This window comes from Roseobacter sp. YIN89 (assembly GCF_057219365.1).
In genome coordinates, this window is the sequence record NZ_JBXVVD010000002.1 from 513342 (window position 1) to 971399 (window position 458058).

Here is a 458058-nt window from a genome sequence, read left to right on the forward strand (position 1 = left end):
CGAAAAGACACTGGGACAGCTATTCTGTGACGTTTCAGCCAAAGAGATCATTACAATGCTGCGCGACCTGTTACAGCGAAACCAAGTGGATTTGCGTTTGCAAACCACTGCAAGCGACTTTGCAAAGACGCCGGAAGGATTTTCCTTTTCCCTAAACGGGGAGAAAGGTCGCACCGAGGTTCTGGCCCATTCACTGGTTGTTGCCACTGGTGGCAAATCAATCCCGAAAATGGGCGCAACAGGGCTGGCCTATGATATTGCGCAGCGTTTTGACGTACCTGTTACTGAAACCCGCCCGGCCCTCGTACCCTTTACGTTTCCCGGAGGCCACTTTGCCGCACTTTCCGGCGTGTCAGCACAGGCACGGGTAACGACAAAGCGTACCAGCTTTGACGAAGCCGTGCTTTTTACCCATCGGGGCTTGTCTGGCCCTGCCGTTTTGCAGGCGTCTTCTTACTGGCGGGAAGGCGAAGATATCTGTATTAACCTGAATCCTTCGAACACCTTGCGCGACGAATTGCGCGCGCGGCGACAACAGTCGGGGCGTCGTAACCTCACAACAGAACTGGCGCGAGCGCTGCCTGCTCGGCTGGTCGATCACCTCTCTGCCAGCATGGATTTGAGCGGGAATCTCGCGGACCAGTCGGACAAGCGGTTGGGTGCAATTGTTGATCGTCTGGAAAACTGGGTGATGGTGCCGTCAGGCACAGAAGGTTACCGCACCGCCGAAGTTACGCTGGGCGGGATAGAGACTGACGCTTTGTCGTCATCAACAATGGAAGTTAACAATGTACCCGGGCTCTACTTTATCGGCGAAGCGGTTGACGTTACCGGCTGGCTGGGCGGCTACAACTTTCAATGGGCTTGGTCCTCAGGCATTGCCGCGGCGCGCGCCTTATCGGGATAACGGCTACAACTTCTTGCGGACTTGTTTCATAAAGTCTTCGCCGCGTTGTTCGAAGTTGTCATACTGATCAAAGCTTGCAGCCGCAGGAGCGAGCAACACGACCTCACCCGGCTGCGCGTCTTCAGACGCCCGCGCCACGGCGTTTTCCATGGTGGTGCAAACCTCTGCCTCGACCGGAAGCTGGATGGCAAAATTCGCCGCTTCGCGGCCAATCACATAGGCTTTGCGCACATTGCCAGCAGCATTTCGCAACGCGTCCAATCCGCCGTCTTTCTCGAGGCCGCCACAGATCCAACGTATGGCGTCAAAAGCCGCCAACGCCTTTGACGCTGCATCCACATTGGTGGCCTTGCTGTCATTCACAAAGCGGACACCGTCAACCTCTGCGACCAACTGGCTGCGATGCGGCAGCCCTGCAAAGCTATGAAAGCCGGCTTCGATAACCTTTGGCGCGAGGCCCAGCGCGCGCGTTGTTGCATAAGCCGCACAGGCGTTTTGATGATTGTGCGATCCCGGCAACCCGGCAATTGTACGCAAATCGATCGAAGCGACCTGCCGTCCCTTGCGGTACTCGGACAAAAAGCCCTTGCGCGCGAAAACCTGCCAGCCCGGTCCAGTAAGTTTTTGCGTCACCGACATCCGGATCACCCGGTCATCCGCTCGACCTTCAGACAGTTGCCCCGCGAGGAACTTCCCTTCGGGTTCATCCACGCCAATGACGGCACGGTCTGGACCGCCTTCGGCAAAAAGCCGTCGTTTGGCCGCAAAATACCCCCCCATCCCACCATGACGATCAAGGTGATCCGGCGACAGGTTGGTGAACACGGCGATGTCCGGCGTCAGGGCGCGCGCCAGCTCTGTCTGGTAACTGGACAATTCCAGCACAACGACTTCACCATCCTGTGGCGGGTCGATGTCAAGGACTCCGCGGCCGATATTGCCCGCCAACGTGGCCGGTCTGCCCGCGTGACCGAGCAAGTGATGGATCAGCGCGGAAGTAGTGGATTTGCCGTTGGACCCGGTAACCGCAACAACCTGCGGTACGGTATCGAATTTCTGCCAGTCCGATGTCGCGAAGGACTGAAAAAACAGGCCGATGTCATTGTCGACGGCAATCCCGGCATCAAGCGCTGCGGCGACTACGTGGTTGGGCGCGGGATAGAGGTGCGGAATCCCAGGGCTAACGATAAGGCGCGCGATGTCCTGAAAATGGTCCGCTTTCGAGAGGTGTTGGCACACGAACCCCTCGGCTTCGGCCTTTTGACGCGCTTCGCCATTATCGTCCCAGCACGTTACTGCGGCACCGCCGGCGCGCAATGCCCGCGCAGCGCTCAGACCGCTGCGGCCGAGGCCCAATACGGCGATACGGACGCCGCGCACGCCGTTTACCGGGATCATGTTACAACCCGCGAGGGGCTCTGCCCCGCCGCTTCGCGGCCCCCCGGAGTTTTTTGGGCAAAGTGAGAGAGCATATTCGCCACCTGCCTCAGCGCACCTTGAGCGTGGCCAGTCCGATCATGGCCAAGATAAGCGAGATAATCCAGAAGCGGATCACGATGGTACTTTCGGCCCATCCTTTCTTTTCGTAGTGGTGATGGATCGGCGCCATGAGGAAGACCCTTTTCCCGGTTTTCTTGAAGTACAGCACCTGAATGATGACGCTGAGCGCTTCGACCACGAAGAGCCCACCCACAATGGCCAGAACGATTTCGTGCTTGGTCGAGACTGCAATAGCGCCAAGCGCACCACCGAGCGCGAGGCTCCCTGTATCTCCCATGAAAACAGCCGCGGGAGGCGCATTGTACCACAAAAAGCCCAAGCCACCGCCAAAGAGGCCGGCGGTAAAGATCAGTATTTCACCGGTGCCGGGCACGTAATGCACATCAAGATATTCGGTGAAGTCGACGCGACCGACCGCATATGCGATCACACCCAGCGTTCCAGCTGCGATCATCACCGGCATGATTGCCAGCCCGTCAAGCCCGTCTGTCAGGTTGACCGCATTGGCGGCGCCGACAATGACGATCATCGCAAAGGGGATAAAGAAAAACCCCAGATTGATCAGCGTGTCTTTGAATACCGGCAGCGCCAGCCTGTACTGCAGCGCGTCGGGGTGGTACTGGGCCGCCCAGATTGCCGCCGTCGCCGCAATCGCAAATCCGATGGCGAGGCGCACGCGCCCCGGGACACCAGCAGTAGATTGTTTGGAAACCTTTGCGTAGTCATCCAAAAACCCGATCAGGGCAAAGGCCATTGTGACAAAGAGCACGATCCAGATGAAGGGATTGTCGAGCCGTGCCCAAAGCAAGGTTGAAGTCAGCAGGGCCCCCACGATCAGCAAACCGCCCATTGTCGGCGTGCCGGCCTTGATAAAGTGCCCTTCCGGGCCGTCATCACGGATCGGTTGGCCCTTGCCTTGCTTGCGGCGCAAAACATTAATCAGCGGTTTGCCAAAGAGGAAACCGAAAACAAGTGCCGTCAGAAAGGCACCGCCCGCACGAAAGGTGATATAGCGAAAAAGGTTGAAAAAATCCCCCCCGTCCGACAGTAGCGTCAACCAATAGAGCATGGCGTTTCCTTATTCTTCTTGCAGCGGGGGATGTCCCATTTTGCGAATGGCGTCAACGACCACGGCGAGTTTCATGCTAAGCGAGCCTTTGGCCAGTACCACATCGCCACTATCGAGGTGACGCCGAACCTGCCTCGCGGCTTCCTCGGCGCTTTCGAACCAGTTGCCTTTTTGAGAGTCCGGCAGATTGTCGTGCAGGCTGCGCATGAGTGGACCGATACAATAGACCTTGTCTATTTGTGTCATTGCATCGAGGTGGGCCAGCCCTGCATGCAGCGCAATTGCGTCAGGGCCGAGTTCTTTCATGTCGCCCAGATAGGCGATGCGCCGCCCCTTCGAGACCCGGCCAATGTCATTTGTCGTGCGCGCGCCGGCCAGAACCTCCAACGCAGCTGCCATTGAGGTGGGGTTGGCGTTGTAGCTGTCATCCAGCAGATCAAGCGTCAGCCTGGTATCTACGGCGTCGAGGTGAATGCGTTCGCGCTGGCCGCGCCCCTTGAAAGGTTTCCACCGTCCGAGTGAGCCCACGGCGAGCGCGATGTCTGCGTGCAATGCTGCCATAACGGCCAGTGCGCCAAGCGCATTCATGGCAAAGTGCTTGCCCGGAGAGGCGATTTTGTACAGCAGCGGCTGTTCTGCCATTTCAGCCCGCACGACTGTTGTTTCATCTTGAATGTCAGCGCTTAACATTTTGAAATCGTAACCATTTTCACCAAAGGTGATGTCACGCAACTGGCAATCCATCGCCTTGGACATCAGGATCGCCGAGGTGTCGATGTCCGCGTTGAGAACGGCAACACCACCGGGGCATACCCCCTCAAATATGGAGGCCTTTTCCACTGCGATACCCGTGATGTTATCAAAAGCTTCCAGATGTGCGGCTGCGACGGTTGTCACCAGCGCCACGTGGGGAGACGCCATACGCGCCAGCGGCGCAATTTCACCGGGATGGTTCATGCCGATTTCGATAATCGCATATTCGGTGTCACGTGGCATGCGAGCCAGCGTAAGCGGGACACCCCAATGATTGTTATAACTGGCAACCGACCCGTGTGCCCGGCCCTGATCCGACATCATGGCCAGTAACATCTCTTTCGTCGATGTTTTTCCAACGCTGCCCGTAACGGCGGCCACCTTGCCTGTCATGCGCGCGCGCCCTGCACGCCCGAGAGCTTCGAGTGCCGATTGCACATCGTCAACGATCAAAAGCGGTTTGGCCGGATCGACACCATCCGGAATATGCCGAACGAGTGCTGCTGCTGCCCCTTTTTCAAATGCCTTTTCGACGAACTCGTGACCGTCGCGCGCGTCCTTCAGCGCAACGAACAGATCGCCAGGTTGCAAAGTGCGGGTATCGATCGACACGCCACTGGCTGACCATTCCGCGGTATTCTGCCCCCCCGTGGCGGCGGCGGCCTCCTGTGCGCTCCACAAGCTCATGCCATGCGCCCGTCTAAGGCGGAAACTGCAACACTCGCCTGCTCGACATCGTCAAATGGTAAAACATCATCGCCGACAATCTGACCGGTCTCGTGCCCCTTACCCGCTATCAGCAAGGCGTCACCCGGTCCCAGAGCGTCCACCCCACGCAAGATTGCCTCTGCCCGATCCCCCACTTCCATCGCATCCGGCGCACCGAGCAAAACAGATGCACGAATTGCGGCCGGATCTTCCGAACGCGGGTTGTCATCCGTCACAATCACCAAATCTGCATTCTCTGCAGCGGCTTGTCCCATAAGAGGCCTTTTGGTCGCGTCCCGGTCGCCTCCGGCACCGACAATCGCGATCAACCTGCCCAAGACGTGCGGGCGCAGCGCCTTGAGCGCCGTTGCGACTGCATCCGGCGTGTGGGCATAATCCACAAAGATCGCAGCACCATTCTCGCGCGTTGCGGCAAGCTGCATGCGCCCCCGGACAGTCTTGAGGTCTTCCAGCGTGCTAAAGACAGCTTCTGGCTCGTCACCACAGGCAATAACCAAAGCCGCGGCAAGCATCACGTTTTCAGCCTGAAAATCACCAATCAGCTTGAGCCGCCGAACGAACTGCTCGCCCAGATACTTGAAACACACTGTCTGGCCGGTGGCGTCCACCTGTATGTTTCCGAGATGGAGATCGCCGATATCGCGCCCGACGCTGATAACCGGACACCCGCGCGCTTGAGCAATGGCCGCCATGTCCACGCCACGCTCTACATCTATATTGATGACTGCCGTGGACTCTTCGGGCAGCAGGCGCGCAAAAAGCCCGGCCTTGGCATCGAAGTAGTCTTCGAAACTAGCGTGGTAGTCGAGGTGGTCCTGAGTGAAGTTGGTAAACCCGGCAGCTGCAAGCGTCACCCCGTCCAGTCGGCGTTGGTCGAGGCCGTGGCTGGAGGCTTCCATAGCAGCATGGGTCACGCCCTGATTGGTGGCCGCAGCCAAAGCTCTGTGCAAGGTAATCGGCTCGGGGGTTGTATGAGCCAATGGAGCAGACCATGCACCTTCGATACCCGTGGTGCCCACATTGATCGCACTGTGCCCGAGGATCGACCAAATCTGACGCACAAAACTCGTAACCGAGGTTTTGCCGTTCGTGCCTGTGACGGCAACGATTGTGCTGGGCTGAACGCCAAACCAGAGCGCGGCGGCACGCGCGAGCGCCTCGCGTGGCGCTTCCGAGACGATCACGGCAACATCGTTTTGGTTCAGGGCACTGGCGGCAGAGGCCGCCCCTTCTGCATCGGTCAGAATTGCGGATGCGCCCATTTCGATGGCCTTGGGGACAAAATCAGCACCGTGAACGCGGGTACCCGGCAGTGCGAAAAACAAATGACCCGGTGAGACATCGCGACTGTCAACAGATAGACCTGTGATCTCTGCACTGCGACCGCCGCGCGCGGTCAATCCCAGTTCTGTCAGCGATTTTGTCTGCGCGCCCATGGCCCCACCCGGTGCTTCAATTGCTGCTCAGCCTTATATCGGTCACCGCAGCAGGTTCAACGGTTGGTCGGATGCCCAACAGGGGAGCAACACGGCGGATCATCTCAGCCGCCACTGGAACAGCTGTCCAACCGGCGGTACGGCGCGGCTTGTCGCCAGTGGTTTCGACAGGCTCATCCAGTGTCACGATGAGAACGTATTTCGGATCGTGTGCTGGAAAAATCGAGGCAAATGTGGCAATTACCTTGTCCTCGTAATAGCCCCCTTGCGGGCGCGGCTTGTCGGCCGTCCCCGTTTTACCGCCGACCGCATAGCCAACCACCTCGCCAAAGCTGGCGGTTCCTTCAGTGACGACACTGCGCAACATATTGCGCGCCGCGGCGCTGGCGCGCGCACTAAAGACCTGTTCTCCCAACGAGACCTGTTCCTGTTTGAGAATCGTGGGCTGCACCTTGTAACCGCCATTGGCAATGGCCGCGTAGCCTGCGGCCAGATGCATGGGGGACGTCGAGAGCCCATGCCCGTATGAAATCGTCATTGCGCTCAACTCGGACCAGTTTTTTGGCAGCAAAGGTTTGCCACCACCCGCCTCGACGATTTCGAAGGGCGTCGCCTCAAGCATACCCAAGCGTTTCAAAAATGCGCGCTGGCGTTCCACGCCAATGCTTTGAGCCAGCCGGGCTGTCCCGATATTCGAGCTTTTGACTATGACCTGAGTCACTGACATCTCGTCGCCGTAGTTACGGAAGTCGCTGATGCGGTGTTTACCCCAGCGTAACGGCCCCTTGGTGTCGATGATGGTCTCGGGACCAGCCAAGCCAAGATCCATCGCCTGAGCGACAGTAAATATCTTAAAGGTCGAGCCCAATTCGTACACACCTTGCACCGAACGGTTGAACAAAGGGCTGTCCGAGGGGTCACCCGCTACCGCCGGGCGCGGGCGTTTATTCGGATCAAAAGTTGGTAGCGACACGACACTCACGACCTCGCCGGTGTGCACATCCATCAAGATCGATGTCGCCCCTTTTGCATTCATCAAGCGCATGCCGCCGTGAAGCACACGTTCCGCGGCTGCCTGCACGGTAAGATCCAAAGACAATTGCAACGGCTGGGTGCCATTTGCCGGGTCGCGCAGGTAGTCATCGAAATATTTCTCGACGCCGGCCACGCCGATGACTTCGGCCGCAGTCACACCTTCGCGTCCAAAGCTGGCCCCGCCCAACACATGCGCGGCCAGCTGACCATTGGGGTAAAGCCGCATGTCGCGAGAGGCGAACAACAAACCGGGATCGCCGATTTCGTGCACCGCCTGCATCTGTTCAGGACTGATTTTCCGCTTGATCCACAGGAATTTGCGCTTGCCAGTGAAATCCTCGTAGAGGTCTTCGGCTTTCAGATCCGGAAAAATGCGCGCCAGTTCCTGCGACGCATGCAGCGGATCGATCATCTGTGGGGGCTGTGCGTAAAGCGCATGGGTTTCAAAATTGGTTGCCAGCAGGTTTCCGTGGCGGTCCACAATGTCTGCGCGCGCAGCATGAATTTGCGCGCCCGGTACGTCGACGCGCGGCTCCTGCGGCTCTGACGTGGCCAGCATGCCCATCCGCAAACCCACAACCAGGAACGCACCGACAAAAAAAGCGCCCAAGACCAACAAGCGACCCTCGGCCCGTTGTCTCGCCTGATCGCGCATCTGTTCGTGACGGATCCGAATATTTTCGCGCTCGATCGCATCAGGGTTTTCGCCTTTGGAACGTGCATCAAGAATACGTGCCAGCGGACGCAGAGGCGTACGGATCATGGCAGGATTTCCCCGTCAGTTAGGTTTGCAACATCAATGACATTGAAGAGCTCAGGCTCAGGTTTGGGCGGGTATGCCACCTGATCCACGTGGCCAAACTGCTCGGGGCGCAAAGGCAAAAGTCCCAGACGATCAAAATTGATCTCTGCAAGATCGCGCAGCCGGTCGGGTCGGTTGAGATACGCCCATTCTGCGCGCAAAATAGATAGACGCTCGTGCGTCAGCCTGATGTCTTGTCGCAGTTCGCGGGTTTCAGCAAGAGCCGCTTGCGTCAGGTAGTTTTCACGATACGCCCAAAAGGCCAAGGAAATGACGCACCCTATTGTAAATATGTAAAAAAATGCCTTCATGCCACCCTCTTTTTGACCATTGGCATACCAATCTTTTTGGCGTCAACGCGACCGGCGGGCGCACCGGTACGCACCGCCACACGCAGCTTTGCGGATCGCGCACGCGGATTTCGCGCGATTTCTTCCTCGTCGGCGGCAATTGCTTTTCGCTGCGGCAGGACAAATGCCGGCGCCGCCGTCTCGACCTGAGGCGCATAACGGTTGGCGTTGCCCCCGGCGCCGGCACGCTCGGTTAGAAACCGCTTTACCATCCGGTCCTCGATTGAATGGAACGTGACCACAGCCAGCTTGCCGCCCTCTCCCAACGCGCGTTCGGCAGCCATAAGCCCTTCGAACAACTCGTGATACTCGTTGTTGACGGCAATTCTGAGCGCCTGAAAACTCCGTGTTGCGGGGTGAGATTGCCCCGGCTTGGCCCGCGGCAAACACCCTTCGATAATCTGTGCGAGATGCAACGTTTCAGTTATCGGAGCTTCTTCACGGGCGCGCAGGATGGCCCGCGCGATGCGACGGCTGGCACGCTCTTCTCCATAGTGAAAGAGTATGTCGGCGATCTCTTCTTCAGAGGCCTCGTTGACAATATCGGCTGCTGTCGGCCCCGCCTGACTCATCCGCATATCGAGCGGGCCGTCCTTCATAAACGAAAACCCGCGCTCCGCCTGATCAAGCTGCATCGACGACACGCCCAGATCCAGCACAACCCCGCTCAAATCCGTGCCGTACTCATCCATACGAGAGAAGACACCCTGGCATTGCACCAGTCGGTCGCCATAATCACCGGCCCACTCGGCGGCCATTTCAAAAGCAATCGGGTCACGATCAACCGCGATGACCGTTTCTGCACCGGCATCAAGCAATGCACGTGTGTATCCACCTGCGCCAAAGGTACCATCCAGCCAAACCCCTGACAGGGGGCTTACAGCCTTGAGAATTGCGGGCAGCAGAACAGGGATGTGGGGAGAAGACGATTGAGCTGTGGCAGCAGCAGCCATCAATGCACCTCTTTTGGCTTATCGAGGAACTCCAACGGGTCGAAGTCGTCAGGCAACTCATCCAGCCATGCTTCGGTGCGCGCGGCCTCTTCTTCCTGATAGGTCTCTGGCTGCCAAATCTGGAATGTGTCGCCCGCAGCAATAAAAAACGCCTCTTTATCGAGGCCAATTTTCTGGCGCAACTTGGCTGGCAGCACGAGGCGCCCTGTCTCATCTATTGAGGTAGGAAACGACTGACCATGATAGAGACGTTGAAGCATACGACGCTCCATCGATCCGCGCGGCAGCGCATCGATCTTGGCGTCGACCTCATCGATCGCCTCCATCGTGTAGCATTCAAGGTAATTCCTGCGATGGTCGCCGTAAACAATGACCAACTCGGGCGAAGCACCAGAAGACCAGTTCGGGTCGGCCGCCTCAATCACACGCCGAAAAGAGGCCGGGATAGACACCCGCCCCTTCGCATCGACTTTGTGATGGCTTTCGCCTCTAAACCTGCGACCCACTGCCTCTTCCCAATCTTTTGCGCCGCCCGATCAGCGGCGCGCCCCCGCCTGAAATAGAAACGGCGGGTTGATCTGCTGCCACTGATCAACCCGCCGCCCTCGTCCCGCGTTGCGGGGAAGTCCAGCTGCGCGCGCCACCTGGGGGGATGTCTGCTCGCTCGCGCGCCGGATCTCTTGGTTCGGATGAAATCGAGGTGCCTGTATGAAACCTGCTAGAGTTTTTTTGGTTTGGGGTCGTTTGGTGCCCCGGGTCTCGCTCTCATCTGATGTAGAAAGGTATAACGCGGGATTTCATGGTACAGCAAGGGATTTTTACGCACATCAGCACAAAATCTTGCTTTCTCGACACTCCGAAAACAAGATATAGACGGGAAATCTTATAAAATTCGGAATACTTAGTATTCTAGAGCGAGTGAGCCACCAGATATGGTAAAGATGAAAAATTGAGAAAAGTTCCCACATTTTCCCAAGAAATTGTTACGCAGCGTCAAGAAACCACCTTTGTTCACAAATTGTTCTCACGTCAATTCAGAGAAATCAAGCCAGAATAAGCGAATCTGGCGAATGATTCGCCCCCACGCCACCAATTTCGATGGAACGCTCCCACGATTTCCCATGCGCACTCACAGGTCGCCCAGGAAAGCCTATGGCGCAGTACATTCACGTTTGTTGACTTAAAGACCTAGAAGCGCGTGCGCAGTTCGATGCACACAGCGTCCGCGCGGTCTAATCCCGGGTCGATGAAGCCAAATTTATTGGCGCGCCGACCACGATTGCACGTCACCGCATCGTCGCTCGAAAAATCGCATTATCGTTTCGGCAACTGTACGTCCTCGCTTCAGCGCGACAGCCTCGCTAAAAGCTTCCTTGCATTCGTTGTATATAGTGTCGCGCGTAACGGTGCGTTCAACCTGACTAAGCCATCCCGCCTTTGATCAGCCCTTGCGCGATTTGCGCATAGGCCTTGGCCATCGGTCCATCACCTGCTGCAATTGGAGTACCGCCGTCTCCAGCGAGGCGTGTTTCGAGATCGATTGGCAAAGCGCCCAATAATGGAACACCCAACCGCTCAGCTTCGGCAGCAACACCGCCCTGCCCGAAAATCTGATGCTGTGCCCCGCAATCGGGACAAACGAACATCGACATATTTTCTATCAGCCCCAACACCGGCGTTTTTAAAGTGGCAAACATATCCAACGCCTTGCGGGCATCGATCAAAGCGACATCTTGCGGTGTGCTGACAACAATCGCCCCGGTCAGCTCGGACTTGGTGCATAGTGTGAGCTGCACATCCCCCGTCCCCGGCGGCAAGTCGACGAGCAACACATCAAGCTCGCCCCACTCCACCTGCCCCAGCATCTGCTGCAAAGCGCCCATCAACATCGGTCCGCGCCACACAACAGCCTTGCCCTCTTCAAGCATGAACCCAATGGACATCATAGTGACGCCATGGGCATGCAATGGGATGATCGTTTTTCCGTCAGGGCTGGCTGGTCGCTTGTTGATACCCATCATTCGCGGCTGGCTGGGGCCATAAATATCAGCATCCAAAAGACCGACCTTGCGGCCAGCCCGCGCCAGCGCCACCGCCAGGTTCGAAGACACGGTCGATTTGCCAACGCCACCCTTGCCAGACCCTATCGCCAGAATGCGCTTTACACCGGACGGTTTCGTCGGCCCGGACTGCGGTTTGGGATGGCCACCGATCTTCAGACTGGGTGGCTCAGGTTTCTTTTCAGCAGGCCCATGCGCCGTCAGCGCGACAGTTGCAGTTTTCACACCCGGAAGGTCCGCAACCACTTTTTCCGCAGCATCGCGAAGCGGACCCATTTGGCGAGCAACTTCTGGCGAAGGTGCCTCTATGACAAAGCGAACAACACCATCATCGATAACAAGTGCACGAATCAAATCATGTGCCATCAGGCTGCGGCCATCAGGCAGCGTGACCTTTTCCAGTGCGGCCTCAATTTGCGCTCTTGTTATCGACATGCCCATTTTCTCCTCATTGCGCCACTTCATGTAGCACCTGTTAGCGCCAAAACAATTCCCGGGCCTCAACTGCCTAAACCATTAGCACAAAGCATAAATTTACCTAGCGTCGCCCATGCATTTGCTGCATAGCAGCATTGTCGAAGCAGGTATTGTGCAAGCGCAGCATTAGCCTAATTATGGATCACAAGTAACGAACATCCGAAAGTTAGAGATATGGCTTACTACACACAGACACGAACCGACAGCACGATTGAGCGCGCACTTACAGCACTGGCACACGCTTTTGAAACAGCGGCCAACGCGTATGCAAAGAACCGGGTGTACCGCACCACTCTGAGCGAGCTTCACCAGTTGAGCGATCGCGAACTCGCGGATCTGGGCATGAGCCGGTCTATGCTGCGAGGCATCGCACGTGAAGCGGCCGAAGGCCACCTAGCGCGCCAGTAATAAAAGGATTTTCGAGCGTTTCTCTCCTCCTCCCTGAAACGCGCGAATGTCAGCGGTAACGTCCACCTCCTCCCGGATGTTGCCGCTCACCAACAAAGCATGCGGGAAAAACGCATGCACCCGGAACCAAAACACCGGTTCGTGGGTATCACCGGATCAGGCATTCCTCTCCTCCTCCCTGGGGTGTCTGTGACAAGGCGGTGGCATCTATCCTCCTCCCGGATGCCACCGTCCCTTATTACAGGGCCACGCGCCCGAACGATCTTGCGGGGTTTCTCCTCCCTTTATCCCGCAAAAAGAGAAAGCGGCTCTCTCCTCCCGAGAGCCGCTTTTTTCTTTTCCAAGTGCGGGACATTACATCTTGTGTCGTGCTCGATTGCTTATTGCCTAACGAGCGCGATCAAACGCAACCGATCTAAAACGGGATGTCGTCAGCGGCGTTCACGAATTTCGCAACGACTTTCTTTACACCCGCCTTTTCAAAAGAAATTTCGAGTTTGTCACCTTCTATCGCTTGTATTGACCCGTAACCGAATTTTTGGTGAAACACCCGTTCGCCGACGGTAAAGCTCGATACCGCTGCCGCGTCGATTACAGTATTTCGCGCTTCTCTGGGTTGGCTCATCGGACGCTCGAAACTGCGCGACTGCAGACGCCGCCATCCCGGAGAATTATAAACATTCGCTTCTGCTGCCTGCTCGTGCAACGTGCTGCGCGGCGCTGCAGCCCCGTACCCTCCACCATACAGCCCAGGTGGTGTCAGCACATCCACATGTGCTTCGGGCAATTCGTCAATAAAACGAGACGGCAGAGAGTTTTGCCACTGGCCAAAAACCCGCCGGTTGGCAGCGAAGGAAATCGTGCACACCTCTTCGGCCCGTGTGATGCCGACGTAGGCTAGCCGCCGTTCCTCCTCCAGCCCCTTGACCCCGCTTTCATCCATGGAGCGTTGCGACGGGAACAGTCCGTCCTCCCATCCTGGAAGAAATACGACCGGAAACTCCAATCCTTTGGCAGCATGCAAGGTCATGATCGACACTTTCTGCTCCGCCTCATCGGATTCGTTATCCATGATCAAACTTACATGTTCGAGGAAACCCTGCAGGTTCTCAAAGCTTTCAAGCGCCTTGATCAATTCCTTCAGGTTCTCAAGACGTCCGGGCGCTTCTGGCGTTTTGTCATTTTGCCAATGCGCCGTGTAGCCGCTTTCGTCTAAAATGATTTCGGCCAGTTCCATGTGACTGATCTCTGGCGCGCCATCACCGCCATCGTCGACCACCGCTTCTGCATCCACCGGCACCCGCGCGCGCATCAGGCCGCCCCAGCGGTCTATGCCTTCCACCAACTGAGCCAAGGCTGCGCCGCCTTTGCCGCCAATCGCCTTGGCTTGCACGCAAAGCCGCGCGCCTTCAAACAGGCTTACGCCATTGGAACGGGCCATGCGCTGAATGGTTTGCTGAGCCTTGTCGCCGAGGCCCCGCTTGGGTGTATTGACGATCCGTTCAAAGGCAAGATCATCGTCCGTGCTGACCACGATGCGGAAATATGCCATCGCATCACGAATTTCCATGCGCTCGTAAAAACGCGGCCCACCGATAACCCGATAGGGCAGCCCGATGGTCAGAAACCTGTCTTCAAAGGCGCGCATCTGGTGCGAAGCCCGCACAAGAATAGCCATTTGCTCCAACCCGAACTTGGCCATGCCCCGGGTACCGCGTTGTGCGGCCTCTATCTCTTCGCCGATCCAACGCGCTTCCTCTTCGCCGTCCCAATGACCGATCAACCTGACCTTTTCGCCCTCGGTCAGGTCGGTGAAGAGCGTTTTGCCAAGCCGCCCCTTGTTCCCTTCAATGACAGCCGATGCCGCGCCGAGAATGTGCGGTGTGGAGCGGTAATTCTGTTCAAGTCGGACGACATGCGCGCCGGGGAAATCCTTTTCAAAGCGCAGAATGTTCCCAACTTCGGCCCCGCGCCACCCATAGATCGACTGATCATCGTCACCGACGCAGCAGATGTTCTTGTGCCCCCCCGCCAGCAGGCGCAACCACAGATACTGAGCAACGTTAGTGTCCTGATATTCATCGACGAGTATGTAGGCGAACCAGCGCTGATACTGTTTGAGAACGTCTTCGTGATTTTGGAAAATGGTTACCATGTGCAACAGCAGATCGCCAAAATCGCAAGCGTTCAGATCAACGAGCCTTTGTTGATATTGCGCATATAGCTTTACACCCTTGTGGTTATATGCGCCCGCGTCCGCGCTCGGTACTTTGTCCGGCGTCAGGGCCCGGTTCTTCCAGCCGTCGATAATGCTGGCAAGCTGGCGGGCCGGCCACCTCTTGTCGTCGACCCCCTCCGCCTGAACCAACTGTTTCAGCAGCCGCAATTGGTCATCTGTATCCAGAATCGTGAAATTTGACTTTAGACCGGCCAGTTCGGCATGACGGCGCAGCAGCTTGACGCAGATCGCGTGAAATGTACCCAACCAAGGCATGCCTTCGATCTGTTGACCCAGCATTTGGCCGACGCGGTTTTTCATTTCACGCGCGGCCTTGTTCGTGAAAGTAACTGCCAGAATTTCGTTCGGCCGTGCGCGCCCGGTGTTCAGCAGGTGCACGATCCGCGCCGTCAGGGCGCGGGTTTTGCCGGTTCCCGCCCCCGCCAGCATCAGAACGGGCCCGTCCATTTGCTCAACCGCTTCGCGTTGCGCGGCATTCAACCCATCAAGGTATGGTTGCGGCCGCGCAGCCATGGCGCGCACCGACAGCGATGCGCCCTCAAAGGCATCCATGTCATCAAAACTGCTCATGGGCGCAATGTAGCCTGTGAGACGCAAAAGTTAAAGAGAAGTTCACACTCTGTTCCACTGCTTTTCTCCGCTGGACAATTTGCGCGTGCAAGGCACAAATGCCGTAATGGATTTACACAGCCGCTACCCCGCCATCGACGACCTGCGCCGCAAAGCGCGCAAGCGCATCCCGGCCTTCGTCTGGGAATATCTGGATTCTGCAACCGGAATGGAACAGACCAAAGCGCGAAATCGCGCACGGCTGGACGAGATCGGCTTTTGGCCATCAATCCTGCATGGCGAAGTCAAACCCGACCTCTCCACGAAATTTCTCGGGCACACGCGTCCGTTGCCCTTTGGAATTGCACCGGTCGGCATGTCTGGACTGATGTGGCCGGATGCCGAAACCATTCTGGCCCGCGCAGCCCGGCACGCCCAAATTCCCTACACTCTGTCAACAGTGGCCAGTCAGTCCCCCGAAGATCTCGCCCCCAGTATCGGCGAGGATGCATGGTTCCAGATGTACCCCCCACGCGACGAAGACATCCGACGCGACATGTTGGCGCGCGCACGCTCTGCAGGCTTTAGCACACTTGTTCTTACGGTTGACGTTCCGGTGGCCTCACGCAGGGAAAGGCAAACAAGATCAGGCCTGACGCAACCGCCACGCCTGACGCCGCGGCTGCTGTCGCAGGTTGCGCGGTGTCCGGTCTGGGCCGCGGGAATGGCAGTTCGCGGCATGCCCCGCATGCGCGGACTGGCAAAATATACACCGAAAACCACAACGGCGCTGTCTTCAACTCTACACGCAGGCTACTTGCTGCGCACGTCTCCCGACTGGGACTATGTCAGTTGGCTGCGCGACCATTGGACCGGACCGTTTATCGTCAAAGGCGTGCTGCGAGCCGAAGACGCACAACCCCTGAAAGACCGCGGCATTGACGCAATTTGGGTATCCAATCACGCCGGCCGTCAGTTCGACGCAGCCCCCGCAACCATCGATGCACTTCGCAGCCTACGCGCGGCAACGACCTTGCCGCTTATTTTTGACAGCGGCGTCGAAGGCGGGCTCGATATCCTGCGCGCCTTTGCGTGCGGCGCAAACTTCGTCATGCTGGGCCGCGCGTTTCACTACGCGGTTGCCGCACTGGGCCCCAACGGTGTGCCTCACCTCATAGACATCCTTGAAAAAGACTTGCAGGCCAACATGGGACAGTTGGGTGCCAAATCCCTAAGCGAATTGCCACCTCCATTTGATCTGGGCTCATCCCCGCATCTTTGACACCACAAATATTCCGGCCTGAGGCATAACGTTCTGTAAGGTGCCGCACTTCACATTGCGGCGCGCTTATATTTGCATACTTCGCCGCAGCGCGGCAAAATACCCAGTACTACGTGTTTACGCAGGCGTATGTTCCGCTTAAACAATCGCCAAGCTCCGCAAGAAAGAGGCCTCCATGCCAGAATTCAAGAAAATCCTGATCGCCAATCGCGGCGAAATTGCCATCCGCATCATGCGGGCCGCGAACGAAATGGGAAAAAAGACAGTCGCGGTCTACGCGGAAGAAGACAAACTGGGGCTGCACCGGTTCAAGGCAGATGAGGCATACCGCATTGGCGAAGGTCTGGGACCGGTCGCGGCGTATCTCAGCATTGATGAAATGATCCGCGTCGCAAAAGCGTCTGGCGCCGATGCGATCCATCCCGGCTACGGTCTTTTGTCGGAAAATCCGGACTTCGTGGACGCCTGTGACCAGAATGGCATTACCTTCATTGGACCACGCGCCGAAACCATGCGCGCTTTGGGCGACAAGGCGTCCGCCCGTCGGGTGGCAGTTGCCGCAGGTGTGCCTGTCATCCCCGCCACAGAAGTACTTGGCGACGATATGGCCGCGATCAAGGTGGAGGCAAAGGACATCGGCTACCCCTTGATGCTCAAAGCATCTTGGGGCGGCGGTGGTCGCGGCATGCGCCCGATCCTCAAAGAAGCGGAACTAGAAGAAAAGGTCCTTGAGGGCCGCCGCGAAGCCGAAGCTGCCTTTGGCAACGGCGAAGGCTATCTCGAAAAGATGATCCTGCGAGCACGTCACGTCGAGGTTCAGATCCTCGGCGACAAGCATGGCGGAATGTATCACCTTTTCGAACGGGATTGTTCAGTACAGCGCCGCAACCAAAAAGTGGTGGAACGGGCACCGGCGCCGTACCTCACAGAAGACCAGCGCGCTGAAGTTTGCGACCTCGGCTACAAAATTTGCAAACACGTCAACTACGAATGCGCCGGCACAGTCGAGTTCCTGATGGATATGGAAAACGACAAGTTCTATTTCATCGAAGTCAATCCACGCGTGCAGGTCGAACACACCGTGACCGAAGAAGTCACCGGCATTGACATCGTTCAGGCGCAAATCCTGATTGCAGAAGGCAAGACCATCGCCGAGGCCACCAACAAGCCAACGCAGGATGACGTGCGGCTCAATGGCCACGCGCTTCAGACCCGTATTACCACTGAAGACCCACAAAACAACTTCATCCCGGACTATGGCCGCATCACAGCTTTTCGCGAGGCGACCGGCATGGGGATCCGGCTTGACGGCGGCACCGCTTATTCAGGTGGGGTTATCACGCGATACTACGACAGCCTGCTTGTTAAAGTGACAGCCAAAGCGCAGACACCCGAGGCCGCCATAGCGCGAATGGACCGGGCCTTGCGCGAGTTCCGTATTCGCGGCGTGTCGACGAACATCGCTTTTGTCGAGAACCTGCTGAAACACCCGACATTTCTGGACAATACCTACCATACCAAGTTCATCGACCAGACTCCGGAGCTTTTCCAGTTCTCCGGGCGACGCGACCGCGGCACCAAAGTGTTGACATATATTGCCGATATCACCGTCAACGGCCACCCAGAGACCAAAAGCCGCCCCCTGCCCGCCACCCATGTCAAGGATCCACGCCCACCGAAACAGCGCGCAGAGCCACTGATGGGCTCGCGCAACCTTCTGGAGCAAAAAGGCCCGCAGGCCGTGGCAGACTGGATGAAACAGCAGCGCCAGTTGCTGATTACGGACACCACAATGCGAGACGGCCACCAGTCGCTGCTGGCAACCCGTATGCGGTCCATCGATATGATCAAAGTTGCTCCGGCCTATTCGGCCAACCTGCCGCAGCTTTTCTCGGTTGAATGCTGGGGCGGCGCCACCTTCGATGTAGCCTATCGTTTCTTGCAGGAATGCCCGTGGCAGCGGCTGCGTGACATGCGAGCTGCCATGCCCAATCTTATGACCCAGATGTTGCTGCGCGCATCGAACGGCGTCGGCTATACAAACTACCCAGACAACGTCGTACAGGAATTCGTGCGCGTCGCAGCTCAGACAGGTATCGATGTATTCCGCGTATTCGACAGCCTGAACTGGGTCGAAAACATGCGTGTCGCCATGGACGCAGTCATCGAGCAAAACAAGATTTGCGAAGGGACGATCTGCTATACCGGCGACATCAACGACCCCGACCGCGCCAAGTATAATCTTAAGTATTACGTGGATATGGGCAAAGACCTGCGCGACGCGGGCGCCCATGTATTGGGCCTGAAGGATATGGCCGGTCTGCTAAAACCTGCAGCTGCGCGACAACTGGTGCGCGCGCTCAAATCCGAAGTCGGGCTTCCGATACATTTCCACACCCATGATACTGCAGGTGTCGCTTGCGCAACCATCCTCGCAGCCTCGGAAGCTGGCGTTGACGCCGTCGATTGTGCGATGGACGCGCTATCCGGCAATACAAGCCAGGCCACGCTCGGTTCTGTGGTTGAGGCGCTCCGCCACACCGATCGCGATACCGGGCTCGATCCGAAGGCGATCCGCGAAATTTCAGATTACTGGGAAGAGGTCCGGGGGCACTACGCCGCTTTCGAGACCGGTATGCAGGCACCCTCCTCCGAAGTCTACCTGCACGAAATGCCCGGTGGACAGTTCACCAACCTAAAGGCACAGGCCGCAAGCCTCGGATTGGAGGACCGCTGGCACGAGGTCGCGCAGACTTATGCAGATGTGAACCAGATGTTCGGCGACATCGTGAAAGTGACCCCCTCCTCGAAGGTCGTCGGCGACATGGCGTTGATGATGGTCAGCCAGGGTCTGACGCGTGCCGACGTGGAAGACCCCTCAGTCGATGTGTCTTTCCCGGAAAGCGTCGTCGATATGATGCGGGGCAATCTGGGCCAACCACCAGGCGGCTTTCCCGCCAATATTGTGGCCAAAGTGCTGAAAGACGAAAAGCCGAACACTGAACGCCCCGGGGCGCACCTGCCGCCCGCAGAACTGGAAGCGATACGGAAGGAAGTTTCACAAGCGATGGAAGGCCGCAGCGTCGACGATGAAGACCTGTCCGGCTACCTAATGTACCCCAAGGTATTCCTTGACTACATGGGGCGTCACCGTACCTACGGCCCTGTGCGCACTCTGCCGACACGCACCTTTTTCTACGGCATGGAGCCGGGCGAAGAAATCACCGCCGAAATTGATCCTGGCAAGACGCTGGAAATTCGGTTGCAGGCAGTCGGTGAAACCAATGAAGACGGCGAAGTAAAAGTTTTCTTTGAACTGAATGGCCAGCCTCGCGTGATCCGTGTGCCAAATCGACTGGTTAAGGCGACGACGCAAAGCCGGCCAAAAGCAGAAAGCGGTAACGCCAAACATATCGGCGCACCTATGCCAGGCGTGATTGCGTCTGTCGCCGCTGCAGTTGGCGCCAAGGTCAAGGCTGGTGATCTGTTGCTGACTATCGAAGCCATGAAAATGGAAACCGGCATCCACGCCGAAAAGGATGCGGTCATCAAAGCCGTGCACGTAACGCCGGGTGGTCAGATTGACGCGAAAGATCTGCTTATAGAGTTCGAATAAGAACTTCACGGGCCTGCAAAGAAAAACCCCGGCACAGGGTGCCGGGGTTTCGTCTGAATTTTCCGATACGTGTCAGACGTCATCATCCAGTGGAAGATCGCCGCTGTCTTGCTGTGTCGCAGAGGCAGGCACCGAAGCCGCAAGTTCCTGCAGTCCCAGAAGGTTGTTCAACTCTTCCCGGGCCGAACGCGGCAGGTCCTTCGCTCCGGGCATCGCCGCAAAGGCGCGAAACTTTTCAACCTGAGCCTTTTCCAGAGCCACAGCCGCATCAAGTTCGGCACGCTTAGCTTCTTTCAAGGCAAGTGCTGATCTGGACATGTCAGCACGCGCTTTGGTCATTTCTTCAATCGCTTCGGCACGCTCTTGCTGAGACGTTGCATCTTTTTGTGAGCGAAGTGCTGCCAGCATGCCAAGCTCCGCCTCCATCGCGCCCTTGGATGCGACAGACGTCACTGTTGCGGCATTGTCAAAAACGGCCTTGCGTTCAATTTCTATCAAGGCAGCGACGCGGTAGCTGTTCAGCATGCCCGGAAAGCTTTCTGGCGCGGCATCGGTCAAGGCGGCGGTGTTTTCCTGACCGCCAGCAAGCGACTTCAGTGCACTGGCGAGGCTGGCACGGGCACCGGAAAGCAAAGTACCTTTTACTGCCGGGCGCATGGAGACAGAGGCCATCTCGCGCTCTGCAAGCTCGCTTTGCGTTGCGCTGGTCGTTTCTGCAGTCTCAGTGCTGCCACCAGCAGACTGACTTGAAACGGCACGTCCTTGCCCCGCATTTGCAACTTGGCGCGTATCTGGTGCGGCCTGTGCGGTGTCGCTTTCATCGAAAGATGATGCATCAAGACCAACGGTCTGATTGCCCTGCCCCTGATTGGCAGCGGAACCGCCCGAAACGTCATTCACGGGATTCCGGCCAGTTCCTTGCGGAGGAAACGCAGCATCGGTCACAGCGGCCGCGCCGCCTGTTCCGAACGATCCTTCGAGGTCGCCACCTGAAACGGATCCACCGGGGATGATCATAGCGGTTTCGACCGGCTGAGAGGTTACCGCCTTGGATGGACGTGAAGGATTCGCCGCTGGGACTTGGCCCGCGACTTTAGTCTTGGAACTCGGGCGGCGTTTGACTGTTGCTTTCGGCTTGGGCGCTACAGGAGCAACCTCCTGCTCGCGGACCTTTTGGTGACCCGGTACACTGAACAAACGCGCGAGCGTTTTCTCGAACGGCGCTGGCTGGCGCGCGCGTTCGGAATTACCTCGGTCACCGTTAGGGTTGGGCCCCTTGGCTGTTTTTGCACGCGGGTTGCGATCGCGGTCGTCGTAATAAGAATCGTTACTCCCCCCGTCGTCACCGGTACGCGGGCTATTTCCGAAGTTTCCGTTCCCGTTGCCTTGGTTGCCGTTGCCTTGGTTGCCGTTCCCGTTGCCCTGGTTGCCACCACTGTTGGATGACCCGTTGCCATTGCTGTTACCGGAATTGCCGTTTGTGTTTCCAGAATTGCCATTGCCTTGGTTACCGGTGCTGGTTGATGCGCCGTTACCGTTGCTGTTACCTGAGTTGCCATTGGTGTTGCTGGAGTTGCCGTTGCCTGAACCGCCGGTTTGCTGCGCGTAGGCAAAGTCGTACATGACCGCATTCATAGCCAGCCCGGACGTGAGCGAGACCACGAGGGTCATTGCCATAGTGCGTTGTGCAAAGCGGTATTTCATTTCACGTCTCCAGATACGGCTCTGAAAGGTAGTGGCCCCGTATCCAAGAATGGCCATTTCACGTTGCGTCACCGAGATTTGTAGCGGGGAAATAAGGCCAATATGTGCCGCATTTATAGCGAATTGAGGCATAATTTATCCCAAATTGCCTTAAAACGTGGCTCGAACACGGTCGCATTTTACAGGTTCCGTGAGCAAATTTGACGTAACTTTTATGGCCAGTCAGACATCGCACTGGCGAAAAACTGTCACAGTGCGAATTACGTTCTTTTCAAGCCCGAAGCCCAAGTAACCAAGGGGTTTGCTTAAACTAGTGCGGAGGTTAATTGCAGGGTTGCCCTAAAATCGGCCTCCCGATTTTTTTGCACTTTTTTCGCTGACTGCGGGATTTTCCTCTTGCAGCTTTGGCGCGTCGCAGTTATTCCACGGCTCACCCAAGGAAGCGGGCGTAGCTCAGGGGTAGAGCATAACCTTGCCAAGGTTAGGGTCGGGCGTTCGAATCGCCTCGCCCGCTCCAATGGGACCATCCTCGACAAGCGTATTTTTAGCGTACCGGCACGCCATATTGGGCGTGTTGTGTCACGCGATTGATTTAGTCCTTACAGTCATCTCAGGCTGCGCCACCGTCCGAAATCTCGCGTTTTTGCACACACTGGCACATAATGCTGGAAAGTCGTGCTCACACCACAGAAGCACAAACTTCCTGGAAGTTGACATCGACAACGCCGTCAGACGCGTTCACTTAGCCTTGGGTCGGCTCCACGCTGGACTGATCGCTCTCCGGCACATCCAGCGTAGACCATGTCGCGTCACGTGGCGGTTTTGGCGTCGGATCGCAAGCGCGTTTGTGAATGTTCACCTTGGCGATGAAATTCGCTGAGATTGGCGCTGTCACAAACAAAAAGAGCAGGATCAACAACTCGTGCATCGACCCATCCCGGAAGGCATAAGAACCGCAGACGGAGGCTAGAAGAAATGCTCCGATACCGACCGTGCCAGCCTTGGTCGGCGCATGCAGGCGCGTCATGCCATCGTTCAGTTTCAGAAGCCCGATCGCCGCGACAAAGGTAAAGATGGTGCCCACCAGTAAAAAGAATGCAGCGGCGTATTCAAAGAGAACCGTGATCATTCGATGATATCCCCCCGCAGTACAAAGCGTGCCAGCGCGACGGTCGAAACAAAGCCGAGCATGGCGATGATCAAAGTCACCTCGAAATAAATACTGGTACCCTGAGCAATACCGAGAAGAACGATCAGGCCAATGGCATTGATCACCATCGTATCCAGCGCCAGAATGCGGTCGCCCGAATCCGGTCCGATGACCAGACGAACCATCGCCATGATCTGGCTGAGCGCCAGCGCAACAAAGGCAAGGGTGAGAGACCACCCCATCAAATCACTTGCAAGGGTCATTCGAAAATCTCCTTCAGGCGTCTTTCGTAGCGTTCTTTGATCTCGTCACGTACTGCATCAGGATCGTCGGTGTCCAACGCGTGCACCAGCAGGCTGTGCCCTTCGCTTGACAGATCGGCCGATACTGTACCCGGCGTGAGCGTGATTGTGCCGGCGAGTATGGTAATGGCTTCTGGTGTACGCAGCTCTAGCGGTACCACCACCCAAGCCGGCCTCAGGCTTTCATTGGATCGCGTCAGAATAATCCATGCCACCTGAATATTGGCGACAATAATGTCCCAGATCACGAGTAGCGTGTAACTGATCATCTTGAAGGCACGGACTCCTTGCGGACGATCCGGCCACCACTTGGCTGTCATGCGCGGGATCACGATGCCAAGGATGAGGCCAAAGACAGCCATGCCCGGCGTAAAATCGTTTTGAAGCACTACCCAGATGATCGCCATCATCAGCGTCAGCAAAGGGTGCGGAAAGAGCCAGTGTAGAAAACGCGTCATATCAGTGTCCGTCTCCTTTTTTGCCAGCGTCATCGCCTTTCGCCTTTGCGGCTTTTGCCCCGCCATAAGCCCGCGTCGGATCGCCTTCACGCGTCTTGTCGGCCTCTTTCGCTTTTGGCCGCGTTAACTTGCCCGGCGTGCCGACAACAGCCGAGATATAAGGCTGAGGTGTAAAAAGCTGCGCTGCCGTGGTGGTCATGTAGCGGTGCATCGGGCCTGCAAGCGCGGTATGCGCGATCAACAAGCCGACAAGTCCCGCCACAGCCACATAGGACATGATCGCCGGTGGCGACGGTATCGCCGCGTCTGACGCACGCTCAACGGACTTCGCTTTCCAGAACAACACGGAACCGGCGCGCGCAAATCCGACGACATTCACCAGGCTGGAGATAAGGACAAGCGCAAAGACCCACGCCATGGCCTGTGTCGGAAACGCCGCGGCCAACACAAGCAGTTTGCCCAGAAATCCGGACAACGGCGGCAAGCCTGCCATGGCGATTGCGGCAACGAAATAGAGTGCGGACGTCGGCACAGCACCTGCGACACTGGGTTGTGCGGTCAGTGACAGATCATCCCGCCCGGTACGTATCAGGTCACATATCAGGAACAGCGTTGCTGCAGCGAGTGTTGAATGGACGATGTAGTATAGGGCCGCCGCGATACTTTCTGGCGTAAAGAGCGAAATGGTCACCATGACCATGCCCATCGATCCGATTACGGAAAACGTCACCAGTCGGTCGATCTTTTTTGCGGCCAACACACCAAGCGCACCGAGGCTCAGAGACGCGAGTGCCGCAGGCAGCAACCAAGTGGCCTGCAGACCGGCTGTGACCTCCAAATCCGGTGGAAAGATCATCGTGTAGACGCGGATGATCGCATATGCGCCTACCTTGGTCATAATCGCGAACAAGGCTGCGACAGGAGCCGGCGCCTCTGCATAGCTGGACGGCAACCAGAAGTGTAACGGCACCAGCGCAGCTTTGATCGCAAAGACAAGGATCAGCAAAACCGCTGCAATGCGGATGCCGACGCTTTCATCAGGTCCGATAAGCGCGACACGTTGCGCCAGATCAGCCATGTTGAGCGTACCTGTTTCAGCGTAGATCGACCCCAGTGCAAAGAGAAACAGAGTCGATCCGATCAGGTTGAACAATACATACTGTACGCCCGCGCGCAGCCGCTCGCGCCCACCCGAGTGGATCATCAGCCCGTAAGATGCAATCAACAGCACTTCGAAAAAGACAAAGAGGTTGAAGAGGTCACCTGTCAGGAATGCTCCCATTATCCCCATGAGCTGGAACTGGAACAAAGCGTGGAAGTGCCATCCACGCTGGTCCCATCCGGACCCGATGGCATACAGCAGGACCATGAGTGCCAGAACTGCTGTCAACAGGACCATAATGGTCGACAATCTGTCGCCGACCAACACGATCCCGAACGGCGCCGCCCAGTCGCCAAGCTGGTACAGCGTGATCGTTCCGTCCGACGCCTGCCACGCGAGGCCGCCTGCAATAATGATCAGCGCCAGAACACCAACCACAGAGAACACGCGCTGAATGGTCATGTGATACCGGGCGGCCAGCACGATGAACGGTGCCAGCACCGCCGGCAGGATCACCGGAGCGATTATCCAATGGTTCATGTCGCATCCTCCGCCTGATGATCTTCGTCGGACGGGTCATTCACACTGTCATCATCGGCGTGCAGGAACGCTCCCAGAGCGATCATCACTACAACTGCAGTCATCCCGAACGAGATCACGATGGCAGTCAGTACCAATGCTTGCGGAAGGGGATCGGTATATACCAAACCTTCGACACCTTTTTGCAGTATCGGAGGCGCGCCAATCGTCAGGCGCCCGGAGGCAAAGAGAAAAACGTTCACAGCATAAGTCAAAAGCGACATTCCCAGAATAACCGGAAAGGTCCGTAGGCGCAGGACGAGGTAAAGCCCCGCTGCCGTCATCACACCAATGGCAGAGGCAACCAGAAATTCCATGTCAGGCACCTCCCTTCATGGCATCGATGGGGTCTTCTCGTGATGGATCGATATCCATGGGGTGTTCCGTATCCGGAACATGCGCGCGTCGCGCCAGTCGCGAAAAGCTTTCAAGTGACAACATCACCGCGCCAACAACAGCCAGAAATACACCAAGATCAAAAAGCGCTGCGGTCGCGAGTTCGAACTCGTTAAACGGCGGAATGCGCACGTAGGTGAAATCAGAGGTCAGGAACGGTTTGCTGACGAACCAAGACCCGATGCCCGTCAATCCGGCAATTAACACGCCTGCACCGATTATCCCGTGATAGGGATATCGCAGCCGCGCGGACGCCCAGCCAAAGCCTGAGGCCATGTATTGAACAACGACACCGATCGACACGATCAGGCCGGCGATAAAACCGCCTCCCGGTTCGTTGTGGCCCCGCAGAAAGATATAAAAACCCACGAGCATTACGATCGGCATCATGACGCGCGTCATCACCACCATCATGGTTGGATGCACGTCACCTGCCAGCGGCTTGTCCGGTTTACGATTGAGCAAACGCGCCCGAACCGGCCCGTCCAGCAACGCTTCGGTCAGCGCATAGATCAGCAACGCGGCAATGCCCAAGACAATGATTTCGCCGTAGGTATCAAAACCCCGGAAATCCACGAGGATCACATTGACCACGTTCGTGCCGCCGCCGCCCTTATAAGAGTTCGCAAGGTGGAATTGCGAGATGGACGTAGAGACGGCGTCGCGCAGTAAATAGTGATACGCGAGCCCAAAGGTTGCGAGGCCCCCTGCAGCCGCGACCACGGCATCACGTGTGCGTCGCAACACCGAGCTTTCGACGGGCGTGCGGTTCGGCAGAAAATTCAGCGCAAGAAGCAAAAGAATAATCGTGACAACTTCGACTGTGATCTGCGTCATCGCAAGATCCGGAGCGCTGAAGAACACAAAGCCCACCGACACCATGAGGCCGACAATACCGATAAGGATAAGGGACAGAAGCCTGTTGCGGTGCAACAGCATCAGGCCAAACGTCGCCGCCACAAGCATGATCCAGCCAGCGATCGGCACAGGCCCGGCTGCTTGTACGGTCCGCGTTGCCTCCGCAACGGTACCAGTTGAATAGGCGTAGTACCCTGCCCCGGTGATCGCCACAGCAGCCACTGCCGCGTATCGCGAGAAAGATCCATTGTGGAGCGGCAGCATGGCGAGCTGCGCGGCCCGAACGATCGAGTCGACCAGCCCTTCGAAAATGACCTTGGCTTCGGGGCGTGGCGTGTTCTCCCACAGCCGCAGAAGCGGTGAGTAAATCGCGAGCAGGATAAGCCCGCCCACGGTGGCAATCACCGACATATAAAGCGCCGGCACCAGACCATGCCAAATCTTGAAATAGGCCGTGGGCGCCTCAGCCTCGCCGCCCAGCACTGCTGCAGTCACCATTTTCACAAACGGCTCTGCCAGAAACGGCGCAACACCGATCAAAACGACAAGTACCACGAGGATCGCCGGAGGCATCCACATACCCGCACCGGGGTCATGAGGTTTGGCCGGGTAATCATCACGCTTTGCACCAAAAAACGTGTGGCTGATGAATCGGAAGCAATACGCCGCTGAGAAAAGAGAGCCGACGGTGGCCAACACCGGCACCAGCCACGGCGTATTGAACAGTACTGTGTGATTGGCCTCTTCCAGCATCATTTCCTTGGACAAAAACCCGTTCAGAAGCGGGATGCCAGCCATGGAAAGCGCGGCAAGAGTGGCAATGACAAATGTTATCGGCATCAGATGGCGCAGCCCGCCCAAACGCCGGATGTCACGGGTGTGTGCCTCGTGATCGACAATGCCGGCAGACATAAACAGCGCCGCTTTGAAAGTCGCATGGTTTAGGATGTGGAACACCGCTGCCATCGCCCCAAAGGCGGTGCCCGTGCCCAAAAGCATGGTAATCAACCCCAGATGCGAAACCGTGGAGAAGGCTAACAGAGCCTTCAAATCATGCTTGAAGATCGCGATCAGCGCGCCGAGCACCATGGTGATCAGTCCAGCCGTTGTCACGATCACGAACCATTCCGGTGTGCCTGACAAAACCGGCCACATGCGTGCCATAAGGAATATCCCTGCTTTCACCATCGTAGCCGAGTGCAGGTAGGCGGAAACAGGCGTTGGCGCAGCCATCGCGTGTGGCAACCAGAAGTGAAACGGGAACTGTGCGGATTTCGTAAAGCACCCTAGAAGGATCAGAATGAGCGCAGGTGTATAGAGCGGGCTTTCCTGAATGAGCTCTCGGTTTTGAAGGATAACACTCAGGTCATAACTGCCGACAATTTGCCCAAGGATAAGCATGCCGCCGATCATCGCGAGCCCGCCCATTCCCGTCACGGCCAGTGCCATTCTCGCACCTTGCCGCCCCTCCGGCAGGTGTTTCCAATAGCCGATCAGCAGGAACGACGACAACGACGTCAATTCCCAAAAAATCAACAAAAGTAGTATGTTATCACTGAGAACAATGCCGACCATCGCGCCTTGGAACAGCAACAGATAGGTAAAGAATTCGCCCATATTGTCGTCGCGAGACAAATAGAACCGGCCATAGGTAATGATCAGCAACCCGATCCCGAGAATGAGGCTGGCAAAGAAAAAGCCCAGCGCATCGAGCATCAGGTTGAAGTTCAGCCCGAGAATGGGCAGCCAATCGACACCAACTGTCACGATCTGACCGGCAAAAACGGCTGGCGCATTGGTCAACAGTCCGATGAAAGCCGAAAGCGTAACGGTAAACGTGATACCGGCACAGGCCTGCCGGCCCGCGGAATTCATCAACCCGGGCAACAGCGCCCCGAGAAAGGGTAAGGCGACGACAAGGAAGAGAGACACGCGAACTCCTGATCTTTTGGCCCGAACTAGCTAGCGTTAATGTGTCAGATTTAATCGGACCACAAGCAAAACCAACAGAAATTGTCACGATTTAATCGCGAACCACCCGAATTCGGGGGCTTTCGGCGCGTCCTGATTAGCGCGGCCAGCTTGACAGATTGCACCGCACGCATGACACAACCGAGGTGATGAATTCTGCTGATGTCTTTATCCTCACAGACAGCGGCGACCACATTGCGGGGAGAATGCACATGGCAGCGGCGCTTGACGGAATTCTGGTACTGGCCCTAGAGCAGGCGGTTGCAGCCCCTTTGTGCACAGTAAGACTTGCCGACGCGGGGGCCCGAGTAATCAAGGTCGAACGGCCTGTTGGTGAGACGGCACGACATTACGATTACGTCGTGGACGGAACCTGCACCTATTTCGCCTGGTTGAACCGCGGCAAGGAAAGTGCGGTACTGGATCTTAAAGGTGCCGATGACATGGCACTCTTTCGACGTATGTTATCGCGTGCCGATGTACTCGTCCAAAATCTGGTTCCTGGCGCCATGGATCGTATGGGCCTCGATAACGCAACGCTGCGTCGCGACTTTCCCCAGCTGATCTCGGTTGCGGTGCAGGGATACGGGCGGGATACAGACTATGCTGACATGAAGGCCTACGACCTGCTGGTTCAGGCAGAAAGCGGTCTATGCGCGATCACCGGGACGCCACAGGAACCTGCGAAGGCCGGTGTCCCGGTGGCAGACGTGGCCACGGGCGGGTGCGCCCATGCTGCCGTCCTTGAGGCGCTGATAGAACGTGGCCGCACGGGTACCGGACAATGCATTGAAGTCGCCATGTTCGATGCTCTCGCCGACTGGTTGACCGTACCGTTTTTGCATTACGAGCACGCAGGTACGGAAACCGCGCGCCACGGCATGTCGCATGCTACCGTGTACCCCTACCGTCCATACGCCTGTCGGGACGGGTCAGTTATCATCGCAGTTCAGAACAACGACCAGTGGGAACGTTTGTGCCTCAGGGTATTTGATCGGCCTGATCTCCATGCCCACCCGGATTTTGCGTCTAACGCACAGCGGATCGCAAATCGCACTGCGGTCGATAATGCTCTGGCCCCGCTTTTCGCCCGGATGACCGTGGCAGAAACGATCGCCGCCTGTGATGCCGGCGGCATCGCGTGGTCGCGTTACAGGGAAGCACGCGAGCTTGGTGCGCATCCGGCGCTACGCCGCGTAGAGGTCGCCCTCGAAAACGGCAATACAGTAAGCCTTCCGCGACCATCCGGACGCGGCACTGATTTCGCGCCGGGGGCCCTTCCGCGCTTGGGCGAGCACACGCAATCGATCCGGCAGGAATTCCGCGACAAGTCTAGTTGATCGGATACTGCCGCAGGCAGCGCTGCGCCAAGACCTGAAAGTCTTCCAGCGTTTCTCCGACATTTCGTCGGTCGCGCACCACTTCGAGCGCCGCTTTCTTCTGCGCCCAACTGCCCGAGACGTGCCGGTCGAGAATCGCTACCGTAACGCGCAGCAGAACTTCCTTCTCCGCGTCGGTCATCAGCCCCGCATCCGACAGTGCAACCGCCGTCAGCGCCATAGCATTTGCGCAACGCAACGCGCCGGCTTCCTCTCCGGAATACACCTTTGGTTCTGCCGCGACCGCAGTCGCTGCCCAAAAACAGAACGCACCTGAGAGGACCCCGCGTCTCAAAATACTTTGAACGTCATGGTGGTCAGCGATCGTTCGATCCCTTCTATGTCGAGCAGGTTCTCGTTGATGAATTTCCCGACGTCTGCATCTTTCGGAATGTAGATTTTCATCATCAGGTCATAGTCGCCACTGGTGGAATAAAGCTCCGAGTGGATTTCCCTCAAGGCAATCTCTTCGGCCACACGGTAGGTCGTGCCCGGCTTGCAGCGGATCTGAATAAACACACAAGTCGCCATGACATCTCCTGCAGCGCGAACCTAGCCATAAGCTGGCATATCTAGCACAGGGGCCGCAATCCCTGAATGTCGCGTCTTGGCGCGCGCCTCAAGGCTGTTATAAGAGCGCGCGAACTCAAAGTGACCGGAGACGATCCCCATGCGCACCCACAGCCTGACCCGCACCACAGCGGAGACAGACATCTCCGTCAAGATCAACCTTGACGGGACAGGCACGTATGACAATGAGACGGGGATCGGCTTTTTCGATCACATGCTGGATCAACTGGCGCGTCACTCGCTGATCGATATCACGGTGCGCGCCAAGGGCGATCTGCACATCGACGACCACCACACTGTCGAAGACACCGGTATCGCGCTGGGGCAAGCGCTTGCCGCCGCTCTGGCCGACAAAAAAGGCATTCAACGCTACGGGTCCTGTCTGCTCCCGATGGATGATGCATTGGTGCGGTGTGCGCTCGACTTGTCCGCGCGGCCGTTCCTGATTTGGAACGTGCCAATGCCAACTGCCAAAATCGGCACATTCGATACGGAGTTGGTTCGCGAATTCTTTACCGCCTTCGCGACCCACGGCGGGATCACGCTGCATGTCGACATGCTGCACGGGCTTAACAGCCACCACATCGCCGAAGCCGCGTTTAAATCCGTGGCGCGCGCACTGCGCGTCGCTGTGGAAACCGATCCGCGCAAGGCGGACGCGATTCCGTCTACCAAAGGTGCGCTCTGACGTGCTGACCGCCATTATCGATTACGAAAGCGGCAACCTGCATTCGGCGCACAAGGCGTTCGAACGGATGGCACGTGAAACCGATGCAGGTGACGTAGTTGTCACCAGTGATGCCGAAGTTGTGGCACGCGCCGATCGTCTCGTATTACCCGGCGATGGCGCATTTCCCGCCTGCATGACAGCGCTGAAGGGGCACTCCGGGCTCTATGGCGCCATGGTCGAAGCTGTCGAGAACAAAGCGCGCCCCTTCATGGGGATCTGTGTGGGCATGCAGTTGATGGCGAGTTGGGGGCGGGAATACGAAGACACCAGGGGCCTTGACTGGATCTCTGGTGAAGTCATCAAAATCAGCCCGCAGGACACCGCGTTGAAAGTGCCACACATGGGATGGAATGACTTGGTTATTGAAACGCCACACCCTGTATTTAACGGCGTTGGCACAGGTGATCATGCCTACTTTGTTCACAGCTACCACATGCGGTGCGATGATCCCGCACAGCGGCTCGCCCACGTGGACTACGGTGGCGATGTCACCGCGGTGATTGGCCGTGGCACGATGATCGGCCTGCAATTTCACCCCGAAAAGAGCCAGAGCGCGGGGCTGCGGATGATTGCCAATTTTCTCAACTGGCAGCCCTGAACAAATTAGCCCTTCAGCGATAATGCGAAAAGGCGCGACGGGTCAGTCGCGCCTTTGTCAAATTGCTGCGAACCAAAAACTCAAAGGCGCGGCGGATGGTTAAAATTGCAGGATCACTGCACCCGGGCCCAAGTCTGCTTGGAGCACAAGAGCCCACCAGCGACGCAACCGCGCAGGCGCACCCTGTCACCATCCAGCGCGATTTTACCTAGGTAAATCTTGTCGTTGCTCGGCCGCCAGACTTTGCCCTCGTAGGCTCCGTTTCCTTGGGGCGCCATGTCGATCACCAGCGTCTTGCCCTTGTTGGGTGACTGGTATTCGGCACCATCTTTGAATGTACGTGCGATCTTGCCGCAAAAGTTTGCGCCGCACGGTGCGATAACCACATGCGCAAAGGCCCCATCATCAGGCTCGGTTTGCCAGGTGCCTTCCAGCGGGTCCGCCGCAGCCAGTGTGGTTGCGCTCACCAGAGCAGCAAAAGTCGCAAAAATAGTTTTCATCTTGGTTCCTCCCCTCGTTTGTCCGGACCGTGCCGCGCGTTACAGCCCGCAGGCAAGCGTTACGGTACGTCGCCGCGCGAGTTGACCTTACGTCGCGTTGCATTTGGCAGGGTGCTGGTGCAAAAGCCCCGCAAACAACGCAAAGGAAACGTCATGATCCTCTACCCCGCGATTGACCTCAAGGACGGGCAAGCCGTACGCCTCGTGCATGGGGACATGGCGCAATCCACCGTGTTCAATGATGACCCAGCGGCGCAGGCGCGCAGCTTTGTGCAAGCCGGATGCAAATGGCTGCACCTTGTCGATCTCAACGGCGCCTTTGCAGGCACACCTGTAAACGCAGCACCCGTCGAGGCCATTCTGAAATCCTGCAACGTACCAGCGCAATTGGGTGGCGGGATCCGCGATATGGCCACCATCGAAAGCTGGCTCGACAAAGGATTGGCGAGGGTCATCCTCGGCACCGTTGCTGTGGAAAACCCCACATTGGTTCGCGAAGCCGCGCGGGCCTTTCCCGGGCAGGTTGCGGTCGGCATTGATGCGCGCAAAGGAAAGGTCGCAACCAAGGGGTGGGCCGAAGAGACCGATGCTGAGGCGACCGAGCTTGCCAAATCCTTCGAAGATGCAGGTGTTGCAGCCATCATCTACACGGACATTCTGCGCGACGGCGCCATGGGCGGACCGAACATTGATGCCACCGCAGATCTTGCCCGCGCCGTTTCAATTCCCATTATCGCATCAGGTGGCGTGTCATCGCTGACCGACTTGCAAGCGCTGAAGTCCACAGGCGTCATCTCCGGCGCAATATCCGGGCGGGCGCTGTATGACGGTGCAATTGATCTGCGCGAAGCACTGGCAGCTCTTGCAACATGAGCAAGCTCTTTCACTTTGCGCGAAAAACTCCCCCCGGAGGGCCGGTTCGCTATCTTGCCGTGCACCGCTGCATCGCCTAAACCAGCCCCATGCTCAAGACGCGCATCATCCCCTGTCTCGACGTGGCTGACGGCCGCGTGGTGAAAGGCGTGAACTTTGTCGACCTGCGCGACGCGGGTGACCCTGTCGACGCCGCCATTGCCTATGACGCCGCAGGCGCGGACGAGCTTTGCTTTCTGGACATCACTGCCACTCACGAGAACCGCGCAACAATGTTTGACGTGGTCACCCGCACTGCGGAGCATTGCTATATTCCGCTGACAGTTGGTGGCGGCGTTCGTACAGTTGCCGATGTTCGGGCACTTTTACTTGCCGGAGCCGACAAGGTGTCGTTCAATTCGGCGGCGGTTGCCAATCCCGAGGTCGTGGCGCAAGCCGCCGATCAATTTGGCAGCCAGTGCATCGTCGTTGCCATCGATGCAAAGACTGTTGCACCCGGAAAGTGGGAAATCTTCACACACGGCGGGCGGAAACCCACAGGAATTGACGCCATCGAGTTCGCCAAGCTGGTGGTCGCCAAGGGAGCGGGCGAAATACTTTTGACGTCGATGGACCGCGACGGAACCCGCGCTGGGTTTAACTTGCCACTGACACGTGCCATTTCTGACGCCGTGGCCGTGCCGGTCATCGCCTCAGGAGGCGTGGGCACGCTCGATCACCTTGTGGAAGGCGTTACCCAAGGCGGAGCCTCCGCCGTATTGGCCGCGTCCATTTTCCATTTTGGCGACTACACAATTGCCGAAGCCAAACAGCATATGGCCGCCGCAGGTATACCTATGAGGCTGACATGACTCTCGACAAGCTATTTGAGACAATATCCGCGCGCAAAACCGCAGACCCGAAAAGCTCATGGACTGCGCAACTTCTGTCCAAGGGGCCGGAAAAATGTGCTGAAAAATTTGGCGAAGAAGCTGTCGAGGCCATCATCGAAGCCGTCAAGGGCGACCGAGAGGCCCTTACCCGCGAAGCAGCAGACGTGCTTTACCATCTGCTGGTGATGTTGGCTGCCCGGGATGTCAGCCTCGACGCGGTCCTGTCAGAGCTTGAAAGCCGCCGATCGCGTTCCGGCGTCGAGGAAAAGGACGCGCGCTCGGGACAATAAGCAATCATTCTACCTGCGGTGGGAAATGAAGGCGGCTTACAGCCTAGAAGAAATTACCCCTGTCGCGAACCCGCCCATACGCAACTCCCCAAAGAGGCGTTGATATTCAATCTTCGGGCACCGGTTCTGTATCACTGTCACGCCACGTGCTTCTGCCATTTGCGCTGCGTCGGCATTTTCCACACCAATCTGCATCCAGACCGTCTGCAGGTCTTCAAAAGCGTCAAGCGCATCGCTGACAATTTCCGGCACAGCTTCTGAGCGACGAAAAATGTCGACCATATCCACCCCGCCCTCAATATCCGAAAGGGCGCCAAACACCGGCTTGCCAAACAGCCGCTCACCAGAATGGCGCGGATTTACCGGAAAAATCTGATAGCCCTTGAGATCGAGATACCTCGCCACGTAGTAACTTGGCCGCACTGGATTCATCGACACGCCGACAATCGCGATGCGGCGCGTTCGTTTCAGAATGTCTTTCAAGAGTGTATCAGAATAAGTCATACCGCACCCTACCCGCGCTAATCGTGGAAAAAAAGAGCGCCCGGTGCTTATCGCACGGGCGCTGCAAGGTACGGAACGAGGGACAGTCTTACAGATCAAACAGCGTTCCGGGCCGCTTGATACGTCTGAAATAGGTATTGAAACCCATTCTTCCAGAGTTTCTCTCAAAACCGTGAACACAGCCTTAACCCGGCTCGATTTAATGATTCAATCAAAGATGTCTTCGATCACGTCTATCGCTTCTTCCAGCACATACCGCATGAGACTTTTGCGACGTTTACGGGGGCGCTTGCGGGAGTGATACTTTTTGGGCTCCGGTGTGGCATAGGGGCGCTTGTGCTTACCGTGTCCCAGAACTTCTTTTCTGTCAGATCGCGCGGCATCATCCGACTTCAACCGTTTCATATCGTGCAAAGGCGCCCCGCAACGGTCGCAGGCAAGTTCATGCCTGTCTCGACCAAGCACCAATGCGGCGCGTGAACCGCAGTAGCTGCATGTCGCGATTTTAGTGGTGTGCGCCATCGATGGCCTTTCTAACCCTTTGCCTGATCATGTCGACGGGACGCATACAAGGCTATTGCAGCGGCATTCGAGACGTTAAGTGACCCGAAAGCACCTGCTGCATCTATCCGCACAAGTGCGTCCACTGTATCTTTGGTTTTTGGCCGTAGCCCCGGGCCTTCTGCCCCGAGAACAAGCGCCACCGGACTGTCCTGACGCCCCTCGATCGCCGCTTCGACGGTCTTGCTTGCCTCCCCGTCAAGTCCAAGCACGAGATATCCCATGGACTGTAAGTCTTGAATGGCCTCCGCGAGGTTCCGGACCCGAAGATAAGGCTGGCGTTCCAATGCTCCACTTGCAGTTTTTGCAAGCGCGCCGGTTTCCGGCGCAGAGTGATGTCGCGTTCCAATGACCGCCGAGGCACCCAGAACTTCGGCAGATCGGAGGATCGCACCGACATTGTGCGGGTCAGTCACTCGGTCCAACAGGATCACCCGCGGCGCAATATCCCCGATACAGACGTCTTCCAGCGTCCCCCAGTTAAGCGGCTTGACCTCCAAAGCGGCCCCCTGATGCACAGAGCCAGGATCAAGCGGCGCATTGAATTTACGCGGATCAACTACCTCGGGTACGATGTCACTTGTGTCGATGGCCTCTTGCAACTTGGCTTGTGCATTCATTGTCACCACCAAACGCAACTTTTCGCGATGCGGATTGACCAGAGCATCGCGTACCGCGTGCAACCCGAACAGCCAGACCGTCTCGCGTGACCGCGACTTCTTGTCTTGCTCTTTCTGCACGACCCACTTGGGCTTTTTCATATCGCTTTCCCGCTGTTTCCGGATGGCGAAAAATCCCTGCGTTTTCGGGTTGACGCCATTTTGGTCCGCTTGTAATCACGCCTTCACTGCCGATGCAATGCACTCGGCATCGTGGGCGACAGGCCGCAAGGTGTGGCAGGGGACTGTAACTCCCTCGCGGAGACGCACGCCTGGTTCGATTCCAGGGTCGCCCACCACTTCACTCCCGTTGATTTGACCAACTGCATTTCACGCCACTCAGGCCCAGCTCGCGCATCGGCAATGTTGTGTTGGCCTTCACGCGGTTTTGCTCTGCAATCGCCGGAAGAGCCACCACAAGGGAATACAAAGCAAAAGCAGACCGGCAGCAAGGACAATAGGTGCTCCGGCCCAACCTGACGCGTCGCGGACCACCCCGTATATTGCCGGCCCCACGCCCATAACCGCATAATAAATGGCAAAGTAAATTCCCATGGACAAGGAACGCAATTCCGGGCGCGCCGCTTCAACAGGCATGACCATGATCGTCGCAGCCGCCGGGCCAATCGCCAGGCCGACGGCGGCCATTGTCCAGATGGACCCCGCAGTCATACCAACGAATGGCAAGACACCAATGAACACGGCTGACGCCAGAAAACAGATCAGCGCCGGAATATCCCGATGCGGTGACCGCGCGGCAAGCCAGCCGCCCGCCGCCACTGAAAAAATCGCGGTCCAGCCGATGACGCTTGTTGCCGCCGCAGCAGTGACAGTGGTGAAACCATTGTTTTCCAACAGGCCTGGTGTCCATGCGATCGCCCCAATCAGTGCGACATTGTAGATCGCCCATATCAGGCCAGCCAGAATGACCCGCACCCACTCTTGCGAATAAAAACGCGCCTTGACCTGCAGCGCAGGCCCGGTTGTCCGAGGCGGTTCACGCCAGATCATCCAGAGCAATAGCCACCCGGCCACGCATAAGACAGCCGGTAACAGCAAGGCCGCATCAAGCCCAAAAGCCCGTGAAAAAAACTGTAGCGTCAAGGTCGCGATTGCTATTCCAGCCGGCCAGCTAGAGACAAAAACGCCCATAGCTGTTGGCAGATCGACGCGGCCTTCAAACCAATCCGCAACCATTTTCGTCCCCATGACATTCAAGGCCACGGCACCAATGCCTGCGACCGCGCGCCAGATCAGAGCGAATTGATACTCGTTAGACAGCCAGCCAGCCCCGCCTCCGATGGTCATCAACCCCAAGCCGACAAAGGCTACACGCGCGGCCCCCACCCGCTGGGCCAGCCAGCCGCCTATCAAGGCAACAGCAGCACCGGGCAACAGGTACACGCCTGCCAAGACCCCCAGAGCCGTAAAGCTGATCCCGCCAGGTCCGGTCAGATCAGACGCGAGTGCAGCCACCGCCTGAAACTGAAACCCCATGGTCATCCGCGCAAAGGTCATGACCAGCAGAATTTTCCATGCGTCAGACACCGCGATTGTTCCGCATGACATGCGCTTCCAAAGCGGCCAGTCCTTCGTCCAGGCCGTATCGCCCTAGCCCAATGCGAAATCGATCAGACGGTGCCGGCCCCAAATCTGAACTATAGATGGTGCTGGGCAGCACAAGCACGCCTGCCTGTTCGACCAGATCGCGGGCAAAGGTATCAACGCCTTCGGCGCCTTTGTAGCGCGGATACGCCATGCAGGACCCATCCGGTGCCTGCCAGTCGAAAAGCTCTGGATGGCGGGCAAAGAACGCCTCCCATTTTGGCAGGTTCTCGTCCACGATTGCGCAATTACGGGCCAGCAAAGCATCGCGGTTTTTCAAGGCGATCAACGCCAGTCTTTCCGAAGGGCCCGAGTTGCAGATCGACAGGTAGTGTTTCATTCGCTCCATCCGCGCGAGCACTGCGTGATCCTGACAGGCGATCCAACCGATACGCAATCCTGGCAGACCGTAGGATTTGGACATAACGCCCAACGACAACCCGCGTTCGTATTCATCGGCAATGAACGGAAGGTGTTCGGTCCCAGTGGGGCCAAGCCCGTTGAAAATTTCATCATGCAGGATGTAAAGACCGTGATGCCGGCACAATTCAATCAGCGCCTGATAACGATCCAGCGACAGGATGGCCCCCGTCGGGTTGTGTGGAAAATTGATTGTGACCAGTCGCGTATTGGGCTGAATGGCAGCGGCAACCCGATCGATATCAAGAGACCACCCGTCATCAGGATCCAACGGCACCCCTGTGGCCGAACATATTGAAAGTGGAAGGGTTTCATGTGATTGATAATTTGGCGTCACCACGATCGCATGGCTGTCGCGATCAAGGATGACGGCATTTGCCGCAAAGATGCCTTCGCTAGCGCCGGCAAAACACAATATGTCATCGGCCGTGCGCTGTGCATAAGTCTGCGCGATGGCAAAGCGCAGATCCGGCGCCCCAAATGTTTCAGTGTACCCAAGCCACATCCCTTCGAAAGCTTCACGGTCCGCATCGCTGGCCATGCCAAGCAGATCGCGCAACGAGATGCTTTGCGCGTCAGACGCTGTCAGATGGTGCTCGGCCTTGAACTCCCACTTGGCAAAGTGCGTTTCCAGTCGAAAATCGGGCAATGTGGTCATGGGCGTCCTTTGAATAACTTTCCCCAACTGCTACCCCAGACCTGCACCGCTGCGAAGCCCTCATCTATCCTCTTTTTTTCGGCCCTGAAGCACTTTAGTGTCGCCGAAAGGCGGCGAAGCGGCAGAGCAGATCGGGATCAATGGCGCAGAAAGCAGCAACCCAGCAACAATTTAACGTAGTGATCGTCGGCCAACGCGGGCGGCTTGCTTATGAGGCGTTGCTGTTTGCCGCCTCGCTCCGCCACGCCAGCCCGAGCTTTACCGGCAGGTTTCTAGTAGCCGAACCGCAGCCCGGCCCTCTGTGGCCCAAGGATCCCACGATTGCCAATCAGCAAATTCGCGCAGCACTCAAAGAGATGGGCGCGGAGTTTGTACCATTCGAAAACCGGTTTTTTGGGGCGACCTACCCGAATGGCAACAAGATCGAAATGCTGCGTGAGTTGCCCAAAGGCGAACCTTTCGTGTTTTTCGATACAGACACATTGATCACAAGCGATTTGTCAGCGGTGCCGTTTGATTTCGACCGTCCCAGTGCCTCTTTGCGCCGCGAAGGCACATGGCCTCAGCCACAACTCTATGGCCCCGGGTATGAGGGTATTTGGCGTGCGGTCTACGAGGCTTGTGGTGTTGAATTCGACACATCAATGGACCTTGCCCAACCAGACGAATACTGGCGCCGATACCTTTATTTCAACGCGGGTTTTTTCTACTACCGGTGCCCGCATGCGTTCGGTGCCCTGTACGAAAGATTTGCTCTGACAGTTCGGGACAACACCCCAGAAGAGCTCTGCGCTCAATCGCTTGACCCTTGGTTGGATCAGATCGCGCTGCCACCGGTGATCCACACTCTGGGTGGCGGGCGAGATGCTCTGCCCGCAGGTCTGATCGACGGGTCGGTCACCTGCCATTACCGGACACTCCCGCTGCTCTACGCGCGAGAAAGCGATGCGGTCGTCGCGTTGCTCGAAGAGGTCGCAGCGCCAAACCGGATAAAGAAACTGCTCAAGGAATACGCACCCATCAAACGCAATGTATATCACGGGCGTGGCCAGAAGGTGCGCGCACTGTTCGACCAGCAGAACCTGCCCAAGCGGGAGGCAAAAATTCGCAATCGCATCAAGGCCGCCGGCTTCTGGATGCGGTAAACCCTTACGTGGCAGCCCTTGTACCAAGGCTGGCGTTGCCCTAACCATGGCGCAACAAACGTCCCCAGGAGAACTCTCAAAATGACCGCTGATCCTTCCGGCCCAAGCTACGGCTTTGATACGCTTCAGATCCACGCCGGTGCCCGGCCCGACCCCGCCACAGGCGCGCGCCAGACTCCGATCTATCAGACCACTGCCTATGTCTTTCGCGATGCCGACCACGCGGCGGCGCTTTTCAATCTGCAGGAAGTTGGCTTCATCTATTCACGGCTGACCAACCCGACCGTCGCCGTCCTGCAAGAACGCATCGCGACACTGGAAGGAGGCGTCGGGGCCGCATGTTGCTCGTCTGGTCACGCAGCGCAGATCATGGCGCTCTTCCCCTTGATGGGACCGGGTAAAAACATCGTGGCCTCCACACGCCTTTATGGCGGAACGGTCACTCAGTTCAGCCACACGATCAAACGCTTTGGATGGGAATGCACCTTCGTTGATTTTGACGATCTAGACGCGGTCAAGGCCGCAATCAATGATGATACTCGCGCCGTTTTCTGTGAGGCAATCGCAAACCCGGGCGGATATATCACCGATCTCGATGCCATTTCGAAGATCTCGGATGCAGCCGGCATCCCCCTGATTGTGGATAACACATCGGCGACGCCGTACCTGTGCCGCCCGATAGAACATGGCGCAACCCTTGTGGTGCATTCCACCACCAAGTATCTGACAGGCAATGGCACGGTCACCGGCGGATGCGTCGTTGATTCCGGAAAATTTGATTGGTCTGCGAACGACAAGTTTCCATCACTCAGCCAGCCTGAGCCCGCCTACCACGGACTGAAATTCCACGAAACTTTTGGTCCGCTTGCATTCACCTTTCACATGATAGCCATCGGCTTGCGCGATCTGGGCATGACGATGAACCCACAGTCCGCACACTACACCCTGATGGGAACGGAAACCCTTTCACTGCGTATGGATCGCCATGTAGAGAACGCGGAAACAGTCGCGTCTTGGCTGGAACAGGACGACCGCGTCGAATACGTCACCTATGCTGGTCTCAAATCCTCTCCTTACAACAAGCGCGTCAAAAAGATCTGCCCACGAGGCGCAGGTGGTCTTTTCACGTTTGCCATCAAGGGCGGGTATGACGCCTGCGTCAAATTTGTGAACGCGCTGGAAATTTTCAGCCACGTAGCCAACCTTGGCGATACGCGTAGCCTCGTGATTCACTCAGCATCGACAACACACCGCCAATTGACCACCGAACAGCAAGAAGCGGCGGGCGCCGGACCCGGCGTCGTCCGTATTTCAATCGGTACGGAAAATGCCGACGACCTGATCGCCGATCTTGATCAAGCACTTTCCAAAGCCGTGAGTTGACGCGAGCTTCAACACCAAAAAGGGCGGCCATCGGGCCGCCCTTTTCTCATTCAAGGTGTGTATTTCGCTCGTCAGTCCGCGATGGAAAACACCATGCTGACTTGCGCACTTAGCGACACTTCGCCTTCCGCAACGGGAACATCCGACGCCATCCGGGCGTCGGCCATTTCCATCATCCGCGGGCGAACAACACCGCCCTGCTCGGAGATTGACTGCACCGGGCCAAGCTTGACTCCAGCCGCCTCTGCAAGCTGCGTGGCGCGCGCGATCCCATCTTGGACTGCGGCGGCACGCGCTTTTGCAATCGCCGGTTTTTGATCCTGCACGGAAAAGCGCAACCCATTGAAAGTATTGGCTCCATCCTGCACGACGGCATCAAGCGTGCGGCCTAGAGTGTCCAGATCCCGAACCCGAATGCTCAACGTGTTGCGCGCGACAAAACCGACAACCTGCGGGGGCTCGTTATTCGTATTGGATCGGGACCAGACCGGCTGAAGAGACAGATTGTCAGTCTGTACATCCCGCGACTCGATCCCCGCCGCTTCGAGACGTTCAAGAATTGCGGTAACCGCCTCGGACGTGGCCGACATCGCCGCGCGGGCTTCTTCCGCCTGCTCCATGACGCCAAGGCTGATTGTGGCCATGTCCGGAGCCATTTCAACAGAGCCCCTGCCGGTCACGGTAATGACCCTCTCTGCCTCCGAGGCGGCAGCGCCGAACGCGGCCAGCGAAATCGCGAGTGTAAGGAACAGATTTTTCATTAGTACTCTCCAAAATTGCCTGCGCATATGTTGACCCGTAGCTGTCCAGAGGCACAAGCAAGTTCCGCCAATCCCTTTTCATGCGCGACAAGCTGCTCTATTCTGGGGTCAGAGGCGGTTTCCCTTTTTTCGTAAACCTTGTTGGGGCTAAATGGTCGTATGAAACCAAACTTCGCTTTGTCACTGTCACAAGAGACCATCCGGCTTTTGCACCGGGCTGGTTCTGGCTGGCGGCTGGTTGGCGAAATTGAAACGGATGCGCCAGATCTTGCCGATCAACTGGCGCTCTTGCGCTCGACTGCGACCGCACTCGACCCAGAAGGCTTGCGCTGCAAGCTTGTCATCCCCGACGAGATGATAAAATACCTGAGCATCGAAACAGGCGCGTTGGACATGGATGCGCGCAAAGCTGCGGCATGCAAGGCGCTGGAAGGCGCCACGCCCTACCCTGTTGACGATCTGACATTCGATACTTTTGCTGACGGTGCCCAAACACATATTGCTGCCGTGGCAACCGACACCCTGCGTGAAGCAGAAGCGTTTGCGGTCGAACACCGGATGCATCCGGTTAGTTTTGTCGCGGCGCCAACGACCAGTAACTTCGCCGCTGAACCATTCTTCGGTGCAACAAAAGCTGCCGAAACGCTTCTCGACGAGGGCCAGACACCCGTGCCCGACTCGATGCCCATTTCGGCAAAGCCGCTGGCCTATGAAACGAAAGACATCACAGATGCCGGGCCGTCCGATACACACGAAGACCCGCAAGACATGGATGATGTCGATGGCCCATTGCTGCTGGAAGACGACACCGAAGCGGACACCCCAAGCGACGCCGTCGGCTTTGTGTCGCGACGTATGGTACCGACGTTTCGCACCTCTGCGGCTGAAACTCCCCTGACACAAGGGATTGCAGGCGCAACAGACGGTGAAGTGCCGGAGTTTGGCGAAACCCGGGACGAGTTTTCTCCGGCCCCGGTGACGACTTCCAAGGAAAATCGCCCGGCTTTGCACAATGTCGCACGGCGTCCTGCCAGTACACCCGAAGCCGAGAGAATGGCAGTGTTCGGCGCGCGCGACGACACGCGAGATGCCGACGGCAAGCGACGATTGGCGCTGGTGGCGGCGGTCTTGTTGCTGGTCCCGGTCGGCATCGCAGCCTTTGCCAGTGGCGCGGTAACATCAACTTTTACCGCGCTCTTTGACCGAACTTCTTCAATTCCGCCAACCGCTCAATTTGCGGCACCACTTCAACCTCAGAACCCGCCAAAAACCGCGACGACAAAGTCGACCGAAGTGGAACTTGCGTCGCTCACACAAGATCTTTCAGACGAAGACGCGGCCGTACTCGAAGCACTACGCGCCCCACCGCTGGCCGAGGTCTCGCCCTCTGATACAGCGACCGATAATGAGGTGCAGTCCAGCTATGCAGTGACGGGCATCTGGCCCGTGGCACCTGACGTGCCAAGCCCACCCGCGCTCATCGATCTGGATGACCTCTACATCACCAGCATTGATCCGAATAATCCCGACTTTGACGCCGTAGCGCTGCCGGCCATCAAATCCTACCGGCAAGACAAAGCGCTGGGTGAGCAATCGTCGCCGGCTCCGGCGGGAACCCGCTTTACGCTTGATGCGCAAGGTATGGTCGTCGCGACGGAAGATGGCGCAATTAACCCCGATGGTGTCCAAGTATTCGCGGGTCAGCCTCCCGTTCGGCAACCGGACAATCTGTTGCGCGTCGAAACACCCGGCGAAGACCTGTCCTTACGGATCGCCCTGGCTGGCTTTCGACCAAAATTGCGCCCCGATGATCTGATCGAAAACAGTGAACGCGCCAGCTTGAGCGGCAGAACGCGGGCAGAACTGGCGCAGCTAAGGCCGCGATTGCGGCCTCAATCCGCGCAGGAAAGCGCTGCAGCCGCCGCCGCAAGCCTCGTTCAACTTGACGGACGCGGCGCCGAGAATGGCCTGATCCAGCCAAACGACGAAAACAGCTTTGATCGCGACACTTCGCGCGCAGTGGCGGCCTCATTGCGCCCCGGCACGCGCCCAAGCAACTTCAGCGAGATCGTCGCGCGTGCTATCAAACCTCGTGAGGCGGCACCTAAACCAGTGGCAACGGCCAGTGTCGCGCCAAGAGCGGTTGCACCAAGAATTCCGTCCAGTGCATCAGCTTCCCGCGAAGCAACAGTGAAAAACGCCATCAATCTGCGCAAAGTGAACCTGATCGGTGTCTATGGGACGCCATCAAGTCGGCGCGCGCTGGTCCGACTGGGCAATGGACGTTTTCAAAAGGTTGAGGTTGGAGACAAAATTGACGGCGGCCGGGTGTCGGCCATTGGGGACTCGGAGTTGCGGTACCAGAAAAAAGGCCGCGCCTATGTTCTCAAAATGCCTAAGAGCTAGCGCCCGTTGACACTAAAAAGGCGCGCCCGGTGTCGGACGCGCCCTTGATGACCCGAATGCCCCCTCCCGGTTATGACACTCTGATCCGGCCCTCCCCATGGACCATGACGTTCTGCCGTTTATTCGGCAGCGATCTCCCCATTGGCAATCTGTTCCTGCTCAATGCTTTCAAAGAGCGCTTTGAAGTTTCCTTCGCCAAATCCGTCATCACCCTTGCGTTCGATGAACTCAAAGAAAATTGGTCCAATGACCGTCTTTGAAAAGATTTGAAGCAGGATTTTGGTTTCTCCGCCATTTACGACACCCTCGCCGTCGATCAGAATCCCGTACTTCTTCATGCGGTCGACCGGCTCCTCGTGGCCGACAACGCGGTCGTGACTGAGCGCATAATATGTATCAGGCGGGCCTGGCATGAATTTGAGCCCATTCTCTGCAATTGCATCAGTACTATCGTAAATGTCGCGCGCCCCAACTGCGATGTGCTGAATACCCTCGCCGTTGTATTTTTTCAGATAAGAGACGATTTGCCCTGTTTCACCACGATCTTCGTTGATTGGAATACGAATCCGCCCGCAAGGCGAGGTGAGCGCGCGGCTAAGCAGGCCTGTAAATTTACCTTCAATATCAAAAAATCGTATCTCGCGGAAATTGAACAAATCGCCGTAAAACTTGAACCACTTGTCCATATTTCCCTTGTGCACATTGTGCGTCAGGTGATCGAGGTAATAAAAGCCCACGCCCGCTGGCTTGGACATCGCAATCCACTCGTATTCATCGTTGTAAGGGCTTGTGTCGTAGTACTGATCGACAAAGTACAATAGCGAACCACCAATGCCCAAAATGGCGGGCACATCCAGCGCTTTGCCTTCGCCCTCGTAAGGCACGCCGCCGCGTTCGACGGCATGATCGAAAGCCTTTTGCGCATCAACAACACGCCACCCCATCGATGGCGCACAGGGTCCGTGTTCTTCAACGAAGCGCGCGGCAAAGCTGTCAGGGTCTGCGTTCAGAATATAAGTGATGTCGCCCTGCTGCCAGAGCTCAATTTCTTTGGTCTTGTGATTTGCAACGTGGGCGTAACCCATTTGCGCGAACACACGGCGCAACTCTTCTGGTTGCGGATGTGCGAATTCGACAAATTCAAAACCGTCCGTCCCAGCCGGATTCTCGGCCGTGATCGTGGATTTCGGGGCATCATGCGGGAATGGACCCATCTGTCGTTCTCCAGTCGGTTGTGGTGGCGTTCCGCCATTTTTTAACGCATGGCGCAAGATAAGTTTCCGCATTTTTCAGCCCAGAACTCGACATTTGCGCGTACATCTCGCATAATTTTTAAAATACACGCGGAGTATTATCGACATGCTAGACGAAATTGACCAAAGGCTGCTTTCCGCGCTGCAAAAAAACGCCCAGTTGACCGCGCAGGATCTGGGCGAATTACTGCACCTTTCTCCCAGTCAGGCAGGCCGGCGGCGGCAAAAGCTGGAAGCAGATGGGTACATACGAGGATACACAGCCCGGCTCAGCGCTGAACATCTTGGGTTACACGTTCAGGGGTTTGTCCAGGTTCATCTGCATACACACGGCACCGAAACAGCCAAGGCATTTGCACGCCTTGTAACAACAACACCGCAAATCGTCAGCGCATGGACGATGACAGGAGATGCAGATTACCTGCTAAGGGTCTATTGTGCCGACCTAGGAGACCTGCATAGACTGATACACGAAGTCCTTCTGTCACATCCATCTGTGGCAAAGGTTCATAGTCAAATCGTTATGGATCAGCTCAAGGCCGACGGGCCCTTGCCAACCTGACCAAACCGGAGATCACACTACCGTGGAAGGCTTCCTTTATCAGGCTTCAATTTATCTGGCCGCAGCGGTGCTTGCCGTGCCGATCGCGGCGCGGCTGGGTCTGGGGTCTGTCCTGGGCTATCTCGCGGCCGGGATAATCATCGGCCCTGCCCTCGGGCTTGTCGGTTCGGAAACACAAGACCTTCAGCATTTCGCCGAGTTTGGCGTGGTCATGATGTTGTTCCTTATTGGTCTTGAACTGGAGCCTCGTGCGCTGTGGGACATGCGTCACCGACTGCTCGGGCTTGGTGGTTTGCAGATCGTTGTCAGTACGCTGGCACTGATGTTGATCGCCATGGCTTACAATCAGCCATGGGGAGTTGCACTGGCGATTGGTCTGGCATTGTCACTGAGCTCCACTGCGATTGTCTTACAAACCCTGTCCGAAAAAGGGCTGATGCAGACAAACGGCGGCCGCAACATATTTTCCGTCCTGCTGACACAGGACATCGCGGTTATCCCGATTCTTGCCTTCCTGCCCCTACTGGTTGTGACGCTCCCGGCACAAATTTCGCCGGACGGCTCGATCCAACTGGCCAAGGGAGTGGCACACCGCGGCGACGGCCACGACGCACATCACTCTTTGTCGCTTGTCGAAGGATTGCCTGCTTGGGGGGTCACACTTGTGACCCTTGCTGCGATCGCGGCAGTCGTGGTCGCCGGTGTCTTTCTGACACGGCCGCTATTTCGCTTTATCCATACTGCACGCCTGCGCGAGATGTATACTGCCCTCGCCCTGCTTATTGTTGTGGGTATTTCCTTTCTGATGACACTTGTAGGCCTGTCGCCCGCGCTTGGAGCATTCCTAGCGGGTGTTGTACTTGCCAACTCCGAATTCCGTCACGAGTTAGAAACAGACCTTGAACCCTTCAAGGGGCTTCTCCTGGGTCTGTTCTTCATCACTGTGGGCGCGGGCATCAACTTCACCCTGTTGTTCGATGACACGCCAGCGATTATTGCAATGGCCCTGCTGGTGATCATCGTAAAGGGAATGATCCTGCTTGTTCTGGGCCGCTTGTTCGGCCTTCGCGGTCGCGACTTGTGGCTTTTTGGGCTGGGGCTCGCGCAGGCAGGCGAGTTCGGTTTCGTGCTGGTCTCTTTTTCGGTCCAGCGAAGCGTGCTGCCTGTGGACATCGCGGAAACGCTCCTCCTTGTGATTGCACTGTCTATGCTGATCACGCCATTGCTGTTCATTCTTTACGACTACCTGTCGAAACGAATTGAAGACCAAGCGCAAGAAACGCATCAAGCTGATGAAATAGATCACGAAGGTCCCGTAATCATCGCGGGGATCGGGCGTTTCGGCCAGATCGTAAACAGACTGGTGCAGGCCAGTGGATTTAACACAGTTGTCCTTGATCATGATGTTGAAACCATCGCGGTGATGCGCCGCTTTGGCTACAAGGGCTTTCTGGGCGACCCTACACGGCCCGATATCCTGCGCGCCGCAGGCATTCAGGAAGCGCGGGTGCTTGTGGTCGCCCTCGACGATCCTGAAGCAACGATCAAACTGGTGACTTATGCCCGCAGCGTGCGGCAGGACCTGCATATTGTCGCCCGCGCTCATGATCGCACGCATGTTTATCGCTTGTACCAAGCAGGGGCAGACGACATCGTGCGTGAACTTTTTGACAGTTCGCTCCGCGCTGGGCGCTACGTTTTGGAAAACCTCGGCCTGAGCGAATATGAGGCAAGTGAGGTCGAGCGACTGTTCTATCGGCATGACCGAGATACGGTGCGGCAACTGGCAGAATTATGGGATCCCTCCAAACCTGTCAGCCAGAACCCGCAATACGTTGCCCGCGCCAAAGAGCTTCAGAAAGAACTGGAAACAGCCCTTCTTGAACGCGACAACGCAAAAGAAAACAAGGAGGCCAAATCCTGACCTCCCGTGCCATCAGCTGTCTGAGACGCCTGCTTCAGCAAAGGTGGCCATGCCGCTGAGGCAAGCCACTGCTGCTTGCAAGACCGCGATGGCCAGAGTGCCACCCGACGCCTCCCCCAGACGCAGACCCAAAGAGATCAACGGTTCCTTACCCATGGCACTGAGAAGACTGGCATGGGCGCCTTCAGCACTCAGATGGCCTGCAACACAATGATCGAGTGCATTCGGTGCCGTCGCAAAAAGACAGCCCGCCGCAGCCGAGCAAATGAATCCATCCAGAATGACCGGAATACCCGACGCCCGAGCCCCTGCAATCGCCCCAGCCATGGCTGCGAGTTCACGCCCGCCAAGACAACGCAGCATTTCCAGCCCGTCGCCTGCATCAGCATGACGCGACACCCCTTCCGCAACGACCCGCGATTTCAGAGCGAGACCTGCGTCGTCGACGCCGGTACCCCGCCCTGTCCACGCATCCGCATCTCCACCAAAACAAGCCGCTGCCAAAGCCGCGGCCGAGGTCGTGTTGCCGATTCCCATTTCTCCCACCACCAATACATCCGCATTGGTATCCACCGATTGCCAGCCAACACGCAGCGCCTCCACGACCTCCACCTCGGTCATCGCGGCGCCTTTTGTGAAATCCTGTGTCGGCGTGTCGAGGGAGAGCGCATGCACATCAAGCCGCGCACCCACTGACTTTGCCAGTTGGTTGATCGCCGCGCCACCGTGCAGAAAATTCAACACCATCTGTTCGGTGACCTCAGGTGGAAAGGCTGAAACACCCTGGGCAGCAACACCATGATTTCCAGCAAAAACAATAACCTGCGGCGCTTTCACCACAGGTTTTTCCTCACCGCGCCAGCCTGCATACCAGATTGCGAGGTCTTCAAGACGCCCCAAGGCTCCCGGCGGCTTTGTCAATTGACTGTTCCGGTTTCTTGCCGCCGCTATCGCCTCCTGAGAAGGTGCCGACTGCGTTTGCAAGAGCGACCGAAACCCGGCCAAATCGGTGAATTCAATTGTCATCAGGGTCCCTCGATACTTGATCTTTGCACTCTGTTTACCCAAAGCTGCGGCACCATCAAGGACAGCAAAGCCGTATCGCGTATGAAAACCGACAGTTTGCCATTTTTTCTGCGAGACGTGCTCGTTGCGGGCAGTTTGCTGACCCGCCTGCCCCTGCCGCGGCTAAGCGATACAGCGTTTGCCGCAGGCGCGCGGGCAACCTGGGCTTATCCCATTGCAGGCCTTCTGATCGCCGGATGCGCGGCTCTTTGCATGGTGGTGGCGCAAGAGGTGGGTCTGCCAGATCCGATCACCGCAGGACTTGCTCTTGGCGTGATGATCTTGGCAACCGGCGCCATGCACGAGGATGGCCTGTCAGACACCGCAGATGGCTTTTGGGGGGGCTACACCAAGGAGCGCCGCCTCGAAATCATGAAGGACAGTCAGATCGGCACGTATGGCACTTTGGCGCTGATCGTCGTAGGCGGATTGAGATGGGTCTGCTACAGCATGCTGATTTTCGCCGGACCGGCTGTGCTGTTTTCTGTTGCAGCGCTGTCTCGCGCTGCAATGCCCGCGTTGATGCATACGCTCCCGCACGCACGTCAAAACGGTCTGGCACGTAGCGTCGGTCGGCCGGAAACCGCGTCGGTGGTCGCAGGCTGCGCCATAGCGCTTGGCATTGCGGTCCTATGTCTGGGCGACGAGGCCATTGCCCCGATTGTCATGGTGACGGCAACTGCCATGGGCGTTGCGGCGCTTGCGCGCCGCAAGATCGGTGGCCAGACAGGTGATGTTCTCGGAGCCACGCAACAACTCTGCGAAGTGACCGCTCTGCTCACACTGACAGCAACACTTACATGACGAAAAAACCGCGCCCGAGTTGGGCGCGGCTCATGATAGATATTCGTTGAAACGGCTGTTCAGGCTGCGACGCGGCTATCCAGCACATCACCGACTTGCTTTGCCGCTGCCAACTCGTCACCGCCGCCAACTGCCGCAACTTCGCGCGTCAAACGTTCCAGCGCTGCCTCATAAAGCTGACGCTCGGAATAGCTCTGTTCACGCTGATCATCGGTGCGATGCAGATCGCGCACCACCTCGGCGATCGCAATCAGGTCTCCGGAATTGATCTTTTGCTCATATTCCTGAGCCCGACGCGACCACATCGCGCGTTTTACTTTGGCCTTGCCCTTCAGCGTCTTCATCGCATGCGTGATGACATCGGGGCTGCTGAGTGCGCGCATTCCGATCTCAGTCGCTTTGTGGGTTGGTACCCGCAGGGTCATCTTGTCCTTTTCAAAGGAGATGACGAACAATTCGAGCTTGATCCCCGCAACTTCCTGTTCTTCGATGGACAGGATTTGCCCTACACCATGCGCTGGGTAGACGATGAATTCGTTCGGGCGGAAATCAAGTTTCTTAGATTTTGACATTCAGTTTTCCTCGGCTGACACGGCCAACCCGCACACTCGACAGTCAAAAACACACGGAGCGAAGCCCTGAAAGCCGCGCAAGCCAGTGTGTTATTCCTGATAATGAGTGCAAATCGTGCAAAGCACGACGCAGCGAGCCGCCATTCTGTCTTCGTTATAACAACAGTGTATCACAAAAAACAGGCGGGCGAAAGCAGCGCACGGTTTTGAGACTGTTTAGTCATGTAAAATTGGGCCGTTAACAAATTTTTCGCACTATTCCGCAAGCGAATCAGAGACTGAATGGTCAGCCTCCCTCACCTGGTGCCTCGGAAAAGTACTTCTCAAGCTTGCCAGTTTCGCCGTCACGCTCTTCCGCATCCGGCAAAGGGTCTTTCTTGGTTATGATAACGGGCCAAAGCTCCGAATACTTGCGATTGAATTCGACCCACTTTTCCATGTCCGGCTCGGTGTCCGGACGGATCGCATCCGCGGGACACTCCGGCTCACACACGCCACAGTCGATGCACTCATCCGGGTGAATGACCAGCATGTTCTCGCCTTCGTAAAAGCAATCAACCGGGCAAACTTCGACGCAGTCGGTGTATTTGCAGGCGATGCAACTGTCGTTGACGATGTAGGTCATTGGTGAGCCTCTGAAACGTAACTGTAACCGCTAGCTAAATCAGCCGCTTGCATCAATCAAGAGAGCGCGCCCGATAAAGATCAAGGGTGCGACGATCTCGCTTGGTCGGGCGACCTTTTCCTTCGAAACCCGGGTTTTCAGGGGCACTTTCCCGCGAACACGCCTCTGGCGGGGACAAATCAGTGTAAAGTGTTTGCGCCTCGGCGGCCGGGCCCCGACGACCCCCAAGCGCCTCGATGCGTATCACCCGGACACGATCCGCCTGAGAAAAGGTCAGAACGTCGCCAGGGCTGACCATGTGACTGCGCTTTTGCGCGTGTGTCCCATTTACACGCACATGGCCCGATGCGACGACAGATGCGGCCAGCGACCGGGTCTTGAAAAACCGGCCATGCCAAAGCCATTTGTCGATGCGCAGCTTGTCTGCCACCTACTTGTCGCCCTTCAACCCCATAAGCGCGGCCGCAAAGGGATTATCCGGATCAATTTTCTTTTCTGCCTTGGGTGGGCGGGCTGAAAACTTCTGTGCGCCCTTGTTGCCGCCTCGACCCTTGTCGTTTTTCGGGCCGCCGCGACGCCCCTTCTGGCCAGGTTTACCTTTGCCTTGCGGCTTGTCGCCCCCACGATTAGGCCGCTGGTTGGCACGCGGCGCGCGCGCCCAAGTAAACGTGTAGAAAACTTCTGTTTCCGGCACAGCTTCGTCCATTTCACCGTCCGAGTTGACTGACATTGCTGCCTGAGGCACCGAACTGAGTGCGTCAGCGACCTCGACACCCTCCGCGTCTGTTATGGCGTCGTCCGACGTTGTCTCTTCGGCCAGTTGCGGTGCATCAGAAGGCGCAGCCGTTTCTGCATTGTCTTGGAGTTCTGAGACCGCATCAGGCGGCAGTTCGCGCGCGGTATCCATCACAGGATTTTCCTGCGCATCGCCGCTCGTGTCCACGACCTCTGTGGGTTTGACCTTTGCGCGCTCGCCGCGTTCGGCTTTGTAGCCCAACCCTTGCATCAGATCTGCGAACTGTTCCAGCGTCATGCCCGTAATCGACAGCATATCCGCTTTCGCCTCGAACCCACCGCGCGAATCTTCGACGCGCAGCATGTCGGCAAGCCGTTCCAGCATATCGATGCGGATCGCTCTTTCACCCGCCACGCGATACCCTGCCATGGTGTCCGCGCCTTCCGGCATCTCCGGATCGGTTGGGATAGTGACCAATCCAGGGGGCGGCGCTTCGGGGAAAGTATCCAACCCTTTTGTCAGCGACCACAGCACCAACCGCAACCGTGTCGGTGCAGGCTTGAGCAGCAATGGCATGAAAACGGTGAACTGACCAAACCTAATGCCATGCTTGCGCAATGCACCACGAGCATCTTGATCCAGCGCTTTGACGTCTTCCGCAACTTGAGAACGCGGCAGAACACCCATGGCCTCAACCATCTGAAAGGCAAACCCGCGGGCCAGGCCCGTCAATGTCTCATCGCGCGAAAGGTTCATCAAAGGCTCAAACAGTGCCGCAACCTTGCGATCAATAAAGTGCTGTAACCGCCGCTCAACTTTCTGTGCCACATCAGGCCCGGCAACATCATCTACAAAGACCGAAACCAGTGGTTTCAAAGGATCAGCGCCCGGCACCAGCTTGCCCACCGCATCACTGCCCCACATCAGGCCGCCCTGTTCGGTGAAATCAATCTCGGTGTCCGGAGCGTTATAGAACCTGTCAGCCCTCAGGTGAAACTGAGGTGCCAGAGCTTGCAGCGCGGCCGACTTGATTGTCTTGGCCTCGGCACCTGTGGCGCTTTTGTCCTGACTGAAACGGAAGCCTTCCAACTTACCGACATATTCTCCTTCGACGGTCACTTCGCCGGTATTCGATACTTCTGCCACCATGGCTTCCTTCTGGTTGAGCCGCCGCAAGAGCACGGATGTGCGCCGGTCTACAAATCTTTGGGTCAGACGCTCGTGCAGCGCATCCGACAGCCTGTCTTCTACAGAACGTGTTTGCTCACGCCAATGGCTTATCTCATCTGTCCAACCTTTCCGCTGAGCCACGTAGGTCCATGTGCGGATATATGCCAGTCGTTTGGACAAGGCATCAATGTCTCCTTCGGTCCGGTCGATACGCTGGATGTGACGACCGAGCCACGCGTCAGGTAACTGCCCTTTCTCATGGAGATAGCCAAAGATCTGCTCCAGCAAGCTGGCATGTTCCACATAACTGATGCCGCGGAAATCCGGGATGCGACATACATCCCACAAAAGCCTCACCGAAGGGCCGTCCGTACACCGCGCAATAACGTCGGTGACCTGCGACAGCGCTTTCAAGGCTCGCAGGTCGTCCGCTTCGCGTGCGCGGGCGAGTATTTCGTCTTCTGGCGCACGCTCCAAAGACTGTATCAACCGTTCGATGGATCCAAACTGTAAGGCGTGGTTTCGCCAGTTCAGCTTCTTTAGAGGCGTGAAGCGATGATCGCATATCGCCTGCACCACCCCCTCATCGAGAGCGCCCGCCTCGCCAGTGACACCAAAGGTGCCGTTTTTCATGCCACGGCCTGCACGACCGGCGATTTGCGCCAACTCGTTAGGTGCCAGAGGGCGCATCCGGCGACCATCGAATTTGGCCAAGGCCGAGAAAGCGACGTGACCCACGTCCAGATTCAGCCCCATGCCGATCGCATCGGTGGCCACCAGATAGTCGACGTCACCATTTTGGTACATTTCGACCTGCGCATTCCGCGTGCGCGGGCTCAACGCGCCCATGACAACCGCCGCACCGCCCTTCTGGCGTCGGATCAGCTCCGCAATCGCATATACATTTTCAACAGAAAATCCGACTATTGCACTTCTAGGCCGCATTCTGCTTATCTTTTTCTGACCAATATAGGTCAATTGAGACATACGCTCTCGCTGAATAAACTGAGCACCCGGCACAAGCGCGCGGATTGAACCACGCATGGTGTCAGAGCCCATAAACAACGTCTCGTGAAGCCCCCGCGCGCGCAGCAACCGGTCGGTAAAAACGTGCCCTCGCTCTGGATCGGCACAAAGCTGTATCTCATCAACTGCGAGAAAGTCGCACCCCATGCCCTCTGGCATCGCTTCTACCGTGCAGACCCAGTATTGCGTGCGGGGAGGTACAATCCGCTCTTCGCCCGTCACCAATGCCACAACGGACGGCCCGCGCGCCGCGACCACCCTGTCGTACACTTCGCGCGCCAAAAGCCGCAGAGGAAGCCCAATGATGCCGGTACGATGCCCCAGCATGCGATCTATCGCGTAGGTTGTTTTACCCGTATTGGTCGGGCCTAAAACGGCCACAACCCTCTGTTCACCTGCCACGGCAGAAATCCTTGGTTGTTCGGCTTAGAGCGTCTGTGGGCCCCCTCGACCGGCCAGTCGTTCGCGTGCGGATTTAGCGTGTTCATGGTGGGGATTCATTTCAAGAACCTGATCAAAGGCGCGGGCCGCCCTGTCATAATCACCAAAGTCCTGAAACATGATACCAAGCCCGAAGATTGCGTCATATTGATACGGGTTAAGAGAGAGAGCACGTTGCAGGTCATCCAGCGCCGGACCAAAGAGCTCTGCCCGATAGTAGGCCGTCGCGCGGGCATGCCAGCCCTCGGCAAAATCCGGTGCGTGATCTGTCAGGGCAGAAAAGTGTTCGATTGCGAGTATATAATCCTCGGCCTCCATTGCTTCTCGTCCCCGTTTCAACAGCAGGTCCATCGCAGCAGAGCCGGAATTATCCCAAATCAAACTGAGTTCGCGGTCGATCCGCTGCGCTTCTGATTCGGGCGCGTCACGCAGAGCGAGAAGCAGTTCCGCCTCGCGATCCTGAGCCCCAACACCACTGGCAAAAACAGTACTTGCCAAAAGTGCCGTAACGATCAGTTTGAGAATCTGTAAAGAGCTAGCCATAACACTAATGAATGTAACAGCCGCGTCCGGCAAATCCAGAGCCCGGATGCATAACAGGTAAAAAGGGCTTATCCATGAGCGAGACACTCGACACTGCAGTCGCGAAACTGAACGAAAAAATGGCCGGTTCGGATTTTGGCGGAACAGCAAAATTTGACATAGACGGCGAAGGATCGATCATCATGGACAGTTCCGGTGCGCGCATCAGCGACGATCCTGCTGATGTCACCCTGTCGGCGGACGCGGATACATTCCAATCCATCCTCGAAGGTGAAACAGATCCGACGGGCGCATTCATGTCCGGCAAGCTGACAGTAGACGGCGACATGGGTCTTGCCATGCAACTCGCGGGTGCCCTCGCCTGATGCCATTGGTTCCCGCGCCGTTCCTGGACGACATCGCCTATGGACCGGATGGCGGGGCCGCCTATTGGCTTCACACTTCGGATAACGTCAAGATACGCGTCGGGCACTGGCCGCTCGACGCGGCAAAAGGCTCTGTGCTGATCTTTCCCGGGCGCACTGAGTTTATAGAAAAATACGGGCAATCCGCCGCGCACTTCGCTGATCGCGGGTTCGCCAGCCTCGCTGTCGATTGGCGTGGGCAAGGGCTTGCGGAGCGTTTGCTCGACAATCCGTTGATCGGACACGTGAATCAGTTTTCCGATTACCAGAAAGATGTAGCCGCCCTGATACGTGCTGCACGTGAACTCAATTTGCCAAGACCTTTTTATTTGCTGGCGCATTCCATGGGGGGGGCCATCGGTCTGCGCGCCTCCATAGAAGGTCTCGCTGTAAAGGCCGTTGCTTTCAGCGGGCCAATGTGGGGGATCAAGATCGCCCCACACCTAAAGCCGATGGCGTGGACACTCAGTCATCTGATGCCTCGCGTCGGTCAGGGTCACCGTCTTACGCCAAGCACAAGGATAGAGCATCATGTGCTTGCCGACGGTTTTGAGGGCAACCTGCTAACACGCGACCGACGGCAGTTCGAAATCATGCGAGAGCAACTGACAAAACATCCCGAACTGTCCTTGGGGGGCCCAAGCTTGGTCTGGTTGCGCGAGGCGCTTCTTGAGACCAAACACCTTGCCGGGCGCCCCTCGCCGAGCATGCCCTGCGTTACCTTTCTTGGCAGCAACGAACGCATCGTCGATATAGGCCATATTCACCGGCGCATGTCGGATTGGAAGAACGGCGTGCTCGAGCTCGTTCCGGATGGCGAGCACGAAGTGCTGATGGACGCACCTGACGTGTCCGGGCCGGTCTTTGACCGGATGGCACAACTTTTCAACGGGGCCAAGAACGCGTAGCTGCTGGGCTTTTGCCGCGAAGTGCCTAAATTCTATGCTATGGGCACGCAAGACATACTGACATTTACGGAAAGAGGCATCTATTGCGCGGCGGGTGATTTTTATATCGACCCTTGGCGCCCTGTGGAGCGTGCGCTGATCACACATGGGCATGCGGATCATGCACGTTACGGTCACGGGGAATATTTGGCTACACACGCGGCCTTGCCTGTCATGCGGCATCGGCTTGGAATCATAACCGCACAAGGAATAAACTACGGGGAAAAGATCCGTTTGGGCGACGCGACCGTATCGTTTCACCCAGCCGGCCATGTGCCGGGCTCGGCACAGATCAGGGTAGAAGTCGCCGGCGAAGTCTGGGTTGCATCGGGCGATTATAAAGTTGAGGACGATGGCTTGTCAGACGCTTTCGAGCCGCTGCGATGCCACCATTTCATTACTGAATCCACTTTTGGGCTGCCGGTGTTTCGCTGGCGACCGCAGTCCGACGTGGCGCAGGAAATCAACTCTTGGTGGCGTGCCTGTGCCGCCTCGGGCAAGACTGCTTTTTTAGGCGCTTACGCCTTGGGGAAGGCTCAGCGGCTTCTGACAATGCTGGACACCGGCATCGGGCCGATTTTGACCCATGGTGCGGTCGAGGCAACCAACCAGATCCTTCGCCGGCAAGGCATTTCGCTGCCCGACACGATCGCTGCGACAAAGGCCATCGCCCCCAAGTCCCATCCCGGCGCAATCGTTGTCTCGCCCCCGTCTGCTTTGGGCAGCGCGTGGGCGCGCCGGTTTGGTCCGCAGGAGAATGCTTTTGCAAGCGGTTGGATGGCGCTGCGCGGCGTGCGCAGGCGGCGCGCTGGTGACCGCGGCTTTGTGATTTCGGATCATGCTGATTGGCCGGGTTTACTGTCGGCCGTCAAAGAAACGCAGGCGGAAAATATATATGTAACGCATGGTTATACGGATATCTTCACGCGGTATCTGAGTGACAACGGTTGGAATGCGCAGGTCGTTCCCACAGAATTCGGTGGCGAAGATGCCGAAGAGGAAGACGCGTCATGAAAGACTTTGCCGCGCTTTTCAACACCATCGATCAAACTACTAAATCGACAGTCAAAACCCGCGCGCTCGCCGAATACTTCAAAACTGCGTCTGACGATGACAGACTGTGGACAATTGCGTTGTTTTCTGGCCGTCGCCCTCGGCGTGCAGTCACAACAACGCGATTGCGCGAATGGGCCGCTGAACAAGGTGCTATTCCATTATGGCTCTTTGAAGAGTGTTATCCAATCGTCGGTGACCTTGCAGAAACAATCGCCCTCGCGTTGCCACCGAACGAAACGTCAACCAACAAGCCGCTGTCTGTCTGGATCAATGAGCTACGAGACTTGGCCGATGTCGATGAAGCCGAACGCAAAGCTTATGTGTTAGAGGCGTGGTCGCAACTGGGTGGCACCGAACGTTTCGTGTTCAACAAACTGATTACCGGTGGCTTTCGGATGGGTATCAGCCAAAAACTGATGACCCGTGCGCTGTCGCAAGCCACCGGAAAACCGGAAACCGAACTTGCGCACAGGCTAATGGGCAAATGGCAACCAGATACGATCAGTTGGGCGGACCTGATTGAGGCCGACGATCCGCTGGCAGATGCATCGCGCCCCTACCCGTTTTACCTTGCTTATGCCTTGGAGGCTGAGCCTGAAAGCCTTGGTGCGCCGGATGAATGGCGGGCTGAATGGAAATGGGATGGCATCCGCGGACAGCTCATTCTGCGAGACGGCAGCTATTTTGTCTGGTCCCGTGGTGAAGAACTGATGACGGACAGGTTTCCGGAACTTGCGCGTGCTGTAGATTTCATCCCGCCCGGTACGGTGTTGGATGGCGAACTGCTCGTTTGGCGGCCCGGAGCCGAGCACCCTGAGAGCTTCAATGCGCTGCAAGCCCGCATCGGGCGCAAGACAGTCCCCAAAAAATTGCTTGCCGAGGCTCCGGTCGTGTTGCACGCCTACGATCTGTTGGAGTGGCAGGGAAACGACACGCGCAGTAAGGAATTTGCTGAACGTCGTGAATTACTGGAGCAAGCATGTGCCGATTTACCTGCCGATGCGCCGGTCAAGCTGTCACCCCAGCTTGGCTTTGACACCTGGACGGGATTGGCACAGCAGCGGGCTACGGCGCGCGACGCTCAGGCCGAGGGCGTTATGCTCAAGCGTGCGGATAGCCCGTATTTGGTAGGTCGCAAGAAAGGTGACTGGTGGAAATGGAAGCTGGATCCGCTGACTATCGATGCGGTGATGATTTACGCGCAATCTGGCAGCGGGCGCCGCGCGAACCTCTTTACGGATTTCACCTTTGCGGTTTGGAACGGTGACGATCTTGTCCCCTTCACCAAGGCTTATTCAGGTCTGACAGACGCCGAATTCCGCCAGATCACAGCATGGGTGCGCAAAAACACGCAGCAACGCTTTGGCCCGGTGCGGCAGGTCACGCCGTACCATGTCTTTGAGATTGCTTTCGAAGGAATACAAGCCAGCCCCCGACATAAATCAGGCGTTGCTCTGCGGTTTCCACGCATGTCACGGTGGCGCCAAGACAAACCGTTGACTGAAGCCAATACGCTGGACGATTTGAAAGACATGCTGAAAACTTATGGCTGATACTTGCAAACCCACCGCAACAATGCCGCCCACGCCGGCAGAACCCAAAAGACGCGCCCCCGAGGGTGCATGCGACGCGCATGTGCACCTTGTAGGCGGGCCGGAAGACTTCCCGCTTTGGTCCGGGCGCGTCGAAGACCCGGCCCCCGGGCCTGATTATGAGGGGTGGCTGAAGCTGTACCGCGACCACCTACAAACACTGGGCTTTTCGCGTGGCGTAATCGTACACTCAATTTTATACGGTACCGACAACAGCATTACTGTAGAAACCGTCAAGCGGCTCGGGGATGAATTTCGCGGCGTGGGCCTGCTGCCGGATAGTGCAACAGATCGCGATTTGGATGAGTTTGCTGTATGGAACATGGCGGCGGTACGTCTCAACTACGTTCACGGGGGCGTTCTGAGCTGGGACGGTGCACGCGCAATGGCGCCCCGGCTAAGGGACCGGGGTTTGCACATTCAGATGCTTGCCCACGCCGACCAGCATATGGAAGCTCTAGCCAACGATATCCGCGCGATGCCCGTCGATGTTGTCTTTGACCATATCGGCTGGCCTGCAAACGACCGATCACCCGAAAGCGCAGGTTTTGAAAAGATGTGCCAGCTTTTGCAAGAAGGGGTCATTTGGGTGAAGCTATCTGCAGTCTATCGCATGTGTCGCGCGCCTTACTGCGACGTGGACGAACTGGTGGCGAAATTGATTGCAGCCAACCCCGACCGTTGCTTGTGGGGTTCTGACTGGCCGCACCTGATGCTTGCGGATGCCGAGATGCCACATGCCAACGCACTTTTGGATGCCTTTGACCGCGTGGTGCCTGATGATGCAACGCGCCAGCGCATTCTCGTCGACAATCCCGCCAAATTGTTTGGGTTTTAGGCTCGAATTCATCGCGCGTCGCTTGTTCCTGCGCGATGTGCGGCATAGGTAAGTCAAAACTGAACTGCGAGGACGAATATGCTGACCCTGCCCTTTCCTGTAAAAGATGCCAATGCAAACGGTGCAGCGACCCCACTGGGTGATCTGCCGGAATGGAACTTGGACGATCTTTATACCGGAGAAGATGCGCCAGAGCTCAAACGCGATCTGGACTGGCTGGAACAGGCCTGCAGCAGCTTTGCCAGCGATTACGATGGCAAGCTTGCAAGTCTGGATGCGGCAGGTTTTCTCGACTGCGTTCTGCGCAACGAGAAGATAAACCAGGTTGCCGGACGCATCATGTCCTTTGCTGGCTTGCGATATTATCAGCTCACCACCGACGCGGGCCGCGCGAAATTCATGTCCGACCTGCAGGAAAAGATCACCAACTTTACGACACCACTGGTGTTTTTCACGCTCGAGATCAATCGCCTGCCTGATGATCACCTCGATGGCCTCTATGCGCAAAACGCAGATCTTGCGCGCTACAAGCCTGTTTTCGATCGCATCCGTGCGATGAAGCCTTACCAACTGTCTGACGAGTTGGAAAAATTCCTGCACGATCTTGGCGTGGTCGGAGACGCATGGGAGCGGCTGTTTGACGAAACAATCGCGGGCTTGGAATTCGAGGTGGCCGGTGAGGCGCTGAACATCGAAGGCACACTCAACCTCTTGACTGATGTCGACCGGGACAAGCGCGAGGCGGCCGCCCGCGAATTGGCGCAAGTCTTTTCGAGCAACATCAAAACCTTTGCGCGGGTTCACAACACCCAAGCCAAGGAAAAAGAAATCGTTGACCGCTGGCGCGGCATGGAAAGTCCGCAGATGGGCCGTCACCTGAGCAATCAGGTCGAACCCGAGGTTGTTGAGGCCCTGCGCAACGCCGTGGTTGCGGCCTACCCCAAGCTCAGCCACCGGTATTACGAGCTTAAACGCAAGTGGCTTGGCCTCGATCAAATGCAGGTTTGGGATCGCAACGCGCCGCTCCCGCTGGAAGACCCCAGCATCGTCGCTTGGGAAAAGGCGGAAAAAACGGTCATGGAAGCTTACGCGGCCTTTGATCCGCGTATGGCGGATATTGCAGAGCCGTTCTTTAATAAAGGCTGGATTGATGCTGCAGTAAAACCGGGCAAAGCCCCCGGCGCTTTTGCTCATCCGACCGTGACCAATGTGCACCCTTACGTCATGCTAAACTACCTCGGAAAACCGCGGGACGTGATGACGCTCGCGCACGAGCTTGGGCACGGCGTTCATCAAGTGCTTGCCGCCGAACAAGGCGAAATGCTGTCGTCCACCCCCCTCACGCTCGCAGAAACGGCTAGCGTGTTCGGCGAAATGCTGACTTTCCGCAAAATGCTCGACGCTGCCGAAACCGATGCGCAACGAAAAGTGCTTTTGGCAGGCAAGGTGGAAGACATGATCAACACCGTTGTCCGTCAGATCGCTTTTTATGATTTTGAGTGCAAGTTGCATGACGCGCGCCGCGCCGGCGAACTCACGCCAGAAGACATCAATGCGCTGTGGATGTCAGTTCAGGCAGAAAGCCTTGGGCCCGCATTTGAATTAATGGACGGCTACGAGACATTCTGGGCTTATATCCCGCACTTTGTCCATTCGCCGTTCTATGTCTATGCTTATGCTTTCGGCGACGGCCTCGTGAATGCGCTTTACGCGGTTTACGCGGAAGGCGATCCGGGTTTTGAAGACAAATACTTTGAAATGCTCAAAGCTGGCGGCTCCAAACACCACAAAGAGTTGCTCGCCCCATTCGGGCTTGACGCTTCTGACCCGGCCTTCTGGGACAAGGGCCTGAGCATGATATCCGGGTTCATCGACGAATTGGAAGCGATGGAAGGCTGACGATCCGTTACAATCAAAAAAACCCCCGCAGAATTTCTGCGGGGGTTTTTTGTTCCAAAACTTCAATAAATCAGGCGGTCTGATCGTCCAAAGCGGCGTCGGGCGCGTTCTTTGCCACTGACGCGATCCCATTGTCCCGCGCGGACGTGCTTTCATAGGTTTCCGATACGCCGATCACCTGTCCGTTTGTGGCTTTCAGGTTGAACCGAGGCTTACCGCCCTTGGTTTCAGTCCGGTCGAACCGCGCATCGTCTTGTGAATTCTTGCGAACACTTTCAATGCCATTCAAAGCGCTTGCCTTGGCTTTGTAACCTTCGCTGGCAAGGATCACCTGCCCGTTTCCAGCCTTGAGCCGAAAGCGGAATTCCCCCGCTTTATCCGTGTAAAGTTCAAATTTACCTGCCATATCCCTCTCCTGCTAATCCCCGTGTCACATATTGCAGACCTCCCGCGAAATCGATGGGGAGGCTCCACAACATCTGGACTAAAAAAGATCGCTCAGTCAATCTATAGTGTGAGTGCAACTGCGGTTTTTGGCCCACACTTGCTACGAAGCGGATTGCGCTGCGCCAAATGTCATATCCATCATCCGCTGCGTTCCCTTCGAAAATTCGAGGGGACAGGCATAGGGCGCACCTGTCAGGGCCGAATTGCAAAATGCCTCAACCTGCAAAACGTAATGATTGACACCGGGAAAGCGCACTACCGTGCGTGTCTTTCCAGCCGTTTCGAGGACCAGTTCAGCCTGATCATGAACCGCCGCATTGAAGGGGCAAGATACAGTCAGAATCCCCTGATCGCCATGAAAGACCAACTGCTGGCGATTGAACAAGCGCATTGACACTACGGCGCCGTAGGTGAATGACCGAAATTGCGCTGCCATCTGAACGAATACATCGACATCATTTTCCCATTCAATATGCGCAAAAGGAATGCTTTCCGGCTCTTCTCCGGTGACAAAACGCGCAGCACCAAAAGTATAGACTCCAATATCAGGCAAACCGCCGCCGCCAGCACTGGCTTGGTTTCGAATGTTGTTCTTGTCGCTGTTAAAGTATGAAAACACGGCCTCGACGTGTTTCAGCGTGCCAATAGCACCTTGCGCGACCAGTTCTTTCGCGCGCAGGAACTGCGGGTGATGCACAATCATGTAGGCCTCTGCCGCCAGTTTGCCGCTGGCATCGCGCGCAGCAATCAGTTGGTCAAATTCACTGGCGTTTAGCGTCATAGGCTTTTCGCACAACACATGCTTGCCTGCCGCGAGGGCCTTCAGTGACCACTCGACGTGTAAATGATTGGGCAGCGGGATATAGACGGCGTCGATAGAAGCGTCGTTCAGCAAAGCATCGTAACTCTCATGCACAACAATGCCCGGTGCAAATGCTGCAAACCGTTCAACCTTATGCTCTGATGATGTCGCCAATGCTGCCAATTCCGCGCCGCGCGCTGCATGTATCGCGGGGCCCATATGCGTTGCCGCAAAGTTTGCTGCCCCCAAAATACCCCATCTCAGATGTGTCATGCCTGTGTCCCCCGCTGTCCTGTTAGGCTCAAGCGTACTGCATCGGCAATGGCAAGGTGAACTGCAATTGCGCAGGTTCGCTTACTTTAGTTGGCTGTCCTTGGATCCCCGCCGGTTTATCCCGCCGCGTGGTTGAAAGCGAGCATCGCGTTCCTGCATGCAATCGATGCAAAGCTTTACGCCCGGGATTGCTTGCCGACGCGCCTCTGGGATTGCCTCCTCGCATTCAGCGCAATGCGTCAGACTTTCTCCGACGGGCGCGGTGCGGGACTTGAGGCGCGCCAACTCATCGTTGATTGAAGCTTCTATCTGTTCATTCACCGCGCCATCGCGCGCCCAACCACCAGCCATATCACCCTCACACGTCAAAAAAACCCTGCCCAGTCTGTGGGCAGGGCCGTCAATTCGTCAAGTCTGCGGATTTAAGCGCTGGCCAGCATGCCCTTTTCGCGGGCCAGTTCACGCATTTTCTTTTGCAGCTTTTCAAACGCACGTACTTCAATCTGGCGAATACGTTCGCGGCTGACATCATACTCCGTGCTCAGGTCTTCCAGTGTGACAGTCGCGTCCGAAAGGCGGCGCTGCGTAAGGATATCCTTCTCGCGATCGTTCAGTACGCCCATCGCTTCGGCGAGTAGCTCTCTTCGCGCCTCCAACTCGTTGCGTTCTTCGTATTCGCCGGCCTGATCAGCATCTTCATCTTCAAGCCAGTCCTGCCACTGCATGGCACCTTCGCCTTCAGAACCTACCGTCGCATTAAGTGATGCATCGCCGCCAGACATCCTGCGGTTCATTGAAATCACCTCTTCTTCGGTGACTCCAAGATCGGTGGCGATCTGCTTGACATTTTCAGGGCGCAAATCGCCCTCCTCCAAGGCACCGATCTTGTTCTTGGCCTTGCGCAGATTGAAGAAAAGCTTCTTTTGTCCAGACGTCGTGCCAAGTTTAACCAGAGACCACGACCTCAGGATGTACTCCTGAATTGACGCGCGTATCCACCACATGGCGTAGGTCGCCAAGCGAAAGCCTTTTTCGGGGTCAAACCGCTTTACAGCTTGCATCAAACCGACGTTCGCCTCGGAAATCACCTCGGCTTGCGGCAAGCCGTATCCGCGATATCCCATGGCAATCTTGGCCGCGAGACGCAGGTGTGACGTCACCATCTTATGAGCTGCTTCCGTGTCCTGTTCTTCGACCCAGCGTTTGGCAAGCATGTACTCCTCTTCCGGCTCCAGCAGCGGAAATTTGCGAATTTCCTGCATGTAGCGGTTCAGACCACCTTCCGGTGTCGGCGCGGGGAGATTTGCATAATTGGCCATGTTGAGCCTCCGAATGTTTACGCTCTTAACATCATATGGGGACTAAACCGATCGGTTCAAGTCTCCTGACGTGGAAATTGTTAACCAAAACCTGCCAGATATTTCTTAATGAAAGCCTGCCAGACGGCGCTTGATTTGACACTACACAGCGCGGTGACGTCACAAGAAATTGGTTAATGTGTCAGTCAAACCCTTATTTGACGCAATAGTTCCGACATGTCGGGCGGAATATCTGCCTCAAATGTTACAGCTTTACCGGTTACAGGATGCTCAAACCCCAGAACCGCTGCATGCAGCGCTTGTCGGGGAAAGCCATTAACAGCGGAAACCGCCGCCTCTGACAGGGCTTTTGCCGGTATCTTGCGCCGTCCGCCATAGGTTTGATCACCAACCAGCCCATGGCCAGCATGCGCCATATGCACCCGAATCTGGTGGGTGCGGCCGGTTTCCAGCCAGCATTCCATTAACGCCAGAACTTCCGGATTGCCAAAACGCTCTGTCGTACGGGCGCGTGTCACCGCATGGCGCCCCCCTTGAAACAGAACCGCCTGACGCTGTCGATCTGTCTTGTGGCGCGCAAGCTGCGTTGTGAGCTTTAGGATATTGCCGGGCTCAAAACTAGCGCCTTTCACCCCACGCAAACGCGGATCATTTGCGTCAGGGACACCGTACACCAGCGCCTTGTAGTACCTTGTGACGCTGTGCGACTCGAATTGCACTGCCAGCCCGTGATGCGCGGCGTCAGTCTTGGCCACAACGAGCAAGCCGCTGGTGTCCTTGTCGATGCGATGCACGATGCCGGGTCGTTTCATCCCCCCCACCCCGGAAAGATCATTTCCGCAGTGATGCAGCAACGCATTAACAAGGGTCCCGGAAGGCGTGCCGGGCGCAGGATGCACCACCATTCCCGCTGGTTTGTTGACCACGACAAGATCAGCGTCCTCGAAAACCACATCCAGTGGAATGTTCTCTGGCAAGATGTGGCTGTCCTGCGCCTCCTCTATCGTTATCAGGACTGCAGCCCCCTGAGCGATCCGGGCCTTGGGGTCAGTGACAACCGTGCCGTCCACGCGAATACTGCCCGCTTCGATTAATTTGGCCAGTCTGGTGCGCGACAATGCGGCCTCTACTGGCACATCCCGTGCCAGCGCTTTATCAAGGCGCGACGGTGGCGCGTCACCAATGGTAAATTCTATCTGGCGAAATGACATGGAACATCCTGAGCTGCCCCCCGGATCCGAACAGGCCGAGCCTGCGAACCTGAAGTTCCTGCGACGGTTGGTGACGGTCCTGACCGCCACGATGATTGGCGGGGTTCTACTCATCATTGCGCTGATTGTCATCCGCTTCTACGATGTTCCCCCTGCCTTGCCCGAAGCGATCGACCTGCCGCAGGGTGTGAAGGCAACGGCCTTTACACAAGGGCCCGATTGGTACGCAGTTGTCACCTCTGACGATCAAATCCTGATCTTTGACAGGATCACGGGCCAGTTGAAACAGACAATCCGCATCGACTGACAAGCGATTCGCGGCATCACCAGCGCGAAACAGCTGCCGACAATCGCGGCAAATTTTTACGATTGTCGCCCTTTCAAAAACGAGCGCCATTTTCCACAAATCAATCCGGCGCGCGTTTCGCCATTGTTTCGCAAAAACAGTCAGTGGCGTAAAAAAGGTGAAAATGTGGCACGTTTGTGGCATCTATCCTCCCCAAGAGCGTGGTGTGTTGGGACGCTCCAGTAATTTGTTTTCTTGTTTGAGAGGCTGCATTGCTTCTCGGGAGTTAGGTAAATGGTATTGGTAAAACGCACCTTGTTCGTATCGGCGGTCATTTCTGCAGGACTGCTGTCCGCTTGTACGGACGCAACAAACCCCACGATCACCCGCGCCTCGCAAATTGACGATTTGCTGAATGAGCCTCGCCGCGACTGTACGCGTGATGTTCTGAGCAAAACGCTGGAACGCAGCTTGCTGGAAACAGAAGAAGGCACCGAGCTTTTGCGGGAGCTGGACGATGCCTGCCCTGATCTCGTCGGGGCGGACGCAAAACCTGAAACGCTGGTGGTTTCAGCATCTGCGCTTACACCGTCAGAAGAACCCGCCCCCAACCCGACGCCCGACGAAGAGCAGCCCGCGACGACCCCTGACCCCGGCCCGGATACAACAGGAGACGGCGACACCGGGGCGGATACCGGCGCTGACACTGGCAGTGACGACACGGGCGGAAGCGACACCGGCGGCGACGATACAGGCAGTGACGACACTGGTGGCGGCGATACTGGCGGTAACGGCAAAAATGGCAACAACGGCAATGGCAACGGCAGCGAGGGCGCAAGCCCAGGTCGCGGTGGCGGCGCCAATCAGGACGAATAATCCAACCATCTCAATGCTTAAGGCCTCTTGCGCGCGTATTGCGCGCAGGGGCGAGTAAGCTGACCAGCGACGGCGGTATTGTTGTGGAGTCAAGTGGTACCACCTCCTGGGCTCGAACCAGGGACCTCCTGATCCACAATCAGGCGCTCTAACCAACTGAGCTAAGGCGGCACAAACCCGCATTTAGCCTCCGCGCGAACGGATTGCAAGAGGCTTAAAAGTCGTAAGTGTAGGTCTCTACGACGACATCCTGACCAAAATGACGATCCGGTTTCGCGTCAATGCATTGCCATCCGAAATCCTGGTAAAGGCGACAGGCCGCCTCGTGGCTACGGTGTGTCCACAGGCGCATGCCCGAATACCCTTTGTCTTTTGCATACGCCATACAATTGCGCAAAAGCGATTTGCCCAGCCCCTTGCCGCGTGCCTCTGGCACCAAAAGGAACAGTCGGAGTTGGGCGGTTTTTTCATCCAGTTTCACACAGAACACAGAGCCTAGGCGCAGACCGTCTTGCTCGGCAATCCACGCTCTTTCCACAGCAGGATCGTGCGTTGCCAAAAACGTATCGATAATCTCTGCCACGAGTGTTGCGAAGGTATCATCAAAGCCTTCGTCGCGCGCATAAAGAATTCGATGCTGATCAACCAGCCAATCCCGGTCGTCCTGTGTCAAAAGGCGTAATTTCGGATCATCCATACAGGCAACTAACAGGACGACTGCTTGCATTTCAAGACAACGCGCTGTAGCCAAACTGAACCCCTAGGAGAGATACGTCATGGGTATCGATACAGAACGCGACATCGAAGCGAACCTGCAGATCGGACCGACCGACAAAGGCATGGTCCGAATTTACGTTGAGTCAGATGGTATTGAAATTCCTATGGACTTCTCGCCTGACGATGCATTGGAAATTGCAGACGAAATCGTGGCCGCCGCATCTCGTGCCCGCGGCAGCCAACCTTAGCGCAAACGCTAGCTCCAGAAGGCATCGGCGTCCGGGTCACGCAACCCGTGCAAGCGCCGCGCCGCGACCTGTGCAAACCCTTGGACGACCGATTTTCGGCGCGCCGGTGCCAGCTTGTCCTCAGTCGCCATGCGCATGATCTCCCCGCCATATGCGTCGGCAAGAATCAAGCCGCAGTCTTCCGGTAAGAGTTCAGTGGGAAAGTCACTGTCCACCGACCAGAAGAACCGATCACACCATTCAAGATAGCCCTGCCACTTATTGTCGGTCTGGAAATCGGCGCGACTTGATTTGCATTCGATGATCCAGATTTCTCCCTTTGGCCCTAATGCCATCACATCGACCCGCAAGCCACGTGCGGGCACGAGTTCTTCGACCGACACAAAGCCATGGCTCGCCATCAACCGCGCAGTGCCGCGCGCCAAAAGCTGTCCGGGTTGCATGGGGCGTAAATCGTCATGTGCCATAGCGAGAATATGAACATACCATGAACATCAATCAAGAAATTTATTGCCTGCGGCGATCACGCCCCTTGCCCCGAGTGCCGGGTACACATAAGTGCGAGGGGTGGCGGGTGCTGCATCTCTCGTGACTGGTTACGTTCCAGTGGCCTTAAGCAAATCCGAGGGAGCTGGCTCTGTTCAGGCTCTGGTCTGGTTACCTGGCGCCCACCTGTAAATACAGGTCCTCGGGAATAAAGAACCAAACGGTTATTGTGGGCCCGTCACGCCCATCGAAGCAGTAAGAGATTGGGGGCGCTGTCAGCGGCGCTTGATCAGATCGCGTTTTTTCTCAACGCGAACGGGGATCAGTACTTCATCGTGACGTGGCTCCGCAAAGAGCGACCGGAAAAATGCGATGACTGTATCAAACATAACTGCTCTCCTTCACTGTATAGTTTGGCACTCAGAGGCGAAATGTCCAGCACTTTTGCCTAAGAAGTCGAAACTGCGGCAGCATATCGCGCGTATGTTAATAATTTGCTCACTTCAGGTTTCTCAGCTGTCTGGCCCATAGTTCTGGGGGGTGTCACTGCGTACAGCCTGGTTGAGCGCAAGCGCAAACTGAACACCCGAAAAAACAATGCCGTTGAGCACCCAGAAGGCGACCATTGCAATCACCCCGTCATCTGACCCAGAAACAAGCCGCCGCAGGTCAGCCACATTGAAAAACAGGATGAGCACGCAAAACGCCAAGGAAATCGCGAATCCGTTCAACCCACTGACGAGGAACAGGCGAAAAACACGCGGAATTTTAGGCTTTGCGTTCATTTAGGAAGATTTAACGCCGCCACAACTTGTATCAAGTTGTCAAAACGCCTCGGGCCGTACTTCCCGTGCCATATGATCAAGGACAGCATTTACGAATTTGGGCTCTTTGCTTTCAGGAAAGAAGGCACGTGCCACGTCAACATATTCGGTGATAACGACCTTCGGAGGAGTGTCGGCGGCCTGAAGTTCCGCCCCCGCAGCGCGAAAAAGCGCCCGCAGCGTCGGATCAATACGCGCGATCGGCCATTTTGCGACGAGCGCCCTGTCAGTCATCTGGTCAATCGGCGCCTGAAAATTGACGGCGGTATCCAACACAGTTTCAAAGAGCGTCACATCCCCGTCGAGCATCTCCTGTCCCTCGTAGACCTCTCCGAACCGGTAGCTGAGAAACTCTGAACGGACCGCTTCAACGGTTTGCGCGGAATGCTCCATCTGAAACAGTGCCTGCACCGCGTACAGGCGGGCGGCAGATTTCATCTTGCGACGCTGATTACCGGAAAGATTACCGTGGTGCGAGCTCATGCAGTGTTTTTTCCGTCTGGATCACCAGCCATCAGCGTATCCTGCCCAGCTGGTTTAAAACCGACACCTTTCGTGTCGCGGGACCACTTACGGGCCAACGCGACAAGATGCAAGGCCGCTGCCGCAGCGCCGCCGCCTTTGTTCTGCCCGCCCACTTCGGCGCGCACTTCGGCTTGTTCACGATTTTCCACAGTAAGGATTCCGTTGCCAATACAGAGCCCTTGCAAGCCCAGTAACTGAAGCGCGCGGCTGCTGTCGTTGCACACAGTTTCGTAGTGCGTCGTCTCACCGCGAACAACACAACCTAACGCGACAAAGCCGTCAAAATTACTCAGCTGCTCAGCCAGACCAATGGCAGTTGGAACTTCGAGGGCACCGGGCATTTCCACCAATTCCCATGTGGCGCCAGCCGCTTCGATTTCGGCTTTTGCTCCTGCCACCAGATTATCTGCAATGTCCTTGTAGTAAGGGGACACAACGATCAGGATCTTTACCGGTCTGTCAAAATTTGGGCGTGGCAGAACATAGTGTTGGGTTGAGGATGCCATGGCCTATTCCTTTGTAATGGGACGGGTACCAACGATCGACAGGTTATAAGCCTCAAGGCCCAGATACTTGGTTTCGGGGCTGTCGGTCAGCAAGATGATATCGCGCATGCCCATGGTAGACATGATCTGAGCGCCTACTCCGGTGCGCTTGACGGTGCGGGGGCCCTCATCCTCTTCATCCGCAAAGCGCAGCTTTGGATGGGGTTCGCGGAATAGCAGGACGGCTCCCCTGCCCTCATCTGCAATAATCTGCATCGCTTTGGGCAATTCATCCGCAGGGCTGGGGCCGAGACCCAGCACATCTTCCAGCGCATTCAGCGCATGGGTCCGAACCAGTACCGGCTCGGGCGAGGAGATATCCCCTTTAGACAACATGACATGATCCGTGCCCGTAATCTCATCAGCAAAGACCCGCATCTGCCATTCACCGCCATAAGCCGATTGAACAGCCCGCTCGTCGCGCAAGCGCAAAAGGTTGTCGTGTTGCGAACGATAGGCAATCAGGTCGCTGATCGTACCAATTTTCATCCCGTGCTCGGCCGCGAATGTCACCAGATCTGGCAGACGCGCCATCTCACCGTCCGGTTTCATAATCTCGCAGATCACGCCGGACGGATGCAGCCCCGCAAGGCGGCTGATATCAACGGCAGCTTCTGTATGGCCGGCACGCACTAGGACCCCGCCGTTTCGCGCCCGCAGCGGAAAGACATGGCCCGGTGTCGCAATGTCGGCCTGCCCTTTGCTCTCGTCGATCGCGACCGCCACTGTCAAAGCGCGATCTGCAGCAGAGATGCCGGTACTGACGCCTTCGCGGGCCTCGATCGACACCGTAAAGGCTGTTTCATGTCGCGAAGAATTGTTGACTGCCATCATGGGCAAACCCAACTCTTCGATGCGCTGCGCGGTCATCGGCAGACAGATCAGACCGCGGCCATGAGTTGCCATGAAGTTGATCGCTTCGGCATCTGCAAATTGCGCAGGAATGACCAGATCGCCCTCGTTTTCGCGATCTTCGTGGTCCACGAGAATAAACATCTTGCCCTGCCGCGCCGCATCGATCACGTCAGAGATCGGTGAAATGCTGTCGCGCAGGTTGGCCTCAACCGGTCCCGGTGTTACAAAACTCATGCCAAGATTGCCTTTTGTGGTCTTTGGAGGCTCTTACCGCAGGCACGCGAGCTTGACCAGCGTTAGCCCGTGGACATCTCCGCCAGGCGCGCAACGTAACGAGCCAGCGTGTCGATCTCCAGATTGACCTTGTCTCCCACAGCGACATCGCCCCAGGTGGTCACTTCTTTGGTGTGCGGAATAAAATTTATGCCAAAGACATCACTATCGACGTCGTTGACTGTCAGCGATGTACCGTTCAGCGCCACCGATCCTTTGGGCGCAATGAAACGCGCAAGCTCGGCGGGTGCGCGCAGCTGCACGCGCGTGCTGTCGCCCTCGTCGGAGACTGAAACGATCTCGGCGACACCATCCACATGTCCGGAAACGATATGCCCGCCCAACTCGTCCCCGACGCGCAGTGCGCGTTCCAGGTTTACGCGCTTGCCGACAGTCCACTCCCCGAGGTTCGTTTTATCAACGGTTTCCGCGCTGATCTGCACTTCGTACCAGTCATCGCCGAAATCAACCACGGTCAAACACACACCATCAGAGGCGATTGACGCGCCCATGTCGATGCTGTGCGTATCGTAGTTCGTCGAGATCCGCGCCCGCAGGTCTCCTTCTTGCTCCAGCTTGGCTATTACGCCAACGTCGGTAATGATCCCGGTAAACATGCAAGACCCCTTCTGGCTGTGCAAACACTGTTGAGGTAGCGGGCCGGTCGCACAAGAACAAGCCCTGACCTGTCACGGCGAGGGCGGCGTCGCCACATTTCTGCCGCAATTCGCTGGTGTCTTTGCGTCGAGCAGTAATAAAGATGCTGAGATGGCACAAAACACGGAAAAACCGACCCGATCGTTCCTGTTTTTGCAGGGGCCGCATGGGCCGTTCTTTCACCACCTTGCCAAGGCCCTGCAGTACACAGGCGCTCGAACGTACCGTGTCGGGTTCAATGCGGGAGACAGGGCGTTCTGGCCAACCCGCTCCAATTATTTGCGTTTCAATCACGCCATTGACGCGTGGCCCGACCATCTGAGGCAGATCATAGCTCGCCATGACATTACAGACATTGTCCTCTATGGCGACACGCGTCCGGTTCATGCGCAGGCTGTGTCCATTGCAAGCGAACTCAAACTGCAGGTCCACGTGTTCGAGGAAGGCTATCTGCGCCCCTACTGGGTCACTTATGAACGTGGCGGCAGCAACGGCAATTCACCGTTGATCGGTATTTCGCTGCGCCGAATGCAGCGTGCACAAGCTGACAATCTCCTGGACAAGCCGGTTCCCCCCGGTCACTGGGGCGACATGCGCGAGCACATCTTTTACGGCGCGCTTTATCATTGGTTCGTCATGTTCGCGAACAAGGGCTACAACCACTTCAAACCGCATCGCGCCCTCTCGGTTGACGCTGAGTTTCGGCTATATTTCAAACGCTTGACCCTCATGCCGCTACACGCGGCTGCGCGCGCCGTGGCGACCCGACGCATCCGAACCGGGCACTTTCCCTATCATCTGGTCTTGCTCCAACTCGAACATGACAGCTCTTTTCAAATGCATGGGCAATTTGATACGCAAAGCGTCTTTCTACATCACGTCATAGAGGGTTTCGCCCAAGGTGCGCCCAAACACCATCATCTGGTCTTCAAGGCGCACCCACTGGAAAACGGTCGCGCACCGCTACACGCCGACATCCGGCGATTTGGTATGCAGTACGGCGTTTCGGACCGCTTGCATTTTGTCCGCGGCGGCAAGCTCGCGCCGCTTTTGGATCAAGCCAAATCAGCTGTTACCGTGAATTCCACCGCCGGCCAGCAAGTGCTCTGGCGCGGTTTGCCCCTACGCAGCTTTGGGGCCTGCGTTTATGACAAATCATCGCTCGTATCGCGGCAGCCGATTGCTGATTTTTTTGCCGACCCCACGTATCCGGACCCGAAAAGCTATAGCGCATTTCGAGATTTTCTGCTGGCGACCAGCCAGTTGCCGGGCGGGTTTTATTCCGCAGGTGGCAGACGCCAAGTGATGCGGCAAGTAACCGATCTGATGCTACGAGCCGACGATCCTTATGTCCTGCACGCACCACAAACCGAAGCAGATAAGCAACAGTTTCGGATCGTGAAGTGATCGAAACCGCTGGAATAGCTGGCGTTTTAGCCAAAGCCGACCTATGCTCGAAACCAATGACGTCGAAAAATCGGCGCGTCGAGGCAGAGTTAGAATAGGTCGAGGAGACCGAGCAGTGACACCTTTCAGGATCAGGTGGGCGCGTCCCATTGCGTTTTTGGCAGCTATTGCAGTTGTTGCGTCTTGCGGTTTGCCCAGGGTTGGACCGAACAAGGAAGAGATCTTTGCCGGATCAGTTCAAAAAGAGGGTGACGCCTTTATCGTTCAGGTCAACGACCGTGTGACACGTGCCACATCCGTTGTACCCGCACTTGGCTTTTCCGATGAATTGACCCAAGCCGCTCAAGTGGGGTCCGACACCATTCAGGCAGGTGATGTCCTGGGACTGACCATTTGGGAAAACGTTGACGACGGTCTGCTTGCGGGTGAAGCGCAGAACGCCACCATACTTGAAACAGTTCAGGTGGATGGCGCGGGCTTTATCTTTGTTCCCTATGCAGGTCGTATTCGTGCCGCTGGCAATTCACCAGAAACCATCCGCCGCATCATAACGGAACGGTTGCAAGACCAGACGCCGGATCCGCAAGTCGAAGTCCGCCGCGAAGCAGGCGACGGGTCGACCGTTTCACTGGTCGGCGCCGTAGGGGCTCAGGGCGTATATGCCATTGAGCGTCCGACACGCACACTTTCAACTATGCTGGCGCGCGCTGGCGGCGTCACCATTGAACCCGAAATCGCGCAAGTCACCGTCATTCGCAACAATCACCGCAGCCAGATCTGGTTTCAGGACCTATACCACAACCCCAAGCTCGACATCGCCCTGCGCGGCGGTGACCGCATCCTAGTAGAAGAAGACACGCGGGCTTTCACCGCACTGGGTGCAACCGGCGCACAGGCACGTGTCCCCTTCTTCACTCAGGACCTTTCGGCTCTGGAAGCAATCGCACAAGTAGGCGGGCTGGTCTCTAACACCTCCGATGCAACCGGCGTGTTCATTTTCCGCAATGAACCTGCTGAAATTGCAGGGAATGTTCTGGGCCGCCAAGACCTCGTCGGCGCACAACGGATGGTCTACCTGCTCGATTTGACCGAGCCGAACGGTCTGTTTCTCGCCCGTGACTTCGTGATCCGTGAGAACGACACAATCTATGTTACCGAAGCGCCTTTCGTCCAATGGAACAAAGGTGTCTCTGCTATCTTCGGGTCGCTGGTCGGACCGGTAGCCAATATCGACCAACTGGCCAACTGAGGACGATGAACACAGGCGATATTTCGCAGGCCGCCGGTGATCCTGATCCCCGGCGGCTTTTTGTATTCAATGGCGGTTTTCTTACTCAAAGCAGGGTCAAAAGGATACTGGCGCTCAGCGGTTACGCGGTAACCCTAGGTGCTCCCGGTCCCGACGACATTGTGGGCGTTTGGGGAAATAGCCCTACAGCACACCGTGGCGAGGCGGTCGCCGGAAAGAAAGGCGCACAAGTAGTTCGGGTTGAAGACAGCTGGCTGCGGTCGCTACACCCCGGTCGCAGCGGCGATGTTCCTGCCGGCCTCGTGATCGACCACAAGGGGGTCCACTACGACCCTTCCCAGCCCTCTGACCTTGAAGAAATACTCAGTTCGCATCCGCTGGATGATACGGCGCTCCTCAATCGGGCGAGAGGCCTGATTGAACGGGTGAAAGAAGCGCATCTGACGAAATACAGTGCTGTGGACCCCCAAATTGAAGTCCCAGCACCGGGATATGTCCTCGTAATCGACCAGACCGAGGGCGATGCTTCCGTCACAGCCTGCGGTGCCGACCGCAATCGATTTTTGGAAATGCTGTTTGTCGCACAGGAAGAGCATCCCGCTGCGCGAATAATTATCAAAGCGCACCCTGAAACGGTTGCGGGTCACAGAAACGGGTACTTCCGTGACGATGATCTAAACGAGCGGGTCGAGTTCCTTTCCGCCCCGGTAAGCCCGTGGGCGCTGATGGAGGGTGCAATTGCGATTTATACCGTGTCATCGCAACTGGGTTTCGAGGCAATATTCGCAGGCCACAAACCGCGTGTATTCGGCGGGCCATTCTATGCAGGATGGGGGCTTACTTCAGATGAGTTTCCAGTGCAGCGTCGCCAACGTAATCTGACCCGCGCGCAACTCTTTGCCGCAGCAATGATCCTTTACCCCAACTGGTATGATCCGCTGACAGACGAGCTTTGTCAGGTGGACACCGTGATTGAAAACCTCGCGGCCTCTGCCCGCGCTTGGCGTGAGGATCGGCACGGGTGGGTCGCTTCGGGCATGCGGTTATGGAAACGTCCCCACCTTCAAACGATGTTTGGCCGAGAAAAGCCCGTCCTCTTTGAGGATGCTCCTGGGCCCGCCCGTGCGAGCGGACGGCGTTGGATGGTTTGGTCGAGCAAAGCAGCCATCGGTCAGGCCGAAGCTGTACAAGTCGAAGACGGTTTTCTCCGGTCACGTGGTCTGGGCGCAGAATTGGTACCGCCCGTGTCGCTGATCGTCGATGACACGGGCATTTATTATGACCCGCAAAAGCCAAGTAGGCTTGAACAATTGATTGCGGCACGCGCCACCCTGCGACCTGATCAGGAACGACGGGCTGAAGCGTTAATCGACCGACTGCGTAAGCTCGGCGTGAACAAATACAATCTGGGCGGCACACAGTTGGATTTGCCGGCCGGGCGCAAGATCCTCGTTGTAGGTCAGGTCGAAGACGACGCGTCTATCACTCGTGGTGCAGGCGAGGTTAGCACAAATGCCGCGTTGCTCGAAGCAGCACGAGCAGCCTGTCCGGACGCGTGTCTGATCTTTAAACCGCATCCTGACGTCGAGGCGGGCCTTCGTGCCGGTGGTAGCGGTGTTGAGAGTGCCGCTGACATCGTTGCCGAGGGCGCCGATGCAAACTGGCTGGTGTCGCAGGTCGATGCAGTCTGGACGATAACTTCGCTGCTCGGATTCGAGGCATTGTTGCGCGGTGTGCCGGTCACAACTCTGGGCGCCCCCTTTTACGCAGGCTGGCGCCTGACAAACGATCTGGGGCCCGTACCGCCGCGCCGTCGCGCGGAACCGAGCCTTGCCGGTCTGGTACACGCCAGCCTGATCGACTACCCGCGCTACTTTGATCCGAAGACAGGATTGCCCTGCCCTGTCGAGCATGCGGTCAACGTCCTGTCACAACAGATCGCAACCCCGGAACGATCCACCCTCAATCGACTTTTGTCCAAACTACAGGGCATCTTTGCCAGCCACGCACACCGCTGGCGCTAGCCCCCGTCAGCTTCGCGGACGGCGCCAGATGTGCAATACATCCGTGCCAATCCTTTCAGATGACACAAGAGCGTACTGTGGCGCCTCATCAAGGCGCCCTAACCCGAGAGCGCCGATCGACGGCAGCCCTTCAGCGCCGATGGCAAGCCCCGCAGTAAATCCCATCAACTGATCGACCAGGTCAGCTTCGAGCAGTGACGCGGCCAGCGCACTGCCCCCTTCACAAAACACTCGTGTAATGCCTTGCGCGGCAAGCTGTGTCAGGACATCTGCTGGGTCCAACTGCCCTCCAACGGTCTGGCACGACAACAAACTCGCGCCAAGGTCGCTCCACGTTCGTTGCAAGGTCGCATCGGCATCCTGCCCATGACACAGAATTATAGGCACCGCACTGGCACTGCGCGCCAATGCGCCCATCAATGGCACATCGAGTCTTCGGCTGATTACGACCCGTGCAGGCTGCCAATCCACGCCCAGATCACGCACCGTCAACGAGGGGTCATCCTTGCGTGCTGTGCCACCGCCAACCATAACGGCGTCATGCCGGGCACGGGCTGCATGAACGGCCCGGCGCGCCTGTGGCCCGGTAATCCACTTGCTTTCGCCTGTGCCCGTTGCAATCCTGCCGTCAAAGCTGCTGGCGAGTTTGAGTGTCACAAACGGACGGTCCAATTCGACCCGCGCAAAAAAGCCTGCGTTATCTTCGAGCGCCTCTTCCTCCAAAAGACCCTGCGCGACTTTTATGCCGGCCTCTTGCAACATGCGGAGCCCTGCTCCGTCGACGCGCGTGTCCGGGTCACGCGCTGCGACGACAACCCGCGCCACCCCTGCCTCGACCAATGCACGCGCACAGGGTGGCGTCTGACCCTCATGCGCACAGGGTTCAAGTGTGACAAATACTTCAGCTCCACGGGCCGCGGCACCCGCCTGCGCCAGCGCCTGCGTCTCGGCATGCGGACGCCCCCCCTGCTGGGTCCATCCGCGCCCGACGATCAAACCGTCCTTAACAATGATGCACCCCACAGCAGGGTTGGGCCAGGTCCGGCCCAAGCCACGACGCCCCAACGAAAGCGCCAGCTTCATGAATCGTGTATCGGCGCTCACTCTTCTGGTGGAACGTCCGGACGCAATTCGCTGACAAACTTGTCAAAGTCGTCCGCCGCCTGGAAGTTCTTGTAAACGCTCGCAAAACGCACGTAAGCGACAGTATCGATCCGTGCCAAGGCTTCCATGACAATCTCGCCGATCTGCTTTGACTGGATGTCTGTTTCACCCATGCTTTCCAAGCGCCGCACAATACCCGAGATCATCTGATCGATGCGTTCAGGATCGATGGGGCGCTTCTGCATGGAGATGCGGATTGAGCGCTCGAGTTTGTCGCGATCAAAGTCTTCGCGCTTTCCATTCGATTTGATGACAATCAGATCGCGGAGTTGCACACGCTCATAGGTTGTGAAACGTCCACCGCACGCCGGGCAAAAACGCCTGCGCCGGATCGAAACGTGATCCTCCGCCGGTCGGCTGTCCTTTACCTGAGTGTCAATGTTTCCGCAAAACGGGCAGCGCATAGGCCGTCCCCCTTTTTCTCTAGTCTCTGCCTCTGCTTGTGGGATCACCGCCCCACTTGTGCATACTTATAGGATACGCCCCAAGTTTTGGGTAGCCTCAAATTACGGGTCCAGATGTTGTATGGGGAACCGTGGCTTATCAGCCAGTGGCAAAATGCGCGGCGACCCGCCGGTTGTGCGGTCGGTCGCGATGCTCAAAGAGATAAATACCCTGCCATGTCCCCAAAACCATCTGGCCAGATGACACTGGAATCGACAGGCTCACCGGCATCATCGCCGCCTTGATATGTGCCGGCATGTCGTCTGGACCTTCCAGCGTATGCTGAAGGTAGCGCATTGACGGGTCATTTGCGGGCGGCACCAAGCGCTGAAAGAACGCCTGCAAGTCTGTCTGCACATCCGGGTCCGCGTTTTCCTGAATCAACAGAGAAGCTGACGTGTGCTGTATCATCAGGGTAAGCAAACCATCACCCTGCCCTGCGAGCCATCGCGCAGGCAGCCCGGTAAACTCGTAAAGACCTGCACCACGTGTCGCGATATGGAAACTGGTTTGCATCACGGCCACAACGGTAATCGGCTGTCCCTAAAACCGGTCAAAGTAGTCGTCGAAAAAGCGATCGCAGAATTGATGCGCGTGGCTGATCGAAAGGTTTTCGCCCCGACGTTTGACAGTGACCGAATATGAGGTCGGCGAATCTCTCAACTCCTCATCCGGCGAGGTCGTGAATACAACGCCTTTCGCGTTGGGAACTGTACGCGACGGCCCTCGTGGGCTCTCAATGTACATGCGTTTGCGTGGCGCATCCAAGCCAGCGCGTTGCGCATAATCCGCAGCCGCACACCAGATGTCAGCCGCCCCCGCACCGCGGCTTTCGATTACTTCAAACGTTGTAGCGTCAAGCGGGATCACGTTCAGGCGATTGATTGCCAGAAAATTCGCGGTCGAAGTCGTTGCAATGACGCACGTCAGGATCGTCGCACAAACACCTTTAATTTTCATATATTTACTCACTTGAAGATGTGCTCCGCCTGTTCGTCGATGACCTGTTTCGCCTTGCGCACCGACGCTTCCTGCGCAGCTTGCAGGCCTTCAACTGTATCAGCGCGCACCAAGTGGTGCTGGCGTCTTTCCCCATCAATCGTTTTCTCGATCGTGGCGCTGACCCGATACGTGCCCCCTTCCTTTATAGGCGTCGGAATTATCGTGAATTCCTTGTAGGTCTCCGTGACCGCCTCTTCCGCCGCCAAGCCGCCGCCACCAAAAAGTTTTTTCAAAAAAGACATAACCTGCTCCCGGCTCACTGCGAACGAGCCTAGCGCGCAGAAACGGCTGGGAAAAGTGTGAAGACAGAAACGGGGCGATTACTGTTCCCGCCACCCTGTATAAATACAGCCGAGGGCGAGACTATTGATGCCGTTTTGTATGAAGCGATTTTCAGGCAGGGTCGTACTCGATTGACCGCAGACCGACGAATAAACCGGTCAGAATTGCCATGCTCCGACCAGCAAGATACACAATACCTGCGCCAAGCGGATGGAGGTTAATAAGAAGGGCGCCCTCCAGGAAAAGAAAACGCCTCTCTTTTTTGCGAGAATTACTGATCCAGGAAGCTGCGCAGCTTGCGGCTGCGTGAGGGGTGCTTCAGTTTACGCAGCGCTTTCGCCTCAATCTGACGAATACGCTCGCGGGTCACGCTGAACTGTTGCCCCACTTCTTCAAGCGTATGGTCTGTGTTCATCCCGATACCGAAACGCATCCGCAGCACGCGTTCCTCGCGTGGTGTCAGACTGGCCAGTACACGCGTCGTAGTTTCTTTGAGGTTCTCCTGAATAGCGCTGTCCAACGGCAGCACGGCATTCTTATCCTCGATGAAATCACCAAGCTGGCTGTCTTCCTCGTCGCCGATTGGTGTCTCAAGAGAAATAGGCTCCTTGGCAATTTTCATTACCTTGCGCACCTTTTCCAGCGGCATCTGCAGCTTTTCCGCAAGCTCTTCCGGCGTTGGTTCGCGCCCAATTTCGTGCAACATCTGGCGACCCGTACGCACCAGTTTGTTGATTGTTTCGATCATATGCACCGGAATACGGATCGTGCGGGCCTGATCCGCGATGGAACGCGTAATCGCCTGCCTGATCCACCATGTCGCGTAGGTCGAGAATTTGTAACCGCGACGGTATTCGAATTTGTCGACCGCCTTCATCAGGCCAATGTTACCTTCCTGAATAAGATCAAGGAATTGCAGGCCGCGGTTCGTGTACTTTTTAGCGATAGAGATAACCAAACGCAGGTTCGCTTCGACCATCTCTTTCTTGGCCTGACGCGCCTCTTTCTCGCCCTTTTGCACCTGTTGTACGATGCGCCGGAATTCCGAGATATCAAGGCCTACATACTGGCCTACTTGCGCCATATCCGCACGTAAATCTTCGACCTTATCGGTGGAACGCTCAATGAACATTTGCCACCCGCGTCCGGACTTTTCAGCCATCCGGTCCAACCAGTTAGGATCAAGCTCGTAACCGCGGTACTCATCGATGAATTCACGCCGGTTGATACGTGCCTGATCGGCCAGTTTCACCATGGAGCTGTCGATCTGCATGACCCGGCGGTTGATGCCGTAAAGCTGGTCAATCAAAGCTTCGATACGGTTGTTGTGCAGGTGAAGCTCGTTCACCAAAAGAACGATCTCTGCGCGTAGCTTTTGATAGAGCTCTTCATCAGCAACGCCAAAGCTGCCGTCTTCGTTCAGAGTGGCTGAAATCCGGCTGTCCTGCATTTCGCTCAGCTTGACGTAGTCATCGGCGATGGTATCCAGCGCTTCAAGCACCTGCGGCTTCAGCGCAGCTTCCATCGCGGCCAGGCTCATATTTGCCTGATCGTCGTCGTCATCGTCATCTTCCTGAGCGATTGGATTACCATCGGCATCCAGTTCGGGGCTGCTACCCTCCTCTTTCTTTGGGGCAGCACCGTCAGCGGTCACCACTGGCTCTTCCACGCCACCTTCTTCATCCATTTGATTGCCGAAAGTGGCTTCAAGGTCGATGACGTCACGCAGCAAAATCTCTTCGGAAAGCAATTCGTCGCGCCAGATCGTGATCGCCTGAAATGTCAGCGGGCTTTCGCAAAGCCCTGCAATCATCGTATTGCGCCCGGCCTCGATCCGCTTGGCAATCGCGATCTCACCTTCGCGGCTGAGCAACTCAACAGAGCCCATCTCGCGCAGATACATGCGAACCGGGTCATCGGTACGGTCAAGCTTTTCCTGATTACCTGAGCCCAGCGCGACTTCCCGGGTGCCTTCCGTGGTCGTCAGTTCGGTAGACCCTTTGGCTTCTTCTTCCTCAGCGTCCTCATCCTCGATGATGTTGATCCCCATTTCCGAGAGCATGGACATCACGTCTTCGATTTGTTCCGAGCTTACCTGATCCGGCGGCAAAACCGTGTTGAGCTGGTCGTAAGTGATATAACCTTTTTCGCGCGCCTCGCTGATCATCTTCTTGACCGCGGCTTGGCTCATGTCCAGCGAGTGGCCGGCATCCTGATCGTCTGACTTTGCGTCTTCGTTGGTATCTTTCGCGGCCATGTCTGCTCCTCAGAGATCTCGTTGATTCGCCCAGGCGGAACACAGTTCCGAATCAGTGAGAATCATCTCGTGTTTTCACTGATTCGGCCACCCATGTGGCTCTAATTTCTCAGTCTTTACGGTTCAAATATGGTTAACCGTGCGGTTTTTGCGACTTTATAGTCGCCAACAATGCGTCAAATGCGTCGCGCTCGTCACGACTGATTCGCGCTCCATTCTTGCCGACTTCGTATTCGGCTCTGTCTTCCTGCCCACTGCGCCGCGCAAGATCGGCAGCTTTGGCCGCTTCAGACAGGCGCCACGTAATGCCTTCGTCGGGTACGCCGCCCATGTCCTCGGCGGCTTCTGCTATCTCCGCGTCCAGCCCATGTGCGGCATTCAGTTTGGCTAATTCCTCCGAGACAGTCATCTGCACTTTCTCAAAGTCTCCCGGCGCACGGATACAAGGTATGACTGCCACATGGCTTTGAGACAGCAGGTTTTCAAGGGCGCCCTCGCCCAACTGCGAGGATATTTTCGACGCGACCGTTTCAGGGCTATCCCCAAGACACTGCAACAGCAGGTCACGTAGACGCGCGTGAAAGCTGTCGCTGCAGCGCATTCTTTCGATATCACTTTCAAAATCCTCGATAACCTGAGGACATCTGGCCAAAGCCGCAAGGATAACCGCCTCCCGCAAATGCTCAGCAACAGCCGGATCCACAGCCGCGCCCAGCGCGGATGCTTTTGTTGTGGGTTTGACCGCCTTGCCGGATGCGGCCCAGGGCTTGTTGTCGCGGCGGCCTTGCCCCTGCCGGGCGGGGCGGAAGAGCTGCCAGCGCAGGTCCTTGATTTCCTGACCGTAGTGACTGCGGATCGAAGGATCCTTAATCAACATGATCTTGTCGCGCAGGGCCTTGTCCAGCGCCGCTTTGCGTTCAGGGCTGTCAAAAACGCGTCCTTCGGTCTCACGCTGCCACAGCAGACGCACCATCGGCGTCGCGGTGTCCAAAAGCTTTTGCAGTGCCGGCGCGCCCTGTTCGCGCAGCAAATCGTCGGGATCCTTGCCGCTCGGCATGAGAGCAAAGCGCAGCGACTTACCCGCCTCCAGCAAAGGTAACGCCAGATCAATGAGCCGCATCGCCGCGCGAAGCCCAGCCGTATCACCGTCCAGCGCAATGATGGGCTCGGGCGCGACGCGCCACAGCATGGCAAGCTGGTTTTCGGTGATTGCCGTTCCCAAGGGCGCAACCGAAGCTTCGAACCCTGCTCCGGTCAGCGCGATGACATCCATATAGCCTTCGGCAACAATCAACGGCTGGCCTTTCCCGGCAGCCGTACGGGCTGGACCTACGTTGAAAAGACTGCGCCCCTTGTCGAAGAGTTCGGTTTCGGGCGAATTAAGGTATTTCGCATTGTCGTTGGGATCCATCGCGCGCCCGCCAAACGCAATGGCTCGTCCCCGTCCGTCTCGGATCGGAAAGATAATACGACCGCGAAACGTATCATAGGGTTTGCCACCGCGGCTCGACGGCTTTGCAAGCCCCGCGCCGAGGATCAGCGCATCATCGATATTCTTGCTTTTCAGGTGATCCCACAGCCCTTGCCACTGATCAGGCGCAAACCCGATTTCCCACCGTTCAAGCGCAGCCGCATCAAGGCCACGCTGCTCGAGATACGCACGGGCGTCAGCCGCAGCAGACGTATTCAACTGCAGCCTGAAATACTTGACGGCCAGTTCCATGATATCGGCCAGAGCGGTACGCTTGTCTGCCTTTTCCTGAGCCTGAGGATCGCGCGCAGGCATGGGCATACCGGCTTCGCGTGCGAGAATCTCGACAGCCTCCATAAAACCTACGTTCTCGGTTTCGCGCACAAATGAGATGGCATCGCCCTTGGCGTGACAACCAAAGCAGTAGTAGTACCCCTTGCGATCATCGACATGGAACGAAGCGGACTTTTCCTGATGGAAAGGGCATGGCGCCCACATGTCGCCTTTGCCTTGGTTGGACTTGCGGGCATCCCAAACAACCTTTCGCCCCACAACCTGTGCCAGGCTGCTGCGAGAACGCAATTCATCTAAAAATCCGGGCGGCAGGCTCATAACACACTTATGTTAAAGGGCAGGAACAGAGTCCAGTAGCCGAAGCACCATCCGGCGTGCGCAATATGCACATACCGCGCCGGCAGGCAGGTCGTTTGCGATGTGTGATCAGCGACTTAGTTCAAAGACATGCACTGGTCGAAGGTTGATTGGCGAAGATCGCTTTTCTTCAGCTCGCTGCGCTTTTGTTCGTAAATGAACGGCGCAAAAACGGGAATCGCCACGTCGGCGTATTGCTTCGGCCACGTCGCGACTTTCGCCAACTCGGCCGGCAAGTCCCTCTCGCGCACACCGTCGAGGCGCGCCTTAGCAATCGCCGCGGCAAGGTCTGCCTGATGTCCACAGCTGACTTCTTTTTCGCTTTGGGCAAATGCCGGGGCGGCAATAACCGCAAGGGCCAGAACGAGGGTTGGTCGCAACATCGCGCGTCTCCTGTAAAATCGATTTGCGCTTAACTTAGCCTCGTGAGGCCACAGCTTCCATAGCTTCGGTGATTTCTTCGATCAAAGTTTGCGCCATAGAGCGGAAAACAAGGATAAGGAAAGCATCCGCTTCGGTGCGGGTGATCGAAACCGACATGTGACCCACCAGCGTCCGAGCGGTTGCGCCTGCACCAAAAACGGTTGGTCTAAGGTCCGTCGGCACCAGTCGTGCAAGAACATCCACAGCGGACGAACCGCGCAGGACGACACTGGCCCAAGCATCGCTTTGGTCTATTACAGCAGCGCATTTCAAGTCCGGCGCGTGCTCCGCCCCCATCAGCAAGGCCGTTTCCCGACCGAACCAAATCAGGCGCACGTCTCCGTTTTTAGTAGCCCCACCTGCCGCAGGTAATTCGACCCCGAACAGTTTTTTCAGATCATCTGATGCAGCCGCCCATGCGCCGGCGAATGGGGACACCTGGTACATCTGCCCCAGCGACACTTCTTCCAGCGTACATTCGTCCGTCGCCACCGGCAGCAGGCCATCGCAAGCGGTTTGTGCTCTAAGCTCAATCACGAAGCCTGGTTCCTTCTACATCAACGAATACCGGGTCGCACACTTCGCAGAGCATCTCGTGACCCCGAAGGGCTTCTACAAGTCGCACGATCTCACCGTGGCGCGCGCGCCCGCGATCGAGAAAACCCAACCCAATCGCATGACCAAGTGTCGGCGAATACGCAACGGACGTTACATGACCTTGATCATTGACCCGGCGCGCGGGCGCGCCACGTTCGAACAGATGAGATCCTGCGTACATCTCCTGATCCGGCTGTAAGGGTTTGAGGCCAACAAGCTGTCCGCGATTTTCGTCTACCAAACCAGGACGCGCAGCCATTGTCTTGCCGATACAATCCTTCTTTGTACTGACCATGCGCGCAAAACCGATATCAAAGGCAGTTGTCGTCCCATGTATTTCTGCGTGCGTAATGTGCCCCTTTTCAATCCGCAGCACATTGAGCGCTTCCATCCCATAAGCGCCGCCACCCATCGCTTCTGCTTGCGCTAGCAGGCAGTCAAAAAGGCTGGCACCGTAGCGGGCTGGTACTGCAATCTCATAGGCATGCTCACCAGAAAACGAGATCCTGAAAAGCCGCGCGGCAATCCCGCCGACCGAGACGTCGCCGCAGTGCATGAATTTGAAACCATCCGCAGGCAGCGGCTCGTCAAGCACCTCGTTTAGGAGCGCGCGGGATTTCGGGCCGGCGACAGCAAATTGCGCCCACTGTTCCGTCACCGAGGCAAACCGTACATCCAAATCGGGCCGCAGCGCCTGAGACGCAAATTCAAGGTGCCGCATCACCTGCCCTGCCGCCGCGGTCGTTGTTGTCATCAGATAGTGTGTCTCGCCCAATCGCGCCGTCGTCCCGTCATCCATAACGTGCCCGTCTTCGCGCAGCATCAACCCATATCGCACACGTCCAACCGGCAGCGTTGAGAACGTGTTGGTATAGACGAAATCGAGAAACGCACCCGCATCCGGCCCTTGAATATCGATTTTTCCCAGCGTGGAGACGTCGCAAATACCGACTTTTGCGCGTACCATGTTGACCTCGCGATCACATGCTTCGCGCCACGTGCTTTCCCCTTCTCGTGGGAAATAGCTCGGGCGGTACCACAACCCCGCCTCGATCATCGGCGCGCGGCGCGCAATGCTGGCAGCGTGCGATGTGGTAAAACGGCGTGGGGCGAAACCCTCTCCGGCGGCACCCGCGCCCATCGCGGCAATGGACACTGGGATGTACGGTGGTCTGAAGGTTGTGGTACCAGTTTCTGGTATCCCCCGCCCGGTTGCATCGGCAAGAACGGCCAGCGCCGCCACGTTGGAGTTCTTACCCTGATCAGTGGCCATGCCTTGAGTGGTGTAGCGTTTCATATGCTCGACAGAGCGGAAGTTCTCGGATGCCGCTTGCACCACGTCCTTCACCGTCACATCGTTTTGAAAATCCAGCCACGCCCGTCCCGAACCTGGTACGTTCCAGAATGGTGCAATTGCATAGGAACGTTCGTCGGCCTTCGGCAGCTTGGCCCGCTTCGCTGATATTCCCAGCGCTTTGAGTTGCCGACGCGCGGCCGCATCGCCGTCTGCAAGACACCCCGCCGTGTCAAACACGCCGTTGCAGGCACCCGCAGCCTCCAACCCCGGAACGGCATCTGGCGTGGGTACGAAACTTGCAATGTCTTCGCGCCATGTCGGACGACCGTTCATATGGCACGTCAGATGTACCGTGGGGTTCCACCCGCCTGAGACGGCAAGACAATCAACAGTGAGCACCTGCCCGCTGTGCGCGCCGCCCAGTGTAATTTCTTTGAGGCGACCGCGACCCTTGGTGTTTCTGACATGACTTTCCGCAAAAACAGGATACGGCCGATCAGCACCGGCGACATCAGCACGGGTGTCGATCAACCCGACGACCTCCACCCCGGCAGCGATTAGATCATCCGCGGTGCGCCGGGCGCTATCATTGTTGCCAAAGACCGCAACCTGCTGACCTGCGGCCACGCCAAAACGGTTGAGATACGCGCGCACAGCGCCCGCCATCATAATTCCTGGTCTGTCGTTGTTGGCAAAAGCGATTGGCCGTTCCAAGGCACCCGCCGCGAGCACGCAGCGCTTGGCCACAATGCGCCAGAAAGTTTCGCGTGGACGCCCGGGTGCGGCTCCCGGTCCGGCGCGCTCAAGAGCGGCAAAAGTTCCGTGATCATACGCGCCCGTCACGGCGGTGCGGGTCATGATCCTGACGTTCGGCATCTGCGCCAGTTTGGCTGTGACAGACGCCGCCCAAACCGCACCGGCTTCGCCGCCAACTGTCTCTGTTTCGGCGTTCAGCCGCCCACCGGTCAGACTGTCCTCTTCGGCAATGATTACATCTGCGCCAGCTTCTCCGGCTGTCATGGCGGCTTGTAGCCCGGTCGGGCCTGCGCCGATAACCAGCAGGTCACAATGCGCAAAGGCCTTTTCAAATTTTTCAGACGCCGGCGCACCACTTAACGCTCCCAAACCCGCGGCACGTCGGATGAAGGGCTCATAAACCATTTCCCAGAAAAATGCAGGCCACATGAATGTCTTGTAGTAAAATCCCGCCCCCAGAAACGGCCAAGCCAGATCATTCACGGCCAGCACATCAAGGCCAAGCGACGGCCACGCGTTCTGGCTACGCACTTTCAATCCGTGCTCCGCTTCGATCACTGTAGCGCGCGCATTTGGTTCCTGCGCGCCACCTTGTCCGACGGTGACCAATCCGTTCGGCTCTTCGCTGCCCGCCGTCATGATCCCGCGCGGGCGGTGATACTTGAATGACCGCCCGACCAGATGCCTACCCGATGCCAATAGCGCCGAGGCGACTGTGTCTCCGGCAAAGCCGCTGACGCCCTTGCCGTCAAATTCGAAAAGCAGCGGTGCGTTCCGGTCGATCAATCCCTTGTCCTTGATCCTCATCCGGCACCCTCCTGCGAAGGCTTTACCAGCGCCACGTCCTCAACAGCGTGCGTGGTCGTGTCTCGCGTCACGACAAGCCAAGCTCCACAGCCTGCTTCATGCTGCCACAAATCCCGAGTTTGCCCCGCAGGATTGTCACGCAAGTGCAGGTATTCATCCCATGCCTGCTCACCTGCGTCCGGCGCGGGTCGCTCCAGCATGACCGCGGCTCCCTGGTAGTAGAACTCGCGCCGGTCGCGCGCACCGCACAATGGGCATGTCAACTGCATCTGCCCCCCCTCAGTCGATGATCGTCAATTTTCAATGGCTCTGACATTACGCGCCCTCAGTGCAAGTTATGTTGGGAACCGGTGCCCTCTTCATCCATCAAACCCTTGCCGGTGCGAAACCTGTCGAGTCGATAGCGCGCAGCTGTTTCATGCGGTGTGCCGGTCGCCATCAGATGGGCAAACGCATACCCGGACGCAGGCACAGCCTTGAACCCGCCATAGCACCAGCCGCAGTCGATGAATAATCCCTCTGTGTCGGTCCGGTCGATAATCGGAGAACCATCGGGGGTCATATCCATGATCCCGCCCCAACTGCGCAGAACCTTGGCCTTACCAATCATCGGCATCAGCGTCATGGCAGCTTCCATCACGTGCTCGGCCATCGGCAGATTGCCCCGCTGCGCGTAGGACGCGTAAAAATCCAGATCTCCACCAAACACGAGACCGCCCTTGTCGGACTGGCTGATGTAGAAATGGCCCATGCCAAAGCTGACCACGTGATCGATGCAGGGCTTGAGACCTTCTGAAACAAAAGCCTGCAGGATATGGCTTTCGATGGGCAGGCGCATGCCGGCCATCGCGGCAACCTGACCGGATCGCCCGGCAACAACGATCCCGACCTTTTTGGCCCGGATCGGCCCCCGCGAGGTCTGCACCCCGCGTACCACGCCGTTTTCGATATCTATTCCCGTGACTTCGCAGTTTTGGATCAGATCGACCCCACGTTGATCCGCGCCTCGCGCATAACCCCAGGCAACTGCGTCGTGTCGCGCTGATCCTGCCCGCTTTTGCAAGAGGCCACCGTAAATGGGAAAACGGGCGCTGTCGAAATTAAGATACGGCAGAATGTCGCGCACATCATCTCGGCTCAGCAGGATCGCATCATCTCCCTGCGCGTGGATCGCATTACCACGGCGCACGGCAGCGTCCCGCTGGCCGTCTGAGTGGAACAGCGCAATCTGGCCCCGTTGAGAGTGCATGACGTTGTAGTTGAGATCTTTTTCCAACCCCTCCCACAGCTTGAGCGAATGGCTGTAGAACTCGGAGTTGCCCGGCATATAATAATTTGCACGAACGATCGTCGTATTGCGCCCGACATTCCCGCTGCCGATATAGCCCTTTTCCAGGACCGCAACATTCGTAATGCCATGGTTCTTTGCGAGATAATATGCAGTGGACAGACCGTGCCCACCGCCCCCGATGATGACCACATCGTACTCGGGCTTTGGGGCCGGGTCACGCCAATGCCCTTGCCAGCCCTTGTTGCCGCTCAATCCTTCGCGGAAGACCCGCCATCCAGAAAATCGCATAGCCTTTCGACCACTCCCCGCTTACTTCCCGCCAACTTTAGACACGTAACATGTTGTCAGAAAGACCATAGACGACGTTCTACGTCGTTTTTAGCGCGATCTCATTCGGCCAAAAGCCATGCCCCCACCACAGCACCGCATGCAAAACTCGGCTGACGCAATAGCCGCGCGAACCCAGCCTGCACGCCCTGATCCGGCCACCTTTTCGCCATGATCCAAATTCTGAAAACCCGACCTGACCGGCCAGAGAAAACCACTCAAGACACTGTAATATATCCAGAATTCCCTCATTTCTTACATCACACGGTCTTAGAAGGTTCATGCAGCTTCCGCCACATTTGCCACTCAAAGCCATGCCGAGAAAATTCATAATTTCTTAAAGCGCCCCACGAAACGCCGCAATTGGCTCTTAAGGTCTTACCAAAGCAGTAACTGTGCTTGCAGGAAAGAGAATAACAATGCGTAGGTTTACCCCATTACGTCGCCCCGCCGCACTCCTGCGTCGGTTCAGGCGCTCAGAGGACGGAAGTTTCACGCTTGAGGCCGTGATCTGGATGCCCATTTTTGCCGTTTTGCTTGCCATCATCATGAACCTTTCCATGGTGTTCTTCTATGAATCCCAGATGTTGCGCATCACACAGGATGCGACGCGTGCCTATTCCTTGGGACGCCTGACCGAGCAAGAAGCAGAAGCATACATAATCGAGCGCCTCGCGTTCATTGACGCTGAAATATCAGTCGATACCCGAACGGTCGGTCTGGTTGCACAGTCGGTGGTGTCTACCACAGCCGCAGAACTGATGCCCTTCGAACTGATGTCGGGGGCCTTCGACGGCGTGCCGATCGGCGTCTCAACCCAATACATAATCGAGTTTTGATATGAAAAATGTGACCCCCAACATGCCCGTCAAATTCGTCCGCGACGAATCCGGTTCGGCGACCCCGCTGGCGATCGGCTTCAGCGTGATTTTCATTGTGCTCGGAGGCTTGGCCGTTGACTACAACAAGGCCATGGGCGAGCGGACGCAAATGCAAATGACTGTCGATAGTGCCGCCCACGCCGCCGCATATACATGGGAGTTTAAATCCACAGATTTATCGACCGACACCGCCATGGCGACAGTCTCCGGAATGTTGCCGGACATCGCCTTTCGCGACGCGCTGCAAGAAAGTGACATAGATTACGGTTTCTGGGATCCGGCAACTGGTGCTTTCACGATTGACCCATCCTTTGAAGAGGACAAAGACGACCCACGCCGCAGTGCTGTCCGCGCAATCGCCGAATTAGAACCAGAACGCGACAATGAATCACGCAACATCTTCCTGTCGATAGTTGGGCAAGACAACTTCACTATCCGCGTGTCATCCATCTATGCGTCCTATTACCCAGCCTGCCTGAACGAAGGCTTTGTGGCCGAAGGTGTCGTGGATATGCAATCCAACGCCGCTTACTTCGACGGATTTTGCATGCACTCGAATACGTATGTCAGCCTCAACCAGAACAACTTCTTCGAGCCGGGCACTGTTGTGTCGATGCCAAACCTCGCAGATCTCGACATACCGTCAGCTGGGTTTGAAAAGAACGAAGGTCTGCAGGCCGCTCTGCGCACGTCAAAGTACCGACTGCGTATCTTGCGGCAACTTCCGCAGATGTTCACAGCGCTTTATAATGGAGTGACGTCTTACGGTGCTCAAGAATTTGGTACTTTGTCTGGCCTTACCGAGGGCGACGACGTCATTTACCCGCTCGATCTTGAAGGCAAAGGCAATGGCGCCAATGCTGGCGCGACTGAGCAGGACGTCATTGATGCGCTTGCAGCACTGGCAGCGGATCCAACCAGCACCGCGTTGGAAGACTTGCCAAGATACTTTTACTCAGACACCGCGACGAAAACGCTCACTCCCATGAACTTTTACCCGCGCAATCGCATTTACCGTGTCAATTGCTCGGGAAACGCGCGGCTGAACCTGGATCCCGGCACGTATACAGACATCACGATCATTACAAATTGCGAAGTCAACATGAACTCCGGCTCTTCTAACCCCGTTGTTTTGGACGGTACACTTATCGCTGCCGAAGGCGATGTATCCGCATCTCACACAAGAATGGGACTTGACGACAATTGCGATCCCGGCGGCGGATCTGCCATTTGGACATATGGTTCGTTCCAGGCAACCAGTGGCTTGGAAGGCTACGGTGCACAAATTCTTGCACTCGGCGACATTGACTTCACCGCCAACGCGGACGGCATGGAAGGGGTGTCGTTCATTGCTGGAGGCGTGATTGACGGTACAAGTAACGGCGACATGGGCTTCTGTGATGGTGATGGCACTGAGGATTTCGTTGCCGCACCGTATTTCCGAATGGTGAATTAAGCACAAACCAAGACCTGCAAATGCTGACAAAGCCCGCGGCCAGTGCTGCGGGCTTTTTCGTTTGACAACGTCGCCATAACACCGAAGCTCAAGGCATTACCCCGATACGCTTTGAAAACATGTCCAACTTCAAACTTGTCAGCCTCACGACACGGCCTGAACCGCAACAAATCGAGCCGCTGCTCAACGCTTACTACGGCCTGCTGATTGCCCGTATGCGCGAGAAAGGCAGGATGGTGAATGACGCCGCCGATGGCGCTATTCGCGAGTTTTGGACAAACATCACGGATTACCTCCCGCCCAAGGGCCGCCTCTACATTGCCTATGATACCGAAAATACGCCGGTTGGGTGCGGAACGCTGAAATCGCTGCCGAATGGCAAGGGCGAGCTAAAGCGGCTTTACGTCGCCCCGCAGATGCGCGGAAGCGGGCTGGGTCGCGCACTGGTCGCGCGACGGCTTGAAGATGCCCGCGACATGGGCCTGTCAGAAGTATTGATCGACACGCTTGATGTCAGCCATGAGATGCACGCGCTTTATAGCAAGATGGGTTTTGACGAAATTGGCCCGTACCCAGAGAGCACCACTTTGCAAACGGCACCGGAACTTGAAAAAAACATGAAGTTCTTTCGGATGCGTCTCTGACAAGGTCCACCCGCTGTCAAAGCCCCTTGGCCTGATAGCTCATTGCCACCTTGCCAATCGCCACCAGATAGGCTGCCGTGCGCAGGTCCTCCACATCGTCGCGGGCGTGCCAGACATCGGCCATCGATTGATAGGCAATCCGCATCGTGTCGTCCAAACCTGACCGGACAAGCTCAAGCTCGCCTGCGCCTCGCAGGTATTTCTCTTTGAAGTCAGGGCTGAGTTCCCAGTCGAGGTCGCGGTCTTTTGACAACCGCTCCAACTCGTTGATGAGCAGTTGATGCCGGCTTTCTTCCTGACGGCGTTGCATCCGGCCGAAACGTATGTGGCTAAGGTTCTTGACCCACTCAAAGTAGCTGACTGTTACCCCGCCGGCATTTGCGTACATATCCGGGATGATGACTGTACCCTTTTCGCGGAGGATTTCGTCTGCACCCGCCGTCACCGGCCCGTTTGCCGCTTCGATGATCAAAGGTGCTTTTATCTTTTCGGCGTTGTCGAGGTTTATAACCCCCTCCAGCGCCGCAGGGATAAGAATATCACAATCCTCCTCCAACACCTTTGGCCCGTCAGACACGTGGTGGCGGTCTGAATAGCCCGAAATGCCGCCATGCTTGGCAATCCAGCTGCGGATTTTCTCTACATCCAATCCCTCGGGATTAAACAGTGCGCCATCATGCTCGATGATACCGACGATGACGCTGCCATCCTCTTCAGACAGAAATTTCGCAGCGTGGTATCCCACGTTGCCCAACCCCTGAACCACGACCCGCTTGCCGTCAAGATCGCCCTGCATGCCTGCTTTCTTGACCCCCTCCTCATCACGAAAGAACGCGCGCAACGCGTATTGAACACCACGACCTGTCGCTTCAACACGTCCGGAAATGCCGCCGGCGTTTAGCGGCTTGCCCGTCACACAGGCGTTGCCGTTGATGTCAGTTGTATTCATGCGTTTGTACTGGTCGGCAATCCACGCCATTTCGCGCTCGCTGGTGCCCATGTCCGGTGCAGGCACGTTCTGACTTGGATTGATCAGATCGCGCTTGATCAGCTCGTATGCAAAGCGGCGTGTGATCGCCTCCATCTCATGCGCATCCCATTCGCGCGGATCAATGCACAACCCGCCCTTGGAGCCGCCAAAGGGAGCTTCGACCAATGCGCATTTATACGTCATCAACGCAGCCAAGGCTTCGACTTCGTTCTGATCCACACCCATGGCAAAGCGAATGCCTCCTTTAACCGGTTCCATGTGTTCCGAGTGAACCGACCGGTAGCCCGTGAATGTCTTGATCTCACCGCGCAGCCGCACACCAAAGCGCACCGTGTAGGTTGCGTTACACACCCTGATCTTTTCCTCCAGTCCCGGCGACAAATCCATCAGGCTGACGGCACGGTTGAACATCTGGTCAACGCTCTCGCGGAAACTGGGCTCTTTGGAGGATTGAGACACGGGCGGGCACTCCTTGTAACTGGATGTCGTCAGCCACGGACGACTCGGTGCCAGCCTAGGACCGCACCTTCATAATTGCCAGTTTTTTAGGCAGCTTATGAACATTTCGCTAAGAGGCGGCCGTCCGCCTCATAAAGCGTGCTCGGGTAACTACTCGTTGTCCCGCTCTGCGATCATGACGGCGATAATTTCCGACATGAACTTTGTTTGACGCCCCGGAGTCATCCCGCCCACACCAATGCGCGTTCCTGCACGCCACCACAAACCGGGCCGCCACGCGCGGTCATAGGGCTTTGACAGGCGCAACAGGAAACCGTTTGAAGGTTTGAACGCGAAAGCGCCGCGATCGATGCTGGTGACGTCATCTATACGGGCAAGAACGACGCCTGCGCTGTCCCGCAGTTCTTCGCGGGTCAGTTCAAGCGTTTCAGAGGTGGACTTGCGCATGGTGTTTGCAATCATCAGCGCCCCTGCCCCAAGAACGATGAGGAAGATCTGCCAACCAATTGATGGTGGCGTTGTGATCGCGACATAGATGACCATGACCGCAAGTAGGCACAACAACCCAATGCCCAGCAACCGGCGGCCCGCTGATGCCTTGACCGTAGCCAGCACCTCGTCCTTCTCTATAGCTGTCATGTGCGTCACTCCCCTGCGCCCTGACGTGTCCCTACCTTGTGAGCGACAGGGGCCTCAAGGGGCTGTGGCTATTTTATTCACGGCAATTTTTCGGTGCGCTGCAACAATCTGACAAGACCGTGCGGGCGGTAGGTTGCAAGCCGCTCCGCTCTCAGCCGCGCTGTCACGTGTAGATCACCCACATGCGCGGGGCCATCGCGCCAACGCAACAGCCACGGCGCAAGACGGTATATCGCCCGAACTTGTGTCATTTCAGGCGCAGGCTCACCCGCGTCCACCGGAACGTGCGGCACCTGCGCACCAACCATTTTGCGCAATCCGCACTGAAAAGCGCCCTGCCAGACCCACAAAAGCGGTGCCGCCGCGAGCGCCTGTGCTGCCCCGGATCCGCCAACGATGCTGTGGTTACCCGCAAACCACACCTGCTGGTAAGGGCGCTGATCAGAGACATCGCCGCGATTGAGCCCGGCGTCTCCTTCTATAGTTTCAAGGTTTTCCCACAGAGTGGGTTCGTAGAAAACGCGGCGTTCATCCAATGCCACGGCGTGTCGCGCGGCCTCGACAAGGCGCGACAGGGATGTGTCGTGAAACGCGTACCGCGCATTCCACCAGTCTGCGATACGCCCAAGCACGCTGGCCGGAATGCCCAACGCGCCCACCGTGTCCCACACGCCAAGATAGGTTATGCGCACAAGGTAACTATGATCGTTGCGCCAAATTACATCTGCGGGGCTTGTCGCGTAGTCCGGAGACAGTCGCCGCCGTTGGCGCATCACATGTGGTGTATCCGGTGCATTGTGTGCGCCGCGCGCGCGATAAAGCCGGAACGCCCGCGCCAGTTGTGACGGCGACGGGTCGGCAAGGACGCCACATTTACGGACCATCCCCGCCAGAGACCGCGCCGTATAGGCCCCTCGCGAAAACCCGAAGATCATGATCTTGTCACCGGGTTGATAACAGCGGCACAGGGCGCGATATGCCGCACGAATGTTCCGATTGAGACCCCATCCAAACAGCCCACCGCCTGCCTTGCTCAGCCAGCGGCCCAGCCGACTGACCATTCCGGTACCCGTGCCGACGCCAGCAAAGTACAGTACTTTTTGGTTGGGCGTTTGCGCGCAAGACCGCGCCAGTCGCAACACATGTGTCTCCGCGCCGCTTTTTGGGCTGTTCCAAGTGCCGTCACAAAAAATCGCAATAATCGCCATTTGCCTCTCCTGCCGGTGGCTCTAGACCTAGACAGGTACTTCTGGCGATGGACCTAATCGCACGATCTCGGCGTTAACGATCCATCGACATACAAACTGAAAGACCCAGAACATGATGAAAGCCATCGCCTATCTGACCGCCCTCCTGACGCTGAGCTTTGCAGGGTCATCCCTTTGGGTTCCCGATTTTGGCGGTTTCGACGCGGACCAGTTCCCGGTGCCGCAGGAAAATCCCCCCGTGCAGCCTGCCGGATACGCATTTGCCATCTGGGGGTTGGTCTATTTGTGGCTGATCATCGGAATGGCCTATGGCGCCCTCAAGCGCGCGGACAATGCAGATTGGCACAAGATGCGAGTTCCCTTGTGCATTTCACTCGCGATCGGTTCGATATGGCTCGCTGTCGCCGTTGCCAGCCCGGTCTGGGCAGCCATTTTGATCTGGGCCATGCTAATAACGGCGCTTTATGCGCTGTTCCGCGCGCCGGCAACCGACACGGCATGGGCGCTTTTGCCGGTGGGTCTTTATGCCGGGTGGCTCAGCGCGGCAAGCTGCGTATCGCTGGGTTTGCTGGCCGCTGGATACGGCTACACCTCCGCCGAGGTTGCCGCATATATCTTTATCTTTGTGGCGCTTGTACTGGCCTCGGCAGTGCAAAGCCAGCTCAACCGCGCGCCGACCTACGGGCTTGGGGCGATCTGGGCCCTGATCGCAATTGTCGTGCAGAACATGTCGAGCGATCCAACCATTGCGGCACTCGCCGCAGGCGGTGCTGCCGCGCTATGCCTGCCAACATGGCGCGCAGCGCGCAGCTAGTCCTTGCGCCGCCCCTCCATGTGCTTGCGTAGCTTGGAAGGCGCCGCTTTTTTCCGCCCCTTGTAAGGGTTCGCATCGTTTTGACTGCGCATCCAAAGGCGGATGGGCGTTCCCGGCATGTCGAAATCGAGACGCAGCCCATTAACCAGATAGCGGGTATAGCTGTCCGGAACTTTGTCGGGGTGCGAACACATGACGACAAACCCCGGTGGCCGGGTCTTGGCCTGTGTCATGTAACGCAGCTTGATCCGCTTGCCCTGCGGCGCGGGTGGCGGGTGCTGCTCCAACATGCCTGTCAGCCAGCGATTCAACTGAGCTGTGGTAACGCGCGTGTTCCAGACGGTGTACGCGCGCAAAATCGCTGCATGCAACCGGTCCAGTCCGCGACCGGTTTGCGCTGAAACAGTCACCAGCGGCGCCCCCCGCAATTGCGGCAGCAAACGCTCAAAGCTTTCGCGTAACTCTTTGAGTTTGGCCTGTTTGTTCTCTTCAACATCCCATTTGTTGACCGCAACAACCACAGCCCGCCCCTCGCGCTCTGCCAGATCAGCGATCCGCAAATCCTGCTGCTCAAACGGAATGGCAGCATCCAGTAGAACGACCACCACTTCGGCAAACTTGACCGCGCGCAGCCCATCGCTGACAGACAGCTTTTCGAGCTTTTCCTGAACCTTCGCCTTTTTTCGCATCCCAGCGGTGTCAAAGATACGCATCGGCAACGTCGTTCCGTCCGGCCCGACCCAATCGGTACGTAAAGAAATCGCATCACGGGTGATGCCTGCCTCTGGTCCGGTTAGCAACCGATCCTCACCGAGGATCTGGTTAATCAGCGTTGATTTCCCGGCATTTGGGCGCCCTACCACGGCAACCTGCAACGGCTTGGCGGCACTCGGCATGGGAATATCGGCGTCCATATCGCCGTCGTCTTCATCAATGCTGACATCAACGTCGGGCGCGTCTTGCGCGGCGCGTTCAGCGAACCCGTCGGCAATGGGCATCAAATGGGTATAGAGATCGGTAAGCCCTTCGCCATGTTCTGCAGACAGACGTACCGGCTCTCCAAGCCCCAAACTATAAGCCTCGATCACGCCAGCGTCAGCAGCGGCACCTTCTGCCTTGTTCGCTGCCAGAATAACGTGCTTGGCGCGTTTGCGCAGGATATCCGCGAAAACCAAATCAGAAGGCGTGATCCCGACACGGGCATCCACCATGAAAAGGCACACATCCGCCATGTCGACGGCGCGTTCCGTCAGACGACGCATACGCCCCTGCAAACTGTCGTCCGTGACCTCTTCCAGCCCGGCGGTGTCGATCACTGTAAATCGCAGATCGGCCAGCCGTGCGGCACCTTCGCGCAAATCGCGGGTAACCCCGGGCTGGTCGTCCACCAGCGCAAGGCGCTTGCCAACCAGTCGGTTGAATAGCGTAGATTTCCCAACGTTGGGACGCCCAACTATGGCCAGAGTAAAAGACATGACACAGGCTCCGGATGCCAGATTAAGCTGCGGCTTTACCGCAAAGTGCGGTCAACGGAAAGCGTGCAATTTGCCCTTGGTAGAAACGACGTACATTACACCACCTGCAATCACAGGCGCCGACGAGGCACCACCGGGCACCTCAACAGAGCTCCTCAGCGCGCCGCTGGCGGGGTCAAAAGACCGAATAAGACCATCATCTGAGGCGACATGGATCAGTCCTCCCGCCAATGCGGGGCCGTGATGGGCAAACACCGCCGCCCGACGACGAGGCCGTTCGTTGGTAAACCGTGGCAGATCCACCGACCAGATGGTGGAGCCATCAGAGGCATCCAGCCGTACCAGATCGTTCAGGTCGGTAACGATGAAAACGCTCCCCCCCGCCACAAGAATACGGCTCACCGCGCCTTCGTCGGCTGTCCACCGCCGTTCACCCGTATTGAGGTCAAGTGCAACTGTCCGCCCAGTCAGGTTGCCAACGTACACGGTATTCCCAACAATAACTGGCGCGCCAGTCACATCTACAACAGCACCCAACGCGGTACCGGGACGAACCCCGGCCACTGAAGCCTCCCATCGACGCAGACCACCGCGCCGGAAAACAGCCTGAACTTCACCTGATCCAAATGCAAAGATCGCGAGATCACCGCTGACCGCCGGCGCAGGCGCGCCAAAGGCGTTGTTCACATCCGGTGAAGCGGCGAGTTGCCAAAGCTGGCGCCCGTCATCCGCTGAAACGGCCCATCCGCGATCGTCGCTCACGGTCAGATATACAATATCGCCCGACACTGTTGGTGCACCGGACGCCGTGCCTTCAAAGCTTTGTGTCCAGATTTCCTGACCGTTGGTCGCATCAAGAGCGACCAAGACACCAAAGCCCAACGCCACGTACAGCCGACCACCGGCAAAGGCGAGACCACCGCCAGCACCCTGACCACTGCGCCCCCGCACCGGCACGAGGTCAGCGTCCCAGACCCGCGCACCGGACAAAGTGGTCGCCGTGACGCGCGCCTCTGCGTCCAACGTGTAGATCACGCCATTCGCTACGACAGGCGAAGCGTTGATGCGCTGCTTTCGGCTGTCACCCGCGCCGATGTCAGCGCTCCAGATTTGTGTCAGTGGCGCCGCCAAGGCAGGATGTGCAACACGTGTCGCGGGTGTGCCCTGATCCTGCGTCCAGTTAGCGTTTGTGCTTGCGGTCGGCAGCGACACCGGGCGTGTTTCATTCTGCTGCGGTTGCTGATCCGGGCTAAGGATGGACTGCACGCTTTCACGTTTGCCCGGAAGGATGAACTCCGGCTCGGCGCAGGCGGACAGAAGGATACCACATACACATAAGGCCATCGCAACGCGTGGCAACAGCGTTTCGCCAGAGTGGATTAGCTTCTTCATGACGCCCCGCTCGCTCAGTCCCTTCTTGCAGGGCATTCATCGTGCCCGGCTTATAACCGGTTCAGTTCCCGGTGTCAGGGAGGTTTGCCACGTCCAGCTCGCCTCCCAACGACACAATCACCTGTAAGGCGCGTTGTTGCAAGTCCGAGCTTACGCCGGCAGCCTGCGCAATGTTTTGCAACCGCTCAATCGCCGCTTGGGTTTCGCCTTGCGAGATGTCAATCAGCGCGAGTTGTTCTTGCGCCAGAAAGCTGAGCGGCGCGCCCGGTTGCGCCAAAGCTTCGAATTGTTGACGACGGGTATCGACATCTAGGGTGTCACCCTGCGCCACCAGCAACTTGAACGAAGCTATTTGTTGATAGATTGCGGGTACTTCGCCATTAACTGCGACCCCTTCCAAGGAAGCGATTGCAGCCTCGGTATCTCCGGTTGCCTGCGCTTCGCCGGCAATAAGCATTTCTAATACGGCACGTGTCGTCGCATCCTGCGCATCAATCACCGACAAGCGATCAAGCCGTTCCTCAGCACTGCCTTGTGACATCGCTGCCAACACATCGTCGCCAAAGGCTTGCGCTTTGGCCTGCGCCTGCGCTTTGCGATACTCGTTGAAGGCCGCGCCACCCACGATCAGAACAACCAGAACCGCCGCAATCCAGCCATAGCGCCGCAACATGAAATAAAAGCGGTCACGACGCACTTCGTCGTTAACCTCGCTGATGAAACTTTCCGTGTCGCTCATGAAACCCTGCCACGCTTGATCTGGCCCCTCTTAACGCGCCCGAAGGGGCAAGCCAAGACCCGTTGTCCCTGCGACCGCGAGGCCCATTGCAAACCTGGCCAAGAATCTTTAATCTAAACTGGTCAGTTTAGCGTATTTCCGGGTGAACGCAGCACTTTGGCACGCCACCTCCCGGGACGGCAAGCGGCGCTGCATCCTGAGTTGAGGCATCGGTTATGCGTATTTTTCCTATTGTAGCAGCCATTTTAGTGGCCGCCTTGATCTACTATGCGATTGTAGACCGGCAAAGCCTGTTGGCGTTTCTCGGCCAGGATACAGCCGAACTAAGCGCCACTGCAGAGCAGGAACCGGCGCAATCGCCAAGCAGCGAGGCCCCTGCGGTTGATCTTGTAAAAGTGGTCGTTCAGACATCCACGGCACAGGCAATTGATACGGCCGTTAGCCTGCGTGGCGAGACCAATGCGGCGCGTACCGTAGATGTACGCGCGGAAACATCTGCTGTGGTGGTGTCCGATCCGCTGCGCAAAGGTGCCCGCGTGGAAGAAGGTCAGTTATTGTGTCGTCTTGACGAGGGCACTCGAGGGACCGCTCTGGCACAAGCCCGCGCGCAACTTGAAGAAGCACGTTCCCGCGTTCCAGAAGCCGAAGCGCGGCTGCAACAGGCACAGGCACAACTGGAAGAGGCGCGCATCAATCAAAACGCGTCGTCCAAGCTAAGCGAAGGCGGGTTTGCCTCGACGACACGGGTGGCAAATGCGGAGGCAAATGTTGCCACGGCGCTTGCTTCGGTGGAATCAGCTCGCGCTGGTCTGAGCGCCTCTCAGTCTGGTATCCAGTCTGCACAAGCCGCTGTTGCCACGGCAGAAAAGGAGATCGAGCGGTTGAGCATTACCGCCCCGTTCGCAGGCTTGCTGGAAAGCGATACCGCTGAACTCGGCAGTCTTTTGCAACCGGGCAGCCTTTGTGCGTCAATTATTCAACTGGATCCGATCAAATTGGTGGCTTTCGTACCCGAAACCGAGGTCAACCGGGTCAAGGTCGGCGCACAAGCCAGAGCTGCACTGGCCACGGGCGAAGGCGACGTAACAGGCACAGTCACCTTCTTGTCGCGTTCAGCTGATGAAACGACCCGAACCTTCCGCGTCGAGATCGAAGTTGCCAACGCGGATCAGAGCATTTCAGACGGTCAGACTGCCGAAATCATGATCGCCGGCGCAGGGGCAAAAGCGCACTTGCTACCGCAGTCCGCACTTACCCTCAACGACCAGGGCACTTTGGGTATACGCGCCGTTGGTGATGACAACATCGTCTCGTTTCACGAGGTAAGGTTGTTGCGAGACACGCCGCAGGGCATTTGGGCAACGGACCTGCCCGAAACACTTAATGTGATCGTTCTCGGACAGGAATACGTTGTTGCCGGCGTCCAGGTCGCGCCGACCTTTATGGAGCTTAGCCAATGACCGGTATCGTCGAATGGGCCGCCGCCCGGGCGCGCATGGTTCTGGCGTTCATTCTGCTCAGCCTTGTTGTCGGCGGATATGCCTATTCCACCCTTCCCAAGGAGGGTGAACCAGATATCGAAATCCCGGCGTTGTTTGTATCGGTGCCCTTTCCCGGCATCTCTGCGGCGGACAGCGAAACCTTGCTCGTCAAGCCGATGGAAACCGAACTGGCCGACCTAGACGGCCTGAAATCCATGAGCGGAACAGCAGCCGAAAACTACGCGGGCGTGGCGCTGGAGTTTGAGTTTGGCTGGGACAAATCAGCAGTGCTTGCCGATGTGCGCGACGCGATGAGCAAAGCCGAGGCAGAATTTCCGGACGGAGCCGAACAATATACGATCAACGAGATCAATTTTTCGGAATTTCCGATCATCATTGTCAATCTGACAGGCCCAGTCCCGGAACGCACTATGGTGCGTGTTGCCAAAGACTTACAAGACAAACTTGAAGCAGTTGATGCCGTTTTGGAAGCCGGAATTGCCGGCAGTCGCGACGAAATGCTCGAAGTTTTGATCGATCCTTTGCGGCTCGAGGCTTACAACGTCACGGCTGGCGAACTGATCGCAACTGTCCAGAACAACAACCAGTTGATCGCCGCGGGCGAGGTCGAAACGGCACAAGGCACATTCGCCGTCAAAATACCCTCCTCTTTTGATGAACCGCGCGATGTTTACAATCTGCCGGTAAAGACCAATGGAAACCGCGTCGTGACGCTTGGCGACCTCGCCCAGATCAACCTGACATTCGAGGACCGGATCGGAACCGCCCGTTTTAACGGCGAAAACACCGTGGCGCTGCAGGTGGTCAAACGGAAAGGCTTCAATCTGATCGACACAGCCGCTCAAGTCGAAGAAATCGTCGCGGCACAGCGGGCCAACTGGCCAGAAGGCCTTCAAGCCGCTGTCGAGGTGGGAACGTCCAATGACCAGTCGCGTATAGTGAATGGTATGGTGCAGCAGTTGCAGGGCTCCGTATTTACGGCGATCGCACTGGTGATGATCGTCGTCTTGGCGGCACTCGGCATCCGCGCGGCCCTATTGGTCGGCTTTGCTATCCCCACATCTTTCCTGCTGTGCTTTGCCTTTCTGGCGCTCATGGGCATATCGATTTCCAACATCGTTATGTTCGGGCTGATCCTCGCCGTTGGCATGCTTGTCGACGGCGCGATTGTCGTGGTCGAATACGCAGACAAGCGCCAGCAGGAAGGCGTGGGCCCGATGCGCGCCTATGTCGAAGCGGCAAAACGCATGTTCTGGCCGATCATTTCCTCGACAGCGACGACGCTCTGCGCCTTCCTTCCCATGCTGTTCTGGCCCGGTGTTCCCGGTGAATTCATGGGGATGTTGCCAATCACCTTAATTTTCGTTCTCTCCGCCAGCCTGATGGTGGCTTTGATTTACCTGCCTGTGATGGGTGGCGTCACCGGTCGTTTAGAGCGCTGGATGGCGGACAACATGGAATCAGTGGCAAATCTGCCTTGGTATCTGCACTTGCTCCTTTTCCCTATTGCGGCGGCGATGATGGCCGCAGTTGCCCTTCTGGGTCCGGTCTTTGGCGCTATCGGGGCGCAATTTGCGTCAATGGATCAACTCAACCTTATCGGCTCTGTCGTTCCGACCTTTCTGGTCGTTTTCCTGTTCATCGTGGCGGCGGCGGCGACCATTGCCGTGGCGCTTGGCGGCTTCATGCTCATGCTGATCTCGACATTTGCCCTGTTGACGCGCATGGGCCGCGCCGGCCGCTGGTTTGCGGCCCGCCTGTTCCGCAGCGAACCCGACAAGATCAGTGCAGGTTACCGCCGTTCCTTCTTTGGCCACGTGATGGCCGGGATCGCCGGCAACCCGGTCATGCCCTTGGTGATGGCGGGTACTGTCTTTATCTTTGTCGGCTCGGTCTTGATCTATTTCACCAATAACAACAACGGGGTGGAGTTCTTTGTCGAAAGTGAACCGGAGCAAGGCATCGTCTACGTGCTGGCCCGCGGCAACCTCAGCCTCGAAGAAAAAGATACACTGGTCCGGCAAGCAGAGAACATCGTTCTTGATCATCCCGGTATTATCAACGCTTTTTCATTCGCGGGCGAAGGCGGCCTGAACACTGACGCTTCAGGTGCGGGCACACCCAAAGAGATGATCGGACAGGTTCAGTTCGAAACGATCCCGTGGGATGACCGTGCCGACCGCCCTGATCTGGATGGCGATATCGTCATCGCCGAGCTAACTGAACAGCTATCGGCACTGCCGGGCATCAAGATCGAAATCCTTGCGCAAGCGCGAGGCCCCGCGTCTGGCAAACCGGTGCACCTGCGGCTCAAGACCGACAACTTCGCCACGCTGACAGAAGCCGCGGCGCGTGCCCGAGCGCAATTCGACGTAACACCCGGCCTTACGCTGATCGAAGACACACGCCCCCTGCCCGGTATCGACTGGCAGATCGACGTGGACGTCGAAAAAGCAGGCCGCTACGGCGCTGATGTGCAAACAGTCGGCGCGATGGTCCAACTCGTCACACGCGGTCTGCTGCTGGACACCATGCGCGTTGACAGTTCCGACGAGGAAATTGATATCCGCGTGCGGCTTCCATCCGAAGACCGCGTGCTTTCGACACTCGACACGCTTAAAGTGCGCACAAACGACGGGTTGGTCCCGCTGTCCAACTTCATTACCCGCACCCCTGTTCCAAAACTGGCTGAAATCAGCCGCATCGATCAGACACGTTATTTCGACGTGAAAGCCGATGTTGCCCCCGGGCTCATGAAAGTCGTTGAGACGACACGAGAAAACGACGCTGATGTCGACACCACTCTGGCGATCCTGCGCCCTGCCGCCACCGACGCAGACATCACCATGCCTGACGGTTCTGCTTTCAAGATAGCTGACCGCACGACCGGAGCCGAGCGCGATATTGCAGGCGGATTGCGCGACGGTGATCTTCGTCTGGTGCCGGTCAACGCCAATGAACGGATCGGCGTGCTGACGGAATGGCTGGAAACTAGCCCTTTGCCTGATGGGGTCGCGTGGGAGTGGACAGGCGATCAGGAAGAACAGGCGGAAAGCGGGGCGTTTCTGCAGACCGCCTTTTCGGCAGCCCTTGGATTGATGTTCATCATCCTGCTGGCGCAATTCAACAGTTTTTACAACGCGGTACTGGTGTTGGTTGCTGTCGTTCTGTCGACAACCGGTGTGCTGATCGGAATGTTGGTCATGGGCCAGACCTTTTCGATCATCATGACAGGAACGGGCATTGTTGCGCTTGCAGGGATCGTGGTGAACAACAACATCATCCTCATCGACACCTATCAGGAGTACAGCCAGTACATGCCTCGAATAGAGGCTATCATCCGCACTGCGCAGGCCCGCATCAGGCCCGTGCTGCTGACCACCATCACCACTATGGCGGGGCTGGCGCCAATGATGTTCGGGCTTAGCCTGAATTTCGCCGAGGGCGGATATACCGTCAACAGCCCCACAGCGCTGTGGTGGAAACAGCTGGCAACTGCGGTGGTCTTCGGTCTCGGCATCGCCACAGTGCTGACGTTGGTGGTGACCCCTTCAATGCTTGCAATCCGCGTCTGGGCGACGACTTACGTACGCTGGATCGCAACGCTGCTTGCCAAAATGTCCATGGGGCGCGCCAGTCAAGCGGCGCGCGACTGGGCCCTCATGCGTGAAGCGGCACGTATCGGTGGCACCGAACTGATCTGGGACGACGATGAAGGCGTCTCGCCAACACCGGCCGAGTTAAAAGCGGCCGAATAACGCTCTCACGCAAGCGTGACGCGCAATGCCGCGCTTTGGTGTTACCTACTTGGGTGGGTAACCCTTCGGAGGATTTATGCTGCGTACCTTGATAATTTCTACAACAGTCATTGCACTTTCTGCCACTTCCGGCTTTGCCGGTGATCTGCTCAAGAAAACCAGTCCACATTCGGTGTCGGAGACAATGGATCGGCTGGAGGCGGCAGTAAACGGCGCCGGGGCCACAGTCTTTGCGCGCGTGGATCACACCGCCGGCGCCAAGAAAGTGGATATGAATTTGCGACCGACCCAACTGTTGATCTTTGGCAATCCCAAACTCGGCACACCCGCGATGCAGGATGGGCAGACTGCAGGCCTTGATCTGCCGTTGCGCGTCCTTGTCTATGCCGACGAGAAAGGCGTAGTGCATGTTGCATACCACGCCCCCGCAGGACTGGCCGCGACCCATGATCTGCCAAGTGACGCAAAATACCTGCAAATGATGACCGGTGCACTGGACAAGCTTACCGGCAAGGCGGTGGCTGCCGACTAAATCGCCTTTTTGCGGTCCGCCTCGTCCAGGGCGGCCCACCAATCGGCATAGGTGGAATTTTCCGGGTGCTTGCCACCTTCATCATGCGCGCCATCGTCCCACCAGACCGGGCCGCGTTCTCCCAAGGCGCGTTTGGCAACGTCCACACGTTCCCGCGCTGCGCGCTCTGTATCCTCGTCACTGGCTTGCATCACAGCACGACGGGCCTGCATCAACGCCTTGATGTGAGCGCGCCGCGTTGTGTCATCAAGGCGCGGGTCAGTACAACGCCACAGTCGACCCTTGGCCACAAAGTAGCGACCATCCGGCGTGTGTGGATAGTCTTTGCCGCGGCTCACGCGATCTCGTCAGACTGCTGGCGCCGCCATAGCTGTGCGTAGCGGCCCTCCTGCCCGAGCAAAGCTTCATGTGTGCCTTGCTCGACGATCTCGCCCTGTTCCAGCACGATGATCCTGTCAGCCTCGGAAATTGTGCTGAGCCGATGCGCAATGACCAGAACAGTGCGCCCGCGTCCGGCTTGCATCAGCGCATCTTGAATATCGGATTCCGTTTCTGAATCCAGCGCCGATGTCGCCTCATCCAGCAGCAAAATCGGCGGATCTTTCAGCAGTGTGCGCGCAATGCCGACGCGTTGTTTTTCACCACCTGAAAGCTTGAGGCCGCGTTCGCCCACTGTCGTGTCATACCCGTCAGGCAAAGTTTCAATAAAATCATGTATCTGCGCCGATTTTGCGGCTTCTATCACGTCTTCCTGGGTTGCCCCGTCTTTGCCATACGCGATGTTATAGCGGATCGTATCGTTGAACAGCACCGTGTCTTGCGGCACGACACCAATGGCCGCATGCAAGCTGGTTTGAGTAACCTCTCGCACATCCTGCCCGTCAATGCGCAAAGCGCCCGAGCCAACGTCATAGAACCGAAAGAGCAACCGCCCGATTGTGGACTTGCCAGAGCCGGTCGACCCGACAATCGCAACCATCTCACCGGGCTCTGCCGTAACCGAGACGCCTTTCAGGATTGCACGATCCTCGTTGTACCCAAAGCGTATGTCGTCAAGCTCGATGCGCCCGCCGGTAACCTTAAGAGGCTTTGCATCAGGTGCGTCAGTGACCTCAGCGGGTTGTTCCAACAGATTGAACATTTCGCCCATATCGACCAGGGCCTGTCGGATTTCGCGGTAAACCGTACCGAGAAAGTTCAGCGGTACAGTGATCTGTACCATATAGGCATTCACCATCACAAAATCGCCGACGGTCAGCGTGCCTTGCTGCACGCCAATGGCGGCCATTACCATCACGCCGACCAACCCGGCAGTGATCAGGAACGATTGTCCGAAATTAAGAAACGCAAGCGAATAGCTTGTCTTGATGGCTGCGTCTTCGTACCGCGCCATGGCTTTGTCATAGCGCTCCGCCTCACGCTCTTCGGCGCCAAAGTACTTGACGGTCTCGAAATTGAGCAGGCTGTCGATGGCCTTTTGGTTCGCGTCGGTGTCGCTGTCGTTCATCTTGCGGCGCAATTTTACCCGCCATTCGGTCACAGCAAAAGTGAACCAAACGTAGAGACCGATGGTACCCGCCACCACCAGCAGATAGTAAAAATCGAACACAACGGCGAGGATTATCCCCACCATCAGCAGCTCCAGTATCAATGGACCGATCGAAAACAGCAAAAAGCGCAGCAGGAACTCAACACCCTTTACACCACGTTCGATGATGCGGCTCAGCCCACCCGTTTTGCGCGTGATGTGGTAGCGCATCGAGAGGCGGTGGATGTGGTTGAACGTCTCAAGCGCAAGCTGGCGCAGGGCGCGTTGCGCGACACGCGCGAATACAGCGTCGCGCAATTGCTGAAAGCCAACCGTCATTAGCCGGGCAACACCATAGGCCACCGTGAGCCCGACCGCCCCAAGGGCCAGCATGGGCACGCCTTCTTCTGCCAGTGCATCGACTGCGCCCTTGTAAAAGAACGGCGTGGCCACAGAAATGAGCTTGGACAAGATGAGAAAGCCCATCGCCCAGACGACACGCCACCGGACCCAGGGTTTGTCGGATGGCCATAAATACGGCGCAACCCGTCGGATCGTCCGCAAACCTGACCGGCGTTCTTCGTCTTCGATTGACGACAGGGTCTGCGCGTCCTGCTTTGCAGCGGTGGTGTCAGAGGCCATGGGGCATCCTGCGTTGTTCTCAGGAGGTGTTACCTAATCCACGAAAGCGGGATTTGCCAGTTGCGCGGGCCAATATTCCGCTATTCGTCCGAAGGCAGGTCAAATACCTGTCCCGGATAGATCAGGTCCGGGTCACGTATCGACGTCCGGTTCGCCTCGAAAACCCTCACATAGAGTACGCCCTCACCATAGCGGTCACGTGCAATAGCCCACAGCGTATCGCCTGTCTGCACAGTAATGGCGCTGACCGGTCCATCTGACGCAGAAGCTGCCGCTGCAAGTACCTCCGGCGCCTCGCGCTTGAACGGCGTCTCAAGGCGGCTGGTTACGCGGCCACCGTCATCGAGTGCGTCAACGCGCAAAGTATATACACCGGCATCAATCCCCGGCACATCACCGCGCCAGCTGCCGTTGCTGTCCACAGGCAACCGGGCGATAGACCGGTTATTGAGATAGACGCGCACCTCAACCGCCTCGATGCTCGCGCGACCGGCAAGCTGCACGACCCCGCCGTCCGAATACCCAATGGTATCAAGTTGAATCTGGCGTGGCGGCGTTGGGGCCGTGCCCAACAGTTCGACACCTTCAGAAGTTGATTTCAAAAGGGCGATTTGCGGCGCGGCGTCAGGGCTGTCCAGCGGGCCGACCTCTGCCACTTCAGGCACAGCCTGAGGCTGCGGCGCCTCTGCGACCACCGTCTGACCCGCTTCGCCTGTAGTGTTTGGCAAAGAAGCAGCGTCTGGTTCTGCGACAGTGGTTTCATCGGTTGTGGTCGCAACCTCTGCGTCTGAGGTCGCAGAGGCCTCAGGCAAGGATGACCCGGTTTCCAACGAGGCAATAGCCTCAGTCTCAAGCTGTTGCGATGGCGCTTCTTCGGAAATGGCTTCTCCGTCGTCAGCGATCGTCACCGGCGCCTCTGCCACGGCCGCCGCAACCGGCTCTGATGGCACGACCTGTTCCGAAGCGACCGGTTCCTCTTGCGGGTTCTGCGCGCCCGATGCCGTGTTGGTATCTGCCGTTTGCGTTTGACGCGGCGCAATGATGACCTCGTCCGTTGACGGTATGGTCGTATTCTCCCCTGATGCGCTCAAAGAAAGGACACGGGGTTGGTCGCTCGCATCGACGATCCCGATGGCAGCAAAAGACCCGCCGCTATCGGCCTCGGTACTTGCAATGATCTCGCCGTCGACAACCACATCCACCTGTGCTCCGGGTTCGGCGCGCCCCGCGATTACCGCAACGCCGTCTGTGTCAAGACGCACCTCGTCGATACTGGGCGTAGACGCCTCAGTATCCGCAGTATTCTCGGCTACCACGGCGTCATCTTCGGCGTCGGCGACGCTTTGATCCGAAGCCGGCGGCACCGCTTCAGGCGTTGCCGCTTCAGAAGTTGCATCTCCTCCGACGCTTGAAACCGAGGCGTCAGTATCCGCATCCGTTGCAGTCACGGCATCTGTTTCGGTCACGGCTGCAGGAGATGTCTCTGAGACAAGGCTCGACACATCTTCGTCACTCGGCAAGTCGTCTTGCTGAAGCAGCAGCATCGTGCCGGCCGCAATCATCAATACCACCGCGACCCCGCCAATCAGCAGACCGGAGCCTGCGGAGGTGCCAACGCCCGCTTGTTTGCGCATTTTTCTTTTCTTCCCCAGGTTTGCCGCCTGTGTCCCCAAGCGAGCATTGAGCCTTAATAGCAACTGCCCTATCAGTGGTCAAAACCCATCGGCTCACTTTTTCATTATTCTTCAAGAGGAAACACTGCGCCATGTCGATCAAATCACTCTGCGTCTACTGCGGTTCGCGTCACGGCTCGGACCCGGCTTACCTCGAAGAGGCCGAAAATCTTGGGCGTGCCATTGCACAAGAAGGGTGGCGGCTGGTTTACGGTGCCGGGGATGTCGGGCTCATGGGGGCAATTGCGCGCAGCGCTCAGGCGGCCGGCGCTCCGACATTTGGCGTGATCCCGAAACACCTGGTAGATTGGGAGGTTGGAAAAACCGACCTGACCTCTTACGTCGTCACCGAGACAATGCATGAGCGTAAGAAAGTGATGTTTATGAACTGCGACGCTGTGGTCGTAATGCCGGGGGGTGCCGGGTCGCTGGACGAACTGTTCGAAGTCCTGACATGGCGGCAGCTCGGCCTGCACGACAAACCGATTTTCCTGATGAACGTCAATGGATACTGGGACCCGCTATTAGTTTTGCTAAGCCACGTCACAGCAGAAGGGTTTGCGGATAACACGCTGCACGGCTTTTACACTGCGGTACCAGATGCCGAAGCCTGTCGAGATGCGGTGCGACGCGCCTTGTCCTGACGCCACGCGGCACCGGAATAGATCGCAAGCGCAATCCAGATCAGCGTGAACGCGGCAAGATGCCAGCCAGAGAACGGCTCTCCGAACACAAACACGGCGCAGGCAAACTGAAGGGTCGGGTTCACATAAAGTATCAGGCCCACGCTTGCCATCTTCATACGGCGTGTGCCGTACCCGAACAAAACAAGCGGGAACGCCGTCATAGGGCCGGACAACACAAGCAAAGCCAGGCTCGTGGCATCACCGCCAAAAATATCCGCCCCTGCCTGGTAGCGGTAGGCAAGAAAAATCACGGCGAGGGGGACAAGCAACAGCACTTCGATTGTGACAGAAAGCACCGGTCCAAGGTCCAGCTGCTTTTTCACGACACCGTAACAGGCAAAGGACACGGCCAGAACCAGTGCCACCCATGGCAGCACTCCTACGCCCCAAGTCAGCAAAAGCACTGCAAACGTAACAAGCCCGATCGCCCCCCACTGCACGCGCGTCAACGCCTCGCGGAACAGCACAAAGCCCAAGAGGACCGACAGCAGGGGATAAATATAGTACCCAAGAGAGCTTTGTGTCGTCAGCCCCGCCTGCACGGCCCAGATGAAAAGCGCCCAGTTGAGCATGATGATGACGGATGCCGCAACCAGCATGAGCGCCTTGCGTTTGTCGGAAAATGCAGGGCGGATTTCATGCAGCCGACCCTGCATGGCCAAAACACCACCGAAAAATATCAGCGACCAGATCATACGGTGCGCGAGGACATCCAGTGCGGGAACGTGGCTCAGGGCCTTGTAAAATATCGGCGACACGCCCCAGATCACCGCTGATCCAAGAACTGCTGCTACCCCTTTTGACATCTCGCTCATCGCTGGCCCACCTACCTTGGCCATGTGACGGATAACTGCGGAACACGACAAGCGAAAAAGCAACACCGCATTTGGAGTGCCCAACGGCGCGTCTTGATTTCCGCAGCGATGCGGTCGGGTCACATAGGCGATCACAGAGGTGCCTTCACGCAATTCAATTTGGCACGGTCACGGCGATCAAAACATCGGCGGCGTGACCTATACGGTGTCATCGCCAACCGTGACCCAAGCATTCCGTCAAACAGCAAATTGGCCTTCAGGCTGTACCGCCTTATGCGTCGCCCGTCTCCGGACCTGTGAAGGGTATACTGCTAGTGTTCAGAATTCGGCACGAAAACCCACTACCCTGTTGTCTTAAAAGGCTTTTTTAAGGAATTCATGCTTTGCGACCGGCCACGTCATAAAAACAAGAAAGGCCCGCTGAACCAGCGGGCCTTTTACGCATCAAGTCAATTTCAGATTACATCCGCGATGCGACGTTTTCCCAGTTGACCAGATTGTCGAGGAAGTTCGACAGGTAATCAGGGCGCTTGTTCCGGAAATCGATGTAGTAGGAATGCTCCCATACGTCGCAGCCCAGCAAGGCAGTTTGGTCAAAGCAAAGCGGGTTCACACCATTTTCGGTCTTGGTCACGGCCAGCGATCCATCGGAATTTTTGACCAGCCAAGCCCAGCCCGATCCGAATTGCCCTGCACCGGCGGCCTTGAATTCATCCTTGAACTTGTCGACCGAGCCGAAATTCTCTGTCAGTGCGCTTTCCAGCTCACCCGGCATGCCAGTGTCGCCGGGGCCCATCATCTCCCAGAACTGATTGTGGTTCCACAGTTGGCTGATGTTGTTGAAGATGCCGTTTTGGGCCACAGCGCCAGCATCATATGTGCCTTTGATGATCTCTTCGAGGGATTTTCCGGCCCATTCCGTGCCTTCGATCGCCTTGTTGCCGTTAGTGACATACGCGTTGTGGTGCAGGTCGTGGTGATACTCGAGCGTCTCTGCCGACATGCCTTTGGATGCCAGCGCGTCGTGCGCATAAGGAAGATCAGGAAGTTCGAAAGCCATGAGAGGTCCCCTTCGGTTGGTATTTCTCGTCTGTCCATGACAGATTGTGCAAATCTCAGCAAGATCAACCGCGCGAGATGAAATGAGGCAATTAATTTGCCTTTAGAATGCCAGTCTCACAGCGGCCGGTCCCTAGGATGGAATGCGCAACGGCTGACATGGTTCCGTGCATACGCATAGTTTTTTCCATCTTATCAGGATCGATCAACCAAGAGATGCTGACCGGGCGTGGCGGCCCGGCCCGGGAAAACGGCCTTCAAGATCAACCCTAATGCGCAGGCCGGTCCACCCTTGGCCGAATGCGGAAGAATGCAAGCTAAGGTGTCAGACGCGATTTAGCCCATTGCCCCAACTTCACTTCCGGGTTGCGCCGCCGTGCTGAGCAAATCAAAAACGTACCGCGCCTGACTACGAAAGCAGATCACCTGAAAGGCCGCGTCGCTGACGTACCACATAGCAGCCGGCACCTGCGCCATTCGGGTCCGGCGAAAGCTGCCCGGCCCGAAAGCCTGCGCCGAAATGTCAACCGGACACAGTTTGGCCAAGACTTCGCGCGCCTGTGCGCCCTCGACTTTGAACGACGCGCGGGCGGCCGAAACATTCACCGCCAGATGATGGACGCTTTTCAGGTCTGTAGTGATTTGCGCAAGCTTTGCGCCAACGCCAGTATGCGGACACAGGATCAAAAGCTCGTCAGGGCTCATCCACGCTACATCCGCTTCACCGCTGATGTGCGCGGTGCCAGCTTGCGGCACGTCTTGCCCGCAGGCCTTTTTCACCGCCTTTGCCACGGTCGGGTCTGCCAAATCCGCACGCAAGGTAATCATGCCCTGCACACCTACTTCGGATATTTTGGCGATGCCATCTGCGCTATTCGCGCCATTCAGGGCCGTAACAAAGTCAGACATTCTGTTTTTCCCCATCCTTGTCATAGAACACCGGATCGACGATGCGCGCACGGAACGTTGCACCCTCGGTTCCGGGGAACTCGATAATCTCGCCCATGCGCGATGGACCGTGTTCGACCAACCCCATGGCAATGCCACGGTCCAATGTCGCCGAGTAATAGGTCGAGGTGACGCGACCAATGACGTTGCGCTGGCCGTTGGCGTTCTTGCCCTCACCCACCGCATAGGCCCCGTCGGGGATCACACTGCCGGTCACCGTTTCCAACCCGACAAGCTGCCAGCGAGAAGTATCCGCCATATGGCTCCGCTCATGCGCGCGCTTGCCAAGGTAATCGTCCTTTTTCTTGGACAGCGCCCAGTGCAGGCCAAGGTCCTGCGGGATGACCGTACCGTCGGTTTCGTCACCGATCATGATAAAGCCCTTCTCGGCGCGCAGGATGTGCAGACATTCCGTACCGTAGGGCATCACACCGAATTCTTCGCCCGCAGACATCAATGCTTCCCAGAAGGCGAGGCCCTGGCCTGCATCGACTGCGATTTCAAAGCTTAGCTCACCAGAGAACGAGATACGGTAAACGCGGCACTTGAAGCCACCGATTTCCCCGTCTGCCCATTCCATAAAGCCAAGCGCCTCTTTCGACACATCCATACCGCCCAGCTTTTCAAGCACCTTGCGCGCCTTCGGGCCGACGACCGCGACCTGCGCGTAGGCTTCGGTCACATTGGCGACGTACACTTTCCAGTCCCACCATTCGGTCTGCAGCCACTCTTCCATGTGCTGATGAATTCGGTCCGCGCCACCCGTGGTCGTGTGGCACAGCCAAGTGTCCTCATCGATACGGGCGACGACACCGTCATCGATCAGGAACCCGTTTTCCGAACACATCAGACCATAGCGGCATTTACCGGGTTTCAGTGTCGACATCATGTTGGTGTACATCATATCGAGGAAGCGTCCGGCATCCGGCCCCTTCACGAGGATCTTGCCCAAGGTAGAAGCATCAAGCAGCCCGAGGTTTTGTCGCGTATTGAGGACCTCGCGATTGACCGCCTCTTTGACCCGCTCGCCCTCTCGGACATACGCGTAGGGGCGCCGCCAGTGACCGACCGGTTCCCAGTCAGCACCATTTCCGTCATGCCATCCATGCATCGGCGTCCGGCGCAGCGGTTGAAACACGTCGCCGCGCGCTTCGCCACCGATGGCTCCCATCGAGATCGGCGTATAGGGCGGGCGAAAGGTCGTGGTGCCGGTTTGCGGGATGGGTCGGCCCAGCGCATCCGACAGAATTGCCAAACCGTTGATGTTGCTCAGCTTGCCCTGATCCGTCGCCATGCCGAGCGTGGTGTACCTTTTGGCGTGCTCGACGCTTTCAAATCCCTCTTGGGCCGCCAGTTGCACGTCGGAAACCTTTACGTCGTTCTGGAAATCCAGCCACGCCTTGCTGCGCAGTTCCACCGGGGCGCCCTGAGGCATCAACCAGACCGGTTCGATCGGTGCTTCATGCCGCACATCAGCCTGCGGGCTCTTCGTTTTGCGGATTTTGAGCCCCATGCGGGACGCTGCAAGGCGCGCAGCCTCATCTGCATCGACGAGAATATCCCCGAGAGACATCAGGCCGTTAGCGCTGCCAGCGGCCACGACAAATGGCGCGCCGTCATTTCCCGTGGGCGCTTTATCCACATCCGGGCGAAACAGCGCCTGATCGGCATCCCAGTGCAGCTTGCCACCGCAGTGCGACCACAGGTGCACCACCGGAGACCATCCGCCCGACATCGCAACCGCATCGCAGGAAATCTCTCGCACAGACCCGCCGTTGCCGTCCTGACGGCACAGCACGACGCCGGTCACCCGCTTGCCGCCCTTGACCTTGGCGACGGCGTGACCGTTCAGCACCTCTATGCCCCGCGACCGGGCCTGTTCCTGCACATCTCCGGCACCGGCACTGCGCGCATCAACGATCGCAGGCACCGAAAGACCCGCGTCTTTCAAGGCAAATGCCGTCAGATAAGCGTCGTCATTGTTGGTCACGACGACAGTGCTTGCACCGACGGAAACACCGTAATTGACCGCATAATCGCGCATCGCAGCGGCAAGCATGACGCCCGGGATGTCATTCCCCGCAAACGATAAAGGCCGCTCGATCGCGCCGGTCGCGGTGATAATCTGTCCCGCGCGGATGCGCCACAACCGATGCCGCGGCCCGGGTGTTTCCGGATTGTGATCGCCCACGGCCTCATATCCGAGCACATACCCGTGGTCGTAGACGCCTGCGCCCATCAACCGAGTTCGCAGGGTCACGTTGTCCATTGTTTCCAGTTCGGAAACGATTTGTTCCACGAACTTATCCACAGGCGCGCCGGCGACAGTGCCACCATCAACGGGTGCACGCCCGCCCCAATGGGCGGATTGCTCAATCACTGTGACAGAAGCACCCGACTTTGCCGCTGTGCGCGCGGCCTGCAAGCCGGCGATGCCGCCGCCGACGATCAGCACATCGCAGAAATGATAGTAATGCTCGTATGTATCGGCATCGCGGGTTTCGGCGTCCGGCGCCTGCCCGAGGCCGGCAGACTGCCGGATGAAAGGCTCATAGATGTATTTCCAGAACGGGCGCGGATGAATGAACATTTTGTAGTAAAAGCCCGCTGGCAGAAAGCGGCTCAGGTGCGTGTTGATTGCACCAATGTCGAATTCGAGCGTGGGCCAGTGGTTCTGGCTGCGCGCTTGCAACCCGTCAAAAAGCTCGGTCGTGGTGGCGCGCTGGTTCGGCTCGAACCGTGCCCCCTCGCCCATGTTCATGAGCGCGTTGGGCTCCTCGACACCTGATCCGACGATGCCGCGCGGACGGTGATATTTGAACGAGCGCCCCACCATCATCTGATCGCTGGCCAGAAGGGCAGACGCAAGAGTGTCCCCCTGATACCCGTGCAAGGTTTTACCATTGAACGAGAAGCTTAAGGTCTGTGTGCGGTCCAGAAGCCGGCCGCCGGTTGAAAGCCGTGTGCTCATGCGGGAAACCTCATCGCGGTTTGGACCGCCGGATGCCTCCGGCGGGGGTAATTGGGGGTCAAAGACACAGGTGGCTCAGCGCATTGGCGGCAGATCATTTGAAATCCCTCCAAGTCCACCCGGGGCGCTTCTTGCTGATCTTGCGCCGCAACTCTGCCGGAGGCTCGAGGGTTTGTGCGGGATAGGTGCCAAATACCTCGAGTGTCGTGGTATCGCGGGCGGCATGAAACCACTTGCCGCAGCCGTAGGCGTGACGCCACCGTTCAAAATGCACGCCGCGCGGATTTTCCCGCATGAACAAGTAGTTTTCAAACGCCGCGTCATCAGAACCGGGGCCATACCGGGTCAGATGCGCCTCGCCGCCGCCGTGAAATTCGGTTTCTTCGGCAGTGACGCCGCAGACAGGACAGGTCAGAAGAAGCACGGCAAACTCCCCTCTTGCGCAAGGTGAAACGAAAAACAGCCAGCGGCCGCCGACGGGCCACTGGCTGCAAAATGCTGTGTTTTGAATACGTCAGCTGTCAGAGACAGCTTCGGCAGCTTTCTCAAGCGTTGTGTCTTCTCCTTCAACGGAGAAGGCGAAACCGTCGTCACGGGCAAACAGGGCATAAGCGACGCCCAGAACGACGACGCAAAGCGCGCCAAGAGTGAAACCCAAACCGGCGCTGCTGTTGATCTTCGAGGGATGAGCCATTGTGCACCACCTTTCTGATAAGCGTTCACATCAGGAACGCGCGGCTTTGCCGGATTGTTCCGAGTTGCGCTATTCGGACGCAGGTGGCGCTTATGTTGCGCAGCAAAGGCCTTTGTGTCGTTGCAAACGGCATGATTTCTCGCAGTGGCCAAACCCGCGCGGGCGCAAAGGTATTGAAAAAATGCGGAAATCGCTTCTTCAACGGCCGTTTTTTGTATTAGTATCCGGGTATTGTTTGTCTGTGGGAGAGAAAGATGAGCAACACGACTTTGGCTGTCATCGGGTTTGGCGCACTTTGCGCCCTCGCTTTGGTGATGTTTTTTCTGGAACGCAGGGGCGTCGCTGCACGCAAGGCAGCGCGTGGCGGGCGCGAGGTGGACGTGAGCCATCTGATCGCCTTCGGCGCGCCCGGCGAGCAACGCAAGCCGCCGCAAGACGAATAGGCGCGCGCCATGAAAGACATTCTGCAACTGCTGCCGCTTGTTGTACTGATTGCACTCGCCGTTTTTCTTGTGCGGCGCGGCAATCGCACCAAACCGGATGCCGACAAAAACAAGTCGGACATCGGCGGTGGCTCCGGCAGTTCGCATACAGCAGACTGACATTAGTGTGCCACCCCGGCGGCAACGCTTTCGTCGATAAACCGTCCTTCGCTAAAGCGGTCTAGACCAAAATCGTCTGTCAGCGGGCCATGCCCCTTGTGCATCAACTCGGCCATGGCCCAGCCAGACCCGGGCGTTGCCTTGAAACCGCCTGTGCCCCAACCACAGTTGATAAAGACATTTTCAACCGGCGTCTTTGACAAGATCGGCGAGCGGTCTCCGGTGACGTCCACAATGCCGCCCCACTGGCGCAACATCTTCAGACGGCTGACCATCGGAAAGGTCTCGATCAACGCGCGCACGGTTTCTTCAATGTGGTGGAACGATCCCCGCTGCGTGTAATTGTTGTACCCGTCTGTACCGCCTCCGATCACCATTTCGCCCTTGTCAGACTGGCTCATATAGCCATGCACGGTATTTGCCATCACCACCACGTCCATACAGGGCTTGATCGGCTCCGATACCAGCGCCTGCAGCGCCACACTTTCGATAGGCAACCGGAACCCGGCAAGCCCGGCCACATGGCCCGAATTGCCCGCCACGACGATCCCGAGCTTGTCGCAATCGATCTGTCCCTTGGTCGTATCGACGCCCACCACCTTGCCACCGTCACGGCGGATCGCTGTCACTTCACACTGCTGGATCACATCCATGCCCATGTCCGAGCACGCCCGCGCGTAACCCCATGCAACAGCATCATGCCGCGCCGTACCGCCTCGCGCCTGCCACAACCCGCCAAGAACGGGATACCTCGGGCCCTTGAGGTTGATGATCGGCACCAGTTCTTTCACCCGCGTCGGGGTGATGAACTCTGTCTTGACGCCCTGCAATGCATTTGCGTGCACCGTACGCTGATAGCCCCGTACCTCGTGATGGGTCTGGGCCAGCATGATCACACCACGGGGCGAGAACATGACGTTGTAGTTCAGATCCTGGCTCATCGTCTCGTAAAGAGAGCGCGACTTTTCATAAAGCGCAGCCGAAGGGTCCTGCAGGTAGTTCGACCGGATAATCGTCGTATTCCGCCCGGTATTGCCGCCGCCTAACCAGCCCTTCTCGAGGATGGCAACGCGCTTTACGCCAAATCGCTTGCCGAGATAGTATGCCGTGGCCAGCCCGTGCCCGCCCGCACCGATGATGATCACATCATATTTCGACTTCGGCTCTGGCGCACGCCACGCACGCTCCCAGCCGCTGTGATACCGCGCTGCCTCGCGTGCCACTGCAAAAACCGAATATCGTTTCATGGTTCTGTCTCCGCACTGCAAAACCGCGTCGGAATCACTCCGCCGCGCCGTTTCCATACATCTGCGTAAATGAGCAGAAAAGAGGATACTCGTCGCGTCACTTTGAGCCAGTTTTGCGACACCGGGCGGCTTTGCCGCATGTCTTTGGGCCAACGTGATCTTTTGTCTCTTTTGCCGACTGCCAGACAAGGTTACATGGGATGTCAGCAAAGGGTAGAGCGGAAATGACGTTCTGGATCATATCAGCAGGTCTCGCGACCTTGGTGGCAGCGCTTCTGGCGCTGGCCTTGCGCGCGCCCGACAGGGGTGCAGCGCGCCCTGCTGCAGCCTACGACCTCAAGGTCTATCGGGACCAGCTGCGCGAAGTGGATCGCGATCTCGCGCGCGGCGTGGTCGAGCAAGCCGATGCAGAGCGCATTCGGGCCGAGGTGTCTCGTCGCATTCTGGCCGCAGACGCCGCCCTGCAGCAGGGTACTGACGCCGGTGCCGCCAACAAAGGCGCGCCACTTGCGACCGGAGTGCTTCTCGCCGTTGCCCTGATCGGCGGAAGCCTGTCGCTTTACTGGTCCCTCGGCGCACCGGGCTATGGCGACCTCGCCCTCGCCGATCGCATCGAAATCGCCGAAGAGATGCGTGCAAACCGCCCCACACAGGCCGCAGCCGAGGACAGCTTGCCACCCTTCACTGCCCCGCCGAATGTCAGCCCGGACACTCTGGCGCTGATCGACAGGCTGAGAACGGTGGTTGCAGACCGTCCCGATGATTTGCAGGGGCACAGCTTTCTGGTGCGCTACGAGGCCGAGCTTGGCAACTACAGAGCAGCGGTACGCGCGCAGGAACGGGTGCTTGAGATAAAGAGCGAGGAGGCCACCCTTGCCGATCTCGTCTCATACGCGGATCTGATGGTGCTTGCCGCCGGTGGATACGTCTCTCCAGAAGCCGAAGCCGTGCTTGGCCAAATCCTCTCGCAGGATCCGGGCAATGGCATCGCACGGTTCTACGTGGGCCAGATGATGACGCAGAATGGCCGTCCGGATACCGCCTTCCGCGTCTGGGACCAGTTGCTGCGCGAAGGACCGGCCGATGCGCCATGGATCCCGCTGATCATGGCAAACATCGAAGATGTTGCATGGCGTGCAGGCGTGAATTACCAGCTGCCTGAAATCGGCACCGGGCGCGGACCGTCCGCGGACGACATCGAAGCCGCGCAGGAGTTGTCGCCAGCCGAGCGCATGGAGATGATCCAAGGCATGGTGTCCGGCCTGTCTGAACGCCTCGCCACCGAGGGCGGCCCGGTCGAGGATTGGGCGCAACTGATTACAGCGCTTGGCGTTCTGGGCCGTACAGCGGACGCGCGGGCGATCTATGAAAACGCCGTTCAGGTCTTTGATGGCGACACCCGCGCCCTCGACCTGCTGCTGCGCGCCGGACAAAGAGCGCAAGTGGCCGAATGACATACGAGGACACGCAGGCGTTTCTCGCCGCCCTGCCCCCGATGCAGGCGATCATCGGCCTCGATCTGGGCACCCAAACAATCGGAATCGCCGTTAGCGATACGCTGTTATCAGTCGCCTCGCCGCTGGAAACCATCAAGCGGCGCAAGTTTACCGTGGATGCCAAACGCTTGTCGGAAATCATTGCCGAACGCCGGATCGCCGGGCTGGTGCTTGGCCTGCCGCGCAATATGGACGGCACCGAAGGACCACGGTGTCAGGCTACACGCGCATTTGCCCGCAACCTTGAACAAACGGCCGGCATTGCGCTGCCCATCACATTCTGGGACGAACGCCTGTCCACCGTTGCGGCAGAGCGCGCGCTGTTAGAGGCGGATACGTCACGAAAACGTCGCGCAGAGGTCATAGATCACGTCGCGGCTGCGTATATCCTGCAAGGGGCGTTGGACCGGTTGCGCGTCATTCGCAACCAGATGGAGACATGAATGAACGATGAAATCTGGCGCCGCGACGAAGTGGAAAGCCCCTGCATCAAAATCTGCGTCATACATCCGCAAGCCCGCCTGTGCACAGGATGCCTGCGGTCGATTGACGAAATCACCGCTTGGTCCCGCATGTCGCCCGAGGCGCGACGCAAGGTGATGGCAGAATTGCCTCAGCGTCAGGGCCAAATCGCCAAACGCCGTGGCGGTCGGGCCGCGCGTCTGGCGCGTTAAAAGCCTGAGTCGTCGCCTGATCGGCATCAAACCGCCGGACCGGTCCTGTTTAGGCATCGGATGAGCGACAATCCACGCAGTAATGCAACAACAATTAGTTCATGCGCCTTCGTTCGTGGCATCTTGCCATGAATGCGCCTCAAACGCGCCACAAGACCGAATTACCGGTAGGTCTCTGAAATGATTGCGATCTGCTCACGCAAAAGGATACGACACATGCTTAAATACCTGAAAATCAGCGCGTCGGCCCTTGCGCTTTCGGCGCTGGTACTGGCCCCTGCAACCACTGTCATCACTGCTGACTACGCCTACGCCAAAAGCGATAACGCCGGCGGAAAAGGAGGCGGTAAGGGCGCTGGCAAAGGTAAAAGCGGTGACAAAGGCGCCAAAGGCAACAAGGGTAAGAAAAGCGCCAAAGCCAGCGGCAAGAATTGGAAATCCAGCAAAAGCAGCAAAGCCAAGAACACGCGCACCATTCAGGACGATCTGAAAGTCTTTAAAAAGGGCGGTTTCAAAGCGCTGCTGGGTCAAGGCAAAAACAACAAGCCTGCGCGCTCTGTGACAGCCGGCAAAACCGCCACATCCAAAAAGGACGACCCGTTGCATCCCAGCAATCTGGGTAAGATGAACGGCTTTCTGAACTCAAGCCCGAACGCAAAACTCGCACATATCGCCAACGGCCAGTATCTGTCCGGCTCTGGACCGGTCAGCCTCGCAGCAGGTCTTGCCGTTGCAAAATACGAGTTCGAAGAGGTTGAAGTCGCAGTCGACGTGATCACCGCCGCCGACGCATACGAAGCACTCAACGCCTTTGACGAAGACGAGATCAATGCAGCCGATGCGCTCTATGAAGAATATGATGAGAACGGCAACGGCATTTTCGATGACGAAGATCTTGAAGCCATGGAAGAGGACGAGGTGACGCCGGAAGAGATTGCCGACGCAGAGGCCGTCCGCGAAGCGCAAGAGGGTATCATCGACCCCGACACCGGCGAAGCTTACGACGAGCCCACCGAAGAAGAGATCGCCGATGCGGAGGAAACCCTGTCCGACTTTGGCGACGACGAGGATCCCCTAGAAACAGTCGGCGACGCGCTTGATGACGCCGAAGCGGCGGCCCTGGCGACCTACAAGGGTGACTTCGACGCGCTCGACGAGGACGAACAGCAAGAAGTGCTCGACGCAATGCACGACGCCCTGCCCGCAGACGAAGATATCGAAGACGCGCTGGCGAAATACGACACCAAATACGGTGATGAAGAAACGGATGATGGCACAGACCCCGACGATTCCGCCTCGGCCGATGACGAAATCATCGAAACCGACGAGGACGTTTCAGAAGGCTGAGACACGCCGATACGCACAAAAACGAGGGCGCCTTGACAGGCGCCCTTTTTTTTATTGCGCCTGCAGCCTGCGCGCTTCCTCGCCGGCCAGTTTCAGCAACTGCTGCATGTAGGGCTTGACCAGATCGTCTTGTCGTACCGCGGCAAAAAGCCTGCGCGTAATGCCCTGCGGTGTCAGCGGACGGGTCACATAGTCGGAGGAATACTTGACCTCGCGCACCACCCAGTCCGGCAAAACCGCCACCCCGCGGTTGGACGCCACCAGCAACAAAATGACAGCCGTCAACTCGACCTGCCGAATGCTGGCGGGCTCCACTTTGGCGGGGATCAGCAACTGGCTGAAGACATCAAGGCGGCTACGCTCCACCGGGTATGTAATCAGTGTCTGGCCGCGAAAATCGGCAGCCTCGATAAAGTCCTTCTGCGCCAACGGGTGCGCACTCGACGCGACAAACACCGCATTATAATCAAACAGTTCGACGAATTCGACGCCCGGCAAATCCTCCGGATCAGACGAAATCACCAAATCAACCTCTTCCTTCAGCAGCGCCGGCAGCGCATCAAACGCCAGCCCCGGGCGAATATCGACATCCACCTCGCTCCAGTCCTTGCGAAACTGCTCAAGCACAGGAAACAACCATTCGAAACAGGCGTGACACTCGATGGCGATATGCATCCGCCCCAGATTGCCCGCCCGCAACCCGCTGAAATCATCTTGCAGCGCCTCGACCTGCGGCAGCACCTGTTGCGCCAGCTTTAACAGGCGCATACCGGCCGCCGACAGCTTGAGCGGCTTGGACCTGCGGACAAAGAGCTCAACACCCGCCTGATCCTCCAACCCCTTGATCTGATGCGACAAAGCCGACTGCGTAATGTGCAACTTGTCAGCCGCCCGCGCGAGACCGCCCGCCTCGTGTATGGCCTGAATGGTGCGAAGGTGGCGAAATTCGATATGCATGTCGAACTCATATTAAAGATGAAAGTTATGAATTTGTCTCACGTTAAGTTTCATGAAACAAGAGCTTATCCCAGATGGAGTACCTCATGCCTGTGCCTGCCGTTTCCTTTGAAGTCTTCCCGCCCCGGTCGATTGATGCGTCTTTCAAACTGTGGGACACGGCTCAGGCGCTTGCTCCGCTCGAACCACGTTTTTTCTCGGTGACCTACGGCGCCGGGGGCAGCACCCGCGACCTGACGCATGACGCCGCATACACGCTGCGCAAATCCTCGCAGCTTCCAGTCGCGGCGCATCTCACCTGTGTTGGTGCATCACGTAAAGAGACAATGGCCACCGCCCAGCGTTTTGCCGCGGCCGGGGTCACTGATCTGGTGGCGCTGCGCGGAGACCCGCCCGCTGATTGCGACCGTTTCACCCCCCACCCTGACGGCTTTGCAACCTCTGTCGAGTTAATCGAAGCGCTTTCCGCAACCGGACAGTTCACCCTGCGGGTCGGCGCCTACCCTGAAAAGCACCCCGAAGCCGAAAGCCAGCGCGCAAACATCGATTGGTTGAAGGCCAAGGTCGACGCAGGCGCCGCCGAGGCGATCACCCAGTTCTTTTTCGAGGCAGAAACGTTCCTGCGGTTTCGCGATGCCTGTGTCAAAGCAGGCATCAACGCACCGATCACACCCGGCATCCTACCCATCATTAACTGGAAGAACGCCCGTTCGTTTGCCGCGCGCTGCGGTGCCACCGTGCCATCCTGGCTCGATCAGGCGTTTGACGCCGCAATACGGGACGACCGCCACGATTTGCTGGCCAAAGCACTTTGCACCGAGTTGTGTTCAGAGCTCGTGGATGAAGGCGTTGAGACGCTGCATTTCTACACGCTCAACCGCCCCGAACTCACCCGCGAGATCTGCCATGCCTTGGGTGTCAAACAGGCGATAACCGGCGTTCGCGACGTCGCGTAATCCTTGCCGCCCTTCGGCGGTCCGCTAGCATCTCCGCTCAGGATGAGGAGACCGCAATGCCCTACGCCGCGCGCAGCCCCGAAGATCTGACACCCCCCGCAAAAATCCTGACCATGTCAGGGCTGGATTTCATGCTGGGTTTTCTGAATGACCAGATCGCGGGTGCCCCGATTGCCGCAACACTCAACTTCACCCTGACCGAGGTCGAAGAAGGCCGCGTCACCTTTGCGGGCACACCACTGTTCAATGCACTTAACCCCAGCGGCGCGGTGCACGGCGGCTGGTATGGTGCCTTGCTCGACAGCGCGCTTGGCTGCGCAGTTATGACGACGGTGCCGAAAGGGTCTGTTTACACGACCCTTGAATACAAGGTGAATATCGTGCGCGCTGTGCCACTGGAAACCCCTGTGACCTGCACGGCGATTGTCGATCACGCAGGCCGGTCAACCGGGATCGCACATGCAGAAATCCGCGGCAAGGAAGACGGAAAGCTTTACGCCACAGGCTCCACCACCTGCATCATCATGAAACTCGCCTAGTCGGGCATTTCACTCGTTTCAGCATCAATCAGCAAAAATCAGACCTTATTGTTTCTTCAAATGAGACAATTTTGCCAATGCACGCGTCAGTTCAATCGGGACGCGGCATGATGTGCTAACCTTGACCGGATTCTATAGAACGACATTTACAAGGCGAGGGATTTGACATGCCAAAAGGCGGTAAAGGCGGCGGCAATGGCGGCGGAGGATCTGGCGGCGGCGGTGGCGGCTCTGGTGGCGGCGGCGGCGGCAAGGGCAAGGTCAAGAACCTCGACCTGACAGGCACCTCCGGCGACGACTTCCTGTTTGCGGACAACGGCAATGATGTTTTGACCGGACTGGCGGGAAACGACACTCTGTTCGGGCTGAACGGAGACGATCTGCTGGACGGCGGCGCCGATCATGATCGCCTCGAGGCGGGCTGGGGCGGTGACACTTTGGCAGGCGGCAGCGGCGATGACACCCTCAAGGGCGGCCTCGGGTCAGACCAGATCGACGGCGGCAGCATGGTTGGCGAGATCAATACAGCCAGTTTTGTTGATGTGGGTGGCGACGGAGATCCGGACGCCGGCATCGCATTGAGCGCAGGCGCACAAGCCGGCAGCTTCGTTTCAACCAACGAGACAGCCGACGGCTCCGGAGACATCGATACCCTCATCAATATCCACCGCGTGGTCGCGAGTAATTTTGATGATGTGCTGACCGGCGGCGCCCATGCCGTACATTTTGACGGCGCAGAAGGCGACGACCTTATCGTGGGCAGTGCGCAGGGTGATACGATCGTCGGGGGCTTTGACAATGACACAATGACAGGCGACGGCGGCGAAGACACCTTTGTCTTTTTGCGCGTAGCAGACGGGCTGACCGCCTCGCCCGGCACGCCCGAAGACGCAGGCTTTGGCGCAGGCGCGGACGTCATCACCGACTTCACTCTGGGCGAGGATCGTTTGGTGTTTCTCAGCAATGAGGCCTTCGACCTGTCTGCCTTTACTGCGACCTACGACGCGACGAACGACCAGACCGTCCTGACCTATCAGGCTGAACCGGATATTTTCGGGCAGGCACAAATCACGCTTCAGGGAGTGAATGCCACAGTGGCCCAGCTTGTCGATCCGGACACCGATTTGTTGGTCAACGCGGATTTCGTGTTCGAGATCTAGTCGCTCAGCAACCACAGGCGCGCGGATACACCGGCCTCGTGGCCCAGAACGCGACACGCGCGCATCCCTGCATCAAAATGCGCGCTCCCGATATAAAGAGGGCCGCGTTCTGTCAGTGCGTTCCGGCTTTCGCTGTAGCGCGTGGCCACAAAGCGGCGCGGCGCGGTAACACCATCGGCGCGCGCCTGCGCTTCTGCGACCTGCGCGTAAGAGCCCGCGACCGCGTGCAAGCGCGCCGCCCGATCCGCGGTGCTGCCCCATCCCGCCGCAACAGAATAAAGCGCGCTGCAATCGATCATGTGGTCGCGGAACGGTCCTTCGGCGGCAACCGAAGAAGCGCACATCAGGGCGAAAGCAGTAAGGGTCGGGAATTGCATGATAACCTCCAGATACGGGTACAACGTGCGGCACCTGCCGGTGCTGCATGCCCAGACGCTTGGGGTTTTTCAGGTCGTCCGCCCGAACAAGGCCCACGTGCTGCTGCGCTGCTGCGCGCGTTCGCGCAGATCCAGCGAGGTATGGCGTATTTCGGACGGATCTTGAAATGCCACCCGAGCGCGCCGGGTGACAAACCAACGCCCATATCCGCGAAAGGTTCCCGTCGAGGGCGCCAGTGGATCCTGCGGATAGCGCGCAGCCCATCCTTCGGGCAGCGGCAACCCATGCGCCTCCGCGCGGCGCAGCATCCAGACCAGCGGAATATTGGCCAGCGGCCGCGCGGCCTCGAATCCCCCAAGCTGTCCGCCCACATCTCCATGCGTTCCGGGAAACCACATCTGCTCCACCCGCCCACCGAAACCTTCTGACGTGGTCCACATCACCGGCTTGTAAGCCACGCGGGTTTCGTCTCGGGCAAGCGCGTGGTAACCGGCACGCACATTTTCGCTAAGCTCGTGGTTGTGAAACGCATGACGCTTGACACTGAGCCGCCATAGCACGGGCGCGTTGATCCCCAGCGATTTCACCGTATCCCAGACCCCGATCATCTCGATCGGCACCCCCCGCAAACAGTGCGCCTCGGAAAACGCCTGCGCGCAAGGGCTGTCAGGGTCGTTTTCATAAAAGCGGTAGACGTCGCGAATATTGCGCTCGGTCGCGTGTTCGGCCTTCAACAGACCGACCAGATCGATCACCCCGGCAAGGCTGCGCACCGCGTAGGCCCCGCGGGAATATCCCATCAGAAAGATACGGTCGCCCGCACGATAGCGCGACGCCAGATAGCCATAGGCCCGCCGGATCTGCCGGTTGATCCCGCGCCCGACCATCACATCGCGCGCCGAGCGCCAGTCTTGCCACTGCAAACCGGGTTCGTAGTAAATGGAAAGTTGACTGCCCATCTCGCGCATCAACCGATAGCTCAGACCCGCGTTGGTCTCGCATCCCGGTTCCAGCGACGACATGGTGCCGTCCAGTATGATGACATGTGTGACAGGGCCACGACGCGGCCCGAAATCAGCGGCGGGGCGCTTCCACAAGCGCCCGCGGAGCCAGTGGATCCAACTGTTATTCCGCCGCCAAAGCCTCACTGTTCATCAACTCCCAAACTTTAAGCGGGGTAAACGGCATATCGGCCTGCCGCACCCCATGATCCCACAGCGCATCCTGCACCGCATTGGCCACCGCCGCCAAAGCACCGACAGTGCCCGCCTCGCCGCATCCCTTCATCCCCATCAGGTTGTGGGTTGAGGGCACCGGCTCGGAAGTGAAACTGATATAGGGTATCCCGTCCGCTCTTGGCATGGCGTAGTCCATGAAAGTAGCCGTCAACAGCTGCCCGCTTTCGTCAAAGACAACATGTTCCGTGATCGCCTGACCAATGCCTTGCGCCACGCCGCCGTGCACCTGCCCTTCAGCCAGCAACGGATTGATAAGATTACCAAAGTCGTCCACGACAGTGTACCGGTCCACCTCGGTCACACCGGTCTCGGGGTCAATAACCACCTCTGCGACATGGCATCCGTTGGGGAAACTGCGCGCCTCCAGCGTGGTCCGCTCCTCATGGGTCAAAAGATCGTGAAGCTCTTTTTCACGCGCCATTTCCGCCACCTCGAGCATTGTCGGCGTCAAGTTGCTGCCCTCGGCGCGAAAGCGTTCATCGTCAAAACTGATGTCTGACGCAGGCACCCCCATCTCGTCTGCCAGAAACGCGGTGAAGGCGCTTTTGATGGCTTCGACGGTGGCGAGGGTTGCGGTGTTCTGAACGGTCACAGACCGTGAACCGCCGGTACCCCCGCCTTGCGCGATCTGGTCGCTGTCGCCCTGAATGACAAAGATACGATCCGCCGGAATACCCGTCTGGTCACTCAGGAACTGGGCAAAGACAGTTTCATGCCCCTGTCCCGTGCTCTGCGTGCCGACGTAGATATTCACCGTTCCGTCCTCGTTAAACGTCACCTTCGATGTTTCCGAAGGATCGCCCAAAATACTTTCAATATAGTAACACAAGCCAACGCCCCGCAGCAAACCACGCGCCGCATCTGCCGCCTTGCGGTCCGCGAACCCGGGCAAATCGCTCTCCAATTCGGCCCGTTTCAGCACTTTGTTGAAATCCCCCACGTCATAGGTCTCGCCGGTGCTTGTCTTGTAGGGGAACTGCTCGGGCTTGATAAAGTTGATGCGCCGCAGTTCCAGCGGGTCCACACCCAACTCGCGCGCCGCCCGATCCATCAGACGCTCCAGCACGTAAATCGCCTCGGGCCGCCCCGCACCGCGATAGGCATCGACATAGGTGGTGTTGGTATAGATGCCCTGCACCCGCAGCCAAGTTGTCTGCACATCATAGGTGCCCATCAGAACACGGCTGAACAACTGGCTCTGAATGAACTGGCCAAAGTGGCTGTTGTACGCGCCCATGTTGCACTTGCTGTGCACCCGGTAGGCCGTGATCTTGTTGTTGGCGTCAAAGGCAAACTCGGCAAGGCTGGTCAGGTCGCGCCCGGCATTGTCCGTCAGCATCGCCTCGGTGCGCTCTGACATCCACCGCACCGGCTGGCCCACCACACGCGCGGCATGCGCGCACAGGAAATACTCGGGGTAAGGAAACCCTTTCATGCCAAAGCCACCGCCGACATCCGGGTTGGTGACCCGTACCTGCGCAGGCTCAAGACCCAAGGCACGCGCAATCTCTGCCTTGTGGCCCCAAACACCCTGCCCGCCCAGACTTACATGAACCCGGTCGCCATCCCACTCGGCAAAGCAGCCGCGCGGCTCTAGCGAGTTAACGATGATCCGGTTGTCCGGCACCTCAAGGCTGACCGTGCGTGCCGCTGCATCAAAGGCAGCATTGGTTGCCTCCTTGTCGCCCATACCCCAGTCGAACGCGACATTGTCCGGGGCGACGTCATGAATCGCGGGCCCGCCCGCCTCCAGATCCAGCTTGACGTCCAGATCATCGTAATCAAATCCGATCAACTCCGCCGCGTCGCGCGCCGCATCCAGCGTCTCTGCCACGATGAAGGCTACAGGCTCGCCGACAAAGTTGACCTTTTTCTCTGCCAGCAGCGCGCGGCGCGGGCTGGCCCCGCTGCTGCCATCGATGTTCTTGACCGTGGCGCCGGCCATCGCAAAATCAATCCCTGCCGCCAAAAGATCGTCCGCTGTAATCACCGCGCGTACACCCTCGGCACCACGCGCTTGCGCCACATCGAGGTCGGTAATCACCGCATGGGCAACCGACGAGCGAAACACATACCCGTAAAGTGCGTTTTCAGGCGCGATGTCGTCTACGTAGCGTCCCTGTCCGGTGAGAAAGCGAACGTCCTCAACGCGAAGCACCGGTTGTGATTTTCCGAATTTTTCCATGATGCGTGTCCTTCGTAACTTGGAATGGCGAGCCTAACGCGGACACTAGCGGGAGAGCGGGCCGTGTCCAGTGGTCAGGTCATAATGACACAAGCCTCGCCGTAAAACTGTCAGACCGTTCTGGTCAACGCAAAGCGCCACAAGACAAACAGCGGCCCGACAAAACCTGTCCGCAAAGACCTTGTCAGACCGCACGCTTGTTACAGAATTTGCTTGCGCGGCGTCATCTGTGCGGTCAAGGCTTTCGGCAATGCGCAGCCTTACCGAAACCGCCCGGGGCATAACAGCCAGTGCCAATTGGATTGCCGGAATACCATTTGCCAACGCAAAGGTTGCTTACGTCGCCAGTACCAAGACCGAAGGGCGGGCGATTATGGTGCGTCATTGCCAGCGATTTCTCGATACCTGCCGTATCAATGTTGAGGTGCAAGGCGATCTGCCCCTGCCCGGCCACGGATGCGTGCTGTGCCACAACGAATCCTCCTTTCCGGATCTGATGGCCTACATGGTCACGATGTTAGACCACACCGACTGCGCCGCTGCCGCCGACATCTACAGGTTTTTCCCTTTTGCCCGTGGATGTTTCGCACGCATCGATTTCGATATGGTTCAGCGCGGCAATCGGCGCGCAACCGAGGCGTTGATGTTAAAAAACGTGGAACGGCTTCGCCGCGGCGATCGCGTCATCTGGGGCGGTGAAGGTCGGCTTTCTGGCATTGACGGGATACGACGGTTCAAGATCGGCGCCGGTCTGGTCGCCATCCGTGCCCAAGTGCCGGTGATCCCGGTCGCGGTCCACGGCGGCCACCATACCATGCCGCTAAAGTCACTGCGCGCCCGCTGCGGCACCATCCGCATCCGCTTGGGGGCTCCGGTTGCGACCATCGGGTTGCGCGAAGAGGACGCGCGCGATTTTGCAGATCAGCTCCACCAGCGCGTCGCGCAGATGTATGACGAACTCGCCGCAGAGGCGGCCACCGCCTCCGCGGCACCGGAACCGTCCCGCCTACCCTCCTGAGTTGACCGAACAGACAGTCGGTTTACGACCGCCTGATGCGTCGCATTCGGAAAAGCACGCCAACCCCGCTTGCCCCCAACTTGGGGCGAAAAAGGAGGATGCCATGCCGACACCCCTACCGCTTGAAAACGGCCGCCTGAGTTCCGAGCTGCAAAAACAGTACTGGGAAGACGGCTACCTGTTTCCGCTTCAGGTCATGCCCACCCAAGACGCGCTTGCGCTGCGTGCCGAACTGGAGCAACTGGAACAGGACTGGCTTGCCGCCGACCTGCCGCAACCTTTGTCCACTTACAAGCGGATCAACGCGCATTTTGTCATGCCCATGGCCTACCGCATCGGGGCAGATCCACGCATCCTCGACGCGGTCGAAGGCGTGCTCGGCCCCGACATCATGATCTACGCGGTCGAATTCTTCATCAAGGAACCCAACACACGCCAGATTGTCTCGATGCATCAGGACCTGACCTACTGGGGTCTTGGCGCCATCGACGGGCTGGTGACCGCCTGGTTGTCTCTTTCTCCTGCCACCCCCGCCTCGGGCTGCATGAACTTCGTGCGCGGCAGCCACAAAAACCCGATCCTCGAACACGAAGACTCCTTTGACGAGAACAACCTTCTGTCGCGCGGTCAGGAGGTAAAGGTCGACGTGGCCGAAAAAGACAAGGTGCCCATCGAAATCCACCCCGGGCAAATCTCGCTGCACCACGGGCTGACAATCCACGGCTCCGGCCCCAACACCACCGATGACCGGCGCATCGCCGCGGTCATCCGGTATTGCACGCCGGACATCCAGCAGCAGGTCGCCGATGAGGACTATGCAATTCTCGTGCGCGGCCACGACCGCCACGGCCACTTCAAATCCGTCCCCGCCCCCACGGAAAACTTTGCTCCCGAAGCACTGGCGCAATACGATGAAATCCGCCGCGCTCAGGCCAAGGCGATGATGTCCGGCGCGAAAAAACAAGGAGCGCTCTACGCATGACCCGCACCGTCAGCTTTACCGCCATGAAAGACGGCACGCGTGAGGACTACGAGTTCCTCACCGAACACGAAGTCGAATACACCAAAGGCACCGCAGACCGCCTGCTGAACGCCCTCGTCAGCCTCGATGAAAGCCTCTCTGGCTACCAGATCACGCGACTGGGCCATTCGCTGCAATCGGCCACGCGCGCCGAACGCGACGGCGCCGATACCGACTGGGTCGTCGCAGCCCTGTTGCACGACATCGGCGACATCTTTGCGCCCTACAATCACGACGAATACGCCGCCGCCATCCTGCGCCCCTTCGTGCGTGAACAATGCACCTGGGTGGTCGAGAAACACGGCGACTTCCAACTGGTGTACTACGGCCACCACGTTGGCGCGGACCCGCACAAACGCGACGTCTACAAAGGCCACCCCTATTTCGACGATTGCGCGACGTTCTGCGAGCGATGGGACCAGTCCAGCTTTGATCCCGCCTACGATACCCTGCCCATCGACCACTTCGCCGCGCGCGTGCACGAGGTCTTTGCCCGCACACCCTACGATCCGGCGGTGATCCGCGCAGGCGAACGCGAACCTTTGGTCGCCGGCTAGCACAAAACCGGCCCGCCCCCGGCTCGAGCCACTAACGCCATGTCGCCCCGCCCCCTCCGACCCGCCCCGCGGGTGGGGTCTTTAGCCCCACCTTTGGTCGCGCGATGCCCGCGCCACTGTAAAAACCACCTGCCCCACCTTTCCCTTCCCCCATTCCTCCGCTAGATCATCGCCCCAAGAGAACAAAGGACGCGAGATCATGGCGCTCGACAAAACATTCAACGCAAAAGAAGCCGAAGACCGGCTCTATGCCGCTTGGGAAAAGGCCGGCGCCTTCAAAGCCGGGGCCAACGCCAAAGACGGGGCAGAGACCTTCTCAATCATGATCCCCCCGCCCAATGTGACGGGCTCGCTGCACATGGGCCACGCCTTCAACAACACCTTGCAGGACATCCTGATCCGCTGGCACCGCATGCGCGGGCACGACACGCTCTGGCAGCCCGGCACCGATCACGCAGGCATCGCCACGCAGATGGTCACCGAACGCGAGATGGCCGCCAACGGCGAACCGTCGCGTACCGAAATGGGGCGCGAGAAATTCCTCGAACGCGTCTGGCAGCAAAAGGTCAAATCGCGCGGCACCATCATCGGGCAACTCAAACGCCTCGGCGCCTCCTGCGACTGGGACCGCGAAGCCTTCACCATGGGCGGTGCTCCGGGCGACCCGGAAAAGGACAGCGGCGCACCCAACTTCCACGATGCCGTGATCAAGGTCTTTGTCGACATGTACAACAAGGGCCTGATCTATCGCGGCAAGCGGTTGGTCAACTGGGACCCGCATTTCGAAACCGCCATCTCCGATCTCGAAGTCGAAAACCTCGAAGTCGACGGCCACATGTGGCACTTCAAATACCCGCTCGCGGGCGGCGCAACCTATGAATACGTCGAGAAAGACGAAGACGGCAACGAAGTGCTGCGCGAGACGCGCGACTACATCTCCATCGCAACCACCCGGCCTGAAACCATGCTGGGCGATGGCGCGGTCGCGGTCCATCCGTCCGATGCGCGCTACGCCCCCATCGTGGGCCAGCTGTGCGAAATCCCTGTCGGCCCGAAAGAGCATCGCCGCCTGATCCCGATCATCACCGACGACTACCCCGATCCGGATTTCGGCTCGGGCGCGGTCAAGATCACCGGTGCCCATGACTTCAACGACTACGGCGTCGCCAAACGCGGCAATATCCCGCTCTACCGTCTGATGGACACCCGCGCCGCCATGCGCGACGACGGCGCGCCTTATGCCGAGGCTGCGGCAATCGCCATGGCCGTGGCCAAAGGCGAACAGACACTCACCGAAGCCGAAGCCGACACAGTCAACCTTGTGCCCGATGATTTGCGCGGGCTTGACCGTTTCGAGGCGCGGAAAAAAGTGATCGCCCAGATCACCGAAGAGGGCCTCGCGGTCATGGTCCCTGCGCATGACCCGCGCGTCGGCGGCGGCAAACCGCTCGCCCCCGAAGAGGGCGGCGAGGCGCGCGAAGACACGCTCGTGCCGCTTGTAGAAAACAAAAAGATCATGCAGCCCTTCGGTGACCGCTCCAAGGTCGTCATCGAACCGATGCTGACAGACCAGTGGTTCGTGGAAACCTCCAAGATCGTCGGTCCGGCAATTGATGCCGTGCGCAACGGTGACACCGAAATCTTCCCCGAGCAGGACAAGAAGGTCTATTTCAACTGGCTGGAAAACATCGAGCCGTGGTGCATCTCGCGCCAGCTTTGGTGGGGGCACCAGATACCGGTTTGGTATGGGCCAAGCGTCACGCACCTCACATTCGAAGATGGCGGCGAAGGGGACGTATGGAACTGGCAGGAGCCTGTATCCTTCTGCGCGCCAAGCTACGGCGAGGCTCTTGAAAAGGCGGCAGAGTACTATCGTGGTCAGGGCGCATTCGGACATTTTGCGGACCAAGAGATCGAAAGCGCGCAGGCGTCGAACAGCCTGTCGGATGAAGCGGGTCATAACGCCGACAAGGGGCGGATGATCGGGCTTTGGCGCGATCCCGACGTGCTCGACACGTGGTTCTCCTCCGGCCTCTGGCCCATCGGTACACTTGGCTGGACCGGTGACGCCGAGGCGGACGCGGCCAACGAGGCGCTGCAAAAATACTTCCCGACCTCGATCCTGATCACCGGGTTCGACATCATCTTCTTCTGGGTCGCCCGCATGATGATGATGCAATACGCCGTTGTGGGCCAAAAACCGTTCGACACGGTCTATGTCCACGCGCTTGTCCGTGACGAGAAGGGCAAGAAGATGTCCAAATCGCTCGGCAACGTGCTCGACCCGCTCGACATGATCGACGAATACGGCGCGGACGCGGTGCGCTTCACGCTCACGGCGATGGCGGCCATGGGGCGCGACCTGAAACTCTCGACCGCGCGCATTCAGGGATACCGCAATTTCGGCACGAAATTGTGGAACGCCTGCCGCTTTGCAGAGATGAACGATGTCTTTGCCCAGCGCGCGCAAGGCACCGACGTGTTACCGACGTCGTACCGACCCGAAACCGATGCGAAACAGGCCGTGAACAAATGGATCGTCGGAGAGACCGCCAAGGTCCGCGAAGAGATCGACACCGCGCTTGATAACTACCGTTTCAATGACGCGGCGAACGCGGCATATGTCTTTGTCTGGGGCAAGGTGTGTGACTGGTATGTGGAACTGTCCAAACCCCTGTTGCAGGACACACAAGACGCTGAAATTGCAGCAGAAACCCGCGCGACCATGGCATGGGTGCTGGATCAGTGCATGATCCTGCTGCACCCGATCATGCCCTTTATCACCGAAGAGCTCTGGGCCCAGACCGGGACCCGCGACACGATGCTCGTGCACGCGGACTGGCCGGCGTACAGGGCCGCTGATCTGGTAAATAGCGAAGCAGATCAAGAGCTTAACTGGGTCATCACACTGATCGAGGCGATCCGCTCTGCGCGGGCGCAGATGCACGTGCCTGCCGGTCTCTACGTCCCGTTGGTGGTGACGGACATAGACGCAGCAGGTCAGGCAGCGTGGGATCGCAACGAGGCAATGATCAAACGGCTTGCGCGCGTCGATACCTTGTCGTCAGAACCGTCTTTCCCGAAAGGGACGGTATCACTGGCTGTACCGGGTGCTTCATTCGGCCTACCTCTGGCGGATATCATTGATATTGCAGAGGAAAAAGCGCGCCTTGAGAAATCTCTGGGCAAGCTGGCCAAGGAACTGGGCGGCCTGCGCGGGCGTCTCAAAAATCCTAAGTTCGTGGCCTCCGCCCCCGAAGAAGTTGTCGAAGAAACCCGTGCCAACCTTGCCTTGCGTGAGGAAGAAGAGGCCCAGTTGAACGACGCGCTTCAGCGCCTGCAAGAGCTTTAGCCAGCACAGCGCGCGCTGTGGCCTGAACGCGTGGTTAAGCCTTCGGAAACCATGTTCTGCGACAGTGCGCGAGCGGGAGCCATCCATTTGTCGGCGCGTGTCCCCGCGCCTGCGGCATCGCGCGTCATTTAAAAACCGGCGCGCGCTTGGCGAACTGTGCCGCTATGACTTCCATTTGTTCGGGCTGACCCAGCAGGCCGGCTTGTTCTTTCGCTTCCGCCAGCAGCACGTCGCTGGCCGGTTTTTCATAGGCCAGATCGCTCAACCGTTTGGCCGTGCGAATGGCATTGGGGCCTTTGAGCGCAATCTTCTGCGCCAGCGCTCTGGCGGCAGCCACAGGGTCATCTGCCACCGTCGTGACCAGCCCCCAGTCGCGCGCCTGTTTCGCACCGATGGGCTCGGCGGTGTAAATGAGTTGTTTCATCACATCCTCACGCACCAGCCGCGGCAGCAGCACAAAACCGCCCATGTCCGGCACGATGCCCCATTTCATCTCCATAACGGCAAGCTTGGTTTCGGGCGCCGCGATGCGTATGTCAGCGCCCAGCGCAATCTGCATGCCCGCACCGTAGACCACACCATGCAGCGCCGCGATCACGGGGACCGGCAGGCGATGCCAGATCATCGCAACTTCCTGCCACTTGTTGGTCGTGCCCTCGCCATGGGTTCGCGGCAGGATCAGCGCCTCCATCTCCTGCCCGACCATCTTGGTCAGCGCAGAAAGATCGATACCGGCGCAAAAACAGTCCCCCGCGCCAGACAGCACAACCACACGCGCCGTCGACGCCGCAATCTCTTCGCCCGCGGCAATCAACCCGGCGATCATGTCATCGTCCATTGCGTTTTTCTTTTCAGGCCGGGTCAAAGTGACTTCGGCGATGTGGTCTGCGATCTCAACGGTGATGCGTGGCACGCTGTCTCTCCTGACTGTCATGGCGGCAGCAAAACGCAACAGCCCTGAAATGGCCAGCAGAACGTGACGGCATCAGAGGCTTGCTCTGGAAACGCGCTGTCGGTAATCAAATGATCATGACCGTTTACCGCTTTACAGATCTCGCAACGTCCTTGCCTGCAACAGTGCCATTCGTTGGGCCCGAGACACAGGAACGCGCGCGCGCGCAGCGTTTCAATGCCCGTTTGGGGGCAAATGAGAATGTCTTTGGCCCCTCTCCCAGTGCAATCAGGGCCATGGCAGAAACGCCGCTTTGGATGTACGGCGATCCGGAAAACTTTGACCTGCGTGCAGCCCTCGCCCGCCACCACGCCGTGACGCCGGATAACATCACGGTCGGTGAAGGAATCGATGGACTGCTGGGCTATCTGGTGCGCCTCTTTGTGGCGCCCGGCGATGCGGTCGTCACCTCTGACGGCGCCTACCCGACGTTCAACTATCACGTGGCAGGCTATGGCGGTGTTCTGCACAAAGTGCCGTATACCGACGACCACGAGAACCCCGAGGCACTTTTCGCAAAAGCGGCAGAGGTCGGCGCCAAACTCGTCTACCTTGCCAATCCGGACAATCCTATGGGCACTGTCCATTCGGGTGCGTATATCGCGCAGATGCTGGACAAACTGCCCGAGGATGCTCTGCTGGTACTGGATGAGGCCTATATCGAATGCGCGCCTGCGTCCGCGTGCCTGCCGTTGCCCGTCGATGATCCACGCGTGATCCGGCTGCGCACCTTTTCCAAGGCCTACGGGCTGGCAGGGGCACGTGTGGGCTACGGCATGGGCGCACCAGACCTGATTGCCGCGTTCAACAAGGTGCGCAATCATTTTGGCATGAACCGGGCCGCACAAGAAGGCGCATTGGCCGCGCTGGCGGATCAGACGTGGCTGCGGTCTGTTCTGGCCCGCATACAATCCTCGCGCCTGCGTATCGAAAGCATCGCCCGCGCCTGCGGCCTCAATCCGATCAAGTCGGCGACGAACTTCGTGGCAATCGACTGCAAGCAAGACGGCGATTTTGCCCGCAAAGTCCTCGCCGAAATGGTGGAGGCAGGTGTCTTCGTCCGCATGCCCTTCGTGGCACCGCAAGACCGCTGCATCAGGATCAGTTGCGGTACACCTGCGGACCTCGAACTCGTTTCCGACGTGCTGCCACGCGCGCTGCGTGCTGCAGAAAATAGCTGACGCGTCGGGCTGGCGCCCTATAGTATTTTATTAAGGGAGAGACACGCGAGGCAAAAAAGGATGGAGCATCAAAAACTGGGCCGTGCGCCAAACTACACAGGGGCCTGCATCGTTATGTTCGGTGTCAATCTGGGATGGGTTCTGTTGCTCTTGTTTGCCGTCTACGGGCTGGTCGTGGCCGTGTTCATCTGCCTTGTTGTGAATCACTGGCTCAACTGGCTCGACCAAAGGCGCCGCGCGATTCAGGAAGCATCCGCTACCCCGACATCCGGACAGTCCTAGGCCTGCGCGATCACCTCTGCGGCTGCGGCAAGCGCACCCTTCCCGTGATCTATATCAAGCGCAATCAAACCGGCCTCAATCCCGCCCAGCAGGCCCATGATCATATGGCCATTCACATGACCCATGTGCCCCAGCCGGAAAAACCGGTGCCATTCGGGGTCATGCGCCGGCACTATCCCCAAGCCAATGCCAAGCGTCAGGCCGATCTGTGACTGCGTCCACTCGCGCAACGCAGTGGCTTGCGCGGTCTTGAGCTGGAGGGACGTAACAGCCGTGCTGCGAAACGCCGGATCGCTGACATTCATCGCAAACGCCCCACGCTCCGCCCAGATTTCGCAGGCCGTCCACACTGCCCTTGCCAGTACAGCGTGGCGTTGCCAAACCGCTTTGATCCCTTCTGCGTGGATCATATCGAGTGCTGTCCGCAGCCCGTAAAGGTGATGGGTGGGCGCAGTACCGTTCCAGTAGTGGAAAAACACCTCCGGATCGACGCGGGTGGACCAATCCCAATAGCGGCTGACTCGCGGCATGTCTGCACGTGCAAGCGCCGCCTTGTCGTTGAAGAAAACAAAGCACATGCCCGGCGGTACCATCAGCCCCTTCTGGCTGCCCGCCACCATCACATCCACGCCCCATGCGTCCATCTCAAAAACATCGCAGGCCAGTGATGCAATGCAGTCGACCATCAGCAAGGCAGGATGACTGATATCATCAATAACTGCTCGCAGCGCCGCAATATCATTCCGGATAGAGCTTGACGTATCTACATGGACAGCCAGAACTGCCTTGATGCGGCGCTCTTTGTCCGCCGCAAGTGCCTGCGCGATCCGCTCATTATCGAAAGGTGCGGAGGTGCCAAAACTCAGAACTTCCGCCTCGGCGCCCAGCGCGCGCGCCATATCCGCCCAGTCGTCGGCAAAGCTCCCCGACGAGGGCACCAGCACCATGTCACCCGGCGCAATCACATTGGCCAGTGACGCTTCCCACGCGGCGTGCCCGTTGCCGATGTACATCGCGACATTGTGGTCCGTCCGCGCCACGCGGCACAGATCGCGGGCAATGCCCGGCACCATTTCGATCATCTCGCCTGCGTAAATATTGGGTGCGCCGCGGTGCATGGCCTGTAACACGGCTTCTGGCATCACCGACGGGCCGGGGATTGCCAGATAACCTCGCCCTGCGGAAAGATTGGTCTTTTGAGTCATTGATGGGCCGCTTTGTTTTGCGGCAACAGTAGCGGTTTGAACTGGAGGGTCAATTCCGCGCGCACTTGAACACCGGGGCTGCGCAGCTTAGACCCAAGGCCTACGCCCGGCGACGCGCCGACAATCCAAGAAGGGCCGCAATGAGCGAAAGCAATCAATCGTCCAAAGAGCTCTTGGCATGGCTGTGGCGCGGGTATCTGCGCAAGCACACCAGCCTGCTGGCGGTGGCGGTCGTTTTCATGATCATCGAAGGCTCGATGCTTGGGGCACTGGCCTATATGGTCGAGCCGATGTTTGACGACGTATTCGTCGCCGGAGACCGCGGCATGCTGTTTGTCGTGGGCATTGTACTGATTTGCATCTTTGTCGTCCGCGCCTTTTCAGGCGTGCTGCAAAAAGTCCTGCTGGCCCGGATTTCCGAAAGGACAGCCGCCGAGGTGCGGAATGACCTGCTGAGCCACATGATGAAGCAGGACGGTGCTTTCCACCAGTCGCACCCGCCGGGTTACCTTATTCAGCGCGTCCAGACGGACGTGGCGCAAATCAACAATGTCTGGCGCGCGATCATCACCGGTGCCGGGCGAGACGCTATCGGCCTTGTGGTCCTTTTGGGCGTGGCGATCAATGTTGACCCTATCTGGGCGCTGCTGGCCTGTGTCGGCATCCCGATGATGGTATTGCCCGCCGCGCTTGCGCAGCGCTTCGTGCGCGACAGGGCGCGGGAGGCACGTGATCTGGGCGCAAGCCTTGCCACCCGCCTTGACGAAGTGTTCCACGGGATTGTGCAGATCAAGCTGAATGCTGCGGAGGATTATCAGTCTCACCAGTATCGCAGCCTGACCCGACAATATGTCCGCACGCAGGTTCGCACGATCTTTGGTTCCGCCGCGATCCCGGCGATGGTCGACATCATGTCCGGACTGGGGTTCATGGCAGTTATCCTTTACGGCGGCTCCGAGATCATCGCGGGCGAAAAAACCGTGGGCCAGTTCATGAGCTTTTTCACCGCGATGGGGTTTGCCTTTGACCCGATGCGGCGGCTGGGGGCAATCAGCGGGTTGTGGCAGGTGGCCGCGGCCTCGATCGAACGGCTCAAGGAACTGCTGGAAGCGCCAGTGCTGCTGACCTCGCCTGCGAACCCCAAACCGCCACCGAAGGGAACGCCAAGCATCGTGCTGGACAAAGTCTCGCTGAGTTATGGCGAGACCGAAGTGCTGGACCAGTTGAGCCTCACCGCAGAAGCCGGTCAGACGACGGCCCTTGTCGGCGCGTCGGGGGCGGGAAAATCCACAATCTTCAACCTGATCACGCGGCTGATCGACCCGACCGCGGGCAAGGTGCTGATTGGCGGCGTCGGCACTGCCGAAATGGCCCTGCCCGAACTGCGCAAGCTTTGCTCTGTGGTCACGCAGGAATCGCTCTTGTTCGACGAGACGCTGCGCGAAAACATTCTGATGGGCCGTGAAGGTATCAGCGACGAAGACCTCAAGGATGTGCTGGATGCGGCGAATGTCAGCGACTTTCTGGCCAAAATGCCCAAAGGACTGGATACACAGGTCGGGCCGCGCGGCTCTGCCCTGTCAGGCGGCCAGCGGCAGCGGGTGGTCATCGCCCGTGCGCTGCTGCGGGATACGCCCATCCTGCTTTTGGATGAGGCGACATCCGCGCTTGATGCCCAATCCGAACACGTGGTGCAGGAAGCGCTGGACAAGCTGGCAAGCGGCCGCACCACACTGGTCATCGCACACCGGCTATCGACGGTACGCGGCGCAGACAAGATTATCGTGATGGATCGCGGGCGTGTCGTCGATGAGGGCACGCACGATGAATTGCTGGATCGGGGCGGCATCTACGCCGATCTCTACCGGTTGCAATTCGAGGATGGAAAAACCGTCAGCGACAGCCGGTCGATCAAGCCCGCGCAACGCAGCGCACCTGATACTGCAGAACCTTCGGGCCTGATCCAGCGACTGACCAGCCTCTTCAGCCGCTAACCGCGATAGCTGTCGGCCAGTCGCTGCGGCGACGCGCCGCCAAAGTAGCGTGCAAGCGTCCACAGGTTTCGGCTGCCACGACGCAACCATCCCTGGCTCTGGTACCGTTCAGGGCTGGTACGTGCGACCGCGTCAATCCGGGTGAGCTTTCCGGCCAAGGCGCGCACAAGCGCCACGTCTTCCATCAGCGGCTGGTCGGCATAGCCGCCAACACTGTCGTAGAGCACGCGCGGCACCAACAGGCCCTGATCACCATAGGGCAAGCCAAAGCGGCTGCGAAGGTTTGCCCACCCCGCGACGATATCCCCTGCCATGCCGCCACGATCAAACGCCAGTCGGAACCAGCCGGCTCGGTGGGTGTCGAGGTGCGAAATGACAGGACCGACCCATCCGGCATCCAGCACTGTGTCGGCATGCAACACCAGCAACCAGTCCCCGCGCGCCTGCGCGCATCCGCGTTGAAGTTGCCCACCGCGCGACGCGGGGCCCATCACAAGCTCCGCTCCCCACTCCTTCGCCAGTTCGAGCGTTGCATCGGTAGACCCGCCGTCGGTCACGATTAGTTCACGGATCAACCCGGCTTCCAGCCCGGCCATCAGACTGGTCAGGCATGGCCCCAGCACATTCTGCGCATTCAGCGTCGGTATGATCACCGAAATCGGCGCCCGCATGGATTGACCCCTTTCAACTTGTCGCATGACGGTTATATGCGACCTAACATAATTGAGGAGCCTTTCATGACCACCCGTCGCATTTTGCAACTCAAAGGGTCAGACGTGACCGACTTTCTCCAAGGGCTTGTAACAAATGACGTCACCGGCATCGAGAAGGGACTGGTCTATGCCGCGATGCTGACGCCACAAGGCAAATACATCGCGGACTTTTTTCTGTCGAAAAATGCACAAGGCGTATTGCTCGACGTGGCAGAGAGCCACGCCGATATGCTGACAACACGACTGTCGATGTACAAACTTCGTGCTGATGTAACCATCGAACCCACGGCGCTCTTTGTGCATCAAGGCATCGGGACACCACCACCGGATGGTTTTGCAGACCCGCGCCACGCCGAGCTTGGCTGGCGGGCATACCGCGACACACCACCGCAAGAGGACACGGTCGATTGGACCGCATTGCGGGTGAAACTCGGTATTCCGGAAACCGGCATCGAACTGAGGGAAGATACCTTCATCCTTGAGGTCGGCTTTGAAAGACTGTCCGGAGTTGATTTCCGCAAAGGCTGTTACGTCGGTCAGGAAGTGACGGCGCGGATGAAACACAAGACCGAACTGCGCAAGGGGCTGGCCCGCGTCAATGTCGACGGCCCCGCCGAAGAAGGGACCGAAATCTTGTCAGACGGCAAACCGGTGGGCCGCCTGCTGAGTCGGTCTGGATCGCATGCGCTGGCCTATTTGCGCTTTGACCGGGCCAACGGCGAGATGCGCGCAGGCGCTTCTGTGGTGACACGCGCAAAATGACGTGGCGTCACTTGCGGCGGCGCAAATCGCCCCCGCATCACGCCATGCACCCCGCCCGGCGACTGTGAGCAGCAACTAGGCGCGCTCTGAATATTCCATCGTTTCGGTGTTCACGACGATGTCTTCGTCTTGCCCGACAAAGGGCGGCACCATAACTTTTACACCGTTATCCAGTACCGCAGGTTTGAACGAATTGGCCGCTGTCTGGCCTTTGACCACGGGTTCCGTCTCGATCACCTTGCAGATTACCTTTTGCGGCAGAGTCGCGTTCAAGGCTTCGTCTTCGTAAAATTCCACGACGATTGTCATACCGTCCTGAAGGAACGGACGCCGCTCTCCCAGCAGATCTGCAGAGAGCTGTACCTGCTCGTAAGTCTCTGTATCCATGACAATAAGCATTCCGTCGTCTTCGTACAGAAACTGTTGGTCCTTCTGCTCAAGCCGGACGCGCTCAACCTTGTCGGCAGACCGAAAACGTTCGTTAAGTTTGGAACCATTGCGCAGGTTGCGGAGTTCCACCTGAGCGAAGGCGCCGCCTTTGCCTGGTTTTACATGATCGACTTTGACCGCAGCCCAAAGCCCGTCATTGTGTTCCAGAACATTTCCGGGGCGTATTTCGTTACCGTTGATTTTTGGCATGTGTCTGAACCGTGTCAAAAGGTTGATGAAAGATTGAAGACCCCTATATCTGGGAGGATGCTGGGTGACAAGACAACGATATCTCGTGCTAGATACGAGGCTAGTTATGCAAAATTTGCATATAAGCCATGCAATAAGAGGGTATCCGAATCGACCAAACTCCGTCATAAGGAGCGTCACGCCGAAAACACAAGAGCAAGAATAATGGAAAGGACGACGAGATGAGAGATTTCGTTGACGGCACAGCCTTTAACAACGAGCAAGGCAATCGTGCGCGTAAACTCTTTGCTGCCGTGGTACTGGCAGCGCTTGACGACGCTATTGCGGACGACAAGAAATATGGCAATGGACCCGAGCAGATTGCACGCTGGGCACGGTCTCGCGATGGCCGCGAAGTGCTGAGCTGTGCAGGTATCGACCCGAACGAACGGGTGGTCGAGGGTCTCATGGAATTTGTTGGCAAAGGCGTGCGGACATCCGTCGCCCTGTCGCGCGAAGAATCCGAACGTCGCAACGCTGCGCAGCAAGCAGAAGCCGCGTAACGTCAATCACGTATTTCGTTAGAAACGCCTCCGCTTGACGGGGGCGTTTTTTATGTGTCGATGAAGAAAAAAAGCCATTGGCGGACGATCCAGAACTCTGCCACCAGTAACATGGCGGTTACGCCGGCGAGCGCGAAACCCTGCCGTTGCCGCCACAGGATTACTGCGGCCACCAGAGCAAGCGTTGCTTCTACCGGTGCGACCCAGAACGCTCCTTTTCCCTTGTCCCAATAGCTGATCGGGCTTTCGTATACCCATGAACTGACGGGCCAGAAGTGCGCCCGCCCGTCGTCATGGTGCAACGGAAAATCACACAGCACATGAAGCAACGCAGCACCGCACAGCGCAATTGCCCAAGGGCGCTTGACCATCAGCGCTATGGCCATCAGTGCGCCCCAGACAAAAAACGAGTTGTCGATCGCAAAGATCGTCTGCCACAGATAAGAGAAATACAGCTCGTCGAATACGATCCGTGGCGGGATATCCAGCAGAAAAAGAGAGGCTCCAGCCAGTAGGTAAAGCGACAGATCCGGAAGCAACCCGCCCAACATCGCCGCCCAGATCACCGGTTGTGGCTGCCCCCGCCCGCAGGTTGCCGCGCCAAGAAGCAAATGCGCCGGTGTATTCACGCCTGCCGGTCCAGCAGGTTGGGACGATTTTGATAAAACCCGATGGTCATCGGGCCAGCAAGCCTGCCAACCTGGGCTTAGTCAAGCGCGCGTGCGGCCAAAGCGCGTTGAATTTCAACCCGCACCATCTTGCGCACGTTGCGCGTGATGCGCTCGCCCAGATCACCTTGCAATTCGGCGCGCACAATCTGGGAAACCAAGGGGCCTTGCAGTTCTTCGCGAACAATATCAGCAACCAGATCGCGCAGAGCCATTTCGTCGATTACTTGCTCTTCGTCGGAAAGAGTGTCGACAACGACATCTTGTTCCTCTGAAACATCGGGCATCGGCGCGCCTGTCGCATCCAGATCAACCTGATGCACCCACTCTATCGCCCTGCTTTCGGCGACAACCATGTCTTCGTCCTCATCGCCTTCGGGCTCGTAGATTTCACTCGCGCGCTCGATGGCGTTTTCCAACGCAGCAATGCGCTCGGTCAGTTCTGCCGATGACGGTTTTTTTGCCTTCGCAAAGAATGCTTCGATGGACTCGTCATGCACCGTGTTGTGGGTAAACCCAACTTCCAATGCGCTTTCTTCGGCCGTTTCGTCCGATATGTCATCTGCCAACGGCTGAGACGCGTCGGCCGGTTCGTCATCGGCGCTGTCGTGCATTTCGAAAGGCGGCTCTTCGTATTCGAACCATTCCTCTTCGGGGTCTATCGCGCTATCGGGGTTCAACATGAGCACATCGTGATCGGATACACGTAGTTGAGGCGTCAGAACCAACCGGTCAGGCGTTGCGTCGCTTTCAGACATAGACGGCGTTCTTTTGTTCTCTCCCACGAGTTTCCTAATGGAAGAAAGGACGTCCTCTACCTGAGCGTTCGTAACTGGATCTGACATTGTTGCACCACACTAAACCTCCACATAGTGTAGCGTGGTGCTGTCCGTTGCACAATGGGTAGATGGGCCGCTTACTCTTTCGACAGAGACTTGAGAACCTTGTCAAGCTGGCGACCCTGTTCGGACAAGACAGCCGGCGAGTCCTTGACGAGGTTGTAATACGCCGCCGGATCATAGAGTTGAACGCCAAGGTTCAGATTTTGCGCTGTCAGCTGACCGGTAGCCTGCAAAACAGCATAAGCCGCGACATAAAGATTGGCCTGGTCCGAAATGCGCGCGGTCTCAGCGTCGAGCAATTCCTGTTCGGCATCCAACACATCAAGCGTTGTCCGTGCGCCGAGTGTTGCCTCTTCACGGACACCACGAAACGCGATTCGCGCCGCTCGAATACGTTCTTCACTCGCCGCAAGGCTCGCACGCCGCGCCGCGAGCGCCGCATAAGCATTTCCGACATCCTGTATGATCTGCCGCTGCACTGTCAGCAAGTTGCCGCGTTGCGCGTCACGCACAGCGAAGGCCCGTCTTTCGGCAGCCGAAAGCGCGCCACCTTGATAAATCGGACCGCTCAACTCTACGCCCAGCCGGGTCAGGTTCGAAAAGTCGCCACTGCCCAGATCATCAGCATAAGACCATGACCCAACGGCTGAAATTGTTGGGTTATATTCGGCCTTTGCCTGAAGGATATTCAGTTCGGCCGCAGACACCTGATGCTGTGCAGCCAGTAGATCAGGATGCGCCCGTACAGCCTGAGCACGGGCCGCATCGATATTGCTTTCAAGCTGTGGCAACGCGGGAGGTGGTTCCAGATTGCCCGGTGCCCGCCCGACCGCTGCGCGGTATTCTTCATTCGCCTGCTGCAAGTCGCCTTGCGCTGTGGCTAGACCGCTGCGGGCCTCTGCAAGGCTCGACTCGGCCTGCGCAACATCGGTCCGCGTCACCTCGCCCACTTCGAAACGGTCTTGGGCCGCGCGCAATTCCTGCGTTAGCAGGCGCAGGTTGTTCTGGCGCAATTCGACAAATTCAGCTGCGGAGCGGACGCTCAAATAGGCCGCAACTGCGCGCAACAAAACACTTTGCTCTACGCTGACAAGTTGCTGTCGGGTGGCCAGTACCGTTTCTTTCAAGGCCTCAACGGTCAGTTTGCTCGCACCAGAGTCCCACAACAGCAGACTTGCGACCAGACCGACGCTGGAGTCCGTGCTTTCTAATCCGGTTGATACAGGACCCAAAGCGTTGTTTGATTGGGAGCGTCCGAGATCCCGCTGAACCGAGGCAGAATAATTGATAATAGGCTTCAGTGCAGCGCCCGCGGTGGCGACATCTTCGTCTGCGGCGCGCAGCAACGCCCGGTTCTGCTCAAGCAGGCCGCTATTTTCGTAAGCGCCCGCGAGCGCGTCGGCCAGTGTCTCGGCTTGCACTGCACCTGCCCCGAGTACCGCTGCCAACCCAAGCGCCAGACCAGAAGCTTTCCAATGCGGTGTTCGCCTTCTGAAACCAAGTTTACCTGTCATTTCCCTGCTCTCCTCGACCTTTTGCCGGTCAATAAATTATTAAAGCTCGAAAGCTGCCTCTCGCTCAAACCCCGGCAACACGGGCGCCCCTGCATTGAAAGACATGCGCCACGATACCGTGTCACCTCGTTTGCGCCCGATGCGCACTTCACCGAGGGTATCTTCCATGAAGAGGCACGCGATCCGACCACCATCCTTGAGCTGGTCGAGCAGGGTTTGCGGTACCGTACCGATCCCGCCCTGAACCACGATCACATCATAGGGCCCATGCTCGGCTGCGCCGTCAGTCAACGGACCAACATGGCCGATCACATTGTCCACACCGGCGGCAGTCAGGGCCTCCTGCGCTTCATGCGCCAGCGCGTCGTCTTCCTCTACTGACACCACGGCCTCGGCCATATGTGCGATCACCGCCGACGAGTACCCCATGGCTGCGCCAACATCCAAGACGAACTCCTGATTTCCGATGTTCAGGGCGTCGAGCATTTTTGCCAGTGTACGCGGCTCCAGAATGACGCGACCGGACCCGAGCTCCAGATTTTCGCCGACGTAGGCGGCTTCGCGCATGGCAGCCGGGACGAAGTCCTCGCGGGGGATCGTCAACATCGCGTCAATAATGGGAAATTTGGTCACATCGGACGGTCTAATCTGCGTATCGACCATCACGGTGCGGCGGGCGGCAAAGTTTGTCATATAGCTAAACTCATACGTTCAGAACAAGTTGCCACTGATGTTGCACATCTGCAGTGACCCGGCAACGCCAATACAGGAGTTTTTGACGATATGTGGCACTTGCGGCACCCTGCATTATCGTTTAGCAGTGCCGACACACCACGAGGGGCGAGTTGGCGGAGTGGTGACGCAGCGGATTGCAAATCCGTGTACAGGGGTTCGATTCCCCTACTCGCCTCCAAATTTTCACAACATTTTGCGTTACTTACATCACCACACACAAGATGCTGTGAATTGAGTTTCGTACACAATTCGTACACAGTCCGCGTGCAGTTTCTGCTGCTTTTTCTCGCCGATTTGCCGTATAGTGTGTTGCAACAGACACTTAACGAAGACGGCTAGGAATGAGCTACGGCGTAGATACTGTAAATGTGCACAAGAAGCTGAAGCTGGATAAACGCAGCGGCAGCGAAAACTGGTATGCGCGACTGACGCTGGACAACGGAAAACGCATCGTACGTAGCACAAAAACGGACGACTTAGAGCAAGCCAAAGAGCGGGCTTTGAAGCTTTACTTTGAGACTGAAGCACGCATTGCTAACAAGCTCCCAGCCCAAACCCGCAAGTTCAAACACGTTGCTGAATACGCAATTAAGCGAATGCAGAACGAGCTAGATGGCGGCACGGGCAAGCAAGCTTACAAAGATTACATCTCAGCACTGCGCCGTTGGCTCATACCATACTTTGAAGCTACAGATATTGCGAAGATTGACTTGGCCGCTCTGACAGCGTTTGACGCATGGCGCACAGAGCAGAACAAAAAGCCGTTTTCGCAGAGCGGCATCAATAATCACAATGCGGCGCTGAACAGAGTGTTTGATGAAGCAGAACTGCATGGCTGGCTCGTAAAATCTTTGCGCCCTAGCCTCGTCAATGACAAAGCTGGCTTTTGGATTACCTTTCAACGGCGCGGCAAGAATATCTCCTGTTGCCGATCGTACCAAAACAGGTTGTTCGATTTCGGAACCGTCAGCGAGGTCAATTGCTGCACCCACAGGGGCTGCGATGACTAACCCCGGACCTGTCAGCAACAGTGGCGCCGCTTCTTCGCAACTTGACAACATGAAAAGCCCCAAGGCTGCACAAAGAAAAGAAAGAGTGCTGCGCTGACTGATTGTCGCGTTTCTTTTCCCACCGCTTTTTCGAGCCACAGGAGACCTCCCTCTCCAATGGACAAGCATTATATTCTGAGCTTGGTTGAAGCGCATTGACGCAAATCAAGCCCGCTGTCTCATGCGGATCAAAGCAGACCGCCGAGTGAGTACCTCAGTCCGCTCTGCGGCGCTTTCGACCTCTCGCCTTTGATAGGCATCCTTCTCCTCAAGAACGTCGATTTTCGTGTTCTGCTGCGGCACAGCAGATCGATCCAGCGAAAGCAGGGACGGAACGCCGCCAAGTTGACCGATGTCGTAGCAGGTTGTCCGGCGCGCCGTTCACGGGTGTCTGACAAACGGAAAAACCCGCATGATTAAAACCCGAAGTTGACAGCAACACGGGTTCCGCTGCTATCTCGCCCATGAAACCAAAAATGAGATGACGCTTGCGGGTGCCACCTGATATTCAGACGGGTAAACAGACACCTCGAAAGACATGGAGCGCCAGTGCACTGGATCATGAAACTACTCATCGGATTGGTCGCCCTGCTTGTAACGGGTGCTGCTACAGTGTGGCTGATCCTCGCGGTACCCTTCTTCAGCGACATCCGCAGCGCCTTCGCCGAGCGATTCCTGAGCGACCAGATGGGCTTCCCCGTGGTGATAGATGGCGACGTTTCTGTGCGGCTCGGGCGCGTGACGCGCTTGAATGCAAGCGGTCTGTATATTCCGACTGAGGACATGGTACACGTTAACCGCGCCGACCTCGGCACATTTGAGGTTGATGTCGATCTGGTTGACCTCTGGAATGGCCGTTTCAACCTCGACAATCTGCGCATCTGGGACCTGCACGTGAGTGTAGAGGCTGAGCGTCTACTCCCAGTTCGCGAAAACGACGGCGCCGAAGCGGCATCCGAGAAATCCGAGAGTGAGCAGAGTATACTGTCCTTTTTGCGCACTCGCACCGTCGACATCACCAACGTCACGCTAATTGCGGTGAACACGCGCAACGGCTTTGAATTCGACTTCGAACTGGCAGAATTAGACTTCGACCAGGTCGAAGACGGAGAAGCGCTCAATGTCTTCGGTGAAGGCGCTGTCAACGATCAATCGTTCGGGTTAGAGGGCTACTTTCCGAATGATCGACCCTTCGAAGTGACATTCGAATTCGGCGACGCAACAATGAACTATAGCGGAACGCCCGCAGAGAGCGGATATGCAGCCGGCTACGATGCTCAATTCGAGCTCGACGTTCGAGAACTCAGCAGCTTTTTTGAAGCGTTTCGGTTGCAGCCCGCGCTTTCCGGCACCGCGCGAATGTCGTCGCGTGTCGAGGCAACCCCGGAACAGATCGGGCTGGCCGATCTCTCGATAGAGGTGAACCTTGCCGAGGGGCACTTTGTCGGTGTGACCGGCAGCGTCGAGAATTTCGGGCAAAGAGAAGGCGTCGATCTGTCCGCGGTCTTGCGGCTTTACCCTGAAGGCCAACCGCCTGCACCAGCGCGCAGCCTCGAGGAGTTGCGTCTCACTGATATGTCTGCAACGCTACGTGGCGAGGCAGGCGGTTTCGAGTTTGATGAGTTCTTCGTGTCTTCGAACGCCTTCAACCAAGAAATTAGTGAGGTCGGGCCGGTGCGGATCGGGCGCATTGAGCGCAGTACCGAAGGCGCCTTGGTACTAGAGGATATTTCGATCCAAGCAGGCCCAAGGGACGCGCCTTACATCAAGGCGACAGGCGACGTTGGCAACGTGCTGAATTTCACCGACTTCTCCTTTTCTGGCGCGCTGGACGCACCGGCATCGTTGGTTCTCGCCCAGTTGGGTGACGAGGTGGCAGAGGCTTTTGGCGGATTGGAAGCCAGTTTCGTGGTCGACGATGCGGACGGCGTGCTGAGCCTGCGCGAACTTGATGCGCGTGCGACCGACACTGAAATCTGGGAGTTTGATGCGCGCGCACGCAGTAAAACCGTCACTTCCCTCGACGGCCTGGAAGTGGATGCGAAGCTCGGCTTCGTCGATGGTGCTCAGTTTCTCTCGGCGTTGAACCTCAAACCTGTCTTTACAGGTCCGCTCAGTCTTTCGGCTATGGTGCGCGGGCATAACGCTGGGCTTGACGCCGAACTCGGCCTGAAATCAGGAAGCTCGGATTTGTCGAGCGCGCTGTCATTCGACCTTCGCCAAACTCCGCGCCGGATAGACGCCAGCATCGTCAGCGAGGCACTGGATGTTGCCACCGCGAAAAAGGCGTTCGCCGCCATTGCGGAATTGCAGAAAGTAATGGAACGGAGCGAAGCAGATGCCGGGTCGGAAGCATCGGAGTCCGACGAGATCGAAATCCAGCCGCTTGTCCTGCCCGAGGAAGAGCCCAGTCTTGGCGACTTGATTGACAGAACCGCCCTGCTCGCGGAAACCGACGCCAATGTCACAATCGATTTCAAGCGGATTAGCGGGGTGCCGGGGCTGACGTCGGTGTCTAGCGATTTCGAACTGGTCGAAGGCAAGGCACGCCTCGGTCCGCTCGATTTGGCTTTCGCCGGCGGCGCGCTCCGTTTCGGCGCACGCATGGACTTGATCGAAACGCCGCACCTTCTGTCGGTTTCGGGAAGCACCAGCGGATGGGACCTGGCGGACATTTTGCGAACGCTCAATATCGATTTCCAGGCCAATGGTGCACTCGCTGGAAACTTCAGCCTGAGTGGCAACCGCACGTCTGTCGACAGCTTTCTCAACTCCATGTACGGGAGCGCAGAGATTGACATGAAAAACGGCCAGGTGGCCACCAGTCTGCTTGAGCTTGCAGGTCTCGGCATCTTTCCCTGGCTCTTCTCTCAAGAGCGGCGCCAGGGTTATACCGACGTGGTCTGCGTGCAGGCGCCGGTTCGCATTTCAGCGGGACGCATGAGTTTCGATCAGGTGGTGGCGGAAACCCGCAGCGTACAGATGGTGGCGCAGGGGTTTGTCGACTGGAATGCCGACGCGATCGCGCTCCGCGCCGAACCGCGCCCCGTGGGCAGACCGCTTGCTCGTTCGGCCTGGCCCTTCGACGTGACAGGAAAACTCTCCGAGCCTAAATTCAAGCTCGATATCGGTGGATCACGTCAACGCCGTGCGGACGGTGCTGATCAGATGCCCACGCAGCGAGTACCCTGCCAGCGGGACATCCTGCAACTGCAGTGAACTTTTAGGGTGGATCCTCTCCGTCAGGGCGTGGTGCCGCTCTGGCATGCAAGCACTTCGGCGACCGCCTTACGCGTGCCTGTGAGATCCATTTCGAATGTCGTGCCGCGACTGCCTGTAATCCTTACATCGTAACGGCGCGAGAACTCCTCAACGAATGCAGGGTTATTGAAATAAGCGTAACCGCCGGGAACGCCGTCCTCGTAGCGCGCGACCGCCTCGCCCCCGAACCGAGCTACGCCAAAGTCAAACTCAACGCGACCGGTCTCGCCTTCCACAATGTGCGTCCAATCGGGGTTGTAGACTGCAAGGTAGCCACCGTCCAGCGTCGGCGCGACACCGATCTGCACCTCGGTTCCATCGGACGTAACGCGCGAGGCAAAGCAGGCGCGCGCACTTCCGATACGCTCTTTGATGTCCCAACCTGCAACGCTGCGCCAGTCGCGAACCTCATTGGCGACAGCGGGTGTCGACGCCAGCACCAAAATTAACAGAGTATGCCGCATGTCTAAAAGTTCCTGTCAGCCGAACGCGTCCCCGTACTGGCGAAGTCTTCCGGGTATCGCCAATCCCCGACGTCCCATAAGTTTAGGACATTGGGTTGTTGCAGCGCAACAGAGCATTCACCACGATCTGAGCGATAGACACGCGTCCTTTGCGAAGCATCGAAATTCAATCTGGCGGCTCGAGGTCCAATGCTGACTTACGGTTTGATGAGCCAGTGGTCCGCTATGCAGACCTAGATGCCGTCTGTGCAATATATTCGAATGGCCATTCTTGAAGTAAACAAAAGAGAGCTTTGCCAATAGTCTGAATGTGGCGCCGTCAAAAAGTAAAAGGCGACCCTTGGCACTGGTCGCCTTCTTTCTCAATGGTACGGACAAAAGTTCGGGAGTTACTGGTTCGAACCTGCCAAAACCATGTCCATCACGTTCTCCAGATTAAAGCTTCCGGGCGCTTGCCTTGGTGGATATTCCTGGAAACTTTGCAACCATTGAGCCACATAGGCCGACGCTGGCGCGATTACGTACATACGCTCTGCGGCCCACCGGACATATCCCATTGCTTCCTCCTCCTTTGCCCGTTCAAATGGATCCATTCGCAAGTTCGTAAGCGCAGGAAAGCGAAGAACTTTGAAAGGTTCGGACCAAACGTCAAACCCGTGCGCTTCCTGAACGAGGAAGTTGAGTTTCCAGTCTCCATAGCGAAGAGCGGCTACCGATCCGTCGTCGGTCCAATACAGGAATTCGTTGCGTGGCCATTCCGCCTCACCCCGCAAAGCCGGGCCGAGGTCGTAGCCATCCAGATGCACCTTGTACTCGGTATCACCAATGGTCAGACCATCGAGCAATTGCTTTTTGATTTCAGTCTGGCCGACCGCGCCCGCAATGGTCGTGAACATATCGTTGTGCGCGCCAATTTCGTTGATGACGGTTCCGGGTTCTGTCACACCCGGCCAGCGGATCATGGTGGGTACGCGAAAGCCACCTTCCCATTGCGTGTTCTTTTCACCGCGGAACATTGTCGTTCCGCCGTCAGGCCAGGTGAAAGTCTCTGCCCCGTTGTCGGTTGAATACATCACGATGGTGTTGTCTGCGATGCCAAGCTCATCAAGCTTGTCGAGCAATTGCCCCACGTGGCCGTCATGCTCGACCATCCCATCAGCATAAATGCCCTGACCAGTGACACCTTCGCTTTCTTCTTTGAGGTGCGTGAAAACGTGCATCCGGGTTGAATTCCACCAAACAAAGAAGGGTTTGTCCTGTGCGTTGGCTGTGTCCATGAAATCAAGAGCGGCAACGAGCGTTTCGTCGTCAACGGTCTCCATCCGTTTTTTCGTAAGCGGCCCCGTGTCTTCGATTTCCCCGTCAGAGGTTGAACGGATGACGCCGCGAGGGCCAAAAGCATCCCTGAACGTACGCCCGTCCGCCAGAACGGAATCGCCTGGGTAGTCCACGTTTTCAGGCTCTTCTTCGGCGTTGAGGTGGTAAAGATTGCCGAAGAAAACGTCGAAACCATGATTGGTGGGCAAGTGCTCGTCCCGGTCGCCTAGATGGTTTTTTCCGAACTGACCGGTTGCATATCCTTCGGCACTCAACACGGTGGCGATGGTCGGGTCGCGTTCATCCATACCTTCTGGGGCTCCGGGCAATCCAACTTTGGTCAACCCTGAACGGATCGGAGATTGACCTGTGACAAAGGCTGCGCGCCCAGCGGTGCAGCTTTGCTCTCCATACCAATCGGTGAACATGACGCCTTCTTCCGCTATGCGGTCTATATTCGGCGTTCGATACCCCATTATTCCGTTGTTGTAGGCACTGATGTTGAACTGGCCGATATCGTCGCCCCATATCACCAGAATATTTGGTTGCTCCTGGGCGTTAGCGGGCAATGTGCTCGCAATGAGGGTCACGCTTGATGTGACTGCGGCGCACAGCAGCCGCAAGTTTCTCGTACAATCCATTATTGGGCTTCCTTTTGAGACAATTCGTCTTACCATGGAAAGCCAAGTTGGATCCGTACGCTTACCATTTCCGGCCAAATGCCGCCTCTCTTCGAGGCTCTGATACTTGAGCATTGGCCCATCAATAGGAGGTGTAACATGACGCGATTCGCATCCGTACATGCAGCAGTTGCTCAGCCTTTTTTTGACGCAGCTCCGATTCCGTTGACCAAATTAGAACAATTGGCAGAAAACGCCGGACTGCCCGGCGCCTTAATATCTCAACCAACGGGTGTGATTTCCTTACGCGCTGCTGAAAAGTTCATGGTTCAGCTTGACCGGCGGATCAAACACCCGACTTATTTTTTTGAAACATTGCAAAATCCGCAGGCGTCAGGCTCAGCGTCGGTCGCGAATATCAAACTGCCACGAAGCCTGACCGGGCTGGAAGCCGTTTACATGGTGGCGCAATGCATTTCTTCTATTCTACATGGCGCAAGTTTTTTTGTTGAAATCGATAGAGACCGGATTTGGATTTTGCGCACCGCCGGCACAACAGATTACACCGACTTCTGGCCGGTGCAGCAATATAACTTGGCGGTCGCATTGCACTCTGTAAGACAGGTTATCGGACACGCCATCCCTGCCTGTGCACTTCGCCTCACTAGCCCCGTTCCAAAGACCTCTTTGCCAGAAAAATGGCGTGAATTACCCGTTGAGCAGAGCCGGCAGAGCATAGGCGTGGCGTTTTCCCTTGATGATCTGGTGTCCGAATGTGGAAGCGTCGTGGTGGTCAATGGTTCAGGCAGTGTGCCGCATGAGGCAGATGTTCTCGAACTGCGTTCGTGTCTTGAGACCTATCTTGGTTACACAACTCCTGAGTGCCTATCCAAAAGAATGGCAACAGCTTTTGGAATGAGCCGCCGGTCCTATCGGCGACACCTGCAACAATTGGGGCTTTCGCACCGTCAGTTGGTCTCAGACGCGCGTCTGTCCAAGGCGGAGAAATTGCTCGCTGATCCTTCAATATCGGTCACCGAAATCGCCTTCGAGCTCGGCTACGTTCATGCCTCTGCGTTCACTCGTTTTTTCAAAGAACGTACGTACCAAACACCCCAAGAATTTCGGCTCAAGACCAAAACATAAAGCGAGTGCCGGACAGTTGGTTTTGGCGCAAACTCACCCAAAGCAATCTCACGCTTTAGGCTTTTTTCTTTAGATATCTGCGTCTGCTATTGTCACTTGAACAGTCGGCGAAAAATTGCGGTTAAGTTGCCAAGCGGTTTGCAACAGAAGACGCATATCCGCCGTTCGAGATAAGTGAGCATTTTACAAGACGGGCTTCAAGCAGACCAAGAGTATGATTATCCGACCGTCCGCTTGGCGGACGAAGCTGCCGTTGAGGAAAGCAAAAACGCATTGCTGGACAGCATATTTTTTGCGAGGGTTTCCGTGACATAATGATTGGAGCGGCACAGATGAATTTACTAAGTCGAGCAGCTATTTCATCCGTCTTTTTCGTTTTGACAGCGTCCCACGCGGTTTCGCAAGAAGGCCCCATACTGATCACAAATGTGAATGTTTTCGACGGTGTCAACGAAGCGCTGATCGAAAATGCGAACGTTGTTGTGGCAGACAATCTGATCGCGCAGATATCGACAGATGAGCTCGCCGTCGCCGGAGGTCGGGTTATCGACGGTGACGGGCGCACCCTGATCCCCGGCCTCATTGATATGCACTGGCACGTCACCTATTGCTGTGCCGCCCAGAGCACCGTGATTACCGGCGATATTCTAGAGGTCGCCATCCGTGGCGCAATGGGCGCCGAAGATACGCTGATGCGTGGGTTTACAAGTGTACGCGACGCCGGTGGAAACACTTTTTCGATCAAAAAAATGATTGACGCAGGCGAAATTCCGGGGCCACGTATTTTGCCCTCGGGTCCACCAATTACCCAGACAGGTGGCCATCTTGACTATCGTCCGTATCAGGCCGTTCCAACAAACCCGGGTGATAGCCAATGGTATTGGTATTATACGGGTTTGATGATTCAAGCCGACGGGGTGCCTGAAGTTATACTTCGGTCGCGCGAGGTGATGCGCATGGGTGCGTCCCAGATCAAAATTGCCGCCGGTGGTGGTGTCTCGTCGCTTTATGATCCGCTGGATGTCCGGCAATACACCAAGGCCGAACTGGAAGCCTTTGTAGAGGTCGCAGACACCTATAATACTTACGTTCTGGCGCACATTTTCACAGACGAGGCCGCGCAGATTGCACTGGAGGCCGGGGTAAAGTCGATTGAACATGGAAACCTGATGGGTCGTGAGACCCTCGAATTGATGAAGGAAAAGGATGCATGGCTTTCCGTACAGCCGATCCTCGATGATGAAGATGCCATTCAGTTCGACGATCCGGTCAGTACCGCGAAATTCAAGCTTGTCACCGACGGTACGGAAAGAACGATAGAGTTGGCAAAGGAAATAGGCGTCAAGATCGCTTTCGGCACCGACATGCTCTTTGATCCGAAACTGGCCGCCAAGCAAGGGGCGTTCGTCGCCAAAATGAACCGCTGGTTTACGCCGCCTGAAATCATGACACTGGTCACATCGAACAATGCCGAATTACTCGCTTTGTCCGGTCCGCGATCAACTTACCAAGACGGCCCTCTGGGTGTCATCAAGGAAGGTGCATACGCTGATCTAATCCTCGTAGACGGAAACCCGCTTGAGGACATCGATCTGATTGCTGACCCAGATGAAAATTTCGACCTCATTATGAAAGATGGGGTCATTTTCAAGAACACCTTGAAGTGAGCATTCGCGAGTGATGGTCGTCTACTAGAAAAATCAGTGGTCGCCCTCACAAGTGACTTAAAGCGTAACTGCTGTCGGTTAAAGGTTCGGCGCTGGCTTGCGGTTTGAAGACGAGTTGTCCGCTCGGCGGATATAATCGTCTTTCATGTAATGAGGACAAACGCCCCTTCAAAGTTCGGCGCTAAAGCCCAAGAACAAGCGGGCAGTGATCCGAAACCTCCGGATCATGGATCACTTCGAATGATGTCACGATTTCTTCGCGGTTTACAAACATGTAGTCCGCAAACCGCCCGGGCTTTTGGTATTGGGAGTTTCGGGTGCTTTCAAAGCCGCGTCCTGTCACCAGTTCCGTCAAGCCAGCATCCGCCAGGATCGACAGGGTTTCACTGTTTGGTTCGACATTGAAATCTCCGCAGACCACGACCACGTCTTCCGGCTCGGTCACCTGACGGGATATATCAAGAAGTCTTCGCGCTTGAGAGGCACGTTCAGGCGTGTCCATCTTCCCATTAAGATCACGCAATCCGTGCATATGCGTGACACTCACAGTCCGTTTGGCCGTGTAGTCGTAGACCCTGACACCGTGGGCACTGCGAGACCGGGGGTGATCGCCATAACCAACGGGTGAGAAGTCTTTGTGAACAAAACCCTGAACCTGACCTATTACCGGAAAGGATCGATGCACGAAGGTCGCCAGCCCCCATTGCGACGGGATTGTTTCATCACCGTCCCAAAGAACGCCCTGTGCTGCCGGACAAAAGACCGCGACGTGGTCAGGCAAGATATTCGAAACATCGCGGAAAAAGTTGGCGCGTTGCGGTAAAACGTGATCCCCGTCTCGGTAGGTCAGCCAGTCCTTTTTGCTATCCGGGCTGTTAACCACCTCCTGAAGGCAAAGGATATCGGGCGCGGTGGTTTCGACATACGGCAGAAGCTCATTGCAGAGCTTTCCGCCCCAGCCGTTCAGACACATTATTTTCACCCGCAATCGCCTCCGCTTGCATGAGCACGACATTCACTGGTCTAAAGATGAAGCGCAAGTCGCGCGCGGCGCAGACCAGCAATGCAATTGTCTGACTGGCGGTTGGCGGACAAGACAGACGTTCGCAATAACTCAATGCTCAACTGGGTCGTGTCGTGAGCCAACGGTCCCGCGACATTCGATAACTTGCCCAAGCTGGGTTTTGAAACCCCCGCCGCAAATTGTCAGCGACTTTGCTCCGAACGTTATCAGATCTCGCCACTTGTGAGGGCAGTGCATCCAGAATTTTCTGAGTTGCCACCTCGATGTCCAACAAGTCTTCAGCTGCCAGTTGGCCAATTCTAACGGAAACGTCGCGCAGTGGCCCTTTCAGGACGTCGCCCTGCAATTTTGACAGCCTCCAAAGATCAAATTCGAGAACCTCTTTCATGCGCGCTTCGCCAAACGTTTGGCGTAGCGTATGTCGCTCTGCCGGAACAAAGCCAAGTCGACGCTGAACTGCATCGCTTGCGGGGTTCAGTTCAGGCCATACGCGGGTGTAGATCGCATCGACGTCGGAGGTGTCGAAAACATGCCCGCAAAGTAGTCGTGATGACCCGCTTGACACCCCTTTGCCCCAGTAGGCACGAGCCACCGCCACAAACGTCACCACAGAGTTATCCGGTAAACCCGGCGCGACAAATACACCGCGTATTCCAACAAATCGGTTATCGCTGGCTGTGTCGCGAATTGTCCACATGCCGATGTGTTCTGCATTGCCTGTGTTCCGTTTTCCGTCGATGCAAAGCGTATCAATCCACGCGTCAGTCGCTGCCAAAACACCCTCAGGCGTAGAAACATTGTGCACGAGCGTTTTTGCGACCTCGGCGTCCCCAAAAATGTAGTCCGCCACGTCTGAACGATCCGCCACCAAGCTCGGCTGCAAGCTGTATCCGGTACGCGGGAGATTGGCTTCCAATTTGCTGTCCTTTCTCAACTTGAGCCTCTTGCAAGTTGTTGGCTCAGGTCAAGGGAGGCATCACAAAATGCGTCTGTCGAAAATGCTGTTTCAGGCACTAGCAAACGTGGAGTGTGAATGTTCTGCCGACTTTGCCGCTGTTCCAAGGGCGAACACAAGCGACTTCACCGGCATTTGCCTTGAACGCTGCGACTTTCCAGACATCACGCAGCGGATTGTCGCGGTGAACGCGTCACGGCACATCAGAGGGCGCATTTGGTCGTTACTTGACCTTGAAGCTGTAGACGCCGTCCCAATCCACCGGCGGCGGTGTTTCAAGAAAGCTGCGGCATCGCCCGATATAAGCGTCAAACAGCGCGGTGTTGCTCGCCCTTTCCCTACACCGCTCCAGTGCCGTCAGCGCCTCGCCCCATGACCGTGCCTTGTAAAGCGCATAGCAATCGTTCCAGTCGGCGACTTCCGCGCGCATCGCCTCGCTGACGGCGAAAGGCCCGTCGTTCTCCGTGTCGCCAAGAAGCTCAAAAATCCTGACAGGCTTGCTGGTCCCGACCGGAGAGACAACATCAACCTCACGGAAGAAGAACGTATCACGGGTCTCGTTAACGATATCCTCGGACACGAGGACGCGGGTGCCGTACTGCTTGTTCAAACCTTCCAACCGCGAGGCAAGGTTCACGACCGCGCCGAGAGCCGTGTATTGCATCCGTGACAGCGAGCCGACATTGCCGACGATCACCCGGCCTGAATGCAACCCGAACCGCGTATGGAAAGGAAGAAGGGGTGAGGCGTGCGCCCCTTCGTTCATCTGGTCCTCGGCCTTCAAACAGGCCAGAGCTGCGCGACATGCATGCGTGGTATGGTCAGGATCGTCCTGCGGTGCATTCCACATGGCCATGATTGCGTCACCGATGTACTTGTCAACAGTACCGCCTGTTTCGGCAATACGCGTTTCCATGATCTCAAAGTACTGAGACAAAGCAGGCATCAGTTCTTCAGGCTCAAGGCTTTCAGTGCTTGCCGTGAAGCCTTGCAAATCCGAGAACAGCAACGTCACATCGCGCGCGGTGCCGCCAACACCGGTCTGTGCCCCGCTTGACACGATGGAACGGACAAGGTCCTTCGGAACGTAGGCACCGAAACTCGACAGGCCCGCCTTCATACCGGTCATCGCCGTTTCCAGTTCGGATACTTCCAGAATAGCCGAGCGCAGATTCAGATCTTCTCCAAGCTCGAAATTGCTGATGCGACGCGCTTCCTCGGCCAAAAGACGCAGGCTCGCCCCAAGCAGTCTCGACACGATCATGGTACCGGCGATCGCCAAAATCAAAGCGAGGCCGCCAATTTGCATGGCACGCGTGGTCGTGCGTTTGATTTCGCCCACGAACTCGTCCTCTGGGACAGTCAGCCCCAGCGTTGGCTGTGCACCGAAGATGCGTGGAATAGGAGCGACGGACACAAGCTGGACCGCTTGCTCCTGCTCTTCGGTCCCGGGGACCGAAAAGCGAAAGAAAGCCTCGCCGCCTGCGCGGTAGCGTGACACCGCACCCTCAATCACTGGATTCTGAATGTCGACCTCCTGTTCTTCCGTCGAAGTGACAAACCGCGTCCCCTCGCCTTCTGAACGGGAACCTGTGTAAGACATCAAGCGCCCCGCATCATCCAGCATAAAGACCAGACCATCCTCGCCGACCCGCAGGTCTTCGAGGAGCCGTGACAGCGCGGCAAGTGTCATGTCGAGGCCGGCCACTCCGATAATAGCGCCGGTTTCGTCCTCTATCCGCTGCGCGAAGGTAACCCCCGGCTCCCCGGTGCTTTCAAAGCGGTAGAGCTTTGTAATGTATAATTCGTCGGTTTCCATCGCCCCTAGAAACCATGGCCGTTCGCGGGGGTCATATGCCGGCGCGCCTTGATAGAAGGCATTTGGCACGCCGTCTTCGCCGGCCCAGTAGAAGGTTTCGGTACGCAGGTCGGGTGGCCCGTCAATGATCCTCAGAGCACGGGTCGCATTTTCAGGCACAGGCGCGTCTTCGGGGCCGAAGGTCATAAACTCGTCGGTCAGCAAAACGTTCTGGTAAAAGGCGCCGTCTTCGAGAAAACCGAAAAAGAGCCCATAGTAATGATCGTTCCCGCGCGCCAGCGCATGCAGAACGTCAAGCCCGGCAAGCGACCGGGCCTCTTCGGGAAATTCACCGACAAAGCTTGCGGCCGAGGTCACCGCGCGGCCCGTGACGCGAATGCTCGACAGCATTCCCTCCACCGATTGCGCGCGCGCCTTAACCATCTCTGTTTCAGCCGTGCGCAGCGCCAGATTGCGATTTCCGAAGTAGAGAAAAGCCACAACAATACTCAAAAGTATCGCCGTCAAGAGCGTGAAACTTGCCGCCACGCCAATCTGCAGACGCACTTTCATAAGTTGTTCATCCTCCTGACGACGGACGCATCGGACATCGATTTCGCAGTAGTGTTACAAAACATGGAGGCAATGCGCCAGTTTCCTGCAAAGCGCGCGGCGCGAACGAGGCCTGTACCCATCCAACGGCCTGTTCTTTCTACACGAAAACCGCGGCTCCACCTTATTCACCGACACCAACTCGTTGCGGCGCAAGGCAGTCCTGCAGTGTCAGTATCAAACCGACCGTGTTTTGGGGCTTTCTTAAACTTTCGCACCCCCGCGCGAAGGCCCCCTTTTCCTTCAGACGGCGTATCAATTCTTGTCGATTTTTTTCAGAGGCTGGGAAATTCCTGCAAAATTTTCGCGTTAGGCGGTTTTTAAGCTCCGGTTGCTAATTGGGGCAGATGTTTAAGTCTGCGGTTTGGATATGTACTGGTGCAATGCTGACCCTGCTTGTGGGCCCTTTGTCGCTTTTTGCTTCACAGACAGGTCGCGCTGACCCGGCTGACCTGTACATCGTCCTTGACCCTGGCAGACCATCGCTCTCCCAACAGACGCTAAGAAACTATGGGGCAAGCGGCGTTGGGCCTTTGCGCGGTGTACTGACAACAATGGTGCATGCCCCGCCTGCTGCCCGAAATCAACTTTTGCGGGCTGGGTACTTCATGTTGCCAGCAGGATCACTGTCCGCAATTTGCGGAATTGAACCCGACACAAACACCCTGAACAGGACTGGTTGATATGCATCGTCTGAAATCTCGGAACCCGATTGGCATGATTTTTGGCTTGGCGGCGGTCTTGCTTGTATGTGTTGCAATTGCCTCGTTAAGTACCGGATCACCACTGGTCTCCTCACTGGCAACTTCGTTGGCGTTTCTCGCGTTCGGCGGCGCAATGGCCCGCAGCCAACCTAAACTGGCACCTGTCGGTGCCGCCATTGCCTTGGTCGGTCAGGCAATCGCCTTTACCGCTGCATTTCAGGGGCATCCCTGGCAACTCGATAGCCACATGATGTTCTTCGCATTGTTGGCATGCTTGGTAAGTCTGCGCAGTATTGCAGCAATTCTTGCCGGCACGATCATCATTGCACTGCATCATCTATCACTATCCTTTATCCTGCCCACGCTGATTTATCCTGCTGTCGGGTTTTTTGAGAATTTGGCGCGTACCTTGTTTCACGCCGTTATCGTGTTGATGGAAACTGCCGCGCTGGTGGGGACAGTTCATCAACTCAATAGCGCTGACCGCGAGATGCGTGCTCAAAAGGAGGCACTTGAAGACAGCCTGATGGATGCGGACCGCGCTCAAAAAGAAGCTTACGTGTCCAAAGAGAGCGCCGAGTTGGCACAAAAAGAAGCGCTTGTTGCCCAATCAAAAGCAGAGACAGCTCTGGAGAAGGTGCAAAAAGCCGAAGAAGAACGTAAAGCAGCCGAACTTGAGAAACAGGCATCGGATGAGAAACGCCGGAAAGCGGACGAAGCCCGAGCCAAGGAGCAAGCCGAGGTTGTTGATTGCTTGCGCGTCGCCTTGACCAGACTTGAAGGAGGTGATCTTACGGCCCGTATCACGCAAAAATTCCCCGACGAGTATGAAACGCTTCGAACGGAATTCAATGCCGCTATGCAAACACTGGAAGAGATGGTGTCTGTGGTGGCCAAAAGATCAGAACAAATGGATGCAGATATCCGTGAGATTTCGACAGCAACAAATGACCTCGCGCGTCGCACTGAAATCCAAGCTCAAAACCTTAACGAAACTTCGGAAGCGTTGGACGGATTGACGAAAAGTGTGCGCGAGAACGCGACAAGTGTTGAGGATGCTCACCGATCTGCTCAGTCCGCGCAATCCAACGCTCAGACAAGCGGCGGTGTCGTTTCCCAAGCCTCTCAAGCAATGGAAGCGATCAAGACCGAAGCGGGCGAAATCGCAAAAATCGTCGAGCTCATTGAAGGTATCTCGTTTCAAACAAATCTTTTGGCGCTGAACGCGGGTGTCGAGGCCGCGCGCGCGGGTGAAGCGGGCCAAGGCTTCGCAGTTGTCGCCTCAGAGGTTCGGGGGCTGGCGCAAAGATCATCCGAGAGCGCAACCAGCATTCGCGCTCTGATCGAGCGGTCAAATGCCGAAGTCGAAAACGGTTCTTCGCAGATTTCCAAGACAGTTGACTCTCTGGGTAGCGTCGAAACCGAAATCTCTGGAATCGCTTCCAAAATGGACATAATTACAGGAAGCACCCACAGTCAGAGGGACCAGATTTCGTCGCTCAATTCAACAATTGCCGATATGGGAGCAGTGACCCAGAAAAATGCAGCTATGTTCGAAGAGACTAGTGCCGCTTGCGCAAACTTGGCAAACGGCGCAAAGGCCCTTTACGAACTGACCCAGCATTTCCAAGTATCCGGGAACGCATGCCAAGCAGACGCGGCGGCATAAATGACATCTGGCGGCGTCAAATAGTGTCTCGGTGAAGCCCTCGGAAAACCGGCCGCATCTAAATTATGCAGTAGATGTCGATAGAGGCGCGACGCAGACTTAAGGTACGAACATCGCACCGTCCGCTTTGCGGACAAAACGGTCAGGTTCAGATCGACTTGAAACCTGCCAAAAAATCCGCTCTATCTCTCGCTGGAAAAGCTGGATTTGATCTTGTCTTATGATCGATCTGGCAGCTTCGTTCCGGATCTATTTGAAAAGGGCTTTTTAGAATGGAAATGATGCAAGACCTTGGTGGGATTTGGCCGCTGTTGATCAACGCAGCGAAGGCGCTGGTTGTCATCATTGTTGGCTGGACAATTGCGGTTTGGGCAGGATCCACAATGCGCAAACGTTTGAACTCTATTGAGCAAATGGATGCCACGCTTGCGAATTTTGCGGGCAGCATGGTCAAATGGGGCGTCCTGCTCATTGTGCTTGTCATGGTGCTTGGCCTTTTTGGCGTTCAGGCAACAAGTCTTGTGGCTGTTCTTGGCGCGGCGTCTTTGGCCATCGGTCTGGCTTTGCAAGGAACGCTCAGCGATCTTGCCGCGGGTTTCATGCTCATTCTATTTCGGCCCTACAAGCTGGGTGATTACGTAGATATCAATGGCACGACCGGAACTGTAAAAGACCTCAACCTTTTCGTGACGGAATTGGTGACGCCGGACAATGTGCAAATCATCGTTCCAAATGGCCAGTCTTGGGGTTCGGTGATTACCAATTTCTCCGCGCACGATACACGACGCGTAGATTTGGTTTTTGGAATCGACTACGAGGACAGTGCCGACGCTGCGATGAATATCATCATGGACATTGCAACGGCAGAGCCTCGCATTCTTAAAGACCCCGCGCCTTGGGTCAGGGTAACCAATCTTGGGGAAAGCTCAGTCGACCTGACCGCCCGTCTTTGGTGCCAAGCGGATGACTATTGGGAACTGAAGTTTGCCCTGACCAAAACGGTCAAAGAGGCTTTCGACGACAAGGGCATCACCATCCCTTACCCACACTCCGTGGAAATTCAAAAGCAGGGATGAACTTCGGAGCGCTGGGGCGTCAGTGTCAGCCTCAGAATGCCGACGGTTCCATTCCTGTGACAAAACGGTTTTTGAAACCAGCCAAGAGCCAAAGCAAAAAGCTCCCAGCAGGTATTTCCATTTGGGTGCAGGCCCACAAAGTAACAAATTGACGGTCCGCACTGCAGGCAAAACGTCATCGACCAAGCACCAGAACGTAAGCTCTGGCAAATACTATAAGTGAGGAAGGGGCGGTGTCAGGAAGTGCACCGCCCCTGATGCGTCAGGCCCAAGAGAAAAAGGCGTCTGACGGAATTGCGCATCGGAACCGCGACGTTTTCTACTTGCCCGGAATGACTTTGACGCTTGACGCGATCTCGGCGACATACTCCGAAATCGCATCCGCGCTTTCGGGCTGATACAGACGGATGACCTGTGTCCATCCGGGTTGTACGTCGAGATTGTTCGCCTCACCCGGACAATTGTACCGAAAGGTGACAGAGCCATCGTCATTCACGACTGCGCCTCGGTTATTCAGCGCATAGTTCTCTTCGACGATCCAACTCTCCGCGCTGTATGTTGTCACCGAAAAGAACGCACCTTCATCAAATTTCAACGGCGGTTCTGGCAGCGTCATACGGGCACACGCGCCCTCTGCTGCATCACCTTCCGGAACAATCGTCGATATGTAGACCGCGTCTTTATAAGGTAGTCCCCCCCAGCCTTTCGCCGTCGCGATCAAGAACATCTCGGGATCGACATCTTCAGGACGTCCGAAAAACTTTTCGGGTTGGTCCGCTTCGCCCGCACGAGCAACCAACGCCGCGCGCACCTCATCCTGACTGTCCCGGTCAAACCCTTTTGGCGGGTATGGTTCTGCAGAGCTTGCCTCGATCAGAAACCCATCCTGATGTGCGTGCGCTTCGCTGAGCCCGGCTTCATCAGTGGACTTCAAACCAGTTCGCATGTTCAGAAAGACATACCGACCGGTGGTAAGGTCACTTGGCGTCAGCGTCACACTCTCGCCTGCATAGAGCACATGCAATGTATAGTGAGCTTCATCGATGATCTGGATCATCGACAGGTAGTCCCAATCAGGATTGGTGATCGTGGCACCGCCCTCGGTATCTACCACAGCGTGACTGTACAGAACGTCTTTGTTCTCAGTGATGACGAATTGATTTTCAGGGCTGGAAGGCTCTCTGGAATGGCGGATGGTGTTGACCGCATGTTCCGCAGAATGGTCCGACATATACAGATCGGTTTCGGCGATGGTGAAGTTTTCCACCGTCACTTCGACATCGTCAGCCAAAGCCGTGCCGACACCAAAAACAAAAGAAATTGCTGCAAATGCCATACGCATCAGGATACCTCCTCTACATCAGGTAATTGGTAAGTGCGTTCGAGTACCGCGTCATCTGGCCGGTAAATCCGCATCAGAAAGTTCCAGCCGTCTGTGATGTCCACTCGGTTGAGTTGTTCTTTGCAATGCTCCTCGGACCCGTAAAAAACCGTGAACGTTCCGTCGTCATTCAGTGTGACATTGCGGTCGTTTACGATCGCATTCTCGCTCTTCATGAAACCGTCATCGCCATAAAGAGTGATGGACCAGAAAGCGTCATTTGGCGGCACATCATAGGTCGCTTTGTAACACTTGTCGGCAGGGCCCGGCCCGGTGTAGTTGATGTAGACCGCGTCCTTTTCAGGGAAGAGACCCCAAGCGCCCGCAACAGCCAGGTGCCGCGTTTCCTCATTTACTGTGCCGCGTGGTCCCATCCAATCTGCTTCGTACTGGCTGTATTTCTGGAATTCCGTCTCATACTCGGCGCGCAGGCTCAACATGCTGCCAACGTCCCACTTTGGCTGTGGAAACAGATCATGGCTCGAGGCCTCAATGATGAACTTGTTCTGCATCTCATTGACCAGCGCAATGTCGTCAGGGTCTTCCGTGTCCATGACCTGAATTCGCTGGATCAGGCTGATGTATTTCGTATCGTCGGGTAACTCGTAGGTCCCGGGTTCGTAGTACACCACCGGCGCATAGTGATCGTTGTCGATCACAAGGATAGAAAAATACCGGTCATCGGGGAATTCGGGGATGGTCAGCGTCGCGCCGCCTTCTGTGTCGACCACAGCCCCTGCATAAAGCGTATCGAGGTTCATGCGCACCACAGCCTGTGCATCCAGCGGCGTGGGCTTGCGAATGTAATAGAACCGGTTGACGTCGCTACCTGCATTCAACTGAAATTGCGCAAAGGACATGTCGACTTCTGCGCGGATATACGTGTCTGGCGTGACGATTTCCTGCGTATATCCTGCGGAGGATAAAAGACTGACGGCCGCAGCCGACATCCCTAATTTCTTCATTTAGAAATCTCCCAATTAAGCTTTGCAAAACTGAATCTGCGATCTGCATGAATCATTGTCTGCCAGAAGCTTAGCGCCCCCTTCGGTCGAACATTGACAATTAGTGGTCAAAGTGCGCCGATGTCACGAATAATTCATACGGTGGAAAATATGGAACGGGACAAGGGGTTAGAATTACTGGCGCGCCGCGGCTGGTTGAGCCGCGTCGATGACGAATTCAGAGAAACTCTTCTGGAAAACGCTGAGTGGCGGAGTTTCGATGCCGCAGAGCAAATCACACTTGCCGGCGATACAGAAGGCGACCTGATCGGTTTGGCAGAGGGTTTTGTTGCGTTCCACATAGCCTTTGGGCAACCCTCGGCCCCTATTTTGCACATCGGATCGCCGGTTTTCTGGATGGGCTATCGGCCAATCGTGGCGGATGAGGCGCGGATTGCGACAGCGACGGCGCAATCAAAAGTCTGGTGCGCGACAATAAAGCGGCGGCGCGTTCGGGCCATGCTGGATGACAGACCCGACTGGTGGCGCCATTTCGTTACCCTGTCGCTTGAATATGGCGATGCCGCCGCGTTGAGCGGCGCTGATCTGCTGATTGCCAATGCCGAGGCACGTTTGATTGCGGTTTTGCTGCGATTTGCCGGACTTCGGGGCGCAATACCAAATGACGATCCGGTTCTTGTTCCGGTAACCCAACAAGAACTCGCCGGCGCCACAAACCTGTCTCGCAATTGGGTCGGAACGATCCTGCGGAAACTTGCAACCGCAGGCTGGATTGAAACCCGATACAATGGAATAGAAATCACAGATCGCGACGCGCTTCTGAGTGCATTGGCAACGCATGAAACCTGACTGGACGTGCAAAACCATATTTGGTGATGCCGCCTATTCTACGCCTGCTTTGGGTTCACAGAAGACGCGCAATGTGCATACGCGACCTGCCGCGTGGCAAATAAACCAGACACAGGTTTGAGCTTACTTGTGACTGCTAGGTCACCACACTCCAATTTACGGGTTGTACCAGATCGGAGATGAATACGCCCTCTCCTGCCCCTTCAGCTTCACGCTTTCAGGGAACTCAACGTCAAATTTCACCCGGTCATAGGCAGTCCATCGCGGCGTTGGAATTTCTATCACCCGAGCGTAGTAAAACGCCCTGAGGGATGGATCAAAATCAGGGTCCGTCCAGACCGCCCCCAGTTCCGATGCACCAATTGTATTGGTCCAAGTCGGTACCGACAAATCCACCGTATCTCCCACCGATGGCAATTTCCCGTTTTCATCGGGGACCCGCTGATCAGACCAAGCAACGTTGTAGACGCGTTCTTGCGTGTTTCCCTCGGCATCAAGCCAGCCTTTGACAATCTGGATGCGGTCAATGTTGGCACCGATTGGATCCCGCAAGGCATAGACCAGAAAACTCGGCGGCGTATCCGCACCTTGATTGCTGGGAAGATCCGTGCCCATCGGTACGCCTTTGGCGTAGCCGACTTGTGCAAGATCGCGGGTGTTTGCGTCATCTGCTTGGAAATCCCAACCGCCGAAGAAACGCAGTCTCATACGATTGCCGGTGGTGGCATAGACTTCGCGGCGCTCCATTGCATCAAAAATCGCACCACGCGTGTTTTCCGAGGCCCAGACAGCGGTCAGCCCGGAAGTAATGTACTGCCACGCTGCAATACCCGCCGATCCATCTTCGGTTTTGTTGGAAAAGTGAATCTCGCCGTTCTCAACGACACGGTCCGGTGACGGCTCGTAGGTTGTGAACTTGTGAAAGAAGTTGTTGTTTTCCATTGTAGTCAGACCGACATGCGTGTCACTCGCGCCGACCATTCCGAACTTAAAGGGGTTCACTCCCAATGAGGCTTCGAGTTGCAAACCGCGCTGCAAACCTGAACGCGCATATTCGCCCGGCAACATTTCGGGTGTCTTCAATTCTGTAAGGTCCAGATTGCCCACATCCCAGTTTTCAAAGTCAGCAAATTCATCATCTGGCGACAGTAACGGATGGGCCTCTCCGTCACCTTTCATCTGGGTTGCTTCGTACAGCCGCTCCCATTTCTGGCGCGTCTGCGCGTATTCAGCATCCAGTTCAGCACCCTCGGCAAAATCGTCCTGAAGCGCAAACATCATACCGTTTGAAAGGTTTCCGTTGTGGGGAATGGCAGTGACGTCGCCGCCGGTTGTTTGCTCGTAGTTTTCAAGCCACGCCCATAAATCCCGCGGGTTGCGAGAGCCGAGCGGCGGTGTCGTTGTGTATGGCAAGACCTGACCCGCACGCTCAGGCCCGTCTCTGAAGATCACATTGCGGTGCAGGTTGTTGCCGGCAACCAACGAGGTCCATTCAAAGGCAATGAACGTCGTAAAAACTCCCGGATCATAAAACTCTTCCGCTGCCTGAACGATGTCGTCCCAGACACGTTCATATGCAGGGTTGCCTGGCTGGTAATTCAATTCCGGCGATATCGTTCCCTGCGCGAACTGGTTGATCAGCCGGAACATGGCATCTGCGGCAACCGTCCCACCCTGATTGAAATCCTCGTGAAAAGACTTGCCGTCAGGGTCAGCCATAATGTTCGGCGCACCTTCCAAGATATCAATGATGGCACCCATGGCGTCCGAATGATCCGTGATCATGTAAAAATCGAGAGGTCTGGAAAGCTTGACGGGTTGCCCCGTGTTGGAGGTCACCTGCTCGCCACTTGCAAGACGATACGCATCACGCGGCATCAGCCTTGTTCCCGATCCACCCGCATCGGCAGAAAGGCCGGTATGAACATGCGTATCGCCAAAATACACATTCGTTGGAAAGGACCGGTCGGCGTAGGGAGAATATGGTCGCCCGGTAAAGATATCTTCAGAGACGCCAGAAGCGTCCTGAGCCTGAACAGTTCCAGCCAAAACCGCTATTGCAGCAGCACAGTACAGTATTCGCATCACATCAGTCCTCACACCCGTTGCGTGTAAAAGTATACGCTACGCTGCCAGATTCGCCCACACAATTCAGCGGTATAGGACATCTAGCGTAGATAAGCCTGTGCGTGGTTTCAGCGTCATGCACACGTTAAATGTGCATAGTTGGCTGTCGGCTCTGCGGCGACTGCGAACGCTCATCCAGCCAATCGAAGATGGGCAGCCGCCCGATGTTCGACGCATCAAAGGGAACGCGGGCGGTTCAGGCTTGAACCGTTCAAAGCACAGGAAACAAATAGGACTTCCGGACAGGATCACGTGACAGTCTGATTATTCTAGCCAATCTGACGCTGTGTCAGTTAAACTGACACTATGTCAGAAAGAATCGCATCCGACCTCCGCCGCAAAGCTGTTTCTGCGAATGTGATGGCGCCAAGTAAATCCGCACTAACGAGGACAGCCATCCTCAACGCGGCTATGCAGTTTTTGCAAACAAACGATTTTCGCGACCTCACCGTCGGCAATCTCATGGCAAACGTGGGATACAGCCGGGCCACTTTCTATCAATATTTCAACGACCTCCACGGTTTGATGGAAACACTGCTGAACAGCGTGAAAGGTGACATCGTTGATGGCGCACAAGCTTGGCTTTCCGGCGAGGGCGATTCAGCCTCCAGTCTGCAGCTCAGCCTTGCGGCGCTCGTGGACGTCGGGTCTGAATATGGGTTTATTCTCAAAGCCGTTTCAGATGCTGCGTCCACCGATAACCGGCTGGAACAGGTCTGGGAGGCTTTCCTTGGGTCTTTTGACGAACTTGTGGCCGCACGCATAGCCGAGGATCAGGCCAAAGGCGTCGTCCCCCAGTTTGATCCATATCCGGTGGCAAACGCACTTAACAGAATGGATGCCAGTATCCTGATCAGTGCATTTGCTCGTGAGGCGACAGCAAACAAACAAGACGTTTTATCGGCTATTTTGCGCATCTGGCTTTCGACGCTTTATCCAGCCGACGCCAAAAAGCTCTCCGCTTTGGTCCAGCAAAACGAACAATCGGCACCCAATAACAATAAGAAAATCGGCAGTTAATGCCGGATACACAAACCAATCACAAGCAAAGGACGCATGTAATGAAACTGACGCAACGAATAGCCTTGCTGGCCAGTTCTATCGCGGTTCTGGGGACAGCTACGCTAACAGATGTCTCGGCTCAGGAACCCCCAAAGATGAAGATGACGACCGAGATACCAGATGGGATCACCACGCCTGACAGCATTGAAACCCAACTGGGTGATCTCAACTTCTTTGATGGCGTTCCGGATGCGGAAGCGACTGAAAAAATCTACAACCTTTATGATTTTAGCCAAGCCTATCAAGCCTATATGAGCGGGGTAAAAATCGCGTCGATGGATGCGATGCTGCGCGGGATTGAAGAGCAGGCCCCCGCAAATACCCATGTAGCGCAGTTTGCTACTCTGATGGATTCCAAAACACTGTTCCTGACGCCCAACACCACGAGCGTCTACCAGACTGCATCCTTGCGCATGACGGACGAGCCTTGGGTCATCGAAACGCCACCGAACGTGCTCGGCTTTCTGAATGATGCGTGGTTCAAATACGTCATGGATTTCGGGAATCTCGGCCCGGATGAAGGGCAAGGTGGCAAGTTCCTGATCCTTCCCCCCGGATACGACGGCGAGGTCCCCACCGAAGGCTACACGGATGTTGTGCGCACGAACACCTATTCGCACTGGGTGATCTGGCGCGGCTTCACGGACGAGAACGGCTCCCCTGACTTGGCAGTCCAGCAGACGCAAGATCTGTTCAAAATGTATCCGCTGTCTCAGGTCGATAATCCGCCCGAGATGACCTTTGTTGATGTCTCCGGCGTGGAGTTCAACACGATCCACTTGATGGACGGGCGCATTTTCGAAGAGATCAACAACATCGTGCAAAGAGAGCCTCTGATGGGCGAAAGCCCGGAGCTTCTGGGATATCTGGATGCAATCGGCATCGTAAAAGGTCAGGAATTCGCGCCGGATGAGCGTATGCAGCGTATCCTCGAACGTGCTGCTGCTGCCGGGTCTGTCACGGTCAAAACCCTGATTTCCAAGCCACGCGATGATCTTGCTTATTGGTATCCGGGCGAGAGCTATTGGCAGAACGCCTTCCCCGGCAACGAGTACACCTTCACGCTCAACGGTGCGATGCAGCATGATTTCCGCGCAGCGTTCCACTTCTATGCTACCGGGATCACCCCGGCCATGGCCTTCAAGTCCCCGGGCAAAGGATCCCAATACGCCTTTACCTACCGCGACGCGGATGGGAACGCGCTGGATGGCTCCAAAACCTACGTTATGAATGTGCCCGCTGACCCGCCTGCCAAAGACTTCTGGTCTTTCACACTTTATGACAACCAGACGCGGTCCATGCTGCAAACCGACAAGCAATTCCCAGCCCTTGGAAGCAACGATGCAGGCGTTCAACAGAACGACGACGGGTCAGTCGATATCTACTTTGGACCTGAAGCGCCTGAGGGCAAAGAGAGCAATTGGCTTCAAACCGTGCCGGGGAAAGGCTGGAACACAATTCTGCGGCTCTATGGCCCGCTTGAGCCTTGGTTTGACCAAACCTGGCGTCCAGGTGAGATCGAACTCGTCGAATAGTCGCAGGTCATTAGTAACCGAATGGTGGGCCGCTTTGTGTGGCCCGCCGGCAAAAATGAAAGCAGACGCCGCCGTACCCGCAGGTAAAGGGCTGCTATTCGCCCCCCCACTGGGTTGCGGAATCTGACACTGCCGTCTTCTGGCGGGATACAAAGATTCTGTTTGCATACTGACCGCCCTCTCCGCGAACGAGCAACCATTCGCCGGCCTTTGGCGAACAAAAGCTTTTTGAGCCTGTTTTGCGATGACTAGCCTGAGATTTTTTTGAATTTCCGGAAATACAAGTGGACTTACTCGCAAACACCCCCATACAGGACAGATGCTTGCACGACCCGCCGCGTATATCTGGCAACACCTTCGCTATATCCCTTTGTGGACGGCACTAACCTATTCGAAATGGCGCGGGTTTGACGACAGAGCTCGCAGCCTGGGCAATATTTTTGGCTGGGCGATGCGCTGGGTACCAATTGCGCGACGACGGTTTGACCGCGAGGTTCTGCGCATCTATCCGGATATGGCCCGTGCCGAGCGCCTGAGCCTTAGTCGCAAGATGGGGCAGAATATGGGGCGTACCCTATTTGAGGTCTTCCATAACACCAAGTTTCAGGAACGGCAGGACAAGTTCCACATATCAGGCCCGGGCCTCGAAATACTGCAAAAGGCGCGTGCCGAGGGAAAAGGCGCGATCCTTGTCTCAGGACATTTCGGTCAATGGGAAGCCGTGCGAGCGGTGCTAAAACACCGGGGAATGGAAACCGCAGGGGTATACCGTCCTCAGAGCAACCGACATTACCAACGACTATTGGCCCGCGGGATCGAGCAAGGCGGCAAGCCTGCCCTGAGCACCGGACCAATTGGCACAAAAGCCATGGTTCGCCACCTGCGGTCAGGGGGGTTTGTTGCGATACTGCTGGATGAAAAAACCGTAGACGGCGAGATGCTGCCGTTTTTGGGTTTCGACGCGCTTACTTCACTTGCAGCCGCGCGCCTCGCTCTGAAATACAACGTTCCTTTTATGCCGGTCTTTGGCACAAGGCGCGAAAACAGCAGCGACATAGATGTGGAGTTCGAAGCCCCGATCGAGCCCACTGACCCGAGCACGATGACGCGTAGCTTCAACGAAAATCTATCCGCCCGGATTCTGGAAAAACCCGACCAGTGGTACTGGCTTTTGCGACGGTGGAAGGACATGCGGTGACGGACGAGGAACCCTTCGTGGTTCTGACGCCGCGACATGCCGCGTATCCGTCCCGTGCAGGATAGGATTTGAGCCTGCGGTTCGATATGACAATTGCCGGAAATATCCTTCGGCACCGGACCCTATTTCCGTTACATTCGGGCTAAGTCGCTCTCGATATTTTAGTCTCACGGTGCCAGACATATATACCCGCAAGCGCAATGATTGATGCTCCCAAATACGTAAAGGCGTCGGGAAATTCACCAAAGATAACCATTCCCCAAACCGTCGCAAACAGCAATCCGACATAGGAGAAGGGCACGATTGCACTGGCTTCCGCAATAATCAAAGCCCGGATCAGGCAGAAATGGCCAAGTGCACCGACGCTGCCCAAACAAATCATCAAAACTGCAGCCGTGAAATCAGGGCGCACCCAATAAAATGGAACAATCGCGCTGAGCACCAAGGCACCGAAGGCTGCGGTGTAAAGCAGCGAAGTCCAGGGATCTTCGTCACGTCCCACAAACCGTGTCGTTAATGCATATCCCGAATACGCCACGGCGGCGCACAGCGGCAGCATCGCTTCGCTTGAGAAAACATCAGAGCCGGGCCGAATAATGATCAAAGCACCGATCAACGCCGCCCCCACGCCAATCGCGCGTCGCAAACCGAAGCGTTCACCAAGGATCAATGCCGCGCCCAGGGTGATAAGGACTGGATTAATCGACATGATTGCAGCTGCGTTCGCCAAGCCAATGGATACAAATCCAAAGAAAAAGAACGACGTTGCAATGAGCAAAAAAATCGAACGCAACAACTGCAATCCGGGATATCCGGTTTTCAGAACAGTCTTCATGCGCGGCGCAATCAATACCGCGACCACAACAGTTTGCCCGGCATAGCGCGCCCAGATCGCAACAACTGTGTCAGTGCGATGTGCCACTTCCTTTGCCATCGCATCCATGACACTGAAAAAGAACATCGTGGCGATCATTAACAAGATGCCCAACCCGGCACTGCTCAACTTGGTTTTTGCGATCATTCCGGTCTCAGTATTGTCTCGGGGAGCAGTTATTGCCCGTGGTCATCCTTTACACCCGATGATCGCGGTACAGTTGATCACCTGAAATAGAGCAAAACAAACGGCAGAGTGTCTCTTGTCGCCGTTCCGCCCGGCGTTTTCCAGACCAAAAGAGGGAAAATGCCATCCAACTGACAATCGCAGGCTGCCTGCGCTGTCACAGAGCAATCGTCGAAACAAATTTCCGCTTCGGCCTCACTGCAGGCATTGGCCCGTTTTTCCGAAACGACAGCATTGTCGCGCAATTCGGACCCGGAGCTTTTCCGGGCAAGACCTGCTTGCACCGCAAAAGCTGATATTTACTCGCAAATGTGGAAATCAGCGACTGTCAAAGACCGCTTTCGTCAGCACCGGACGTTGGTCAAAATTGGGCGAAAACGCGCTGCAGAAATATCCCTCATTCACCGCACCAATTTGAATGTCCGGTCGTCGTGAGAACCGGTCGCTGACGCTGTTTCAGATGTGCAGACGATTTGTTTCCATTCTGGCGGTAATATGCCGACTAAATGCGTTTCGGAACTGTTGCAGCGTGCCGTAGGTGCTACTCAATTGCGGCCGGGGCGTTGGTCCACCGCGTACTGCACGACCGCTTCGCAATCTCCGGGGCTTTCCGGCAGGCATTTGTGATACTGGCTGCGCACCCTGACACCGGACAACTGGTATGGGCCATTGGGGCCGTCCGCTATCCTGGTCCGAAAAGGGTACTGTTCACCGTTCACGGTAATCGTCGAATGCGTTACATCAGAAGTTTGCGCGCATCCGGCGACAATTATCAGATTTAAAGCGATCGCGTATCTCAGTTTCATCGGCACTTTTCCTCATCATTGTGCGAGTCGCGGAACCGGAAAGAATAGTGCGCCACCGCCTCCTGACTAGGCGGGTAGGAAGTTTTTACAACGAACCGTGAGGGAACCCTCCCTGATCAAATCGCTCAATAATGTCCCTTCGGCGCTGACGCACGACTGCCTAGCGATCAGAACGGTCCTTCAGCGAATTTTGGTGAGTTTCGGCTGTTTCGCCTCAAGCCGCCGTTCGCGTATAGAATTTCGAAACTTTGTTTCTGAATGGCCGCTTACCACGAGCGCGGAAGCTTTGCATATATAAGTCAACTTACGCTCTGCGGGACTTTGCCGCCATTTCCTTTGTACCTACGACGTGGGTCCGCCCCGCACCGTGAATGGCGAGGAATGAACAATTGGTTCAATCGCGCTGCCGTCGTTTTCGGTGGCGTGACGCTCGAAGGTTTTGCAATCCGCCGGCAAAATTGTCCCTGCGCGCGCTTCGGAGACAAAGATATGCTTGCTGTTCTCGGGCGTCACGACAACTGCTGCCGGTGTGTCCAGCGTTCCGACAAGGAGTCCAATCCTATCGGGCCAACGTTCGAAAGTGAGCGCCAGCTTGGTCCCACAATCGGCACAGAAATGGACATTGACATCCTTACCACTGCCTTCTGATGGCAGCGTATAGATTGACGGGCTACTCCCGGTGAACGTGAATGGCCCACGCTCGAAAATTGGTTCGATCATTCGATCTGACCCGGTGGCGCGCTGGCAGAATCGACAATAGCAGATGGTCACCCAAAGTGGTTCACTTCCAGTGTCGTAGCTGACTTTGCCACACAGACAGCGGCCCTTGTATCCGGATGACATGTCGCTCTCCAACCTGTTCACTTCATCAGCCATTAGGATCAAGGAATGGTCTGAGATCAACAATTTCAGTCATTCCATGAGTGTCAGCATTGGGTCCAGATCGCTCGCCTGAAGGGAAATTGTTCTTTTGTACTTCGTTAAATACCACTTCAAATAAGCTGATATGGTATGATCTGACCAATCGGCTTGTTCAGAAGGAAAAGAGATGTCCCGGCATAGTGCATCGTGCCAATGCGGTAACTTGAAACTTACGGCGAAAAACGACCCTGATATATGTATTGTGTGCAATTGTATCGCTTGTCAGAAACGCACAGGCTCTGCCTTCGCGACCGTTGCGTACATACCTAAATCAGTCGTATCGATCGAGGGCGAACGCAAAAGCTGGAGGCGGACCGCGGATTCAGGCAGGGATGTGGAAAGTTTCTTTTGCCCGACATGCGGAACGACGGTCTATTGGACGCTGGATTTTCGACCAGACCATTTCGGCGTCTTGATCGGCGCATTTGACAGTTCGCGTCCTGATCCGGTGCGGGTGGTTTGGGCCAGTGAGAAGCGACCTTGGGTGCACTTCCCGGAGGAAATGGAAATTTTTGAGAAGGGATCGCCAACACCAAAGGCATAGCTCTCCAAAAGCACTGCTTTCACGAAAACTGCTTTGGGCTCCGAGCGGTCCTTCATCGAATTTTGGTGAGTTTCGGCTGTTTCGCGTTAAGCCGCTGTTCGCGAATAGAAATTTGAAACTTTGGTTCTGAATGACAGCTTACCACTTGAGCGGACGCTTCCCAAAAATAAGTCGACTTCCGCTCTGCGGACAAAGCCGCCAACCGGCTACTGCGGATCATCGTTGTGAGAGATCGGGTCCCATTGAATCATTGATTGTTCGCCTGACACTTGGATATGCTTCAATCGCAAGTGCCTCGGAAAGGGGAAGTCATGTCAAAGAACACGCCGCTAATTTCCATCGTCTTGGCATTGTCCTTCGCTGTTACAGCTACTGCAGCGGAACTCGTGAATGTCAGGAACTTTCCACAAGCCGAAACGGAAACCTATTTCAAAGCGATTGTGGCGCAAGGGGCGTTGGGCCAGATCACCCACGAACGTGAATTGGCGCCAATTGACGCCCAAACGGTTGTTCAAATGAACAGGGATACTCTGTATTCCAGTGCAGTCTTTGACTTGACTGAGCCAGTCACAATTACAGCTTCAAATGAGGACGGAAGATTTCAATCCTTCCTAATCATAAATCAGAAGAACTTTGTGAAGGGTGTTGAATACGCTCCGGCAACCATTGAGTTGACGCAAGAGGACATCGGCACGCGTTACGTTACTGTGCTTGTTCGAACTCTTGTGGACGTAGACAATGCAGACGACGTTCAATTGGCCCACGCCGCACAGGACAGCATTTCTGTCAGTCAGACTGATCCGGGAACGCTAGAGCTTACCGATTGGGACATGACCACTCTGAATGACGTGCGGCAGAAGCTTAAGGCACTTGCCGAGTACGAGCCCGATACAGTTGGTCGTTTTGCCGATGAAGATGAAATTGACCCTGTAAATTTCCTGATTGGGGCAGCGATTGGTTGGGGGGGCAACCCGCGTGAAGCGGCCGTCTATTTCCCTTTGGTACCGGAACAGAACGATGGCACTCAGGCTTTCACGATGAAAATGAAAGATGTGCCGGTCGATGGTTTCTGGTCACTGAGCGTCTACAACGAAGACGGTTACTTTGTTGAAAACGAATACGATGCATACTCCATTAACAATCTGACTGCCAAAACCGAAGAAGATGGAAGCGTTATCATCCACTTTGGTGGAGATCCGGATAGCCCCAACTATTTGTATCTGCCCGAGAACTGGAAGTATTTGATGCGCCTTTATCGGCCTCAGCAGGACGTCATAGACGGCTCTTGGGACATGCCTCAACTGGTTCCAGTGAATAACTGATGAAACGTCGCTTGGCCTGTACTTTGTGGTGTAGGTTTGGGCTCTGAGAGGACTTTCGCGCGGCGGAGCATCAATGACTGCTCTGCGGGCTGGGCCGCCTTTCAGCTTCCCTGATAGAACAACCACTTCGTCGCGCAATTAAACACGATGGGGTTTGGAAATTTTCCTGTTGCGATGGACCGGCAATCGCTTGGGGTCGGTGGGGTTCGTAACCCGTCAGCTAAGCCAGAAATGCTAACCTAACTCAAACCCAAGATCGCACGGGCTTGAGCCGGGTTTGCCACCGGTCTTTCGTGCTGCACGCAGATGTCAACAAGACGTTCTACTAATGCGGCATTGGAGGGTGCCAAAGTATCCTTGTCCAACCGGATGTTGTCCTCAAGGCCGGTCCGCGCATGGCCGCCAGAAGACACAGACCACTCGTTGAGAACCGATTGGTTCGCGCCAATCCCGGCCGCGCACCACGGGACATCCTCGCCAAAGAGACGCCTGACCGTCCGGACATAGTAGTCGAAGACATCGCGATCTGCTGGCATGGCGTTCTTTACCCCCATCACAAACTGCACATATGGCGTGTCTTTGATTTGACCCCGCTTGTGCATCTCGGCAGCTTTGAGGATATGTGACAAATCGAATGCCTCGATTTCGGGTTTCACTTCATTCTCCAGAATTTCAGCCGCCAACCAGTCAACAAGATCGGGTGGATTCTCATAAACCCGCGTTGGAAAGTTGTTGGACCCTACCGACAATGACGCCATGTCCGGCTTTAATGACAACATACCGCCCCGTGTCTTGCCGGCGCCGGACCGTCCCCCCGTGGAAAACTGAATGATGATACCGGGGCAGTGTTTTTCCAACCCTTCCTTGAGTGCTGCAAATTTCGCAGGGTCGCTTGATGGACTTTCATCATCATTGCGCACATGGGCATGAACAATGCTTGCGCCCGCCTCGAACGCGGCCTGCGTACTTTCAATCTGTTCGCTGACCGAGATTGGCACGGCGGGGTTGTCGGATTTGCGTGGCAGGCTTCCGGTGATCGCCACGCAAATGATGCAGGGAATGGTCATTGAACCGGCGCGAGTACAAAGTCGTGAACCACCTCATAAAAAGGCCCCTTTGCACCTTCTTTTTCGATGCGCGCGGGATCCTCGATGAGGTCAAACTTGGCAAGCAGGCTCTCTTTGACACCAAACACCGCATCAGAACGAATGTACTCGTCGTCAGGATCAAAAATATGCGTGATCAATGTCTCATAACCGTCCGCCTCAAGAATGTAGTGCAAATGCGCGGGGCGATAAGGATGCCGGCCGAGGCTGGCCAGCAGCTTTCCAACCGGCCCATCGTCCGGGATAGGATAGAACCGAGGCTTTGCGCCCCAAAACATGTAGGTTCCGTCAGCGCCCGTGCGAAACACGCCCCGCAGATTGAAGTCCGGCTGAATCCCCTTTTGCTGAACATCATAGAAGCCGTCGTCGTTGGTCTGCCAGACATCGATCTTGGCGCCTTCGATAGGGTCTCCGTTGGTGTTTAGTATGCGGCCCTTGATCAGCATTGGGTGGCCTTTGCCGTCTAGGCAGATATTGGCGCCCATCGGAAGCTCTGGCACGTCCGGAACATGAAACGGGCCCAGTACGGTCGATTCCGACGCGCCACTCGGTTTGCGGTTGTTGATCGCATCTACCAGCATCGACACGCCAAAAATATCGCTGAGCAGGATGAACTCCTGTCGCCAATCATCCGACATCTGGCCGGTTTTGGTCAGAAACATGATTGCCGCCAACCACTCTTCCTGCGTTGGTTCAATCTCTTTCACGGCGGCGTGCAGATGACGTGTCACCGCTTCGATCACCTGTGCCAGTCTTGGTTCTGTGGTTTCGGCAATCTGGCTGACGACGACATCTGCCGAGTTTTCTTCTGTGAAGTAGCCTTGATCTTGAGCGGACATTGTTGCCTCCTATCGCGCCAGAATTGCCGTCATGACGCGGGTAAGTTCCGCGACTGGATTATCGGCCATCGCATCATTGCGCCAACACACATGCTGGTCCGGGCGGGTCAAAATGCAGCCGGAATCGCCGATCTCACGGGCACGCGCCCAGTCACCCGTGTGGTCGACATACTCTTGCCGTGGGCCAATCACGTGTGCCTCCAGCTTGATGCCAAGGTCTTTGGCCACGGTTTCCGCAGCGTCAGCCCAGCCTTTGCCCCCCAGCCCTGTGAAAAGTGTGAAGGCCCCTCCTCCCGCCAAATCAAGCGTGGAGTGCTTTCCGCCTTGGTCATCGAAAAGCCACGCATGGGGGATACGGGCACCGGGCCAGGTCGTTGGTTGATAGTGCAAATCGGCATCAAGGGCGAAATCGGGCTCGATCTGCCCGTCGGTCACAGTCGCATCCGATTTGTATCGCTGGTTCATCTCAACGCCATGGGCGTCAAACTCGTATTTCTTGAAGGCAATTGCGGCATTGAGCGCGTCGCGCTGCGCCTCTGCCTCGGGGGTGCTGTCGCAACGGGCATCCATGTTGGCCTTGATCTTCTCGATATCCGTGCCGCCAGTCATGCCAAGCGCCTCGAAGATCGGGCCGAATTCACCGATAGACTGGTTGGCTCGAGTGACGATCTGCTTGGCAATCGGTGCGCGTTCTTCTGAGTAGCTGTCCAGCAGATGCTCCCCTGCTTCGCCTTTTACGACGGCGGCCATTTTCCACGCCAGATTGAAGGCATCCTGAATGGACGTATTGGAGCCCAACCCGTTTGAGGGTGGGTGGCGGTGCGCGGCATCGCCCATGATAAACACCCGGCCCTTGGACAATTGCGTGGCATAGGCATCGTTGACCGTCCAGGTGTTGGCGCTGATCAAATCAATCTCCAACTCCGGATCACCGACCAGTTGACGGGCCACGTCAGTTGCCATCTTCTGATCTACGTCGGGCGCAGGTTCATTGATGTCGTACCCCCAAACAATCAACCACTCGTTCCAAGGGCGGATACAACGCACAAGGCCCATCCCGATCCCGCCTACGTCAGCCCCGGGTTGCATCACCCAATAAAGAACGGAAGGTCTGTGGGCGACGTACTTTGACAGGTCTGCGCGGAAGTAGATGTTCATCGACCCACCGACCCCCATCTTGCCTTCGAATGGCAGGTTTTCGTTCTCGGCGACCAGCGAATTGCCGCCGTCAGCGCCGATCAGATACTTGGAGCGGATCGTAAATTCCTTGCCTGTCAGGCGATCAAGGCAAGTGGTCGTGACGCCCTCGGCATCTTGCACGTGGCTTTTGTACTCCGTGCTCATCCGTGCGCGCGTGCCGCGTTTGCAGGCCGTCTTGAACAGGATCGGTTCCATGAAGGTCTGCGGCAGGTCGTTCATGAAGCTGGGCGACGACAACAGATGTTCCGCCTTGGAGAGCGGATGCGTGCCCCAAGACTTCATCCGTCCAATTTCTTCTCCCGCCAGGCTTTCGCAAAAGACATTCTCGCCCATCAGGCTTTGATCCATCGCGTTGAGATAGACTTCGTCTTCGACCTCTTTGCCCAGATCGCGCAGCACTTCCATTGTGCGCTGGTTGGTGATGTGAGCACGGGGCGTGTTTGCCAGCCAGTGATAGCGGTTGATGACGATGTTCTCGACACCATAACTGGACAACAATGCCGCGCTCGTCGAACCGGCCGGACCGGTGCCAATAACGAGGACCTCAGTTGTAATATCAGCCATGTTCATTCCTCCGAAAGCTTAAGTTGTCCGCCGGAAAGACGGCGGCGAATTGGGAAAAGGTGCAAGCCTGTGCGCTCTGACAAAAAGCCCCAGAGCCCGCGGGGCGCTACCAGCATGATCACGATGGCCAGCACACCGAGGGTCATCAGGTACCAGCTGCCAAAGTCAGCGAGCAGCGATTGCAGCGCAAAAAAGACCAGCACTCCGATGATTGGACCTTCGATGGTGCCGATGCCACCAATCACCACGATGAAGATGACGTATGCCGTCCAATCCGTAACGCTGAAGGCCGCGTCGGGACTGATCCGCGCCTTCTGCATGTAGATGAGACCACCGGCGAGGCCCGTGCCGAAGGCCGAGGTCAAAAAGACGATCCACTTCATACGGCCAGCGTCGACGCCAACAGACTTTGCAGCCTCGGTATTGTCCCGAACGGCAGCCAGCGCCAACCCGCGACGGGTACGGAGCAACCAGTAGATGCCGCCGATCGTAGCGAGGGCCAGAATCAATGCCAGCCAATAGGCGAGGATGTCACGCGCAGCAGCCGACCGAACGCCGAGCGCCACTTCAATCATCTCGACAAACCACATATCGCGCGTTGCTTCACGCGGCAAAGAGGTTCCCGTGCCGCCACCAAGGGTTTTCCACTGCGCGACAAGAAGTCGGACAACCTCGGCAATGACCCATGTGCCGATCGCAAAATAGGCCCCGTTAAGACGGAATGCGAAGAAGGCAGTTGGGACTGCAATTATCAAGGCAGCGATTCCGGCAAGCAGAATCGATGGAACAGGATCGAGCCCCCAAAGAATGACAGCGCCAAAGAGCGCATAGGCACCCATCCCTACGAATGCCTGCTGCCCGATGCTCACCAGCCCGCCGTATCCCGCCAGAAGGTTCCAGAACTGCGCCAGAACGAGCATGGTCAGAATAAAGAACATGTCCTGAATGGTTCCGCGTCCAGCGTAGAAGGGCAGCGCCAGTAAAGCGACAACGAGTATCGCGCCAAGGATAGCGGCGATCCGAGAGGCGGGCGTTTGGGTTGTTACAGAGTAAGCCATCAGTCATTCGCTCTCGGAAAGAGGCCACGGGGCCGGACAAGCAGGACGATCAGAAATGCCAGATGCCCCGCAAGGATTTGCCATTCCGGGTTGATCGCGGCCCCGACAGTTTGTGCGACACCGATAATGATTCCTCCCAAAAGCGTGCCCCAAAGCGAGCCAAGGCCACCGATGATGACCGCCTCGAACGCATAGATCAGGCGCGCGGGTCCGATGTTGGGATCGAAGTTCGCCCGCAATCCCAAGTAGAGCGCGGCAATTGTGACGATGACGAGTGCGATGCCGGTCGCGGTTGCGAAGATATTGGCAGGCTTGATCCCCATGAGGCTCGCGGTTGTCGCGTCATCCGAGGTGGCTCGGAACGCGCGACCTAGCTCGGTCCGGTAGAAGAGTTGGTTCAGCCCCACGATTACGAGAATTGCCGAGGCAAACGTCAAGAGCGGCATGACGCCCAGCGTGATCGGTCCGGCATCCACAGACGCAGTTGTCAGCGCATTTGTAGGCAGGCGCTGACTGTCGGCCGAGAACCCCTCCAGCAACGCGTTCTGCAAAGCGATTGATAACCCGAAGGTTACCAGAAGCGGCGGCAGGATATCATCGCCAAGCGTGCGGTTCAGCAGGTAGCGCTGCAAGCACCACCCGAGCGCAAACATCAACGGCATTGCAATCAATACGGCAACGAACGGCGACAACCCCAGCAGTGTTACCAGAACGAGGATCAGATAAGCCCCCATCACGATCAGGTCGCCGTGGGCGAGGTTCACGAGCCGCATAATACCAAAGACGAGGCTGAGCCCTGATGCAAAAAGTGCGTAAAGCCCGCCCAACAGGATGCCTTGAATGATTGTGTCGATCCAGATCAATGGCCCGCTCCGAAATATGCGTTATGGATGTCTTCGCGCGACAGGCTTTCGGGTGTACCCGAAAGCGTCACGCGGCCTTCCATCATGCAGTAAACGCGGTCGGCGACGGCCATGGCCTGTGCAATGTCCTGTTCGACCACAATCAACGAGGCACCGGCCGCCTTGATTTGCGGGATTGCCTTGTAAATGTCTTTGATCACGACCGGCGCGAGGCCAAGGCTGATCTCATCACAGAGCAGCACGCGCGGGTTGCTCATCAGCGCCCGCCCGATGGCGACCATTTGCTGTTGTCCACCCGACAGGGCCGTACCGGGATTGTTGCGACGTTCGCCAAGGATTGGAAAAAGATCGTAAACGGTCTTCAGGTTCCAATGGCCGCTGATCTTGCGCCCATATGTGCCGATCAGCAGGTTTTCCTCGACACTTAGCGAAGGGAATAACTTGCGCCCCTCAGGCACCATCGCAACCCCTTGGGCCATGATCTCGTCGGCGGCTTTGGATCCTATCGACGCCCCGTCAAAGGTTACCGACGCCGCATCGTTGCGCAGCACGCCGGAAATAGAGCGCATCAAAGTTGTTTTTCCGGCGCCATTTGCACCGATGATCGCGATGGTTTCCGCTTCGCCAAGTTCAATGTCGACACCGAAGAGTGCTTGGAAATCGCCATAATGCGCGACCAGGTCATTTGTTTGTAAAAGGGCCATCAGACTTCGATGCCCAGATAAATTTCCTGCACTTCGCGGCTGGCCATGATCTCATCCGGATCGCCAAGGCCGATCACCTTGCCAAAGTCCAGTACCAGCAAACGTTCGACCACCGATGTCAGGGCATGCAGTACGTGTTCGATCCAGATGATCGTGACACCCTGAGCGTGAATATCCTTGATGGTGCGGATCAGCGCCTGGCATTCACCCTCCGTCAAGCCCCCCGCGATCTCGTCCAGCAAAAGCAGTTTCGGGTGTGTCGCCATAGCGCGAGACAGTTCCAGCCGCTTGCGTTCCAGCAAGGAGAGCTGCCCCGCCGGTACATTGGCGCGCTGGATGAGTTCGGTGCGCTCCAGCACGTCGGCACAATCATCGCGCACCTCCCGCTCTGACAGGTTGCGCCCGTGCGTGGCGGCGACAAGCAGGTTTTCATACACGGTAAGCTTTTCAAAAGGTTGCGGAATCTGGAACGACCGCCCGATCCCGGACAAACACCGTTCCATCGCAGAGACTTTCGTCACATCACGACCTTCAAAGTGGATGCTGCCCTGATCCGAGCGGATGTTGCCCGTGATCAGGTTGAACAGCGTCGATTTGCCAGCCCCGTTCGGGCCGATGATACCGAGCGCCTGACCCTGAGGGACATCGAAGCTGGCGTCGTCCGTTACAGTCAGGGCGCCGAAACTTTTAGAGACTGAATTGAGTGACAGGATCGACATGCGGGTTCCTTGACCGAAAACATTGGCCATTCGATTGAAAGTGGAGGCGTGCGACCCGACGCTTTGGCCGGATCGCCAGACTGGAAGGCTTAGGAAATCTCTTCCATCGTGCCGCCGGTCGGGATGTCGGGGTGATCCGAATTGTCCACGATTACGAGATCATAGCCGCCGCCATCCTTCAGCCGCCACTGGCCACCAACAAGTGGGGTCTTGGCGACATTCTGAACCGCGAAAGGAGGCAAACCGGCGCCGTCGAAAGCGATCCGACCGACCATCGAAGAAAGCTCAGTCGCCGCAATGGCAGAAGCCACTTCATCGGGGTCACGGCTGTCTTCCACGCGACCCATAACGTTGGCTGCCATCTCGAACAGGGCGTGCACAAAACCGATGGGTTGGGTCCACTGCTTGCCCGTCGCCGCGGTGTAACCCGCGGCAAGATCAGCGGCCGACTGGCCTGTCAATGATGATGCGAACGGGTGTGAAGGGGACCACCAAACTTCCGAACTCAGGTTGTGCCCCTGATCGCCAAGTGCCTCGACCGCTTGCGGGAACAGGATCGCCTTACCGATACTGGCCGCCTTGGGGTTGAACCCTTGCTGCTTGGCCTGCGTCCAGAACGTTGTAAAATCGGGTGGAATTGGCACACCAGTCACGATCTCGCAGTTTGCAGCTTTGAACGCGTTGATCTGCGCGCTGAAATCATCTGTCAGGTTCTGGTAACGACCCGTGTCGGTCAACGTGAACCCCTGCGCATCCAGCACTGGCGGGAAGCCAACGTTCGGATCGCCCCAAGCGTTGCCGTCACCATCATTAGGGAAGATCGCCCCGACCGATTTGTTTGTGTCGAGCTGGTTCCACATAGCGGTGAAAGTCGAAATCACATCCTCGAGGCCCCAGAAGAAATGGAAGCTGAAATCAAACGGACGCCAACTGCCCGGATTGCCGGGATTGCCCTGTTGACCGATGAAATAGGGCTGCCACGGCGCGACAGTAGAGATGACCGGGATCTCCTCGGACTCGCAGGTCGTCGCAACGGGGTTGGTTGTCTCAGGCGTCGAGGCGACAAGCATCATGTCGATCTCGTCGTCGATAATAAGCTCTTTGGCAACTTCTGCTGCTCGGTTCGGGTTGGACTGGCTGTCCTTTACGATCACCTCGAAATTGGCACCAGCGTCAGACGCCAGAAAGCCATCGATGATGAACTGATCGGCTTCCGAGAACGCCGCCAGCGGTCCCGATTGCGGGCTCACATAACCAAGGCGGATCTTTGCCCCCTGCGCCAAAGCAGGGGCAGCAAGACCCCCGGCAGCAAAGGTCAGCCCTGTGGCGGCAGTTGATTTCAGAAGTCTGCGGCGTGTGATCATGATGTCCTCCCAAACGTCGTTGTGATTATTCTAATGGTGTGTCCCCAGCCCAAGCCGCCTGCAAAAGCGCGCGGATTTCCACGCGCGTGACGGGTTGCGGATTCGGGTAGGGTTTTGTGGTGGCAAGATCGGCGGCGCGGTCGAGGTCTTCTTCATTAAGCCCCAGATCACGCAGCGCGGTTGGCGCATTCATCTCTTTCGCAAAGTTGTACAAGGCTGTCCCGGCATTGCTTCCGCCCAAAAGATCGCAAATCGGGCGCAGGTCTCCGGCAGCAGCTCGGGCGTTGTAAGCAATGGCATGCGGCAAGACGATGGCGTGCGTTTCGGCGTGCGGCAAACCAAATGAGCCGCCCAGCGTGTGACAAAGCTTATGATGTAAAGCCATCCCGACCCGGCCCAGGACGGTGCCACAAGCCCATGCACCCCGCTGTGTGGCTTCGCGCGCATCAAGGTCTGCGGGGTCTAGCAACACCTTGGGCAAACCGTGGACAAATGCGGTCAGCCCATCGATGGCCATCGCAGTCGTCTCGACGGTTTTGTTAGGCGCATAGAGCGCCTCTGCCGCATGAGCCATTGCATTCAAAGCCGACGTAACCGTCATAGAAAGCGGAAGGGTCATAACCAGCTCGGAATCGTAAATAATCACCTCTGGCAACACGCTTGGATCGCTCAGCGTTGTTTTTACGCCGTCTTCGGTCTGGCCGAGAATTGGCGTGCATTCGCTTCCCGCATAAGTCGTCGGGATGACGAATTGCGGCAAGTCTGTCCGGTACGCGATCGCTTTTCCAAGACCTGTGGTCGAGCCGCCGCCGATGGCAACGACGCAATCGGCTTGGGTTTCTTTGACATGGGCCAGCGCTTCTTGGGTCACATGCACAGGGGTGTGCATCTCCGCTTTGCAAAAGACACCAGCAGCCAAGGGGCCGAGATGCTCTGCGATTTCAAGGGCTGCGTCGCATTGTTGAGGAGTGGAAAGCACCAGTGCTTTGGACAGCCCTTGTCTGCGTAGTTCGGTCGCGACCGTCTCCCGTGTTCCTGCGCCAAAAACAACACGAACGTCCTGACTTGTCGTTTCGGCTGGCTGTCCCAAAGAGTGTCTCCAAATCTCTACTACGGTCAGAATAGCGGCGGAATTTCCTTTGTTGATCGAATGTGCAGCAAAGAATATAACTTGATGATATGAAAATAGACCCAAACCATCTCCATATGCTTTCGGCTATCATCGATTCCGGGGGGTTGAGTGAAGGCGCCCGCGTGCTGAACAAGTCTCAGCCAAGTGTTTCTCGATCTGTTGCCATGCTCGAAAAGCGGCTGGGATCACGTCTGTTCGAAAAGGGGAAAAGACCGCTCAGGCCAACCGAACTTTGCCGGACGCTGGCAGAACAGGGTCGTATCATAGATGCCGCTGGGGTGGCGGCCCAGACCGCCGTGGAACGATATTCCGGAGGCAAAGCCGGGACAGCCCGAATCGCCGGAACACCGATTTTTATGGACGGGGTGATCGCTGGCATGATGGCTTCCTTTCAAGCCGCCTACCCTGATGTCACGATCCATCAATCCTATGGGTACTTCACCGAACTGTCGGAGCAACTGAGTGTCGGCAACATTGATCTGGCCATTTGCCCGGTGCGTCCAAGCGAAGTCCCCCCCCATTTGAATTTCAAGCCGATCTTGCGTGGACGGAATGTCATCGCTTGTGCGCCGTCGCATCCGCTCGCGCGCCAGTCAGCGTTCAAGCTGCATGACATTGCAGCTTATCCTTGGATCGCGCCACCTGCTGGAAGTCCGCTTTATACCGATCTTAAGGGCGCGCTGGACAGCATCGGCATCACGGATTTTCGTGTCAGCTTCACAGGAGGATCACTTGCTTCGATCTTCAGCGTTATCGCCGGGTCAGATTCGCTGACCGTGCTTCCGTACTCTGTCGTCTTTATGCAACGGGCAGCGAATACAATTACCGCCCTGCCGGTAAAGTTGGAACATCCAGAACGCGAACTCGGGCTTTTGTGGCATGTCGACCGGCCTGTCCGTCCAGCAGTCCGGCGATTTCAAAAATTTCTGGATGCCGAATTTACCGGGCTCGCGCATCGCATTGACGAACGCGGCCGGGAGGATATCTGGCGTCGCTAGTTTTGGCGTATTGTCGTTTAACGATTGTAACCCCGCTCAGGTCTCAGCGCGGTTGCGCTACTGGCTCAAAGCGCTGCTTTTGTCACCCAGGGCTCTATGCTGCCGTTCGGTGCTGTCACACCATCTTTGCCACTGGTCTTTGAACTGCCGTTTGCCAAGAAATGTATCAACGTAGGCTTTGAGAACAAAGATCAGCAGTCTCGGCGCGCTTCAAACTTTTCCCAAACAAACATTCGACCCTTTTGACGGGCGTCAGCGAGCCACAGCTTTTTCCGAATGCCGGGCAGTTCGAGCTTGGTGTAAATGCCACCAGAAAACTTCGGCCAGTCTATCGCCAATCCTTGCTTGACCAGTTCGGCGGAAAGATCGCGACCATCGGGCAGATAACAGCGCGCAACCGTTCTGCCATAATGATCTGTGTCTGTTACTTCGGCGCGTATCTTGTGGCCTTTGCACAGTCGGACCATCGCCCATTTTGCTTTTTGACCATACGGGTGGTCCAGCTCGGGTGCGTCGATACCAAACAGCCGGATTTGGGTTTTGTTGATCACGATGGTGTCGCCATCCGTCACATAGGCAGTACCGCTTACTACCTGATGCCCGTGTCCGTGCTCCGAAGTTTTCGCGTCAAAAGGTTCGGGGTCTTTCCAAGCATCCCCTGCAGAGGAAATACGTCTGGGTCCATTGGGCCGCTTTGTCTTCGGGAGTGTACCTTCAGTGCCCCCGTTTCCCCGCACAAGACGCAGGCTCGCCGTGCGGGCCCCGTAGTGCCGCGACCTGGGCAAGTCCAAAGGTGGGAGCTCGTCTGTCTCTACTACGGAAAGATGCTTTCGCGACTTTCGCTTGCGTAACAAAAGGAAAAGAAGCGCCAGCAAAACCGCTGCAATTACTACTTCCTCCAGACTTACGCCCCCAATCGGTAAAGTAGGTATTTCCGTCTCGACCGCGCTGGTTGTTTCGTCGCCCCGCATCTTGGGCCGAAGTGAGCTTGTGGGCGGAGGTGAATTTATCTGCATAACTGTTAACATTGCCCTTTACTAACAACAACCTCCGGTAGTGTCCCTGTGAATCTTGGAGGAAATGGAAAACACACTGTTTCGACAACCGAACCAGCCGTAAAAAGAACCGCGGTTACTTTAGACAGCATGAGCTACCCTCCTCCTTCTGGAAGATTTCTAAGCAATCGTCTTGATCGGTTCTTGTTGTTGTTTGCCAACTCTTTGCGAATTTCAGCCATGAATTGAGGACTGGCGAAAAGCGTCTAACCATTCATGCGATGCAATGCGCAAAATGGCTTTCCGCCAAACACGCCAACATAAAGTGTATATTTATCAGCGGCTTTCTAACTCTTGCAGATCAGCGTGCAGCAGATCGATTGCGGTACTCGCCTCCAACAAAGTCACGCGGTCCGGACACGCCCAAGGCACTGGCCCTGCCTCTTTTCGAGGCCAAATCGCGTGATGCCTATTTGACGGACGGGGTGTACCCACTTTACGGCCAATTGGCCGTAAACCGTGGCGGTGCCGGCATGCGGTGCCCCGCGCCTCATATGATCTGACGCACCAGCGGTATGAGGTTATCTGGTCGCATACCTGCGGCCACATGACGGGTTTGCAAGGTCAGGATATTGCAAAACGGATCCCGCGGTTGCCGGTTATGGCGAATGGCGAATGGCGAGCAGATCATCATATTTGACGACCGGCACACCATTGACGCCTGTTTTCAATACCGGGCTGGTTCCTCTATCGATCAATTACTTCGCATTAACCCGTCTCGGCTATGCGAAACACCTTCCCTTCGGCGCGATTTCCGCCAATACCGGAGAAGGCACAGGCGGCGTGCAGCCGCCTGACGACTTTACCTTGCTATCTGGCATCCCCTCACGTGCCCGACGCGGTGTTTTCAAAACATGCGCTTACAAGGGCAAAAGCTGAATTGCCCACCATTTTTTTGGCCTTATCCAGCCGTCATCACGACTCCGCGGCAGAACACAAGTGATGCGACTTCCCGGTAAGGCTTTGATTTTTAACACTAACCACCAATTTTCCCCAGATCAAAAACTGTCAATCAAAGTTTACTGTTTACAGTGTAAGTTAAAATTGACATCATTTTAGGATCGTTTGTGCCATTTCTGGTGCAGCGTGGGTGCAACGGCGGGGCTGTTCTTAACACCGCACAGCCACGCTCTGCTCCCTACTTCAACTATGGAGGAGATCGGATATGTCCGACGATCCAGATAAGGTATGGCCAACCGGTCTGACCTTAAAAGAAGCTGAAGAGGTTCACAGCTACCTCATCGATGGCACCCGTGTATTCGGGCTCATCGCGCTTCTTGCACACATTCTTGTGGCGTTCTCGACGCCTTGGCTGGGCTAAGGGGATTACGTTATGAACAATGCAAAAATGTGGCTTGTAGTCCCCGCGGCTGTAGGGGTACCGGTGTTTCTAGGCGCAGTAGCTGTGGGCTCTTTCGCAGTCCACGTTGCGGTTCTCAGCAACACTTCATGGGTGTCGGACTTCCTGTCTGGCAAACCTATTGGAAGCGGCGATCAGATGGCAGCGGCAACAACCGTTCCGGACGTAGACGCGGCCAAGGCATCGTATGCCGTCGACCAACTTGATGGGTCGAAGGAAATTACGGTCGTCTTGCCCGATGGCACCGTCGCGCGTGCAATTCTGAAGCAGGACGAAGTCCTTGCCTCGGCGGCACCACCTTTGATTGCCACTGATTAGGCGATCCCGCGCCGCGGGCGTTCGCGCCCGCGGGCAACCTTCCGGCAGACCGGCACCGGACGTCCTCCCGCCCAGCGCCGCGCTGCCCATTGAAACGGGAAAGCAATGCTCGACTACCGCACCTTCGCCTTGCGCAAGATAGCAACCGTTGCGCCGAGATACCTGCCCTTTGCAGATGTCGCATCCGAAGAAGTTCCGCTTTCCCGCTTGCTCAGACTTTCCCTTTTTCAGATCACTGTCGGCATGGCGCTCGTTTTGCTGGTCGGCACATTGAACCGAGTTATGATCGTCGAACTGGCCGTTCCGGCGACGCTGGTGGCCGGTATGCTGGCCCTGCCCTTGCTATTTGCCCCCTTTCGTACACTGATTGGTTTCAAATCCGACACCCACCGCTCTGCGCTTGGCTGGCGACGTCTCCCCTATATCTGGAAAGGGACAATGTACCAGTTTGGCGGTTTCGCCGTCATGCCCTTTGCGCTGCTGGTGCTGACAGGCTACGGCGAAGCCGTGGATGCTCCGCGCTGGGTTGGTCTGTCGTCCGCCGCGCTGGCATTCCTGCTGGTTGGTGCGGGTTTGCACATGGTGCAGACCGTCGGCCTTGCTTTGGCAACCGATCTGGTGCGCCGCGAAGATCACCCGAAAGTCGTGGGGTTGATGTACGTTATGCTGTTGATCGGCATGGTCATCAGCGCACTGATCTACGGCGCATTGCTAGCCAGCTATACGCCCGGACGGCTCATTCAGGTCATCCAGGGGTCTGCCGTTGTGACCGTCGCGCTCAACCTTGTTGCCATGTGGAAGCAGGAAAGCCGCGATCGTGAACGCGCGCGCCGGATGGAGATGGCAGAACACATCAGCTTTGCGACCGCATGGCGCCAATTGATCTCGCAGCCCGGAACCGTCCGGCTGCTGGTCGTGATAGGATGCGGCACTTTCGGCTTCGGGATGGCAGACGTTCTGCTGGAACCTTACGGCGGTCAGGCGCTTGGATTTTCGGTCGCTGAAACGACGCGACTGACGGCGATACTGGCGGGCGGCACGCTTGTCGGCTTCGGGATTGCATCGCGGGTCCTGTCAACAGGAAGCTGCCCTGTTCGGCTGGCAACACTAGGTGCTGCGATTGGCATTCCGGGGTTCGCGGCAATCATCCTGTCGTCGTCTCTGGTAGGCCCCCTGCTTTTCGTGCTTGGCACCTTAGCAACCGGGATCGGCGCAGGCCTTTTCGGGCACGGAACGCTGACGCAGACCATACGCTGTGCGCCACCACGGCAGATCGGTCTGTCGCTTGGTGCATGGGGCGCCGTGCAGGCCACCTGCGCTGGCATTGGCATCGCCCTGGCAGGTATTGTGCGCGATATTTTGGTCGCATTGCCCGCATTTTCGGGACTTCAGCCACAAACACCCTATAATATAGTCTTCACGGTCGAGATACTCTTTCTTGGCCTGGCCATTCTGGTGGCCGTCCCGCTCGCAGTGCGCACCCTTACAACCTCGGCGCAGGAGAACGCGCCGCATACACAAAGAACCCCGCTGGAGGCGCCACCATGACACTGGTAATCACGCGATATTTTGACAGCGCGGCAAAAGCCCGCGACGCCCGCTTTGAACTTTTGCACCGCAGGCGTTTTCCACTGAAAATTGTTCATCTGTTCGAAGATGGCGCCGGTCTTGCCGACACGCTGACACGGATGCAGGTCGATGCTGATACTGCGCAGACCTATCAAAACAAAGTGGCGCAAACCGGTGCCGTTCTGATGGTCGAGGCAGGTCACAGGCCCCTTGGCGTCGCAAAGACAGCCCGCACCGTCATGGATGATATGGGCGCCGAAGCGTTGCCAGACCTGACGCAGCAGGTCTACGTCAACGATGACAACAGCCCTCCCGGAAGTGTGTTCCGGCACCATCCCCACATCCTGCACCGCCCGCGCGATCCGCTGTCGTCCAACCATCATATGGCCGACTGGCCGATTGGCCTGATCAGCCGGCGCAAACCATTCCGCCAGAGTGTCTTTCCACCGCATTCGCGCATGGCCAGTTGGCCCATCGGATTGCTGCTACCGGGAAGCACACGGTTTGGCCGCTTCCCGTTTGATTTCCTCATCCCGGGACACAAGCATCAGGCAAACTGGCCCATCGGCCTTCTTTTGCCGGGCAGCAAGCGGTACGGGCGTTTTCCTTTTGGCCTGCTTATTCCAGGTCACAAGTTCCAGGCCAAATTCCCCTTTGGCCACCTTATCCCGGGCCACAAGTTCCAAGCCAAGTTTCCGTTCGGCCACATCATTCCCGGCCACCCGCGCATGGCAAACTGGCCCTTTCCGCTGCTTATCAACGGCAAGCAGGGCCAGAACGCATTGGTGCCGGGGCATAAATACATGGCCAAGTTCCCGTTTGCGCATCTTGTGCCGGGGCACAAGTACATGGCTAAAATCCCGTTTGGCCACATCGTGCCAGGGCACAAATACATGGCCAAGTTCCCCTTTGGCCATATCGTGCCAGGCCACAAGTTCATGGCCAAGTTCCCGTTTGCACACATCGTGCCGGGGCACAAATACATGGCCAAATTCCCGTTCGGCCACATCGTGCCGGGGCACAAATACATGGCGAACTTCATCTTCCCGCACACAAAAACGCGTGCAAGCTAAGCAGTCGTAGCGAAAGGGGCGCAGAGATTTCTGCGCCCTTACTCCTTTCTCCCGTTTGATAGACCTGCGCGACAGCGCCGCAAAAGCAGGCAGCCCAACACGGTGCGGTCAATCCGCTCATAATAATCTGTTGCTGTTTGTTATTTTATAAAATAACAAAAGCTGAGGGGGTAGATACATGCGCAAACAGGCAGCAGTCAGACAAGCCGATATTCTCGGGGTCCTCAAAAGGTCCGCGGCACCGCTGACCGCCTATCAAATTCTGGAATCGCTGCGCGAAGGCGAACCCGAGATCGCGCCACCGACCGTTTACCGGGCACTCGACGCGCTGATGGCGCAAGGCAAAGCGCACCGCCTCGCATCACTCAAAGCCTTTGTGCCCTGCCGATGTGATCACGGCCGCGCGCTTCAGGTACTGGCGATCTGCGACACCTGTGGCACGGTCGAAGAACATGACGGAACCGACTTGCTTGATGCATTGGCAACACTCGCGGGAAGCAACCGGTTCTCCCCCACAAAACATATGATTGAAATCCAAGGACAATGCGCGTCTTGCGCGTAAAACCTGCAGCTTATCAGGAGACCCCGAATGTTCAGACCTAGTTCACTGTTCCTTGCCATGCTCGCCGCTACGGCTGCCAACGCCGAAACGCGCGAACTGGGCAGCCACGAACACGGAATAAGCACGCTTGATATAGCGGTTGAAGGCACGGACATCGCCATGACATTGGCGGCTCCCGGCGCTGACATCGTTGGTTTCGAATATCAACCAGAAACGGACGCAGACAAGGCTGCCGTAGACGACGCAATTGCGGCACTTGCCGATCCGCTTGCGCTGTTCACCCCACCGGCATCAGCCGCGTGTACGGTGGTGTCAGCCACAGCACGCCTGATCCTTGAAGATGATGAAGCGCACGATCACGAAGATGACCATGGTCACGACGACCATGCTGAAAAAGAGCATGACCACGACGATGATCACGGTCACGATGACCACGACGAAGCCCATGATCATGACGAGGATCACGCCGAGAAAGCTTCTGGCGGCCACAGCGAGTTTGAGGCCAAGTACCTGCTGACGTGCAGCGCGCCAAAAGAGTTGTCGCAATTGCAGTTCGCATACTTCGACAAATTTCCGAATGCACAGGAAATCCGGGTGCAAATCGTCGGTTCAGCAGGCGCTCAGGCGTTTGCCGTCACCGATCAGGCACCCTCTCTGACACTGCCGGAACTCTTCTGATCGTGACCGACACGACCGTCATTGACGTGCGCCATGTCGCCTTTGGCTGGCCAGGAAAGAACGGTTTTGAATTGGGCATTCCCGCCTTTGCTGTGGAACGCGGTGAAACCGTGCTGTTGCTGGGCGAGAGCGGGTCAGGAAAATCGACACTGCTTTCCCTGATATGCGGTACGGTGCTGCCGCGATCAGGGACGGTCGAAATCAACGGCACTGACATCACCAAGCTGCGCGGCGGCGCGCGCGACAAGTTCCGCGCCGATAATATCGGCGTGGTGTTTCAGCAGTTCAACTTGCTGCCATTCGGGACAGTACGCGACAATATCGTGCTGCCCCTGCAGTTTGCAGCAAAACGGCGCCGCAACGTGACTGACCCGTACGCCGAAGTGACCAGCCTGTGTCAGTCGCTCGGCCTGCCCGACGCCATCGAAACGCGCAGGGCAGCCGATCTGAGCGTCGGCCAGCAACAGCGCGTTGCCGTGGCACGCGCGCTTATCGGCGCGCCCCCCCTGCTCATCGCGGACGAACCAACGTCCGCGCTCGACGAAAACCACCAACGGCAATTTCTCGACGTGCTCTTTGCGCAGGTGCATGCTCAGGGCGCAAGCCTTGTAATGGTCAGCCACGACCCGCGCCTTGCCGCCCGCTTCGACCGCCATTTGCAGATGTCCGATATTGTAGCCGAGGCCGCGCCAATCACATGATGCTAAGGTTGGCCGCAGGCTCGCTGATGGCGCGGGCAGTCACAGTCACGATGACCGTTCTGGCAATTGCTCTGTCGGTAACACTCTTTCTGGGCGTCGAGAAACTGCGCACAGGCGCCAAGGCGAGTTTTGCTGATACCATTTCAGGGACCGACCTGATTGTCGGCGCGCGCTCCGGGTCGGTTCAGCTTTTATTGTACTCCGTCTTTCGCATTGGCAACGCGACCAACAACATCACGTGGCAGAGTTATCAAGACATCGCCGCCCGGCCCGAAGTTGACTGGATCGTACCGATTTCGCTGGGCGACAGCCATCGGCAATTCCGTGTGATGGGCACCAGCAACGGCTTTTTCGACCACTACAAATACCGTCGAGACCGCGGGCTGACGCTTGAAAGCGGCGCCGTCATGGACGACCTCTTTGACGCGGTCATTGGCAAGGACGTTGCGGACACACTCGGCTACGGCATCGACGACCCGATTGTGATTTCGCACGGGGTCGCCTCGTTCACCGACCATAAAGAACACCCGTTTCGCATAGCCGGCATCCTAGAGAAAACCGGCACGCCGGTGGACCGCACAGTCATCGTCTCGATGGAGGCCATCGAAGCGGTACACGTGGACTGGCAGGGCGGCGGTCGCCGGCCCGGCGCTGCGACGCCGTCCGAGGTGATCCGCGAAATGGACCTGACACCAAAGGCGGTAACGGCCGCTCTGGTTGGCGTTGCAAGCCCATTGCAGACCTTTGGCTTGCAACGCGCGATCAACACCTATCCGGAAGAGCCGTTACTGGCAATTTTGCCCGGTGTCGCGCTGCAGGAACTGTGGGGCATCGTCGGCATTGCCGAGACCGCGCTTCTGGCAGTATCGCTGCTGGTCGTGGTTACAGCATTGATCGGAATGATGGCGACCGTCTTTTCCAGCCTGAACGAAAGGCGGCGCGAAATGGCTATTTTTCGCGCAATGGGAGCCAGCCCGATGACGATTGCTGCTTTGCTGCTGTTAGAAGCTGCCGTGACAGCGACGCTGGGTGCGCTTTTGGGGATTGCCATGCTTTATGCCGCGCTGGTCGTTGCACAGCCGATGATCGATGCTACATACGGCCTGTATCTGCCTATTGATCCACCCACGGCCCGCGAATACCTGACTTTGGCAGCCGTGGTGGCCGCTAGCGCGATTGTGAGCTTGATCCCCGCCCTGCGCGCCTACCGCTTGTCTCTTTCTGATGGTATGATGGTAAAGACATGACACACGTAACAAAAAGACAACTGATCGCGACAGGCTTGGCCAGCGCAATGATCCCGGGTTGGGCCCGGGCCGAGGCGCCGCGCGATCTGTCATGGGACGATCTTATCCCGCCGGGCGTGGCCTACGCCGAGATCATTGGCGAAGGTGCCATGGATATCGAAAATGATCTGTGGAACCCGATCTACGATGAAAACGCCACCAAGCTGAACACAGCGCTCGAGGGCGAACTGATCCGGATGCCCGGTTACATGATCCCGTTGGAACTGGACGCCAAAGGGGTCACCGAGTTTATCCTCGTGCCCTATGTGGGCGCCTGTATCCACGTTCCACCGCCGCCCCCTAACCAGCTTGTACTGGTCGACACAGCCACGCCATGGCCCAGCGACCAACTTTGGGAAGCAGTTTGGGTGACAGGGCGTATGGGCACCGGTTTCAACACCTTTGACATCGCAGAAACGGGCTACACCCTAACAGCCATCAAGATGGAGCGCTACGAATGGTAACCGGGCCTTTGCTGACCCGGCGACGGATCATGGCCCTGACAACCGCGCTTGTTGCGACACCGCGCGCGGCCTGGCCACAAGATTACATTGACCTCAACTGGCAAGACCTGCTGCCCGAAGGCAGCGACGCGTTGCCCAGCGCATTGCGCGCGCTCTTGCCGCATGACGAGACGGCCACGCCGCTCGCGTCGCAACCTACATCAAGCGAAGTGCGCACGGATTGGAACGGCATGATCGTCCGCCTTCCGGGCTACGTCCTGCCGACCGAATATGACGGCACAGGGGTAACTGCCTTTATCCTCGTGCCATTTGTTGGCGCCTGTGTTCACGTACCACCACCGCCGCCAAATCAGCTGGTTTTTGTGACCACGCAAACGCCTTATGAAATGAAAGGCATTTTCGAAGCGGTCAACGTGATCGGCATGTTTGGCACGGCTGCGACAAGCACCCAGCAAATCAACATCGGCTACGCCCTTTCTGCCGACGAAATCGTTCCATTCGGCTGACCGCCCTACTGCAACGCCTGCGGCAGAAACAGCGCAATGCTTGGGAACGCGATCAAGGCAAAGGCCATCGCCAGCATCGCCAGAACGAAGGGTATCGACCCCAGCATGACCTCGGACAAAGTCCCTGATTTGCGCGCCCCCTGCACCACATACAGATTCAGACCAACAGGCGGCGTAATCAGCGCCATTTCGATCAGCACGATCATCAGAATGCCGAACCAGATCGGGTCATACCCCTGCGCGACCACAAGCGGCACAATGATCGGGATCGTCACCACCATCAGCGACAAGGTTTCGATAAAGAACCCCAGCACGATATAAAGCACGACAACCACAAGGATCGTGCCCAGTGGCGTCAGCCCCAATCCGCTCATGAACGCAGTCAGTTCTCGTCCCAGCCCCGCTGACGCCAAAGTGAAGTTGAGAAAGGAGGCACCGATGACGATCAACATGATCATTGACGTGATCTTGACCGTGCCCAGAGCACTCTGCCGCAGCATCTCAAAAGAAATCCCGCCAAACCAGAACGCGATGACCAACGCTCCGGCAACGCCAACAGCAGCAGCCTCTGTCGGTGTTGCCCATCCGCGGTAAATGGACCCGACAATCAGGCCGAACAGCACAAGGATCGGGATTAGATCGACCAGAGCGCGCAGCATCTTGGCCAAGGGAAAAACACGTCGGATCCCGCCCAAGGACGGGCGCAACAGGCACAAAATGACGGTTATGACCATGAACGCCAGCGCGAGACCAAGACCGGGCAGCAGCCCGGCAAGGAACAACTGCGGGATCGATGACTGTGTCAGGAACCCGTAAACGATCAGGTTGATGGATGGCGGTATCATGATCCCAAGAGTTCCGCCCGCAGCAATCGCCCCCGAAAACAGCTTGGGGTTGTATCCCAGCTTCTCAGCCTGCGGCATGGCAACAGTGGCGACCGTGGCAGCGGTTGCCACAGACGAGCCGGACGTCGCAGAAAACATGGTCGCCGTTGCGATATTGGCGTGAACCAGCCCGCCGGGCAGCCACGACACCCAACGATCCAGCGCGGCATAAGTCCGCGCGGCGACCCCGCTGCGGACCAGAATTTCTCCCAGCAACACGAAAAACGGGATTGCGATCAGCGTCGCGGAATTTGACGCGGACCACACCATATTGCCAAGGCCTCGGGTCAGCGGAAACGACGAAAAGAAACTGTCGACGCCAAACCCCAGCAAAAAAAGGACGATGCCAACAGGAATTGACAGCGTAAGCAATCCTAACAATCCCGCAGCAACCGATGCGATCATGACAGCATATCCTGTTCTGCAAAGGCGCCCACGGCTTGCTCTACGTCTGCGTGGCGCGACTTGAGGGTCAACGACAAGGCCGCCAAAGTGAGAACGCAGCAAACCACCGCAAACCACACCCATCCTGCAAACCAGGGCAGTTGCACCCACGCAAGCGGCGTTTCCAGCGGTGTATTCGCGCGCGACCCGTTACTGAGCGACCTTTCGAGAACGGGCCAGGCCTTGATCGCGACCATCAAGACAACGCCGCTCATGACGATCATTGAAAAGATGTCGAACAAAGACCGCACCATGTCCCCTGCCCGTGCACGCAACAGGTCGATGCGGACGTGGCCCAACTCAAGCAGCGTGTAGGCCATTCCCCAGGAGGTTGCGATTGCCATGACATATCCGCTGATCTCGTCCGTCCCCCCAAGCGAAGCGCCAAAGCGACGCAGAACAATATCCAGCAATACCACGGCCGCACAGACAAAGAGCAACAGGCCCACCAACAGGGCGATGCCACGGTTGATGCGCCTGAGCAGCGATATGATCTTGAGTTCCATGCCGACGCCGTCGTGCTGCATTACTCGATCGTTACGCCGACAACCTGCCCGACCGACGCATTCCAGCGCTCCGCCCAGTCGCCGCCTGCGCGCTCTGCCCAGTCAGGAAGCACTTCAGAGGTCAGAATGTCACGCGCCTTGGCAAAATCGGCATCCGACGCCTCAACCAGCACCATCGAACGGCTGTCCCCTGCTGGGCAATCACCGTTACCTGTCAGGCAGGCGATGTCATCTACAAGAGCCGTCTGGGCACTTTGCCATGCCGGGTCTTCAAAAGACGCTTTTACCGCGGTTGTGATGGTGTTCTGCATATCGGCATCCAGACTGTTCCACTTGTCCATATTGATGGCCGTTACCACCGAATCCCAGCCGCCAAGAGGCAGCGGCAAAAGATGCGTGGAGACTTCCCACCATCCCGCGCTGTAGCCGGAGCCCGCGCCCGTGACCGCACAATCAACAACTCCGTTTTGCAACGCGCCCGGCACCTCGGAGAAAGACACGTTCACACCCTCGGCGCCCAGCGCTTCAAGCAATTTTGCCGTCATCCGACCCGAGGCGCGCACCTTCAAGCCCTGCAGATCGTCAAGGCCGGCGATCTCATGATTACAGAACACCACCTGCGGCGGATAAGGCGCGATGGCCAGAACGTGGCTGTTGAAACGGTCGCGATAGATGTCGCTGACCATCGGACGCGCCGCGTCAACCATGGCGCGGGCCTCATCTGCCGTTAGCGCCAAGAGAGGGACGTCCAGACCTTCGAGTTCGGGCGCATCAGCGACCGCATAATCCGCCACCGTCATCGCCACATCGTATACGCCTTGACCCAACAAAGGATAAATATCCCCCAGTCCCAGACCCATCTGGTTGTGAGTGGTCAATTCAATCGATAACGCGCCATCGGATGCCGCAGGCAACGTTTCGTTCCAGAACGGTGCCTCGTACTGCTTGTGCAAGGGCAGGCTTGACCAGCTACCGACAACCGAGAGCGTCTCTGCAGCAAGGGGCGTGGCCATGAGGCTGGCAGTCGCCAGCAGGCTTAGGGATCTACGCATGTATGTTTCCTCTATCATTAAGTGTCAGTTTGTTTTGTCGGTGTCATGAAAGGCGGGGACATCTGCGTCCTCCGCAATGTCGGCGATCAGCATGTGGCCCGGCGCATGGGTAATGCAGAACGGAACGCGCGCGTGCATCAGTACGTTTTGCGGCGTGACACCGCAGGCCCAGTAAACAGGCACCTCGTCATCAGCGACCTCCACCGGGTCGCCCCAGTCTGGCTCGGCCAAATCCGCGATGCCTATTGCGCTTGGGTCCCCCTGTCCGATGGGGGCGCCGTGCGCTTGCGGGTAACGCCCGCTGATGTCCCACGCGTCACGCACCCTGCTCTTGGCAATCGGACGCATGGTAACGACCATCTCGCCACCAAAGGGGCCCGCCGGTACAAGAGCGATATTGCTGCGATACATCGGCACCGTCTGATCAAGGGCGATGTGTTTAACAGGGATACCCTGCGACATCAGTGCGTTCTCGAACGTGAACGAACAGCCAAGCGCGACCGTCACAAGATCATCGCGCCAATGCGCGCGAATGTCGGTGACCTCATCACAGAGCTTACCGTCCTCAAAGATCCGGTAGCGCGGCACGTCAGTCCTGATGTCAATGTCCGCGCCAAGGTCCGGCATCATCGGATCGCCTGCACGCCCGATCCCGACGATTGGGCAGGGCTTCGGATTGCGGCGGCAAAAGGTGATGAAATCATCCGCGTAGTGCGCAGGCAGGATCGCAAGGTTGCATTGCAGCTTTCCCTGCGCCAATCCGGCAGTGTGCCGATCATAGGCACCTTTGCGAATGAGCGCGCGCAGTTGTTTAGCCGGTAGTTGAGCCAGCGATTTTTGATCCAGCGCCAAGATATCCCACCTTTGCATCATCCTGCGTCGCTCTCAGGCTGACCAGCGGCGGGCGTATCGTCAAATTGATTATTTTTCTTGTTTTCGATAGAATTTTTTTATCGGTTGGAGTCCTCAGGATGCGCATCAGAAATCTCGACACGTTTTACTGGATTGCGACCCTCAAAAGCTTTCGCGCTGCCGCTGAAAAGCTGAACCTAACCCAGCCGGCAATTTCCGCACGAATTCAGCAGCTTGAGCAGGATCTCGGCGTCCCGCTGTTCACCCGCGAAGCGCGCAATGCACAGCTTACCCACATGGGACGCCGCCTGCTGCCCTACGCCGAACGAAGCATGGTGTTGGAACAGGAGGTGCTGACAGCCTTCACAGACACCACCTCCATCCCGCAAACCATCAGGCTTGGCGCCTCCGAAACGATCGCCTCGACGTGGTTGCCCGACTTCCTCAATCAGCTCGGGGCGAAACTGCCCAGCCTGTCGTTCGACCTCATGGTCGATTCGACGGACAACTTGCGCAACGGATTGGTTGCGCGCGATCTGGATATTGCGTTTCTCATGGGGCCCGTCGCCGAAGTCAGCATTACCAACAGCGCACTTTGCGAATTTGACATGGTCTTTGCCGCCGTTCCCGATCGCGCAGGACAACACGCCCGTTGGACCCTTGCCGACGTGGCGGCGCAAACCGTGCTGACATTCGCGCTCAACACCAAACCAAGCCGCCAGATCAAAGAGATGCTTCTCCCACACGGGACAGGGCCGCTCGCGATGACGACCTCTTCATCTCTTGGCGCGCTCATCCGCCTTGCTCTTTCCGGATACGGCATCTGCGCCGTCCCGCGCGCCGTCATCAGTCAGGAACTGGCGCTGGGGCAGCTCGCCGTGCTTGAAACAGATTTTAACTTGCCCCCGATCTCATTTACCGCTTCTTTTGTATCGGGCGGCCCGATCAGCGGCCTGATGAAGACAATCGCGCAGGATGCTTGCGGGTTTCTCGCCCCTTCCCTTGACGCGCAAACGTACCGGCGCGCACCCCCGGAGAAAGACGCAGATGAGCGGCGAGCACGACCTTGAAACGCTTTTTCGGACCATGACCGCCCGTCTGGTCGAAGGCGTGTATGTTTTCGCGACACTGCCTGATCATGATGTGCCGGAAGGCGTCGACGCGCGCATGACCTTCCACGAAGAAGAAGGCACAACGCTGATCCTGCTGCGTACAGAAGCCGAAGCGCACGGGATTGCCTATGAGTTTCCATGCAGGATGATCACCCTGAATGTGCATAGCGCGCTGGAAGCGGTGGGCTTCATCGCCCGTATTGCGACCGCTCTGGCGCGCGAAGGCATGGGGGTAAATCCCGTGGCGGGCTATTTCCATGACCACCTTTTCGTGCCGGATGGTCGGCAGGATGACGCCCTTCACGTCCTGCAACGTCTGACGCAGGATGCGCTGTCCGACGTCTAGCTGTCGCTGAATATCCGCGCAAACAGCGGCGCACCAAGAATCACGATGATGATCCGCAAAACGTGGTGGGCAATGACAAAGGCAACATCCGCCCCCACAATAAGGGCCAGCACCGCCATTTCCGCCTGCCCGCCGGGCGCAAAGGACAAAAGCGCTTCCATCCCGGGTGCCAGCCCGAATCCGTAAACGACTTCGACAAAGATAAAGGTCAGAACCAGCAACAAACCGCAAAAACCAAGACCCGCAGTGAGGTCGCGCCGAACTTCTTGCACGGTAATACCGGTGTATTTCACCCCTACGGTCATGCCGATAAAGAACTGAGCGGCCCAGATCGCCTCTGCCGGCGGGCGGTGTTCGAGCCAACCGGCCAAAGCGGCAATTGCCGCCGCGATCATCGGGCCCAGAATGGATGCGCCAAACATGCCAAGCCTTGCCGCGATCTGCCATCCGGCAAGAGCACAGACGAACATCAACGCCAGTTGACCGGGGGCGATCTCTGTCACGGGGGCACCGGGCGGCTGGCCCAGATCCGCGCCCCAGATTCCCTGCATGATAAAGGGCAACGACACAACGATAACAAGAACACGCGTTGCGTGGATCAAGGACAGGGTGCGCGGGTTGCCACCGGCCTCTTCGCCGAACACCAGCATATCCTGCAGCCCGCCCGGCATCGCCGAATAATAACTCGTGGCAAAATCGTATTTCCATACCCGCTGAAAATACGGCACCCCGATCAGCCCGATGCACACGGTCATGACCGGAATCAGCAACAACGTCGGCCACATACCCGCCATCGAGCCAAGTATTGCGGGCGTAAACGTCGCGCCAACCGCGACGCCCAGAATGGTCCGCATGGCGGTATTCAGCACGCCGACGGCCCGCATCTTCACACCTGCAAGAGCGGCCAGCAGGCACCCTGCAATCGGGCCCAGCAGCCATGGCAGGGGCAACCCGGCCAGATGAAAAGTCACGACCCCCGCCAACGCGACGGCAAAAGGCGTGGCGTACTGCATCATCGTCCTAAAACCTCCAGCCTGTGTCGCAACGAGGTCTGAAGATGTACCTCGGCGGCGTCCCCTGCCCGTTCCGGATCTCCCGCGCGCAACGCGTTAATGATCTCGGAATGCTGCGCCGTGACAGTCTCAAGTCTCTCTGCCCCGGCCAGTGTTGTCGGCCCCATAAGCATCAGCGCATGGTTCAGCGCCCGTGCCGAATCCACCAGAAACCGGTTGCGCGCAGCCAGATAAAGCCCTTGGTGAAATGCCTGATTGAGCGCGGCCGCGCGGACAGGGTTATCCGTACACTGGGCAATTTGCGTGTTACGCTGCTCCAGAACGTCAATTTCGGCGGCGGCCGCGTGTTTGGCGGCCATTTCTGCCGCGGTGCGTTCCAGAACCGTGCGCATTTCATAAAGTTCAACCAGTTCATTGTGCCCAAGGCGCCGGATCACCGCGCCCACACGGGGGCTGTGCTCGACAATCCCTTCTGCTTCGAGCCGCCGCAACGCCTCGCGCACCGGCGTCCTTGACAGCCCGACCCGCGCGGCAACTTCTGTTTCGCGCAGCCGGTCGCCGGGTGCATAGGTCCCCGCCCGCAGCGCTTCAATCACGCGGTCATACGCCAGCGCGCCCTGTGATCCTTCAGCCGTTTTCGGCTTGGCAGCCATTGCAGAACCCCTCTTGTATCCCAGCGGATACAACACTGTCGCTCAAATGAACAGGGCTCTTGGTGCATGGCAGCGTTGCAACGGGTCAGCCTTGCGTGCGCAGCCATTCCATAATGGCCGGACGGACAGACATCTCGCCCCGATGCCGCGCATCGGCGATCACCTTGCGCACCTCGCCAAGGTCGGACCGCCGCAACAGGCTTTTGACAGGGCCAATCGATGCAGGCCGCATGGATAGCGACCGCAGGCCGATAGCAGAAAAACACAAGGCTTCGACCGGCCGGCCCGCGTCCTCTCCGCAAAACGACACAGGCGTGCCTGTGGCGTCGCACCGCTCTACGATACGTTCAATAAAGCTCAGAAAGGACACGTTCAGCGTATCATAGCGCCGCCGGACCCGCTCGTTTTCCCGGTCCGCAGCAAAAAAGAACTGCTTTAGGTCGTTGCCACCGATCGAAATGAAATCCACGTCTTCAAAGAATTTCAGCGGTGCGAACGCAAGGCTGGGGGTTTCCAGCATCGCACCCACTTGGATTTTCTCAGGCAATACGTGCCCCAAACGGTCTTCTGCAGCCAGCGTCTTGTCCAGCAATCCGCGCGCTTCGGTGTACTCTTCCATCTGCGCAACGAACGGAAACATCACTGTCAGCGGTCTGCCCTCGGCAGCACGGATCAGCGCCTGCAGTTGCATCCGCATGATCCCCGGCTTGTCGAGACCAACACGGATTGCCCGCCAACCCAGCGCCGGATTGGGTTCGTCGTTAGGCTTCATGTAGGGCAGCACCTTGTCCGACCCGATGTCGAGTGTGCGAAAGGTGACAGGCTTGCCCTTGGCCGCATCCAACACGCGGCGGTACAGAGCGACCAACTCGGCGCGGCGCGGCATCTGGTTACGTACCAGAAACTGCAACTCGGTGCGGAAAAGGCCGACACCTTCGGCACCCGAACTGGGCAGGGAGGGCAAATCCGCCATCAGGCCCGCGTTCATGTGCAACGTCACCGTCTCGCCGTCGAGGGTCGTTGCAGGCTTGTCACGGATCGAGGCGTAGCGCTCCTGCGCCGCCTCCAACATCGCGATCTTGTCGCGGAAGGCCGACACCACGGAATCGTCGGGACGCAGATGCACGATCCCCTGCTCCCCGTCGACCATGATATGATCGCCGTTCAACGCTTCGTTTGTAACGCGTGACGCATGCACCACCAGCGGAATGGCCAGCGCGCGCGCAACGATGGCGGCATGGCTGCCGACTGACCCTTCCTCCAACACGATACCTTTCAGCGAACGGCCGTACTCCAGCAATTCTGCAGGCCCGATATTTCGTGCAATCAGGATGGGGTCTGCGGGCATTTCCGCACCCGTGTCCGACCCCTGCCCGGTCAGAATACGCAGCAACCGGTTGGACAAGTCATCCAGATCGCTTAACCGCTCACGCAGGTAGTTGTCAGTAACCTGGCCCATGCGCGCCCGCGCGATGGATTGCTCTTTCTCGACGGCAGCTTCTGCAGAAAGACCGTTGCTGATGTCGGCCTCCATCCGTCGCATCCAGCCTTTCGAGTTGGCAAACATCCGGTAAGCTTCAAGCACCTGCATCTGGTCTTTGTCACCGCTGGCCATCTCCAGCATCTTGTCGACCCCGACACGCAACTGCTCGACCGCTTCGTTCAACCGTTTCAGTTCTGCATGGGGGTCGTCGGCAATCGGGTTCGTGACAACGACGCGGGGTTCGTGCAGCCAGACATGCCCGTCCGCGGCCCCCTCCTGCCCTACCGTTCCCCGGAACATCACCGGTTGTGAATGCCGCGCGGCCAAAGCCGCGCCCTCGCCGGCAAAAGCGCCCAGTTCGGTCATCTCGGCCAAGACCATCGCGACCACTTCGAGCGCATAGACCTCATCGGCGGAAAACTCGCGCGCGGCCTTGGACTGCACAACCAACACCCCAAGCGCCTCGCCCAACCGCTGCACCGGCACCCCGAGAAAGCTCGAATAGATTTCTTCGCCGGTCTCCGCCATGTAGCGAAAACCCTTTTCCGCAGGTGCATCAGCGGTATTGACGACATGGCGCAACCGCGCCACCCGGCCAACCAGACCTTCACCCAACTTCATCCGGGTCTGGTGCACCGCTTCCTTGTTCAAGCCCTCGGTGGCGCACAACTCCAGCGTTTCGGCATCGCGAAACAGATAGATAGAACAGACCTCGCAGCCCATACTACCGGCAATCAAAGAGGTAATGGCGTCGAGCCGCTCCTGCCCAGCAGCATGCCCCGCCATTGCGTCGCGCAACCGCCCCAGCAGCTTCCGCGATTCCGTTTCCTGCCGTTCAGCCAACGGTGCAATCCTCCCATGAGCGCCCCGCCTGTGTCAAAACGCAGAGGTCAGGCGGCCTTTTCAAGCTCGAAGGCATCATGCAGGGCTTGCACGGCAAGTTCCATGTATTTTCTGTCAATCAGCACGGAAATCTTGATCTCTGATGTCGTGATGACCTTGATGTTGATGCTCTCGGCGCTGAGCACCTGAAACATCTTGGCAGCGACGCCAGTGTGGCTGCGCATGCCGATGCCAACAACGGACACTTTGGCAACATCCGTATCGGCGATAACTTCATGGAAATTGATGATCCCGTCAGACTTGGCGGTCTCGATCGCCTTTTGCGCCCGCGTGACCTGATCCGTCGGACAGGACCACGTCATATCCGTGCGCCCCTCTTCCGAGATGTTCTGGACAATCATGTCAACATTCACGCCCGCATCGCTCAGCGCGGTAAAGATGGTGGCCGCGATGCCCGGACGGTCCGCGACACTGACAAGCGTCATCTTGGCCTCGTCCCGGCTAAAGGCCACACCGGCCACAACATTGCTTTCCATGATCTCATCCTCATCGCATACCAGCGTGCCCGCCGTGTCTGATTGTTCCTCAAAACTGCTGAGCACCCGCAGTTTCACCTTGTAGCGCATCGCCAGTTCCACTGACCGGGTCTGCAGGACTTTCGCACCCAGCGACGCAAGCTCCAGCATTTCCTCGAACGCGATCTTGTCAAGCTTTCGCGCCTTGGAACTGACACGCGGGTCGGTGGTGTAGACACCATCCACATCCGTATAGATGTCGCAACGCTCTGCCCCGAAGGCCGCCGCAAACGCAACCGCGGTGGTGTCCGAGCCACCCCGTCCCAGCGTGGTGATCCGCCCCTCGGGGCTGACACCCTGAAATCCGGCGACCACCGCCACACGCATACCCTCGCCGAACTTTGCCGTAATGTTGTCGGTCGGGATGTCCTCGATACGCGCCGAACTATGGGCCGACGTCGTCTTGACGGGAACCTGCCAACCTTGCCAGCTGCGCGCAGGCACGTCCATCTCCTGCAGCGTCAGCGCCATCAATCCGGCTGTCACGTTCTCGCCCGACGACACCACCGCGTCGTATTCCCGCGCATCATAAAGCGGTGACGTCTCGTTGACCCAGCCGACCAGTTCGTTCGTCTTGCCGGCCATCGCCGAGACGATCACGATTACATCGTAGCCCTTGGCCACTTCGACACCAACGCGTTTGGCCGCACGCCGGATCCTGTCCAGCGTGGCCACCGAGGTGCCCCCGAATTTCATTACCAGAACCGGCATGTCCCGCCCCTTGCTGTCGTCGGGCGCGGTTTACGCCGCAATAGGCCGGGGCGCAAGCAAATGACCCGCGTTAAACGGGTTTTGCGAAAACGGAAAAAGGATGTTGCTAGAAAGCGTGCGTCCGCCCGTCCCACGTCTCAAAGGTGCCGGTGCATGCCAGATCAAGCGCGTCAAACCGGTCCGTCAGACCCTGCACCGCCTCGTGCACAGAGATATCAGCCGCGTCACTGCCCATGTCCGTGCGGACCCACCCCGGATGGTAGATGCCCACCGCGATTCCGTCTGCTTTCAGATCAACCGCCAGATTACGCCCCAGATTAAGCGCCGCCGCCTTGGACGCGCGGTAGATATAGCTGCCCCCCGGCGCCGTGGTGCTCGACGCCATCTGCGACGAGATGATCGCGATCTTTGGCTCTGTGGCGCGGCGCAGATGCGGCAAGAGCGTCTGCACAGTCAAAAAAACACCAGTCACGTTGGCCGCAAAGGTCTGGGCCCACAGATCAGCACCAAAACCGGTTTCCAGCGCATGCCCTTTGTCCAGATAGACACCGGCGTTGCAGACCAACAGATCAACAGACCGATCTCCAAGCTTTGCCGCAAATGCCGCCTGCGATGCAGGATCGGTCACATCCAATGTCCATTGCGCGGCCCGGGTCGTGCCGATGACCTCATCACCGCGTGCCTCATAGGCAGCCGCAAGGCCCGCGCCTATTCCACGGCTCGCGCCAGTGATTACTACTGTCATGTTGTTAGTTTGCCTTTCGCGTCGGTTTAAAGGGCAGCGGCGCCACGGGCACCCCGTCCTCGATCAGCTTGCGCGCCTCATCCGCGTTCGCCTCGCCATAGATAGCGCGATCAGGCGTCGCTCCCAGATACATCGAGCGCGCCTCCTGCGCAAAACGTTCCCCGACGTAATCGGCATTGTCTTCCACGTGCTGCCGCAATTCTTTCAGCGCTCGCTCCTGATCCGTTTGCGCGTCGCGCAGCGGTGCGGTCGTCGCCTCCTGCTTGGATGCCTGCGCGACACGGGGGGCCATCATCGCCTTTTCCACTGCGCCGGTGCCACAATCCGCGCAGGACAAATGCCCTGATTTCTGCAACCCGTCGAAAGCGGCAGCAGACTTGAACCAGCTGTCGAACTGGTGCCCGTTTTCGCATTTCAACGTGTAGTGGATCATGCCGAACCTTGAGCCAAAAAGATATCTACCCCGCCAAAATGGGGTTCACAGGCATCAAGGTCAAGTCAGCTTACTGCTGGGTGCGTGGGTCAAAATCCCGCAGGATGCGCGCCAATTCAGGATCGCAAACCATCTTGGACGCCTTCTTGCGCGACACCCAGACCCGCTCGCGTTCCGACGCTTCTGGATAGTCGTCTGCCGTCCCTGTCACTTCAATCGCAAATACCATTGCAACCACCGGCAACTCGTATTTGGTTCCTTTGTCCTTTGCATAGGAAAAGATACCGATACACCGACCGTCTGTCGTGCCTTTGACACCGGCTTCTTCCCAGCTTTCGATCAAGGCACACTCTGCCGGCGTCTTGCCGTCCATCGGCCAGCCCTTCGGCACGATCCACCGTCCGGCATCGCGCGACGTGATCAACAGCACTTTGACCTTGTCCTTGACGACTTTGTAGCACAACGCCGCAAATTGCGTCCTGACGTCTTTTTTCTGGACGCCCTCAAGCGATATCGGGGATTGTCTAACCATTGTCGGCCTCTGACTGCTCATCGGCATTCTTTTTTAAAATTGTAAACATAATGCGACATTTTGACTCAAATTCCAATACACAATGGAAAATATATCACAATTTAAGCGCGTATTAGTTAACGCGTCCACTACATCTTGGGCTATATCGGCAATCTGTTAAGCCAGCGAGCGGGACGTCATGCGCGCACGCAGCCGGTCGACAAGCTGCTCGACAGGGACATCCGCATCAATTGCCAGACGGCGCAGGCCAAAGTGCACATGCGCAATTTCCTGATAATAGCTGGTGTAGGCAAAATTCGTGGCCGCACCTGCCACAGCGCCCAGCACGGGAATGGTTTGCGCTGCCAGCTTTTGCCCCAATACCGTCGCCAGCCGTGGTGCGACCCGGGCGATCAATCCCTGCACTGTCGCGCCAGTCAGCGTGACCCGAGCCGTGATAAAGCCCAGATCAGCGCCATCATCCGCTTCCAGAGGGCCTGCAGCGGAAAAAACCTTGATACAATCGAACTGGACGCTTTCCGCTTCTGGATCAAAGCCGTACTCCGAGGAAATCCCTTGAATAACCCTCAGCAGCAGGGTTGTAGTCACCGGCAACTCTGCCAGTGCGGTCGGCAGGCCCCCGATGCCCCCGACAGCCCCCATTGCCGAGCCGATGGCGGTATTGATCCAGCTTTTCTGGTCGGGCACCACACCGCGGCTTTCATTCGCCGCTTTCATTGCCTGTTCAAGCGCCCGTTGCGTCGCCTGATCAAGACCGGAGCGCGCCGCAGCCGGCAGGCGATCCAGCAGCCCCTCCGCTTTGCCACCCACCATGTTCAGCAAATCGATGCCATAGCCGTTTGCACGACGGTACCGGCGCGCAAGCGCATCCAGCGTGGCGTCCACGTCGACGTGGTGTGGCGATTCTATCAGGTCCATGCGGCTCCTCCTGCCCTAGAGATGGGCGATGTGGCAGGCGTTTTCAATCACGGGCCCAACGCTTGACCTCTCCGGACAAGCCGCGCCACGCGCGCGGCAACAACTCGTACCCAAGGACGCGCTCGGGGTTCGTCGGCGGCGGCATGATGACGTCATCCAGCCGTTGAAACCCAAACCGGCCGTAATACGGCGCATCACCGACCAGCAACACCCGCGCCCAGCGCTGCTCTGCGGCCAGCGCCAGCGTTTCGCGAATAAGCTGGGCCGCAAGTCCTTCGCCCTGCCGGGTCGGGTGCACGGCCACCGGCCCGAGCAAAAGCGCGTCCTCAGATCCGATGTGAACCGGCCAGAACCTGATCGCACCGGCAAGGATACCTTCCGCGTCGCGGGCGACACGGCTCAACCCCGGCACCGGCGGGATGTCATCGCGAAGCCGGTAGGACGACAGCGCCTCGCGACCGGGGGCAAAGCACAGATCGTAAAGCGCTTCGACCTCATAGGCATCCTGCGCAGTTTCTGGGGCAAGCGTGTACACGGGTGGCGGTGTCTGTCTTGATGAGGTCGGTTCGGTGATAAGGCTGGCCCGCCCCTAGCACATGCGCTACACCGGCTGCAAATTTTCAGGAGCCGCTCATGTTCTACCGCCCCGCCGAAGGTCACGGCCTGCCCCACAATCCCTTCAACGCGATCGTGACGCCCCGCCCCATCGGCTGGATCTCGACACGCAGCGCCGCGGGCCAAAACAATCTGGCGCCCTACTCCTTTTTCAACGCCGTCGCCTACGTCCCGCCGCAGGTGATGTTCGCCTCGACGGCGGCAAAACCGGACCGCGACGACACCAAGGACTCCGTCGGCAACATCCGCGAAACCGGCGTATTTTGTGTGAACATCGTGCCCTTTGACATGCGCGACGTGATGAACGCCTCCTCCGAGACACTGCCGCGCGAGGTCGATGAATTCGCCCACGCGGGCATTGACACCACTCCCTGCCGGGAAATCGATTGTGCCCGTGTCGCAGACGCGCCCGCAGCGCTTGAATGCCGGATGACACAAATCGTCAAAGTCGAAGGCGACCACAACTTTGTTGTCTTTGGCGAGGTGGTGGGCGTGCACATCCGCGACGACGTGCTCGTAGACGGAAAACTCGACGTCACACGCTACACACCGCTCAGCCGCATGGGGTACCGCGATTACACGCGCGTCACCGAAGTGTTCGAACTGACCCGGCCCGATGATTGATCCGACAAAGCCGCATCCCATACTGCTGCCCGATGGCTCGGCGCACACAGGGACGGTCCTGCTCTCGGCGGTTATCGAACACCCGCAGTTTCAGGTAGGCGATTTTACCTACGCATCGGATTTCGACCCGCCCGACACCGCCGCTGACTGGGCCGGCAGGCTTGCCCCCTACCTCTTTCCCTTCTCCAGCGAACGCCTCGTCATCGGGCGTTTCTGCCAGATCGCCCACGGCGCAAGGTTCATCACCAGCTCGGCCAACCATGACACCCGCGGGCTCACCACCTTTCCCTTTCCCGTCTTCGACACCGATCGCCGCGCAGGCTACCAGCCAGACACCCGCGATACCGTTATCGGCAATGACGTGTGGATCGGGGCCAACGCGCTGATACTCCCGGGTGCCCGGATCGGTGACGGAGCGATCATCGGGGCCGGTGCCGTCGTGCGCGGCGCGGTGCCGGACTATGCCGTGATGACCGGCAACCCGGCCACGGTCGCGCGCCACCGGTTCGCGCCGTCGACCATCGCGCGGCTGAAAGAGCTGGCATGGTGGGACTGGCCTGCCGAAACCATCGCAGCCGCCCAAGACGTGCTCTGCGCGGCTGACCTCGATGCGCTGGCGGCCTTGGCTCCTTAACCCGCCTGTTCGGTAAAATTGCTGGTTTCGTGCTACACTCGGCATACGGGAACTTCAGCAGGAACAGATTTATCATGAGCACTTTCAACCATTCCATTATTCGCGCCGCGGTCTGGAACCTTGCCGGATACACACGCCCCGGCCAACCGGTCGGTATCTCCCCGCGGTCCAAAAAAGCAGGCAGACAGGCAGAAGGCCTCGCCCTTCTCGACGCCGAATTCGTAACCCTCGTCGAAATATCACCGCTGAGCTACATCGACACGCTGGTCAGCAAGCTTCAGGATTTCGGCCTTTGCTACAACCGGACGATCCTCGCGCAGCCGAATGGAAACATCCACATCGGCTTTCTGCACAAACCTGGTATCGAGGTGACCAACCCGCGCCTCATCCCCGGATCAGAAGGCGACTACGGCCGCGGGCGGCAAGCCTTCGCGGTAGATATCAAGATACACAAGCTGACTGCCACGATCATCGGGGTCCACCTGAAATCAGGCCGGGACCGCCCCGAGCAAAAGCTGCGCGACAGCCAGTGTAAAGCCGTCGGCGACTATATTGCGACACTGCAGGCAACCCCCGGTACCAAAAGACGCGCGGTGTTTCTGATGGGCGACTTCAACATGATCCCGGGTCAGGACGTGTCGAACTTTCACCACCTCGGCGGCGATGATGTAATGGATTTCGTGTCGAGCTGGGATTTGCAGGACAGGTTTTCGCACATTCTGGAAAAAGGGCGGGCCAATCTGCTCGATGGCTTTGCGGTCAGTCGAAAGTACTCAACCGATTACATAAAAGGGTCGCTTCGCCTTTTCCCGATGCACTGGACAATGAACCTCGGCCGCGAGGCATTCCGCAAAGAAGTGTCCGACCACCTGCCCTTTGTCGCAAGCTTCAAGCTCTACTGATCCTGCCGCACATGCGGGACGGTGGGCGGGGCGTCTTGACCCGCAGGGTCAAGCGCGCCGGACCACCGTCAGTGACCGCCCAGAATGCCGGTGCGTACCTGATAATTCACCGCCAGCGCGTAATCGGGGTCGTCATCGCTGTCGACCACAAGGTGACCGGCTTTGGTCAGCAACCGGTGACAATCCCGGCTCAGATGGCGCAGTTGCAGCCGTTTGCCCACCGCATCATACTTTGCCGCGATTGCCTCAATGGCCTGCAAAGCAGACTGGTCAACCACACGGCTGTCCGCAAAGTCGACGATGACCTCCGCCGGGTCATCTTTCACGTCGAACAGTTCGGCAAACCCCTCGCTCGACCCGAAAAAGAGCGGCCCCTGCACCTGATACACTTTTGCGCCTTCTGGCGTCCGGTAGGTCTTGGCATAGATGCGCCGCGCGTTGTTCCACGCATAGGCCAACGCGCTCACGATCACACCGACAACAACCGCAACCGCAAGGTCTTCCATCACCGTCACGACCGTGACCAGCAGGATCACGAACGCATCGGTCAGGGGAACCTTGCGCAGGATCGTCAGCGAGTTCCACGCAAAGGTGCCGATGACCACCATAAACATCACGCCGACAAGGGCTGCCAGCGGGATCAGCTCGATCACCGGCGACCCCACAAGAATGAACAGCAGCAAAAAGACCGCCGCCGCAATCCCCGCGACCCGTGTCCGACCACCGGATTTCACGTTGATCATGGACTGCCCGATCATCGCGCAGCCCCCCATGCCGCCGAAAAATCCGGTGACTGTATTTGCAACACCTTGCGCAATACACTCCTGGCTCGCGCCACCGCGCTGGTTGGTCATGTCACCCACCAGATTCAGGGTCAAAAGGCTTTCGATCAAGCCGATGGCGGCAAGAATCACAGCATAGGGCAAGATGATCTCAAAGGTTTCCCAGTTGAGCGGCACCATCGGGATGTGCAGGCTGGGCAATCCACCCTGGATCGAGGCAAGATCGCCCACACGGGGCACTTCAAGACCAAAGGTAATGACAAGCCCCGCCACGATCCCGATGCCTGCCAGCGGCGCCGGAATCACGCGGGTCACCCGTGGCATCACCCAGATGATTGCCATGGTCAGCGCAACCAGCCCCAGCATCAGGTAAAGCGGCATGCCGGTCAGCCACTCGCCGCCGCCCATGCCATGACCGGTGTTTTCCATGGTTCCGGGCACTTTGAACTGCGTCAACTGCGCCAGAAAGATCACGATCGCCAGACCGTTGACAAAGCCCAGCATGACAGGATGCGGAACAAGCCGGATAAACTTGCCCCACTGCATGATGCCAGCGAAAACCTGCAACAGGCCCATCAGCACAACGGTGGCAAAAAGGTATTCGACACCGTGCTCGGCCACCAGCGCCACCATGACCACCGCCAGGGCACCGGTCGCGCCCGAAATCATCCCCGGGCGCCCGCCGATCAGGGCCGTGATCAGCCCGACAAGAAATGCGGCGTAAAGCCCGACCAAGGGATGCACCCCCGCCACAAAGGCAAAAGCAACCGCCTCGGGCACCAGTGCCAACGCCACCGTCAGGCCGGACAGCAATTCAATCCGCAAACGCTGGCCAGAAAATCCGTCTTCCGGCATCCAGCGCAGATCGGTGACATCCAAATTTCGGGTAAAGGTGCGGAACGAAGTACGCGCCATATCAATTCTTCCTGAGTGCTTGGGTCAAAATCAGCCACGACAGGAAAATCCAATTGGTCGCAGCATGCAGTTGCGGGCTCACTAGACCCTTTCAGCCGAAATGGAAACCCCGCAGACGATGCGATCTTATGGCGCAGCGTTGTAAATACCATATGAACAAGGGGGCATCACACCGTCACGCGGGGGCCGGATTTGGTGATTTCAGCCGACAGGGCGCATGCGCGCGCGCTTGACCCCGGTGCCCTGTCCACAGGTCCCGGCATGCGGTTCATCGCGCCGCCTGCACGCTTGAAATCCTGCACAATCCCCGCCACGATCCAAACCGACTAGCAGGACAGGTACGCCATGACACAGACAAAAATTGCCGTAATCGGCGGCTCGGGCATTTACGACATCGACGGGCTGGAAAACCCCGAATGGACAGCGGTAGACACCCCGTGGGGGTCGCCCTCCGATGCCATTCTCACCGGCCGCCTCGACGGGGTCGAAATGGCCTTCCTGCCCCGCCACGCACGCGGCCACAAGCTCAGCCCCACGACCGTGCCCTACCGCGCCAATATCGACGCGCTCAAACGGCTTGGGGTCACCGATGTGATCTCTGTCTCCGCCTGCGGTTCGTTCCGCGAGGCAATGGCACCGGGCGACTTTGTGCTGGTAGACCAGTTCATCGACCGCACCTTTGCGCGCGAAAAATCTTTTTTCGGCACCGGCTGTGTTGCGCACGTCAGCGTCGCACACCCGACATGCCCGCGCCTGACCGACGCCTGCGCGACCGCTGCAAAAGACGCGGGCATCACCGTGCACCACGGCGGCACGTACCTCGCGATGGAAGGACCACAATTCTCAACGCTTGCGGAATCCAGAATGTACCGCGAAAGCTGGGGGTGTGACGTCATCGGCATGACGAATATGCCCGAGGCCAAACTCGCCCGCGAAGCAGAGCTATGCTACGCCTCCGTCGCAATGATCACCGACTACGACAGCTGGCATCCCGACCACGGCGAGGTTGACGTCTCGGAGATCATCAAAACGCTGATGGGGAACGCAGACAAAGCCCGCAATCTGGTACGCCGCCTGCCCGCCCTGCTGGGCCAAGACCGCGCGCCTTGCCCGCATGGCTGCGATCGCGCGCTGGAATACGCCATCCTCACCCAACCCGACGCCCGCGATCCCGACATTGTCGCCAAGCTCGATGCCGTAGCAGGCCGCGTCCTGTGACCGATACGACGGCCCGCGCCATAACACTCCGTGCACGTGCCATGCCAAAGCTTTGCAGACTTCCACCCGCACGGCCCGCCACCCGCCACAGGCAATCTGCCGATTTGCGGTTGCGCTCGACGGGACGCGCGCGCAAGTTCGGGCACAACGCCCCGCGCTTGCCGGAAAGAAAACCTGATGCCCCTTGATCTTTGGTTGACATTTGTTGCGGCTTCCGCCGCGCTTTTGCTCATTCCCGGCCCGACAGTCCTGCTTGTCCTCAGCTACGCGCTGTCCAAGGGCCGCTCCGTCGCCGTGGCCTCCGCCGCCGGTGTCGCGGCAGGTGATCTGATCGCCATGACCGCCTCTCTGATGGGGCTTGGCGCGCTCGTACTGGCGTCTGCAACAGCTTTCACCGTGCTGAAGTGGATCGGCGCGGCCTACCTGATCTGGCTTGGGATCAAGCTCATCCGGTCGGCGCCAAGCAAAGGGCTGAAACCCGCAAAAGAGGTCACATCGCGCGGCGTTTTTGGCCACGCCGCCGCAGTCACCGCGCTCAACCCGAAATCAATCGCCTTTTTCATCGCCTTTGTGCCGCAGTTCATCCGCCCCGAGGCACCTCTGCTGCCACAGTTTGCCATTCTCATTGCAACCTTCGTCGCCCTCGCCGCGATCAATGCACTGTCTTATGCGCTGGCCGCCGACAGGTTGCGCCGGATGATTGCCCAACCCAATATACTGACATGGATCACCCGCGCAGGCGGGGCTACTCTGATCGGCATGGGGGTTTTGACAGCGACCCTGCGCCGCGCCAACTGAAGGATGCCGCAATGAAGCGTAAAGACGTTCAGGACTATATCCGCACCATCGTCGATTTTCCGCATGAAGGGATCATGTTCCGTGACGTGACAACCCTGTTCGCAGACCCGCGCGGTTTTCGCATGGCCATCGACCAGATGCTCCACCCCTACGCCGGGCTCGAAATCGACAAGGTCGTCGGGCTCGAAGCGCGCGGTTTCATTTTGGGCGGGGCCATCGCGCACCAACTCTCCGTCGGCTTTGTCCCGATCCGCAAGAAAGGCAAGCTTCCGGGCACGACCATCAGTCAGGACTACAAACTGGAATACGGCGAGGCGATTGTCGAAATCCATGACGACGCCATCGAAGCGGGTGAAAAGGTGCTGGTCGTGGACGATCTTCTGGCAACAGGCGGCACGGCAGAAGCAGGCATCAAACTGATCGAGCGTCTGGGCGGCGAAATCGTCTCCACCGCCTTCATCATCGACCTGCCGGACCTGGGTGGCCGCAAAAAGCTCGAGGCCATGGGCGTCGAGGTGCATGCGCTTTGTGCCTTTGACGGGCTGTGACCTGCACGGCGGAAAATCGCGCGTGCTCTTGCGCGACGCTGCCGCTGCGTTAAACTTTTCAGCCATGACACCGATGATCGAACGCCCGCGATGAACCGCAGCCGCTTGTACGCCGCCTTTTTCGGTGCGCTTGTGTTGGGCAGCAGCCTTGCAACAGCGCAGGAGTTTTTCACGCTGAAAGGTCACGGCGGCCCGATCAAGGGCATTGATGCAGGCACAGACGGTGCCATCGTCACGGCCAGTTTCGACAATTCCGTCGGTTTGTGGCGCGATGGCACCCCGCAATGGATGGAAACCCACGAGGCCGCGGTGAATGCGGTCCTCTATCTTGGCGAGGGTCGCGTGGTGTCGGGCGGCGACGACTTTGCCGTGCGGTACTGGGACACGGCCCTCGGCATTACCTCGGTACTCGGCACGCACGATGCCAAAATCCTGCAAATGGACCTTTCCCCGCAGGGTAACAGCTTTGCTACGGCCAGTTGGGACCGCACAGCGCGGGTCTGGCCGCTCTTCAGCAACGCCCCGCCGGTAGAAATGCGCGGCCACGCCAACACCGTAAACGATGTGGTGTTTTCGCCCGACGGCAAACGGCTTTATACCGCCTCCTCGGACGGTTCGATCCGTATATGGGACGTAGAGACAGGCGACATCCAACGCCGCCTTGTCGAGCACGGGTTCGGGATCAACACGCTGGCAATAGCCGAAGACGAAAGCTGGATCGCCTACGGCGCCGTCGATGGCGGCACCCGTGTGCTGGCCTTGCCCGGTGGCGAAGAGATGGGGGACTACACAGCAGACAGCAGGCCGGTGCTCGCCATGGATTACAGCCCGGAGAGCGACCGTATCGCCATCGGGGATGCCCACGGCTACATCATGATGATCGACACCGAAGAGTGGCGCATCGCCGACGACTTCAAGGCAACCCTGTCCGGCCCGATCTGGGCTTTGTCCTTCTCGCCTGACGGCCGGAACATTCATGCCGGCGGACTGGACAACGCGCTTTACAGCTGGCCCGTCCAAGCACTCGCCGCAGGCGGACCAATGGCCGACACCAAGCGCAGCTTTCTCACAGACCCGGAGCTTATGTCGAACGGCGAACGCCAGTTTCAGCGCAAATGCTCCATCTGCCATACCTTAGGGCCAGACAGCGAACGCCGCGCCGGTCCCACGCTCTACAACCTGTTCGGACGCCCGGCCGGAGCGGTGGACGGATACCCCTATTCGCCCATTCTTCGAAACGCCGAACTGGTGTGGTCCGAGGCGACAGTGGATCAGTTGTTTGACTTGGGGCCAGATCACTTCATCCCCGGCTCCAAGATGCCCATGCAGCGGATCACCGCGCCATCCGACCGTGACGACCTGATCGCCTTTCTCAAAGAGGCGACAAAGCCCTGAGCCCACAGTGCGCCGCCTTTGCAAACAGGTAACAAGGGCGGAAAACCGGCGCAGACACCGACGCGATACCGACAAAATACCGACGCCGGATTTTTCCTGTTTTCAGAGACTTACGCGACATACGGCTGGGAAGCACCGACGCGGGCGTCCGGTGCCTTCACATCCTGAGAACCGCCCCCGGGTTCATGATGCCATTGGGGTCGAGAGCCGCCTTGATCGCGCGCATCGCGGACAGTTTTGCCGGATCGCCATAGCGCTCCAGATCGTCTACCTTGAAACGGCCGATGCCATGCTCTGCACTGACCGACCCGTCCATTTCATGCACCAGATCATGCACCAGCATTTTGACCTCGGTGCGCTTGTCCTCATAGTCGGACAGGCTTTTGCCAGCGGCCGGAAAAACGTTGAAATGCAGGTTTCCGTCGCCCAGATGGCCGAAACAGTTGATCCGAAAATCGCCCCGCGCCTTGAGACGTTCCTCCGCAGCTTCGATGAACCCGGGCAACACACCCAGCGGCAACGAAATGTCATGCGAAGACACCGCCCCGACACGTTTGTTGGCCACCGGGATGTGTTCGCGCACTGACCAGAACGCCGCCGCCTGTGCGTCGCTTTGCGCAATGATGCCATCGGTGACCAGCCCCGCCGCACTGCCCGCCTCGAACAGATGCTCCAACGCGACCGACGGGTCCATCCCTTCGACCAGCCCCACTTCGACCAGAACGCTCCAAAGTGGAATGGTTTCAAAGGGTTGACGGATGTCACTTACATGCTCGCGCAGAAAGGCAAGCCCCTGCCCGCTGATCAGTTCAAAGGCAGAAACAAGCTCACCTAGATGCGCACGGGCCAGCGCAAGAAGGTCCAGCGCCGCGCGCGGAGAGGCAACCGTCAGGATCGCCGTACCCGTCGCCGCAGGCCGTGGATGAAGTTTCAGGGCAGCCCCAGTTATGACACCCAGCGTCCCCTCCGCACCGATCAACAGGTGGCGCAGGTCATAGCCGGTATTGTCTTTGCGCAACCGTTTAAGGCCGTGCCAGACCTGCCCGTCCGGCAGGACCGCTTCGAGCCCAAGGCACAGGTCGCGGGCATTGCCGTAGCGCAGCACGCCTGTGCCGCCGGCATTCGTCGCAAGATTGCCACCGATACGGGCTGTGCCTTCCGCGGCCAGAGACAAGGCGAACAGCCGGTCGTTTTCCGCGGCAGCCGACTGCACATCCGCCAGAACGGCTCCGGCATCGCAAATCAGAACATTTTCTTCGGGGTAAACGGCCCTGATCGCCGTCATGCGCTCCATCGAGATGATCAATGGCGCAGGTGTGTTCCGGGGAACCACTTGCCCCGCAACCAGCCCGGTACCGCCGCCGTAGGGCACGACCGGCACGCGGGCAGTGCTGGCAAGACGCACAAGCGCCGCAACCTCTTCGACGGACCTTGGGGCCGCCACTAGACCCGCGTGACCCGGCCACCGTCCCCGCGGCTCGTCTAGGTACCGTGGCTCTACGGGTCGGAAGACTTCCGCCGACAGGGTTTCTCGCAGGCGCGCTTCAAAACTTGCATCCGCTGCATTCAGTGTCATGTCCCTGTATTCACCTGCCTGATGCGCGGATGCAAGCCGCGTTGTCACTCACTCAGAAAAGCAGGCCGCAAAACCATGACCGTCGGTCGCGACGGCAAACGGTCCAGTGAAATCTCAAGCGCAGGGCCGCCAACTTCGACTACGGTAAACTGGTCTGCCATGCCCGCCAGAAAATCGTCGAGTGCGGAAAGGGAAAACCAGTGCATGGGGATCACAACGGACGACCTCAGCCTCTTGAGAACACGCGTCATGGTTTCAAGGTCCAGCGTATAGCCACCGTCAACAGGCGCCATAACGACGTCTACCCGCCCCAAGGCCGCGTATTGCTCGGCGTCCGGCTCGTGGTGCAAATGCCCCAGATGCCCGATGCACAGGCCTGCAATTTCAAAGATAAAAATCGAGTTTCCCTTCTGCTCCACACCGGAAAACTGCGATCGGATGTCGGTCGAGACATTGCGGACCAAGACCTCCCCCAGATCAAGCCTGTGGGTAATGCCCTCGCCAAAAGGCCCCCATCCCGGCAGAACATTCGGAATAGCCGGATCCGGATTCGGCGTCCAATGCGTACCATGGGCGTGGTTCATCGTGACCACGTCCGGGATCAGCGGCAGGCTACCGGTAAATCCGGTGTAGTCCGTGACCATGTTCAATCCGCCGTGACTGCGTATCAGGAAACTGGCGTGGCTGATGTAGTGAATGCGCACCGTTTCTTCAGGCACCGCCCCAAGGCTCACTGGCACCACATACTCCAAACCCGGGGTGTTCTGAGCCAGCGCGACACAATGGCTGGGTGTCCGTGCCGCGTCTTGCGCCTGCGCTACGGCACCCCAGACCAAGGTCAAAGCAATGCAAAACATTCTGAACATAAGCATCCACCTCCTGGGCTGAAACCTAGCACGGACAGCAAAATTTTCATGTTTCCCAACGCAAGCAACTGAAAATTTGACTGCATTGCGCCTAAAACGCAGGCAACAGGCGGGATGACGGAGAATGTAATGCGGCGCAGCCGCGCCGTTTAACTGACGTCGGTCTTGCCGCGCCGGTCTGACCGCAACGCGGCATACAGAACATGCGTGCGCCAGCGACCGTCAATCTGCAAATAGCTCTGCGCGACCCCCTCATACTTGAAACCAGAGGTTTCAAGCAAACCGCGTGACGCCTTGTTTTCCGGCAGGCAGGCAGCTTCAATCCGGCTGAGATCAAGTTGCGAAAAGGCATAATGCACAATGGCTTTGATTGCTTCGCGCATATAGCCCTGACGGGCATAGGCCTCGCCGGTCCAATACCCCAATGTGCCAGCCTGCGCGGGGCCGCGGCGGATGTTGTCCAGCGTGATCGCACCGAGAAGCTGTTCGTCCTTCCGGCGGATGAGAAACAGCGGCAGGGCGGTACCGCCTGAAACCGATCGCTGCGCCCAGTACACGCGGTTGGTAAAGGCTTTTCTGCTCAGGTGATCTTCGGCCCAGCTGGGCTCCCACGGAACAAGGTAGTCTTCTGATGCCGCCCGCAGGCTTGACCAGGCCCGAAAATCCGAATGCACCGGTGGGCGCAGCGTCATCCGCTCCGTCTCGATCTTCAGCTTGCGGAAGCTGCGCAGCATCACGCCACTCGCCGCTCCTGTAGTTGTGCCAGCGTGGGTGCCGCCTCGACAGGCCCATAAAGCGCCAAAGCAGCAGGCGCCGCCTGAGCCATCGTTGCCGCAAATTCGCGCACATCACCGGTGGTGACGGCGTCGATCATGGCGACGGTTTCTTCCAGCGGGGGCACACGGTCCCAGATCTGCACAAGCCGCGCCAACCGCTCTGCGCGGTTCGACGGGCTTTCCAAGCCCATCAACAAGCCGGCTTTCATCTGCGCGCGCGCGCGGGCGACTTCGGCCGGTGACATATCTTCAGCCGCGCGCTTCATCTCGTCGATTGTGATCTCCGCCAACTCTCCCAGCTTTTCCTGCGACGTGCCGGCGTATATCGTCGTCATTCCGGTGTCAGCATAGGCACCCGCCTGCGCAAAAATCGAGTAACACAGCCCGCGGGTCTCGCGGATTTCCTGAAACAACCGGCTCGACATGCCGCCACCAAGAGCGGACGCGTATATTTGCGCCGTATAGATACGATCATCGCAGTACCCCGGGCTTTCGAACGCCAAGGCAAAATGCGCCTGCTCGAGATCTTTTGCCTGCCGCCGCTCGCCGCCAAAAAACTGTGCCCCGGCGGCTGCTTCTGACGGCTTGTTTCTCATGTCGCCGAAAAGCACTTCTGCCTGTTTGACGATTTCATCGTGATCAATGGCACCGGCAGCAGACAGGATCATCTGCGCTGGTCCATAGTGTTGCGCAATAAAATCCTTCAGATCGTCCCGGGTAAAGGCAGACACCCGCTCGGCGGGCCCAAGAATGGTACGTCCCATGGGGTGATCAGGATACGCCTGCTCCTGAAGCCAGTCAAAGATGACATCATCGGGCGTATCCAGTGCCTGTCCGATCTCTTGCAGGATCACCCCGCGCTCGACCTCGATTTCGGATGCTTCCAGCGTCGGGTTCAGCAGGATGTCGGCAATCACGTCCAACGCCAGCGGCACGTCGTTTTGCAACACCCGCGCATAGTAGGCTGTGACCTCGCGGCTGGTGTACGCATTGATGTAGCCGCCAACATCTTCAATGCTCTCTGCGATCTGCAGCGCTGACCGTCGTTTTGTCCCCTTGAACGCCATGTGCTCAAGAAAATGCGCAATACCGTTCTGTCGTGACGTCTCGTTACGCGCGCCGGCAGTGACCCAGACGCCAATGGAAGCCGAGGCAAGCCCCGGCATTTCTTCAGTGACAATCCGAAAGCCGTTGTCCAGTTGGTGCTGTTTCAATGTCACGTGGAAATCTGTCCCTTGATGTGGTGCTTCAGTGCTTCTAGGTCGTTTGGCACGCGTGTTACCCGTTCCGACCTGTCATACAGGTCAGCCATACGCGCAGGCAAGTCGGGGTGAATGCCGCTTGCCTCTTCGACGGCTGCCGGAAACTTTGCCGGGTGTGCCGTTGCCAGCGTTACCATCGGGACGCCCTTTTGGCGGTGTTCTTCAGCCACTTTCACTCCGATGGCGGAATGCGGACACAACAGCTCTGTTGCGCTTTTCAGCGTGGCGGCGATTGTCTGCGACGTTTCCTGTTCGGATGCACGGCCAGAACTGTAATGTGATTGCAAGACCTGCATCGCGCCCTGACTGACCTCAAAGCCCCCGGCCTTAAGCTCATCCATCAACTGCACGATTGCCGCGCCCTCGCGGTCATAGGCGTCAAACAGTGCGCGCTCAAAGTTTGAACTGACCTGAATGTCCATTGACGGGCTTATGGATGGTACAGTGTCACCCTTGTGATAGCCCTGCCCTGTCAGACAGCGGTGCAGGATGTCATTCTGGTTCGTCGCGACAACCAGCCGGTCTATCGGCAGGCCCATCTGTTTGGCGATGTATCCGGCAAAGATGTCGCCAAAGTTTCCGGTCGGCACAGTAAAGCTGACGTTGCGGTACGGCGCACCGAGGCTGACGGCAGAGGAGAAATAGTACACGACCTGCGCCAGCACACGACCCCAGTTGATCGAATTGACCCCGGCAAGCTGCACGCTGTCGCGAAACTCGAAGTCGTTGAACATATCCTTCAGCCGCGCCTGACAGTCATCAAAGTCGCCGTCCATCGCCAGCGCGTGCACGTTCGCCTCTGTCGGTGTGGTCATCTGCCGGCGCTGGACTTCGGAAATGCGTCCATGTGGGTAGAGGATAAAGACGTCGACGTTCTCCAACCCGCGAAATGCCTCGATCGCCGCAGAACCCGTATCGCCCGAAGTTGCACCGACAATGGTGACCCGCGCGCCCTTTCGACCAAGCGCTGTCTGGAACATCTGGCCGATCAGCTGCATCGCAAAATCTTTGAAGGCGAGGGTCGGCCCGTGAAACAACTCCAACAGAAAGTGTCCCTGATCGAGCTGTTTGAGAGGTGCACGCGCCGCGTGGCCAAAGCTGGCATAGGCCCGGTCGATGATGCCACGAAACTCGTCGTCGGTGAACACATCGCCAACGAAGGGGCGCATAACCAGATAGGCGATCTCTTCATAGGCCTGCCCATCGAGTGCGGCGATCTCTGCTGCCGACATCTGCGGGATGGTTTCGGGCACGTACAGCCCGCCATCACGGGCCAGACCGCTCAGCATGGCGTCTTCGAAGTTCAGCACCGGTGCGGTGCCACGAGTAGAAATGTATCGCATGACAGGTCAGTTTTGCTTGGCGGCAGCGCCGCGACGGAGAAAATACAAGGTCATCAGTAACCAGATTGCGGCCAATGAGAACCAAGTGATGGCGTATTGCAAGTGATCGTTCGGAATGGCGGCAGTGTCTACAGGCATTGGCGTCACCGGACCGCCTGATTGCGGCGCATCACGCCGGACGACCAGTACCGGTCGGGTGTCGAGTGCTTTTGCCATGGCCTGAACGTCGCGGGCGAACCAGATGTTATCAGTCAGATCAGGCTCTGGCGTGTAACTGTCCGTTTCCTGCGGCCACTGCAAATTGCCGATGACGCGCGTCGCAGGCCCCTCTTCGAAGCGGAGTTGCTGGGTCTGAGATACGGGCACAAAGCCCAGATCGATCAGGATATCTCCTTCAGGGTGGATCATCGGGCGGATGATGCGGTAACCCGCACCTACCTGCTTTTTGGAAACAAGAACCCTGAGATACTCTGCCCGCAACGTCCCGGTAACTTCGACTGGCAGGTAGGCATCCGTTGTCGGATCGGGGGCCGACGGGAGTGCCACCGGTGCATCGGAGATGCGCGCGTCAATCTCCTGCAGAATACCCTCTTTCCACGCAAGCCGCTGGACCTGCCACACACCGAGGGACATCAGGATGGCGGCCCCGCCAAGGCCTATCGTCAACAGGAATGCAAATCTCTTCATGGGCTGCGATCCAAAGGAAAAGCGCGCGAAATTCGCGCGCTTTACTCTATTATTTGATCAGTGCTTAGTGCGCGCCGGGCATCTGGCCCACGCCGTAGATGTACACTGCGAAGAACAGGAACAGCCAGACGACGTCAACGAAGTGCCAGTACCATGCGGCAGCTTCGAAACCGACGTGTTTCTCCGGCGTGAAGTGGCCTTTCATCGCACGGAACAAACACACGGTCAGGAAGATTGTCCCGATGATCACATGGAGGCCGTGAAAACCGGTTGCCATAAAGAAGTTCGAATAGAACTTGTCGCCGCCGAATTCCCAGCCCTTGTAGAGCAGGTAGGAGTATTCATAGGCCTGAAGCACCGTGAATAGTACGCCCAATACGATAGAGATCGCGAGACCGGCAATCAGATCCTTGCGGTTGTTTTCATGCACCAAGGCGTGGTGCGCCCATGTCACGGCACAGCCGGACAGCAGCAGGATCAGCGTGTTGATCAGTGGCAGGTGGAACGCATCCACGTGGTAAATCTCGGGCTGGATGTACTCGGTGCCGACATATTCGCTCATCGGATAGATGGCGTTCTTAAAGAAGCTCCAGAACCAGGCCGCGAAAAACATTACTTCGGACATGATGAACAGGATGAACCCGTATCTCAGACCGATGCGCACCACAGGTGTGTGATCGCCGACGCCGCTTTCCGTGACAACTTCTGACCACCATGCGAACATGACGTACAACACGCCAACAAAGCCGATCCAGAACATCCAAGGTGTGATGTTCTGCATCCAGAGCACAGCACCAAAGAGCATCACGAACCCCGAAAGCGCGCCAAGAAGCGGCCAGATTGAGGGGTTCAGGATGTGATAGTCGTGATTTTTTTCATGGGCCATATCGGTGTCCCTCTTGCCTTATTATTCTTTAGTTCAGACTTGTCTGAACTGGCGTTGCGTCACTGTCCTGCAGGTTTGCGGTGTCTTCCGGCAGGTCGATTTCGTAAAAGGTGTAGCTGAGTGTGATTGTGTGGATGTGCTTGCCGTCGCGATCGTCCACGATCTCCGGGTCAACATAGAAAGTGACCGGCATTTGCACCCGCTCGCCGGGCTGCAGAACCTGCTCCTCGAAACAGAAGCACTGGATCTTGTTGAAAAACCCACCTGCCTGATAAGGTGTCACGTTGTAGCTTGCGGAGCCGGCTACGGGCCGATCCGTCGGATTGTAGGCCTCATAAAAGGCCAACCCTGTTTCCCCGATGCGCACTTCCATTTCGCGCACAACGGGCTTGAACTCCCACGGCATGTAGTTGTTCAGCGATCCGTCAAACCGAACGGTTATCGTCTGGTCCAGAACGTCTTCGGGGGCCACATCAGATACGCCGGTCACACCGCCAAATCCGGTCACGCGGCAGAACCAGTCGTAGAAAGGTACCGAAGCCCAAGCCAGCCCGCCCATCAGCACCACCACGCCAACGGTCTGCGCCACTGTCTTGGCTGGCCCTTCAAATCGGATCATTGCGACAGCTCCGATGCAGAAGGCATTTCAAAGTCGCCGTTGGTGACCTTGGTAAAGGTCAGCGCCAACACCAGCACCACAAAACCGGCCAGCATCAAACCGACGCCGATATTGCGGCCCCGGCGGCGATTATGCAGTTCATGTTCCGCACGAAGTGCCATTTTTCACCAACCTCCCAATCCAAACGGGCGCAGCGCGGCCTCAAGAAGGATGACGCCGAAGTGCGCAAAAAGATACCACAGCGACAGGCGGAAGAACTTCTTTTCCACCACGTAGCCGTCCGCCTCTGCCGTGCTTTCATCCCGCCGCCAGATGTCGACCGCCCCTTTGAGGAACAGCGCATTCAAGACAACGGCCACGGCAAGGTAAACCGGCCCGCCAATAGCAGTGAAGCCTGTTCCGACCGCGAGCAGCGCCAACAACACGGTATAGGCGATGATATGCACGCGCGTTGCGCGACGCCCGTGCGTCACGGTCAGCATCGGTACACCCGCATCGTCGTAGTCAGACTTCATGAACAGGGCGAGCGCCCAAAAATGCGGAGGTGTCCACATGAAGATGAGAGCAAACATCAACCATGCTTCAAGAGAGAAACTACCGGTGGCAATGACCCAGCCGATGACCGGCGGAAATGCTCCCGCCGCACCACCGATAACGATGTTTTGCGGTGTCGATCGCTTGAGCCACATCGAGTAGACCACAGCGTAAAAGAAAATTGTGAACGCCAGCAACGCTGCCGCAAGCAAGTTTGCCGACAGGCCCAGCATCATCACGGACAGCCCCGACAGAGCACAGCCAAGGTAAAGCGCCTCGCGCGGCTCGACCTTACCTGCCGGTATCGGGCGTTTCGTCGTGCGCCGCATCACTGCGTCGATGTCGGCATCCCACCACATATTCAGCGCACCGGAAGCCCCGGCACCGATTGCGACAAACAGGATCGAGGCGAAAGCAATTACCGGATGAACAGCAACCGGCGCGGCCAAAAGCCCGACCAAAGCGGTGAACACCACCAGTGACATGACGCGTGGTTTGAGCAGCGCGAAGTAATCGCCAAGCTCCGCATCATTGTCTTGCGGTGTTGATGTGTAACTTACATCGGCCATTCACAAATCCGTTTCAGGTTTGATAGCCGGCCCGCATCACGCGCCGGCCCTACTGTCAGTTGGAAGCCAGAACGCGGGTGCGCGGAATACCAGCGTATTCCTCTTTCGCCTCGCCCAGCCACACTCGATAGGCCTCTTCGGACACCACCTTCACGGTGATCGGCATATACGCATGGTAGAAGCCGCACAGCTCAGAACACTGGCCAAAGTAAATACCTTCTTTTTCCGCGCTGAACCAAAGCTCCGCCAGACGGCCGGGTACGGCGTCCTGCTTCACGCCAAACGCCGGAATTGTCCACGCGTGGATCACGTCGGCACCGGTGACTTGCATCACGACTGTCTTGCCCACAGGCACCACCACTGCCGTGTCCGTCGCCAGCAGGAATTCGTCGCGCGAGTAGCCCGCGTCAACCAGCTTGGCTTCCATGTGTTCGTCCAGAACGAAGGGCGTCACATTGGCGTCATCGGGGCGGTCTGCTTCGCTGAGTGTCGCGGGCGCACCAAGCATGTAGCTGTCAAAGGCAAACCCTTCGTCAACGTACTCATAGCCCCAGTACCACTGATACCCTGTAACCTTGATGGTGATGTCCGCCTCGGGGATTTCCTGCTGCTTGAACAGAACGGGCAACGAAAAGGCGCCGATAAAAACCAGAATGACAATCGGTACTACGGTCCATGCAATCTCGATTGGCGTGTGGTGCGTAAAGCTCGCCGGGTTGGGGTTGCGCTTGGAATTGTAGCGTACGATCACCCACCCCATCAGCGCGGTTACGAACAGCGTGATGATCGTGATGATCACGAGAATCATGCCGTCCAGCCACTGGAGATCTGACGCCAGTTCGGTCACAGCAGGTTGAAACCCGGTGCCCTTGTCCACTGGAACGCCAATAATTTCGAGGTTTTCCTGCGCTTGCGCGGCCGTGGCTCCGAAACCGGCTGCGAGGCCCGCGAGTGTGAATAGTCGTGTCATATGCCGTCCTGATCTTAGGCTGATCTTTGGATCATGTTGCGCATTGTGAGAGGGGATTGGTAGCGCACCGTCCCTCTCCGTTGAATTTCTGGTCCTAACAATCATATTCTGAAGCCAAGATAAAGAGTTCTGCTTGCGTCATTCAGACGCTTCTATCGAAATAAACACCACTTCCGGAGCATTTTTCATGAGCGACGCCCCATTCTCTCCCCTTAAGGACAATCTGGACAGGGATGCGGCGCTAAATGTGCTGCGTGCCGCGACCGATGGTGCAGATGACGGGGAACTCTTTTTCGAAAGACGCCGCTCTGAAGCGCTTGTTTTTGACGATGGCCGGTTAAAGACGGCAAGCTACGACGCCGCTGAAGGGTTCGGGCTGCGCGCGGTGCGTGGCGAAGTCGCCGGATACGCGCATTCCACCGACATTTCCGAAACAGCACTGAAACGGGCCGCGGAAACGGCACGTCTTGCCGTGGGCGATGGCGGCGGGACATGGGCGGATGCGCCCAACCGGACGAACAAGCGCCTTTACACAGATGCGGACCCGATTGCAGGGGCAAGTTTTCCCGTCAAGGTCGAGACCCTGCGCGAGATCGACAGCTTTTTACGCGATTTGGACAAGCGGGTGGTTCAAGTATCGGCCACAATCGCAGCCAGCCTTCAGGAAATCGAGATTTTGCGCCCAGACGGTCAGCATCTGCGTGACACCCGGCCGATGACGCGCGTCAACGTGTCGGTGATTGTCGAAAAAGACGGTCGCCGCGAGGCGGGCTCCGCCGGCGGTGGCGGACGCGTCGGCCTTGACGGCCTGATAGACCCTGCCGACTGGCAGGCCAAGGCACGGGAAGCGCTGCGCGTGGCGCTCGTCAATCTCGAAGCGATCCCCGCGCCTGCCGGAGTTATGGACGTGGTATTGGGCCCGGGCTGGCCCGGCATTTTGTTGCACGAGGCCATCGGCCACGGGCTGGAGGGCGATTTCAACCGAAAGGGCTCTTCGGCTTTTGCCGGTCTGATGGGCGAACGTATCGCATCCAAAGGTGTTACTGTTCTTGATGACGGAACAATCCCGGATAGACGCGGTTCGATCACGATTGACGATGAAGGGACACCGTCAGGCAAGAACGTCCTGATTGATGACGGTATTCTGGTTGGGTACATGCAAGACCGTCAAAACGCGCGTCTGATGGGCGTCGCGCCAACTGGCAACGGGCGCCGCGAAAGCTTTGCGCACGCACCGATGCCGCGCATGACGAATACCTACATGCTGGGCGGTGACGCGACCCGCGAAGACATTGTTGCGGATCTGAAAGACGGTATTTACGCCGTCGGCTTTGGCGGCGGTCAGGTGGACATTACGAACGGCAAATTCGTCTTTTCCTGCACCGAGGCCTATCGGGTGAAAGATGGTAAAATCGGCGCACCGGTCAAAGGTGCGACGCTGATCGGTGACGGGGCGACCGCGCTCAAACAGATTAGGGCCATCGGCGATGACATGGCTCTGGATCCGGGCATGGGCAACTGCGGAAAAGCCGGGCAATGGGTACCGGTGGGCGTGGGCCAGCCGACGCTTATGATCGGGGGCTTGACCGTCGGAGGAGCCGCAGCCTGAACGGGCCTGCCTCCCCATAAATAGCGAGTGTCTGCGCCGCATCAGTTCATAGCTTGTTAACCAAGAGAACTTAAAACTGATTCTGCAACAGACGGAGGCCGGGATGACTGAAAAGGACCACGATCCTTCTTCCACTCACCCCCCACTCCCACCCACCTCGGAAGATGACAGGTTTTCTCGTCTCCGTCTTTTGCGCTCGCGCCGGGTTGGTGTAACGACGTACAAACGACTACTGACTGAACACGGCACCGCGCAGAACGCGCTGGCCGCGCTGCCCGAGGTGGCGCGCGCCGCGGGCGTTGAGTCTTACGAAATTTGCCCCGAGGCAGTCATACAGGCCGAACTCAACGCCGCGCGCGCTGCCGGCGCACAACTGGTATGTGAAGGAACAGCCGCATACCCAGCCCAGCTTGCCGAGATCGAGGATGCGCCGCCCTTTCTGTGGGTGATCGGTGACACATCCTTGCTGCACCGTCCCATGATCGCGCTTGTCGGTGCGCGCAACGCATCCTCGCTCGGGACTCGCATGGCAAAAAAACTGGCCCAAGATCTGGGTGCTGAAGGCTACGTCGTGGTGTCGGGTCTGGCGCGCGGCGTCGATGCGGCAGCGCATCTGGCAACACTGCAAACCGGAACACTCGCGGTGCTGGCAGGCGGTGTTGACGTAATTTATCCGGCAGAAAATGCGGACCTTGCCGCATCCATAGCGGTTCAGGGTTTACGCGTTTCAGAGCAACCCATGGGTTTGCAGCCCATGGCGCGTCATTTTCCGGCACGCAATCGGATTATTTCTGGGATGAGTGCCGCAACCGTCGTGGTAGAGGCCGCCAGCAAATCCGGCAGCCTGATCACAGCGCGCGATGCGCTCGATCAGGGGCGTGATGTGTTGGCGGTGCCGGGCAATCCGCTGGATGCCCGTGCTGCGGGATGCAATCAGTTGATCCGCGACGGCGCGACACTTGTCCGTTCTGCCGATGACGTGCTGGAGGCGCTGGCACCACTGCACCCGGTGCAGGCAGATCTTCCCCTGACGCCCGCGCCACAGCAACCAGAGCGGCCCCCCGCTCCTGTCAAAAAACATCTCCGTCAGGTCGCCAGACTGCACCAACAGATTCTATCCCGCCTCAGCCCGGCACCAGTTGCCGAAGACCAGCTGCTCCGTGACCTGTCGGTTACTGCATCAGAAGCAGCGCCCGCCTTGCTCGATCTGGAACTGGACGGACAGATAAAGCGGCAAGCCGGCGGGCTACTGTCTCGGGGGTAAATTGGTTTTAGCACACCTCGGGCGTGACAGGGGCGAACCTCGCGCAGAGCGCGGGATCAGACCACCACACATCCTGCGCGTCATAACTGCGATGCTTGACCTGCCAGACGCCGAATGATTTCACGAATAGCGCGTGATAACGATCAAGATTTCCGGCAACCGGGTCATGCGCGCCGCGGCGATATGCCGGCGTTTCCACGGGGTTGATCGGCGCCCCTCCAGGCCGTTGTGCTGTGGCGCTGACAAAGGCCACATCGCCCGAAATGCGCAGACTGCTGACGACAAATTCCACCGGCGGACCAACAACGAACTCGGCAAATGGACGCAGGGCATCAAGCAACTCCACACGTTCTGCGGACCCTCTGGCGGGTTCATACCAGCTTTGCGCAACAGCATGGTTTGGCAGCAATAAAATGAATAATATCAATGATCTGATCAGCATCGTCAGTTGCTCTGTTTTACCGGCCATTCGTCGTTCAGCGCCAGGGTCGTTTCACCGATGGTCTTTCGCGCCATTGAAAATATTTGCTTGCGCCCCACCTCTGTCACGGCCATAGACACGTCACATTTGCGCTCAGAGGTACTCTATTTCATGCCGGTTGTTGTTGTCGAATCTCCTGCAAAAGCAAAAACCATCAACAGCTATCTGGGCAAGGACTACACGGTTTTGGCGTCATATGGCCACGTGCGAGATCTGCCGCCCAAGGATGGTTCTGTCGATCCCGATGACGGCTTTGAAATGCAGTGGGAAGTGGCGTCCGACAGCCGCAAGCATGTCAAAGCGATCGCCGATGCGCTCAAGGAAGACAACGCACTGATTCTGGCGACTGACCCCGACCGTGAAGGCGAGGCAATCAGCTGGCACCTGCACGAGGCGCTAACCAAGAGGAAGTCGATCAAAAAGGACACACCGGTCAGCCGCGTGGTCTTTAACGCGATCACCAAATCCGCTGTCACCGACGCAATGAAGAACCCCCGCCAGGTAGACATGCCGCTGGTCGAGGCATATCTGGCCCGCCGCGCACTTGATTACCTTGTTGGTTTCAATCTCAGCCCAGTGCTGTGGCGCAAGTTGCCCGGTGCCAAGTCTGCCGGTCGTGTGCAATCCGTGACCCTGCGCATGATCGTCGAGAGGGAAATGGAGATCGAGGCCTTCCGCGCCCGCGAGTACTGGTCGGTGAAAGCTTTGTTGGCAACTCCGCGCGGTCAGGAGTTCGAGGCACGTCTGACAGTTCTGGCAGGCAATAAACTCGACCGATATGACATCGAGAACGGGACTCAGGCGGAAATGGCCGTGCAGGCCATTCAAAGCAGGGATCTCAACGTCACCTCAGTTGAGGCCAAGCCAGCAAGCCGCAATCCATCTGCCCCCTTTATGACCTCGACCCTGCAGCAAGAAGCGAGCCGAAAGTTCGGCATGGGCGCGCGTCAGACAATGAGCACAGCCCAGCGCCTGTATGAGGCCGGCTATATTACTTACATGCGAACCGATGGCATCGATATGGCACCCGAAGCGGTGACCGCGGCCCGGGAAGCGATCAAAACGCTTTATGGCGAAAACTACGTGCCGGACAAACCGCGCATGTACAAAAACAAAGCCAAGAACGCGCAAGAGGCGCATGAATGCGTGCGCCCAACAGACATGATGACCAAAGCGGAGGACCTGAAGACCTCCGATGCCGACCAGCGCAAGCTTTATGACCTGATCTGGAAGCGCACGCTGGCCTGCCAGATGGAAGCGGCCCGTCTGGAGCGCACCACGGTCGAGATCGCCTCGGAAGACGGGCAAGTCGGCTTGCGCGCCTCAGGTCAGGTGATGATGTTCGATGGGTTTTTGCGTGTTTACGAGGAAGGCCGCGACGATGTGGTTGTCGATGATGACGACAAACGGCTTCCCCAGATCGATCAGGGGGATGCAATGGACAAGCGCAGCGTCACGCCCGAACAGCATTTTACGCAACCGCCTCCCCGCTTCACCGAGGCGACGTTGGTCAAACGCATGGAAGAATTGGGGATAGGCCGACCATCGACCTATGCCTCTATCGTAACGACAATCCAAGACCGCGAATATGTCCGGAAAGAAAAGAATCGCCTGATCCCCGAGGACAAGGGACGGTTGGTGACCGCCTTTTTGACGAACTACTTCCGTAAATACGTCGGCTACGACTTTACAGCGGACCTCGAAGACCAACTGGACACGGTCAGTGCCGGTAACGCGGACTACAAAGAAGTGCTGGGGCGATTCTGGCGCGATTTCTCAGCCGCGGTCGCAGAGACGGCAGATTTGCGGATCACCGAGGTTCTTGAAAAGATCAACGAGGTGCTGGAACCGCACCTATTCCCGCCAAACGCCGACGGAACTGATCCGCGTCTGTGCCCGAACTGCGGCGCCGGCCGGTTGTCCATGCGCACCGCGCGATCTGGTGGCGCTTTTATCGGGTGTTCCAATTATCCGGAGTGCAGATATACCCGCGCCTTCGGCCCCCCCGGCCAAGAAGACGACAGCGGCATTCCGCCAGAAGGCAAATTTCTTGGCGAAGATTCCGACGACAAGATATTCGCGTTCAAAGGACGTTTCGGGCCTTATGTCCAACGCGGCGAAGTCACAGACGACAACAAAAAACCGCCCCGACAGTCGATCCCAAAGGACTGGCCACCGGAGAATTTGGATCTGGAACAGGCGGTAAAGCTTTTGTCGCTTCCGCGCGAGATCGGCCCTCACCCCGAAGACGGTGTACCAGTTTGGGCAAATATCGGGCGATACGGCCCATATCTGAAGCATGCCGCATCCACATCGGAACGGGGAGGCACCAACGCCAACCTTGAAAGCATTGATGAAGTCTGGACTGTCGGGATGAACCGCGCGGTGCAATTGCTGGCTGAAAAAGTCGCGAGCCGTGGAGGCCGCGGGCAGCCGGCAAAAACACTTCGAGAGTTGGGTGAACACCCTGATCAAGGCGGGCTTGTCGCGATTATGGAAGGCAAATACGGGCCTTACGTGAAATGGGACAAGATTAACGCCACCCTCCCGAAAGACAGCGATCCTGCTGAATTTACGATGGAAGCAGCCGTAGAGTTGATCGAGGAAAAGGCAGCCAAAAAAGGTAAGGGACGCCGCAAAACAGCAACCAAAAAGACGGCCACCAAAAAGAAAACCACAGTCAAAAAGACGGCGTAAGCGCCAGCTTTTCCTCACCTTTCTGCAGTATGTTGCACATGCACATAGGGTTGTGAAACTCAGGGACGTAGCTTAAGCTAATTGAAGAATTCAGCTACGGCGTAGCGATTGAGGGACAAAAACTTCCGGACTGCCACCCGGACGCAAGGAAGCAACATGAAAAAAGTTTATGGATCAGCGTCAGAGGCGCTTGATGGCATTTTGCATGACGGCATGTTAATTGCCGCCGGTGGGTTCGGACTGTGCGGCATCCCCGAGTTGTTGCTGCAGGCGATCAAGGAAGCTGGCACCAAAGATCTGACGTTTGCGTCGAACAATGCAGGTGTGGATGATTTCGGCATTGGCATCCTTTTGCAGACAAAGCAGGTGAAAAAGATGATCTCGTCTTACGTGGGCGAGAACGCAGAATTCATGCGGCAATACCTCTCCGGCGAGTTGGAACTGGAGTTCAATCCGCAGGGGACATTGGCCGAGCGCATGCGGGCAGCCGGATGCGGTATTCCCGGCTTTTACACAAAAACCGGCGTGGGAACCGTGATTGCAGAGGGCAAGGAGCACAAGGATTTCAATGGCGAGACCTACATCCTCGAAGAAGGTATCTTTGCAGATCTGAGCATCGTGAAAGCATGGAAAGCGGACGAAACGGGCAACCTTGTGTTCCGTAAGACCGCCCGCAACTTTAACCCTCCGGCCGCAATGTGCGGCAAGATCTGCGTGGCCGAGGTTGAAGAGATCGTGCCGCTTGGCAGCCTTGAACCAGATCAGATTCATCTTCCCGGTATTTACGTGCACCGCCTGATACAGGGCGAGCATGAAAAACGCATCGAACAACGAACAACACGCGCCGCCTGAGGCTTTGCATGGCTGATACGTCTTTTGGAACTGAAGAGAACTTAAGCAACGCAGACCTCGCGTTTGACGACCGGGGCTTCGACAGTTTTACGCGTGCCGATGTCTCTATGATCATCACCAACCCAAATCTGGATGACAATCCGATCGTCTATGTAAACGAGGCATTTACCCGATCCACCGGGTATGCCAGATCCGCGTCTATCGGACGGAACTGCCGTTTTCTGCAAGGTGAGGACACGGACAAACAATCGGTTGATCGCATGCGCGCGGCAATCGAGTCCGAAGATACCGTCAGCCTCGACGTTCTCAATTACAAAGCCAATGGCGCGCCGTTTATGAACCGCATCATTATAGCGCCGATCAAAGACAAAAGCGGGAAGACCGAATATTTCATCGCGTTCCAGAAAGAGCTGACCTCGGAAGAACGTGAAGCGGAGAAAGGTTCGATCAACGAGCAGCTGATGGAAGTGCAAAACCGCGTTCGGTCAGACATGTCGATGATCGTTGGCATGATCCGTCAGCAGACTGCAGCAACCTCTGTGCCGGACGACTACGTGGCCCTCGCCCGTCGTGTTGAGACGCTCCAGTTGCTTTACGAAGAGATGAAACTGTCTGATCAGCAATCAAATCGCGATTCGATCCAGATGGGCAGTTTTATTTCGCGTCTCGCCAGCGCCATTGCGCACAGCGAAGGCCGCCCCGGCATACGCATGAACATGCAGATCGAACCCCTTGAGGTGCCGATTGAGGTAGCAACGCGTGTTGGCCTTGTGGTTTCCGAGCTTTTGACCAATGCATTCCAACACGCCTTTGAGCGGATGGATTCGGGGCTGGTCGAGATTCGCATGTCTCAGTTAAGCGCGGGCGGTTTGCGCCTGATCCTTTCCGACGATGGAATCGGCATACCCTCCAAAGTGGCGTGGCCAAGCCGCGAAACTATGGGAGGTCGTGTGATTACCGGTCTGATTGAAGGGCTGGAGGGAACTTTGCATCTGGGCCGTGGCGCGGCTGGCAGCTTCATTACCATAGACGTGCCAGCGGGCGCGTCAGTCACCGACTAAAAGGACGAGTTATGCCCTGGGATCGAAACCAGATGGCCGCGCGCGCGGCTGAAGAGCTTGAAGACGGCATGTATGTGAACCTCGGGATTGGCATTCCGACGCTCGTCGCGAATTACGTGGGCGACAAGGATATCACGCTGCAGTCAGAGAATGGCATGCTAGGTATGGGCCCCTTCCCGCTCGAAGGAGACGAAGACCCTGATCTGATCAACGCTGGCAAACAAACGATCACTGAACTGCGGCGCACATCTTATTTTGACAGCGCCACGTCCTTTGGCATGATCCGCGGCGGCAAAATCGCTGCAGCAATTCTCGGCGCGATGGAAGTTGCTGAAAATGGCGATCTTGCGAACTGGATGATCCCCGGCAAGCTCGTCAAAGGCATGGGTGGTGCAATGGATCTCGTTGCAGGTGTCGGCAGGGTTATCGTCGTGATGGACCACACAAACAAACACGGTGACAGCAAAGTGCTGAAAGAATGTACCCTGCCCCTCACCGGCAAAGGCGTGGTTGACCGGATCATTACCAACCTGGGTGTTCTTGATGTGGTCGATGGCGGCTTGCGGATCGTGGAATGCGCAGACGGCGTGACAGAGCAGGAGTTGCGGGACGCAACCGAAGCGACGATCGTCTGACAACGGGATAAACTGCGCGGTCTATGGCACAATAGCCATTCGTGTGCTGTCACGTGACGGTGCCGAAACGAGGTCTGCACACTTTAAAACAACACATCGTTCGTATTCGCGGGCCAAAATCGGAATGACCTAGGCCTTGCGCGGTTCAGATGCAGCGCGGCACGCCTTGGTTAAGCAACTGATCATCAGCGCAAGGGACAAAACCGCCAGGCTCGCACCGCTGCGGCCTATGGTGAACGCATGTTGCGACCGTCGCCGCGAATGGGCACACGGCTTCAAACTCAGTTAAGTCCGGCAAACACACAGCCGTCTGAAACGAGTTCCGGCGGTGTCAGGCAAAGGCCTCTCGCGACCTGAAACGCGGCGAGTACCTTGGGCACGTAATCCCGTGTCTCCGCAAAGGGAGGCACGCCCTTGTACTTGCGCAGCGATCCTTCACCGGCATTATATCCGGCCAAAACCATGATCGGATCGCCATCAAACTCTTCCATCAGCCAATCAAGATATGCAACGCCACCACTGATGTTCTGACTGGGTGACCGGATATCGGTTACACCAAAGCGTTCCGCAGTGGCAGGCATCAGTTGCATCAGGCCCGTTGCACCGGCGTGACTGACAGCATCAGACTTGCCTGCCGATTCCACCGAGATCACAGCCAGAACCAACGCTGGTGACACACGGGTGCCAACTGTTGATCGCAGGATGTCGATCCCGTTGGTGCGCGCAATGTTCTGCATATGCTGCAATCTTGGTTGCGGAACCTCGCCAATGCCGGTGATGACGTCCATCGCACTGAACAGGCGACCGGGTCCGGAATCGCTTAGTGCAGGTGATATACGTTTCCAGAACCATCCATATGATCCGATATCGCGCCGGATACTGCCATCCGGGTTCAACTCCGGTGACGGCGCCGGTGTCACGATTTCCGGCGGTTCCCGCCGTGCCATCCGATCGAGGACAGCCGCTTGCTCTGCCGGATCAATCTGAACGGTCAAACGTTTGGTGCCCGATTTTGGCACCCCCACCCGTTTGGCGCTGAAGTCTGGAAATGGCGCAGGTGTTTCAGCCGCTAAAGGAGATGCGACAATGATCGCTGCGACCATCGCTGCGGAAAAAAGTACATGCATTGGACCTGCTCGAGCCTCGTTTGCATTGTTTTATAAGCTCCTTATTGCAGAGCTTGCCCATTCTGACCAGAGAATCCGGTGCATGAAGGCGGCGATTTCGCCACAATCCCCCCTGTTTTGTCCGGTTCACCCCCTCAGAACAAATTTTAAATCCATTATAAACAGCGGCTTAATAAAAAGTTTCCAATTTTTAAGGCGTCGGCAGGAAAAGTCACATTTGCTGTCAAATTCATGCCCCAATCCCCCGTCTATATGACGCCATACCAAGTCGGACGGACCACAACGAGAGATACGGTCACTAAGGACGGCAAGGTTAGTGTACGTAAATCAAGTGATCCTTTGGAGGGACATACCATGATGAAATTTATCAAAAACTTCCGCAAAGACGAAGACGGTGCCGTTACGGTTGACTGGGTTGTACTGACAGCTGCTGTTGTTGGTCTGGCAGTTGCTGCTTACAGCTCCATCGAAGGTGGCGCGACTGAACTGACAGGCAAGACATCTGACTTCCTGTCCGCTCAAGACCCAGCCCTCGCAGCTGGCGGCAACATCCAAGACGGTGGCGGTGCTGCCGACGCTGGTGCCGACGCTGGTGGCGACGCAGCAGTTCCAGCAGCCGACTAATTCTCGGCGCTTGAGCTAGAAAATCGGGGGCCGCCTTCTCTTGCAGGACGCGGCCCTCTTTTATGAAAAAGTATTCGCATCTAGAGGGACGTTACAATGTTTTCATATTTGAAGAGTTTCGCCAAAAACGAGGACGGTGCGATTACCGTGGACTGGGTCGTATTGACCGCCGCCGTTGCTGGTATGTGCATTGCATTCATTGTTGAACTCAAAAACGACTCTGCCAGCCTGAGCAATTTGACCGCTGATTATTTGGCAGCTCAGGATCCAGAAGCCGCGGCAGGCCGGAACATCCACGACACAGGCGCCCCTGCCGACTAAACTTTGGGTGGAACTTCGCGCGCAGAGACGCAAAGCGATCCTGCCGTTGCACGACACGCAGAAGGCGTGGTTCCCGCTCCACCAACTGACGCAATGAATTCCGCAGGTGTACGAACGCCGACACCACCGCGCCTTGTCGCGGTTTTGGCTGGTCAAAGACTGTCTCACGGACGCGCACAATTCGAACATCCTGCCCCGCATTAGACATTAGGCAATCCTGAAATTGCCACATTCACAGAGCACGCTGCTCAACGAACAACCACCGCTTCCAGAGGTTTATCGAGCGGTCTTGCAAAATGAGGTGACGACATGCGAGTAATTTTCGGAATGGTCCTGGTGGCGGGCGTGGGCCTTGCCGGTGGTGCCGTTTACATGGCCAAAGATTATATTGGCCAATACCAAAACGAGCTGGCCAAAGCGCAGGAAATGCAGCGCCAGATCGTACCGACACAAACCGTTTACGTGGCGACAAAGGCGCTTAAGTATGGTGACGTACTCAAGCCCGGAGACGTGCGCCCCGTTCGCTGGCCCGTCGATGCCGTTCCAAGCGGTAGTTTCTCAGACAAGGCTGTTATCTTCCCCGAGGAAAGCGAGGAGCACCGCCTGATCGTGCGCCCGATGGAGCCGAACGAGGCTTTGATGAAGGTGAAGGTCACGGAGCCCGGCGAAGACATCGGACTGACCACGCGTCTAGAGAAAGGCATGCGCGCCTTTGCGATCCGCGTTGACGTTGCAACGGGTGTTTCCGGCTTCCTGCGTCCGGGCGACAAGGTTGATGTGTATTGGACTGGTGCCGTGAACCTTGCGGGCAACCGTGAGGAAGTCACCAAACTGATTGAATCTGCTGTGCGGCTCATTGCGGTCGACCAGAACGATGACCAGATCAACGGCGCACGCATCGCGCGCACGGTCACTGTAGAGGCCAGCCCAGAACAGGTAGCGGCCCTTGCACAAGCTCAATCGACGGGTCGTTTGTCGCTGTCGCTGGTTGGCGCTGGAGACGACACCGAGGTGGAAGAGATCGAAGTCAATCAGGTGTCGTTGCTGGGTCTGACGGTTCCAGAACCAGTAGCAGCCGCACCAAAAAAGCGTGTTTGCTCTATTCGAACCCGTCGCGGCGCAGAGGTTGTAGCGATCCCGATCCCCTGCACAAACTAATATAAACCAACATGTTACTAAGGCGCTGCCCGTCGGGCGGCGCCTTTTTCAATTTCAGCGTGTTGCCATTTATCCACAGCAACAACGCCACGGAACCCGTTGATTATTGCAAAAAAATCAAAACCCGCGCACAGTAGCGCATACCCGGGCACTAGACCCGAAACCGAGGCGTGATCAAAAAGGGCAGGTCACATGAACATTATGAAACTATGGAAGACAGCTCTCCTAGGGCTGGCAATCAGCGTGAGTCCGCTGGCCTTAACCGGGGCCGGTGTTGCTCATGCTCAAACGTTGCGAGTAATTGCGAAAGACACTGAATCTACCCTCAACGTGGCGCAAAACCGCGCTGTTGTTGTGGAAAGCGAGGTGCCATTTGCAGAACTGAGCATCGCAAACCCCGGCATCGCGGATATCTCGTCGCTTTCGGATCGCAGCATTTACGTTTTGGGTAAAGTACCCGGAATTACAACGCTGACCCTTCTGGATGCGGCAGGTGCGCTGATTACGAACGTAGAAGTACGCGTGGCGCCGGATCTTACCGAATTTAAAGAGCGGCTTCGCCAGATCCTGCCAGGTGAGCAGATCGAAGTCCGCACAGCAAACGACGGGATCGTGCTTTCCGGCACTGTTTCCAGCGCGCAACGACTGAGCCGCGCATTGGAACTGGCCGCACGCTACGCGCCCGACCGTGTATCAAACCTGATGTCGGTTGGCGGCGTTCAGCAAGTTATGCTGAAAGTTCGTTTTGCAGAGATGAGCCGTTCGGTCTCCAAATCGCTGCAAAGCTCGCTGTCGTTCAGCGACGGGCCGATTACAGGCAACAACACAAACGCCATCAGCGGCCCCAATGGTACCGCGCTTGGCAACGGCACCGCGGGCAACTTCGCCGGCGCTGGAGGCGCAATCCGGTTCGGGTTTGACGTAGGGTCGTTCCAAGTCGGTCTTTTGCTTGAAGCCCTTGAACAAAAAGGGATGTCACGCACTCTGGCCGAACCGAACCTTGTTGCTCTCTCGGGCCAGGAAGCAAACTTCCTTGCCGGTGGCGAGTATCCGGTGCCGATCTCTGACGAAGGCGACATCAGCGTCGAATTCAAACCCTTCGGCATCGAGCTGAACTTCGTTCCGCGCGTTGTAGACGGTGACCTCATCAACTTGCAGCTCTCTGCCGCCACATCGAAGCCGGATCTGTCTAATAGTGTCACCACAGAAGACGGTTTTGCCATCGCTGCATTCGAACGCCGCGAAACGTCGACCACTGTGGAATTGCGCGACGGTGAAAGCTTTGCAATCGCGGGGCTTCTCGAAGATGACTTCGCCGATGCAGCGGCTCAGGTGCCATGGCTTGGCGACGTGCCGATCCTTGGTGCATTGTTCCGCAGCTCCGAATACGAGCGTCAGCAAACCGAGCTTGTCATCATCGTAACGGCCCACCTTGTGAGCCCGACACGAGGCGAAGCGTTGGCTCTGCCAACCGACCGGATCAAGCCACCTACCGAGGCTGATCTGTTCCTCAACGGCCACACGGTCAAAACAATCAAAGCCGGTGGTGCTGCAGGTGAAGTTGCTCAACAAGACTTCTCCGGTTCCTACGGTTACGTGATGGAGTGATCCGATGCAGAGCAACGTCAAAAAACACACCCGCACCGTCGCCTTCCTGACTGGTCTTGTCGCCCTCGCAGGCTGCGCATCAGAGCCAGGTATCTACGGCACTTTCTACCGCGAAGCAGGCGTTCAGCTTGAGACCGGTGACTTTGGACGCGCAACCCTGCACAACCAACTTGTGCAAACCTGCAAATCCAACGGAACAGGTTTTGCCAAAGCCAAAGGCGCAGGCGCAGGCGATCCGGTTGTGGTTCTCGATCCAAAGAGCACCTACAACAACCCTGTCTACCGTGTGCACTGCGATGGTCGTCTCGATGGCAAATACGCCTCGATCATCTACCGCGATTATGTGGGCAGCGCTGTCGAGAAAGACACGGTGGAGGCAGCATCAAGCGAATAACGGCACACTGCCCTACCTCGGAAAAAGGCAGAGCTTCGGCTCTGCCTTTTTTATTGGAAAACCGGTTTTGGGACGATTTCGACAATGACCAAGTCGCAGGACCATTGTGTTTAGATACCCAACAATTAGCCGGATTAAGCCCTAATCTCGCCCAAGTTCACTGCGACTTTCCCTCCAATGGGACACTTATGTCCGGTGGTTTTCGCCGGGCGGGGGCGTCGTAGGGATAAAGCGGATGATCTGGAAACAGTGGAAAACCCGCCTCTGCACAGCCTCGCGTAGCAAAGGATTATGAGGCAATGAGCAGCACAATGCCACAACCCGATATGAACTTAATCGCGGCCTGCACCGTCAGCCGGGATGTTCAAAACTTTGATTTGTTGATTGAAGACATGGAATTGGCCCTAGGCGAAAACTGGGGCGATCTGGGTTTCTCAGAAGTTCTGTCGTTTTTTGGCCAGCCAGAGGCTCAAGCGCTGGAATTTATCGCGCTCGCCATTGACGAAACCGACGAGGAAAACCTCGGCATGCTGGGTGAAATCATCAAGCAAGCCAAAAAGCGTAAGATCAAAGTGATCCTGATTGCCGAGGATGTGACCCCGGCGTCTTTGCATACGCTGCTGCGTCAGGGTGCGGACGAATTCGTTCCCTACCCTCTCCCCGAAAACGAATTGGCCGAAGCAATCGAACGCGTCCGCGCAGCCGAGCAACTTGCCGCACAAGCGCCGCAACTGCAGTCCGGTATGCAAAAGGAAGGCGCCGTGATCGTCGTGCATGGATTGGCCGGCGGGACAGGCTCTACCACAATGGCGGTGAATCTCGCGTGGGAACTGGCGACCCAGACTAAGGACGAAGAACCGAGTGTGTGCCTGCTCGACCTCGATCTCCAGTATGGATCGGTCGCAACCTACCTCGACCTTCCACGTCGCGAAGTGGTGTATGACATGCTTTCCGACACCGAAGGTATGGATGACGAAATCTTTGGCCAGTCATTGCTGACCTTCCAGGAAAAGCTGCAGGTGCTGACAGCGCCAACAGACATGCTGCCCCTGGATCTCATCGGTGCCGATGACATCAACCGCATTCTGGAAACCGCGCGCCGCCACTTTGATTACGTGGTCGTCGACATGCCGTCCACTCTTGTCAGCTGGTCTGAAGCGGTGCTGAACGCAGCGCATGTCTATTTTGCGATGGTCGAACTGGACATGCGGTCTGCACAAAACACTCTGCGCTTCAAACGCGCGCTACAGTCCGAAGAGCTACCGGTCGAAAAGCTGCGCTACGTGATGAACCGGGCGCCCAAATTCACCGATCTCAACGGCAAGAGCCGCGTCAAACGCATGGCGGAAAGCCTTGGCATTTCGATTGACGTGCATATGCCGGACGGTGGCAAGCCAATTACCCAAGGGGCGGACCATGGCCTTCCCCTCGCTTTGTCGGCGGCCAAGAACCCCTTGCGCCGTGAAATTTCAAAACTCGCACTGTCGATCCACGAGCTCGGCAAGAACGACGTTCAAGCAGCCTGATCCGATAAAGGAAATCGCGCATGTTTTCTAAGTACAAAAAAGACAAGGCCCCCGCCCCCGTCGCATTAGACGAAGCGGCTCCAAAGGTCACACCGATGGAAAAGCCCAAGGCAGAGGCGGCGACCAATCTAATTCGTAAAAAAGCGCCGATGTCTCCCGCTCAGGTCGCGCCCCTGGACAAGGAGCGCAAACGCAAAGAGCGTATGGGGGAGATCAAGCTGGATTTGCACCGCGTTCTGCTCGACAACCTCAACCTGTCAGCTATTGAAACAGCGACAGAGCAGGATTTGCGGCAGGAAATCAGTGCAATCGCCTCTGAACACCTGCAAGCGCAAAGTATCGTGCTTAACCGTGAAGACCGCCAGACGCTGACTTCAGAGCTTTACGACGAGGTAACCGGTCTTGGACCGCTCGAAACGCTGCTGAAAGACGACACAGTCAACGATATTCTGGTCAACGGCCCGCAACAGATCTTTGTCGAGCGTGACGGCAAGCTCGAACTTTCGGACGTCACCTTCAAGGATGAGCGCCACCTTCTGCGTATCATCGACAAGATTGTGTCTGCAGTCGGACGACGTGTCGATGAATCCAACCCTTACGTTGACGCGCGTCTCAAAGACGGCTCGCGTTTTAACGCAATGGTCCCGCCAGTGGCCGTGGATGGCAGCCTTGTCTCCATTCGTAAGTTCAAGAAAGACAAGCTCGGCATTGATGACCTTGTCAACTTTGGCGCTTTCACGGAAGAAATGGCAGCCTATCTACAGGCCGCTGTGGCGACACGCCTTAACGTAATCGTGTCGGGTGGTACCGGTTCTGGTAAAACAACAACGCTCAACGCGCTTTCGTCGTTTATCGACAATGCGGAGCGCATCCTGACCATCGAGGATACTGCGGAACTTCAACTGCAGCAGACCCACGTGGGCCGCATGGAAAGCCGACCACCGAACGTGGAAGGTAAGGGCGAAGTTTCACCGCGCGACTGTCTGAAAAACGCGCTTCGGATGCGCCCGGACCGCATCATCGTCGGCGAAACGCGTGGCGAAGAAGTTATCGACATGCTTCAGGCCATGAACACCGGCCACGACGGTTCGATGACCACGATCCACGCGAACTCTGCGCGCGACGGTATTTCGCGACTGGAAAACATGATCGCTATGGCCGGCATTGAGATGCCGATCAAAGCGGTGCGCAGTCAGATTTCCTCTGCTGTGAACCTGATTGTGCAGGCCTCGCGTTTGCAGGACGGTTCGCGCCGCATGACTTCGATCACCGAAATCACCGGTATGGAGGGCGAAGTCATCTCAATGCAGGAAATCTTCCGCTACCAGCGCGTCGGATTGACGCCAGACAACAAGATCATCGGGCATTTCACCGCCACGGGCGTGCGCTCGCACTATGCCGAGCGCTTCCGTTTGTGGGGTTACGATCTGCCACCATCCATCTACGAACCCATTGCTGCTCAATAAGGATCGGGAATCATGAGTATTGAACCAATTATCTATGGCCTGATCTTTGTCGCCGTGCTTGTGCTCGTCGAGGGGCTCTATCTGGTCACCTTCGGCAAGTCCATCAGCCTCAACAGCAAGGTTAACCGCCGGCTTGAGATGCTGGACAAGGGGACCAATCGCGAAGAAGTGCTGGAAAAGCTGCGCAAGGAAATGCAGCAGCACATGAAAACGAAGTCGATACCGCTTTATTCGCTTTTGGGCGAAAAAGCGCAAAAGGCGGCCATTGCCTTCTCACCGCGCCAGTTGGTGATGATTATGGGTCTTTTGGCAGGTGTCGCTTTTCTCGGTCTGACCGTAGGCACGGGCACATCGCTGCCGGTACGCATCGTGATGGCAGTTGGTATCGGCGTGGGCGCGGTGTACTTCTGGGTCAACTCAAAGGCCAACAAGCGCCTTTCGATGATCGAAGAACAATTGCCCGATGCGGTGGAATTGATGGTGCGCTCTTTGCGCGTCGGTCACCCGTTTTCGTCATCAGTGCAAATCGTATCAAAGGAGGTACAGGATCCGCTGGCCTCTGAAATGGGTATTATCGCGGATGAGGCGGCTTATGGTCGAGATATCGGCGACGCCCTGAAAGAGATGGCCGAACGGCTCGACATGCAGGATTTGCGCTTTCTGGCCGTTGCCGTGAGCATTCAGCAAACCTCCGGTGGTAACCTCGCCGAGATCCTCGCCGGTCTTTCCAAGGTGATCCGGGCCCGGTTCCGCCTGTTCCGTCGAGTGAAAGCGATTACCGCCGAAGCAAAATGGTCAGGCAAATTCCTGTCCGGCTTCCCGATCGTGTGTCTGATCGTCATCAACGTCAGCGACCCTAACTACTACGACGAAGTACGCGACCACCCATTCTTTATTCCGGCTTGCTTTGTCGTCGGTATCTTCCTCGCTGTGAACCTTTTGGTCATGCGCATTCTGACCGACATCAAGGTGTAAGGAGACACTTCCATGGACATGATTGCAAACATCCACGAAACAATCGTCGCCTACCTTGGTCCGCTTGGTCCTATGATCCTGCTGGGCACCGTTGGCCTTATTATGGTGGTCCTGACGGTCTCGATCATGCTGTCGGAACCCGAAGACCCGATGACCAAGCTGAAACGGCAGCAACAAGCGCCGACAACGGACCAGCCCATGCAGAAACTGAGGCAGGGCGGGCGCAATGAACAGCTTGAAAAGTTCGCCTCGTTTCTCGAACCGAAGGATGTCGCCGAGCTCAGCAAGCGCCAGATGGAACTGCGTCAAGCCGGTTATCAAAGCCAGGACGCCGTTCGCATGTTCCACTTTGCCCAGTTCGCGCTGGGTATTCTGGGCCTAATTCTCGCTTTTGTCTGGTTGAATCTCTTGGGCGCAGGTGAAGGATTTTCCACACAAAAAATGATGGTTTACACCATTATCCCAGGTGCAATCGGATATTATCTGCCGGTCTACTGGGTACGCCGTCGTGTCGATGCGCGCAAAGAGCAGATCGTGCACGGTTTTCCAGACAGCCTCGACATGATGCTGGTATGCGTCGAAGCGGGCCAATCGCTGGATCAGTGTATCGTGCGCGTCGCCAAGGAATTGCACGCCTCCTACCCTGCCCTTGCGCAAGAGTTTGATGTCGTGGCCTATGAAATGAAGGCCGGTAAGGAAAAGACCACCGTCTTGAACGATTTTGGCGAACGCTGTGGCGTACAGGACGTTTCATCTTTTGTGACCGTGCTAAACCAGTCGCAGCAGTTTGGTACGTCGATTGCCGAAGCACTTCGGGTTTACGCTGGTGAGATGCGCGACAAACGCGTTATGCGCGCTGAAGAGGCCGCAAACAAGTTGCCAACCAAGATGACCCTTGCCACAATGATGCTCACCGTTCCGCCGTTGCTGATCATTCTCGTTGGTCCGTCGGTCCACGGTATTACACAGCTGGGTAAACTGGGCGCCGGGTAATGACAAAAGGATCAGGGTGGGCCCCACGAGGGGCCACCTGCCTGACACTGATAATCGGTCTTGCCGCCTGTGATAGCACGGGCGGCTTTTCCGGTTCAGGAGATGATGTTTTCGCCCCCGGGGTCGATGTTCGCGCCGAAGCCCGCAGCGGGGTTGATCCCGCCGAAGTTGGGCATCGCCTGATTGCTGCCGGTGAATATGAGCTAGCCATAAAGGCGTTCAATCGCGCGGCCTTGGATCGTGGCGCGCTGGATACCGAAATTCTTTCCGGTTTGGGCACTGCAAACCTTGGGTTGGGGCGGTTAGGCACTGCAGAGGATCTTTTGCGACAGGCGGCAGAACGCGAAGACGCAGCACCTGTCGATTTCAACAACCTCGGTGTTTTGTTGATGGAAAAGGGTCAAACGTCGGAGGCCGTTCAAATATTCAAGCGGGCGTTTGCGCTCAGTAATGGGGAAAGCGTCGAAATAAGGGACAATCTGCGCTTAGCGCTCGCAAAAATGGAAAACTCTGCTACACTACCTGCAAAACAAGACAGCGAATATAAGCTGGTGCGTCGCGGTAGTACTCAATTCACGATCGAGGCGACACCAAGATGAAGGTCAGAGCAGTAAAAGGACGCCAAAGATGCGCCACCCATATATCCTATCCGCCGGTTTGGCGGGTATTATTCTTGTAGCAGGCTGTGCCGAAGAAAAAGACGAAGATTCAGTAGAACGCGCCTTTCAGGACGTGAACGTGATCGAAGAGTCCAACTTGTCGGACATCATGTTGACCGTGGCTGATCCGAACGAAGCTGTGTCTTATTTTTCGCGGACACTGAAAGACAATCCCGATCGTCTCGATCTGCGCCGCAACTTGGCAAATTCATATGTCAGAGCAAAGCGGTATCCAGAAGCAGCATTGGCTTGGAAAAGCGCGACAGAGCATCCCGATTCAGGCAATGGTGACAAAGTAAAATATGCGGATGCATTGATCCGGTCCGGTGATTGGGCCAAGGCCGAAACCACATTAGACACTGTTCCCCCTACTTTCGAAACCTTTGACCGGTACAGGCTGGAAGCAATGATTGCCGACAGCAACAAAGACTGGAAAAAGGCGGACAGCTTTTACGAGATCGCCGTAGGGCTGACCACGACACCCGCCGGTGTCTTCAACAACTGGGGGTATTCGAAACTGACGCGCGGCGACTTCAAAGAAGCTGAAAGGCTTTTTGGCGAAGCGGTTCGGCAAGACGACACTTTGTTCACAGCAAAGAACAACCTTGTACTGGCCCGCAGCGCGCAACGAAAATACACTTTGCCCGTCGTCCCGATGACGCAAGCCGAACGTGCGCAGCTTTTGCACACCATGGCGCTTTCGGCGATCAAGCAAGGCGATACCGAACTGGGCAAGGGCATGTTGAAAGAGGCTGTAGATACCCACCCGCAGCACTTTGATGCAGCGGCACGTGCGCTGGAAGCGCTGAATACGCCCGGCTGAATAATGGCCATCACTGCATTCGAGGCGCTTTGGTTCTTGCCGTTTGTGCTGCCCATTTGCCTATACGTTGCATATACCGATCTGGCCTTTATGAAGATCACCAACAAGGCCGTGCTCGTATTGGGTGCGGTCTTTGTCCTGCTGGGACCGCTGGTTTTGCCAAGTCTTGAAGCATACGCTTGGCGGTTGGCTCATGTCGGCTTGGTCCTGTTTGCGGGGATCATGCTCAACGCGGCTGGCGCGATGGGGGCGGGAGATGCAAAGTTCTGTGCTGCGGCTGCGCCTTTCGTCGCTCTTGGCGATTGGCAAACAGTGATGATTTTGTTTGCTGCTCTGATGCTTGCGGCGTTTTTTACGCATCGCTTGGCGCGGGTATCGCCGCTGCGCCGCATAGCTCCCCACTGGGCGAGCTGGACGGAACGCAAACGCTTTCCAATGGGATTAGCTCTTGGCCCAACCCTCGCCGCTTATCTGTGCCTTGGCGCCCTTAATGGTGCCTGATTTACGCCATTTTCGCACAGTATTGTCCTGATTAATGCGCGCTCACGCGCGAGATCGATCAGGTAATTGAGGCACGCAAAATGAACATGCAAACCGCCAACATCATGGCCCCGCCGGCCCCTAACCGGCTGGAAGACATGAAACTTTCGACTGTTATGATGCGCGACATCATTCTCAAAACCATGTTCCGTAAAAACGTCGACATGGTGACTGATCTGGCAAAAGCGGTGTGCCTGCCGATCCCAGTGACGCAAGAGCTTGTGGACTTGGCGCGTACCCAAAGGCTCTTGGAGGCGACAGGTACGCTGAATGCCAACAATGGCAATGAGATGGGCTACCAACTGACCGAACAGGGAAAGGCGCGTGCACTCGACGCACTTGCGCAGTCAGAATATTTCGGCGCTATGCCTGTGCCGCTCGAAGTTTATCAGGAACAGGTCAAGCGCCAGTCGATTCGTAACATTCAGGTCACCCGCGATCAGTTGACTGGCGCGATGGGCCATCTGGTTTTGCCTGACATGCTGTTGGACCAGCTTGGGCCAGCGGTATCTGCCGGGCGTTCGATCCTGATGTATGGCCCGCCCGGAAACGGTAAGTCTTCGATTTCGAACGGCATCCGCGACGCGCTTGGTGACAATGTCTATGTGCCCCGCGCAATCGAATATTCCGGTCAGGTCATTACTGTTTATGACCCGATTGTGCACGCCGCTGTGCCGGAAGAAGCAGAAGACCCAAATTCTTTGCGCAAGCGCAAGGGTTTTGACGCGCGCTATGTGAAATGCGAGCGCCCAACCGTCATTACAGGTGGTGAATTGAGCCTCGACATGCTCGATCTTGTGTACAACCCTACAGCGCGAACTTATCAAGCCCCGCTTCAGTTGAAATCAACCGGTGGTATTTTTATTGTGGACGACCTTGGCCGTCAGGCGGAACCGCCGCAGGCGCTGGTCAACCGATGGATCGTTCCGCTTGAGGAAAGCAAAGACATTCTGGCGCTGCAATCAGGTGAAAAATTTGAGGTGCCGTTTGATACGCTTGTAATCTTCTCTACCAACTTTCACCCAAATGAAATCTTCGACCAAGCGGCCCTGCGCCGGATTTTCTTCAAGATCAAGATTGACGGTCCCAACCAGGAAAACTTCCTCAAGATCTTTGCAATGGTCGCCAAAAAGCGCGGCATGCCGCTTGATGAAGCGACCTTGGTGCATCTGCTCAAGGTGAGGTACCCTGAGATCGACAATGTCTATGCGAACTATCAGCCAATCTTCCTGATCGATCAGATGATCTCAATCTGTGAGTTCGAGGGCATTCCCTATCAAATGTCACCAGACCTTGTGGATCGGGCTTGGGCCAACATGTTTGTGAAAGACGAGACAATCGTTAAGTAGTCAAAGTTGGATCGCGTAGGGACCCGTCGCTCGGGTCTCTGCGCTGCGCAACATTCTGGCAAGGGATATGGTTGTCCGTGTCCTGTAGGTAAGGCAATTACCGCGCGCGCTTACGTCTCAATTGCCTTTTCATTAAACCAGTACAAACGCGCTTCACAATTCAAGCCGCACATATACCTTTTACGCAAAACACTAAGCCACAGCACGATGCCTGGATGCGCTCGTCGCATTGCCTTCAACGCGGAATGTTTCCACCTGCGTTTTCAATGCTTGCGCTTCTTGATCCAGAACTTGGGCGGATTGGTGCGCTTCGTCGATCATTGAGACATTTCGCTGTGTTGAACGGTCCAGCGCTTCCGTCGCTTCGGCGACTTGGTCAATATTTCTACCTGCATGTTCGAAGGTCGTTGTGATTTCGCCAATCTGTTCAGAAATACCGCGCATTTCCTCGACAACGGTGTTTAGCGAGTTCGCAGTTTGATCCACCATTTCAACACCACGCTGCACGTTTTCAGCTGACGCCTCAACCAATGACGCGATTTCGTTCCCAGCTTCGGCGCTACGCTGCGCGAGCGCGCGTACTTCAGTGGCGACCACGGCAAACCCGCGACCGGCCTCGCCGGCACGCGCAGCTTCTACGCCTGCGTTCAATGCCAGCAGATTCGTCTGAAACGCGATTTCATCAATCACACCCAGAATTTTCACGATGCCTTCCGAAGAGGTTTTTATCGCCTCCATCGCCTCGATTGTTTCCGCGGCCACTTTGCTTTCTTGGGCTGCACTTCCCGAAACCTGTACGGCATTATTTCGCACATCTTGCGAAGATTGCACCGCAGATTGAACCAGTTTGGACATGTCCTCTATGGCTTTTGCCGTTTCGCGCAGCATTTTGGCGTTCTCGTCAGAGCGTTGCGACAAATCCCGTGTGGCACCGGCAATTTGGTTAGATGACGTGCTAACGGTTTCGGTGCCTTGTGTGACCCGTGCCAATGTGGACGACATATTGCTCGTCGCATCCTTCACCGCATCTGATATTTCCGCAAAGATACCTTCAAAGTTACCGTCAAGTTGATAGGTCATATCTCCTTGTGCCATATGTGCCAGCGCCTGCTTTATCTCTTCAAGGCTGGTCGCCACACCTTCGCTGATCCGGTTCAACCCATCCGTGATCTCTGCCAGCGCGCCGGTTTTTCCCTCGACGGACAACCGTTGGCTGAAATCCCCCTTTGCACAAGAATTTACCATCTGAGAAAGCTCTGAAACGTAGGCGTTCATTTGTGCTTGCTCTTCTCGCGCGGCACGTGCCTCTTTCTCCGCGCGCTTGGTTTCCGCCAGTTGATGCGCTTCCTTCTCCGCCCGTACCGCTTCTTCGGACTCGCGACGCACTGCGATCGATTCTTTCTCTCTTTCCTTGGCTTGAATTACGCTTTCACGGAAATGATTGATCGACCACACAATCCGTCCCAACTCCACGGGGCTGTCGTTCGGCAATACAGCGTCTTCTTCCCCACGCGCCAATCGGTCGCCTGCATCAGATATTTTTCGAACCGACTGCAACATGTTGCGGGTGATGAACCACATCAAAAACAGTGCCCCGCCGAAAGCAATAAGTACTCCTGCGGCAACCAGAGCAAACACAGAGGCAGTTCGTGTCAGAACTGTTTTGCTCGCCGCAGTCACCTCGGCAATCAAGGCATCTTCAAGTTCCTTGAAAGCATTAATCCGCACAGTAGTTGCACCAAAAAAATCCTGTGCACTGGCGCCTTGCAAATCGCCGGTCTCGACTGACTGTATGGCGATTGAACGCATCCGGCGAACATCATCCGTTGCGGGCAAAGCATCAATGTCACGCAATGTCTGCACCCAACTTGGCCTCGCGAGCTTTTCAAACCGCGAGATTGCAACGCTCTGGCGCGTAAGCAACTCTTGCATCAACAACAACCGGTCGATCGTAAATTGCCCGGCAGCATAGCCTCCCGAACCGATTGCCCGTTCTATACCGGAAAACTCTTTGACGGTTAAAAGGGCTTCCAATGCAGCAACTTCGCTGGCGATAAGACGGTTTTTTGAAAACCCGCCAATTCGCCCGATTGCCTCCATCATGTCAGCGTTGTGCACGGTATAATGCCCCAACGCATCCGGCGTGGCGATTGCTAAGCTGTCAACTGAAGCACGCAAAGACGCGCGGTTGTCCAGCCCTGCTGAAACCCGCTGCAAAACCTTCCCCAATTCATCTTCCACCTGACGACCAAGCTGTTTAAAGTCTGTCAGAAATGCCGCCGCCGCCTGATCTGTCAATCGGCGCTGTTCGGCTAACTCACTTTCAAATCGCGCGCCTTCACTGCTGAGAAAGACACTCGTTGCGCCGCGTTCTTTCTGCTGCTCGTGAATAAGCGCACTCATTGACGAGATAAGCTCCTTTTGCTGAAAGACACTTCGCGCGCTCAGAAACTCACGCCCCTGACTGATCATCAGAACCGCCGAAACGACGCAGGCGAATACTAATGGGACCATGACGGATACGGTCATGCCACGCTTCAGACTACTCAACAAATACCGCATTCCGTTCTCCAAATACCGTACCGGTGTGTCGTAGCGATACACGTGACTCCTTACGAAATCCTTGCTGACCAACTTGTTGTCATCCACAGCTTTCTGCTCTTCTGAAACATCCCGGGATGTCTGGGGGCTGGCCCCTAGCCACACATCCGCTATCTTCTTTTACATGGTTCACCTACCTGACAGTTTCGTGCAGTGGTTTGACAGCCGTGGATGGTCAATCCATCCGCACCAAGAACAAATGCTGGCGCGCGCTGAAGCACCGGCACTGCTGCTAATAGCACCCACTGGGGGCGGCAAGACACTTGCAGGTTTTCTACCAACTCTGGTCGATCTTGCACAAAAACCGCATGTCGGCTTGCACACTTTGTACATTTCTCCCCTGAAAGCACTGGCAGCGGATATCAAGCGGAATCTTACCACCCCGGTGACCGAAATGGGCCTGCCCATCCGGATAGAAGACCGAACCGGCGACACGTCGGCGAACCGTAAGAAACGACAACGCGCAGATCCGCCACACATCCTGCTGACCACCCCTGAAAGCCTCGCCCTGCTCACGTCATACGAAGACGCACCTCGCATATTTCAAGGTATCAAACGGGTGATCATCGATGAGATTCACGCGTTGGCCGAGAGCAAGCGAGGCGATCAACTGTTGCTTGCTCTCGGACGGTTGCAGGGTATGTGCCCGGAACTCAAACGCGTGGGCCTGTCTGCGACAGTCGAAGATCCAGCCGCCATTGCGCACCTGCTTGCGCGCCACCCTGACCCGTGTGAGATCCTGATGGCGGACCCCGGCCCCGCTCCGGACATTTCAATGTTAACCACAGACGAAGCGCCACCGTGGTCGGGTGGAAACGCCGCATACGCCATTCCAGCAGTGTTGGAGGAAGTCAAAAACCATACCACCACCCTTATTTTCCATAATACCCGGGCGCAGGCCGAAATCTTCTTCCACAACCTGTGGCTGGCAAATGAAGAAAGCCTGCCCATCGGCATCCACCATGGGTCTCTTGACCGCACGCAAAGAGAACGCGTCGAGGCCGCCATGGTGCGCGGTGACCTGCGCGCAATCGTCTGTACAGGAAGCCTCGATCTCGGGATAGATTGGGGGGATGTCGACTTGGTGATCCAGATCGGCGCGCCCAAGAACGTCAAACGTCTGGTCCAACGGATAGGGCGGGCCAACCACCGCTACAATGCCCCTTCCAAGGCGCTGCTGGTGCCTGCGAACCGTTTTGAAGTTGTCGAATGCCGCGCAGCCCTCGATGCGGTGCGCGCCGGCGACCTCGACGGTGACCCGCGCGGGCGCGGACCCCGCGACGTTCTCTGCCAACACATTCTCATCACCGCATGCGCCGGTCCTTTCGACGCCGAGACCTTGTACAAAGAAGTCGTGACCGTTGGCGCTTATGCCTCTCTGTCGCAAGCCGAGTTTGATGATTGTCTGGATTTTTGCGCTACCGGTGGGTACGCCCTGCGGGCCTACGATCAATGGAAACGGCTGATCCAGCGCGATGACGGGTGTTGGCAACTGCGCGACCCTCGCGCCGCCCGGCAGATCCGAATGAATATCGGCACCATTCAGGACACCGACACACTCAAGGTGCGCTTGAAACGCAATCGCGGCGGCAAGCCGTTGGGCGAAGTCGAAGAGGGATTTGCCGCAACGCTGACACCGGGCGATACCTTTCTGATCGGCGGTCAGATCGTGCGCTACGAAGGCTTGCGCGAAATGACAGTCGAAGTCAGCCGGAACGCCGCGAAAAAGCCGAAGGTTGCCACGTTTCTCGGCACCAAATTTGCAACCTCCACGCAGTTAAGTGCCCGCGTTGTAGGCATTTTCCAGCAAAAATCATGGCCGGAGCTGCCGGCACATACAGCGGACTGGCTGAAACTTCAGCGCGACTTCAGCCAGTTGCCAAAACCCGGTCGACTGCTCATCGAAAGCTTTCCGCACGACGGGCGCGCTCAAACCGCGATCTACGGCTTTGCGGGACGCAACGGCCAGCAGACGCTTGGGCTTTTGCTAACCAAACGTATGGAAGAACTCGGCCTCAACCCGCTAGGGTTCGTCGCAACCGATTATGCGACCCTGATCTGGGGGCTGGACGAGGTGCAGGACCCCGCGCCCTTGTTCGAAATCGACAACCTGCGCGATGGGCTAGAGACATGGTTGGCGGGCAACGCTGTCATGAAACGGACATTCCGCGCCGCTGCAACTATCGCGGGGCTCATCCAGCGCAACTCGCCGCAGGCACGCAAGACCGGACGACAGGCGACGTTCAGCTCTGATATTCTCTATGATACCTTGCAGAAGTATGACCCGGACCACCTGCTGCTTGACATCACCCGGGAAGAGGCACATCGCGGGTTAGTGGATTTTGGCCGCATCGAGGAAATGGCGCAGCGGGTCGCAGGGCGTATCGATCACAAGATACTTCCCCGTGTCAGCCCGCTGGCGGCACCCATGTTGCTGGAAATGGGGCGGGTGCCGGTCAAGGGGGCTGCAGAGGAACGGCTGCTCGCCGAAGAGGCGGATAGGCTGATGCAAAGTTCGGGCCTTGCAACGATCACGCCGCCACCAAGCGCGACCCCGAAGTGGCGTGTTGGGTGGTAGGCCCCTTGCCAATTTGCGCGCGCAGCGCAATGTAGAGGCACCATGCACGAACAAACCATGAACCGGCACGAATTCACCTTTTGCGGCGCCACCCTGAGCGCCCTGTCCTCTGGTGCGCTCTGGTGGCGATCCCGTGGCTTGCTCTGTGTATCTGACCTGCATCTGGGTAAAGCGGAACGGGTAGCCCGACGCAGCGGTCAGTCTCTGCCGCCCTACGAGACCCGTGATACCCTCGGCCGGTTGAGCCATGACCTTGAAGCAACCAAGGCAAAAACTGTCGTTTGCCTCGGGGACAGCTTTGACGACCTGACAGCCGCAGATGCACTTCCCGAGGAAGAAAAGCTATGGATTGCCCGCCTCCAAGCTGGTCGCGAATGGATCTGGATTGAAGGAAATCACGATCCTGGCCCTGTGGAATTCGGCGGCACGCATCTTGCGGAACTGATCCGCGACACGCTGACGTTCCGCCACATCGCGACCCCTGACGCCAAGGGTGAAATTTCGGGTCATTATCACCCCAAAGCACGGCTCATCACCCGTGGCCGCACCATCACCCGCCCCGCGTTTCTGGTCGATGAAACACGACTTATTCTGCCCGCTTACGGTACATTCACCGGCGGGCTACACAGCAATCACGCGCAGCTTGACGCATTGATGGGGGCACGTGCTCTTGCCATCCTGACCGGACCTGTGCCTACCTGCATTCCTATGCCACGTTAGGAGACGGAGATGGATCCAGAGGCTCGCACCCGTATCGAAAAGAGCTTCGCCGCGCAGAGCATGATGACGACTCTTGGCGCGAAGCTTTCCCGCGTCGCAGATCAAGATGTCGAGATCACCGCGCCCCTCTTACCTGGCAGCTTGCAACAGCAAGGCTTTGGTCATGCAGGGCTGACTTTCTCTATCGGAGACAGTGCTGCGGGTTATGCAGCGCTGACCATGCTCCCGATGGAAAGCGAAGTTGTAACGGCGGAGTTAAAGATCAACCTGCTCGCACCTGCTCGTGGTGATTTGTTGGTTGCACGCGGACGAGTGATAAAACCGGGGCGACGCCTCGTTGTGGTGGCAGCAGATGTCTACGCCCGCGACAAAGGCAATGAGACGCTTATCGCCGTCATTCAAGGCACAATGGTCCCCGTACCCGCTTAAAAGACAACGACCCAAGCGCCCATCGGCCCGTCTGAGATCACGTTGCCTGCGCCTAAAAAGGTCAGATGTCACTGCAAAAACGCAAGCGAACCGGTTCTCGCGGACCAAAGAAGATATGGGGCCCAACCAGCCCCTTGCCGGCTTCAGGCAGTAAGCCCCTCTGGCTCTGCCAGCCCGTTGGCCCGGCAACAGGCAGTAACCGTATTGGCCAGCAGGCATGCGATGGTCATCGGCCCAACACCGCCAGGCACCGGGGTTATCGCGCCGGCGTTGGCTGCGCAGCTTTCGAAATCCACGTCACCAACCAGTCGTGTCTTGCCCTCGCCACGCTCCGGCGCGTCGAGCCGGTTGATACCAACATCGATGACAGTGGCGCCGGGCTTGATCCAGTCGCCGGGAACCATCTCTGGGCGGCCAACAGCTGCGACCACGATATCAGCGCGCCGCACCACTTCTGCCAAGTCCTTGGTGCGAGAGTGCGCGATGGTCACAGTGCAGCTATCCCCCAACAGCAGTTGCGCCATGGGCTTGCCCACAATGTTGCTCCGCCCGATAACCACGGCATCCATGCCAGAAAGTGACCCGTGATGATCCCGCAGCATCATCAGACATCCCAGCGGCGTGCATGGGACCATGCTTTTCTGCCCAGTTCCCAACAGCCCTACGTTGGAAATGTGAAAGCCGTCCACATCCTTAGCGGGAGAAATACTGTTGATCACCAAGTCCTCATCAAGATGATCCGGCAACGGCAACTGCACGAGAATGCCGTGTATTTCGGGATCAGTGTTCAACTGCTCGATCACTGCCAGCAAATCAGCCTCAGACGTGTCGACGTCCAGCTTGTGCTCCACCGACTTCATGCCAGCCTCAACAGTCTGCTTGCCTTTGGACCGCACGTATACCTGACTGGCAGGATCTTCACCCACCAGCACGACAGCCAGCCCGGGGGTGATCCCATGCTCTTCTTTCAGGCGGGATACGTGCACGGCAACATGCTCGCGTACACGCGCTGCAAAGGCTTTTCCGTCGATCAGGGTGGCTGACATGTCTTTCATCCTACTGTCTCACAAAGTTGACCCGATGCGCCCAGTTCTCGCCATCGCTGATCACCAACTCATCGAATTGCATCAGTTGCAATAGATCGAAGAACGTCGCTACGTACTGCAACTCTTCTTCGCGGAAAAATCCGCCTTTTCTGACGCTTACAGTGAGTTGGGCAAGAATGGCACGCGCCCGGTAAGGGGTTTTGAATACTTCGTCGTCAAGGGCAACGAGGATCAGGGTTTTTGAATCCGAACCTTTTGAAAAGAACACGAAACGAGGGCTTTCCGGTGCTTCGAGTTGTGCGGAGGTCAGCACATTGACAAAATCGATGCGTACGGCTTTGCCAGCACCCTGGCTGGCCCGCACGACCCGGTCAAAATTCTCTTCCGAAGTGATCTCGGGGTAATAGTAGCCCTCGTACCGTTCTTCGGCGGTCGCCACGGTTGCCATCATCACAGCCGCCAACAGGGAAATCATTCTGATCATAGGTGCATTCCTTCCTTCAGGTCATTCGGCAGGCTAGCGGCGGGAAGTGGCCAAGGGCAAGCAAATTGCCCGATGGCGCTGTTGTCTCAACCTGGCTTAGAAGAGACCTTCGACGTCGCCGTCGGCGTTGAGCTTAATGGCCTCTGCTGATGGTACGCGCGGCAAACCGGGCATGGTCATGATCTCACCGCAGATTGCGACGACAAACCCGGCCCCTGCACTCAGGCGCACCTCACGGACCGGTACGGAAAAGCCATTGGGTGCGCCACGGCGATCAGGATCAGTTGTAAAGCTGTACTGTGTTTTCGCCATACAAACAGGAAGGTTACCATAACCCTGCGCTTCCCAGTCTTTCAGCTGATTACGCAGTTTTTGGTCCATCAGAACCTCATCAGCGCGATAGATCCGCTTGGCGATTGTGTCGATCTTGTCAAACAGGCTCATCTCATCGGCATAGATGGGTGCAAAATTCGCCATATCTGCATCTGCAATCTCTGCCACCTTGGTCGCGAGATCTGCCGAACCTTCCGATCCCAGCTCCCAGTGCCGCGACAAGATCGCTTCGGAACCATGCTCGGCCACATAGTCCTTGACCGCCTGCACTTCGGCGTCTGTGTCCGTGACAAAATGGTTAATCGCGACGACAACTGGCACGCCAAACGATTTGACGTTCTCAATGTGGCGACCAAGGTTCGGGCAACCCTTCTTGACGGCTTCGACATTCTCCGCTCCCAAGTCTGCCTTGGCCACGCCGCCGTTCATCTTCATTGCACGAACGGTTGCGACGACCACGACGCATGACGGGGCCAACCCGGCCTTACGGCACTTGATGTTCAGGAATTTCTCGGCACCAAGGTCGGCACCAAATCCGGCCTCTGTCACCACGTAATCGGCCAATTTCAGCGCTGTGGTCGTGGCGATTACCGAGTTGCACCCATGTGCGATGTTCGCGAACGGACCGCCATGCACGAAGGCTGGGTTATTTTCCAGTGTCTGCACAAGGTTTGGCTGCATGGCGTCCTTCAGCAGTACGGTCATTGCGCCATCTGCCTTGATGTCGCGCGCGTAGACCGGAGATCTATCGCGACGGTAGGCAACGATCATGTCGCCCAGTCGTTTTTGCAGGTCAGCCAGATCTTTGGCCAGACACAGGATCGCCATCACCTCGGACGCAACGGTGATGTCAAAACCGGCTTCGCGCGGGAAGCCATTTGCAACGCCGCCCAGAGACGCGGTGATTGTACGCAAGGCGCGGTCGTTCATATCAACCACGCGGCGCCAGACAACACGGCGGGTGTCAATCTCCAGTTCATTGCCCCAGTAAATGTGGTTGTCGATCATCGCCGACAGCAGGTTGTGCGCTGAGGTGATCGCGTGAAAATCGCCCGTGAAGTGGAGGTTCATTTCCTCCATCGGTACGACCTGTGCGTTGCCGCCTCCCGCAGCGCCGCCTTTCATGCCGAAGTTTGGCCCCAGCGAAGCTTCGCGGATGCAAACTGCAGCTTTCTTGCCAATGCGATTCAGGCCATCGCCCAGACCTACTGTTGTTGTGGTCTTGCCTTCGCCAGCAGGCGTCGGGTTGATCGCAGTAACCAGAATGAGTTTGCCATTCGCGTTCCCTTGTACCGAGTTGATGAAATCCTGACTGACCTTTGCCTTGTCGTGGCCGTAGGGCAGCAGGTCATCGCTGGAAATGCCCAGCTTTGCACCAATCTCCTGGATAGGCAGTTTCTTGGCTGCGCGCGCAATTTCAATATCGGTTTTGAAGGCCATGTGAGAATCCCCTGATGCGCCGGTTGGCGATGTTGCTTGTGTTTGCATACATCTGTGCGCCGTTCGGTATGAGGGGCAATTCCGACATTTTCGACACTCGTTGCGGCGGCATTGGCCGCAATCGTTTCTTTTCGGAAACGAATGTTACCCACGCGCTGTGTCGAGGTAGGCCCAAACGGGCTGATCAGGAACATGCAAGGTGACGATGTCGCCAAGCTGAACACGTCCTTCCCGCTCTACCCAAGCTGTCACACCGCGCCGGTTTTCCGCGGCCGGTTTGAAACCATGGCCGAGGACAGAATGGTCTTTGGCGATATCACGTGACAAGTAGGTGCAGGGCCGGTTTTCCATGTCCACAACCAGAGAGGCGCCATCGGGCATCTGAAGCCGCGATGAGGGTGGCACATGGGTAAAGTCGGGAATGCCTTTGATCACCATGCTGGCCCCCAAAAGCGCAGGGTCAATTTCACCCACTCCAGTTGCCCGTGCGATCTCGTCGAGATCTTCTTGCGACAGCACGGTCAACTGGCGGACATTGCGGATTTCTGTACCTCTTGGATACTGTGCAAGCGTCCGGCTGCAGGCACGACGTGTCAGCCCACTGTGCATCTCGCCTTCAACACCGGAGAAGGACAAGACTGACTGAGACAAAACCTCCGAACGGAGGTTTTCTTGCTGGTCTACAACCCGCCCCAGCCAAACGACCTCGGCTTTGAATTCTGTCGGCTTTAGTGCAGGCATGCTCTCCCCTCATGAAAGCTCTGGGGTGCATTTTGTGCCGGACAGGGGCGAAAGAAAAGGCCCCGCTGAAGCGGGGCCCATGATTTTCTGTGATCTTCAGATAGCAAGTGCTGATCAGGTAGAAGGTTCCGGCTCCATGCCGCCGTCGGCGGCCGGTGGCTTTTTCTTGGCTTTCGCCTTTGGAATGCCGGTTAGTGACGGGGCCGATCCGCTATCTGACTTGTCTTCTTCGTCAGCGGGCGGCACGGGTGGCTCGCCATTCATCACGCGCTTGATCTCGTCACCGGTGAGGGTTTCAAACTCGAGCAAACCTTGAGCAAGCCGCTCCCACTCCTCTTCGTTTTCGAGGATGATTTTGCGGGCCCACTCGTACCCTTCCTGGATAAAGCGCTGCACCTCTTCCTCTATCAATTCCTTAGTATTGGCAGAGACCGAAAATCCGGCGGTGTTCCCCTGATAGCCTTCAGCAGCTTCGGAGTAGTCAATATTACCCACCTTTTCGGACATACCCCAGCGCAGTACCATGGCACGGGCCAGTGCGGAGGCTTGCATGATATCGCCCGCAGGTCCGTTAGAGACAGCTTCCGCACCGTATTTGATGATTTCGGCCGCTTTACCGGCCATCGTCATCGCAAGACGCTGGTGGCATTCGTCCTTGAACATATTCAGACGATCCATCTCGGGCAGGCTCATCACCATACCCAAAGCACCACCACGCGGAATAATCGTGGCTTTGTAAACCGGATCGCATTTCGGCAGCTTGATACCCACCAGAGCATGCCCCGCCTCGTGATACGCGGTCATCTCTTTTTGCTCTGGCGTCATGACCATGGAGCGGCGTTCGGCCCCCATCATGATCTTGTCCTTGGCACTTTCGAAGTCGATCATCGTGACGAAACGCCGACCAACACGTGCAGCGCCCAGAGCGGCCTCATTCACAAGGTTGGCAAGATCCGCACCGGAGAAACCGGGGGTGCCGCGCGCAATGATGCGCAGGTCCACGTCAGGACCAAGCGGGGTCTTTCTGGCGTGTACACCAAGGATTTTCTCACGGCCTTTGATGTCGGGATTGCCCACGGTGACCTGCCGGTCAAACCGGCCCGGGCGCAGCAGCGCAGGGTCAAGCACATCTTTCCGGTTGGTCGCAGCGATGATGATGACGCCCTCATTGGCCTCGAAACCATCCATCTCTACCAGCAACTGGTTGAGCGTCTGTTCCCGCTCGTCATTACCGCCGCCATAGCCTGCACCCCTGTGCCGGCCCACGGCGTCAATTTCGTCGATAAACACGATGCAAGGCGCGTTCTTTTTCGCCTGCTCGAACATGTCACGCACGCGAGACGCACCAACACCAACAAACATTTCCACAAAATCAGAACCGGAAATAGTGAAGAATGGCACACCAGCCTCACCCGCGATGGCTCTGGCCAAAAGCGTCTTACCGGTGCCGGGAGGGCCCTCTAGAAGCGCACCTTTCGGAATCTTGCCGCCAAGCCGCGAGAATTTCTGTGGATTGCGCAGAAACTCGACGATTTCTTCGAGTTCTTCCTTGGCCTCATCGATGCCTGCGACGTCATCAAATGTGACACGCCCATGCTTTTCGGTCAGCATTTTGGCCTTGGACTTGCCAAAGCCCATCGCGCCACCTTTGCCGCCGCCTTGCATGCGGTTCATGAAATAGACCCACACCCCGATCAACAGCAGGAATGGCAACAACGACATCAGGAAGGTTTGGAAACCCGATTGCTGCTGCTGTTCCGCGCGAACAGCGATGTCATTGGCGATCAACAACTCGGTGATTTCGGCGTCCGTTGGCTTGATCGTTACGTAATCCGTTCCGTCAGACTGGCGAAAGCGCACCTGCTCTCCATCCAGTGTCACATTACTGACCTCACCGGACTCAACCGCGTTGACGAATTCCGAATAACTGATCTCTCGGCTCTGCATTGTGCTGCCCGGGCCGCTGAAAAGATTGAAAAGCGCCAGGATCAGCAGAAACAGAACAACCCAAAAGGCGATATTGCGTGCATTTCCCAAGGAAAATCTCCTAATACTGCGCGAATTGCGCATCGGTATCATACCATGTTGTGCCTAAGATAGACACTCAGCGCACTACTTCAATGCGCGAAAACGGCATCGAGCAGGGACGACTTGTCACGTTTGAGCACTGCTTGCCATGTACCGTCTGTTTTTACCAGAGGGGCGGCAACAAGATTTTCGCCCTGCCACACGGCGGGTGTGACAGATAAAACTGCGCGAGGAAGCCCCAAAGCGCGCCAGTCGCCACACGCTGCCAAGCCGTTCACGCCCAAAGGACCAATGCGACCATCTGAAAGCGCGACCCCGCCTGCTAGCATCCAGCGCTTGTCCCACGTGCTTCCCAGCGGAACAAATTGTCGCTCAATTGCATTCAATTCGCGACTGATCCACAGATTGTTTCCCTTCAACACAAGCAGGCATCCGTCAAGCGTGGCCGACGAAGCCTCTGTAAGACGCTCCAAAACACCGTCCAGCGCACGCGCGCGCGGCGGGTACTCGGCCCGCGACACCCAACGCAAACTGGCTAGTACAACACGGCGCAGGATATCGCGCGGCGCATCGCAAAGCCCAGTCCAGTCGATACGGATGGCGCCACACTGCGCCGTTACGAGGCGGCGTGCGGCCTCTTGGGTCTGGTGTTCCAAAGCATCCCGTGCCGCCTGCATGTTGGCTGCGACCTGTGCGAGTGCCGCGGCGTCCACGCCTAGCGGCGCAAGCGCCTGCAGGGTTCGGCGGGCTTTGATACGGTCGAACTGCAGGTCATCGTTTGACGGGTCATGCGCCCATCCGATCCCGCGATGGGTCAACTCTTGCTGCAACGCCGCCCGCGGGACGTCCAAGAGTGGCCTGATCCAGATCACTTCACGATCACGCTTTTCATAACGCATGGCGCTCAACCCATCGACACCGGCTCCCCGCGCGAGGCGCATCAAAAGAGTTTCAGCCTGATCGTCGCGCGTGTGTCCCAGCGCAATGTGCCTGATGCCTTTGCTGCCTGCCCAATGCGCCATCAGATCATAGCGTGCACGGCGCGCGGCATCTTGCAGGTTGCCTTGCCCTTTCCATGCATCCCACTGAAGGGTTTGATGCGAAACACCAAGCGGGGCGCACAGCGCGGCGACATCCCGCGCTTCCTGTGCCGCTTCCGGGCGCAATCCGTGATCAACGGTAACAGCATGCACGGCGGTGCCGCGTTGCTTTGCTATGTCGGCAACAAGATGCAAGAGCGCGAGGGAGTCGCTGCCGCCCGAGACGGCAACGCCAAGTGGCTGGGAGTGGTCAGTTGGCAAATGGTGCGCAACCTGCTCAGCAAGCCCCGTCGCCATCGCCTCAGGAGCAGGAAAGCGCGGCCCGCGCCTCATCCGCTTGTGCTGCAGCGGGCGCGCCCGGGAACCGGATACCTACCTCGCTGAGCGTGACGCAGGCTTCCGTTGTTTGCCCCAATGCACCAAGGCTCCGACCCAGACGCAGCAAAGCGTCCGGCGCAATCGGGCCTTCGGGTGCGGCGCTGAAACTCCCAAGGTAAGCACGCGCCGCTTCGCGGGTATTGCCAAGCGCTTCAAGTGCTTCGCCGCGGCCCAGTTCTGCGCCAGCCGCTAACGGGCTGCCCGGATAGCTGGCAGAGAATTGCGCGAACTGATCCGCAGCTTCCTGATAGCGGCCCTCCGCGAGCGCCGATTGTGCACGTTTGAAGTCTTCTTCTTCGACCACTGCAAGCTGTACTCCGCCGCCTGCGATGGCACCGGCACCGATGCCCGCACCGACACCCGATGCAGGCGGCGTTACCGCTGCGATCTGATCGCCCCCGGTCGCAGCACCTGCAGGCAGATCACCGCCCAAGGTAGAGGTCTCGCCCAAAGTGCTGATGTCTCCACCTTCCAATTCGACGAGACGGAATTCCAGATCGCCGATCCGGTTTGTGCCATCCTCGACAATACTGTTAACGCGGAATTCAAGCTCTTCGGTCTTGGAGGTCAGACGCTGCAACTCGCTTTCGATCACAGCCATCCGATCCAGTACGGTTTCGCCTCCGGTTTGGACCGAGGCCGTTCCAGTGGTGGAAAGCTCGCGGCGCAAACGTTGCACCTCAACGTACAGTACCGTGAGTTCCTGCCGGATATCCGCAAGGGTCTGATCGCTCTGCGCCACCGCGCCGCACGGCGAGAGAGCCACGATCATGGCGAAGGCTGTCAGAACACGCATCAGATCAGCTGCTCAGACCACTGGCCAGCACGGTGACGGCGCGGCGGTTTTTTGCGTAGCATGCTTCGTTGCTGCAAATCTCAATCGGGCGTTCCTTGCCGTAACTGACAGTACTCAGACGGTTCCCTGCGACACCCCGCGACACCAGATATTCGCGCACGGCATTCGCGCGACGCGCACCCAGCGCCACGTTATATTCGCGTGTACCCTGCTCGTCTGCGTGACCTTCTATCACGGCGGTGAAATCCGGATTAGACGTCAGCCATGTCGCCTGTCCGTTCAGGGTCAGTTGCCCGGCCTCGGACAAAGTGGATTCATCAACCGCAAACAGGACGCGATCGCCAACTGTCTGGTTGAAGTACGCCGCAGAAGTCGGGTCATTCGCGCTCCCCGGAACGATCGGGCCACCGCCGGCTCCTACGCCTCCGGCACCGCTGCCATCAGCGCCAAAGCGCCCCGGGTCTGTACAGGCCGCCAAAGCCAGCCCGGCCACCAGAAGAACGATATTTCGCGTTAGTTTCATGCTCTTTGCCTCTTTTGGTCAAAAGGGTTTTTATAGTTAGGTTAACGATATCACAGCGCCCGCCCGTTGAAAACGGGCCAACGCATCACAATCACGGCTGCAGCGGTGACCACGCAGGGTCCGAACCGCCCTCCGGCGTTTGCACCGGGCGCAAATTGCGCCCCGTAATGTCCACGGAATAAAGCGAACTGCGCCCGCCCTCGCCTTGGGTTTCGCGGGTAAACATGATGACGCGGCCGTTCGGCGACCAGGTTGGTCCCTCGTCAAGAAAGGAGGCCGTCAACAGCCGTTCTTCTGACCCGTCAGTACGCATCACACCGATATGAAAGCGGCCGGCATTCTGCTTGGTAAAGGCGATAAGATCGCCGCGTGGTGACCAAACTGGTGTCCCGTAACGCCCGGGGCCAAACGAAATCCGCTGTGCCTCGCCGCCGCGCGCGGACATGACATACAGCTGCTGCGATCCTGACCGGTCACTTTCAAAAACGATCTGGCTGCCGTCCGGCGAAAAGCTCGGCGCGGTTTCAATGGCAGGCGTTGAAGTCAGACGCGTAACATTGCCCCCGCTCACAGACATGGCGTAAATATCCGTGTTCCCGCCCTGGCTAAGCGAATAGACGATCGTATCACCGTCAGGCGCAAAGCGTGGCGCAAAACTCATCGTTCCTTCCTGGCTTTCCAGCACGCGGCGCTGAACGGAACCCACATCCAACACATAGATGCGCGGGAACCCCGTCTCGTAACTGGTGTAGAGCACGCGTTTACCATCAGGTGAAAACCGGGGCGCAAGAACAATTGAACTGCTATCCGTCAGATAGCGAACATTTGCACCATCATAATCCATGATCGCCAACCGTTTTTGACGCGCGTTCTTGGCGCCAGTCTCTGAGACGTAGACAACCCGGCTATCGAAATATCCGCCCTCACCTGTGATCCGGCTGTAAACTGCATCAGCCACTTTGTGGGCCATGCGGCGCCACCCTTCGGTTGTACCACTGAATTGAAGGCCGGTGCCCATCTCAGCGTCGGAAAACACGTCATACAGCCGGAACTTCACGGTCATTCTGTTGCCTTGAACTGACACCGCCCCCGTAACCAGTGCCTGCGCATTAATCGCTTTCCAGTCCGCGAACTTAACTGGCGCATTGAAATCACTGACGTTGCTGATGAAGGCTTCACTGCTGATTTGACGAAACAGTCCCGTTCCGATCAGGTCCGACGCGATCACTTGGCTGATCTGTGCCGCCAAACCGCTCGCATCGGCGTTCTCTGCTTGGAAAACGGGCAGCGCAAAGGGCAGCGGCTCGATGACCCCTTCCGTAATTTCGATCCGCAATGGCCCGTCTTGTGCGTATGCCGGCGCGGCGTGAACAGCGCCCAAGGCCATGCAGGCTGATAAAAAGATAGAAAGAAGTCTCATTTGACCCGCATCCTTTCAGGATTGAACGTCATCTCTATTTCGCGCCACTGCCCATATTTTTCGACCGGCAGTTCGTAGCCGCGCGCGCCACAGCGAATAATCGCACGCCGTGCCGCTTCGAATGCCTGACGGGCCGCGGCCTCGGTACCACCCGTGTAAGAGGTCAGCGCAATACTGGGTACAACTGGTTTGCCATCCTGCGTCATGGAAACCGTGACAACAACCGTTGTTCCCAGCGCATCAGTGGAAAGTGATCCCACGTTCCAGCAACTTGATACCGCCACGCGCAGGCTTTCCTTCTCGCCCGCAGACAGAGGTGGCCCCTGCGGGACAGACGCAGTGCCTGTGTCACCTCCCAACGCTTCGGCCAGCGCGGAGTTGACGGCATCTTCTGTCGTTGCAGGCGGCGCATCCGGAGCCGGTGTTGACTCCGGAGCGGGCGCCGCAGTTTGCACAGGTGGTTCTGGTCGCCGTGCGGGTGGCCGTAGTGAACGTGTCGGTGCGGCCGAAGGGCGCTCTGCTTCGGTGACAATTTCGGTGGCCGCAGCTTCGGGGGCTGTCGCGTCTGCGGGCTCCTGCTCGCTCTCGCCCCTGTCGTCTTGCGCCACAGCTTCCTGAACCACATCATCTGGCAAAGCTTCGGGATCGGGTTGTGCCACAGCTTCGGGTGCGACACGCTCGGCGGCTTCCGGAACCGGAGTGTCGCTGACCTCAGGCACATCCACATTGATTTCGGCCGAAGGCAGAGCAAGTATCGGCGCCTGATCGGACACATCTGCCGGCGGCGGCAGCGGTGTGATCTCAGATACATCAGGCGGCGCTTCCGCGTCAGGCGAGGCCGCCGCTTGCGGTTGTTGGAGATTGGGTTGCAGATCCACGTCCGAAGTCACCTCGGGCGCGCCTGCCTCTTCGTCCGGACTTGCCGGTTGCGCGACCTCTGTGATTGATTGCGGCGGCTGTGCTGCATTGACCAGCGCCTCATATTCGGCACCCGATATCACCGCAACATCCGTGGCTTCAAAGGGCAAAGGCTCGGCGGCGAATACATTACCAAGGGCCAACCACCCCAGCAAAGCAAGGTGGCCGGCACCCGAGATATAATGCCCCGCGTGCACGCGGTTCTACCGATCCGCCGCGGCGGGGTCTGGCCGCCCGTCCATCGTCGGGCCACCGATATCGGTCACCAAACCAATGTTGGAAAAACCACCAGCGTTCAACGCGCCCATCACCTCCATGACGCGGGCGTAAGGCACAGCGCCGTCGGCGCGGAGGAAAATCCGGTCTGATGTCCGTTCCGCCGCAATCGCACGCAGTTTTGGCACCAATTCGTTTCCGGCAATTTCTGTTGTCTGTATCTGGATCGCACCTTCTGCCGTAATGGTGACGGTCAGTGGCTCTTCCTGATCGGTTGGCAAAGCGCCCGCGGCAGTTTTGGGCAATTCGACCGGCACACCGACAGTCAACAGCGGGGCGGCGACCATGAATATGATCAGCAATACCAGCATTACGTCGACAAACGGGGTAACGTTGATCTCGGCCATTGGCTGCGCCCGCGACACCCGTCTGCGACGCTTGCCTCCCCCGTCCGCTTTCTGGATGGTTCCCGCGCCCATCGGTCAGCTGTCCAGTTGGCGGCTAAGGATGGTCGCGAATTCGTCTGCAAAGGATTCATACCCGTGCAAAATACGATCCGCATCCGCGCTGAGCTTGTTGTAAAAGATCACCGCAGGGATCGCGGCCAAAAGCCCAAGACCCGTGGCAAGCAACGCCTCGGCAATCCCCGGGGCCACGACGGCAAGGTTCGTGTTCTGCTGCTCGGCAATTTCAACAAAGGCATTCATGATCCCGATCACCGTGCCGAACAGGCCGATAAATGGCGCTGAAGATCCAACTGTGGCAAGTACCGTCAGCCCGCTGCGCAGGTAATCGGCCTCCTTGTTGATCGCCACATCCATTGATCTGTCGATCCGTGACGTGGCGCCCGCAATCAACCCGCCATCTTCGCGGTGCGACCGCTCCCATTCCATCATCCCGGCTGCAAAGATCTTCTCTGCACTATTGGACGGCGCAGGCCCCACCGTTTGGAAAAGTGTATCCAGTGGCTCACCCGACCAGAACGCCTGATCAAAGGCCGCAGCTTCGGCCCGCGCTTTGCGATAGGTCATCAGCTTTATGACAATTATGGACCACGACCAGAACGAGGCCACGATCAACATTAACATCACGATTTTTACGATTAATGTGGCGCGGGCAAACAACCCGAAAAATGAGAAATCAATCTCATGCGCCACTGCCAGCGTTTCTGCTTCCATGTGCCTGCTCTTTGCTCAATACACCCGGGGCTCATTGGTTGAACCTCCATTAGGCTGCAGGTTAAACCAGCAACAGGCGAAAAGCCATCACTATGGTGTTACCCGGAAGCAGAAAGCGGCAGTGAGCGGAGTTTTGCTGGCAAACGGGCGGGTCGCCCACCCGCGCCAATGCACACGATCGTCACGTCTGCCTCAAACAACAAGTTGTCATCACGGTAGAGCTTTTGCGCCATGACCATGCGCGCTGCAGTCAGCTGAGACAGGGTTGTGCGCACTTCCAACTGGTCATCAAACACCGCCGGCAGGTGATAATCGGCCTCGACGCGGCGGACGGCAAATACCACACCGTCCGATTTCATGGCCAGCTGATCAATTCCGATCTGGCGCACCCAGTCGCTGCGTGCCCGCTCGATGTAGCGCAGATAGTTGGCGTAATAGACAATCCCCGCCATGTCGGTGTCTTCATAAAAGACCCGGATTGGAAACGTGTGGCTCATGTCTCCTCCTTGAGCGGGGCGTGGCAGGCCGACGCCCGATCCACCAGCCCATCTTCGCGAAACTGAAGTGTCTCGGCCGCAAGGATACCCTTGTGATTGCGATAGGTAATCACGACCGTGTCATGACCGGCGAAAACTTCCGTCACCTCAAAATGTAGATCCGGCTGGCGTGACAAGGCGAGCGTCCAATAGGCGCGCAGCGCCTGAAGGCCAACAACCTCGCCGGTTCCCACAAGGTCCAACGCCTTACGCGATCTGAATACGATATCCGGTGCGTAATGCATCAGGATGCTCTCGATGTCGCGACTGTTCCACGCAGCGGCCCAGCGCTTTGCAAATACCATTGCGTCGGAAACTGTCACTGCATCAACCCGATACGCGCAGCCAGACGTATCGCATGGCTTGGGTCATCCGAAAACGCCGGCATGACCGGGTCATAGGCTGCCCTGATAAGTGCCGCGATATCCGGCCTCAGAACAGTTTTGTCCTCCACCTGCGCCAGAGGCGAACGACTGCGGAATGCAACGTCCGACCACAGCAACACCGATTGGGCAATCTGGCTCAGCGCAAGTGTTCCCGCCGGTAGCGCTTCCAGATGCGAATCCATGCGCAGGAAAACGAAACAAGCCTTGATCGCACCCGAATTATCAAAGCGAAAGATACGGTACTGGTTTGCATCGCTCTTCTCCAGACGGTCCACCAGCGGCCCCAGATCAGGAATGAGACGGTCCAGTCCGGGAACCTCCGGCAACTCCTGCCAAGACCGGAAAAAGAACACCATGAAATTGCTGCCAAGCTCAGGATCGGTTTCAGACATCTTGTGCCCCGACAGGACCATGACCGCCTCCAGCGCCCCTTTGACGACAGACAAAGTCTCGTCCGTTACACCAAATATCACAGGCGCGATCGGCCGGCCCCAGCGTGCGAATGCATATTGGCCGTCACCACGGGTAAACAGCGCCTCGACCTCACTTTTATCCATCATTGGTTTCGTTGACCTCAAAATATCCCCGCGGGAGGCACTATATCAGACACGCTAACCAAAAAGGTCTTGCTGGCCCTTGGGCGCGGTAAGCCCAAGATGCGACCAGCCCTTTTGCGCCAGCGTGCGGCCGCGCGGGGTGCGCTGTATCAGGCCCTGCTGCAACAAATAGGGTTCGATAACCTCTTCGAGCGCATCGCGGGCTTCGCTCAGGGCTGCGCTCAAGGTTTCCACGCCGACGGGACCGCCACCATAATTTTCCGCAATCAGCGACAGATAACGCCTGTCTGCGCCATCAAGCCCGAGATTGTCTACGCCCAAACGGGTGAGCGCCATATCGGCAAGGTCCCGGGTCACACGACCGTCTCCTTCGACCACGGCAAAGTCCACCACACGCCGTAACAGGCGCCCTGCAATGCGCGGCGTCCCGCGCGCGCGCCGCGCAATCTCTCTGGCACCGCCACTGTCTGCCGGCGCTCCGAGTTTGCGCGCGTTACGATCCACAATCGTGAAAAGCTCATCTTCCGTGTAGAACTGCAGCCGGGTCGGAATGCCAAAGCGATCCCGCAGCGGGGTTGTCAGCAACCCCATACGTGTGGTCGCCCCCACAAGCGTAAAGGGTTGCAATTCGATCCTCACCGTGCGCGCGGCCGGTCCTTCTCCGATGACCAGATCAAGCTCAAAATCTTCCAGCGCCGGATAAAGCACCTCCTCAACCGCGGGATTGAGCCGGTGTATCTCATCGATGAACAGCACGTCTCGTGCATCAAGGTTCGTCAGGATTGCCGCCAGATCACCGGCTTTTGCCAGTACAGGGCCACTTGTCATGCGGAAATTGACCCCGAGTTCACGGGCCATGATTTGCGCAAGCGTCGTCTTTCCCAAGCCCGGCGGCCCGTGAAACAGCGTATGGTCCATCGCCTCGCCACGCTGCCGTGCAGATGCGATAAACACGCGCAGATTGGCGCGCGCCTCTGCCTGACCGACAAAATCATCCAGCATTTGCGGGCGCAGCGCCCGGTCCATATCTTCCGGCAGCACATCTGGTCGGACGGTGGGGTCGATGTCGCTCACATTGCTTCCTTCACTGATCGCCCCTGTCTACTGCTTCGGGGCCAGCAGTTTCAACGCCGCTCTGATCAGTGCGGGCGTATCCGCTTCCGGCACGTCCCCCGAGGCCTGCGCGACCGCACTGGCGGCATCACCCGGTCCATACCCAAGATTACCCAATGCCGAAAGAGCTTCAGCTTGTGCGGATACTGTCGCCAGCGACGCGCTCGACGTGGTCGGGGCTGCGGATACATCCGTCACAGGCTCCAATACCGCGTCGGCGTCCGGCTGGGCGGTACCGCCGCTCATGGCCATGACACCCGGTGCCTTGTCTTTCAAATCAAGCACGACCCGTTGCGCGATCTTCGGCCCCACGCCTTTGGCCGCCTTGACCGACGCCCAATCGCCCAAGGCAATCGCCCGGCTTACACCGTCAGCCCCCAACGTGCCAAGGATTGCCAAAGACGCCTTGGCGCCTACACCTTGCACCGACGTCAGCAACCGGTGCCATTCTTTCTCGACCAAGGTGGGGAAACCATAAAGTTGCAACAAGTCTTCCCGGACAGCCAGATCGGTGTAAAGCGCAACCGCCTCGCCCGGCCCCGGCAGGGCGGCAAGGGTACGATCCGAACAAAACACAAGATATCCCACACCCCGTACATCAATGAGCACGTGGTCCGTTGCCTTGTAATCAAGCCTTCCGCTGATCTTGCCGATCATCCGACCGCCCTCGCAACAGCGGCGCCGAACCTTGAGGCCGCGCCATGATGCGCATGACAAATCGCAATCGCCAAAGCGTCAGCCGCATCAGCGCCTTGAACCTCTATCCCTGGAAGCTGCATGCGCACCATATGCAGAACCTGTGCCTTGTCCGCATGCCCCACACCGACAACCGTTTTCTTGACTTTGTTGGGGGCGTATTCGCCGACCGATAGCCCTGCCTGCGCAGGCACGAGCATCGCGATCCCACGCGCCTGCCCCAACTTTAGCGTGCCGGCGCCATCCTTGTTCACAAAGGTCTGCTCCACAGCAGCGGTGTCCGGGGCGAACAGCGCCATGATATCCGTCAGCTGCGTGTAAAGTGACAAAAGCCGGTCAGCGAGGGTTTCTCCCGCCGACGTGCACACACCGTTGGCAACATGTGACAACCTGCTTCCGGATACATCAATTACGCCCCACCCGAGGTTTCTTAACCCCGGATCAATACCGATCACCCGCATTAGCGCCCCGCTCTGCCAACCAAATTTGCTTTTTTTTGCTGTTTAGCACGAAAGGCGAACATCCGCCAAGCAATACGTTTTCGAGCCTCCAAACGCCGCGCGAGCGGGTTTGCCCGAAAATGTGGTTCAAAACCGTCGCTCCGAGGTCTGTTTTCGACACTTGTCGTCGTAATTTTTCCAAGTGTTTACGGCGGGTTAACCCAGATAGCCACCTATGCAAAAACTGCATATCAATCATGCGTTTTTTCACCTTGCTGAAAAATGAGGCACATCCTACATGCGCTTCACAACACACCGGCATGACCGGTCAACCCTTCTACTAAAGGACGGCTACAATGGCTACTTTTGACACTTCCCGCACCACTTACGGTTCCGCCACCGCAGCGAGCCGTTTCTTTGCAGCAATCGGCGCTGTTATCGCTTCTGTCGTTGCCTGGAATGACGCCCGCGTCACCCGCAACGCACTGACCGCGCTGACAGATCGCGAACTCGAAGACATCGGCCTGAGCCGTGCAGACATCGAGGGCGTTGCATCGAGCGAAATGAATCGCTGAGCTTTTGCGCCGCGCTACAAGCGGCTCCAAATTCAACGGACCAAAAATCAAGCCGCGCCTTCCAAATGGAAGAGCGCGGCTTTTTTTAACAATCGAAAACCTTGGAGGGACTTTCGGGTACTCAACCGACCGGCAAACGCCGACCGTTACTAATTTCTATCGCGCCCACTGACGCGCAGTGTCCGCTACATAACCGGAAATCGGATCGACCTGCATAATCCAAGCGCCGAAACGCTCAGGACCTGTGCCGTCCCGCAGCGCATCCAGACGGCTTTCATAAGTTGCCGGTCCTACAAGGATCATGGTCACACATTTAAACAGGAAGAATCCCAGCACCACGCCGACGGCAATGCGGGTACGCATGGGCCCTTTTGGATGCTTGGGGGCAACGACGATCAACCCGTCCGGATTGATCTTGGTCACATAACCATTAGCAAGCTCGCGGTGCTTGCGCTCCAGGCTGGACAGTCTTTGTTCAAATTGAGCGAATGCGTCAGACATCCCACTCTCCTGCAGATCAGGCCCCCACCGGATCGATGCATGATATGCTTGCGAAATGTGGCAATTTGATGGCATTTCGCCTGAATATGGCCAAATTAGGGCTATTCAGAAGCCTGTTTTGTCAACGTTAGCGTCGTCCAGTCAACAATCTCTTCACGGTGCACCAGATTAAAGCCGGAACGTGCATAAACTTCGGCAACTTCGTCAGCCTGTTCATTCAGAATCCCCGAGAGAATCGCATACCCTCCCGCCGCGATGTGCACACCCATATCTGGCGCCAGCGATATCAGCGGACCTTTCAGGATATTCGCAAAGACCAGATCAAACTGGGCCTGTTCTGACAGATGAGGGTTTGCAAAACCTGCAGCTTCGACGCAGACCACCCGCCCCGCCAGACCGTTTGCCTCCACATTGCTGCGCGCCACGTCGACGGCAACCTCATCTATGTCGCTTGCCAACACCGGGTTGGGCCAGATGCGCGCCGCCGCCATCGCAAGCACGGCCGTGCCACAACCGATATCGGCCACGTTGTTACCGACGAACCTCGCGTCTGCCAGCCGGTCAAGCGCGCGCAGGCACCCAAGCGTTGTTCCATGGTGCCCCGTGCCGAATGCCATCGCAGCCTCGATCAGCAAAGGTTCGCATTCCTCTGGCACCTTGTCGGCATCATGACTGCCGTAAACGAAGAAGCGACCAGCCTGCACCGGGGAAAGTTCGCGCCGCACATGCGCAACCCAATCCGTCTGCGGTATCTCAGAGACGACAAACGGTTTTGCCCCAAGAGCCGTGCTCAGAAGCAACAAAGCTGTCTCGTCTGGCGCGTCGGTGAAATATGCGCCCACTTCCCAAAGTCCCGAGCCATCTTCCATCTCGAACACACCAACACCCGTCGGTTCAGGCGTAATATTTTCCAATGCCTCGCCAAGCTTTTCGGCGGCTGCCTTGTCAGGCAGTGTGGTCAGGGCGGAATAAGTGGTCATCAGCGGCTCCGGTATCTGTCGGGGTTCGGGTAGGGCCGTGGGAGCGCGGGGTCAAGCGACGTTTGATCCTCGTGGCCAAGGGTGCGCACAAAACGCCAGCCCCAAACGCAGGCGAAACTGCCCGCAAGCAAACTGGCTAGCGCCTGCCCGTAGATCACGCCGGGCGCGCCGTAGATCGCAGCCAGGGCTGCGGCAGCCGGCCAGCTGAGCACCCCGTCTTTCAGCCAGTTCACCAGTGTGGAACGCCCCGGACGCCCGAGATTATTAAACGCGGCGTTTGACACAAAGAGCGCACCTACAAAGACAAAACCTCCAACGCCAATGGTGCTGAATGCCCAGAGGATTTCTGCTCCCTCCCCCGACAGATCGAAGAGCCGCAGGATCATCGGGGTGGCAAGCACCAACACCGCCCAAGTGGCGAGCGTGTAGATGGCGCAAAAGATCAAGGCATCGCGGTACGCGGAGCGCAGCCTTTCGAAATGGCCTGCGCCAAAATTCTGGCCAAAGATGCCGCCGATGGCGCCGGACAAGGCAAAGATGCCGCCAAAAGCGACAACAGTCAGGCGCCCGACCACGGCCCAAGCCGCGACGGCCGTATCTCCGAATGCGGACATGACCATCGTTAGAAAGTAGTTGCCGGCAGGTGTCGCCATTTGAGTTGCAATGGCGGGCACCGCAACGGCCATGTAGGGCGGCAGCGTACAGCGAATGTCGTGCCATGTGGGCCGCGCGATGAGGCGGTGTTGCGCAACGGCGAAATAAAGACCCAATCCCATCAGTGCAAACCGGAACAGCACAAGGCCTATTGCCGCCCCATCCAATCCCCAGCCGAGACCGAGGATGAGGATCGGATCGACGACCATTAAAACCGTGCCCGAAATCAGCGTGACATACATCGCCTTGGCGCCCAGCCCTTCGGCACGCAATACTCCAGAGCAAGTCATGCCAACCGCCATTACCACCAATGACGGCACCGTCATCGCGAGGTAGCGGGCGGCAAGTGCGGCAGTGTCGCCCGAAGCGCCAGCCAAAGCCACAAGATCGTGGCGAAAGGCAACTATGAGCGCGGCAACGACCCCTTGAAACGCCGCCGCAACGATGACCGCGCTGCCGGCCTGACGCCGTGCCGCCTGACGCTGCCCCGCACCAATGCTGCGCGATACCATTGCTGTCGAGGCGATCATCAGCCCGACGCCGGACGACACGGAAAAGAACTGTATCGCAAAGGCAAATCCGATTGCCGCGACAAGCGTCGGATCGCCCAACTGCGAAATCCAAATCAGATTGGCCGCGTCAACAAGGAAAACAAAGGTAATTCCGAAAGCGCCTGTGGCGGTCATGCGAACGACATGCCCCATGGTCGAGCCTGTCAGGAAACGCGCTTCGCTCATTCCGCCGGCGCTGCCAAGGGTCTGGAAAAGATGGTTTCATTGCCTTTTTCGGGATGGCGCGGGATCAGCATCGCCAAAGCAAATGAGATCGCCGCCATGCCTGCCGCCAACAGGAATACCGCCGCCGGTGACCAAAGCCACATAAAGCCTAGCAAGACCGGTAAAAAGACCGCCGCAATATGGTTGATCGTAAACGCAACGGCCGCTGTGGGCGCGATGTCGCCCGGATCCGCTATCTTCTGAAAGTAGGTTTTGAGCGCCAGCGCCAGACCGAAGAAGATGTGATCAATGACGTATAGCGTCGCCGCAACCAACACACCCCAGCCCAGAAAATAGACACCTCCGTAGGCCAGAAAAACGCACACCAGCCCGATATATTCGAACCCTAAAGTGCGGCGTTCTCCGAAATGACCAACAGCACGCCCGAGCAACGGCGCAACAATGATGTTGATGACAAGGTTGATCAGGTACAGCGTTGTGATCTCGTGGACGTCATAGCCAAATTTTTCGACCATCATAAAGCCCGCAAAAACGACGAAGATCTGCCGTCGCGCACCAGACATGAACTGCAGGGCATAGTAGAGCCAGTAACGCTTTCGCAGCACCATCTTTTTAACTTGCGGATCGGGCGCCTCGAATTGCGGGTAGGCTAGCATGGCCACGATCGCGATGACGACCGTGGCGCCACCGCCGATCATGTAAACCGTATTGTATGACAACTGCAGAGTTTCCCACAGGGCCATGATTGCGAGGTAGGCAATCAGCGTCGCGCCGGATCCTGCGGCCAGTAACCAACCAAGGACGCGCGGTGCCTCTTCTTTCGTCAGCCATTGCAATTGCAGGGACTGGTTGACCGTTTCATAGTAGTGAAACCCGATGGAGCTTAGCATCGTGATCGTGAGAATGCCGCCCATCGACGGGAACCACGCCGTCACGGCGGTGGCGGCCCCCAGCAAAAGCAACGACACCAGACCAAGCACCTGTTCGCGCATGAAAATAATGATCGCGATGACGCCAACAGCAAAAAATCCCGGTATTTCACGGACGGTATGCAGCAAGCCGATATCGGCGCCATCAAACGCAGCGGCTTCGATCACGAAATTGTTCAGTAGGGCTGACCACGTGTTGAACGCCAAAGGCATGGCCAGCGCCATCAGAAACAACAGCGCGATCGGCCGCTGCAGCAGCGGGCGGGTCTTCGCCTCGGCTAAGGGTACAATTCGGGCCATGTGACGTCATTATGCCTTTTTGTGCCGATTGACGAGAGGCGAACTGGCACAGGCCCTGTGCGTCAGGGCGGAGGCGGAAAGCGCTGCAATTCCCGCCATCCGCGCAGCCGCAGTCAGAAGAAACTTTGCGGGTCGATGTCGATGGCCAGCCGCAGATCACCCGACAGTCGCAGCGGCGCGACCCAGCGCGCCAGCGCGGGTTGCAGGGCGGTTGCCTTGTCGGCCTTGACCAGCAGACGCACCCGATGTCTGCCACGTACACGGGCAATCGGTGCAGGTGCCGGACCAAAAACCTGCGCGCCGACCTCGCGCAAGGCATGGTCGTTGCGAGCAAGCTGGTTGCCCGCGTCGAACACTTTGCCCACATCGGTCCCGCTCAGAATAATGCCCGCCATACGGCCATAGGGCGGAACCTGCGCGGCGCGGCGTTCACGCGCTTCTGCGGCCCAGAACCCTTCTTCGTCACCGGCGAGTATTGTGCGAATAACCGGATGCTCCGGCTGATAGGTTTGCAACAAAGCCAGCCCCGGCTTTTCCGCCCGCCCCGCGCGCCCCGCCACCTGCCGCATCAGTTGAAAGGTCCGTTCGGCTGCACGCAGATCAGAGCCTTGCAAACCAAGATCGGCGTCAATGACCCCAACAAGGGTAAGGCCCGGAAAGTTGTGCCCCTTTGCGACAAGTTGCGTGCCGATGATGATGTCTGCGGCCCCTTCGGCAATCTCACCGATTTCCGCCTTCAGCGCGCGCGCCGATCCGAACATATCTGAACTCAGCGTCGCAATCCGTGCCTGTGGGAAAAGCGCCGCTGCCTCTTCCCCCAACCGTTCGACACCCGGACCGACAGGGGCCAGACGATCTTCGGCCTCGCAAGCCGGGCACTTGCTGGGCATCGGCTTGCTCTCGCCGCACTGGTGGCAGACGAGACGTTTGAGAAAGCGATGCTCGACCATACGCGCGTCGCAGTCATCGCAGCCGATCTGGTGCCCGCAAGCGCGACACAGCGTGATAGGTGCGTAGCCGCGCCGGTTAATGAACAGCATCGACTGCTCGCCTGCCTCCAGACGCTTTGTCACCTCGTCTTGCAGCGCCTTGCTGATCCAGCGATCGGAGGGCAGTTTTTCCTGCCGCATATCAAGACTGCGCATTTCCGGCAGCACCGCGGAGCCAAAACGCGACGTCAGTTCCAGCCTTGTGTATTTGCCCGCTTCCGCGTTGGCCCAGCTTTCCAGAGACGGTGTGGCAGAGGCGAGCACGACATGGCAGCCCGCAATCGAGGCGCGCAGCACAGCCATGTCGCGCGCGTTATAGAACACCCCTTCTTCTTGCTTGTACGAGGTATCGTGTTCTTCATCGACAACGATCAGACCAAGGTTCTGAAAAGGCAGGAAAAGTGCCGACCGCGCACCGATGACAAGCTGGGCATCCCCCTGCCCCACCATGCGCCAGATGCGCCGCCGCTCGGTCATCGTAGCCCCCGAATGCCATTCGGCGGGGCGCGCGCCGAACCGCTCCTCGACACGGGTCAGAAACTCGGCCGTCAGCGCGATTTCGGGCAACAGAACCAGCGCCTGTCGCCCCGCGCGCAAGGCTTCGGCCACGGCCTCGAGGTAGACTTCGGTCTTGCCAGAGCCTGTCACCCCGCGCAGCAGAGTGGTCCCGTAGATTTCGGCTGCGACCTGCGCCGCCAGATGCTGTGCTGCCGCGTGTTGATCGTCGGTCAGCGTCTTGCCGGGGCGCGACGGGTCCAGCCGGGCAAAAGGCAAATCACGCGGGCTGTCTTCTTCTGTCACAGCGCCTTGCGACACCAGCCCCTTTACCACCGATGTGCCCACGCCGGCCATCTCTGCCAACTCTTTGAGCGTGAACGACAGGTCGCCATACTCTGCCAGCGCACCCAGAACCTTGCGCCGCGCTGCGGTCATCTTGTCGGGGTCGCCGCCGCCGCGTCGGTAAATTTTGCGCATCGATGGCGGATCACCCAACCCCGGCGCGCGGGTGGCCAACCGCAGCATCGCAGGCATGGGCGTCAACGTATACTCTGCCGCCCGTTCGAGAAAAATGCGCAACTCGTCCCGCATCGGTGCTGCATCCAGTACCCTGTAGGCCGCACGTATCTTGGATCGGTCATAGTCGCCACGCCCAGCACTCCATACCACGCCCAAGACTTTGCGCGGACCCAGCGGCACCTCGACAAACGCACCGGGGCGGCACCCGCCTTCAGGGGCGAGATAATCCAGTGCACGCCCAAGCGGTTGGGTCGTCAGCACCGAAATCAGGTCCCCTTCGTGAAAGAATTCTGGCTGCTGCACGCACGCCGCTCCGGCAGAAAATGACGTTAGAGGGTTTAAGCATGGCAGATCATGCGGTAAATCCAAGCGCGATCAGCCTCGTCTGGCTATCGCTTATGCAAACCAAGGGAGCAACCCATGAAATTCTTCGTCGATACGGCGGACACGCAAGCCATCTCGGAGCTGAACGATCTGGGTATGGTCGACGGCGTTACAACCAACCCCTCGCTGATTCTGAAATCCGGGCGCGACATTTTGGAAGTGACTAAGGAAATCTGCGGCATCGTGGAAGGCCCGGTGAGCGCCGAAGTCGTGGCCCTCGAAGCAGAAGAGATGATTGCCGAAGGTCGTAAACTGGCAGAAATCGCCGAAAACATCACCGTCAAGCTGCCCCTGACGTGGGACGGCCTGAAAGCGTGCAAAGTCCTCTCGGACGAGGGCAAGATGGTCAATGTGACCCTGTGCTTTTCGGCCAATCAGGCTCTACTGGCAGCCAAGGCGGGTGCCTCGTTTATCAGCCCGTTCATCGGACGGCTGGACGACATGAGCCTTGATGGAGTCGACTTGATCGAAGACATCCGCACGATCTATGATAACTATGGTTTCGAAACCGAAATCCTCGCTGCCTCTATACGCTCGGTCAATCACGTCCAGCAAGTTGCGCTGATCGGCGCAGACGTCATGACCGCACCCCCGGATGTGATCAAGAAACTCGCTGGCCATCCACTGACAGACAAGGGTCTTGAGCAATTCATGGCAGACTGGGCAAAGACCGGTCAGAAGATCCTGTGATCCGTCACGCATAAACAGTACGGCGCGTCATTTGATTTTTCGAGTGGCGCGTCGAGGCAACAACACGGTGCCGTCGCGACAAATTTGCGAAATGATGGCAGATTTTGCCGCAACATCGTGCTACAAGCGCACAACAAAGCGCACAGCGCGACAAAAAACAAACAGAGCAGGCAATGAGCACCAAGCCCAAGATTGAGGATGCCCTGCGCGAGGCGATCATCGCGCAACCCAATGTCATTCTGGACGACAAAGACGTCATGCACGCGCTGATTGCCGCCAATGAAAAGACCATGGGCGCAAATATCGTAGACCTGCGCGGCATCGCGATGGACAGGCTGGAGCTTCGTCTGGACCGGCTCGAAGATACGCACAGATCGGTGATTGCCGCGGCATACGAAAACCTAGCCGGCACGAACCAGATCCACCGTGCGATCCTGCGCATGCTCGATCCCGTGGAATTCGAAACCTTTCTGTCCGATCTGCGCGGCGAAGTTGCCGAAATACTGCGCGTTGACGCGGTCCGGCTGGTGCTGGAAACCGAGCAGGCAGAAACCGACCCGTCGCTGGCGCGACTGGGCGATGTGTTGTCGATCATGGCGCCCGGATATTGCGACAATTATCTGTCCGGGCAGGTCGCGGGAAATGCCCGCCCCGTGGTATTGCGACAGGTGCAGGGGGCCGAGCATACACTGTTTGGCGACAAGTCCGACTTTATCCGTTCGGAGGCTTGTCTGCGGCTCGATTTTGGCCCGGGCCGTTTGCCTGGCATGTTGCTGTTGGGCGCGGAAGACCCGCACATGTTTGGCCCGCAACAGGGCACTGACCTGCTGATCTTTTTTGCCGGCGTCTTTGAACGCGTCATGCGACGCTGGCTTTCGTGAGCCTGATCAGTGCCGCCGCAGGCGACGCTCTGTCGCGATGGCTGGATGACTTGCGCGCGGTACGCGGGGCAACGGAAAACACGCTGATCGCGTATCGCGGTGACATCGTCGAGTTCGTGTCGTTCATGACCGCCTACAAGGCTGAACCTCAGGGGCTTGGCGCGCTTGCGCGGCTGTCGGTTACAGATATGCGTGCCTGGATGGCGAATGCCCGAAGCGACGGTGTCGGCGCGCGGTCTCTCGCGCGCAAGCTTTCGGCGGTCAAAGCGTTTTACCGGTGGCTTGCCGAGCGGGAGAACTTTGAAGCGACTGCAGTACTGAGCGTGCGGGCACCAAAATTTCAGAAGAAATTGCCGCGTCCTCTGGCCGAGGACGCAGCGCGATCTCTCATCGATACAATCGAAGACCAGTCGCAAGAACCATGGGTCGCAGCGCGCGATGTCGCAGTATCCACGTTGCTCTGGGGCTGCGGGCTGCGCATTTCAGAGGCGCTTTCCTTGCGCGGGGCAGACGCGCCGTTGGCCGCGAGCCTGCGGATCACCGGCAAGGGTGGCAAGGAACGGATCGTGCCGGTATTGCCAGCCGCACAACAGGCCGTCGAGCGGTATATGGACCTATGCCCTTACGATCTGGATGCATCGGACGCGCCGCTGTTTCGGGGCGTGCGCGGCGGCCCGCTTGGACCGGGCGCGATACAGAAAGTGATGGCGCGGGCACGGATGCAACTGGGTCTGCCGGCCAGTGCGACACCGCATGCCATGCGCCACAGCTTCGCCACCCACCTATTGAACGCAGGAGGCGATCTGCGCGCAATACAGGAGCTTTTGGGCCATGCATCCCTGTCGACCACGCAGGCATATACCGCAGTTGACACGGCGCGTCTGATGGAGGTGTATGCCCGCGCCCATCCCAAAGCATGACAGGTGCCGAGCGCGACGGCAGCCCGAGCGGACCAGGACGAAAGACGCAGTGATATGACACAAAGAATGGCCGCGCTGGCGGTGCACCTACTGACGGCCACGGGGGCCGTGTTCGCAATGCTTGCGATGCTGGCGGCGGTAGAGGCCAAGTGGGATCTGATGTTTCTTTGGCTGGTGGTGGCCTTTGCAGTTGATGGCATCGACGGCCCGCTGGCGCGCAAGACGAACGTCAAGATCAACGCGCCGGAGTTCGATGGCGTTCTGCTGGACCTGATCATCGACTACCTGACCTATGTATTCATCCCCGCCTTTGCCCTGTTCAAATCGGGCTTGATGGATGGCTGGACCGGCTGGTTCGCGATTATCATCATCACCTTTGCCTCGGCCATGTACTTTGCCGACACACGTATGAAAACAAAGGACAATTCCTTTTCCGGCTTTCCCGGTTGCTGGAACATGCTGGTCCTGGTCATCTTTGCGCTGGAGCCGAATTTCTGGGTCAGTCTCGCACTGGTGAGCGCGCTTGCGATTGCCATGTTCCTGCCGCTGAAGTTTGTCCATCCGGTTCGCACCGAACGCTGGCGGGCGATCACGCTGCCGATGGCATTAAGTTGGACCTTTTTTGCGGGCTGGGCAGCATGGGTCGATTTTCACCCGCAAAGCTGGGCGCATTGGGGTCTGGTGGTCACCAGCCTCTACCTGACTTTTGCCGGTATCGCGCAGCAGGTCATTCCGGCGCGCAACACGTAAACGCAACGCCCGCGGGGCCCACCGGACGCGCGCCTGCGCCATCCCCTGATTTCCCTTGTTTCACGGGCCAAACACGCTGCGGTATCTCGTCGGTACAACGTCGGTATTACGTCGGTGCAAACCGGCCATATCCGCAAAATCCGGCGGTAACACACCGTTCGGGCCGTAAACCCTGCCAAAACCTGACCGCACCGCGCGCTGTTGCGATCAGATCAGGAAACCGCCTGCCCGCTCGTGGCGCAGCAGGGCCACCTTGGTCTCGACACCGCCTGCGCCGGAAAATCCGGTCAGACCCTTGGCCCCCATCACACGGTGACAGGGAATGATCAATGGGATCGGGTTGGCCCCGCAGGCCTGCCCCACGGCTTGTGGCATGGCGCCAAGCGTGCGGGCAATATCGCCGTAGGTGACGGTTTCGCCAAAGGGGATTGCCGACATCTGCGCGCAAACATCGCGCTGAAACGCGCTGCCCTCTACACGCAGAGGCAGGTCAAACGCCTCCAGCGTGCCGGCATCATAGGCGGCCAACTGGTCAAGCGCCCGGCGCAGCACCGGGCTGCTGTCCTGTCGGGGCGCGTGAGCCCAGCGCAACGCAACGATTGCGCCGTCTGCCTCGGTCACGCAAAGCGCGCCGAACTGGGTATCAAGGCTTGCCGATTTCATGGCCAAGGGTTGATCGCATCGTGCCTCAGACGCAACCCGAATCCTGCTGCATGGGGCAGAGGCCGCTATGATTTGGCGACAAGCTCAACCAGCGCGGTCAGTTGCTTGTCTTGCAGGCCCTCATCCATCGCGCGTTGCGTCAAATCACGCATCAGTCGCGGTAGCGCATCTGCCGTAGCGGTCGCCTCGAAAGTCTCCATCACGTCGTCGAGCGCATCGCGGTAAACGGCGACGGTCGCGTTTGCGCCATCATAATTGCCGTCTGGCACCGTTTCCATGAACACTTCCGCGTATTTCTGGGCCACGCCCATGGTAACCGGTATCTGTTCGGCAAAAGAACTCAGCGGCAGACCCGCCTTGCGACACACGGCTCCTCCGTAGATCAGGCCGAACATCCAGGCCTGCCGCGCGGTGAACATGGCCGCAAACAGCCCCGGGACTGACGCGGCGGTCGTGCCGACATGGGCTGATGCACCGCCCAATGCGCGGATGATATCACCGCAACGGTCCCAAACATCTGTTGGGCCTGCGCAAAGAATAGCTGTTTCCGGCTGACCGATGCCTGTCGGATAGGCGTTGATCATACCGATCAGCCACGCAGCACCCGCCGATGTCAGCATCTCTACCAGCTTTTCCGCATCTGCCGCACCACCGGTGGAAAGATCAATGATGACCTTTCCGGCCAACCGGCTCTCCTGCCCTGCCAGAAGCTGGTGCGAGGTATGGTGGTTTCTGACGCAGATTATCACCACGTTACTCGCATCAACGGCAGCGCCGAGCGACGCCGCGGCATGCGCGCCTTTCTCTGTCAGCGCGGCTGCCTTGTCAGGTGAACGGTTCCAGACCGTGACCCCATAACCGTTTTCCAACAACGTGACAGCAAGCGCTGCCCCCATCTTTCCCAACCCAATCACAGAAATGTCGGACATGCTTTCCTCCCAGTTCAGACTTATGGGTAGCACATCCTTGAACAGACCGGTCAGCTTTTCTGGCGTAGGACGAGACGCCTTCAGTGCTTGGCCAATCCCAACCGGATCGGGCCGCGCGCAGTGAGCGGGTCTATCGCCCTGCCCTTTTGGGTCGCAAGCAGCGGCAGGGATGCCGCCACGCGGCGGATATCTGGCATGAGCGCACGCCAGTTGTCTGCGCTCAGCCGCCTTGCAGCGTCGGAGGGGCAGAACGTTTTCTCTGCCCCCCGTTCGTACGCAAGGTCCATCAGGACCGCGGCAATCGCCTCATCCGACCGCGCTGTCACAGCGGCCGCAAACACCTTGGTGCGAGTGAGTGCCGACATCGGGCAGCACTTTCCAGCAGCGGGCGCATTTTTCGCCGTCTGCTTTCTTGAAGACAACCGCGATCCCGTCCTCTCCGAGAAGCGAAAAGGCCTGACGGGAGGCAAGCTCTTCGTCTTCTGCCTGAGCGCCCGCCTTACCGAGGACGACCATCTCGCCATCGACGTCGACACGGATGTCGGAGACGATGCAGATGTCGTCAAAATCGACGCTGTTCAGCGCCTCCGCCAGTGCGGGATCATCCACGTAGACCGTTGGCGCCGCTTCGAGCGAGGCGCCGATGACCTTGTTGGTCCGCTCCACTTCCAGCGCCGCGGTCACGACGCGACGGGCCCTGCGAACGCCGGACCATTTCGCCGCCAGCGCGTCATCGCGCCAGTCATGCGGCGTCTTTGGGAAGTCCTGCAGGTGCACCGAGCTTTCCTCGCCGGGGAACCGTTCGAGCCAGACCTCTTCCATGGTAAAGACCATGATCGGGGCCAGCCATGTTGTCAGCCGGTGAAAGAGCAGATCAAGCACGGTGCGCGCGGCACGGCGGCGGGTGGTGTCGCCATCGCAGTAGAGCGCATCCTTGCGGATATCGAAGTAGAAGGCCGACAGGTCAACCGTGGCAAAGGTGAATACCGCCTGCCAGACGCCCTGAAAGTCGAACCGCGCGTAGCCGTCGCGCACGATCTCGTCCAGTTCGGACAGGCGGTGCAGCACCCAGCGTTCCAGTTCGGGCATGTCGGCGGGATCTGTGCGGTCGGCCTCGCTGAAGTCCGACAACGAGCCGAGCATGTAGCGCATGGTATTGCGCAGCCGGCGGTAGCTGTCGGCGGTGCCCTTGAGGATTTCCGGCCCGATCCGCTGGTCAAGCGTGTAATCCGTCTGTGCCACCCAGAGCCGCAGGATATCTGCGCCGTACTGCTGCACGATTTTTTCCGGCACGATGGTGTTGCCGATGGATTTGGACATCTTGTAGCCCTTTTCATCCAGCGTCATGCCGTGCGTGATCACGTTGCGGTAGGGCGCGCGGCCGGTGGTGCCCACCGATTGCAACAGCGACGAGTGGAACCAGCCGCGGTGCTGGTCCGTGCCTTCCATGTAGACGTCAGCGATGCCGTCGTCTGTTCCGTCGGGGCGGTCGCGCAGGGTAAAGGCGTGGGTCGACCCGCTGTCGAACCACACATCGAGAATATCCGTCACCTGTTCGTAGTCGTCGGGGTTCACGATGCCGCCGAGGAAGCGTTCCTTGGCGCCCTCTTCGTACCATGCGTCGGCCCCTTCGGCCTCGAACGCGTCGACGATGCGCTGGTTTACCGCGTCGTTTCGCAGCAGGTAGTCCGGATCGTCGTGTTTCGCGCCCACCTTGGAAAAGCAGGTCAGCGGCACACCCCAGGCGCGCTGGCGCGAGAGCACCCAGTCGGGTCGCGTCTCCATCATCGAGTAGAGCCGGTTGCGGCCCGATCGCGGGGTCCAGTTCACGTGGTCGATCTCGGTGAGCGCGCGCTCGCGGATGGTGGTGCCATGCTGGTCGAGCCCGTCGCCCACGGGCTTGTCGATGGCGGCGAACCACTGCGGGCGGTTCAGGCGGATGATCGGCGCCTTGGAACGCCATGAATGCGCGTCCGAGATGGTGATCCGCTTCATCGCGATCAGCGCGCCGGGCTCCTTCAGCTTTTCGATTACGGCTTTGGACGCCCCGCCCGGCTTGCCGTTGGGCTTGATCACCTGCTGGCCTGCAAAGAACGGCAGGTCATCGCGGAACGCGCTGTCGTCCATGATGTTGTAGGTCATCGGCAGGCCGTGTTTGAGGCCGATGGCGTAGTCGTCGTCGCCGTGGCTGGGCGCGGTGTGTACAAAGCCGGTACCGGCGTCGTCGGTCACGTGATCGCCCGGCAGGAGCGGCACCTCAAAGTCCCACTCGCCCGCGGCCCCTTCCAGCCCGCGCAGCGGATGCGCGCAGGTCAGACCGGCCAGCGCCTCTACCGAGACATCGTCAAGGCGGCGTACCATATCGTCGCCGCCCAACCGCGCCTGCGCAAAGATCTCCCCGGCAAGGGCATCGGCCACGATGACCTTCTCGCCGATCGTCGCCCAGCATTCCTCGGGCCGGCCGATGACCTCGTACAGCCCATAAGAAATGCCGGGTCCGAAACAGATCGCCCGGTTCTGCGGGATCGTCCAAGGTGTGGTCGTCCAGATCAGCACCGAGGTACGCCCGTCAGCGAGGCTGCCCGCGACGACCGGAAAGCGCACCCAGATCGCATCGGTCTGACGGTCGTGATACTCCACCTCCGCCTCGGCCAGCGCGGTCTTTTCAACCGGCGACCACATCACCGGCTTGGATCCCTGATAGAGCGTGCCATTCATCAGGAACTTCATGAAGTCCTCCGCGATGACGCGCTCGGCATGGAAATCCATGGTCAGGTAAGGATCGGCCCAGTTGCCCGTAACACCCAGACGTTTGAACTCCTCGCGCTGGATATCCACCCAGCCCGCAGCAAACTTGCGGCACTCTGCGCGGAAGTCATTGATCGGCACCTCGTCCTTGTTGCGGCCCTTCTGGCGGTACTGCTCTTCGATCTTCCACTCGATCGGCAGCCCGTGGCAGTCCCACCCCGGGATATAGCGGGAATCAAACCCCATCATCTGGTGGCTGCGCACGATCATATCCTTGATCGTCTTGTTCAGCGCGTGCCCGATATGCAGATGCCCGTTGGCATAGGGAGGGCCATCATGCAGCGTAAAAGGCGCGCGACCGGTTTTCTCGCGCAGGCGGTCATAAACGCCGATCTTCTGCCATCGCGCCAGCCAGTCGGGTTCGCGTTTCGGCAGGCCTGCCCGCATCGGAAAATCGGTCTTCGGCAGGTTCAGAGTGGATTTGTAGTCAGGTGTCTGAGGCGTATCGGCGCACATTACAGGCGTCCTTGTCCTTGGTGGTCAGCAATAAACAATGAGGGGTCGGTGCGAATGGCTCAAACACCTTTGCCCGGCGTCTCATCAATCAGAGCGCCGGGGATATAATTCGAAGGATGATCGCGACGATTATACTCATGCGCGGCCTTATACGCAGCACATGTAAGACGGGCAAGCCTAAAGCCGCCCGCCTGTATGGCAGACAAACCGCTCCCCTCACTTTGCCAGATAAACTCCGGGGGAGACGCGCGGCACGCGCGGCGGGGGCAGCGCCCCCTCACCGGTTGACGTGAGACCACACGCTGGAAATCACCACCGACCCCTCACCCACCGCCGAGGCCACGCGCTTGACCGACCCTGCGCGCACATCGCCGACCGCAAAGACGCCCGGACAGGAGGTTTCAAACTGACTGCCGCCGCCCGCCTCGGGTCCGGTGCATACAAACCCCTTGTCGTCGAGCGCCACCAGCCCCGAAAGCCAGCCGGTATTGGGCGCGGCACCCACCATCACAAAAAGCGCCTGCGTACGCAGCATCCAAGACTGACCGGCAGCCTTGTCGCGGATCGTGATCTCGCGCAGGCTGTCCTCGCCGTGCAGTTCGGTGACCTCGGTGCGCAGATGGATCGTGATGCGCGGATGCGACTGCAACCGCTGCAACAGGTAGTCCGACATCGTCTCGGCCAGTCCGTTGCCGCGCACCAGCAAGTGAACATGCCGCGTGGTACGGGCCATATACATCGCCGCCTGTCCGGCCGAGTTGCCGCCGCCGATCACCGCGACTTCCGCGTCCTTGCACCAGCGCGCTTCGATCTCTGTTGCGGCATAGTAGACGCCCACGCCCTCGAACGTCTCCAGCCCGTCAAGCGGCATCTTGCGGTATTGCACGCCCGTCGCCACAACCAGCGCCTTGGCATTCACCTCGTAGCCATCGTCCAGACAGGCATGAAAATACCTGTCCCCGCACTGGCGCAGCGCCGTGACCCGGCGCGGCACGGAAAACCGCGTGCCGAATTTCATGGCCTGCACTTCGCCGCGCCCGACGAGGTCTCCACCGGAAATGCCGGTGGGAAAGCCCATGTAGTTCTCGATCCGGCTCGACGTGCCGGCCTGACCGCCGATTGCCATATCCTCAAGCACCAGCGCACTCAGCCCTTCGGCACCGGCATATACTGCGGCGGCCACGCCCGCAGGCCCGCCCCCCACAATCAGCACGTCAAAGCTTTCGCCCTCTTCGGCGTCCAGATCATAGCCCAGAACCTCGGCCAGCGCCTTGGGCGTGGGCGGGTCCACCTTGACCGCCCCGCCAAAGACCAGACCGGGGCACCCGGCCTCAATGCCGCAGCGCTCTGCCAGCACTGCCGCCTCATCGGACCCGAGTGCGACCTCGCGAAACGGGATCCGGTTGCGTGCCGCAAAACTGGCCACCTGCCGCAGGTCCCGGCTCTGGTCGGCGCCAATCAGGGTGAGCGAGCCGTCCGCCCGCTCCATCGCGGCGCGGCGCCGCGCGGCGAGAACCGTGACAATGATATCGCTCATCTCCGGCATGTCGGACATCAGCCCCAGCATCTTGTCCCGCGGCACACACAAAAGCGTGCTGAGCTCCAGCGCCCGCGCCCCGGCCAGCGAAACCCCGCCCGACAGAAACTGAAGATCGCCGAAAAACTGTCGCGGCCCGAGCGTGGCATTGCCCAGCCGGTCGCCGGTCATCGGGTCCACCGCTTCAAGTTCACCCTCGATAACGTAGTGGAAAAGCGCAGTCGGCGCGCCCGGTTCCTGCACCATGTCACCCGGTTCGAACTGAACGATCTGTCCCACCTTGCGCATCGCTCTGACGTGCTCCGGCTCAAGCGGACGGCGCACAAGGGTTGCCAGATCGGCAGCAAAGCTTTCCATTCCCCTACCTCTTGCTTTCTGCGCGTCCCGGCATCGCGGTCACGCCTTACCAGACGTTACGATACCGCTCAGGCTGCGCGCGACAAGTTCGCGTATCTTTGGCCGCTTGCCCGGAGCAAAGGGCAGCGGGCGGCATACCTCCATCGCGGCCACCCCGACCCGCGCCGTCAGGGCACCGTTTACCAGCCCTTCGCCAAAGCGCCGCGAGAGCTTGCCAACGATGGATCCGCCGAGCACCGGCTCAAGCATGTCATCGCCAACAGCAACCGCACCGGTCGCGACCATGTGGCTGAGTACCGCGCGGGTAAGCCGCCAGCTGCCCAGCGTACCCGAACGCCCGCCATAGACTTCGGCCACGCGCCGGATCATGCGCATGTTCGCCGTCAGCGCCGCCGCGACATCCGCCAGCGCCAGCGGCACCAGCGCAGTGACCGTGGCCACCTGCCGCGCGGCCGCCTCAACCTCGCGCGAGGCCTCGCGGTCCAGCGGCGCCAGAAGCTCGGCATCGGCAAGGCCCATCAGGCTTGCCGCGTCCAGTTGGTCGCCGCGCAACTCGGCAAACCGGTCACGCCCCCAACGGGTATCCTCGCGCCCCCGGTAAAGACCGGTCAGCCGGTCGCAGACATCGCGCGCGGCGGTCAGGTCGTTTTCAGCCAGCGCGGTATCGGCGGCACGGCGCAGCCCATCCACACGCGACAGACGGCCCAGCGCGGCAAGTTCGCGAAAGCAGATGACCATCAGCACCGCGAGAAAAGCCCCCAGAAGGGCGGTCACACCCCAGCCGAGATAGGCATTGCGCGACACCAGCCCGGTCAGATAATCCCATGCGGCGATGGAGGCGATTGCCCCGATTGAGGCCGCGCCCAGCCCCCAGAACCAGCGCGCAAGCCGCGAAGGGCGCAAAGCGGCAAGCCGTGCTGCGCGCTGCATTGCACGCCCCTGCACGGCATCGGGCGCGGGCCCCGTGTCGGGGACGGGAGGTGCGTCGGCTGGTGACACCACCGGCGCGTCCGGTTCAATATCTATGAGCACGGGTCCCTTGGCCATCAGCCCTGCACCCGCGTCCATTCAAAGTGGATATCCGGCAGACCCGCCTCGTTTTCCGCCCCGTCCGTCCGGTCAATTTCGATAAATCCGCGCAGCCCGTAGAACCGCGTGGCAGACCCGTTGGCCTGATAACTCCACAGCCGCAGCGTATCGCAACACGCCTTGGCGTCCTGCAGCAGGGCTGTGCCCACGCCTTTGTCCTGCGCTTCGGGCAAAACGTAAAGCGCGTGCACGCGCTCTTCGTGACGTGCGATGAAGCCGACCACGCGGCCGTCAATCTTGGCGACGCGCACCCAGCCCGCGTCGATCATATCGCCCGCGTACATGATTTCTTCGGCGGCGGAGTGCACACGGGGCAGCCATGGCATCTCGTCATTGGACACCGACAGGATATTGCCGACGGCGCCTGCATCGAGGCTGCGCGCGGGGGTTATGATCACTTCCGTCATAACTTATCCCCTAGAAGGAATTGCGCCGCCTTATCAAGCCGGATGTGCGGCGGGCCATCGCCGGGCCGCAAACTTAGAACGGAAGGTGCGAAATTCATCACACGGTAGTCCTGATCGAGCCAGGTCTCTGCCCCGTCGCGCGCCGGCGACAAAAGCTGGGCGGGGTCTTGCGGCAGATCACCGGGGTAGAAGGCCGCCTGTTTGCCCGTTTCCAGCAAGGTGCCGCGCACCACGTCCAGTTGCTGGCCCTCGTGCGTGATCGTGTCTTCGGTCGTGGCGCGGAGTGACGCAAGCGCCATCGCCTCGACCTGGGCCCCGGCAAAGCGCGCGCGGTCCTCCGCGCCACGCAGCAGCGCCGTCATGATCGCCGTCAGCTTTTCATGCTGGCGGTGATGGAGGTGATCGGCCTTGGTTGCTGCAAACAGGATCTTTTCCACCCGCTTTCCCGCGAAAAGCTGTGTCAGAAACGCATTGCGACCGGGTTTGAACGCGCCAAGAATATCCGCCATTGCCCGGCGCATATCTTCAACCGCACGGGGCCCTTTGTGGATCGCTCCCAATGCGTCGACGAGCACGACCTGACGATCGATGCGCGCAAAGTGATCGCGGAAAAATGGCCGGACAACCGAGCGTTTGTAGGCCTCGAAACGCCGTGCCATTTCGCGCCGCAGGCTGCCGCGCGAGCCGGTGCCCGACCCGGGCAGCGGCGCAAAGGTCAGTACCGGCGACCCCTCCAGATCGCCTGGCAGCAAAAACCGTCCCGGCGTGCAGTCGTAATAGCCCGCGTCACGCGCTGCGTTCAGATAGGCCGTAAACCGCGCCGCCAGCGCTTTGGCCTGTGGCTCGTCCAGCGTCGCCTCGCTGTCCAGAGCCGGAAGACCATCCAGAAACGCCGCCGCCTCGGGCCGTGCCTGCGCGCGCGCCAAGGTCTCTTGCGACCAGTCATCATAGCTTTTGTCCAACAGCGCCAGATCAAGCAGCCACTCGCCGGGATAGTCTATGATGTCCACATGGATGGTGCGCGGCCCCTGCACGCCCGCAAGCAAACCGGTTCGACGCACCCGCAGCGACAGGCGCAACTCGGACACCGCGCGCGTGCTGTCGGGCCAGCGCGGGACCGGTGCGGTCAGATCATTCAGATGCGATTCGAAATCAAACCGCGGCACCGTGTCATCGGGTTGCGGCTGCAAAAACGCCGCCTCGATGCGGTTTTCAGCAGCAGCGACCAGATGCGGCATGCGCCCGCGGTCCATGAGGTTGGCCACCAGCGATGTGATAAACACGGTCTTACCCGACCGGGCCAACCCGGTCACACCGACACGGATCACCGGCTCGAACAGGGTTTCCGCCATGGCGTCTTGCACATTTTCAACCTGGCGCAGCACCGTATCGGCAAGTGTAGAGATAACCAAAGTGTTCTGCCCCAAGCGTCTTCCTTGAAACGAACATAAGACGCCGCGTGCGCGCATACCAGTACCTCAAAGCCATTTGACTGGCGCGCCCATGCAGGCTAGAGGCCTGCGCCATGCCCCGCTACGCCCTCAAAGTCGAATATCACGGAGCGCCCTTTGCCGGCTGGCAACGGCAAAAGGATCAGCCCAGCGTTCAGGGCGCGATCGAAGCGGCGCTGACCAAAATCGCGCCCGGCCCGCGCACCATCGCTGCGGCAGGGCGCACAGATGCCGGCGTACATGCCACCGGGCAGGTCGCTCATTGCGATCTGGACCACGCGTGGGAGCCGTTTCGCCTGTCCGAAGCGCTGAATTATCATATCAAGCCAGCGCCTGTAGCAATCACGGCCTGTGCCGAGGTCGCAGATGACTGGCATGCCCGCTTTTCCGCCACCCAGCGGCAGTATCATTTCCGGATGCTCTGCCGTCGCGCACCCGCGACCCATCTGGCCGGACTTGTGTGGCAGGTCAAACAGAAAATGGACGTGCAGGCGATGCAGGCCGCCGCAGACAGGCTGGTCGGGCGGCATGATTTTACCACCTTCCGCTCGACCATCTGTCAGGCCGAAAGCCCGGTAAAAACGCTGGACCGTCTGGATGTGCGCGCCGTGACGGGTACGTGGGGGCCGGAGGTGCATTTCGATGTGCGTGCGCGATCCTTTCTGCACAATCAGGTGCGCAGCTTTGTCGGCACGCTCGAACGCGTGGGCGCAGGTGCTTGGAACGCGGTAGATGTGGCGGCGGCACTGGAAGCGCGCGACCGTGCGGCCTGTGGTCCGGTGTGCCCGCCGCAGGGGCTTTATCTTGCGCATGTCAGCTATGACGCGCCGCCGTTTGACTAGTCGTTGTCTGTAAGTCCGGCGCCTGCGCCGGCTTCGCGTGACGCGGCGCTGTCCGGTACAAAGGTGCGTGCGGCAAGCTGTTCCATCTGAGCGATCAGCGCAGCGTACCCGCGGATACGACCGGTATGAACGGGCGCGGGTCTTTGCCTGTCGACCTCAAGCCTTCCGCTATCATCTTGATAAGTCGCGAGAAACGGCAGAACATCGAGATAGCTTTGCAGCAAAGGATCGGCCTGAACAAGCGGCGCGGCGCGCGTCAGCGCGGCGTCAAGCGTACGCGGCAGATCGATGATGGGCCCGCACGGCAGCGCGTCGAGCGCCAGTGTCAGTACCTTGGCGTCCCGACCTGCCTGCATGTGCCGCGCGGCAACGGGGCCAAAGCGCGCAGCCTGACCCGCCGGTGCACCCGCGCCCCGCGCCGCCTTGGTGGCGAGCGCGCTGATCTCGGTGACGGAAAAGCTCATGCTTGAAAGACCGGCAACCACCAGTCATCGGCCCTCTCATCCAGTTCATCTGCCAGCGGTGCCCCCTGACAAAGTGTGATCCTTGTCCAGCGGTCCGATTTGGGATCGAACTTGGACGCCCCGAAAAACGACAGCTTGCAGCGCAGCATGTCGATGGGCAGGCAGGTTTCCGCAATCAGGTTGTCGCGGATTTCACCGTAGGGATATGTCGCAGCCCCCGCGACCCGCGCGACTGCGAGCGCATGTTCGGGGTGACGCGCCAGAAAGGTCGAGACCGGTTCGGCGCGCGACGGCAGGTCGTCATTGAGCGCCTTGATACGCCGGCCGATATCCAGCGGGCTTTCCAGTTCGGCACCCGTTTCGAGAAAGCGGTCCCCCAGACGCGGCTCCTGCTTGGCGGCGCTGACATACCAGAACTGCCGGCATTGGGCGATGTCATGATATTGCGGGCGAAGCGCCCAGTCGCAATCGCGCGCAATGGCCTTGGAAATGGCCTTGGTGTCGCGGAAGGGCATAACGCGCGCGCCAAACGGGTCTGACATGCAGTCGGCCAGCCCGTCGACGAGGTCGCCGAAGGGTTCCAGCAGGAGCGCCACAAGCAGTTCCTGCAGATCGAGGCTGCCTGCCTGCGCGCGGTCCAGCAGGGTTGTGACCGCGTCGGGTTCGGTCAGCCGGTCTTGGGTGATGCCGGTGGCAATTTCGGCCCAATCCGCGCGCAACCGGTCAATGCGCGCCTGATGCGCGGGGTCCGGCACCTGCCATTCGGCCAGATGCCGGGCGGCCCTGTCAGCCAAAGCTTCGAGCCGTGCCGCGTCCTTGTCACACAGCGTGTCCAATGCCGCCACCCGTGCCAGCGCCGTTTCGCGCGCGATCACCCAATTGTTCAGCAAAACCGGATGGTTGACCAGAAACGGCGCCATGCCAAGCCCGGTGGAATTGCCAATGCCCAGATAGCGCTTGAGGTGCCGGTCCAGCGGCGCGCCGCCCAGAAACTCCACGAGATCGTGGGTAAAGTGCCGGATGAGCCAGACAGTCAGCATCTCTGCCGCGAACGGCCCGCCCATGCCCGGACGTGCGGCAAAATCGGCACGGTCAGCAATGCCGAACTTGCCATTGCCGTAAACCGCCGTCGTGCGCATCAGGTATCCTGTGGCCCGGATCAGGTCGGCATCCGGCTGGCGCCCGGCCCGCAGGCTGTCGACCACGTGGGAAAACAGGCGGACCGACTTGTTGGCGCGGCTCAGCACCAGATCGCGTTCGGTAAAGCGCGCGGCCTCCTGTTGCGGTGCCGAGGCTATGATGCGGGCTATCTCGGCGTCATCCGGTACGCCATCGTAAAGCACATAAGCGCTGTCCCACCGCGTCGCGATGACCCGATCCGTGCGGTCCTGCGGGGCCAGCGCCTGTGTCACCGCAACCAGCGAATAGACATGACCGCCAAAGGGGATGGCGTAGACCGCATGGCCGTATCCGTCACCATCCATGCGCCAGACCGGACGGGTAACTGTCGCGCCTTCGCGTGCCAGCGCCCGCGTAAGTACGCGCAGAAACGACAGCCGCGTGGGAAACATTGCGCCCATCCGCGCCAGCCGCATGACATCCGACGGCGGGCGCAGCGGTGCCTGCGGGATATCCAATACGTCCTTCATACCGGGCCAAAGCTCTCGTCGTAAAAACGCAACCAGTTGCCGCCCATGATGCCATCCACCTCGGCTTCGTTCAGGCTGGTCTGCAATAGCCCGTCGCGAATGTTGCCAAAATCGCGGTTGTCCGCGAACCAGTCCGGCATGGGCGGAAAGCCGGGCGCGGCGGCAGAGCCTTCGCCGTAGTCAACCACCTTTGACCAACGCCCGACCCGCATCCATTCGACCACGCTGTCGGGCTGATTCTGGCAAAGATCGCTGCCAAGGCCGAGGTGCTCGGCCCCGTAGCGCCCGGCAGCCTCTTCGATCATCGCGCAAAAGCTGCCCAAGGTGCAGCCGCTGCCGTCTTTCAGATGATGGGGGTAAAGCGAAAACCCAAGCATCCCGCCCGCCTGCGTCAGCGCGGTCAAGACGCGGTCGGATTTGTTGCGTAATGCGGGATGCCACCAATGCGGGTTGGCATGCGTGATGGCGACAGGCCGCGTCGAATGCTCGATCGCCTCCAGTGTCGAACGCTCGGCGGAATGCGACATGTCCACCACCAGACCGACCCTGTTCATTTCGGCCACCACCTGCTTGCCCATGCGCGTCAGGCCCGTGTCGTCATCCTCGTAGCATCCTGTCGCCAAGAGGGACTGGTTGTTATAGGTCAGTTGCATGAACCGGATGCCAAGCTGATGGCAAATCTCGACAAGGCCGATGTCGTCTTCGATCGGGCTGGGGTTCTGAAACCCGAAAAACACCGCCGTGCGCCCTTCTTGCTGCGCGCGACGCACGTCTTCGCCGGTCGATCCCTTGAAAATCAGGTCCGTATGCGCCTCGAACCAGCGGTTCCACTGCTCGAGGTTCAGCACCATCTCGCGAAAGGTTTCGTGATAGGCGATCGTCACGTGAACCGCATCAACGCCGCCCGACCGCATCTGGGAAAAAATCTCCGGCGAGAAGTTGGCGTATTGCAGATTATCGATCACAGGCGCACGCATGGCCGATAGCCTGAGCGCCAAATCACGCCGTTTGCAAGCGCAAATACGCGCACGGCGCCGTCTTGCCCATGAAAACAACGCAAAACAATGCTTGCCTTGGACAAATCCTTGCGTGTTAAGCTGACGCACGAGAGATTTGCGCAAAGCTATTTTAGAAACGGCAAAAAATCCTATGACTACAGATCGTGCGGACCGCCGACTCGCCGCTGTGCTTTGCGCAGATGTCGCGGGCTTTTCGCAACTGATGGGCGCGGACGAAGAGGGTACACTGCGCACGCTGAAAGACCTGCACCAGAAAGTCTTTGCGCCGCGTGTGAACGCGCATCGCGGGCGCATCGTCAAACTCATGGGTGACGGTGCGCTGGTCGAGTATGGCTCGGTCGTGGATGCCGTGGATTGCGCCATGGCGGTGCAGCAGGAGATTTCCAAAAGCGAAGCATTGTCTCACATCGCCCTGCGCATCGGCGTGCATGTGGGCGAAATCATTCGCGAAGGCAGCGACATATACGGCAACGGGGTCAACATCGCGGCCCGCTTGCAGGAAGTGGCGCCGCCGGGTGGTGTTGCGCTGAGCGGGCGGGCATTCGAGTACGCCGCCAGCCGGTTCGAAACGCTGTTTGATGATGGCGGGCGCCACACGCTGAAAAACATTTCAGAGCCGGTGCATATCCATCTTTGGGCACGCGACACGCCGGTGTCCCCGCCCACCGGTGCAGCCGCCCCTGACCTGCCTGACAAACCCTCTATCGCGGTGCTGCCCTTTGACAACATGTCCGGCGACCCGGATCAGGAGTATTTTGCCGACGGAGTGGTCGAGGCAATTACCGCAACCCTGTCGCGCATCCGCAGTTTTTTCGTCATCGCCCGCAATTCGGCCTTTGCTTACAAGGGCCGCGCCACCAACGTTCAGCAGATCGGGCGCGAGTTGGGCGTGGCCTATGTGCTGGAAGGGTCGGTGCAAAAATCCGGCAACCGGCTGCGCATCACTGTCCAGCTGATCGACACCTCCAACGGTGCGCATCTGTGGGCCGAAAAATACGATGGCGCGCTGGACGACATCTTTGACTTGCAGGACAAGATCACCGAACAGGTGGCAGGTGCCATGCAGCCGTCGATCCGGCTGGCCGAGGTCGAACGTTCCAAACGCAAACGCCCGCAGGATCTGGGCGCCTATGACTATACCATGCGTTCCCTGCCCCACGTCTGGCAGCTGGAACAGGACGCCGCGACAAAAGCGCTGGAGCTTTTGTCCAAGGCGATGGAAATCGACGAGACCTACCCGCTGGCACGTGCGCTGGCGGCATGGTGCTGGGCGCAGCATTCGGTTTACACATGGGTCGATGACACAAAGGCCGCCCGTGACAAGGCGCTGGCGCTTGCGGAATCAGCGGCCAATAATTCGACTGAAGACCCGCTCATCCTGACCATACTCGGCACGGTCCACACGTTTGCCCGCAATTACGGGGCCGCGCGGGTTTTGCTGGAACGTGCATTACAACTTGACCCGAACGCCGCGTGGACCTTGAGCCGTCTGGGATGGCTTGCCGTCTATGCAGATCGGGCAGACGAAGCGGAGCAATATTTTCAACGTGCCATTCGGCTCAGTCCTCTGGACCCGATCAACTTCAACAACCTCGTGGGTCTGGGCAGCGCCCGTCAGGTTGCCGGAGATGACGTAGGCGCGGCGGAATATTTCGACCGCGCGATGCAGGAACGGCCCAACGCAGTCTGGGTCTTGCGCAACCATGCAGCGGCCCTTTTGGGGGCCGGTCGCCTCGCCGAGGCAGAGGCAACCTGCAAGACGCTGATGCAATACTATCCCAATTTCACCGTCGCCAAGTTCAAGGAGGCGATGGTCTTTTCCGACAAGCTGCTTGACCGGATCGGCAAGCAACTGGAGGCTTTGGGCGTCGAACCCGGATGACCTGACGCGGCAATTCCATTGCCGACATCAAGACATCGAAAACACCCAAGTCATTGATATAAATTTATTAAATCTTTTCCTGCGTGTATTTTCGCAACTCCGTACGGGCGACTTGCCGGCGGTGCACCGCGTCCGGCCCGTCCGCAAAGCGCAATGCGCGTTGCCACGTCCACGCCATCGCCAGCGGGGTATCCTGACTGATCCCCTGCCCGCCATGCATCTGCATCGCCTCGTCCAAAACCTTGAGCGCCATGCGGGGGGCGACAACCTTGATCTGGCTGATCCATGGGGCTGCGGCGCGCGCATCCCCCTGATCCATCATCCACGCGGCTTTGAGACACAACAGCCGGGCCATCTCGATCTCCTGACGGCACTCGGCGATGATGTCGAAATTTGCCCCCAGATGCGCCAGCGGTTTGCCAAAGGCCTCTTTTTGCAAAGATCGGCGGCACATCAGCTCCAGCGCTGCTTCTGCCTGCCCGACCGACCGCATGCAGTGGTGAATCCGCCCCGGCCCCAGCCTTCCCTGCGCGATCTCGAAACCGCGACCCTCGCCCAAGAGCATGTTTTCCGCAGGCACCCGCACATCGGTAAAGCGGATGTGCATATGCCCGTGCGGCGCATCGTCGTGACCAAACACCATCATCGGGCGCAGAATTTCGATCCCCGGTGTTTTGGCGTCCACCACGATCATCGAATGACGTTTGTGTTTTGGCGCGTCTTCGCCTCCCGTCCGCACCATCACGATGTACACAGCACAGCGCGGGTCACCCGCCCCGCTCGCCCAATACTTTTCGCCGTTCAGCACATAGGTGTCGCCGTCGCGCACGCAGGACATCGAGATATTGGTGGCATCCGACGACGCCACGTCGGGCTCGGTCATCAGGTAAGCGGACCTGATTTCGCCCTCCAGTAGCCGAGACAGCCACTGCGCCTTCATCGCATCCGTACCGTAACGCTCGAACACCTCCATGTTGCCCGTATCCGGCGCCGAGCAGTTGAATACCTCGGCCCCCAAAGGCGTGCGCCCCATCTCTTCGGCAAAATAGGCATATTCCACCGTGCTGAGGCCAAACCCGCGTTCACTGTCCGTCAGCCAGAAGTTCCACAGCCCCTCGGCCTTTGCCTTTGCCTTCAGCCCTTCAAGAATTTCCGCTTGCCGTTCGGTGTAGGCCCAGCGGTCCCCCTTGGCGATTTCGGCGTGGTATTCGGCCTCCATCGGCATGACCTCGTCGCGGATCATCGTGGCGACCCGGTCCAGCAGCGCGCGGTTCTCGGCGCGCATCCCAAAATTCATGTCCATTGCTGCACCTCCCTGCTGGCGATCTTCGGGGTTTCGTCTTGCGCCCAGACTTGCTTAGATCAGCAGGCAATGTCCATGGGGCAAGCAAGGGAGAAACGCGTGCACACCTACGACCATGCCGAACTTGAGGCCTACCTGAACGCCCATGTCGACGGCTTTGACACGCTCGACGCCTTTGAAAAGTTTTCCGACGGGCAGTCGAACCCCACATACCGGCTGACCAGCGGACCGAACCTTTTCGTTCTGCGCGCCAAACCGCCGGGCAAGCTGCTGAAATCAGCCCATGCGGTGGATCGCGAATTCCGTGTCATGCGCGCGTTGGCCGAAACAGACGTCCCTGTGCCCCGTGTCCTGCACCTTTCAGGGGAAACAACCCCGCTTGGCACGCAGTTCATGGTCATGGAAATGGTGGATGGGCAGATTTACTGGGATCCCGCTCTGCCCGAGTTTGACAATGCGCAACGCGCGCGCATCTACGACGCGATGAACGCGGTCCTTGCCGCGCTGCACAACGTCGACCCTGCCGCCGTCGGGCTGTCGGATTTCGGCAAACCGGGCAACTACTTTGAACGGCAGGTCACCCGATGGTCCGGCCAGTACAGTCAGGCCGCGACCGAACCGCTGCCCGATGCCGACTGGCTGATGGCATGGCTGGCCGAACATATGGTGGCCGACGACGGCGCCAGCAGCATCGTGCACGGCGACTATCGCATCGACAACATGATCTTTACGCCCCAGACGCTGCGCGTCCGCGCTGTGCTGGACTGGGAACTCTCGACACTGGGGCATCCGCTCGCGGATCTCGCTTACCAGTGCATGCACTGGCGCCTGCCCTACAAGGGTGACTTTCGCGGTTTGGGCGGATTGAGCCGCGATACGATCGGCCTGCCCAGCGAAGACGCCTATGTCGAAACCTACTGCACGCGGCGCCGGATAAACCGGCCCGACAACTGGGAGTTTTATGTGGTCTTTTCCTACTTCCGCTTGCTCGCAATCCTGCAGGGCGTCTATCGGCGCGGACTGGATGGCAACGCGTCAAACCCCGGAAACCTGCATCGCTGGCGCGACATTATCGCGATGATGGCCCGCGATGCGCGGGCCTTGGCAAATCAGATTTAAGCCAATGAAAAAAATCGATTATTTCTACAGCTGCCACTCTGCCTATGCCTATCTGGGGGCATGGCGGCTGCAGGATATCGCCACGGAACACGGCGCTCGGATCATTCACCGCCCCATTGATCTGAACCCGGTGCTCGACGCCGCGGGCAGCCCCGCTTTTCGTGACCGTAGCGCGGCACATGTTGCCTATTTTTTCGGACGCGAACTGGCCCGCTGGGCAGAATACCGCGGCCTTCCGATCCTGCCGCGCCGCCCGACCTATCATGACAATCCACTGGGCCCCGGCAACGGCATGATCATCGCCGCGCAAGAGACCGGCACGGATGCGGATGCGCTGTCGCGTGCCATCCTGCAAGCGCACTGGCGCGATGACGCCGATATGGCGGACCCCGACACGCTGGTCGCGCTGGCCGATGCGCTGGGTCAGGACGGGACCGCCTTGATGCAGGCGGCGCTGTCGCCACAGGTTCAGGCGATCCACGCACAAAACACGGCACATGCGATCGCTCTTGGGCTGTTCGGCTCTCCCACCTATGGGGTAGACGGGGACATGTTCTACGGACAGGACCACCTCGAACTTGTAGACCGCGCGCTGCACACCCCTTTCGCACACGCGCCCGCCACCGAACGCTGACGTAAATCCACCTTAGCGCCCTGTCGGGTATGCCTGCCGGAGCAGAGCAATAACCACGGTGGCCGCATGCCGATAAAAGTTGCCTTGGGCGATGGCCCCCTTGTGATCGCCTTGCCCCGGTCCGGTCAGCACATCCCACAGCTGATCCGCGACCGGATGATGCCCGATCTCGACCTTGCCGACCCTGCCAACGCCAGTCTCGATCAGGTGGTGCGTGCCATGTGCCAAGACATATCGCTGGTAACGGCGCAGTTTCATCCATGTGTTTGCGACGTCAATACGCCAGACCCCTCGCACGCCGATGCGCCGGCGGCTGAGCGGATCGGCGTGGTGCCGACCACGACACGCGACGGGCATCCGCTTTGGCACAGGCCGCCGACCATGGCAGAGGCGGTGCAGTGGCGCGCGCTGTTCTACGCGCCCTTTCATGCAGCGCTGCGTGCACAGATCGCGCGGGTGCGCGCGCGGCACGGGTATGCGGTACTCGCCAGTTTTCAGACACGGCATCCAAGCCAGCATGTGGCCGCATCCGGCACCGGTATTTTCGTTGCCACCCCGACGCAGAATCCGGTCTTGCAGGACATCGCAGACTGGCTGAAAACCGGCATCAGCGCCAGTGGCCGCTTTACCTGCGACTTGGCCGGACCTGACACGACGGGGTGGATCACACGCGGATATTCGAGCCCCGAGCGCCGGATTTACGCCGTGCAGATCGAAGTAAGCGCCGAACTCTACATGGCGGGCACGCGATGGTGCGACAGCATCGACCCGGTTCGCGCGGCACAGCTATGCGACGCGCTGCGCCACGGCTTTTGTGATGCGCTTGTGCGGCTCGGCGCGGGCCGCAAGCCTCTAAGCGGCTATCGCCGCCGACAATAGTGGACGGCGCAGCGCCGCGATGTCGCGTGCGGCTTCGGTTTTGCCCTGCTTGATCAGGGCGGTCAGCAGGGTCTGTTCAACCATGTCGCGCTGCGCGCGGCTGCCGCCCATACGGGCCAGATCACCCATGGCACGGGTCAGATGCCGCGCCGCACCTGCCCAGTCTTTGGCGGCCACCGCACGAAAACCCAGACCGAAGTCAGGCAGCAGATCGGCAATAGGCCCCGCCGGGGCGCTGATGATCTTTTCCAAAGCGTCGTCGCGCCCGGCCATGGCGTGGGCCAGCGCAGCATGGACATCGACAAAACCAAGCCCCGGCATGGGAAACTTCTCGCTGGCGTATTCGCTGACGCTGCGCCACCGGTGCTGATCAACCTCGACACCCGCCATCGTGGCGCGGTGCAGGATTGCGGCCGTGTCGGTCAGGATGTTGATCGCCGGGCTGGAGGATCCGGCCTCCGGTGCCACGGCACCGTCAACCTTCGCCCACATGGTCGCCAGATCGCCCTGCTCCAGCGCCCAGAGCGCCTCGTGCCAGTTAAGATGCGTAAACAGCACGCCGCCCGGATCATACCCGGCCATGTAGTCTGCCAGATAGGCGCGCCCCGCCGCAGTCTCGCCCATCTCGTAGGTGACATGCGAGCGCACATGCGCGCTGTGGGCGCTATCGGGGTTCAGCGCCAGTGCCCGGTCGATCACCTGATCGGCCTTGGCCAGATTGCCCGTTTCACACAGTGCAAAAGCGTATTGGCTGATGATCCACCAGTCCTCGCCATAGTGCGGCAGCAGCCCCGCCACAAAAGCCAGCGTTTCAGCCTCGCGCCCCGGCTGTCCGGAAAACCCGATGAGACCAAAGACCGAAGAACAGGTCTGCGCCACCAGCGCGTCGCGGGGCCAGACTTCGGCATGGGCGCGGATCGCCGCATAGGCCGCCGGCACCTGCCCAGAGAACAAAAGCGCAAAGGCATTCAGATGAGAGGCCTCGCGATCTGTCAGCCCCGCCGCACAGTCCTGCGCACGGGCAACAGACGCGCGTGCGCCCGCCATGTCGTCGGCATATTGCTGCGCCCGACCCAGCGCCACCCAGCCCAGCGCGAAACCCTCGTCAGCGGCCACCGCACGGGCAAAGGCATCCTGCACGCCGGACCGCCCCGAAAGGATCAGGTCCAGCCCATCGACATAGGCATCGCGCGCCGCCGGCTCTGCCGTGCTCAGATCGTTGTCGTATTGGTCTTTCAGCATCTCATACCCCCCGGCTGTGCGCCTTGTATGTTCTCACTAGGCTACGCGGCGACAGCAGGCAAAATCAATAGAAGCCGTCAGGCAGGCGCCGCCCGCAACCCGCGCAGGATCACCATCCAAAAGCGCACCGACAGCAAAACGGCCGCCAAGGCCAGCCCCAACGACAGACCCAGCCAGACGCCAATGCCCTCAAGCCCCAGCGTGAACCCGAAGAGATACGAACACGGCACCCCGACCACCCAGTAGCTGAAGGCAGCCATGACCATGGGGATGCTGGTGTCCTGCACACCGCGCAGCAGGCCCAAGGCAACCGCCTGCGCGCCGTCTACCAGTTGAAACAGCGCAGCCATCGCCAAAAGCCCCACCCCGATCGCAAGGATTTCCACGCGCTGTGGGTCCGTGTCATTCATGAAAAACAGGATAAGCGGCTCGGGCACGGATACGTAGACGATGATCGTCGCCACCGCAAAAGACAGTGACATCCATGTCACCGTAAGTGCGCCGCGCTGCATATGCCCGGGATCGTTGCGGCCATAGGCATTGCCTGCGCGGATCGTGGCCACGTTCGACAGCCCGAGGTGTACCATAAAGGTGACCGAGGCCAATTGCACCGCGATGCCATGCGCCGCCAGAGGCACCGTCCCCAGCCAGCCCATCATTACGGCCGAGGCGGCGAAAAGGCCCACTTCGGACAAAGCGGTCAACCCGATCGGCACACCCAACCGGAAAACCTGCCACATCATCTGCCCGTCAACACGCCACAGGCGCTGAAACAGGGCGTGTTCGGGCAAGGCCAAACGGGCATAAACGATCGTGCCCAAAAGCGATACAACCTGCGTGACGACAGACGCAATCGCCGCCCCCTTGATGCCAAGCTCCGGCGCGCCCCAATTGCCAAAGATCAGCGCATAGTTGACCAACGCGTTGACAACGGCAGCCAGCACGGTGATCCACAATACCACCTGTGTACGCTCCAACGCGGCCAGATAGGATTTCAGCACCATGACCAGCAGCGCCGGAAATATCCCGAACCCCGCAATCCGCAAGTAGACGCTGGCGTCACGCGCCACGCTCTCGCCCTGCCCCATAAGCTGCAGGATCGGGTCAGACCAGATCATAAGCGGCAGCGAGACCACCGCAAATACGCAACTCAGCCACAACCCCATGCGTGTGGCCCGGCGCAACCCGGTGTCGTCGCCCTCGGCCGCAAAAGACGCCACCATGGGCATCACCGCCCAGGCAAAGCCCGACCCGAAAATGAACAGCACAAAGAAATATGTCGACCCCAGCGTCACCGCCGCCAACGCATCGACACTATAGCGCCCAAGCATCAGCGTATCGGTCACGCCAATAGCCATCTGCGCCAGATGCCCACCAATCAGCGGGACACCCAATGTCAGAATCGCGCGCACATGGCCGGGGTATGTCAGCGTTGCCTGCATATCCTTGCCATACGCCTGCACTTCGCCAAGCGAAAGACTTGACGGATCACTGCGCCTGTTTTTTTAGCAGTACCAACCAGTGGTTGCATCCAGGCGACCAGCGCAGTCAGAGCCTGCATCGGCATAACTTCTTGAAATTTTGAAAAAACCTGTCAACTTGAGCGCAAGAAGGCTGGGGAGAGCGTCCTTTAGGCGGAGCCCGAAGATGAAGACACCAAACACAATGGCCGCTGTCGCGGCGGGCATATTGGCCTCGGCTGCTAGCGCAAATCCCATAGACCAGATACGCCCCGATGCACCCGAACTGGCCGACTACGGCTTGTTGCCAGTCGGCGTACAGACACTCTCGATGGTCAATCCCAACCAGATTGACGTGATCTCTATTAATGGTGATGAGGTGCCACGCTACGACCGCCCTCTCACCGTCGAAGTCTGGTACCCCGCGGCCGAGGGCAGCGATGAACGCGGCACCTACACAACGTTTCTGCGTGACGGGCAGACGCCGGTGACCCTTACCGGGCGCGCGATCCGCGATGCCGCCCCTGTCGAAGGCGAACGCTATCCGCTCGTGGTGATCAGCCATGGCTATCCCGGCAACCGATACCTGATGTCCCACCTGGGCGAAAATCTCGCCTCCAAGGGTTATGTCGCGCTCTCTATCGATCACACCGACAGCACCTATGCCGATCAGGCTGCCTTCGGCTCGACGTTGCTGAACCGACCGCTTGACCAGCGATTTGTCATCGACCACATGGCCGAACGCGATGACGACCTTGGGGCCATTATCGACAGCAGCCGCGTGGGTGTGATCGGCTATTCCATGGGCGGGTACGGCGCGCTGGTATTTGGCGGGGCTGGTGTCACGCAGGCATCCACCGAATACAGCTGGGGCACGCCGAACGGATTGCTGCAGCGTCACCTTGCCGGCTCGCAAAGCCACGAAGACCTGTTCGACCCCCGCGTGCGCGGCATCATTGCCATCGGACCATGGGGGCGTAACGCGGGGTTCTGGGATGTCGACGGGCTTGCCGGCCTGCGTGTGCCAACCATGCTCATGGCCGGCGGGTCAGACGATGTGTCCGTCTACGAGGCAATCCGCACAATCTTTGCCGAAAGCACCGGCACAGACCGGCACCTGCTGACATTCGAAAACGCCAACCACAATGCCGCCGCCCCGATGCCTGCACCTCTCGAAAGCTGGCAACCGGTCGAAACCCTCGATTTCGTGCCGTTCGACCACTACGCTGATCCGGTCTGGGACTCGGTGCGCATGAATAATATCGCGCAGCACTTTGCCACCGCCTTTATGGATCTGCACCTCAAGGGCGACGTATCGCGCAGACCCTATTTCGACCTGATCGTGCACGCGGACGATGGCGTGATGGCGCTGGATGAAGAGGCCAACCCAACAGAGGATCACACCTACTGGACCGGATTTGCCGAGCGCACCGCCAAGGGCCTTACCTTCGAAACCCTGCGCAAAGGCGAATAACCACAGATTCGCGTTTTTCCGGACAATCGCACCGCCGTGCCTTCCGAAAGAATGAGCGGCCCGCGCTGCACTGACGCTGTAATGGAAACAATCGCGGAAACTGTGTCGCCAGAGCACAGCAAACGCATGTCAGAGCTGTTTTAAAATGCAGATTTGTGCCCGCATTCGCCCGATACATGAATGTGTCAAAAGTTTGACAAAAGCGTTACAAATCAGTGCCTTATGGCGTCCGGATTTGTTACACTGTGCGGGTAACTAGTCTTCGAGGGATTTAAAATGACTATAAAAGTAAAGGCGCTGGTGATATAGGCAGCAACAAGCGCCCTGTTGGCAATATCTGCCACGGCTGCCACTTCCGCGACATATGTTTACGACCTTTTCGACAATCCGGACGGATCGGAAACAGGCAACGGCTACGATTACGGTCTGCGGCTGGATGACTCCAACAAGTTCTTCTCATTCGAGAACGGCGCCTCCGCCACGCTGAGCTATGATGATGTTGCAAAAACAGCTGAAATCAGCGGCACCATGCGGGAAAGCCTGGGCTTCGACACGGATGGCGCAACCCGCCTCTTCGGCACTCTGTGGACCGTCAGCTATACGATGGACATGCTGACCGATCTGGGCGGCGGTCTGTTTCTGGACGAAACCGGAAACGGCTCCGGTTCGATTTCCGAAACGGGAACATCAATTTCGCTTGGCGCGAAAGCCCGCGGCGATGGCGTCTACTTCTACTTCACCGAGGATTCCAACCGTGACCCCAACACCAACGACGAGCTTTACGTCGGCGAAGGTTGGGTCGGCGGCTCGGGCACACAGGATTTCCTGTTTCTTGGTGAGTTGAACGAAGACATCAGCATCGATCTGCCAACAACGCCGTAGGTGCCACTGCCTGCCGCAGGCTGGATGCTGATTGCCGGTCTGGGCGGTCTTGGCGCGATGCGCCGCCTGCGCAGCAAACAAAGCTGACACCACGCTGTCATCTGACACCACAACGCCCGGGCCACCACGGCCCGGGCTTTTTTATGCCCCCGACGTCACCTGCATTAACGAATGCAGGCTTGCTCCCCCCTGCTGCTCTGCCGTACTCTGGGTGAAACAAACAAAAAAGAGCAGCGGTATGAGCGACCTTCTGTCCACGCAAGCAGAGCCCACGGACTATGATGCTTCTTCCATCGAGGTTCTCGAGGGGCTCGAACCGGTGCGCAAACGCCCCGGCATGTACATCGGCGGCACAGACGAACGTGCCCTGCACCACCTCGTGGCCGAGGTGCTGGATAACTCCATGGACGAGGCCGTCGCGGGCCACGCCACGCGGATCGAGGTCGAACTGCACGCGGACTACGCCGTCACCATCCGCGACAACGGCCGCGGCATCCCGATCGACCCGCACCCCAAGTTCCCCGACAAATCCGCGCTCGAGGTGATCCTGTGCACCCTGCACGCGGGCGGCAAATTCTCCGGCAAGGCCTACGAGACCTCCGGCGGTCTGCACGGCGTCGGCGCGTCCGTGGTCAATGCCCTGTCGGACAGCATGGTCGTGCAGGTCGCCCGCAACAAAGAACTTTTCGAACAGCGCTTTTCGCGCGGCCTGCCGCTGGGGCCGGTTGAAAAGGTGGGGCATGCCCCCAACCGGCGCGGCACCACCGTCACCTTCCACGCGGATGCCGACATCTTCGGCTCCCACCGCTTCAAGCCTGCGCGGCTGTTCAATTCCATCCGCTCCAAGGCCTATCTCTTCTCCGGCGTCGAAATTCGCTGGAAATCCGCCATCGACGACAATGAGACCCCGACCGAGGCAACCTTCCACTTCCCCGGCGGCCTGTCCGACTATCTGGGCGAAACCCTCGGCACCGCCACCACCTACGCCGATGCCCCCTTTGCCGGCACCGTCGATTTCAAAGAGAAATTCGGTCAGGCAGGCAAGGTCGAATGGGCGATCAACTGGACGCCCTCGCGCGACGGCTTCATCCAGTCCTACTGCAACACCGTCCCCACTCCCGAAGGCGGCACCCATGTCGCCGGCTTCTGGGCCGCGATCCTCAAGGGCATCAAGGCCTATGGCGAGCTTTCCAACAATCGCAAGGCCGCCCAGATCACCCGCGAAGACCTGATCTCGGGCGGCTGCGCGCTGGTCTCCTGCTTCATCGCCGATCCCGCCTTTGTCGGCCAGACCAAAGACCGCCTCTCGACCGAGGCCGCGCAGAAGATGACCGAAGGCGCGGTGCGCGACCACTTCGACAACTGGCTCGCAGCCGATACGAAGTCCGCCGGTGCCATCCTCGACTTCCTCGTGCTGCGCGCCGAAGAGCGCCTGCGCCGTCGTCAGGAAAAGGAAACCGCCCGCAAATCCGCCACCAAGAAACTGCGCCTGCCCGGCAAGCTGACCGACTGTACGTCAAAGGACCGCGCCGGCACCGAACTCTTCATCGTCGAAGGCGACTCAGCGGGCGGCTCAGGCAAGGGTGCGCGCAACCGTGAGACGCAGGCGCTGCTGCCGCTCAAGGGCAAGATCCTCAACGTACTGGGCGCGGCCTCCTCCAAGTTGGGCACCAACGCCGAGATCAACGATCTGTGCGAAGCGCTCGGCGTCGGCATGGGCACCAAGTTCAACCTTGATGACCTGCGCTATGACAAGATCATCATCATGACCGACGCCGACGTGGACGGGGCCCACATCGCCTCGCTCCTGATGACGTTTTTCTTTACCCAGATGCGCCCGCTGATCGATGGCGGGCACCTCTACCTCGCCTGCCCGCCGCTCTTCCGCCTGACCCAAGGGGCCAAACGCGTCTACTGCCTCGACGAGGCGGAAAAAGAGACATGGCTGGAAAAGGGCTTGGGCGGCAAAGGCAAGATCGACGTCAGCCGCTTTAAAGGTCTGGGAGAGATGGACGCCAAAGACCTCAAGGAAACCACGATGGACCCGAAAACCCGCAAGCTCATCCGCGTGAGCATCGACGAGGACATGCCGGGCGAAACCGGCGATCTGGTCGAGCGCCTGATGGGCAAAAAGCCGGAGTTGCGCTTTCAGTACATTCAGGAGAACGCGAAGTTCGTGGAGGAGTTGGATGTTTGAGAAAGCGATCGTGGGCGGCATTACAATGGCGCTCGATGACGTCCCTGACAAGGTTCGCCAACAAATGATTCAGAATTGGAAAAACAAAGGAGGAGCAGAATATTACAGAGGTTATGGAGTAATCGGCGATACCTATCGTTCATTCGCCGGCATTCGACAACCATCCGATACGTATAATCGCGCTTTCAAAGAAATGGACCTCAAAACCAAGCTTTTGAACCTGACGGAGATACCCGGCACAGAAGAGCGCTGGAAGCGCAAGTTCTGTTTCGCAAAAAGGGTTTCCGAGCACTTCTCCTACACTGACCCTAACAAAGGTAAACCGGCCGAAAAAGAAGCATTTCAGTGCAAGGTCCTTAAACTCTTTGACCTGTCTTTAAAGGCTTTAGCAGCTTTGGAACAATTGGACGATAACCTCCTGCAACGAGTCGATGCACCGTTAGACAAGTATTCACTGACACCGTTGGTCAAAAAAATAATTGGAGTTCCAATCTTTAAAGGTCGTGTTTCTATGGGTGCGATCAAGACATTCCAGCAATACGAACTGGCACAAAGCTACATCCGTGAGAACTTCAAGTCAGGTCCACCTATCTACTACGATGTGATCATTACTGAACTCGCTAGACACCCCGAGAAATACATCGATTTTAAGTTCAAAACATAATCCTCTCGCTTAACTGCAAGCCCGAGGCCCCGCCTCGGGCCGCGCCCGACCTCCCCCACGGGGAGGGCGCACTGCGTGCTCCCTCGATGCTACCGCATCCCTCCGGCTTCAGTCTGTCCACCGGACAGCCTGCAAGACAGCCTCCGGCCCGAGGTCGGGCGCAACCCTGATCCGCTGTTTCACATCGAGTCTGCAAAGGCTCCGCCCGTTCGACCTTAAAACCTTCCACTGGAAGGTTTCCGAGAAAGGTCTCACCCTCCCCCGTCACGCCAGAGGGTGCCAGAACAAAACAGCGCACCTCTGGTGCGACCGGCGCGCGCGTTTCATGCCTCCAATGTTCTGCGAACCGCTTCAGCCTCAAACTGTCTACCGGACAGTTTGCACCACGCCCTCAGGCCCGAGGTCGGGCGCGGTTCTGATGTGCCGCTTCGTCGCCGCGCCAAAGGCTTCGCCCGTTCGCGGCTTGTCGTGTTAACTGGCTGCCTCATCAGCTCTGCCCAACCACCGGCCCTCTCCGCACAGGCAGGACGCACTGCGTGCCCCTGTGCGGCGCCCGTTCCGGCCTCAATCGTCCTGCTGGGCTTTCCGCAGGGCAAAATGTGCCGAGTATCGCATGCGCAACCTCCTCCGATGCAAAACGCCCTCCGGCCCGAGGATAAGACAGGATAAAGAAAGCAGTCAGCGGATGTTTGCCCCTTCGAACGGGCGGCGCCCCGACGGGCGCGGCCCAGACCTATCCCCGACCAACGCGCCTTGTGCCCGAAACACCCACATCCCGTTACAAACTCGCACCACTGCCGGGCGTCCATCCCCCATGAAAGCCTTGCGCGCCCTTTTCATCGCGGTCCCCTTGGGGCTTGCCCTGATCTTCGGCGGGGTGACCCTTGCCAGCCTTCTGGAGCCCACAGACGCAGATGGCCACACCGCCCTGCCCGTTGTGCAAGTGGTCTGGCCGGGCGGCACGGTACCAGTCAGGGTCTTTCCCGCAATGGAAGGTCCGCCTGCCCAACGGCAAGGTGACCCGCCTGACCCCTGCAACCTACGGCAAAGGAAACTCCCGACCGCGTTTGCATCGGGGGCGGTGGACAGGGGCGCTCCATATCGAACAGGCCGCCCCTGCATTCCGCGCTTTCGGTTAACTGCCCGCAAACACAGGACCGGCCATGGAGGTATCCATGGACATCGGCAACTCTTCGGCGGCCTCGGAACGGATGGCGGCGATCTTTTCTGCCGCGGCCGTGGCGGTCGCCTCGTCCTTGTAGTGGGTCATCACGGTAAAGCTCTTGTCGCCCGTGCGGACCATCTTTACGGCATCTGCCCCCATGGCCATAATCATCGGCACGTATTTGTCGCGCGCGATTGCTTCCAAATCGTCATTCCACTCGGTCGTGGTCCAATTACTCATTGTCATATAGGCCATAGTTGCCTCCCTTTTTCCTAAATGAATGAGCGCACTATGACATAGGATTTCGAAAGCTGTTAACGAAAGTTAACGCGAGGGAAAGCGCCGCGGCGAAAAGGCAGGGAACCGCCGCGGCGCGTTGGGGTCATGCGAGGGGGGTTACATGACCACCGTGTGGACCGCATCAAAGGCGACCCAGACACCCATCATCGACATGAAACCGACGACGGTGGGGATGATGACTTTTGCCATTTCAGTTCTCCTTTCCGGGCAGACGCGTCCGGCCTGCGGTGCATTCCGCGAGGTCTGCCCCCGCGATGATGAAAAAGAGATAAGCCGCGTGGTCTGACACAAAAAGGGCCGCAGCCATCACCCTTTTTCACCAGCCCGTGCCCGCCCTGTAACATGCGTGCGCCGCATTCATCCGCACATAACAATCGTGAAAGCGCGGTTAAATTCGGGCCGCAGGCGGCCCAAAACCTATGCGCGCGCCGACGCAATACCGACGTCATACCGACTGGGTACCGACAGCGCGAAAACCTTTGTTTTACAGGGCCTCGGGTGTCTTTCATCCCGGTGCACAACCTGCCCGTACGGTGCTGTTGCGCGCACGCTGGCGTCAGGTTCTGATGATCACTCCTGCAGCCCTTCCAGATAGGCCATTAGGTCGGCTATGGGGCGCGACGTCAGCACCGGCTGGCCTGTCTCGGCCTTCAGGATCAGTTCGTCGCCGTCGAAGAAATCACCATAGACCGGCATCGGAGACCCGTGACTCACCAGCGGGTCGCGCCCGTCGATCCGCATCACGATCCGCTCGATTGGAAAGACCCCGTCGTATTTTTCGGTCAAGGCCGTCAGGTCCGGTGGTTGCAAGACCAGAACCGGAGCCATCGGGCCGTTACCCTTGGCTTCAAGCCCGTGACAGGTCGCGCAGTGCCGCGTGTAAAGCTCGGACCCCAGTGCCGCGTCCTGCGCGGCCAACGGCCCCGCGATCGTCAATGCCACAAGGGCTGCTGTCGTCTTGATGTGCATGCTCACCTCCATGTGCAACCTGACCCATGCTGGCACAGGCCGCCAGCCCGCGCTCTGATATCGATCAATTTTCTGCGACACTCGATTGTCCGCTTGATTGCCTTGGCCGGTTTCGGCACTGATAGGGAATGCGGTATTTCGGTCTGGCAGTGATGATGATCCTCGCGGCGTGTGGCCGCCCGATGACGGACACGGAAACCGCCTATGCCCGGACGATCTATGGCGACTCCATCGACGTCTCCAAGGTGCGCATCGTCGACGGCGCACCCACCCGCGCGGTCACTTTCCGCAGGCCTGCCCGCCCCCGGGTGACCTGCCGCGAACGGATCCTGCCGCCCATCACCGAAAAGGTCGTCACCTCCAAACCGGCAGCCGTGGCCCTGTTCAATCACGTGCTGTTCGACGAGGACTGGTACCTTGACGACTATCTGCCCGAATACCCCGACCAGATCGGGCTGATCGCAGCGATGCTGTTTGCCCATGAACTGGTGCATGTCTGGCAATGGCAGAACCGGCGCACCACGGGCTATACGCCGCTGCGCGCCGCGTTTGAACACAACGGCGCGCGCGACCCCTATCTCTTTGATCTGGAAGAGGAAAGGCAATTTTCCGAATTCGGTTTCGAACAGCAGGGCGCGATCATGGAAGAGTTCGTGTGCTGTCGCGCACTGGACCCGGCGGCACCCCGAACACAACGGCTGCACGGGCTGATTTCTCAAGCACTGCCTGTGCAACCCCTGCCAGAGGCGCGCACCTACGCCGTCGGTTTGCCGTGGGAAGGTGTCGAACTGAACGGCATCTGCAGCTGATCAATCCCGCTGAAGTGTTTCGAGATAGGCCAAAAGATCGGCTTGTGGCGCCGGGATGCGTTTGCGCCCGTCGCTGGTTTTCACCCGGCGCCGGGTATCTGACGTCAACGCCGCAAAGGGCGTCATTCGGCGGCCCGCATGTGTGCCTGCGGCATAGCCCGACATTGTGTCTATGATCAGGAGAGATGGGAATCCGCCGCCGTTTCCAGTACCAAGTGTTGTCAGATCGATGGGCGTTTTACTCAACCCTGCGACATTGGCACCGCCGCCCCCGCGCCCATCGCCGCCGTGACAGATCGCACAGTTTTCCAGATACAACACAGCACCACGCGACGCCGGGCGGTCGAACCCGCAGGCGGTCAGCAACAGGATCACGGGCGCAAAAGCCGCGAGCATCAGATGGCGCATGAATTCCTCGTTATTGCGTCTGCAGTTGCAACAAGTTTATCATCATAGTCTTGCCGAACCGGTAATGCGCGGCCATGGTTTGCACAGGCACCACCGACGAGGGATTTCAATGGCGCAGTATGCTTTCATCATGCTTTTGGCGGGGATCGGCATCCCGCTGCTTGCGGCACTGAACGCCGCGTTGGGTATACGGATCGGGTCACCTGCAGCGGCTGCGCTGGTGTTATTCGTCGTGGCGTTTTGCTCTTGTGCCGTGGTGGTGCTTGTGACCGGCCCCGCCGCGCTGACGCGTGTGACCGAGGCGCCAAAGCATCTGCTGCTGGCAGGGGTCTTGATCGCCTTTTATGTGCTGACCATTACTTACATCGCGCCGCACTTCGGCATTGGAAATGCTGTCTTTTTCGTGCTGCTGGGCCAGTTGATCAGCGCCGCTGCAATCGATCATTTCGGATTGTTCGGCGCCCGCATCAGCCCGCTGGAACCGACCCGCGCGATCGGTATTGCATTGATGGCGGCCGGCATTTTTATGACCCAGCGGGTTTAGGCCCCTGCGCCAGTTCTTCCAGCCGTTGCCATACCTGATCCGCGACCTCGACGGTATCCATCATGCGGCGCTTCTGACCCGGCATACGGGCGTCTTCATCCTGCGACGCAGTGTCAGCAAGCGCGGATATGCGCTTGTAAAAGGAATCCGAAGCTCCGGGGTCGATCAGGATGTAAAACTGGCCAAGATCATGCGGTGGCCCGTCAGGTAACTTCAGCGGCTTGACATCGCGCGACAGCACAGAACCCGTCATGCCAGCGGCGAGAATTTCCGCCATCAGGCCAAATCCCCAGCCTTTGTAGCCCCCCATTGAAACCAGCGATCCCTGCAAAGCAGCGTCCGGGTCCGTCGTTGGATCACCGTTTTGATCCAGCGCCCAGCCAAGAGGGATCGGTTGCCCCATGGCCTTGGCCATCGTGATCTTTCCCAAGGCAACGGTCGTCGTCGACTGGTCAAACTGCATCGCAATCCCGCCCGCACCATCCGGCACAGAAAACGCAATCGGGTTTGTTCCAATGACGCGGGTCTTGCCGCCCGGCGCCGCGACGATGGGCGAGGCATTGGTGAACCCGATCCCGATCAGCCCCGCCATCGCGATTTGTTCAGTGAAGTATCCTAACGAAGTGCAGGTATGGGCGTGCGAAACGGCCAACGTAGCTGTGCCGTTTTCCCGCGCCGCTTCCAACGCTGGTACAAGGGCACGCGAGAATGCCGGTTGCGCAAACCCGTAACCTGCATCCACTTCGACCAAGCCGGGACGTGGTCTGCCGACCTTTGGTGTCACGCCGCCATCGACACGTCCGGTTTGCAACTGCAAACAATAACTCTCGACATAGTAAAGGCCGCAAATCCGATTGCCGTAGCCTTCAGCCACACGCACAGCGCGCGCGACCTCGGCTGCGGCGAAGGGGGCCGCACCGTGCGCTGCCAGTGCTTGGCGCGTCAGCTTTTCAATCTCGTCAAGCGAATGATTTTTTCCCATGGTTTCCTCGAAACTCTGCGCGCGTTCTTTACGCCTGCGCTCGGACACACGTCATAAAGCGTGCAATTGACCCGCGTCTAGGCGAATTTGCCTGTCCATACGCGCCGCCAACTCAAGGTTGTGGGTCGCGATCAGCGCCGAAAGGCCCGTGCTCCGGACCAGTGACATCAGGGCGTCAAAGACCGTGTCCGAAGTGGACGGGTCAAGGTTGCCCGTGGGTTCATCCGCCAGCAGCAGGCGTGGTGCGTTGGCCAAGGCCCTGCAAAAGGCCACACGTTGTTGTTCGCCGCCTGACAGCGCCGCAGGCCGATGGTCTGCGCGCGCCCCTACTCCCACGCTTTCCAGCAGTGTTTGCGCGCGCAACTGCGCTTTGCTGCGCGACGCGCCGTTGGCAAGCTGTGGCAAAAGCACGTTTTCAAGGGCAGAAAACTCCGGCAACAGGTGATGGAACTGATAGATAAAGCCAATATCTTGCCGCCGCGCAGCGGTGCGTCGCCCATCACTCAGGCCAGTCATGTCATCGCCGCTGATGGCGACCGTCCCTGCGTTTGGCACATCCAAAAGTCCGGCAATGTGCAACAGCGTCGATTTGCCAGCACCCGACGGGGCGACCAGTGCTACAACCTCGCCTTTGGCCACGTGCAGGTTCACACCCCGCAAGACCGAAACCTCGTTCGGGGCGCCCTTGTTGTACACTTTCTCGATCCCGTCGAGTTGCAGCACCGCATCACTCATACCGCAGGGCCTCTACCGGGTTCATGCGGGCCGCTCGGCGCGCCGGAAAGATAGTGACCACAAAGGACAAGCCCAGCGACAACGCCATCGCAGACAGCACATCGGCAAGGTGCAACTGTGCGGGCAACGCGTAAATGCCACGGATCGACGGGTCCCAGACGCCGCCGCCCATCAGCACGTTCACCAGCGAGAAAATCGGATCGATATATATCGCGAAAAGCGACCCGAGAATGACGCCCGCCAAGGTCCCAATCACCCCTGTGAATGCACCGCAAATAAAGAAAATCCGCAGAACCGAGCCTTCGCTCAGCCCCATCGTACGCAATATGCCGATATCGCGCCCCTTGTTCTTGACCAGCATGATCAGTCCCGAGACGATATTCATCGCGGCGATCAGGACGAGAATGGACAGGATAATAAACATCACGTTGTCTTCGACTTCCAGTGCGCGCAGAAAACCGCCTGACGCGTCCTGCCACGTCCAGATCTGGGAGCCGGGGCCTGCGGCCTGAAGCAATGCAGGCTCCATCGCGCGGATGCGTTCCGGGTCATCAACCATGACTTCCAACTCGTCCGCCGTGCCTTCGCGGTTGAAGTAGCTTTGCGCCTCTTCAAAAGGCAGATACGCCCGGACCCTGTCTATGTCATAGCGGCCGGCAGAAAAGATATAGACCACCTCATAGGCATTCACGCGCGGCGACGTGCCAAAGGCAGTTTTGACCCCGTCGGGCGAGATCAGTTTCACGCTGTCGCCGACGCGCGCGCCAAGCTCGCGCGCCACGCCGGAGCCCAAAGCGATACCTTCGGAAAACCTGCCAATGTCGCCGGAATAGATCTCGGGTGCGGCAATGGCGGGCAGGCTGGCAAGGTTTTCCGGACTGATGCCAAAAACCTCAATGCCTGCATTACGCCCATCTTTGGAGCCCAGCACCTGCCCACGGATCAGGGGAGCCGCGCGCGTTACACCGGGCACCGCCGACACTCTTTCGCGCAGCGCATCAAAATCGGTGATCGAGCGGTCGATCTGCCCGTTCGCGCGGACATCACCAATGGCATAGACCGTGACATGCGCGTTCGCACCCAGGATCGTGCCCACGAACTCTGCCCGAAAGCCGGACCGGACAGACAAGGTAGCGATGAGCGCAAACACAGCGAGCGTGATGCCGATCAGGCTGATCCACGTCATTGTGCTGACACCGCCCTCTGCGCGCCGCGCGCGCAGGTAGCGCCACGCGATCATCCACTCGAACGCAGCAAAAGGAGGAGGTGTGGACGCCATGCAAATCCCGAAATGAACCTGCGCGCAAACTGGTACGTTGCGCCGGCAGGGTCAAGCAGGCAATGGCTGCGGGCGCGGTCGCACCCGGACGAAAGACGCCAGAAAGGCCGCACTGCCTCCGACGATGACGAACCCGAATGCAGCAAACAGCCCGGTGGCCAATGTCAGCGGCAGGGCTGGCTCGAAGGCCCTCAGCGCACCGCGTGCGATCTGAGGGTCGGTAAAGCGGCTCGCATGGTAGGCGCGCATGAAAGGTCCCTGCCCCTCAAGCACCGCCAGATCTTCGCTCAATGCTGCATGGCGCGCGATGCTTTCACGCATATCGGCGCGCCTGCGGTCCATGAAGGGTGTTCCGTTCATTTGCGCCAACGCGTCATTGCGGGTCAGACCGACCGCCTTGGCTGATGCGTCAAAATTTGCCACGACCACAGCCAGTGCATCAACGGCGCCGCCCAAGCGTTGCATGTATTGTTGGGAAAAGGCCGGAAACTGCGCGGCGCCTAAGGCACCGGACAAACCTGCGACCAGCACAATCGTGCGGATGAACATCGTCTGCTCCTGCTCACCCCCCGGTGGCACGAACACCAAGCTACCAAAGCTTCAGCAAAAAACAATGCCGCAAGTTGTCGGGACCGCAGATTTACAGATTTCCGCTCACCCGGTGCGCCGCGTAGATTTTCACCAGCTTTTCAACGGCCTGCTCTGGCGGCAACTCGGCGCTGACACCGGATCTTCGGCTGGTCAGTTCCACGACGCCGTTTTTCAAACCGCGCGGTCCGACAGTGATCCGCCAAGGCAGACCGATCAGGTCCATCGTGGCAAATTTACCGCCTGCCCGCTCGTTTCTGTCGTCATAAAGCGGGTCCAGCCCCGCAGCCTTCAGCGATGCGTAAAGCGCATCACAAGCGGCATCCGCCTCTTCGTCGCCCTGCTTGAGATTGACGATGCCACAGTGGAACGGGGTGACACCTTCGGGCCAGATGATGCCGTTGTCGTCATGGCTCGCCTCGATAATGGCGCCCACCAACCGGCTCACCCCAATGCCGTGGCTGCCCATATGCACCGGCGTGGGCTTGCCATCCGGTCCCTGCACGGTGGCCCCCATCGCGTCGGAATATTTTGTCCCGAAATAGAAAATCTGCCCCACCTCAATACCGCGCGCGGTACGCTGGCGTTCCTTGGGGATGGCGTCAAAGGCCTCTGCATCGTGGGTTTCGTCGGTCCGCGCATACAGATTGGTGAATTCTTCCATGATAGACTGGCACTGCGCGACATCATCATAATCGATATCACGATCACCAAAGGTAAGCTCAGTCACCTTGCTGTCGTAAAAGACTTCTGACTCGCCCGTTTCCGCCAGCACGAGGAATTCATGTGTGTCATCCCCGCCAATCGGGCCGCTGTCGGCGCGCATCGGAATCGCCTGAAGCCCCATCCGCTCATATGTGCGCAGGTAGCTGACAAGGTGCCGGTTGTAAGCGTGTAAGGCGTCTTCTTTGGTCAGATCAAAGTTATAGCCGTCTTTCATAAAGAATTCGCGGCCCCGCATCACCCCAAAGCGCGGCCGCATCTCGTCGCGGAACTTCCACTGGATGTGGTAGAGCGTCATCGGCAAATCCTTGTAGCTGCCGACGTGGCTGCGGAAGATATCTGTGATCATCTCTTCGTTCGTAGGCCCATAAAGCATGTCCCGATCCTGCCGGTCGCGAATACGCAGCATTTCAGGGCCATAGGCATCGTAGCGTCCGCTTTCACGCCACAAATCCGCAGACTGCAGAGTTGGCATCAGCATTGGAATGTGACCGGCGCGGATCTGTTCCTCATGCACGATGTTTTCCAGCTTGCGCAGCACCTTAAAGCCCAGTGGCAACCACGAATATATGCCGGCGGCATTTTGCTTGATCATGCCCGCGCGCAGCATCAGTCGGTGGCTTACAATCTGCGCTTCTGCTGGGTTCTCGCGCAGCACAGGCAGGAAATAGCGGCTCAAACGCATGGGACGTCCTCTTTGGTGCAAGTCGCTGACTGATTAGGCCAAAGCGTCTGGCCCCGCAATCATCAATCCGCGCCCCAGTATCCGGGCCCGCGGCTATTTTACCCGCTGGCTCTTGAAAGCGCGGGCGCAATAGGCAATGTGAATACAAAAGCAGAACGGAGAACGACGATGGCGCTGCCCGTCCGAGAACAACTGGCATACTGGGGCGGCGCGACGGTCGTATTCCTTGTCGTGCTTTGGTTTCTCGGCAATCAGCTTCTCCCCTTCGTCCTTGGCGGTGCTATCGCGTATTTCCTCGATCCGGTCGCAGACCGGCTGGAAAAAATGGGGCTTAGTCGCGTCGCGGCGACAGCTGTCATCACCTTGCTGGGCGTTCTGCTTTTTGTCGTGCTGGCGCTGCTGGTTGTACCCACGCTGGTCAATCAGGCCCTACAGCTGGTTAATGCGGCTCCGGAGTATACCCAAAACATCACCAGCTTTCTGACCGAGAGATTTCCCACGCTGCTGGATGATCGATCAACCTTGCGGCAGTCGATCCATACAGTCGGCGAAACGATTCAGAGCCGCGGCGCCGAGCTTCTTGAAACAGCCCTGACCTCGGCGGCTTCGCTGATCAACGTGCTGGTACTTCTGGTCATCGTGCCGGTGGTGTCGGTGTATCTTCTGCTTGATTGGGACAACATGGTGGCCAAGATCGACGGCCTGCTGCCACGTGACCACGCGCCCACGATCCGCAAACTGGCCCGCGATATCGACGAAACCCTCGCCGCTTTCATACGCGGAATGGGAACGGTGTGCCTTGTTCTGGGCACCTACTACGCCATCGCACTTATGCTGGTCGGCCTGCAATTCGGGCTGGTCGTGGGCTTTATCGCCGGAATTGTAACATTCATCCCTTACCTCGGGGCGCTCATCGGAGGCGTTCTGGCCATCGGTCTCGCCTTGTTCCAGTTCTGGGGCGAATGGCTGCACATCGGCCTTGTGGCTGGTATCTTTGTGTTGGGACAGATGATTGAGGGCAACTTTCTTACCCCCAAACTGGTTGGCGATTCAGTCGGGTTGCATCCGGTATGGCTGATCCTCGCACTTTCGGTGTTCGGTGCGCTGTTCGGCTTTGTCGGTATGCTGGTCGCCGTACCGATGGCAGCAGCGCTTGGTGTCATCGCGCGATTTGCCGTGGACAAATATAAATCCTCTCTCCTCTACAAAGGCAGTTCCGGACAGGACCACCTCTGAAATGGCCGAACAACTCGGATTTGACCTGCCCGGCGTCTCGGCTCTGGGCCGTGCGGACTTCATGGTCGCGCCCTCGAATGCGATGGCGGTTGCCCTGATAGAAAACTGGCAAGACTGGCCAAACCGTAAACTTGTGCTTCACGGGCCTGCTGGTGCGGGCAAGACCCATCTCACGCACGTCTGGGCCACGCTCAGCGAGGCGACAGTCGTGCCGGCATCGGCATTGGCAAGCGCCGACGTGCCCGAACTGGCACGCAGCCCTGTCGCAGTCGAAGATGTGCCAGACCTAATGGACGATCGCGCCGGACAAACAGCGCTTTTCCATTTGCACAACCTCGTTCTGGCCGAGGGGCAAGCGCTGTTATTGACCGGCACAGGCGCGCCTGCGCACTGGCCCTTGACCCTGCCGGATCTGGTCAGCCGCATTGCAGGCACGCAGTCTGTGGCGCTGGATGCGCCGGATGATGCCCTGTTGACCGCAGTTCTGGCAAAACTCTTTGCCGACCGGCAGATCATCGTGAAACCAGAACTTTTGTCCTATCTGACCCGTCGAATCGATCGTTCTTTTGCCAGCGCGCGCGATGTGGTGGCCCGTCTCGATGCTGCATCTCTTGCACAAAAACGGCCACTTACCCGTGCGTTAGCGGCCGCAGTACTGGACAATGACCGGGGCTCTGCGCGATAACTGTCACTCTCCCGTTACAATTGCCACGCAAAAGGCCAGCATGACCAACGCCGACTTTCTCACCGCCAAGTTCAACACCCCTGCTGAAATGCCGGATCTGGATATCTCCGGACCCGCCCGCTTTTTCAACCGCGAGCTCAGTTGGCTGGGGTTCAACTGGCGCGTTCTGGAAGAAGCGGAAAACCCGCGCGTACCTGTTCTGGAACGGCTGCGGTTTTTGTCAATTTCCGCCGCGAACCTCGACGAGTTCTACACGGTACGCGTCGCCGGTCTGCGCGAGCTGGCCCAAGCAGGGAATACAACACCGGCGGCGGACGGGTTAACCCCAAGCGAACAGTTGGCCCTTATCGACAAGGACGCCCGCCAGTTGATGGATACGCAGCAGCGCGTTCTGACCGCTTTGCTGACCGAAATGGTCGACGAGCATATCCACGTGCTGGGCCGCGATAACCTTTCTCGCCAAGATTTGGCGTATTTGGACGATGTATTCCTGACTCAGGTCTTTGCGGTTCTCTCGCCGCTGGCCATCGACCCTGCCCACCCGTTCCCCTTCATCCCCAACACAGGCTATGCGCTGGCCTTGCAACTGGAGCGCACGCGCGACAAGCGTCCGCTTCAGGCGCTGTTGCCTATCCCGGGGCAGATCGACCGCTTTATCCGGCTGCCGTCGGATGAAGGCTACGACCGTTTTCTGCCGCTCGAAGAGCTGTTGGTCATGAATATTTCGCAGCTTTTCCCCGGCTACAAACTGAAATCCCATTTTGAATTCCGCGTGCTGCGCGACAGCGATCTGGAAGTTGAAGAAGAAGCTGAAGACCTTGTGCGGGAATTCGAAGTGGCGCTCAAACGCCGGCGCCGCGGCGAGGTAGTCCGCATGACCCATTCAGCGGGCGCTCCGGAAAAGCTGAAAGCGGTCATCATGGAAGAGCTTGGTGTCGACCCCGATGAGGTGATCGAACTGAACGGCATGATCGGGATGACCGACCTCAAGGAACTGGTGATTGATACCCGCCCCGATCTGTTGTGGCCCAACTTTACCCCCCGTGTGCCCGAACGTGTTACCGATCACGACGGTGATATGCTGGCAGCGATCCGCAACAAGGACATGCTGTTGCATCATCCATACGAAACCTTCGACATGGTTGTGCGGTTCTTGCAGCAGGCAGCCCGCGATCCGCAGGTTGTTGCGATCAAGCAAACGCTTTACCGAACCTCCAGAGACAGCCCGATTGTCGAGGCCTTGTGCGAAGCAGCTGAAGACGGCAAATCGGTCACCGCGCTGGTCGAGCTTAAGGCGCGTTTTGACGAGGCCGCAAACATCCGGCAGTCACGCCGGCTGGAACGCTCCGGGGCGCACGTGGTTTATGGGTTTCTCGACCTGAAGACCCACGCAAAAATCTCGACGATTGTACGCCGCGAGGGAAATCAGTTGGTGACCTACACGCACTATGGCACCGGCAACTACCACCCGATCACGGCGCGGATATATACCGATTTGTCCTTTTTCACCTGCGACGACAAGCTTGGACGCGACGCAACCAAAGTATTCAATTACCTGTCGGGTTACGCGCAGCCGGAAAAACTCGACAACCTTGCGATCTCGCCAATTACACTGAAGCCAAGGCTGTTGGAACTGATCGCGGCCGAGGCTGAACATGCACGCAACGGCAAACCTGCGGTGATCTGGGCCAAGATGAACTCGCTGATCGAAAGCGAAGTCATCGACGCGCTCTATGCTGCCAGTCAGGCTGGCGTCGAGATCAGTCTGGTGATCCGTGGCATCTGCGGGTTACGCCCCGGCGTCAAAGGGCTCAGCGACAATATACGGGTAAAATCCATCGTCGGACGTTTCCTGGAGCATTCGCGCATCGTGTGTTTCGGAAACGGCTATGGTCTGCCGCACAAGAGAGCGCGCGTGTTCATCTCGTCAGCAGACTGGATGGGGCGGAACCTCAATCGCCGCGTGGAAACGCTGGTGGAAACGGAAAACCCCACGGTCAAAGCCCAGATTGTCGGTCAGATTATGGCCGCAAATCTCGCCGATGTGGCGCAAAGTTGGGTCATGCAGCCAGATGGCAGCTTTTTGCGCCCCCCCGTTGAGGAAGGTACTTTTGCCTTCAACTGTCACCGTTTCTTTATGGAAAACCCGTCTTTGTCCGGTCGCGGCTCTGCCGGCGCATCCGATGTTCCGAAACTGACCCACACCGACGATTAAACGACAAGAATCTTTGCGGGTTGGATTGACCCGCGCCGTGAATTTTCACAGGGTGCGCCACAAAATACCAAAACGGACGCATGACCGAAATAGCGCAAAAATCCGCTGCAACAGACCTCGCAAGCGCCGACGCCGGATTTTTCGGCCGTCCGCTCTTTGAGGATCCAAGCGCCCGTGCTCTGGCGCGTGTCGGCGTTGTCGATGTCGGGTCCAATTCGGTCAGACTGGTTGTCTTTGACGGCGCGGCACGCAGCCCCGCGTATTTCTACAACGAAAAAATCATGTGCGCTCTGGGCGCGGGATTGTCAAAATCAGGCGTGCTGAACCCAGAGGGCCGTGTGCGCGCGCTGAACGCGCTGCGCCGGTTCCAGCATCTGGCCAACGGAATGGGCCTGCCGGCGTTGACTGTAGTGGCGACCGCTGCTGTGCGCGATGCCAGCGACGGCGCTGACTTTTGCGCGGAAGTTCTGCGCGAAACCGGTTTACGCATATGGGTGATCGACGGCGAGGAAGAAGCACGTCTGTCCGCGCAAGGGGTGCTGTTGGGCTGGCCCGGGTCATACGGATTGGTCTGCGACATTGGCGGGTCATCAATGGAACTGGCCGAAATATCCCAAGGTCGCGTCGGACGTCGCGTTACCTCTTCACTTGGTCCGCTGAAGCTCCGCGAGATCAAGGGCGGCAAAAAAGGCAGACAGGCGCATATCAGGGAGACAGTTGCCCAACTCAAAGAGGTGATGGGCAATCAGCGCGACCGCCTTTTTCTGGTAGGTGGATCGTGGCGTGCAATCGCGCGTGTCGACATGCACCGGCGCGGGTATCCTTTGCACGTTTTGCACGAATACCGCATGACCGCACGATCGGTCACCGCGACGGCAGATTTTATCGCAAAATCCGATCTGGATGAGTTGCGCGCTGCCTGCGGGATATCTTCAGCCCGGATGAGCCTCGTGCCATTGGCAACGGAAGTTCTGCGCCGCCTTGTGAAAGAATTCCGGCCCAAAGATATCGCAATTTCCAGCTATGGTATCCGCGAAGGCATGCTTTACGAACAGATGCCGCAGCGTCTGCGTGACCGGGATCCGCTGATCGAAGCCTGCCATTTTGCCGAAGCAAAGGACGCGCGCATGCCAGGGTTTGGCAAGGCGCTGTATGCGTTTATTCTTCCGCTCTTCAAATCAGCCAACCCCGCGCGAAAAAGGTTGATCAAAGCCGCCTGCCTTTTGCACGATGTCAGTTGGCGTGCGCATCCGGATTACCGCGCCGAAACCTGCTTTGACAACGCGACACGCGCAAACCTCGGCGGGCTCAAACACTCCGAACGCGTTTTTCTCGGGCTCGCTCTGCTGCATCGTTACTCGAACAACAGGGAAGGCACGCGTTTTGCCGATCTCTATGAACTCATTGATGAAAAAGCCCAATTAGACGCGGAAATTCTGGGCAAGGCCATGCGATTTGGCGCAATGCTGTGGATGACGCAGGACGCAGAACGCGGGACGCTTCGCTGGTTTCCTAAAAAGAAGCTGCTGCAGCTGAAATTGACAAGGGACATGTTACCGCTCTTCGGCGAAGTGGCCGAGGCGCGACTGCTTTCACTTGCAAGCTCGATGGAAGCCTCGGTTGAGGTGAGGAAACTGCGTTAGAGCTCGATCTGAGGTGGCAAATCTTCCGGCGCAACCTTGGGCGGCACCGGGGTTGGGTCTGGCTTGCGACGGATGATGATATCGCCGTTTTCAAGAACCTCCGGCGGCTCATAGTTCGACCAGTCTTTGACGTCTTCCAGCAACTCCATCATCGCTGGCCCCATTTCGTCCATGAATTCCCGCATACCGTCCAGAGCCGGTTCCATTTCCTGCAGCAACCCTTCAAGAAATTGCTGCGCCCCGCGTTCCATCAGCGAGGGCGGGGCATCGTCCTGCGCCGCAAGGGGCGTCGCGACAAACGACAGGGCAAAGAGGTATGCGCTAAGCTGCTTCATTCCCTTAATATAGGGCATCTCGCGGCCGTTTTACAGATCATATACCCAAGTCTACCGTTACCGGGAAATGATCCGAGGCCGTTACCAACGCGTCACGCAACACCGGATCCTGCCAGCACTGCGGGTCGTCGAGTGGGTGCCAGATCCGCCATTTGGGCTGAAAGCCGCGGATGTCTTCGGAAACCATCACGTAGTCTAGTAGCGCCTGCAAATACCTTTGCTCCGGCCTAATCCAGAACCGCGCCGTTGTCGGCACCGGCCCCAACCGATGACTCAACGCGCGGTTCGCGTGAGGATCAAAAAGGGCACCCTTTTCAGCATCCCCGAGTACGATCTCAACGGAGGACTTGCCAAACAGGTCTTCAAAGACATCAAGCCCGGGTCCGTCGTTCAGATCCCCAAGTACGATTAATGGAGTCTCCTCGGCAACGATCTGGTCGATGCGTGCACGCAGCCAGATCGCCTGCGCCAATTGCTTGCGCCTGTTCGCGATGCTCAAACGGGCAATGTCTTTTTGCGACTTCGCGCCATGCGGCGCCTTGGATTTCAGATGCACTCCGATGAGGTGCATCTCAAAACCCGTCTTGGTCGTCACGGCAAGCTCAAGCGGCGGCTTGGAAAATTGCACTAGATCTTCGGTGGCGTCGATATCGAGATCAATAGCAAAGGTTCCGTCAAATCGCGGGATATCCGCCGTGCCGGGGCGCGGTGCGTGGCGCGCGGCCAACACATCCGGATCATACATCAGCGCGATTTCCTGTTTGGTATCATTGGCAAAACCGATGACAGCCTCGCGGCACCGCAGCCCATAGACATCCGCAAAATGTTCCAAGGCGGCGACAGTACTGCGCTTGGCACTTGCATCCGGCGCTTCGATGACCATGACGGCATCCGCGTCCAGCGCCCGAAACACGGTGCCAAGCGCGTCCGCCTGCTCGGCACGTGTAATCTTGTAGCGCGCCGACCACTCACCGTCGCGACACAGGGCATCACTTTCATCAAACAAAGAATTGAACCACTCAACATTATAGGTGGCGATCCGCATCAGGCGCTTTTGCCCTCGATCTCTTCCCACGCGCGATTGATATCAGCCATACGCTTTTCCGCCAATTGCATCGCTTCGGCGGGGACGCCACGGGCAATCATCGCATCGGGATGGTTTTCACGGACCAACCGGCGAAATACCTGCCGGATTTCCGCAACAGGCATATCTGGCGAGACCCCAAGAACCGTATAGGGATCTTGGGGTGCGTCCGGCGCAAAGCGAACGCGCAAGGCGTTGAAATCCGCTTCTGGCACGCCGAAAATGGCGGCAACTCTTTCAAGAAAGGCGTTTTCATTGGGATGGTAAAACCCATCTGCCATCGCGATATGAAACAAGCCTTCAAGCAAGTCTTTTAGGGTTTCCGGCTGACCACCGAACATAGTCTGAATGCGCGCGGCGTAATCTTCAAAACCGGCCACATCCTGACGGGCGAGGTTGAAAACACGCGCCGCACCGGCTTCATCTTGGGCAGCGATATGAAAAACCTCGCGAAACGCGGTGACCTCGTCGCGCGTCACCTGCCCGTCCGCTTTGGCCATTTTGGCACCCAGCGCAATGACCGCGATGGTAAAAGCGACAGAGCGTTCCGGCGGGCGTTGCAGCCGGTCAAATACCGCAGAGAGCCCTTCCCCGGCAGTCAGCGCAGAAAGCGCGGCAGTGATACGTGACCAAATTGACATGCGCGCACCTTAGACGTTGCGCGACACGGTGTCAGCGGCTCAATCAGGCGCAGCCAGAATTTTCTGCATCAAAACAAGATCAAGCCATTGATCTGCTTTGCGTCCGGTGTCAGTTAACCGACCGGCAACGCGATACCCCAATGCCTCGTGAAAGGCGATCGCTCCGGGATTGGCGCTGCTCACCGCGCCAACCAAAGTGTGTATTTTGTCTGTCACGGCGTGCGCTTCTACGGCGGTCATCAAGGCACGACCGACACCGGTGCCATGAAAGGGTGCTGCCACAATGACCGAATGTTCCGCCGTCGCGGCATAACCGGGCCCTGTGCGAAACGGCCCATAGGTGGCGAACCCCGCCAACTGGCCCGAGCGTTCAGCGATGAAAAACGCCCGCGTTTCGATCAATGCCGCTATGTCGGATTGGGTCTTTTCCACCGTTGTGAAGGTGGCAAGGGTTTCGCGGATCATCCAGTTCCACAGGGAACAGATTTGCGCAGCGTCTGCTGGCGCGGCCGCGCGGATCACCCTGACAACTCACGCGGGCCATGCGCCGTGTCAAATGCGGCGTGTAAGGCGTGGGGACCCTGTTCGTATGCCACCCGGTCATCGCTCAAAAGAGACTTCATCGCTTGCTTCAGACTATCGGCTTCGGGATGGCGGACAGTCAGACGTCTAAGCCGAACCCCTGACGCGGCCAAAAGACCCGCAGGGTGGGTGGCAGTTTGCCATTGGATCAAAGCCGGCGCGATCCCGTCAAACGGCAGAATACCGCTGTGCGGAACAGCCATTTGCCAGCGCAGGTCGCCACGCTGCAACTGTACCGGATCGCCCATACCATCGGGGGTTGCTTTCAGCGCCGCGTCCAGATCATCTGCGCGGCAAATCCAATTGGTGAGCCGTGCCGGACCGGAAAAGCGGTCAAGATCGAACCAGCGCGCGCGCTCGGGCACAGGGGCTGTGGGATTTATCGCAATCGCTTCGAGATATAACCCGTCCTCCAATCCCAGCAGCATGTTGTGGGTGAAGAATACGTCATGTTCTCCGCCGGGTTGAAGCGTCACGCCTAGCGCGCTCTCTACAGCGATGCGCGCCTCATCCAGCGTCTCGCCCGCGACCGCAAGATGATCAAGCGCGATCACCCCCGCGCCTCTGCGATCAGCTTCAGAATGTCTTGTGCGGCTTTGGGAATATTGGTGCCCGGGCCGAAGATCGCCTTGACCCCTGCGTCATAGAGAAACTGGTAGTCCTGTTGCGGGATCACACCGCCGCAGATGACAAGGATGTCTTCGGCACCCGCGTCTTTAAGCGCTTGGACAAGCTGTGGTGCCAAAGTCTTGTGACCCGCGGCCTGGCTGCTGATCCCGATGACGTGGACGTCGTTATCCACCGCGTCCTGCGCGGCTTCTGCTGGGGTTTGAAACAAAGGGCCCACATCGACGTCAAAGCCGATATCGGCAAAAGCCGTTGCGATGACCTTGGCGCCCCGGTCGTGGCCATCCTGTCCCATTTTGACCACCAGCATTCTGGGACGGCGCCCTTCGGTTTCGGCAAATTCCTCGACGGATTTCTGAATGGCGGCAAAGCCCTCGTCACCCTCGTAAGCCGCACCATACACACCGGCCAGTGTCTTGACCTCCGCACGGTGTCGGCCGAACACTTTTTCCATTGCCATGCTGATTTCTCCAACTGTTGCACGGGCGCGCGCCGCCTCTACTGCCGCTTCAAGAAGATTGCCGCCTGCCTCGGCGCGACGGCCGAGTTCTTCTAACGCGGCATCGCAAGCTGCCGCATCACGGGTGCTGCGCACCTGATCAAGACGCGCGATCTGGCTCTGCCGGACTGCTGCATTGTCGATGTCCAGAATGTCGATTGGGTCTTCTTTGTCGCGGCGGTATTTGTTCACGCCCACGATCACCTCGGTGCCTCGGTCGATATTGGCCTGCCGCATCGCCGCAGCCTCTTCTATGCGCAGCTTTGGCATGCCGGTGGCGACGGCCTTGGTCATACCGCCCATATCTTCGACTTCTTCGATCAGCTTCCACGCAGCTTCGGCCAGATCATGGGTCAACTTTTCCACGTAGTAAGATCCCGCCAGCGGATCGACCACATTTGTGACCCCGGTTTCCTCTTGCAAGATCAATTGCGTGTTGCGCGCAATACGGCTCGAAAACTCGGTGGGCAACGCGATAGCCTCATCCAATGCATTGGTGTGCAGCGACTGCGTGCCGCCCAGCACCGCCGACATCGCCTCATAGGCCGTGCGGATCACGTTGTTGTACGGGTCCTGTTCCTGAAGGCTGACGCCAGAGGTTTGACAATGGGTGCGCAGCATCGAGGATTTCGGGTTCTTGGGTTCGAATTCCGACATGATCCGCGACCACAAAAGTCGTGCCGCACGCAGCTTTGCCGCCTCCATGAAAAAGTTCATGCCAATGGCGAAGAAAAACGAAAGCCGGCCGGCAAACTTGTCCACGTCCATACCACGTGCGATGGCAGCGCGCACATATTCACGCCCGTCGGCAAGGGTAAAGGCAAGCTCCTGCACAAGGTTCGCGCCCGCTTCCTGCATGTGATAGCCAGAGATGGAGATCGAGTTGAATTTCGGCATCTCGTTGGATGTATATTCGATGATGTCTGCAATGATCCGCATCGATGGCTCTGGCGGGTACACGTAGGTATTGCGCACCATAAATTCCTTGAGGATATCGTTCTGGATCGTGCCGGATAGCACCGCACGGTCATGCCCCTGCTCTTCGCCTGCGACAATAAAGTTGGCGAGGATCGGGATCACCGCACCGTTCATGGTCATCGATACTGACACCTTGTCGAGTGGAATACCGTCGAACAGGATTTTCATGTCCTCGATACTGTCGATTGCCACGCCGGCCTTGCCCACGTCGCCTTCGACCCGCGGGTGATCACTGTCATATCCACGGTGTGTCGCCAGATCGAAGGCCACCGAAACCCCTTGCTGGCCGTTGGCGAGCGCTTGGCGGTAAAAGGCGTTGGATTCTTCCGCGGTGGAAAACCCGGCGTATTGCCTGATCGTCCATGGGCGTCCGGCGTACATCGTCGCCTTCACCCCGCGTGTGTACGGCGCCTGTCCGGGGATTGAGCCGAGATGATCCAGTCCGGCGACATCCTCTTCTGTGTAGATCGGTTGAACGTCGATGCCTTCAAGGGTTTTCCATGTCAGATCATCGACGGGCTTGCCGCGCAGCTCACCTTCAGCGAGGTCGCGCCACGTGTCTTTCTTCGAACTCATCGGTTTGTCCTTTGCAGTTTGCCTTATGGGGCGGGTTCATGCCCGCTCTTTCAGAAAGGCGATCCTCGGTCAGGCTGGCCATGCCGGAAGCACCGGCAGTCAGCCACATTATATCATCCGCATAGTGCTCGCGCAGAGCAGCGTGTTCCGCGTTTGTAAATGGATTCCAGCGCCCCATGCCAAAGGGTAGAATATCTGGCTCTGCTCCCCGCGCGGTCAGGGCCCGACGCAAACTCGGCAGGTCGGGCGCGGCATTGGCACGCACGCGCCGCGTCACAGGCGGGACATGTGCCACCTCCATATCAGCCAAAAACGCGTCAGGTCGCCCGCTCTGCCGTTCGAATTGTGACACCTTGATCGGAACGTCACCGGCCGCGTGCGCGATATCAGACACAACGTCGCGCCAAGTACGGGCACTGCCCGCGATGCGCGCCAGCTTTGAGCGCGATGGTACCGGCGCACCGCGCTCCACGCCATAGGCCAGAGCAGAGCACCAATATGCCTCCAGACTGCGGATCGAAATGCTGATCCGGCGCACACGCCCGTCCAGAATACCGAGGGCATGCGCAACACGGCCTGCGACCTGAGGATAAATCACCTCTTCGCGAATGTTCTGGCGCACAGACCCCATCAGATTTTCGTCGCTTATGACAAGAGTGCGCGCGCCCCGGTCTTCAATCTCTTTCAGCTTGTCAGAAACCCGCCGCATGTCATTCTGATAATCAGAACTTTTCCGGCGGGGTAAAGCGTACATACCCGAAAACACGCCACCGCGCGTCTGATCCGGCCCCCAATAGCCGATACCATGCTCGATCAGCCTCTCGGCATGCCCGCGCATATAAGACTGAAAACTCGTCGTCGCAGTACGATGCGCACCTATATGCAGTATTACGTCCATGAGGCTGCTCATCCAGCGCTGAAAGACCGCCCCGCCCGGCCAGGAATAAGAGGGTTGCGCCAGCATTAACCGAAATCCCTTGCCGGAGATTTAAAGTTAAAATTGCGCATGTCCCTTATCGCATCTGCGAAATAACTGCCTATATTGAAGGCAATAGGAGATAAGATGAAGACGCTACTACCCCTTGTAATGGCTGGCCTTTTCACCACACACGCCCTTGCGGAAGATACCGATCCGGCGGTTGAACTGCCATTGTTCTTCTCTATGGACGAGGTGGATCTTGACGACTTCAAGTGGCGCCAAAGACCGGTAGTCGTGTTTGCAGAGTCAGCCCTCGACCCTGCTTTTACGGAACAGATGTCGTTGTTGCGCGCCCGCGAAGACGAGTTGCGCGCCCGGGATGTCGTCGTGATAACCGACACAGAACCCGAGCCGCTTTCAAACTTGCGGCGCAAATTACGTCCGCGGGGCTTCATGCTTGTGTTGATCGGCAAAGACGGCGGTGTGAAAATCCGGAAACCGTTTCCTTGGGACGTGCGCGAAATCACCCGAAGCATAGACAAAATGCCGATCCGCAAGCGCGAAATCCGCGAGCAGAAAGAACGCGCTGGCGCACGCTGACGCGTCCTTTTTGCCGGTTTTGTCACCTGCTGCACCGCCATCAATGCTATTCGAACTCCATGATCACATCATCGACGGCAAGGCTGTCGCCGACAGAGGCATTGACCTTTGAGACAACACCCTTGCGTTCTGCCCGCAGAATGTTCTCCATTTTCATGGCTTCGATGGTGCACAGCGCCTGACCTTCCTGCACTTCGTCACCAACAGCGACATCCAGCTTTACGACCAGGCCAGGCATCGGGCACAGCAGCATCTTTGACGTGTCCGGCGGCAGCTTTTCAGGCATTTTGCGCGCCAGTTCGGCCTGCCGTGGCGTGCGAACGTGAACTTTCAAATCAGCGCCCCGGGTCCGGATCCGGAAACCACCAGAAATTTTGCCGACTTTGAGTACAAGTGGCGCGTTTTCAACTGTCATCGTCGCCAGCTTGTCACCGGGCGTCCAATCCCCTGCGACACGCAACGTTGAACCATCATCAAAAGTGACAGACGCCCCCTCCTGATCGGCATCGATGTGCATGTCGAATGACTGCCCCTGAAGACGGGCATTCCACTCGGTCCCGACCTTACGCTCGTGGTTATCCATACGTCCGGAGACCCGTGCGCGGCGGATTTCGGCGACACGGTGCATGGCCGCGCAAGCCGCAGCGATCCGGCGCAACTCTCCATCTGGCAGCGCGACCCCGTCAAACCCGTCGGGGTATTCCTCGGCAATAAAGGCCGTGGTCATGTCGCCCGAGACAAATTTTGGATGATCCATTACCGCTGCAACAAACGGCAGGTTGTGCCCGATCCCCTCAACCTCAAAGCTGTCGAGCGCCACGCGCATCCGTTCAATTGCCGCGTCACGGGTCGGACCCCATGTGCACAGTTTCGCAATCATGGGGTCGTAGTACATGGAAATCTCGCCCCCTTCGTAAACACCAGTATCATTGCGCACCGCCGTTTCACCGCGCGACGCATCGCCGTGCCACGTATCGTTTTCGGCCATGGGCCCAGCGGCGATCTCTTCAGGTGGGCGGTACCGCGTCAAGCGGCCGATAGAGGGCAAGAATCCGCGATAAGGATCTTCGGCATAAAGACGGTTTTCGATCGCCCAGCCAGTGAGCTTTACATCATCCTGCGTGATCGACAGCTTTTCGCCATTGGCCACACGGATCATCTGCTCTACCAGATCGACACCTGTGATGAGTTCGGTCACCGGATGTTCCACCTGCAGACGGGTGTTCATCTCGAGAAAGTAAAAGTTCTTGTCTCCGTCGACGATAAACTCGACCGTACCCGCCGAGGCATAATCCACAGCCTGAGCCAACGCGACTGCCTGTTCGCCCATGGCCTTGCGCGTGGCCTCGTCTAGAAACGGGCTCGGTGCTTCTTCTACAACTTTTTGGTTCCGGCGCTGGATCGAACACTCGCGCTCACCCAGATAAATGCCGTTGCCATGCGCGTCGCATAAAACCTGAATTTCGATGTGACGTGGCTGGGTGACGAACTTTTCGATAAAGATCCGGTCATCACCAAAAGAACTCGCGGCCTCGTTTTTCGATGATTGGAAGCCTTCGCGCGCCTCTTCGTCGTTCCACGCAATCCGCATCCCCTTGCCGCCGCCACCGGCGGAGGCCTTGATCATCACCGGATACCCGATTTCCTGACTTATCTTGACCGCCTCATCCGCGTCTTCGATCAACCCCATATATCCCGGAACCGTGCTGACACCGGCATCCTGCGCGATCTTTTTCGACGTGATCTTGTCGCCCATCTTTTCGATGGCCCCCTTGGGTGGGCCGACAAAAGCCACACCCGCGGCTTCCAGCGCTTCGGCGAACTTCGCATTCTCCGACAAGAACCCGTACCCTGGGTGCACCGCCTGTGCGCCAGAGGAGGTTATCGCCTCCATGATCTTATCGATCACGATATATGACTGGTTGGCCGGAGGCGGGCCTATGTGCACAGCTTCATCCGCCATCTGCACATGCAGCGCCTGCTTGTCCGCATCGGAATAGACGGCAACTGTCGAGATGCCCATTTTGCGCGCGGTCTTGATGACCCGGCAGGCAATTTCGCCGCGGTTGGCGATCAGAATCTTGTTGAACATGGACAGTCCCTTTTTGGCAGTTCTTTGGTCTGAATTGGGGTGGCGCAAAGCGCAAAAAAGCCGTGCGGGCCCTGAGGCTGCACGGCTTTAGTCTGATTTTCGGCGCGGATGCGTCGTATGTTAGTTGCAGTTGGCGGGATAAAGCTGGCAGTAGGCAACATTGCCGGCTGCACCAATGGCAGCGCCCTTGGCCATATCATCATTGGTGATGACTGCAGCACCTGCGCCAATGGCCGCCCCGCCGACAGCTTGTTCACCAATCGTGTCGCCGCAAGCCGCAAGACCTGCAAGGGCAACGAGTGCAAGCGAAGTCTTCTTGATAAGCACGTTATGCTTCCTTTCTTTCTTTTCCTGCTCTTAAACGCCTGCCGGCTACATTCGTTCCTCCGAAGGATCACACCACAACGCGCTGGCGTTCTTGGCAAAAAGACGGGCAGTCGGGACTGCGACGTGTCCGACTGCCCGTCAGGGGAAGGGGTACGAATAGTAGTCTTGTCAGCCGTTGCGTGGGGATATTCACGCAAGCCTGTACACGCATCCATACACGCATCGGTTGAAGCGCCAAGCGTTTTCACCCGACAAGGCGCCAAATGGGCCAAGCTTTGCCATTTTGAGGCTGACACAAGCGAGAACATGCCGATCATGTCTCAAACGCCTCCGGGAAAGAAACGCGTGCAACTGCCTCGTCGATTACCAGCATTGCCTCGTAACTGGCCGGATCAAAAGGGTCTGTCGCAGGAAGTACCTCGCGCCCGAACAGCCACGACAACCGGCCTGCATCCAAATTGCCGCGCTCAAACGGCTCAGCGCCAAAATGCTCCCAGAGAGCCGCAAAAAAAGCAGCATCCGCGCGCCGGTCTGCGGGCTTGCGGTCACGGAACCGCTCACGACTGACAAGCGGGGTTACGCCACGCGGGTTGAATCTTCGCAATGTGAATTGATAGTCGGTTCCTGAAAGACGTCCAGGAAATCCCTTGTGCTTCAGCATGTTGCCCTCCGTTGTTGACGAAGAGCATGAGGCAGGGCGCGCGCGGTGCTGCGCCCCGCGTCAAGGTTACTTGTATTTACCAGTGTATACCGGTTCTGTCGAAATCGGCTCTGGCTCGACGACCACGAATTCCTCTTCTTCGTTTGCGCAGGCAGACACGAAGACTGCAAGCCCGAGCACGGCCAAAATCTTGATACTCTTGGACATCCTGTTTCTCTCCTAGCTCTCAATGTGTGTTTCGTGATCGGCAAAACGCCGTCCGAAACTTGTTGTTGCGTCCGGGCGCTTTCCGCCCAATGACGCCCTACACTAGCCGAAATAAGCCACGAAATAAATCGCCCCGCTTCAGCGCGCACAGATTGTGACGCCGAAGCCTCAATTGAAAACGCACAAGAGCGTGCGATGCCCCTAATGATACCCGCGCAGCGCATCACAGACCCTCCCACACACAGGTACCACTACTCACGCGGAATACGTCAATATACTGGGTTGCTTCAGGATCGACTTGCCCGAAGGCCACAGGCCTGTCCAAAAGAGTAATCGCAACGACCTCTGCGCGCAGCCCGTGTTCTTGCATGTAAGGCTGTGCAACGGTCGCGCAAAGGTGCGCCATATCCGCTTCGACGTCTGCAAAGCTACGCTTGCCGTCGCCTTTGCCAATCGTCGGCGCAATGAACCTGAAGCGCAGCCAGTCCTCCGAACCCACGGTGTCGATGAGCACCTCATAAAGCTCGACCGGTTGCTGAGATGGCACCAAGTGACCGACAGGGGCTGCTACCGAATTGGTCATACCGCCACCTCTCTGCGGCGTGCGATACAATCGATTTCGACCAAAGCGCCAACGGCAAGTGCGGTGACACCTACCGTGGTACGCGCGGGCAGCCGGTCTGAGCTGAAGAACGCTTTGTAAGCGTCGTTGAACGCAGCATAATCTCGTTCAAATTCCGTCAGAAAACACCTGCATTGCACCACATCTGTCAGATCAAGTCCGAGCCCCCGCAAGACAGTTTCGAGGTTGCGCATAACCTGCTGGGTCTGCGCCACCACGCCGTCAGGCAGGGGTGCATCGGGCGCACCCGCCTGGGTCGGCATCTGACCGGTGAGGATCACCCAGCCATCCGCCTCGACCGCGTGGGAAAACGGAGCGACATGTTCGGGCGCTTCTGATATATTGTGAAATTTTGTCACGATCTCAGCGCATTACAACGGGATGTTGTCATGCTTTTTCCAAGGCGTATGCGTTGATTTGTTCCGCAATGAAGCAAAGGCGCGCGCAATGCGCTTGCGCGTCGTTCGCGGCATGATCACCTCATCCACAAACCCGCGTTCAGAGGCAACAAAAGGGTTTGCAAAACGCTCTTCGTAATCCGCCTGATGCTTGGCAAGTTTTTCGGCGTTGCCCAGATCACTACGGTGAATGATCTCTGTCGCGCCCTTGGCCCCCATCACAGCAATCTCTGCCGTGGGCCAAGCGTAATTGAAATCGGCCTGCAAATGCTTTGACGACATCACCACGTAGGCCCCGCCATAGGCTTTGCGGGTGATCACTGTAACCATTGGCACGGTTGCTTCGCCATAAGCAAAGAGTAGCTTGGCACCGTGCTTGATCACGCCGCCGTATTCCTGACTTGTGCCTGGCAAAAATCCGGGGACATCGATCAGCGTGAGGATCGGTATCTCGAAGGCATCGCAGAACCGGACAAAGCGTGCGGCTTTGCGCGAGCTATCGATGTCAAGACAGCCCGCCAGTACCAGCGGCTGGTTGGCCACGACACCAACAGTGCGGCCTTCGAGCCGGATAAAGCCGGTGATGATGTTTTTCGCGAATTCCTCCTGAATTTCGTAAAAGTCACCCTCATCCGCCAACTTATGGATCAACTCCTTCATGTCATAAGGCGTATTGGGGTTCTCGGGCACCAGCGTATCCAGCGATGGCTCCAAACGGTTGGGGTCGTCAAAGAATGGTCGGACCGGCGGTTTCTCGCGGTTATTGGATGGTAGGAAATCAACCAGCCTTCTTACCTCTGCCAGCGCCTCCACGTCATTTTCAAATGCCGCATCGGCCACCGAGGATTTGCGGGTGTGCGTGCTGGCCCCGCCCAGTTCTTCAGCAGATACCTGCTCGTTGGTGACGGTCTTGACCACATCGGGCCCGGTTACGAACATGTACGAGCTGTCTTTCACCATGAAAATGAAATCCGTCATGGCAGGGGAATAGACAGCGCCGCCCGCGCAGGGCCCCATGATGACACTGATCTGCGGCACAACACCAGACGCCGTGATGTTGCGCTGGAACACTTCACCATACCCCGCCAACGAATCCACGCCTTCTTGAATGCGCGCGCCACCTGAATCGTTAATGCCGATCACGGGTGCCCCGTTTTGCACTGCCAAATCCATAATTTTGCATATTTTTTGCGCATGGGTCTCTGAAACCGAGCCACCCAAAACGGTGAAATCCTGACTGAACACATACACAAGGCGACCGTTGATCGTACCCCAACCTGTCACAACCCCATCACCTGCCGGTTTTTGGTCTTCCATGCCAAAATCGACACAGCGGTGGGTCACGAACATATCGAATTCTTCGAAGCTCCCCTCGTCTACCAGCAAGTCAATCCGCTCGCGCGCTGTCAGCTTTCCGCGCCCGTGTTGCGCATCAATTCTCTTCTGCCCACCCCCAAGACGCGCGGCGGCCCGACGATCTTCGAGCTGTTCAAGGATATCTTTCATGCTGGTCCCCTTTTGGATTTCTGCCTGTCTACCGGAACGACAGGTCAATTCGAAGTGGTTTCCAGCAAATTTGCAAAGTTTATACAAAAGCAAATATGCAAATTGCAAAGCAGCAAATCGCATGTGGTGCCGCGACGGCCTCCATGGACAACAGCATCACGTCAACATACTTGTTTGGGAATGCAACGCTCACCAGAAGTCCGGTTTCTCGATCGCACCACCCCGCCGCACATTTCAACGCTGATTTTGTTAGCTGGGATGTCGGCGATCGTGATGAACATGTTTCTGCCAAGCCTGCCCAAGATGACCGAGTATTTCCAAACGGACTACCGGATCATGCAGCTCTCGGTAGCGCTATACCTCGGCATCAGCGGCGTGTTGCAAATTTTTCTCGGGCCTCTTTCAGACAAATACGGGCGCAGGCCCGTTATTCTGGGCGGGCTTTTCGCATTCCTTGTCGCGACGCTGGGGTGCATCTATGCCCCTACCGCCGAAATATTCCTGTTCTTTCGCATGTGTCAGGCGGTGGTGGCCGTTGCCATGGTTCTGAGCCGCGCCGCCGTGCGTGATATGTACGATCAGGATGAGGCAGCCTCGATGATCGGCTATGTAACCATGGGCATGGCCGTTGTCCCGATGATAAGCCCCGCATTTGGTGGCATCCTCGACCAGCTTTTCGGATGGAAGGCAAATTTCTGGGCGCTGCTGATCCTGGGCGGGCTTACCCTGTGGCTGGCTTGGGCCGATCAGGGCGAAACGGCCGTCAAGAGCGGCAAAACACTCGGGGCACAATTCGCGGAATACCCCGAACTTCTCACCTCGCCGCGCTTTTGGGGGTATTCGCTGGCAGCCGCATTTTGCTCGGGCGCTTTCTTTGCATATCTGGGCGGCGGACCCTTCGTCGGATCAGTCGTTTTTGGCATGACACCGTTTTGGGTCGGCATTTACTTTGGCGCTCCGGCCATCGGTTACTTTTTTGGCAACATGTGCACCGGCTTGCTGGCAAAGCGCGTGGGCATCAACAAGCTGGTGCTGACCGGCGCACTGATCAATCTGTTTGGCGTGACACTGTCGCTTGGTATTTTTCTGGCCGGACTGGGCACGCCGCTCAGCTTTTTTGGCCTCATGACACTGGTGGGTCTGGGCAATGGCCTTGTGATTCCAAATGCAACCGCTGGCATGTTGTCTGTGCGTCCGCATCTGGCCGGGACAGCGTCGGGTCTCGGCGGCGCGATTATGATTGGTGGTGGCGCAGCGCTTAGCGCAATCGCGGGGGCCTCACTCGGCCCGAGCACGGGTGCGTATCCCCTGCTTTACATCATGTGCGCCACGGCTTTCGCTGCTGTGATGTCTATTGTGACAGTCTACCGCCGCGAAGCCCGGCTTGCGAAAAGGCCTGCCGCACGCTGACCCCGCCCGTTAGCGCCAGATTAACCAGGATACACCATCTTGTTCGGGAGGGTTTGCAAAGCTACGGTTATGCGAATCGAGAACTTTGCAAACTCGTCTAAAAAGGTGACCGAGGTGGCCACGCAAAAATTATACGCAGGGGCCAAATTGCGGGAACTACGCACTCGACTGGGCCACACACAGAAGGATTTTGCCGCTAAACTCGGCGTCTCTCTGCCTTACCTTAACCAGATGGAAAACAACAACAGACCAGTCTCGACCACGGTTGTTCTTTCCCTGGCGCAGGAGTTTGGTATTGACGTTACCGAGTTGAGCGAGGGCGATAGCGAGCGTCTCGTCAGCGACATGCGCGAAGCCATTGCGGATCCGATCTTTGCAGAAGCTCTGCCTCCACTTGCAGATTTACGACTTGCCGCATCCAATGCGCCCGCATTCGCCCACGCCTTCCTAGAATTGCATAGAAGCTACCGCCAAATGCAGGAAAGGCTTGCGTCATTGGACGAGGCGTTGGGAAGGGAAGACAGCCGGACGACACCAAGCCCATGGGAAGAGGTGCGCGACTTCTTTCACTATTGCGACAACTACATAGATGCAGTTGACCGGGCAGCAGAACACTTTGCACAAAAGCAGGGGGGGCACAGGAATATTCGCGTGGCAGCAGTTTCGACGCTCGGAAACAGCGACATCGCGGTCGACTTTGCCGACACGGACAGGTTACGCCATTTTGACACCGAAACACGCACGCTGAAAATTTCGCGTCGTGCACCCCCGGAAACCCAGACTTTCCAGCTTTTGTTGCAAGTCGCGCTGGTCAAGCAAAACGCCTTGCTGGATGCGACGCTGGATCTGGCGCGCTTTCATTCCGCCGAAGCACGCGCCATCGCAAAGATTGGCTTGGCAAATTATTTTGCGGGCGCAGCACTGATGCCATACGAGACCTTTCAGCAAGCTGCGATTGCCTGCCGTCACGACCTTGAAGTACTCGCAGGGCAGTTTGGTGCCTCTATCGAACAGGTGGCGCATCGCTTGTCGACCCTGCAGCGCCCAGGTGCAAAAGGCATCCCGTTCTTTTTCGTGCGCGTGGATCAGGCCGGCACGATCACGAAGCGACATTCAGCGACGCGCCTGCAATTTGCGCGCTTTGGCGGCGCGTGCCCGCTGTGGAACGTGCATCGTGCTTTTGAATTGCCGGGGCAATTCTTGCGTCAGCTGGCAGAGACACCGGATGGTGTGCGCTATATCAGCCTCGCGCGGGATGTCACGAAACCCGCCGGACGTTACGGTGCCCCGTTGCGCCGATTTGCGATCGCATTAGGGTGTGAAGTTCGTCACGCCCGCGATCTGGTCTACGCAGATGGTTTAGACCTGAGCGCGGACCACGCCTTTGAGCCTATCGGCATTTCTTGTCGCATCTGCGAGCGTACCAACTGTCACCAGCGGGCTGTGCCGCCGCTGGAGCGGCAGCTGACGGTTGACCCAGATACTCGAGACGTATTGCCCTACAAGGTGGGATAGTCACCTGCGCGCGCGACGCCATCCCGCGGCCAGCGCCTGTGCTTCGCTGCAGAACCAACGCTCTCCACGGGCTTCGCGGATGCCAGTGCGCTCGTAATCGCGTTGACCAGGCATGTGGTAGATGCGCACGCCTTTGGACGAAATGTTCCCCTTTATCGCGCAAGTACGATCCTGCGGAATGCGCCCAGCTGCCCTGTTCTGACGGAACTGCGCCGGTGACTGAATCCGCATCGCATGCAGGCCCCTGTCCTGTATCGCGGCGCGCTTTTCGGTCAGGTCGTACGCCATTGAATAGCGTCGGTAGGCAAAGGCCAACCCCTCTGAAACAAGCCTTTCGGCAAGGTCTACGTCACCCAGATAACAACGCGCAACGACACGACCATAGCGGTCTGTATCCACGCGAAGGCAGGTTACATCGCGGTACTGAACCAAGGCGCGTGTTTGTGCGCTGACCCACGCACCGCAGGCCCACACGGCACCCTGCTCGGTGCGGCAGGTCTGATCCGCCTCTGGTGCATCAATCCCAAACAGTCTCACCCGCGTATCACCGACCTGTAGGGTATCGCCATCAATTACTACGGCCGATCCGGTAATTTCAGATGCTGTAGCGGTCAGCGCAAAGCTGAATGCAAACGCCAGTGCGCAGAGAATTTTAACATACATACCAACGATATGGCAGCGGCAGGACGCCCCAGCAAGGCGATTTGTTAACTAAAGTTAACAGGCTTCAACGCTGTGCGGTCCGCCAATCTGGGTGAACCCACGGAGTATCATTCGCCCGAGGCAGCGGGTCGCGCTCTAGCAGAAGGTCCGATACTTTTTCCCCAACCATGATCGAGGGCGCATTCAGGTTTCCGTTCGTAATGCGGGGAAAGATACTACTGTCTGCCACCCGCAAGCCTTCAACTCCGATGACGCGCGCCTGCGGGTCGACGACAGCGCCGGGATCATCTGCGCGCCCCATGCGGCAGGTCCCGCAGGGGTGATAGGCGCTTTCCACATGCTCGCGGATAAAGGCGTCAAGCTCTTCATCGGATTGCAGCGCTTCGCCGGGCTGGATTTCGTGTTTAACGAAGGGTTTGAAAGCGTCTTGAGCAAAGATTTCACGGGTCAACCGGATGCAGCGGCGGAAATCCTCCCAGTCTTCGGCGTGTGACATGTAATTGAAACGGATTTCCGGAGCGACCGCCGGATCGCTGGAAGCCAGCGAAACGGATCCACGCGATTTTGAACGCATGGGGCCAACATGCGCCTGAAACCCGTGCCCTTCTGCAGCCACTTTGCCGTCGTAGCGCACGGCGATGGGCAAGAAGTGATACTGGATGTCGGGATAAGCCACACCCGCCTTCGACCGGATGAAAGCCGCGCTCTCAAACTGGTTGGACGCGCCCATGCCCCTGCCAGTTGCAAGCCACTGCGCGCCGATGGCAGCCTTGGAAAACAAGTTCCAGTGTTTGTAGAGGGTAATCGGCTGACGTGAGGCCATCTGAAGATACAATTCGAGATGATCCTGAAGGTTCTGGCCGACCCCGGCCCGATCCGCCAGCACGTCTATGCCATGCGCCGCGATATGCGCCGCCGGGCCGATCCCGGAAAGCATCAATAGCTTGGGCGAGTTTATAGAAGAGGCAGCCAGCACAACCTCTCGCCGCGCCCGGATGGACAAAATCTGGCGCCCGCGGGCCAGCTCGACCCCAACGGCGCGATTGTCCTGAAAGATGACCCGACGTGCAAGGCCGCGCACGAGACGGCAATTTCGGGTTTTGAGCGCCGGGCGCAGGTAGGCATTTGCAGCAGACCAGCGGCGGCCGTTCCAGACCGTCTGCTCCATCGGGCCAAAACCTTCCTGCTTCTCGCCATTGTAGTCGGATGTCGCCTGATAGCCCGCCTCAACGCCCGCTTCGACGAAGGCCGCAAAAAGCGGGTTGCTGCGCGGGCCGCGGCTGACATGCAACGGCCCTGTGGTTCCGCGCCAGGCAGGGTCGCCCCCGTGGCCACCATCGTGCCAGCATTCCATGCGCTTGTAATAGGGCAGAACGTCTGCATAAGACCAACCATCGGCCCCTTGTTCGGCCCAGTGGTCAAAATCAAGTGCATGCCCGCGCACGTACACCATGCCATTTATGCTGGATGAGCCGCCGATTACCTTGCCGCGGGGACACGCAAGCCTGCGACCGCCGAGATGCGGTTCGGGCTGCGAGGCGTAGCCCCAATCATAGCGGCGCATGTTCATTGGGTAAGACAGGGCCGCCGGCATCTGGATGAACGGGCCTGCATCACTGCCACCGTATTCGATCACCACGACCGACGCGCCAGCGGCGCTCAAGCGATATGCCATGGCACATCCCGCGCTGCCCGCGCCAACGATCACAAAATCCGCTTCCATCAGGCTGTTCCCGATCGCGGCAAATGCGCGTAGGCGCGCCGCGCGTTCACATAAAAGACGTGCGCGCCAAAGGCGCGCGCCGCTGGATCACGGCAGGGTCGTGCTGACCGGTATCTGCAAAATTCGAGTTCGAGGAGTAGCATTGGATTTTGTGCCTCCGGCGGGAGTTTATTCAGCAAAGTGAAGGAGCTATTCACCGCGGGGAAATCTTTTGGAGTCTTCGAGGATGTTGAGGTCCATATGATTGCGCATGTACTGCTCTGATGCGTCGCGCAGGGGCTGGTAATCCCACGGATAATAGCCGCCCTCGCGCAGCGCCTCATAGACCACCCAGCGGCGCGCTTGGCTTTTACGGATATCCGCGTCAAATGCCTCCAGATCCCAGCGTGCCTTTGATTTGGCCCGCAGCGCAGTCAGCGTGCCCTGATGCTCCGGCGCATTTGCAAGATTGGTTAACTCGTTCGGATCTGCATCGAGATCAAAGAGTTGTTCTGGATCGAGTTCGCATCTGTTGTACTTCCACTTGCCATAGCGCAGAGACACCATCGGGGCGTTCGACGCTTCGGCAGCATATTCGATGGCAACGGGTTCCTGTCGTTCTTCTCCCTGCCCAAATGGCACGAGGGAGACGCCAGTTGTCCACGGCATAACCTCTTGCATGGAAACGCCGGCAAGCGCGCAAAGTGTTGGACAGACATCAATAGTCGATACCGGGTCCGTTTTCAGTCCCGGTGCCATTTGCGGTGCCGCGATCATAAGCGGCACGCGCGCCGACCCTTCGTAGAAGGACATTTTGAACCACAAGCCTCGCTCGCCCAGCATATCGCCGTGATCGGAGACGAAGACGACGATGGCTTCTTGCCGTGTATCTTCGATCGTTTGGAGGATTTCGCCAATCTTGTCGTCAAGATAGCTGATGTTGGCAAAATATGCGCGGCGCGATCGAGCGATATCGTCGGGCGTGATGTCAAAGCTGCGCCAGTCGTTCGCATCAAAGATACGCTTTGAGTGGTTGTCCTGCTCTTCATATGGGATTGCCGGTACGACCGGCTGCAGGTGCTCGCAGTCCTCGTAGAGGTCCCAGTATTTTTTGCGAGCAACGTAAGGATCATGCGGGTGGGTAAAGCTTACCGTCAGACACCAGGGACGCGCATCGGCCCCGCGTGACAGATCGTAAAGTTTGCGCGTGGCATTATAGGCCACCTCATCATCATACTCCATCTGGTTGGAGATTTCCGCCACCCCTGCCCCGGTCACCGAGCCCATGTTGTGATACCACCAGTCAATCCGCTCACCCGGCTTGCGGTAATCCGGCGTCCATCCGAAGTCGGCAGGATAGATATCGGTGGTCAGGCGCTCTTCAAACCCGTGCAGTTGGTCAGGCCCGACAAAATGCATTTTGCCCGACAGGCAGGTCTGATACCCTGCACGACGCAGATGGTGCGCGTAGGTCGGTATTGACGAGCAGAATTCAGCAGCGTTGTCATAAACTCCAGTTGCTGAAGGAAGCTGGCCTGACATGAACGCGGCACGACCGGGCGCACAGAGGGGGCTGGCAGTATAGGCGTTGCGGAATCTTGTTGAACGGCGCGCTAGCTTTTTGAGGTTTGGCGCGTGTAACCAGTCTGCCGGGCCATCGGGGAACAGTGTGCCGTTGAGTTGGTCAACCATCAGGATCAGAATGTTGGGCTTGCTCATGGGTTTTCTTTCAAAAGGCTCTTGAGTGCGCCGAGAAGCAGCGCGCGCGCCGCATCCGCGCTTGTTGACGACGCCAGCGCGGCGCGCAGATACAAACCGTCGATCAGCGCGGCGATCAGTTCTGCGTGCTCTTCAGGCGCGTCGGACACAGGCCGCAAGGCGTGCAGCAGATTGGAATTCAGGCGCCGTTGGTACAAACGCAGCAGGCGCAGCGTTTCGGGATTTATCTGGGCCGACGCATAAAGTGTCATCCAAGCACTGATCGTATCCGGGGCGAAACAAGACGGTGCGAAGCTGGCTTCAATTACGGCACGGGCACGGTCACAAGGTGTGTCGGCCGCGTGCAATGCACGTCGCACTTCGTCACCGAAATCGCGCAGAATCTGGCGCATGGCCGCCAGAAAAATCTGGTCCTTGCCGCCAAAGTAATGATGCGCAAGCGCCGTTGACATGCCTGCGCGCCTTGCAATCTGGCCAACCGTGACGTCCAGCGATCCGCGCGCACCGATCTCTGCGATCGTAGCCTCCACCAATGCTGTGCGCCGTACGGGTTCCATACCCAGTTTCGGCATCTGCATCCCCTCACATCAATGCACGCTCAGCTAGCTGGATTTTGATTGACTCGTCAATCAATAAAAATCAGGTTTTGGTCTGATTGACCACGGGCGTGGTCGGCTTGCGGTTCAAGACAGCTTCTCGCCAGGTGATAAAGGTCACCGATGACAAGATCAGCACACCACCGAGAATTACCCAGACATCCACCGACTCGCCGAAGGCAAAGTATCCAAGCAGCACAGCCCAGATTAGCTGGGTGAAGGTCACAGGTTGCGTAACCGTGACGGGCGCAGCGGCGAAGGCGAGGGTCATGGTATAGTGCCCCGCCACGGCAAAGCATGCGACGAGAAACAAGATGGCAAGCTCTCTCAGTGTCGGCGTTACCCAGTCTATCAGCGCGAATGGCGCGAGCGCGATCGTCACAAAAATCGACAACATCGCCACGACAACCGACGGCTTGATCTCATCAGCCAATATCTTGGCGGTGAGATAGGACCCGCCAAAGACGATCGCAGTGAAGATCATCGCGATATGTCCGCTGCTGACCTCTCGGAAGCCCGGGCGCAGAATGATCATCGCCCCGACAACTGCCAAAATTACTGCAGCAATGCGTCGAAAAGCCAGTCTTTCGCCCAGAAAAAGCGCAGCACCGATCGTGACATAGATGGGTGCAAGGTAGTTCATGGCGGTCACTTCCGCGAGGGGAATACGGACCATAGCATAGAACCACAAGATCACCCCCAGCGCATGAAATGCACCGCGCGAAGCGCACAACGTCCACTGCCGCCGTGTCAGATGCGCAGTGCGCAGCGCACCGATTGCGGGAATGAGAAACACCAGACCGAGGAGATAGCGCAGAAAAGCAGCTTCAGCGGGTGGAATACGCGGGCCCAAAAACTTAACGAGCGCAGTAACAGTGATAAAGCACAGCCCGGTGACCAACATCCAAAAGACACCCACCAGCGGCCGGGAAAACGTTTCGCTAACCATGAAGTATAGACACTCCTTTCTGGTCCAGGCCGCAAGCCCTACTTTGGCCGGACCGTTGGGTTAAATTGACACCTGCCGCGCGGCATTACGGGTCATCGCATAACGGAAACGTGAAAAAATAACGTCGGGTAACGGAAATCTTATTGGGGATGATTGGCGTATACCTGTTCAGTTCCCATATGGTGGGGAGGTAGTAAGGATGTGCGATATGTTGGATAATCTGAATCGGCTGGATTTGACGGCCAAAGACATCGAGTTGATCGAGGCTGCGCTTCAGACGCAGAAAAAGATTTTGTCCGTCCAAAGCGAGGCCGGCGGCACGCGCGCGCACCAGAAGCTTTCCGAGCTAAAACAGCTTATCAAGCGTGTGGGTCGCGCCCGCCCCGGCCCCGAACCGCGGACAGCGCCGGGTTTTTTCGCATCGGCGCGGTGCTTTTTCGGAAGCCACGGGTTTTGTTCAGAACAACGCTGAAACTTACCATCGCCGCTGACCAAGACCTGCAGAAATAAAAAAAGCCGCCACAATTCAGGGCGGCTTTTTCGTTGCTCGAGCAGCTTTTACAACTGCTCCATAACTTCGTCGGATGCCTCGAAGTTGGTCGTAACGCGTTGGACATCGTCGTCATCTTCCAAAGCGTCGATCAGCCTCATCAGCTTTTGCATCCCGTCCAGATCCATCTCGGTTGTGGTGGTCGGTTTCCAGACCAGTTTCGTTGAGGTAGTTTCGCCCAACTCTGCTTCTAGTGCTGTTGCCACGTCATTCAGGTCGGTGTCCGCGCACCAGATCGTGTGTCCGTCCTCGGTGCTCTCGACATCTTCCGCACCCGCCTCGATCGCTGCCATCATAACGGTGTCTGCATCGCCAACTTCAGCCGGGTACGTTACCTCGCCTTTACGGTCGAACATGAACCCGACGCTGCCCGTCTCGCCGAGATTTCCGCCGTTCTTTGTAAAGGTTGAACGGACGGTAGACGCGGTGCGATTGCGGTTGTCTGTCATCGCTTCGACGATGACTGCGACACCGTTGGGGCCATAGCCCTCATAGCGGATCTCTTCGTAATCATCGCCATCACCCACCTGAGATTTCTTGATGGCGCGATCGATATTGTCTTTCGGCATGGATTGCGACTTGGCCTCTTTTACCGCCAGCCTCAAACGCGGGTTTTTGTCAGGATCGGGGTCACCCATTTTTGCGGCAACCGTAATCTCCTTGCTCAACTTGGAGAAAAGCTTGGCGCGAACCGCGTCCTGCCGCCCTTTACGATGTTGAATATTCGCCCATTTAGAGTGGCCTGCCATAGCACCATCCATCCGATATAACTGCGTTAGCGCCTGCTATAAAACAGGTGACAGGCGCGGGGCAAGGGCAGCCCTGTGTATCCAGTTGGTTTTGCTTCATGAGAGCGCTTGATGTACGCTGCGGTCATGGCAGAGATAACCCAGATCACTCCTTTTGTGATGACGCACGACCTAGAGGCGTCAATCGACTTTTTCACGCGGATATTGGGCTTTTCCTGCACATTTCAGATGGAAAACTACGCTTTTGTGCAGCGTTTGGGAAAAGCTATCCGATTGATCGAGGTCGATGCGTCATGTGTCATCGGAGAACAGATGATCTATCTCGACTGCGACGACGTCGACACGCTTTTCGACGAACTTCAAAGCAGGCTGGAAACCCTCGCGCGCGACCGGGTGCGCGCACCTTTTGACCAGCCCTACCAACAGCGCGAATTTCATGTGAAAGACCCTGACAACTGCCTTCTGCTCTTTGGCACAGCAATTAGCGCTTCCCCCTGAGCGCGCTTCATGGCTAGATCGCAGGCCTATGACCAGTGATCAGATCATCTTGTTTGCCCTTTTCGCCACCGTGTTCGGCATGCTGCTGTGGGGCCGGTTTCGCTATGACATCGTCGCCTTCAGCGCCTTGATGATTGGCGTGGTTTTGGGGGTCGTCCCCACTGCTGACGCCTTTTCAGGTTTTGGCCATCCAGCGACCCTTGTGGTTGCCCTCGTGCTCGTCGTGTCAGCCGGGCTCGTTCGTTCTGGCGCTGTTTTTCTAATCACGCGCACTCTCGTTGATGCCAGCCGAAAGCTCGGCGCACATATCGCTCTCATGGGCGCCATTGGTGGTGTGCTCTCCGCGTTCATGAACAACGTCGCCGCTCTTGCGTTGTTGATGCCAGTCGATATCCAGACCGCACGCAAGGCAGGGCGCCCGCCCGGGCTGAGCCTTATGCCTCTGAGCTTTGCGACGATACTGGGCGGCATGGCCACACTGATTGGAACGCCCCCCAACATCATCATTGCGGCAATCCGGCAGGAAAGCCTCGGCGCACCCTTTGCCATGTTTGATTTTGCGCCGGTGGGCGGGATCGCCGCGCTCGCTGGCTTGGCGTTTGTGTCGCTCATCGGCTGGCGATTGATCCCGCAGCGGCTAACGGAAGAGACCGACACCACGGACATATCCCAATACATCGCAGAGCTTGTGGTTCCTGACGGGAACAAGCAAATCGGCAAGCGCGTCGCAGAGCTATACGATGCGGCGGACAAGGCCGATGTCGCTGTGCTGGGCGTAATTCGCGACGGCAAGCGCCAGTACGGTCAGGCACGTAACACCGTGCTACGGGCAGAAGATGCACTGGTCATCGAAGCCACACCCGAAGCGCTTGACGAGTTCCGCGCGAGCCTCGATCTCGCAGTGGCTGACGAAAAGCGCAGCGATGCGTTGAACGCCGCGGGGGACGGCGTCGAAGTGATAGAAGTAGTCGTGCCGGAAGACGCCCGTATCCAGGGGAAAACAGTTCGGGCCATTGGGCTTGCATGGCGGCAACGCACTGTTTTGCTTGGCATCTCGCGTCGTGGTCGGAGGTTGACCAAACGGCTGCGTGACACATCTATCGAAACCGGCGACATCCTCCTGCTGCTGGTCCCGCGTGACACCGGTCAGGATGTGGCGGAATGGCTTGGCTGCCTGCCGCTTGCGGATCGGGGTCTTGCGGTTACCGCAAATCACAAGGTTTGGCTTGCGATCGGGCTGTTTGCGGTTGCGGTTTTGGCTGCAAGTTTGGGGCTGCTCTATCTGCCAATCGCTTTGGGTTTGGTCGTCGTCGCCTATGTGCTGGTCCGCATTGTTCCGCTGTCAGAACTGTACGATCACATTAATTGGCCGGTTGTTGTGCTGCTTGGATCAATGATCCCGCTGGGTGCCGCGCTGGAAAGTTCGGGCGGGACAGAATTGATTTCCAATGTGTTGGTCAACTTGACGGCTGGCCTGCCTGCTTGGGCAGTATTGACCGTGTTGATGATTGTGACGATGACGCTTTCTGATGTTTTGAACAATACAGCGACCACAATTGTCGCCGCCCCGGTAGGCATACAGATGGCGCAGTCGCTAGGCGTTTCGCCGGATCCTTTCCTGATGGCGGTCGCAGTTGCCGCGTCCAGTGCGTTCCTCACGCCGATCGGACACAAGAACAACACTTTGATACTTGGTCCCGGCGGATATGATTTCGGTGACTACTGGCGCATGGGACTACCGCTTGAAATCATCATCGTGGCGGTTTCAATTCCGGCAATCCTCGTTTTCTGGCCTCTCTAGACACAAAAAGGCCCGCGATATGGTCTTACCCTTGACGGGGCCATTTCGCGGGCCGGAAAAATCTTGTGCTGCAATCTGTCTCGCAGCTGGGCGCTGTTAACGTCCGTAAACAGCGCGATACGCGACGTCGTATGCGTCTTCTGGATACAGACCAAGATCGATGGCCGTCGCACGTGGCATGTGGCGCAACTCGCAATAGGTCCGATTGAAATCTGCACGCTTTTGCGCGGAGATTTTCAGTTTCTTCACCAAGTCGGTCATGGATAATCCTTTCATCAAACGGTGAACCTGATGGCACAGAAATGGTAGCAATGACCGGCACTTTCCAGACACAAATGCGCATTGCCGCTTTGCATAAAACACATAGCAATCCGGTAGATAGATCGCCTGCCTGCCATCAACCAAATTTTAAAATGAAACTGATATCAAGTGGTACAAGCTTGAAAATGGGGCCACAGATGGTGCTGCCTTCGGCAAACGACAGTTTTCAGATCAGACGCGCTGCTTTCTCTGTTACCGAGCAGGAGGAAGACGCAGGCCTGTTCCAATCCGAGTTGTGTCAGATCATGGTCGAATTGATCCCGCAAACCCGCAGAAACGGGCGCGGCGATATTATCATACGTGGCTTTGTCGACCGCAAACACGAGGTCGATGTCGTATTTGCGGGCAGACGAGCAGCGCAGGCCAGCGCATTGGAAGGGCAACTTAAGGCGCTCTTGCGTGCCGCACGCACGATTGCCAAAGCGGCCGACAACACGCCGCCACAAATCGAAACGCTGCGCTTACCCGTCCGGATTGAAGGCGCATGGCGTAGAGCCGCGAAACGAGACGAAACCGGCTGGGAGACAAGCAGCTATCATTTTATCGCCGCCCGCTGGTCATTATTGGACCGTCACGGAAACGTTGTCGCTTTTGGCAAGCCGGTTTCAAAATAGCATGCCGGCCGTCTAAAGCGGCCAGATCAGCGGAATAATCAGCGACACGATACAGGCGGTGCTGAGATTGAGAGGCAGGCCAACGCGCGTGAAATCGGTAAACCGGTACCCGCCCGGTCCGTAAACCAGCGTATTGGTCTGGTATCCGATAGGTGTCGCAAAAGCGCAGGATGCCGCGATCATCACAGCCACCACGAGCGGGCGCGGATCAAGCCCCAGGGCGTTGCCCAATCCGATGGCCAATGGGGTCATGATCACCGCCACCGCGTTATTGGAAACGATCTCGGTAAACGTGGACGTGAGCAGAAACACAGCCAGCACTACGACTGTCGGCGGCACGGACATCAGCGCAGGCGCCACACCGTCAACGATCAACGCAATGGCACCGGAACTCTGCAGGGCCGCTCCGACGGCGAGCATTGAAAAAATCAGGGCCAGCAAGCGTCCGTCCACAAAGGAAAACGCTTCGTCTGCGTCGATGCAGCGGGTGACCAGAACCAGTGCAACGGCCACCACCGCAAGCAACAGGATAGGTGCGACATCCAGCGCAGCCAAGGCCACAATGCCAAAAAGGGCGGCGACCGCAATCGGCGCGTGGCTGCGCCGATAAGCCCGTGCCGACGGGTGCGATACGTCCACCAGTTCCATGTCGTCGGCCAGTCGCTGAATGTCCTCTGGCGCACCTTCCAGCAAGAGAGTATCCCCCACTTTGACCACAAGGTCGTCCAACTGGCGGCCAATGTTCTGGTTTCTGCGATGCACGGCGAGTGTATAAACGCCATATCGACGCCGCAGGCGCATGACGCCCAGCGATTTGCCGACCATCCGGCACCCCGGTGTGATCAGAACCTCAACCGTTGAGGTCTCTACCGCCGAAACCTGATCGACGGGTTTGAGCTCTTTGTTTTCGTGCAGGCTGAGGATTTCCGTCATTTGCGTCCGCAAAACCACTCGATCACCCACCTGCAGCGCAACACCTTTGAGATTGCGCCGCAATGATTTGTCGCCGCGCACCACATCGATCAGACGTACGCCTTCACGCTTGAACAGTTGGACCGCGGTAACATCCTGACCGATGAGATTACTGTCAGGAGGGATAACAGCCTCGGTGAAAAACTTCATCTTGGAGGATCGATCTGTCAGCATGTTCGCCATGCTGTCTCTTTCAGGCAATAGATGACGCCCAAAGATGCCAAGGTAGATCAATCCCCACAGGCACACCACCAGACCGATGGGCAGGATTTCAAAGATCGTGAACGCCTCTAATCCTTCGCCACGCGCAACCCCGTCGACGAGCAGGTTGGTTGATGTGCCGATCAACGTCAGTGAACCACCCATGATCGCCGCATAGCTCAGTGGGATCAGGAACTTTGAGGCCTTCGCGCCCAAAACCCCTGAAAGCTGGACCATGACGGGGATCATCACGACGACAACCGGCGTATTGTTCATGATCGCCGACGCGCCCATGACAGAAAGCAGAACGCCAATAATCGCCGTTTTGGGGCGTTTGCGGGCCTGCCGCTCGGCCATCCGTGTCAGCACCTCCAATGCCCCGGTGCGCACCAGCGCCCCCATGACGATGAACATTGCCGCAATCGTCCATGGCGCGGGGTTACTGAGAATCGCAAGCGCCGCCTCGTAGGGCAGGACACCGCTGGCCAGCATCAACGCGGCCCCGGCCAAGGCAACCACCTCTGTTGGGTAGGTCTCGCGCACGAACAAGACGAACATGATAAGAACGACGCAGATGGTCAGCAAAGGCGCCATCAATGACGAGGTCGCCAGCAGCGGTGTCATGTTGGGTGCACCTCGAATTCAAGCATTACCGGTAAAAGTGTCGCTGATTGGTCATCCCGGGGCAAGCACCGCTTTCGGACGCGGTTGTACGAGGTACATGCCTGCAAACATCAGCGCCATCGCCGCCCAGATACCGGGCGCGTAGCCTTCGCCCAAAAGCACCATAGCCCACAGGACACCAAACCCAGTTACCAGATAGCTGACTTGTACGGTAAATACGGCCCCTGCCCTTCCGACCATCCAGACATAAGCCGTATAGACCAAGACGTGAATGACAGAGCCGGCCACATGCGCCAAACCTTCAGGGGTGGTGGCTTCAACCGGCGCAAGCCACTGGTTTGTCACAAGAGCAACAGGGAGCACCATGACGGCACCGATCGCCGACGCACCGTAGAGCACTTCGAACGCGTCCATTCCAGCGGTTCCGAATTTAGCGACAAGATTTCCCTCAAGCCCATAGCAAATGCCGCTGATCAAGCCCACCAAAAGCCAGAAGACCGGCAGGTTCATCGCTTGCGCGCCCGGCGCAAGGATCAGGAATACACCGCATAAGCCCAGCAAAAGGCCAGCCAGACGCCGTTTGGAGAATGCATCCGTCCCAAGCGCCAGTGCGATCGGAAAGGCCCACATCGGCACCATAGACAAAAGCAACGAAAGAACGCCGGATGGTAAATGCACCGCTGCCTGATACGAGGCGCCGTTCGGTGCGATGGTGCCGATCACCGCAACCATTGCGCAAACCGACCACTTTGGCACGCTGCGCGGCAAGCGCCGCCCCCGGATCCAGCAGATCGGGGCTATGAACATAGCGCCTATGGCAAACTGCCAGAAAATCAGTCCGAAGTGCTGGTACCCTGTGGATACGGCAATCTTAGTCAGCGGAAGCGTCACGCCCCAGCCCGCGCCCATCACAACCAAAATCGCGGTCAGCCAGAAAACCTCGCGGCGTGGCAATGATGTCATGGGGCCGCCGCTTGCAGTAGGCCTCCATCGCGCACCATGGCTATGTTCTTTGCCCGTCCGGTCCTGTCGTCCGTTTCCACGAAAACACCCGACAGCGTCGCGTCGCCCGTCGCCGGTGTAAAGCGTTCCTTGGGCATGCCAGTAATGAAACGTCGCAGAGGTTCGGTTTTTTCCATCCCGATGACAGAGTGGTAGTCGCCACACATTCCTGCATCGGTCAGGTATCCTGTTCCACCGGGCAGGATCATCGCATCCGCCGTCGGCACATGTGTATGGGTTCCTACCACCAAGCTTGCCTTGCCATCGCAAAAGTGACCCATCGCCATCTTCTCTGACGTTGCCTCGCAGTGAACATCGACCAGAATTGCCGCGGCCTGCCCGCCCAGCGGGTAGGTTTTCAATATCGGCTCAAGCGCAGAGAACGGGTCGTCGAAGGGCCGTTTCATAAACACTTGCCCCAACACCTGCGCCACAAGGACCTTGCGGCCATTCTTCGCGGTAAAGAGTGCCGCCCCTTTTCCCGGCGCGGTTTTTGAGAAATTCAACGGCCGCAAAATGCGCGGTTCTTCTATGATGAACTGCAACATGTCCTTCTGGTCAAACGCATGATCTCCCAGCGTCAAACAGTCCGCGCCGGCATCAAGCAGTGCTTTGGCGTGAGCGCCTGACACCCCCATGCCAGATGTCGCGTTCTCCGCATTCACAATTACAAAATCCAGCCGCCACTCAGCGCGCAGCCGGTTGAGATTGTCGCAAATGGCACGGCGTCCCGCCCGGCCCATTACATCACCAAGAAACAAGATTCTCATAAGGGATGGGTAGGGCCGCAAGCTTGGCACGGCAAGGGCAACGCCAAAATAAACATTGCGCATGCCCATCGCCAAAACCGGCTTGAACCCCTAATCTGGGATAACTCAAGCGGGAAGGAATGCAGCATGGGATGGAGCGAAATCGAAAGCGCAAAGGGTGTCGCCGTAATCACCGGCGGCGCAAGCGGCGTCGGTCTTGCAGCAGGTGAACTATTGGCCAAGCGCGGGTTTGACATCCTCTTGGCAGACCGGGATGCGGCAGCACTAGAGCAGGCCGCCGGGCAGATTGCGGCGCTGACAGCAAAGGTGGACACGGCGGTCACCGATGTTTCTGACCCCGCCGCAATGAACGCGCTGGCGGATAAGGCCTTTGAAATGGGCGGGGTTGCTGTTCTGATGAACAACGCCGGGATCGGGATCGGGTCTTCGGCATGGGCAGAGCCCGAGGCTTGGCGCAAGACCTTTGATGTGAATTTCTTTGGCGTTGTCAACGGCGTACAGGCCTTTGTTCCCAGAATGGTTGAGGCAAACCGACCAGCCTGTGTGATCAATACCGGATCCAAGCAAGGCATCACGACACCCCCCGGAAATCCGGCATACAATGCGTCAAAAGCAGCCGTGAAGGTTCTGACAGAGCAACTGGCACATGAGTTGCGAGAAGCAGGTGCACCCATTGACGCGCATCTATTTGTCCCAGGATTTACCTACACGGGTATGATTGCAGCGCATTTTTCGGAAAAGCCGGACGGCGCATGGACCAGTGAAGAATGTGTCGAATATCTCTTTGGTGCCGTTGCAGACGGCGTGTTTTACGTCCTGTGCCCCGACAATATGGTCACGGAGGAGATCGACGCCAAACGTGTGATCTGGGCTGCACAAGACGTAGCAGAGCGGCGACCCGCACTATCGCGCTGGCATCCTGACTGGAAGGAGAAATTCAGCGCCTTCGAGGGCAAATAATGAACGCGCGTGTCGGTCGCACAATCGATGGCTATTCGCATCATCTCAGATCGACAACACGCGTGTCGGTGATCACCAGATCCAGCGGTTGGTCAGTCGGCTCCAGTGGCAAGCTGTCCATCTGCTGGGCATCATAGGCGAAGCCGATCGCCAATGTCGCCCGGCGTGACTGGAGTTGTTCCAACGTTCTGTCGTAAAACCCGCCACCATACCCTAAACGCCCGCCGCGCGTATCAAACGCGACCAGCGGTACGATCAGGATTTCTGGCTCGATAAAGTTCAGTTCCGCAGGTACCTGTGCACCAAAGGGACCAGGCACCAACTCTGTGTCGGGCTCCCATTGTGCGAATGTCAGCGGCAAGCCTTCGGCCTCAATTACCGGAACCCCCACGAGCCCATGAGCTGCGGCCTCGGCCATGGCAGGGCGCGGATCTATTTCCGTGCGAATAGGCATGTAGCCCGCAAGTGGTACACCGCGAAACCCTGCCAAAAACCCAGAGAGAACCGCTGCCGCCGCACCGGTGTCCGTCGTATGCGCGGCCTTGCGGGCCTCAAAGGCACGCTTGCGTGCTTCGGCCTTTATCTCTGCGAGAGCGGTCACAGCAAGACCACAGCCGCAAGACCAAGGAATGCAAAAAATCCGACAACATCGGTCACAGTGGTTACGAAGGCTCCCGACGCCAGCGCGGGGTCGATACCCAGTCGCTCCAGTATTACCGGAATAACCGTTCCCGCCAGACCAGCGATAACAAGGTTGATGACCATCGCTGCGGCGATCACATACCCCAGCGCTGGTGATCCAAACCAGATTACTCCAACCACGCCTATAACAACCGCAAATATCAACCCGTTTACCAGACCAACGAGAACTTCGCGCCGGATCACCCGCCAGACGTTCGCGCCGGTAAGGTCCTTGGTGGCAATTGCGCGCACAGCCACGGTCAGAGATTGCGTCCCGGCGTTACCTCCCATTGAGGCAACAATCGGCATCAACACCGCCAAGGCGACAATTTGCGACAGCGCCGCTTCAAACTGCGCGATGACCAACGATGCAGCAATGGCCGTAACCAGGTTGACTGCCAGCCATGGCAAGCGCTGTCGCGTCGTATTGATCACCTTGTCGGACAGCGATCCTTCGCCAACCCCGGCGAGACGCAGAATATCCTCTTCGTGTTCTTCATCAAGAACGGCCATTGCGTCGTCGATGGTAATGACACCGATCAAACGGCCCTCATCATCAACAACAGGAGCCGAGATGAGGTGGTACTGGTTAAACGCATAGGCCACATCCGACTCGTCCTGCGTTGCGGGGATGACCTGAAACGTCTCTTCCTGCAAATCGACCAGCTTGGTTTCGCGCTTGGAGCGCATCAATTTGCCCAAAGTCACATTTCCCACCGGGTGCAGCCGCGGATCGACAATCACAACATGGTAGAATTGGTCGGGCAGATCGGCTTCAGGCGTTGCGCGCAGATGGTCGATCGCCTCGCCAACCGTCCAATACTCCGGGGCCATGACCACTTCACGTTGCATAAGCCGGCCGGCGGAATACTCCGGATATCCCAAAGCCTGTTCAACAGCTGCCCGATCCACCTCTTCCAGTGCTTCGAGAATTGCTTCCTGCTGCTCGTCCTCAAGATCTTCGACCAGATCCACGACGTCGTCGCTATCCATGTCGCGAACGGCCTGCGTTAACACTTGTGGCGTCAGGATGGCGATGACTTCTTCGCGAATACCCTCGTCCAGCTCTGACAGAATCTCACCGTCAAATTCGCGGTCGTAGAGCCGCACAAGACGCGCACGATCAAAGGGATTGATCTGTTCCAGAAGGTCGGCGATATCGGCCGCGTGCAGCGGCTCCATCAACTCGGTCAGTTTGGCCGGATCCTCAATATCGACGGCATAAAGAATTGCGGCTATGGATTTGGGGTCCAGCACGTATGCTTCGTCTGTGGCTTCTGCCTCAGCGACGTTCTCCGTCTCGTCCGACATGGGCGCTCCTACTGGTTATGCGCCGGACCATAAGCGCGTGCCAAAGCGGATACAATGGCCCGTCAGGTTTCGTCGTTGTCCCCCGCGCCGCAACAGCCTAAAGAATTGACATGAGCAACCAAACCCTCCTCTGCGGACAAATTTTCGAAGTCTCAGGCAACCCTATGATTGACCCGTGGCGCGACGTCACAAAGGTCAATTCCACTGGTGCAGTTCTCATTGAGGACGACCGGATCATGGCTGTCGGCCAACAAGACGCATTGGCAAAAGATTACCCCCACGCGCGTCGCGTTGATTACGGGGCGCACCTGATCGTGCCCGGGTTCGTAGATGCACATGCCCATTATCCGCAAACGGCAATGATTGCGAGTTGGGGCAAACAGTTGATCGATTGGCTGAACACCTACACCTTCCCCGAAGAGATACGGCTTGCGGATCCCGATTACGCGGCAACGATCGCCGCGCGGTATCTCGATCTTGTGCTGTCGTATGGCACGACGACGGTCTGTTCATACACAACCATCCACCCTCACAGTGTCACTGCGTTCTTTGAGGCCGCAGCGACCCGCGGGATGCGGACAGTTGCCGGCAAAACCTGTATGGATCGCAACGCACCGGATGCGCTTCGTGACACTGCACAAACCGCTTACGATGACAGTAAAATGTTGATTGAGCAGTGGCACGGACGCGGCCGCGCTCAATACGCGATAACACCACGGTTTTCGCCGACGTCAACGGCCGAACAACTGTCTGCGTTGGGTACACTTTGGCAAAGCTTTCCTGACTGCTTGATGCAAACGCATCTAAGCGAGCAATTGCCGGAAATCGACTGGGTGCGAAATCTCTACCCCGAGGCGCGCGATTACCTCGACACCTATGAAATGCACGGTCTGCTTGGATCGCGCGCGGTTTTTGGCCATGCAATCCATCTTGAGCCGCGCGAGATCGACAGGATAGCCGAGGCTGGTGCCTCTCTGGTCCATTGCCCTACATCCAACACATTTATCGGATCCGGCCTGATGAACGTCGCAGGGCTGGCCAAACGCGGCATCCCACTTGGTCTCGCAACAGACACCGGTGGTGGCTCGTCCTTTTCGATGCTGCGCACCATGGCTGCCGCTTATGAGATTGCCCAACTGCGTGGCACAGCACTGCATCCGGCACAGCTGCTGTGGCTGGCCACTGCTGGCTCTGCCCGCAGCCTGCATCTGGATACAAAAATCGGTACTCTTGCACCAGGATTTGAGGCGGATATCACCGTGCTCGATCTTGCCTCCACACCAGCGATTGCGCAGCGTGAATCAGAGGCTTCCGATTGTTGGGAGGCGATTTTTCCAACCATCATGATGGGAGATGATCGCGCAATCGCAGATGTCTGGGTTGCCGGCCAGCGTCACCTTAAGCCTGCGGCTTAGAGATTTTCGCTCAACGCTCTGGCCATTTTGTTCTGCTGACCGATCGCAGCCCGCAAATCAAATGTCGTAATCTGCCCGTCACGAACAATCTCTCTACCTTCCACGATCAGATTGCGAACAGTCGTGGGGCCAGCCAACAGCAACGCGGCGGGATCCCAGCTGCCAGCAGCTTCGATGCCAGAGACATCCCAAATAGCGATATCTGCGCGCGCGCCCGGCATGATCCGACCACACTCCGGTCGACCCAAGACGTCTGCGCCGCCACGCGTCGCGATTTCCAAAGCTTCACGCGCGCTCATCGCGTCGGCACCACGTGCGACCCTCTGCAAAAGCATCGCTTGCCGCGCCTCCAACACCAGGTTGCCAGCGTCGTTACTGGCAGACCCGTCAACGCCGAGCCCCACAGGAACACCTGCGTCCCGCATAGCGCGCACGGGCGCAATACCACTGCCAAGTCGGCAATTGGAACAAGGGCAATGCGCGACGCCCGTCTTTGTGCGGGCAAAAAGATCGATCTCGCTGGCGTCCAGTTTAACGCAATGCGCGTGCCACACATCCGGCCCGACCCACCCCAGATCTTCAGCGTATTGACCAGGCCGACAGCCGAATTTCTCTAGTGAATATGCGATGTCCTCTTCATTTTCAGCCAGATGCGTGTGCATCATTACGCCTTTGTCGCGCGCAAGCAGAGCCGCATCGCGCATCAACTCACGGCTGACCGAAAAGGGCGAGCACGGCGCCACACCGATCCGGCACATTGCTGCTTCTGATGGATCGTGGAATGCATCAATCACACGAATGCTGTCGCTCAGGATGTCCGCCTCGGCTTCGACAAGACTGTCAGGCGGCAAGCCACCATCCGAGACCCCGATACTCATCGCACCCCGGGTTGGATGAAACCTCAGCCCCACATCTCTTGCGGCATGGATGGTGTCATCCAATTTTGAATCGTTTGGAAACAGGTACAGGTGATCGCTCGTGAGGCTACAGCCAGACAGCGCAAGTTCCGCAAGTCCAATCTGAGCGGACACATGCATATGATCCGCGCCAAACCGGGCCCAGATCGGGTAGAGCGTCTGCAACCAGCCAAACAAAAGGGCGTCCTGCCCGCCTGGAACTGCACGGGTCAAGGTCTGGTATAAATGGTGATGCGTGTTTACGAGGCCCGGTGTGACGATGCACCCCTGCGCGTCGATAACATCGGCACCCTGCGGCGCGGCAATCGCCTGCCCAACCGCATCAATGCGTCCATCTGTGACAAGAACATCAGCTGCTGCATACTCCCGACGGGTGTCGTCCATACTAAGAATGTGGTCGGCATTGCGGATCAGCACCGATGTCATGCCATGGACCTTTTCAATATGGCCAAAGCTTCGCGATGGATTTCGGCATTGGCGGCAGCGATGGCCCGCCCACCTTCATGTGCAGGATTGCCGCTCCAATCCGTCACGATGCCGCCTGCCGCTTGGATGACAGCGATAGGCGCTTGAATATCGTAACTTTGCAACCCGGCCTCGATGACCAAATCTACTTGTCCTGCAGCCAGCAAGGCGTATGCGTAGCAGTCCATGCCATAACGGGTCAGACGCGCTCCTGATGCAACTTCATGAAACGCCCTGCTCTCTTGCAAGGTGCCCACTTCGGGAAAAGTCGTAAAAACCGTGGCTTCCGATAAAGGTCGGGGTGCCAGGGTTTGCAGCGGTGCTTCGCCCAACGGCCCGTTCATGCGCCCGGTTGTACCAAGGCCGATAAAGCGTTCGCCAACATAAGGTTGGTCAATCAGGCCATACCTGGGCCCAGTTGCGTCGGAAACAGCGATCAGGACACCCCACGTCGGCGTGCCGCTGACAAACCCGCGCGTGCCGTCAATCGGGTCCAGTACCCACGTCAGACCGCTTGTGCCGCTTTTGGCGCCGTATTCTTCGCCCAGAATTGCATCCTGAGGTCGCTTTAGCCGGAGGATTTCGCGCATTGCACGCTCGGCTGCGCGATCCGCTTCTGTGACCGGATCAAACCCGTCGGCCAGTTTGTTTTCTGCTGTCAGCGCCTTTGAACGAAAGTGTGGCAAGATCGCTGCGCGCGCGGCATCTGCCATGGCCTGCGCCACAGCATCAATTTCGTTATAGTTGAAATCGGGACGTGTCATAGCACATCACGTCGCACGTCGCGCCGCCCCCGGCAAGGGACAGCGCCACAGAAAGTTGCGCGGTAGTTGGTTAAGCGACGTCGCTGAGCACGCGCGCCAGCTCAAACAAGCGGCGCCGCTGGTTTTCTGGGATCGCGTAGTACGACCGAACCAGATCCATCGCCTCTTTGTCGCCCATCATGTCCGCAGGGATCGCATCGCTCTTGCCCTGATCACTTTCCGCACCGCTCTTCAATCCTTCGAAGAAGAAAGACACGTCCACTTCCAGTGCATCAGCAATATCCCAAAGCCGAGACGCGCTAACTCTGTTTGCGCCCGTCTCATACTTTTGAATTTGCTGGAATTTAATACCGACTGCTTCCGCCAGTTTTTGCTGTGTCATCCCCACAAGCCACCGGCGCTGTCGGATGCGTTTTCCTACATGAACATCAACTAAATGTGCCATCAAGTTTCCTTGCTCTGTGCCCTATGGGGCGCGTCTGAAGGTTCCTGTTGTGCGGTGCCTCCCCGGTACGGCGCCACAAAACCGTTACATTTCGCACAATACGTAAAAACCGGTTTCGATCAACTACAATCACTGCACGTTGACGTGTGCTCACAGGCACTCAAATCAACCCTTGCGTGTTTTTTTAAATACTGCAACGCGTTACACAATTTCTCGTGGTAGATGCTTCACAGCAAAAAATCTTTAAAATACGACATAAATCAATCCCCTAGCATTTCTATCAGGGGTTGCGCAGATCGAATCACATCGAAGCGCAGTCTCTCGGATAACGGGAACCCTCACGCAGATGCCCTCAAAGTTGACGTAGCGGAAAGATAACGTAAACAAACTCATTTTTTGATCAAAAATCGGCAGACAATCGAATTTCTCAGCAGTTATTGATTGCTGTCGTCTCAATTCTGCGGTCGTTTCTGGCTTAAACCGCTTTCAGTCGAACGCCCTCAGACATTGTAAAAGCGCGCCGCAAGAGTGTTGCCAGCGTCTCGTGGACCTCGCCCTTGCCAGGAGCAGCACCGTACAGGTTGATCTGTTGCATCGGCAAGTCCGGCAAGTCGCCTCCGTGATCAATACGTTCCAGATGTGGCGGCTCCGTGCCTTCGATCATCGTGTGTACCGCCAGATCAGCGCTAACGGTTGCTTCGATTGTCCGGTCGCTCTCCGTCTCTACAATGACGTCCCACGGAATTCCCGCCGCATCCAAAGCTTCGACAACACGTGGACGAAAGGTACACAACCGTCCAAAAGCAAGCTTCAGAGGATGTTGCCGCCACGCGACGCCACCGGGCGCACCAATCCACACCAAGGGCTTGCGGCACAGTGTTTCAGCGTTTGGCCCCTGCTCTGTTTCTGTTGTCAGGATCAGGTCGCACTCACCTCTGCCAAATTGTTCTTTCAAAGCGCGTGTATACGATGACACCAACTGCACTTTGACCCGAGGATAGGCCGAGTTGAACTGTTTGAGCACCTGCGGAATGGCCGGGTAGACGATGTCATGCGGAACGCCCAACACGATTTCGCCTTCAAAGGCCTGATCTGTCAGCCGACCGATCACCTCGTCATTCAGCGCCACCATACGACGTGCATAGACCAATAGCTGCTCTCCCGAGGCGGTCAGTGCGATTGTACGACCGGACCGGTCCAGCAATTCGACGCCCAGCAAGTCTTCCAATCGTTTGAGCTGCATGGAGACAGCCGATTGCGTGAGGTGCAGAAACCCCGCCGCACGCGTTACACCACCCGAATCCGCCACAGCGACAAATGATCGGAGCGTCGTGACATCGAGATTTCTCATGTATCAATATCCTTGATGAATAGGTTCACAAACATTCGTTTCACTAATCATACACCAGATGCCATATACATCAAGTAAATTGATGAATAACCGAAAATGCATCACATATCGATGAAAGGACACCTCCCATGACCTATATTGATCGCAGCGCCACTTTCCGCAGCTTTGCGCCAAAAACCTTGCGCGCTTCTTTGTTCACACGCCTTGCAGTCTGGCGGTCGCGCCGGCAACTCGCGAAACTGGACGCATACGCACTGGAAGACATCGGCATCACCGCTGAAGAAGCGCGCCGTGAGGCAAACCTGACCGTTTGGGACGTACCCGCGAACTGGACGCAAAAATGACCAAGGCTCCATGATTTGCGGGGACGCGCGAAAATAGTCGGCCAATTCCCCGCAAATCGTTCTATTCCTGAGCGAAAAACCTTGAAATAGTCACAAAGCACCCCGATATTCGTAAGCGAGAGCGCGTTATCAAAGACGCGCCCACCTATATCTTTTGGAGGTCTTGCTTAATGGCTGACGTGAATACAATCCGGACATCTGCCGGATCCCGCGCCGCCCAGATTGATGAGGGTCTGCGCGCCCATATGAATAAAGTCTACGCGACAATGTCCGTAGGCATGTTGATTACATTCGCAGTCGCTTGGGCCGTGGGTACAGCACCTGCGTTGATGAGCGTGTTCCGCGATCCTGCTACATTGCAACCCAACATACTGGGATGGATCGTCATGTTTGCGCCGCTGGGCATGGTCTTTTTGTTCGGCGCTACCATCAATCGGATGTCTGCTGCAGCAGCGCAGCTTTTCTTCTACGCGTTCGCGGCCGTGATGGGGCTTTCGATCTCGTGGATTTTTGTCGCCTTCACTGGCATGTCAATCGCACAGATCTTCTTGATTACCTCGATTGCCTTCGCGGGTCTGTCCCTATGGGGCTACACAACCAAGAAAGACATTTCGGGTTGGGGCAGCTTCTTGATCATGGGTGTGATCGGACTGGTCGTTGCGTCTATCGTGAACATCTTCCTCGGCTCGCCGGCGATCATGTTCGCAATCTCCTCGCTCGGCGTACTGATTTTTGCGGGTCTGACAGCTTACGACACGCAGAACATCAAAAACACATACCTGGCACATGCTCACCATGGCGATCAGGAATGGCTGCAAAAGTCCGGGATCATGGGCGCGCTGAGCCTCTACCTGAACTTCATCAACATGTTCATGATGTTGCTGCAACTGTTCGGTAACCGCGAATAACTCTGATACCGGATTAGGTTTTTAAGGTCGGCCCCAATTTTGGGGCCGATTTTTTTTGACCTGTAAGGAGCGCTGAGCCTGCTCAACGTGCGGTCTGGACCGCCTTTGCCAACCACCGAGGATAACCGGCGGGAAGGTTCAGACGGGGTGATCTGGCTGACGGGCTTCATCGGGAAAGGGGCCGCCACCTCGTTCTTGCAGACCGCAGACGGCGGTATCACGTCGATGTCGTCTGCGTCGCAGCAAGAAACTACAAACGCGAGAACGGTCAAAATAGAAGCTCGCACGCCCAGCGGCGTAGCAAGAAGCCACCTAGTGCCGATCTGTGCTTAGCATGGGGAAAGACTGGTTACTGACTTAGGCCCTGCAAAGGGTTTGCGCATTCCTTAGCCAAAAAAAAGGCCGCGCATGAGAGCGCGGCCGGCATTTCTCGAAAGGTGCAAGAGCTTACTTGATCTTGCCTTCCTTGTATTCGACGTGCTTGCGCGCGACCGGGTCATATTTCTTGATGACCATCTTTTCAGTCATGGTGCGTGCGTTTTTCTTGGTGACGTAGAAATGGCCTGTCCCCGCCGAGGAGTTCAGACGAATCTTGATCGTGGTTGGCTTGGCCATGGTGTATCTCCTGCTGCGCCACGCCCCATCAGGGCAGCGCCTTGAATCCTGAACCCCGGCTTCTAGCGATACTGGGGGCTGAGTCAACCGCAAAACGCACCCATCAGATCGGCAGGCGCGCGGAAAACCTGTAAGCCGGATTCTGTTCCCCGGGGTGCCCCGGTTCGATGACCATTCCTCTTGCTCGCGCGTTACCGCACGTGCTCTAGCTGCCAACCCGGATCTGCTGGGGCAAAAGCAACCCCGCCAGCCCTTTCAGACTGACACGCGATCCCTATTTGGCATTGCTCCCGGTGGGGCTTGCCTTGCCGCCCCTGTTGCCAGCGGCGCGGTGGGCTCTTACCCCACCTTTTCACCCTTGCCCCCCGCCGGTTTCGGTTGCCCGACCCTGCCAGTGGCGGTTTGTTTTCTGTGGCGCTTTCCGTCGGGTTCCCGGCGAGTTACCCCGCCGCTCTCCGCCCGGGCGTTACCCGGCACCGTTACTTTTTGGAGTCCGGACTTTCCTCTCTTGCAAGGTTGCCCCTGCAACAGCGGCCATCCGGTTTTCCGCGCGTGGGCGTGATGCGCGTAAAAACCCGCCCCGTCAATAGGCATACGGTACAACGCACAACAGACGCGATTAGCGCAAAACCGCAAAATCTTCGCCAGACAATGGGCCGCTGGCAAACGGGCGATAACGCAAACGAACCGCGCCAAGCAGCGTGTCGTCATCTACCTGGGCGGTATATCCCGCTGCTGCCGCAAGCGCACGAAAGGCAGATGGCGATACGGCACAAGGCGCGGCCATCGGGGCAACGCGCGGCATCCTTGCCAGCCCGCCACGAGCAAGCCGCGTCCAGTCAAACCGAGCTCCCGGATCACATTTGCGACCGGGTGCCATGTCTGAATGTGCGATGACATTATCAGGCCGGATCGACCACCGCGACAGCACCCTTTCGAGCAGCATCTCAAGTGCGGCCATTTGCGGCTCGGAAAACGGGTGTGAGCCTGTATTGTCCAGTTCAATTCCAATCGACCGCGAATTCACGTCAGCCTCACCGCGCCATTCCCCATGTCCCGCGTGCCACGCGCGTTGCTCCTCGGCAACCAACTGAGTAAGTGTGCCGTCATTGGCAATCAGGTAATGCGCAGAAACTTCGGCCGCCGGATCACATAATCGGTCAAGCGCGTCCTGCGCGTTTTTCATCGCGGTGTAGTGGATCACAACAATCGAAGGCGTGAGCCCGCCGCGTCGTGGTCCGAAATTCGGAGACGGGCGCTGTGGCAATGCCTAGCCCTGAGCCGCTTTGCGAAACGGTGTCGGATCCCATGAACAGGCGTAGCCATCCCCATCCGGGTCGAGGCCCTTGCGGTCTCGTGCTGGCCCACCGCGCGACAGAAAATCGATTTGCGCTTGATCCGATGAAGGATATTTTGCGCAGTTTCTCTGCGCACGGGCGGCACCGTTAAGGCCTGCGCGCGCGTAGACGCGTTCGCCAACAGGGTGGCTTGTTTGCAGGGCAAAAGCGACGATGTTCGGCTGATCGCCATTCGTGCGCTGTGGCAGTGCCTGCGGCTGGATGACTTCGTACTGTGCCTGATTTTGCGCAATGCGCTGCGCATCACCTTCGATAGAGCGCTGGCCTGCTACGACATCAAAGTTGTTTTCCTGCGATATGCCCGCGTTATTGGGCGAAGCCAGAACCGGAGCCGGGTTTGCCGGGCTGGCCTGAACCGGCGCGACGCCGGAATTGAGCGCGGCGTCTGCAGAACCGGGGCGCGTTTGCTGTAGCACGCGTGTCGTTTCAGCGGCGGTCGCCTCTGCCGACCCCGGGATCGGTTCTACCCCCGTGATTGGCGGCGGTGCGCCTGTATAGTTTTCTGGCGGCAAAACGGTATCCGGCACGCGATAGGTCTGCCCCTGCCCCTGCAACTGAGCGTTTCGCGCACGTGCGGCATCGACCGAATTATCAAACCCTGTTGAGCTTATGGCGCTATCTGGCACCTGCGGCGCGCAGGCACATAGACCCGCAAGAGCAGCGGCCAGAAATGGAATACGTGACGGCATAGCTGTCCTGTGTTTGTCGTTATAGCCTCGCGTGAAGACTACCACCATTTGGCGGGCTTGGCTACAAATCCAGCCGATTGTTCCAATGCGTATGCAGTATTCAGCAAATCAGCTTCTTCCCATGGCCGTCCGATCAACTGCAACCCAAGCGGCAGGCCCTGATTGTCCAGCCCCGCCGGAACAGCAATGCCCGGCAAGCCCGCAAGGTTTACGGTCACCGTAAACACATCGTTGAGGTACATGGCCACCGGATCAGCGTCGGTCATCTCTCCCAGACCAAAAGCTGCCGAAGGCGTTGCCGGTGTGAGGATCGCGTCAATCCCCGCTGCGAACGCTTCTTCAAAATCACGCTTGATCAGCGTGCGCACGCGCCGCGCCCGATTGTAATACGCATCGTAAAAACCTGCTGACAGCACATAGGTGCCGATCATCACCCGACGCTGGACTTCAGCGCCAAAACCCTCTGCGCGGGTTTTTTCATACATCTCGGTGATGCCGTCGCCCTGCTCAAGTCTGGCGCGGTGTCCGTACCGCACGCCGTCATAACGTGCCAGATTCGACGACGCCTCGGCGGGGGCAATCACGTAATAGGCCGGAAGCGCATATTTGGTGTGCGGCAGCGAAATATCGACGATTTCCGCACCTGCATCCTTCATCATGGCGATGCCGTCCTGCCAAAGAGTTTCGATCTCCTCTGGCATCCCGTCCATGCGGTACTCTTTCGGTATCCCGATCTTCTTGCCCCGGATATCTCCGGTCAGCGCGGCTTCGAAGTTTGGGACAGGCAGATCGACCGACGTGCTGTCCTTTGGGTCGTGACCGCACATCGCTTCGAGCATGATCGCAGCATCGCGAACAGATTTCGTCATGGGGCCTGCCTGATCCAGAGAAGACGCGAAGGCAACAATCCCCCATCGCGAGCATCGCCCATAAGTCGGTTTGATACCGACCGTGCCGGTAAATGCCGCCGGTTGCCGGATCGATCCACCGGTATCCGTTCCGGTCGCAGCTAGACACAAATCACCCGCCACTGCTGCAGCCGAACCGCCCGAAGACCCGCCGGGCGTCAGTGGTGTCTCTTCATTGCCGCGTCGCCAAGGGTTCACCGCGTTGCCGTAAACCGACGTCTCATTGGACGAGCCCATCGCGAATTCGTCCATGTTCAGCTTGCCGAGCATGACGGCGCCTGCGTCTGCGAGGTTTTGGCTAACAGTGGATTCGTACTCCGGCAAAAACCCTTCAAGAATGCGAGACCCGGCCTGCGAGGCCACGCCTTGTGTGCAGAACAGGTCTTTGATCCCGATCGGCAGACCGCACATTGACGGCGCATCCCCCTTGGAAAGACGTGTATCCGCCGCGGCGGCACGTTCCAGCGCGAGTTCTGGTGTTTTATGTACAAATGCGTTGAGAACGCCGGCCTCTTCGATGGCGGCGAGGCAGCTTTCTGTCAGTTCGCGGGATGTTGTCTCGCCCGCTTGCAGCGCATCGCGCGCCTCGGCCAATCCCAATTCATTCAGCTTTGTCATTATTCCACCACCTTCGGCACGGCAAAAAAGCCCTCGCGCGCATCCGGCGCATTGCTCAAAACCTTGTCCTGCTGCCCACCATCGGTCACCACGTCCTCGCGGCGCTTTAGTTTTTGCGGCGTCACGGAGGTCATCGGTTCAACACCTTCGATGTCCACCTCGTTCAGCTGTTCGATGAAGCCCAAGATGGTATTGAACTCGCCCGCAAGGGCTGGCAGCGCTTCGGGTTCGACCTTGATGCGCGCAAGTTTCGCCACGCGGGCGGCAGTGCTCTCGTCAATGGACATTCGTCATCCTCGTCTCGTTTCGCGCCGTTTACCCCGCGGCGCTCGGCTTGCCAAGCCTCGACCGGCGGTAAACCTCAATCATCCAGCCAAGCATCAGGCCATTCAACAAATGCCACATGAAATGCGTGCCCAAAGGAAGCGCAGTGCAAAACGGCAAGTCAACCGTGCGGAAGGCCAGCGAAAGGCAGAGTATCAGGGCGCCCAGTAGGAGCCCGCGTGTCAGTTCCGGATCACGTCCGCGAAAATAGGCCGCGTAGAGAATTATGAGCAAAGGGACAGGCGCATAACCCGCCGATGAACCCAGACCCGGCATCAGGGAAAACACCGGTACCAACAGCGCGGCATATGGAAAAAAGAGTAAAGTCGCCAACACTGCAAACCGCAGACGCATCCCTATGGCATGGAGGTTTATTGCGAACAGATAAAGAAGGATGAAAAGAACGATCGGCGCCACATCGGCAATGGCGGCCCAGACCTGAGCAAACGTATGAAATAGAAAACTGCCAAGGCCGATTGCCGCAAGTACCACACACAGCGCGCGAGCCAATACCAGCCCTGAAGTTCGGCGCCACATGACAATTGCCGCGACAATAAAAGCAAGGTTGGTCACCGCGTTTACCGGCTCTGCCCAGAACCCCGCATCCATCCGTTCGCAATAGGCATCGATCGCCCGAAGAAATTCCAAATGCGGTCCTTTCTATGACCTTAATTTATCGCTGCCAAAAAGCTCCCCAGCGCGGCAAAAGCCGGTTACGGTAACGCAACCCTATCGAAGGAGCGTATCAATGAAAATCATTTGGCTGGGACACGGTAGCTTTCGTATTGAAATCGAGGACCAAGTACTTCTGATTGATCCTTGGCTGACCGGCAATCCAATGCTGTCCGAGGATCAGCATGCAGTGGCGACCGAGGGCGCAACCCACATTCTTATTACGCATGGTCACTTTGATCATACAGCCGACCTGATTGCGCTGTCGAAATCGCTGAATGCGCCTGCGGTCGGTATCTACGATTTTATGGGTTATCTGGAGAGCAATGACGGGCTGGAGGTGGTTGGATTTAATATGGGCGGCACAGTCCAGCTTGGCAAAGTAGCAGTATCGATGGTGCCAGCCATGCATTCGACCTCTTACGCGGTTGCACCCAACGCTCCGGTCGGGCGCGAGGCTGGTTTCATCCTGCGGGGCGAGGGCCATACCGTATACGTCAGCGGCGATACCGGCATAATGGCCGATATGGAGTGGATTGGCGACTATTACAAACCGGACATCGGGATCCTTTCCGCAGGCGGGCATTTTACGATGGACATGCACGGTGCGGCTTATGCGGCGCGCAAATACTTCGACTTCAGCACTGTTATTCCCTGCCACTACAAGACATTCGATTTGTTGGAGCAGTCCGCGCAGGTACTCGCAGACAACTTGCCCGGTGTGCAGGTGATCGAACCCGAAGTTCTGACCGCCATTACGATATAACGCGTCCACAATGTACAAACGCTCCGCCGAAATCGCTGCAATCATTCATCGCTGGAATGAGGCCATCCGGCTACGCGATACCGGTACCATCGAAAACATGCTCTCGTCCTCCGACGCTTTACGCTATGTCGGGTCGGCGGATAATGAATTGTGGTCCGGTGATATCCTGCGGCGCGGCATCGGCGATCACTTTCGCGAAGTGCCCGACCTGCAATATGAAGATGTAGAGATCGAGGCTTTTGAAAACGGAGTGGTGGGTTGGGCCATGTGGCACGGCAACATTCACTTTCCGGGCAATCAAAAGAAATACTACCACCGAGCCACATTTGCTTTGGTGTTGGAGCACGGACATTGGAAAATCGTTCAGGCCCATGTCTCCAACCCGATGTCAAACATGGAAAAAATGGGGGTAGAACACGAAGCGCTGGAAAGCCTGGTACAGGCTGCGCGCAGTGGTAAGCTTGGCTTGGGCAACACGGGTATGGCGACGGTCATGTTCACCGACGTGGTCGATAGTGCGGCCTTGGCGGACCTCATGGGCGATCAAGCCTGGCACATGCGGATCGACGCGCATTTGTCGGAGATCACAGAGAAAGTCACCAATGCGGGGGGCACCTTGGTGAAATCTCTGGGTGATGGCACGATGTCCACATTTACTTCGACCCGCGCAGCGCTCGGCGCGGCACTGGAGATCCAACACGCTGTGATATCTGATACGCGAGAGCCCGTTTTGCGTGCGCGGGTCGGGATACACACCGGAGAAGTCATAGAGAACAAGGGGGATTTCTTTGGCACCGTCGTCAACAAAGCCGCCCGCATCAACGCAGCCACCGCACCGGACGAAATCCGCGTGTCCGATGCAACCAAAATCATGGCAGGTCGCCTCACGGGTTTGACGTTCGATGAACCTCTTGAAATCACCCTGAAAGGGCTGGAAGGCGAGCATCGTATCTATCGGCTGGTCGGGTGACGCTTACCGGCGTGCAGTGAAAAAACCTCTGAGCATCGCCTCGGATTCTGCAGCCGCGATACCATCGAAAACCTCGGGCGCGTGATGGCACTGCGGATGCGCAAAGACCCGCGCGCCCTGCGCCACCCCGCCGGATTTCGGATCTGACGCGCCGTAGTACAATCTGGCGATACGGGCTGCTGCGATCGCACCGGCACACATAGCGCAAGGTTCCAGTGTCACGTAGAGCGTGTGACCCGCCAACCGTTCGCTGCCGACATGCGCGCAAGCCGCCCTGAGGGCCAGAATTTCCGCATGTGCGGTCGGATCATTATCGGCGCGGGTCTGATTTCCTGCAGCGGCAATGACCTCACCATCCGGGCTGACAACGACGGCGCCGACCGGCACTTCTCCGCGCTTTGCTGCCGCACGGGCCTCCGACAGTGCCTGTTCCATGTAACTGTTGAACTTCATATGAGCACTTGGACGCAAACGCTGCTCTTTCGCAAGACCTGCAAAAAGGTTATGCGCAGGCCTATGACAGACAAGCCAGCGCCAGACGGCGACCGTATTGCAAAAGTTCTCAGCCGCGCCGGTATTGCCAGCCGCCGCGAAGCGGAGCGCATGATCCAAGAGGGTCGGGTCGCCGTCAACGGCGAAACAATCAACTCGCCCGCCCTAAACGTCGTGGCGCGCGACAAGATCATGGTTGATGGCAAGGAGATCGCCGCACCCGAGCCGCCCCGCCTTTGGCTGTTTCACAAACCGACCGGGTTGGTGAGCACTGACGCCGACGAGAAGGGCCGCAAAACAATCTACGATGCATTGCCGCCGGACATGCCACGGGTCATGAGCGTCGGCCGCCTCGATCTGAACTCTGAAGGATTGCTGCTGCTGACCAATGATGGTGGTATCAAGCGCAAACTCGAACTGCCGTCGACCGGATGGCTGCGCCGGTATCGCGTCCGCGTGAACGGGCGCCCGACGGACGAGGTTTTCGCCCCTTTGCGCAAGGGAATTACTGTCGACGGCGAGCATTTTCAGCCGATGACAGTAACGCTTGACCGCCAGCAAGGCGCAAATGCATGGCTCACCGTCGCTCTGCGCGAAGGCCGGAACCGAGAGATTCGGCGCGCCTTGGCAGACGTGGGATTAAGCGTGAACAGACTAATTCGCATCAGCTACGGGCCATTTCAGCTTGGCGATCTGAAACCGGGTGACGTCGAAGAGGTGCGCCGCAAACTGATGCGTGACCAGCTCGGGCTAAACGACGAAACGCCTGAAGAAGCGCCAGGCGATCGCCGCGGCGCGACCAAAACCCGTAAATCGAAACCGTCGCCGCCCCCTCGAAATGGTGTGGCGCGCCCAAAACGGGTTTCGCGATTGCGCCGGAAATGACGCGAAGACGGGTATTTTCCCCTTAGAATACGCGCAACAGACCGCCAAATAATTATAGCTGCCGTATAATCGCTCAGCTGTGGCGACCTTGCGCAACTTAGGCGACAAAGCCAGACTGAAAACTAGAACTAAAGTGGCAAAACGCATATATTGCGCTCAAGGCCGGTGGGAGAATCCGAATGACGCCAACCACATTTCAAAAGATCGCGTTTGTTGCGCTCTTATTGGTGATGTTAGGCGTTTCGGCGGGTGTGATGGGCGGACTGTAGAGTATGGCGCAACGGTACGGCGGAAAATACAGCCCACAGGGCGCGCAAAACGGCACCCAAAAAACTGGCACATCAGGCTACACGGGTGCCGTGAGAAATCCCGTAGGGGCCCGTGCCAATCTGATGTTTCTACCCTCGGTAGTTTTGCTTTTCACTGCGCTTTTTCAGGGTGCGTTCGGTTTGCTGCTCGGCGCTGCAGGCGCAGGTGTTCTGAGCCTTGGTGCGTGGCTTTTGCGCGGAGGACTGGAAGCGGAGGCAGCTTACCACGCGCGCAAGGTTGCACGCCGGCCTGCCCTGCCCCGCAAAATTGTGGCGGCAGTTCTGGCGGGTTTCGGGATCGTACTCGGCGCTTTGAGCCATGACAGCGCGCTTGTGGCCGCCATTCTGCTCGGGCTGGTGACCAGCGGATTGCACTTTGCTGCTTTTGGCATTGATCCGCTTTCCGACAAGGGCATGGAAGGCATCGACACGCATCAGCAAGATCGTGTGGCACGCGTCGTTGACGAAGCTGATGCGCACCTGCGCGCGATGAACGACGCACTGCGCCGCGTCGGGGATCGCGCGGTCAACGACCGCATGGCATCGTTTCAGTCGACGGCACGGCAACTGATACGCACTGTAGAAGAAGATCCGCGTGACCTGACAGCAGCACGGAGGTACCTCGGCGTGTATCTGTTGGGTGCGCGCGATGCGACGACCAAGTTTGCAGATGTTTACGTACAGAACCAAAGTGAAGAAGCCAAAGCCGACTACATGACGCTTCTTGATGACCTTGAGCGAAACTACTCGGCGCGTACCGAGAAATTGCTGCTGGATGATCGCAGCGATCTCACCATCGAAATCGAAGTGTTGCGGGACCGGCTGGACCGCGAAGGCGTGCGGATCGAAAAGCCGTAGGCTCATAAATGCCGAAAAACAGTAAGGGAGTTACCATGTCTGAAGAAACACGTGCCAAGGCACAAGAGACGCTCGCAATGGTCGAAGAACTGACAGCGAATACTTTGCCTGAACCGGTCGAAGCAAACGCGGTCGTGTCACTTGCCGAAGCAGACGAACCCGTCAGCGCCGAGATCAAGACGCGCATGGCAGAGATCGACATGGCCGACACAAATTCCATCGTGTCCTTTGGCAGCCGTGCACAGGTCGAACTGCAGGAAATCAGCCAAGCCATGCTGGGCGGTGTTCGCAACAAAGACGTGGGGCCCGCTGGCGACAGCCTGCGCAACATCGTCTCTACTATTCGCGGCTTTTCGATCTCGGAACTGGATGTTCGGCGCGAGCGTACATGGTGGGAACGCCTGCTGGGTCGCGCCGCGCCGATTGCCAAGTTCACTGCCCGCTTCGAAGAAGTTCAGGATCAGATCGACCACATCACCGACGACCTTCTCAAACACGAGCACACGTTGCTGAAAGACATCAAATCACTTGATATGCTCTATGAGAAAACCCTGCAGTTTTATGACGAACTGGCGCTCTACATTTCTGCCGGCGAAGAAAAACTACGCGATCTGGACGACAACGTGATCCCTGCCAAGGCTACCGAAGTAGATCAGGCCCCGGAGAACGACCAAGTGATGGTCGCGCAGGAATTGCGTGATCTTCGCGCTGCCCGCGATGACCTCGAGCGCCGCGTCCATGACCTGAAACTGACCCGTCAGGTTACCATGCAGTCGCTGCCGTCGATCCGGCTGGTACAGGAGAACGACAAATCGCTTGTCACCAAGATCAACTCGACCTTGGTCAACACCGTCCCACTTTGGGAGACGCAGCTTGCACAAGCGGTGACAATCCAGCGCTCGTCCGAGGCGGCTCAAGCCGTTCGTCAGGCCAACGACCTGACCAATGAGCTTTTGACGGCAAACGCCAAGAACCTGCGCGAAAGCAACAAGATCATCCGCGAAGAGATGGAACGTGGCGTATTCGATATCGAAGCCGTGAAACAGGCCAATGCTGATCTGATCGGCACGATCGAAGAAAGCTTGCAGATCGCCGACGAAGGCAAGGCAAAACGTGCTGCTGCGGAAGCGGATTTGCAGGAAATGGAAGCCAAACTGCGCGATACGTTGGCCTCTGCCAAGGCGCGCGGTGATGGGGCCGGTGACAACACCGGCACATCGGTTCCGCGCTAGCACATTGTCTAAGCGGCATCGCATAAGGCTTGGCGGGGTGGTCTGCGCTGCCCTGCTCGGGCTTGCGGGCTGCGTAGAACCTCTGACCAGTCTCGTGCCGCCAGAGCGTCCTTCAGGGTTAGGGGAGCCGCCCGTACAGCCCACCTCCGAAGAAAGTGCCGCGTTGCGCAGCTATCTCGTGCAGGTGCAATCTGCGCAATTGGGTCAAGGCCTGCTGCGCGAAGACGGCGGCGGCCCTGATACTCCTTTCACGGCAGACATGCTCGCACGAAACTTCGAGCAGATTGTCTTTTATGACGAATATGCAACCGCGCTTCGTGGCCGCGGCGGTGAAAGCCCGCTGCGTCGCTGGGAAGCACCGGTTCGCGTTGGCACGGTGTTCGGCCCCAGCGTTCCACCTTCCCAACGCGAGGCAGACACGCAAAACACACGCGCCTATGTGCGCCGCCTTTCCGAGATTACGTCTCACCCTATGTCCTTTAGGGGCGCACCGAACTTTATGGTGATTTTCGCCAGTGAAGACGACAGGGATGCCGCTTTGAACATGGCCGCGGACCGGATGGCCGGTATCAGCCGGGAAAGCCTTGATCCCCTGCGCTCGCTGGGCCGGGACACTTATTGCGCGGTTGCCGCATATGCCGCAGGCTCTGACCCGAATACCTACACGGCTGCAGTGGCTGTCATACGGTCTGAGAATCCGGGCCTTTTGCGGCTTAGCTGTATCCACGAAGAACTGGCGCAGGCGTTAGGACTGGCAAACGACAGCCGCACCGCACGTCCTTCCATATTTAACGACGACGATGAGTTCGCCTTACTGACCGGACATGACGAACTTTTGCTGAAGATGCTATACGATCCGCGACTGACCACCGGTCTCACCGCCGAGCAAGCGGCGCCGGTCACGCGCATTATTGCGCGCGAACTGACCAAAGGACCGTTATGATCTGACCCCTGAATTCAGCAGCGCAGAACCAGACACGATCCATCGCGCTGCACAAGATCGCCCGATATACTGGGCGCAAACGCGTAAAACGAGGAAAGACTATGGGTATTTTTGATTTTCTGTCAGGCGAATTCATCGATGTCATCCATTGGACAGACAATACGCGGGACACCATGGTCTGGCGGTTCGAGCGCGAAGGCCACGAGATCAAATACGGCGCCAAACTCACGGTGCGCGAAGGTCAAGCTGCGGTCTTTGTGCACGAAGGTCAGTTGGCAGATGTTTTCACGCCGGGTCTTTATATGCTCGAGACGAACAACATGCCGATCATGACGACCTTGCAGCACTGGGATCACGGGTTCAAAAGCCCCTTCAAGTCTGAGATCTACTTCGTCAATACGACGCGCTTTAACGATCTGAAGTGGGGAACAAAAAATCCGGTTATCTGTCGTGACCCCGAATTCGGACCGGTGCGGTTGCGCGCCTTTGGGACGTATTCGATCAAGGTTGCGGACCCGGCGAAATTCCTGGTCGAAATCGTCGGCACGGATGGCGAGTTCACGATGGATGAAATCAGCTTCCAGATCCGCAATATTATCGTGCAGGAATTTTCGCGTACGCTCGCACGTGCGGGCATTCCGGTCATGGACATGGCAGCAAATACACGTGAGTTGGGTCAACTCGTTGGTCGCGAAATCAGTGCACAGTTAACTGAATACGGTCTGAGCATGCCCGAACTCTACATCGAAAACATCTCGCTGCCGCCCGCGGTCGAAGAAGTCATGGACAAACGTTCCTCTATGGGCGTCATTGGCGACCTGAACCATTACATGCAGTATCAGGCCGCCGAAGCACTGGGACGCGATGGCGCCGGCGCTGGTGCAATTCAAGCGGGCCTTGGTGCCGGTCTTGGAATGCAGATCGGCCACGCAGCGGCGCAACAGGTGGGCCCTTGGGGCGCACGTCCGGGCGCGACAGCTGCGGTCGCACCTCCGCCCCCGCCGCCGGTAGAGCATGTCTGGCATATCGCGGAAAACGGCCAGACCCGCGGCCCTTATTCAAAAGCTGCGCTAGGCCGTATGGCAGCAGAAGGCGCGTTGACCCGCGCAACACTTGTCTGGACGCCGGGTCAAGACGGCTGGATGGCTGCAGAAGAGGTCGCCGAACTGGCGCAACTCTTCACTGTGTTGCCGCCGCCCCCGCCACCACCTGCCACCTGAGTTCACTGCCCCTAGCCCGGTCGTTATATGTCGCGTCGCCTTGCCACTGTTTGCCTACACTGGTCCGTTTTGATCCTGCTGATGTTGTTGCTTGCTGCCGGGGTGCAGAACACCGTGCTGGCGTGGAGCTTTTCACTTGCGGGTCTTCTTATGGTCGGCATTGCATTGGGCAAAGGCCTGATGAACGGGCCCGGTCCGAAGCTGCAGGGTGGTTTGCGGCGGACCCACCCTTGGATGAGCCGGGGAATGTACGCTTTGCTCGGCTGGGCCGCGATCTGCGTGGTTTTTAATTCGCTTGATTTACGCATACCCGGTCCAGAGGCGCGAACCGTTCTTATGATACTGCTTGGAACCGGTTTGCTGCACGGCGTGTTTCATCTCTGGCGCACGACTGCGCTAAATGATGGCGCCCTGCGACGGATGTTGCCATGACCGATACTTCCATACCGACGCCGCCGGTCGCACCGATAGAGGAAACGCACTTTCCTTGCGACACCTGCGGTGCAGACATGCGGTTTGACCCCGCGCGCGCCATGCTGATCTGCGACCATTGCGGCAACACAGAAGAGTTATCTTCTGGCTTCCAAGTTGCGCCTATCGCCGAACTCGATTTCGAACAGGCGCTGCGCAATGCTCTTCCACAGTCTGAAATAGAGGAAACCCGCGTCTCAAAGTGCCCAAACTGTGCAGCAGAGGTTGCCTTTGATGCGGACCTCCACGCCACGGAGTGCCCGTTCTGCGCCACCCCCGTCGTCGCGGACACGGGTGTGCATCGGCACATCAAACCTCGTGGGGTTTTGCCCTTCCATCTTGATGAGCGCACTGCCCACAGCGCAATGAATGACTGGCTTGGACGCCTGTGGTTTGCCCCAAATGGATTGAAGGAGTACGCCCGCAAGGGTCGAAAGATGCAGGGCATCTACGTTCCTTACTGGACATATGACGCGGATACCGCGTCGCGCTATGCCGGACAGCGCGGCACGGTCTATTACGAAACCCGTCGTGTCGTGCAGAACGGCAAAAGCTCGACGCAGCGCGTGGCCAAGGTGCGATGGCGCCCGGTATCCGGCCACGTTACGCGGTTTTTCGACGATGTGCTGGTACTGGGTTCTACCAGCCTGCCAAAAAAATTCACCGATGCGCTGGCGCCATGGGATTTGTCGCATCTTGAACCCTACGCGCCCGAATACCTCGCCGGTTTCCGAGCGGAAGGCTATTCGGTCGACCTTCAGGGCGGCTATAAAGAGGCGCGAGAGATTATGAATGCGACGATCCAACGGGATATCAAGTTCGATATTGGCGGAGATCGTCAACGCATAGGCAGCGTGGATACAACGGTCCGCGATGTGACTTTCAAGCACATCTTGCTGCCCGTTTGGCTGGCCGCATACAAATACCGTGGTGAAACCTATCGTTTTGTCGTTAACGGCCGTACCGGCAGGGTACAGGGCGAGCGCCCCTACTCAGCGATCAAAATTGCCATCGCGGTGATAGCCGGAGCGATTGTCGCCGCAGCCTTTGGATATTTTTACGCGATGAACCAATGAACGATCTCGAAAGACTGCATGCGTTGATGCGAGCACGCTTTTCATGCCGGGCGTTCAAGCCTGATCCGGTGCCGCGACTGGATATCGAGGCAATCGTGGCAACTGCAACCCGCGCGCCGTCATGGTGCAACGCGCAGCCTTGGCAGGTCACTGTGACCGACACCGCAGCGACCGAAAAATTTCGCGCGGCTTTGAAAGAGCACCTTCAGTCCGCTACACCCAAGCTCGACCTGCAAGGTCCGGAAGGTTATCCGGGCGTTTACGGTGACCGAAGACGGACCTGCGGCTGGCAACTTTATGATGCGGTAGGGGTGAAAAAAGGCGATCGGGTCGGCTCTGCCGAACAGATGATGCGCAACTTTGACCTGTTCGGCGCGCCACATGTGGCCATCGTCACCAGCCCGCGTGTTCTGGGCGGCTACGGCGCAATGGACACAGGCGGCTTTGTTTTGGCCTTCACCCTTGCGGCGCGTGCGCTTGGCGTAGACACGATCCCGCAAGCAGCGGTGGCAAACTACGCAGAATTCGTACGCGGTTACTTTAGCATTCCCGAAGACCGTATGATGCTTTGCGCGATCTCGTTTGGCTACGCGGACAAAGATCATCCGGCGAACAGTTTCCGCACTGAACGTGCCGATGTCTTGGACGTAATGGAGTGGGCGACATGAGAGCACTGATCCAGCGAACCAACGCCGCAGCCGTGCGGGTCGGCGGAACCACAATTGGCGAGATCGATTCAGGGCTTTTGATTTTGGTGTGTGCCATGCCCGGCGACACGCCCGAGACAAGCGCAAAGCTTGCAGCCAAGATCTCCAAGCTACGTCTTTTCAAAGACGACGCTGGCAAGATGAACCTGAGCCTTGTTCAAACCGGAGGTGCCGCGCTGGTGGTGAGCCAGTTCACCCTCGCCGCCGATACATCTCGCGGCAACCGGCCCGGATTTTCGGGTGCCGCCGGGCCGACCGAAGCAAAAGCACTGTTTGACCAGTTTTGCGCAGATCTCAATGCATTGGGCATCCCCGTGCAAACTGGAGAATTTGGCGCAGACATGCAGGTGTCACTGGTAAATGACGGCCCTGTCACGCTGTGGCTGGACACGAACGCGCCTTAGAAGGCTTGCAAGCCCCCGGCAATCGGGACACAAAGCGCGCATGACCGATCTGACTGATCTATTTTCTGCCGGTGTACAGGCTGTTCGCGGCGATAAAAGCGTGGCCGCAGCACTCGCCGATGGCACCACGCCCGCACCTGACCAGATCATCGCCGTTGGCAAGGCAGCAACAGCGATGGCACGCGCGGCGTGTGACCATTTCGGAGCGGTACCCACGCTGATTGTGACCAAGTATCACCACGGTGAAGGTGCACCTGATTATGCTAACGTCATTGAGGCGGCACATCCGGTACTGGACGAAAACTCGATGCGCGCAGGCCAGAGAATTCTTCAAACCGTTCAGGAAATGGCGCCAGATACCCACTTGCTTATGCTTGTTTCGGGCGGTGCGTCTGCGCTGGCAGAAGCGCCAATCGACGGGCTGACGCTGGAGGGTTTGAGCGCGCGCACCACTGAGTTGCTCGGTTCCGGTGCCGACATTCATGCAATGAATGCCGTGCGCAGAACGCTCAGTCAGATCAAAGGTGGCAAGCTTCTGACCCATTTTGCGGGCGCTCGTGTAACAACGCTCGCCATTTCAGATGTGGAAGGCGATGCCCTTGGCGTCATCGGTTCGGGCATCGGTGATGCCGCCGCTATTAGCGCGTTTGAATTTGCGCCTCGGATCGTTGCCAGCAACCGTATCGCGCGACAGGCGGTAATCGACGCGGCGCAAGCTGATAACCTGAAAGCGAATGATGCGGGCGAGATTCTGTACGCAAATGTCGAGCAAGTCGCGCCGTTGGTCGGCAAAACCTTGATCGACGCTGAGCCTGGCATCTACGTCTTTGGCGGGGAACCTACCGTCATACTTCCGCCAAACCCGGGTCGTGGTGGCCGAAATCAGGCGCTGGCATTGATGCTAGCGCAACAGATCGCAGGACACGCAGGCATCGATATTCTGGTTGCTGGCACCGATGGCACCGACGGTCCGACTGATGCTGCAGGGGCAGTCGTCAGCGGTACTACGTGGGAGGCATCAGCCGCTGAGGCTCTGTCCAGGGCGGATGCAGGCAGTTGGCTTGACGCCCGCGGCGCATTGCTGCGCACCGGACCCACCGGAACAAATGTGATGGATCTGGTTATCGCCCGAAAGGCCTGATGCACCGCCGCGCTTGACAGAATCTGCGCGCATCGCAACCGTGCGCGTATGACAAAGGTCAATTCCCTGCGCGACATCGAAGAACACGCTGATTTTGGCATCACCCTGTCTGACGGGTGTCGATTATCCGCGCGTTTGTGGCGGCCCACAGATGCGCAATCCGATCCGGTGCCAGTCATTTTGGAATACTTGCCCTATCGAAAACGCGATGGGACTTGTGCGCGCGATGCCCTGACCCACCCCTATTTCGCGGCGCGCGGCTATGCCTGTCTGCGTGTGGATATGCGCGGCAACGGAGACAGCGAAGGCCTGATGGCCGACGAGTATACGGCACAAGAGCTATCGGATGCAGTGGAAGTCATTACCCGGATCGCCGCAGAACCTTGGTGCAACGGGCGGGTCGGTATGATGGGCATAAGCTGGGGCGGTTTTAACAGCCTGCAAGTTGCGCAACTGGTCCCGGAACCGCTAAAGGCCATCATAACGCTGTGCTCTACTGTGGATCGCTTTGCCGATGACATCCACTACAAAGGCGGGTGCCTTCTCAATGAAAACTTAGGCTGGGGGGCCACCATGTGGTCCTATTCCAGCCGCGCACCGGATCCTGCCCTGCGTCCGGATTGGCGCGAGATATGGCTGGACCGGCTTGAAAACGAACCCTTTCTTCCGTCTGTCTGGCTACGCCATCAGCGACGCGATGCGTACTGGCAACATGGATCGGTCAAAGACGACTATGCACCAATCACCGCCAAGGTTCTGGCCGTGGGCGGATGGGGTGATGCCTACAAGAATGCAGTTCCGCAACTGGTCGAGGCATTGCCTGGCGCAAAAGGGATCGTTGGCCCGTGGGTCCACAAATATCCACACTTTGCTGTTCCGGAGCCGCGGATCGGATTTCTGCAAGAGGCGCTTCGCTGGTGGGACAAGTGGCTTAAAGATATCGAAACAGGCGTCGAGAACGATCCTGATTACCGCGCCTTCATCATGGACGGGGTACGTCCGGCGCGCTGGTACACCGAACGCTCCGGCACATGGGCTGCAGAGGAATACGGCGCGACATCACATATACCGCATCGGACGCTTCATCTGACAAACGCTGGCTTGTCGGACGGCTCCGGTGCATTGGCCGCGAGAACAATCGCTTCTCCGCAAGACTGCGGAGCGGAAGCAGGCGAATACTGTGCGATTTGGCTGGGACCAGAAATGCCCGGAGACCAGCGCGCCGACGATGCCGTTTCCATGTGCTTCGATACCGCGCCTGTCGAAGCGGATACCGACATTTTTGGCGCACCGCGTATCACTCTGGTCTTGGCCGCCGATAAACCACAGGCACAGATCGCCGTACGCCTCAACCACATCCACCCTGACGGTGCCAGTACGCGGATCACCTATGGCGTACTGAACCTCAGCCATCGTGACAGCGCTGCAAACCCCGAAGCGATGCCCACTGACACCCCCACGCGCGTCGTTTTAAATCTCGATCACATCGCTTATCGTTTGCCTGCCGGACACAGGCTCCGCCTCGCCTTGTCATCGACGTATTGGCCACTTGTCTGGCCCGCCCCTGACGCGGCAACCCTAACTCTTTCGCAAGGTACGATTAATCTGCCGGTTCGCCGGACAGCACACAGAGACGAGGTATCGTTTCCCCCGCCGGACTCGGCGGCACCTTGGGAGACGGAGACAATACGCGAAAGCGATAACAGCCGCGTCCGTGAAGTTGATTTGAAAACGGGCATGGTTTCTCTTGTGATTACTGACGATTTCGGCAAGGTCCGCGACACCGAGCATGGTTTGGTCCACGGCTCTGTTGCGCGAGAACGCTGGGATATCCACCCTGATGATCCGTTGTCGGCACGCGGGACCTGCCACTGGACTGACGAACTGGAGCGTGACGACATCCGGTTGCGGACCGAAACCTACAGCCAAATGTGGAGCGATGCGGCGTACTTCTACCTGAGCGCGCGACTGGAAGCCTATGAAAACGGCGAATTGATCCATGCTCGCGACGTTTCTGATCGTGTACCGCGGGATCACCTTTAAAACTGGCCCTACACTTTCTCGGTATTAACCCTTGCGAGACTGTCAGAAATGCGCAAGCCTACTGCCATAAACACAGATAAATAAATCAAGAACATGCGCGAAAAGCGCTCCAACGCTTGGGAGATCCAAATGAAAACCGAACTTGAATACCTCAGTACCCGTGTGACCAAAGGGCTGATGACGCGCCGCGAATTCGTGGGCCGTGCAGCGGCACTGGGTGTAACAGCGGCTGTTGCCAATTCCATGCTGGCCACTGCTGCCAAGGCGGCGGGGCCTGTCCGGGGTGGCACATTGAAACTTGGCGCACAAGGCGGCGAAAGCACCAATACGCAAGACCCTGCATTGACCGCATCCGAGGTGCCGCTGAACAACCTGCGCTGCTGGGGTGAAACACTCGTCGACGTGGACGAAAACGGTAGCCTCGACATGCGTATGGCCGAAAGCGTCGAAGCTTCGGCAGATGCCAAGCAATGGGTATTCAAGATCAGAAAAGGCGTTCCGTTCTCGAACGGCAAGGACATGACCCCGGATGACGTGCTGAAAACCATGCAGCGCCACTCGAACGAGGACAGTCAATCGGGTGCATTGGGCATCATGCGCGGTATCGAAAGCATGAGCGTCGACGGCGACAACTTTATTGTGAACCTGACTACTGGCAACGCAGACCTGCCATATCTGATGGCAGACTACCACCTGATGATCCAACCCGGTGGCGGGATGGACAACCCCGGTGCTGGCATCGGCACGGGCCCCTACACAATCGAATTCGACGAGCCCGGCGTCCGTCACGGGTTCAAGCGCCGCGATGATTACTGGGACAGCGAAAACCGCGGTTTCGCAGATGCTGTCGAGCAACTGGTTCTAAACGATGCAACCGCGCGCACTGCAGCACTGCAATCCGGTCAGGTGCACATGATCAACCGTGTCGAACCAAAGGTTGCCGGCCTTCTTGACCGCGCGCCGAACCTAAGCGTCAAATCAGTCGCGGGTCGCGGCCACTACGTGTTCATCATGCACGTCGACACGGCTCCGTTCGACAGCAAAGAGCTTCGTCTGGCGCTGAAATATGCGATCAACCGTCAGGAATTGGTCGACAAGATTCTTCGCGGCTATGGCACCGTCGGAAATGACTTCCCGATCAACGCGTCCTATCCGCTGTTTGATGACAGCATACCGCAACGCGAGTTCGATCTTGAGAAAGCGGCAGAACACTACAAGAAATCCGGTCACGACGGGTCGCCGATCATTCTGCGTACCGCAGACGGTGCCTTCCCCGGAGCCGTGGACGCGGCAGCGCTCTTCCAGCAATCAGCGCAGGCCGCAGGTATTCCGCTTGAGATCAAACGCGAACCGAACGACGGTTACTGGTCCGAGGTCTGGAACGTACAGCCTTTCTGTGCTTCTTACTGGGGTGGCCGTCCGGTGCAGGACCAGATGTACTCGACGGCGTATCTGTCGACTGCGGACTGGAACGACACACGCTTCAAGGTCCCGGAGTTTGACGAGATGCTTTTGTCCGCACGCGCCGAAATCGACGAGGCGAAGCGCAAGGAAATCTATTCCAAAATGGGCATGATGCTGCGCGACGAAGGCGGATTGATCCTGCCAATGTTCAACGACTTCGTTGGCGCGATTGCCAGCAACGTCGGCGGCTGGATCGAAGATCCAAACGGGTCCTTGATGAATAACAAGGCCGCGATCAAGTGCTGGCTCACAGACGCATAAGGCCGTCTGAAAGATGCACCCGATACTGAAACTCGTAGCTCAGCGCCTCGCGCTGAGCTTTCTTTTGCTGGTCGCGGCGTCGGCTTTGATTTTTGCGGGCACGTCCATCCTTCCGGGAGACGTCGCGCAACAAATCCTCGGGCAGTCAGCCACGCCGGAGGCGCTTGAAAATCTTAGGCGCGAACTTGGCCTGAATGAACCTGCATTGACGCGCTATTTCTCATGGCTCGGCGGGATCCTTCAGGGGGATCTTGGAACCGCGCTGACAAACGGCCGCGACATCGCAGAAAGCCTCGGGGAGCGCCTCTCCAACACGCTTTTCCTCGCCTTCTGGGCCGCCGTTATCTCGGTTCCGCTGGCGATTTTTCTGGGTCTGTTGGCCGTGCGCTACAAGGACCGCTGGCCCGACAAGCTGATATCCGGCGTGACGCTCACAACGATCTCGATCCCTGAATTCATGATTGGCTACGTTTTGATCTACTGGATTTCGATCCAGATGGGCTGGTTCTCTTCGGTGGCGATCGTCAATGACAGCATGACATTAGGACAAAAGCTCAACGCCATCGCGATTCCTGTGATGGTTCTGACGCTCGTGGTACTCGCTCACATGATGCGGATGACACGCGCGGCGATCCTCAATGTGATGCAATCGGCTTATATCGAAACGGCCGAACTCAAAGGCATGCCGATGTTGAAGATCATCCGCAAGCACGCCTTTCCGAATGCGATCGCTCCCATTGTCAATGTGGTCATGATCAACCTGGCCTACCTCGTTGTAGGTGTCGTCGTGGTCGAGGTGGTCTTTGCCTACCCGGGCATGGGGCAATACCTCGTGGATCACGTGGCAAAACGGGACATCCCCGTGGTGCAGGCCTGCGGCCTTATCTTCGCCGCGGTGTATATCGGTCTCAACCTCATCGCCGATATCGTGTCGATCCTTGCCAACCCAAGATTGAGGCACCCGAAATGAGAATACCACTGGCTGCCCTGATTGGGCTTTTCTTTACGGGCCTGTTCTTCCTGATGGCGATATTTGCGCCTCTGATTGCCCCTTACGGTATGGCCGAAGTCGTCGGGGATGTCTGGGAACCGCCGTCAGACCAGTTCCTGCTTGGAACCGACAGTATCGGCCGCGACCTGCTGAGCCGAATGATCTACGGCGGACAAACCACTATCTTCATCGCAACCGCAGCAACCGCACTCAGCTTCATCACAGGATCGGTGCTAGGGTTTTTCGCCGCCGTTTCCGGCGGTTGGATCGACCAGTTGATCAGCCGCTTTGTCGACCTGATCATGTCGATCCCGTCCCTCATCTTCGCTTTGGTGGTTTTGTCGGTCATGCCGACCACAATCACGATCCTGATCGTACTCATGGGACTTTTGGACAGCACTCGCGTCTACCGACTGGCGCGTGCCGTGGCGGTGGACATTACCGTGATGGACTACGTCGAAGCCGCACGACTACGTGGTGAAAAAATCGGCTGGATCATCTTTCGCGAAACCTTGCCGAATGCGCTGTCGCCTTTGGTGGCAGAAATGGGCCTGCGCTTTATCTTCGCGGTACTCTTCGTATCCACCCTGTCATTTCTGGGTTTAGGCGTTCAGCCCCCACAAGCGGATTGGGGAGGCATTGTGAAAGAGAACAAGGAAGGCATCAATTACGGCATCGCCGCGGCACTCTATCCTGCCTACGCAATCGCTGTGTTGTGCATTTCCATCAACCTCGTCGCCGACTGGGTACTGAACCGCACCACCAGCCTGAAAGGAGGCCGGGGATGATCCACGCACCGGAAACCACTGACCGGGTTGGCGGGTGGGCGCCTTTGGCGCAGCCAAACAGACCAACCGCCAACTCTGCAGGTACGACGTTATGACTTCTCCGCTGCTCAAAGTCCGTGGATTGAAAATTGGCGCGACGATATATCCACCCGGTGAGAAATCCCGCAAGATAGAGATCGTCCACGGCGTAGACTTTGATCTCGAACCCGGCAAGGTTCTCGGACTTATTGGCGAATCCGGTGCAGGAAAGTCCACCATAGGTCTTGCCTCCATGGCCTATGGCCGAGGCGGCGTGGAAATCACCAGCGGCTCGGTCGAAGTGAATGGCCGCGATATCCTGAAATCCGGCATCCGCGATATCCGCCGGTTGCGTGGCGCTGAGGTAACCTATGTAAGCCAATCGGCCGCCGCCTCTTTCAACCCAGCCAAGAAGATCATGGAGCAGGTAACAGAGGCCGCTATTCTGCAGAACAAGTTTTCTCGGAAAGAGGCCGAAGAACGGGCCGTCACGCTTTTCACTAAACTGGGATTGCCAGATCCGGAAAACATTGGTCAACGCTATCCCCACCAGGTGTCCGGCGGACAACTGCAACGCTGCATGACCGCGCTTGCGCTTTGCCCGGAGCCGGATCTGGTGGTATTTGACGAACCAACAACAGCTTTGGATGTCACAACTCAGATTGACGTGCTCGCCGCGATCAAAGAGGCGATCCAAGATACTGGTGTCGCGGCGCTTTACATCACTCACGATCTTGCCGTGGTCGCTCAGGTATCTGACCACATCATGGTGCTTCGAATGGGCGAAATGGTTGAATACGGCACAGTGGATCAGATCATCAACGCACCACGTGAAGACTACACAAAGGCGCTGGTTTCTGTCCGCTCCATTGAGCATGAAGAAAAGCAGCCCACACCCGATCCTGTGCTCAAGGTCGAGGGCGTTACAGCGCGCTACAAGGGCACCAACTTCGATGTCCTAAAAAACATCAATGTTGAACTACACCCCGGCCAGACACTCGCGGTGGTCGGGGAATCCGGATCGGGAAAATCCACACTCGCCCGTGTGATCACAGGCCTGTTGCCGCCCTCGCAGGGGAAAATCACATTCGATGGGCGCCAACTGACGCCCGACCTTGCGACCCGCCCGCTGGAAGACCTGCGCGAATTGCAAATGATCTACCAGATGGCAGATACCGCGATGAATCCGCGACAAACTGTGGGCACCATCATCGGACGGCCGCTTGAGTTCTATTTCGGGCTAAAAGGGGCGGAAAAGCAGAAGCGAATTCAAGAATTACTTGACGAAATCGAACTTGGTACCGGGTTTCAGGACCGGTACCCGGCGGAACTCTCAGGCGGTCAAAAACAAAGGGTCTGTATTGCGCGGGCTTTGGCGGCCAAACCCAAAATGATCATCTGTGATGAAGTAACCTCAGCGCTTGACCCGTTGGTCGCTGACGGGATTCTCAAACTCTTGCTTGAACTGCAAAAGATAGAAGATGTCGCCTACCTCTTTATCACCCACGATCTTGCAACGGTTCGGGCGATCTCTGACAGTATCGCCGTGATGTATCAAGGCGAGGTCGTTCGCTATGGGCCAAAAAGCCAGGTTCTCAGCCCGCCGTTTGACGACTACACCGACCTGTTGCTGAGTTCGGTTCCCGACATGCGGCTCGGCTGGTTGGAGGACGTGCTCGAGAATAGAAAAATGGAAAGTGCCGGCAATTAGCCGCGCGCTTCAGATTACCGTTTTGAATCCCCTGAAAACCGGCACCGGTTGCGCAGCCCCACGCGTTCCCGGCGCCAATCAAAATGTCTGCTCAAGCGGTCAAGCGACAAGAGCGCGACATGTGGCGCGCCTTATCGGACAGCTAAAGCCGCGCCCCGTGATCTAATGCAATCAGCGACCAGATAGACGACACCGCATTGGTCAAAAACCGGCAAGTACGCGGCGGGTCTGTCTTTGCAAAAAGGTACCTAGGGCGTTGTCGGCCATGCACTTGCGCGACAGTTGGCCCCGCGCTCCGGCATCATGTTCAGCGGCATGGGCACGAAACGATCGGCTGCACAGAAGTCCACCACCTCCCTATGAAATTGCACCCAAGGCACCACAACGAATAAGCCGCAAAATCTCACGCCAGGATTTTACCCCACGGGTTCGGTCAAAATTAATTCTTTTTTTACGCCTTTTCAGTTTCTTGGTCGTACGATCACCTTCTCACGATGGTCGCGCACTCTGGACCATTGAAGGACAATTCACCGAATGAGACATGTTGACGGACCTTCATGTTCTCGTCATGACGAGGCGCATTATCCAAAGAAAGATGACCCATCCTGCAAAGGGTTAGAGGCGACAGAGATACCGTATGATCTTTCCGCTGCGGCAGATCGGGTCGTTTCACCCATTTTGAGTGAGAAATGTGACGACATGCAGGTCGCGGTGTGCCTCGCGACGGTATCCAGACCGAATTTGCCAATAGTCTTTGCCAACTCTCATTTTGGCGAGATGACCGGATGGTGTTCTGACGAAGTCATCGGCAAAAGTAGTCTTTTTCTCAAGGGAACACTCACTGAACAAACCTTGGAAGATGAAATCTCTCTGGCCGTTCAACAAAACGAAGATATCTCTTTTGCGCTCATCAACTACCGCCGCAATGACGCATTGTTCTTCAATCTGATGAGCGTACGCCCCCTGCCCGTCGGTTGTGGTGAGCCGCTGTTGATGATCTGCCAGTCCGAATTCACCCCGGCCCGGGGAATGCGTCCGCATTTGCCGCTCATCTCCGCTTTGGACGCCACATGGCGTGGCGTGCGAAACGGTGTGAGCCGCTCGTCAAAATCCCTGACGGAAACCGATATGTACCAGTTGGAAAGCCTTTCAATTCGTTTCGAAGCGGCGTTCCTGCGCGCGCAAAATGCTGTGATCCGGAAACCATCACCCAAAATGCTTCGGCGTCTTGCCGAACTCGCAAAGATGCAAACACATCAATTGCTGTCCAGTCAAAACGCCCGAATCGAGCAGCGCAGCGGATAAGCGTCCGTTGAAAACCGTTGCATCCTGATCCGCGCTGAGGTGTTGTATTCGAACAGTGTCCGAGGAGCGCGAGATGGCGGGTAAACTGCTATTGGTAATTATAGACGGCGTACCTTACGGAAATTTTCGGCGTCTCTTTGGGAACCTCGAGGCATGGGTCGAGAGCGGTGACGCGCGTGTTTGGAAACATGTGTCGGTTCTGCCATCAATCTCAGCATCCTGTTACGCGTCATTGCACACGGGGGTGCCACCAACGTCGCACGGCTGCACCGGAAACCACGATGTCAGGCGGCTGACACAAAACGACATCTTTTCGCAAGTTCGCAGCGTCGGGGGTATCACGGGCGCGGTCGCCCATTCATTCTGGTCCGAATTTTTTAACCGCGCCCCCTTCGATCCGGTACGCGACCTTGAATTTGACGAACCTGAGAACGCAACGATCAATCATGGCCGCTTTCATACGATGACCGGCTATGGGCTGATTAACCAGATGACGCCGTCAGATGCTGATCTCTTCGCTACATTGACCATGCTGGCGGAGCGGTTTGACCTGACCTACGGGCTTTACCACAGCTGCACACTCGACAGTATGGGGCACAGGTTTTTCCACGACTGTCAGGAAATGGACGATGCCTGTGCAGTGATGGATGCAATGCTTGCGCCGTTTATCAAACGCTGGCGCGACATGGGATATGAACTGATTGTCACAGCCGATCATGGCCAAGATGCACGCGGTCATCACGGCGGGCGCGACCCGCTGCAGCAGGAAACTGCACTTTACTACTTTGGTGAAGCAGACGGGCCCAAAGCAGACACCATCATCGACCAGCTACAGATTGCGCCCACTATCCTGAAACGACTTGGCGCCCCTGTTGCTGAAACAATGAGAGCGCCAAGCTTTCTGAAATAACGGACCGGCCTATTCCGCTGCGACAGCAGAATTCACTAACTCCCATGGGCGCACAAAATCGCCGAGCACATTGCCAATGTGTTCCTCGCTTGTGCCATTGGCATCGACCTGCGCCACGAGACCGCGTTTTTTGTCGTCAATGACTGATACCACCCGCGCGGACAGACCGGCTTTTTCCAAGGCTTCGTTGTAAATGCGGGTAATGGCATCTTTTCGAAGGTCCGGTTTGAATATCTTGCCAACGGCTGTTTTGGGCAGTTCTTGCATGATCTTCATATGTTTCGGCTGTGCTGCACGTTCATGCACGCGCTCTTTGCAGAAGGTAAGCAGTTCCTCTTCGGTGACAGAAGCGCCTTCGACGAGTTCGACGAACGCGCATGGCACCTCGCCTGAATGAGCATCGGGCTGGCCAATCGCACCGGCAAAGGCCACCGCTTCATGATGCAGAAGCGCTTCTTCGATTTCTGCGGGGTCGATATTGTGGCCGCCGCGGATAATCAGATCTTTGGCGCGACCGGTAATCCACAAATAACCGTCATCATCCACGCGACCAAGATCCCCCGTTCGCAGGTGGTTCCCGTAGTAAAGATCCACGTTCTTATCTACTTCGGTGTAGGTTTTGCCGACATAAACACCCGGGTTCGAGACGCAAATCTCACCGACCTCGTCCACGCCCGCTTCAACAGGCCCATCGGGTGTCGTTTTGAAAATTTTCACATCGCAGTAAGGGAAAGGAATGCCGATACTGCCGACCTTCTTTTCACCATCTGTCGGGTTGCAGGAAACGAGGCATGTCGCTTCGGTCAGACCATACCCTTCCACAAGTGTAACACCGGTTGCCTTTTCAAACCGGCGGAACAATTCCAGCGGTAACGGCGCAGAGCCAGAGAATGCCGTTTTGACAGAGCTTACATCCGCATCAATGGGGCGTTGCATCTTGGCCGAGATGGCGGTCGGCACGGTAATGATAAACGTGATCTTCCAGCGTTCGACGAGCTTCCAGAAGTTGTCCATAACGCCCTCGCCCCGATAACCTTGAGGTGTCGGAAACACGACATGCGCACCGGATGTCACTGCAGCCATCAGGATGACGTGGCAAGCAAACACGTGGAACAGAGGCAAAGGGCAAATGATGTTATCTTCTTCGGTAAAGAGCAGTTTGGTACCCAGCCAGCCATTGTAAATCATGCCGGAATACCTGTGCTGCGCGACCTTTGGCATACCGGTTGTACCGCCAGTATGGAAATAGCATGCAACGCGGTCTTCTGTGCTGTCCTCAAAGGACAACGTCTTTGGCTGCTTGGCGACTTCCGTCATGAAATTCATGTATTTGGCCTGATTTTGCGCCTTCAGCTTGGGCCGGATCAGCGGTACAATCCATGATTTTGGTGGCGTCAGGTAGCGCAGTAAATCTACTTCCAGCACTGTTTCTACATTTGGCGCCAGTGCCACCGCTTCGGCTGTTTTTTCCGCAACGTCGGTCTTTGGAAACGGCCGCAGCGTCACGACGACTTTCGCACCCGTTTCGCGCAGGATTGCGCCAATCTGCTCGGCGTCCAACAGAGGATTGATCGGGTTTGCGATCCCCGCGACGGCCCCGCCCAACAAGGTTAGAACGGTCTCGTTCGCGTTTGGCAGAATATAGGCGACCACATCTTTCTCGCCGATCCCCAAGGACCTGAACAGGTTTGCCGATTGCGTGACCTTGTCCTTGAGTTGAGACCAAGTCAGGGTTTCGGCTTTATCTGTCGGGCCTGAGAAAATCTGATAGCTAACGGCATTATGGTTTGGGAACTTTGTCGCCGTTTGGCTCAACATTCCATAAAGCGTGGTTGGCAAGTCACGGCCTTCCCAAGGCATCTCTGCCTGAATAGCGTTGCGGTCTTCAATCCCGGCAAAAGTCATCTTAATTTCCTCCCAGAATTCACCGCGTTCCACGGCGCTTCTTTTGCGTGGCGCAAAGGATGCGGGTATTTGCCCAGCAGCGCAAGAGATGTGACGTGGCGTGTTTCTTAGCGACGCAGCGTAACGCAGCTATTCTGCTGCGACACCATCAGTGAATTGCAGACGGGCCAACCTTGCATAAAGCCCGTCCTCTGCCACCAACTGGTCGTGTGGACCGGTCGCAACGATGCGCCCCTGATCCATTACGACAATCCGATCCGCCTTTTTCACGGTAGCAAGCCGGTGCGCGACGATCAGGGTCGTTCGTCCTTCGCTTAGTTGATCGACGGCCTGCTGGACCGCACGTTCACTTTCCGCATCCAGCGCACTCGTCGCCTCGTCAAGCAGTAGAACGGGGGCGTCACGCAGGATCGCGCGCGCGATGGCGATCCGCTGTTTTTGCCCGCCTGACAACATGACACCACGTTCACCGAGGTAGGCATCGTAGCCCTCGGGCAGAGCGGCAATAAAGTCATGCGCAGCGGCCGCCTGCGCCGCCGCTTCGACTTCTGCGTCCGTTGCATCGGGACGCCCAAAGCGGATGTTGTCACGCGCGGAGGCGGCAAAGATGACGGGGTCTTGCGGCACAAGCGCCACGGCCTGGCGAAATGCATCACGACGCAGCTCGGCCAGATCAATGCCGTCAAGCAGGATACGCCCTGACAGTGGATCATAAAACCTGAGGATCAATTGGATAATTGTCGTTTTTCCAGCCCCGGAAGGCCCAACAAATGCAACCGTTTCGCCGGGCTCAATAGTCAGGTTAACGACATCCAGCGCCGCAATCTGAGGTCGGGACGGGTACGCGAATGTCACATCTTCAAACGTCAGACGTCCGGTGATTTCGGCAGGCATGGTCCTTGGGTTTTCAGGATCCGTCACCGGGTCTTTACTACCCAGAAGCTCGACGAGCCGCTCGGTCGCGCCAGCGGCCCGTTGCAGTTCGCCCCAAATCTCGGACAAGGCCGCAACTGCACCAGCCACCAGTACCGAGTAAATTACAAATTGCACGAGCGTCCCTTGGGTCATTTCGCCCGCGCGCACGTCCCGCGCGCCAACCCACAGCACACCGACGATCCCGGCAAAAACGAGGAAAATAACGATCACGGTCATCACTGCACGTGTTGTGACACGCCGGCGTGCCGCGTTATATGACAGCTCTGTCACCTCTGCGAATTTCCCCCGGCTCGCTCGCTCGTGGGTGAACGCCTGAACCGTCTGCACCGCGCTCAGCGCCTCTGACGCGTTGCCCGACGAGGCAGCGATCCAATCCTGATTTTCGCGGCTCAGTACACGCAGTCGGCGGCCCAGTACAAGAATAGGCACAATTACTGCTGGAACGATGAGCAACACCAGCCCTGTCAGTTTGGCCGAGGTTAGCATCATAAGCACCAGGCCTCCGAGAAAAATCAGAAGGTTACGCAGTGCAATGGAAACCGATGAACCAATCACAGACAGAATGAGCGTCGTGTCCGTTGTAATACGGCTGAGCACTTCACCCGTCATCAGCCTTTCGTAGAACGCAGGGCTCATCCCGATAACACGGTCGAAAACCGCCATCCGGATATCCGCCACAACACGTTCGCCCAATCGCGTGACCAGCGCATAGCGCAAGCCCGTTCCCAATGCCAGCAGCAAGGCAATTGCCAGTGCCGCCGCAAAGTAAAGGTCAAGTGTCGCGGCATCCTTGGTATAGAAATTGTCAACAACCCTGCGTACGGCCAAAGGCAGCGTCAAAGACACGATTGCGGTCGCAACCAGCGCTGTCAAAGCTCCCAGCGCGAGACGGCGATAGGGCAAGATGAATGGAAAAAGCGCTTTTAGCGCGCCCAAACGCTTTGACTTTTCTCGCTCTTCTGTCTGCCCCGGTGCACCGGGACCTTTCGGTGTGGGCCGCGCCATCTGTAATCCTTTTCGTCTGGAAATACGTCATGACCCGCAACGGATTGGTCGTCAAGAGACCGATATACCGCTAAACGGCACGATCTGCCGCATCCCCGAACTGGCACCGGTAACAAATTTAAAAAAATAGAGATGAAATGGAGCGGGCGGCGGCAATCGAACCCCCGTCATCAGCTTGGAAGACAAAGTACCAATATCCAGAAAATGCAATTTTGTAAGTAGTTTGTCGGAACCGATCGGCAAATTTTGTAGGTAATATGTAGGAAATAAATTTCTGGAGCGGGCGGCGGGAATCGAACCCGCATCTCTTGCTTGGAAGGCAAGGGTCTTACCATTACACAACGCCCGCTCAACGTGATAGGACTTATTTCATGCGCATTCGGAGGTCAAGCATGTGCTGAATGTTGAGGAGGAAATTCGATGACAAAACCGCACGCTGTCATCATCGGAGTCGGCGACGGTCTTTCAGCAGCTTTGGCGCGCAACCTCACGGAAGACCACTCTTTAACGCTCGCGGCACGCAGCGCGGACACGCTGGGATCTCTGGCTGACGAAACCGCCGCCCGCGCGGTGCAGCTGGATGCGACGGACGAAGACGCTGTGGCGGCATTGTTCGACGGTCTTCCCGCTGCGCCACGGGTCGTGATTTACAACCCGTCAGCCCGTGTGCGCGGACCAATTGCGGACCTGTCTGTTGATGACGTGCGCAACGCAGTCGAGGTGACTGCAATCGGGGCATTCCTAACAGGAAAACATGCAGCCAAACACATGCTAAGCGCAGAGCCGATCGACGGGACACGCGGCACCATTCTGTTCACCGGCGCTTCCGCCGGCGTCAAAGGTTTCCCGCATTCGGCCCCTTTTGCCATGGGCAAGTTCGCACAACGAGGTCTTGCGGAAAGCATGGCGAGAGAACTGCATCTTCAAGGTATCCACGTTGCTTGGGTCAATATCGACGGGGCCATCCTCAACCCCGGTCGGACAGAGCCCGAAGAAAAACCGGGCTCCATGCTTCGGCCGGACGCCATTGCCCGCACCTACCGTCACCTGATCGAACAGGACCGCAGTGCCTGGTCCAATGAGGTTGCCGTGCGCCCATGGGTCGAGCGGTTCTAGCGGGTCTGCAGATACTAGAATGACCGGGTGCTCTGCGAAGTTCTGCCGGACAACATTGCCAAACTAGACGTAAGCCTCAAATTCTTGGATCAAGTTTGGGAAAAACGCGGCGCCATTGCCCATCTGGTTGGTTGCGAACCGCCCCCGCTCGCCGTTTAACTCAACGAAACCAAAGACGGCAGAAACGTTTCCTGCAGCTCGGACCCCACCTACAAAAACTGATAAGCAACGTGTTCGGCCCTTACCAGCCATTCATCGGGTAACCCGACGCCGCATTGCAGCTTCACCGAACCGGACCTTCGCCGCACAAGCAAAACAGGTGAGTGATAGAAGGCTAGCGGAAAAGGTAAAATCACGCCCGGAGCGTTCGAATGTGTAGTCTCAGTCCACGAAACGGGAGTTTTCGAACGACCTTGCCAATCAACGGTTAGTTTCAAGCAGGTCAAGCCAGCAGTTCAGATCGCCGACGAGTTGCTACGTAGATCGCACCAATTATCACGAGGTTCACGACGCCGAAGACTGTAGCATTCGCAAACGCCCAAAAGTACGCGCCTGATACATCGAATGTCAGTCCGCCTTGCCAGCCGCCGGCCGCGTGACCGAGCCAAGCAAAAGCCAGCACAATACCGGTCGCCGAGGCGCGTCGGGATGCTGGCGTGAGGGCACGCACAGACACCAATACGCCAGTCATCACGCCCCCATAGCCAAAACCGTAGAGTACGACGAAAACCCAGAACGCCTGCAATGTTCCAAGCGTCATGAAGCCAAGCATCAACGCAGTTTGCCAAGCCGTGGCCACCATCCACGCCCGAAGCGGACCAATCGTGTCGGCAAGCCGTCCAAAGAATATGCGCCCCGCAATTGCCGTTATGAGCATGAGAAGTAAGGGACCACCGGCTTCAGCGCCAACTCCGCAAACGATCTGAATGAGAGGCACAAGGTGGATAAGCGGCACGGCCATGCCTGCACAGCACCCCAAAACTGCAATCGACAAAGCGGGAAGAACCAGACGAGGCGAAAGCGTCGAACCACTTTCAACCTGGGCTGCGGCGCCCCCGTTGCCTTCTGGCGGATCGATCATCACGAAGGACAACGGCACCAGTACAACCGCGCAGATGATCCCGAGGTAGCTCAGCGCGCTCTGCCACCCCACGGTTTCTATAAGGTATCCGGAGCCGAACGGTATGAGGCCCTGGCCTACCGCTTGGCCCGCCGACGCCATGCCTATCGCAAGTCCGGCTCCGCGTCGGAACCAGCCGCCAACCAAGGCAATAACGGGAGCAAAGAAAGCCCCGCCACCGAGTGCGCCTGCAACAAAAAACAGGGCGTAGAATTGCCATAGCGCAGTGGCGTGGGCGGACAGCATTAGGGCTGCACACATTGCACCAGCGCCAATGAGGCAGACTGTTCGGGTCGCCACCCTATCGGCAAGAAACCCCATTGCAATGCCGCCGAGCGCAATGCCGATCAGCCCGAAGGAATTGATGGCCGAGGTCTCTGCTCTTTGCCAACCGAATGCTTCCTCGAGCGGCACCAGAAACGCAGACATCCCATTCACGAGGGTTCCCATCGCCACTGCCAGAAGCATGGCCGCGGAGATGGCGACAACCCATCTGAACCGCGATTCTGGGATTTCTGCGACTTCCTCCACTTGAATGGCTATCCTTCATTTGAACCCAATCGAGTTGATCCGACTGCTAAAACGCTGCAATCCTTATGTCACTTCACTAGTGAGTATACCTACGGAGGATAGATTTGAGTCAGACCGGCACCCGAGAGAAGATTCTTGCCGCTGCCTATCGGCTTTTCTATCGAGAGGGGTTTTCGAGGGTCAGCGTTGATGCGATCGCTGAGGCCACCGGTGTCACAAAGCGCACCATCTACTACCATTTCAAGAGCAAGGATGACATCGTCGCAGACGTTCTAAACGCACAGCACGATTATGTCCTCGGTCGGTTCAAGGCCTGGGCGGGGCCAAGGGAAACACCCCTAAACCAAGTCATCGAGAACCTGTTCCTTCAACTCACGGACTGGGCTGATGGTGACAACTATATGGGGTCAGGGTTCACACGGATCTCTACCGAGCTTGCCGATCGTCCGGGTCACCCGGCACGTCTGGCAGCCAGCGCGCACAAGACAATGACAGAGAAATGGTTGTCTGAACTGCTTCATGATCATGGGCTGGAAAGAAATGGCGAAATCGCTAGACAGGTAATGGTCTTGATTGAAGGCAGCATGAGCCTTGCTCTGATCCACGGCGATACCTCTTACTTCCAGGCTGCCGGGAGAGCAGCAGGTGAGTTGGTCTCTCTGCCGGAGAAGACGTGACACTATTAGCAAGAAGTCAATCCAGCCTCGATGCGTCGAATCTTCGTTGGACACGGCCCAAACCGGACTCTCAGCCTGGCTCCTAAATGCCGCGGTCGCAGTCCGCATTGCAGCCATTCGCTGCAAGTGTGAGAAGTAGGGTTGTTCGAGCAGGCACCCAGCGGGACAGAGCGGTCGTCAGAGAAGCCAGGACGACCAATCCTCGCAATCCAGACTTACCGCATCCCTGAAACTGTGGTTCAATGACTCGGGCAAGAGTGCGCGACTGCGGACCTGCTGTGGGATGGGTATGTCGGAGCTGAACGGAAACCGAAGACTTGCGGCGATCGTAGCCATAGACATGGTCGGCTACAGCCGGCTCATGGAGCGCGACGAAGCCGGTACGCTCGCGCTGCAAAAGGCAATCCAGGAAGAGTTGCTCGGCCCCGCGGTCGAGGACTGCGGCGGGCGCGTCGTCAAGACGACCGGCGACGGCGCCCTGATCGAGTTCGACAGCGCGGTCAACGCAGTCCGATGGGCCGCCCGGATACAGCGCGAAATAACAGAATGGGAACACCAGGCCAGCGACGACCGCAGGATCGTCTATCGTGTTGGAATCAACATCGGTGACATTCTTGTCGATGGCGATGACATTTTCGGAGAAGGCGTCAATGTCGCTGCGCGCTTGGAAGGGTTGGCCGAGCCGGGGGGCATCCTAGTGTCCGAAGCGGTTTTCCGCAATGTGAAAGGTAAAATCAACCTCGGGTTCGCGGATAAGGGCAAACTGACGGTTAAAAACATGTCCGAACCCGTGCACGCCTACAGCGTTCTTCTCGATCCGGGGGATGCCGGAAAAATTGTCACCCTTAGGGCGCATCCGCGGATCGGGCGCCAGGCATCCATGATCGCTGCAGTCTTCTGTCTGCTAGCCTTCATCGGCGCATTTGCGGCCAGGGATCTGTTCATGGACACCGCGCCACACACGGCGGGCCTGTTGATCCTGCCCTTCGAGTCCGAAGATGGAAGCGATCAGGTTCTTGCCGATGCGGCGACCGAAATGCTGTTTCTGTCCTTCGAGCGACAGCGCCATATGCCCATTTCCACCTACAACACGGCTCTGGCCTACGAAGGCATTGACGTGCCGCTGGACGAGGTCTCGCAAAACCTGGGCTTGCGCTTTGTGCTCGATGGGTCAGCGAAGACGGCTGAGGGTCAGATCGAAGTTCAGGCGCGTCTGCGAGATACGGCGGCATCGGGTGACGGCACGCTCTGGCAGCGCTCCCTGACCGGAGATCGGGATCAGTTTCTCGACATGGTGGTCACGCTCAAGCTGGGCGCAGCTGGCGCCCTGAAACTCAAACTAAATCCCGTTGAACGGGCCATCTTCGAAGCCGCGCCCACGTACCGCCCTGAGGCCTATCTTGCATTTGCCAAAGCTGAACGTTTGCTCGACAGCAAGGATTTCACGGATATCAGCGAGGCACTCACTCAATACGAGCGCGCGATCGCCCTTGATCCGTCATTTGTCGAAGCGAAGCTCGGATATGCGGAAGCCAACTTCCAGATTTGGGAAGGCAGTTTCAATACCATTCGCTTCACACTGGATGCCCTTAGGATTGCAACAGACATCGTCGACGAGGTTCTGAAGAATGATCCAAAGAACCCGGTGGCGATTGGTTTGCAGGTTCGGTTGCTGACCCAGCATCTCGAACGCGACCGCGCCCTGTCGCTTGCGCGAAGCGCCGTGTTCAGCAATCCGGATGACCCAGGCCTGCGTTACGTCCACGGCCTGAGCCTGACCGCGACGGGAGATTACGACAAGGCAATCGAGGCTTTCGAAGAGTATGAACGGCTGTCGCCCCGGCTGAACTCCGGCGAGAAAGGTGATCTCGCCTGGAGCTATCTGCGTGCCGGAGACAGCAGCAAGGCGCTCGCGCTTCTGTCCGGTATCCCGGAGGACGAGACAAAGGAGCAACATCTCAGGATCATGGCTGATGCACAGTATGAGGCAGGAAACGTCGAGGCCGCCCAGGCATATATAAAGCGGTTTCTGGTGAACAATGTTTGGCTGAACCTGAACTGGATGAAGCCATGGTTCGAGATATATCAAGATCCGACGGTCTATCAGACATATGCCGAGGCCATGCTGGGATCTGGCCTGCCGGAGTGGCCGTTCGACTTTCCCAATGGACGGGAAAGCGATCGTATAGATCATGAACAACTCGTTCAGCTGCATTCCGACGAATTCGAAGAAAAGCACACGATTGGCCCCTTCGGTGCACCTTATTCGGAAGTGCGGATGCCCGACGGTACGATCTCAATGAACTTCGCCTGGATGAAAGGGATACCTTTGACCGGAACATGGCGGATCGCCGACAATCAGGTCTGTCGCAGACTTCTTTCGGTCCATCAGGGTCGCGAACTCTGCCACTATCTTTATATTGACCGCGACCGATCGACCGATGAGTCACTGTTCGTTTCATCTGTCCTGAACTTCGGTATCATCGAGTCCGAATTCGTCCGCGTAAGTGATTGAACATTGGAACGACCCTGCTTTTTGCCGTCATGTGGCAGTGCAGAGATTCGTCCTGCTCCGGTTTTGACCGAGTCGAAGTGGACGGCCCAAAGCCGCCTTTGATCGACTATACCCAATGCCGCATCGCGGCTTAGCTAACCTGCCGTTTGCTCGCCACCCTCATTGTCGTCGACAAGCGCTTCAAAAATTCCAAACGAGTAATGCAGAGCAGCCATCAATTGTGAATATGGCGTTGCGTACAACCTCGACTCTTTCTCCGCCACATGTGTCGATACCCCGATAATTTGAAGCTCTATCTCACCTCTTTCTGTTCCGTCCTTTACAATGGAGAATGCTACCACCGGTGCACCACTCAATCCCTGGGTTCTTTCATGGAACGATGTCAGCCGACCCATTTTTTCTCCCTGGCACACCAACATGTAGAGATCAGAGAAATCAAACTCATATGTATTTTTGGACAGGTTGCCGGCTCTTGTGATCAAGGCTGACTTACTAATCCGGATTTGTTTATCGCCATGGTCGATTGCATTTAGTTCGGTCAAACACCCTAGAGCCGCATACTCCGCGTCGACGCCTTCAGGGAAATCTGCGAATTGCGCCACCGACAATGAATGTTGGAAAAATAGCCCTTGCTCTTCTGACGTGACTTCAAGTGCAGCCAGATCGTACATAGGGAAATGAACAACATCCTTGCTTTCGATCCGGAAAAACTTGGATGTGTCATTCGGTGACGCGACCAAGATTGGCATACCTTGAGCGATATCAATTTGATGCTTCGAGCAAATGACAAACATCCGATGACCCGCAACCAATGGGAAGCAAGTTCCAATGAAATGATAGTCGAAATCTTTGACGCCAGTCAGACAATATAGCGGATATACGAACCGTAGCAGAGCATGCATTAGCCCGCTTTGTTTGTCTGGTGCAAGGTCAAGAAGTCTCAGGTTTCACTCCAAATCTTTTAGCATCTTTGGTGGATTACTTGGCTTCAGCCTCGCGACACTTGTCGAAAATGCCGTAGGCGCTGTCTAGGCAGCCAAGAAAATCCATGGAATGAGTTGCATAGACAATACCTAAGTTCTCGGCAACGTGCGTTACAATTCCCAGAAACTCCAAATCTAACTTTCCTTTCCTAGTTTCTAGGTCGTAAGATTCTACACGAAATCCAAACACTGGCGAGCCACTCAGACCCTGTGTTCTGGCCTCCATCGAAGTTTGCTCAGGCGCAGACTCTTTTCGTCCAATTACTGCGTAGTTCTTTGCAATGTCGAGCTTTAGAGACAGGTGGTCCTTCTCTACTTGCGCAGTTATTACTGAACCAAAGTCTGGCATGATCAACTTGTCTTCATAATTTATCCTGTTGTGAACCTGTCGGTAGCCGGTGATTGCGTAAAGGAAATTATTCTTTCGAACTTTGAACGCCGACGTTATCGACGTTGGAATTGCTTCTAGAGACGGTAGCCATTCATTGCCGTGAAGTTCGCAAACGGCCAAATCCTGCTCTGGAAATCGGATGATATGCTCTTCAGGAAGGACCAGTAGCCCGTCCGTTCGATCCGGAACGAACACACATTTCTGGCAATCCTTTGCGATCTCGTATTGATGTTCGGTGAAAACAAAAAACTTTCGGCCACTGAATTCGTACAAGAAAGCCGTGCCTACAAATTGGTGCTCATAGTCTTCGACGCCGGTGATGAAGTACAGTGGGTATACCCACCTGTGCAAAGCATGCATCAATGCGACTTTATCAACTTCAGGCAAATCTAAGAATTTCATTGGTGACTAGCCTCTAATTTCTTGCCTGCGCTATGCGTTCGCTTTGGGCTGTCATGACCGCGAACTCATCGTGAAGAACTCTATGAAATGTGACCGAGATGGCCAAGGTCTGCTTAGGCGTTATTTGAAAATCCCTGCGGCTAAGCAGCGAATGGCCGGTTCCCGCCCTACTTGTCGGTCTCAACAGTTGTATAATCGGCAGTATGTGTAGTTTTTTACGCTTACGGCCGTCAGTCCCAGTGTCTGGCGAAAATCGGCGCATAGGGTTCATTATGTTATTTTTGAACCGATTGAAACTTCGCAAGGTTTCACGGAATCGTGCCACAAAAAGCATGATTATTGTAAAAATACGCTATCACGATCTGCTACATCGTGATGGCCCTTCACTAGAGCGGTGTATGTGGAGCCGACCTCAGTTGAGGTCGGCTCCTTCAACTTTCACGACAAATCGATCCTAGTTGGTGAACATCTTTTGCCTGCCCTACTCATATCCCCGCTTTGCCTTCTGCATATGCAGCTCGAACCGCGCGTCTTTGGCGTCTTCTTCGCTAACGAACCAATCTGTCCGAACACGACCGCCACCACCAATCCGGCCCCATTCGCGGATCAAGCCCCAATCGCCAAAGAGGCCGGGCACGATCTCCATTTGGTAGAAGCGGTATTGATTGGACTGTGGCTCGATCTTCGTCAGATGCATGTCGCTTACCCCCACATCTTTGACGCGATGTCTTGCGCTTCTTTGCCCACGGCATCGGCATAGATCGTCGTGGTTGTGAGCTGAGCGTGTCCCAGCCATTTTTGCAGCATGTGCAGCGGAATGCCCTTCACCACGGCATTGATCCCATAGCCATGTCGCAGCCCCTTCGGCGTGCGCTGCGGCGCATCTGGGACACCGGCCTCAATCATCACGCCCTTTACGATCCGCCAGACCTGAACACGGGTGATGGGCCAGATTGGTTCCCCTGCCCGCTTGGGCGACTTCTGAGCCTCACGGATGCCGTGTGCCGTGTTGAGCGTGTCGAGATAATCCGAAGGCACGGGAACTGTCCGAAATACCACCCGCGCCGCGCCCGACGCCTCTTTGCGCTTCTTGAGCGACCGAATGGCGATGGTGTTTCCAGAGAGATCAACCCGCGCAGGTGTAATCTCGACCAGCTCGGACGGACGGCACCCTGTGAAATGCAATGTCTCGCAAAGCGTGCGATCCCGAGCTGGCCGCTGACGCGCCGCGGCAAGGAAGGCCGCACGTTCATCAGCGTTCAGATAGAGGCGGTTGCCAAAGGTGTCGTAGAGGCGCATTTCACTCATATGTAACACTATACATGAATAGTGTTACGCTGTGAATCCTAAGCGGTGCGATAATCCCCAACAATAGCAGTGATCAGCACACCGCTCCTGCCCTGTAATGTGGCGTGCTATGTAACACTATTACCCATAGTGTTAAGCGACATTGCGTGAGCGCGACTTCTTCAGGTTGGTGCTGCCTCAATCTCAACGTGTTTTTTTGCCATCACTCTCTATAGAAAGAGATCGATCTTTCGCTGTCAAACCATCTGGCGGTCGTGATTCATCAATAAAGGCGAAAAACATGTCGCATATAGATCCAGAGTGTTTTCCCATCACCTCGATGCGTGACGAGCGCGTTTGCCCGAAGTGCTTCTCGGACGATGACCTCATCGAGCATATTCGCGCCATTGGTGAAAAAGGTCGCTGCTCATATTGCAAGCGAAAGACGAAGTATGCAGCTGGACTTGACGAGATCGCGGAGTTCATTGGAACCCGCATAAAAACGTTCTACGGCACAGCTGGCGATCAGTTGCCCTACGATGGCCGCGAAGGGGGTTTCCAGGGCCCCCACTGGGACACCTACGATCTCCTACTTGATGAGATCGGATTGGGAATCGAGACGATCGGCTATGACGCCCTCATTGGAGACCTAGTAAGTGAGGTAGGCGATGAGACCTGGGCGGAGTATGACTGGCTTGCGCTCGAACTCGACAGCAGCTTGCTGCATTCTTGGAACGACTTCCGGAGGATTACAACCGGACAGCGACGCTTCTTCTTCCATGCTCACGGCGGGGAAGATATGCATCCTGACGACAGGTCTGTAGGCGCTTTCCTCATGGAGGTGGCAGAGTTCATCGGTCGACTCGGCCTAGTAAGTACGTTTGACGTCGGAACCTCATACTATCGCGTCCGCGGTCAAGAAGACCCACCCTTCGAGCCTTCAGCCGATACGCTCGGCCCTCCCCCTGCCCACGTTTGCCTTCAATCCAACCGTATGAATCCACCAGGTATCCCGATGTTCTACGGGGCAGAGGACGAAAGTACGGCGATAGCGGAAGCCCGTGTGGAGAGGCCAGTGATTGGACGCTTTGAGTTGGTCCGCCCGCTTCGCCTCCTTGATTTGGCCGGACTGTCTCCAGTGCCGGGTTTTTTCTCGGATGCCTCTCGCGATGAACGCCTCGGCCTTTCCTTTTTCCATAGGCTCGCCACCGAAATTGCTAGGCCCGTTGAGCAAAGTAATCGAGTAAACGTTGACTATATCCCCACTCAAATCCTGACAGAATTTTTGCGGGATTATCCGTTCCCTGAGGGTTCGGTGGATGGCATCCGCTACGGCTCAGCCATATGTAGTGGCGGCGTGAATGCAGTCTTATTTGCGGATAGCGACTTCGTCATCGATAGTGGGGAGCCAGTCGAGGACGGGGTGTGGCTGGCGCTCATAGAAGTATCAGAGCCGGACTGAACCCCGAGTCGGGTTGGTGCCCGGTGCGGCGAACACACCAACAAAAGATCAAAAATCTTGATTTCTGAGCGCGTGACCATCGATCTGCACCGGACTTACGAACCATCCTACCTTGTTGATTTCAAACGCATAGGCAAGATGGGAAGCTTACTATGAATTATGCACCAACTTCGGGAAACCGAGCAGGGCAAGCTAGTTGGTAATCTGGAGATACAACGTAAGAAAGAGGTTTCTCACAAACTGCAATGCATCCTCATCGTTAGCTAAAAGATGCCTTACCGCTTTCCGGTAATCTTCCACGCTCTTGAATCCCAAGGAATTAGCAATATCATTTTGCGCCGAGCATTCTCGAATGGAACAAACTCCAAGCATTGCCTCCCAGTCATTGTCGTTTGCGGCTTTCTCAACCGCTGCAACGCGCTCCTCTAAGGTTGTTGGAGCGTCGACTTCAATTTCTATCGCCGCACCATTTAGGATATCATCATCGTTTGGTATTTGTTCCATTATCGCTTTTCGAACAGCCTTTTTGGCCGCTTTTCTGCAAAGCCGCTCGGCATCCGATCGGACAGCTTGGATACCGGCTTGGATGGCCGCTGATACCATCTCATGCGCTTTACCTCCTAGAGCTACAGCACGCCGCTCGGAGACAAACTCAATCACCTTGGGATGAAAATATATGGCTTCAACCGAGTAGTAGGGAACGGCGAAGACCCCTTTGTCCTTCAATGAAGCGATTTTCTGCTCATCGAGTGCGTCACTGTCAGCAATCCCAAACGCTCGCAACCAATGCAGTTCATGACCCGCATTTAGACCGACGACTGCTTGTTCTACCTCTCGACAATTGCCCTTGGGTATCACTGAGACCATCGGAAAAATTATGCTGTACAGGGGTTTGTCGATGCTGTTCTCTGTGCCTTCGACGAACAGAATATGTCTTCTTGCCCCTAATAAGTCCCGACGTAAAATCTCATCCACGTTAAGATCACCGCTTAGAAGATCGGCCTCCCATGAGGTTGGGTTCTGCCCGTTGTAGTCACAAGAACGGATTAGAACAGTTTGGGAACTTGTACTATCCAATGGTAGATCATGATCATGTGTCGAGACAACAAACGCGCAATCTGATCGGCGCTCAAAGAGCAATCGCAAAAGCGGTGAGATAATTGATCGGTGCAGATGCCTTTCAGGCTCATCAATAAGCAGAAGCGAGTTTGGCGGTGCAGTGAGAACCGCACCAGCAACCAAAAGCGCGTTCCGCTCACCATCAGACAACTGGGCTGCACTGAACGGCGGGCTACCATTCTTACTAGCCACAATCTTTTGATTCTTCTCCACCGAAATGGTTATCGGAATATTTGACAGTCCTAAGAGTTCGTTGATAACGGCAAGTGGGGCCTCGGTCTCTTTGGACGTTTGCGCCGCTTCGTCCATTTTTCCGCTGTCAACGGCCTCACCAATCTTTTGAAACCTCATATTCTGCGCATCAATGAGTTCATAAACGGTCATACTTGCTCTTTGAGCAGCAAACTGATCCCTATATCGAGCCGTATGTTGCTTATCCTCATTCTTAATGTTTGTTTCTGTCTGAATTTTCCCTTGGGGCGTCATGTCTAAGGCATCTGAATTCATCCAAGTCTGGCGATGCGCAGAGATTTTTCGAACGTTTACGCCATTCTGAGATGCGAACCGAAACATAAGGCTCGATTTTCCCGTTCCGTTCGCTCCGAGCAGGAATGTCAAACTGCCATTCTCGACCGTAAAATTCTGGAAGATTGGGTTTGGCGAAGTAAATGAGAGATTGAAGGGCATTTTAAGATCACCTTGTTGAACTATCCCAACATAGTGATGTTTCTTGAGGTGTTGAAGGCAGATATTGTGGTTTCTAGAGTCATCTGTCTGGTGGTGTGGTCTGAATTTGACAAACCGTTTAGGCGCATAAACCCTTTTATGTTGGCTTCCTGTAGTACCAAATGCCGGTAGTCGCCTCCCAGTAACAGTCGTCCTTACCTTTACGGCTACCTGTCCAAGATGTGCCCTCAGGGATCGTGTAGTATTTTCTCAGGACCTCTTCTATCGGCGGGACTCTTCTTCCATCAGACCTTGGCGAATAGGTGTCGAGCGAACCCGGCTGGAAAGACCCATCCAGCCAGGAGCTTCTGGCTGTGCTGTCTTCATCGTTAGGAACCCGTGCAAAATCTTCTATGGGAGACTCTGCAGTGGGTTTGACTTGCTTCTTTGGCCCGCCCTTCTTCTTTGCTGGTTTTTCTACCTTCGGAATGTCGCTCACCCACTTGTTCGCTTTGGTGAGGTCGGCAACCTTCTTGAGCGGAGCTCGACGAACAGCGTTGTTGTCCCTACGGGTAACTAGTTCCAAATTCGTAGGCCGGTTGTCATCTGGCTTGTTGTTGATGTGGTGAACATCAAGATCTCTTGGCGGCCATTTGCCCAACGCAACCGCCACAATGAAACGGTGAACCAATATTCGTTTGTTGCTGTCGGGGAAGTACTGATAGCCGATCTCGTCGCGATTATAGGCACCATTATCCTGCGCTCCTGCGACAACTCCGGTGGGGAAATCGAAATCCGTTCGAGCGATTAACTGCTCTAAATCAGGGTACGGATACTCCTTAGGCTTGTGCGATCTATAATCGGATTCCAGGAGCTCTTTAACAAATTCAATATCGTGCATGCCATTTCTACGTTTAACTAGCTGATCTAAAGAACCAAAGCCTTCACGCGTTGGCTGTACGGGAATATGGGCACTCTTCAGTAAGGTTGAAAGTAGCCAAGGTATATTTCGATGCCCGCGGTTATCAGTACGGCGGAAAGCGCCCTCATCTTTCATTAAACGAAACCGCACATACTTCCGGCATGCGTGTATGGAAACTTGAAGCCTGTCGAGATGAAGAGCGCCACCCTAGCCAGTGGGGCTACGCTTTAGCGGAGACGGCCGGCGAAGCTCTAGAGTTAGACAAGACAACAAGTGGATTTCCGTTCAACTGGGTCCATGAAAAGCATCAGGACATGATCTAGCCTGGCGTGCCAGGTCAGCGTGTCGACTGGGGCTCTTAGGCCAGAAAAACGCTGTCTCGATGATAACTCAGATATGCATCCTGGGCGCCTGAAAAAGCGCCAACCCCCTCCCCGATCGCCCGAGATAGCCCAAGGCAATCCTTTGTCTTGGCATCCAGTGTGCCAGAGACGTGGACGTCTCCCCTCTTCTCAAAAGAAATCAGCCCAATATCGAAGAGCCGATCGATATGCGGCGCTAGTAGAAGCCCGTTGGCACCGTCGAGACGTTCTTGTGCGGTCTCACAGGCTCGCCAGGGCTTGATATGGCTGGCAATAAGGAGTCGCTTGTCTTCCAGACCCGTCACGCGGCACCGCGGCTCGATCCGTTCAACGTTTCGCCGAAAGGCCCCCTGCCCTTTCCGAGCTTTGACGATTGCCTCGATTTCAGTCTGGTCGAGCGCAGCATCTGTCTCAATGTTGGCCTGTATCTTGTCTTCGATGCCGTCGATGATGGTTTCATCATCGGCAATCCCCTGATCTTCGGCCGCAGGGTCGGGATCGAAAGCGCCTAGGCGCATCAGCTCTTCGAGAAGACTCTGATCGATCTTAGTGAGATAGGCAGCCTGATTGCCGTTGCCGGTTGCTTGGATTGGCGCATAGCGTTCGGGAAGAAGGGGCCTCAGGCGTTCGATATTATCTTTGGGTCTGAAAGCTTGTCCTACCGCTGTCCAGGAAACCGGTACGAGCCAGCCATCATTGGACCAGTTTTCGCCGGCGCTTCCAAACTCATCAGGTTTTGGAGCACTGATCGGAAAGCCGGTGACGATGCCATAGTGACCAATTTTGGCATTAGCGAAGGATACAACGACATCACCCGGCCGGGTCTCTCGCATGAATTCGTAGTACTGGCTGCGGGCGCCGTTACTCATTTTCTTTGGCGACCACAGGTATCCCCCTGCGATCTCTTGGCGCGCTGTCTGCTTATGATTGACCCACCAGAAGTTCATAGATGAAACCGTAGCGACCACTGAAGGATCAGAAAACCATAAATATTGATCGGGAGAAACTATACACATCGTGTGTAGAGAGCCGTGCCGCACGAACGAGCTATGCTTTTTCGAAGCATGGTACCCCTTCATTCGTTTTACACGCCAAACAGAACTACTTTCGCGTCCGAGGCTTTTTACGCTCGGTCGGCAAGCTTCGCTTTCCAGTGCATTGCGGATATTTCACGCAACTCAAGAACTTTCCCCATTTGCCCTTTCGCTCGACGAGCCAGCCGTCTGAACATTCTGGGCAGACTGGGAATTTCGCACCACAGCTGCAAAGCAAGGTGCTGCTGTCTGCTTTCGTAGCAGTTGGTAGGTCTTTCCCACATTCACTACAGGGGCTCAGCATTTCGCCACAGAGATAGCGATGCTCGCATTGATAATAGAGGCGACCTTTCTTGGAGGTTTGGGCCAACATGCGGCCGCCACAGGCGCCGCATCGATGTTCGGCGATACCAGCCTCTCCGAGTTCAATGGCGCCGTATTCCGGCTTTTCTACCAGCTCACGGGCAAAGACAGATGGTTTCTCGCGATCGGCAAGGACGATGACAGATTGACGTGCCCGGGTCATTGCAACGTAGAATAGACGACGCTCTTCTGCGTGATCGTAATTTTCAGTTTCTGGCAAGACGAGATCAAGCAGTGGGTCATCGACAATCTCTGACGGAAATCCCATGCGATTGGTAGCAGCGCCCAAGATGATGACATGGTCCGCCTCAAGTCCCTTTGAAGCGTGGACAGTCATAAATCGTATGCTGAGTCCCGGATACTTTGTGCCAAGTCGCGATAGGTTCTCAGGTTGCAAAAACCGGTACCGGCCAAGCAACAAGACGCTCGTTTTCTCGCCGTTTAACTTAGCTGCAACATTCTCCAATGCTGACTGCAGCGACTGGTCTTCCCCGCCACGGCCATAATAAGCGACCTTAATCGAAGGCTCGTCGGTCTTTCCAAAGGGGATGACCTGCTTTTCAATTTGTGACGGGTTCTGGAGCACAAAACTGCGCGCTGGAAGAGCGATCTTGTCTACGCTCCTGAATGTCCGACCCAAATCAACTGTGCTATGCACACCGCTTTGTCCGTCGAACGTGCCACCAAACTCCTTTCCGAAATTGCGCATGAGATGGATGTCCGCACCTGTGAAGCGGTAGATCGATTGCCAGTCGTCACCAACCGCAAAGATACGTGCATCCGTGTGCTGCTGCTTTAGGGCCAGGAGCAGTTTCGCTCTGCCCTCCGAGATGTCCTGAAACTCGTCCACAAGCAAATGGCGATACGGGCTTTGATATCTTCCGGATATGACATGTTCAGTGGCGCGCACAATCATATCTTCGAAGTCGATCCGATCGCCAAGGCGGCGCTGATACGCTTCGAGAAGTGGCTCAAAGATTTTTAGAAATGCGTTTCCGCGTGGGGCATCTTTGGATCTTGCCGCCCGGCTCCGGCAATGCTCGACGGAACTTCCAGAACTCTTGAAATGCCGCAAAAATGTTCCCAGCGTCTGAGTGAACGCATCCACCTGGCCCAATTCAGACAGAGTATCAAAAACCTGATCTTGGGGAATTGGTTGGGCTTCGGCATATGGCGCGATCTTTTCAGCCAGGGCTTCTGTGAGATCGCCTTCAACCCGCTCGTAGCTAAAGGTCTCGATGAGGGTCGTGCCGTGATCCGCATGAACCTTCCGCTTCCATTCCATGCCGGCGAGATACTCGTCCCGATCAACGTAAGGTGCCGTTGAAAGATGAAACGATCCGTCTGCCTTCTTTGATCGCCGCACACCAAAGTGCTCGATATAGATACCGCTTTCCGTCAGCTTGAAGTCCGGTGTGTATGCCTGACGGGTGTTTTCCGGGAGGTCATGTTCGTAGCTTGGCTCATATTCATAGGCGATGCCGTTGAGATACAGCCAGTTTGCGATCTCCCACTCTTCAAAACTTTTGACGAGATCGCCCTTGAGCGTGCGAAGTTCATGGGCTTCGACGTATTGGAAATACTCGTCCTTGGTCTTGAAGTCCCACTCACTTTTGTAGGGCCAGTAAAACTCGGAGAACCACTTGAGGAGCAATGATCCAAGACCAGGCTTTGACGCGACATCGTTGAACAAGATATCCCGTAACAACGCCCCAAATAGTTTGTCATCACTGGCATGGGGCGCCAAGGCTGGCGATCCGTTTTCGACTTCCCGGATGATCCGGTTGCCCAGAGCATGGAATGTGAGCGCATCCACAACAGCGCCAGACCGCTCTTCTATCCGATCCGCCATCTCAGCCGCAGCGGCTTTCCCAAAAGCCATGAGAAGAATTTCTTCTGGTTTGCGGATTTCCCGCTTGATCAGATAAGCCGCTTTGGCAGTTATGACGCTTGTTTTACCTGAACCGGCACCCGCGAGGACAAGCGTTGCATCCTCATCGGTGACAACCGCCAATCGCTGCTCCGGTGTCAGTGGGTTGGACTCAATCGTGTCCATGAATTCCTGAACCTCTGCCAACTCGGTCTCGGTAAAGGCTTCAATGGCTGTGTCGCGCATACGCTGTGGCGCCTTTTGGAACCGCATCACTGCATCCAGTACCTTGCGCTGACCGTCAGGCAGTACGCCGTCCGGGATGCTCTCCGGGAGCGTGCTCAGAACTTGGCTTGCCCAAGCGAGAAATGGCTCCAGAAGACATGCGGATGGATAGCGCCTAGGTTGTTCAAGGCGCTCCACGACCTCTGCCAACTCTCGCAGCTCTGCATCTGCTTTGTCTACTTGTTCGACGAAGTGATGGCGCCAGGCAGCATTCAGGGATGAAACAAAAGCACCGGCATCAGCCCGGCTTACACCTGCCACTGAGATGTCATTCCCGCCCTTTAGGGAAACGACCACCGTGGGGAAGCCTAGGGTCTTTGTGACCGATGACGGACGTGTCAGCTTAGAAAAACTCACCTCCTGGGGATACTTCCCCCTTAGGCTTAGGCTATTCTCCAAAATTTCCGCGCCGCGATAGCGGTATCCACACAAAGACAGGAACAGACCCACAAGTCTGCTTCGTTGGATCTGTTGGGTTCTCTCGGACTGCATCTTGGGTGTTTTCGCTCTGCCTGCTACCTCTCGTTGTACAGAAGAATCTGGCAACAGAAAGGCTTAGCCCAGTTGTGTCACTCTCGATCTTTGCGATTGATAGAACGACGGGTGTTGTCCGTAAGAGCAAAGAATAACAGTGGATTTGCTTTTCTCACTATTTCACGACTAATTTAGACACTGGTCCCAATGCCTAAGGGGATATTCGAAACGCTTCAGCAGTATCGAGCTTGCGGTAACCGCGACCGCGCACCAGCAGGCTCCAGATTGCGATACCTCCCTCCGGAATACCGGCGACAGTCCAACGCATATCCATTTGCAATCATAACGGCACCAATGTCGTGGCCTTCTTCCGTGAAGCAGACGCCAACCCATCGGTCATAGGTACGATCACCATTCAGCTCGCAATTCAAAGTTTTGCCCCGCAGGTAACGTTTCATTGCGGCGGTGGCTTCGTTGCCAGCTTGTGTTCCGTTTTCTGGCGCATCAACGCCATTTAGGCGGATTGGCACACCTTTAACGACCACGGTATCAGCATCGCGGACCTTCGTTGCTTTGCCCGTCACAATCTGAGCGGCGCTGGCAAAAGACGCCAAGCAAACGAATGCGACAGTTGCGGCGGTAAGAACGCGTTTCATAAAACAATCCATCTTGGCTATTAGTGGCAGTGCAGTGGTTTGGAGCCTGCATGACAGCATTGGCCGCGAGGGCTTGATTTTCTGCAACCGCCACTGTGCTGCATTTCATTTTGGCTCTGGAATTCAACGTCCATGGAATCCATTGCTACAGCAGGTGTACTCACGAGAAGTGCAATCGAGCACATAACTTTAATTGTAATTTTCTTCATTTCGAACTCCGAAGCATCTGTTGTGTCAGAGCGGTGCTTCTAAGACACCACGCTTCTAAGGCGCTATGCGTCTGACGCATCAAAAATATGCACAGCAAGCGCAGTAAACTTTCGAAATTCGGCCAAAGTTTGTGGATTTAATGCCAAAGCTTGGGAAGTAACCTTGCTGAGAAGGATTGCGGCGGCGTTTGCCCGTAGACTTAGCCGTAGCGGTGCATCTGGCGGCGTCTCGCAGCCTTTGGGTGGGTTCTATCTGATTGATTGAATGACGGGCCTTGGACACGATGAAATAGATGTGGGGTATGTCATTGCATACTGAAAGATAGAGCAATTAACCTAAGGTTAACCATAGCCTTGCAAGGTGCGCCTTTGGAGCAAAAGATACTTCAGGAACCCGAGAAATGAACATTTGTTTGGCATCTGGGTCATCTATATTTGGTAAGAAACGTACATCGCCGAACGCGAGCAGCCGACCAGCCCGGAGGTTACGAGGGTTTTCCGAAGACGCGCTGCGCGGGCTCGAAGATCTCGATGCACGCATGCCCCCACCTGATATAGAGATAAAGCCCGGCTTCACACCATATTACAAAAAGACCGAACGGCTTTCCAAGGAAGCGTCTGCCGGTGGTGGTTTGCTTATCGACAGCGAGGGCAACAGCCGAGCAATCAATCACGATCAAGGGCGACATCTCTGTCTTTGACGGCGATACGCTAGAGATTGGTCCTATGTTGAAGAGGCTGCACGGCATCGAACCCCACCCAACGTGCCCATGAGGAGTTCTTTAGTGCGCGCCAAAAACGCTAGCGGAAGGCGATCGTCGCGCCTGGCAGGTCGATGCCATCGAGCCGGGTGGTCCAGCGGTCGCCGGGCGATATCGGCACTGCGTCAGTCAAGGTTCCTGTGGTAATGATCTCCCCCTCCCCGATGGGCGTTGCACCGTGGTCGGTTTCCAGCGTGTCGAGAAGATAACCGAGCGCCCTTAAAGGACCGTCCAGAACATCTGCGCCGCAGCCCGTCAGCCGCTTGCCGTCCGGCCCTTCAAGCAAGATACGAAAGCGCGGTAGCTGGTTGATGATTGATTGCGTCATGGGCAACCGCGGGCCGAGATAGAGCGCGCTGTGCAGGCCGAAAGCGGCGGCACTGTCCGCGCCGGAAAAACGCCAGTCAGGGAAGGGCGAAAATACGATCTCAAACCCGTGTGATACCCAATCGATGCACGCGGCAAGCTCAACCTCGCTCATTCCAACCTGGGGCGCGGACTTCAAGCCAAAAGCAATCTCGGGTTCAAGCCGAGGTTCGGACACCGGCGGCAAAGTGTGCAGCCCATCACCAATCTCGTGCAGAGTTGTATCCCACACCGGCCCCCACATCGGGCCCGAGACGCCGTAGATCGGCCAGATCGTGCGGTTTGTGAAACCAATCTTGCGGCCCACCTGCCTCTCGCCCCGAGCCTCGCGAAGCTCGGTGATCTCACGTGCGATGCGATACGCGGCTTCGTCATCAAAGGCAGGGTCGCCATCGGAAATTGGTGCGATCTGGCAACCTGTATCATAGGCTTTAAGAAGCTCAGCGGTATAAGCCTCAATTGCGGTATCCGCCATCGCACCTGTCATCCAAGAATCCCTTTGCAGCGCCTGGCTGCACTGATGTTTGCTTCAGGGAACAGGCCGAAGTAATGGACTGACCAGCTTTGCCGGGTGCCAATTTTCCTGTCCGTTGTCATGCAGAACTTTGATCAGCAGCCCGTTTTCCGATCCGACCAGCAAGTCGATGACCTTGCCCGGTGATGGATCAAGATTAGTGCCTTCGCCAAAGGCTACGATTACACGCGTTCCCGTCTTCATGCAGTGTTCTTAGCAAACTTGCGAATGATCGGTAAATGGTGATCGCATGTCGCAAGGTAGAGGCCAGATTTTTAACTGTCATGGAATACCGTTTCCATATCGAGAACGCTTTGGGTCCTTTCCGGAAACAATGGGCTGCCGTGGGGGGCGCTGAGCGCGGGTCGAGAGGATTCTGGAAAACCTCTAGGGGACATCACTAGAACCGGCAATTCATCAAGTTTCCTCAATAGCTTGTTGCATTTCTTCTGGGGATTTGCGCGAGACGACAGACGGCCGTTTTGACGCGGTTTCATCTAAATGGTGGCCCAACTTATAAACGCTAAATCATAGAATCCATAAATCAGTCAATTCAGTCCGCATTGTCCGGCCGACTTCCACCACCTGGCTCAGCGGCACAATACAGCGCGCAGCTAACTAGTCGATCCGGGCTTCGATCTGGAGCGCACCCAAGGGCACGGCAACCTGGAGATCGTTCTGGGGGAACCCAGGAAACCCAGATTCCTTCCTTATCCATGTATCCATGTATATCCATTTCTTTTTCCGAGCAATGGATGCAGATAACCCCATGTTTTCGTTTAACTAATATCCAAAATATCCATGTATCCATCAAAACTAGAGTATCGGTAGTCTATAAAAAATGAAAAAGGTAAAAAACACCGGAATGCAGCACGGGCCGCCCTCGGAGAGCGAAAAAACACATATTTCACTATTTGCACATGGGTTTATAGGAAATTCAATGGATAGCTGGATAAGTATCCCGTAGGCTGTTGATTTAATTAATGTAATCCGCATCTCTCAGTTACTCCTAAGAAATGGATATTTGGCCTAAAACCGAAAAGCAGGCCCGGTTTCCGCCTAAACGAATTGTAGACCACACGCCGTAGAACTCTCTACCAAAGAAAAACCCGCCTTTCGGCGGGCTTTCACTCGTTTGTGGATCGCTCCAGATTCGGACTCTATCAGCCTAAAAGGTCCTCCTCCTGGGCCTGCTCGCCGACCGGAATCCAACGCGGCCCGTCCACTCCGTCGCGGGCATACCAAACCACTTGGCTGCGGTTGTCGAACCGGATCACCTTGCCGATCTGCTCCCACCCACGAACGTACTTGAGCGCCTTGCCGTATGTCCGGGGGTCGGTCTTGCCGAACGCAGTCAGAGACTCGTCCAGGTGGCACGCCAGGTACGCCTCTTTCGCGGTCACCATATTGCGGATCACCAGCGTCTCGTCGCCCTCGTACTCGTCCAGGGTCATGCCATCGGCGTCCAGCATCACGTCACACTGGCGCTCCGGTTTATCCAGCCACTCCTGGACGACCAGGGCGATCTCCTCGGGCACAGTGCGCTTCCGGCTCTGCTCGGCAACCGCGTCACGCTCGTCGGCCACAGCGCCATCCAGATCGAGGAACAGGTGCCCGTGGGGCTGCTCCTCACGCATGTCCAGATACCGCTGATACGCCTCGCCCCAGATCAGGTGGCGCTCAGCCCGCAGGCCGTCACGGTCCACGCGCTTGTGCTTGTTCAGCGGCGAGCGCCAGACGTGGAAGCGGCGGGTCGAGGTCGGATCGGTCAGGTAGTCGTCATCGTTCGACGTGCCGCCGAAAAGGAACTGCCGGTAAAACACGACCTCGCGCTTGCCGTAGGCCAGGCGGTACTCATCCTTGGCCGAGGAAAGCTGCATCTTGAGCGTGTTCGAGTCCACTTTCTTCGCGGCGGTCATCTCCGCCAGTTCGACCAGCCGGTAGGCTCGGGTCTGCTCGATCAGGCGGCCCGTATCATCTAAGCCCGACTTCAACTCAGTCACGAACTCCTCCAGGAAAATCTCCTGGTAGAAGGTTGATTTACCGGAGCCGGTCAAGCCCTCGATCACAGGCATCCAGTCCACCTTGCAGCCCGGCTCGTAGGTCCGCGCCACGGAGCCGACGATGAACATCGCCGGACTTTCGCGGTGGAACGGTGTGTCAGGCAGTTTAAGGTAGCGGATGCCGTAGGTGTCGAGATTGCCGGTCGGCGAACCTTCGGCCTTCCAGCGTCTCCAGCAGTCCTCTATGTCCTGCTTCACAGGGTTGATCGGGTTCTGCATCCCCGCCGCAACCACGGCCCGCTGGAGCGTCACGTTGGCGAAGTCCACCTCGTAGCCGCCACGGGCTTCGTTCCCCGAGCAGATCAGGTCGATGGCAATGTCGTCCTGCTCCTCCCAGCGGCGGCCTCGCTTCCGGTCGCGCCGCTCCACATTGCGGGACGGCGTCTCGATCTTGGGCGCGCGGATCGGCTTGAAGCAAACCGGGTCCTGGGTGAACTCGTTGTAGCCCACGCAATCCTTCATCCGCTTATCGTTCGAGATGATGAGAGCGGCGTTGTTGAGGCTGGTATCCAGGCCGCCCGCGCCGCCCTGCCCTTTGCGGCGGAAGTTCGTGCGCCAGTCAGGCCCTTTCTTCTTCTTCGGCTCTTCGTCATCCGGCAGATCCTCCAGGTCATCAATGCCCAGTAGATCGACTGCCTCGTCATCGAGGTCAGCTTTGTCTGAAATTTGTGCAGGTTTTTCGGACTCGTCCTCGTCATCGAGGTCATCGAGTTCGTCAACCGTGGCATCCATCTCCGCGTATTGCTCGGCCACCACTTCATCCTGGCCGTTCGCGAACTCGATCATCGCCTTCGTAGACGGCCAGTTCATCGGTGATGTGCCCTCGCGCACGTCTTTGTCGAGGTGCCCGAACATATGAATACGCGTCAGGTCGAAGGCGTTGTGCTGGCCCTCTGCCGGATCGTTCGCGTGGAAAGACTGGAGGAACAGCCCGTCGTCCATGACCACGGCACCAGACGCACCGTCAGCCGGGGCGTAACGGTAGCGGGCCTCGGCATTCTCGTCAGGCTCGTAAACCTCGGGAATGTATTGTGCGATGGCGTCCTCGACGGTGAACGCGCGGCAGAACGGGCCGATCGGGTTCGGTTTCTCGCGTGGGTCCTCCATCTTGGCATCAGGATCGAAGCCTGCGCTCCGCTCCCCCTCCTGGCGCGGTAGGTTCACCGGATCGGTCCACTCGGGATGGTCCGCCAGGAAGTCGTCAACGTCCAGGATTTCACCCGTGTTCCGCTCAGACAGGAACTCTTGACCTTTCGAGATCGAGGGCCGGAACATGATCTGGTTCAGGTCAAACGACTTGAGGTCAACCAGTTCGAGTCCCTCGTCCGGGTACTCGGCGATGTAGCGGGTCATCAACCTGTTGATCGCGTTCGCCTCGACCGGCGTTGCCATACGGTTGAATGGCAGGCTGAGCCGCCAGCGTGGTTTCTCCGGGATATGCGACCGCGACGTGTGCATGTGGAAATCCCAACGGACGATCTCTGCCAGCCCGTCGCGGATGAACTCGATCTGCTCATGCGTCGCGTGGTCGAAGTCGAACACCAGGCCCCAGCGCCCTACGACTTCGGCCTTCCGGCGCTTCGTGCCACTGTAGACAGAAAACGACCAGTTACCGGCGCTTGCCTTAACCTCATTCTTCGCGCCTTTTTCGAGCGCGAGGTACTGCGCCAACGTCATCGTCTCAGCCACATCGGGCGTGTCCAGCATCGCGTAGAGCCGACCCGTCGAGGTGTCTTTCATCTTGATCTTTGACAAGACGAGGTTTCGTGTGGTGCCAAGCGAGATAGCGAGGCGATGCTTATCGTTCCGCTTTTTTCCGTTCGAGCTTTTTACACTGGGACAACTACGGTTGGATGTATCTATAGCTTCATTCTTTGCACAACATACGTTCATCTGCCGGCCTCCCTTGCCTGCAGCTCAGACCAATTTATGTGCATTCCCCAAAAATCGAGTTGAGGCAGATTTTCAGGCGGAGACCCAATCTCGAGGGTGCAAAAGTAACCTCCGCCAGCTTCTTCGATTTCCCAGTGGACATGAGCCAGCAGGGCTTTCCCGACCCCAATCACGCGAGCCAACTCTTCCCTTTTTGAGCTCTCATGTTTTGCGAAGAAAACTGCTGCCTGGAGATCAAACCCGATCTGAGTGAGCTGCTCGATCCTCCCCCACTCCAAGTCTTGAAGGATTTCCGGTGCGATCGTGCGGCTAAATTCGGCGGGCCAACAAATGCCAGCATCTGCCTTGCAACCAGTCTCATCGTTTTTTCCGTTCAGCACCTTCAGGTCTCCTGCCAGGAAGTGGAATCCACCAACAGATCCGAAAAAAGCGGCGCTCCGTAGTTCCGGATTGGCGGATACTGTTGTTCTTCAGACTTGGTTGGCCAGCTCAGGAAGCGATACAAATCAAAGCTTTCCGGTTTCACCTTGCGAAACAGAGGCGCCAGATATTCGGCCAGCTCACTCGCAAAAAACCTTGAAGCGTCATAGGCCTCAGCTGGTCGTGTCAGCTCAAAAAAGGGAAAAATGAAACGGACGTCGGCATGGCGGTCGGAGTGCGAAGACAAAACATGCATATACCACGCGAAATCTCCGAGTGCACCTTGCTTAGACTGGATTTCGTCCAGCTCATCCGGGGTCAAACCACCTACGTCGAGCACCACACAAGAAACACCCACCAAGTTGAAATGGCCATCGGAGTCCATTTCGTATTTCGAAGGGCTCCAGAATCCGGATCGCGGGCAAGTCGGATTGTGATCGACCGCGGCTTCGGACTCGTTGGCGAGATCACTGACCGCGTGACTATCGCCCCCATCACGAAACTTGTTCGTGAGTTCCAACCAAGAAATATCTTCGCTCTTGGCCTGGGAGAGGTTCCCGAACGGCGTCTCTGTAAAAGTCACGGGGATCCGCAACTTGTTCAGGCGATCGATATTGTCAGCGTGACTGACCAAGCTATTCATCATCATTTCATTTTCTCTCTTTGTGTTGGCTGAAGCCGAGCGGAAACATCCGCTGTCACGCAGACACCGCCCGGAATTTCAACTTTTTAGTGGTTTGAGAAACAACCGTTTCACGGATAGGTGACGGTGCTTCTGACTGTGGTGAGCCCTTACAGCTTAGTTTGGCGCCTCACTTGAAGGGTTTTTTGTCGTTATCTCGTCAAAATGCCTGTCAGCGGACACGGCGAAATAAGACGCTGCTCGCGAGTTCATGTGCCTACGCATTGCCATTTCCTTCGATGACGTGTTCGTCCATCCAGGCGTCCAGATCGGAGCGCCGGTAAATCACGCACCCAGACACTTTTATGTACTTCGGGCCGCCGTCTCGCATATGGCGCATGCGAAGCTTGGCCAGTGTCGATTCAGACAAGCCTGTGTACAGCGCAGCTTGTGAAGGGCGCATGTTTGCTGCTTGGGCAGGCGCCTCGTATTTACTTGTTCCGTTGTGCATCTTTTCGTGCCTCCAGTATCCACTCTTAGTTGTAGATAGCCATGCGATGCACCCATATTCAAGAAGAATTTCTTATTTTATCTAGCAAAAACAAAAGCTTGACGACTCTACCGTAGAATTTTCCACGAATGTGTGAATTAGATTTGCAGCGCAATCAGCCGCTTAGACGATCTTTCAACAACTCGTTGAATCCATTCACCTTTTACTTGACGTAGCGTAAACCATACAACATCTGACCGCACAGCGACGCATTTTGCAGATAATCGCGCTGGAAACTCCTAAGTGTTCTTCGGCTCACAGCATCATTTGGTGTGATTCGATTCGCCCCAACACAACATGTTGATGCAAAACCCCAGTTGGCTTGGCTGAGATGTCCCGCATTTGAAGTCACACTTGCGCGCGTGATCTGCTTCACAGACTCACAAACGTCAGGCGTCTAGGTTTGGTTCCAGAAAGGCACAACAATAGTTCCGGAGATCAAACCAATGCAACACGGCCCTCTAATTCAATCCAGAGAATTCGGTCTGCCCTCAGGCGACCGCCATTCGATCGCTCAGCAAGTATTCGGTGGGTTCCTAAACGTGGTGCGCCACAGCAGCGAGATTCAAGCCTTGGTGAACCGGTATCATCGGCACTGACCACTCTAAGAATCCATGAGTGCTAACGTCCTTGCGGAATGACGGCGGTTCGTGCCTCGCTTCACCGAGTTCTTCAACATATCAACTGTTCTTATATTTTAGGAGACTAAAGTACCGGGGTTCCACGTCAGGAGCTGAGCGCGATGAGTTACTTGAAAACCGCAATGTTGATGGCCGCCATGACGGCTCTGTTCATGGGTCTTGGTTATCTACTGGCCGGAACCGGCGGCATGATTATTGCCTTGGTGATGGCTGCGGGGATGAATGCTTTCACCTGGTGGAACTCCGACAAGATGGTTTTGCGGATGCACAATGCGCAGCCAATGCCATCAGGAGATCGTCTCGGATTATCAAAGATGGTGGAAGACCTCGCCAGAAATGCCGGCATGCCAGTGCCGGCGGTCTACCTCATAGACACTCCACAGCCGAACGCATTTGCGACTGGAAGAAATCCCGAAAACGCCGCCGTAGCAGTGACAACGGGTCTGATGCAGTCGCTCTCGCGGGAAGAACTGGCAGGCGTTGTTGCGCACGAACTGGCACACATCAGAAATCATGACACAGCCATTATGACCGTCACCGCAACATTTGCGGGTGCCATTACGATGCTGGCCAACTTCGCGATGTTCTTCGGTGGTCGCAGGGATAACGGCATTGGTATTGTTGGCACGCTTGCGCTGATGATTCTGGCACCAATGGCAGCCGCCCTGGTCCAGATGGCGATCAGCAGAACTCGAGAATACGCCGCTGACCGCACCGGTGCGGAGATATGTGGCCAACCGCTTGCCCTCGCCTCCGCGCTGGAACGCATTCAACAGGGCGCTTCGCGGATCGACAACATGACCGCGGAAAGAAATCCGGCAACGGCCCATATGTTCATCATCAATCCTCTGCATGCCTATAAGCATGACAATCTGTTTTCGACGCACCCATCGACGGCAAACCGGATTGCAGCCCTGAGGCAGATGGCTGGCGAAGACCGGTCCTCAAGAAATGTTAGGATGCGCCCTGGACCGACAGGAGCCCGGCAATCCGGTCCTTGGAGTTGATCGGAACACTCACTCCCTGATCGAGACGGACGCTGTAAATGCGCCGATGCTGCTTTAACGGCTACGGCGTGCAAGATATGCTTCCGATATGGCGCAACTGCTTATCGTTTATCACTCGCGCACCGGCGGCAGCCGTCAGATGGCCGAAGCGGCCTATTCAGCTGCACGGACAGAAGTGAATACCACTTTGAAAACTGCCGCAGACGCAAAGCCTGACGACCTACTGGCCGCGGACGGCTACATCTTTTGCGCGCCCAAGAACCTCGCTGCCGTTTCAGGGGTCATAAAAGACTTCTTTGACCGCTGTTATTATCCGGTTCTCGGTCGCCTAGAAGGCAGGCCCTATGCTCAGATGGTCTGCGCTGGTTCAGACGGCGAAAACGCGGCGCGTCAAATCGCTCGTATTGCGACGGGGTGGCGATTGCGGGAGGTCCAAACTCACCTCATCGTTTGCACGCACGCGCAAACACCGGAACAAATTCTAGCCGAAAAGACAATTCCGGAAGATCAGTTGGCGCTTTGCTGCGATCTTGGTGCCGCAATGGGCGCAGGGCTCTCCATGGGAGTTTTTTGAAGCATCGTGAAAGCCAGTGCCGCCGATTAAATACAGCTAGTGAAACAACGGCCGGTTATCCTGTCGCTCTCAACTGCAATCGGCTGTGCCAGTACTTAACATAAGGGGCTTACACAGCTTCGGGCGGCGCTGCATTTTCCACTAAAGCGGACGTTGAACTTTAAAAAAGCTACGTCTGGAAAGCGGGACGAAACCGACAGTGCTTCATCATCGAAATTCGAAGAACCCATTGTTCGACCCTACCGAGCCAAATCCTCCAACATCTTGCAAGAGACAGAGCCAGCTTTACAGTTGGCCGTTAGTTGTTTGAGAGCGGCTTCCAAAGCTTTCAATTCTGCAATCTTAGATCGCACCGCACTCAAGTGCGCGGTTCCAATGTTTTTCACCATGGCACAGTTGTCGTTTTCACCTTCGGACAGAGACAACAAACCCTTGGCTTCCGTGATCGAAAAACCAAGATCACGGCACCGTTTGATAAAGCGCAGCCGACCCACTTCCTTGTCTGAATACACTCTCCGGCCATTTGCAGCACGTCTCGGAGCAGGAACAACGCCTTCCCGTTCGTAGTACCGGATCGTTTCTATCGGGACACCGCTTTGACGTGCCGCCTCTCCAATCGCGATCATGTGAACATTTCCTTCTTGATCCTGTAGTCGCTACAGGATGCATAACGGTGGCATGGAAACAAGTCTCGACCAGTCATCTGAAGTTCAGTCAAACGGGCCAAGCCGCATCGTCATCGGTTTTGCCGGACTGCTGGCGCTTGTCTCGGCGTCGTGTTGCGTATTGCCAATTGGCTTTTCGATCCTTGGCTTGGGCGGAACGTGGCTATTGTATTTGGGACCATTCGTTGCCTACCGCGTTCCCATCGTTATCGTCGTAGGGTTCGTTCTGGCATGGGCTTGGTTTCGCGTCTTGCGACGGTGGGCCTGCGCGTCACGTCGTCGTTCCACACTCGTGATCCTGTTAGCAACGACGGTATTCTTTCTGGCCGCTGCAACCGCCCCTCTGTGGGAGCAGGAAGCAACGCGCACGATGTTCGCACTTTGGAAGGCGTCACGACCATGAACAAGCCAGTCTGGGCAAGCTACATGGGTTCACTGTCCGCGCTTGGTGTAGCGACATGCTGCGTCCTGCCAATGACGATGATGCTGTTGGGACTTGGAGGAAGCTGGCTTGCTGTGTTTGGAAAGATTGCCGCTGCCAGTTTTTACGTATTGGCCATCGCTACTGCGCTTTTGATTGCTGCATGGGTTTTGTGCCACAGACAAGGCTCTCTGCCTCATATGAACGGATGGCTGCTCGGGAGCACCGTTCTGACTGTACTCGCATGGGTGATCGTTTTTAACGAGGCCCGTATCAATGACTTTCTCATAACCCTGATGTGACACCATGAATGACCTGAACATAAAGCTGGAAAGCGAAATTACCTGTCCTGAGTGCGGCCATGCCGCAGTCGAGACCATGCCAACGGATGCCTGTCAGTGGTTCTACGAATGCGCTTCATGCAAAACCGTTTTGAAACCGTTGCCCGGAGATTGCTGTGTTTTTTGCTCCTACGGAACGGTAGCCTGCCCACCTATTCAACAGGGAAAAAACTGTTGCGGTTAATGGCTGCTTTGGGGCTCGATGCAGCCATTCGACCGATTTAGGCACATGGAACGATACTTCTCCACGGATATGCCAGGTATTCTGTTCGTCAGAAACGTCCTGTTGTTCAGCCTGGCTGCACTGATTCCAGTTCTCTTTCTCTATGTCTTTCTTGCCCCGGGCTTTGGTTCAGCATTGGTCGGAGGGGGCCCCACGCTTGGACGGTTTCTCAGACAGGTTGCAACCAACGGTCTGCCGGTCGTCTTTGCCATCAACTATGTGAGCTTCTTCCTTTTCGCCGTCTCGCAACAGCGATCCGGAATTAACCGCGATCCAAGCATATTTTTACTGGTGGATGTCGGGGTTCGGGTCTTCCTGTTTCTTGCGCTGCACGCTCTCATCTACGTTTTTTCGGCGGATTGGTTCGGGTCGTTCGGTGGCAGTCGCAAAACGGCGTTAAGCGTAGTCGCGCCCACGCTCGCACGCTCAGCGTACTTCGAGAATATCTCAGGTGTTTATTTGTACGCCACAATGGTCAGCGCGCTGCCGCTCTACTTAACAACAATCAAACAGTCACAGGCCCTACGTCCATACGTTCGACTTGGTCCGCGGAATGTTGCCGTGACCATTCTTGCCGTGCTGAGCTTTGGGTTTTCTGTAGCGTTGTTGACGATCGTCGCCCAAACTATCGCCCACTGGCAAGGCTAGGTGGCCGAATATGTACTCTGAGCCTGGCGATTTTGCCGCTCACGAGCGAATGCAAAGAGCCACAGACCGACGAGAGCGGCGCTCCACAAGGCGTTCCAACTAGCCATAGACAGCGTGAGAAATTCCCATGCGACCTCGTCACACATCACCAGAGTTGATGGACCTGATGATGCTGACGGAAGGAGGTCCGATCCGGAAAGGTTCGACAGATCCCGCCCTGAACTAGTGCAAGATGTCGGACCCTGCCACCAGTCTCGTTCGACACCGGTGTGATAAACGCCAACGGCGGATGTCGTGGCGGCGGCTGCAGCGCCGGTAACCAGCAGACCTATAGGTGAAAATCCGACGGCCAGGAGGGCACCGGCAGCAATTGCCACACCATGCGGATATCTTTGCCAGATGCACATCGCGCAAGGCGCGTATCCGAGCGCCTGAAAAATGAATGCGGTCGTTAGAAGAATAAAGGATCCACCAGCAGCGAGAATGCCAAGTTGTTTGCCGTTCATTTGCGCCTCTTTGAATCAGTTTGATGTGGGACTCGAACCGCAATAGTGAGTCCAAGCCTACTTCCTCCGTTTCTCGTCCCGCTCGGCTATTTGCCGGTCAGCAACTTTTTCCGGGCGACATAGTCGTCCGCCTCGATCTCGCCCTTGGCAAAACGCAGGTCGAGTTCGCTCATGGCATCAGATTTTCCCTGATTGTGGTCTCCGGCGTTAGAACTGCGAACGAACCAAATGATACCTGCGACCACCAGACCCAATACAATGATCCAGAGGATCGGACCGAACATCATGCCCATTCCATACCCCCAGCCTGCCATATGGCCGTAGCCATCCGGATCGGCCAAGACCGGTGTAGCGAACAACGCTGCAAGTATCCCTAGTCTATACATTTTGTACTCCATGTGGACTGACGAAGGATATACGTGCTCAACGTCCTGATTTCACGGCGAGAAATGTATCAGTTTGTAAAGTTGACCAGCGCCACGACTTGACGATAACCAGTATTTGGCATGGACTAACTACGGGCGCGGCATGGATTCCAAAAAGCGATCGACCCTTTTTACGCTCGGCGCGATTGTTGCAGGATATGCAGCCCTGCGCACCATACCGTCTCTTATGCCGGAGAAATTGGAACTCGAACCGCTCGAAAACCCGACCGGCTTTCGGAAGTATGTCGCGGGCGATACGTCGGGCGCGTTTGATCTCTTTGTGGGGCTGGACACACCAGAGGGTGCCGAGATTGTCGCGCGCAAGGAAGCCGCTTTCCAACGTGTGTCAGACAATATTTGCGGCGCACTCTATGGTGAACTCGAAACAAACGCGGCCAGAGTGCCGATGGCGTCATTCTCAGATTACTACTGTCCATACTGCCGCGTTCAAACCAAGCGGCTGGCGGAGATGACAAACTCGATGCCAAATGAAGTCTCGGTTGCCTGGCATGAGCTTCCTCTGCTGGGTGACAGCTCAAACCTCGCTGCCAAAGCTGCCTTGGCAGCGAAACGTCAAGGTGCATATGTTTCGTTCCACGAGAAACTGATGAAAACACCGTTTCAGGCCTCGCCTGAATATCTGTCCCGCCTCGCCGACGATCTTGGCGTCGATAAAGATCAATTGGTTTCGGACATGGAGAGTGCCGAGGTAGTTCGAGAACTGGAAAATAGCTCCGCTCTTGCGCAGTTGTTCGCCTTTGTTGGCACACCGGCACTCGTCATCGGACGTACTGTTGTTCAAGGGCAAATCAGCGATAAGATGCTCCGAGAAATCATCAGTCTGGAACGCGTGGAGGGTTGGGATGCAGCCTGTATCTCAGCGTGATTCCATTCACCCCAAAACGACCTTTCGCAAAGAGCGTACAATGAGAATTGGAGACCGCTTGCATAGAAGACATTTCCTGGCGTTTGTTGCGGGTATCAGTGTGATGCCCGGTCTTGCTCGGGCGGTGACCCGCGACATCTGGTCGGCTCTGGAGGTTGCTAACGCGCTTGAGGGCGAAGCCGTTTCCCTGATCGATGTGCGTACTCGCGCGGAATGGACCGAGACCGGTCTGGCGAAGGGCGCATGGCCTATCAGCATGCACGAGCGAGGTTTCGAACAGCGGTTATTTGCAGCCCGTGATCTTTCTGCCGAAAAACCCGTCGCTCTTATCTGCGCCACCGGGGGTCGCAGTGCGCAGTTGCTCGCGGCCCTCAAACGTTCCGGATACCCGGGCTTCATCGACGTCTCGGAGGGCATGCTTGGGTCTCGCCGCGGTCCTGGATGGATCGCGCGCGGCTTGCCGCTAACCGATCTTGAGACGGCTCTCGCTGCGCTCCCTGAAGCGCTACGCTGAGTAGTGAAACGCGCCACGGCTTCCCGGTTTTCTATGTGCCTTTTGGCGCTTGTCGCCTCTTTGGTTGCACTCACATTTTCCGAGGCAGCTCGTGCTGCGGAGTCGAACGTCTTTTCCAACCCGGCTGTTACCGCTCGACTTATCTCGGCTGAAGACGGTATCGCCCCGGACGCTGTCTCTGTCTCCCTTGGGTTGATCCTTGAATATCGTGAAGGTTGGAAAGGGTATTGGCGAACGCCTGGTGAAGTCGGGCTGGCTCCCGAAATCGACTGGACGGGCTCATCCAATCTCGCTTCAGCGGAAATCCTCTGGCCCGCACCGGAACGCTTTGAAGCCTTTGGCATCGAGAATTTCGGGTATTCGGGCGAGGTCGTCCTCCCAATCCGGGTGATGTTGGAAGATCGAGGCGAGCCTTTAGAATTGCGCGCCCGCGTGGCGCTGTTGACGTGCTCCAACGTTTGCGTACCGCACACCTTCGATCTCGCTTTGGACCTGCCCCACGGCACAGGTATTGATCGAACATCTGCCAACGCAATCGCTACTTTCGTTTCTCAGGTGCCGGCCTTGCCAGAGGAAAGCGATATTGAGATCGATACAGTCGCCCTTGATGCACAGACCTCCTCGCTCTTTGTGACCGCACGGAGCAGCCAACCATTCCAGACGGTCGATGTCTTTCCCGAGTTCGGACCACTTGTAACATTCGGCAAACCGGATTTCCGGTTCAGCCGTGACCGATCAGAGCTTTGGGTTCGGATTCCCCTGAATGCGTGGTCGGACGATCACGCAGCGCCTCTCGTGACCGTCACGGACGCGGATCGGGCGGTTACGGCTCCCGTGGTGTTGAGTGCGGACATCCCTGCCCCGCCATATGCCCGTGCCGCATCTGGAAGCGGCACGTTTCAGCTGGTTTTGATTGCAGCGATCGCTTTCCTCGGAGGGCTGATCCTCAATGTCATGCCCTGCGTTCTTCCCGTCTTGTCGATCAAGCTCGCCTCGGTTCTGAAAGTGTCGGACCAGCCCCAACGTGTGATCCGCAATGGCTTTCTGTTTTCAGCTATTGGTGTTCTGACATTCGTCTGGATGCTCGCGGTGCTTGTTCTCGTTCTCAAATGGATCGGCGTTTCGGTCGGCTGGGGTATCCAGTTTCAGAACCCCATTTTTGTCGCTTTGATGTTCATCGTGGTCGCCGCTTTCGCCGCAAACCTGTTCGGCCTGTTCGAGATCGCCTTGCCTGTGGGCATTCAGGACCACCTCGGTGCGGGGAGCGGTCGCGCCGGCTATGCTGCCGATTTCGGGACCGGCCTGCTTGCGGCAATTCTTGCCACGCCATGCTCCGCTCCGTTTCTCGGGACAGCGATTACATTCGCTCTGGCCGGTAACGCGGTCGATGTGCTCGTCGTCTTCACGGCACTCGGCATCGGCTTGGCTTCGCCTTACGTCCTGATCGCCGCGCGTCCTGCACTGATCGAACGTTTACCACGTCCCGGACGCTGGATGCTGTATGTAAGGATATTGCTCGGTGCCCTCTTGCTCGCGACTGCCGCCTGGCTTCTTTTCGTTCTCGTCGGTGTAGCCGGGTGGCGTGCGGCGGTTCTGGTCGCCGCCTCCGCCTTCGTGCTCATCCTTCTGGCCATGACGGAATGGTCATCCGTGTCTCTTCGGCGCATCTTGATGGCCGCCAGCCTCGCAATACCGCTCGTTGGTGTCGGGCTGTTCTCTTCGCAACAACGTTCCGAGACTTCTACCGGGACCCCCTATTGGCAGGCATTTGTTCCGCAGGACATCGCTCGGCACGTATCTGAGGGCCATACAGTTTTCGTGGATGTCACGGCTGATTGGTGCCTCACTTGCAAGGCCAACAAGACGTTTGTTCTGGATCGCGGTTTGATCGCTGACCGGCTTGACGACGAGGCGGTTATCGCGATGCGGGCCGACTGGACGAGACCTGACGACGAGATCGCGCGATTCCTGGAACGCCATGGCCGGTACGGCATTCCCTTCAACATAGTGTTCGGGCCAGAGGCCCCATCCGGCATCTCTTTGCCGGAAGTCCTGACCCAGACGCTTGTGCTCAACGCGCTCAACGCTGCATCGGCAAGAAACGTCACACGCGATTGAGGAGGCTATTTTGCTTCGGGGTCAGCAAGCGATGAGACGGGGCGCCCGTCTGTTGGATCACCCGCCAAGTCGCTCAGGATCGGACAATCCGGACGATGGTCGCCGTGGCAGGATTTAATCAGATGCGAGAGCGTCTTTCGCATGGACTGAAGCTGCACGATCTTTTCGTCAATCGCTGTCAGATGTTCCTCTGCAATGGCCCTGACCTGCGCGCTTTCACGGCTTTCGTCCTCATAGAGGCTGAGCAGGGTCCGGCAGTCCTCGATGGAAAACCCGAGGGCGCGGGCACGACCGAGAAATGCGAGCTTGTGCACATCTATCTCGCGGAAGGCCCGGTAGCCGTTGCCACTGCGTTGTGGGCGAACCAGACCGATATCCTCGTAATAGCGAATGGTCTTGGGCGGGATACCGGAGCGTTCCGCGACTTCTCCAATGTTCATGGATCTCAATCTCCTATTCTGCCGGTTGCGTCTGCGCCTGCGCGAGTGGCTTCTCAATCTTGGGCGTTTCATTCATCGCGGGGGCAATACGGCGCAGGCGAAGAGCATTGGTCAGGACCGAAACCGACGACAGAGCCATCGCGCCTGCGGCGAAGACCGGTGACAGCAGGAGGCCGAAGGCGGGGTAGAGCACGCCTGCCGCGACCGGGATCAAGGCCACGTTGTAACCGAAAGCCCAGACGAGGTTCTGCCGGATGTTGGACATCGTCCGCTTCGACACCTCGACCGCATTCACCACACCGCGCAGATCGCCTGACATGAGCACCACATCGGCGGACTCGATGGCTACGTCCGTGCCCGTGCCGATCGCGATGCCCACATCGGCATGCGCCAGAGCAGGCGCGTCGTTGATCCCGTCGCCCACGAAGGCGATCTTTCGCCCCCCTGCCCTGAGGTCATCAAGCGCCGCGACCTTTCCGTCCGGCAACACGCCCGCGATGACCTGGTCGATCCCTGTCTCGCGGGCGATGGCCTCGGCCGTCTCCTGCTTGTCGCCGGTGATCATGGCGACCTGGAAGCCTCGGCCGTGGAGAGCGGCAATTGCGTCACGGCTCGCGGGTTTTACCGGATCGGCAACCGCGATGACGGCAGCCAACTTGCCATCCACGGCCGCGTACAGCGCGGTGCGACCACGGCTGGCCAGATTTTTTTCGGTGTCGACAAGGGACGCGATGTCGACGTTCTCGCGGATCATGTAGCGATCCGCACCAACCATGACCTCTTTGCCATCAACCATGGCCGCGACTCCGTATCCGGTAACGGACCGGAAGCCGGACGCGGTGGGAACCGCGATGCCTTCGCTGCGCGCGCCTCGGACGATGGCTTCGGCAATCGGATGCTCTGACTGCTCCTCCACGGCAGCGATCAGACCCAGGACAGATTCGCGGCCGAAGCCTTCTGCGACGACGACATCGGTCAGCGTTGGTTTGCCCTCTGTCACCGTCCCGGTCTTATCAAGCGCGATGACATTGACGGTTGAGAGTTCCTGCAGCGCGTCTCCCTTGCGAAACAGAACACCCATCTCGGCTGCGCGTCCTGTTCCCACCATGATCGAGGTCGGCGTGGCAAGCCCCATGGCACAGGGGCAGGCGATGATCAGTACAGACACTCCGGCCACCAGGGCAAAGGTCAACGCCGGATCGGGTCCAACCAACAGCCAAACAACAACCGTCAGGGCGGCAAGGGCCATGACAGCGGGCACGAACCAAAGCGTCACCCGATCCACCAGTCCCTGGATTGGCAGTTTGGCGCCTTGTGCTTCCTCGACCATGCGAATGATCTGCGCAAGCGTCGTGTCAGAGCCCACACGGGAAGCCCGGAAGGTCAGGCTGCCGGTGCCGTTTACCGTGCCGCCGGTGACGGCTGCGCTTGCGGCTTTCGTGACGGGCACAGGCTCGCCTGTTATCATGCTCTCGTCAACGTTGCTGGTCCCATCAACGACCTCACCATCGACGGGAATCCGCTCGCCAGGGCGCACGAGGATCGTGTCGCCAACGCCGAGCGCATCGACGTCAACCTCGACGGTCTCACCATCACGCAGGACGCGGGCGGTACGGACCTGAAGTCCCAGGAGCGACTGGATAGCCGCGCCAGTCCGTCCCTTCGCTCGGGCTTCGAGCCAGCGTCCGATCAGGATGAGCACCACAATAACGGCGGCGGCCTCGAAGTAGACCGCACGCACGCCTTCCGGCAGCAGTCCGGGCAGGAAGGTGGCGACGACCGAATAACTCCAGGCCGCACCGGTTCCTACCGCGACGAGGCTGTTCATATCCGGCGCACCGCGGAGCAGAGCCGGAATGCCCTTCAAGAAGAAGGGCCTGCCGGGTCCGAAGAGAACGATCGTCGCCAGAACGAATTGGAGGACCCAGGATGTCTGCGTACCGATGGTGCCTTCAATCGCCATGTGAAAGGCAGGGATCAGGTGCGCCCCCATCTCCAGAACAAAGACCGGAAATGTCAGGGCCGCTGCCAGGAGGACGTTGCGGCGCAAACTGTCTGCTTCTTCCGCCTTGCGCTCAACGCGCGACAGGCTTGCGTTCGCTTCCGCAATCTCGGCTGGGTAACCGATGGCCGCTGTCGCAGCCATCAGATCAGCAGTTGCGACTGCACCTTCAAGGAATTCGACAACGGCTGTCTCGGCGGCGAGGTTCACGGTCACGGACAAGACACCTGGCACATCAGCCAGCGCCTTATCGACCCGCCCGACGCAGGAGGCGCAGGACATGGATGCAATGTTGAGGGTGACCCTGGCAGTCCGCGCAGGGTAGCCCAGCGTATCCAGCGCCTGAGCGGCTTCTTGCAGACGGGCCGGGTCGTTAACGGACAGCCGTGCCGATTCAGACGCGAGGTTGACGGAGACATCGGAGATGCCTTTCAGTGCCGAAAGGGACTTTTCAACACGACCAACGCAAGACGCGCAGGTCATGCCTTCGATGCCAAGAGTGACTTGCGGATTTTGAGTCATGTCGGTTCGCCTTATCTGAGTTCACAACTGATATAGGGCTTCCAGTTACTGGAAGCTCAATAGGGCAGATGAGATTTTTTTGCGTTACCTACCCGTCGTCTTCCACTTGACCTTCCACCTGCTGGGATCTCTATCTCGAGCCCAATTCAGAAAAGGACCTCATGTGAAATTCCACGTCCCAGACATGAGCTGCGGCCATTGCACCGCTGCAATCACCAAGGAAATTGCAGTTCTCGATCCTGCAGCTCAGGTTTCAACCGACCTCGATGCCCGGACGGTTGAAGTCACAACAACTCAAACCGAGGGGGCCGTGATCGAAGCAATCAAGTCTGCGGGATACGAGGCGGCTCCGGTCTAAGATCACTGGCCTGCTGCGCGCGCTTCCTCTGCGAGACGAATCATCTGGTCTGCCTCGATGACGCCGGGAACAAGGGCATCACCGATCACGAAGGATGGTGTTCCATTGAAACCGAGCGCGCGGCTCAGTTCCATCGACGCTGCGATATGCGCATCAATCTCTGGAGACTCCATGTCGCGCCGCAATTGCGCGACATCCAGTCCGACCTGCTCGGCCACCTGAATGACTGAGGCTTCTTCCGCCCGTCCCGCCATTCCCATAAGCGCCCAGTGGAACTCTTCGTACTTGCCCTGCTCGCGCGCGGCGAGCGCTGCCCGTGCCGCAAAGACGGACCCGTCGCCCAGGATTGGCCACTCCCGATAGACCAGCCGGACATTCGGGTCTGCTTCCAGCAAAGCTTCGATATGCGGCTTCACGCGGCGGCAATAGGGACAGTTATAGTCGAAGAACTCGACAACCGTCACATCACCCTCGGGATTGCCGAGCACCGGAGCGTTCAGGTCGTTTTCCAATAGATCGCGGTTCTTGGATAGAACGGTTGCAGCAGCCGCAGCCTGACGTTGCTGCTCGCGCTGTTCGATGATCTGGACCGCCTCAAGTACGATCTCGGGGTTCTCACGAATGGCCTCAAGTACAAGCTCTTTGACGCGGTCCTCGCTCAGACCATCGGCGTTAGCGGCAAGCGGGACGACGAGGGTCGCCACCGTCATCAGTTTCCATAACAATTTCATGTCAATTTTCCCTCTTCCGTGTCTCACCTTCGGTCCGCACTTCTTGCATTTCCTGTATTTGGTCGGGCCAGGTCGACTTGATGTATCCAAGAATATTCCAGATTTCCTGATCGGAGAGCTGATCCCCAAAGCCCGGCATGGCGCTGTCAAATTCCATGCCCTGAGCCGCCATCAGTGCGCGGCCACCAAGCTTGGTGTACTCAAAAAGAACCTGATCCCCGTGATGCCAGGTGTGCCCTGTCTCGTCATGCGGCGGGGCCGGCAAGCGACCGTCCTCGCCGGGGCTTTGCCAGTTCTCCTGCCCTTCCAGACTGGCACCATGACAGGACGCACAATTTTCGGCGTAAAGGGTTTGACCCGCCGTGAGATCCACGTCTTTCGGCATGACCCCGCTATCGGAGCCTGCTGTATTCGCCATCCAGAAAATAATCCCTGCTCCAATCATGGCGACAGAAACAGCGCCGACAATGGCGGTGCCCCGGTTCATGCGACGTCGATCCAAGTCATCATGCCCGAAGCTGCGTGCGACAGCATATGGCAATGCAGCAGCCATTTACCGGGGTTGTCGGCCACGAACGCGATGTCGCGGACCTCGCCACGGTCCAGCAGGGTTGTATCCCGAAGCGTCCCAAGGCTCCCATCCGGTGCAATCTCGTGAAAATGCATTCCGTGCAGATGCATGGCATGGGGGAACGCCGTGTCATTGGTGATCTTCAGACGCGCCGCCTCGCCGCGCGACAAGGCCGCGAGCGGTGCGCCGTCCATGCCGCCGACCGCTCCGTTGAAAGCCCAGAAGTTGCCGGACTGCATCATGTCACGCATGGACGACATCCGCCCGCCCATCATCGCACCCCGCATGCCGCCCATGGCACCGCCTTCCATGAGCAATTCAAGCTTTGTGGCCTCGGCCAAATCGGGCATCGCATGGGCGTTCGGTGGCAGCGGGCTGGGAGCGTCCCGGCGTGCGCGAGTGCCGTCGCCAGTCACTTCGAAAGCGACCTGCGAGAAACTCTCGTTGCGGTCTATCTGCACGATATGTCCGGCGCCACCAGTTTCCGCGGTCACATCTACGATCAGATCGACCCGCTGCGCGGGCGCCAGGACGATATTCCGATCGATCGGCCTTGGCTGGGCGAGGGGCATGCCATCGAGCGCAACAATCCAGCCTTCGAGACCATCGAGCGCCAGCTGAAAAACGCGCGCATTTGCAGCGTTGATCATGCGCAGGCGCAGACGTTCGTGCCGCTTGACCGGCATTGATAGATTATAGGTGCCATTCGTGGTGATGTAATTGCCAAGCCGCCCGGCGTGGCTCAGATCGTGCATCGCCCCGAAGGTATCAGCGATCTGCGCGGTCTCAGGATCGACAAGCCAATCGTCAAGGATCAGAACCTCTTCGCGGTCGATATCGATCGCCTCCGGTTCTTCGACGATCAACGCACCATGCAGCCCGCGCGCCACCTGTTCGAACGACCGGTTATGCGCGTGGTACCAGTAGGTGCCCGCATCAGGTGCCGCGAAGTCGTACTGAAAGGATGAACCCGGCGGAATGGCGTCCTGGGTGAGTCCTGCAACTCCATCCATCGCGTTGTCGATGCGGATTCCGTGCCAATGGGTAGAAGTCGCGTCGGGCAAGTCATTGATGAGACGCCTCTGAACCCGCGCGCCCTGTGCCACCCGGATTTCCGGCCCAGGCGCCATACCCTCGAAGCCCCAAATTCGCGTTTGGCCGTACTTTTCTGGTAGAAGCTGAATATCGGCGACACGAGTGTGCAGGTCGCTTGGAGCGGCCGCATCAGCATCTCTCGCACCAAGAACTGCGAGTGCGGCTCCGGTAGCGAGAAGTTGTCTTCGGTTGAGGTTTATGCTCATCAATCTTTCTCAGTTCTCGGACAGGTCGTTGTCCATGATATAGGTCGCGATGGCCGTGAGGTCGGTTTCGCTCAGAAATGCGGTTCCATAATTCACCACTTCCGCCATGCTGCCGCCGAAAACGTCACCCTCCGGCGTGATCCCGGTGCGCAGAGCATAAGTCAGGCTGTCCACATCCCAACCAGCGGACTGCAAATCAGTGGGCAGGATCGAGGGCGCGCTTTTACCGCCTGGCAGGCTGTCGTTTCCGGCAAAAACTCTGTCCCCGATACGGGCCCCGGCAAAGTTTCGGTCCGTGTGACAAGCGCCACAATGTGCAGCCCCTCTCACCAGCCACTTGCCGCGGTTCCAGGCATCGCTGCGTTCATCATCAGGATCGGTGTCCGGCTCCGACAAATAGGCCGCCCGCCAAAGCTTCAGCCCCCAGCGTTGATCAAATGGAAAACTTGCCTCGTGCTCTGGTGATGGCTCTGGAACCGCAGGAACGGTCTGAAAAGCCGCCCAGAGATCGGCGATGTCCTGATCCGAGAACCGCGAGTAGAACGGATAAGTAAATGTGGGGTAGTACGGCTCGCCCTCTGGCGAAATGCCCTGCCGGACAGCGCGCGCAAAGTCGGAGATCGTCCAGGCTCCCATCCCGCGATCGGGATCGGTTGTCAGGTTTGGCGGGTAGAAGGTCCCGAAGTCCGTCACAAGCGGAGCGCCCCCGGCCAGCGGTGCGCCTCCTGCCTCGAAATTACTATGGCATGCAATGCATCCTGAAGCGCGAGCAAGGTATGCTCCGCGATCGACGTTGCCTTCGAGGTTCTCGAGTGTACCGGGCGGCTCGATCCCGATTGGCCACGCGACGAGGGCAACACCTCCCGTCACGCCAACAGTCGCAGCCAGCAAAATTCCACGGAATAGCAACCGCACGCGTCAATTATCCTCGGCCCGGAACTTCTGATGACAGGCCGAACACGTCTGCGTCACGGCCATGAACCCGGCGTTGACCGGCATTTCCGCCAGCATTTCGGTGGTCATCGTCTGTCCTGGTGTGCCCCCCATCATGCCTTGACCCGATCCCATCATACCCTGGCCGCCGCCCATCATGGTCTGACCGGTCCCCATCATGCCGCTGCCGGGCATGTCTCCGGGGCCGGCAAGGCCATTGCCTGCAGCCAGCTTCATGCCCTCTGCACTGGTGCGCAGGGCTTCAGCCAGAGAAGCAAACTCTTCCCAATCTTCCCAGATCGCGTCGAGCGCCTCCGACGGGGCTCCATTTGAACCTTCCGGGAACAGCTCGGTCATCTGGGTGCCGGCGTGACCGATCATCGTGTCAGCCGTGTTGCGCACAACGTCTGGGTCATATGCGGTCTGGCCACGCATCATGGGAGTGAGGCGCTTCATGGCGTCGCCCATTTCGCCCATTGCATCCATCCGCTCCTTCATCACACCGGTCGCGCCGGAATGAGCCAAGGCGGCGAGGCCAAGTGTTGTCAGCGAAAACGCTGCTATTACAAGTCTAAAGCGCATCGGATTCTCCTTGTTTCAAAAAGTTTTCTGGCTCCAACCTTGGATTATGTTTCTTCCCAACACGGATGGCTTCCGGCCCCCGGTCCAGGTGCGGCGTTTGGACCTCCGCCGCGATGCCCAAAGTCACCTGAATAATCCGCGCATTGCGAGCTGTATCCGTGGTGCGGCCCACGGTCATGATAGGGTCCGTATTGATGGTGCGGGCCTCGCCCCATCGGCGTGCACCCTGCGGCTACAAAAGCAACGACAGATGTTGTCAGCACGAGTGATACGGAAGTCCAACTCATTCACTTGATCCCGTTCGCTCTCTGCAATTCGCGCACGTAGGCCACGATCATCTTCACATCACCGTCGTTCACGCCTTCGACAGGCGGCATGTTGCCAAATCGCCAATGGTGTGCCCGGACGCCATTCTTGGCCGCAAGAAGAAAAGCCGCGTCGCCGTGGTGGCTCGGTTCGTAAATCTTGTGCACGAGAGGAGGTGCGACGCCATCCTGTCCGGCCGCATTCGCACCATGACAGGCCGCGCATTTCGCCTCGAAAGCCATTTTGCCGATTTCTGCATTCGCTGAAAGCGTCTCCGGCACTGTGACATCGACCATTGCCGGGCCAATTCTTTCCGTGCCAGCCGCAACATCCGGCACATCGCCTTGTCCCGACCACCAAAAACCAAAGCCCAGCAATGCTGCCAGAGCAACCGCGATGAGAGTGTATCGTCCCATCAGATCAATTTGACCCTCGTGCCGACCGGGACGCGATCAAACACCTCCTCGATGTGTTCATTGTAAAGACCGATGCAGCCATTCGATGAACGCCGGCCGATCTTCCGCGTGTCTTGCGTGCCGTGAATCCGGTAATACTGCCATGAAAGATAAAGGGCGCGCGTGCCAAGCGGATTGGCCGGATCACCACCTGGAATACGCGCCGGCCATTCAGGGTTGCGTTCGCGCATCGATGGCGTTGGCGCCCAACTCGGGTTCTTTCGCTTCTCAACAACTTCTGTGTAACCGCGCCGCGTCAATTCTTCTGACATCGGAACAGACGTCGGGTAGAGCCGCATCTCTCCTTCGGCAGTCCAATGCTGGATGACCTTGGATGACGTATCTGAGATGATCAGCCCAACCCCGAGGGTGTCAAAATGGTCTTCCCAAGCGTGGGTACGAAAGGACGAAACGTTCCTTCGAACAGGCTCAGCGGTCTCAGAAGTAACAACGGACGGCGCAAATAGAAGTGTTGTGCCCAAACTGCCCGAGAACGCGCGCCTGGACATCAGGGATCGGTTTTTTGCATGCATGGTTCTGCCTCATTCCATGTCGAATGCCTTGATCTCTATCGGACGTGGAAGATTTCAGAAACGTTTCGCACCTCGGTTTTTTGTAAAGATATGTATCAACACCGACTCTGGAAAGCCCGGTCAGGTCCCGTGTCCTGACGCCTGCAAGGGGCCTTGAGAACTCCGATCCAAGCGTTCCCCAATGTAAGACGTGTCGGATAGAGGCAGCACCACACGAGCGCGCAACCCACCTTCATCGCGGTTCGATAAGTCTATGGCACCGCCATGCTCCAGGACGATACTGCGCGCGATAGAGAGCCCCAGCCCGTGGCCGCCTGTTTCAAGGGAACGGGATTGTTCGATCCGCTGAAACGGCTGGAACACGTCTCTGATGCGATTGTCAGGAATCCCGGGCCCGAAATCGTCGACCCGTATTTCGACACCCGCGTCAAACACATCCCACGAAAGGACAGGGCGGCGCCCGTAACGTTGGGCATTGTCGATCAGATTGCGCAGAGCGCGCCGCATGGCCAAAGGCTTGATCTGCACCACCGCCTCGGGTCCCCTTTGCAGATCGAGCTCGCCCAGTGTGATCTTGTGGATTTCAGAGAGATATTCCGCCACGTCGAGACGCTGTAACTCTTCGCCCTGCCCCACGCCGCGTGCGTAGGCCAGTGTGGCTTCGACCATCTCATGCATTTCCTCAAGCGATGTCGCTATGCCATCTTTCGTCTCGGGATCGTCAACCATCTCGGCTCGGACCCGCAGCGCTGTCAGGGGCGTTCGTAGGTCATGCGCAAGCGCCGCAAGCATTTGGGTGCGATCCGTGACAAAACGCGCAAGGCGCGCCTGCATGTCGTTGAAGGCGATCGTCAGATCCCGAACTTCTGTCGGACCGACAGGCGCTATCGGTCCCGCTCCTCCCCCGCGACCGAATTCCTCTGCAGACGCCGCGAGTTCGTTCAGAGGGCGCGTCAAGCGCGTAAGAACGAACCAGAAGACAGCGAGGAGCAGCACTACCGACGTCAACACAAATGACAGCGTGGACGCCCAGGACCACTGTATCGGCGGACGCTCGAACCTCGTTGCGACGTTCAACCAGCGGCCTCCCGCGATTGCAATCGATACCTCCATTTCAATCGCCGCCAAACTTCCTCGCATCATTTCTGCATGCATCTCGGCCATTTCTGGCGATAGGTTCGGCAACGGGAGAAGATCCTGTTCGATTTCATGGACTTCAACACGTATGTCCCGACTGTAACCATCGTTCAAAAGCGCACGAATACGAGCCTCCACGGCACCGTTCTCGTCATGATGTGTATGCGTGACCGACGGCTCATCACCAAGTTCGAAGCGCACTAGGGGCGAGGTTGCCGCCGCGACGATTTCATCGCGCAAATCGGGCGGCGCAACTTCGATGAGGCGGGCAACATTGGCCGCACGCCCCGCCGCCTCGCTCCCGATGGCCGCCTGCACTGCCAGAGAACGTTCATCCACGAAAAGCCAAAGCCCAACGATCTGGGCGACAAACAAAACCGACACAACGAGGATGGCGATCTGCGTGCGAAACCCCATGCGCATCAGGTCTCCAGTTCCACGTCGCAATTCAGACAATAGCCGCCGTTGCGCACGGTGGTGATGATCCGCGGCCGCAAGACATCCGGTTCGATCTTCCTGCGAAGTCTGGAGACCTGGTTGTCTATCGTCCGATCAAAAGGCCCGGCGATGCGCCCGGCGCTCAACTCGAGCAGTTCATCCCGACTAATGACGTCGCGTGGACGTTCCAGAAAAACCGACAGCAGCTTCGCTTCTGCAGTTGTCAGCGTGTTTGCCGTGCCGTCCTGTTTGGTCACCTGGCTGGCATCATGGTCAAACGTGATACCGGAAAATCTCGCGCGTTTTCCTGCAAGCGTGCCGCCGTGTGGCGAAGACACTTCGCCCGCACGGCGCAGAATGGCATTAATTCTGGCCAGAAGTTCGCGCGGATTGAAAGGTTTTGCGAGATAGTCATCGGCTCCCGTGTCGAGGCCAATGATGCGATCGTTATCTTCGCCGAGAGCGGTGAGCATGAGTATAGGGGTCATCCGATGCTCGCGACGCAACCTTGCACAGGCAGCCAGACCGTCTTCTCCGGGCATCATGATATCCAACACGATTAGATCGATGGTTTCCTTCGCCAGATGGTCATCCATTTCGGACGTGTTGCCCGCGCCGATGGCCTGCATTCCATTTTTCTGCAGATAGCGCGTGACCGATTGCCGAATCTCGGCATGGTCATCGACAACGAGGATATGTGGCTGGACGGACATGGTCAGTCGATCTCCGCCAGTCTGACCCGGCGCATCGTGATGTGGTCTCCCGTTTCGTCCGGTTGGGTCCAGGCAATGAAGATGTCACGGCCCAGCCGAACCATAGTTGGGAAGTTCACCGACGCACCTGCCGAATTTGTCGCCAGCACCTCCTGTGCCACACATCCGCTTACTCTTTCCGCCCGGCACAGCATGAGCGCTTCATTCCTTTTGGACCATTCGACCCATAACACCAACGCGGTCCCATCCTCGAGCAGTTCGACTTCGACCCGGCCCAATGGATTGCCGAGATCAACCCGGACCGGCGCGCCAAAGCTGCGGCCCGCGTCGTCAGAGAAGGCCACCTTGACAGCCGCAAGGTCGTTTGCGCCTGTAAACCATGCGACGGTCACGTGATCGCCGTCGGCAGCAATTGCCGGACCATTGACTGGGCATCCCGCCAACTCCCACCCATCATGATGAACCGTCGCTGGCCTTTGCCATCCATCACCGGTCAGCCGCGCAACGGATATATCCCGAATCTCCCCATCTGTCCGGTCTCGATAGGCCGCAAGTATCGTGCCATTCCCGGTCGCGGCGAGGCTTGTTTGGCAACAGGAGCAGGTCTGCAGATCTACGGCAACGTCATGGTCGAGAGAACCGTCGCTTGTCAGCGTCGTTGCCCGCAACTGCATGGCGTCAGGCACTGTGGATGCTTCGTTGCGATCGGCACCATATGCCCGACCATCGAGCCAGATGACGGCCAGATTTTCCGCACCCGCAGGCAGCATCGACACGAACCCGTGCTGCGCGAAAGACCTGTCCTCATGTGGGATCAACGGTTTGCTCCAGGACGCGCCGCCGTCGCGCGAAAGCGCGATCTCGATTTGATAGTCAAAACTCGACGGGCCGATTTCACGAAGCCAGTGAACCGCGATCGTGCCATTGTCGAAGAGTGCGATGCCGGGAAAGTCGGCCCAGTTTACAAAGAGATCGGACCCCTGATGCACGAGGCGTGGTTCGGACCAGCCTTGCGCGGACCGGCGGCCCATCATGACCTTGGTTTGATCCCCTTCGTGCTCGAGCCAGCTCATGTAGAGTACGCCATTATGGCTCGCAAGCGACGGCTCATGCGCTCCTGGCGGCGACGGCAGAGCAATGTCTTCCACCTGATCAAGAACTGCAGCCCGGGTCTGAGCCGATGCGGCCTGTGGCAACACGAAGCCAATCGCCGCGATCACCAATCCAGGGAGCCCGATCCAAGTCTTTGCACGTTGCAGGCTCTGCGAGCGTCTATGATCTCTGGTTTTCCTTCGGCATATCATAACGCGCAGAATAGATTGATTTTTCCCAAATGACCCGAACTTCCTTTGTCGCAAAATGTATCAAAGCGATCTTGGGCCTTGACCTTCCAGCGACTGGAATCCCTATGTCACGTCTCATGTTGTGCCCGAGACAACAAAACTCTGAACAGGACGCCAGGCAGCCGTGGGGTTGGCCATGATGTTTCGCCTTGCCCTTCTGCTCCTTGTGGTGCTCGCGATCTCCGTTCTGGCATTGCCGGATGTTCTGGGCTTCGACATCAATCTTCCCGAACGTGAGGACCTTGACCGCTGGATCGATGCCGCGGGACTTACGGGGCCAATACTTGTGGTCGCGCTCATGACGGCGGCAATCGTTGCTAGTCCGTTGCCTTCCGCTCCGATCGCGCTCGCTGCCGGCGCCGCTTATGGTCACACGTTCGGGACGCTACTTGTCGTTCTCGGAGCGGAACTGGGAGCACTCGCCGCCTTTTTGCTGGCGCGCGGGCTTGGTCGCCCCTTTGTCGAACGCCACTTCGGCCAAAAGACAGGCCCGCACTTTCTCGGGTCGCAGAACACACTGACTTTTCTGGTTTTCGGAAGTCGGCTGTTGCCCTTTCTGTCCTTCGACATGATCAGCTATGCGGCTGGGCTGAGCAAACTGCATCTGTGGCGCTTCGCGCTTGCGACCCTGGCCGGAATCATCCCGGCGGGTTTTCTTCTCACGCATCTCGGCAGCGAGGCCATGAACGGGAATGCCCGCACCGCCACCTGGACGGCAGTCGCGCTCGGCGGGTTTACCGCATTGTCCCTGCTTTTCGCCATTTGGCGCGAACGCCGCCCTACAAGGAAAGAGAGCTGACATGGCATCCCATTCTCACGCCGGACACATGCCCACGTCGGGCAAGGCGCTGGTCATCTCCGCCTGGCTGACGGGTGTCTATTTCGTAATTGAACTGGCTGTGGGGCTCTGGACTGGCTCGATTGCCGTCCTGTCGGATGCGTTTCACACCCTATCGGCGGTTGGCGGCGTTCTGGCGGCCATCATCGCGCAGCGGATTGCGCGCCGACCTGCGGATTCGGCGCGCAGTTTCGGCTGGTACCGCGCCGAGATCATCGGGGCGCTGGTGAATGGTGGCTTTCTTCTCGGCATGGCGCTTCTGGTGATCTGGATGGGCGCGATGCGGCTCGGAGACCCGATCCACCTGGCCACAGGCCCCATGCTTTGGGTCGCTTTTGGTGGCCTGGTCACAGAAGTGATCTCGCTCGCGCTGATGTGGCAATCGAGCAAAGACGATCTGAATGCCCGTGGCGCGCTCTGGCATATCATCCAGACCTTTGTCGGCAGCCTCCTGATCATTGTCACCGCTCTCGTGATCGAGTTCACCGGGTTTCTGGCGATTGACCCGATCCTCGGCATGGCGTTCGGAGTGGTTCTCCTCTGGGCCTCCGTCGGCGTCATCAAGGAAGCGGTCCACATTCTCATGGAAGGCACGCCCGATGGAACGGATCTCGAGGCTGTGACGGCGGATCTGCACGGCCAGGACGGGGTTCTGGATGTTCACCACGTGCATGCCTGGACGCTGACCAGCGGCAAACATGCCTTTTCCGCCCATATCCGCCATCGCGCACCTGCCGAGGCCGCGGACCTGCTGAACCGGGCCTGTCATCGACTGACGAAGCAGTATGGGTTTCACATGGTCACGCTGCAGCTCGAAACCGAGTGTCTCGACGAGCGCCACGCGCGGGATCTCGATGTGACGCTTCCGGAAAGCCAACGCGTGTCGCCCGCCGCCGCAGACACCCATGCAGACCCGCTCGACAGCGCGGCGCAGGACGCTAAACTCACTGACAACTCCTAGAGGACCTCCCAATGAAACGACGCACATTTTTGATGACAGGCGCGGCTGCCACCCTGGCATTACCCGTTGCCGCTGACACGGCATCCCTTCTGAGGGTGCTCAAAACACCAACCTGTGGATGCTGCTCCGCCTGGGTTGATCATGTCCGGCAGGCTGGGTTCATGGTCGAGGCTGAAGATGTCGATCAGGATGCGCTTTATGCGTTCAAAGAGCGGCTGCAAATCGCACCGGAACTGGCTGGATGCCACACGGCGGTCGTAGGTGACTATTTCATCGAAGGCCACGTGCCTGCAGCTGACATCAAGCGGCTGCTGGCAGAACAACCGGTAGCACGCGGGTTGACGGTCCCCGGCATGCCGATGAGTTCGCCCGGCATGGCCGGTCCCGGGGCCGGAGACACTTTTGATACCTTGCTTGTCGGCTCCGACGGGGTGACCTCGGTCTTCGCGAGCCACAGCTGATCAGGTCATGGGCGCAGGTGATAGGTCGCGCGGGACGGATTCATGACCCGCCCGTCCTTCACAAGCTTTCGCAGCGCCCTGTAGGTCGCCTCATGGCTTAGCTGTAACCGGGCGGCAAACTCGATCACGGAGCCTTCGAGCAGGCCCGCGACCAGCCCCGCCATCACCCGGTCTTCTGCGCGCCGAATGCCGACGATCTCCAGCATCTGTCGCTGCGCCTGTATCTGTTGAGCCGCCTGACGGCCATAGGCGCGCGCAAACGCCGGGTCGGCCAAAGCGGCCAAGACGGCTGCCTTGTCGATCCGGATCAACGCCCCGGCCTCAACACAGACCGCATCGCAATGATAGACCTCGGAAAACACGGAGGCTTCGGCAAAGCTTGTTCCGGCTTGGGCACGGTGGATGATGAACCGCTCGCCATCTGGTCCGACCCGCTCGAGATGCACGCGTCCGGTCTGCACGACATAGAGACCGTGGGTGGGGTCGCCTTGGTGAAACACCACATCGCCAACCGCGCCGGAAAGTGGGCGCAGGGCTGAGCTCGGGATATGATCACAGGGATCTGGCAACATATGATTGAAATCATATTGTGATGCGCCCGCCCCTGCTAGCGTAAAGATGACAGCACCCCATTGAAGGACCCGTCCATGCGTCTCATTCTCCTCCTTGCCATACTGATGGCGGCACCCGTGGCCGCTCAGCATGCCCATTCCGCGACAGGTCACGATATGGGTGGACCGCAGGAAACCGGGCAATCGGCCTTTGCCGCCCTGGCGGAAATCGTTGCGATCCTGCAGGCCGATCCCGAGACGGATTGGGAGCGGGTCGATATCGACGGATTGCGCCGCCATCTGGTCGATATGGATCTCCTGACTAAGGATGCCGTGGTCACCCGCACCCCGCGGCCGGAAGGGGCCCGGTTCGAGATTCGGGGCGCCCCCCGTGTTCTCGAAGCCATCCGCGCCGTGGTGCCCGCCCATGCGCCCTTTCTCGCGGCTGAAACCGGCTGGGAAGTTGTCACGGAGGATCTCGACGATGGGGTGGCGCTCAGTGTCAATGGCGATGCCGCGCAGATTCAGGGACTTGGTTTCTTTGGCCTGATGACCATCGGGGCGCATCACCAGGAGCACCACCTCATGATGGCAAAAGGCGCAGCCCCGCACCATTAATGCGCCGATGCGGCTTGTTTTTTGTCCGTAGAGAGGTGCGCTGACAAAACGTTACATCTCGCGCCTTGACCTTCCCACGCTGGAGACATGGATACATGTCCCGTCATGGAAGCGTCAGACGATACCGCGCGCAGGGATTTCCTGTACTTCGCAACGGCCGGGGCGGGGGTCGTGGCCACTGGGTCTGCGCTCTGGCCTCTGGTGAACCAGATGAACCCTTCCGCCGATGTCCGCGCTCTGGCACAAATCACCGTCGATATCTCCGATCTCGCGCCCGGAACGCAATTGACCGTCGACTGGCGCGGAAAACCTGTCTTTATCCGTCATCGCACAGAGGCAGAAATTGCTCAGGCCCGGGCAGATGTGGTCTCTGACCTGCCGGACAGCCAGGCGCGCAACCCCAATCTGCCTGCCGATGCGCTGGCAAGCGATGAGAATCGCGCCGTTGTGGGTCACGAGGCTTATCTGGTGATGATCGGTGTCTGTACGCATCTGGGCTGTGTCCCACTGGGGGATGGGGCGGGGGATTTCGGGGGCTGGTTCTGCCCCTGCCATGGCTCACATTACGACGCGGCTGGGCGGATTCGCAAAGGTCCGGCGCCCGAGAATCTGTACATTCCACCGCTGTCGCTCTCAGGGGACATGGTGCTGACCCTTGGATAGTGGGCGCAGCAATTCCCGAAAGCACTGCCGAATGAAGGTCAATTCCATAAGATGAGCACTGCTGCGACGTTGAGCGTCAAAACTCAACCGTTACAGAAATACAGGTTCCAACAATAAGATCATAAATTACTGAAATTACTAATAAGTGTCGTCACTCTCCCGGGAAAGAATGGCTTTCATATCAGGCTATTTCGAACCCTACGCTGATTGAGGCAGATCAAAGTCACATTCGAAAAATAATATATTGGTAGCTCTCAAACCTAGTGTCTTTGCGTAAGGCAATGAGATCGATCATTCGCCAGAAACCCAAAGTGTCACACTGGCTAAATTAAAACGAACTGAGAAAGAGCAGCATCGTGCCCATAAAAGGTCTAAAAAACAGCCTGGAAAAATTCGAGCAGCATTCTGCTCTGAGACAGAGAATGTTTGAGATAGCAGGGGTAAAATTCGGTAAGGGACGCATTCCTCAAGCGCTTCAAGATGAAATACGGAGCGCCATGATCCAATGCAATGAATGTGAAAAGGAAGAGGAATGCGAAGATTGGATTGAATCTGCCGTGGAAGGCACTCCACCTCCTGACTTCTGCCAACTACGTACGGCAATTTTTCGAATGAAAGTCCCGAGTTGAAACCAATAGGCTACAAAGCATACGGTATCGATCTGAACAATGAAACAATTTGCTTCTTGAGAAATCTTAGGTGCGGCGAAAAGCGACAAAGTCCGCGCTACAGTCTCTCGCCATTTTTTTAATAACGCCCAGTGCTGGTGAAAGCGGTCTCTCAAATCGGCAATCCCAAATCGACGGTCTGTATGACCGCTTCACGCGACATAGCTGTCACCTGATAAAAACGCTCAGATTGCGGCTCAGAGCCCAGAGTGGTTGATGCTGATAGCGAGGGCCATGGGCCCGAACACGTTTCCTAAAATCTTCTCTGTATCACTCGAAATTTAAGGGCGAATTACGAAGTAGCCTTCACTGTCCAGCTCCATGAGGCGCACTACTCCCGCAGGTACGACCTGTGCGAGTTCGGTGACAGGCGGAGCGCCGCCTTCCTTCTTGGTCATGCCCTTAATGGTATTCCCGCAAGCACTAAAGGTCACCTCCGGAATGCTTTCGGAAATGCTGGATATCCTTGCCATGACCGGAGAGGTATCTTCGCGGAGAAGATGAAGACCTGCGTTAAACGCCACAATTTCAATTTCATACAGTTCACCGGCTTCGCTCATACCCCTGGCAAAGTTCGTCGCTACGTTGAGAGCCTTGTTGAATGTAGCCGGATCGTTATCGCTAATCTGTAAGGCGAGACGTTTGATTCCGTCGTCTGCGTCATCGGCGTAAACAGGTAAAATGAAAATGGCGGCAATCATGCTCAACAGCATTAGTGTTCGACGTATCAGTGACATTGTATTCCTCCCAGTGATGAAGGTGAGCATACATCTAAAAACTTGAATAAGTCTACGTGAGATAGGGTGAACGTCATTTAACAACCAAGAATCTAGCCAGAGCTTGGCGAGAAACCCCGCAGTCCGCATCTAAAACATAGCCATTTTCCCGTCAAACGTACGCTTTCACCAGCAGTTGACGTTCGAGTTGTGATTGCCAAATCGGCGGACGCCAATGACCACCAATCGTGACAATGCAGTCATCCAACGAAATGAAACTAAGGGCTGCTCCGAGCCCAATTCGGACATGCAATTTACCGATCAAGACTTCTGCACTAAGCTCGCGACAACCTAGGATCGGTAGAGGGCCAATGCTGGAAATCGAACGCGTCAGAAATCAAACGCAGGCGGACGCCGTGTATATGCTGGCCTACGAATTCATTGACTGGCTACGCGAACGTTATCCTGAAATGGACGGCGACATCGACGAATACCTTCACCACCAAAAGTTTGACGAGCAAATCCGCGAAGTTCTATCGCACTACAACCCGCCAAAGGGAGAATGCCTGCTTGCAAGCTATGATGGCCAACCGGTCGGCATTCTCATGCTTAAGGACCTTGGCGAAGCCATCTGCGAGATGAACAGGATGTTTGTACGCGAAAGCGATCGGGGGCTGGGAGCAGGTCGTGCGCTAGTCGACGACCTCAAAAAGTGCGCCCTCGATATGGGTTTCGGAACGATGACATTGAGCGCCTTGCCAAGGCACGACGAAGCATTGTCCCTCTATCGGTCTTGCGGGTTCGTGTTGGATGATCGCGAAAGAAGGGCTGGCAACTCGGACAATGCAGTGCTCATGAAAATTGATTTGCACGAAGGAAGAACCAGAGCCGACTGATCGTTGCACCAACCTTCGCTGATTTTAGTGGCGTCTGAAGTGTCTCAGCAAGCCGCCATTGAAAACCGGAATCTCCAATCCGAACAACTTCTTTCGCCGGCAGCGGATGTTTGTGAAAAATCGTCGAAGGTCCGAGTTGCTGGACAAAACCGACATCACGTCACTATCGAAAATCGAAGAAAACGCAGTTCGATCCTACCGAGCCAGAGCCTCCAACATCTGGCAAGAGACAGAGCCAGCTTTACAGTTGGCCGTTAGTTGTTTGAGAGCGGCTTCCAAAGCTTTCAATTCCGCAATCTTGGATCGCACCGCAAACAGGTGTGCGGTTCCAATGTCTTTTACCGTCGCGCAGTTGTCGTTTTCCCCTTCTGACAGTGACAACAAACCCTTGGCGTCCGTGATCGAAAAACCAAGATCACGGCACCGCTTGATAAAGCGCAGCCGACCCACTTCTTTCTCTGAATACACTCTCCGGCCATTTGCGGCACGCTGAGCGGTAGGAACAACACCTTCCCGTTCGTAGTACCGGATCGTTTCTATCGGGACGCCGCTTTGACGTGCTGCCTCTCCAATCGCGATCATGTGAACATTTCCTTCTTGATCCTGTAGTAGCTACAGGATGCATAACGGTGACATGGAAACAAGTCTCGACCAGTCATCTGAAGTTCAGGCAAATGGACCAAGCCGCATCGTTATCGGTCTGGCCGGACTGCTGGCGCTTGTCTCGGCGTCGTGTTGCGTATTACCTATTGGCTTTTCGATCCTTGGTTTGGGCGGAACTTGGCTATTGTATTTGGGACCATTCGTTGCCTACCGAGTTCCCATCGTAATCGTCGTAGGGCTTGTCCTGGCATGGGCTTGGTATCGCGTCTGGCGACGGTGGGCCTGCGCTTCGCGTCGTCGTTCCACACTCGTGATCCTTTTAGTAACGACTGTGTTCTTTCTGGCCGCTGCAACCGCCCCCTTGTGGGAGCAGGAAGCAACGCGCACGATGTTTTCACTGTGGAGGGCGTCACGACCATGAACAAGCCAGTCTGGGCAAGCTACATGGGTTCAATTTCCGCGCTTGGTGTGGCGACATGCTGCGTCCTGCCAATGGCGATGATGCTGTTGGGTCTTGGCGGAAGCTGGCTTGCTGTGTTCGGAAAGATTGCGGCTGCCAGTTTTTACGTATTGGCTATCGCTACTGCGCTTTTGATAGCCGCATGGGTTTTGTGCCGCAGACGAGGCTCTTTGGCTCATATGAAGGGATGGTTGCTCGGAAGCACCGTTCTGACCGCGCTCGCATGGGTAATCGTCTTTAACGAAGCCCTTATCAATGACTTTCTCATAACCCTGATGTGACACCATGAATGACCTCAACATAAAGCTGGAAAGCGAAATCACCTGCCCTCAATGTGGCCATGCCTCAGTCGAGACCATGCCGACGGATGCCTGCCAGTGGTTCTACGAATGCACTTCATGCAAAGTCGTTTTAAAGCCGTTGCCCGGAGATTGCTGCGTCTATTGCTCCTACGGAACGGTAGCCTGCCCACCTATTCAAGAGGGAGGATCGTGCTGCGGGTAATCAGTGCTCGTCTTCGCAATGTTTGTGGTCAGAGAGCGATGCTAGAACATAGCAATCTTCGGACAGGCCGTGTCCGTCACACCCTTTGGCCATGCGGGCCAACTCCTTTTCGAGCGCCCTCAGCCTTCTAACCTTCGCGCGAACATCCGCGAGCTGCGCCACGGCAATTTCCGTGGCGGCGTGGCATGACCGATCCGGGTGTTCTTGTAACTCGATCAGCGAGGAGATCGCCTCTATAGAGAAGCCGAGTTCACGGGCGTGCCGAATGAAGCTCAACCGTTCCAGTCCAGCAGCATCGTAGCGTCTTTGGTTGCCTTCGGTACGCTCAGGTGCTGCAAGAAGACCCATTTCTTCGTAGTAGCGGATCGTTGGAACCTTGACCTTTGTGCGTTTTGAAAGCTCGCCGATGGAAAACATAAAGAAACCCCTTGAACCTCTAGTCACTAGAGACACTAGATTAAGAGCGATAGGAGATCAAAGAGGTTCACCGATGGCAGGTTGCTGCGGAAATGACGCCAAGTTCGATGGCGTTTCAGATGAGTACAAACGGCGGCTCTGGATCGTCATCGCGCTAAACGCCACCATGTTCGTCGTTGAGATGACGGCAGGCCAAGTGGCCCAATCTCAGGCGCTGAAGGCAGACGCGTTGGATTTCCTGGGGGATGCCCTGACCTATGGCATCTCACTAGCCGTGATCGGCGCATCCCTCCGTGCCCGCACGAACGCAGCGTTAGCGAAGGGGATCAGCCTCTTTCTGATGGGTGCATGGGTGTTCGGGTCAACAGTCTATCGCGTGTTCTACGTCGGTGTGCCTGCTGCTGAGATCATGGGCATTGTTGGTGCTCTGGCTTTGGCAACGAACCTTGCAAGCGTCTTTCTTCTAATGAGCTACAAGGATGGCGATGCCAACGTTCGCTCGGTCTGGCTTTGCTCACGCAATGATGCCATCGGCAACATAGCGGTCATGATCGCCGCCTTGGGTGTTTGGGGCACGGCGTCCGGATGGCCAGACCTCATCGTGGCCGCGATCATGGCGAGTTTGTTCCTATCGTCATCGTTCCAGATCATTCGCCAAGCGCTCGAAGAACGGCGCCACGGAACTCAGCATGAACACGGGGCCGCTTGACAGAGCAGACGTGTGCTGCGTTCCGACGAATATGGTGGTTGGGCTCAGAGGGCAGTCATTCGCCGCGAACGGGATCTGTGTCTGCTATTCCGCATTTCCGGGACGTCACCCATTTATCTTAGCGATCCACAGGTCGGTAGTGTTCGATCGACTGGATAACCGTATCGAAGTCGCTGTCTAAACCGTGAAGTGGAATACGGACTCTGTGATGCTTCTGAAACCAAAGATCAAGCCGCTGCCAACTTTTCAACCGGATCGGAGCAAGAACGCCCGGAGCCGGGTCGATGATAAGCCATTGCCGACGACCGTAAGTTAGGGCGCCTTGCGAAGCGAGGCGGAACCTATGAATGTCTTCCCAGCGCAATGGCCGCTTGAACGCAAAAGGAAGGTGGAGGCCAGCGCTGCCGACGCGCATCACTATCGGTTTTCGCCACAAAATCCAGAAAAATGGAAGCAGAATTCCGCATAGAAGGATAATAAGAACAACCGCCCACACTGGGTCACTAGACGCCGCTTCGAAACCTGGACCAAAGAGCGCGGCGTAGATTAACAGGCCGAGCAGACCGGATAGCAATACAACGAGGGTAACAACTACACCAATGCGGAAGTGAAAGATCGCCTCCGGTTCCGTGCCCACCAAGTTCAAAGGGCTTGCTTGCTCAAGAGTCATCGGGTGCTCCAATTATCTGGCTGCAAGCTAAGCATGGAAATTGGCTGAATTAAGACCACTCGCCGAGGCCCGCTCTGGGCTTGAAATGACCATTCGCAGCGAGTAGCCGGAGTGCCGGCTTCACTAGCAGCTATCAGCTTTGACGTTCATTTAATTCGGCACACACCGTCTCCATTGCCGGCCTGAGGGCATCCAATGATGGCATCGTGTACCGCTGACCTGTAATCGACAACGGTGTATGATTGAGAAGCCGCCCGACCACCTCTTCAAGAACACCAGCCTCCATCGCGACGGTTGCGAAGGTTCGCCTGTGAGCATGAGGGCTCCACTGCAATTTTCTTGTTCCCGTGATGTGTCCTGCAGACGACTTTGGCGATGGGAATACCCATGTCCGGTTCAACTGCTTGAGCGGTGCTAGAATGTCATGATGGATCTGAAGAATTGGAAGATCGAAGCTGCGTCCGTTTTTAGTCATTGGTAGGTGAATCCGATCCTCGTGGATGTTCTTCCATTCAAGCGTCATCGCTTCGCCTTTCCTCAAACCTGTAAATAACAGCATTTCATAAAAAGCCCTGTGTATCGGATTGTCCAATGCATCCACGGCTTGTTGCCAGTCCCGAAGGTTTTCAATAATCCGGCCATCCGGATTCTCTTCAAACCATTCGATTGCCATCGTCGGACACTCTGGCAAATCGTGAGTGCGGCGGGCGTGATTATAGATTGACCGGAAATACCGAAGTGCATGGTTCGCGGTTGAAGGGTTAGCCGCCAAATGCTGGTGTCGGCGAACAACCATGGACTTTGTTATCTCATCCAGAGGCAGTTTCAGCCAGTCCTTGAGCTGGTTTTCCATGTAAGCCCGAACGCCATGTTTGTATTGATCCGACCTTAGCTTTGGACGGGCCAAATACTCATCCATGGCTGATAGCAATGTAGGAGCGCCAATCTGAGCCACCTTCCCTGCGCCTCGCCCCATCTCCAGCGCCAGTTCCATAGCGGTCTGGCGGGCCGCCTGCGACGAGATCACTGGGTGGCGACCAATCAGTACACGCTTGGTCTGGCCTCCAACGTCTTTCTGGAAATACCAGGTCTTCGACCGCTTCCCAACAAAGAGCACGAGCCCCTTTATCTCGGTGTCCCAGTACTTCTGCGTCCCCTCGGGCGAGAACAAAAGCTTCTTTGCGTAGGTTTCTGTCAGCTTTGGCATTTTGTCGGCTTTTTGTCGGTATTAATCGGAAAAGGTATGAAACGACAGGAAAGCCAAAGACAATTTAAGTCAATAAAAATAATGATATGGAATGAAAATGAATGATGCGGAAAAGTACATCACTTGTTTGGAAGGCTAAGGTCTTACCACTACACAACGCCCGCCCAGTGGGTCCATCTACTATTTCATACCCATACGGGCGTCAAGTGGAACCAATTGAATGACTGTCTCTGCGGCGTGCTGCAAGGGTACTTCAAGCCCTAAGCTGCCGCTCCACATGGCCTAGCCATGCCGCAGTGCGGCCCGTCAGAGCTGCATTTCGCTGCAGTTGCAAGCAAACCCTATAATGCGCGGACCAATCAGCTGCTTGTTGCGTTGGTGACCCGCATGCTCTCTAGAATGATGAATCTGTCTATCTACTTCCCGGCATTTGCAGAATTAGATAGGTATTATAGAGATGGTAGCGTCAGAAGGTGAGGTAACTCGCAGACCAGTAGAGCGCTTTGCGACGCAACCGCGGCAATCATATGGGATAAGGGCGTTTGTGAGATTAAAGGTAAGGGTGCTGGCAGACTAATTCGATCCAGTCTCTACAAGGACAGTGAATCTGTCTTATAACTCGCGCCAAGACCACGCCACTCAGCCAGAGCGGCCGCGCAGTTGAGCTTGAAATTTGATCTCGTAGAAAGGCTGCGTTCCTGATTAAAGTGATTGTAGACCGAAGCGTGTACGGAGGCGGATTTCTGCAAACTTCGCATACGCCGGAAGCGACGCATAGCTCGCTCTCGTCGTCGAAACGGCAGATGTTAATTCTCCACTCGGTTGTTCATCCACCGGCCTATTTCCTGCTTGTTTGCGACGCCAATCTCTTTCAGCGCAGCGCCGTACGATGGCAGCTCGTCCGTGACGATGACTTCTGGGCGACCATGCTTACGCATTGCTTTCTTTAGGAATTTCAAGGCAGCTTTCTGGTCCCGGGTCTATGTCACAAAGCTCTCCAGCACTTCGCCCTCGTGATCGACGGCCTGCCAGAGATAGTGCTGCTCGCCCTTTATCTTAACGAATTTCTCGTCCAGGTGCCATCTCCATTGACTGGATCGCATCCCCTCAATCCGGCGTTCCCGGATCTCCGCGGCAAACATCGACCCGAACCGATGCCACCAGAACCGGACCGCTTCATGGCTGATCTCGACGCCGCGCTCATGCAGCAGATCCTCGACGTTGCGGAGGGACAGCGGGAAACGGTCGTACAGCATCACCGCCAGGCGGATAATTTCCGGGCTACTCTGAATGCCCTTGAACGGGTTAGATTTGGTCATGCACCAAAGCTACGAGACCGCCCTGCCCGCCTCAACAGGAATCGTTCTGACAAAGCCGGCGCAATCGAATATGTCAGCCGGAAACAAGCGTTCAGATCAAAGGCGTTAACCACCGTTTGCGCGCATGGTTGTAATTCAATCGGAGAAATTGCGAGGGCTGCGTGTGATATGCGGGAAAGTGAACAAGCAAACCGTGTACGCGATGGCTCCTTGGCCTAGACCAGAGCCTTCGCATTAAAGACAATATTCAAAGTTCCCGCGCGGGGCTGTCGCGTGTCAGCCCTAGCATGCGCGCCGTACCGGTATTCCTTGATCGTTTTTGCGCACGAATGAGCGCGCCGCCACTACACGTCGAGTTGCGACTGGCTTTCAGCCTGCAAAAAGGCGGCACAACCCCTCAAAGCGGCGTAATCATCCTGAACGACATGAATAGGGAAACTGTTCAAGAAGGCGCCAAACCGCCCCTTGTCGAGAAATGCCCCCTCAAAGTCGAATTCCTGCATGAAAGGCAGTATCGCGCTCGACAGGCCTCCAACCATGTAAATCCCGCCAAAGGGCAATTGCACCAGTGCAAGGTTACCAGTCACCATCGCGAGCAAGCGCGTGAATATCCGTACAGTTTCTACAGCGCGCGCGTCACTGCGCGATGCGCATCCGGCCATGATTTCTGCCGAGGTTGGTGCAGCTTCGACCCCTGCTTCGCTTGCAAGCCACGAATAAATGCGCACCATCCCCCTGCCGGAGAGAATGTCATCAATCGCTGTAAAGCCGTGGCGCGACTCGACATAGGCACACAGCCGCATATCGTCCTCGGTACGGATCGGCATATTCGCATGTCCGCTTTCCGAGGTTGCCACCAACCACCCTGCCCCAGTGCTGAAGACCGGCGTTGCATTGAAACCTGTCCCGACATTGACCACCAGTTTGGCAGCCCGATCATCGGCGGGCAGGCCTTGACGCAAGCATATGAGGTCCTCATCGGCAACGTGGTCAAGAGCATAGCCCTGAGCTTGCAGGTCATTCAGCAGTGCCACATGTTCCACGCCTGTCGCTTCCGTCAGGCTTTGCGTGCTGATGTCCCAGTCCAAATTGGTCAGTCGAGCCTGCCCATTTCGGACAGGACCGGCGACATCTACGCAGACTGCCTTCGCCTTGACACCACCTTCAGCCGTGATGAATTCGTCCAGACATTCTTGTAATCCTGCGTAGTCCGCGTTGCGAAACCTGCGGATGGACGATTTCAGCACGTCCACACCATTACTCAGCGCGACGCGGGTGTTCGTGCCGCCAATATCGGCCACAAGAAAATAGGTATCTGCTGGATGTGACATGGCAGGCTCTTGAAAACAGGTGCGAATGAAAGGCAGGGCTGCAGGCAGCCCGCGTTGCTTCTAGGCAGACACACGGGGCAGGTCAACGCCTGCCCCAACCCGATACGTTGTTCAGACGAAACGGTTGACGTAATTCTCCAACGCTTCTTGGCGTCCGGAGCGGGGTTGCGGATTGATGCTTTCTGAGAGAACACGCGCCTGTATAGCGTCCA

The 458058-nt window shown here is 57.5% G+C and carries 447 protein-coding genes, 5 tRNA genes, 2 other RNA genes and 1 pseudogene (2 of these 455 running past the window's edge); 193 read left to right on the forward strand and 262 right to left on the reverse strand.

Annotated elements, in window-relative coordinates:
* Positions 1-907 carry the 3' portion of a BaiN/RdsA family NAD(P)/FAD-dependent oxidoreductase gene (locus tag AC2D8V_RS08680; RefSeq protein ID WP_484733131.1) on the forward strand. Its footprint begins 269 nt before the window's first position, so 907 of the gene's 1176 nt are visible here — the last part of the coding sequence; its start codon lies beyond the left edge, outside the window; the stop codon is at positions 905-907.
* A gap of 3 nt (positions 908-910) precedes the next feature.
* On the opposite strand, the gene murD is transcribed toward AC2D8V_RS08680, so the two are convergent.
* The 9 genes from murD to AC2D8V_RS08725 all read right to left on the reverse strand — a co-directional run bounded on the left by murD (position 911) and on the right by AC2D8V_RS08725 (position 12029).
* Positions 911-2305 (reverse strand): UDP-N-acetylmuramoyl-L-alanine--D-glutamate ligase, encoded by a 1395-nt coding sequence (murD, locus tag AC2D8V_RS08685; RefSeq protein ID WP_484733132.1) that lies wholly within the window; start codon positions 2303-2305, stop codon positions 911-913.
* An 88-nt stretch (positions 2306-2393) separates the two neighbouring features.
* Positions 2394-3476 carry a phospho-N-acetylmuramoyl-pentapeptide-transferase gene (mraY, locus tag AC2D8V_RS08690; RefSeq protein WP_484733133.1) on the reverse strand — a complete coding sequence of 361 codons (1083 nt, stop codon included), beginning with the start codon at positions 3474-3476 and terminating at the stop codon, positions 2394-2396.
* A gap of 9 nt (positions 3477-3485) precedes the next feature.
* Positions 3486-4916 (reverse strand): UDP-N-acetylmuramoyl-tripeptide--D-alanyl-D-alanine ligase, encoded by a 1431-nt coding sequence (locus AC2D8V_RS08695; RefSeq protein WP_484733134.1) that lies wholly within the window; start codon positions 4914-4916, stop codon positions 3486-3488.
* Positions 4913-6394, reverse strand: coding sequence for a UDP-N-acetylmuramoyl-L-alanyl-D-glutamate--2,6-diaminopimelate ligase (locus AC2D8V_RS08700; protein ID WP_484733135.1), 1482 nt, complete (start codon positions 6392-6394; stop codon positions 4913-4915). The genes AC2D8V_RS08695 and AC2D8V_RS08700 overlap by 4 nt, the downstream gene beginning before the upstream one ends.
* A gap of 16 nt (positions 6395-6410) precedes the next feature.
* On the reverse strand, positions 6411-8192 hold the full coding sequence (locus AC2D8V_RS08705) for a peptidoglycan D,D-transpeptidase FtsI family protein (RefSeq protein WP_484733136.1): 1782 nt from the start codon (positions 8190-8192) through the stop codon (positions 6411-6413).
* Complete coding sequence (gene ftsL / locus AC2D8V_RS08710; RefSeq protein WP_484733137.1) at positions 8189-8542, reverse strand: cell division protein FtsL; 354 nt, start codon at positions 8540-8542, stop codon at positions 8189-8191. The genes AC2D8V_RS08705 and ftsL overlap by 4 nt, the downstream gene beginning before the upstream one ends.
* Positions 8539-9534 carry a 16S rRNA (cytosine(1402)-N(4))-methyltransferase RsmH gene (rsmH, locus tag AC2D8V_RS08715; protein ID WP_484733138.1) on the reverse strand — a complete coding sequence of 332 codons (996 nt, stop codon included), beginning with the start codon at positions 9532-9534 and terminating at the stop codon, positions 8539-8541. The genes ftsL and rsmH overlap by 4 nt, the downstream gene beginning before the upstream one ends.
* Complete coding sequence (mraZ, locus tag AC2D8V_RS08720) at positions 9534-10040, reverse strand: division/cell wall cluster transcriptional repressor MraZ (protein WP_484733139.1); 507 nt, start codon at positions 10038-10040, stop codon at positions 9534-9536. Before mraZ ends, rsmH begins: the two co-directional genes overlap by 1 nt.
* 915 nt (positions 10041-10955) lie before the next feature.
* Entirely contained in the window at positions 10956-12029 is a 1074-nt protein-coding gene (locus tag AC2D8V_RS08725) for an Mrp/NBP35 family ATP-binding protein (protein WP_484733140.1), read from the reverse strand.
* A 216-nt stretch (positions 12030-12245) separates the two neighbouring features.
* Here AC2D8V_RS08725 and AC2D8V_RS08730 point away from each other — a divergent pair, with 216 nt between their 5' ends.
* A complete protein-coding gene (locus AC2D8V_RS08730) occupies positions 12246-12479 on the forward strand; it encodes a DUF1127 domain-containing protein (RefSeq protein WP_484733141.1) in 234 nt (77 codons plus the stop codon).
* Positions 12480-12894: 415 nt separating this feature from the next.
* Here the strand turns inward: AC2D8V_RS08730 and AC2D8V_RS08735 are convergent, their stop codons facing one another.
* A complete protein-coding gene (locus AC2D8V_RS08735; protein ID WP_484733142.1) occupies positions 12895-15288 on the reverse strand; it encodes an ATP-dependent helicase in 2394 nt (797 codons plus the stop codon).
* 106 nt (positions 15289-15394) lie between these two features.
* Between AC2D8V_RS08735 and AC2D8V_RS08740 the strand changes: the two genes are divergently transcribed.
* Together AC2D8V_RS08740 and AC2D8V_RS08745 are read left to right on the forward strand one after the other, a co-directional pair.
* Positions 15395-16549, forward strand: coding sequence for an alpha-hydroxy acid oxidase (locus tag AC2D8V_RS08740; RefSeq protein WP_484733143.1), 1155 nt, complete (start codon positions 15395-15397; stop codon positions 16547-16549).
* Positions 16550-16724: 175 nt separating this feature from the next.
* Positions 16725-20165, forward strand: a complete 3441-nt coding sequence (locus AC2D8V_RS08745) for a pyruvate carboxylase (protein WP_484733144.1) — start codon at positions 16725-16727, stop codon at positions 20163-20165.
* Between the two features lie 72 nt (positions 20166-20237).
* Here the strand turns inward: AC2D8V_RS08745 and AC2D8V_RS08750 are convergent, their stop codons facing one another.
* A complete protein-coding gene (locus AC2D8V_RS08750) occupies positions 20238-21926 on the reverse strand; it encodes a hypothetical protein (protein ID WP_484733145.1) in 1689 nt (562 codons plus the stop codon).
* Positions 21927-22311: 385 nt separating this feature from the next.
* Between AC2D8V_RS08750 and AC2D8V_RS08755 the strand changes: the two genes are divergently transcribed.
* A tRNA-Gly gene (locus AC2D8V_RS08755) sits at positions 22312-22386 on the forward strand.
* Between the two features lie 225 nt (positions 22387-22611).
* On the opposite strand, the gene mnhG is transcribed toward AC2D8V_RS08755, so the two are convergent.
* From mnhG to AC2D8V_RS08785, 6 genes are read right to left on the reverse strand one after another with little or no spacing between them, the layout of a single operon-like run.
* Positions 22612-22998 (reverse strand): monovalent cation/H(+) antiporter subunit G, encoded by a 387-nt coding sequence (gene mnhG, locus AC2D8V_RS08760; RefSeq protein WP_484733146.1) that lies wholly within the window; start codon positions 22996-22998, stop codon positions 22612-22614.
* Positions 22995-23282, reverse strand: a complete 288-nt coding sequence (locus AC2D8V_RS08765) for a K+/H+ antiporter subunit F (protein WP_484733147.1) — start codon at positions 23280-23282, stop codon at positions 22995-22997. The genes mnhG and AC2D8V_RS08765 overlap by 4 nt, the downstream gene beginning before the upstream one ends.
* A complete protein-coding gene (locus tag AC2D8V_RS08770) occupies positions 23279-23779 on the reverse strand; it encodes a Na+/H+ antiporter subunit E (protein ID WP_484733148.1) in 501 nt (166 codons plus the stop codon). Before AC2D8V_RS08770 ends, AC2D8V_RS08765 begins: the two co-directional genes overlap by 4 nt.
* Before the next feature lies 1 nt (position 23780).
* A complete protein-coding gene (locus AC2D8V_RS08775; protein WP_484733149.1) occupies positions 23781-25421 on the reverse strand; it encodes a monovalent cation/H+ antiporter subunit D in 1641 nt (546 codons plus the stop codon).
* The gene (locus AC2D8V_RS08780; protein ID WP_484733150.1) at positions 25418-25777 is read right to left on the reverse strand and encodes a Na+/H+ antiporter subunit C; all 360 of its coding nucleotides are present in this window, start codon (positions 25775-25777) and stop codon (positions 25418-25420) included. Before AC2D8V_RS08780 ends, AC2D8V_RS08775 begins: the two co-directional genes overlap by 4 nt.
* A gap of 1 nt (position 25778) precedes the next feature.
* Positions 25779-28646, reverse strand: coding sequence for a monovalent cation/H+ antiporter subunit A (locus AC2D8V_RS08785; protein ID WP_484733151.1), 2868 nt, complete (start codon positions 28644-28646; stop codon positions 25779-25781).
* Between the two features lie 188 nt (positions 28647-28834).
* Here AC2D8V_RS08785 and AC2D8V_RS08790 point away from each other — a divergent pair, with 188 nt between their 5' ends.
* Positions 28835-30025 carry a CaiB/BaiF CoA transferase family protein gene (locus AC2D8V_RS08790; RefSeq protein ID WP_484733152.1) on the forward strand — a complete coding sequence of 397 codons (1191 nt, stop codon included), beginning with the start codon at positions 28835-28837 and terminating at the stop codon, positions 30023-30025.
* Here the strand turns inward: AC2D8V_RS08790 and AC2D8V_RS08795 are convergent.
* The gene (locus AC2D8V_RS08795; RefSeq protein ID WP_484733153.1) at positions 30018-30245 is read right to left on the reverse strand and encodes a hypothetical protein; all 228 of its coding nucleotides are present in this window, start codon (positions 30243-30245) and stop codon (positions 30018-30020) included. The two genes, AC2D8V_RS08790 and AC2D8V_RS08795, sit on opposite strands and share 8 nt — an antisense overlap.
* A 110-nt stretch (positions 30246-30355) precedes the next feature.
* Entirely contained in the window at positions 30356-30595 is a 240-nt protein-coding gene (locus AC2D8V_RS08800; protein WP_484733154.1) for an Lrp/AsnC ligand binding domain-containing protein, read from the reverse strand.
* A gap of 139 nt (positions 30596-30734) precedes the next feature.
* On the opposite strand from AC2D8V_RS08800, the gene hisB reads away from it, so the two are divergent.
* Complete coding sequence (gene hisB, locus AC2D8V_RS08805; protein WP_484733155.1) at positions 30735-31322, forward strand: imidazoleglycerol-phosphate dehydratase HisB; 588 nt, start codon at positions 30735-30737, stop codon at positions 31320-31322.
* 1 nt (position 31323) lies between these two features.
* Positions 31324-31962, forward strand: a complete 639-nt coding sequence (hisH, locus tag AC2D8V_RS08810) for an imidazole glycerol phosphate synthase subunit HisH (protein WP_484733156.1) — start codon at positions 31324-31326, stop codon at positions 31960-31962.
* A gap of 113 nt (positions 31963-32075) precedes the next feature.
* Here the strand turns inward: hisH and AC2D8V_RS08815 are convergent, their stop codons facing one another.
* The gene (locus AC2D8V_RS08815) at positions 32076-32462 is read right to left on the reverse strand and encodes a DUF2147 domain-containing protein (protein WP_484733157.1); all 387 of its coding nucleotides are present in this window, start codon (positions 32460-32462) and stop codon (positions 32076-32078) included.
* 153 nt (positions 32463-32615) lie between these two features.
* On the opposite strand from AC2D8V_RS08815, the gene hisA reads away from it, so the two are divergent.
* The 3 genes from hisA (at position 32616) to AC2D8V_RS08830 (ending at position 34497) form a co-directional block, all read left to right on the forward strand.
* Positions 32616-33335, forward strand: a complete 720-nt coding sequence (gene hisA / locus AC2D8V_RS08820; protein WP_484733158.1) for a 1-(5-phosphoribosyl)-5-[(5-phosphoribosylamino)methylideneamino]imidazole-4-carboxamide isomerase — start codon at positions 32616-32618, stop codon at positions 33333-33335.
* Positions 33336-33424: 89 nt separating this feature from the next.
* Complete coding sequence (gene hisF, locus AC2D8V_RS08825; RefSeq protein WP_484733159.1) at positions 33425-34186, forward strand: imidazole glycerol phosphate synthase subunit HisF; 762 nt, start codon at positions 33425-33427, stop codon at positions 34184-34186.
* Positions 34183-34497, forward strand: coding sequence for a phosphoribosyl-ATP diphosphatase (locus tag AC2D8V_RS08830; protein ID WP_484733160.1), 315 nt, complete (start codon positions 34183-34185; stop codon positions 34495-34497). The genes hisF and AC2D8V_RS08830 overlap by 4 nt, the downstream gene beginning before the upstream one ends.
* A gap of 36 nt (positions 34498-34533) precedes the next feature.
* Here AC2D8V_RS08830 and AC2D8V_RS08835 read toward each other — a convergent pair whose 3' ends face one another.
* From AC2D8V_RS08835 to rlmB, 3 genes are all read right to left on the reverse strand, one after another.
* Positions 34534-35001: a CoA-binding protein gene (locus AC2D8V_RS08835; RefSeq protein WP_484733161.1), complete on the reverse strand. Its 468-nt coding sequence runs from the start codon at positions 34999-35001 to the stop codon at positions 34534-34536.
* A gap of 207 nt (positions 35002-35208) precedes the next feature.
* Positions 35209-35523: a hypothetical protein gene (locus AC2D8V_RS08840; RefSeq protein ID WP_484733162.1), complete on the reverse strand. Its 315-nt coding sequence runs from the start codon at positions 35521-35523 to the stop codon at positions 35209-35211.
* An 11-nt stretch (positions 35524-35534) separates the two neighbouring features.
* On the reverse strand, positions 35535-36323 hold the full coding sequence (gene rlmB / locus AC2D8V_RS08845) for a 23S rRNA (guanosine(2251)-2'-O)-methyltransferase RlmB (RefSeq protein ID WP_484733163.1): 789 nt from the start codon (positions 36321-36323) through the stop codon (positions 35535-35537).
* 113 nt (positions 36324-36436) lie between these two features.
* Between rlmB and AC2D8V_RS08850 the strand changes: the two genes are divergently transcribed.
* Positions 36437-36520, forward strand: a tRNA-Tyr gene (locus AC2D8V_RS08850).
* Between the two features lie 79 nt (positions 36521-36599).
* Here AC2D8V_RS08850 and AC2D8V_RS08855 read toward each other — a convergent pair.
* Together AC2D8V_RS08855 and AC2D8V_RS08860 are read right to left on the reverse strand one after the other, a co-directional pair.
* On the reverse strand, positions 36600-37790 hold the full coding sequence (locus AC2D8V_RS08855; RefSeq protein ID WP_484733164.1) for an MFS transporter: 1191 nt from the start codon (positions 37788-37790) through the stop codon (positions 36600-36602).
* Positions 37762-38904 (reverse strand): aminotransferase class I/II-fold pyridoxal phosphate-dependent enzyme, encoded by a 1143-nt coding sequence (locus AC2D8V_RS08860; protein ID WP_484733165.1) that lies wholly within the window; start codon positions 38902-38904, stop codon positions 37762-37764. The genes AC2D8V_RS08855 and AC2D8V_RS08860 overlap by 29 nt, the downstream gene beginning before the upstream one ends.
* A gap of 140 nt (positions 38905-39044) precedes the next feature.
* Between AC2D8V_RS08860 and AC2D8V_RS08865 the strand changes: the two genes are divergently transcribed.
* Together AC2D8V_RS08865 and AC2D8V_RS08870 are read left to right on the forward strand one after the other, a co-directional pair.
* Positions 39045-40049 (forward strand): hypothetical protein, encoded by a 1005-nt coding sequence (locus tag AC2D8V_RS08865; RefSeq protein ID WP_484733166.1) that lies wholly within the window; start codon positions 39045-39047, stop codon positions 40047-40049.
* 81 nt (positions 40050-40130) lie between these two features.
* Positions 40131-41432 (forward strand): O-acetylhomoserine aminocarboxypropyltransferase/cysteine synthase family protein, encoded by a 1302-nt coding sequence (locus AC2D8V_RS08870; RefSeq protein WP_484733167.1) that lies wholly within the window; start codon positions 40131-40133, stop codon positions 41430-41432.
* Positions 41433-41503: 71 nt separating this feature from the next.
* Here AC2D8V_RS08870 and AC2D8V_RS08875 read toward each other — a convergent pair whose 3' ends face one another.
* A complete protein-coding gene (locus AC2D8V_RS08875; RefSeq protein ID WP_484733168.1) occupies positions 41504-42193 on the reverse strand; it encodes an SIMPL domain-containing protein in 690 nt (229 codons plus the stop codon).
* Between the two features lie 159 nt (positions 42194-42352).
* On the opposite strand from AC2D8V_RS08875, the gene AC2D8V_RS08880 reads away from it, so the two are divergent.
* A complete protein-coding gene (locus AC2D8V_RS08880) occupies positions 42353-44599 on the forward strand; it encodes a hypothetical protein (RefSeq protein ID WP_484733169.1) in 2247 nt (748 codons plus the stop codon).
* 119 nt (positions 44600-44718) lie between these two features.
* Here AC2D8V_RS08880 and hppD read toward each other — a convergent pair whose 3' ends face one another.
* Positions 44719-45813, reverse strand: coding sequence for a 4-hydroxyphenylpyruvate dioxygenase (gene hppD, locus AC2D8V_RS08885; protein ID WP_484733170.1), 1095 nt, complete (start codon positions 45811-45813; stop codon positions 44719-44721).
* A gap of 145 nt (positions 45814-45958) precedes the next feature.
* On the opposite strand from hppD, the gene AC2D8V_RS08890 reads away from it, so the two are divergent.
* Both AC2D8V_RS08890 and AC2D8V_RS08895 read left to right on the forward strand, forming a co-directional pair.
* Positions 45959-46414, forward strand: coding sequence for an Lrp/AsnC family transcriptional regulator (locus AC2D8V_RS08890; protein WP_484733171.1), 456 nt, complete (start codon positions 45959-45961; stop codon positions 46412-46414).
* Positions 46415-46436: 22 nt separating this feature from the next.
* Positions 46437-48338: a monovalent cation:proton antiporter-2 (CPA2) family protein gene (locus tag AC2D8V_RS08895; RefSeq protein ID WP_484733172.1), complete on the forward strand. Its 1902-nt coding sequence runs from the start codon at positions 46437-46439 to the stop codon at positions 48336-48338.
* A gap of 12 nt (positions 48339-48350) precedes the next feature.
* Here the strand turns inward: AC2D8V_RS08895 and cobT are convergent, their stop codons facing one another.
* The gene (gene cobT, locus AC2D8V_RS08900) at positions 48351-49364 is read right to left on the reverse strand and encodes a nicotinate-nucleotide--dimethylbenzimidazole phosphoribosyltransferase (protein ID WP_484733173.1); all 1014 of its coding nucleotides are present in this window, start codon (positions 49362-49364) and stop codon (positions 48351-48353) included.
* Positions 49365-49445: 81 nt separating this feature from the next.
* Between cobT and cobS the strand changes: the two genes are divergently transcribed.
* Positions 49446-50207: an adenosylcobinamide-GDP ribazoletransferase gene (gene cobS, locus AC2D8V_RS08905; RefSeq protein WP_484733174.1), complete on the forward strand. Its 762-nt coding sequence runs from the start codon at positions 49446-49448 to the stop codon at positions 50205-50207.
* Between the two features lie 59 nt (positions 50208-50266).
* Here the strand turns inward: cobS and AC2D8V_RS08910 are convergent, their stop codons facing one another.
* The 5 genes from AC2D8V_RS08910 to AC2D8V_RS08930 all read right to left on the reverse strand — a co-directional run bounded on the left by AC2D8V_RS08910 (position 50267) and on the right by AC2D8V_RS08930 (position 55320).
* Positions 50267-50779 (reverse strand): CarD family transcriptional regulator, encoded by a 513-nt coding sequence (locus AC2D8V_RS08910; RefSeq protein WP_484733175.1) that lies wholly within the window; start codon positions 50777-50779, stop codon positions 50267-50269.
* 286 nt (positions 50780-51065) lie between these two features.
* A complete protein-coding gene (gene fdxA, locus AC2D8V_RS08915; protein ID WP_484733176.1) occupies positions 51066-51404 on the reverse strand; it encodes a ferredoxin FdxA in 339 nt (112 codons plus the stop codon).
* 52 nt (positions 51405-51456) lie between these two features.
* Positions 51457-51834: an RNA-binding S4 domain-containing protein gene (locus AC2D8V_RS08920; protein ID WP_484733177.1), complete on the reverse strand. Its 378-nt coding sequence runs from the start codon at positions 51832-51834 to the stop codon at positions 51457-51459.
* The gene (locus tag AC2D8V_RS08925) at positions 51835-54738 is read right to left on the reverse strand and encodes a helicase-related protein (protein ID WP_484733178.1); all 2904 of its coding nucleotides are present in this window, start codon (positions 54736-54738) and stop codon (positions 51835-51837) included.
* 24 nt (positions 54739-54762) lie between these two features.
* Positions 54763-55320, reverse strand: a complete 558-nt coding sequence (locus AC2D8V_RS08930; RefSeq protein WP_484733179.1) for a tetratricopeptide repeat protein — start codon at positions 55318-55320, stop codon at positions 54763-54765.
* Between the two features lie 74 nt (positions 55321-55394).
* Here AC2D8V_RS08930 and AC2D8V_RS08935 point away from each other — a divergent pair, with 74 nt between their 5' ends.
* From AC2D8V_RS08935 to AC2D8V_RS08960, 6 genes are all read left to right on the forward strand, one after another.
* Entirely contained in the window at positions 55395-55685 is a 291-nt protein-coding gene (locus AC2D8V_RS08935; protein WP_484733180.1) for an SCP2 sterol-binding domain-containing protein, read from the forward strand.
* Positions 55685-56632 carry an alpha/beta fold hydrolase gene (locus AC2D8V_RS08940; protein WP_484733181.1) on the forward strand — a complete coding sequence of 316 codons (948 nt, stop codon included), beginning with the start codon at positions 55685-55687 and terminating at the stop codon, positions 56630-56632. Before AC2D8V_RS08935 ends, AC2D8V_RS08940 begins: the two co-directional genes overlap by 1 nt.
* A 39-nt stretch (positions 56633-56671) precedes the next feature.
* Positions 56672-57685 (forward strand): ligase-associated DNA damage response exonuclease, encoded by a 1014-nt coding sequence (locus AC2D8V_RS08945; protein WP_484733182.1) that lies wholly within the window; start codon positions 56672-56674, stop codon positions 57683-57685.
* Positions 57682-59280: an ATP-dependent DNA ligase gene (locus AC2D8V_RS08950; RefSeq protein ID WP_484733183.1), complete on the forward strand. Its 1599-nt coding sequence runs from the start codon at positions 57682-57684 to the stop codon at positions 59278-59280. The genes AC2D8V_RS08945 and AC2D8V_RS08950 overlap by 4 nt, the downstream gene beginning before the upstream one ends.
* The gene (locus AC2D8V_RS08955; protein WP_484733184.1) at positions 59273-60157 is read left to right on the forward strand and encodes an amidohydrolase family protein; all 885 of its coding nucleotides are present in this window, start codon (positions 59273-59275) and stop codon (positions 60155-60157) included. The genes AC2D8V_RS08950 and AC2D8V_RS08955 overlap by 8 nt, the downstream gene beginning before the upstream one ends.
* Positions 60158-60235: 78 nt before the next feature.
* A complete protein-coding gene (locus AC2D8V_RS08960) occupies positions 60236-62056 on the forward strand; it encodes a M3 family oligoendopeptidase (protein WP_484733185.1) in 1821 nt (606 codons plus the stop codon).
* Between the two features lie 70 nt (positions 62057-62126).
* Here the strand turns inward: AC2D8V_RS08960 and AC2D8V_RS08965 are convergent, their stop codons facing one another.
* The 5 genes from AC2D8V_RS08965 to AC2D8V_RS08985 form a co-directional block, all read right to left on the reverse strand.
* Positions 62127-62462, reverse strand: a complete 336-nt coding sequence (locus tag AC2D8V_RS08965; protein ID WP_484733186.1) for a YegP family protein — start codon at positions 62460-62462, stop codon at positions 62127-62129.
* A 141-nt stretch (positions 62463-62603) separates the two neighbouring features.
* Positions 62604-63578: a Gfo/Idh/MocA family protein gene (locus AC2D8V_RS08970; RefSeq protein WP_484733187.1), complete on the reverse strand. Its 975-nt coding sequence runs from the start codon at positions 63576-63578 to the stop codon at positions 62604-62606.
* Between the two features lie 81 nt (positions 63579-63659).
* Entirely contained in the window at positions 63660-63929 is a 270-nt protein-coding gene (locus AC2D8V_RS08975) for a DksA/TraR family C4-type zinc finger protein (RefSeq protein ID WP_484733188.1), read from the reverse strand.
* A 71-nt stretch (positions 63930-64000) separates the two neighbouring features.
* Positions 64001-64897 carry an RNA polymerase sigma factor RpoH gene (gene rpoH, locus AC2D8V_RS08980; protein ID WP_484733189.1) on the reverse strand — a complete coding sequence of 299 codons (897 nt, stop codon included), beginning with the start codon at positions 64895-64897 and terminating at the stop codon, positions 64001-64003.
* 185 nt (positions 64898-65082) lie between these two features.
* Complete coding sequence (locus AC2D8V_RS08985; protein WP_484733190.1) at positions 65083-66108, reverse strand: RluA family pseudouridine synthase; 1026 nt, start codon at positions 66106-66108, stop codon at positions 65083-65085.
* On the opposite strand from AC2D8V_RS08985, the gene AC2D8V_RS08990 reads away from it, so the two are divergent.
* Together AC2D8V_RS08990 and AC2D8V_RS08995 are read left to right on the forward strand one after the other, a co-directional pair.
* The gene (locus AC2D8V_RS08990) at positions 66107-66415 is read left to right on the forward strand and encodes a DUF6476 family protein (RefSeq protein ID WP_484733191.1); all 309 of its coding nucleotides are present in this window, start codon (positions 66107-66109) and stop codon (positions 66413-66415) included. The genes AC2D8V_RS08985 and AC2D8V_RS08990 overlap by 2 nt on opposite strands.
* A 273-nt stretch (positions 66416-66688) precedes the next feature.
* Entirely contained in the window at positions 66689-67270 is a 582-nt protein-coding gene (locus tag AC2D8V_RS08995; protein WP_484733192.1) for a hypothetical protein, read from the forward strand.
* A 94-nt stretch (positions 67271-67364) separates the two neighbouring features.
* On the opposite strand, the gene AC2D8V_RS09000 is transcribed toward AC2D8V_RS08995, so the two are convergent.
* Positions 67365-67441 (reverse strand) — tRNA-His (locus AC2D8V_RS09000).
* A gap of 43 nt (positions 67442-67484) precedes the next feature.
* The gene (locus AC2D8V_RS09005) at positions 67485-67967 is read right to left on the reverse strand and encodes a GNAT family N-acetyltransferase (protein WP_484733193.1); all 483 of its coding nucleotides are present in this window, start codon (positions 67965-67967) and stop codon (positions 67485-67487) included.
* A 79-nt stretch (positions 67968-68046) separates the two neighbouring features.
* Here AC2D8V_RS09005 and AC2D8V_RS09010 point away from each other — a divergent pair, with 79 nt between their 5' ends.
* Positions 68047-68235 (forward strand): DUF6324 family protein, encoded by a 189-nt coding sequence (locus tag AC2D8V_RS09010; RefSeq protein ID WP_484733194.1) that lies wholly within the window; start codon positions 68047-68049, stop codon positions 68233-68235.
* A gap of 8 nt (positions 68236-68243) precedes the next feature.
* Here AC2D8V_RS09010 and AC2D8V_RS09015 read toward each other — a convergent pair whose 3' ends face one another.
* The gene (locus AC2D8V_RS09015) at positions 68244-68702 is read right to left on the reverse strand and encodes an MmcB family DNA repair protein (RefSeq protein WP_484733195.1); all 459 of its coding nucleotides are present in this window, start codon (positions 68700-68702) and stop codon (positions 68244-68246) included.
* A gap of 104 nt (positions 68703-68806) precedes the next feature.
* Here AC2D8V_RS09015 and ssrS point away from each other — a divergent pair.
* Positions 68807-68960, forward strand: a non-coding RNA gene (gene ssrS / locus AC2D8V_RS09020) — 6S RNA.
* A 273-nt stretch (positions 68961-69233) separates the two neighbouring features.
* Here ssrS and AC2D8V_RS09025 read toward each other — a convergent pair.
* The 5 genes from AC2D8V_RS09025 to AC2D8V_RS09045 all read right to left on the reverse strand — a co-directional run bounded on the left by AC2D8V_RS09025 (position 69234) and on the right by AC2D8V_RS09045 (position 72360).
* The gene (locus AC2D8V_RS09025; protein WP_484733196.1) at positions 69234-69506 is read right to left on the reverse strand and encodes a hypothetical protein; all 273 of its coding nucleotides are present in this window, start codon (positions 69504-69506) and stop codon (positions 69234-69236) included.
* Between the two features lie 39 nt (positions 69507-69545).
* Entirely contained in the window at positions 69546-70028 is a 483-nt protein-coding gene (gene nusB, locus AC2D8V_RS09030) for a transcription antitermination factor NusB (RefSeq protein ID WP_484733197.1), read from the reverse strand.
* Positions 70025-70576 (reverse strand): 6,7-dimethyl-8-ribityllumazine synthase, encoded by a 552-nt coding sequence (locus AC2D8V_RS09035; protein WP_484733198.1) that lies wholly within the window; start codon positions 70574-70576, stop codon positions 70025-70027. Before AC2D8V_RS09035 ends, nusB begins: the two co-directional genes overlap by 4 nt.
* Before the next feature lie 3 nt (positions 70577-70579).
* Positions 70580-71704 (reverse strand): 3,4-dihydroxy-2-butanone-4-phosphate synthase, encoded by a 1125-nt coding sequence (gene ribB / locus AC2D8V_RS09040; RefSeq protein WP_484733199.1) that lies wholly within the window; start codon positions 71702-71704, stop codon positions 70580-70582.
* A 62-nt stretch (positions 71705-71766) separates the two neighbouring features.
* Positions 71767-72360, reverse strand: a complete 594-nt coding sequence (locus AC2D8V_RS09045; RefSeq protein WP_484733200.1) for a riboflavin synthase — start codon at positions 72358-72360, stop codon at positions 71767-71769.
* A gap of 151 nt (positions 72361-72511) precedes the next feature.
* On the opposite strand from AC2D8V_RS09045, the gene AC2D8V_RS09050 reads away from it, so the two are divergent.
* From AC2D8V_RS09050 to AC2D8V_RS09060, 3 genes are all read left to right on the forward strand, one after another.
* Entirely contained in the window at positions 72512-73807 is a 1296-nt protein-coding gene (locus AC2D8V_RS09050) for a capsule biosynthesis protein (protein WP_484733201.1), read from the forward strand.
* Between the two features lie 115 nt (positions 73808-73922).
* Entirely contained in the window at positions 73923-75056 is a 1134-nt protein-coding gene (locus AC2D8V_RS09055) for a polysaccharide biosynthesis/export family protein (protein ID WP_484733202.1), read from the forward strand.
* A 5-nt stretch (positions 75057-75061) separates the two neighbouring features.
* On the forward strand, positions 75062-77080 hold the full coding sequence (locus AC2D8V_RS09060) for a capsular polysaccharide biosynthesis protein (protein ID WP_484733203.1): 2019 nt from the start codon (positions 75062-75064) through the stop codon (positions 77078-77080).
* 6 nt (positions 77081-77086) lie between these two features.
* On the opposite strand, the gene ribD is transcribed toward AC2D8V_RS09060, so the two are convergent.
* The 12 genes from ribD to AC2D8V_RS09120 form a co-directional block, all read right to left on the reverse strand.
* Positions 77087-78184: a bifunctional diaminohydroxyphosphoribosylaminopyrimidine deaminase/5-amino-6-(5-phosphoribosylamino)uracil reductase RibD gene (gene ribD, locus AC2D8V_RS09065; RefSeq protein ID WP_484733204.1), complete on the reverse strand. Its 1098-nt coding sequence runs from the start codon at positions 78182-78184 to the stop codon at positions 77087-77089.
* Positions 78181-78648 (reverse strand): transcriptional regulator NrdR, encoded by a 468-nt coding sequence (gene nrdR, locus AC2D8V_RS09070; RefSeq protein ID WP_484733205.1) that lies wholly within the window; start codon positions 78646-78648, stop codon positions 78181-78183. Before nrdR ends, ribD begins: the two co-directional genes overlap by 4 nt.
* Before the next feature lie 139 nt (positions 78649-78787).
* Positions 78788-79204: a secondary thiamine-phosphate synthase enzyme YjbQ gene (locus AC2D8V_RS09075; protein WP_484733206.1), complete on the reverse strand. Its 417-nt coding sequence runs from the start codon at positions 79202-79204 to the stop codon at positions 78788-78790.
* Between the two features lie 27 nt (positions 79205-79231).
* Positions 79232-79648: a hypothetical protein gene (locus AC2D8V_RS09080; protein WP_484733207.1), complete on the reverse strand. Its 417-nt coding sequence runs from the start codon at positions 79646-79648 to the stop codon at positions 79232-79234.
* Between the two features lie 8 nt (positions 79649-79656).
* A complete protein-coding gene (locus AC2D8V_RS09085) occupies positions 79657-79932 on the reverse strand; it encodes an HlyU family transcriptional regulator (RefSeq protein WP_484733208.1) in 276 nt (91 codons plus the stop codon).
* A gap of 311 nt (positions 79933-80243) precedes the next feature.
* Positions 80244-82229 carry an RNA polymerase sigma factor RpoD gene (gene rpoD / locus AC2D8V_RS09090; protein WP_484733209.1) on the reverse strand — a complete coding sequence of 662 codons (1986 nt, stop codon included), beginning with the start codon at positions 82227-82229 and terminating at the stop codon, positions 80244-80246.
* A 133-nt stretch (positions 82230-82362) separates the two neighbouring features.
* Positions 82363-84312 carry a DNA primase gene (gene dnaG / locus AC2D8V_RS09095; RefSeq protein ID WP_484733210.1) on the reverse strand — a complete coding sequence of 650 codons (1950 nt, stop codon included), beginning with the start codon at positions 84310-84312 and terminating at the stop codon, positions 82363-82365.
* A 116-nt stretch (positions 84313-84428) separates the two neighbouring features.
* Entirely contained in the window at positions 84429-84734 is a 306-nt protein-coding gene (locus AC2D8V_RS09100) for a hypothetical protein (protein ID WP_484733211.1), read from the reverse strand.
* A 34-nt stretch (positions 84735-84768) separates the two neighbouring features.
* Positions 84769-85311 carry a sarcosine oxidase subunit gamma gene (locus AC2D8V_RS09105; protein WP_484733212.1) on the reverse strand — a complete coding sequence of 181 codons (543 nt, stop codon included), beginning with the start codon at positions 85309-85311 and terminating at the stop codon, positions 84769-84771.
* Complete coding sequence (locus AC2D8V_RS09110; protein WP_484733213.1) at positions 85304-88231, reverse strand: sarcosine oxidase subunit alpha family protein; 2928 nt, start codon at positions 88229-88231, stop codon at positions 85304-85306. The genes AC2D8V_RS09105 and AC2D8V_RS09110 overlap by 8 nt, the downstream gene beginning before the upstream one ends.
* Positions 88228-88500 (reverse strand): sarcosine oxidase subunit delta, encoded by a 273-nt coding sequence (locus AC2D8V_RS09115; RefSeq protein ID WP_484733214.1) that lies wholly within the window; start codon positions 88498-88500, stop codon positions 88228-88230. Before AC2D8V_RS09115 ends, AC2D8V_RS09110 begins: the two co-directional genes overlap by 4 nt.
* A 56-nt stretch (positions 88501-88556) precedes the next feature.
* The gene (locus AC2D8V_RS09120; RefSeq protein WP_484733215.1) at positions 88557-89810 is read right to left on the reverse strand and encodes a sarcosine oxidase subunit beta family protein; all 1254 of its coding nucleotides are present in this window, start codon (positions 89808-89810) and stop codon (positions 88557-88559) included.
* 458 nt (positions 89811-90268) lie between these two features.
* On the opposite strand from AC2D8V_RS09120, the gene AC2D8V_RS09125 reads away from it, so the two are divergent.
* The 3 genes from AC2D8V_RS09125 to AC2D8V_RS09135 all read left to right on the forward strand — a co-directional run bounded on the left by AC2D8V_RS09125 (position 90269) and on the right by AC2D8V_RS09135 (position 92830).
* Positions 90269-90688, forward strand: a complete 420-nt coding sequence (locus AC2D8V_RS09125; RefSeq protein ID WP_484733216.1) for a TadE/TadG family type IV pilus assembly protein — start codon at positions 90269-90271, stop codon at positions 90686-90688.
* Position 90689: 1 nt separating this feature from the next.
* Complete coding sequence (locus AC2D8V_RS09130) at positions 90690-92186, forward strand: Tad domain-containing protein (protein ID WP_484733217.1); 1497 nt, start codon at positions 90690-90692, stop codon at positions 92184-92186.
* Positions 92187-92305: 119 nt separating this feature from the next.
* Complete coding sequence (locus AC2D8V_RS09135; protein WP_484733218.1) at positions 92306-92830, forward strand: GNAT family N-acetyltransferase; 525 nt, start codon at positions 92306-92308, stop codon at positions 92828-92830.
* Positions 92831-92846: 16 nt separating this feature from the next.
* Here AC2D8V_RS09135 and AC2D8V_RS09140 read toward each other — a convergent pair whose 3' ends face one another.
* The 3 genes from AC2D8V_RS09140 to AC2D8V_RS09150 form a co-directional block, all read right to left on the reverse strand.
* On the reverse strand, positions 92847-94232 hold the full coding sequence (locus AC2D8V_RS09140; RefSeq protein WP_484733883.1) for a Glu/Leu/Phe/Val family dehydrogenase: 1386 nt from the start codon (positions 94230-94232) through the stop codon (positions 92847-92849).
* A 198-nt stretch (positions 94233-94430) separates the two neighbouring features.
* Positions 94431-94919 (reverse strand): hypothetical protein, encoded by a 489-nt coding sequence (locus tag AC2D8V_RS09145; RefSeq protein WP_484733219.1) that lies wholly within the window; start codon positions 94917-94919, stop codon positions 94431-94433.
* Positions 94920-94996: 77 nt separating this feature from the next.
* Entirely contained in the window at positions 94997-96127 is a 1131-nt protein-coding gene (locus AC2D8V_RS09150) for a DUF2235 domain-containing protein (RefSeq protein ID WP_484733220.1), read from the reverse strand.
* A gap of 112 nt (positions 96128-96239) precedes the next feature.
* On the opposite strand from AC2D8V_RS09150, the gene AC2D8V_RS09155 reads away from it, so the two are divergent.
* Positions 96240-96941 (forward strand): hypothetical protein, encoded by a 702-nt coding sequence (locus tag AC2D8V_RS09155; protein WP_484733221.1) that lies wholly within the window; start codon positions 96240-96242, stop codon positions 96939-96941.
* Here the strand turns inward: AC2D8V_RS09155 and der are convergent.
* From der to AC2D8V_RS09170, 3 genes are all read right to left on the reverse strand, one after another.
* The gene (der, locus tag AC2D8V_RS09160; RefSeq protein ID WP_484733222.1) at positions 96938-98416 is read right to left on the reverse strand and encodes a ribosome biogenesis GTPase Der; all 1479 of its coding nucleotides are present in this window, start codon (positions 98414-98416) and stop codon (positions 96938-96940) included. The two genes, AC2D8V_RS09155 and der, sit on opposite strands and share 4 nt — an antisense overlap.
* A 51-nt stretch (positions 98417-98467) precedes the next feature.
* Complete coding sequence (locus AC2D8V_RS09165) at positions 98468-99808, reverse strand: outer membrane protein assembly factor BamB family protein (protein WP_484733223.1); 1341 nt, start codon at positions 99806-99808, stop codon at positions 98468-98470.
* Positions 99809-99869: 61 nt separating this feature from the next.
* On the reverse strand, positions 99870-100547 hold the full coding sequence (locus tag AC2D8V_RS09170) for a hypothetical protein (RefSeq protein WP_484733224.1): 678 nt from the start codon (positions 100545-100547) through the stop codon (positions 99870-99872).
* A 215-nt stretch (positions 100548-100762) separates the two neighbouring features.
* Between AC2D8V_RS09170 and AC2D8V_RS09175 the strand changes: the two genes are divergently transcribed.
* The 3 genes from AC2D8V_RS09175 (at position 100763) to AC2D8V_RS09185 (ending at position 106339) form a co-directional block, all read left to right on the forward strand.
* Entirely contained in the window at positions 100763-102007 is a 1245-nt protein-coding gene (locus tag AC2D8V_RS09175) for an efflux RND transporter periplasmic adaptor subunit (RefSeq protein ID WP_484733225.1), read from the forward strand.
* Positions 102004-105807, forward strand: coding sequence for an efflux RND transporter permease subunit (locus tag AC2D8V_RS09180; RefSeq protein ID WP_484733226.1), 3804 nt, complete (start codon positions 102004-102006; stop codon positions 105805-105807). The genes AC2D8V_RS09175 and AC2D8V_RS09180 overlap by 4 nt, the downstream gene beginning before the upstream one ends.
* Positions 105808-105883: 76 nt before the next feature.
* Entirely contained in the window at positions 105884-106339 is a 456-nt protein-coding gene (locus AC2D8V_RS09185; RefSeq protein ID WP_484733227.1) for a DUF302 domain-containing protein, read from the forward strand.
* Here AC2D8V_RS09185 and AC2D8V_RS09190 read toward each other — a convergent pair.
* The 3 genes from AC2D8V_RS09190 to AC2D8V_RS09200 all read right to left on the reverse strand — a co-directional run bounded on the left by AC2D8V_RS09190 (position 106336) and on the right by AC2D8V_RS09200 (position 110143).
* A complete protein-coding gene (locus AC2D8V_RS09190) occupies positions 106336-106677 on the reverse strand; it encodes a hypothetical protein (RefSeq protein WP_484733228.1) in 342 nt (113 codons plus the stop codon). The two genes, AC2D8V_RS09185 and AC2D8V_RS09190, sit on opposite strands and share 4 nt — an antisense overlap.
* Positions 106674-108509, reverse strand: coding sequence for an ABCB family ABC transporter ATP-binding protein/permease (locus AC2D8V_RS09195; RefSeq protein WP_484733229.1), 1836 nt, complete (start codon positions 108507-108509; stop codon positions 106674-106676). Before AC2D8V_RS09195 ends, AC2D8V_RS09190 begins: the two co-directional genes overlap by 4 nt.
* Before the next feature lie 80 nt (positions 108510-108589).
* On the reverse strand, positions 108590-110143 hold the full coding sequence (locus AC2D8V_RS09200) for a LysM peptidoglycan-binding domain-containing protein (protein WP_484733230.1): 1554 nt from the start codon (positions 110141-110143) through the stop codon (positions 108590-108592).
* A gap of 131 nt (positions 110144-110274) precedes the next feature.
* Between AC2D8V_RS09200 and AC2D8V_RS09205 the strand changes: the two genes are divergently transcribed.
* A complete protein-coding gene (locus AC2D8V_RS09205) occupies positions 110275-110826 on the forward strand; it encodes an LOG family protein (RefSeq protein ID WP_484733231.1) in 552 nt (183 codons plus the stop codon).
* Here the strand turns inward: AC2D8V_RS09205 and rarD are convergent.
* The 6 genes from rarD to AC2D8V_RS09235 all read right to left on the reverse strand — a co-directional run bounded on the left by rarD (position 110766) and on the right by AC2D8V_RS09235 (position 117355).
* Positions 110766-111707: an EamA family transporter RarD gene (gene rarD, locus AC2D8V_RS09210; RefSeq protein ID WP_484733232.1), complete on the reverse strand. Its 942-nt coding sequence runs from the start codon at positions 111705-111707 to the stop codon at positions 110766-110768. The two genes, AC2D8V_RS09205 and rarD, sit on opposite strands and share 61 nt — an antisense overlap.
* Positions 111708-112143: 436 nt before the next feature.
* Complete coding sequence (locus AC2D8V_RS09215) at positions 112144-112743, reverse strand: superoxide dismutase (RefSeq protein ID WP_484733233.1); 600 nt, start codon at positions 112741-112743, stop codon at positions 112144-112146.
* Between the two features lie 335 nt (positions 112744-113078).
* Positions 113079-113651 carry a sarcosine oxidase subunit gamma gene (locus tag AC2D8V_RS09220; protein WP_484733234.1) on the reverse strand — a complete coding sequence of 191 codons (573 nt, stop codon included), beginning with the start codon at positions 113649-113651 and terminating at the stop codon, positions 113079-113081.
* Positions 113644-116661, reverse strand: coding sequence for a sarcosine oxidase subunit alpha family protein (locus AC2D8V_RS09225; RefSeq protein ID WP_484733235.1), 3018 nt, complete (start codon positions 116659-116661; stop codon positions 113644-113646). The genes AC2D8V_RS09220 and AC2D8V_RS09225 overlap by 8 nt, the downstream gene beginning before the upstream one ends.
* A 94-nt stretch (positions 116662-116755) precedes the next feature.
* Positions 116756-117085, reverse strand: coding sequence for a sarcosine oxidase subunit delta (locus AC2D8V_RS09230; RefSeq protein WP_484733236.1), 330 nt, complete (start codon positions 117083-117085; stop codon positions 116756-116758).
* Between the two features lie 90 nt (positions 117086-117175).
* Positions 117176-117355, reverse strand: coding sequence for a hypothetical protein (locus AC2D8V_RS09235; RefSeq protein WP_484733237.1), 180 nt, complete (start codon positions 117353-117355; stop codon positions 117176-117178).
* Between the two features lie 254 nt (positions 117356-117609).
* On the opposite strand from AC2D8V_RS09235, the gene AC2D8V_RS09240 reads away from it, so the two are divergent.
* Complete coding sequence (locus AC2D8V_RS09240) at positions 117610-117798, forward strand: hypothetical protein (protein WP_484733238.1); 189 nt, start codon at positions 117610-117612, stop codon at positions 117796-117798.
* A gap of 9 nt (positions 117799-117807) precedes the next feature.
* Entirely contained in the window at positions 117808-117957 is a 150-nt protein-coding gene (locus AC2D8V_RS09245) for a hypothetical protein (protein WP_484733239.1), read from the forward strand.
* 2 nt (positions 117958-117959) lie between these two features.
* Here the strand turns inward: AC2D8V_RS09245 and AC2D8V_RS09250 are convergent, their stop codons facing one another.
* The gene (locus AC2D8V_RS09250) at positions 117960-119204 is read right to left on the reverse strand and encodes a sarcosine oxidase subunit beta family protein (RefSeq protein ID WP_484733240.1); all 1245 of its coding nucleotides are present in this window, start codon (positions 119202-119204) and stop codon (positions 117960-117962) included.
* Between the two features lie 224 nt (positions 119205-119428).
* On the opposite strand from AC2D8V_RS09250, the gene ccmI reads away from it, so the two are divergent.
* The 4 genes from ccmI (at position 119429) to AC2D8V_RS09270 (ending at position 122721) form a co-directional block, all read left to right on the forward strand.
* Positions 119429-120658: a c-type cytochrome biogenesis protein CcmI gene (gene ccmI / locus AC2D8V_RS09255; RefSeq protein WP_484733884.1), complete on the forward strand. Its 1230-nt coding sequence runs from the start codon at positions 119429-119431 to the stop codon at positions 120656-120658.
* Complete coding sequence (gene ruvX / locus AC2D8V_RS09260) at positions 120655-121143, forward strand: Holliday junction resolvase RuvX (protein ID WP_484733241.1); 489 nt, start codon at positions 120655-120657, stop codon at positions 121141-121143. Before ccmI ends, ruvX begins: the two co-directional genes overlap by 4 nt.
* On the forward strand, positions 121144-121374 hold the full coding sequence (locus tag AC2D8V_RS09265) for a DUF1289 domain-containing protein (RefSeq protein ID WP_484733242.1): 231 nt from the start codon (positions 121144-121146) through the stop codon (positions 121372-121374).
* A gap of 216 nt (positions 121375-121590) precedes the next feature.
* Positions 121591-122721, forward strand: coding sequence for a hypothetical protein (locus tag AC2D8V_RS09270; protein ID WP_484733243.1), 1131 nt, complete (start codon positions 121591-121593; stop codon positions 122719-122721).
* A 51-nt stretch (positions 122722-122772) separates the two neighbouring features.
* Here the strand turns inward: AC2D8V_RS09270 and AC2D8V_RS09275 are convergent, their stop codons facing one another.
* Positions 122773-123678 carry a LysR family transcriptional regulator gene (locus AC2D8V_RS09275; RefSeq protein ID WP_484733244.1) on the reverse strand — a complete coding sequence of 302 codons (906 nt, stop codon included), beginning with the start codon at positions 123676-123678 and terminating at the stop codon, positions 122773-122775.
* A gap of 86 nt (positions 123679-123764) precedes the next feature.
* Here AC2D8V_RS09275 and metF point away from each other — a divergent pair, with 86 nt between their 5' ends.
* The 3 genes from metF to AC2D8V_RS09290 all read left to right on the forward strand — a co-directional run bounded on the left by metF (position 123765) and on the right by AC2D8V_RS09290 (position 126333).
* Entirely contained in the window at positions 123765-124634 is an 870-nt protein-coding gene (gene metF / locus AC2D8V_RS09280) for a methylenetetrahydrofolate reductase [NAD(P)H] (protein WP_484733245.1), read from the forward strand.
* Between the two features lie 56 nt (positions 124635-124690).
* Positions 124691-125173, forward strand: a complete 483-nt coding sequence (locus tag AC2D8V_RS09285) for a PaaI family thioesterase (RefSeq protein WP_484733246.1) — start codon at positions 124691-124693, stop codon at positions 125171-125173.
* A gap of 167 nt (positions 125174-125340) precedes the next feature.
* A complete protein-coding gene (locus AC2D8V_RS09290; RefSeq protein WP_484733247.1) occupies positions 125341-126333 on the forward strand; it encodes a calcium-binding protein in 993 nt (330 codons plus the stop codon).
* Here AC2D8V_RS09290 and AC2D8V_RS09295 read toward each other — a convergent pair.
* The 3 genes from AC2D8V_RS09295 to AC2D8V_RS09305 form a co-directional block, all read right to left on the reverse strand.
* Positions 126330-126710, reverse strand: coding sequence for a hypothetical protein (locus AC2D8V_RS09295; protein WP_484733248.1), 381 nt, complete (start codon positions 126708-126710; stop codon positions 126330-126332). The genes AC2D8V_RS09290 and AC2D8V_RS09295 overlap by 4 nt on opposite strands.
* Before the next feature lie 69 nt (positions 126711-126779).
* On the reverse strand, positions 126780-127808 hold the full coding sequence (locus AC2D8V_RS09300; RefSeq protein WP_484733249.1) for a DUF2235 domain-containing protein: 1029 nt from the start codon (positions 127806-127808) through the stop codon (positions 126780-126782).
* A gap of 28 nt (positions 127809-127836) precedes the next feature.
* Entirely contained in the window at positions 127837-130134 is a 2298-nt protein-coding gene (locus AC2D8V_RS09305; protein ID WP_484733250.1) for a xanthine dehydrogenase family protein molybdopterin-binding subunit, read from the reverse strand.
* A gap of 250 nt (positions 130135-130384) precedes the next feature.
* Here AC2D8V_RS09305 and AC2D8V_RS09310 point away from each other — a divergent pair, with 250 nt between their 5' ends.
* From AC2D8V_RS09310 to AC2D8V_RS09325, 4 genes are all read left to right on the forward strand, one after another.
* Positions 130385-131152 (forward strand): lysophospholipid acyltransferase family protein, encoded by a 768-nt coding sequence (locus AC2D8V_RS09310; protein ID WP_484733251.1) that lies wholly within the window; start codon positions 130385-130387, stop codon positions 131150-131152.
* A gap of 103 nt (positions 131153-131255) precedes the next feature.
* Positions 131256-132134 carry a phytanoyl-CoA dioxygenase family protein gene (locus AC2D8V_RS09315; RefSeq protein WP_484733252.1) on the forward strand — a complete coding sequence of 293 codons (879 nt, stop codon included), beginning with the start codon at positions 131256-131258 and terminating at the stop codon, positions 132132-132134.
* Positions 132131-132730 (forward strand): HD domain-containing protein, encoded by a 600-nt coding sequence (locus AC2D8V_RS09320; protein WP_484733253.1) that lies wholly within the window; start codon positions 132131-132133, stop codon positions 132728-132730. Before AC2D8V_RS09315 ends, AC2D8V_RS09320 begins: the two co-directional genes overlap by 4 nt.
* 199 nt (positions 132731-132929) lie before the next feature.
* On the forward strand, positions 132930-136082 hold the full coding sequence (locus tag AC2D8V_RS09325; protein WP_484733254.1) for a valine--tRNA ligase: 3153 nt from the start codon (positions 132930-132932) through the stop codon (positions 136080-136082).
* Positions 136083-136206: 124 nt separating this feature from the next.
* Here the strand turns inward: AC2D8V_RS09325 and AC2D8V_RS09330 are convergent, their stop codons facing one another.
* On the reverse strand, positions 136207-136995 hold the full coding sequence (locus AC2D8V_RS09330) for a crotonase/enoyl-CoA hydratase family protein (protein ID WP_484733255.1): 789 nt from the start codon (positions 136993-136995) through the stop codon (positions 136207-136209).
* A gap of 116 nt (positions 136996-137111) precedes the next feature.
* On the opposite strand from AC2D8V_RS09330, the gene AC2D8V_RS09335 reads away from it, so the two are divergent.
* Both AC2D8V_RS09335 and AC2D8V_RS09340 read left to right on the forward strand, forming a co-directional pair.
* Positions 137112-138215 (forward strand): pyridoxal phosphate-dependent aminotransferase, encoded by a 1104-nt coding sequence (locus tag AC2D8V_RS09335; RefSeq protein ID WP_484733256.1) that lies wholly within the window; start codon positions 137112-137114, stop codon positions 138213-138215.
* 60 nt (positions 138216-138275) lie between these two features.
* Entirely contained in the window at positions 138276-138497 is a 222-nt protein-coding gene (locus AC2D8V_RS09340) for a hypothetical protein (RefSeq protein ID WP_484733257.1), read from the forward strand.
* On the opposite strand, the gene AC2D8V_RS09345 is transcribed toward AC2D8V_RS09340, so the two are convergent.
* Positions 138494-139702 (reverse strand): pyridoxal-phosphate-dependent aminotransferase family protein, encoded by a 1209-nt coding sequence (locus AC2D8V_RS09345; protein WP_484733258.1) that lies wholly within the window; start codon positions 139700-139702, stop codon positions 138494-138496. The two genes, AC2D8V_RS09340 and AC2D8V_RS09345, sit on opposite strands and share 4 nt — an antisense overlap.
* Positions 139703-139842: 140 nt before the next feature.
* On the opposite strand from AC2D8V_RS09345, the gene AC2D8V_RS09350 reads away from it, so the two are divergent.
* Positions 139843-141696, forward strand: a complete 1854-nt coding sequence (locus AC2D8V_RS09350) for an ABC transporter ATP-binding protein (protein ID WP_484733259.1) — start codon at positions 139843-139845, stop codon at positions 141694-141696.
* Here the strand turns inward: AC2D8V_RS09350 and AC2D8V_RS09355 are convergent.
* The gene (locus tag AC2D8V_RS09355) at positions 141693-142367 is read right to left on the reverse strand and encodes a TIGR04283 family arsenosugar biosynthesis glycosyltransferase (protein WP_484733260.1); all 675 of its coding nucleotides are present in this window, start codon (positions 142365-142367) and stop codon (positions 141693-141695) included. The two genes, AC2D8V_RS09350 and AC2D8V_RS09355, sit on opposite strands and share 4 nt — an antisense overlap.
* Positions 142368-142433: 66 nt before the next feature.
* On the opposite strand from AC2D8V_RS09355, the gene ygfZ reads away from it, so the two are divergent.
* Positions 142434-143171 carry a CAF17-like 4Fe-4S cluster assembly/insertion protein YgfZ gene (gene ygfZ, locus AC2D8V_RS09360; RefSeq protein WP_484733261.1) on the forward strand — a complete coding sequence of 246 codons (738 nt, stop codon included), beginning with the start codon at positions 142434-142436 and terminating at the stop codon, positions 143169-143171.
* Between the two features lie 75 nt (positions 143172-143246).
* On the opposite strand, the gene efp is transcribed toward ygfZ, so the two are convergent.
* Positions 143247-143810 carry an elongation factor P gene (gene efp / locus AC2D8V_RS09365; protein ID WP_484733262.1) on the reverse strand — a complete coding sequence of 188 codons (564 nt, stop codon included), beginning with the start codon at positions 143808-143810 and terminating at the stop codon, positions 143247-143249.
* 221 nt (positions 143811-144031) lie between these two features.
* Here efp and AC2D8V_RS09370 point away from each other — a divergent pair, with 221 nt between their 5' ends.
* The gene (locus AC2D8V_RS09370; protein ID WP_484733263.1) at positions 144032-144352 is read left to right on the forward strand and encodes a DUF6280 family protein; all 321 of its coding nucleotides are present in this window, start codon (positions 144032-144034) and stop codon (positions 144350-144352) included.
* 50 nt (positions 144353-144402) lie between these two features.
* Here AC2D8V_RS09370 and AC2D8V_RS09375 read toward each other — a convergent pair whose 3' ends face one another.
* From AC2D8V_RS09375 to AC2D8V_RS09390, 4 genes are all read right to left on the reverse strand, one after another.
* Positions 144403-144981: a cobalamin biosynthesis protein CobQ gene (locus tag AC2D8V_RS09375; protein WP_484733264.1), complete on the reverse strand. Its 579-nt coding sequence runs from the start codon at positions 144979-144981 to the stop codon at positions 144403-144405.
* A 77-nt stretch (positions 144982-145058) separates the two neighbouring features.
* Positions 145059-145778 (reverse strand): hypothetical protein, encoded by a 720-nt coding sequence (locus AC2D8V_RS09380; protein WP_484733265.1) that lies wholly within the window; start codon positions 145776-145778, stop codon positions 145059-145061.
* A gap of 158 nt (positions 145779-145936) precedes the next feature.
* Positions 145937-147376 (reverse strand): TolC family outer membrane protein, encoded by a 1440-nt coding sequence (locus AC2D8V_RS09385; protein WP_484733266.1) that lies wholly within the window; start codon positions 147374-147376, stop codon positions 145937-145939.
* 39 nt (positions 147377-147415) lie between these two features.
* The gene (locus tag AC2D8V_RS09390) at positions 147416-148069 is read right to left on the reverse strand and encodes a protein-L-isoaspartate O-methyltransferase family protein (protein WP_484733267.1); all 654 of its coding nucleotides are present in this window, start codon (positions 148067-148069) and stop codon (positions 147416-147418) included.
* Positions 148070-148215: 146 nt separating this feature from the next.
* Here AC2D8V_RS09390 and AC2D8V_RS09395 point away from each other — a divergent pair.
* The 3 genes from AC2D8V_RS09395 (at position 148216) to AC2D8V_RS09405 (ending at position 152379) form a co-directional block, all read left to right on the forward strand.
* Positions 148216-148289: transfer RNA gene (locus AC2D8V_RS09395), tRNA-Cys, on the forward strand.
* Between the two features lie 163 nt (positions 148290-148452).
* Positions 148453-149121, forward strand: a complete 669-nt coding sequence (locus AC2D8V_RS09400; protein ID WP_484733268.1) for a hypothetical protein — start codon at positions 148453-148455, stop codon at positions 149119-149121.
* Between the two features lie 600 nt (positions 149122-149721).
* Positions 149722-152379, forward strand: coding sequence for an AsmA family protein (locus AC2D8V_RS09405; RefSeq protein ID WP_484733269.1), 2658 nt, complete (start codon positions 149722-149724; stop codon positions 152377-152379).
* Between the two features lie 23 nt (positions 152380-152402).
* Here AC2D8V_RS09405 and AC2D8V_RS09410 read toward each other — a convergent pair whose 3' ends face one another.
* Together AC2D8V_RS09410 and AC2D8V_RS09415 are read right to left on the reverse strand one after the other, a co-directional pair.
* A complete protein-coding gene (locus AC2D8V_RS09410) occupies positions 152403-152885 on the reverse strand; it encodes a hypothetical protein (RefSeq protein WP_484733270.1) in 483 nt (160 codons plus the stop codon).
* A gap of 389 nt (positions 152886-153274) precedes the next feature.
* Positions 153275-154843 (reverse strand): arylsulfatase, encoded by a 1569-nt coding sequence (locus tag AC2D8V_RS09415; protein WP_484733271.1) that lies wholly within the window; start codon positions 154841-154843, stop codon positions 153275-153277.
* Positions 154844-154981: 138 nt separating this feature from the next.
* Between AC2D8V_RS09415 and AC2D8V_RS09420 the strand changes: the two genes are divergently transcribed.
* The 3 genes from AC2D8V_RS09420 to AC2D8V_RS09430 all read left to right on the forward strand — a co-directional run bounded on the left by AC2D8V_RS09420 (position 154982) and on the right by AC2D8V_RS09430 (position 157635).
* Positions 154982-155968: a helix-turn-helix transcriptional regulator gene (locus AC2D8V_RS09420; protein WP_484733272.1), complete on the forward strand. Its 987-nt coding sequence runs from the start codon at positions 154982-154984 to the stop codon at positions 155966-155968.
* 174 nt (positions 155969-156142) lie between these two features.
* On the forward strand, positions 156143-156283 hold the full coding sequence (locus AC2D8V_RS09425; RefSeq protein ID WP_484733273.1) for a hypothetical protein: 141 nt from the start codon (positions 156143-156145) through the stop codon (positions 156281-156283).
* 113 nt (positions 156284-156396) lie between these two features.
* Positions 156397-157635 carry a metal-dependent hydrolase family protein gene (locus tag AC2D8V_RS09430; protein ID WP_484733274.1) on the forward strand — a complete coding sequence of 413 codons (1239 nt, stop codon included), beginning with the start codon at positions 156397-156399 and terminating at the stop codon, positions 157633-157635.
* Positions 157636-157816: 181 nt separating this feature from the next.
* Here the strand turns inward: AC2D8V_RS09430 and AC2D8V_RS09435 are convergent, their stop codons facing one another.
* From AC2D8V_RS09435 to AC2D8V_RS09445, 3 genes are all read right to left on the reverse strand, one after another.
* Positions 157817-158608 (reverse strand): endonuclease/exonuclease/phosphatase family protein, encoded by a 792-nt coding sequence (locus tag AC2D8V_RS09435; protein WP_484733885.1) that lies wholly within the window; start codon positions 158606-158608, stop codon positions 157817-157819.
* Between the two features lie 148 nt (positions 158609-158756).
* Complete coding sequence (locus tag AC2D8V_RS09440) at positions 158757-159575, reverse strand: GNAT family N-acetyltransferase (RefSeq protein WP_484733275.1); 819 nt, start codon at positions 159573-159575, stop codon at positions 158757-158759.
* A 262-nt stretch (positions 159576-159837) separates the two neighbouring features.
* Positions 159838-161985, reverse strand: coding sequence for an adenylate/guanylate cyclase domain-containing protein (locus tag AC2D8V_RS09445; protein ID WP_484733276.1), 2148 nt, complete (start codon positions 161983-161985; stop codon positions 159838-159840).
* A gap of 723 nt (positions 161986-162708) precedes the next feature.
* Between AC2D8V_RS09445 and AC2D8V_RS09450 the strand changes: the two genes are divergently transcribed.
* Positions 162709-164397, forward strand: coding sequence for a methyl-accepting chemotaxis protein (locus AC2D8V_RS09450; RefSeq protein ID WP_484733277.1), 1689 nt, complete (start codon positions 162709-162711; stop codon positions 164395-164397).
* Positions 164398-164669: 272 nt separating this feature from the next.
* Entirely contained in the window at positions 164670-165473 is an 804-nt protein-coding gene (locus AC2D8V_RS09455) for a mechanosensitive ion channel family protein (protein ID WP_484733278.1), read from the forward strand.
* 319 nt (positions 165474-165792) lie between these two features.
* Here AC2D8V_RS09455 and AC2D8V_RS09460 read toward each other — a convergent pair whose 3' ends face one another.
* A complete protein-coding gene (locus AC2D8V_RS09460) occupies positions 165793-166815 on the reverse strand; it encodes a DUF1254 domain-containing protein (protein WP_484733279.1) in 1023 nt (340 codons plus the stop codon).
* Positions 166815-167819, reverse strand: a complete 1005-nt coding sequence (locus tag AC2D8V_RS09465) for a DUF1214 domain-containing protein (RefSeq protein ID WP_484733280.1) — start codon at positions 167817-167819, stop codon at positions 166815-166817. Before AC2D8V_RS09465 ends, AC2D8V_RS09460 begins: the two co-directional genes overlap by 1 nt.
* Positions 167820-167939: 120 nt before the next feature.
* On the opposite strand from AC2D8V_RS09465, the gene AC2D8V_RS09470 reads away from it, so the two are divergent.
* Positions 167940-168668, forward strand: a complete 729-nt coding sequence (locus AC2D8V_RS09470; protein WP_484733281.1) for a Crp/Fnr family transcriptional regulator — start codon at positions 167940-167942, stop codon at positions 168666-168668.
* Positions 168669-168824: 156 nt separating this feature from the next.
* Here AC2D8V_RS09470 and AC2D8V_RS09475 read toward each other — a convergent pair whose 3' ends face one another.
* Positions 168825-170753, reverse strand: coding sequence for a DUF3604 domain-containing protein (locus AC2D8V_RS09475; RefSeq protein ID WP_484733282.1), 1929 nt, complete (start codon positions 170751-170753; stop codon positions 168825-168827).
* A 402-nt stretch (positions 170754-171155) separates the two neighbouring features.
* Here AC2D8V_RS09475 and AC2D8V_RS09480 point away from each other — a divergent pair, with 402 nt between their 5' ends.
* The 3 genes from AC2D8V_RS09480 to AC2D8V_RS09490 all read left to right on the forward strand — a co-directional run bounded on the left by AC2D8V_RS09480 (position 171156) and on the right by AC2D8V_RS09490 (position 174590).
* Complete coding sequence (locus tag AC2D8V_RS09480; RefSeq protein WP_484733886.1) at positions 171156-171815, forward strand: TetR/AcrR family transcriptional regulator; 660 nt, start codon at positions 171156-171158, stop codon at positions 171813-171815.
* A 41-nt stretch (positions 171816-171856) separates the two neighbouring features.
* Positions 171857-173392, forward strand: coding sequence for a DUF1254 domain-containing protein (locus tag AC2D8V_RS09485; protein ID WP_484733283.1), 1536 nt, complete (start codon positions 171857-171859; stop codon positions 173390-173392).
* Positions 173393-173711: 319 nt separating this feature from the next.
* Positions 173712-174590: a lysophospholipid acyltransferase family protein gene (locus tag AC2D8V_RS09490; RefSeq protein WP_484733284.1), complete on the forward strand. Its 879-nt coding sequence runs from the start codon at positions 173712-173714 to the stop codon at positions 174588-174590.
* A gap of 142 nt (positions 174591-174732) precedes the next feature.
* Here AC2D8V_RS09490 and AC2D8V_RS09495 read toward each other — a convergent pair whose 3' ends face one another.
* The 3 genes from AC2D8V_RS09495 to AC2D8V_RS09505 all read right to left on the reverse strand — a co-directional run bounded on the left by AC2D8V_RS09495 (position 174733) and on the right by AC2D8V_RS09505 (position 177332).
* Positions 174733-175611 carry a DMT family transporter gene (locus AC2D8V_RS09495; RefSeq protein WP_484733285.1) on the reverse strand — a complete coding sequence of 293 codons (879 nt, stop codon included), beginning with the start codon at positions 175609-175611 and terminating at the stop codon, positions 174733-174735.
* Positions 175612-176195: 584 nt separating this feature from the next.
* On the reverse strand, positions 176196-176456 hold the full coding sequence (locus tag AC2D8V_RS09500) for a hypothetical protein (RefSeq protein WP_484733286.1): 261 nt from the start codon (positions 176454-176456) through the stop codon (positions 176196-176198).
* Between the two features lie 342 nt (positions 176457-176798).
* On the reverse strand, positions 176799-177332 hold the full coding sequence (locus AC2D8V_RS09505; protein ID WP_484733287.1) for a GFA family protein: 534 nt from the start codon (positions 177330-177332) through the stop codon (positions 176799-176801).
* A 172-nt stretch (positions 177333-177504) separates the two neighbouring features.
* Between AC2D8V_RS09505 and AC2D8V_RS09510 the strand changes: the two genes are divergently transcribed.
* Complete coding sequence (locus tag AC2D8V_RS09510; protein ID WP_484733288.1) at positions 177505-177921, forward strand: GFA family protein; 417 nt, start codon at positions 177505-177507, stop codon at positions 177919-177921.
* 311 nt (positions 177922-178232) lie between these two features.
* Positions 178233-179243, forward strand: coding sequence for a DUF1214 domain-containing protein (locus AC2D8V_RS09515; protein WP_484733289.1), 1011 nt, complete (start codon positions 178233-178235; stop codon positions 179241-179243).
* A gap of 239 nt (positions 179244-179482) precedes the next feature.
* On the opposite strand, the gene AC2D8V_RS09520 is transcribed toward AC2D8V_RS09515, so the two are convergent.
* The 9 genes from AC2D8V_RS09520 to AC2D8V_RS09560 form a co-directional block, all read right to left on the reverse strand.
* A complete protein-coding gene (locus AC2D8V_RS09520) occupies positions 179483-180310 on the reverse strand; it encodes a 3-oxoadipate:acetyl-CoA acetyltransferase (RefSeq protein WP_484733290.1) in 828 nt (275 codons plus the stop codon).
* The gene (locus AC2D8V_RS09525; protein WP_484733291.1) at positions 180307-181188 is read right to left on the reverse strand and encodes an intradiol ring-cleavage dioxygenase; all 882 of its coding nucleotides are present in this window, start codon (positions 181186-181188) and stop codon (positions 180307-180309) included. The genes AC2D8V_RS09520 and AC2D8V_RS09525 overlap by 4 nt, the downstream gene beginning before the upstream one ends.
* Before the next feature lie 9 nt (positions 181189-181197).
* The gene (locus tag AC2D8V_RS09530; protein WP_484733292.1) at positions 181198-182952 is read right to left on the reverse strand and encodes an FAD-dependent oxidoreductase; all 1755 of its coding nucleotides are present in this window, start codon (positions 182950-182952) and stop codon (positions 181198-181200) included.
* Positions 182953-182954: 2 nt separating this feature from the next.
* A complete protein-coding gene (locus AC2D8V_RS09535) occupies positions 182955-184010 on the reverse strand; it encodes a branched-chain amino acid ABC transporter permease (protein ID WP_484733293.1) in 1056 nt (351 codons plus the stop codon).
* Complete coding sequence (locus AC2D8V_RS09540; protein ID WP_484733294.1) at positions 184010-184873, reverse strand: branched-chain amino acid ABC transporter permease; 864 nt, start codon at positions 184871-184873, stop codon at positions 184010-184012. The genes AC2D8V_RS09535 and AC2D8V_RS09540 overlap by 1 nt, the downstream gene beginning before the upstream one ends.
* Positions 184870-185577: an ABC transporter ATP-binding protein gene (locus tag AC2D8V_RS09545; RefSeq protein ID WP_484733295.1), complete on the reverse strand. Its 708-nt coding sequence runs from the start codon at positions 185575-185577 to the stop codon at positions 184870-184872. Before AC2D8V_RS09545 ends, AC2D8V_RS09540 begins: the two co-directional genes overlap by 4 nt.
* Complete coding sequence (locus AC2D8V_RS09550) at positions 185577-186296, reverse strand: ABC transporter ATP-binding protein (RefSeq protein WP_484733296.1); 720 nt, start codon at positions 186294-186296, stop codon at positions 185577-185579. Before AC2D8V_RS09550 ends, AC2D8V_RS09545 begins: the two co-directional genes overlap by 1 nt.
* Positions 186297-186385: 89 nt before the next feature.
* A complete protein-coding gene (locus AC2D8V_RS09555) occupies positions 186386-187660 on the reverse strand; it encodes an ABC transporter substrate-binding protein (RefSeq protein WP_484733297.1) in 1275 nt (424 codons plus the stop codon).
* 25 nt (positions 187661-187685) lie between these two features.
* Positions 187686-188750: a maleylacetate reductase gene (locus tag AC2D8V_RS09560; RefSeq protein WP_484733298.1), complete on the reverse strand. Its 1065-nt coding sequence runs from the start codon at positions 188748-188750 to the stop codon at positions 187686-187688.
* Between the two features lie 116 nt (positions 188751-188866).
* Between AC2D8V_RS09560 and AC2D8V_RS09565 the strand changes: the two genes are divergently transcribed.
* Positions 188867-189790 carry a LysR family transcriptional regulator gene (locus tag AC2D8V_RS09565; protein WP_484733299.1) on the forward strand — a complete coding sequence of 308 codons (924 nt, stop codon included), beginning with the start codon at positions 188867-188869 and terminating at the stop codon, positions 189788-189790.
* 191 nt (positions 189791-189981) lie between these two features.
* Here the strand turns inward: AC2D8V_RS09565 and AC2D8V_RS09570 are convergent, their stop codons facing one another.
* Positions 189982-190761 carry a thermonuclease family protein gene (locus AC2D8V_RS09570; protein WP_484733300.1) on the reverse strand — a complete coding sequence of 260 codons (780 nt, stop codon included), beginning with the start codon at positions 190759-190761 and terminating at the stop codon, positions 189982-189984.
* A 404-nt stretch (positions 190762-191165) separates the two neighbouring features.
* On the opposite strand from AC2D8V_RS09570, the gene AC2D8V_RS09575 reads away from it, so the two are divergent.
* From AC2D8V_RS09575 to AC2D8V_RS09630, 12 genes are all read left to right on the forward strand, one after another.
* Positions 191166-191348, forward strand: a complete 183-nt coding sequence (locus tag AC2D8V_RS09575) for a hypothetical protein (protein WP_484733301.1) — start codon at positions 191166-191168, stop codon at positions 191346-191348.
* Positions 191349-191460: 112 nt separating this feature from the next.
* Positions 191461-191724 (forward strand): hypothetical protein, encoded by a 264-nt coding sequence (locus AC2D8V_RS09580; RefSeq protein WP_484733302.1) that lies wholly within the window; start codon positions 191461-191463, stop codon positions 191722-191724.
* 286 nt (positions 191725-192010) lie between these two features.
* Positions 192011-192166, forward strand: a complete 156-nt coding sequence (pufB, locus tag AC2D8V_RS09585; protein WP_484733303.1) for a light-harvesting antenna LH1, beta subunit — start codon at positions 192011-192013, stop codon at positions 192164-192166.
* A 12-nt stretch (positions 192167-192178) separates the two neighbouring features.
* A complete protein-coding gene (locus AC2D8V_RS09590; protein WP_484733304.1) occupies positions 192179-192523 on the forward strand; it encodes a light-harvesting protein in 345 nt (114 codons plus the stop codon).
* 105 nt (positions 192524-192628) lie between these two features.
* The gene (locus AC2D8V_RS09595; RefSeq protein WP_484733305.1) at positions 192629-194071 is read left to right on the forward strand and encodes a PucC family protein; all 1443 of its coding nucleotides are present in this window, start codon (positions 192629-192631) and stop codon (positions 194069-194071) included.
* A complete protein-coding gene (locus tag AC2D8V_RS09600) occupies positions 194068-195165 on the forward strand; it encodes a PucR family transcriptional regulator (RefSeq protein WP_484733306.1) in 1098 nt (365 codons plus the stop codon). The genes AC2D8V_RS09595 and AC2D8V_RS09600 overlap by 4 nt, the downstream gene beginning before the upstream one ends.
* 178 nt (positions 195166-195343) lie before the next feature.
* Positions 195344-195727: a Fur family transcriptional regulator gene (locus tag AC2D8V_RS09605; RefSeq protein WP_484733307.1), complete on the forward strand. Its 384-nt coding sequence runs from the start codon at positions 195344-195346 to the stop codon at positions 195725-195727.
* Between the two features lie 27 nt (positions 195728-195754).
* Positions 195755-196405, forward strand: a complete 651-nt coding sequence (gene zrgA / locus AC2D8V_RS09610; RefSeq protein WP_484733308.1) for a zinc uptake protein ZrgA — start codon at positions 195755-195757, stop codon at positions 196403-196405.
* Positions 196405-197106 (forward strand): ABC transporter ATP-binding protein, encoded by a 702-nt coding sequence (locus AC2D8V_RS09615; RefSeq protein ID WP_484733887.1) that lies wholly within the window; start codon positions 196405-196407, stop codon positions 197104-197106. The genes zrgA and AC2D8V_RS09615 overlap by 1 nt, the downstream gene beginning before the upstream one ends.
* Positions 197103-198353 (forward strand): ABC transporter permease, encoded by a 1251-nt coding sequence (locus tag AC2D8V_RS09620; RefSeq protein ID WP_484733309.1) that lies wholly within the window; start codon positions 197103-197105, stop codon positions 198351-198353. The genes AC2D8V_RS09615 and AC2D8V_RS09620 overlap by 4 nt, the downstream gene beginning before the upstream one ends.
* Complete coding sequence (locus AC2D8V_RS09625) at positions 198350-198856, forward strand: DUF3299 domain-containing protein (RefSeq protein ID WP_484733310.1); 507 nt, start codon at positions 198350-198352, stop codon at positions 198854-198856. The genes AC2D8V_RS09620 and AC2D8V_RS09625 overlap by 4 nt, the downstream gene beginning before the upstream one ends.
* A 29-nt stretch (positions 198857-198885) precedes the next feature.
* On the forward strand, positions 198886-199362 hold the full coding sequence (locus AC2D8V_RS09630; RefSeq protein WP_484733311.1) for a DUF3299 domain-containing protein: 477 nt from the start codon (positions 198886-198888) through the stop codon (positions 199360-199362).
* A gap of 5 nt (positions 199363-199367) precedes the next feature.
* On the opposite strand, the gene AC2D8V_RS09635 is transcribed toward AC2D8V_RS09630, so the two are convergent.
* Genes AC2D8V_RS09635 through AC2D8V_RS09650 form a run of 4 tightly spaced genes read right to left on the reverse strand, consistent with a single transcriptional unit; the run spans position 199368 to position 203118 of the window.
* Positions 199368-200651 (reverse strand): TRAP transporter large permease, encoded by a 1284-nt coding sequence (locus tag AC2D8V_RS09635; protein WP_484733312.1) that lies wholly within the window; start codon positions 200649-200651, stop codon positions 199368-199370.
* Positions 200648-201196, reverse strand: coding sequence for a TRAP transporter small permease subunit (locus AC2D8V_RS09640; RefSeq protein WP_484733313.1), 549 nt, complete (start codon positions 201194-201196; stop codon positions 200648-200650). Before AC2D8V_RS09640 ends, AC2D8V_RS09635 begins: the two co-directional genes overlap by 4 nt.
* Before the next feature lie 20 nt (positions 201197-201216).
* Complete coding sequence (locus tag AC2D8V_RS09645) at positions 201217-202248, reverse strand: TRAP transporter substrate-binding protein (protein WP_484733314.1); 1032 nt, start codon at positions 202246-202248, stop codon at positions 201217-201219.
* Between the two features lie 24 nt (positions 202249-202272).
* Positions 202273-203118: a putative hydro-lyase gene (locus tag AC2D8V_RS09650; protein WP_484733888.1), complete on the reverse strand. Its 846-nt coding sequence runs from the start codon at positions 203116-203118 to the stop codon at positions 202273-202275.
* Between the two features lie 101 nt (positions 203119-203219).
* On the opposite strand from AC2D8V_RS09650, the gene AC2D8V_RS09655 reads away from it, so the two are divergent.
* Positions 203220-204170 (forward strand): LysR family transcriptional regulator, encoded by a 951-nt coding sequence (locus AC2D8V_RS09655; RefSeq protein WP_484733315.1) that lies wholly within the window; start codon positions 203220-203222, stop codon positions 204168-204170.
* A gap of 16 nt (positions 204171-204186) precedes the next feature.
* Entirely contained in the window at positions 204187-204558 is a 372-nt protein-coding gene (locus AC2D8V_RS09660) for an ACT domain-containing protein (protein ID WP_484733316.1), read from the forward strand.
* Here AC2D8V_RS09660 and AC2D8V_RS09665 read toward each other — a convergent pair.
* The 9 genes from AC2D8V_RS09665 to AC2D8V_RS09705 all read right to left on the reverse strand — a co-directional run bounded on the left by AC2D8V_RS09665 (position 204555) and on the right by AC2D8V_RS09705 (position 212999).
* Complete coding sequence (locus AC2D8V_RS09665; RefSeq protein ID WP_484733317.1) at positions 204555-205574, reverse strand: AbrB family transcriptional regulator; 1020 nt, start codon at positions 205572-205574, stop codon at positions 204555-204557. The two genes, AC2D8V_RS09660 and AC2D8V_RS09665, sit on opposite strands and share 4 nt — an antisense overlap.
* Positions 205571-206224: a GntR family transcriptional regulator gene (locus tag AC2D8V_RS09670; RefSeq protein WP_484733318.1), complete on the reverse strand. Its 654-nt coding sequence runs from the start codon at positions 206222-206224 to the stop codon at positions 205571-205573. Before AC2D8V_RS09670 ends, AC2D8V_RS09665 begins: the two co-directional genes overlap by 4 nt.
* A gap of 85 nt (positions 206225-206309) precedes the next feature.
* Positions 206310-208493, reverse strand: coding sequence for a phosphoenolpyruvate--protein phosphotransferase (gene ptsP / locus AC2D8V_RS09675; protein WP_484733889.1), 2184 nt, complete (start codon positions 208491-208493; stop codon positions 206310-206312).
* 104 nt (positions 208494-208597) lie between these two features.
* The gene (locus AC2D8V_RS09680; protein WP_484733319.1) at positions 208598-209836 is read right to left on the reverse strand and encodes an aspartate kinase; all 1239 of its coding nucleotides are present in this window, start codon (positions 209834-209836) and stop codon (positions 208598-208600) included.
* A 106-nt stretch (positions 209837-209942) separates the two neighbouring features.
* On the reverse strand, positions 209943-210581 hold the full coding sequence (locus AC2D8V_RS09685; protein WP_484733320.1) for an SDR family oxidoreductase: 639 nt from the start codon (positions 210579-210581) through the stop codon (positions 209943-209945).
* A 4-nt stretch (positions 210582-210585) separates the two neighbouring features.
* A complete protein-coding gene (locus AC2D8V_RS09690; protein WP_484733321.1) occupies positions 210586-211014 on the reverse strand; it encodes a DUF1178 family protein in 429 nt (142 codons plus the stop codon).
* 70 nt (positions 211015-211084) lie between these two features.
* Positions 211085-211546 carry an NUDIX hydrolase gene (locus AC2D8V_RS09695; RefSeq protein WP_484733322.1) on the reverse strand — a complete coding sequence of 154 codons (462 nt, stop codon included), beginning with the start codon at positions 211544-211546 and terminating at the stop codon, positions 211085-211087.
* A gap of 156 nt (positions 211547-211702) precedes the next feature.
* Positions 211703-212464, reverse strand: coding sequence for an EcsC family protein (locus AC2D8V_RS09700; protein ID WP_484733323.1), 762 nt, complete (start codon positions 212462-212464; stop codon positions 211703-211705).
* A 43-nt stretch (positions 212465-212507) separates the two neighbouring features.
* Complete coding sequence (locus AC2D8V_RS09705) at positions 212508-212999, reverse strand: GNAT family N-acetyltransferase (RefSeq protein WP_484733324.1); 492 nt, start codon at positions 212997-212999, stop codon at positions 212508-212510.
* A 98-nt stretch (positions 213000-213097) separates the two neighbouring features.
* On the opposite strand from AC2D8V_RS09705, the gene AC2D8V_RS09710 reads away from it, so the two are divergent.
* The 3 genes from AC2D8V_RS09710 to AC2D8V_RS09720 all read left to right on the forward strand — a co-directional run bounded on the left by AC2D8V_RS09710 (position 213098) and on the right by AC2D8V_RS09720 (position 215239).
* Positions 213098-213703 (forward strand): flavin reductase family protein, encoded by a 606-nt coding sequence (locus AC2D8V_RS09710; RefSeq protein WP_484733325.1) that lies wholly within the window; start codon positions 213098-213100, stop codon positions 213701-213703.
* Positions 213696-214337, forward strand: a complete 642-nt coding sequence (locus AC2D8V_RS09715) for a CatB-related O-acetyltransferase (protein ID WP_484733326.1) — start codon at positions 213696-213698, stop codon at positions 214335-214337. The genes AC2D8V_RS09710 and AC2D8V_RS09715 overlap by 8 nt, the downstream gene beginning before the upstream one ends.
* A gap of 74 nt (positions 214338-214411) precedes the next feature.
* Positions 214412-215239 carry a GMP synthase gene (locus AC2D8V_RS09720; RefSeq protein WP_484733327.1) on the forward strand — a complete coding sequence of 276 codons (828 nt, stop codon included), beginning with the start codon at positions 214412-214414 and terminating at the stop codon, positions 215237-215239.
* 68 nt (positions 215240-215307) lie between these two features.
* Here AC2D8V_RS09720 and AC2D8V_RS09725 read toward each other — a convergent pair whose 3' ends face one another.
* Positions 215308-216936, reverse strand: coding sequence for a SulP family inorganic anion transporter (locus AC2D8V_RS09725; protein ID WP_484733328.1), 1629 nt, complete (start codon positions 216934-216936; stop codon positions 215308-215310).
* 345 nt (positions 216937-217281) lie between these two features.
* Between AC2D8V_RS09725 and AC2D8V_RS09730 the strand changes: the two genes are divergently transcribed.
* The 4 genes from AC2D8V_RS09730 (at position 217282) to AC2D8V_RS09745 (ending at position 220895) form a co-directional block, all read left to right on the forward strand.
* Entirely contained in the window at positions 217282-218154 is an 873-nt protein-coding gene (locus AC2D8V_RS09730) for an S-methyl-5'-thioadenosine phosphorylase (RefSeq protein WP_484733329.1), read from the forward strand.
* 177 nt (positions 218155-218331) lie between these two features.
* Positions 218332-218952 (forward strand): LysE family translocator, encoded by a 621-nt coding sequence (locus tag AC2D8V_RS09735; RefSeq protein WP_484733330.1) that lies wholly within the window; start codon positions 218332-218334, stop codon positions 218950-218952.
* Positions 218953-218963: 11 nt separating this feature from the next.
* Entirely contained in the window at positions 218964-219500 is a 537-nt protein-coding gene (locus AC2D8V_RS09740; RefSeq protein ID WP_484733331.1) for an adenine phosphoribosyltransferase, read from the forward strand.
* A 90-nt stretch (positions 219501-219590) separates the two neighbouring features.
* Entirely contained in the window at positions 219591-220895 is a 1305-nt protein-coding gene (locus AC2D8V_RS09745; protein WP_484733332.1) for a WD40 domain-containing protein, read from the forward strand.
* A gap of 157 nt (positions 220896-221052) precedes the next feature.
* Here the strand turns inward: AC2D8V_RS09745 and AC2D8V_RS09750 are convergent, their stop codons facing one another.
* From AC2D8V_RS09750 to coxB, 11 genes are all read right to left on the reverse strand, one after another.
* Positions 221053-222471, reverse strand: coding sequence for an FAD-binding oxidoreductase (locus tag AC2D8V_RS09750; RefSeq protein ID WP_484733333.1), 1419 nt, complete (start codon positions 222469-222471; stop codon positions 221053-221055).
* 44 nt (positions 222472-222515) lie between these two features.
* The gene (locus AC2D8V_RS09755; RefSeq protein ID WP_484733890.1) at positions 222516-223337 is read right to left on the reverse strand and encodes an MBL fold metallo-hydrolase; all 822 of its coding nucleotides are present in this window, start codon (positions 223335-223337) and stop codon (positions 222516-222518) included.
* 149 nt (positions 223338-223486) lie between these two features.
* A complete protein-coding gene (locus AC2D8V_RS09760) occupies positions 223487-224071 on the reverse strand; it encodes a GNAT family N-acetyltransferase (protein WP_484733334.1) in 585 nt (194 codons plus the stop codon).
* On the reverse strand, positions 224071-225333 hold the full coding sequence (locus AC2D8V_RS09765) for a M16 family metallopeptidase (RefSeq protein ID WP_484733335.1): 1263 nt from the start codon (positions 225331-225333) through the stop codon (positions 224071-224073). Before AC2D8V_RS09765 ends, AC2D8V_RS09760 begins: the two co-directional genes overlap by 1 nt.
* On the reverse strand, positions 225330-226718 hold the full coding sequence (gene thrC / locus AC2D8V_RS09770; protein WP_484733336.1) for a threonine synthase: 1389 nt from the start codon (positions 226716-226718) through the stop codon (positions 225330-225332). The genes AC2D8V_RS09765 and thrC overlap by 4 nt, the downstream gene beginning before the upstream one ends.
* A gap of 6 nt (positions 226719-226724) precedes the next feature.
* Entirely contained in the window at positions 226725-227405 is a 681-nt protein-coding gene (locus tag AC2D8V_RS09775; RefSeq protein WP_484733337.1) for an SURF1 family protein, read from the reverse strand.
* Positions 227406-227469: 64 nt separating this feature from the next.
* Positions 227470-228291 carry a cytochrome c oxidase subunit 3 gene (locus AC2D8V_RS09780; RefSeq protein WP_484733338.1) on the reverse strand — a complete coding sequence of 274 codons (822 nt, stop codon included), beginning with the start codon at positions 228289-228291 and terminating at the stop codon, positions 227470-227472.
* Positions 228292-228319: 28 nt separating this feature from the next.
* Complete coding sequence (locus AC2D8V_RS09785; RefSeq protein WP_484733891.1) at positions 228320-228907, reverse strand: cytochrome c oxidase assembly protein; 588 nt, start codon at positions 228905-228907, stop codon at positions 228320-228322.
* Entirely contained in the window at positions 228907-229071 is a 165-nt protein-coding gene (locus tag AC2D8V_RS09790) for a cytochrome C oxidase assembly protein (RefSeq protein WP_484733339.1), read from the reverse strand. Before AC2D8V_RS09790 ends, AC2D8V_RS09785 begins: the two co-directional genes overlap by 1 nt.
* A 3-nt stretch (positions 229072-229074) precedes the next feature.
* On the reverse strand, positions 229075-230013 hold the full coding sequence (cyoE, locus tag AC2D8V_RS09795; protein ID WP_484733340.1) for a heme o synthase: 939 nt from the start codon (positions 230011-230013) through the stop codon (positions 229075-229077).
* A gap of 55 nt (positions 230014-230068) precedes the next feature.
* The gene (gene coxB, locus AC2D8V_RS09800; RefSeq protein ID WP_484733341.1) at positions 230069-230983 is read right to left on the reverse strand and encodes a cytochrome c oxidase subunit II; all 915 of its coding nucleotides are present in this window, start codon (positions 230981-230983) and stop codon (positions 230069-230071) included.
* Between the two features lie 187 nt (positions 230984-231170).
* Here coxB and tldD point away from each other — a divergent pair, with 187 nt between their 5' ends.
* Both tldD and dprA read left to right on the forward strand, forming a co-directional pair.
* Positions 231171-232592: a metalloprotease TldD gene (gene tldD, locus AC2D8V_RS09805; RefSeq protein WP_484733342.1), complete on the forward strand. Its 1422-nt coding sequence runs from the start codon at positions 231171-231173 to the stop codon at positions 232590-232592.
* Positions 232593-232695: 103 nt separating this feature from the next.
* Complete coding sequence (dprA, locus tag AC2D8V_RS09810) at positions 232696-233856, forward strand: DNA-processing protein DprA (RefSeq protein ID WP_484733343.1); 1161 nt, start codon at positions 232696-232698, stop codon at positions 233854-233856.
* A gap of 7 nt (positions 233857-233863) precedes the next feature.
* Here the strand turns inward: dprA and AC2D8V_RS09815 are convergent, their stop codons facing one another.
* A complete protein-coding gene (locus tag AC2D8V_RS09815; protein ID WP_484733344.1) occupies positions 233864-234325 on the reverse strand; it encodes a hypothetical protein in 462 nt (153 codons plus the stop codon).
* Positions 234326-234448: 123 nt separating this feature from the next.
* On the opposite strand from AC2D8V_RS09815, the gene topA reads away from it, so the two are divergent.
* The 4 genes from topA (at position 234449) to AC2D8V_RS09835 (ending at position 239582) form a co-directional block, all read left to right on the forward strand.
* On the forward strand, positions 234449-237034 hold the full coding sequence (topA, locus tag AC2D8V_RS09820) for a type I DNA topoisomerase (protein ID WP_484733345.1): 2586 nt from the start codon (positions 234449-234451) through the stop codon (positions 237032-237034).
* Positions 237035-237190: 156 nt separating this feature from the next.
* Positions 237191-237886 carry a CoA transferase subunit A gene (locus AC2D8V_RS09825; RefSeq protein WP_484733346.1) on the forward strand — a complete coding sequence of 232 codons (696 nt, stop codon included), beginning with the start codon at positions 237191-237193 and terminating at the stop codon, positions 237884-237886.
* Positions 237887-237894: 8 nt separating this feature from the next.
* A complete protein-coding gene (locus AC2D8V_RS09830; RefSeq protein WP_484733347.1) occupies positions 237895-238947 on the forward strand; it encodes a PAS domain-containing protein in 1053 nt (350 codons plus the stop codon).
* Positions 238948-238958: 11 nt separating this feature from the next.
* Complete coding sequence (locus AC2D8V_RS09835; RefSeq protein WP_484733348.1) at positions 238959-239582, forward strand: 3-oxoacid CoA-transferase subunit B; 624 nt, start codon at positions 238959-238961, stop codon at positions 239580-239582.
* A 281-nt stretch (positions 239583-239863) separates the two neighbouring features.
* Here the strand turns inward: AC2D8V_RS09835 and AC2D8V_RS09840 are convergent, their stop codons facing one another.
* Entirely contained in the window at positions 239864-240709 is an 846-nt protein-coding gene (locus AC2D8V_RS09840) for a lytic transglycosylase domain-containing protein (protein ID WP_484733349.1), read from the reverse strand.
* Between the two features lie 357 nt (positions 240710-241066).
* On the opposite strand from AC2D8V_RS09840, the gene AC2D8V_RS09845 reads away from it, so the two are divergent.
* The 13 genes from AC2D8V_RS09845 (at position 241067) to AC2D8V_RS09905 (ending at position 253145) form a co-directional block, all read left to right on the forward strand.
* Entirely contained in the window at positions 241067-241333 is a 267-nt protein-coding gene (locus tag AC2D8V_RS09845) for a hypothetical protein (protein ID WP_484733350.1), read from the forward strand.
* 96 nt (positions 241334-241429) lie between these two features.
* Positions 241430-241654 carry a hypothetical protein gene (locus tag AC2D8V_RS09850; protein ID WP_484733351.1) on the forward strand — a complete coding sequence of 75 codons (225 nt, stop codon included), beginning with the start codon at positions 241430-241432 and terminating at the stop codon, positions 241652-241654.
* A gap of 309 nt (positions 241655-241963) precedes the next feature.
* Positions 241964-242812 carry a Flp pilus assembly protein CpaB gene (gene cpaB, locus AC2D8V_RS09855; RefSeq protein ID WP_484733352.1) on the forward strand — a complete coding sequence of 283 codons (849 nt, stop codon included), beginning with the start codon at positions 241964-241966 and terminating at the stop codon, positions 242810-242812.
* Between the two features lie 192 nt (positions 242813-243004).
* Positions 243005-244420 carry a type II and III secretion system protein family protein gene (locus AC2D8V_RS09860; protein WP_484733353.1) on the forward strand — a complete coding sequence of 472 codons (1416 nt, stop codon included), beginning with the start codon at positions 243005-243007 and terminating at the stop codon, positions 244418-244420.
* A gap of 4 nt (positions 244421-244424) precedes the next feature.
* On the forward strand, positions 244425-244814 hold the full coding sequence (locus AC2D8V_RS09865; RefSeq protein ID WP_484733354.1) for a hypothetical protein: 390 nt from the start codon (positions 244425-244427) through the stop codon (positions 244812-244814).
* 299 nt (positions 244815-245113) lie between these two features.
* Positions 245114-246340, forward strand: a complete 1227-nt coding sequence (locus AC2D8V_RS09870) for a CpaE/TadZ family protein (protein ID WP_484733355.1) — start codon at positions 245114-245116, stop codon at positions 246338-246340.
* A 20-nt stretch (positions 246341-246360) separates the two neighbouring features.
* Positions 246361-247806 carry a TadA family conjugal transfer-associated ATPase gene (locus tag AC2D8V_RS09875; protein WP_484733356.1) on the forward strand — a complete coding sequence of 482 codons (1446 nt, stop codon included), beginning with the start codon at positions 246361-246363 and terminating at the stop codon, positions 247804-247806.
* 12 nt (positions 247807-247818) lie between these two features.
* Entirely contained in the window at positions 247819-248781 is a 963-nt protein-coding gene (locus tag AC2D8V_RS09880; RefSeq protein WP_484733357.1) for a type II secretion system F family protein, read from the forward strand.
* Positions 248782-248793: 12 nt separating this feature from the next.
* On the forward strand, positions 248794-249774 hold the full coding sequence (locus AC2D8V_RS09885) for a type II secretion system F family protein (RefSeq protein ID WP_484733358.1): 981 nt from the start codon (positions 248794-248796) through the stop codon (positions 249772-249774).
* On the forward strand, positions 249774-250373 hold the full coding sequence (locus AC2D8V_RS09890; protein WP_484733359.1) for a tetratricopeptide repeat protein: 600 nt from the start codon (positions 249774-249776) through the stop codon (positions 250371-250373). The genes AC2D8V_RS09885 and AC2D8V_RS09890 overlap by 1 nt, the downstream gene beginning before the upstream one ends.
* 28 nt (positions 250374-250401) lie before the next feature.
* Positions 250402-251256: a tetratricopeptide repeat protein gene (locus AC2D8V_RS09895; RefSeq protein ID WP_484733360.1), complete on the forward strand. Its 855-nt coding sequence runs from the start codon at positions 250402-250404 to the stop codon at positions 251254-251256.
* A gap of 3 nt (positions 251257-251259) precedes the next feature.
* On the forward strand, positions 251260-251757 hold the full coding sequence (locus AC2D8V_RS09900) for a prepilin peptidase (protein ID WP_484733361.1): 498 nt from the start codon (positions 251260-251262) through the stop codon (positions 251755-251757).
* An 80-nt stretch (positions 251758-251837) separates the two neighbouring features.
* Entirely contained in the window at positions 251838-253145 is a 1308-nt protein-coding gene (locus tag AC2D8V_RS09905; protein ID WP_484733362.1) for an ATPase, read from the forward strand.
* A gap of 192 nt (positions 253146-253337) precedes the next feature.
* On the opposite strand, the gene AC2D8V_RS09910 is transcribed toward AC2D8V_RS09905, so the two are convergent.
* A complete protein-coding gene (locus AC2D8V_RS09910; protein ID WP_484733363.1) occupies positions 253338-255749 on the reverse strand; it encodes a methyl-accepting chemotaxis protein in 2412 nt (803 codons plus the stop codon).
* 121 nt (positions 255750-255870) lie between these two features.
* Between AC2D8V_RS09910 and AC2D8V_RS09915 the strand changes: the two genes are divergently transcribed.
* The 3 genes from AC2D8V_RS09915 to AC2D8V_RS09925 are packed head-to-tail and all read left to right on the forward strand — an operon-like array spanning position 255871 to position 259473.
* Positions 255871-258324, forward strand: coding sequence for a ligase-associated DNA damage response DEXH box helicase (locus AC2D8V_RS09915; RefSeq protein ID WP_484733364.1), 2454 nt, complete (start codon positions 255871-255873; stop codon positions 258322-258324).
* A 57-nt stretch (positions 258325-258381) separates the two neighbouring features.
* Entirely contained in the window at positions 258382-259044 is a 663-nt protein-coding gene (pdeM, locus tag AC2D8V_RS09920) for a ligase-associated DNA damage response endonuclease PdeM (RefSeq protein WP_484733892.1), read from the forward strand.
* A gap of 9 nt (positions 259045-259053) precedes the next feature.
* Entirely contained in the window at positions 259054-259473 is a 420-nt protein-coding gene (locus AC2D8V_RS09925) for a PaaI family thioesterase (RefSeq protein ID WP_484733365.1), read from the forward strand.
* Positions 259474-259616: 143 nt separating this feature from the next.
* On the opposite strand, the gene folD is transcribed toward AC2D8V_RS09925, so the two are convergent.
* The 18 genes from folD to ruvC all read right to left on the reverse strand — a co-directional run bounded on the left by folD (position 259617) and on the right by ruvC (position 275763).
* Complete coding sequence (gene folD / locus AC2D8V_RS09930) at positions 259617-260519, reverse strand: bifunctional methylenetetrahydrofolate dehydrogenase/methenyltetrahydrofolate cyclohydrolase FolD (RefSeq protein WP_484733366.1); 903 nt, start codon at positions 260517-260519, stop codon at positions 259617-259619.
* 10 nt (positions 260520-260529) lie between these two features.
* A complete protein-coding gene (locus tag AC2D8V_RS09935; protein WP_484733367.1) occupies positions 260530-261003 on the reverse strand; it encodes a hypothetical protein in 474 nt (157 codons plus the stop codon).
* 96 nt (positions 261004-261099) lie between these two features.
* Positions 261100-262776, reverse strand: a complete 1677-nt coding sequence (locus tag AC2D8V_RS09940) for a formate--tetrahydrofolate ligase (protein WP_484733368.1) — start codon at positions 262774-262776, stop codon at positions 261100-261102.
* 144 nt (positions 262777-262920) lie between these two features.
* Positions 262921-263517 carry an MOSC domain-containing protein gene (locus AC2D8V_RS09945; protein WP_484733369.1) on the reverse strand — a complete coding sequence of 199 codons (597 nt, stop codon included), beginning with the start codon at positions 263515-263517 and terminating at the stop codon, positions 262921-262923.
* A gap of 114 nt (positions 263518-263631) precedes the next feature.
* Complete coding sequence (gene ftsH, locus AC2D8V_RS09950; RefSeq protein ID WP_484733370.1) at positions 263632-265554, reverse strand: ATP-dependent zinc metalloprotease FtsH; 1923 nt, start codon at positions 265552-265554, stop codon at positions 263632-263634.
* An 80-nt stretch (positions 265555-265634) separates the two neighbouring features.
* A complete protein-coding gene (gene tilS, locus AC2D8V_RS09955; RefSeq protein WP_484733371.1) occupies positions 265635-266882 on the reverse strand; it encodes a tRNA lysidine(34) synthetase TilS in 1248 nt (415 codons plus the stop codon).
* A 4-nt stretch (positions 266883-266886) separates the two neighbouring features.
* Positions 266887-267759: a tol-pal system protein YbgF gene (gene ybgF / locus AC2D8V_RS09960; RefSeq protein ID WP_484733372.1), complete on the reverse strand. Its 873-nt coding sequence runs from the start codon at positions 267757-267759 to the stop codon at positions 266887-266889.
* A gap of 4 nt (positions 267760-267763) precedes the next feature.
* Positions 267764-268282 (reverse strand): peptidoglycan-associated lipoprotein Pal, encoded by a 519-nt coding sequence (pal, locus tag AC2D8V_RS09965; RefSeq protein ID WP_484733373.1) that lies wholly within the window; start codon positions 268280-268282, stop codon positions 267764-267766.
* A gap of 91 nt (positions 268283-268373) precedes the next feature.
* Complete coding sequence (tolB, locus tag AC2D8V_RS09970; protein ID WP_484733374.1) at positions 268374-269702, reverse strand: Tol-Pal system beta propeller repeat protein TolB; 1329 nt, start codon at positions 269700-269702, stop codon at positions 268374-268376.
* A complete protein-coding gene (locus AC2D8V_RS09975; protein ID WP_484733375.1) occupies positions 269699-270817 on the reverse strand; it encodes an energy transducer TonB in 1119 nt (372 codons plus the stop codon). The genes tolB and AC2D8V_RS09975 overlap by 4 nt, the downstream gene beginning before the upstream one ends.
* Positions 270818-270823: 6 nt before the next feature.
* Positions 270824-271315, reverse strand: a complete 492-nt coding sequence (gene tolR, locus AC2D8V_RS09980; protein ID WP_484733376.1) for a protein TolR — start codon at positions 271313-271315, stop codon at positions 270824-270826.
* A 3-nt stretch (positions 271316-271318) separates the two neighbouring features.
* Positions 271319-272014 (reverse strand): protein TolQ, encoded by a 696-nt coding sequence (gene tolQ / locus AC2D8V_RS09985; protein ID WP_484733377.1) that lies wholly within the window; start codon positions 272012-272014, stop codon positions 271319-271321.
* 98 nt (positions 272015-272112) lie between these two features.
* Positions 272113-272511 (reverse strand): tol-pal system-associated acyl-CoA thioesterase, encoded by a 399-nt coding sequence (ybgC, locus tag AC2D8V_RS09990; protein WP_484733378.1) that lies wholly within the window; start codon positions 272509-272511, stop codon positions 272113-272115.
* Positions 272508-272873 (reverse strand): nuclear transport factor 2 family protein, encoded by a 366-nt coding sequence (locus tag AC2D8V_RS09995; protein WP_484733379.1) that lies wholly within the window; start codon positions 272871-272873, stop codon positions 272508-272510. Before AC2D8V_RS09995 ends, ybgC begins: the two co-directional genes overlap by 4 nt.
* On the reverse strand, positions 272870-273496 hold the full coding sequence (locus AC2D8V_RS10000) for a hypothetical protein (protein ID WP_484733380.1): 627 nt from the start codon (positions 273494-273496) through the stop codon (positions 272870-272872). Before AC2D8V_RS10000 ends, AC2D8V_RS09995 begins: the two co-directional genes overlap by 4 nt.
* 51 nt (positions 273497-273547) lie before the next feature.
* Entirely contained in the window at positions 273548-274567 is a 1020-nt protein-coding gene (ruvB, locus tag AC2D8V_RS10005; RefSeq protein ID WP_484733381.1) for a Holliday junction branch migration DNA helicase RuvB, read from the reverse strand.
* 27 nt (positions 274568-274594) lie between these two features.
* Entirely contained in the window at positions 274595-275263 is a 669-nt protein-coding gene (gene ruvA / locus AC2D8V_RS10010; RefSeq protein WP_484733382.1) for a Holliday junction branch migration protein RuvA, read from the reverse strand.
* The gene (gene ruvC, locus AC2D8V_RS10015; RefSeq protein WP_484733383.1) at positions 275260-275763 is read right to left on the reverse strand and encodes a crossover junction endodeoxyribonuclease RuvC; all 504 of its coding nucleotides are present in this window, start codon (positions 275761-275763) and stop codon (positions 275260-275262) included. Before ruvC ends, ruvA begins: the two co-directional genes overlap by 4 nt.
* Positions 275764-276098: 335 nt before the next feature.
* On the opposite strand from ruvC, the gene AC2D8V_RS10020 reads away from it, so the two are divergent.
* A complete protein-coding gene (locus AC2D8V_RS10020; protein WP_484733384.1) occupies positions 276099-276317 on the forward strand; it encodes a DUF1127 domain-containing protein in 219 nt (72 codons plus the stop codon).
* Positions 276318-276473: 156 nt separating this feature from the next.
* Here the strand turns inward: AC2D8V_RS10020 and AC2D8V_RS10025 are convergent, their stop codons facing one another.
* The 5 genes from AC2D8V_RS10025 to AC2D8V_RS10045 all read right to left on the reverse strand — a co-directional run bounded on the left by AC2D8V_RS10025 (position 276474) and on the right by AC2D8V_RS10045 (position 282727).
* Complete coding sequence (locus tag AC2D8V_RS10025) at positions 276474-276818, reverse strand: hypothetical protein (protein WP_484733385.1); 345 nt, start codon at positions 276816-276818, stop codon at positions 276474-276476.
* Between the two features lie 101 nt (positions 276819-276919).
* Complete coding sequence (locus AC2D8V_RS10030; RefSeq protein ID WP_484733386.1) at positions 276920-277798, reverse strand: 50S ribosomal protein L11 methyltransferase; 879 nt, start codon at positions 277796-277798, stop codon at positions 276920-276922.
* Positions 277798-279189, reverse strand: coding sequence for an MATE family efflux transporter (locus AC2D8V_RS10035; RefSeq protein WP_484733387.1), 1392 nt, complete (start codon positions 279187-279189; stop codon positions 277798-277800). The genes AC2D8V_RS10030 and AC2D8V_RS10035 overlap by 1 nt, the downstream gene beginning before the upstream one ends.
* On the reverse strand, positions 279186-280418 hold the full coding sequence (locus tag AC2D8V_RS10040; RefSeq protein WP_484733388.1) for an MFS transporter: 1233 nt from the start codon (positions 280416-280418) through the stop codon (positions 279186-279188). The genes AC2D8V_RS10035 and AC2D8V_RS10040 overlap by 4 nt, the downstream gene beginning before the upstream one ends.
* Positions 280419-280531: 113 nt before the next feature.
* The gene (locus tag AC2D8V_RS10045; RefSeq protein ID WP_484733389.1) at positions 280532-282727 is read right to left on the reverse strand and encodes a primosomal protein N'; all 2196 of its coding nucleotides are present in this window, start codon (positions 282725-282727) and stop codon (positions 280532-280534) included.
* A gap of 117 nt (positions 282728-282844) precedes the next feature.
* On the opposite strand from AC2D8V_RS10045, the gene fsa reads away from it, so the two are divergent.
* From fsa to AC2D8V_RS10065, 4 genes are all read left to right on the forward strand, one after another.
* Positions 282845-283498: a fructose-6-phosphate aldolase gene (gene fsa, locus AC2D8V_RS10050; RefSeq protein WP_484733390.1), complete on the forward strand. Its 654-nt coding sequence runs from the start codon at positions 282845-282847 to the stop codon at positions 283496-283498.
* 173 nt (positions 283499-283671) lie between these two features.
* A complete protein-coding gene (locus AC2D8V_RS10055) occupies positions 283672-284379 on the forward strand; it encodes a DUF484 family protein (protein WP_484733391.1) in 708 nt (235 codons plus the stop codon).
* The gene (locus tag AC2D8V_RS10060) at positions 284376-285299 is read left to right on the forward strand and encodes a tyrosine recombinase XerC (RefSeq protein WP_484733392.1); all 924 of its coding nucleotides are present in this window, start codon (positions 284376-284378) and stop codon (positions 285297-285299) included. The genes AC2D8V_RS10055 and AC2D8V_RS10060 overlap by 4 nt, the downstream gene beginning before the upstream one ends.
* Positions 285300-285353: 54 nt before the next feature.
* On the forward strand, positions 285354-286049 hold the full coding sequence (locus AC2D8V_RS10065; protein WP_484733393.1) for a CDP-alcohol phosphatidyltransferase family protein: 696 nt from the start codon (positions 285354-285356) through the stop codon (positions 286047-286049).
* A 207-nt stretch (positions 286050-286256) separates the two neighbouring features.
* Here AC2D8V_RS10065 and AC2D8V_RS10070 read toward each other — a convergent pair whose 3' ends face one another.
* From AC2D8V_RS10070 to AC2D8V_RS10105, 8 genes are all read right to left on the reverse strand, one after another.
* Positions 286257-286712 carry a methylated-DNA--[protein]-cysteine S-methyltransferase gene (locus AC2D8V_RS10070; RefSeq protein ID WP_484733394.1) on the reverse strand — a complete coding sequence of 152 codons (456 nt, stop codon included), beginning with the start codon at positions 286710-286712 and terminating at the stop codon, positions 286257-286259.
* A 65-nt stretch (positions 286713-286777) separates the two neighbouring features.
* Positions 286778-287641, reverse strand: coding sequence for an NAD(P)-dependent oxidoreductase (locus tag AC2D8V_RS10075; protein WP_484733395.1), 864 nt, complete (start codon positions 287639-287641; stop codon positions 286778-286780).
* A gap of 80 nt (positions 287642-287721) precedes the next feature.
* Positions 287722-287967 (reverse strand): DUF3253 domain-containing protein, encoded by a 246-nt coding sequence (locus AC2D8V_RS10080; RefSeq protein WP_484733396.1) that lies wholly within the window; start codon positions 287965-287967, stop codon positions 287722-287724.
* Positions 287948-290905, reverse strand: a complete 2958-nt coding sequence (gene ileS, locus AC2D8V_RS10085; protein ID WP_484733397.1) for an isoleucine--tRNA ligase — start codon at positions 290903-290905, stop codon at positions 287948-287950. The genes AC2D8V_RS10080 and ileS overlap by 20 nt, the downstream gene beginning before the upstream one ends.
* Before the next feature lie 277 nt (positions 290906-291182).
* Positions 291183-292799, reverse strand: coding sequence for an FAD-dependent oxidoreductase (locus AC2D8V_RS10090; RefSeq protein ID WP_484733398.1), 1617 nt, complete (start codon positions 292797-292799; stop codon positions 291183-291185).
* A 39-nt stretch (positions 292800-292838) separates the two neighbouring features.
* Entirely contained in the window at positions 292839-293846 is a 1008-nt protein-coding gene (locus AC2D8V_RS10095) for a YcjF family protein (protein WP_484733399.1), read from the reverse strand.
* A complete protein-coding gene (locus AC2D8V_RS10100) occupies positions 293846-294295 on the reverse strand; it encodes a GNAT family N-acetyltransferase (RefSeq protein WP_484733400.1) in 450 nt (149 codons plus the stop codon). The genes AC2D8V_RS10095 and AC2D8V_RS10100 overlap by 1 nt, the downstream gene beginning before the upstream one ends.
* Positions 294292-295707 carry a YcjX family GTP-binding protein gene (locus AC2D8V_RS10105; protein ID WP_484733893.1) on the reverse strand — a complete coding sequence of 472 codons (1416 nt, stop codon included), beginning with the start codon at positions 295705-295707 and terminating at the stop codon, positions 294292-294294. The genes AC2D8V_RS10100 and AC2D8V_RS10105 overlap by 4 nt, the downstream gene beginning before the upstream one ends.
* Positions 295708-295820: 113 nt before the next feature.
* Between AC2D8V_RS10105 and truA the strand changes: the two genes are divergently transcribed.
* Positions 295821-296588: a tRNA pseudouridine(38-40) synthase TruA gene (gene truA, locus AC2D8V_RS10110; protein WP_484733401.1), complete on the forward strand. Its 768-nt coding sequence runs from the start codon at positions 295821-295823 to the stop codon at positions 296586-296588.
* Here truA and AC2D8V_RS10115 read toward each other — a convergent pair.
* Genes AC2D8V_RS10115 through AC2D8V_RS10125 form a run of 3 tightly spaced genes read right to left on the reverse strand, consistent with a single transcriptional unit; the run spans position 296585 to position 299678 of the window.
* The gene (locus tag AC2D8V_RS10115) at positions 296585-297052 is read right to left on the reverse strand and encodes a hypothetical protein (protein WP_484733402.1); all 468 of its coding nucleotides are present in this window, start codon (positions 297050-297052) and stop codon (positions 296585-296587) included. The two genes, truA and AC2D8V_RS10115, sit on opposite strands and share 4 nt — an antisense overlap.
* Complete coding sequence (locus AC2D8V_RS10120; protein WP_484733403.1) at positions 297049-298701, reverse strand: hypothetical protein; 1653 nt, start codon at positions 298699-298701, stop codon at positions 297049-297051. Before AC2D8V_RS10120 ends, AC2D8V_RS10115 begins: the two co-directional genes overlap by 4 nt.
* Positions 298698-299678, reverse strand: coding sequence for a membrane dipeptidase (locus AC2D8V_RS10125; RefSeq protein ID WP_484733404.1), 981 nt, complete (start codon positions 299676-299678; stop codon positions 298698-298700). Before AC2D8V_RS10125 ends, AC2D8V_RS10120 begins: the two co-directional genes overlap by 4 nt.
* 172 nt (positions 299679-299850) lie before the next feature.
* Between AC2D8V_RS10125 and AC2D8V_RS10130 the strand changes: the two genes are divergently transcribed.
* Positions 299851-301602 (forward strand): tetratricopeptide repeat protein, encoded by a 1752-nt coding sequence (locus AC2D8V_RS10130; RefSeq protein ID WP_484733405.1) that lies wholly within the window; start codon positions 299851-299853, stop codon positions 301600-301602.
* Positions 301603-301669: 67 nt separating this feature from the next.
* On the opposite strand, the gene AC2D8V_RS10135 is transcribed toward AC2D8V_RS10130, so the two are convergent.
* Positions 301670-302905, reverse strand: coding sequence for an acyl-CoA dehydrogenase family protein (locus AC2D8V_RS10135; protein ID WP_484733406.1), 1236 nt, complete (start codon positions 302903-302905; stop codon positions 301670-301672).
* Positions 302906-303004: 99 nt separating this feature from the next.
* On the opposite strand from AC2D8V_RS10135, the gene AC2D8V_RS10140 reads away from it, so the two are divergent.
* From AC2D8V_RS10140 to AC2D8V_RS10150, 3 genes are all read left to right on the forward strand, one after another.
* On the forward strand, positions 303005-304024 hold the full coding sequence (locus AC2D8V_RS10140; protein WP_484733407.1) for a phosphotransferase family protein: 1020 nt from the start codon (positions 303005-303007) through the stop codon (positions 304022-304024).
* Between the two features lie 4 nt (positions 304025-304028).
* Positions 304029-304658 carry a DsbA family protein gene (locus tag AC2D8V_RS10145; RefSeq protein WP_484733408.1) on the forward strand — a complete coding sequence of 210 codons (630 nt, stop codon included), beginning with the start codon at positions 304029-304031 and terminating at the stop codon, positions 304656-304658.
* 66 nt (positions 304659-304724) lie between these two features.
* Positions 304725-305537, forward strand: coding sequence for an N-formylglutamate amidohydrolase (locus tag AC2D8V_RS10150; protein ID WP_484733409.1), 813 nt, complete (start codon positions 304725-304727; stop codon positions 305535-305537).
* Here AC2D8V_RS10150 and AC2D8V_RS10155 read toward each other — a convergent pair.
* Together AC2D8V_RS10155 and AC2D8V_RS10160 are read right to left on the reverse strand one after the other, a co-directional pair.
* The gene (locus AC2D8V_RS10155; RefSeq protein WP_484733410.1) at positions 305511-306779 is read right to left on the reverse strand and encodes a tetratricopeptide repeat protein; all 1269 of its coding nucleotides are present in this window, start codon (positions 306777-306779) and stop codon (positions 305511-305513) included. The genes AC2D8V_RS10150 and AC2D8V_RS10155 overlap by 27 nt on opposite strands.
* Positions 306780-306856: 77 nt before the next feature.
* Positions 306857-308221 (reverse strand): MATE family efflux transporter, encoded by a 1365-nt coding sequence (locus AC2D8V_RS10160; protein WP_484733411.1) that lies wholly within the window; start codon positions 308219-308221, stop codon positions 306857-306859.
* A 205-nt stretch (positions 308222-308426) separates the two neighbouring features.
* Here AC2D8V_RS10160 and AC2D8V_RS10165 point away from each other — a divergent pair, with 205 nt between their 5' ends.
* The 6 genes from AC2D8V_RS10165 to AC2D8V_RS10190 all read left to right on the forward strand — a co-directional run bounded on the left by AC2D8V_RS10165 (position 308427) and on the right by AC2D8V_RS10190 (position 314595).
* Positions 308427-309713: an alpha/beta hydrolase family protein gene (locus tag AC2D8V_RS10165; protein ID WP_484733412.1), complete on the forward strand. Its 1287-nt coding sequence runs from the start codon at positions 308427-308429 to the stop codon at positions 309711-309713.
* A gap of 327 nt (positions 309714-310040) precedes the next feature.
* The gene (locus tag AC2D8V_RS10170) at positions 310041-310595 is read left to right on the forward strand and encodes a hypothetical protein (protein ID WP_484733413.1); all 555 of its coding nucleotides are present in this window, start codon (positions 310041-310043) and stop codon (positions 310593-310595) included.
* Entirely contained in the window at positions 310596-310682 is an 87-nt protein-coding gene (locus tag AC2D8V_RS10175; RefSeq protein ID WP_484733894.1) for a VPLPA-CTERM sorting domain-containing protein, read from the forward strand.
* A 151-nt stretch (positions 310683-310833) separates the two neighbouring features.
* Complete coding sequence (gene parE / locus AC2D8V_RS10180; protein WP_484733414.1) at positions 310834-312792, forward strand: DNA topoisomerase IV subunit B; 1959 nt, start codon at positions 310834-310836, stop codon at positions 312790-312792.
* Complete coding sequence (locus tag AC2D8V_RS10185) at positions 312785-313456, forward strand: hypothetical protein (protein ID WP_484733415.1); 672 nt, start codon at positions 312785-312787, stop codon at positions 313454-313456. Before parE ends, AC2D8V_RS10185 begins: the two co-directional genes overlap by 8 nt.
* Before the next feature lie 914 nt (positions 313457-314370).
* A complete protein-coding gene (locus AC2D8V_RS10190) occupies positions 314371-314595 on the forward strand; it encodes a hypothetical protein (protein ID WP_484733416.1) in 225 nt (74 codons plus the stop codon).
* On the opposite strand, the gene AC2D8V_RS10195 is transcribed toward AC2D8V_RS10190, so the two are convergent.
* The gene (locus AC2D8V_RS10195; protein ID WP_484733417.1) at positions 314592-314876 is read right to left on the reverse strand and encodes a hypothetical protein; all 285 of its coding nucleotides are present in this window, start codon (positions 314874-314876) and stop codon (positions 314592-314594) included. The genes AC2D8V_RS10190 and AC2D8V_RS10195 overlap by 4 nt on opposite strands.
* Before the next feature lie 615 nt (positions 314877-315491).
* Positions 315492-315890 carry a c-type cytochrome gene (locus AC2D8V_RS10200; protein ID WP_484733418.1) on the reverse strand — a complete coding sequence of 133 codons (399 nt, stop codon included), beginning with the start codon at positions 315888-315890 and terminating at the stop codon, positions 315492-315494.
* Between the two features lie 128 nt (positions 315891-316018).
* Between AC2D8V_RS10200 and AC2D8V_RS10205 the strand changes: the two genes are divergently transcribed.
* Positions 316019-316699 (forward strand): hypothetical protein, encoded by a 681-nt coding sequence (locus AC2D8V_RS10205; RefSeq protein ID WP_484733419.1) that lies wholly within the window; start codon positions 316019-316021, stop codon positions 316697-316699.
* Here the strand turns inward: AC2D8V_RS10205 and AC2D8V_RS10210 are convergent, their stop codons facing one another.
* On the reverse strand, positions 316700-317107 hold the full coding sequence (locus tag AC2D8V_RS10210) for a c-type cytochrome (RefSeq protein ID WP_484733420.1): 408 nt from the start codon (positions 317105-317107) through the stop codon (positions 316700-316702). It abuts the gene before it with no gap.
* A gap of 109 nt (positions 317108-317216) precedes the next feature.
* Between AC2D8V_RS10210 and AC2D8V_RS10215 the strand changes: the two genes are divergently transcribed.
* A complete protein-coding gene (locus tag AC2D8V_RS10215; RefSeq protein WP_484733421.1) occupies positions 317217-317651 on the forward strand; it encodes a DMT family transporter in 435 nt (144 codons plus the stop codon).
* Here AC2D8V_RS10215 and AC2D8V_RS10220 read toward each other — a convergent pair.
* The 5 genes from AC2D8V_RS10220 to proS form a co-directional block, all read right to left on the reverse strand.
* Positions 317632-318633, reverse strand: coding sequence for an Ldh family oxidoreductase (locus AC2D8V_RS10220; protein WP_484733422.1), 1002 nt, complete (start codon positions 318631-318633; stop codon positions 317632-317634). The two genes, AC2D8V_RS10215 and AC2D8V_RS10220, sit on opposite strands and share 20 nt — an antisense overlap.
* 51 nt (positions 318634-318684) lie before the next feature.
* Positions 318685-319368: an ABC transporter ATP-binding protein gene (locus AC2D8V_RS10225; RefSeq protein WP_484733423.1), complete on the reverse strand. Its 684-nt coding sequence runs from the start codon at positions 319366-319368 to the stop codon at positions 318685-318687.
* Positions 319361-320647, reverse strand: coding sequence for a lipoprotein-releasing ABC transporter permease subunit (locus AC2D8V_RS10230; RefSeq protein ID WP_484733424.1), 1287 nt, complete (start codon positions 320645-320647; stop codon positions 319361-319363). Before AC2D8V_RS10230 ends, AC2D8V_RS10225 begins: the two co-directional genes overlap by 8 nt.
* Positions 320648-320698: 51 nt before the next feature.
* On the reverse strand, positions 320699-321196 hold the full coding sequence (locus AC2D8V_RS10235; protein WP_484733425.1) for a DUF2937 family protein: 498 nt from the start codon (positions 321194-321196) through the stop codon (positions 320699-320701).
* Positions 321197-321287: 91 nt separating this feature from the next.
* Positions 321288-322643, reverse strand: coding sequence for a proline--tRNA ligase (gene proS, locus AC2D8V_RS10240; RefSeq protein ID WP_484733426.1), 1356 nt, complete (start codon positions 322641-322643; stop codon positions 321288-321290).
* Positions 322644-322811: 168 nt separating this feature from the next.
* Between proS and AC2D8V_RS10245 the strand changes: the two genes are divergently transcribed.
* The 4 genes from AC2D8V_RS10245 (at position 322812) to AC2D8V_RS10260 (ending at position 328422) form a co-directional block, all read left to right on the forward strand.
* Positions 322812-323879: an AI-2E family transporter gene (locus tag AC2D8V_RS10245; RefSeq protein ID WP_484733427.1), complete on the forward strand. Its 1068-nt coding sequence runs from the start codon at positions 322812-322814 to the stop codon at positions 323877-323879.
* A gap of 1 nt (position 323880) precedes the next feature.
* A complete protein-coding gene (locus AC2D8V_RS10250; RefSeq protein ID WP_484733428.1) occupies positions 323881-324564 on the forward strand; it encodes an HdaA/DnaA family protein in 684 nt (227 codons plus the stop codon).
* 40 nt (positions 324565-324604) lie between these two features.
* The gene (locus AC2D8V_RS10255) at positions 324605-326779 is read left to right on the forward strand and encodes an RNA degradosome polyphosphate kinase (protein WP_484733429.1); all 2175 of its coding nucleotides are present in this window, start codon (positions 324605-324607) and stop codon (positions 326777-326779) included.
* Positions 326780-326859: 80 nt separating this feature from the next.
* Positions 326860-328422 carry a Ppx/GppA family phosphatase gene (locus tag AC2D8V_RS10260; RefSeq protein ID WP_484733430.1) on the forward strand — a complete coding sequence of 521 codons (1563 nt, stop codon included), beginning with the start codon at positions 326860-326862 and terminating at the stop codon, positions 328420-328422.
* Here the strand turns inward: AC2D8V_RS10260 and AC2D8V_RS10265 are convergent.
* The 7 genes from AC2D8V_RS10265 to AC2D8V_RS10295 are packed head-to-tail and all read right to left on the reverse strand — an operon-like array spanning position 328419 to position 334708.
* Entirely contained in the window at positions 328419-328757 is a 339-nt protein-coding gene (locus AC2D8V_RS10265) for a hypothetical protein (protein ID WP_484733431.1), read from the reverse strand. The two genes, AC2D8V_RS10260 and AC2D8V_RS10265, sit on opposite strands and share 4 nt — an antisense overlap.
* Before the next feature lie 37 nt (positions 328758-328794).
* Positions 328795-329802 (reverse strand): endonuclease/exonuclease/phosphatase family protein, encoded by a 1008-nt coding sequence (locus AC2D8V_RS10270; protein WP_484733895.1) that lies wholly within the window; start codon positions 329800-329802, stop codon positions 328795-328797.
* Positions 329802-330482, reverse strand: coding sequence for a TerB family tellurite resistance protein (locus tag AC2D8V_RS10275; RefSeq protein ID WP_484733432.1), 681 nt, complete (start codon positions 330480-330482; stop codon positions 329802-329804). The genes AC2D8V_RS10270 and AC2D8V_RS10275 overlap by 1 nt, the downstream gene beginning before the upstream one ends.
* A 39-nt stretch (positions 330483-330521) precedes the next feature.
* Entirely contained in the window at positions 330522-331004 is a 483-nt protein-coding gene (locus tag AC2D8V_RS10280; RefSeq protein ID WP_484733433.1) for a GNAT family N-acetyltransferase, read from the reverse strand.
* Positions 331001-331618 (reverse strand): VOC family protein, encoded by a 618-nt coding sequence (locus tag AC2D8V_RS10285; protein ID WP_484733434.1) that lies wholly within the window; start codon positions 331616-331618, stop codon positions 331001-331003. The genes AC2D8V_RS10280 and AC2D8V_RS10285 overlap by 4 nt, the downstream gene beginning before the upstream one ends.
* Complete coding sequence (gene scpA, locus AC2D8V_RS10290; RefSeq protein ID WP_484733435.1) at positions 331615-333744, reverse strand: methylmalonyl-CoA mutase; 2130 nt, start codon at positions 333742-333744, stop codon at positions 331615-331617. The genes AC2D8V_RS10285 and scpA overlap by 4 nt, the downstream gene beginning before the upstream one ends.
* Complete coding sequence (locus tag AC2D8V_RS10295) at positions 333707-334708, reverse strand: hypothetical protein (RefSeq protein WP_484733436.1); 1002 nt, start codon at positions 334706-334708, stop codon at positions 333707-333709. Before AC2D8V_RS10295 ends, scpA begins: the two co-directional genes overlap by 38 nt.
* Before the next feature lie 99 nt (positions 334709-334807).
* Between AC2D8V_RS10295 and AC2D8V_RS10300 the strand changes: the two genes are divergently transcribed.
* Positions 334808-335263 carry a DUF4174 domain-containing protein gene (locus tag AC2D8V_RS10300; protein WP_484733437.1) on the forward strand — a complete coding sequence of 152 codons (456 nt, stop codon included), beginning with the start codon at positions 334808-334810 and terminating at the stop codon, positions 335261-335263.
* Positions 335264-335309: 46 nt separating this feature from the next.
* Here the strand turns inward: AC2D8V_RS10300 and AC2D8V_RS10305 are convergent, their stop codons facing one another.
* The 7 genes from AC2D8V_RS10305 to AC2D8V_RS10335 form a co-directional block, all read right to left on the reverse strand.
* The gene (locus AC2D8V_RS10305) at positions 335310-337355 is read right to left on the reverse strand and encodes an acetyl-CoA carboxylase biotin carboxylase subunit (protein WP_484733438.1); all 2046 of its coding nucleotides are present in this window, start codon (positions 337353-337355) and stop codon (positions 335310-335312) included.
* Between the two features lie 120 nt (positions 337356-337475).
* The gene (locus tag AC2D8V_RS10310; RefSeq protein WP_484733439.1) at positions 337476-337682 is read right to left on the reverse strand and encodes a hypothetical protein; all 207 of its coding nucleotides are present in this window, start codon (positions 337680-337682) and stop codon (positions 337476-337478) included.
* A gap of 313 nt (positions 337683-337995) precedes the next feature.
* Positions 337996-338343 (reverse strand): hypothetical protein, encoded by a 348-nt coding sequence (locus AC2D8V_RS10315; protein ID WP_484733440.1) that lies wholly within the window; start codon positions 338341-338343, stop codon positions 337996-337998.
* Between the two features lie 66 nt (positions 338344-338409).
* The gene (locus AC2D8V_RS10320) at positions 338410-338550 is read right to left on the reverse strand and encodes a hypothetical protein (protein ID WP_484733441.1); all 141 of its coding nucleotides are present in this window, start codon (positions 338548-338550) and stop codon (positions 338410-338412) included.
* Positions 338551-338773: 223 nt separating this feature from the next.
* Complete coding sequence (locus AC2D8V_RS10325; protein WP_484733442.1) at positions 338774-339133, reverse strand: DUF6497 family protein; 360 nt, start codon at positions 339131-339133, stop codon at positions 338774-338776.
* Positions 339130-339531, reverse strand: coding sequence for a RidA family protein (locus AC2D8V_RS10330; protein WP_484733443.1), 402 nt, complete (start codon positions 339529-339531; stop codon positions 339130-339132). Before AC2D8V_RS10330 ends, AC2D8V_RS10325 begins: the two co-directional genes overlap by 4 nt.
* A 12-nt stretch (positions 339532-339543) precedes the next feature.
* On the reverse strand, positions 339544-341076 hold the full coding sequence (locus AC2D8V_RS10335) for an acyl-CoA carboxylase subunit beta (RefSeq protein WP_484733444.1): 1533 nt from the start codon (positions 341074-341076) through the stop codon (positions 339544-339546).
* Between the two features lie 180 nt (positions 341077-341256).
* Between AC2D8V_RS10335 and AC2D8V_RS10340 the strand changes: the two genes are divergently transcribed.
* Both AC2D8V_RS10340 and AC2D8V_RS10345 read left to right on the forward strand, forming a co-directional pair.
* Positions 341257-342486, forward strand: a complete 1230-nt coding sequence (locus AC2D8V_RS10340; protein ID WP_484733445.1) for a multidrug effflux MFS transporter — start codon at positions 341257-341259, stop codon at positions 342484-342486.
* A 114-nt stretch (positions 342487-342600) separates the two neighbouring features.
* Positions 342601-344001 (forward strand): helix-turn-helix domain-containing protein, encoded by a 1401-nt coding sequence (locus tag AC2D8V_RS10345; RefSeq protein WP_484733896.1) that lies wholly within the window; start codon positions 342601-342603, stop codon positions 343999-344001.
* Here AC2D8V_RS10345 and AC2D8V_RS10350 read toward each other — a convergent pair whose 3' ends face one another.
* From AC2D8V_RS10350 to AC2D8V_RS10370, 5 genes are all read right to left on the reverse strand, one after another.
* Complete coding sequence (locus tag AC2D8V_RS10350; protein ID WP_484733446.1) at positions 344002-344664, reverse strand: thermonuclease family protein; 663 nt, start codon at positions 344662-344664, stop codon at positions 344002-344004.
* 64 nt (positions 344665-344728) lie between these two features.
* The gene (betA, locus tag AC2D8V_RS10355) at positions 344729-346387 is read right to left on the reverse strand and encodes a choline dehydrogenase (RefSeq protein WP_484733447.1); all 1659 of its coding nucleotides are present in this window, start codon (positions 346385-346387) and stop codon (positions 344729-344731) included.
* Between the two features lie 189 nt (positions 346388-346576).
* A complete protein-coding gene (gene betC, locus AC2D8V_RS10360) occupies positions 346577-348085 on the reverse strand; it encodes a choline-sulfatase (RefSeq protein ID WP_484733448.1) in 1509 nt (502 codons plus the stop codon).
* Complete coding sequence (betI, locus tag AC2D8V_RS10365; protein WP_484733449.1) at positions 348082-348657, reverse strand: choline-binding transcriptional repressor BetI; 576 nt, start codon at positions 348655-348657, stop codon at positions 348082-348084. Before betI ends, betC begins: the two co-directional genes overlap by 4 nt.
* A gap of 67 nt (positions 348658-348724) precedes the next feature.
* Positions 348725-349630, reverse strand: coding sequence for a DMT family transporter (locus AC2D8V_RS10370; RefSeq protein ID WP_484733450.1), 906 nt, complete (start codon positions 349628-349630; stop codon positions 348725-348727).
* A gap of 208 nt (positions 349631-349838) precedes the next feature.
* Here AC2D8V_RS10370 and AC2D8V_RS10375 point away from each other — a divergent pair, with 208 nt between their 5' ends.
* A complete protein-coding gene (locus AC2D8V_RS10375; protein ID WP_484733451.1) occupies positions 349839-350102 on the forward strand; it encodes a hypothetical protein in 264 nt (87 codons plus the stop codon).
* A gap of 86 nt (positions 350103-350188) precedes the next feature.
* On the opposite strand, the gene AC2D8V_RS10380 is transcribed toward AC2D8V_RS10375, so the two are convergent.
* The gene (locus AC2D8V_RS10380; protein WP_484733452.1) at positions 350189-350929 is read right to left on the reverse strand and encodes a YebC/PmpR family DNA-binding transcriptional regulator; all 741 of its coding nucleotides are present in this window, start codon (positions 350927-350929) and stop codon (positions 350189-350191) included.
* A gap of 126 nt (positions 350930-351055) precedes the next feature.
* Here AC2D8V_RS10380 and AC2D8V_RS10385 point away from each other — a divergent pair, with 126 nt between their 5' ends.
* Both AC2D8V_RS10385 and AC2D8V_RS10390 read left to right on the forward strand, forming a co-directional pair.
* A complete protein-coding gene (locus AC2D8V_RS10385; protein ID WP_484733453.1) occupies positions 351056-351427 on the forward strand; it encodes a bleomycin resistance protein in 372 nt (123 codons plus the stop codon).
* 28 nt (positions 351428-351455) lie between these two features.
* Complete coding sequence (locus AC2D8V_RS10390) at positions 351456-353228, forward strand: SLC13 family permease (protein WP_484733454.1); 1773 nt, start codon at positions 351456-351458, stop codon at positions 353226-353228.
* A 96-nt stretch (positions 353229-353324) separates the two neighbouring features.
* Here AC2D8V_RS10390 and AC2D8V_RS10395 read toward each other — a convergent pair whose 3' ends face one another.
* Positions 353325-353489, reverse strand: coding sequence for a hypothetical protein (locus tag AC2D8V_RS10395; protein ID WP_484733455.1), 165 nt, complete (start codon positions 353487-353489; stop codon positions 353325-353327).
* Between the two features lie 152 nt (positions 353490-353641).
* Between AC2D8V_RS10395 and AC2D8V_RS10400 the strand changes: the two genes are divergently transcribed.
* Positions 353642-354163, forward strand: coding sequence for a hypothetical protein (locus tag AC2D8V_RS10400; RefSeq protein ID WP_484733456.1), 522 nt, complete (start codon positions 353642-353644; stop codon positions 354161-354163).
* Between the two features lie 12 nt (positions 354164-354175).
* Here AC2D8V_RS10400 and AC2D8V_RS10405 read toward each other — a convergent pair whose 3' ends face one another.
* The 3 genes from AC2D8V_RS10405 to AC2D8V_RS10415 are packed head-to-tail and all read right to left on the reverse strand — an operon-like array spanning position 354176 to position 357732.
* The gene (locus AC2D8V_RS10405) at positions 354176-355960 is read right to left on the reverse strand and encodes an SLC13 family permease (protein ID WP_484733457.1); all 1785 of its coding nucleotides are present in this window, start codon (positions 355958-355960) and stop codon (positions 354176-354178) included.
* A 51-nt stretch (positions 355961-356011) separates the two neighbouring features.
* The gene (locus AC2D8V_RS10410) at positions 356012-356923 is read right to left on the reverse strand and encodes a DMT family transporter (RefSeq protein ID WP_484733458.1); all 912 of its coding nucleotides are present in this window, start codon (positions 356921-356923) and stop codon (positions 356012-356014) included.
* Entirely contained in the window at positions 356920-357732 is an 813-nt protein-coding gene (locus tag AC2D8V_RS10415; RefSeq protein ID WP_484733459.1) for a TIGR00282 family metallophosphoesterase, read from the reverse strand. The genes AC2D8V_RS10410 and AC2D8V_RS10415 overlap by 4 nt, the downstream gene beginning before the upstream one ends.
* Positions 357733-357858: 126 nt before the next feature.
* Between AC2D8V_RS10415 and AC2D8V_RS10420 the strand changes: the two genes are divergently transcribed.
* Positions 357859-358692 (forward strand): SDR family NAD(P)-dependent oxidoreductase, encoded by an 834-nt coding sequence (locus AC2D8V_RS10420; protein ID WP_484733460.1) that lies wholly within the window; start codon positions 357859-357861, stop codon positions 358690-358692.
* A gap of 40 nt (positions 358693-358732) precedes the next feature.
* Here AC2D8V_RS10420 and AC2D8V_RS10425 read toward each other — a convergent pair whose 3' ends face one another.
* The gene (locus tag AC2D8V_RS10425) at positions 358733-359293 is read right to left on the reverse strand and encodes a 5-formyltetrahydrofolate cyclo-ligase (RefSeq protein ID WP_484733461.1); all 561 of its coding nucleotides are present in this window, start codon (positions 359291-359293) and stop codon (positions 358733-358735) included.
* Positions 359290-360684, reverse strand: coding sequence for a magnesium transporter (gene mgtE / locus AC2D8V_RS10430; protein ID WP_484733462.1), 1395 nt, complete (start codon positions 360682-360684; stop codon positions 359290-359292). The genes AC2D8V_RS10425 and mgtE overlap by 4 nt, the downstream gene beginning before the upstream one ends.
* Before the next feature lie 110 nt (positions 360685-360794).
* Between mgtE and guaD the strand changes: the two genes are divergently transcribed.
* On the forward strand, positions 360795-362099 hold the full coding sequence (gene guaD / locus AC2D8V_RS10435) for a guanine deaminase (RefSeq protein WP_484733463.1): 1305 nt from the start codon (positions 360795-360797) through the stop codon (positions 362097-362099).
* On the opposite strand, the gene AC2D8V_RS10440 is transcribed toward guaD, so the two are convergent.
* The 4 genes from AC2D8V_RS10440 to AC2D8V_RS10455 all read right to left on the reverse strand — a co-directional run bounded on the left by AC2D8V_RS10440 (position 362096) and on the right by AC2D8V_RS10455 (position 366041).
* Positions 362096-363442 carry an 8-oxoguanine deaminase gene (locus AC2D8V_RS10440; protein ID WP_484733464.1) on the reverse strand — a complete coding sequence of 449 codons (1347 nt, stop codon included), beginning with the start codon at positions 363440-363442 and terminating at the stop codon, positions 362096-362098. The two genes, guaD and AC2D8V_RS10440, sit on opposite strands and share 4 nt — an antisense overlap.
* On the reverse strand, positions 363439-364245 hold the full coding sequence (locus tag AC2D8V_RS10445; RefSeq protein WP_484733465.1) for an inositol monophosphatase family protein: 807 nt from the start codon (positions 364243-364245) through the stop codon (positions 363439-363441). The genes AC2D8V_RS10440 and AC2D8V_RS10445 overlap by 4 nt, the downstream gene beginning before the upstream one ends.
* A gap of 70 nt (positions 364246-364315) precedes the next feature.
* Positions 364316-364690 (reverse strand): helix-turn-helix domain-containing protein, encoded by a 375-nt coding sequence (locus AC2D8V_RS10450; RefSeq protein ID WP_484733466.1) that lies wholly within the window; start codon positions 364688-364690, stop codon positions 364316-364318.
* Positions 364691-365165: 475 nt separating this feature from the next.
* A complete protein-coding gene (locus AC2D8V_RS10455) occupies positions 365166-366041 on the reverse strand; it encodes a LysR family transcriptional regulator (RefSeq protein ID WP_484733467.1) in 876 nt (291 codons plus the stop codon).
* A 128-nt stretch (positions 366042-366169) separates the two neighbouring features.
* On the opposite strand from AC2D8V_RS10455, the gene AC2D8V_RS10460 reads away from it, so the two are divergent.
* On the forward strand, positions 366170-366385 hold the full coding sequence (locus tag AC2D8V_RS10460; protein WP_484733468.1) for a DUF1127 domain-containing protein: 216 nt from the start codon (positions 366170-366172) through the stop codon (positions 366383-366385).
* A 170-nt stretch (positions 366386-366555) separates the two neighbouring features.
* Complete coding sequence (locus AC2D8V_RS10465; protein WP_484733469.1) at positions 366556-367293, forward strand: Bax inhibitor-1/YccA family protein; 738 nt, start codon at positions 366556-366558, stop codon at positions 367291-367293.
* Between the two features lie 447 nt (positions 367294-367740).
* Here AC2D8V_RS10465 and rpmG read toward each other — a convergent pair whose 3' ends face one another.
* The 7 genes from rpmG to AC2D8V_RS10500 form a co-directional block, all read right to left on the reverse strand.
* Entirely contained in the window at positions 367741-367908 is a 168-nt protein-coding gene (gene rpmG / locus AC2D8V_RS10470) for a 50S ribosomal protein L33 (protein ID WP_007119221.1), read from the reverse strand.
* 115 nt (positions 367909-368023) lie between these two features.
* Positions 368024-368458, reverse strand: an RNA gene (rnpB, locus tag AC2D8V_RS10475) — RNase P RNA component class A.
* 69 nt (positions 368459-368527) lie between these two features.
* Entirely contained in the window at positions 368528-369175 is a 648-nt protein-coding gene (locus AC2D8V_RS10480) for an N-acetylmuramoyl-L-alanine amidase (protein WP_484733470.1), read from the reverse strand.
* Positions 369176-369178: 3 nt separating this feature from the next.
* The gene (locus AC2D8V_RS10485; protein ID WP_484733471.1) at positions 369179-369955 is read right to left on the reverse strand and encodes a hypothetical protein; all 777 of its coding nucleotides are present in this window, start codon (positions 369953-369955) and stop codon (positions 369179-369181) included.
* A 38-nt stretch (positions 369956-369993) separates the two neighbouring features.
* On the reverse strand, positions 369994-371481 hold the full coding sequence (gene gatA, locus AC2D8V_RS10490; RefSeq protein ID WP_484733472.1) for an Asp-tRNA(Asn)/Glu-tRNA(Gln) amidotransferase subunit GatA: 1488 nt from the start codon (positions 371479-371481) through the stop codon (positions 369994-369996).
* Positions 371481-371768 (reverse strand): Asp-tRNA(Asn)/Glu-tRNA(Gln) amidotransferase subunit GatC, encoded by a 288-nt coding sequence (gene gatC / locus AC2D8V_RS10495; protein ID WP_484733473.1) that lies wholly within the window; start codon positions 371766-371768, stop codon positions 371481-371483. The genes gatA and gatC overlap by 1 nt, the downstream gene beginning before the upstream one ends.
* Before the next feature lie 28 nt (positions 371769-371796).
* Positions 371797-372453: a ceramidase domain-containing protein gene (locus AC2D8V_RS10500; RefSeq protein ID WP_484733474.1), complete on the reverse strand. Its 657-nt coding sequence runs from the start codon at positions 372451-372453 to the stop codon at positions 371797-371799.
* Between the two features lie 100 nt (positions 372454-372553).
* Between AC2D8V_RS10500 and AC2D8V_RS10505 the strand changes: the two genes are divergently transcribed.
* Both AC2D8V_RS10505 and AC2D8V_RS10510 read left to right on the forward strand, forming a co-directional pair.
* On the forward strand, positions 372554-373243 hold the full coding sequence (locus tag AC2D8V_RS10505; RefSeq protein ID WP_484733475.1) for a metal-dependent hydrolase: 690 nt from the start codon (positions 372554-372556) through the stop codon (positions 373241-373243).
* 10 nt (positions 373244-373253) lie between these two features.
* Positions 373254-374213 (forward strand): nuclear transport factor 2 family protein, encoded by a 960-nt coding sequence (locus AC2D8V_RS10510; protein ID WP_484733476.1) that lies wholly within the window; start codon positions 373254-373256, stop codon positions 374211-374213.
* 3 nt (positions 374214-374216) lie between these two features.
* Here the strand turns inward: AC2D8V_RS10510 and AC2D8V_RS10515 are convergent, their stop codons facing one another.
* Entirely contained in the window at positions 374217-374666 is a 450-nt protein-coding gene (locus AC2D8V_RS10515; protein WP_484733477.1) for a nucleoside deaminase, read from the reverse strand.
* A gap of 63 nt (positions 374667-374729) precedes the next feature.
* On the opposite strand from AC2D8V_RS10515, the gene AC2D8V_RS10520 reads away from it, so the two are divergent.
* The 17 genes from AC2D8V_RS10520 to AC2D8V_RS10600 all read left to right on the forward strand — a co-directional run bounded on the left by AC2D8V_RS10520 (position 374730) and on the right by AC2D8V_RS10600 (position 393441).
* Positions 374730-375590 (forward strand): pseudouridine synthase, encoded by an 861-nt coding sequence (locus AC2D8V_RS10520; RefSeq protein ID WP_484733478.1) that lies wholly within the window; start codon positions 374730-374732, stop codon positions 375588-375590.
* A 272-nt stretch (positions 375591-375862) separates the two neighbouring features.
* On the forward strand, positions 375863-376756 hold the full coding sequence (locus tag AC2D8V_RS10525; protein ID WP_484733479.1) for a 5-bromo-4-chloroindolyl phosphate hydrolysis family protein: 894 nt from the start codon (positions 375863-375865) through the stop codon (positions 376754-376756).
* 35 nt (positions 376757-376791) lie between these two features.
* Positions 376792-377988, forward strand: a complete 1197-nt coding sequence (locus AC2D8V_RS10530; RefSeq protein ID WP_484733480.1) for a toxic anion resistance protein — start codon at positions 376792-376794, stop codon at positions 377986-377988.
* Positions 377989-377992: 4 nt separating this feature from the next.
* On the forward strand, positions 377993-378931 hold the full coding sequence (locus AC2D8V_RS10535; RefSeq protein ID WP_484733481.1) for a DUF2927 domain-containing protein: 939 nt from the start codon (positions 377993-377995) through the stop codon (positions 378929-378931).
* A 101-nt stretch (positions 378932-379032) separates the two neighbouring features.
* Entirely contained in the window at positions 379033-380151 is a 1119-nt protein-coding gene (locus AC2D8V_RS10540) for an SPFH domain-containing protein (protein WP_484733482.1), read from the forward strand.
* Between the two features lie 81 nt (positions 380152-380232).
* The gene (locus tag AC2D8V_RS10545; protein WP_484733483.1) at positions 380233-380583 is read left to right on the forward strand and encodes a hypothetical protein; all 351 of its coding nucleotides are present in this window, start codon (positions 380233-380235) and stop codon (positions 380581-380583) included.
* A complete protein-coding gene (locus AC2D8V_RS10550; RefSeq protein WP_484733484.1) occupies positions 380580-381698 on the forward strand; it encodes a TFIIB-type zinc ribbon-containing protein in 1119 nt (372 codons plus the stop codon). Before AC2D8V_RS10545 ends, AC2D8V_RS10550 begins: the two co-directional genes overlap by 4 nt.
* Positions 381695-382366, forward strand: a complete 672-nt coding sequence (locus tag AC2D8V_RS10555; RefSeq protein WP_484733485.1) for a nitroreductase — start codon at positions 381695-381697, stop codon at positions 382364-382366. The genes AC2D8V_RS10550 and AC2D8V_RS10555 overlap by 4 nt, the downstream gene beginning before the upstream one ends.
* Positions 382363-382809, forward strand: coding sequence for a D-aminoacyl-tRNA deacylase (gene dtd / locus AC2D8V_RS10560; RefSeq protein WP_484733486.1), 447 nt, complete (start codon positions 382363-382365; stop codon positions 382807-382809). The genes AC2D8V_RS10555 and dtd overlap by 4 nt, the downstream gene beginning before the upstream one ends.
* Positions 382810-382849: 40 nt before the next feature.
* Positions 382850-383950, forward strand: a complete 1101-nt coding sequence (locus AC2D8V_RS10565; RefSeq protein WP_484733487.1) for a glycerate kinase type-2 family protein — start codon at positions 382850-382852, stop codon at positions 383948-383950.
* A 48-nt stretch (positions 383951-383998) separates the two neighbouring features.
* Positions 383999-385993 carry a CocE/NonD family hydrolase gene (locus tag AC2D8V_RS10570; RefSeq protein WP_484733488.1) on the forward strand — a complete coding sequence of 665 codons (1995 nt, stop codon included), beginning with the start codon at positions 383999-384001 and terminating at the stop codon, positions 385991-385993.
* Between the two features lie 129 nt (positions 385994-386122).
* A complete protein-coding gene (locus tag AC2D8V_RS10575; protein WP_484733489.1) occupies positions 386123-387718 on the forward strand; it encodes an ABC transporter substrate-binding protein in 1596 nt (531 codons plus the stop codon).
* Positions 387719-387731: 13 nt separating this feature from the next.
* On the forward strand, positions 387732-388688 hold the full coding sequence (locus AC2D8V_RS10580) for an ABC transporter permease (RefSeq protein ID WP_484733490.1): 957 nt from the start codon (positions 387732-387734) through the stop codon (positions 388686-388688).
* Positions 388685-389497, forward strand: coding sequence for an ABC transporter permease (locus tag AC2D8V_RS10585; RefSeq protein ID WP_484733491.1), 813 nt, complete (start codon positions 388685-388687; stop codon positions 389495-389497). Before AC2D8V_RS10580 ends, AC2D8V_RS10585 begins: the two co-directional genes overlap by 4 nt.
* 91 nt (positions 389498-389588) lie before the next feature.
* A complete protein-coding gene (locus AC2D8V_RS10590; protein WP_484733492.1) occupies positions 389589-391226 on the forward strand; it encodes an ABC transporter ATP-binding protein in 1638 nt (545 codons plus the stop codon).
* Between the two features lie 534 nt (positions 391227-391760).
* The gene (locus tag AC2D8V_RS10595) at positions 391761-392531 is read left to right on the forward strand and encodes a PAS domain-containing protein (RefSeq protein ID WP_484733493.1); all 771 of its coding nucleotides are present in this window, start codon (positions 391761-391763) and stop codon (positions 392529-392531) included.
* 73 nt (positions 392532-392604) lie between these two features.
* Positions 392605-393441, forward strand: coding sequence for an alkaline phosphatase family protein (locus tag AC2D8V_RS10600; protein WP_484733494.1), 837 nt, complete (start codon positions 392605-392607; stop codon positions 393439-393441).
* Between the two features lie 9 nt (positions 393442-393450).
* Here AC2D8V_RS10600 and AC2D8V_RS10605 read toward each other — a convergent pair whose 3' ends face one another.
* The 3 genes from AC2D8V_RS10605 to AC2D8V_RS10615 form a co-directional block, all read right to left on the reverse strand.
* Positions 393451-395346 (reverse strand): acyl-CoA synthetase, encoded by a 1896-nt coding sequence (locus AC2D8V_RS10605; protein ID WP_484733897.1) that lies wholly within the window; start codon positions 395344-395346, stop codon positions 393451-393453.
* 129 nt (positions 395347-395475) lie between these two features.
* Positions 395476-397287: an ABC transporter transmembrane domain-containing protein gene (locus AC2D8V_RS10610; RefSeq protein WP_484733495.1), complete on the reverse strand. Its 1812-nt coding sequence runs from the start codon at positions 397285-397287 to the stop codon at positions 395476-395478.
* A gap of 275 nt (positions 397288-397562) precedes the next feature.
* Positions 397563-397636, reverse strand: a tRNA-Gly gene (locus tag AC2D8V_RS10615).
* A 71-nt stretch (positions 397637-397707) separates the two neighbouring features.
* Between AC2D8V_RS10615 and AC2D8V_RS10620 the strand changes: the two genes are divergently transcribed.
* Positions 397708-398403: an SDR family NAD(P)-dependent oxidoreductase gene (locus tag AC2D8V_RS10620; RefSeq protein ID WP_484733496.1), complete on the forward strand. Its 696-nt coding sequence runs from the start codon at positions 397708-397710 to the stop codon at positions 398401-398403.
* A gap of 442 nt (positions 398404-398845) precedes the next feature.
* Here the strand turns inward: AC2D8V_RS10620 and AC2D8V_RS10625 are convergent, their stop codons facing one another.
* A complete protein-coding gene (locus AC2D8V_RS10625) occupies positions 398846-400054 on the reverse strand; it encodes an MFS transporter (protein WP_484733497.1) in 1209 nt (402 codons plus the stop codon).
* 104 nt (positions 400055-400158) lie between these two features.
* Here AC2D8V_RS10625 and AC2D8V_RS10630 point away from each other — a divergent pair, with 104 nt between their 5' ends.
* Both AC2D8V_RS10630 and AC2D8V_RS10635 read left to right on the forward strand, forming a co-directional pair.
* Entirely contained in the window at positions 400159-400731 is a 573-nt protein-coding gene (locus tag AC2D8V_RS10630; RefSeq protein ID WP_484733498.1) for a TetR/AcrR family transcriptional regulator, read from the forward strand.
* A 289-nt stretch (positions 400732-401020) separates the two neighbouring features.
* Complete coding sequence (locus AC2D8V_RS10635; protein ID WP_484733499.1) at positions 401021-403246, forward strand: tetratricopeptide repeat protein; 2226 nt, start codon at positions 401021-401023, stop codon at positions 403244-403246.
* Positions 403247-403380: 134 nt separating this feature from the next.
* Here the strand turns inward: AC2D8V_RS10635 and AC2D8V_RS10640 are convergent, their stop codons facing one another.
* The 4 genes from AC2D8V_RS10640 to AC2D8V_RS10655 form a co-directional block, all read right to left on the reverse strand.
* Positions 403381-404148: a hypothetical protein gene (locus AC2D8V_RS10640; RefSeq protein ID WP_484733500.1), complete on the reverse strand. Its 768-nt coding sequence runs from the start codon at positions 404146-404148 to the stop codon at positions 403381-403383.
* Between the two features lie 76 nt (positions 404149-404224).
* Positions 404225-405022, reverse strand: a complete 798-nt coding sequence (locus AC2D8V_RS10645) for a hypothetical protein (RefSeq protein WP_484733501.1) — start codon at positions 405020-405022, stop codon at positions 404225-404227.
* 481 nt (positions 405023-405503) lie between these two features.
* Positions 405504-405719 (reverse strand): WGR domain-containing protein, encoded by a 216-nt coding sequence (locus AC2D8V_RS10650; protein ID WP_484733502.1) that lies wholly within the window; start codon positions 405717-405719, stop codon positions 405504-405506.
* Positions 405720-405724: 5 nt separating this feature from the next.
* Positions 405725-406330, reverse strand: a complete 606-nt coding sequence (locus tag AC2D8V_RS10655; RefSeq protein ID WP_484733503.1) for a tyrosine-type recombinase/integrase — start codon at positions 406328-406330, stop codon at positions 405725-405727.
* A 280-nt stretch (positions 406331-406610) separates the two neighbouring features.
* Between AC2D8V_RS10655 and AC2D8V_RS10660 the strand changes: the two genes are divergently transcribed.
* Positions 406611-407771 carry a HEPN-associated N-terminal domain-containing protein gene (locus tag AC2D8V_RS10660; protein ID WP_484733504.1) on the forward strand — a complete coding sequence of 387 codons (1161 nt, stop codon included), beginning with the start codon at positions 406611-406613 and terminating at the stop codon, positions 407769-407771.
* 192 nt (positions 407772-407963) lie between these two features.
* On the opposite strand, the gene AC2D8V_RS10665 is transcribed toward AC2D8V_RS10660, so the two are convergent.
* Positions 407964-409577: an AAA family ATPase gene (locus tag AC2D8V_RS10665; protein ID WP_484733505.1), complete on the reverse strand. Its 1614-nt coding sequence runs from the start codon at positions 409575-409577 to the stop codon at positions 407964-407966.
* Between the two features lie 136 nt (positions 409578-409713).
* On the reverse strand, positions 409714-410457 hold the full coding sequence (locus AC2D8V_RS10670; protein WP_484733506.1) for an HNH endonuclease signature motif containing protein: 744 nt from the start codon (positions 410455-410457) through the stop codon (positions 409714-409716).
* A gap of 86 nt (positions 410458-410543) precedes the next feature.
* On the opposite strand from AC2D8V_RS10670, the gene AC2D8V_RS10675 reads away from it, so the two are divergent.
* Positions 410544-410801, forward strand: coding sequence for a hypothetical protein (locus tag AC2D8V_RS10675; RefSeq protein WP_484733507.1), 258 nt, complete (start codon positions 410544-410546; stop codon positions 410799-410801).
* Positions 410802-410836: 35 nt separating this feature from the next.
* On the opposite strand, the gene AC2D8V_RS10680 is transcribed toward AC2D8V_RS10675, so the two are convergent.
* The 9 genes from AC2D8V_RS10680 to AC2D8V_RS10720 all read right to left on the reverse strand — a co-directional run bounded on the left by AC2D8V_RS10680 (position 410837) and on the right by AC2D8V_RS10720 (position 422881).
* Complete coding sequence (locus tag AC2D8V_RS10680) at positions 410837-411787, reverse strand: HNH endonuclease (RefSeq protein WP_484733508.1); 951 nt, start codon at positions 411785-411787, stop codon at positions 410837-410839.
* Positions 411788-411941: 154 nt separating this feature from the next.
* Positions 411942-414749, reverse strand: a complete 2808-nt coding sequence (locus AC2D8V_RS10685) for a UvrD-helicase domain-containing protein (protein ID WP_484733509.1) — start codon at positions 414747-414749, stop codon at positions 411942-411944.
* Positions 414750-415099: 350 nt separating this feature from the next.
* Positions 415100-415522 (reverse strand): thermonuclease family protein, encoded by a 423-nt coding sequence (locus AC2D8V_RS10690; protein ID WP_484733510.1) that lies wholly within the window; start codon positions 415520-415522, stop codon positions 415100-415102.
* Positions 415523-416532: 1010 nt separating this feature from the next.
* Positions 416533-417345 carry a 2-keto-4-pentenoate hydratase gene (locus tag AC2D8V_RS10695; protein WP_484733511.1) on the reverse strand — a complete coding sequence of 271 codons (813 nt, stop codon included), beginning with the start codon at positions 417343-417345 and terminating at the stop codon, positions 416533-416535.
* Positions 417346-417387: 42 nt separating this feature from the next.
* Entirely contained in the window at positions 417388-417576 is a 189-nt protein-coding gene (locus AC2D8V_RS10700; protein ID WP_484733512.1) for a hypothetical protein, read from the reverse strand.
* 959 nt (positions 417577-418535) lie between these two features.
* Entirely contained in the window at positions 418536-421175 is a 2640-nt protein-coding gene (locus tag AC2D8V_RS10705; RefSeq protein WP_484733513.1) for a VapE domain-containing protein, read from the reverse strand.
* Between the two features lie 149 nt (positions 421176-421324).
* Positions 421325-421708 (reverse strand): hypothetical protein, encoded by a 384-nt coding sequence (locus AC2D8V_RS10710; RefSeq protein WP_484733514.1) that lies wholly within the window; start codon positions 421706-421708, stop codon positions 421325-421327.
* A gap of 2 nt (positions 421709-421710) precedes the next feature.
* Positions 421711-422397: a hypothetical protein gene (locus AC2D8V_RS10715; protein ID WP_484733515.1), complete on the reverse strand. Its 687-nt coding sequence runs from the start codon at positions 422395-422397 to the stop codon at positions 421711-421713.
* 250 nt (positions 422398-422647) lie between these two features.
* On the reverse strand, positions 422648-422881 hold the full coding sequence (locus tag AC2D8V_RS10720) for a helix-turn-helix transcriptional regulator (RefSeq protein WP_484733516.1): 234 nt from the start codon (positions 422879-422881) through the stop codon (positions 422648-422650).
* A gap of 781 nt (positions 422882-423662) precedes the next feature.
* Between AC2D8V_RS10720 and htpX the strand changes: the two genes are divergently transcribed.
* Both htpX and AC2D8V_RS10730 read left to right on the forward strand, forming a co-directional pair.
* The gene (gene htpX, locus AC2D8V_RS10725; protein WP_484733517.1) at positions 423663-424568 is read left to right on the forward strand and encodes a zinc metalloprotease HtpX; all 906 of its coding nucleotides are present in this window, start codon (positions 423663-423665) and stop codon (positions 424566-424568) included.
* A gap of 88 nt (positions 424569-424656) precedes the next feature.
* The gene (locus tag AC2D8V_RS10730) at positions 424657-425142 is read left to right on the forward strand and encodes a flavodoxin family protein (protein WP_484733518.1); all 486 of its coding nucleotides are present in this window, start codon (positions 424657-424659) and stop codon (positions 425140-425142) included.
* 239 nt (positions 425143-425381) lie between these two features.
* Here the strand turns inward: AC2D8V_RS10730 and AC2D8V_RS10735 are convergent, their stop codons facing one another.
* Positions 425382-425768 carry a MerR family transcriptional regulator gene (locus tag AC2D8V_RS10735; RefSeq protein WP_484733519.1) on the reverse strand — a complete coding sequence of 129 codons (387 nt, stop codon included), beginning with the start codon at positions 425766-425768 and terminating at the stop codon, positions 425382-425384.
* A gap of 52 nt (positions 425769-425820) precedes the next feature.
* Between AC2D8V_RS10735 and AC2D8V_RS10740 the strand changes: the two genes are divergently transcribed.
* Genes AC2D8V_RS10740 through AC2D8V_RS10755 form a run of 4 tightly spaced genes read left to right on the forward strand, consistent with a single transcriptional unit; the run spans position 425821 to position 427440 of the window.
* On the forward strand, positions 425821-426210 hold the full coding sequence (locus AC2D8V_RS10740) for a hypothetical protein (protein WP_484733520.1): 390 nt from the start codon (positions 425821-425823) through the stop codon (positions 426208-426210).
* The gene (locus tag AC2D8V_RS10745; protein WP_484733521.1) at positions 426207-426530 is read left to right on the forward strand and encodes a hypothetical protein; all 324 of its coding nucleotides are present in this window, start codon (positions 426207-426209) and stop codon (positions 426528-426530) included. The genes AC2D8V_RS10740 and AC2D8V_RS10745 overlap by 4 nt, the downstream gene beginning before the upstream one ends.
* 4 nt (positions 426531-426534) lie before the next feature.
* Positions 426535-426753 (forward strand): GDCCVxC domain-containing (seleno)protein, encoded by a 219-nt coding sequence (locus AC2D8V_RS10750; RefSeq protein ID WP_484733522.1) that lies wholly within the window; start codon positions 426535-426537, stop codon positions 426751-426753.
* A gap of 45 nt (positions 426754-426798) precedes the next feature.
* Positions 426799-427440, forward strand: coding sequence for a hypothetical protein (locus AC2D8V_RS10755; RefSeq protein ID WP_484733523.1), 642 nt, complete (start codon positions 426799-426801; stop codon positions 427438-427440).
* Here the strand turns inward: AC2D8V_RS10755 and AC2D8V_RS10760 are convergent.
* Together AC2D8V_RS10760 and AC2D8V_RS10765 are read right to left on the reverse strand one after the other, a co-directional pair.
* Positions 427437-427946, reverse strand: a complete 510-nt coding sequence (locus tag AC2D8V_RS10760; RefSeq protein WP_484733524.1) for a disulfide bond formation protein B — start codon at positions 427944-427946, stop codon at positions 427437-427439. The two genes, AC2D8V_RS10755 and AC2D8V_RS10760, sit on opposite strands and share 4 nt — an antisense overlap.
* 86 nt (positions 427947-428032) lie before the next feature.
* A complete protein-coding gene (locus AC2D8V_RS10765; protein WP_484733525.1) occupies positions 428033-428332 on the reverse strand; it encodes an SHOCT domain-containing protein in 300 nt (99 codons plus the stop codon).
* 142 nt (positions 428333-428474) lie between these two features.
* On the opposite strand from AC2D8V_RS10765, the gene AC2D8V_RS10770 reads away from it, so the two are divergent.
* From AC2D8V_RS10770 to AC2D8V_RS10780, 3 genes are all read left to right on the forward strand, one after another.
* Positions 428475-429257, forward strand: a complete 783-nt coding sequence (locus AC2D8V_RS10770; protein WP_484733526.1) for a DsbA family protein — start codon at positions 428475-428477, stop codon at positions 429255-429257.
* Between the two features lie 103 nt (positions 429258-429360).
* Positions 429361-429771, forward strand: coding sequence for a rhodanese-like domain-containing protein (locus AC2D8V_RS10775; protein ID WP_484733527.1), 411 nt, complete (start codon positions 429361-429363; stop codon positions 429769-429771).
* 3 nt (positions 429772-429774) lie between these two features.
* The gene (locus tag AC2D8V_RS10780; protein WP_484733528.1) at positions 429775-431889 is read left to right on the forward strand and encodes a protein-disulfide reductase DsbD family protein; all 2115 of its coding nucleotides are present in this window, start codon (positions 429775-429777) and stop codon (positions 431887-431889) included.
* 5 nt (positions 431890-431894) lie between these two features.
* On the opposite strand, the gene cueR is transcribed toward AC2D8V_RS10780, so the two are convergent.
* Together cueR and AC2D8V_RS10790 are read right to left on the reverse strand one after the other, a co-directional pair.
* Positions 431895-432329 (reverse strand): Cu(I)-responsive transcriptional regulator, encoded by a 435-nt coding sequence (gene cueR, locus AC2D8V_RS10785; RefSeq protein ID WP_484733529.1) that lies wholly within the window; start codon positions 432327-432329, stop codon positions 431895-431897.
* Positions 432330-432342: 13 nt separating this feature from the next.
* Positions 432343-434853, reverse strand: coding sequence for a heavy metal translocating P-type ATPase (locus tag AC2D8V_RS10790; protein ID WP_484733530.1), 2511 nt, complete (start codon positions 434851-434853; stop codon positions 432343-432345).
* A 163-nt stretch (positions 434854-435016) separates the two neighbouring features.
* Here AC2D8V_RS10790 and AC2D8V_RS10795 point away from each other — a divergent pair, with 163 nt between their 5' ends.
* Entirely contained in the window at positions 435017-435211 is a 195-nt protein-coding gene (locus AC2D8V_RS10795; RefSeq protein ID WP_484733531.1) for a heavy-metal-associated domain-containing protein, read from the forward strand.
* 2 nt (positions 435212-435213) lie between these two features.
* On the opposite strand, the gene AC2D8V_RS10800 is transcribed toward AC2D8V_RS10795, so the two are convergent.
* The 11 genes from AC2D8V_RS10800 to AC2D8V_RS10850 form a co-directional block, all read right to left on the reverse strand.
* Entirely contained in the window at positions 435214-435942 is a 729-nt protein-coding gene (locus AC2D8V_RS10800; protein WP_484733532.1) for a DsbA family protein, read from the reverse strand.
* Position 435943: 1 nt separating this feature from the next.
* Positions 435944-436429, reverse strand: coding sequence for a c-type cytochrome (locus AC2D8V_RS10805; protein WP_484733533.1), 486 nt, complete (start codon positions 436427-436429; stop codon positions 435944-435946).
* Positions 436426-437814, reverse strand: coding sequence for a multicopper oxidase family protein (locus tag AC2D8V_RS10810; protein WP_484733534.1), 1389 nt, complete (start codon positions 437812-437814; stop codon positions 436426-436428). Before AC2D8V_RS10810 ends, AC2D8V_RS10805 begins: the two co-directional genes overlap by 4 nt.
* Positions 437815-437823: 9 nt before the next feature.
* Positions 437824-438729 (reverse strand): c-type cytochrome, encoded by a 906-nt coding sequence (locus AC2D8V_RS10815; RefSeq protein ID WP_484733535.1) that lies wholly within the window; start codon positions 438727-438729, stop codon positions 437824-437826.
* Positions 438730-438732: 3 nt separating this feature from the next.
* Positions 438733-439329, reverse strand: a complete 597-nt coding sequence (locus tag AC2D8V_RS10820) for a c-type cytochrome (RefSeq protein ID WP_484733536.1) — start codon at positions 439327-439329, stop codon at positions 438733-438735.
* Positions 439319-439507 carry a hypothetical protein gene (locus AC2D8V_RS10825; RefSeq protein WP_484733537.1) on the reverse strand — a complete coding sequence of 63 codons (189 nt, stop codon included), beginning with the start codon at positions 439505-439507 and terminating at the stop codon, positions 439319-439321. Before AC2D8V_RS10825 ends, AC2D8V_RS10820 begins: the two co-directional genes overlap by 11 nt.
* 109 nt (positions 439508-439616) lie before the next feature.
* Positions 439617-440051, reverse strand: coding sequence for a c-type cytochrome (locus AC2D8V_RS10830; protein WP_484733538.1), 435 nt, complete (start codon positions 440049-440051; stop codon positions 439617-439619).
* The gene (locus tag AC2D8V_RS10835) at positions 440051-440599 is read right to left on the reverse strand and encodes a L,D-transpeptidase (protein ID WP_484733539.1); all 549 of its coding nucleotides are present in this window, start codon (positions 440597-440599) and stop codon (positions 440051-440053) included. The genes AC2D8V_RS10830 and AC2D8V_RS10835 overlap by 1 nt, the downstream gene beginning before the upstream one ends.
* 144 nt (positions 440600-440743) lie before the next feature.
* Positions 440744-442183: an ATP-binding protein gene (locus AC2D8V_RS10840; RefSeq protein ID WP_484733540.1), complete on the reverse strand. Its 1440-nt coding sequence runs from the start codon at positions 442181-442183 to the stop codon at positions 440744-440746.
* A complete protein-coding gene (locus tag AC2D8V_RS10845) occupies positions 442183-442911 on the reverse strand; it encodes a response regulator (RefSeq protein WP_484733541.1) in 729 nt (242 codons plus the stop codon). The genes AC2D8V_RS10840 and AC2D8V_RS10845 overlap by 1 nt, the downstream gene beginning before the upstream one ends.
* Positions 442912-442913: 2 nt before the next feature.
* Positions 442914-444131 (reverse strand): sialidase family protein, encoded by a 1218-nt coding sequence (locus AC2D8V_RS10850; protein WP_484733542.1) that lies wholly within the window; start codon positions 444129-444131, stop codon positions 442914-442916.
* Between the two features lie 259 nt (positions 444132-444390).
* Here AC2D8V_RS10850 and AC2D8V_RS10855 point away from each other — a divergent pair, with 259 nt between their 5' ends.
* Genes AC2D8V_RS10855 through AC2D8V_RS10865 form a run of 3 tightly spaced genes read left to right on the forward strand, consistent with a single transcriptional unit; the run spans position 444391 to position 446514 of the window.
* Entirely contained in the window at positions 444391-445053 is a 663-nt protein-coding gene (locus AC2D8V_RS10855) for a TVP38/TMEM64 family protein (RefSeq protein WP_484733543.1), read from the forward strand.
* Position 445054: 1 nt separating this feature from the next.
* Positions 445055-446053 carry a cation diffusion facilitator family transporter gene (locus AC2D8V_RS10860; RefSeq protein ID WP_484733544.1) on the forward strand — a complete coding sequence of 333 codons (999 nt, stop codon included), beginning with the start codon at positions 445055-445057 and terminating at the stop codon, positions 446051-446053.
* 11 nt (positions 446054-446064) lie between these two features.
* Entirely contained in the window at positions 446065-446514 is a 450-nt protein-coding gene (locus tag AC2D8V_RS10865; RefSeq protein ID WP_484733545.1) for a DUF411 domain-containing protein, read from the forward strand.
* A 5-nt stretch (positions 446515-446519) separates the two neighbouring features.
* On the opposite strand, the gene AC2D8V_RS10870 is transcribed toward AC2D8V_RS10865, so the two are convergent.
* Entirely contained in the window at positions 446520-447086 is a 567-nt protein-coding gene (locus AC2D8V_RS10870) for a Crp/Fnr family transcriptional regulator (RefSeq protein WP_484733546.1), read from the reverse strand.
* Between the two features lie 75 nt (positions 447087-447161).
* Between AC2D8V_RS10870 and AC2D8V_RS10875 the strand changes: the two genes are divergently transcribed.
* The 3 genes from AC2D8V_RS10875 to AC2D8V_RS10885 all read left to right on the forward strand — a co-directional run bounded on the left by AC2D8V_RS10875 (position 447162) and on the right by AC2D8V_RS10885 (position 448975).
* The gene (locus tag AC2D8V_RS10875; protein WP_484733547.1) at positions 447162-447683 is read left to right on the forward strand and encodes a hypothetical protein; all 522 of its coding nucleotides are present in this window, start codon (positions 447162-447164) and stop codon (positions 447681-447683) included.
* A 105-nt stretch (positions 447684-447788) separates the two neighbouring features.
* Positions 447789-448346 (forward strand): ubiquinol-cytochrome c reductase iron-sulfur subunit, encoded by a 558-nt coding sequence (gene petA / locus AC2D8V_RS10880; RefSeq protein WP_484733898.1) that lies wholly within the window; start codon positions 447789-447791, stop codon positions 448344-448346.
* 356 nt (positions 448347-448702) lie between these two features.
* Positions 448703-448975, forward strand: a complete 273-nt coding sequence (locus AC2D8V_RS10885) for a DUF6455 family protein (protein WP_484733548.1) — start codon at positions 448703-448705, stop codon at positions 448973-448975.
* A 320-nt stretch (positions 448976-449295) separates the two neighbouring features.
* Here AC2D8V_RS10885 and AC2D8V_RS10890 read toward each other — a convergent pair whose 3' ends face one another.
* Positions 449296-449751, reverse strand: a complete 456-nt coding sequence (locus AC2D8V_RS10890; protein WP_484733549.1) for a DsrE family protein — start codon at positions 449749-449751, stop codon at positions 449296-449298.
* 350 nt (positions 449752-450101) lie between these two features.
* Between AC2D8V_RS10890 and AC2D8V_RS10895 the strand changes: the two genes are divergently transcribed.
* Positions 450102-450626: a GNAT family N-acetyltransferase gene (locus AC2D8V_RS10895; RefSeq protein WP_484733550.1), complete on the forward strand. Its 525-nt coding sequence runs from the start codon at positions 450102-450104 to the stop codon at positions 450624-450626.
* 195 nt (positions 450627-450821) lie between these two features.
* Here AC2D8V_RS10895 and AC2D8V_RS10900 read toward each other — a convergent pair whose 3' ends face one another.
* Positions 450822-451208, reverse strand: coding sequence for a MerR family transcriptional regulator (locus tag AC2D8V_RS10900; protein ID WP_484733551.1), 387 nt, complete (start codon positions 451206-451208; stop codon positions 450822-450824).
* A 52-nt stretch (positions 451209-451260) separates the two neighbouring features.
* Between AC2D8V_RS10900 and AC2D8V_RS10905 the strand changes: the two genes are divergently transcribed.
* From AC2D8V_RS10905 to AC2D8V_RS10915, 3 genes are read left to right on the forward strand one after another with little or no spacing between them, the layout of a single operon-like run.
* Positions 451261-451650: a hypothetical protein gene (locus AC2D8V_RS10905; protein ID WP_484733552.1), complete on the forward strand. Its 390-nt coding sequence runs from the start codon at positions 451261-451263 to the stop codon at positions 451648-451650.
* The gene (locus AC2D8V_RS10910) at positions 451647-451970 is read left to right on the forward strand and encodes a hypothetical protein (RefSeq protein WP_484733553.1); all 324 of its coding nucleotides are present in this window, start codon (positions 451647-451649) and stop codon (positions 451968-451970) included. Before AC2D8V_RS10905 ends, AC2D8V_RS10910 begins: the two co-directional genes overlap by 4 nt.
* A 4-nt stretch (positions 451971-451974) precedes the next feature.
* Complete coding sequence (locus AC2D8V_RS10915) at positions 451975-452193, forward strand: GDCCVxC domain-containing (seleno)protein (protein ID WP_484733554.1); 219 nt, start codon at positions 451975-451977, stop codon at positions 452191-452193.
* Here the strand turns inward: AC2D8V_RS10915 and AC2D8V_RS10920 are convergent, their stop codons facing one another.
* Positions 452194-452610, reverse strand: coding sequence for a MerR family transcriptional regulator (locus AC2D8V_RS10920; protein ID WP_484733555.1), 417 nt, complete (start codon positions 452608-452610; stop codon positions 452194-452196).
* Positions 452611-452683: 73 nt separating this feature from the next.
* Between AC2D8V_RS10920 and AC2D8V_RS10925 the strand changes: the two genes are divergently transcribed.
* On the forward strand, positions 452684-453319 hold the full coding sequence (locus AC2D8V_RS10925) for a cation efflux transmembrane domain-containing protein (protein ID WP_484733556.1): 636 nt from the start codon (positions 452684-452686) through the stop codon (positions 453317-453319).
* Positions 453320-453437: 118 nt separating this feature from the next.
* Here the strand turns inward: AC2D8V_RS10925 and AC2D8V_RS10930 are convergent, their stop codons facing one another.
* From AC2D8V_RS10930 to xylA, 5 genes and pseudogenes are all read right to left on the reverse strand, one after another.
* Complete coding sequence (locus AC2D8V_RS10930; protein ID WP_484733557.1) at positions 453438-453989, reverse strand: hypothetical protein; 552 nt, start codon at positions 453987-453989, stop codon at positions 453438-453440.
* 133 nt (positions 453990-454122) lie between these two features.
* On the reverse strand, positions 454123-455196 hold the full coding sequence (locus tag AC2D8V_RS10935) for a tyrosine-type recombinase/integrase (RefSeq protein ID WP_484733558.1): 1074 nt from the start codon (positions 455194-455196) through the stop codon (positions 454123-454125).
* 590 nt (positions 455197-455786) lie between these two features.
* A pseudogene (locus AC2D8V_RS10940) lies at positions 455787-456515 on the reverse strand (IS6 family transposase).
* Positions 456516-456859: 344 nt separating this feature from the next.
* Complete coding sequence (locus AC2D8V_RS10945; RefSeq protein ID WP_484733559.1) at positions 456860-457846, reverse strand: glucokinase; 987 nt, start codon at positions 457844-457846, stop codon at positions 456860-456862.
* A gap of 111 nt (positions 457847-457957) precedes the next feature.
* Positions 457958-458058: the final stretch of a xylose isomerase gene (xylA, locus tag AC2D8V_RS10950; RefSeq protein ID WP_484733560.1), read on the reverse strand. 1207 nt of this gene lie beyond the right edge of the window; only the last 101 of its 1308 coding nucleotides appear in the window; its start codon lies off the right edge, out of view — the gene reads right to left on this strand; it ends in the stop codon at positions 457958-457960.

Excerpts from the sequence above, each read along its gene's own strand:
- murD (WP_484733132.1), bottom strand. The coding sequence starts at position 2,305 with ATGATCCCGGTAAACGGCGTGCGCGGCGTCCGTATCGCCGTATTGGGC.
- mraY (WP_484733133.1), bottom strand. The coding sequence starts at position 3,476 with ATGCTCTATTGGTTGACGCTACTGTCGGACGGGGGGGATTTTTTCAAC.
- AC2D8V_RS08695 (WP_484733134.1), bottom strand. The coding sequence starts at position 4,916 with ATGAGCTTGTGGAGCGCACAGGAGGCCGCCGCCGCCACGGGGGGGCAG.
- AC2D8V_RS08700 (WP_484733135.1), bottom strand. The coding sequence starts at position 6,394 with ATGGGCGCGCAGACAAAATCGCTGACAGAACTGGGATTGACCGCGCGC.
- AC2D8V_RS08705 (WP_484733136.1), bottom strand. The coding sequence starts at position 8,192 with ATGATCCGTACGCCTCTGCGTCCGCTGGCACGTATTCTTGATGCACGT.
- ftsL (WP_484733137.1), bottom strand. The coding sequence starts at position 8,542 with ATGAAGGCATTTTTTTACATATTTACAATAGGGTGCGTCATTTCCTTG.
- rsmH (WP_484733138.1), bottom strand. The coding sequence starts at position 9,534 with ATGGCTGCTGCTGCCACAGCTCAATCGTCTTCTCCCCACATCCCTGTT.
- AC2D8V_RS08725 (WP_484733140.1), bottom strand. The coding sequence starts at position 12,029 with ATGTCGATAACAAGAGCGCAAATTGAGGCCGCACTGGAAAAGGTCACG.
- AC2D8V_RS08730 (WP_484733141.1), top strand. The coding sequence starts at position 12,246 with ATGGCTTACTACACACAGACACGAACCGACAGCACGATTGAGCGCGCA.
- AC2D8V_RS08735 (WP_484733142.1), bottom strand. The coding sequence starts at position 15,288 with ATGAGCAGTTTTGATGACATGGATGCCTTTGAGGGCGCATCGCTGTCG.
- AC2D8V_RS08740 (WP_484733143.1), top strand. The coding sequence starts at position 15,395 with ATGGATTTACACAGCCGCTACCCCGCCATCGACGACCTGCGCCGCAAA.
- AC2D8V_RS08745 (WP_484733144.1), top strand. The coding sequence starts at position 16,725 with ATGCCAGAATTCAAGAAAATCCTGATCGCCAATCGCGGCGAAATTGCC.
- AC2D8V_RS08750 (WP_484733145.1), bottom strand. The coding sequence starts at position 21,926 with ATGGCCATTCTTGGATACGGGGCCACTACCTTTCAGAGCCGTATCTGG.
- mnhG (WP_484733146.1), bottom strand. The coding sequence starts at position 22,998 with ATGATCACGGTTCTCTTTGAATACGCCGCTGCATTCTTTTTACTGGTG.
- AC2D8V_RS08765 (WP_484733147.1), bottom strand. The coding sequence starts at position 23,282 with ATGACCCTTGCAAGTGATTTGATGGGGTGGTCTCTCACCCTTGCCTTT.
- AC2D8V_RS08770 (WP_484733148.1), bottom strand. The coding sequence starts at position 23,779 with ATGACGCGTTTTCTACACTGGCTCTTTCCGCACCCTTTGCTGACGCTG.
- AC2D8V_RS08775 (WP_484733149.1), bottom strand. The coding sequence starts at position 25,421 with ATGAACCATTGGATAATCGCTCCGGTGATCCTGCCGGCGGTGCTGGCA.
- AC2D8V_RS08780 (WP_484733150.1), bottom strand. The coding sequence starts at position 25,777 with ATGGAATTTCTGGTTGCCTCTGCCATTGGTGTGATGACGGCAGCGGGG.
- AC2D8V_RS08790 (WP_484733152.1), top strand. The coding sequence starts at position 28,835 with ATGAATTCTGCTGATGTCTTTATCCTCACAGACAGCGGCGACCACATT.
- AC2D8V_RS08795 (WP_484733153.1), bottom strand. The coding sequence starts at position 30,245 with ATGGCGCTGACGGCGGTTGCACTGTCGGATGCGGGGCTGATGACCGAC.
- AC2D8V_RS08800 (WP_484733154.1), bottom strand. The coding sequence starts at position 30,595 with ATGGCGACTTGTGTGTTTATTCAGATCCGCTGCAAGCCGGGCACGACC.
- hisB (WP_484733155.1), top strand. The coding sequence starts at position 30,735 with ATGCGCACCCACAGCCTGACCCGCACCACAGCGGAGACAGACATCTCC.
- AC2D8V_RS08815 (WP_484733157.1), bottom strand. The coding sequence starts at position 32,462 with ATGAAAACTATTTTTGCGACTTTTGCTGCTCTGGTGAGCGCAACCACA.
- hisA (WP_484733158.1), top strand. The coding sequence starts at position 32,616 with ATGATCCTCTACCCCGCGATTGACCTCAAGGACGGGCAAGCCGTACGC.
- hisF (WP_484733159.1), top strand. The coding sequence starts at position 33,425 with ATGCTCAAGACGCGCATCATCCCCTGTCTCGACGTGGCTGACGGCCGC.
- AC2D8V_RS08830 (WP_484733160.1), top strand. The coding sequence starts at position 34,183 with ATGACTCTCGACAAGCTATTTGAGACAATATCCGCGCGCAAAACCGCA.
- AC2D8V_RS08835 (WP_484733161.1), bottom strand. The coding sequence starts at position 35,001 with ATGACTTATTCTGATACACTCTTGAAAGACATTCTGAAACGAACGCGC.
- AC2D8V_RS08840 (WP_484733162.1), bottom strand. The coding sequence starts at position 35,523 with ATGGCGCACACCACTAAAATCGCGACATGCAGCTACTGCGGTTCACGC.
- rlmB (WP_484733163.1), bottom strand. The coding sequence starts at position 36,323 with ATGAAAAAGCCCAAGTGGGTCGTGCAGAAAGAGCAAGACAAGAAGTCG.
- AC2D8V_RS08855 (WP_484733164.1), bottom strand. The coding sequence starts at position 37,790 with ATGTCATGCGGAACAATCGCGGTGTCTGACGCATGGAAAATTCTGCTG.
- AC2D8V_RS08860 (WP_484733165.1), bottom strand. The coding sequence starts at position 38,904 with ATGACCACATTGCCCGATTTTCGACTGGAAACGCACTTTGCCAAGTGG.
- AC2D8V_RS08865 (WP_484733166.1), top strand. The coding sequence starts at position 39,045 with ATGGCGCAGAAAGCAGCAACCCAGCAACAATTTAACGTAGTGATCGTC.
- AC2D8V_RS08870 (WP_484733167.1), top strand. The coding sequence starts at position 40,131 with ATGACCGCTGATCCTTCCGGCCCAAGCTACGGCTTTGATACGCTTCAG.
- AC2D8V_RS08875 (WP_484733168.1), bottom strand. The coding sequence starts at position 42,193 with ATGAAAAATCTGTTCCTTACACTCGCGATTTCGCTGGCCGCGTTCGGC.
- AC2D8V_RS08880 (WP_484733169.1), top strand. The coding sequence starts at position 42,353 with ATGAAACCAAACTTCGCTTTGTCACTGTCACAAGAGACCATCCGGCTT.
- hppD (WP_484733170.1), bottom strand. The coding sequence starts at position 45,813 with ATGGGTCCATTCCCGCATGATGCCCCGAAATCCACGATCACGGCCGAG.
- AC2D8V_RS08890 (WP_484733171.1), top strand. The coding sequence starts at position 45,959 with ATGCTAGACGAAATTGACCAAAGGCTGCTTTCCGCGCTGCAAAAAAAC.
- cobT (WP_484733173.1), bottom strand. The coding sequence starts at position 49,364 with ATGACAATTGAATTCACCGATTTGGCCGGGTTTCGGTCGCTCTTGCAA.
- cobS (WP_484733174.1), top strand. The coding sequence starts at position 49,446 with ATGAAAACCGACAGTTTGCCATTTTTTCTGCGAGACGTGCTCGTTGCG.
- AC2D8V_RS08910 (WP_484733175.1), bottom strand. The coding sequence starts at position 50,779 with ATGTCAAAATCTAAGAAACTTGATTTCCGCCCGAACGAATTCATCGTC.
- fdxA (WP_484733176.1), bottom strand. The coding sequence starts at position 51,404 with ATGACCTACATCGTCAACGACAGTTGCATCGCCTGCAAATACACCGAC.
- AC2D8V_RS08930 (WP_484733179.1), bottom strand. The coding sequence starts at position 55,320 with ATGGCTAGCTCTTTACAGATTCTCAAACTGATCGTTACGGCACTTTTG.
- AC2D8V_RS08935 (WP_484733180.1), top strand. The coding sequence starts at position 55,395 with ATGAGCGAGACACTCGACACTGCAGTCGCGAAACTGAACGAAAAAATG.
- AC2D8V_RS08940 (WP_484733181.1), top strand. The coding sequence starts at position 55,685 with ATGCCATTGGTTCCCGCGCCGTTCCTGGACGACATCGCCTATGGACCG.
- AC2D8V_RS08945 (WP_484733182.1), top strand. The coding sequence starts at position 56,672 with ATGGGCACGCAAGACATACTGACATTTACGGAAAGAGGCATCTATTGC.
- AC2D8V_RS08950 (WP_484733183.1), top strand. The coding sequence starts at position 57,682 with ATGAAAGACTTTGCCGCGCTTTTCAACACCATCGATCAAACTACTAAA.
- AC2D8V_RS08955 (WP_484733184.1), top strand. The coding sequence starts at position 59,273 with ATGGCTGATACTTGCAAACCCACCGCAACAATGCCGCCCACGCCGGCA.
- AC2D8V_RS08960 (WP_484733185.1), top strand. The coding sequence starts at position 60,236 with ATGCTGACCCTGCCCTTTCCTGTAAAAGATGCCAATGCAAACGGTGCA.
- AC2D8V_RS08965 (WP_484733186.1), bottom strand. The coding sequence starts at position 62,462 with ATGGCAGGTAAATTTGAACTTTACACGGATAAAGCGGGGGAATTCCGC.
- AC2D8V_RS08970 (WP_484733187.1), bottom strand. The coding sequence starts at position 63,578 with ATGACACATCTGAGATGGGGTATTTTGGGGGCAGCAAACTTTGCGGCA.
- AC2D8V_RS08975 (WP_484733188.1), bottom strand. The coding sequence starts at position 63,929 with ATGGCTGGTGGTTGGGCGCGCGATGGCGCGGTGAATGAACAGATAGAA.
- rpoH (WP_484733189.1), bottom strand. The coding sequence starts at position 64,897 with ATGGCCAATTATGCAAATCTCCCCGCGCCGACACCGGAAGGTGGTCTG.
- AC2D8V_RS08990 (WP_484733191.1), top strand. The coding sequence starts at position 66,107 with ATGGAACATCCTGAGCTGCCCCCCGGATCCGAACAGGCCGAGCCTGCG.
- AC2D8V_RS08985 (WP_484733190.1), bottom strand. The coding sequence starts at position 66,108 with ATGTCATTTCGCCAGATAGAATTTACCATTGGTGACGCGCCACCGTCG.
- AC2D8V_RS08995 (WP_484733192.1), top strand. The coding sequence starts at position 66,689 with ATGGTATTGGTAAAACGCACCTTGTTCGTATCGGCGGTCATTTCTGCA.
- AC2D8V_RS09005 (WP_484733193.1), bottom strand. The coding sequence starts at position 67,967 with ATGGATGATCCGAAATTACGCCTTTTGACACAGGACGACCGGGATTGG.
- AC2D8V_RS09010 (WP_484733194.1), top strand. The coding sequence starts at position 68,047 with ATGGGTATCGATACAGAACGCGACATCGAAGCGAACCTGCAGATCGGA.
- AC2D8V_RS09015 (WP_484733195.1), bottom strand. The coding sequence starts at position 68,702 with ATGGCACATGACGATTTACGCCCCATGCAACCCGGACAGCTTTTGGCG.
- AC2D8V_RS09025 (WP_484733196.1), bottom strand. The coding sequence starts at position 69,506 with ATGAACGCAAAGCCTAAAATTCCGCGTGTTTTTCGCCTGTTCCTCGTC.
- nusB (WP_484733197.1), bottom strand. The coding sequence starts at position 70,028 with ATGAGCTCGCACCACGGTAATCTTTCCGGTAATCAGCGTCGCAAGATG.
- AC2D8V_RS09035 (WP_484733198.1), bottom strand. The coding sequence starts at position 70,576 with ATGGCATCCTCAACCCAACACTATGTTCTGCCACGCCCAAATTTTGAC.
- ribB (WP_484733199.1), bottom strand. The coding sequence starts at position 71,704 with ATGAGTTTTGTAACACCGGGACCGGTTGAGGCCAACCTGCGCGACAGC.
- AC2D8V_RS09045 (WP_484733200.1), bottom strand. The coding sequence starts at position 72,360 with ATGTTTACCGGGATCATTACCGACGTTGGCGTAATAGCCAAGCTGGAG.
- AC2D8V_RS09050 (WP_484733201.1), top strand. The coding sequence starts at position 72,512 with ATGGCACAAAACACGGAAAAACCGACCCGATCGTTCCTGTTTTTGCAG.
- AC2D8V_RS09060 (WP_484733203.1), top strand. The coding sequence starts at position 75,062 with ATGAACACAGGCGATATTTCGCAGGCCGCCGGTGATCCTGATCCCCGG.
- nrdR (WP_484733205.1), bottom strand. The coding sequence starts at position 78,648 with ATGCGCTGCCCGTTTTGCGGAAACATTGACACTCAGGTAAAGGACAGC.
- AC2D8V_RS09075 (WP_484733206.1), bottom strand. The coding sequence starts at position 79,204 with ATGCAAACCAGTTTCCATATCGCGACACGTGGTGCAGGTCTTTACGAG.
- AC2D8V_RS09080 (WP_484733207.1), bottom strand. The coding sequence starts at position 79,648 with ATGAAAATTAAAGGTGTTTGTGCGACGATCCTGACGTGCGTCATTGCA.
- AC2D8V_RS09085 (WP_484733208.1), bottom strand. The coding sequence starts at position 79,932 with ATGTCTTTTTTGAAAAAACTTTTTGGTGGCGGCGGCTTGGCGGCGGAA.
- rpoD (WP_484733209.1), bottom strand. The coding sequence starts at position 82,229 with ATGGCCGCGAAAGATACCAACGAAGACGCAAAGTCAGACGATCAGGAT.
- dnaG (WP_484733210.1), bottom strand. The coding sequence starts at position 84,312 with ATGAGCCTGCCGCCCGGATTTTTAGATGAATTGCGTTCTCGCAGCAGC.
- AC2D8V_RS09100 (WP_484733211.1), bottom strand. The coding sequence starts at position 84,734 with ATGTTGCGACCAACCCTCGTTCTGGCCCTTGCGGTTATTGCCGCCCCG.
- AC2D8V_RS09110 (WP_484733213.1), bottom strand. The coding sequence starts at position 88,231 with ATGAGGATCAAGGACAAGGGATTGATCGACCGGAACGCACCGCTGCTT.
- AC2D8V_RS09115 (WP_484733214.1), bottom strand. The coding sequence starts at position 88,500 with ATGCAGTTGACATGCCCATTGTGCGGTGCGCGCGACCGGCGCGAGTTC.
- AC2D8V_RS09120 (WP_484733215.1), bottom strand. The coding sequence starts at position 89,810 with ATGCGATTTTCTGGATGGCGGGTCTTCCGCGAAGGATTGAGCGGCAAC.
- AC2D8V_RS09125 (WP_484733216.1), top strand. The coding sequence starts at position 90,269 with ATGCGTAGGTTTACCCCATTACGTCGCCCCGCCGCACTCCTGCGTCGG.
- AC2D8V_RS09130 (WP_484733217.1), top strand. The coding sequence starts at position 90,690 with ATGAAAAATGTGACCCCCAACATGCCCGTCAAATTCGTCCGCGACGAA.
- AC2D8V_RS09135 (WP_484733218.1), top strand. The coding sequence starts at position 92,306 with ATGTCCAACTTCAAACTTGTCAGCCTCACGACACGGCCTGAACCGCAA.
- AC2D8V_RS09140 (WP_484733883.1), bottom strand. The coding sequence starts at position 94,232 with ATGTTCAACCGTGCCGTCAGCCTGATGGATTTGTCGCCGGGACTGGAG.
- AC2D8V_RS09145 (WP_484733219.1), bottom strand. The coding sequence starts at position 94,919 with ATGACAGCTATAGAGAAGGACGAGGTGCTGGCTACGGTCAAGGCATCA.
- AC2D8V_RS09150 (WP_484733220.1), bottom strand. The coding sequence starts at position 96,127 with ATGGCGATTATTGCGATTTTTTGTGACGGCACTTGGAACAGCCCAAAA.
- AC2D8V_RS09155 (WP_484733221.1), top strand. The coding sequence starts at position 96,240 with ATGATGAAAGCCATCGCCTATCTGACCGCCCTCCTGACGCTGAGCTTT.
- der (WP_484733222.1), bottom strand. The coding sequence starts at position 98,416 with ATGTCTTTTACTCTGGCCATAGTTGGGCGTCCCAACGTTGGGAAATCT.
- AC2D8V_RS09165 (WP_484733223.1), bottom strand. The coding sequence starts at position 99,808 with ATGAAGAAGCTAATCCACTCTGGCGAAACGCTGTTGCCACGCGTTGCG.
- AC2D8V_RS09170 (WP_484733224.1), bottom strand. The coding sequence starts at position 100,547 with ATGAGCGACACGGAAAGTTTCATCAGCGAGGTTAACGACGAAGTGCGT.
- AC2D8V_RS09175 (WP_484733225.1), top strand. The coding sequence starts at position 100,763 with ATGCGTATTTTTCCTATTGTAGCAGCCATTTTAGTGGCCGCCTTGATC.
- AC2D8V_RS09180 (WP_484733226.1), top strand. The coding sequence starts at position 102,004 with ATGACCGGTATCGTCGAATGGGCCGCCGCCCGGGCGCGCATGGTTCTG.
- AC2D8V_RS09185 (WP_484733227.1), top strand. The coding sequence starts at position 105,884 with ATGCTGCGTACCTTGATAATTTCTACAACAGTCATTGCACTTTCTGCC.
- AC2D8V_RS09195 (WP_484733229.1), bottom strand. The coding sequence starts at position 108,509 with ATGGCCTCTGACACCACCGCTGCAAAGCAGGACGCGCAGACCCTGTCG.
- AC2D8V_RS09200 (WP_484733230.1), bottom strand. The coding sequence starts at position 110,143 with ATGCGCAAACAAGCGGGCGTTGGCACCTCCGCAGGCTCCGGTCTGCTG.
- AC2D8V_RS09205 (WP_484733231.1), top strand. The coding sequence starts at position 110,275 with ATGTCGATCAAATCACTCTGCGTCTACTGCGGTTCGCGTCACGGCTCG.
- rarD (WP_484733232.1), bottom strand. The coding sequence starts at position 111,707 with ATGGCCAAGGTAGGTGGGCCAGCGATGAGCGAGATGTCAAAAGGGGTA.
- AC2D8V_RS09215 (WP_484733233.1), bottom strand. The coding sequence starts at position 112,743 with ATGGCTTTCGAACTTCCTGATCTTCCTTATGCGCACGACGCGCTGGCA.
- AC2D8V_RS09220 (WP_484733234.1), bottom strand. The coding sequence starts at position 113,651 with ATGTCTGACTTTGTTACGGCCCTGAATGGCGCGAATAGCGCAGATGGC.
- AC2D8V_RS09225 (WP_484733235.1), bottom strand. The coding sequence starts at position 116,661 with ATGAGCACACGGCTTTCAACCGGCGGCCGGCTTCTGGACCGCACACAG.
- AC2D8V_RS09235 (WP_484733237.1), bottom strand. The coding sequence starts at position 117,355 with ATGGCTCATCCCTCGAAGATCAACAGCAGCGCCGGTTTGGGTTTCACT.
- AC2D8V_RS09240 (WP_484733238.1), top strand. The coding sequence starts at position 117,610 with ATGAGCAACACGACTTTGGCTGTCATCGGGTTTGGCGCACTTTGCGCC.
- AC2D8V_RS09245 (WP_484733239.1), top strand. The coding sequence starts at position 117,808 with ATGAAAGACATTCTGCAACTGCTGCCGCTTGTTGTACTGATTGCACTC.
- AC2D8V_RS09250 (WP_484733240.1), bottom strand. The coding sequence starts at position 119,204 with ATGAAACGATATTCGGTTTTTGCAGTGGCACGCGAGGCAGCGCGGTAT.
- ccmI (WP_484733884.1), top strand. The coding sequence starts at position 119,429 with ATGACGTTCTGGATCATATCAGCAGGTCTCGCGACCTTGGTGGCAGCG.
- ruvX (WP_484733241.1), top strand. The coding sequence starts at position 120,655 with ATGACATACGAGGACACGCAGGCGTTTCTCGCCGCCCTGCCCCCGATG.
- AC2D8V_RS09265 (WP_484733242.1), top strand. The coding sequence starts at position 121,144 with ATGAACGATGAAATCTGGCGCCGCGACGAAGTGGAAAGCCCCTGCATC.
- AC2D8V_RS09270 (WP_484733243.1), top strand. The coding sequence starts at position 121,591 with ATGCTTAAATACCTGAAAATCAGCGCGTCGGCCCTTGCGCTTTCGGCG.
- AC2D8V_RS09275 (WP_484733244.1), bottom strand. The coding sequence starts at position 123,678 with ATGCATATCGAATTTCGCCACCTTCGCACCATTCAGGCCATACACGAG.
- metF (WP_484733245.1), top strand. The coding sequence starts at position 123,765 with ATGCCTGTGCCTGCCGTTTCCTTTGAAGTCTTCCCGCCCCGGTCGATT.
- AC2D8V_RS09285 (WP_484733246.1), top strand. The coding sequence starts at position 124,691 with ATGCCCTACGCCGCGCGCAGCCCCGAAGATCTGACACCCCCCGCAAAA.
- AC2D8V_RS09290 (WP_484733247.1), top strand. The coding sequence starts at position 125,341 with ATGCCAAAAGGCGGTAAAGGCGGCGGCAATGGCGGCGGAGGATCTGGC.
- AC2D8V_RS09295 (WP_484733248.1), bottom strand. The coding sequence starts at position 126,710 with ATGCAATTCCCGACCCTTACTGCTTTCGCCCTGATGTGCGCTTCTTCG.
- AC2D8V_RS09305 (WP_484733250.1), bottom strand. The coding sequence starts at position 130,134 with ATGGAAAAATTCGGAAAATCACAACCGGTGCTTCGCGTTGAGGACGTT.
- AC2D8V_RS09310 (WP_484733251.1), top strand. The coding sequence starts at position 130,385 with ATGCGCAGCCTTACCGAAACCGCCCGGGGCATAACAGCCAGTGCCAAT.
- AC2D8V_RS09315 (WP_484733252.1), top strand. The coding sequence starts at position 131,256 with ATGCCGACACCCCTACCGCTTGAAAACGGCCGCCTGAGTTCCGAGCTG.
- AC2D8V_RS09320 (WP_484733253.1), top strand. The coding sequence starts at position 132,131 with ATGACCCGCACCGTCAGCTTTACCGCCATGAAAGACGGCACGCGTGAG.
- AC2D8V_RS09325 (WP_484733254.1), top strand. The coding sequence starts at position 132,930 with ATGGCGCTCGACAAAACATTCAACGCAAAAGAAGCCGAAGACCGGCTC.
- AC2D8V_RS09335 (WP_484733256.1), top strand. The coding sequence starts at position 137,112 with ATGACCGTTTACCGCTTTACAGATCTCGCAACGTCCTTGCCTGCAACA.
- AC2D8V_RS09340 (WP_484733257.1), top strand. The coding sequence starts at position 138,276 with ATGGAGCATCAAAAACTGGGCCGTGCGCCAAACTACACAGGGGCCTGC.
- AC2D8V_RS09345 (WP_484733258.1), bottom strand. The coding sequence starts at position 139,702 with ATGACTCAAAAGACCAATCTTTCCGCAGGGCGAGGTTATCTGGCAATC.
- AC2D8V_RS09350 (WP_484733259.1), top strand. The coding sequence starts at position 139,843 with ATGAGCGAAAGCAATCAATCGTCCAAAGAGCTCTTGGCATGGCTGTGG.
- AC2D8V_RS09355 (WP_484733260.1), bottom strand. The coding sequence starts at position 142,367 with ATGCGGGCGCCGATTTCGGTGATCATACCGACGCTGAATGCGCAGAAT.
- ygfZ (WP_484733261.1), top strand. The coding sequence starts at position 142,434 with ATGACCACCCGTCGCATTTTGCAACTCAAAGGGTCAGACGTGACCGAC.
- efp (WP_484733262.1), bottom strand. The coding sequence starts at position 143,810 with ATGCCAAAAATCAACGGTAACGAAATACGCCCCGGAAATGTTCTGGAA.
- AC2D8V_RS09370 (WP_484733263.1), top strand. The coding sequence starts at position 144,032 with ATGAGAGATTTCGTTGACGGCACAGCCTTTAACAACGAGCAAGGCAAT.
- AC2D8V_RS09380 (WP_484733265.1), bottom strand. The coding sequence starts at position 145,778 with ATGTCTGAAAGCGACGCAACGCCTGACCGGTTGGTTCTGACGCCTCAA.
- AC2D8V_RS09385 (WP_484733266.1), bottom strand. The coding sequence starts at position 147,376 with ATGACAGGTAAACTTGGTTTCAGAAGGCGAACACCGCATTGGAAAGCT.
- AC2D8V_RS09390 (WP_484733267.1), bottom strand. The coding sequence starts at position 148,069 with ATGACAAACTTTGCCGCCCGCCGCACCGTGATGGTCGATACGCAGATT.
- AC2D8V_RS09400 (WP_484733268.1), top strand. The coding sequence starts at position 148,453 with ATGAGCTACGGCGTAGATACTGTAAATGTGCACAAGAAGCTGAAGCTG.
- AC2D8V_RS09405 (WP_484733269.1), top strand. The coding sequence starts at position 149,722 with ATGAAACTACTCATCGGATTGGTCGCCCTGCTTGTAACGGGTGCTGCT.
- AC2D8V_RS09410 (WP_484733270.1), bottom strand. The coding sequence starts at position 152,885 with ATGCGGCATACTCTGTTAATTTTGGTGCTGGCGTCGACACCCGCTGTC.
- AC2D8V_RS09415 (WP_484733271.1), bottom strand. The coding sequence starts at position 154,843 with ATGGATTGTACGAGAAACTTGCGGCTGCTGTGCGCCGCAGTCACATCA.
- AC2D8V_RS09420 (WP_484733272.1), top strand. The coding sequence starts at position 154,982 with ATGACGCGATTCGCATCCGTACATGCAGCAGTTGCTCAGCCTTTTTTT.
- AC2D8V_RS09435 (WP_484733885.1), bottom strand. The coding sequence starts at position 158,608 with ATGTGTCTGAACGGCTGGGGCGGAAAGCTCTGCAATGAGCTTCTGCCG.
- AC2D8V_RS09445 (WP_484733276.1), bottom strand. The coding sequence starts at position 161,985 with ATGAAAGTGCGTCTGCAGATTGGCGTGGCGGCAAGTTTCACGCTCTTG.
- AC2D8V_RS09450 (WP_484733277.1), top strand. The coding sequence starts at position 162,709 with ATGCATCGTCTGAAATCTCGGAACCCGATTGGCATGATTTTTGGCTTG.
- AC2D8V_RS09455 (WP_484733278.1), top strand. The coding sequence starts at position 164,670 with ATGGAAATGATGCAAGACCTTGGTGGGATTTGGCCGCTGTTGATCAAC.
- AC2D8V_RS09460 (WP_484733279.1), bottom strand. The coding sequence starts at position 166,815 with ATGCGTATGGCATTTGCAGCAATTTCTTTTGTTTTTGGTGTCGGCACG.
- AC2D8V_RS09465 (WP_484733280.1), bottom strand. The coding sequence starts at position 167,819 with ATGAAGAAATTAGGGATGTCGGCTGCGGCCGTCAGTCTTTTATCCTCC.
- AC2D8V_RS09470 (WP_484733281.1), top strand. The coding sequence starts at position 167,940 with ATGTCACGAATAATTCATACGGTGGAAAATATGGAACGGGACAAGGGG.
- AC2D8V_RS09475 (WP_484733282.1), bottom strand. The coding sequence starts at position 170,753 with ATGCGAATACTGTACTGTGCTGCTGCAATAGCGGTTTTGGCTGGAACT.
- AC2D8V_RS09480 (WP_484733886.1), top strand. The coding sequence starts at position 171,156 with ATGGCGCCAAGTAAATCCGCACTAACGAGGACAGCCATCCTCAACGCG.
- AC2D8V_RS09485 (WP_484733283.1), top strand. The coding sequence starts at position 171,857 with ATGAAACTGACGCAACGAATAGCCTTGCTGGCCAGTTCTATCGCGGTT.
- AC2D8V_RS09490 (WP_484733284.1), top strand. The coding sequence starts at position 173,712 with ATGCTTGCACGACCCGCCGCGTATATCTGGCAACACCTTCGCTATATC.
- AC2D8V_RS09495 (WP_484733285.1), bottom strand. The coding sequence starts at position 175,611 with ATGATCGCAAAAACCAAGTTGAGCAGTGCCGGGTTGGGCATCTTGTTA.
- AC2D8V_RS09500 (WP_484733286.1), bottom strand. The coding sequence starts at position 176,456 with ATGAAACTGAGATACGCGATCGCTTTAAATCTGATAATTGTCGCCGGA.
- AC2D8V_RS09505 (WP_484733287.1), bottom strand. The coding sequence starts at position 177,332 with ATGGCTGATGAAGTGAACAGGTTGGAGAGCGACATGTCATCCGGATAC.
- AC2D8V_RS09510 (WP_484733288.1), top strand. The coding sequence starts at position 177,505 with ATGTCCCGGCATAGTGCATCGTGCCAATGCGGTAACTTGAAACTTACG.
- AC2D8V_RS09515 (WP_484733289.1), top strand. The coding sequence starts at position 178,233 with ATGTCAAAGAACACGCCGCTAATTTCCATCGTCTTGGCATTGTCCTTC.
- AC2D8V_RS09520 (WP_484733290.1), bottom strand. The coding sequence starts at position 180,310 with ATGACCATTCCCTGCATCATTTGCGTGGCGATCACCGGAAGCCTGCCA.
- AC2D8V_RS09525 (WP_484733291.1), bottom strand. The coding sequence starts at position 181,188 with ATGTCCGCTCAAGATCAAGGCTACTTCACAGAAGAAAACTCGGCAGAT.
- AC2D8V_RS09530 (WP_484733292.1), bottom strand. The coding sequence starts at position 182,952 with ATGGCTGATATTACAACTGAGGTCCTCGTTATTGGCACCGGTCCGGCC.
- AC2D8V_RS09535 (WP_484733293.1), bottom strand. The coding sequence starts at position 184,010 with ATGGCTTACTCTGTAACAACCCAAACGCCCGCCTCTCGGATCGCCGCT.
- AC2D8V_RS09545 (WP_484733295.1), bottom strand. The coding sequence starts at position 185,577 with ATGGCCCTTTTACAAACAAATGACCTGGTCGCGCATTATGGCGATTTC.
- AC2D8V_RS09550 (WP_484733296.1), bottom strand. The coding sequence starts at position 186,296 with ATGTCGATCCTGTCACTCAATTCAGTCTCTAAAAGTTTCGGCGCCCTG.
- AC2D8V_RS09555 (WP_484733297.1), bottom strand. The coding sequence starts at position 187,660 with ATGATCACACGCCGCAGACTTCTGAAATCAACTGCCGCCACAGGGCTG.
- AC2D8V_RS09565 (WP_484733299.1), top strand. The coding sequence starts at position 188,867 with ATGCTTTCGGCTATCATCGATTCCGGGGGGTTGAGTGAAGGCGCCCGC.
- AC2D8V_RS09570 (WP_484733300.1), bottom strand. The coding sequence starts at position 190,761 with ATGCGGGGCGACGAAACAACCAGCGCGGTCGAGACGGAAATACCTACT.
- AC2D8V_RS09580 (WP_484733302.1), top strand. The coding sequence starts at position 191,461 with ATGGCGAGCAGATCATCATATTTGACGACCGGCACACCATTGACGCCT.
- pufB (WP_484733303.1), top strand. The coding sequence starts at position 192,011 with ATGTCCGACGATCCAGATAAGGTATGGCCAACCGGTCTGACCTTAAAA.
- AC2D8V_RS09590 (WP_484733304.1), top strand. The coding sequence starts at position 192,179 with ATGAACAATGCAAAAATGTGGCTTGTAGTCCCCGCGGCTGTAGGGGTA.
- AC2D8V_RS09595 (WP_484733305.1), top strand. The coding sequence starts at position 192,629 with ATGCTCGACTACCGCACCTTCGCCTTGCGCAAGATAGCAACCGTTGCG.
- AC2D8V_RS09600 (WP_484733306.1), top strand. The coding sequence starts at position 194,068 with ATGACACTGGTAATCACGCGATATTTTGACAGCGCGGCAAAAGCCCGC.
- AC2D8V_RS09605 (WP_484733307.1), top strand. The coding sequence starts at position 195,344 with ATGCGCAAACAGGCAGCAGTCAGACAAGCCGATATTCTCGGGGTCCTC.
- zrgA (WP_484733308.1), top strand. The coding sequence starts at position 195,755 with ATGTTCAGACCTAGTTCACTGTTCCTTGCCATGCTCGCCGCTACGGCT.
- AC2D8V_RS09620 (WP_484733309.1), top strand. The coding sequence starts at position 197,103 with ATGATGCTAAGGTTGGCCGCAGGCTCGCTGATGGCGCGGGCAGTCACA.
- AC2D8V_RS09625 (WP_484733310.1), top strand. The coding sequence starts at position 198,350 with ATGACACACGTAACAAAAAGACAACTGATCGCGACAGGCTTGGCCAGC.
- AC2D8V_RS09630 (WP_484733311.1), top strand. The coding sequence starts at position 198,886 with ATGGCCCTGACAACCGCGCTTGTTGCGACACCGCGCGCGGCCTGGCCA.
- AC2D8V_RS09635 (WP_484733312.1), bottom strand. The coding sequence starts at position 200,651 with ATGATCGCATCGGTTGCTGCGGGATTGTTAGGATTGCTTACGCTGTCA.
- AC2D8V_RS09640 (WP_484733313.1), bottom strand. The coding sequence starts at position 201,196 with ATGGAACTCAAGATCATATCGCTGCTCAGGCGCATCAACCGTGGCATC.
- AC2D8V_RS09645 (WP_484733314.1), bottom strand. The coding sequence starts at position 202,248 with ATGCGTAGATCCCTAAGCCTGCTGGCGACTGCCAGCCTCATGGCCACG.
- AC2D8V_RS09650 (WP_484733888.1), bottom strand. The coding sequence starts at position 203,118 with ATGCAAAGGTGGGATATCTTGGCGCTGGATCAAAAATCGCTGGCTCAA.
- AC2D8V_RS09655 (WP_484733315.1), top strand. The coding sequence starts at position 203,220 with ATGCGCATCAGAAATCTCGACACGTTTTACTGGATTGCGACCCTCAAA.
- AC2D8V_RS09660 (WP_484733316.1), top strand. The coding sequence starts at position 204,187 with ATGACCGCCCGTCTGGTCGAAGGCGTGTATGTTTTCGCGACACTGCCT.
- AC2D8V_RS09665 (WP_484733317.1), bottom strand. The coding sequence starts at position 205,574 with ATGATGCAGTACGCCACGCCTTTTGCCGTCGCGTTGGCGGGGGTCGTG.
- AC2D8V_RS09670 (WP_484733318.1), bottom strand. The coding sequence starts at position 206,224 with ATGGCTGCCAAGCCGAAAACGGCTGAAGGATCACAGGGCGCGCTGGCG.
- ptsP (WP_484733889.1), bottom strand. The coding sequence starts at position 208,493 with ATGGCGGGGCATGCTGCTGGGCAGGAGCGGCTCGACGCCATTACCTCT.
- AC2D8V_RS09680 (WP_484733319.1), bottom strand. The coding sequence starts at position 209,836 with ATGCCGGTTCTGGTAATGAAATTCGGGGGCACCTCGGTGGCCACGCTG.
- AC2D8V_RS09685 (WP_484733320.1), bottom strand. The coding sequence starts at position 210,581 with ATGACAGTAGTAATCACTGGCGCGAGCCGTGGAATAGGCGCGGGCCTT.
- AC2D8V_RS09690 (WP_484733321.1), bottom strand. The coding sequence starts at position 211,014 with ATGATCCACTACACGTTGAAATGCGAAAACGGGCACCAGTTCGACAGC.
- AC2D8V_RS09695 (WP_484733322.1), bottom strand. The coding sequence starts at position 211,546 with ATGGTTAGACAATCCCCGATATCGCTTGAGGGCGTCCAGAAAAAAGAC.
- AC2D8V_RS09700 (WP_484733323.1), bottom strand. The coding sequence starts at position 212,464 with ATGGACCTGATAGAATCGCCACACCACGTCGACGTGGACGCCACGCTG.
- AC2D8V_RS09710 (WP_484733325.1), top strand. The coding sequence starts at position 213,098 with ATGTTCTACCGCCCCGCCGAAGGTCACGGCCTGCCCCACAATCCCTTC.
- AC2D8V_RS09715 (WP_484733326.1), top strand. The coding sequence starts at position 213,696 with ATGATTGATCCGACAAAGCCGCATCCCATACTGCTGCCCGATGGCTCG.
- AC2D8V_RS09720 (WP_484733327.1), top strand. The coding sequence starts at position 214,412 with ATGAGCACTTTCAACCATTCCATTATTCGCGCCGCGGTCTGGAACCTT.
- AC2D8V_RS09725 (WP_484733328.1), bottom strand. The coding sequence starts at position 216,936 with ATGGCGCGTACTTCGTTCCGCACCTTTACCCGAAATTTGGATGTCACC.
- AC2D8V_RS09730 (WP_484733329.1), top strand. The coding sequence starts at position 217,282 with ATGACACAGACAAAAATTGCCGTAATCGGCGGCTCGGGCATTTACGAC.
- AC2D8V_RS09735 (WP_484733330.1), top strand. The coding sequence starts at position 218,332 with ATGCCCCTTGATCTTTGGTTGACATTTGTTGCGGCTTCCGCCGCGCTT.
- AC2D8V_RS09740 (WP_484733331.1), top strand. The coding sequence starts at position 218,964 with ATGAAGCGTAAAGACGTTCAGGACTATATCCGCACCATCGTCGATTTT.
- AC2D8V_RS09745 (WP_484733332.1), top strand. The coding sequence starts at position 219,591 with ATGAACCGCAGCCGCTTGTACGCCGCCTTTTTCGGTGCGCTTGTGTTG.
- AC2D8V_RS09750 (WP_484733333.1), bottom strand. The coding sequence starts at position 222,471 with ATGACACTGAATGCAGCGGATGCAAGTTTTGAAGCGCGCCTGCGAGAA.
- AC2D8V_RS09755 (WP_484733890.1), bottom strand. The coding sequence starts at position 223,337 with ATGTTCAGAATGTTTTGCATTGCTTTGACCTTGGTCTGGGGTGCCGTA.
- AC2D8V_RS09760 (WP_484733334.1), bottom strand. The coding sequence starts at position 224,071 with ATGCTGCGCAGCTTCCGCAAGCTGAAGATCGAGACGGAGCGGATGACG.
- thrC (WP_484733336.1), bottom strand. The coding sequence starts at position 226,718 with ATGCGATACATTTCTACTCGTGGCACCGCACCGGTGCTGAACTTCGAA.
- AC2D8V_RS09775 (WP_484733337.1), bottom strand. The coding sequence starts at position 227,405 with ATGAAGAGATTTGCATTCCTGTTGACGATAGGCCTTGGCGGGGCCGCC.
- AC2D8V_RS09780 (WP_484733338.1), bottom strand. The coding sequence starts at position 228,291 with ATGGCCCATGAAAAAAATCACGACTATCACATCCTGAACCCCTCAATC.
- AC2D8V_RS09790 (WP_484733339.1), bottom strand. The coding sequence starts at position 229,071 with ATGGCACTTCGTGCGGAACATGAACTGCATAATCGCCGCCGGGGCCGC.
- cyoE (WP_484733340.1), bottom strand. The coding sequence starts at position 230,013 with ATGGCCGATGTAAGTTACACATCAACACCGCAAGACAATGATGCGGAG.
- coxB (WP_484733341.1), bottom strand. The coding sequence starts at position 230,983 with ATGACACGACTATTCACACTCGCGGGCCTCGCAGCCGGTTTCGGAGCC.
- tldD (WP_484733342.1), top strand. The coding sequence starts at position 231,171 with ATGAGCGACGCCCCATTCTCTCCCCTTAAGGACAATCTGGACAGGGAT.
- dprA (WP_484733343.1), top strand. The coding sequence starts at position 232,696 with ATGACTGAAAAGGACCACGATCCTTCTTCCACTCACCCCCCACTCCCA.
- AC2D8V_RS09815 (WP_484733344.1), bottom strand. The coding sequence starts at position 234,325 with ATGGCCGGTAAAACAGAGCAACTGACGATGCTGATCAGATCATTGATA.
- topA (WP_484733345.1), top strand. The coding sequence starts at position 234,449 with ATGCCGGTTGTTGTTGTCGAATCTCCTGCAAAAGCAAAAACCATCAAC.
- AC2D8V_RS09825 (WP_484733346.1), top strand. The coding sequence starts at position 237,191 with ATGAAAAAAGTTTATGGATCAGCGTCAGAGGCGCTTGATGGCATTTTG.
- AC2D8V_RS09830 (WP_484733347.1), top strand. The coding sequence starts at position 237,895 with ATGGCTGATACGTCTTTTGGAACTGAAGAGAACTTAAGCAACGCAGAC.
- AC2D8V_RS09835 (WP_484733348.1), top strand. The coding sequence starts at position 238,959 with ATGCCCTGGGATCGAAACCAGATGGCCGCGCGCGCGGCTGAAGAGCTT.
- AC2D8V_RS09840 (WP_484733349.1), bottom strand. The coding sequence starts at position 240,709 with ATGCATGTACTTTTTTCCGCAGCGATGGTCGCAGCGATCATTGTCGCA.
- AC2D8V_RS09845 (WP_484733350.1), top strand. The coding sequence starts at position 241,067 with ATGAAATTTATCAAAAACTTCCGCAAAGACGAAGACGGTGCCGTTACG.
- AC2D8V_RS09850 (WP_484733351.1), top strand. The coding sequence starts at position 241,430 with ATGTTTTCATATTTGAAGAGTTTCGCCAAAAACGAGGACGGTGCGATT.
- cpaB (WP_484733352.1), top strand. The coding sequence starts at position 241,964 with ATGCGAGTAATTTTCGGAATGGTCCTGGTGGCGGGCGTGGGCCTTGCC.
- AC2D8V_RS09860 (WP_484733353.1), top strand. The coding sequence starts at position 243,005 with ATGAACATTATGAAACTATGGAAGACAGCTCTCCTAGGGCTGGCAATC.
- AC2D8V_RS09865 (WP_484733354.1), top strand. The coding sequence starts at position 244,425 with ATGCAGAGCAACGTCAAAAAACACACCCGCACCGTCGCCTTCCTGACT.
- AC2D8V_RS09870 (WP_484733355.1), top strand. The coding sequence starts at position 245,114 with ATGAGCAGCACAATGCCACAACCCGATATGAACTTAATCGCGGCCTGC.
- AC2D8V_RS09875 (WP_484733356.1), top strand. The coding sequence starts at position 246,361 with ATGTTTTCTAAGTACAAAAAAGACAAGGCCCCCGCCCCCGTCGCATTA.
- AC2D8V_RS09880 (WP_484733357.1), top strand. The coding sequence starts at position 247,819 with ATGAGTATTGAACCAATTATCTATGGCCTGATCTTTGTCGCCGTGCTT.
- AC2D8V_RS09885 (WP_484733358.1), top strand. The coding sequence starts at position 248,794 with ATGGACATGATTGCAAACATCCACGAAACAATCGTCGCCTACCTTGGT.
- AC2D8V_RS09890 (WP_484733359.1), top strand. The coding sequence starts at position 249,774 with ATGACAAAAGGATCAGGGTGGGCCCCACGAGGGGCCACCTGCCTGACA.
- AC2D8V_RS09895 (WP_484733360.1), top strand. The coding sequence starts at position 250,402 with ATGCGCCACCCATATATCCTATCCGCCGGTTTGGCGGGTATTATTCTT.
- AC2D8V_RS09900 (WP_484733361.1), top strand. The coding sequence starts at position 251,260 with ATGGCCATCACTGCATTCGAGGCGCTTTGGTTCTTGCCGTTTGTGCTG.
- AC2D8V_RS09905 (WP_484733362.1), top strand. The coding sequence starts at position 251,838 with ATGAACATGCAAACCGCCAACATCATGGCCCCGCCGGCCCCTAACCGG.
- AC2D8V_RS09915 (WP_484733364.1), top strand. The coding sequence starts at position 255,871 with ATGGTTCACCTACCTGACAGTTTCGTGCAGTGGTTTGACAGCCGTGGA.
- pdeM (WP_484733892.1), top strand. The coding sequence starts at position 258,382 with ATGAACCGGCACGAATTCACCTTTTGCGGCGCCACCCTGAGCGCCCTG.
- AC2D8V_RS09925 (WP_484733365.1), top strand. The coding sequence starts at position 259,054 with ATGGATCCAGAGGCTCGCACCCGTATCGAAAAGAGCTTCGCCGCGCAG.
- folD (WP_484733366.1), bottom strand. The coding sequence starts at position 260,519 with ATGTCAGCCACCCTGATCGACGGAAAAGCCTTTGCAGCGCGTGTACGC.
- AC2D8V_RS09935 (WP_484733367.1), bottom strand. The coding sequence starts at position 261,003 with ATGATCAGAATGATTTCCCTGTTGGCGGCTGTGATGATGGCAACCGTG.
- AC2D8V_RS09940 (WP_484733368.1), bottom strand. The coding sequence starts at position 262,776 with ATGGCCTTCAAAACCGATATTGAAATTGCGCGCGCAGCCAAGAAACTG.
- AC2D8V_RS09945 (WP_484733369.1), bottom strand. The coding sequence starts at position 263,517 with ATGCCTGCACTAAAGCCGACAGAATTCAAAGCCGAGGTCGTTTGGCTG.
- tilS (WP_484733371.1), bottom strand. The coding sequence starts at position 266,882 with ATGGCGACGGGGCTTGCTGAGCAGGTTGCGCACCATTTGCCAACTGAC.
- ybgF (WP_484733372.1), bottom strand. The coding sequence starts at position 267,759 with ATGCGTGTTCTGACAGCCTTCGCCATGATCGTGGCTCTCTCGCCGTGC.
- pal (WP_484733373.1), bottom strand. The coding sequence starts at position 268,282 with ATGAAACTAACGCGAAATATCGTTCTTCTGGTGGCCGGGCTGGCTTTG.
- tolB (WP_484733374.1), bottom strand. The coding sequence starts at position 269,702 with ATGAGACTTCTTTCTATCTTTTTATCAGCCTGCATGGCCTTGGGCGCT.
- tolR (WP_484733376.1), bottom strand. The coding sequence starts at position 271,315 with ATGGGCGCGGGAACCATCCAGAAAGCGGACGGGGGAGGCAAGCGTCGC.
- tolQ (WP_484733377.1), bottom strand. The coding sequence starts at position 272,014 with ATGGAAGCAGAAACGCTGGCAGTGGCGCATGAGATTGATTTCTCATTT.
- ybgC (WP_484733378.1), bottom strand. The coding sequence starts at position 272,511 with ATGAGCCACACGTTTCCAATCCGGGTCTTTTATGAAGACACCGACATG.
- AC2D8V_RS10000 (WP_484733380.1), bottom strand. The coding sequence starts at position 273,496 with ATGATGGATAAAAGTGAGGTCGAGGCGCTGTTTACCCGTGGTGACGGC.
- ruvA (WP_484733382.1), bottom strand. The coding sequence starts at position 275,263 with ATGATCGGCAAGATCAGCGGAAGGCTTGATTACAAGGCAACGGACCAC.
- ruvC (WP_484733383.1), bottom strand. The coding sequence starts at position 275,763 with ATGCGGGTGATCGGTATTGATCCGGGGTTAAGAAACCTCGGGTGGGGC.
- AC2D8V_RS10020 (WP_484733384.1), top strand. The coding sequence starts at position 276,099 with ATGGCTACTTTTGACACTTCCCGCACCACTTACGGTTCCGCCACCGCA.
- AC2D8V_RS10025 (WP_484733385.1), bottom strand. The coding sequence starts at position 276,818 with ATGTCTGACGCATTCGCTCAATTTGAACAAAGACTGTCCAGCCTGGAG.
- AC2D8V_RS10030 (WP_484733386.1), bottom strand. The coding sequence starts at position 277,798 with ATGACCACTTATTCCGCCCTGACCACACTGCCTGACAAGGCAGCCGCC.
- AC2D8V_RS10035 (WP_484733387.1), bottom strand. The coding sequence starts at position 279,189 with ATGAGCGAAGCGCGTTTCCTGACAGGCTCGACCATGGGGCATGTCGTT.
- AC2D8V_RS10040 (WP_484733388.1), bottom strand. The coding sequence starts at position 280,418 with ATGGCCCGAATTGTACCCTTAGCCGAGGCGAAGACCCGCCCGCTGCTG.
- fsa (WP_484733390.1), top strand. The coding sequence starts at position 282,845 with ATGAAATTCTTCGTCGATACGGCGGACACGCAAGCCATCTCGGAGCTG.
- AC2D8V_RS10055 (WP_484733391.1), top strand. The coding sequence starts at position 283,672 with ATGAGCACCAAGCCCAAGATTGAGGATGCCCTGCGCGAGGCGATCATC.
- AC2D8V_RS10065 (WP_484733393.1), top strand. The coding sequence starts at position 285,354 with ATGACACAAAGAATGGCCGCGCTGGCGGTGCACCTACTGACGGCCACG.
- AC2D8V_RS10070 (WP_484733394.1), bottom strand. The coding sequence starts at position 286,712 with ATGAAATCGGCAAGCCTTGATACCCAGTTCGGCGCGCTTTGCGTGACC.
- AC2D8V_RS10075 (WP_484733395.1), bottom strand. The coding sequence starts at position 287,641 with ATGTCCGACATTTCTGTGATTGGGTTGGGAAAGATGGGGGCAGCGCTT.
- ileS (WP_484733397.1), bottom strand. The coding sequence starts at position 290,905 with ATGTGCGCCGATACGCCTCAGACACCTGACTACAAATCCACTCTGAAC.
- AC2D8V_RS10090 (WP_484733398.1), bottom strand. The coding sequence starts at position 292,799 with ATGGAAAGCTTTGCTGCCGATCTGGCAACCCTTGTGCGCCGTCCGCTT.
- AC2D8V_RS10095 (WP_484733399.1), bottom strand. The coding sequence starts at position 293,846 with ATGGCCAAGGGACCCGTGCTCATAGATATTGAACCGGACGCGCCGGTG.
- AC2D8V_RS10100 (WP_484733400.1), bottom strand. The coding sequence starts at position 294,295 with ATGACGGAAGTGATCATAACCCCCGCGCGCAGCCTCGATGCAGGCGCC.
- truA (WP_484733401.1), top strand. The coding sequence starts at position 295,821 with ATGCCCCGCTACGCCCTCAAAGTCGAATATCACGGAGCGCCCTTTGCC.
- AC2D8V_RS10115 (WP_484733402.1), bottom strand. The coding sequence starts at position 297,052 with ATGAGCTTTTCCGTCACCGAGATCAGCGCGCTCGCCACCAAGGCGGCG.
- AC2D8V_RS10120 (WP_484733403.1), bottom strand. The coding sequence starts at position 298,701 with ATGAAGGACGTATTGGATATCCCGCAGGCACCGCTGCGCCCGCCGTCG.
- AC2D8V_RS10125 (WP_484733404.1), bottom strand. The coding sequence starts at position 299,678 with ATGCGTGCGCCTGTGATCGATAATCTGCAATACGCCAACTTCTCGCCG.
- AC2D8V_RS10130 (WP_484733405.1), top strand. The coding sequence starts at position 299,851 with ATGACTACAGATCGTGCGGACCGCCGACTCGCCGCTGTGCTTTGCGCA.
- AC2D8V_RS10135 (WP_484733406.1), bottom strand. The coding sequence starts at position 302,905 with ATGGACATGAATTTTGGGATGCGCGCCGAGAACCGCGCGCTGCTGGAC.
- AC2D8V_RS10145 (WP_484733408.1), top strand. The coding sequence starts at position 304,029 with ATGAAAAAAATCGATTATTTCTACAGCTGCCACTCTGCCTATGCCTAT.
- AC2D8V_RS10150 (WP_484733409.1), top strand. The coding sequence starts at position 304,725 with ATGCCGATAAAAGTTGCCTTGGGCGATGGCCCCCTTGTGATCGCCTTG.
- AC2D8V_RS10155 (WP_484733410.1), bottom strand. The coding sequence starts at position 306,779 with ATGCTGAAAGACCAATACGACAACGATCTGAGCACGGCAGAGCCGGCG.
- AC2D8V_RS10160 (WP_484733411.1), bottom strand. The coding sequence starts at position 308,221 with ATGCAGGCAACGCTGACATACCCCGGCCATGTGCGCGCGATTCTGACA.
- AC2D8V_RS10165 (WP_484733412.1), top strand. The coding sequence starts at position 308,427 with ATGAAGACACCAAACACAATGGCCGCTGTCGCGGCGGGCATATTGGCC.
- parE (WP_484733414.1), top strand. The coding sequence starts at position 310,834 with ATGAGCGACCTTCTGTCCACGCAAGCAGAGCCCACGGACTATGATGCT.
- AC2D8V_RS10185 (WP_484733415.1), top strand. The coding sequence starts at position 312,785 with ATGTTTGAGAAAGCGATCGTGGGCGGCATTACAATGGCGCTCGATGAC.
- AC2D8V_RS10190 (WP_484733416.1), top strand. The coding sequence starts at position 314,371 with ATGGCCACACCGCCCTGCCCGTTGTGCAAGTGGTCTGGCCGGGCGGCA.
- AC2D8V_RS10195 (WP_484733417.1), bottom strand. The coding sequence starts at position 314,876 with ATGGCCTATATGACAATGAGTAATTGGACCACGACCGAGTGGAATGAC.
- AC2D8V_RS10200 (WP_484733418.1), bottom strand. The coding sequence starts at position 315,890 with ATGCACATCAAGACGACAGCAGCCCTTGTGGCATTGACGATCGCGGGG.
- AC2D8V_RS10205 (WP_484733419.1), top strand. The coding sequence starts at position 316,019 with ATGCGGTATTTCGGTCTGGCAGTGATGATGATCCTCGCGGCGTGTGGC.
- AC2D8V_RS10210 (WP_484733420.1), bottom strand. The coding sequence starts at position 317,107 with ATGCGCCATCTGATGCTCGCGGCTTTTGCGCCCGTGATCCTGTTGCTG.
- AC2D8V_RS10215 (WP_484733421.1), top strand. The coding sequence starts at position 317,217 with ATGGCGCAGTATGCTTTCATCATGCTTTTGGCGGGGATCGGCATCCCG.
- AC2D8V_RS10220 (WP_484733422.1), bottom strand. The coding sequence starts at position 318,633 with ATGGGAAAAAATCATTCGCTTGACGAGATTGAAAAGCTGACGCGCCAA.
- AC2D8V_RS10225 (WP_484733423.1), bottom strand. The coding sequence starts at position 319,368 with ATGAGTGATGCGGTGCTGCAACTCGACGGGATCGAGAAAGTGTACAAC.
- AC2D8V_RS10230 (WP_484733424.1), bottom strand. The coding sequence starts at position 320,647 with ATGGCGTCCACACCTCCTCCTTTTGCTGCGTTCGAGTGGATGATCGCG.
- AC2D8V_RS10235 (WP_484733425.1), bottom strand. The coding sequence starts at position 321,196 with ATGTTCATCCGCACGATTGTGCTGGTCGCAGGTTTGTCCGGTGCCTTA.
- proS (WP_484733426.1), bottom strand. The coding sequence starts at position 322,643 with ATGCGTTTGAGCCGCTATTTCCTGCCTGTGCTGCGCGAGAACCCAGCA.
- AC2D8V_RS10245 (WP_484733427.1), top strand. The coding sequence starts at position 322,812 with ATGGCGCTGCCCGTCCGAGAACAACTGGCATACTGGGGCGGCGCGACG.
- AC2D8V_RS10250 (WP_484733428.1), top strand. The coding sequence starts at position 323,881 with ATGGCCGAACAACTCGGATTTGACCTGCCCGGCGTCTCGGCTCTGGGC.
- AC2D8V_RS10255 (WP_484733429.1), top strand. The coding sequence starts at position 324,605 with ATGACCAACGCCGACTTTCTCACCGCCAAGTTCAACACCCCTGCTGAA.
- AC2D8V_RS10260 (WP_484733430.1), top strand. The coding sequence starts at position 326,860 with ATGACCGAAATAGCGCAAAAATCCGCTGCAACAGACCTCGCAAGCGCC.
- AC2D8V_RS10265 (WP_484733431.1), bottom strand. The coding sequence starts at position 328,757 with ATGAAGCAGCTTAGCGCATACCTCTTTGCCCTGTCGTTTGTCGCGACG.
- AC2D8V_RS10270 (WP_484733895.1), bottom strand. The coding sequence starts at position 329,802 with ATGCGGATCGCCACCTATAATGTTGAGTGGTTCAATTCTTTGTTTGAT.
- AC2D8V_RS10275 (WP_484733432.1), bottom strand. The coding sequence starts at position 330,482 with ATGTCAATTTGGTCACGTATCACTGCCGCGCTTTCTGCGCTGACTGCC.
- scpA (WP_484733435.1), bottom strand. The coding sequence starts at position 333,744 with ATGAGTTCGAAGAAAGACACGTGGCGCGACCTCGCTGAAGGTGAGCTG.
- AC2D8V_RS10295 (WP_484733436.1), bottom strand. The coding sequence starts at position 334,708 with ATGCTGGCGCAACCCTCTTATTCCTGGCCGGGCGGGGCGGTCTTTCAG.
- AC2D8V_RS10300 (WP_484733437.1), top strand. The coding sequence starts at position 334,808 with ATGAAGACGCTACTACCCCTTGTAATGGCTGGCCTTTTCACCACACAC.
- AC2D8V_RS10305 (WP_484733438.1), bottom strand. The coding sequence starts at position 337,355 with ATGTTCAACAAGATTCTGATCGCCAACCGCGGCGAAATTGCCTGCCGG.
- AC2D8V_RS10315 (WP_484733440.1), bottom strand. The coding sequence starts at position 338,343 with ATGCTGAAGCACAAGGGATTTCCTGGACGTCTTTCAGGAACCGACTAT.
- AC2D8V_RS10320 (WP_484733441.1), bottom strand. The coding sequence starts at position 338,550 with ATGTCCAAGAGTATCAAGATTTTGGCCGTGCTCGGGCTTGCAGTCTTC.
- AC2D8V_RS10325 (WP_484733442.1), bottom strand. The coding sequence starts at position 339,133 with ATGACCAATTCGGTAGCAGCCCCTGTCGGTCACTTGGTGCCATCTCAG.
- AC2D8V_RS10335 (WP_484733444.1), bottom strand. The coding sequence starts at position 341,076 with ATGAAAGATATCCTTGAACAGCTCGAAGATCGTCGGGCCGCCGCGCGT.
- AC2D8V_RS10340 (WP_484733445.1), top strand. The coding sequence starts at position 341,257 with ATGCAACGCTCACCAGAAGTCCGGTTTCTCGATCGCACCACCCCGCCG.
- AC2D8V_RS10350 (WP_484733446.1), bottom strand. The coding sequence starts at position 344,664 with ATGTATGTTAAAATTCTCTGCGCACTGGCGTTTGCATTCAGCTTTGCG.
- betA (WP_484733447.1), bottom strand. The coding sequence starts at position 346,387 with ATGGAAGCGGATTTTGTGATCGTTGGCGCGGGCAGCGCGGGATGTGCC.
- betC (WP_484733448.1), bottom strand. The coding sequence starts at position 348,085 with ATGAGCAAGCCCAACATTCTGATCCTGATGGTTGACCAACTCAACGGC.
- betI (WP_484733449.1), bottom strand. The coding sequence starts at position 348,657 with ATGCCGAAACTGGGTATGGAACCCGTACGGCGCACAGCATTGGTGGAG.
- AC2D8V_RS10370 (WP_484733450.1), bottom strand. The coding sequence starts at position 349,630 with ATGGTTAGCGAAACGTTTTCCCGGCCGCTGGTGGGTGTCTTTTGGATG.
- AC2D8V_RS10375 (WP_484733451.1), top strand. The coding sequence starts at position 349,839 with ATGTTGGATAATCTGAATCGGCTGGATTTGACGGCCAAAGACATCGAG.
- AC2D8V_RS10380 (WP_484733452.1), bottom strand. The coding sequence starts at position 350,929 with ATGGCAGGCCACTCTAAATGGGCGAATATTCAACATCGTAAAGGGCGG.
- AC2D8V_RS10385 (WP_484733453.1), top strand. The coding sequence starts at position 351,056 with ATGGCAGAGATAACCCAGATCACTCCTTTTGTGATGACGCACGACCTA.
- AC2D8V_RS10390 (WP_484733454.1), top strand. The coding sequence starts at position 351,456 with ATGACCAGTGATCAGATCATCTTGTTTGCCCTTTTCGCCACCGTGTTC.
- AC2D8V_RS10395 (WP_484733455.1), bottom strand. The coding sequence starts at position 353,489 with ATGACCGACTTGGTGAAGAAACTGAAAATCTCCGCGCAAAAGCGTGCA.
- AC2D8V_RS10400 (WP_484733456.1), top strand. The coding sequence starts at position 353,642 with ATGAAACTGATATCAAGTGGTACAAGCTTGAAAATGGGGCCACAGATG.
- AC2D8V_RS10405 (WP_484733457.1), bottom strand. The coding sequence starts at position 355,960 with ATGACACCGCTGCTGGCGACCTCGTCATTGATGGCGCCTTTGCTGACC.
- AC2D8V_RS10410 (WP_484733458.1), bottom strand. The coding sequence starts at position 356,923 with ATGACATCATTGCCACGCCGCGAGGTTTTCTGGCTGACCGCGATTTTG.
- AC2D8V_RS10415 (WP_484733459.1), bottom strand. The coding sequence starts at position 357,732 with ATGAGAATCTTGTTTCTTGGTGATGTAATGGGCCGGGCGGGACGCCGT.
- AC2D8V_RS10420 (WP_484733460.1), top strand. The coding sequence starts at position 357,859 with ATGGGATGGAGCGAAATCGAAAGCGCAAAGGGTGTCGCCGTAATCACC.
- mgtE (WP_484733462.1), bottom strand. The coding sequence starts at position 360,684 with ATGTCGGACGAGACGGAGAACGTCGCTGAGGCAGAAGCCACAGACGAA.
- guaD (WP_484733463.1), top strand. The coding sequence starts at position 360,795 with ATGAGCAACCAAACCCTCCTCTGCGGACAAATTTTCGAAGTCTCAGGC.
- AC2D8V_RS10440 (WP_484733464.1), bottom strand. The coding sequence starts at position 363,442 with ATGACATCGGTGCTGATCCGCAATGCCGACCACATTCTTAGTATGGAC.
- AC2D8V_RS10445 (WP_484733465.1), bottom strand. The coding sequence starts at position 364,245 with ATGACACGTCCCGATTTCAACTATAACGAAATTGATGCTGTGGCGCAG.
- AC2D8V_RS10450 (WP_484733466.1), bottom strand. The coding sequence starts at position 364,690 with ATGGCACATTTAGTTGATGTTCATGTAGGAAAACGCATCCGACAGCGC.
- AC2D8V_RS10455 (WP_484733467.1), bottom strand. The coding sequence starts at position 366,041 with ATGAGAAATCTCGATGTCACGACGCTCCGATCATTTGTCGCTGTGGCG.
- AC2D8V_RS10460 (WP_484733468.1), top strand. The coding sequence starts at position 366,170 with ATGACCTATATTGATCGCAGCGCCACTTTCCGCAGCTTTGCGCCAAAA.
- AC2D8V_RS10465 (WP_484733469.1), top strand. The coding sequence starts at position 366,556 with ATGGCTGACGTGAATACAATCCGGACATCTGCCGGATCCCGCGCCGCC.
- rpmG (WP_007119221.1), bottom strand. The coding sequence starts at position 367,908 with ATGGCCAAGCCAACCACGATCAAGATTCGTCTGAACTCCTCGGCGGGG.
- AC2D8V_RS10485 (WP_484733471.1), bottom strand. The coding sequence starts at position 369,955 with ATGCCGTCACGTATTCCATTTCTGGCCGCTGCTCTTGCGGGTCTATGT.
- gatA (WP_484733472.1), bottom strand. The coding sequence starts at position 371,481 with ATGACAAAGCTGAATGAATTGGGATTGGCCGAGGCGCGCGATGCGCTG.
- gatC (WP_484733473.1), bottom strand. The coding sequence starts at position 371,768 with ATGTCCATTGACGAGAGCACTGCCGCCCGCGTGGCGAAACTTGCGCGC.
- AC2D8V_RS10505 (WP_484733475.1), top strand. The coding sequence starts at position 372,554 with ATGAAAATCATTTGGCTGGGACACGGTAGCTTTCGTATTGAAATCGAG.
- AC2D8V_RS10510 (WP_484733476.1), top strand. The coding sequence starts at position 373,254 with ATGTACAAACGCTCCGCCGAAATCGCTGCAATCATTCATCGCTGGAAT.
- AC2D8V_RS10515 (WP_484733477.1), bottom strand. The coding sequence starts at position 374,666 with ATGAAGTTCAACAGTTACATGGAACAGGCACTGTCGGAGGCCCGTGCG.
- AC2D8V_RS10520 (WP_484733478.1), top strand. The coding sequence starts at position 374,730 with ATGACAGACAAGCCAGCGCCAGACGGCGACCGTATTGCAAAAGTTCTC.
- AC2D8V_RS10525 (WP_484733479.1), top strand. The coding sequence starts at position 375,863 with ATGGCGCAACGGTACGGCGGAAAATACAGCCCACAGGGCGCGCAAAAC.
- AC2D8V_RS10530 (WP_484733480.1), top strand. The coding sequence starts at position 376,792 with ATGTCTGAAGAAACACGTGCCAAGGCACAAGAGACGCTCGCAATGGTC.
- AC2D8V_RS10540 (WP_484733482.1), top strand. The coding sequence starts at position 379,033 with ATGGGTATTTTTGATTTTCTGTCAGGCGAATTCATCGATGTCATCCAT.
- AC2D8V_RS10545 (WP_484733483.1), top strand. The coding sequence starts at position 380,233 with ATGTTGTTGCTTGCTGCCGGGGTGCAGAACACCGTGCTGGCGTGGAGC.
- AC2D8V_RS10550 (WP_484733484.1), top strand. The coding sequence starts at position 380,580 with ATGACCGATACTTCCATACCGACGCCGCCGGTCGCACCGATAGAGGAA.
- AC2D8V_RS10555 (WP_484733485.1), top strand. The coding sequence starts at position 381,695 with ATGAACGATCTCGAAAGACTGCATGCGTTGATGCGAGCACGCTTTTCA.
- dtd (WP_484733486.1), top strand. The coding sequence starts at position 382,363 with ATGAGAGCACTGATCCAGCGAACCAACGCCGCAGCCGTGCGGGTCGGC.
- AC2D8V_RS10565 (WP_484733487.1), top strand. The coding sequence starts at position 382,850 with ATGACCGATCTGACTGATCTATTTTCTGCCGGTGTACAGGCTGTTCGC.
- AC2D8V_RS10570 (WP_484733488.1), top strand. The coding sequence starts at position 383,999 with ATGACAAAGGTCAATTCCCTGCGCGACATCGAAGAACACGCTGATTTT.
- AC2D8V_RS10575 (WP_484733489.1), top strand. The coding sequence starts at position 386,123 with ATGAAAACCGAACTTGAATACCTCAGTACCCGTGTGACCAAAGGGCTG.
- AC2D8V_RS10580 (WP_484733490.1), top strand. The coding sequence starts at position 387,732 with ATGCACCCGATACTGAAACTCGTAGCTCAGCGCCTCGCGCTGAGCTTT.
- AC2D8V_RS10585 (WP_484733491.1), top strand. The coding sequence starts at position 388,685 with ATGAGAATACCACTGGCTGCCCTGATTGGGCTTTTCTTTACGGGCCTG.
- AC2D8V_RS10590 (WP_484733492.1), top strand. The coding sequence starts at position 389,589 with ATGACTTCTCCGCTGCTCAAAGTCCGTGGATTGAAAATTGGCGCGACG.
- AC2D8V_RS10595 (WP_484733493.1), top strand. The coding sequence starts at position 391,761 with ATGAGACATGTTGACGGACCTTCATGTTCTCGTCATGACGAGGCGCAT.
- AC2D8V_RS10600 (WP_484733494.1), top strand. The coding sequence starts at position 392,605 with ATGGCGGGTAAACTGCTATTGGTAATTATAGACGGCGTACCTTACGGA.
- AC2D8V_RS10605 (WP_484733897.1), bottom strand. The coding sequence starts at position 395,346 with ATGACTTTTGCCGGGATTGAAGACCGCAACGCTATTCAGGCAGAGATG.
- AC2D8V_RS10610 (WP_484733495.1), bottom strand. The coding sequence starts at position 397,287 with ATGGCGCGGCCCACACCGAAAGGTCCCGGTGCACCGGGGCAGACAGAA.
- AC2D8V_RS10620 (WP_484733496.1), top strand. The coding sequence starts at position 397,708 with ATGACAAAACCGCACGCTGTCATCATCGGAGTCGGCGACGGTCTTTCA.
- AC2D8V_RS10635 (WP_484733499.1), top strand. The coding sequence starts at position 401,021 with ATGTCGGAGCTGAACGGAAACCGAAGACTTGCGGCGATCGTAGCCATA.
- AC2D8V_RS10640 (WP_484733500.1), bottom strand. The coding sequence starts at position 404,148 with ATGCATGCTCTGCTACGGTTCGTATATCCGCTATATTGTCTGACTGGC.
- AC2D8V_RS10645 (WP_484733501.1), bottom strand. The coding sequence starts at position 405,022 with ATGAAATTCTTAGATTTGCCTGAAGTTGATAAAGTCGCATTGATGCAT.
- AC2D8V_RS10650 (WP_484733502.1), bottom strand. The coding sequence starts at position 405,719 with ATGCATCTGACGAAGATCGAGCCACAGTCCAATCAATACCGCTTCTAC.
- AC2D8V_RS10655 (WP_484733503.1), bottom strand. The coding sequence starts at position 406,330 with ATGAGTGAAATGCGCCTCTACGACACCTTTGGCAACCGCCTCTATCTG.
- AC2D8V_RS10660 (WP_484733504.1), top strand. The coding sequence starts at position 406,611 with ATGTCGCATATAGATCCAGAGTGTTTTCCCATCACCTCGATGCGTGAC.
- AC2D8V_RS10665 (WP_484733505.1), bottom strand. The coding sequence starts at position 409,577 with ATGCCCTTCAATCTCTCATTTACTTCGCCAAACCCAATCTTCCAGAAT.
- AC2D8V_RS10670 (WP_484733506.1), bottom strand. The coding sequence starts at position 410,457 with ATGCACGATATTGAATTTGTTAAAGAGCTCCTGGAATCCGATTATAGA.
- AC2D8V_RS10680 (WP_484733508.1), bottom strand. The coding sequence starts at position 411,787 with ATGAACTTCTGGTGGGTCAATCATAAGCAGACAGCGCGCCAAGAGATC.
- AC2D8V_RS10690 (WP_484733510.1), bottom strand. The coding sequence starts at position 415,522 with ATGAAACGCGTTCTTACCGCCGCAACTGTCGCATTCGTTTGCTTGGCG.
- AC2D8V_RS10695 (WP_484733511.1), bottom strand. The coding sequence starts at position 417,345 with ATGACAGGTGCGATGGCGGATACCGCAATTGAGGCTTATACCGCTGAG.
- AC2D8V_RS10700 (WP_484733512.1), bottom strand. The coding sequence starts at position 417,576 with ATGAAGACGGGAACGCGTGTAATCGTAGCCTTTGGCGAAGGCACTAAT.
- AC2D8V_RS10705 (WP_484733513.1), bottom strand. The coding sequence starts at position 421,175 with ATGAAAGACACCTCGACGGGTCGGCTCTACGCGATGCTGGACACGCCC.
- AC2D8V_RS10715 (WP_484733515.1), bottom strand. The coding sequence starts at position 422,397 with ATGATGATGAATAGCTTGGTCAGTCACGCTGACAATATCGATCGCCTG.
- AC2D8V_RS10720 (WP_484733516.1), bottom strand. The coding sequence starts at position 422,881 with ATGCACAACGGAACAAGTAAATACGAGGCGCCTGCCCAAGCAGCAAAC.
- htpX (WP_484733517.1), top strand. The coding sequence starts at position 423,663 with ATGAGTTACTTGAAAACCGCAATGTTGATGGCCGCCATGACGGCTCTG.
- AC2D8V_RS10730 (WP_484733518.1), top strand. The coding sequence starts at position 424,657 with ATGGCGCAACTGCTTATCGTTTATCACTCGCGCACCGGCGGCAGCCGT.
- AC2D8V_RS10735 (WP_484733519.1), bottom strand. The coding sequence starts at position 425,768 with ATGATCGCGATTGGAGAGGCGGCACGTCAAAGCGGTGTCCCGATAGAA.
- AC2D8V_RS10740 (WP_484733520.1), top strand. The coding sequence starts at position 425,821 with ATGGAAACAAGTCTCGACCAGTCATCTGAAGTTCAGTCAAACGGGCCA.
- AC2D8V_RS10745 (WP_484733521.1), top strand. The coding sequence starts at position 426,207 with ATGAACAAGCCAGTCTGGGCAAGCTACATGGGTTCACTGTCCGCGCTT.
- AC2D8V_RS10750 (WP_484733522.1), top strand. The coding sequence starts at position 426,535 with ATGAATGACCTGAACATAAAGCTGGAAAGCGAAATTACCTGTCCTGAG.
- AC2D8V_RS10755 (WP_484733523.1), top strand. The coding sequence starts at position 426,799 with ATGGAACGATACTTCTCCACGGATATGCCAGGTATTCTGTTCGTCAGA.
- AC2D8V_RS10760 (WP_484733524.1), bottom strand. The coding sequence starts at position 427,946 with ATGAACGGCAAACAACTTGGCATTCTCGCTGCTGGTGGATCCTTTATT.
- AC2D8V_RS10765 (WP_484733525.1), bottom strand. The coding sequence starts at position 428,332 with ATGTATAGACTAGGGATACTTGCAGCGTTGTTCGCTACACCGGTCTTG.
- AC2D8V_RS10770 (WP_484733526.1), top strand. The coding sequence starts at position 428,475 with ATGGATTCCAAAAAGCGATCGACCCTTTTTACGCTCGGCGCGATTGTT.
- AC2D8V_RS10775 (WP_484733527.1), top strand. The coding sequence starts at position 429,361 with ATGCCCGGTCTTGCTCGGGCGGTGACCCGCGACATCTGGTCGGCTCTG.
- cueR (WP_484733529.1), bottom strand. The coding sequence starts at position 432,329 with ATGAACATTGGAGAAGTCGCGGAACGCTCCGGTATCCCGCCCAAGACC.
- AC2D8V_RS10790 (WP_484733530.1), bottom strand. The coding sequence starts at position 434,853 with ATGACTCAAAATCCGCAAGTCACTCTTGGCATCGAAGGCATGACCTGC.
- AC2D8V_RS10800 (WP_484733532.1), bottom strand. The coding sequence starts at position 435,942 with ATGAAATTGTTATGGAAACTGATGACGGTGGCGACCCTCGTCGTCCCG.
- AC2D8V_RS10805 (WP_484733533.1), bottom strand. The coding sequence starts at position 436,429 with ATGAACCGGGGCACCGCCATTGTCGGCGCTGTTTCTGTCGCCATGATT.
- AC2D8V_RS10810 (WP_484733534.1), bottom strand. The coding sequence starts at position 437,814 with ATGAGCATAAACCTCAACCGAAGACAACTTCTCGCTACCGGAGCCGCA.
- AC2D8V_RS10820 (WP_484733536.1), bottom strand. The coding sequence starts at position 439,329 with ATGCGCTTTAGACTTGTAATAGCAGCGTTTTCGCTGACAACACTTGGC.
- AC2D8V_RS10825 (WP_484733537.1), bottom strand. The coding sequence starts at position 439,507 with ATGACCGTGGGCCGCACCACGGATACAGCTCGCAATGCGCGGATTATT.
- AC2D8V_RS10830 (WP_484733538.1), bottom strand. The coding sequence starts at position 440,051 with ATGGGACGATACACTCTCATCGCGGTTGCTCTGGCAGCATTGCTGGGC.
- AC2D8V_RS10835 (WP_484733539.1), bottom strand. The coding sequence starts at position 440,599 with ATGTCCAGGCGCGCGTTCTCGGGCAGTTTGGGCACAACACTTCTATTT.
- AC2D8V_RS10840 (WP_484733540.1), bottom strand. The coding sequence starts at position 442,183 with ATGCGCATGGGGTTTCGCACGCAGATCGCCATCCTCGTTGTGTCGGTT.
- AC2D8V_RS10845 (WP_484733541.1), bottom strand. The coding sequence starts at position 442,911 with ATGTCCGTCCAGCCACATATCCTCGTTGTCGATGACCATGCCGAGATT.
- AC2D8V_RS10855 (WP_484733543.1), top strand. The coding sequence starts at position 444,391 with ATGATGTTTCGCCTTGCCCTTCTGCTCCTTGTGGTGCTCGCGATCTCC.
- AC2D8V_RS10860 (WP_484733544.1), top strand. The coding sequence starts at position 445,055 with ATGGCATCCCATTCTCACGCCGGACACATGCCCACGTCGGGCAAGGCG.
- AC2D8V_RS10865 (WP_484733545.1), top strand. The coding sequence starts at position 446,065 with ATGAAACGACGCACATTTTTGATGACAGGCGCGGCTGCCACCCTGGCA.
- AC2D8V_RS10870 (WP_484733546.1), bottom strand. The coding sequence starts at position 447,086 with ATGTTGCCAGATCCCTGTGATCATATCCCGAGCTCAGCCCTGCGCCCA.
- AC2D8V_RS10875 (WP_484733547.1), top strand. The coding sequence starts at position 447,162 with ATGCGTCTCATTCTCCTCCTTGCCATACTGATGGCGGCACCCGTGGCC.
- petA (WP_484733898.1), top strand. The coding sequence starts at position 447,789 with ATGGAAGCGTCAGACGATACCGCGCGCAGGGATTTCCTGTACTTCGCA.
- AC2D8V_RS10890 (WP_484733549.1), bottom strand. The coding sequence starts at position 449,751 with ATGTCACTGATACGTCGAACACTAATGCTGTTGAGCATGATTGCCGCC.
- AC2D8V_RS10895 (WP_484733550.1), top strand. The coding sequence starts at position 450,102 with ATGCTGGAAATCGAACGCGTCAGAAATCAAACGCAGGCGGACGCCGTG.
- AC2D8V_RS10900 (WP_484733551.1), bottom strand. The coding sequence starts at position 451,208 with ATGATCGCGATTGGAGAGGCAGCACGTCAAAGCGGCGTCCCGATAGAA.
- AC2D8V_RS10905 (WP_484733552.1), top strand. The coding sequence starts at position 451,261 with ATGGAAACAAGTCTCGACCAGTCATCTGAAGTTCAGGCAAATGGACCA.
- AC2D8V_RS10910 (WP_484733553.1), top strand. The coding sequence starts at position 451,647 with ATGAACAAGCCAGTCTGGGCAAGCTACATGGGTTCAATTTCCGCGCTT.
- AC2D8V_RS10915 (WP_484733554.1), top strand. The coding sequence starts at position 451,975 with ATGAATGACCTCAACATAAAGCTGGAAAGCGAAATCACCTGCCCTCAA.
- AC2D8V_RS10920 (WP_484733555.1), bottom strand. The coding sequence starts at position 452,610 with ATGTTTTCCATCGGCGAGCTTTCAAAACGCACAAAGGTCAAGGTTCCA.
- AC2D8V_RS10925 (WP_484733556.1), top strand. The coding sequence starts at position 452,684 with ATGGCAGGTTGCTGCGGAAATGACGCCAAGTTCGATGGCGTTTCAGAT.
- AC2D8V_RS10930 (WP_484733557.1), bottom strand. The coding sequence starts at position 453,989 with ATGACTCTTGAGCAAGCAAGCCCTTTGAACTTGGTGGGCACGGAACCG.
- AC2D8V_RS10935 (WP_484733558.1), bottom strand. The coding sequence starts at position 455,196 with ATGCCAAAGCTGACAGAAACCTACGCAAAGAAGCTTTTGTTCTCGCCC.
- AC2D8V_RS10945 (WP_484733559.1), bottom strand. The coding sequence starts at position 457,846 with ATGTCACATCCAGCAGATACCTATTTTCTTGTGGCCGATATTGGCGGC.